This is a genomic window from Citrobacter youngae (assembly GCF_003818115.1).
Taxonomy (GTDB): Bacteria; Pseudomonadota; Gammaproteobacteria; order Enterobacterales; family Enterobacteriaceae; genus Citrobacter; species Citrobacter youngae.
This window is the reverse complement of sequence record NZ_RPOI01000008.1, coordinates 1-326,865: the sequence shown is the minus strand read 5'-3', so window position 1 is coordinate 326,865 and position 326,865 is coordinate 1. Positions and strand designations below refer to the sequence as shown.

Below are 326,865 nucleotides of genomic sequence, written 5' to 3'. Positions count from 1 at the left end.
TTTTTTTTGCGTCAAATCAATAACGAAACGGTTCCGCTACTAAATAGTGCAGTTTGTGTAACCTGTGTACCCACAAGGGGTTAGCTAAAAGCTAATTAGTTAGCCCGTGCTGACGTAAAAGTGCTATAAATTTCAGCTTCATTTTTGCCAGGACGACGGACAGACAAACAGCATGACAAAACAAAAAGCAACGTTAATCGGGCTCATCGCCATTGTGCTGTGGAGCACGATGGTGGGGTTGATTCGTGGGGTAAGCGAAGGTCTCGGGCCAGCGGGCGGCGCAGCGATGATCTTCTCGCTAAGCGGCCTGCTGCTGATATTTACCGTCGGATTTCCAAATATTAGAAAAATACCTGTTCGTTATTTAATCGCCGGTAGCGTGCTTTTTGTCAGCTATGAAATTTGCCTGGCGTTGGCATTAGGTTATGCCGCTACCCGACACCAGGCAATAGAAGTAGGAATGGTCAATTATCTCTGGCCAAGTCTGACGATTTTGTTTGCTATATTATTTAATGGTCAAAAAACAAACTGGATGATTATTCCAGGATTAATTCTCGCATTGACCGGAGTCTGCTGGGTTTTAGGTGGCGAGAACGGTCTAAATCCAGGTGAAATTATCAGCAACATTGCCAGTAGCCCGCTGAGTTATTTTCTCGCATTCTTGGGCGCTTTTATCTGGGCAACGTATTGCACTGTCACTAATAAATTTGCGAAAGGGTTTAACGGTATCACCATTTTTGTTTTACTGACGGCGGCAAGTTTGTGGGCCTACTATTTTATGACGCCACAACCAGAAATGGTTTTCAGCACACCGGTGACCATTAAGATGTTCACGGCTGCATTAACACTAGGATTTGCCTATGCGGCCTGGAATATCGGAATTTTACACGGAAATGTCACTGTCATGGCAGTAGGGTCTTATTTCACCCCAGTGCTTTCTTCTGCCCTGGCTGCTGTATTGCTCAGCGCCCCGCTGTCGTTCTCGTTCTGGCAAGGCGCACTGATGGTCTGTGCTGGCTCACTACTGTGCTGGCTGGCAACACGTCGGATATAGAAATCAGGCCGGGTTTCTGGCATAGAGATAGAACCCGGCTACACTCTGGTCAGTTAACGGATAATAATTGTACATTTCGCTTGTGTATTATGTTTTTATTTGTTTAATTAAATGTTAAGTAACTGGTAATTAATCAACAGCCGAAAATATTATATGTTTACCTATAACCCTCCGGTTGTATATATTTTACATAGGTTACTAACGATTAGTAAACCATAACCAGCACAATAGTCCCCGCCGAAAATATATCCCAACAAAAGGTCACATATTAATATTAATATAATCAGCTGTATTATGTAGATCTAGATCACACAAATTCAAATATTCCGCAATATTATGAAACTTATTATTGAACTAATACCACATCGTCATTTAAAAATAGTTCGTCATTGATGAACGGCCTCGTTTAGCAATGGTTTAGGAAACACACCAAGAAAAAATTATAAGGATTATTTAGAATGAAACTTAAATTAGTTGCAGTGGCAGTGACTACCCTGTTGGCAGCGGGTGCGGTAAACGCAGCTGAGATTTATAACAAAGACGGTAACAAACTGGATCTGTACGGTAAAGTTCACGCTCAGCATTACTTCTCTGACGATACCAGCAGCGATGGTGACAAAACTTACGCGCGTCTGGGCTTCAAAGGCGAAACTCAGATCAACGACCAACTGGTTGGTTTCGGCCAGTGGGAATATGAATTCAAAGGCAACCGTTCTGAAGATCAAGGTTCCGAAGCAGACAAAACCCGTCTGGCATTCGCTGGCCTGAAATTCGCTGAATACGGTTCTTTCGACTACGGTCGTAACTACGGCGTAGCCTACGACATCGGCGCATGGACTGACGTCCTGCCGGAATTCGGCGGTGATACCTGGACCCAGACTGACGTCTTCATGACTCAGCGTGCTACCGGCGTTGCAACTTACCGTAACACTGACTTCTTCGGTCTGGTTGAAGGTCTGAACTTTGCTGCTCAGTATCAGGGCAAAAACGACCGTAGCAGCGACGTTGAAGCGAACGGTGACGGTTTCGGTCTGTCTTCTACTTATGAATACGAAGGCTTCGGCATCGGTGCAACCTATGCGAAATCTGACCGTACTGATGACCAGATGCGTAATGGCAACAACGAATTCTACGCTTCCGGTAAAAACGCAGAAGTATGGGCTGCTGGCCTGAAATATGATGCGAACAACATCTACCTGGCAACTACCTACTCTGAAACCCGCAACATGACCACGTTCGGTAAAGTAGACGGTATTGCTAACAAAGCGCAGAACTTTGAAGTTGTTGCTCAGTACCAGTTCGACTTCGGTCTGCGTCCGTCCATCGCTTACCTGAAATCCAAAGGTAAAGATCTGGGTGTTTACGGCGACCAGGATCTGGTTGAATACGTTGATCTGGGTGCGACCTACTACTTCAACAAAAACATGTCTACCTTCGTTGATTACAAAATCAACCTGCTGGACGACAACAAATTCACTTCTGACGCACGTGTTAGCACTGACAACATCGTGGCAGTTGGTCTGAACTACCAGTTCTAATTTTGTTGTAAGTTGAATACAAAGCCAGTCCATCCAGGGCTGGCTTTTTCTCTTGATGTAGACTCGGTCATAAGGAGTATGCCGTGCAGACGTTCACTGGTCGTTGTCTTTGCGGACAGAGTCATTTTACCGTAAACGTCGAAATGCTTGATGTCTATGCCTGCCACTGCACGCTGTGCCAGAAATGGTCCGGTGGTGTCGCCATGTATCTGGAAGCCAGCGGTCATCCACTACTTTCCCCTGATTCAGCAGAACCTTCGCACTTTCCCTCATCAACGCGCGGAGAACGTTTCTTCTGTTCCGGCTGTGGATGCCCCTTGTGGTTTACGCTGACCGATAGCGACCGCTACTTTATTCCGTGGACATTGCTGGAGCTGAATGAGGTGGATCGCCGCCGTCTGATTCTGGCGGCTGAAATCTATACCGAAACACAGCCTGCGTTCTGGCGGTTGACGGGGCAATACGCTCGCCTGAGTGGAAAAGAAGTCGAAGCGATGGATTACCCCTGTCATTTAGCTCACTAGTTATTGATGGTTCACTTTTGCCAGGCTGAACCACATCCCTACCGCTAATACGATAAGCATGCTGCCAGCGCTGCTCAATGCCACGCTGTGCGACCAGGTAAATGCTTCTCTGGCAGCTGCAAGCAACGCGTCGCTAAGAGACGGCGAAAGAGAATGTGCTAATTGCACCGCTTCACCCATTGACGATGAAGCACGTTCCAGATCCTGCGCACTGAGGCCGTCAGGCGGTAGAATCGATGCGGAAAAACTACGGCTTAGCAAGAGACCAAAAATCGCGATCCCAAGACCGGCCCCCAATTCATAGGCCATGGTTTCGATAGCCCCCGCCGCAGCGGCTTTTTCAGCCGGGGCTGCCGCCATAATGGCCGCCGTTGAGGCCAGTAGCGCACTGGCGGCACTGAACCCCAGTAACGCCATTAATATCCAGGCCTGGATCTGCTGAGTGCTGAAATCCGTCATTGCCAGACCGTAGAAACTGACCGCACTCAACGCCATACCTGCCGTTGCCACGCAGCGCAATCCAAGCCGTGAAACCAACATACCGGCAATCGGGCCGCTGAAGCCACTCGCCAGCATGACGGGTAGCATAAACAGTCCCGCCTGATACGGCGTTAAACCGTGAACAAACTGTAATTCCTGGGCCATCAACAGCTCAAATCCCACCAGGGTGATCATCGCAGTCATCGCCATTACCACGCCGCTTAAGATAATGCGATGGGTGAACAACCGCATATCAATCATCGGACGTGAGGCCGCGAGCTGAATACGAACAAATTTCCACAGCAGCACTGCTCCTGTTAACAGCGTCAATACGATAACCCCGGTCGCCATATGCCCTTTTAGCGCCGTTTTAGCACTGTAAACCAGCAGTAAAATCGCCACGATCAACATAATCGCATGGCCAAAATTTAACGACTGATCGCGGCGTCCAGTCTGGCGCGGCACGTAACGTGCGGTCAATGTCATCACCACCAGAACAATGGGCACATTGATTAAGAACACTGAGCCCCAGTAGAAATGCTCCAGCAACATACCACCGACTAAGGGACCAAATGCTGCACCGCCTGAACCGACGGCAGCCCAAACGCCGAGCGCCATATTACGATGACGTTGTTCGGCAAAGGTGGCGCGAATACCTGCCAGCGTCGCCGGAACGATCATCGCCGCACCAATAGCCAACACAGCCCGGGTCGCGATTAGCCAGCCGGCACTGTGAGCAAACGCGGCAGCCAGGGAAGCCAGACCAAATAGCCCGCCCCCCAGTATCAGTAAGCGCTTAAAACCGATGCGATCGCCCAACGCCCCCATCGGTAACACCATACCGGCCATTACCAGAGAATAGATATCAATGATCCACAGCAGCTCGTTACCACTGGCACCCAGCGTCATACTCAGCGTGGGCGCGGCAACGTGCAGCACCGTTGCATCAATCGCAACAGGGATGTAGACCAGCACAATAATCACTAACGTTAACCACTGACGAAACATAAAACTCCCTACAAAACTGAAACTGGACACATGTCCAGCTTTATCGATCCTACGGAAAATTGAACGTATGTCCAACTTTTTGTTAAACTGGCAAAAATGTGAATATAGGGAGGAAGCATGAGCTATATGAATCGGGATGAACGTCGGGAAGTGATCCTGCAGGCGGCAATGCGCGTGGCGCTTGAAGAAGGATTTTCCGCCATGACGGTTAGACGTATTGCCACAGAGGCTCAGGTAGCGACCGGGCAACTGCATCATCATTTTACGTCTGCCGGTGAGCTTAAATCCCAGGCCTTTGTCCGCCTGATTCGCACCCTTCTCGATGCCGAACTGGTCAGTGAAAACGCAACTTACCGTGAACGACTCCATGCCATGTTGGGAAGTGAAGACGGTGGGTTCGAACCCTATATAAAACTGTGGCGTGAAGCACAGGTTCTGGCGGATAAAGATCCGGAAATCAAAAGCGCTTACCTGCTGACCATGCGGATGTGGCACGAAGAAACCGCCGCTATCATCTCTCAGGGACAGAAAGCCGGTGAGTTTTCTTCACGCCCGGATGCTGCTGATGTGGCCTGGCGTTTAATTGCGTTGGTATGCGGTCTGGATGGCATCTATGTATTAGGCATTGAGGAAATGGCCGATCCTGCATTCGAACGCCACCTGGATCGTATGATTACGTTAGAGTTAGTTAATTGATGTTATAGATGAATTAATAATACATCTTTTATATTTACAATTGGTAACACTTAAGCAACGTGTAATTCCCTCATCACGCCGCGTTATTGCGCTTTTTTATCTATTCTTTCAGTCAATATTCCCAAAACTTTTCAATAGTTTCTAAAAGAACTCGCGCGGCGCTGTATGCGTTTATTTCTTTTTCATGAACGGCATGTGCATGGAGAATAATATGTCAGCATCAAATGAGAAAAATAATCGTTATCTTTTAACTGACTGGAAACCCGAAAATCCTGCCTTTTGGGAAAACAAAGGTAAGCACATTGCCCGAAGAAACCTCTGGATATCAGTGAGTTGCTTGCTGCTTGCGTTTTGCGTCTGGATGTTGTTCAGCGCTGTTGCTGTCAATCTGAATAAAATTGGTTTTAATTTTACCACCGATCAACTGTTTTTATTAACGGCATTACCTTCTCTTTCTGGTGCAATATTGCGCGTTCCCTACTCCTTTATGGTACCTATATTTGGTGGACGCCGTTGGACCATTTTTAGCACCATTATTCTGGTCATTCCCTGCCTTTGGCTCGGATTTGCCGTGCAAAATACCGCTACTCCGTTTGGCGTATTTATTATTATTGCGCTGATGTGTGGTTTTGCTGGCGCTAACTTTGCCTCCAGCATGGGTAATATCAGCTTTTTCTTCCCGAAAGCGAAGCAAGGCAGTGCGCTGGGCGTGAATGGCGGGCTCGGTAACCTTGGCGTCAGCGTGATGCAGTTAATCGCGCCGTTAGTCATTTTCCTGCCCCTATTTACCTTTTTAGGTGTACAAGGCGTGCCGCAGCCTGACGGTTCTTTACTGTCACTGGCAAACGCCGCATGGATTTGGGTTCCGCTGCTGCTGCTCTCAACGCTGGCTGCGGGCGTGGGAATGAATGACATCGCCAGTTCGAAGGCCTCAATCGCCTCTCAACTACCGGTCCTCAAACGCTTTCATCTGTGGCTGCTAAGCCTGCTGTATCTCGCCACCTTCGGTTCATTTATCGGTTTCTCGGCCGGCTTTGCCATGCTGGCGAAAACACAATTCCCTGACGTGAATATTCTGCAACTGGCGTTCTTCGGCCCGTTCATCGGCGCGCTTGCGCGTTCGGCTGGCGGCGTGATCTCTGACAAATTCGGCGGCGTGCGCGTCACGTTAATCAACTTCATCTTTATGGCGCTGTTTAGCGCCCTGCTGTTTCTTACCCTTCCCGGCTCCGGAGAAGGAAGTTTTGTTGCCTTCTATCTGGTGTTTATGGGCTTGTTCTTGACCGCAGGACTGGGCAGCGGTTCGACCTTCCAGATGATTGCGGTGATCTTTCGCAAAATCACCATTTACCGGGTGAAGCTGCACGGTGGTACTGAAGAACAGGCCCAGCGTGAGGCGGTAACTGATACCGCAGCCGCACTGGGTTTTATCTCCGCAATTGGCGCTGTCGGGGGCTTCTTTATCCCGAAAGCGTTTGGTTCATCGCTGGCGCTGACCGGGTCTCCGGTAGGCGCCATGAAAATATTCCTTGTGTTCTACATCGTCTGCGTGCTGGTGACCTGGCTGGTATACGGCCGGAAATCACAAAAAAAATAGTCATCTTTTGGCCTGTGCAGGCAACGTTATTCGAAGCAGGAGTTATGTCATGAGTAAACTGTTAGATCGCTTTCGCTACTTTAAACAAAAGGGTGAGACATTTGCCGAGGGGCACGGGCAAGTGATGCACACCAACCGGGACTGGGAAGACAGCTATCGTCAGCGCTGGCAGTTCGACAAAATTGTGCGCTCTACCCACGGCGTGAACTGTACCGGCTCATGCAGCTGGAAAATCTACGTTAAAAACGGACTGGTGACCTGGGAAACACAGCAAACTGACTACCCGCGAACCCGTCCTGACTTGCCAAATCATGAGCCACGCGGCTGCCCGCGTGGTGCCAGCTATTCCTGGTATCTCTACAGTGCTAACCGCCTGAAATACCCGCTGGTGCGTAAACGTCTCATCGAGCTGTGGCGCGACGCCCTGTCCCGCCAGCCCGATCCGGTGCTGGCCTGGGAATCGATCATGAACGACCCGCAAAAATGCCAGAGCTACAAACAGGTGCGCGGGCGCGGCGGGTTTATCCGTTCCAACTGGACAGAGCTTAATCAACTGATTGCCGCCGCCAACGTCTGGACGGTAAAAACCTATGGCCCGGACCGCGTGGCCGGATTCTCGCCCATTCCCGCCATGTCGATGGTTTCCTACGCGGCGGGTACGCGCTATCTCTCACTTCTGGGCGGAACCTGCCTGAGCTTCTATGACTGGTACTGCGATTTACCGCCTGCGTCACCCATGACCTGGGGTGAGCAGACCGACGTTCCGGAGTCAGCCGACTGGTATAACTCCAGCTATATCATCGCCTGGGGGTCTAACGTGCCACAGACCCGTACCCCGGACGCCCACTTCTTTACGGAAGTACGCTACAAAGGCACCAAGACGATTGCCATTACGCCGGATTACTCGGAAGTCGCCAAACTGTGCGACCAGTGGCTGGCTCCGAAACAAGGGACAGACAGCGCGCTGGCAATGGCGATGGGCCACGTCATCCTGAAAGAGTTCCATCTCGACAATCCCAGCGATTATTTCCTCAATTACTGTCGCCGCTATACCGACATGCCAATGCTGGTGCTGCTGGATGCCCGCGAAGATGGCAGCTACGTACCTGGACGCATGATGCGCGCTTCAGACCTGGTTGATGGCCTGGGCGAAAGCAACAATCCGGAGTGGAAAACGGTGGCTTTCAACCGCGCAGGCGAACTGGTTGTCCCGAACGGTTCGATTGGTTTTCGCTGGGGCGAAAAAGGCAAATGGAATCTCGAATCGCTGGCGGCTGGCGCTGAAACAGAGCTTTCCCTCTCGCTGCTTGGTCAGCATGATGACGTGACCGGCGTGGCATTCCCCTATTTCGGCGGCAACGAAAACCCACATTTTCGCAGCGTGAAGCAGGAGCCGGTGCTGATTCGACAATTGCCGGTAAAACGTCTCACCCTCGCAGATGGCAGCGTTTGTCCGGTGGTGAGCGTCTATGATCTGGTGCTGGCGAATTACGGCCTCGACCGTGGTCTGGATGATGTTCATAGCGCACAAGATTACAGCGAAGTAAAAGCCTACACCCCGGCCTGGGGTGAGCAAATTACCGGCGTGCCACGCCGTCATATCGAACAAATCGCCCGTGAGTTTGCCGATACCGCGCACAAAACGCATGGCCGTTCGATGATCATCCTCGGGGCTGGCGTTAACCACTGGTACCACATGGACATGAACTACCGTGGGATGATAAACATCCTCGTGTTCTGTGGTTGTGTGGGGCAAAGCGGCGGCGGCTGGGCACACTATGTGGGTCAGGAGAAACTGCGTCCGCAAACCGGCTGGCTGCCACTGGCCTTTGCGCTGGACTGGAACCGTCCTCCGCGTCAGATGAACAGCACCTCGTTTTTCTACAACCACTCCAGCCAGTGGCGCTATGAAAAACTCACCGCGCAGGAACTTCTCTCTCCGCTGGCCGACGCGTCGAAGTTTAGTGGGCATTTAATTGATTTTAACGTGCGTGCCGAAAGGATGGGCTGGCTGCCGTCCGCGCCGCAGCTAAATCTCAACCCACTGACTGTCAAAGCAAAGGCAGAACAAGCGGGAATGTCTGTGGTGGAATACACCGCGCAAGCGCTGAAATCGGGTGATATTCGTTTTGCCTGCGAGCAGCCGGATAGCGGCAAAAACCATCCACGCAACCTGTTCGTCTGGCGCTCTAACCTGCTCGGCTCCTCCGGTAAAGGGCATGAATACATGCTCAAATATCTGCTGGGTACCGAAAGCGGGATCCAGGGAGAAGCGCTCGGTTCAAGCGACGGTATTAAACCAGAAGAGGTTGAATGGCAGTCGGCGGCGATTGAGGGCAAGCTCGATCTGCTGGTGACGCTCGACTTCCGTATGTCCAGTACGTGTCTGTTCTCCGATATCGTGTTACCTACCGCCACCTGGTATGAAAAAGACGATATGAATACCTCGGATATGCATCCATTTATTCACCCGCTGTCGGCTGCAGTCGATCCTGCCTGGGAGTCAAAAAGCGACTGGGAAATTTATAAAGGCATCGCCAAAGTGTTCTCCGAGGTATGTGTGGGGCACCTTGGGCAAGAGACGGATGTGGTGTTGCAACCACTGCAACACGACTCTCCGGCAGAGCTGGCGCAGCCGTTTGACATTCTGGACTGGCGCAAAGGCGAATGCGATCTCCTGCCGGGTAAAACAGCGCCGAATATTGCCGTTGTGGAGCGCGACTACCCCGCCACCTGGGAACGTTTCACTTCGCTCGGTCCACTCATGGACAAACTCGGCAACGGCGGGAAAGGCATTGCGTGGAATACCCAAGCGGAGGTCGATTTCCTCGGCAAGCTGAACTACACCAAACGCGAAGGTCCGGCAAAAGGCCGACCGCTGATTGATACCGCGCTGGATGCCTCTGAGGTGATCCTCGCCCTGGCGCCGGAAACCAACGGTCAGGTGGCGGTGAAGGCGTGGGAAGCGCTGGGGGCGATGACCGGTCGCGACCATACGCATCTGGCGTTGAACAAAGAAGACGAAAAGATTCGTTTTCGCGATATCCAGGCGCAGCCGCGCAAAATCATCTCCAGTCCGACCTGGTCCGGCCTTGAAAGCGAACATGTCTCCTATAACGCAGGCTATACCAACGTCCACGAGTTGATCCCATGGCGTACCCTGTCCGGTCGCCAGCAGCTGTACCAGGATCACGCGTGGATGCGAGCCTTCGGTGAAAGCCTGGTGGCGTATCGTCCGCCTATCGATACCCGCAGCGTCAGTGAAATGCGCGAAGTTCCGCCTAACGGCTTCCCGGAAAAAGCCCTCAACTTCCTGACGCCGCACCAGAAATGGGGGATCCACTCTACCTACAGTGAAAACCTGCTGATGCTGACGCTGTCGCGTGGCGGGCCCATTGTCTGGATCAGCGAGACCGATGCCAAAGAGCTGGGCATTGAGGATAACGACTGGATTGAAGCCTTCAACGCCAACGGTGCGCTCACCGCGCGTGCAGTGGTGAGTCAACGCGTGCCGCCGGGAATGACCATGATGTATCACGCTCAGGAGCGAATCATGAATATCCCAGGCTCGGAAGTCACCGGGATGCGTGGCGGGATCCATAACTCGGTCACCCGCGTCTGCCCGAAACCCACGCACATGATTGGCGGCTATGCGCAACTGGCATACAGCTTCAACTATTACGGGACGGTCGGCTCTAACCGCGATGAGTTCATCATGATTAGAAAAATGAAAAACATTAACTGGCTGGATGATGAAGGTCGCGATCAGGTACAGGAGGCGAAAAAATGAAAATACGCTCACAGGTAGGCATGGTTCTTAATCTGGATAAGTGCATTGGCTGCCACACCTGCTCCGTCACCTGTAAAAACGTCTGGACCGGGCGTGAAGGGATGGAATATGCGTGGTTTAACAACGTCGAGACTAAACCGGGCATTGGTTATCCAAAAAACTGGGAAGATCAGGAAGAGTGGCAAGGCGGCTGGGTTCGCGATGTCAACGGCAAGATCAGACCGCGCCTCGGCGGCAAGATGGGCGTGATCACCAAAATTTTCGCCAATCCGGTGATCCCGCAAATCGATGATTACTATGAACCGTTTACCTACGATTATCAGCATCTGCATAGCGCGCCGGAGAGCAAGAATCAGCCCACCGCGCGTCCGCGCTCGCTGATTGATGGGAAACGGATGGACAAGATTATCTGGGGCCCCAACTGGGAAGAACTGCTTGGCGGTGAATTCTCAAAACGGGCCCGCGACCGTAACTTTGAGAAGATGCAAAAGGAGATGTACGGTCAGTTTGAAAACACCTTCATGATGTATTTACCGCGCCTGTGCGAACACTGCCTGAACCCAAGCTGTGTCGCCACCTGCCCGAGCGGTGCTATTTATAAGCGTGAAGAAGACGGCATTGTGCTGATCGACCAGGATAAGTGTCGCGGTTGGCGCTTGTGCATCAGTGGCTGTCCGTACAAAAAAATCTACTTTAACTGGAAGAGCGGTAAGTCAGAGAAGTGTATTTTCTGCTACCCGCGTATTGAGTCCGGCCAGCCGACGGTGTGTTCAGAAACCTGCGTTGGGCGTATCCGTTATCTCGGGGTATTGCTGTACGACGCCGACCGTATCGAGGAAGCAGCGAGCACCGAGCATGAAACCGATCTCTACGAGCGTCAGTGCGATGTGTTCCTTAACCCGCACGATCCGGCGGTGATTGAAGAAGCGCTTAAACAGGGTATTCCGCACAACGTCATCGAAGCGGCCCAACGTTCACCGGTTTACAAAATGGCGATGGACTGGAAGCTGGCGCTACCACTGCATCCGGAATACCGCACCCTGCCGATGGTCTGGTACGTGCCGCCGTTGTCACCGATTCAGTCGGTCGCTGACGCGGGTGGTCTGCCGCACAATGGCAACATTCTGCCCGCGGTTGAGTCACTGCGCATTCCGGTTCAGTACCTCGCCAATATGCTTAGCGCGGGCGATACCGGCCCGGTACTGCGCGCCCTGAAACGGATGATGGCGATGCGCCACTATATGCGTTCGCAAACCGTAGAAGGTGTTACGGATACTCGCGCGATTGAGGAAGTGGGTCTGAGCGTTGAACAGGTTGAGGAGATGTACCGCTATCTGGCCATCGCCAACTATGAAGACCGCTTTGTGATCCCAACCAGCCATCGTGAAATGGCGCGTGATGCCTTCCCGGAGAAAAACGGCTGCGGCTTTACCTTCGGCGACGGCTGTCACGGCTCGGACACTAAGTTCAATCTGTTTAACAGTAGCCGCATTGACGCTATCGATATCACCGAAGTACGCGATAAAGCGGAGGGTCAATAATGCAAATCCTCAAGGTTATCGGTCTGCTGATGGAATACCCCGACGAACTGCTATGGGAGTGTAAAGACGACGCGCTGGCGCTTGTGGCCAGCGATGCTCCAATGCTGAGCGATTTTAGCCAGGAACTGCTCAATGCGCCGTTACTGGATAAACAAGCTGAATGGTGCGAAATCTTTGACCGGGGCCGGGCCACCTCTCTGCTGTTGTTTGAACACGTGCACGCCGAGTCCCGCGACCGTGGTCAGGCGATGGTCGATCTGTTGGCGCAGTACGAAAAGGTCGGGCTGCAGCTTAACTGTCGTGAACTGCCGGATCACCTGCCTTTATATCTTGAGTACTTAAGCGTGTTACCGGAAGCGGAGGCCAAAGAAGGACTGCAGAACGTCGCACCGATTCTGGCGTTGCTTGGCGGGCGCTTAAAACAGCGCGATACGCTGTGGTATCAACTGTTTGATGCCCTGTTGCAGCTTGCCGGAAGCCCTCTTTCGAGTGACAGTGTCACTAAGCAGGTTGGCACGGAAACGCGCGACGATACCCGACAGGCGCTGGATGCAGTCTGGGAAGAGGAACAGGTGAAGTTTATTGAGGATAACGCCACCGCCTGTGACAGTTCACCGTTACAAAACTATCAACGACGCTTTAGCCAGGACGTGGCACCTCAGTATGTCGACGTCAGCGCGGGAGGCCCGAAATGATACAGTACCTGAACGTCTTTTTTTACGATATCTATCCGTACCTGTGCGGTACGGTGTTTATCCTCGGCAGTTGGCTACGCTACGACTACGGGCAATACACATGGCGCGCCTCTTCCAGCCAGATGCTGGACAAACGCGGTATGGTGTTGTGGTCAAACCTGTTCCACATCGGCATTCTGGGGATCTTTTTCGGTCACCTGTTTGGCATGTTAACGCCGCACTGGATGTATGCCTGGTTCCTGCCGATTGCGGTAAAGCAGCAGATGGCGATGATTGCCGGCGGACTTTGTGGCGTGCTCACACTGGTGGGTGGCGCTGGCCTGCTGGTGCGCAGGCTGACTAACCCGCGCATTCGCGCAACCTCCTCAACCGCAGATATTCTGATCCTCTGCGTTCTGCTGATTCAATGCATCCTCGGTTTAACCACTATCCCGTTCTCTGCACAGCATCCTGACGGCAGTGAAATGCTAAAACTGGTCGGTTGGGCGCAGTCGGTGGTGACCTTCCAGGGCGGTGCATCTGCGCATCTGGATGGCGTGGCGTGGATTTTCCGTGTGCATCTGGTGCTGGGGATGACCATTTTCCTGCTGTTCCCGTTCACCCGCCTGGTTCACGTGTGGAGTGCGCCGTTTGAGTACTTTACCCGCCGTTATCAGATAGTGCGTTCGCGCCGCTAATTTCCTCTGCTGCCCGGTAGCGCATGCGCTTACCGGGCAGCATCGCTATCCCGCTTTTTGTACGTTATGATGCTTCTCCATTCCAGGAGAACGCTAATGAAACCACAGGTTTATCACGTCGATGCCTTTACCTCAGCACCCTTTCGCGGCAATTCAGCGGGTGTGGTGTTGCATGCTGACGGACTGAGTGACGCCCAGATGCAGCTCATTGCTCGCGAGCTGCGCCATTCGGAAACGGCTTTTCTACTGACCAGTGACGACAGCGATGTTCGCATTCGTTATTTCACGCCGACGGTCGAAGTTCCTATCTGTGGACACGCTACCGTCGCCGCACATTATGTGCGCGCCAACGTGCTGGGCCTGGGCAACAGCACCGTCTGGCAAACCTCGCTCGCCGGTCGTCATCGGGTCGATATTGAATTGAGCGACAATGACTATCGCATCAGTCTTGAACAAGGCGTACCTGGATTCGAAGCTCCGCTGGAAGGTGCTGTACGTGCCGCGATAATCGATGCGCTGCACCTGAGCGAAAACGATATGTTGCCCGGATTACCCATTCAGGTTGCCACCACCGGACACTCTAAAGTGATGATTGCGCTGAAGCCTGAGGTGGACCTCGACGCCCTTTCCCCTGATTTGCCTGCCCTGACCGCTATCAGCCAGCAAATTGGCTGTAACGGGTTCTTCCCTTTTCAAATTCGCAAGGACGAAAACGCCACCGATGGCCGCATGTTCTCGCCAGCTATTGGTATTGTGGAAGATCCGGTCACCGGCAACGCGAATGGTCCAATGGGCGCGTGGCTGGTACACCATAACCTGATGGCTCATGATGGCAAAACGTTGCATGTTCAGGGCCACCAGGGTCGCGCGCTCGGGCGTGACGGTATTGTTGATGTGACAGTGACTATCCGTGATAACCAGCCAGAGAAAGTAACGATTTCCGGCTCTGCTGTGATCCTGTTTCACGCCGAATGGGCGATCGATTTTTAAATCTTCAGGTAGGCCGGATAAGGCGATTACGCCGCATCCGGCATTAATTCTGATGCCCCTATTTTCCCGCCTCCGGATGTGTATCAAACGCCGCCATTACTGTCGCCAGCTCATCCAGGGTAAACCCATGCTTCGCGTCATCCACGCCCAGTCCAAACCGTTCCTGCAACAGCGTATACAGGCTGGCGACGTCAGGCAGATTAATCTGCTCTATCGCGTGACCGTCCTGATAATGGGTAAAGTGGAAATTGGTCAACGTCAGCTTGCCGCCGTCAGGTAAATGACGACACATCAGCAGATGGTGGCGGAAATGCGACTGCGGCCAGTGTGCGGACCAGAAGTTACCCATCAGATAATCGCTGTGATGTTGCACCACCAGATCGAATCGGTACATTGACTGCCAGTGATCATGATGGCGGAACTGCAATATCCAGTCTTCCCCCTCCTGAATCAACCGATAGTCGCCGTGTGGCGTTTGCTGTTCAAGATCAGCCTGCAGACGAATGGGAGCCGTCAGCGTTTGTCCGCCGAAGCCAACGTCAGCGATCCACTGTTCACCCTGTAATTCAACCAGTAACAGGCGATGTGTACGCGGCGGCAGACTTGACGGATTAGCCAATACCACGCGTCCCAGTAAACTGCGTACGGTAAAGCCGATTTCGCGTAGCGCCCGTTCAAATACACCATTTTGTTCAAAGCAATAGCCACCGCGGCGGGCAGTGACCAACTTCTCTTCAAGGGACAGATCGTCAAGCTGCATTTCACGCGGCAGCAGCACATCAAGATTTTCAAAGGGTATGGCACCGTTATGCAGTAAGTGTAGCGCTCTCAACGTTTCAATGTCGGCGTTGGGCGCATCTGACCAGCCAATACGGGCAAAATAAGCGTTTAAAAAAGGCGTCATACGGGATTCCTGTTTGTTGAATGTTGTACTTATAACGCATTTTTAATTTTACGCCGTCGCTTTTGTGCGCTGTTCACCCCGGTGAGGCGACAAAATCGCTAATACCGTTACTATCTATGTTTATTGTGATGTCATTTTTATTCTGCCGAGGAGTCGCTATGAGTCATTTTCGTCCGGTTGAATTACAACACGCCAGCCGACTGCTTAATCACGGCCCCACCATTTTGATAACCAGTCGTGACGCGAATACAGAACGGCGTAATGTGATGGCAGCCGCGTGGTCAATGCCCGTGGAATTTGATCCGCCGAGGGTGGCCATTGTTGTCGACAAGACCGCCTGGTCACGCGAACTGATCGAGCGTAGCGGGCAATTTGGTATTGTTATTCCAGGGGTTGCCGCGACCAACTGGACCTATGCCGTGGGGAGTGTTTCCGGTCGAATAGAAGATAAGTTCAACTGCTACGGTATTCCGGTGGTCAACGGCCCGGTATTGGGATTACCGCTAATAGAAGCCAAGTGTCTCGCCTGGATGGAATGCCGCCTGCTTCCTGCCACAGCGGTTCAGGACAAATATGATACCTTGTTTGGCGAAGTGGTTTCTGCCGCTGCCGATGAGCGGGTATTTGTGCAAGGACGCTGGCAGTTTGATGATGGCAAACTCAATACCTTGCACCACCTTGGCGCCGGAACGTTTGTCACCAGCGGGAAACGTATAACAGCGGCTGAATAAATATCCTCCGGCATAGCCGGAGGTTTTTCTGATGTGCCTATAAGGCTCTGATACCAGCAGCGCCCTAACAGGCGCATACGATCTGACATTTGCATCAGACTTCTCTACTTACGGTCCGTAAACGGGGTCAGTTTGGATATCGAAAATTATTGTACGTTAAGGCTATTTTTTATACTCTTTGAATTTATATCCTACAGGGGCGGCAACGAAACGGGAAGGAAATAGCTAAATAGCTACACATGACTGTACTTTACTTTTTTTACATCCTTTCAGGATAAGGGATTCAGTAGCAGGGCGATGCTCTGTTGAACATTAACGATAATTTTTGATTATTCATATAATATATCACTATTATGAATAATAGTGCAGGGAATAAATTACAAAATATATAAAGGAGTAATTATGATACCATCTTCATTAATTAAATTTACACAAAACAATCACCTTGATAATTTAAATCACCAAAAGAGCGATGTAACTCCTTTTTCAGATTGCCCTAGCAATCATCTTATCGATTGTTCTCCAGAACAAGCTGCAAATTTTGTATCTCAGTATGTGTCATCTCATATATTATGGAGCTCTGTTATTGAGAAAATGGACGAAAAAATGGCAGTATCACAAGTTATCGATATCGATAATAGCATAAAAAATGCTCGTGGTAATATAACAGGCTATGACAGTGAAGATTTCACGCTTGATAAGCTATACGAAATTACTAATAACTCAGTCCTTTGTAAAGCTGGCAACTGTGGGGAGCTTTGTGCTGTCGGGGCTCGTGCTTTAATGGATTTTGGTTATAAAGGAAAAGTGGAAGTCATTGCAATTATCGGGAATACGACTGGCGGTGCTAAGGCAGATCATGCATTCATGCTCATTCATGGTTCAGATGGAAAGGATTCTTGGGTGGCAGATCCAATGACAGCACTGATGAATCCTGAGCAACGTGGGAATTTCTTAGGCGATAAAGACATAGCTAGCTCAGCAAAACAAATAGAATCTTTTAAGATTATCCATCTCTACCTTGACAAAGGTGGTATTATAACGTGCCCTAAATTAAATATTGTGGTGGAAGAACCCGGTATAAAAATCTTTAGTTGTTACGCGCTTGAAAAAAGTAACGGGGTAATTAATCTGACTCGTGTATACAAAGAAGAATAACTTCAATGTAAATCCGGCGTTCTTCTTGGAATATTAGTCAAAAAGAACGCTGAGGCTATATAGATATTGTTTATATGAATCAATTGTTTTTGTCATTGGATTACTGTAGCTAAGCCGGGTGGAGTAACTGGTCTCTGGTTTTTATAGAGTTGTGCCAGCATTAATACGGGCGCAATAATCGCCCGTTCTCGTTCACATGCTGTAGCCGGGTTTTTTAATCAATGTGTCCATCTGCGGTGCGATTTCCGCATTCCACACGCCCTGCCACGCCTCGGGCTCAATTTCATTCAGCGCCACGCTGACCGAGCTGTCTTTGCTTTGCAAATGACGAATAATGACCTCGGTAATATCCGCCGCCAGCGCGGTTTTTTGTTCGTTGGTAAGGGCGCGAGGAAAGCATTTGATATCGACGTGCGGCATAGCAGATTCCTTATTGTTTTGGGATGCAGGTAACTTATGCGGACTCTCGTTCAACCAGGTGAAATCCGACATCAATAATATCGTCTTCACGTGGAATTTGTTCGATACGATCGGCAAGCAGCGAGGCAGCGCGTTGTCCAATGGCCCGTCGGTCGACGCTGATTGTGGTGATAGCAGGCCGGTTACTGGCGGCAAAATCAAGATCGCCAAAACCGATTACCGCTAGCTCCTGCGGCACGCGTAAACCACGGCTTTCGGCTTCCATAATCGCCCCCTGGGCTAAGGTATCTGAGCTACAGACAATGACATCGAACGCACCTTCAGCCAATAGCTGAGCTAATCCACTGCGCCCCAATGCCAGAGAGGCCGGAAGCGGGACATCTATCTGTGCGTCAGCCGCAATACCATGACGACTCAGCGCATCGCACAGCCCTTGTTTACGCTGGCCTGCCCGGCGATCGGCTGTCCATAGCAAACCAGGACGGCGATAACCTTTTTTCAGCAAGTAGTCTGCTACCGCCTGACCGACTTTTTCGTGCGAAAACCCGACCAGCATATCAATGGGGGTTGGCGTTAAATCCCAGATCTCCACAACCGGAATGGCCGCATTAAGAATCACCTTTTTCATCCCGGCGGTATGATGGATACCGGTGAGCACGACGCCATCCGGGCGGCGAGAAAGCAGCGTCGCCACCAGCTCAGCCTCTGTTTGCGGCGTGTAACCTGATACGCAGAGCAAGATGTGGTATCCGCGTTCGGCCAGTTCATCGCTTAATGACTGAATGGTATCGACAAACATATTGTTGTTAATTTGCGGAACAACCACGGCGATAAGCTTGCTGCGACGCGACGCCAGCCCCCCGGCCAGCGCGTTGGGAATGTAGCCAGTGGCGCGTACCGCCAGCATCACTTTTTCCACCGTTTTCGGGCGCACCAACTGCGGAGTATTTAGCGCCCTGCTCACCGTCATGGGTGACAATCCCGCGGTACGGGCCACATCTTCCAGCGTGGGTGCTCGCGGAGGTCTGGCGTTTTTCACTGTCGATGCCCTTGTCAAAAATCGCTGATTTATCCTGGCATTATTCATCATGATTTCGGCTATTGCTAGCATGGCTCTGTGATAACACTGGGAAAACAGCAGCTTAGATAGTCATCCCTGAGCAAAATGATAGCGATATCATAAAGATTTGTGCATTTCCCCATAAAGTATTGGAATGTGATGCTGCATACAAGTTATCGCCCTTTTATCTTCGTATTTGTGAGCAATTGTTCAAATCGCAATCAATTCGCTGGTGCAGTGATTGCGCTAACATTAAAAATGATAGCGCAATCATTTATTAATCACCAGGAGAGAATAAGATGTCTTTAAGTGCTAATTCCGATGCCGTAACCTATGCCAAATCGGCCAATGCAAAAACCGCGGCAGAAACCGGCGACCGTATCGAATGGGTTAAGCTATCCCTCGCTTTCCTTCCCCTGGCAACACCGGTAAGCGATGCCAAAGTGCTGACTGGTCGTCAGAAACCACTAACCGAAGTCGCCATAATCATCGCCGAGATCCGCAGTCGCGACGGGTTTGAAGGCGTGGGATTTAGTTACTCCAAGCGTGCTGGCGGTCAGGGGATCTACGCGCATGCCAAAGAAATTGCCGATAATCTGTTAGGCGAAGATCCAAACGACATCGACAAGATCTACACCAAGCTGCTGTGGGCTGGCGCTTCCGTCGGGCGCAGCGGCATGGCGGTTCAGGCCATCTCCCCTATCGATATCGCTTTATGGGATATGAAGGCCAAGCGTGCAGGATTGCCGCTGGCAAAACTGCTTGGCGCGCATCGTGACTCCGTACAATGCTACAACACCTCCGGCGGATTCCTGCATACGCCGCTGGATCAGGTGCTTAAAAATGTGGTTATTTCCCGTGAAAACGGTATTGGCGGCATCAAACTCAAGGTCGGTCAACCAAACTGCGCCGAAGATATTCGCCGCTTAACCGCGGTGCGTGAAGCGCTGGGTGATGATTTCCCGCTGATGGTCGATGCCAATCAGCAGTGGGACCGGGAAACCGCCATCCGTATGGGACGTAAAATGGAGCAGTTCAATCTGATCTGGATTGAAGAGCCGCTGGATGCCTACGATGTTGAAGGTCACGCCCAACTGGCTGCCGCGCTGGATACCCCGATTGCTACCGGTGAGATGTTGACCAGCTTCCGCGAACATGAACAGCTGATCCTCGGCAATGCCAGCGATTTTGTCCAACCCGATGCGCCGCGTGTGGGCGGGATTTCACCGTTCCTTAAAATTATGGATCTGGCGGCAAAACACGGACGAAAACTGGCACCCCACTTCGCCATGGAAGTTCACCTGCATTTGTCCGCCGCTTATCCGCTTGAGCCATGGCTGGAACATTTCGAATGGCTGAATCCGCTATTTAATGAACAGCTTGAGCTGCGCGATGGGCGGATGTGGATATCTGACCGTCACGGTCTGGGGTTCAGCATCAGCGAACAAGCGCGCCGCTGGACACAATTAACCTGCGAGTTTGGTAAACGTCCTTAATTTATTTGGCGGGTAAGTAATACCCGCCCTCTTCCCTACAGAAACGCTCTCAACCTTATGAAAGGAGTGGGTGATGAACACAATAATAAAGCGCACAAAAGTGCGTTACGGCATTTTGATATTTCTGTTTCTTGCTACCGTATTTAATTACGCCGATCGTGCGACGTTATCCGTGGTGGCTCCAATAATGAGCAAAGAATTAGGTTTTGATCCTGAAGCAATGGGGCTGGCCTTTTCTGCTTTCGGTATTTCTTATGTCATTATGCAACTGCCCGGCGGCTGGCTACTGGATCGCTATGGTTCTCGTCTGGTATACGGATGCGCCCTGATTGGCTGGTCGCTGGTGACCATGTTCCAGGGCACCATTTATCTGTACGCCAGTCCGCTTGTCGTATTGATTATCTTACGATTACTGATGGGTGCCATTGAAGCTCCGGCCTTTCCGGCCAACAGCCGATTAAGCGTGCAGTGGTTTCCGAATAACGAGCGAGGCTTTGTCACCTCAGTTTATCAGGCCGCGCAATATATCTCGTTAGGGATTATTACGCCGCTCATGACGATTATTTTGCATAATCTGAGCTGGCACTTTGTTTTTTATTACATTGGGGCTATTGGCGTTATTCTTGGCATCTTCTGGCTGGTCAAAGTCAGGGATCCCATGCATCATCCGAAGGTAAACCAACAGGAAATTGACTATATCCGGGAAGGCGGTGGCGAACCGTCGCTGGGCAATAAAAAAGAGCCGCAGAAAATAACCTTTACACAAATTAAGAGCGTCTGCGTCAATCGCATGATGATTGGCGTTTATATCGGACAGTTCTGCGTGACATCCATTACCTGGTTCTTCCTGACCTGGTTCCCTACTTATCTGTATCAGGCTAAAGGAATGTCGATCCTCAAAGTGGGATTTGTCGCCAGTATCCCTGCCATTGCCGGTTTTATCGGTGGATTATTAGGCGGCGTGTTCTCCGACTGGCTACTAAAACGCGGCTACAGCTTGACGATTGCCCGTAAGCTGCCGGTGATCTGTGGAATGCTACTTTCCTGCGTCATCGTTATCGCGAATTACACCTCGTCAGAGTTTGTGGTTATCGCCGCGATGAGCCTGGCGTTTTTCGCCAAAGGCTTTGGCAATCTGGGATGGTGCGTTCTCAGCGATACCTCGCCAAAAGAAGTGCTTGGCATTGCAGGCGGCGTATTCAATATGTGCGGCAATATGGCAAGTATCATTACGCCGCTGGTGATCGGTGTGATTCTGGCAAATACCCAGTCATTTGATTACGCCATTCTGTACGTCGGTTCGATGGGGCTGATTGGCCTGATTTCTTATCTGTTTATCGTGGGTCCGTTGGATCGTATTACGCTGACGCCTTCTGCTGCGTAATTTAAACTTATGGCGATGATAGTTCGCCCGCTGTTCCGGGAATTGCACTCCTGCGGAACAGCGTTTTTTTATTCAAATAATCTTATTGTTTTTCAGGACAGTACGCAGCCGCGGGATTTGACAAACCGCGTCCGCGATGGCGCTAATATTAGGCGTATTATCCTGGAACCAGTCATGTCCAGGCCCCCAGGTGCGCATAACGGCAATATAAACGTCCAGCAACGTGAGCTGATCGCCAAACGCGTACGGTTCGGCGCTTAGCTGGTCGTTCAGCCACATATAAAGCGATTTACGGTACTCAATACAGTTCTTTTTCAACTGCGCCGGAGCATCTGGCGTCCAGCGTTCAGGATAATCAGCATAGGTAAACGTGGGATAGACATTTGCCACCAGCCATATCAGCAGGCGCTGAAATTGTTGACGTTCCACATGTCCGACAGGCGGGGCCAGATCGGGCCTGCGATCAAGAATCATCAGCGCAATAGCCGCCGTTTCAGTCATAATGTCGCCATTTTCCATCCTGAGCGTTGGAATCTGGCACAGCGGATTCATTTTTTTAAGTAACTCCCGCGAAGGGCCGTCACTGTCAAAGCCGTCCACATTAATAAACGTGTAAGGGATCTCCGCCAGTGTGAGCATCACTTCACTGATGGCCGATCCCTAGCCCGGTACCCCATAGACTTTCATCATGCTGCAACCCTCAATGTTAAAACCCTAAGTGTAGAGCAGCATTCGGCAACCTATGCAGACATGATTATTACTTTCATAATAACAATGGTCGAATACCGGGGGAGAATAAGCAATGCGTTCCAGTATGTTTGAATATATGAACATTTTTGTACAGGTTGTTGAGCAAGGTGGATTCGCCAAAGCTGCCGATGTGCTGCACCTGCACCGCCCCGCGGTGACGAAAGCAATTCAGCATCTTGAGGACGATCTGGGGACGAAACTCCTGAACCGAACGACGCGGAAGGTTACCCTGACCGAAGAAGGTGACGCATTTTACCAACGAACCAAAGTACTGCTTGGTGACGTGGATGACATCATGGCCTCTTTCTCACCGACACGGCCTCCACGTGGAAAGCTCAGGATCAATGCTCCACTGTCGTTGGCTCACTCGATTATAGTCCCTGCGCTAAGCAACTTTCAGTCACGCTATCCGGACATTGAGATTGTACTCACCTCCACTGACCGCAAAATTGATCTGCTTGCGGAGGGGATCGACTGCATGATCCGCATTGGCGAGTTGCAGGACTCCTCGCTGATATCCCGACGACTTGGCGAGGTAAAAATGGTGACCTGTGCGTCCGCAGATTATCTGGCTATACGGGGCATCCCACAGACACCGGATGATTTGGCTCAGCATCAGGCACTCAACTTCTTTAGCGAACGTCATCGTGACGCGCTGGAGTGGTCCTTCATCAACGAAGGGAAAACGGTATCTATCATACCAGCAAGCCGAATGAGCGTAGACAACTCCGACATTCTGCTAACAGGTTGTTTATCAGGATTGGGGATCATACACGGGGTTCACGCCGTACTGGCACCCTACCTCGAGTCGGGCCAGCTCGTTGAGGTGCTGGCTGACTATGCGGGGGAAGCTAAACCCGTTTCCGTGCTCTACCCGGACAGACGTCATCTTGCCCCGCGCGTGCGGGTGTTTATTGACTGGCTGTGTGCGCTTTTTAACGAGCAAAAACCGCGCCTGCAGGGATTATTACAATCTGAGTAATAGTGAAGTTCCATAACGGCGGTTTTTCGCCCCCACCGGAACCGATACATTGTGCGGACTCAAGTCAGAACAATTTACCGAGGTCCGCTATGTCTAAAGTCGTGGTTTTCAATCAAACAGGTGGCGCTGATGTGCTGAATATTCAGGATATTCAGACCCCGGCTCCGCTTGAAAACGATGTTCAGATCCGCGTTCGCGCAATAGGTATTAACCGGGCGGAAATTATGTACCGTACCGGACAGTATATTTACCAACCCAATTTTCCTGCTCGCCTGGGCTATGAAGCCTCCGGCATTGTTGAAGCCGTCGGTGACAATGTGCACGAGTTCGCACCAGGCGATAGCGTGAGCGTCATTCCGGCATTCAGCTTTCATGAGTACGGTATGTATGGCGAAATCGTCAATGCGCCTGTTCATGCGGTCGTCAAACATCCTGAAAACCTGAGCTTTGCCGAGGCCGCCGCCAGTTGGATGATGTATGTGACGGCTTTTGGCGCGCTGGTCGAATATGCCAATATCGGGCCTGGCGATAACGTGCTGATCAATGCCGCGTCCAGCAGTGTCGGGCTGGCAGCGATACAGATAGCCAATATGCTCGGGGCAAAACCGATTGCGATGACGCGCACCAGTGAGAAGCGCGCCCAGCTTCTACAACTTGGCGCGGCAGAGGTTATCGCCAGTCAGGAGCAGGATCTGGTCGTGGAAATTAATCGTATAACCGATGGCAAAGGTACCCGCGTGGTCTTCGACCCGGTCGGCGGCCCCGGTGTGGCGAAAATAGCCCAGATAATGCCCGCCGGAGGGTTATTTTTCCAGTACGGTTCGCTGGACGGTCGCGATCTGTCGATCCCGGTGATTGAGATCCTTGGCCGTCATCTGACCTTCCGCGGCTATGAGCTTTTCGAAATCACCACTGATGCTGAAAAACTGGCACGAGCTAAACGTTTCATCTTTGAAGGATTGCAATCGGGACAACTCAAGCCACTGATTGATAAAACCTTTGCGTTTGATGACATCGCTAAGGCCCACCAGTATATGGAGGCCAACGGTCAGGTAGGCAAAATCGTCGTTACCCTGTAATCGCTGTGCGGCACAGCCTTGTGCCGCAACATTTTTTCCGCGTATTTACAGAACTTTCGACAAAAACTGCTGCGTGCGCGTGTGGCGCGGATAATTTAGCACCTGTTCGCTGCTACCCTGCTCGACGATTTTGCCGTCAACCATAAATACCACCTGATCGGCCACCTCCCGGGCAAAACCGATTTCATGCGTCACCACCACCAACGTGGTTCCCGACTGTGCCAGTGACTTAATCACATCCAGCACTTCGCCCACCAGTTCAGGATCGAGTGCGGACGTCGGCTCATCAAACAGCATCACGCGCGGATTTAACGCCAGCGCGCGGGCAATGGCGATTCGCTGCTGCTGTCCGCCGGACAAGTGACGCGACCAGGCATCGGCTTTATTTCGCAGCCCAACCGCATCAAGCAGAGTTAATGCCCGTTCGCTAGCGGCTTTACGCGATGCCAGCCCGTGGGCTATTGGCGCTTCAATCAGGTTCTCCAGCACCGTTAAATGCGGGAACAGGTTAAAGTTCTGAAATACGTAGCCCACATTAATGCGCTGGCGCAGGATTTCTGCCTCTTTTAGTTCATACAACCGGTCTCCCTGAAGGCGATAGCCAATATAATCACCGTCAATCTGAATAAACCCCTCATCGACACGCTCCAGATGATTAATCGCCCGCAATAGCGTTGATTTACCTGAACCGGAAGGCCCGAGAATGACCGTGACCGTACCGGGTGGGATCTCCAGCGATACGTTATCCAGCGCCTTATGGCGACCAAAATATTTGCTGACGCCGGTAATGGAAATATGACCTTCAGGCGAGTGGGACATGGATAGCCTCCTGCTGTGGAACCTGGCGACGACGTTTAGCCGAGCGACTCACCCTGGCGGTGTTAATAGCGGATCGTCTTTCACTGCGTGCCAGCGCGCGTTCAACCAGATGCTGAATTAATGACAAAACGCTGGTGATCACCAGATACCACACGGCTCCAACCATCAGCAGCGGAATCACTTCCTGGGTGCGGTTGTAGATCATCTGGATGGTGTAGAACAGTTCCGGCATCGCCAGCACATAAACCATCGCCGTACCTTTCGCCAGGCTGATAATTTCATTGAACCCGGCGGGCAAAATGGTGCGTAACGCCTGTGGCAGGATTATGCGCAGCGTGCGGCGCCAGGCAGGTAATCCCAGCGCGGCTGCGGCTTCGTACTGACCATGATCAACCCCAAGAAACCCGCCGCGAATAATTTCTGCGGTATAAGCACTTTGCACCAGCGTCAGGCCAACAACTGCAGTGGAAAACTGTCCAAGGACATTAATAGTCTCAAAGCTGCCCCACTGGATAGCAGTGAAGGGTATGCCGATCGCCAGCGTGTCGTACAAATAGGAGAAGTTGTACAAAATGATCAACACCACAATCAACGGGAGTGAACGAAACAACCAGATGTATCCCCACGCCAGGCTGTTTAGCAGCCAGGATGATGAGAGTCTGGCCAGCGCCAGCAACCCACCAAATACCACGCTCAGTAATGTCCCAATGAGCGTCAACAACAGCGTTTGCCCAAGTCCAGACAAGATAACCGGGTCGAAGAACCAGCGGGCAAACACACCCCATTCCCAGCGCGGATTAAACGCGACAGACTGAATAATCGCCGCCAGCACAAACAGGGCAATAATCGCCCCTACGGTGCGCATCGGATAACGTGCCGGGACGACTTTGATGGTTGCAGTCGTTTTCATCTTCTCTCCTCAGGCAATTTTGGCCTGACCTGCGATAGTCAACAGTTTGGTGAAGCGCAGCCTCCCATCAAAGGGCGGCTGGCTGTACTCTTCTGGGTTACGTGTGGTATCGAACTGTGGATCGTATCCCTGACTCAAATAAAGTCGGACGGCCTCTGGCTGGCGAAAGCCCGTGGTCAGATAGATACGGCTATAGCCCGCCAGTAATGCCCGGCGCTCCAGTTCCTGCACCACGTACGCTGCCAGCCCCTGCTTACGCAGGTTGCTTTTAGTCCAGATACGCTTAATTTCAGCGGTGTCTTTGTCATAGGGTTTATAAGCCCCGGTGGCGATAATTTCGCCGTTGCGCTCCAGCACCACAAAGATCCCCTGTGGAGCCAGATACCATTCGGTTAGCTCCACTTCAGCATCACGAGAAAAATAATCACCATAGCGGGCGGCGTACTCACCAAACAGTCCGCTGAGGATCGGCTGTAGCTCAATGGCTTCGGGCGAGACAACGCGGAATTGATCGCTCACATTGACCTCCTTAGTCGCCTAAACCGGCCGGGTTAACTTCAGATTGTGGGATACGTTCTACCCCTTCCCCCCAGCGGTTCAGCACCTTGTCATAGTCGCCATTGCCGATCACACCGTTGAGAGCTGTTTGCACCGGCAGCACCAGACCACTATCTTTTTTCAGCGTGACGGCAATATGTGCGGCTTTTGGCCAACCGCCATCAACGCTGCCCACCAGTTGCGTTTTGCCGTTGAGGGCAGCTTTCCAGGCCCCAATGACATTCGGACCAAAGTAAGCATCTGCACGACCTGACTGTAGAGCTAACGTCTGAGCAGCATCATCTTTGGTATACACCGGCGTAAACGGTTTTAATCCTTTCTTCAGATTCTCTTCGTTCCACGCCAACAGAATGGCTTCCTGGTTCGTCCCTGAGCCGACGATGATACGCAGACCGGCAATATCTTCCGCCTGCTCTATTTTCTTCAGCTTGCTGCCGGTTTTGACGTAAAAGCCAAGGGAATCTTTCCGATACGTCGCAAAATCGAATTTTTCTTTGCGTGCTTTGGTGACGGTAATATTGCTGATCGCGGCATCATATTTGCCGGAAGCTACGCCCAGCGGCCAGTCTTCCCATGACGTGGGTACGACATTCAGCTCCAGCCCCAGGCTATCGGCAACCAGGCGAGCGATATCTGCCTCACTGCCGATGAGCGTTTTATTATCATCGGCAAATACAGTCAGCGGCGGCTGGCTCAGTCCGGCGATAGCGACCGTGAATTTACCCGGTACAGCCAGATGCAGGTTGGCGGGTAACTGCGCGATCGCCTGTGGATTTTTGGCCGTGTTAATCGGTGTTTTATTAGCTTCCAGACTTACGCCGGTACCGTTGATGGTGACGTCATTTGCCCAGACTGTCGCGCTGAAAGTCAGTGACAGCGCAAGAAGTAGCGATTTTTTCTGCATAGCGTTTTTCTCTTATTGTGTGAATTGATTTGCAGGGGTTGCCAGCCCCAGACTTGCGCGCAGCGTCGTGCCGGGGTAGTCGTGGCGAAATAAACCGCGCGCCTGAAGCACGGGAATAACCTGTTCGACAAACCGTGGGAAGGTATCTGGCGTTCCCCCCTGAATGATGAAACCGTCTGCGGCTTTCTCCTCGAACCACTGCTGCAGACCATCAGCAACCTGTGCCGGCGTTCCGCTAAAACGTGGACGTGGACTGGCAGCTTCCAGCGCCACCTGACGCAGGGTTAATCCCCGTTCCCGCGCATTGCGCTTGATCTCGTCAGTGGTACTGCGAAAACTGTTTTCCCCGAGGGGGCCAAGATCCGGGAACGGTGCGTCCAGCGGGTACTGGCTAAAATCGTGATGTTCAAAATAGCGTCCCAGGTAATTCAGCGCGTCGGTAATCGACACCAGTGCAGCGGTCGCCTGGTACTGTTGCTCTACGTCAGCGTCACTGTCGCAAACAATAATGCTGACGCCCTGGAAAATATGCAGCTCATCGACATGACGTCCGACAGCTTCAAGCCGACTTTTGACATCCTGATAAAATGCTTTGGCTTCAGACAGCGATTCCTGATGGGTGAAAATAGCGTCCGCATGCTGCGCCGCTAATTTTTTCCCATCGTGTGATGCGCCTGCCTGAAAAATAATCGGACGGCCTTGCGGCGTACGCCCAATATTTAATGGCCCGGCGACCTGGAAATAATCTCCATGATGGTTTAGCGTGTGCAGTTTATGAGGATTAAAAAATTCCCCGCTTGTTTTATCACGGGTAAAAGCATCGTCTTCCCAGGAATCCCACAGTCCTTTCACTACCTGTAAATATTCATCGGCAATACGATAACGCAGGGCATGCTCGGGATGCTGAGCGCGAGAATAGTTTTTAGCCGAACCTTCCAGCGGGGATGTCACCACATTCCATCCGGCCCTGCCCTGGCTAAGATGGTCCAGACTGGCAAACTGTCGCGCAGTAGTAAACGGCTCGCTATAAGAGGTTGAAACCGTGCCCACCAGACCAAGATGACAGGTAACGCTTGCCAGCGCAGATAATACCGTCAGCGGCTCAAAGCGATTTAAGAAATGTGGAATAGATTTTTCATTAATATACAGACCGTCAGCGACAAAAATAAAATCAAGTTTCCCTTTCTCCGCAATAAGCGCCGTCTCTTTGACAAAATCAAAATTAATACTGGCATCAGCACGTGCTGCCGGATGACGCCATGCGGACATATTTCCCGATGCGCCATGCAGAATAGTTCCGAGCCGTAGTTGCCGATTTTCAGCCATAGTAACCCCTACCCAACAGGTAAATTAAAGGTGTGCGAATGCCGTTTTTGCTAAATGTGCAAAGTAGTGTGCGGCAGGTTCAATTAACCGTTCATCCGGATTAAATCCCGGATGATGTAATCCGTATTCACTGGCACTACCGATGCTAACAAACGCACCAGGTGTATTTTGCAAATAAACGGCAAAATCCTCCCCGCCCATATGCAGGTCGGCATGATGCGTTGTGTAACCGGATTGTCTGGCTACTTTGGTCGCAATATCGGCCCAGTGCGCGTCATTGACCAGGGCCGTGGGCCCCGCGTGCCAGATAACATCGATCTGTGCGCCAAAGGCGTGGGCAAACCCAGCGACAATATCACTTACCCGCGATTTAACCTGTTGTTGCACCTCTGCGCGATGTGTCCGAAGCGTCCCTTCCAGCTCAACGGATTCCGGTAGTACGTTCCATGTATTTCCCCCCTGAATTCGGGTGACGCTAAGCACCACCGAATCCAGCGTATTGACCTCACGGCTGGCGACACTTTGTAATACCGTCACCAGTTGACTGGCGAGGAGGATGGCATCTTTTCCCTCGTGTGGGCGTGCCGCATGCGCACCTTTTCCGGTAATACGCAGCACAAAGCGATCGACATTGGCATAGAACGCACCGCCGCGTGTGGCAAATTCGCCCACCGGCAAACCGGGCTCATTGTGCATACCGAAAATAGCCGCTACGTTTTGCAGCGCTCCGGCGCGGATCAGCGTTTTTGCGCCGCCGAAACTCTCTTCAGCTGGTTGAAACAAAATACGTACTCGCCCCGGTAAGGTTGTTTCCTGTTGTTTAAGCAGCAGTGCTGCACCAAGCATGACGCTGGTATGGACGTCATGCCCGCAGGCATGCATCACGCCCGGTGTGAGGGAGCGAAACGGAACGTCGGCGCTTTCTTCTATCGGTAGCGCATCGATATCCGCCCGCAGAGCGATGACATCTTCTCCCTGACCGATTTCGGCAACCACTCCGGTTTTCAAATTGAATGGCAATAAAGTGACATCTGCAGCATGCAACCAGTCACGAATACGCGCGGTTGTCGCCACTTCCTGGAGGGACAGCTCCGGGTGCTGATGTAGCTCGCGACGCCAGTCGATAAGCTGTGAGGCTAATGACATCAGACAACCTCCATCGTGCTATGGGCTTGCGCCAGCAGGCGTAACGATGTCAGGCGCGCCTGACCTTCGGCCACCGGCGTATCGATAATGAATTCATCAATACCGTATTGCACCTGCAATGAGCGCAGTGTTGCCACCACCTCCTGGGCACTCCCGTGCAGTAACGCCTGCTCACGCCGGGCGATTGTTCTCGGTGCGCTGCCCGCCTGCGCGGCGAAAGCCAGCGCCTGCTCTTCGCTGGCGACGGTGACACGTTGCCCATCCTCCAACTCGACGCCCCAGATTTGTACATCTTCCGCCAGTTGCGCAGCCATATCACTGCTGTCAGCCACAATAACCTGTACGGCGACAATCGTTGGACGTGAACTGTTGGCCTGCCAGAAGCTGAGCACCTCATGCAGTAACGCTTTATCGCCGTTCAGGTGCGCCGCGAAAATAAAGTTCCAGTCAGACTCTGCCGCCAGGCGTGCACTTTCTACGCTCGCGCCAAGCACAAATCTTTGCGGCGGCGCAGGCGGGAGCGGTGTCGGGAATACTGTCTGCCCGCTTTCTGTCCCGGTCAGTGCCAGCCAGGCGTTCAGTTGAGCAAGCTGGTCGGCAAAACTGCCTTTTTCTTCCTGATGAAGACCCAACTGCAGTGCCTGCGTTGACAGCGGTAAGCCGCCTGGCGCTTTTCCAATCCCAAGATCGACACGTCCCGGCGCCAGTGAGGCCAGAAGATTAAAGTTTTCCGCAACTTTGTAGGGGCTATAGTGTTGCAGCATGACGCCACCGGAACCCACGCGAATGCGCTGGGTTTGTCCCAGTATCCAGGCGATCACCAGCTCCGGTGATGGGCTGGCAAGCTGCGGCGTATTATGATGTTCAGCTATCCAAAAACGGTGATATCCCCACTCTTCTGCGCGTTGTGCCAGGCGCAGTGTACGGGTCAGTGCGGTTGCGGCAGTTTCACCTTCTCCGATGGGGCTTTTATCCAGAATACTCAGGCGGTATGACATGTTGCAGGCCTATATTTGTTAACATGTCAGTATTATTAAATTATAAAATAACCATATAGAAACATTTAATTCACATTTGCTCAGCTAAAAAACAGATAACCAGCCCCGCAGCGATCAGGGATAACGTTCATACCAACAGGAACCAAACTTCCGGTTTTGGACGCGGCACTCTGCAGAAAAAATGGCTTGTATTTGCCTACTACAAAATATAATAGGTTTTTTATTGATACTGGAAAGACGGCAACATCCTTTTCCGTTTGATTTATTTTTACGCATGCGTTCAGTAATGAATTTAATTTAAGTCAGACTAAACACCTGTCTGTGTTATGCGCTTGTATTGATTGTTTCATTTTTATGAAAGAGACATAGGTTCCACGCATTAATTTTTTTATTTTAAATACTTTCACAGAACTGATGATTAGTAGAGAATGCAGCGTTTCTTATTAAAATGGTTTAAAACAGCTTTTTAATATCCCCTGGCATTATTACGGGGATCTTTGTATGAATTATACATACCATCATGGGGCCTTTATGAAAAGTAACATGCCCGTTACACAAATTGAGCACACACTTAACGGTAAAGCGACGCTGCTATCGACGACAGATAAAGAGAGTCATATTACCTATGCAAACTCCGCGTTTATCGATGCCAGTGGTTTTAACGAAAGTCAATTAATGGGTGAACCGCATAATATTATTCGCCATCCGGATATGCCGCCAGCCGTGTTTGCTGACATGTGGTACACGTTGCAGCAAGGTGACAGCTGGACGGGAATGGTGAAAAACCGGCGTCAAAACGGTGACCACTACTGGGTACGTGCCAACGTCACGCCCGTTTGGCACAATGAAAAGTTAACGGGTTACATCTCAGTGCGTACTGTTCCTTCGCGAGACGAAATATCTCAGAGTGAGCAGTTGTATGAAAAAATAAATAATCAACAACTTAGCGGGTTCCGTCTTTTTAAGGGTATTATCATTCGCCGTGGCATATTGGCATGGACTTCGATGTTTAAATGGTTGAGCATTAGTCAACGCGTCAATTATGCTTTGGGAGTCGTTGCCCTGCTCTCTTTGTTATTAATTTTCGCCCCCGTAAATCATTTTATTCAATCCGGCGGTTTACTGGCGTTATTTCTGTTATTTGCCATTTACCTTAAGTGCCAAATTTGTCAGCCAGTTAATACACTATTGACTCAAATGAAGAAAGTCGTATCCGGACGAAAACCCGATAACTGCCATTTAAATCGCGTAGATGAAATCGGCATGTTAATGCGACTGGTTAATCAATCCGGACTTAATCTAAATTCACTGGTTGATGACGTTAGTACGCAAATATCCGGAATTCAGGCCATCAGCCAACGTGTCTCTAAAGAAGGTATCGCACTGCATACACGTTCTGAAGAAACATCCGCAGACCTTCAGCAAACCGCTGCCGCCATTGAAGAAATTGGTAGTGCAGTGCAGCAAACTGCAGAAACGGCGGCACATACCATGACGATGGCCGACCAAACCAGCACCAATGCCGCTGAAGGCGGCGATATTATGAAACAAACTATCGCCATGATGCAGGCGATCTCTCGTGATAATGGTCAGATTGTCGATATCATTGGCGTAATTGATAGCATTGCCTTCCAGACTAATATTCTGGCGCTCAACGCGGCCGTTGAGGCGGCGCGTGCCGGAGAATCCGGGCGCGGTTTTGCCGTCGTGGCCGCGGAGGTGCGCAATCTTGCGCAACACTCTGCATCAGCGGCAAAAGAGATTAAACAGCTTATCGAGAAGAACGTCGCTAACGTCAATACCGGCGTAAAAATGGTTGAACAAACAGAAACGCATCTCACCGGAATGATCAGCGATGTGTTACAGATGTCGATGATGATTAAAGACATTAGTCTGGCAACGCGGGAGCAAACCCAGGCGTTGGATCTGATTAATGATTCCATTTCGCGTGTTGGTACCATGACGCACAATAATGCCGAGATGGTGGAGCGTGTCACTGACGCAACTGCCGATTTAACGCAGCGCTCATCGCGATTGCAGCAGGCCGTGCAGGTCTTTGGCGTGTCGGTATAAGGCAAACAGCGCTCATTCTGCTGACGATCAGGATGAGCGCATTCCTTCGCATTTTCCCACCGCCTCTGTTTTTACTGAATCGAGTCCACATCCCGTCGATTCAGGCCACAGAAAAACCCCATTTCCCCGTGTCCAGACTTTGCGTCACTTCTCAATTGAATGTAGGATGCTCGGCCGACAGTTTCCCGCGGTAACACAATGAAGGGTAACGCTGTTTTCGCCGCAACTGCTGCGGCAAAAAGGATTTTGTAAATTAGTCAGGTTAACAGGAAACGTAATGAACACACACAACACGCAAGCCGCGGAACAACACGCGGCGAAACGACGCTGGTTGAATGCTCACGAAGAGGGGTATCACAAAGCGATGGGTAACCGGCAGGTACAAATGATCGCCATTGGCGGTGCTATTGGTACCGGGTTATTTTTAGGGGCTGGCGCACGTTTGCAAATGGCCGGCCCCGCTTTAGCACTGGTCTATCTGGTCTGCGGTATTTTTTCATTCTTCATTCTGCGGGCACTCGGTGAACTGGTTTTACACCGCCCTTCCAGCGGCAGCTTTGTCTCTTATGCCCGCGAATTTTTAGGTGAGAAAGCGGCCTATGTGGCTGGCTGGATGTACTTCATCAACTGGGCGATGACCGGAATCGTGGATATCACGGCCGTGGCCTTGTATATGCACTACTGGGGCGCATTTGGTGACGTACCGCAATGGGTATTTGCCCTCGGCGCATTGGCCATTGTCGGCACCATGAACATGATCGGCGTAAAGTGGTTTGCGGAGATGGAGTTCTGGTTTGCACTGGTCAAAGTGCTGGCTATCGTTATCTTCCTGGTCGTCGGGACTGTCTTTTTAGGCACGGGAAAACCGCTCGATGGTAACGCCACGGGTTTTCATCTGATCACCGACAACGGTGGTTTTTTCCCGCATGGCCTGCTGCCAGCGCTGGTACTGGTACAGGGCGTCGTCTTTGCATTTGCTTCCATTGAACTGGTAGGCACTGCGGCGGGTGAGTGCAAAGATCCGCAAACGATGGTGCCAAAAGCGATTAACAGCGTTATCTGGCGAATTGGCCTGTTCTATGTGGGGTCAGTGGTGTTACTGGTCATGCTGCTGCCGTGGAATGCCTATCAGGCAGGTCAAAGCCCGTTTGTTACCTTCTTTTCCAAACTCGGCGTTCCCTATATTGGCAGTATTATGAATATCGTGGTGCTTACCGCTGCGCTTTCCAGCCTCAACTCGGGTTTGTATTGCACTGGTCGTATTTTGCGCTCAATGTCGATGGGCGGTTCCGCGCCCAAATTTATGGCCAAAATGAGCCGTCAACACGTACCTTATGCTGGCATACTTGCCACGCTTGTCGTGTACGTCGTCGGGGTTTTCCTCAACTATCTGGTGCCTTCGCAGGTATTCGAGATCGTGCTTAACTTTGCCTCGCTGGGCATCATTGCATCGTGGGCATTCATTATGGTGTGCCAGATGCGTCTGCGTCGGGCCATTAAAGATGGTAAAGCGACAGACGTTCACTTCAAACTGCCCGGTGCGCCGTTTACGTCCTGGTTAACACTGTTGTTTTTACTGGCTGTGCTGGTGCTGATGGCGTTTGACTATCCGAACGGGACCTACACTATCGCCTCATTACCGCTGATTGCCATTCTGCTGGTCGTTGGCTGGTTTGGTGTACGTAAACGCGTCGCGGAAATCCACCGTACCGCGCCATAACGCTTTAAGGTAGGTCAGATTTCTGGCCTACCCGTTTGAGCGACTTAGTTTGCTTCAATTAGCTGAGCAACATCATTGCTGTTAATTTCCCGCGCATTCCCGTCCTGATCGGTATAGCTGGTCATTCCCGTATCTTTATCCAGTTTTGGTTTGCCCCGGGTGGTAATCGTTTGTCCGCTTTTCGTCGTCATGACGTAATCGGTGGTGCACCCTGCCAGCGTAAACAGCATTACGCCCGCACAAAGACAGATTAATGGCTTTTTCATGGTATTCCCGTGTTATTCAGTTAGCCGTTGAGGGCGTAGTGTAAGTCTCTGAAGTTTGTCAGGCTACCGATGGGGTGTAACGAGGCGTATCGTGGAGTATAGAGAAATGACAGGAGGGGTTGCCCCCTCCGAATAATTACAGGGCGATACGAATAACATCGTCCGGTTGAGTCGCTTCCTGCTCGCGTGTGGATTTCTGTTTCACGCTAACGTACAGGGTTTTACCATCGGCGGAGAGCGCCAGGCTGTTTGGGAACGTCGGGGTATCGAAGGTTTTAACCACTTTATAGCTTTTCGCGTCGATCACGCTGACTTTACCGGCCTGACGGTGGGTCACGTAAGCTTCGTTACGCACCGGGTTGAACAGTACGGCCAGGGATTCCGGCGCGGCAACTTTTGCCAGCACGTTGCCGTTACGGGTATCGATAACCAGCACTTCCGCTGCTTTAGAGTCAGTGACAAACGCACGATGACCTGCCGTATCCAGGCTCAGGTTAATGAAGAAGTGCTCTTTGCCATCGTCCAGCAGTTTTTTGCGGCTGAGAATTTTGTTGGTGGCGGTATCGATGGTAATGAATTCGCCATCGGCATTGGCGGTATACAGGCGTTTAGCCTTGCTGTCGACGGCCAGTGCAGTGCTCATTTTACCGGTATTTTGAATCGTGTCCTGAAGTTTGACAGTCTCACCGTCCACGACCCAAATCACGCTCTCCTTACCTATTCCGCTGATGTATACCTTGTTGGTGGCGTCATCGGCGACCAGTTCACGAGGCTGCAGCGGACGGACATCTTCAGAACGTTTACGCGCATCCAGTACCAGACGTCCTTTCACCTCACCGGTTTTCGCATCAATCGCCGTCACCGCGCTATTCACGGTATTACCAAACCACAGCGTTTGCGTCGCGTTATTGATGGTTGCGCCAAACGGTTTGAGATCGTTATGAATAACCTGAGTCACTTCAAGCGTCACCGGATCAAGACGGTAAACTATCCCACCTTTATCCAGCTTACGGCTCTGCGAGGTGGCCAGCCACAGTGCGTTTTCCTGCTGGCTGTACGCCATTTCGTAGGCGCCTTTACCTACGCCTTTGCGCAGCAGTTCTTCCGCAGCCTGCGTGCTAAATGATGATGCAACCAGCAGTGAACCTAACAGTAAAGAACCACGCAGGCGCGGTGAAAACAGATGACGTAAAGACATGACGACTCCCTTTGATAAATTCAGTTGTTACTGCTTCACATAGCTTCAATGAGCAAAATCATGGTTTTGCCTTTTAAGAATGAGAATAGTAATCATTATTTATCGCAAAGTGGAGTGTTTATTCACATTCGGTGAAAACCTGCTTATTTTCTCCATGAATACTCGCTTGCGGCGAAATCAATATTCAGACAGATTGGCTCTACAACTCTTGCCGGATGGCGGCGTTGACGCCATCCGGCTGTTACCGTCTTTAACCCCTCCGTATCACTCTTCAGCAAGCCGAATTACGACCTTGCCAAAGTTTTTACCGGTCAGCAGACCGATAAAGGTCTCCGGTGCATTTTCCAGCCCCTCAGTGACCTGCTCGCGATAGTGGATCTTGCCTTCCTGGACCCAGCGCCCCATTTCTCGCTGAAATTCATGAATGCGGTGACCATAATCCTGACCAATGATAAAGCCCTGCAAGCGAATACGTTTTTTCAGTAACGTGGCCATAAGCAGCGGTAAACGGTCTGGGCCCGTCGGCAGTGATGTGGCGTTATAACCACTCACCAGACCACACAGCGGAATACGCGCGGAGGTGTTGAGTAACGGCAAAACGGCATCAAAAACTTTACCGCCGACGTTTTCATAATAGATATCGATACCCTGCGGACAGGCTTGTGCCAGTTGGAGTGCGAAATCGGGGGCATGATGATCGAGGCAAATATCAAAGCCCAACACGTCAGTAGCATGGCGACATTTCTCTGCCCCACCAGCTACCCCAACGACCCGACAGCCCTTCAGTTTACCGATCTGGCCCACGGTTGCGCCAACAGGTCCGGTTGCCGCAGCAACAACCAGTGTCTCACCGGCTTTGGGCTGGCCAATATCCAGCAGCCCCATATATGCCGTAAAGCCCGGCATACCCAGCAGACCAAGCGCCCAGGAAGGATGCTCAGGATGATCGCCTAACTTTACCAAATCAGAACCCTTTGAGATGGCGAAGTCCTGCCAGCCGCTATAGCTCAACACCCATTCACCGGGTTTAAAATCCGAATGATTCGATGTCTCGACCCGACTGACCGTGCCGCCCACCATCACTGCGCCAATCTCAACCGGGGGCGAATAAGACGGTTCGTCGCTCATACGCCCACGCATATAGGGATCGAGTGAGAGGTAGACGTTACGCAGTAACACCTCTCCGTCACCGGGGGGGGTGATGGCCTCTTCTTCCAGACGGAAGTTACCAGGCACCGGTGCGCCATGCGGGCGTGACGCCAGAACCCAGCGACGATTGCGTTGCATTTGTTGACCCATTGATGTTCTCCTCAGCTTTTGGCATGAATCCATCAATAGTAGACGCGCTATCTCTGTGATGCTTTCACATTAATTGCCAGCGTGGTTTAACCGCACAACCAGATAAACGCAGGACTGCGCGGTTTCATTGATAAACCGACAGTCATTTGGCGGCCCCAGCTCCAGGCAGTCCCCGGCTTTCATTTCATGGCGTGTATCACCTTCCACAAACACCAATTCGCCCTGCTGCAACCAGAGAAGCTGTCGGGCCTGCACGTAGGAAGAGGCGGGCATCGGGATATCACTGCCGGCCGGTAATTCGATTTGCACCAGATCGATAGGCAGATCGCTGCGCGGAGATACGTGGCGGCGCAAATAGTGGCTTTGCGGATCGTGCCAGACCGGCTGGTCGGCGAAACGCAGCAGTTTACCCTCCTGCATTTCGGCTCGGGCAATCAGCGTCGACATGCTGATACCAAACGCACCGGAAAGCCGTCCCAGTAGCGTCGCCGTTGGACTGCTCTCTCCACGTTCTATTTTATGGATCATCGCCCGCGAGACCCCTGCTCGTTCGGCAAGTTCCGTCAGCGACCAGCCGCGAGATTCCCGCTCAATGCGAATTCTTGCACTGATCCGTTGATTTATGCTGTCTTCAATAGTATTCATATTGTAATACTATAGTGAACAACCCCTGAGGTTCAACATGTCAATTCGATTTGCCAGCAAAGACGACTGCGCCGCCATCGCAGAAATCTACAATCACGCCGTACTGCATACGGCCGCTATCTGGAACGATCAAACGGTCGATGCCGAAAACCGCATCTCCTGGTATGAAGCTCGCCAACTGATGGGGTATCCGGTACTGGTAAGTGAAGAGAATGGCGTCGTCACGGGGTACGCCTCTTTTGGCGACTGGCGCAACTTTGACGGTTTCCGTCATACCGTCGAACATTCAGTGTACGTGCACCCGGAACATCAGGGAAAAGGACTGGGGCGCAGGCTGCTCAGCAGACTCATTGAAGAAGCGCGCGCGTGTGGCAAGCATGTCATGGTGGCAGGAATTGAGTCGCACAATCAGGCATCGCTCCACCTGCATAGCACGCTGGGTTTCAATATTACCGCGCAGATGCCCCAGGTCGGGACTAAATTTGGTCGTTGGCTGGATCTGACTTTTATGCAGCTACAGTTAGACGACCGCAGCGAACCGGATGCGCGTGGATGAACCAGACGCTGACCCTCTCCTTTCTGATTGCCGCAGGTATTGGTCTGGTGGTGCAAAACACTTTGATGGTACGCATTACCCAGACGTCCTCGACAATCCTTATTGCTATGTTGCTTAACTCACTGGTCGGGATCGTCTTGTTTGTCAGCATACTATGGTTTAAACAAGGTGCGGCGGGGTTTGGCGAACTGGTTTCCAGCGTGCGCTGGTGGACATTAATCCCGGGTTTACTGGGATCGTTCTTTGTTTTTGCCAGTATCAGCGGATACCAAAACGTAGGCGCTGCCACCACCATCGCGGTGCTGGTCGCCAGCCAGCTTATTGGCGGTCTGGTGCTGGATATTCTGCGTAGCCAGGGTGTACCGCTTCGCGCGCTGGTGGGTCCGGTATGCGGTGCGATATTGCTGGTTGTGGGTGCCTGGCTGGTGGCAAGACGTTCGTTTTAATTGCCTGATGGCGCTTCGCTTATCAGGCCTACAGAACGCCGGATAAGGTGTGAACACCGCCATCCGGCAAGGAAATATCAAAGAATAGAGCCGCCTTTGGTCAACTGCTCACGACGCGCTTCCATATCTTCTTTATGCTGGCGCCCATGATGTGCAATTGCCGTACGCAAACGTTGTTGCTGGGTGTAACGATCTTCCCGGCTCAACGCAACATCATCGCTCAACTCAATCAGCAATTCATTCATATGCGTAATGACGCTCTCTTCAATGGCGGCATCAACACGTGCGCTGACCTCATCCAGATGCGACATACTCCCTCCTTAACTCATTAATTTAATTTCGCCTTTGAAAAATCACTGCCCATCAGGCTAACGCTGTATCCGCTGACGTTGCTGCGTGTGGCATAGAAGGTTTTGCCATTCGCCAGCGCAATCCACGGGGCCTGCTGATAGAAAATTTCCTGTGACTGCTGGTAAAGTGCGGCGCGCTCTTGCGGTTTGCTCACCAGTTTCGCCTTTTGAACCAGCGAATTATACTCTTTATCACACCAGCGCGCGGCGTTTGATCCGGTTTTAATGCTGTCACAACCCAGCAGAACATCGGCAAAGTTATCCGGGTCACCGTTATCTGACATCCAGCCAAACAACGCAGTATCGTGCTCGCCTTTACGCATCCCGGAGAGATATTCCCCCCATTCCCAGGAGACGATTTTCGCCTTCACACCAACTTTTGCCCAGTCGCTTTGAATCATCTCAGCAATACGACGAGAGTTCGGGTTATAGGGGCGCTGCACCGGCATAGACCACAGTGTCGCTTCAAAACCGTTTTCCAGCCCCGCTTTCTTCAGCAGCTCTTTCGCTTTCTGCGGGTCGTAAGCGTAATCTTTCAGGTCTTTATTGAAGCCCATCATATTCGGCGGGATTGGCGATTTCGCCACCGTTCCGGAACCTAAAAAGACCGCGTTAATAATGGCTTTTTTATCTGTCGCATAGTTCAGCGCCTGGCGCACAAGTACGTTATCAAACGGTTTTTTCTCCGTATTAAACGCCAGATAACCGACGTTCAGCGCTTCAACCGAATGCAGCGTCAGATCTTTGTTCTTTTTGATTTCATCAAACTGCACCGGTGCTGGCGCGGGAATAATCTGGCATTCGTTGGTTTGCAGTTTCGCCAGTCGCGTCTGTACATTTGGTGTGATGGAGAAAATCAGATGTTTCGTTGGAACTTCACCATCCCAGTAGTTCGGGTTGGCCAGATAGCGGATTTGTGAATCCTGCTTGTACTGTTGCAAGACATAAGGCCCAGTACCAATCGGCCAGTTATCGACGTTTTCCGGTGTGCCTTTTTTCAGCATCTCGTCGGCATATTCAGCCGAAAGAATAGAGGCAAAATCCATCCCCCAGTCAGCAAGAAATGCAGCGTTGGGTTCGTTCAGAACAAACTGAACGTGATAATCATCAACCTTTTTAACCTCTTTGATCAGTTTGTCCAGGCCAACATCGTTGAAATATTCATAGCTACCCTGTGAAACCTTATGGTACGGATGATCGGCATCTTTCTGGCGTAATACTGAGAAAACGACGTCATCAGCATTGAAATCACGGGTAGGTTTAAAGAACTTATTACTATTGAACTTCACGCCCTGACGCAGGGTAAATGTGTAGGTCTTGCCGTCGGGGGAAATTGTCCACTCCGTTGCCAGAGACGGGACCGGAGTATTTTTGACCGGATCGAAGTTGATCAATCGGTTGTACAACACCTGTGAACTGGCGACAAACGACGGACCTGAACTGGCTATTTGGGGGTTAAATGATTCCGGGGATGCTTCAGAACAGTAAACGATGGTATCAGTACTGGCGGCATATGCAGCGCCTGTTGGTAAGACGGCGCTGAGTGCCAGCGCGAGCAGCGTTTTCCTTGCAATCATGGTTATAAGCCTTCTTCTTTTATTATTTACTCGTCTATCAGAGCATAGCTGGCAAATACGCACTAATAACAAATCTCTATCAGGTTATTCTAATCTGGCAGGTTTCGCTGATTAATTCATCATCGCAGGTGGAATAATTTACCTTAAGTCTTTTTCAAAACGTCAAGATTTTTCCCAATACTCTATGCCATGAAAATTCGCCCCTTTTTGCCTCTCTTCCAACGTTTGCTTACTTTTATTCCCCGTAAAGTAGATGTGTGAAGAAGTCTAAGGGGCAATTACGTGGCAAAAACTCTCTTGCGCAGCGGCAATTTGGATGACTATCAGGCCGTGGGTGGCGGTGGTCAGGCCGTGTTTGATTCAGCACTACAAATTCGTGAAACGCTTCGTCTGCGTAAACAACAGGCGATGGCGGACTGTCTGGCAATACCACAAGTTAACGACAGTGGCGATCGGGTGGACTGGTATTCCCCGGTTGAAGGAAAGGCTGTCGCGTGGAAAGCCGCTGATGAAGATGCGCGTTTTCGGGCTCTGCGCTATCTGTCCAGTACGCTGGAGAATGCCGCTGCACTGAGCCGGAAAAGCCTGCAATCGGGAAAAACTTCTCTGCAACTGTTTGGTTCACTTCTCGACAAAGCCATCCAGTTTCCAGGTGAGAACCACGTGTTCCTGGTTGATGGCAAGCCCGTCATTACGTTCTGGGGCTTCGTCAATCTGAATGAAAACACCCGTGACGATGTACTCGATTGCCTGCGTCATACCGACGTTCCCCCGGTTGTATTGGCACCTGAACCGGAGCCGGAAGTCGAAGAAATCCCGGCGGAAATCACTTTCGCCGAGGCCGATACCCCGCTGCTGACAACAGCTATTGAGCTACCGAAACCCGCTGACCCCGAACCACAACCCCTGGTCATTGCAAGTGAGCCAGAGATTGCGCCGCCGCCAGTACAGCGTAAGCCTACGCGACGCCTGCCGCTGTGGAGCCTGCCCGTTGCTGCTGCAGTGATTGCCGCCATTGCAGGGCCGCTATTGTGGAAACAACACACGGAATCTCCCGCACCTGCGGTTGCCTCCATTGACGTTGCAAAGGTAGACAGTAATCCGCTGCCTGAACTAACACCTTCGCTGCCGCTGCATCGGGCTGACGTTATTCCACCAGTGAAAAAAGAGAAGCCCGTAGAAGGACCGGTGGTGATAGCCGCCATCCCGAAAGATGCGCTGGTAATGGATGCCAACCAGATGAAGGCAGGTACAACACGTTTTCTTAACGGCAACTGGCGTGTGCTGGTCGATATAAAAGATCCGGTCAGCGGTAAAGCCCCATCGCTGCGCTATCAGATCCAGGCCAATAAGGGCACTGCGCGCGTCGTGCATGGCGACAATATCGTTTGCCGCGCCGAAATTTTCTCTGGTCTGCATCAATCGGGCGAATTAATGATTAAGAGTCGCGGGAATGCCCGTTGCACGGACGGTTCGCGTTACCCAATGCCTGAAATCACCTGCAAAGCAGGAACAAACGACGTCGCAGCTTGTACCGCACGTTATGACGAACACGCGGAAATCCCTTTGACGATCAAAAAGATAGGTGCCTGATTTTATGTTGGTGAATCTGTGTGATTACAAACAGAGCGTAACGCTCATCGCCAATAGCGGTGTGCAATTTCTGGATTTTGGGCTGACACCACAGGAATCTGCGCACCACGGTCGTTTTGTTCGCAAAACGGCAAACGGTCCGCTACTGCGTCTGGATTTTGATCTGGCGTCGGGACGCTATACCCTGCCGGGTAATACCGGTGGCCAACCCGAAGTAGTGAAACCGGAAAGCACGCAGACGCTGCATTATTCTCTGGACGTACTTGACGGTGTCTGGTTGCCGCTGCCGTTCCTGCGTTTTAACCCGCCCCGCACATTTGTTGAAGGCCCGGATAACTGGGCGCGCGTCCAGGTGCGAAAACTCGCACAGCCGGACAGTGCCGGCAATACTCACCGTGTCACGGTGGCGCTGGACAGTCAGTTGACTGAAGCCCCGGCAGCATTGACGCCCAATGAGAACGATCTGCTGAATGGCACGCGATTTGCGCTGGCCTGGCACGATAATGAGATCGCAGATTTCCTCGACCAGACGTGGATTGATGGCTGGCTACGCGAGTCCTTTTTGCAGCACGTCACACAGCAAGAAAACCGTTCAGAGCAGGAGATCCAACAAGCTCTACGCAACTTTGAATACCAGGCGCACTGGCTGAATTTGTTGACCCTGTTAGGCGAACAACTTTCCGTCCCGGAAGTGAAGCTGGTGACCCATACGCTCAGCACGCCCGCGATTCCTGTCGATCTGATTCTGGATATTGGCAATACCCATACCTGCGGCGTGTTGATTGAAGATCATGGCGATGCGAATGACGGTTTGCGTCAGACGGCTGAATTGCAGGTGCGTTCATTAAGTGAACCACAGTTCCTCAACGATCCCCTGTTCACCAGCCGACTGGAGTTTTCCGAGGCGCGCTTTGGTAAGCAACATTTCTCCGTTGAGAGTGGCCGCGATGATGCCTTTATCTGGCCGTCGATTGTCCGCGTTGGGGATGAAGCCCGTAAGCTGGCGATGCAGCGTATGGGAACGGAAGGCAGTAGTGGGATCTCCAGCCCACGCCGGTATTTATGGGATGAAACCCCCGTTTTACACGACTGGCGCTTTAGCCAGATGAACAGTAAAACGCAGCGCGAGCCGCTGGCTACCGCCTTCCCACTGATGAATCTGATGAACGATGACGGTCAGCCGCTGTTCAGCCTGCCGCAAGATGACCGGCTGCCGGTGTTCTCACCACAATACAGCCGCAGCACGCTGATGACGCATATGTTGTGCGAGATTCTGGCCCAGGCGCTGGGACAAATTAACAGCGTAGCGACGCGGCTGCGCCTCGGGTTCCCGGCCTCTCCACGCCAGTTGCGCACGCTGATCCTCACTCTGCCGTCAGCCATGCCAAAACAGGAGCGAGAGATCTTCCGTCTGCGTATGTTTGAAGCCATTGCGCTGGTCTGGAAAGCAATGGGCTGGCACCCGCAGGACGAAGATTTCACCACCCGCAAACAGCAAGAAAAGAGCGTTGTTCCCGTACCTGAGATCCAGATGGAGTGGGATGAGGCCAGCTGCGGACAGTTGGTTTGGCTGTATAACGAAGCGATTTCACACTATGACGGGCACACAGAATCGTTCTTTAACGCCCTCGCCCGTCCGGACCGCCAGCCAGAACCCGGTGAAGTTAAAGGTCGTGCACTGCGCGTCGCCTCCATCGATATTGGCGGCGGCACGACGGATATGGCCGTGGTCCATTATCAACTGGATGACGGCGTTGGGGCGAATGTCAAAATCACCCCGCATCTGCTGTTCCGTGAAGGCTTCAAAGTCGCCGGGGACGACATGTTGTTGGATGTCATACAACGCTGCATACTGCCCGCCCTGCAAACCCGCTTACAACAAGCTGGCGTGACCGATGCCGCCGCGCTGCTGGCCACACTGTTTGGTGATTCCGGGAGAATCGATACTCAGGCTATTTTGCGACAACAAACCGCGTTGCAACTCTTTATGCCACTGGGTCATGCGGTGCTCAGTGCCTGGGAGCAAAGCGATATTAACGATCCCGTAGCGGGGTTGCACGCCACCTTTGGCGAACTGCTTTCTCAGCGCCCGACACGCAATGTGATGAACTATATCCAGCAAGCTATCGATCATGCTTTACCGCCTGGTTCACCGGCTTTTGATGTGCTGAGCGTTTCGTTGCAGGTACAGTTCAGGCAGTTGCACGAAGCGCTGCTGGCAGGGCAATTTACCCTGACATCCCCTCTGCACGCCGTTTGCGAAGCGATTTCCCACTATCGTTGCGATATTTTGTTAGTCACTGGCAGACCCGCCTGTTTGCCGGGGGTTCAGGCGCTAATCCGCCATCTGCAACCCGTTCCGGTCAACCGCATGATCTGGATGGACAGCTATCGCGTACATGAGTGGTATCCGTTCAGCCAGCAAGGGCGTATCGGCAATCCAAAATCTACCGCTGCCGTTGGCGCGATGCTGTGTAGCCTGGCGCTGGATTTACGCCTGCCGCGATTTAATTTTAAAGCTGCGGATATCGGCGCGTACTCGACGGTCCGCTACCTTGGCGTACTGGATAATACGGTCAATACGTTGCGCGATGAGAATATCTGGTATCACGACATTGATCTGGATAAACCTGGAGCAAAACTGGATACCCGTCTGCACTTCCCGCTGCGCGGCAACGTGACGCTGGGCTTTCGCCAGTTAGCAAACAGCCGCTGGCCAGCCACCCCGCTGTATACGCTGAGTATCAATTCTGCTGAGCTGGCAAAAACGATTGCCGGTGACGGCGTATTAAATGTGCGGCTGCAACTGCGCGGCGGCAGCAAAGAGACAGGGCCGGAATATTTCGTTCTCAGTGATGCCTGGCTACAGGATGGCACGCCCGTTGCCGCCAATGCCCTAACGTTAAAACTGAATACACTGGCAGATCGTCGCCATAGCGGCAGCCATTACTGGATTGATAGCGGGAGTGTGTACCTGAAATGAGTAAGATGTTTAACACAGCACAAGCCGCCATCGAATGGGTGAATGACACACGCCAGCGCGCAGCGCGTCTTGATGATGAAGCGGATTCCCTGCTCGCTCAACTCACCATCGCCGCGGTTACTGAGTCTGCGCTGAATACGGCGTTTTCAGCGCGTGGCTGTGTGGGTCTGTACGGTCATTCACAGCCAGCAAAAGCACATCTGTTGTCCGCACTGTGCAGCAACACCAGTGGGAAATTGAATATTGCTACACCGGATCGCAGTTTTGATTATTTTTCGCATATCAATCCGGGCCATGCGCCGACCAATATGGCGATCCGCTTTACGCGTGAAGACAATCCCGTTGATAGCGAGTGGCCCCTGCGTCTGCGCCTACTGAGTGAAGCGGAACTGGTACAGCTGTTTATCACGCAGTTTTGCGCAATGCCTGACAGCCGCCAGGTTGAAAAATCAATTATTGAAGCCCGGTTAGCAAAATGGCAAACGCTGCGTCAACGTCATCCGGTTCAGGGCATCACGGCACATGACGTAGCCGCCATCGGCCGTTTCTGGCGCTCTTGTGTTCCTGCAAACCAGCAGCAAATTGATGATGCGCTATGGCATCAATTTGCTACATTGCTGCCGGCGCTGGATCTAACCACCCGCGCTCACGCCTGGGCGCTGTTGTGGGGAGAACAACCAGAGTTAACGCAGCAATGGCTGGCATTAGCGCATACTTTGCAACAAACCGGACAGGCGCACGAGCTAGCCGCACCGCTGAGTTTGTTGGTCGATCATTTTGGCTTGCCCGCCGAAAGCTTCCTGACCCAGGTCGCATTAACCGGGAATGACGCGCAAAGCGATGTGGTGGTTCATCCTGTTGCAAACCATCAGTTGCTTAACGCGGTCAGTCTGTCGCTGGAATCGCTGGCGCTGCTGACGCGTGAACTGGTGCTGACTGTCGAAGACTCGGTGTTGGAAAACGTCGACCTGCTCGATATTCCCCTCGCACCGGATGCCCACCCCAACCCGCTGTGGCGGGCCAAATTAGGCTGGATGTTGGAACATTACCGCCAGCATCTGCAACCCGATGTCCTGCTGATCTGCAACGCAGTGTCTTCACGCTCGCAGACACCGGCCATCACGCGTAAGCTGATGAGCTGGGCCAACGATACCCAACCCGTACACGATGCGGCATTACCGGGGGTTGTGTGGGCCATTACGCCACAAGATGCTCGTTTTAGCACACAGCAAAACCTTGATGAGGCCGTGCAGCAATTAATGGGCAAGCCTGGGTTGCGCTGGGGAACATTGCAGGCACTGGATAAACACAGCCTGTTGCGCCTTGCTGAATGGCTGTCGCAAGCGACATCCGCTCAACAACGCCAGTCGCGATTAACGTCCCTGCATGAACAGCATCAACAGCGTGTTCGTGAGGCGCTGATGAGCTGGCTTAACGACAGCGAAAGCGTGCCAGACTCCAGCGAGACAGTGATCCGCCAGCTTCAGGCCCAGGCAGCAAAGCATGGTGAACTCCTGGAGGGGTTACTACCACCGATGCGCTGCTTTGAGTCGTTGCTGCGTATCCAGCAGCCACGTGAAGAACAAGTCAGTGGACTCTTTAATGAAGAGATTGACCTGTTTGCCGACGTCCGGGAACCGTCGCATGCTTCCGAAAGCAAAGAGACCGGATACCAGGCGCACAAAATGTGGATCAACCATGTGCGTCAGTGGTGTCGTGATGACAATAATGCGCGCCGATTGCGGCTTGATCCTCGAACGCTTAGACAGGTAGCCGACATTCTTATCACTACCAGCTATCGACTGGAGATGCCTCAACGCCTTCAGCAGATTATGCAGCGAGAGAATGTCTGCGGGGCGCAGTTACACGCCGATATCGGTGATTTTATTACCTGGCTCGGCTACGCCAACGTTGCAGAGGATCAACGCCCTGCCAGCAGGATCCTCAAGGGTGCGGCTATTTTCAGTGCGCCAGTACAACAACCGATGTCGCGCCTGACTCAATTGGATGAGCAGCCGCAGCACGGTGCAAGCCGACACGTTTACGACTGGCTGGTTGCGTTGTACACCCGTGCGAATGAAAACGTGGGATACCAGCATCCTCTGGACGTAACCAAAGACGACAGACTGCGATTAGTCGCTCTGCTGGCCCCCTGAAACGGCATTGACAACGCCATCAGAAAAGAGAAAACAGGAGTGCGACGGGAAAGCTCATCGGCCATGTCGCCCCGACTAATACCGCGCTCAGAAAGCGAATACGTTTTTTATCACGTGACAGAAACCAGGTGGTAATGGCCGCAATTGCAGCCATTACCGCATAAAAAAACAACATTTTTTGGTACAGAGACATTTAGGGCATCCAGGCCAGAAGAGAAAATCGCGCGCAATATGCTCTCTTTTATGACCCACATCAAGTTTTATTCATTTATTTAAGAAAACCGCCTAAATAACAGCCCACTTTCAATATGTTCAGATTTCGTACTATTGCGGATAGCTATAAGCCGTACTATACCCAAAGGGGTAAAAACGAAAGGTGGCAAAAATGAATGTTTCCAGTAAGACCGTGGTGCTGATAAATATATTTGCTGCTGTAGGACTTTTCAGCCTGATCTCCGTAAGGTTCGGCTGGTTTGCTTGATGTGACTCTTTTTGATGAATTGCTGCGCCTGCTGGCAGAGAGAAAATCTTCTCTCTGCCATTAGTAAACGATCTTCCCACTCCGCCACTGCCCGGTAAATTATCCTTAATATGTAACACCCCTAATCCTTCTGCGGCATTATTCCCCCGTGATAGCGGGTCGGTGTCGTACCTGTAAGCTGCCGAAAAAACACGATAAAAGCACTGTCGCTAACAAATTCCAGCTGTTGCGCCACCTGGCTGATTGAGTCACCCTCCGCCAACATCTCCATCGCTTTTAACAGCCTGAATTGCTGCCGCCAGGTCTGATAATTCATCCCTGTATCTCTGATAAAGATGCGGCTGATTGTCCGTTCGCAGGCACCGACCAGGCGGGACAACTGATTCAGTCGGGGCGGTAACGTCCCCATTCGAACCCCTTCCAGCCACAGATTCAGGCGGACATCAGAGGGAAACTGCAACGTCCAGTTTTCACGGCGTGCGGCCCTGATTTCCTCACAAAAAACAGTGATGAGGCTGGCCTGCTGCGTTTCTGTCATTTGCCAGGGCCAGAATGCCATCCGTTCTATGACTTCAAAAAAGAGCGGGTTCACTTCGACAACCTGTAGCGGCAATGCGGATAACGGCGGCAGAATGGTTGAAAAATATAATGACCGATAAGCCATCACCCCGCGCATGATGGCCCGGTGAACCGTACCCGCGGGGATCCAGACCGCACGGCGAGGCGGAAGCAGACACAGGGTATTTTCCAGTTCAATGGTGATACACCCCGCCGCCGAAAAGAGTAACTGATGGCGAAGATGACTGTGCCGGCCTGAATCATGTACGCCCATATCAGAGGCAATACCCACTACTGTTTCCTTAAAACCATCCGGGTCGAAGACATCATCAGGCGCAATTTTCATCATCTGTCCGATATTTGATATATAAAGTCCTGATAATGGTAATAAGACATTTTCTATTCAGCAATAATCCCCCCAAGTTTTTTGCTTCTTGGATATTGCCATGAATATGACCCATCGACCGCCCTTGTGGCTTCTCACATTACTGATTATGTTTCCGCAACTGGTGGAAACCATTTACAGCCCGGCGTTGCCAAATATCGCCACGTTTTTTCAAATAAGCAGTGAACGTGCTGCTCAAACACTTTCCGTTTATTTTGTCGCCTTTGCCGTGGGGGTTGCGCTATGGGGCTGGCTTAGCGACTGCATTGGACGACGGTGGGCAATGGTAGCTGGACTTCTCTGTTACGGAGCGGGTTCCGTAATGGCGGTTATTGCCACTGATTTCAGCGTCTTGCTGCTGGCCCGTATGGTATCAGCCATTGGCGCGGCCGCCGGGTCTGTTGTGGTGCAGACTATGTTGAGGGACAGTTATGAATCAACAACACTGTCCCGCATTTTTTCCATTATGGGCGCAGCACTGGCAATCAGCCCGGTTTTTGGTCTGGTGAGCGGGGGTTGGTTAGTCAGTCTTTACGGCCATACGGGCGTTTTTACTGCGCTGGTATTGCTGGCGATACTGCTACTGATGTTAACCGCAGCCTTATTGCCGGAAACACGGCCGGAGACTACGCGCAGACCACAATTAACGGGACTGGTCTCCCGGATGGTGAGGGACAGTACACTGTGGAAAAATGCCATGCTGGTTGCTCTGTTGAATACTATGCTATTCAGCTACTACAGCCTGGCCCCGTTTCTTTTCGGACAGTTAGGATGGAGTTCCAGGGCATTTGGCTGGACGGGATCCTTGCTTGCCCTCGCGTCACTGTCAGGCAGCCTGCTGAATCGCAAGCTGTTAACGATCGGCTTGTCATCGGGATATCTGGTGCGCCATGCCTGTGCTTTAGCTCTGCTGTCTGGTCTCGCGGCATGGTGGCTACAGCATTCAGTCTGGATTCTGTTGCCAGTGGTTGGGGTTGTTGTTGCCTATGGCATCGCGATCCCCAATGTGTTGAGTCAGGCTCTGCATCACTATCGTGAACAGGCCGGGGCCGCAGGTGCTCTGTTCGGATTATGCTACTACCTGTTACTGGGAATGATGTTAGGGTTAGCGGGTATCATGCAGCAACTGGGACTGGTTCTGACTATCTGTGCGTTCATCGCCTGGCTATGTAGCCTGTGCCGTCGTTAGAACAATCACCTAAATAATCAGGCCCCGACATTGTGCCGGGGCCTGATGGTGTGCAAATTAGCCTGACCTCGCGGATATTTCCAACTTACCGCCGTCCGATGGCGACGAGGCCAGTGGCGCGAATAGTATAGACACACGTTTACCAATATTTAGCTATCCGTGCCCCATTTACCGCTCGCGCTTAAGATATTACTCATGCTTGATCATGACATGGCGAACAATCGTGTAATCTTCCAGCCCGTAAACCGACATATCCTTGCCATACCCAGACTGTTTTTGCCCGCCGTGGGGCATCTCGCTAACCAGCGTGAAGTGCGTATTGACCCAGGTGCAACCATACTGCAGGCGGGCACTCAGTCGGTGCGCGCGACCAACATCCCGCGTCCAGACTGACGAGGCCAGTCCATACTTCGAATCATTGGCCCACGCCAGGACCTGATCTTCATCTTCAAAGACGGTAACACTGACCACCGGGCCAAAGACCTCACGCTGCACGATAGCATCTTCCTGTTTCGCGCCCGCCAGCAACGTTGGCGCAAAATAGTAGCCTGAACCCTCCACTTTTTTGCCGCCGGTGATGACCTTAATGTGTCCGAGCGCTTTCGCGTCATCGACCGCTTTAGCTACCCTGTCAAGATGCGCCTGTGAGCTTAACGGTCCCAGTTCTGTCGTTTCATCATTCGGTGCGCCGATTTTCAGGCTGGCAACTGCAGCGCCGAGTTTTTCGACCAACGCATCATAGATGCCTTTTTGCGCGTATATTCGACAGGCAGCAGTGCAATCCTGTCCGGCGTTGTAATACCCAAAGGTCCGTACACCACTGACCACCGCATCAAGGTCCGCATCATCAAAAATAATCACCGGGGCTTTCCCGCCCAGTTCCATATGCGTGCGTTTAATCGAAGGCGCAGTATGCTGGATAATATGTTCCCCGGTCACAATGGAGCCGGTCAGTGAAACCATACGTACTTTTTCATGGCCGGTCAGCGGATCGCCCACTGTTTTACCACGACCAAACAGGACGTTAATCACGCCTGCCGGGTAAATATCTTTCGCATATTCCGCCAGTTTAAGCGCCGTCAGCGGGGTAATTTCTGAAGGTTTAATCACCACGCAGTTACCGGCGGCCAGCGCTGGAGCCAGCTTCCATGCCGCCATCATCAGCGGGTAGTTCCACGGCGCGATGGAGGCCACCACACCCAGCGGATCGCGACGAATCATGGAGGTATGCCCTTCCAGATACTCCCCAGCGGCCTGTCCTTGCAGGGTGCGCGCAGCCCCCGCGAAGAAACGGAAAACGTCCACGATGGCCGGAATTTCATCATTAAGCACACAATGTAGTGGTTTACCGCAGTTAAGCGATTCCAGCTCAGCGAAGGTCTGTGCATTATCTGCAATGGTGTCCGCCAGCTTTAACAACAGCTCCGAACGCACTTTCGGCGTGGTTTGGCCCCAGGAGGCAAACGCATTGTCTGCCGCGCGCACTGCGGCATCAACCTGCGCGGCTGACGCCTCAGCAATCTCCAGAATAAGTTCACCAGTGGCAGGGTTATAAACTGGTTGCTTTTCACCTTCACCGCTGACCAGCTCACCGTTAATCAGTAATTGATGTTGCATAGCAATTTCCCATATCGTCGTTTATTTACCGTTTCCGGCGACGGTGTCGCCTTCACGCGTTAGCCACCAGGCCCCTAAAATTGGCAGTGTTGTTACCAGCATTACCAGCAATGCCACAACGTTGGTAACAGGCACATCTCGTGGGCGACCCAGTTGATTGAGCAGCCACAGCGGAAGTGTTCTTTCATGTCCGGCGGTGAACGTTGTCACGATGATTTCATCAAACGACAAGGCAAACGCCAGCATGCCCCCCGCCAGCAGTGCTGATGCCAGATTGGGCAGCACGACATAACGAAAGGTTTGCCAGCCGTTGGCGCCAAGATCCATAGACGCTTCAACCAGACTCCATGAGGTACGGCGAAAACGCGCCACGACGTTGTTAAAGACAACCACCACGCAAAACGTCGCATGCCCCACCACGATCGTGAGAAAACCCGGTTCCAGGTTGATGGTCTTAAATGCCGTCAGCAGTGCCAGGCCGGTAATAATGCCCGGCAGCGCAATCGGCAACAGCAGCAACAGCGATATTGCGCTTTTACCGAAAAAGTCCCTGCGCCACAGCGCAGCCGCCGCCAGCGTACCCAGTACCAGAGCGATTGCTGTCGACAACGCGGCAATCTTAAGTGACAACGTCACTGATTCAAGAATATCGCTACGCTGCGCCGCCACGCTAAACCAACGTAATGTCAGTCCCTGAGGCGGAAAACTAAAAGCAGCCTCCTCTGTATTAAAAGCATAGGTGCCGATGATGAGGATGGGAAAGTGCAGAAAAAGAACCCCTCCCCATGCTGCCAGTTTGAGTAACCAGGGTGCGCGTTCAGAGTGCATCGAAAGCTCCCAGACGCTTCACGAACGCCAGATACAGTGCAATTAAAACAATGGGCACCAGAGTGAATGCCGCCGCCATTGGCATATTGCCGATAGCCCCTTGTTGCGAATACACCATGTTGCCGATGAAATATCCCGGCGGTCCCACCAGTTGCGGCACAATAAAGTCACCCAGCGTCAGTGAAAAAGTAAAGATCGAACCGGCGGCTATACCGGGTATTGCCAGCGGGAAAACCACATAGCGGAAGGTTTGACGAGGACGCGCGCCCAGATCGGCCGATGCCTGCAAAAGCGAGGGCGGAAGCCGTTCCAGAGCAGCCTGAACCGGCAGGATCATAAAGGGAAGCCAGATGTAGACAAAAACCAAAAAGCGCCCTAATCCCGATGTTGACAGCGTATTACCGCCGACAGCCGGCAAGGTGAGGAAAGCGGTCAACAGTGGCTCCAGCCCGAGATGGGTTAGAAACCACTGCGCCACGCCGTCTTTCGCTAACAGCAGCGTCCACGCATAGGCTTTGACGATATAGCTCGCCCACATCGGCAACATGACGGCAATGTAAAAAAAGGCTTTCATTTTGCCACTGGTATAGCGCGCCATATACCATGCCATCGGGAACGCCAGAATGGCGCTGGCAATCGTCACCGCTACCGCCATTGTCAACGTTCGCACAATGATGTCGTAATTAGCCGGATTAAACAGCGCCTGCAGATTCGCCAGCGTCAGGTCTGGCGTCACCGACATAGTGAAATCGTCGAAGGTGTAAAAACCTTGCCACAACAGCGTCAGCAACGATCCAAAGTAGACGATGCCAAACCACATCAGCGGCCCGAGCAGTAGCAAAAACAGCCCAAGCCCTGGATTACGCCAGAAGAACCCCGAGATACGGTTCAGCTTTGTCGACTGTGCTGGCGAATGTATGACGTTCATAGCCATTCACCTCTCCTCTACCAGCGGAACCATGACATCGCGTGACCACGATGCCATCACCTGCTGACCCGGCGACAGCGCCGACGGCAGCATTTCTCCCGTCAGGTTCGCCTGGCTCACCAGCAACTTTTCACCACCGGCAAGTTTCAGTTCAAAACGCGTCGCCGCCCCCTGGTACTGCACCGCCTGAATGACACCCCGAGCCTGAACCTCGCCCGCCATATCATTTAACCGAATGTGTTCCGGGCGCAGCGAGAACATCCCCTGTAAGCCACAGACGTTTGCCGACATCGCTTCGTCAAAGACGTTTGACGTACCTACAAAACTCGCCACAAACGGCGTGCGCGGACGCATGTAGAGTTCTCGCGGTGAATCCACCTGCTCGATACGACCATTGTTAAATACCGCCACACGATCGGACATCGACAGCGCCTCACCCTGATCGTGGGTGACAAAAATAAAGGTGATACCGAGAGACTGCTGGAGTTTTTTCAGCTCCAGTTGCATCTGTTCGCGTAGCTTGAGATCCAACGCGCCAAGTGGCTCATCCAACAGCAGGACGCGAGGCTCATTGACCAACGCACGGGCAATCGCTACACGCTGACGCTGTCCACCAGAGAGTTGTGATGGCTTGCGCTCATAGACAAAGCCGAGCGCAACCTTATCTAACGCTTCGCGTGCCCTGGCATGACGCTGCTTTTTATCAATGCCTTTCACCATCAGCCCATAAGCCACGTTGTCGAGAATCGACATATGCGGGAATAGTGCGTAATCCTGAAATACCGTATTGACGTCCCGTTCCCAGGGCGGTAATTCACTGGCTTGCTTACCAAAAATTTTAATTGAACCGCCCGAAAGCTGCTCAAACCCTGCAATCATGCGCAGACAGGTCGTTTTGCCGGAGCCGGATGGCCCCAGCATAGAGAAAAACTCACCATCATTAATTGCAATACTTACCCCATCAACTGCACGAACATCCCCGTACAGACGCGAGACATTATGAAACTCCACTGCGTACGTCATAAAACCCCCAGCGGAATTAACGACCGCCCATAATGGCGATGTAATCCTGCGTCCAGCGACTGTAAGGAACGAATTTTCCACCTTCTGCGATTGGCGTTTTCCAGAAAGCAATTTTGTCGAAATAGCTATAGCCGTTGGTTTCACAGCCTTTTTCGCCCAGCAGCGGGCTGGCTTTACAACCTTCAGGGACTACCGGCAGAGATCCAAACCAGGCTGCGACGTCGCCCTGAACTTTCGGGGTTAATGACCAGTTCATCCATTTGTAAGCACAAACAGGATGTTTTGCTTCGCTATGCAGCATGGTGGTGTCAGCCCAACCGGTGACGCCCTCTTTCGGGAAAACCGTGGCGATTGGCTGGCCTTCTGCTTTCAGGGCGTTAGCCTGATAAGGCCAGGCGCTTGATGCCACCACACCTTCGTTTTTGAAGTCACTCATTTGCACAGTGGTGTCATGCCAGTAGCGATGAATCAGTGCGTGCTGATCGCTCAGGACTTTGATGACCGCCTGATACTGTTTCTCGGTGAGCTGATAGGGATCGGTGATACCCAACTGCGGTTGAGTGGCTTTGACGAACAGCGCCGCATCGGCGATATAGATCGGGCCATCGTACGCCTGGACTCGTCCTTTATTGCTTTTTCCGTCCTCAAGTTTTTGCTCGACGAACACCACTTTCCAACTATCTGGCGGCGTTGGGAAGGTTTTGGTGTTATACATCAGCAAGTTGGGACCCCATTGATAAGGAGTGCCGTAAACTTTCCCACCGACGTTAAACCATTCCCCTTTGACCACGCGCGGATCGATAGTTTTCCAGTTTGGGATAAGCGCAGGATTTATAGGCTGGACACGTTTGCCCATAATCAGACGCAGTGAAGCATCACCAGAAGCCGTCACCAGGTCATAGCCGCCTTTCGCCATCAGGCTCACCATTTCGTCTGATGTGGCCGCTGTTTTAACATTGACGGCACAACCGGTTTCCTTCTCAAACTGCGAAACCCAGTCATATTGTTTATCGGTTTGTCCGCGTTCGATATAACCTGGCCAGGCAATAATATCCAGGCGCCCTTCCGGTTTATCTAATGATGTTGGGGGTTCGGCTGCATGGGCTGTCATCAGCGTCATACTGAGTACACACAAGCTACTGAGGGCAAATTGCTTGCTCATAACGTCTTACTCCTGTCGAAAAAATATTGAGCGGCAGCCTTGCCGTAAATATATGTCCTTTCCTAAAAATAGTCGGGGTGTTGAAAGCGTTCCTGCTGGTGCAAGGAAATTTAATCAGGTTGTGAGCTAACGCTCATTACGCCACGGGTTATAGCAAAGTAATTTAATCTTCTGGAGTATAGACAAGGAGTTAAGTGCCAGGGTGGCACCAGGAAGAACTATTGATATTTCGTATGGTGGCACCTGATATAAATAACATCAGGGTTTAACATTCACTATTTCTAAAATAAGAATGCGCTATTCTTTTATATTGAATAGCACATTCAGTTTTATTTCATCATCTCGCGAATTAATTTTCCAAGCTGTTTAACCGCCTGTTCTTCGCGTTCACCCCAGTGCCATGCGGTATTAAAACGAAAGAAACGTGACCATGTCCCCGAGGTTGAAAACATCTTACCTGGTGCGATGCTGATGTGGTGCGCCAGCGCCTGGGTGCTGAGTTCTCCCGCATCCAGCGGTTCTGGCAGTTCGAGCCACAGAAAATAGCCGCTGTCGTTATGGTGTATTTTGACCTCTGCCGGAAGATGACGCAGCAACGTTTGCCAGGCCTGCTGTTTGCGTTCCGCCAGCTGACGACGCAGCCGTCGCAAATGCGCGTCATAACGCCGGGTCGACAGGTAGTCCACCAACGCAAGCTGCATTGGGGAACTGGTGGATAAGGTGCTCATCAACTGGAGTCGCTGAATACGACGGGCATGTTTCCCGGCAGCAACCCAACCGATGCGAAATCCGGGGACCAGACATTTCGAGAAAGATGAACAGTGCAACACCCTGTCTCCTCGATCCCACGCTTTAGCCGGCAGTGGTTTCTCCCGGCCAAAATAGAGTTCGCTGTAAACATCATCTTCAATCAGCATCACATTGTATTTTTCCAGTAATGCGACCAGATGGGCTTTTTTCCGTGCGCTGAGTGTAAAACCCAACGGATTTTGGCTGTTGGTCATCAGCCAGCAGGCTTTGACCGGGTACTCCTGTAGGGCCTGCTCCAGTGCGACAAGGTCGATTCCGTCCTTCACGTCGGTGGCAACGGACAACGCCTTCAGGCGCAATCGCTCCAGAGCCTGTAATGCGCCGTAAAAACACGGATTTTCGACAATCACCCAATCCCCCGGCTCAGTGACCGCCTGCAGGCTCAGGTTAAGCGCTTCAAGTGCGCCAGTGGTGATCACAATTTCATCCGGAGAAAGGGTCATTCCCTGTTGCGCATATCGACGGGCAATAGCATGACGCAGTTCATCATTTCCTGGCGGCAGGTTTTCGATAACACTCATGGCGGTAGCCGTTTTACTCACCTGAGCCAGCGAGCGATTAAGCTGCTGAAGCGGAAATAAGCGTGGATCGGGGAAAGCGGATGCAAACGGCATCACGGAAGCATCACGACTGGCCTGCAGCATGTCAAAGATGTAGGTGTTGATATCCACGGCCTCATCGCGCATGACCTGTACCTGCGGTACGGCGGCTTCGCGTTCGGGGCGCGCGGCAACATAATAGCCCGACTGCGGCCGGGCGATGATCCGCCCCTGACTTTCCAGCAGTTGGTAGGCATGCCCCACGGTCATAAAACTCATCCCGCTGCTTGCCACCTGCTCGCGCAAAGAGGGCAACCGATCGCCTGGTTGCCATACGCCAGACGCGATTTGATCGCGAATTTGCTCCGCCAGTCGCTGGTATTTCTTCATTTTTCGTCCTGATATTCGGTATCGGTGACAACCTCTGTATATATCAGTCTACATAAATAACGATTTTTTCAGAACTGTTATAGTTAACAGTTTTACAACATCGTTAGCGAAAGCTCTTTGCCTGAGGCCCGGGCAGCTATCTGTACAGCATCAATTTTCGGGGTGTGCTTTAAGGCGAATAAACAGGTGATGTTCACATAGTCATCAGCACCGTCAATCACCGCAGACCACGGGATAAACCCATTATCGTCGAAGTAAAATTCAAATGCGGGACCAGATTGCATATCAGATCGTGCGACCTATAACGGCAGCACAACTGTTATGGTTAAAAAGAACTGTTCTGTTTCTGCCCCACATTTCGCCAGGGGCTTAGAATTGCGCCAAATCAATTTTGCCTGCGGAGTTAAGCATGTTCGGTCTTGACGCGTTTCACCTGGCGAGGATCCAGTTCGCGTTTACGGTGTCCTTTCACATCATTTTTCCGGCCATTACTATCGGTCTTGCCAGCTATCTGGCGGTACTGGAAGGTCTCTGGTTGAAAACCAAAAATCCGACCTGGCGTTCGCTGTATCATTTCTGGTCGAAAATCTTCGCCGTAAACTTTGGTATGGGCGTAGTGTCCGGGCTGGTGATGGCTTATCAGTTCGGCACTAACTGGAGCGGTTTTTCTGAGTTTGCCGGGAGCATCACCGGGCCGCTGCTGACCTATGAAGTGTTAACCGCCTTCTTCCTCGAAGCAGGCTTCCTCGGCGTAATGCTGTTTGGCTGGAACCGTGTGGGGGCAGGCCTGCACTTCTTTGCAACTTGCATGGTTGCGCTGGGGACAATTATTTCTACCTTCTGGATACTGGCCTCCAACAGCTGGATGCAGACTCCACAGGGCTATGAAATCGTCAATGGACAGGTCGTTCCCGTCGACTGGTTCGCCGTTATTTTCAACCCTTCATTCCCATATCGTTTGTTGCATATGTCCGTTGCCGCTTTCCTGAGCAGTGCGCTGTTTGTCGCAGCATCAGGGGCATGGCATTTATTACGTGGGAATAACACTCCGGCTATTCGCGCCATGTTTTCGATGGCGCTGTGGATGACGCTGATCGTCGCCCCGCTGCAGGCATTGATTGGCGATATGCACGGGTTGAATACGCTGAAGCACCAGCCGGCAAAAATTGCCGCGATTGAAGGACACTGGGAAAATCCGCCCGGCGAACCGACTCCGTTGCTACTGTTCGGCTGGCCGGATATGGAGCAGGAGCGCACTCGCTATGGGCTGGAAATTCCGGCGCTGGGCAGTCTGATCCTGACCCATAGTCTGGATAAACAGGTCCCGGCCCTGAAAGAGTTTCCTAAAGAAGACAGGCCCAACTCCACCATGGTGTTCTGGTCGTTTCGCATTATGGCGGGGCTAGGCATGCTGATGATCCTGTTGGGTGCGTTTGCCCTGTGGCTACGTTATAAGCAGCGTTTATACACCTCGCGCGCTTTCTTGCGCTTTGCCTTGTGGATGGGCCCTTCCGGTCTGATTGCCATCCTCGCTGGCTGGGTGACCACTGAAGTTGGCCGTCAGCCGTGGGTGGTTTACGGTTTGCAACGCACAGCGGATGCGGTTTCCGCACATGGTGATTTGCATATGAGCATCAGCCTGCTGGCTTTCTTTGTGGTTTACAGCTCGGTCTTCGGTGTGGGTTATAGCTACATGATTCGCCTGATCCGTAAAGGACCACAGGAAGATGATCCGACCCTCCCGCCAGCTGGCACACCCGCACGGCCGCTTTCCGCTGCCGTCCTCGATTCTCAAGCTGAGGCACATCGCTAATGGGTATTGATTTATCAGTTATCTGGTTCGTTATTATCGTGTTCGCCACGCTGATGTATATCGTGATGGACGGCTTTGATCTCGGGATCGGTATTTTATTTCCCGCTATTCAGGACGCTGATGACCGCGACGTGATGGTCAACAGCGTCGCACCGGTATGGGATGGGAATGAAACCTGGCTGGTGCTGGGCGGTGCAGGATTGTTTGGCGCATTTCCTCTGGCCTATGCAGTCATTGTCGATGCACTGACGATCCCACTCACCCTGATGCTGATTGGCCTGATTTTTCGCGGCGTTGCCTTTGAGTTTCGCTTCAAGGCCACGCCGGCGCATCGACCATTCTGGGATAAAGCCTTTCTGGGCGGTTCAATTCTTGCCACGTTTACCCAGGGAGTGGTCGTGGGCGCGGTACTCAACGGATTTTCCGTCACTGGCCGCAGCTACAGCGGCAGTCCGTTTGACTGGTTAACGCCTTTCACGTTGTTTTGCGGGCTGGGACTGGTGGTGGCCTACGCCCTGCTGGGGGCAACATGGCTGGTGATGAAAAGCGAAAACCCGCTACAGGATAAAATGCGCAGTGTGGCAAAAAAACTGCTGCTGGCGATGTTGGCTGTCATTGCCATTATCAGCCTGTGGACGCCGCTGGCGCACAGTGCCATTGCCGATCGTTGGTTTAGCCTGCCAAATCTGTGGTTCCTGATGCCGGTGCCGCTGCTGGTTGCGCTAATGAGCCTGTGGCTGTGGCGTTCTCTGGGCCAGCAGCATAGCCATGCCCCGCCATTTATATTGACGCTGGGTTTAATTTTTCTCGGTTTCAGCGGGTTGGGGATCAGTATCTGGCCACACATCATTCCACCGTCTATTACCCTTTGGCAGGCGGCGGCTCCGGCGCAAAGTCAGGGCTTTATGTTGGTGGGCGCACTGCTGATTATCCCGATAATCCTGGTGTACACCTTCTGGAGTTACTACGTTTTCCGCGGCAAAGTTCAACATGGTGAGGGGTATCATTGATGGAACAATCAATCTGGAAACGTCTGATGTGGTTGGTGATCCTGTGGGGGGGAAGCGTATTGGCTCTGGCCGCCGTCGGTATGTTCTTTCGCTTACTGATGACGGCGGCGGGATTTAAGTCCTGATTTTCCCCCCGGTAACAACCGGGTCGCGCTGCGCTTCCCGGTTTTAACAAATCCTAACGTTGACTAAACAAAAATGTAAAAAACATCGAATTGGCAAAACAGAGATTGCCATTAACCCGATTAAAATATTGAATAGTCACCTGACGAAATTATCGCCAATTCCGCAGCTAACGTACCAGAGGGTGCATGATGTTTAAGAAAGGGTTAACGGTGTTATTGCTGGCCAGCGCGCTTTTTTCGGGTCAGCTTTTCGCTACTAATCAGGGACATGAATATCTTCAGGTGCAGGATGCCGATCACCTATTACGACACACGGCCGACAGCGATGAGCTGCGAGTAACGGCGGAAGAATCCGCCGCCGATCTTCGCGAGCACCACCACTGGCAGAAATCACGCAAACCCGATATCCATATGAGTTAACCGTCAGCCTTTACGCTTCGGCAGCGTCTTCATCAGGTCTTCGGGGCTGACGGAAGCCACTACGCTGCCCGGCAATGGCATCTTCAGGATGTGATGTTTCATCTTGCCGATCACGTGCATTTCGCACGGTCGGCAATCAAATTTCAGCGTCAGCACTTCATCGCCATTTACCAATTGCATCGGCGTGGCTTTCCAGCTCTTGATATTCCCTTTCGCCTGTTTCGGACACAGATTGAATGCAAAACGCAGGCAGTGCTTGGTAATCATCACCGGAACATCGCCCTTTTCTTCATGCGCTTCATAAGCTGCATCAATCAACTGGACGCCATAACGGTGGTAAAACTCACGCGCTTTATGGTTATAGACGTTAGCCAGAAAACTCAGATGCGTTTGCGGATAGACCGGTGCCGGCTGGGCAACAGGTTTACGACTGCCACGCCGGTAGTTTTCCAGACGCGCGGCATCCAGCATGTCGATGGCTTCACGGCGCAACTGATTCAGTTGACCATTCGGTACAAACAGCGCGCCCGGCAGATTCACCTGAATATTACGGGCGTAGTACATCGTCTGCCCAAGTTTTGCCAGTCCGTCCTGTAGGTTACTCAACGCTTTTTCCGCATTGTTCGCTTCCTCAAACTGACCATCCAGCGTATGGGTGATACTCACACCGTCTTCACTGGTCAGCGTCAGGATCAACTGTTCCTGCCAGCCGCCCAATTCAATATCAACCGCGACACGGCGTTCGCTGGAGGTTTTGGTCAGCGCCTGTTGCCAGTTATGATCAAGGTTGCGATTCAGCGGATGGTTAGCACGAACTTTGTGCAGATCGGCAGGCATTTCATTCGGCCACACCCGATAACGATTGTGCCCGGTTTTTTCAACGGTATTAGCGCGAAATCCCACGACCTCACGCTTGATTAACACGTTCAGGCCATCCCCGTTTGCCAGCGGTTCCGTCACGTCGACATCAAGATAATCCTTCGCCACCTTCAGGACTTCACCCACTGGCAAGCCAATGAATTTAGGTGAGTCGAATGCACCAATGTCGCCTTTACGGGCATTTACAAAATAGTCAGTGCTACCGCGGTGGAAGGTTTTCTCCGTAGATGGCGTGAAGAAATGCTCAGTGCGACCTGCAGATGAACGAGCCAGATCGCCGCGTTCTTCGATGATGGCATCCAGCATCTGCCGGTAATGTGCAGTGATGTTTTTCACATAGCTCATGTCTTTGTAGCGCCCTTCAATTTTGAAGGAACGTACTCCGGCATCAATCAACGCACCGAGGTTGGCGGTCTGATCGTTATCTTTCATCGACAGCAGGTGTTTTTCATACGACACCACCCGGCCCTGATCGTCTTTCAGGGTATACGGTAGTCGGCAGGCTTGTGAACAGTCGCCGCGGTTAGCACTGCGCCCGGTTTGCGCATGAGAGATATAGCACTGGCCTGAATAAGCAACGCATAACGCACCGTGGATGAAAAACTCGATCGTCGCGTCCGTCACCTGATGAATCGCGTGAATCTGCTCAAGACTCAGTTCGCGCGCCAGTACAATCTGCGTGAATCCGACATCAGAAAGAAACTTCGCCTTCTCGACGCTGCGAATATCACACTGGGTGCTGGCATGTAGTTCAATCGGTGGGATATCCAGTTCCAGAATCCCCATATCCTGCACAATCAGCGCATCAACGCCAGTCTGATACAAATCGGTAATTAACCGCTGAGCAGGTTCCAGCTCATCATCATGCAAAATCGTGTTCAACGTCACAAAGATTTTCGCCCCATATCGATGAGCGAATGGCACCAGTTCAGCGATGTCTTTCAGGCTGTTACTGGCGTTATGACGCGCGCCAAAACCCGGTCCGCCAATGTAAACGGCGTCAGCACCGTGCAAAATGGCTTCACGCGCAATGGCGGTATCCCGGGCCGGACTTAACAATTCAAGGTGATGAGGTTGCTGGCGCATACAGTTGTTACCATCCACAAGCGGTAAAAATGGCGGCTATTGTAGTCAGAAGCGCGACATTTCGGAATAGTTTTCCCGATTAACCGCGTGGGTAATGGATCAGAGAATGAAAGTGAACCGTCTGTTCGCTGCTGTTATGGTAACTATGTGCAGTATCACCCGCAAAACGGACACCCTCACCCGATTTAATGGTTCGCCACTGTCCGTCAATGCACATATCCAGCAGGCCACTAATCACCACTACGTGCTCAATCACACCGGTTTCATGCGGTGTAGATTCACTCAACGCCCCCGGTGCCAGCAATATTGAAAAATGGTCAAAACAGAGTTGTGGGTCCCATGGAAACAGCGGTGTCACTACCATTGCCTGCTGTTGGGGATCAAAAGTCGCTGTGCCTTCTGACTCTGGTGGTGAAATAAACGTCGAAAACGGCACGTTCAGTCCGGTGGCAATTTTCCATAGCGTCGCCACTGTTGGGCTGGATTCATTGCGTTCTATCTGCCCCAACATGGCTTTGGAGACACCCGTTTCTTCTGCCAGACGCGACAGACTCCATTCCCGCTGGTGACGTAATGTCCGGAGCGTGGTAGCCAGATAGTGGGTTAAATTGTCCATTGTCGCCTTCCTCTATCTCCTGTTTCTGTCCATCAGCTTATCACTTGTACGCTATAACGCACAGTGCTACAGTGAATGACCGTTATAACGCACGCGGAGTCGCTATGCGCACATTATTAATCCCTTTGCCCACCGTTTTATCGGGTTTTGTTGCCGTGCTGGTCGGCTATGCCAGTTCTGCAGCCATCATCTGGCAAGCGGCGGTAGCCGCAGGCGCAACGACCGGGCAGATTGCGGGCTGGATGACCGCACTGGGAATCGCAATGGGCGTGAGTACGCTGGCATTGTCAGTGTGGTATCGTGCTCCCATCCTGACCGCCTGGTCTACGCCCGGTGCTGCACTGCTGGTTACGGGTCTGCAAGGCGTGACCATTCAGGATGCTATCGGCGTTTTTATTGTTGCTAACGCGCTGATAGTCCTGTGTGGTGTGACGGGGTTGTTTGCACGTCTGATGCAGATAATCCCACACTCACTGGCGTCGGCAATGCTGGCTGGGATCCTGCTGCGTTTTGGTTTGCAGGCATTTAATAGTCTTAATAATGAGCTTCTGCTGTGCGGCAGCATGCTGCTGGCGTGGCTGGTGTTAAAAGTTGTCGCGCCCAGGTACGCCGTCATTGCTGCCATGCTGGTGGGTACCGCCATCGCACTGCTAAAAGGTGACATTGTCACTTACAACATTAATTTATCTCCGGTGATGCCTGAATTCATCACCCCCCACTTTTCTCTTGCACACAGTATAAGCATCGCATTGCCGTTCTTCCTGGTTACCATGGCATCACAAAATGCTCCTGGCATTGCCACCATGAAAGCGTCAGGTTATTCCTTGCCCGTTTCACCGCTGATTGTCTTCACTGGTCTGTTAGCGCTGCTGTTTTCACCTTTTGGCGTTTACTCTATTTGTATTGCCGCCATAACCGCGGCAATTTGCCAAAGTCCCGAAGCACATCCTGATGCCAAACGACGTTGGCTCGCCGCCGCATCGGCAGGCGTTTTCTATCTTCTGGCTGGTGTATTTGGTGGTTCGGTCACAGGACTGATGGCGGCCCTGCCCGTAAGCTGGATCCAGATGCTGGCTGGCCTTGCTTTACTCGGTACGATTAGCGGTAGTCTGTATCAGGCATTGCTTCATGAAGCGGAGCGAGATGCTGCAATCGTCACCTTTCTGGTTACTGCCAGTGGTTTGACCTTAATGGGGATTGGCTCTGCGTTCTGGGGATTAATCGCCGGAGGGATATGTTATGCCACGCTGAGATTATCGCGACGCACGTAATTGCGTTGGCGTCTTGCCCGTCATCTGCTTAAACCGATTGCTAAAATGGCTTGCTGAACTGAATCCACAAGCCATCGCGATATCCGACAAGCTACGTGAAGAATAACGGACCAGTTGCTGCGCCAGCGCCATACGACGCTGCATAACATACTGATGCGGGGCCATATTCATCGACTGGCGAAACATTCTGGCAAAGCGGAAATCGCTTAGTGCCGCTTCGCCTGCCAAATCGCTGAGGGTCATTGGGTAGGCCAGATGCGCGTCAATATAGGCCAGCACATTGCGCAATGTGGCTGGCGCAAGCCCACCGGTTACCACCGGCGGCCGCCATTGAACGTTGCTGTAATGTTGAATCAGATGCGTCAGCAACAGCGAAGATGCCGCGCTGAGCGTTAGATGATTAGCCGGTTGCTGCCAGTCATTACCCAGTAAAAACTGGCGATAAACCGCCGTGATCCCCGGATCGCTGCCGAACGTATGTTCGTCCAGCGTGAAGCTGTAAGGGTTTTTGTCCCAAACTTTCTCACCCACTTCCCGCAGATGCGCGTCGGTACAATAAAGATGTACAAAGGAAAGATCGTCACGAATATCCCAACTGGATTCGCTCTCTTTCGGCATCAGGCAGAAGCGATCCGGGCCGCCGCCGTTTTTCCAGCCCCCTGCCGTCTTGTGATAGCTTTCGTAGCCATCCGCGATATATAAACTGAGCGTGTGGTGATCGCAATACTGAGTGATGGTGTCGCGCTTGTTCGACCACGCCGCCAGTTGGATCCCCGAATGTAACGCAACCGACTCATGCAGCACGGCATTATGTTTGCGTAAGTTTTCAAAGGCGCCATAGGGCTGAGACATACCATCACATTCAAAATAAGTTAGCAGGCTTTCAGTCTATATCAGCTACATGTTGTTAACAGCCTCCTTTTCACTTTCGCGAGAAAAAAAGCGCAAGATTTTGCAAGTCTGCCGCAATCAGATGAAAGCCAGCCCCGGCCAGCCATGACACTGTGTGCGCTTCAATACAAAAATGAGAGAGATGTATGAACGCATTGTTGTACTGCCTGGTGGTCGTGATATGGGGAACGACATGGATTGCCATCTACCTGCAGCAAGGTCCGGTAGCTGCCCCGGTCTCTATCTTTTGGCGCTTTGCGGTCGCCAGTTCGGTGATGATCCTTCTCCTGCTGTTCAGCGGAAAATTGCGTAAGCTCTCCGGACGCGACCAGCTGTTTTGTCTGTTACAGGGCGGGTGTGTTTTTTGCTTCAATTTCTGGTGTTTTTACACGGCCGCAGCGTGGATTAATACCGGTCTGGAGTCGGTAATTTTCTCGATGGCCGTGCTGTTCAATGCGGTGAATAGTTTTGTATTTTTTGGTCAAAAACCACCGATACGCTTTTATTTCGCCGCGGCGCTGGGGTTGACGGGTATCATCACCCTGTTCTGGCAGGATTTGGTCAATAGCGGCCTGAATCATACGCTGCTGTTGGGTATTGGTTTAAGCGCTCTGGGAACGTTTGGTTTTTCCCTGGGCAATATGATCAGCCTGCGCCATCAGAAAAAAGGGCTTGAAGTGATGACTACCAACAGCTGGGCCATGCTGTACGGTACCTTGCTAATTGCCATCATTGCACTGGTGCGCGAGGACAACTTTACGCCGCAGTGGACGTTCAGCTATCTTAGCGCGCTGTTATATCTGGCTATTTTTGGCTCGGTGATTGCTTTCGGCGCCTATTTCACACTGGTAGGACGCATCGGTCCGAGTAAGGCCGCCTACAGTACGTTACTTTTCCCGTTGGTCGCGCTGACGCTGTCAACATTGTATGAAGGATACGTCTGGCAGGTTAACGCTATTGCCGGATTAGTGCTGATTTTGCTGGGTAATCTGGTGATGTTTGCACGCCCGGAGGCGTTAGTGGGGAAACAGCTGTACCGTCGTCGGACGGCATAAAAAAGCGCACCATCAAAAGATGGTGCGCTCAGCATTACTGTTTTTTGTTGACATCAAACATGGAGGCGTCTGTCGCCATGTCATCAACAACTTTCTTCAACGTTTCGAACGCCATCGGCGTACTTTCGTTGTTCAGGTCCTTGCCTTCACCCTGACGTACCACTTTAATCACCGGCTTATTGGTTGCCGCATCGATCAATTCACCTTCAAAATAGAGGTGAGTATCCATGGTGCGGTGACCTGTCGCCATTTGTGTCCCCGCTACGAGTAACGCAACCGGAACGACTTCATAGAACTGCAGCCCTTCCTTGCTGGTTGCGACACCGGTAATCGCACCACGGAAAATCAGGCTGCGCGGGCCGGGGGTCGTCACCAGGGGTTTACGTTTACTAATGGCGGTTTTCATTTGCGTATTGGTATAGCTCAACAGTTTATCCAACACCTGTTGCCCAACCTGAGTCGTTGGTTTAGGAATCGGATAATAGGTTATCGGGTTATACACAATACTGTCATATTTGGACTCATTGAAGTTGGGATCAACCCAACGCAGCACAGGCTGTCCTGTTGCCGATTTCGTTTCCTTCAGGCCAGAGTAATCTTTTAAAAAACCTGAATATTTATCTGGCTGCGTGATTTTTGACGCACAGCCTGATAACGCCAGTAAACCCGTAAGTACTGCAACTTTAAATAAAGTTTGAGCACGCATGGAACGATCCCTTAGTATTTGCAGATATGCATCTGAAATAATAGCAAAAGGAAATCATTTTGGATGTGCGAAAAATGGTAAGCGCCACACAATTTTATTTTTGCGCTCAGCACAAAAAATGCTGAACGCAGAGCGTGGGCCATCAGCCGATTTTGCGGGCCAGCATAGTCGCAAAACGCAGTTTAATGCGATTGCCGTTTTCGTCTGTACGATGCAGTTCCCCCACGTCTTCGTTATATTTCAGCAGCTCCCATCCGCGGTAATAGTTGCGTAATTCCCCCGCTTTAAACGCGAACGGGAAGCCAACTGTGCACGGGAAATCATCGGTATCCATCGCCGCAACGATTAAGTTATATCCACCCTGTTTCGTGCAACGTTGCATATTTTCGATAAGCCCCGGAATGGTTTTCGCTTCGAGGAACATCAGCACTACGGTAGACAGGATAAAGTCGTATTCACCATCAAAACTCAACGCATTAAGGTCCGCGACGCTTGCCTGCAGATTAGTCAACCCTTCGGCTGCTTTGATACGCTCAAGGTTAGCGATGCTCATGGGATTTTTATCCCATGCTGTCACATCATAGCCGTTTGCCGCAAGGTACAGGCTGTTTCGACCGTTACCGCAGCCCAGGTCTAACGTTTTGCCTGGCTTAACAATTTTCGCCGCTTCAACGACATCGGAATGCGTACGGGTTAGATCGTATTTCTCAGTAAAGTAGTTTTCGTCGCAAAGGGTCATTATTTATCCTCAGATTTCAGTAATGCAGCACGCTCCGTGCGGATGAGCAGTTTCCCCTGCATCAACAATGCAAACGTACGTACCAGTAATAATGCAATGATAACATTGGTAAAAATAAACAGAGGGATCGACAGCATATGAAAAAATCCTGATTCGCTGCCGTGTCCCAGATGCAGCCCCGTTGTCGCCAGGGCCGACACGCCGAACGAGAAGCTCCAGAAAGACGCATTAAACGGCTGAGACAGATACCACGGCATGAGGCGTAGCATAAACAGCAGCTGCAGCAGACCATAGCCAAACAGCATTTTGGCCAACGTATCGCCCTCGCCGCCGTTGACGCTAAGCCAGGCGCTGCAGGCGACCAGCGCAGGTGCCAGCTGAATGCCAAGCGAGGTACGTAATGCCGTTGGCAGCTCGCCGCAACTGCGTAAACGCTGCAGGATCACCGGCTCGAGGCTGAGCCAGGAAAATACCCCTGCGCCCAAAAACACCAGTCCTGCGTCGTTGAAACCCAGCGCACCACAGGCCATTGCGCTAATAAAGTTATTGGCGACAGTCGGCAAATACAGCCCCGGTGTGGTGGCTTCTTCTGGGTGATCTCCGCGCCATAATCCTGCCGTTTGCCAGGCCGCGTACGCCAGTTGGATAACGACCCCAATGCTGAACAAGCCAAGCGCCAGCGGTCGATACCACGGGACAAAACCAATCGCGACCAGCATGGTTGTGGCCGGAAACAGACTGACAAAGCTACTCATCACTGGATGACGAATCTCCGCCAAAACGCTATGCGGAAAACGCAGTAAACGACTAAAAAAGGCCAGCGTCAGCAGCCCCCAAATGACCATGGCCAGGATGACTAACCCATCGCCTATCCAGTGGCTCACAGGCCACACCTGACTGGCATATCGCCACGCAAATCCCATCCCGATGATGCCCAGTACCATGCCAAAATAACCGGCCGGAAGATTAAGGACCCGATCACTATGCTTGTTATTACTCATTTTGTTTATTTTTTAAAGTATATTTGAAATGCATTTTATGGAAATTATGGTGATTTAGCCAGTACGGAAAACTTTGCTACGTTTAACTAAGGTACGCAACACGGAAATGAGCTATGACCAAATACCGTCTGAGCGACGAACCTCGCTCCTTCAGTTATCAGGATAATGGCAACAAAAGAAGCGTATTACTACGTCAGATAATTGCACTGATCGATTTTAATGATGTTCCGGCCGGCACGCCTGGTGGCTGGATTGATAATGAAGCCGTACTGGCGCAGTGCGGTGATTGCTGGATTTACGATGAGAACGCGATGGCATTTGCGGGGGCAACCATTTCTGGAAATGCCCGCATTACGCAGGCCAGCGTGGTCAGAGATGGCGCACAGATTGGCGGTGCCGTATGGATAGATCGGGCTGAAATTAGCCATGGCGCGCAAATACGTGACAACGTCACCATTCAAAATTCTGTTGTACGTGGCGAATGTTTTTTGTCGGGCGATGCACGTGTTTTGGGAGGCTCCGAAGTCATCGCCGCCAAAGGGTTAACCCGTGAAAGTGACCAGCCCCTACAAATATATGATCGCGCAACCGTAAACCATTCACGCATTGTGCATCAGGTGCAGATCTATGGCGATGCAACCATTGACTACGCTTTTATTGAACATCGCGCCGAGGTTTTTGATTGTGCCCACATCGAAGGTAATGAGGAAAATAACGTTTGGATCTGCGATTGTGCGAAGGTATACGGCAACGCCCGCATCATCGCTGGTACCGATGAAGATGCGATACCGACCCTGCGCTATAGCTCCCAGGTGGCTGAGCATGCGGTGGTTGAAGGTAACTGTATCCTGAAACACCATGTGCTGGTCGGGGGGCATGCAAAATTACGCGGCGGGCCACTCTTGCTGGATGGACACATCCTGATTGAAGGCCACGCCTGTATTCTGGGTGAAGTGCTGATCGAGCATCATATTGAGATAACCGGTCAGGCCCACGTTGAAGCCTTTGATGGTGATGCAATCCATCTGCGCGGGCCAAAAGTGATCAACGGCGAACAGCGTATTACGCGCACCCCCCTCGCCGGTTTATTCTGAAACGCTATCAATGATACGGGCATAGAGATTCACATCATGATAACCATCATTGAGAAACTCTGCCTGCTTTAAACACCCTTCCAGCTGAAAACCGTTGCGCAGCGCCACCTGGTTACTTTCCAGGTTATCGACGCGGCATTTAATAATGAACCGACGGATCTCGCCACGCTGAGCATAATGATGAATCAGTGCCTGTAGCGACCGGGACATAATACCCTGTCCCTGATGAACTTCATCCAACCAGTAGCCAATGTAAGCCGCTTTATTCAGCGGTTCTATTTGGTTAAATGAAATAACGCCAACCACTTCACCTTGTTTGAAGATAAGGAACATTTTGGCGTAGCCACGCTGGTGCAACATCATATTCCCCTGCACATTCTTACGCGTATCGTTCTCAGATTCGACAAGCTGCGGCCAGTTCAGCGACCGCTGGAGCCACACTTTATTTTTGAGCACCAGTCGATGCAAAGGCGTGACGTGTTGTTCTTCTACTGCCCGCAGTTCCAGCGTGTCACTGACGGTAATAATTTCTGACATGTTTATCTCCTTGGCGATTGTAAACGGGGGATTTCTGACTGGCAGTAGCCGATATTAATCTGCTTAGCGCCGTGGATGTCATATTTTTATGCTGTAACAGCAATAACTTAGAAACAATCTCTGGCGCGGAAGCCGTTACTCTGGATGTCCGGTTATCCCATGCCTGGATAGGCCGTAATGATGACAACAACACTTTCATTCTATTGCTAAGGAGCAAGCATGGCAGCACCTTTGGGTCGTTTAGCACTTATTCCGCTTTTACTGATTACCGCCTGTCACCAACCCATCCCCACCACGCAAGCGGGTCCTGTCCCCTTTGCCGTTAACAAACAACCGGTTGTAGATAATACCACGCTGGAAATTTCCCGTAGCGCGCTGGAATATAACATTCATAAGGTTCAGCAGCTGCTGGGAGACAAAACCCGGATGTGCGCCATTCTTAAAGGCGATGCGTATGGCCACGATCTCTCACTGGTTACGCCGGTGATGATGCAAAACGGAGTGCAGTGTATTGGCATCGCCAGCAACGAGGAGATTAGCATTGTTCGTCAGTCAGGCTATACATCGCAGCTGATGCGCGTTCGCAACGCGACGGAAAAAGAGATGCGCCAGGCGGCGGATTTTGATACCGAAGAGCTGATTGGCAATCTGGATATGGCTAAACGTCTGAGTGCAATTGCCCAGGAGAAAGGGAAAACGATTCGTATTCATCTGGCCCTGAACTCTGGCGGTATGTCACGAAACGGTCTGGAAGTCAGCACCGCGGCAGGTCTGGAAGAGGCCCGCGCCATTTCCACGCTACCCGGTCTGAAAATTGTTGGCATCATGTCACATTTCCCGGAAGAAGATGCGGCGGTGGTTAAACGCGATCTGGCCCGTTTCAATACGCAATCGGCCCAGGTACTCAAAATTACCGGGCTTAAGCGCGAAGATGTCACCCTGCATGTCGCGAATACGTTCGCCACCCTGACCGTTCCTGAATCCTGGCTCGACATGGTGCGTGTTGGCGGTATTTTTTATGGCGATACCATTGCCAGTACCGAATACAAACGCGTCATGACGTTTAAATCCGCAATCGCGTCGGTAAACCATTACCCTAAAGGAAATACCGTCGGCTATGACAGAACCTATACCCTTAAACGTAATTCCGTTCTTGCCAATATTCCGACGGGTTATGCTGATGGCTATCGTCGCGTGTTCAGTAACGTGGGGCACGTATTGATCCACGGCCAGCGGGTTCCTGTACTGGGTAAAACATCCATGAATACCGTGATTGTTGATGTGACCGATCTACCGCAGGTTGCCTCCGGCGATGAAGTGGTGTTATTCGGTAAACAGGGAAATGCGCAGGTGAGCGCAGAAGAAGTCGAAGAAATTAGCGGCGCGCTGTTCACTGAAATGTCGATCCTATGGGGGGCGACAAACAAACGCGTGATGGTCGATTAACGCCTAAAACAGGAAGGGCTTCCTTTTCTCGCTGGAAGCCCTTTTACACAGTGAGCACAGTACTATTTAGCTCTCACTGACACTCTCTCTTTGCAAAATTTTTAGCAAATCTTCCTTCAGGTGAAGTTTCTGTTTCTTAAGACGAACAATGTCCAAACTGTATCCCCGACCATCCGAACCTTCCAGTCTGGAAATCTCATGATCAAGGCTGTTGTGTTTTTCGAATAAGGACAGAAAACGAGGATTCTCGGATTTCAGTCGGGAAATAAGGTCTCTGTATTCTGGAAACATACTTTCTCCCTGTTAGTGGACAAGAACGTGTATAAGAAATACACACCTTCAGCTTATCGGTTTGAGTCAGGGAAAAATGCGAGCAGGATCGAGTAAATAGTGTACAGAATTTTTTAAGAAAATGACGGACATGGCTCCCCGTCAGGAGAGCCATAACGGTGAGGATCAACGCATTTCGCGGTCGTCAACGTACTGACGTTTATCCGGCGCTGGCGGGAAGTACTGATACAGCCAGGTTTCACTGATGGCGTCGCCCTGACAACGCAGGAACATACGCATATCTACCGGATCGGTTGAGTCAGAAGTCGGATACCAGTCAAACTGAATGCGGTAGCCATCGATAGGTTCAACGTAGAGGATCTCAATCTGTTTCGCTTCACCACTCGAAAGCGTAATTACCGGTTCAATACCTTTCGGCGCGGCGGCTTTTAAATCTCCACCAACGAAATCAACGGCAAAACGTCGTGCCCATTTTTCCGGGTAGTGCTCGCCCGGCGCCCATCCTTCCGGGAAGCCGCCCATACCTGTACGGGTCGCCATCACGCGAGCCAGCGGAGAGCGCACCGGCGGCTGAGCGCTCCAGTACAGGCGATATTTGAATTCCAGTTCATCGCCGGCTTTGATCTTCTTCTCCGGCTGCCAGAAGCAGACGACGTTATCCAGCGTTTCACCGGTCGTCGGGATCTCCATTAAGCCAATGGTTCCCTTGCCCCACTGGTTACGTGGCTCGACCCACAGGCTGGGGCGCTTGTTGTACCAACCCATAATGTCCTGATAGTGGGAGAAGTCACGATCCAACTGCAGCAGGCCAAATCCGCGCGGGTTGTTATCGGTATAGGCATTAAACTGCAGTTTTTGCGGGTTATTCAGCGGACGGCAGATCCACTCGCCATTGCCTCGCCACATCGCCAGACGGTCGGAGTCATGAATTTGCGGGTGAATGGTGTCACACATCCGGCGTTCATTGTTACCACAGCTGAACATGCTGGTCATCGGCGCAATACCGAGTTGCTTGATGTCTTTACGTGCATAGACATGATTCTGTACATCCATGATCACCTGCGTTTTCTCACAGTGGATCACAAACTTAAACGCGCCAGTCACGCTTGGGCTATCGAGCAGTGCATAAACAGTAAATGAAGTGGCGCCCGGTTTAACCGTTTCGAACCAGAATGCGGTGAAGTCCGGGAACTCTTCTTTGCTGTCGGTATACGTATCAACCGCCAGACCACGCGCCGACAAACCGTACTGATAGGTGTCATCTACGGCGCGAAAATAGCTGGCACCGAGGAAAGACACGACATCGCGACGAGCCAGTTCAGGCGCTTTGAACACGCGGAAACCGGCGAAACCGAGATCGGTTTGCCCTTCCAGCTGTTTGGTATCCACACCGGCATCGTTGTACTTGAAAAGCTCCGGGCGGAAGTGGATCTCACGCGCCATATGCGTACTGTCATCAACCGAGTACATGCGTACGCGGCGACGGAAGCCCATTCCCACATGGAAGAACTGCGCGTCAAGTTGACGATTTTCAACGTTGTTCCACAGTGACTGTTCTGCGTCGTACTGAATACTGTTGTAAGCCTGCGGCGTCAGTTTAGCCAGCGTATCCGGCAATGCGCGCGGCGCGCCGCCCCAGGGTTTCTGTGCTAAATCATGGGCCATCGATTGCAGAACGGAAAAATCAAAACGTACGGTTTTTCCGTCTGCAATGTCAGACTCTGCCGCATAGGCGGCGCGGGAAAAGAGTGATGCAATACCACTGGTTCCGCACACGGCGGCCACTGCCATTGAACCTTTAATAAATCGTCTGCGATTCATGCCTGAAAGTGAGTCCTTCTGGTCGTGTAAATGGTCCCGCGCCGGTCAAAATCTGCGGCAAGAGAGTGCACATTTCTGACCGCTCACTCTAGACAAAATTCATTAATAATCCAATTGTTGGTCGACGATTATCTGTACAAAATCGAAAATATTTTATGTCGATGAGAACAGGCCGAATCCCGTGTAAATTCAGTTAAAGTAAACCACACCGCCGTTTACTGCGTTCTTCTGCCTCCTGATACAGCGCAAACTCATCATATACTGCGCAGCCCAGCGCCTGTTCAAAGGCATCGCGGCTGGAATTACCGTGGCTGCGCGCCTGCGTTTCATTACCCAGATTAGACTGGAAAATCCCTGCGGCGCTCACGGGCAAAAAATCCTCGTAGGTGATGGGTTGCGCAACCAGCCACCCTCGCTCAATGAGCGGCTGCGGGTCGTCATCCGGACGGATAGCCTGCCGATGCGCCTCGCCCGACGGCGTCAGGCGATAACGGAACCAGGCAAGCCCTTGCTGGCGCAACAGAAACTCGCTGTCCGGGAACGCTTTAAACACGTCCTGAAGATGCAACTGGTGCGTCAGGTTATCTTTCCCCGTCCCCGCTTTACTCAACAGTTCGTCGTACAACGCCCGGCCCTTTGGCGTCAGCGCCACACCACGTTGCTCGATTTCGCCAAAACGTGCTGTGTGAGTTCCACGCATTTCGCCGGCAAACAACACCGGTTCTTCCAGCGCCTTAAAGCTGGTCTGGCGCAGCAAGATAGGCACCTCGCGCCGTGGTGGGCCTTCAATGAGAATTTTCGGTGCAATACCGCACTCCGGCATCATCGACTGCACCCGATCGATATCCAATGTACGCGGCGTCAGATGGTTGATATGACAACCAGGGAAGCACACCACATCGGCAATCAGTCGATGCTCGTTATGCAAGGCATGATACGTTTGTTCATCTACGGTGGCGTGTTGATGCCAACGGAACGTTTCCAGTGCCTCATGCACAAATTCCTGAGCTTGTGCGGGTGTGAAACTACCCTGTGCATCAAACTCATCCAGCAGTTCGTGACAACGACGCGTGAAAATATCACGCTTTGCGAGGATCTCCGCTGCCTGCTGGCGCAACACCGCGTTCTCGATTAATTCGAGGCGTAATAACGAGGTAAATACCCGGAACGGGTTGCGCGAAAGCGAAGCATCGACGATGGGACGAAACGCCGTGGAATGGACGGGGACGCCGGCCTGGGAGAGATCGTAATAGCTAACCGGATACATCCCCATAATGGCAAACATCCGCCGTAGTGTAGACAACTCCTGCGCAGTACCGACCCGAATTGCCCCATGGCGTTCAACATTGAGCCGTGCCAGTTCATCCGCATTGGCCAGTTTTTCATGCAGCGTCGGATTATTTTCCAGTACCGCCAGATTCACATCAGCGACAAGTTCCAGCAACGTGCCATACTGCGGGACTTCCTGCTGGTACATTGCTGACATTGCCTGCGAAAATTGTTCCCGAATCTCATCAGCCGTGATGGTGTTCGCCATAATGTCATGCCTCCAGTGAATATTACCTGGAGTGTAGAAAACGCCGCTGAGTCCGGTGGGAAGAATTTACAAACTGTGATCCCGCATAAATTCCCCCCACCCACAAAGGCAGTGAATTGAAGCTTACTGACGCGGTTTTAACTGACGTTCCAGCCATGGCAACATCTGTTTTTTACGACTGAGCATGCCTTCGACCTTGCAGGGTTGCGGTAACTCTGACAACTCAGATCCAGCGAACCACAGGCTGGTATCGCCAAGATTGATGTCCGTCAGCATCAGTACCACCAGCGCAGCCTGATTTTCCTCAGCATAACGGGTCATCTCCTCGCGGAGATCGTCCAGCATACCGTCAACCTGGCGCAATGCATACAGCTCGAGTTGCGCCACGCAGACTTTATGCCCATGAATGGTGAACGTTTTAATGTCTTTATGCAGCAGCTCACGGGCACTCATGTCTTCGACGCTGGTTTTGGCCGACAACAGATCACGGCTAAAAGCGTCCAGATCCACACCCGTTTTTTGGGCCAGAGCACCCACCGCCTGGCTGTCATCCGGTGTAGTAGTCGGCGAGCGAAGCGTGACAGTGTCACTTAAAATAGCCCCCAGTAGCAAAAAAGCCTCCGCAGACGACAGCTGACTGCGCTCGTCATCCGCCATCAGTTGCCACAACAACGTCGCACTGCTGCCAACAGGTTTGACCCAGACCTCTGGAGGAAGACGAGTCACTAATCCGCCGAGTCGATGATGGTCGATGATACCAACGACATTGCTCTCAGACAGCGATTCCGGCCCCTGTGTCGGTTCGGTGAAATCTACCACCCAAACATCCTGATCGGTCAGCGGAAACGAGAGTCGTTCGGGCATGTCCAGTCCTGCATGCGCAAAGATAAATTGCGTTTCGCGGTTCGGTTCGCCCAGACGCCATGCCGTCGCCTGCCGGCCGCGTAACGTAAGCCAGCGAGCTGTCATTGCCGCGGTGCAAATGGCATCGCTATCGGGGTTAAGGTGCCCTATTACATGGATCATGGTCAGTGCCTTGTGATGATGGATGATGAAAAAGCGAACAATTGTCCGAATATAACGACTGGCTACATTCCCTTCCATGATCCCACTACGCGGTCATGCTGTACAAAACATAAGCAAAATAAATCAGTTGTAAGTAAAACACGTTAAATGTTAATAATATTTTGCTATCAAGTTATCAAAAACAAACAACTTCACTTGTCACCAATACGGCTCTGTTTTTAACATCGCTTATGGAAAAAAATGTTCTGTTCAATCAGCGCATTCGCTTGCGCCATCTTCATACTTTTGTCGCCGTTGCCCAACAGGGAACGTTGGGACGTGCGGCCGAAACCCTTAACCTGAGTCAACCAGCCCTCTCCAAAACACTGAACGAACTGGAGCAACTGACCGGAACCCGACTCTTTGAACGCGGTCGCCTTGGTGCACAATTAACGTTGCCCGGCGAGCAGTTTCTTACCCATGCGGTAAGAGTGCTTGATGCACTCAACACTGCCGGGCAGGCATTAAATCATCGTGAAGAATCTCAGAATGATGTCGTGCGTATTGGTGCCTTGCCAACAGCTGCGTTGGGTATTCTTCCAGCGGTAATCGGTCCGTTCCATAAGCAGCAAATGGAGACTACTCTGCAAGTTGCCACCATGAGTAATCCCATGATACTGGCCGGTTTAAAATCCGGGGAGATCGACCTCGGTATTGGCCGTATGGCCGATCCGGAATTGATGGTCGGTCTGAACTACGAACTGTTATTTCTGGAATCGCTCAAACTGGTCGTGCGCCCTAACCATCCATTGTTACAGGAAACCATCACGCTGAGCCGGGTGATTGAGTGGCCAGTGGTGGTTTCGCCGAAAGGAACCGCCCCTCGCCAGCATGCTGAGGCATTGTTGCAAAGTCAGGGCTGTAAAATGCCGCCGGGTTGTATTGAAACGCTGTCAGCATCGCTCTCCCGTCAACTGACGGTTGATTACGACTATGTGTGGTTTGTCCCTTCAGGCGCGGTTAGAGAAGATCTGCGCCAGGCAACGCTGGTGTCATTGCCAATTCCCACCCACGGTGCGGGTGAACCCATCGGTATTCTTACTCGTGTCGATGTGCAACTCTCTCAGGCCGCCCAGATCCTTATCGCCGCAATACGCAAAACCGTACCTGTTTAATCGTATTGATGATTGGGTCTGTTATTACCGGCAGGCCCACCCCATGTAAATGTTCAATATATGGACGGTAAAACCGTCATAAAACACAGCTAAAAGCGTATTTTTCCTTACAAGTAAATTAAGCAATGCTTATTATTGATGATATCTCTGTCGAATAATGGCGGATGAAATTCTCTACACAAACTTACATCTATAAATTTTCTTTTAGAATTCAATGAGGAATAAAAAATCAATCTAATTAATTTAATACTATATTACATTAAATAATTAGCTATTGCCCCTAATCTAATTCTTAAAAAAAACAACTACAGCTTCACCCGCTATTCAGTCAGAATCTCACGACATATAATGTTTTCGCCATTTAATTTGTTATTAAGGAAAATAACGTGAAATTTGTTAATTGTTTAAGCGCAGTAGCGCTTCTGGTCGCAGGTGCTACTTTTCAGGCCCAGGCGGCTGGTTCTGATTCTGCAAACATTGATTTTTCAGGAAATATTACATCATCAACCTGTGATGTCAGTATTGATGGTATTTCTGCTTCCAAAGAGGTCAAACTGCCAGATATCACTGTTCCTGCGATGCAAGCGGCTGTCAGTAGTCCTGCGATGAAAACCAAATTTCAGATCACCGTTAAAAACTGCGCCACTGAACCAGCGGGTGGTAAAGTAAAAGGGCAATTTTCAACAACCGGTAATTACAATAGCACCAGCAAAGCATTGTTAAACGCTGCCGCAGGAGATAAAGATGCGGGTTTCCAGGTAGAAGATACCGCAACCAGTACCATTATCGATTTTACATCAGCCACACCGCAATCTGAAGCTACTTACGATACCACCAACGGTGCAGTATTTAATTATACCGTCGGTTATATCTACTCAGGTTCTGGTACGCCGACTGTTGGTGTAGTGAAAGCGAATACCACCTTTGTAACAACCTACCCCTAACAAGCTGTATAAGATCAACATTAGTTAATAACTCTGCTGCAACTTTAATTCAAGGTTGCAGCTATTTAACCAAGACACAAATGATATGATTCCACAAAATACATTCAGATTAATTATATTTTCTGCCGCTATCTCTTTTAGCTATTCGTCAGTCGCCAGCATAGTGATTAACGCTACCCGTGTCATTTACCCTTCCGACGCGAAAGAGGCGCTCATTAAAATGGTTAATCAGGGGCAACAACCTTTATTAGTCCAGTCCTGGTTAGACGATGGTCATGAAGATGTTGATCCGCAAACCCTAAACGTTCCTTTTATCGCCTCCCCCCCAGTCAGTCGGGTCGATCCTAAACAGGGACTGACCGTACGCTTAAACTGGGACGGGCAACCGTTACCCACCGATCGTGAAAGCGTGTATTGGTTTAATGCACTTGAAATCCCCGGAAAAAATAAAGATGCCGCTAAATCAAATCAGCTGCAGATAGCGCTGAAAACCCGCATCAAGGTTTTTTATCGCCCCGCATCCCTTCCTGGTTCGGCGGATGACGCAATCCAACATCTGAAATGGAGCCTTGCAAACCAAGGTAAACAAATTTGGGCGACGGCGAAAAATGACTCTCCTTATTTTGTTTCGCTTGTTGGCGCTAACATCACTTCCGGGGGGAAAAAATACAAAATTGAGCCCGACATGGTCGCCCCTTTTTCCAGCGCCAGCTATGAAGTGAAAACGCTCACCACTCCCCGGCTAGAATCCGTTTCATGGACAGCAGTCAATGATTACGGGGCTAACGTTGACGTAACGGATAAATAAAAAACGCGTGCAAGGATTGCTCTATGTCAATGTCAAAACACCGGTTAGCGACCTCAGTATGGGTATTATTGGCTATTTGTCAGACAGGATTTGCTGACGATAATTACATTGAATTCAACGATGACTTTATCTTCAGCAATGCAGGTAAAAAATCGGCAATCGACGTGTCACAATATGCGCGCGGCAACCCGGTGAAACCCGGTATATATACCGTCTCAGTTTGGATTAACGGTGAGCAACAGCAAACTGCAAAGATCCAGTTTATTGACAACCACACCCCGAACGCGTCTCCCTGCCTGACTCGTGAGGTGCTCGATGAAGCAAACGTTGATGTAAGCAAACTCCCCACGGCAGATGCGGACGAAGGTGAATCGCAATGCTATATACTGGCGGATTATTACCCCTCATCCAGCGTGAGTTACGATCCTAATTCACAGATCCTGATGCTCACAATTCCGCAACTGTTTCTCGTCAGCCACCCTGCGGGTTATGTCAACCCCGCACGCTGGGATGCCGGTATTCCTGCTGCAATACTGAACTGGAGCTTCAGCGGTTATCACAGTGAAAACGACGGTAGCGCTTCTGACAGTGGTTATCTGGGGCTCGGCTATGGTCTCAATTTGGGAGCATGGCGGTTACGTTCCAGCGGCGCGCTGAACTGGACAAAAGACGATAGTGCAACCTGGGACAACTACGATCTCTATTTAGCACGGGATTTACCCCCTATGCGGGCACAAATGGAACTGGGCCAGGTCACCTCTCGCAGCGAAGTACTGGATAGTATCGGCATTAAAGGCGTACATCTGTATAACGACAAACGTATGGATCCACATGACGGTCGCTACGTTCCCGTCATCAACGGCGTGGCTAACAGTAATGCCAAAATTACCGTACGACAGCAGTCTCGCATCATCTATGAAACCACCGTTCCCCCAGGTCCTTTTGCCCTGAAAGATTATTATGTGGCAATCAACGGCGCTGACCTTGACGTTACCGTGGAAGAAGCTGATGGGTCAAAACGGTTATTCACCGTACCGTATGCCTCTGTTGCTCAGTTAATGACCAAGGGTGAAGTTGACTGGGATTTTGCCGTTGGGACATTAGACAACAATGACAACAGCGACTCCCCATGGGTGCTCACCACGAACGGTAATTATGGACTGAGCGATATTTTCACGCTGTATGGCGGCATACAGTCAATGGAAGAAGACTATCTGGCGGGGATGCTGGGTCTGGCGATGAATACGCGTCTTGGTGCTATCGCAGTCGATGTTATCCACTCTCGCGCTTCACTTGAAGATATTGGCGCTCTGCAGGGGCAGAGTTACCGTGTAAGCTACAGTAATGTGCTGGACGCAACACAGACCAATTTCAGCTTTAGCGCCTATCGATACAGCACCAAAGATTACCTCTCGCTTAATGACGTCATCTCTTTGCAAAATAGCATCGATAGTTATAGCGACGATCACGATACTAACCGTAACGATGCGTATCGCAACAGCTACAGCCATTCCAAGAATGAGCTTCAGGCTAACGTCAATCAACCGATCAACCTTAACGGTGAAGATTACGGTTCATTTTATCTCAGCGGCACCTGGACGAGTTACTGGGGTAGCTCAGACAAAACGTCTCAGTATTCGCTGGGCTACAGCAATACTTTCCGCTCCATCTCGTGGAATATCTCGCTGCAGCGCAGTTATAACGAATGGGGCGATGAAGATGACAGCCTGTACGTTGGGTTGAGTATTCCTTTTGGTAGCAACGCTCAAAACGATCAACCAGCATTCTCCAGTCTGAACCTCAGCGCCAATAGCGACTTTAGCGGCAACAACGGTTTCACCAGTACGGCCAGCGGCAACAGTAGCAACAATAAATGGAACTACAGCCTCAGCACCACCGCTAACCAGGCCAGCCAGGGAGAAGACACCTATTCCGTCAGCGGATATTCCACTTATAACGGCGCGCATGGATCGACCAGCGTTTCCGCTACAGTCGATAAAAATCATAACCAGCAGTATTACCTAAACAATAACGGCGGTGTGCTGTTACACAGCGGTGGATTGACGCTCTTACCGGGTAATGTCAACGCACAAAGCGCCATAGCCCTTATTGAAGCGCAAGGTGCAGATGGCGCGACCACCACCAATGGGTATGGTGAGATTGACAGTGCCGGATACGCAGTTGCCACCAGTCTTTCACCTTATGCCGAGAATACCGTCGGACTGGATCTCAGCACCATCAAGGCGGACGTCGAAGTGAAAAATACCTCCGCCGCCGTGGTTCCGCGCGATGGTGCCGTGGTGAAAGTCACCTTCGCCACCCAGCAAGGTCAATCGGTGTTTGTCACGCTCAGACGTAGTGATAACAGTTTCATTCCATTGGGCGCGAACATTCTCAATGAGCAGGGAAAATCCGTTGGCGCAATGGGTCAGGCGGGCCGCGCCTTTTTACGCGGGATCGAACAACGTGGCAGCCTGAAGGTTATTTGGGGGAGCGACGCGGCAAGCTACTGCGATGTGACCTACCAGATCCCTGACGCGCCCGCGATGATCGGAAAATCAATTCATCTGGAGACGTTAGTTTGCCAGATGCCAGGAGCCGGAAAGTAGCTTATGCGCCAGGTAATGCTTGTTTCTTTTCTATTATGCAGCCCGCATCTCTTTGCGGCGGATGTCGTGGTTAACTTTAAGGCCAATTTGCTTGCTATGACCTGCACCGTCAATATTGTTGTTGGTTCAAGCAAAGCGGTGAACCAGACCATCGATTTTGGTGTATTAACCCGCGCAGAACTGGAGGCTCAGGGCGCTAACACGCTGAAAGATTTTTCGTTGCAGTACAGCAACTGTACGATCGGCTCCAGTACAAACCAGACAGTGACCTGGATGAAAACGGGAATTAAGGCCTCTTCTGTCTACAGCGGTTATCCAACCGAACTCAAGGGTGGGGATAACGGGGCAGCAGCGGTTTTGTATCGTTCTGGCTCCCCAAACTCTCTGTTGGTTCTCAATAGTAGTACTCCGCTTGACTGGACCTCGACTGAGCGCACCAATAAAACCCTGAATCTGGTCTTATCTCTGCGTCCAACGTCTTACTCAACCACCGCGACAAGTGGCACCTTCAACGGTTCGTTGACGTTCACTACCACCTATCAGTAGGAGCCACCATGAAATTTATCCCAACAGTCTTATTGCTGATATCCACACCGCTATGGGCCGCAATCAGTACCAATACAAATGTATTAACGGTTAAGGCGGAGCTGGTTACCGGTAGCTGTTATATTGCCGCTTCTGATATGGATTTAGGTGACCTGGACGCAAGCGAATTCTCTGCGGGTGGCGCATGGGCGGATTTATCTGCCACTGCGCAGGGAAACGTAACCTTAGCAGGGCAAATGCTTACTCTGAGCTGCGACTCAGGGTCCGTTGCCAAATCTCTGGTAATGAGCATCAAACCGCAAAAGGCGCAGCTAACCGGTAACCAGATCTTCCCTAATGAATATACAGGGCCAACAGGGCGAGTTAAATCAACAACCGCAGCAGGTAATGTTGGCGTTGTCGCTTTTTTTGACGGAAAAAATGTTTTAAATAAAGACAATACTTCCGAAGTTATTATCGATAGTAACTATATTGGTACCGATGACAATAAGGTCCTTCCTATCCTGCGCGCCCGCTTCCAGAAAATAGATTCATCAAAACCGGTCACTCCAGGTGGAGTATTAAGTCAGGTGCAAATCAGCGTGAGCTACAAATAATGGATAAACGGCAGGTTAATATGAGTTCGATGATTTCACGATCAATTTCTTTTATGACATTGCTGCTGAGCGGAATTTATTCATATCAGGTGCAGGCTAAGGAGTGTATTTTTGAAGATATTAATACCAGCACGATAAGCGCAGGAACGTTAGTCGTGAATAGTTATAACCCATCCAGTACAACACCCGTGCTATTGGGGACGCTCAGCGCGGGCAAGTATGGTTACTTAAACTGTGGTACCGGTAATGATGGTTCTGATTTTTATGGAAGATCCACAGCAACAAGCGGTACACAGTCCGATAGTTATACCAGTACCAGCGGCAGTACAAAATATAGCTACAATAGAGTTTTTTTTCCAACGAGCATACCTGGAATATATTATAACATTTACATAGCTAATTCTATTAATGCTATTTATACAGCTTATATTCCGTCTAATACGAGTTGGACACGTGAGATCGATAATGCTGCAGATGGAGATTTTCCTGTTGGATTATACATCGAAGTTTGGCAGCGTGGGGTGGTTTCCTCAATAGGTAATGGTGAAGCGCATCCTGTTATAAATGGTGAAGTAGGCAGGTTTAAAGCAGGGGATGAAAATATAACTAGTCAACAGATTGTCGCCACAGTAAACGCTTCTTCATTCACCGTAAAATTCGCCGCGCCAACCTGTAACCTATCCGTTTCCCCCACCACCATCGACTTTGGCGATGTGGGTAATGACAAACCACGAAAAACCTTCACCTTGAAAAATAGCAACTGCGTTAATGCTTCAGGGGTTACCCTTAAACTGACGTCGACCAAAGCGGCTTATGATAATAGCGGGTTGTCTATTCTCGCCAATACCACAACTGGCACCTCAGCAGCGGGCGGACGGGGAGTGGCGGTGTCTTACGAGGGATCGTCCCGGCAATATCTGTCGGCGAATGACACAAATTCTTCAGTGTCCATCGACTTTGGTTCCATCGTAACGGCGAAAGATATCACCATGGCCGGATTACTCACCTGTACCTCCGCCAGCAACAACAGTACCTGTGATGACTACACCCCCGGAGCCTTCACCGCCGTAGGCACCCTCAGCGCGACGTACAAATAAATAAGAAATCCGGTAATACAAAGAATCGTATTACCGGATGACTGACCTGTCAGAATGTTTCCCAGTTATCCGTATTTACCGTGTTTGATTTTGGCAGTGAAACCGATGGATGAACGGCAGGTGTAACGCGTCTAATTGCGCTTGTCCCGGTTAAACGGAATGTGCCGACGGCTTCCGTTAAGCGTGCGGCCTGCTCTTCAAGAGAGGCCGCAGCGGCCGATGCTTCTTCAACCAGTGAGGCGTTTTGCTGCGTGACCTTATCCATCTCTGAAATCGCCTGGCTTACCTGGACGATGCCCCGGCTTTGTTCATCAGAGGCCGCCGCAATTTCCAGCATAATGTCGGTCACGCGTTTTACCGCATCGACAATATCCGTCATCGTATTGCCCGCTGCGACCACTTCTCCAGAGCCCTGGTCAATCAGTCGGACAGATTCGCTGATCAATCCTTCTATCTCTTTTGCCGCCTGGGCGCTGCGGCTTGCTAACGTACGTACCTCACTGGCTACGACGGCAAACCCTCTCCCCTGCTCGCCTGCCCGCGCCGCTTCGACCGCTGCGTTCAGCGCCAGGATATTGGTCTGGAAGGCAATGCTGTTTATAACGGCGGTAATTTCGGAGATTTTCTTCGAACTTGTTGAGATATTCCCCATGGTTTTAACCACGCCAGAGACCATCTGACCGCCCCGGCTGGCCTTGCCGGAAGCATCTTCCGCCAGCGTGCTCGCATGATGTGCGTTGTCGGCGTTTTGCTTCACCGTAGCCGTCAGTTCTTCCATGCTGGCCGCCGTTTGTTCAATCGCCGCGGCCTGTTGTTCAGTTCGTGAAGAAAGATCGGTATTGCCCGCAGAAATCTCACTGGTACCACGGTAGATTTCTTCCGCCCCCTGACGTACCGTGCCCACCGTTTTCCCAAGCGATCGTTGCATTGTTTGCAGATGACGGCTCAGGCGACCAATTTCGCTGCGCCCGGTTGGTTCCTCCGGCATCGTCAGATCGCCCGCTGAAATTTGCTCAATACGCTGGGCCGCACGTAACAAAGGATGAATAACGGTACGGCGCAAAACAATGAACGTCATCACGGTCAGCGCCAGCGCAAGAACGAATGCGCCCAGCATAAAGGCCATGCCAAGCTGTGTACGTTGGTGCGCCTGTTCGCTTAACTGATTCGCCCTTGCGGTACGAATATCGATCGCCTTTAACAACACCTTGTTGTAAGCAGAGTCCAGCGGTCTGGCCTGTTCATTTTCATGGTTGATGATCGCCTCGAACATACCGTTTTTGGCATACTTCAGCATGGGCTGTAAACCATCAATATAGGCTTTGAAGCTGGCGCTTAATTCCGCGTCTAACGCTTCATCGGCAGACGTTTTAACCGCGCGCGACATATAAGCATGGAAACCGTCCTGCGATTGCTTAATACGTTTTTCTGCCTCGGCAATATTGGCCTTCATGTCATCCATTTCAGCAATACGGCTCGCCGCACCAGCATGGATCATGTTGATACGCGCGGTGCGTAAGTGGTTAGAGCTGTTAGATAACCCCATCCGAACCTGAATCTCATCGGTTACATCGCGCTGATCGCGATCGGCCTGCATAAGAAAATAACCTGCCAGCCCGGAACTTAAGGCGAACAGCAGAAGGATGCCACCGAGAATGGAGGAAAACAGCGGAACCAGCCGGATTTGATGCAGAAAGCCCAGTTTATGCTGGGCTTGCATCGATGTAGTGTTGTCCATGACCGTCGACTCTCTTGTAGGGTTTATGCGTGAAAACACGCCCGTTAGATAGTCATCGGCAATCCGGGAAGTTTACTTACCGTGAAAAGCGCCGGATTCGTCACACTTTCACAACATCATTCAAAGAAATTCAGGAAAGTGCCAGCGGTGAAATCCGCTGGCCAATGAATCAGTTATCACCAAAATGGATAACGGTACGGATGGATTTACCCTGATGCATTAAATCGAACGCTTCGTTAATCTGCTCCAAAGGCAGGCGATGCGTAATAAACGGATCTAACTGAATTTTTCCGCTCATTGCTTCTTCAACCATACCCGGCAGCTGAGTACGCCCTTTTACGCCGCCAAACGCGGAACCGCGCCACACGCGACCGGTTACTAACTGGAACGGACGTGTTTTGATCTCCTGACCGGCACCCGCCACGCCAATGATGATGCTTTCGCCCCACCCTTTATGGCAACACTCCAGCGCCGCACGCATCACGTTAACGTTGCCGATACACTCAAAGCTAAAGTCCACGCCACCGTCGGTGAGCTCAACAATCACGTCCTGCACCGGTTTATCGTAATCGTTCGGGTTGATGAAATCGGTCGCGCCCATTTCACCCGCCAGTTTGAATTTCTCCGGATTGGTATCAACGGCCAGAATACGCCCGGCTTTTGCCTGCACCGCGCCCTGAATCACCGCCAGGCCAATACCGCCCAGACCAAATACGGCTACGGTATCGCCTTCCTTCACTTTCGCGGTGTTATGGACCGCGCCGATACCGGTGGTCACGCCACACCCCAGCAGACACACTTTATCCAGCGGAGCCTGCGGGTTAACCTTCGCCAGCGAGATCTCTGCGCAAACGGTATATTCGCTGAAGGTACTGGTGCCCATATAGTGATAAATCGGCTCGCCGTTATACGAGAAGCGCGTTGTGCCATCCGGCATCAGACCTTTGCCCTGTGTCGCCCGCACGGCCTGACACAAGTTAGTTTTACCCGATTTACAGAACTTGCACTCGCCGCACTCTGCGGTGTACAGCGGAATCACATGATCGCCCGGTTTCAGGCTGGTAACGCCTTCCCCCACTTCAACCACAATGCCGCCGCCTTCATGGCCCAGTACCGCCGGGAACACGCCTTCCGGATCGTCGCCTGAGAGCGTAAAAGCATCAGTATGGCACACGCCGGTGTGGGTAATTTTAACCAGCACTTCACCTTTCTTTGGTGGTGCGACGTCGATTTCAACAATTTTTAACGGTTGGCCGGGGCCAAATGCAACTGCTGCACGTGATTTCATTTGTCTCTTCCCATTATTGCAAGGTGATGGTGTTATTTTAGATAAGCACGCAGAAGATGGCCGATTTCAGCCATGCGCACAGCACGCTGGTCTGGGGTAGTCTCCCCGCTGACCAGTTCATCTTTCAGGTGGATCTCAACCATTTCGCCCATCAGGCCATTGGATGCGCCGCGCACAGCGGCAATTTGTTGCAGGATCGCCAGGCATGGTTCGCCAGATTCCAGTGCGCGCTCAAGCGCATCAACCTGACCGCGAATACGGCGTACACGGGTGAGAATGCGTTTCTTATCTTCAGGTGAATGCGGCATACGCCCTCCAGATACTATAGGGGGGTATACTATCAGAATTTTTATGTAATTGTAAAAAAATAACATCTATTTAATGAGGGGGTGACGACCAGACCTCGTCAGATGAGACCTGGTCGCCAGGTCACTGAATGGCTTTCTGAACTAATTTTTCCAGATTTTTTAAGGGTTGAATTGCCGCAGTTAGTCCGGCATTTTTAGCCTCTTTCGCATGATCAAATTCTCCAAACAAAACAAGATTATTACTCTCAATGGCAGCTATAAGATGCTCACTGGTCTGCTGGTAATTATAAGTACTATACGTTTTGATCATGGTATTCCCGGTGTTGGCAGCATGACTGGTTACCGTCATAAGCAGATACAGTGCAGCTGTAATAAATATATTTTTTATAGATCGAAGCATCACAATATCCTTAATTTAACGATAGTCTGGAAAGCTATCTAAGACCAGCGGATACTTTGCCGGTATAATCTCTCTCATGCTGATTATGTGCAAGAATACATTTGGCCGAATGCACCATCGCAATAAGACCCGCAGCCATCATTATCATGTCTTTTAAAACCAGTCGCCCGGCACCAGAAAGATAGGGAAATCCGGTATGAGCATCCTGGCCACTTACCCATGTTTCTGGTGTAAATATCAGGAATGTCAAAGTGACAAAAGGAGTTAAGAAGGCAAGTGTTGCCCCCCAAAAGCCGATTTTTGGTGATACATAATGAGCAAGAATTAATAATGAAAAAATGACTTCAACAATACCAAGTCCGGTAGAGTACCCATAAGTATTATTCGTATGATGCCATGCGCGGTTAGCCTCTATTAATTCGCCCTCATGGTTCATAAACTGAGTATAATTACTCGGATCGTTATAAAAGAAAGACATAAATGGGCTATTAGCTACAAAAGGAACAATGCTATCTGCTTCATAGGGAATGAACTTCAACAATCCTATCCACATAAATACAATGGCAATAGAAATGCGACAAAGATTTATTCCCACGTTTTCTTTCGTTGAAACATATTGGTATAGTTTATCCATCATATCCAGAAGTCCTGTGTTGTAGAAATCACGACCTTTATAGCCTTGTTATTTATATGCCTATATGTTCAGGAATCTATAATTTTTGTTTGATCGTCTGGAAAGGTCAAAATATAGACTATGGATAAGTTCGGTTGAGTGGAATGAACTCCTTGTCTTTCGGTTTGGCTATCAAACTACTCGCAACAAATCGTTGTATAACATGGTGAACGCATGTCTCTCTTCATCGCCCACGGTTGCTGTATCCCTTATCCGGCAAAGTAGAGCATTCCTTTACCCTTTTCAGCATTAAGCGTATCCAGATATCTCCATCAGTTTATCGCTGTTATGCCGCGGGAGGTTGTCGTCAAAAAGATTCAGTTCGCCGTGCGTACCGGCAACCAACCTGACATGATCAATTTTTACCAATCCATACCCCCAGGCTTACAGCACTAATACCCTCTCACGTCAATAACCACTAAAAGTTAATGGTTTATAAAACAATTTAACCTTACAATAACCATACTTTTTCATGTCTTAAGTTTAAGCTGGAGAAAAAAATGGAGCTCAGCCGGAGGCAGTTCTTTCGAATCTGCGCGGGCGGTATGGCAGGAACAACTGTTGCATCTCTCGGATTCTTATCATCTTTTTCCGTTCACGCGGAAACCCGTCAATACAAACTCTTAAAAGCAAAAGAGACACGTAATAACTGTACGTACTGCTCAGTAGGCTGCGGCATGCTGATGTACAGCCTTGGCGATACAGCCAAAAACGTCAAAGAAAGTATCTACCATATTGAAGGCGATCCGGATCATCCGGTGAGCCGTGGATCGTTGTGCCCTAAAGGCGCTGGCGTGCTGGATTACATTCATAGTGAAACCCGTCTGCAGTATCCCGAATATCGTGCACCGGGTTCGGATAAATGGCAGCGCATTAGCTGGGATGATGCGATCAATCGTATTGCCCGACTCATGAAAGATGATCGTGATGCCAACTTTATTGAGAAAAATGCCCAGGGCGTTACCGTCAACCGGTGGTCCACTACGGGCATGCTATGTTCCTCAGCGGCAAGCAATGAAACCGGGATTCTGGACGGTAAATTCACCCGTAGCCTCGGGATGGTGGCCATCGACTGCCAGGCACGCCTGTGTCACGGGCCAACCGTGTCAGCGCTGGCTCCGACCTTTGGGCGCGGTGCAATGACCAACAACTGGGTCGATATTAAAAATGCCAACGTAGTGCTTATTATGGGCGGCAATGCCGCTGAGGCACATCCGGTAGGCTTTAAATGGGTGGTCGAAGCGCAAACTAAAAACGACGCCACCGTAGTGGTAGTCGACCCGCGCTTTAACCGTAGCGCCGCGGTCGCCGATCTGTATGCGCCAATACGCGCAGGTTCCGACACCGCATTCCTGCTCGGTGTAATCCGTTATCTGCTGGAAAACAACCAGGTGCAGCACGACTATGTGCGCCACTACACTAACGCCAGCCTTATAATACGTGATGACTATCAGTTCGACGACGGCTTGTTCAGTGGCTATGACGACAAAAAACGCCAGTACGATAAATCGAGCTGGTTCTATCAGCTTGACGAACAGGGTAATGCCCTGCGTGATGAAACATTGTCTCATCCACGCTGCGTGTGGAATTTGCTGAAAGCCCACGTCGACCGCTATACGCCAGAAATGGTTAACCGGTTGTGTGGGACCTCAGTGGCAGATTTCAATCGTATCTGCGAAATTCTCGCCAGCACCAGCGTGCCGGACCGCACCGCCACTATCCTGTATGCGCTGGGGTGGACACACCACTCCGCCGGGGCACAGATTATCCGCGCCGCCGCTATGCTCCAGTTGCTACTGGGCAATATAGGCATGGCGGGCGGTGGCGTTAACGCCTTACGTGGCCACTCCAATATTCAGGGCTATACCGATCTTGGCTTGTTGTCGACGAACCTGCCGGGCTATATGCCGCTGCCGTCGGAAAAACAGCCAGACTACCAGACCTATATTTCGCAAATCACGCCGCCTGCGCTAGGCGTGAATGAGGTCAATTACTGGCAAAATACGCCGAAGTTCTTTGTTAGCATGATGAAAAGTTTCTGGGGCGACAATGCAACAGTGGAAAATAACTGGGGCTACGACTGGCTACCTAAATGGGATCGCCTGTATGACGTAATGACCCAGGCTGAATTGATGCTCGAAGGGAAGATTAATGGTTACATCGTTCAGGGCTTCAATCCGCTGGCGGCGTTTCCAGATAAAAACAAATCAACTCGCGCGCTTTCAAAACTGAAATATATGGTGGTTATCGATCCGCTGGTCACTGAGTCGTCCAATTTTTGGCAAAATCATGGCGAGATGAACGATGTAAACCCGGCAGATATTCAGACCGAAGTTTTCCGCCTGCCCTCTTCCTGCTTTGCTGAAGAAAATGGTTCAATCGCTAACTCCGGGCGTTGGTTGCAGTGGCACTGGGCTGCGGCAGAACCACCAGGTGAAGCCTTACATGACGGGAAGATCCTTGGGCGCCTGTTTATGCGCCTACGCGAGCTGTATCAGCAGGAAGGTGGAGCGAATCCGCAACCCTTGTTGAATATTGCCTGGAATTATAAAGATCCATACGACCCACACCCAGAAGAGATTGCGCGTGAAGCTAATGGCCAGGCGCTTGAAGACCTTTATGATGACAAAGGCCAGCTTATAGCCAAAAAAGGCCAGCAGCTCAGCAGTTTTGCACAGTTGCGCGATGATGGCTCGACCAGCAGTTTCTGCTGGGTCTACTGCGGAAGCTGGACAGAACAAGGCAACCAGATGGCCAATCGCGACAACAGCGATCCGTATGGTCTGGGCTGCACACCGGGCTGGGCGTGGTCATGGCCTGCCAACCGCCGTATTCTCTACAATCGCGCTTCGGCCGACCCATCAGGAAAACCGTGGGATCCCAAACGTGTCCTGCTGCATTGGGATGGCAAAAAATGGGCCGGTATGGACGTAGCCGACTACGGCCAGGCCGCGCCGGGCAGCAACGTTGGTCCGTTTATCATGAACCCGGAAGGTGTAGCGCGTCTGTTCTCCATCGACAAAATGAACGACGGACCATTCCCGGAACATTACGAACCCATTGAGTCGCCTATTGGTACCAACCCGCTGCACCCGGATGTTGTATCCAGCCCGGTTGCGCGTATCTACCATGACGATATCGCCAATATGGGTAAAGCGGATGCCTTTCCGTACGTCGCCACCACTTACTCCATTACCGAACTGTTCCGCCACTGGACCAAACATGCGCTGCTCAACGCCATCGCTCAACCCGATCAATTCATCGAAATCGGTGAGGCGCTGGCGAGCAAAAAAGGCATTGCGGCAGGTGATACGGTGAAAGTGATGTCGAAACGCGGCTTTATCAAAGCGAAGGCGGTGGTCACCAAACGTCTGCAAACGCTGACGATCGATGGTAAGCAGGTCGATACTATCGGTATCCCTTGTCACTGGGGCTTTGAAGGCGCCACACGCAAAGGGTTCCTCGCCAATACGTTAACGCCATCGGTGGGTGACGCGAACTCGCAAACACCGGAGTATAAAGCGTTTCTGGTCAACATCGAGCGAGCGTAAGGAAAGGAACTCATGGCTATGCAATCACAAGATATTATTAAACGCTCGGCGACGAACAGCATCACGCCGCCGCCCCAGGCACGGGATTACCGTGCAGAAGTGGCAAAATTAATTGATGTCACTACCTGTATTGGCTGTAAAGGCTGTCAGGTCGCCTGCTCAGAGTGGAACGATATTCGCGATGAAGTGGGCTACTGCAACGGCGTCTACGACAACCCGACCGATCTCAGCGCTAAGTCCTGGACGGTGATGCGCTTTAGCGAAACCACCCAGAACGACAAGCTGGAATGGCTGATCCGCAAAGACGGCTGCATGCACTGCGCCGATCCCGGCTGTTTGAAAGCCTGTCCATCCGCTGGAGCAATCATTCAGTATGCCAACGGGATTGTCGACTTTCAGTCTGAGCACTGCATTGGCTGTGGCTATTGCATTGCTGGCTGCCCGTTCAATATTCCGCGACTTAATCCCGAAGATAACCGGGTCTACAAATGTACGTTGTGCGTTGACCGGGTGAGTGTAGGCCAGGAACCAGCCTGCGTGAAAACTTGCCCGACCGGCGCTATCCAGTTTGGCACCAAAAAAGAGATGCTCAATGTAGCGGAAACTCGCGTGGCGCAGTTGAAAAAACGCGGCTATGCCAATGCGGGCATCTACAACCCGCAAGGGGTCGGCGGCACCCACGTGATGTATGTACTTCATCACGCGGATCAACCATCGCTGTACCACAATCTGCCGGATGAGCCCAAAATCGCCGCACCAGTGAACCTCTGGAAGGGGATTTTAAAACCACTCTCCGCCGCCGGATTTATCGCCACCTTTGCCGGGCTGATTTACCACTACGTGGGAGTCGGCCCAAACAAAGAGACGGATGATGATGAAGAGGAGAACGGTCATGAGTAAAAGCAAAATGATTCTGCGCACCAAATTCATCGACCGTGCTTGTCACTGGACGGTGGTAATAAGCTTCTTCCTGGTGTCGCTTTCCGGTATTGCGCTGTTCTTCCCGACGTTGCAATGGCTCACCGAAACTTTCGGTACACCGCAAATGGGGCGAATTCTACATCCGTTTTTCGGGGTGATGATTTTCATCGTGCTGATGTTTATGTTCGTCCGTTTTGTACACCACAACATTCCCGATAAACAGGACCTTCCCTGGATTAAAGGGATCGTTGAGGTACTTAAAGGCAATGAGCATAAAGTCGCTGATGTGGGGAAATACAACGCAGGGCAGAAAATGATGTTCTGGAGCATCATGAGCCTGATTCTGGTATTACTGATTACCGGCGTTATTATCTGGAGGCCCTACTTTGCCCATTATTTCTCAATTAACATTGTTCGTTGGAGTTTGTTAATCCACGCGACAGCAGCCATTGTGCTGATCCACGCCATTCTGATCCATATGTACATGGCGTTTTGGGTAAAAGGTTCAATTAAAGGGATGATCGAAGGGAAAGTAAGTCGACGCTGGGCGAAGAAACACCATCCTCGCTGGTATCGTGAGGTTGAACTTACTGAAGAAAAAGCACCAGAATTAGAGTCTAAATAAAATCAATAAGACCGCTGTTATTCAGCGGTCTTATTCTCTCAATTACCCAGTGATATGCTGCGGCGCTGCGAGACCTGATTATCAAGCGAATAAAAAGGCTCTCCATTCAATAATGAACAACCCCTACCCCACGCGCAGCAAATCACTGTATCTCGTGGTATAACGCGGCGAAAGCATGTCTCGCTTCATCGCCCACGGTTGCTGTATCCCTTGCCCGGCAAAATAGAGCGTTCCTTTCCCCTTTTCAGCATTAAGCGTATCCAGCACGCCCATCAGTTTATCGCTGTTACGCCGTGGGCGGTTGTCATCAAAAAGATTCAGCTGTGCAACACCTGAGCTAAAAAAATCGCCCAGCATGACCCCTGCTTTTTGATAACGTAGCCCCTCTCGCCATATTGCGTCCAGGCTACATGTGGCCGCCCTTATAATTTCCCGACTATCCTGGGTTGGTGTCAGCAGTTTTATCGATGCGCTGTTACCGTAATACGGTTCATTCAGGGAAAATGGGCTGGTTTTGATAAACGTAGAGATAAACCGACAGAACTGGTGCTCTCTGCGCAGCTTTTCCGCAGCACGTGAAGCATAGGTACAAATTGCCTCTCTCATCGCGTTGTAATCCGTGAGTTTTTCACCAAACGATCTTGAGCAGATAATTTCCTGCTTAACTGGCGCAAACTCCTCCAGCTCCAGGCAAGGTTCACCGCGCAATTCCCGCACAGTGCGCTCAAGCACAACGTTGAAATGTTTGCGGATAAAGCGAATATCGGTATCTGCCAGGTCGCAGACCGTTTTAATGCCCATAGCGTCCAGTTTTTTACTGATACGGCGTCCAACACCCCAGACTTCATCAACCGGGAGCGCAGTCATCAGCTTACGCTGACGCTCAATATTCGAGAGATCCACCACCCCGCCAGTCTGTTCCTGCCACTTTTTGGCAGCATGGTTAGCCAGCTTGGCCAGGGTTTTGGTCTGGGCGATACCAACCCCAACCTTGAGGCGTGTTTTCTGTAAAATGGTTGCTCTGATTTCCCGACCAAAATCCGTAAGGTCCCGGCAGTTTCGCACGCCCGTTAAATCGCAAAAGGCTTCATCAATACTGTACATCTCCACGCGCGGCGACAACTCCTCCAGAATCGACATCACCCTGCTGCTCATATCCGCATACAATTCGTAGTTCGAACTAAAACAGAACACGCCATAACGCCTGAACAGATCTTTCTGTTTGAAATACGGTGCGCCCATATTAACGCCAAGCGCTTTTGCCTCCGTGCTACAGGCAATGACACAGCCATCGTTATTTGAAAGAACGACAACGGGTTTGCCCTTCAGATCGGGCCGGAATGCCGACTCACAGCTGGCATAAAATGAATTAACATCCACCAGGGCAAACATAATCAGCCCACGGCTTTAACGATAAATGTCACCACACCAAATATATCCAGCGTGTCCTCGCTGCTAATCATGATCGGCGCGTAGGTGCTGTTCTCTGGCTTCAGCATGATAACTGGGTGTAATTGCAGACGTTTAACGGTGAATTCGCCCTCAATAGCGGCAATAACGATATCTCCATGGGCAGGCTTTCTGGCGCTGTCGACAATCAGCAAATCGCCCTCGCCGATCCCCGCGCCCCTCATGGAGTCGCCAGATGATTTAACAAAATAGGTTGCGCTGGGATGCCGTACCAGCAGGTCATTGAGGTCGATACGTTTCTCAACGTAGTCCTGCGCCGGAGATGGAAAACCGCAAGGCACAAGATCGCTAAATAGCGGAAAGTGTTTAACTTCGCGGCGTTCCGCAGGCTGGAAAAACAACATAATAATCTGCCTCTCATTAACTGTATTTATATACAGTAGTTTTAATAAGGACAGCGATCAAGTGACAAGTGTGGCGAATTGAGCGTTGTTTAACCATCTTGTCGATAAGCTTTTATGATGTCTGGAAAAATAATCGGCTAAAAAAATGCCCCACATTTGCGGGGCATTACCTCAGGAGCGTTTTCGCGGCATCATGCGCAACAACGTATTATCCTTCCAGAAATAGTGATGTAGCAGAGCCGCGGCGGCATGCAGGCCAATGACAAAATAACCCAGGTTTGCCAGCGTTTCGTGCCATGATTTCAGCATATCGGCCAGTTCAAAATTGGCTTCTGCCGCATGTGGCATAACAATGCCGAATGCAACCCACGGATTTCCCCGGTTATACATCATCACCAGGCCAATAATCGGCAGCGCAATAAACAGCAAATAGATAACCAGATGCCCCAGATGCGCCATGCCTATCATCATCGGCTTCGGTTTTGGTTCAATCGGTGGTGCCGGATACTTAAGTCTGACCAGCAGACGCGCCACCATCAACGCTAAGATTGTGATACCACAGGAAACATGCACCATGTTGAACCCGGGACGATAGCTGCGCGGAAAAAATCCGCGAAACTCCATGGCACTGTAGGCCACAATGACCAACAAAAAGACCAGCCAGTGAATGCCAATTTGCAGGCCAGAATACTTCTTCCCCATAACACTTCTCGAATAAAAACAATAATGCGTCAACATAACGGGCTTTTGTTAAAAATTCATTAAGTTTTGTTCACCCATTTTCAGTCAGTTACGTTTAACCGCAAAAACAGCTATTGCCGCGGATGCCTGACTGGACTATGCCTGGTAGGGAAAATATGTCGTACCGTCTCATCCTGACAGGAGAAAACCATGAATAAAATTGGCATTAACGGTTTTGGTCGTATCGGTCGTCTGGTATTGCGTCGGCTACTGGAGGTCAAAAGCAGCGTGGAGGTCGTCGCTATCAATGACCTCACCTCACCGAAAATCCTCGCTTATCTGTTAAAACACGATTCAAACTACGGCCCGTTTCCCTGGAGCGTCGACTTTACCGAGGACGCACTGATTGTCGATGGTAAAAAAATTGCCGTTTACGCCGAAAAAGAGGCAAAAAATATTCCGTGGAAAACGACTGGCGCAGAGATCATCATCGAATGCACCGGTTTTTATACCTCAACAGAAAAAGCCAACGCGCACCTGGATGCCGGGGCCAAAAAAGTGCTGATATCCGCCCCGGCTGGGGATATGAAAACCATTGTCTTTAACGTCAACGACGACACGATGGATGCCAGCGATCGGATTATCTCTGTCGCGTCGTGCACCACCAACTGCCTGGCGCCGATGGCAAAAGCGCTGCATGACAGCTTCGGTATTCAGCTTGGCACCATGACCACTATCCATGCTTACACCGGAACGCAATCACTGGTTGATGGCCCTCGCGGGAAAGATCTGCGCGCCTCACGCGCGGCAGCAGAAAATATCATTCCTCATACCACCGGTGCGGCGAAGGCGATTGGTCTGGTGATCCCGGCCCTGAGCGGGAAATTAAAAGGCCACGCCCAGCGTGTTCCGGTAAAAACCGGATCCGTTACGGAACTGGTGTCGATTCTGGGTAAAAAAGTCACTGCGGAAGAGGTTAACGACGCGCTGAAAAAGGCAACGCTGAACAATGCATCATTCGGCTATACCGACGAAGAAATTGTCTCGTCAGATGTCATTGGCTCACATTTCGGTTCAGTATTTGATGCAACACAAACCGAGATCACCGAAGTGGGCGATCTGCAACTGGTAAAAACCGTGGCCTGGTACGATAACGAGTACGGTTTTGTCACCCAACTTATCCGTACGTTGGATAAATTTATCACGCTTTAGTGTTATGGCGGAGGATCGCCTCCGCCTCGTTTCATTTCCCGCTAATTCAATACGTTGTGAGTCTCTCCCCGTTTTCAACCCATTAAGTGTGCTATAGCTAACCTTTGCCACAAAGGGAGCACAGTAATGGAAGCACTGAGTCGAGAAACGTTAGAAACTATGATCGCGCAAGCCGTTGCCCACGCCGCCACCGTCTCAGTCTGGCCAATGGGTGAAGCCCCCGGAGCAAAAAACAGCGATGCGGTATTTACCCCCGAACCCAGACATACGGGAACCTCTCATTACGATCGTGCGGTAACCGGTATTCGTGCCCCAGAAATCACCGTCTACGCCCCCGCAAAACCGAATGGTGTGGGAATACTTGTCACCCCCGGCGGCTCTTATCGACGCGTAGTGCTGGACAAAGAAGGTAGTGCGCTGGCGCCCTTTTTTAATGCCCGCGGTTATACTCTGTTTGTCATGACCTATCGCTTGCCGGGGGATGGTCACGAGGAAGCGTCAAACGCACCGTTGGCCGATGCCCAACGCGCTATGCGCTACATTCGGGCTAACGCACATGAATGGGGAATCGATCCTTATCGTATCGGTATACTGGGCTTTTCCTCCGGCGGTCATGTGGCAGCCAGCCTGGGAACACGTTTTGCTGAATCGGTTTATACGCCCCTCGATAGCGTAGACGAACAACCCGCCCGCCCCGCGTTCATGGCGCTGGTCTATCCGGTGATTAGCCTGCGTGAGAATATCGCTCACCCAGGCTCTCGCCTTGAATTAGTTGGCACGACCCCCGAAGAAAAGGACCTGCACCGCTATTCACTTGAAGAACGAGTTGAGAACACAACGCCGCCGACATTCCTGCTACACGCCATTGACGATCCGGCGGTGAAGGTAGAAAACAGCCTGGTCTTCTTTAATGCGCTACGTGAGCAGGGCGTTCCGGTCGAAATGCATCTGTTTGAACGCGGTAAGCACGGATTTGGTATTCGCGATGCGCAAGGGTTACCGCTGGCCATCTGGCCGGAAATGATGATGAACTGGGTAGCCACTAAAGTGTGAGGATGGCGCCGGGTGGCGTACAGACTCACCCGGCGAAAAACTTAGGACTGCAGATACACCACTTGCGTTTGCAGGTATTCGTTCAGACCATGTTTACCATCAGCCCCGCCAATCCCGGACTTACGCCAGCCAGCGTGGAAGCCCTGCATCGCCTCGAAGTTTTCTCGATTAATATAGGTTTCGCCAAACTTCAGCCCTTTAATCGCTTTCATCGCCGTATTCAGATTCTGTGTGTAAATCGATGAGGTCAGGCCGTAGTCGCTGTCATTAGCCATCGTCAGCGCCTCTTCCAGCGTATTAAACGCCACCACTGGCAGCACAGGACCAAACGTCTCCTCGTGCATAATCGCCATCTCCTGACGTACGTCTAACAGTAACGTCGGTGGATAGTAATAACCTTTGCCGGCAACGGATTTACCGCCCAGAACCACTCTGGCCCCTTCCTGCACTGCGCGCGCCACTTTCTGTTCCACACGTGCCAGCGCAGCCGCATTAATGAGCGGCCCCATCGCGATGTCATTACGCTCTGCCGGATTGCCAAACTGGACGGCTTTCATTGCCTCTCCCAGACGATTCACAAACTGGTCATAGATACCTTTCTGGACATACACGCGTTCGGCACAGTTGCACACCTGACCGGTATTGATCACCCGCGAGTCAACAATAGACTTCACTGCCAGCTCAAGGTCAGCATCGTCCATGACGATTGCCGGCGCTTTGCCGCCCAGCTCCAGACATACCTTAGTGATATTTTTCGCTGCCGCAGCCATGATTTTCTCGCCCGCCACAACGCTGCCGGTCATGCTCACCATCGCCACCTTCGGGTTTCCGGCCAGTTCCTGACCGACCGTTTCACCGCGTCCCAGCACCAGATTAAAGACCCCGCGCGGTAAACCAATGTCATCAACAATTTTGGCAAAGGCGATGGCGTTATTCGGTGTGAATTCACTCGGCTTAATGACAATGGTATTCCCCGTCAGCAAGGCGGGAGCCAGTTTGCGGGCAATCAGGAAAAACGGGAAGTTCCACGGCAGAATGCCCGTCGTCACGCCCAGTGCACGCTTAAACAGCAGGATATTCTCACCCGGGCGGTCGCTTTGCAGGATCTCGCCTTCATAGCGACGCGCCCACTCAGCCATGTAATCGATATAGTCGGCGGTAAACGCGACTTCAACGTCAGCCAGTTGTTGAATTTTTCCACCTTCCGCCACAATCAACGCGCTGATTTCAGCGGCTCGCTGACGGATGCCCGCAGAAATTTTGCGTAACCAGTTCGCCCGTTCAATAGCAGGCAGGGCTTCCCATTGCGGCTGAGCACGCTGTGCGGCATCGATCGCTTTACGCGCATCTTCAGCGCGTCCATCGGGAATACGCGAGATCAGCTCTTCGGTCGCTGGATTGATGACATCAATCCAGGCATCGTCGTGCCAGGTCACAAACTGCCCATCAATATACATAGGATGTTGTACGGGTACTGACATGCGCTTCTCCTGTGATTGATTTGTTTTTAACAAGTAAAACTATTGTTAATTAATACCAATCATGCATGACGCATTACTGCTGGAATTGTCGTTCTGTGAGCCGCTTCATAAAAGCATCTGGTAATGCCATGGCGGAGGGAAAAAACAGGCAGGATTTATGCCCGTTTGCGGCAAAATGCCGACAAACGGGCAGCAAAGATTACAGCGATCGGCTCGCCAGCAGGTCAGTCAGCGCCGTATCGTTTTGCAGATGCAACCATGCATCCTCAACATTCTGCGGAATATCAACATGGGCGATAAAATCACGACCACGAGGGCCATAGCCGGTTGCATCATCGCGCAGTCTCGGCAATTCGCCGGTAATCAGTGAAAGATAGCGATCCACAGACCACAGCCCCTCCGCAGTTGGCGCGAAATCCACACCACCGTTCTGTAGAGTCAACTCAGGGATAAAACCGGGAAAACTCAACCAGCGCGGCGCCTGCAGAAAATCACGGGTTACACGCTGAAACGTCGCCATCGTGCGGCGTTGCATTGTAGGGTCCTGCACCACAATGACCGTGTGAATATTTTCTGTCGCCTGGTTCAGTAAGGCACAGCTAAAGCGTGCATTCTCACCGCAGTTTGTTGACTGGTCTTCCACCCAAATCGTCTCACCCGGAATTTGCCAGAACTGGTGCGCAATATCAGCCAGGATCGCAGCTTCTGCTCGTCCGCTGGTGCGGATGATGTTATAGCGAGGATGCTCTGCAATCGCGTCATACAGAAAGCGCGTAGAATGACCGATGCCACCGCTAATCAATAAGGGAACCTGTTGTTCTTTCGCGATCCGACAGGCGGCGTCGATGGTCGGAATAACCGCGTTGCCCGCCAGAATCACGCAGTCTGACTGAACGGTGATGTTCTCCATAAAATCATTCTGCGCCAACCATCGCCCTACGGTATTTATCGCCGCAAGGGTGGCTGCGGAAAGTATCGGGAACTGACTCATACTCATAACTCCTGGTGTTTATTCTTTACCGGGTACAGATGCCGGATGGCGGCTATGCCTTATCCGGCCTACGGTCCAGCATCGCGTCACCCCGTAATCTGCTCCATCGCCTGCAGAATACGTTTATCGGAGATCGGATATGGTGTGCCAAGCTGCTGGGCAAAATAGCTGACTCGCAGCTCTTCTATCATCCAGCGGATCTCTTTGACATCATCATCTTCACGCCGCGCGGGCGGCAGTTTATTGAACCACTGCTGCCAGGCCTGCTGCACACTATCTACTTTCAGCATCTGCGCCCGATCGCGATGTGGATCAATCGCCAGTTTCTCCAGCCGTTTTTCAATGGCCTGCAAATAACGCAACGTATCGCCCAGGCGTTTGAATCCATTGCCGGTGACAAATCCACGGTACACCAGCCCGCTCATTTGCGCTTTGATATCCGAAAGCCCCAGCGCCATGGTCATATCCACACGCCCTTTCAGACGTTTGTTGATATTAAATACCGCTGTCAGGATCTGTTCGACCTGCTTCGCAATATCGACCACTGTGTCATTCAGCTCAGCCCGCACTTTTTCGTGCAACGCCGCAAAGCCCTCTTCCGTCCACACCGGGCCGCCGTTAGCGTCGATAAGTCTATCCACACCGCAGGAGATACAGTCGTCAATCAAATCCAGCACTTTGCCATACGGGTTAAAATACAGCCCCAGCTTCGCTTTGTTGGGCAGTTTCTCGTGTAAATATTTGATAGGTGATGGAATATTCAGCAACAACAGGCGGCGTAAACCGCACCACATCGCCTGCTGTTGCTCCAGCGGATTATCAAACAGTTTGATAGCAACGCTGTCACGCTCATCCACCAGCGCAGGCCACGCTTTGACTTTATAGTTGCCGCGTTTTTGCTCGTAACTTTCCGGCAACTGGCCGAAGCTCCAGATGTGCAATCCGCTCTGTTCAATACCGTCATCCGCCACCGCAGACAGCGTTTCCTGAACTTTGCCCTTCAGCGCATCTTTCAAATCCTGCAGCGAACGCCCTTCCTGCAGCTTCCTGTTCTTATCATCCACGACCCGGAAGGTGATTTTTAGGTGATCGGGCACCTGATCCCAGTGCCAGTCGTCACGGTCAACGGTGACGCCGGTCATGCGGCGCAGTTCACGCTCCAGCGAATCCAGCAGCGGCAGTTCCAGCGGCGTCACTCGGCCTAAAAATGCTTCCGCATAGTTCGGTGCCGGCACAAAGTTACGCCGTACCGGTTTTGGCAGTGATTTAATCAGGGCGATCACCAGTTCACGGCGCAGCCCCGGAATTTGCCATTCAAAACCGCTCTCTTCGATCTGGTTAAGCAGCGGCAGCGGAATATGCACGGTCACACCATCCGCATCAGCGCCGGGTTCAAACTGATAGCTCAGGCGCAGTTTGAGATTGCCCTGATGCCAGAAGTTCGGGTAATCCAGCTTGCTGATTTTCTCCGCGCCCTCTTTGATGAGCATGCTCTTTTCAAAGTTGAGCAGATCCGGTGTCTCGCGGCTAACCTTCTTCCACCAGCTGTCAAAGTGGCGGGCAGAAACCACATCATGGCTGATGCGCTGGTCGTAAAACTCAAACAGCGTCTCATCATCGACCAGAATGTCGCGACGGCGTGATTTGTGCTCCAACTCTTCCACTTCCGCACGCAGCTTGAGGTTGTCACGGAAAAACGCATGGCGAGTTTGCCAGTCGCCTTCCACCAACGCATGGCGGATGAACAGTTCACGCGACAGGACTGGATCGATCTGGCTGTAGTTCACCTTACGGGCGGCCACAATCGGTAAGCCGTAAACGGTGACCTTTTCTGTCGCCATTACAGCACCCTGCGCGCGTTCCCAGTGCGGTTCACTGTATGAACGTTTGATCAGATGCTGGGCAACCGGCTCCACCCACTCGGGATCGATACGTGCGGCAATACGTCCCCACAGGCGGCTGGTTTCCACCAGCTCGGCAACCATCGTCCATTTCGGTGGTTTTTTAAACAATCCAGAACCGGGGAAGATCGAGAAGCGGGCGTTACGCGCGCCGGTAAATTCCTGTTTATCGGCATCTTTCATTCCGATATGCGAGAGTAACCCGGTCAACAGCGCAACGTGAATTTCCCGATACTCAGCAGGTTCGCTATTAACCGGAATACCCAACTCTTTCACTACCTGGCGCAGTTGCGTGTAGATATCCTGCCACTCTCGCACGCGCAGGTAGTTTAGAAAATCAAGTTTGCACTGGCGACGGAACTGGTTTGACGACAGCGCTTTTTGCTGCTCGCCAAGATAGTTCCACAGGTTCACAAACGCGAGGAAATCAGACTCTTTGTCGTGGAAGCGGCGGTGTTTCTCGTCAGAAGCCTGTTGCTTGTCCATTGGACGCTCGCGCGGGTCCTGAATGGACAGCGCCGAGGTAATGATCATCGCTTCACGTACGCAGCCATGTTTTTGCGCTTCCAGCACCATGCGCGCCAGACGCGGATCCACCGGCAGTTGCGACAGCTGACGGCCCAACGGCGTTAACTTGTAAGCGGTTGCCTGTTCGTCGGTGGTTATCGCCCCCAGCTCTTCGAGCAGGCGTACCCCGTCCTGAATATTGCGTTTATCCGGTGCTTCAACGAACGGGAATGCCGCGATATCCCCCAGTCCCAGCGCAGTCATCTGCAAAATAACGGATGCCAGGTTGGTACGCAGGATCTCCGGGTCGGTAAACTCCGGGCGCGACAGGAAATCGTCTTCGGAATACAGGCGAATACAGATCCCTTCAGAAACACGACCGCAGCGGCCTTTACGCTGGTTGGCAGAAGCCTGTGACACCGGTTCAATCGGCAAGCGCTGAACTTTGGTGCGGTAACTGTAGCGACTGATACGCGCGGTGCCCGGATCAATTACGTATTTGATCCCCGGCACGGTTAGCGAAGTTTCCGCCACGTTGGTAGCCAGCACGATACGGCGGCCGCTGTGCGACTGGAATACGCGGTTCTGCTCGCTGTTAGAAAGACGCGCATAGAGCGGTAGCACTTCGGTATGGCGCAAATCCAGCTTATTCAGCGCATCCGCAGTATCGCGAATTTCGCGCTCGCCGCTCATGAAGATCAGAATATCGCCCTGACTTTCACGGCCTAACTCATCTACGGCATCAAAAATTGCCTGCAGTTGGTCACGCTCGGTGTCATCTGCATCTTCAACAATCGGGCGATAACGCACTTCCACCGGGTAAGTTCGACCGGAGACTTCGATAATCGGCGCGTTATTGAAATGCTTTGAAAAACGCTCCGGGTCGATGGTCGCCGAAGTGATAATAATTTTGAGATCCGGACGACGCGGCAGGAGTTCTTTCAAATAGCCGAGCAGAAAATCGATATTCAGACTGCGTTCATGCGCTTCATCGATGATGATGGTGTCGTACTGCATCAGCAGCCGATCCTGCTGAATTTCCGCCAGCAGGATACCGTCAGTCATCAGCTTAACCATGGTGTTGTCACTGACATGATCGCTGAAACGCACTTTATAACCGATACAGCCGCCCGGCTCGGTTTGCAACTCTTCCGCAATACGGTTCGCCACGGTGCGCGCCGCCAGACGGCGCGGTTGAGTATGGCCAATCAGCCCTTTCACCCCACGCCCCAGCTCCATACAGATTTTCGGTAACTGGGTGGTTTTCCCCGAACCGGTCTCACCGGCCACAATCACCACCTGATGGTCGCGAATGGCGTCCAGAATATCCTGCTTTTTCTGGCTGACGGGCAGGTTTTCCGGATAGGTAATCTCCGGACGCGCCGCTTCGCGCAGCACGACTTTACCTGCTGCCTGCGCGATCTCTTTCGCCATCTCCTGGTAAATGGCCTGTTGTGCATCAGGATTTTTAACCTTCTTCACGCCGTGCAGGCGGCGGGCAAAACGCTGTCTGTCGCGCAGCATCAGTGAGTCCAGCTGTTGCTGCAGCATGTTGAAGGTTAATTTTTGTTGTTCTGTCATAGCGTTAGAGGGCAGTGCTCTGCCGGGTTAAATCTCTTGTAGATGATAGGTATAGAGTACCACATCGGCGCTTTTCATGTGTTGTTCAATAATTTCGAACATAGGATTCGATATATTGCGCTATCACTGCGGCAGGATTGTGAATAAAGTGTCAACAAGCAACGGGGCACATCCCCTTCAAACACATAAAAGGAAACACCCATGAGCAAGGTATTAGTTCTTAAATCCAGTATTCTGGCAGGGTACTCTCAGTCTGGTCAGTTGTCTGATTATTTTGTTGAACAGTGGCGTGAAAAGCACTCCGCTGATGAAATCACCGTCCGTGACCTGGCTGCAAATCCTGTTCCGGTGCTGGATGGCGAGCTGGTGGGTGCGATGCGCCCGAGCGATACGCCGCTGACGCCACGCCAGCAAGAAGCGCTCGCGCTGTCCGATGAACTGATCGCTGAGCTGAAAGCGCATGATGTGATTGTTATCGCCGCGCCGATGTATAACTTCAACATCCCAACGCAACTGAAAAACTACTTCGACCTGATTGCCCGTGCTGGCGTGACCTTCCGTTACACCGAGAAAGGCCCGGAAGGTCTGGTAACCGGAAAACGTGCGATCGTGCTGACCAGCCGTGGTGGTATCCATAAAGATACGCCGACCGACCTGATCACCCCGTATCTGAATGTGTTCCTGGGCTTTATCGGTATCACCGACGTGAACGTCGTCTTCGCGGAAGGCATTGCTTACGGTCCGGAAGTGGCATCTAAAGCACAATCCGATGCAAAAGCGGCAATCGACAGCGTCGTCGCTGCCTGATGATTGACCCTCTCACCATCCGGTGGGAGGGTTCTTACTTCTTTGCCTGCTTCCCGTGAATGCGATTAATATCACGCCAGATGGTTGCGTAATCCCTGCACTTCGCCAGATTTTCTTCCCAGCAATGCTGTAAAAATTGTTCCGGCTCCGCGACATCCCGGCTTAACAGCTTGAATACCCAACGATTCCAGACATACCACTTGAAAAGCCACATGATTTCACCCCAGGACACTACCGGAGGGGAACTATATCAACATCGATATCATGCTGTGTGGCAACTATTGCGATATCGATGAATAATTCATGTGAATGCAATACTTGTCAGCTCCTGCTCAGAAATGAATTATTATTTCCTTAACCATTTCCCATTTATGCCCTGTACATACTCGCCGGGTTTGGCGCGAGCAACCAGCTTTTGTCCGGCCATTTTCGCCACTTCATCTGGCGGAATGTTGTTACTCTCAGCCAGTTGCTGATAGCTGGCGTTGCGCGCTTTATTAATCTCATTCACCAGCGCCTGCGTTTCAGCATCCGTTTTCAGCGCTACAAGATAGCCGTTAAGCGTTTCGCCCACCCGTCCCTGCGTTCTGGCTTCATTCAGCGTCAATGCCCATACGTTGCCGCTCAAAAAACTTAACGCCACCAGGATCGCTACAAGCTGTTTTTTCATCGTGACCTCAGAACAGATCGCTGCGCGATTTCAGTAAACTCTCGACGTCTTTATCCACTTTGATATGGATCTCGTGCTCGATTTTGACGTTCATATTGATAGTGATGGGCTCTTTAGGCGCAGCCACTTCGATTCTGGGGGTACACCCCGCCAGCAGAGATGACGCAAGCAGTCCCAGCATGGCAGCTATCGTTTTCATTGTTGTTCCTCACATTCCTTGCCTTCCGGGCAATGGGTTTCTGGCAGCGCTGCATTTTGTTCAAGCCATGCCTGTAAATTGTCGCCAAAACGCAAACTGCGCCATAGCGTAAAGACGTTTTCCTCGTGGGTGTAATTCAAATTAACCGTTCCCACTTTGCCATCCACCCGACTGTTGCCAGTCACCGTTGCCTGCATGGTTAAAACACCGAGGTTATCCAGATTTATTTTCGTCCAGGAATGACTTATTTCCATATAACGCAGCCAGTTAATGGCCGCACCCGCCGCCATATTATCTTTGACGACGGCATCCGCCGTGTCCTTATCAATACGCAACGTCATTGGTCCTGGGTTGGTCAGCCAGCCGTCTTTAATGATCCACTTTTCGTTATCCAGCCATAACGGTAACGCACCGCTAACCGGGCCAGACATGGCGAATTGTTTGGGATTAACTGCGCTGATAAGCTCGCTGGAGGAGATATTCTGCACCCGTAACAATGCCGGATCGTGCTGCGGCATCCGCAGTTGTTGCATAACCACTTTGCCACCCAATAGTTCGGCGCTGACATCGCTTAACAGCAACGGATTGTCTTCACTCCAGGGATACCCGCCCTGCAGATCGGCGGTGATGTTTGTCGCAGCAACCTGATTCACAACTTCCGCAATACGTAATGACACCGGCCCCCGCGTACCCAGTTGCCATACGCCTTCGCTAAAACGAAACGGCAGCACAAAATCGACACCGTTAATTTGGTTATCAGGCATCCAGGCACTACCCCCTTTCAGTACACCGTGCCCCCCCGCCTCAAAGCCCTGCTCCGGCGCGGCGGAGAACGCCACCTGCGCATAAAGTTCACCTTCGCGCAGATTCATTTTCCAGTCCGGTGGTACCAATGGCTGGAAAACGGTGAGTGATTGTTTTGGCCACCAGGCCTGGCCACGCAGGCGGATCCCATCCCAGCGCCCATTCAACTGTACAGGACCAATTGCTCCGGCATGAAGTTGACCTTTGAACTGAAAAATCGTCGGATCAGTCCCTTCAACACTGAACTTCAGCGTTGAAGGAGGTAAGACGCTGCCCCCGCTAAAGAGTGTATTTCCGGCATCGAGCGAAAGCGCACCGCTAAACGTCGGTTTTTCGGCATCACGGACCCACACAATCGGCGCATCCATCACCAGACGCGGGTTTTCCACCTTCATGGTACCGTATTGCAGTTGGTCAAACCCGGTCGAGAGGTCGAAAAGTCTCAGGGTGTTGTCGTGCCACTCCCCTTTGCCCGCGACATCCCAAAGCGCATGCATCGGTGTAAAACTGCCTTTGCCCCAATACCGCCACTGCCAACGACCGGCATCAGGAAGAAAATCATTGGCCAGACCATCAAGGTGTAACTCAAAGTCACCCATCTGGTTCTCATGCGCTCGTAAAATGGCCTGCAGACGCCCATCCACACCGCGCTGTGTCACTTTAACGCCAGCCAATGGCCAGCGAATTTCGTCAATATCGAGTGAATCGATGACTCGCCCACGGGAACGCAGCAATGCCCCTGGCTCGAAAGCGAGCTGCGGATCGATCAGGCTTCCGGTAAGTCTGGCGGGTAACTTCGCGTAGAAGATCAGGTCATCCTGTTTCGCCTCACCGATCAACTGTAACGGCATATCGCTACTATCCACACCGAGCCTACCTGGCCCTAACGTTAATACGGCGTTTCCTTTACCGGCATCGCCTTGCGTCAGAATGTTCAGACGCCCACTCAACACGGCATTTTCCAGACCGGCCTGCCAGTTTTCAACTTTCACCCCCAGACGCCCACTTAACGGGAACCCCTGATAAGGCCAGTTCCAGCGACCGTCACTGATAGTCAGTTGCTGACGCGTTATTTCCCATGGCAGATCGAGAAGCGGATCGGCCGCATCCCGTGCCATGACGATCAGTTGTCCGCTGTTTTCTTGCCACTCAAGTTCGGCGTCAACCAGCGTTGGCTCCTGCGGCAAGCTCAGAGTAGCAACCGCATGCCCGCTCACTGGTAGTCCATCAGGAACCAGCGGCATGGTAAATTCACCGACCAGTTTTATCGGCGGCTGCCCTTCAAATGCTGCAACATCCAGCTCATTTACCGTCAGATTCTGTCCGTGCAGACGCCCCTGAAATTTAACTTTTTCACCCTGGTAGCGCAGCTGCTGGGTAGAGGGCGTTAGCGAGAGCGACAGTTTCCCCTGCCACTCCTGCCATGGAGAGAGAATAACGTTGTCGATGTTAATCCAGGTATTGGGTAGCATTGATTGCCATTCAGCCAGCGTTTTTGGCGCTACCGGCGAGGGTTCTGCCTGCGGCAATTTGGCCAGGCAAGCCGAGTCGAGCTCAATTGTCCCAACATTAAGCAACCAGCGGCTGGGGTGAGAGAGCTCTGCCTGAGTAATGCGCGCTAGCGGGCAATCATCGACCAGATAGCGAAGTTCCGGGATATGCAGCCCATGCCGTGTCAGCCGTGGGCTCTCATCCAGCGCAATACGCGTGCCGACAGGCAACCAGACGCCCACCAGCGTGGGAACCCACAGGCCAAGCGTCATGACCAACGTCAGCGGCACGAGAATCAATAATAAGAGGAGTGCCAGAACGGCTTTATATTTACCCTTCATGGGTAGTTAATATCCTGATTTAGCGAAAATTTAAGCCGGTTTAGGCCAGTATTGTGGCATGTTTAGCTAAACATGCCCACCTTAAGAATAGATACCATTGAAATATATGTAATATTTATAGGTTGTGGGTAATAAAAAATAGTGGTCTCTCAGTGAGATACCCTGTACCACATCCGTCAGTGGCGCAGAAAACCGACCATTTTTTCGCCCTATTAGCCCTATGCCGTGCCTCATTTCTGATGAAAGGCAATGCCCAATAATTTGTCGAGCACAATATTAACCAGCGAAATAGCAATCTTCTCAACCTGAGCTCTTGCTGCAATTTCCACCGTGTTTTTATATTGTCGCAGCAGTTGATCTCTGGCGTAGAGCAACGCCTCCAGTTCACTGTCACTCAGTTTTCCCTGCCCACGAAGACGCAGCCAGTACGCAATTTTCTTACCGGTATCGTTTATTACCTCATTCGTATCTTTTGCTGCCGAGAGCAAGAGCGCTTTCAGTTGTTCTTTAATGGATTCAGCAACCTCATTTTTAATCGCATTCATGGCATCATCAATATCTGACATTTTTCATCCCCTATTTTACAACAGACCCCACACGGGAACTTTCTCCCCGAATGGCCAGATCGTAGTTCAACTTAACTACATCGGTTTTTTCATCCGCATAGACGACGCTAAATAACTTTTTATCCTTCATCGCCATTCGGCAATCACTCTCAAAGACATTATCGAGGTAATGAATAGCCCGTACACGTGAGTCATCATGTTTGCCTGCAGCATATTCCGTCGCCTCACGGAACTTGAGGTCCCCGGTATCGCAAGTAGCCTTTACCTTAGTTTCATCAAAGGTATTCCCGGGTTTAGCTGTATTATCTTCGAGAAATTTAAGGTGGAACGCCTTTAAATTTGTGAAGTTCTGGTACGCGCCTGCATCGTAGTGTGAAACGAATAAGGCACACCCACTCAGTAAAAGGAAAGTGCAAAACATTAGCGGGGCAGCGTATTTAAGCACTATATTAGATCGTTTCATTTTTCACTCTCCGCGATACCCCATGATGGCAAACAGCGTTTCCCCTCCTTGTACATCGCTGGCAAGGAATCCGTCGGCGGTGAGCGCCAACGGGCGTCGTGTCACCGAATTACCAACATTACCGCCAATAATTTCAATCTCATTAGTGCCTACGGAAACAACTAAGTCGGTGTGACTGCTGTAGTTGCCCAGATGCTGATGATCGTAATCAACGACTTTGTCGGGGTCTCTGTCCCAACAAACCAAATCCCCCACCTGCGGTTTACGCTCATTCAGCCTGTATCCCCAGTACAACGCTTTAGCATTACCCTGATTTCTGTCGCGGATCGATTTGCTGATGTACGTCGCATGCGAAGCAGAGTAGGAAAAACGCTCCCCCGCGCCAGCCTGACGTATGGCCCATGAAATGAACGCCGCCGACCACGGCCAGTCATGATCTCGCCCGTCCAGATCGTCCCGCCCGATTTTTGCCCAATACAGGCCAACACGTTGCCACCAGCCATCCTCACCCTCTTTGTGCCCGGAATGAAGAAGGCCACCATTGCGGTTGTAGCGCTGCTCGCCAAAAAAATGCCACTCGTCAGCGGCGATCGACGCGGCGTTATCCGCAAAACCAGAAACGGGTGCTTCCTCACCAAAATACGGAACGCTGGGTTGTTCCACCGGAGGTATCGATGTCTGAGTGATTGATATATCAGGTAAGGGCCCGACGGGTATACCGTTAGCGTTAATGGGGACCTGCGAAAGATCCCAGTTGCCGCGATCTATTTCAAATCGCAAACATTTTGTACGATAAACGGTAGGATGAAGTTCGGGGTTGCTATGGTTGGCTAACCATGAATTTCTCACTTCAACATACTGGGAAATCCAGGTGCGTTCATCACCGCCACTGGCTGGAGGCACCTCACGAAACTGGGCGCGCAAGAACGTCAAAATAGTGCCGCTATGAACAAATGAGTCATAGATGACCAGAAATGAGAGCGCATCTTTAAAACCAAAGTCCTGTGCCCATTTCAGCGCAGGCAGATAGTAGCGCTCATCAAAGAACCGATCCTGTACCGATTTCATTATCGGATCATCGCGCCCTGCTCGTCGTAATAAGTCCTTAAACGGTTCATTGTCAACCAGTGCGATATTACCTATCTTTGCAACATATGGAGCAAGATCGGCACTGAATCGCCCATTTGCATTAACGTAGCGGGTCACCAGATCCTGCAGTTTGCTGTATTCCGTAGTTTGTGAACGACCGTAAGTGATCTGCCTGATCCCGTGAGGACCATCATGGAATATCGCGATAGCCGAGTAATCGCCTTCGGCCGAGCCGGTTTCAAACGCATTCAAAACTCGTTCACAGAGACTTTTCTGTGCGGGTGTAAGTATCATGATGCCCTCTCTGTCGATAGTTAACCGTTACACTTCACTTACTTTTCGGACTGTCGGATTTACCCGGTGCTGCTGGTTTTGGGCCAGTTGAACGGACCTGCATAACCCGTTGAAGAATATCGAACCAGAAAGGTCCGCCGAGTGAGACGGCGAAAATAGTCACCAGCAGGCCCACCACTTTTGCCAGCCATTCAGCCCCCCCTTGCGGCCATCCTTTCCAGCCCAGTTCGAAGCCTGCAGACTGCATAACGGCAATCGCGTGGTTATATTTGCCTTTAGCTGTCGCGATGCGCTCCTTGTCCTGAGCCTGATTTTTCGCCTCATTGACTTCCTGCTGCGCGATCGCCACCATTTTTTCTCGAACATCAGGATTGGAGGCCAGCACAGTCGCAAGGTTGAGGGTGTCAATATTCCCCCCAAGAACCAGAACGGTGGCGACAATCAACGTGATGGTCTGCATTTTTCGTTTATACCAACCCGAGGCGCGATCCATTACCGCATCAAACTGTTTTGCAACCGCGTTGCGAAACGTGGCCGCGTTATTGCCCGTCTGCGCCACCACTGTTTCGAGGATGCCTTTGATCCGATTATTTTTGGCATTTCCCGGCATGGCATTCACTCCAGCGGAGAGCGTTGCCATCGCACTTTTGCTGACAACTAACGCCTCCACGACTTGCGCGACAATGTCTGGGGGAATATAGGAAGGACGCCCCTGGTTTCCTTTACTTAGGGACTGAATTAACGGATGTTCAAAAAACTGAGTAATAAATTGCTGATTTTGAGACAGATCGCCTGAAAGGAACTCGCTCAGCGCCACGTCAAGATTTTGACTACGAATACGGGTCCACGCAGAAATAGCTTCAACAATCGCGGTACATGCTATCCCAAACATGAAATACACAGTCATTATCCCAATTAATATATCAAGCGTTTCAAGTCCAAACATATTGTCTCCCTCACGGTGAAGAGCGTTTGGTCAACCGATAGCAGAAACCATGCGGGTTGCTTCCTGAAAATATGAGTCAGAAACAGTGAGTATTCGGTAAGAGGTTCGTAGTAATTACTAGCGCGGTATCAATCAGAAGTCTGATGCCCTTTGGCTAGCCACATGCGTTATCTAATAAACAGTCACTAATAAAATATTACTATCCTGCCAGTCCAAATTAAAACCATTTTATTAATGCCATTCCCTGCGGAAATACGTAAATCTTAATTACCCCGATTAATTTTAGTTGGTAACATTCAGAAAAAATAAATAAAGGAAAGACACTCCAACCAAGTTTAAAGCAAGGTCAAGCAAAATGAAAATATTAAAATACATAGTGTTCAGTATTTTTATAGCCATACTAAATGGTTGCGGCATGTCCAACACAGGTGTTACCAGTATGGCATCTAGCAGCAATGAAATAAATATATTAGCTCAAAAACCAGATTATGCCATTGTCAAGGTTTTGTATGCCACCGATAGAAATTATAACAGCGGCGCACCACCCAACCAATCATATGGAATCAATCGAGCCTCAATCTCCTATGGATTCTGTGAAGTTAGCATTCCTCGACACCACATTATAGGAGTAACTGAACAACCTTCATTTTTAAGGCTTGAGTTCAAAGAGGATCCCAAAAAACACGTGGCCTTACTTGGTGTAACGCCTTTAGCTAAAAATGTTTTTTTCAATTACCTTGTATCCACAGTAAGCAATATACCAGAGAAAAAGACCTTCATTTTCGTTCATGGGTATAATGTCTCATTCGCCGAGGCAGCCAGAAAAACAGCTCAAATATACTATGATTTAAACATCGATATGGTCCCTGTTTTTTATAGCTGGCCTTCACAGGCCAGAACTTCTGCTTATACCATCGATGAGCAAAATGCTGAGTGGACACAAACCAACCTAAAAAATTTCCTTATCGACTTTCTTGAGAAATCCGATTCAAAAAATATTTACCTGATAGCCCACAGCATGGGTAATAGAATTTTATCGCGGGCGATTATTGATGTATTGAATACAAATACAGATTATCGAAATCGCATAAAAGAGGTCATTCTAACTGCTCCTGACATAGATGCCGATGTTTTCAAACGAGACATTGCCCCTGCACTGGTGGCACAAGGAGAACCTGTTACTTTATATGCTTCATCAACAGATAAGGCGTTAGCCGCATCCCAGACGATACACCGTTATCCGCGAGCGGGTGATTCGTCTACTGGTTTGATTTATTATCCTGGAATAGAATCGATTGACGCAACTAATGTTGATACTAGCTTTATAGGCCATAGTTACCCAAGCGAAGAACGTTCTGTGCTTTCAGATATTTTTTATCTTATTAATGATAACAAGCGAGCATCCCAACGCATCGGGCTAAGCTACATTGAAGCTGGGCAATACTGGAAAATCAATGATTGAATAAATAATGAATTCAAACATTCTGAATAACACAAGTATACCCTGTTCGGCGATAGTAGACTCCTGGAGACAAGAGTCTACTATCAGTACGAATGTCCATAACCAGGAACGACCAGGTAAAAGCTAACACTCATGTGTCGAACTACATTTAACCTTATGTATTTGCTATATATCTAGTTACCTTAAGACATCCCCCAAGGAAGAATATGACTGTGCCACTTTCGTCTGTCCCTCATCCCTCTGCTCACGGCATTTTGCCTGCGCACGTTAGTCCATCAGGCAACGTTGAATAAAGTCAAAGAAGCAGAAAGCCAGCTCACCGCACGCGTTTATGCCGAGCGGGATCTCACCAGCGGCGCTGGTGCTATCACGCGTTGACGCCGGGCAAGAGCAGCTCAAACCGTCGCATTAAGTACGGCCTGCATGACCTGGTCGAGTACTCGCCGGTAACGGAAAAACATCTTGCGGACGGCATGACCGTCGGCGAATTATACGATGCCGCCATCACCCTATGCTGAGTAAAGTGGTTTAAATCCAGCAATGTGCCCACATTAAGAAGAGATACTCTAGAATTATTCATTATATCTATGACTACCAATAACTTTTTAGATTTTGTAAAATAATTTGAACTGAATTAATGTGACGTCAAAATCACTGGAGAAAGTCTTATGAAACTCGCCATCTATAGTACAAAACAGTACGACAAGAAGTATCTGCAGCAGGTTAACGAGGCTTTTGGTTTTGAACTTGAATTCTTTGACTTTCTGTTGACGGAAAAAACAGCGAAAACCGCCCATGGTTGTGAAGCCGTGTGCATTTTCGTCAACGACGATGGCAGCCGCCCTGTTCTGGAAGAACTGAAAAAGCACGGTGTGAAATACATCGCGCTGCGCTGCGCCGGGTTCAATAACGTCGATCTGGACGCTGCGAAAGAGTTGGGCTTGCAGGTTGTACGTGTTCCTGCCTATTCACCTGAAGCCGTCGCCGAACATGCAATCGGTATGATGATGACGCTGAACCGCCGTATCCATCGTGCTTATCAGCGTACTCGTGACGCCAACTTCTCTCTTGAGGGACTGACCGGCTTTACCATGTATGGCAAAACGGCTGGGGTGATTGGTACAGGTAAAATCGGTGTTGCTGCACTGCGCATCCTGAAAGGGTTTGGTATGCGCCTGCTGGCGTTTGATCCTTACCCAAGCGCTGCTGCGCTGGAGTTAGGCGTTGAATATGTCGATCTTAAAACACTGTTTGCGGAGTCTGATGTTATTTCCCTGCACTGCCCGTTAACACCAGAAAATTATCATTTGCTCAATCACGAAGCTTTTGAGCAAATGAAAAATGGCGTGATGGTTATCAACACCAGCCGCGGGGCGTTGATCGATTCTCAGGCAGCAATCGACGCGCTGAAAAACCAGAAGATCGGTTCCCTGGGGATGGACGTGTACGAAAATGAACGCGACCTGTTCTTTGAAGATAAGTCCAATGATGTGATTCAGGATGATGTGTTCCGTCGTTTGTCAGCCTGTCATAACGTCCTGTTCACCGGGCATCAGGCATTCCTGACTGCCGAAGCGTTGACCAGCATTTCTGAAACAACCTTGCAGAATCTGGCTCAAATCGCCAAAGGCGAAACCTGCCCGAACGCCCTCTTCTAATCATTCCGCTCCCCCGCCTCCGGGGGAGCATTTTCAGATAACCCCCGATGATAAATCTGGCGATATCATTACCATCATGAATGCAATTCCGCCACGAACGTAGAGAAAGTTAATGAAGAAAATTGTCACGCTGATTGCGCTCAGCATGCTTATGGCTGGCTGTGTGAGCAATGGAAAAATTTCCGTCAATCGCGAACAGTTACAGCACCACCGTTTTGTTTTACAGAGCGTCAATGGCAAGCCGGTAACCGTCGCCAATACCCCACCTGAATTAAGTTTCGGTGAAAATATGACGGTGTCGGGAAAAATGTGTAATCAGTTCCACGGTCAGGGCAAGCTGTCCGACGGTGAATTAAAAGTGAAAGACATGGCAATGACGCGCATGATGTGCGCCGATCCACAGCTTAACGCGCTCGACGGCATCGTCAGCGAGATGTTTAAGCAAGGCGCACAGGTTGATCTGACTGCTGACCAGTTAACACTGGCCACGGCAGAACAAACGTTGACGTTTAAACTGGCAGATTTAATGTAGTAAAAGCAGTGGCTCAATAATTCCCACAGCTTCCGGCGGCAAGCGACTGCTCACTACAGCGTTTGCCGTTAGGTAATGCACACATCCCGATAGCAGAACCATCCAGTTGACGTGCGACGGAGAGCGAACCGCCAATCATGGCACAGTTGGCCTCTCCGGAGCTGGACATTGCGGCCTTCATGCCCGGTGCAACGTGTGCGGCCGTTGCCTGCTGAACAGGTTCACTGCTGCAAGCCGATAATAATAACGCGGCACACCCTACCCAAAACGCTGCGCGCATCTTACTCCCCTCTGAATATTAACCAAACGACACAGCCATAAATAATAGGCAGCGGAAACACTGCCGTCGAGAGGCAAAATGCGCATTTATGCGTGCTGTTTACATTTTCTGGCAATTTTTTGGCTCCTCCTTTGATCAAACCATTCATTCTGCTTATTCCCAGGACACAAAAGCGAAAATCTGTCTTTAGCGCTTTTGCTAAAATAGAAAGATATAACTACAGGATTCGCCGCGGTTACGCGGGTCCCTCTTTTTGCGCAATGTAAGGGTGTCAGTATGCAAACAATTGACGGTAATGGTGCGGTTGCTTCGGTCGCATTTCGTACCAGCGAAGTTATCGCCATCTACCCGATTACACCAAGTTCGACGATGGCGGAACAGGCAGACGCCTGGGCCGGGAACGGGCTTAAAAACGTGTGGGGGGATACCCCTCGCGTCGTTGAAATGCAGTCGGAAGGCGGTGCGATCGCGACCGTTCACGGCGCGTTGCAGACCGGCGCGCTCTCGACGTCGTTTACCTCATCGCAGGGCCTGTTGCTGATGATCCCAACGCTGTACAAACTGGCCGGTCAGTTGACGCCATTTGTGCTGCACGTTGCCGCGCGTACGATTGCTACTCATGCGCTGTCTATCTTCGGTGACCATTCCGACGTAATGGCGGTGCGCCAGACGGGTTGTGCGATGCTCTGCGCCAGCAGCGTCCAGGAAGCACAGGATTTCGCACTGATTTCACAAATCGCCACCCTGAAAAGTCGGGTGCCGTTTATTCATTTCTTTGATGGTTTCCGTACTTCGCATGAAATCAATAAAATTGTGCCGCTAGCCGATGACACGATCCTCGGACTGATGCCGCAGGCGGAAATCGATGCTCACCGCGCCCGCGCGCTTAATCCAGAGCATCCGGTTATTCGCGGTACATCTGCGAACCCGGATACCTACTTCCAGTCGCGCGAAGCGACAAACCCCTGGTACAACGCGGTTTACGAAAACGTCGAACAGGCGATGAACGACTTCGCCGCGGCGACGGGCCGCCAGTATCAACCTTTTGAATATTACGGTCATCCACAGGCGGAACGCGTCATTATCTTGATGGGTTCTGCGATTGGTACCTGCGAAGAAGTCGTCGACGAGTTACTTGCTCGTGGAGAGAAAGTTGGCGTCCTGAAAGTTCGACTGTTCCGCCCCTTCTCCGCCAGACATTTACTGCAAGTATTACCAGAAACGGCGCGTAGCGTTGCCGTTCTGGATCGCACCAAAGAGCCTGGCGCCCAGGCAGAACCGTTGTATCTGGATGTAATGACCGCGTTGGCAGAAGCCTTTAACTGCGGTGAGCGGGGAACCCTACCGCGCGTGATTGGCGGACGTTACGGGCTTTCTTCTAAAGAGTTTGGCCCGGACTGCGTGATGGCGGTGTTTAATGAACTGAGCAGCGCTAAGCCCAAATCACGTTTTACGGTCGGTATTTATGACGACGTCACCAATTTGTCGCTACCTCTGCCAGAAAACACCCTGCCCGGTACCGCGAAGCTCGAAGCGCTGTTCTACGGTCTGGGCAGTGACGGTAGCGTGTCGGCCACCAAAAACAATATCAAGATTATCGGTAACTCCACGCCGTGGTACGCGCAGGGTTATTTCGTCTATGACTCGAAAAAGGCAGGTGGCCTGACCGTTTCTCACCTGCGCGTCAGTGAGAAGCCTATCCGTTCCGCGTATCTGGTATCGCAGGCTGATTTTGTCGGCTGCCATCAGTTGCAGTTTATCGATAAATATCAAATGGCCGAGCGTCTGAAGCCTGGCGGTATTTTCCTGCTCAATACCCCGTACAGCGTGGATGAAGTCTGGGCGCGTTTGCCGCAGGAAGTTCAGGCGGTCCTGAATCAGAAGAAAGCCCGTTTCTATGTGATTAATGCGGCCAAAATCGCGCGCGAATGCGGTCTGGCTGCGCGTATTAACACCGTGATGCAGATGGCATTCTTCCATCTGACGCAAATCTTACCTGGTGACAGCGCGCTGATTGAATTGCAGGGTGCGATTGCGAAAAGCTACAGCAATAAAGGTCAGGATCTGGTGGAACGTAACTGGCAGGCGCTGGCGCTGGCACGTGAATCCGTTGCCGAAGTGGCACTGCAACCGGTTGATCCACACAGCGCCAACCGTCCGCCGGTAGTTTCCGATGCCGCGCCTGATTTCGTGAAAACCGTCACCGCAGCGATGCTCGCCGGACTCGGCGATGCCCTGCCCGTTTCAGCGTTACCGCCGGACGGTACCTGGCCGATGGGTACCACGCGCTGGGAAAAACGCAATATTGCCGAAGAGATCCCAATCTGGAAAGAAGATCTGTGTACCCAGTGTAATCATTGCGTTGCCGCCTGTCCGCACTCGGCCATCCGTGCCAAAGTGGTATCACCAGAAGCGATGGAAAACGCGCCTGCCAGCCTGCATTCGTTGGATGTGAAATCACGCGATATGCGCGGTCAGAAATATGTCCTGCAGGTTGCACCTGAAGATTGCACCGGTTGTAATCTGTGCGTCGAAGTGTGCCCTGCGAAAGACAGGCAAAATCCGGAGATCAAGGCCATCAATATGATGTCGCGCCTTGAGCATGTTGAAGAAGAAAAAGTTAACTACGACTTCTTCCTCAATCTGCCGGAGATTGATCGCACTAAACTGGAACGTATTGATATTCGTACCTCGCAGTTGATAACGCCGCTGTTTGAATATTCCGGCGCCTGCTCTGGCTGTGGTGAAACGCCGTATATCAAACTGCTTACGCAGCTGTACGGCGATCGTATGCTGATCGCCAATGCGACCGGCTGTTCATCGATTTATGGCGGTAACCTGCCCTCAACGCCGTATACCACCGATGCCAATGGCCGTGGCCCTGCATGGGCGAACTCACTGTTTGAGGATAACGCCGAGTTCGGTCTGGGCTTCCGTCTGACGGTGGATCAGCATCGTGTGCGCGTCATGCGTTTACTGGAACAGTTTGCCGATAAAATCCCGGCTGAGCTAAATGACGCCCTGCACGCGGAGGCAACACCAGAAGTCCGTCGTGAGCAAGTTGCCGCGCTGCGCCAGCACCTGAAAGATGTCGAAGGCGCACAGCAGCTGTTAACCGATGCCGACGCGCTGGTCGAAAAATCCATCTGGCTGATTGGCGGCGACGGCTGGGCTTACGATATTGGCTTTGGCGGCCTGGATCACGTCCTGAGCCTGACCGAGAACGTCAATATTCTGGTGCTGGATACTCAATGTTACTCCAACACGGGTGGACAAGCGTCGAAAGCCACGCCGCTCGGGGCCGTCACCAAATTTGGCGAGCACGGTAAGCGCAAGGCGCGTAAAGATCTTGGCGTCAGTATGATGATGTACGGGCACGTGTATGTTGCACAGATCTCTCTGGGCGCACAGCTAAACCAGACGGTGAAAGCGATTCAGGAAGCGGAAGCCTATCCAGGTCCGTCGCTGATTATCGCCTATAGCCCATGTGAGGAGCACGGTTACGATCTTGCGCTAAGCCACGATCAGATGCGCCAGCTCACCGCTACCGGGTTCTGGCCGCTGTACCGCTTTGATCCGCGTCGTGCAGACGAAGGTAAACTGCCGCTGGCGCTGGACTCTCGCCCACCGTCAGACGCGCTGGCTGAGACATTGATGAACGAGCAGCGCTTCCGCCGCCTGAATGCTCAACAACCCGAGGTTGCGGAGCAACTGTGGAAAGACGCAACGGCTGACTTGCAAAAACGCTACGATTTCCTGGCGCAATTGGCAGGAAAAGCAGAAAAGAGCAGCACTGATTAATACGCTCTGTCAGGTATTAACCAGGAGTCAAAAAAAAGCCCGAACAATTGTTCGGGCTTGTCAATTTATTCGCTGAGTAGTGAGCATTCCTGCCAACATACCAACGACAATAAATTAAGTCGTGACAATAAAGGCATATAACCCGCGCAGAATAACGCAATGAGATTCACTTGTATAATTTTTATTTTATATATTTTCACAACAAAACATTCATGATAATTATCACCATTTCAGCAGAATTATTTATTTAAGGTTTTACTTAAGGCGTAACAATTCATATTTATCTCTTTACGGAACTTCTCCTTTAGCATGCTTTTACTCCCTACACGGGTAGTCACAGGTTAATAAAAAAACTAAAGGATTATTTCAATGAACAGAAAAGTATTGGCACTTGTAATTCCTGCCCTGCTGGCTGCAGGCGCTGCTCACGCTGCTGAAGTTTATAATAAAGACGGCAACAAATTAGATCTCTATGGCAAAGTAGACGGCCTGCATTACTTCTCCGACGACGCCAACAGCGATGGCGATCAGACTTATATGCGTATGGGCTTCAAAGGTGAAACTCAGGTTAACGATATGATCACCGGTTATGGCCAGTGGGAATATCAGGTTCAGGCTAACGGTACTGAAAGCGGCGATAAAGGTGATTCCTGGACTCGTCTGGCCTTCGCCGGTATTAAAGTTGGCGACTACGGTTCATTCGACTACGGTCGTAACTACGGTGTACTGTACGACGTAGAAGGCTGGACCGATATGCTGCCAGAATTCGGTGGCGACTCCTATACCAAGGCTGATAACTTCATGACCGGTCGTGCTAACGGCGTAGCGACCTACCGTAACACCGACTTCTTCGGTCTGGTTGACGGTCTGAACGTTGCGCTGCAGTATCAGGGCGCGAACGAAAGTCAAAACGGGCAGGAAGGCACCAATAATAGTGGTGACCGTAATGTGAAGAACTCCAACGGTGACGGCTTCGGTATCTCCTCTACCTACGATCTGGGTATGGGCGTAAGCTTCGGTGCAGCATATACCTCTTCCGATCGTACCAACGAGCAGGTAAATCAATCCACTGCTGGCGGCGACAAAGCGGATGCGTGGACTGCCGGTCTGAAATACGACGCGAACAACATCTATCTGGCAACCATGTACTCCGAAACCCGCAATATGACTCCGTATGGCGGCTCAGACGGTCACGACAATACTATTGCCAACAAAACTCAGAACTTTGAAGTTACGGCACAATATCAATTCGACTTTGGTCTGCGTCCGGAAGTGTCTTTCCTGATGTCAAAAGGTAAGGATCTGACCATGCCAGGTACTGCAGCAAGCCCAGCAGGAACCAGCACAGACAAAGATCTGGTGAAATATGCTTCTGTAGGTGCAACTTACTACTTTAACAAAAACTTCTCCACCTATGTTGATTATAAAATCAACCTTCTGGATGAAGATGACCAATTCTACAAAGACAACGGTATCTCTACCGATGACGTTGTAGCACTGGGTATGGTTTACCAGTTCTAATCTGTCTCTGATAGCCCGCTGGCAACAGCGGGCTTTCCTTTCGGTTATCGCAATTCTGTTTTATCCAGATCAAAACATTATATCTGTTGCGTTAAAATACACCTTTGATAGATGATATCTTGCATTAATACCTGTAGTAGAGGATACCTGCAATGAATCATCACCCCGTTAAATCATCCCGTATTGCATCCGTCGGCTATGACGAATCCTCTCGCACACTGGAAATTCGCTTTCATCAACTCACTACATTGCAGTATCAGCATGTCCCGGCGCGTATTTTTCGTGATTTCCTTAGCGTGGTCTCTAAGGGCCGATTTTATGATGGGGTTATAAAAGGGAAATTTCCTGAAATCAAAATAAAGTGATGCCAAAATGTGATCTTTGTCATTGTACATAAAGTGCCATTACGCGGTAAGCTTTAGATGGATACTTAAACAGGAGGTTTTATGAACAGAACGATTCTTGTACCCATCGATATTTCAGACTCAGAATTAACTCAACGCGTTATTGCCCATGTTGAAGCAGAGGCAAAAATTGACGATGCGCAGGTCCATTTTCTGACCGTTATTCCGTCACTGCCCTATTACGCTTCTCTGGGACTGGCCTACTCGGCAGAGTTACCGGCCATGGACGATCTGAAAGCCGAAGCAAAATCTCAACTGGAAGAGATTATCAAGAAGTTCAATATCCCAACGGACAGAGTGCATGTTCACGTTGCTGAAGGTGCACCAAAAGATAAAATCCTGGAGATAGCCAGGAAATTACCTGCAGACATGGTCATTATTGCGTCACACCGACCGGACATCACCACTTATCTGCTGGGCTCTAACGCCGCAGCCGTGGTGCGTCACGCGGAGTGTTCAGTTCTGGTGGTTCGCTAAGCTGTCTGGCCCGCACACCGTTGCGGGCTTTTTTGTTTCCTCTCTTTTACCCCACGACTCCTGACCTAAATGTGCTGACATTTTTCCCGCTTATCCGTACCACATATGCCATAGTTTTTAGATCAGACTTTTTTAATACTTTCTCTGGCATCTGGCTGGAAGTTTCTATGTGTGGACGCTTTTCACAGTCAATGACGCGTGAAGATTATCTCGCCCTTCTCGCTGAAGAAGTCGAACGAGACATTCCATATGGTCCGTAACCGAGCGGGCATTTCAACGTAGTACCAGGGACCAAAGTTCTGCTTCTGAGCGGACGTGAATTGCAGCCGACGGCTCCGTGACGGCTGATAAATTTATATGGCACGCCATGACGCGTGCCGTTGGGAATGTGAATAATCAAGGTGCCATACTTATTGACCCTTTATAACTACCGTTATGTCTATTGGATCGGCTCGCTGGTTAACGTTTACATAACCGAGGATGCGTCCATGTCCAGTCGTCATTGAATCTTCCCCCTTTTCCGACGTTGTTACTATAATCCGGATTGTGCATTATCCAACCTACCACTCCCTGGCTTGTCCAGCCATCTGGACAGTTCTCTGCATTAGTAACAACCACAAACTTCAACGCAACTTTTTCTTTATTCGAATCATTTTCTAAAGATAATGTTTTTGCGGAAAGTTCAAAGCTACTCGCCTCAAGCTTGTCCACTCGGTTCGAAATGTTTTGAGCCATATCTATTGGCATTCTTTCATCTTGTGGTAAAAAAACAGTGTAGTTACCTAGATTGGTGGCCAGTGTTATTACTTGCTCTTCATACGTTTTAACCCCTGCCCCCTGTGCCTTAGCAATTCTCGAACAAGAAATGCTAATACTTGGTTCAACTTTGGTGTACGTCTCTTCAGTTATATTTTTAAGCTGTCCATCAACTTGTGATTTACATAAAACACCATCATCAGGAGTAGGGAACAATCCTTTTAACTCTAATTTCGTTGCTGAACCGCTTTGCAAATAAAACACGACGGATTTTGCGTTTGGTATTTCATGCGTCACCACTGCTCCAGTCGCAGCGATCCGCAAGCATGAGTCTATTGTTTCCAAAGACTTGGTGGCGATTTTCTCTTCGTACGAGAATTTTCTCTCGGCAGCAGTTGCTACTGACGAGTAATTTTTACAAAAGTTTCTAAAGCCTTCTTCTGTCGAAGAATAACTTCCAGTAAATTTAATTGGGATGGCTTTTATCACCATATCCAACCCAATCCCACCACCAGATGCTTTTGTGGAGCCACTCTGGTCACAATATTGGTCAAATGCACTATTTAGAAATGCTGACGACTGGCTCGATATATTATATTCTTTTAGGGTGTTGGCTAACCCGACACAGCTATTCATATCTGCAAATGAAATTAATGGAATGAAAGCCAGGCTTATAGAAAATATTTTTTCTGTTTTCATCGGCTCACCCACGATATTGATTGCAAATTTAAAAACACTTAATTATATAATCGTTCACATTTCAATTACTGGAATAGTAGTTTTGTATGAATTTCATGAGAACCTCAAATACTCACGCGCTATCTAATGCATAATAAATCAGAATATCTCGGCGTATACCGTAGCGAGAGCATCTCCCTCTTTATCTGCCATTTTTGCTGTATTCCCTGCCCGGCAAAGAACAAAGTCCCCCTGCCATCTTTCGTATTGAGGTGATCCAACGCCTCCATCAATTTTTCACTCCCGGCGTGCGGCGCGTGGTCGTCAAACAGGTTGAGCTGAGCCACCCCCTGACTGAAGAAGCCACCAAGAATAATTCCCGCTTTCTGGTATTGGTGGCCGTCGCGCCAAATCGCATCAAGGCAACGCGTAGCCGCGCTGATGATGGCCCGACTGTCTTGTGCTTCATTGAAGAGCTGTTGCCATAATAAGGTTCGTTAAGGGCAAACGGCGAGATTTTGACGAATGCTGACACAATCCGGCAGTATTGATGTTCACTACGCAACTTCTCCGCTACACGCGTAGCATAGCTGCAAATAGCCGGGGAAGTTATTTCATGCGATCAATGGTTAATTCAACTTTCATAATAGCCTTCATTGCATTTACTGTGTTTTTATACAGCACAAATGTACACGAAAATGATCAACGTTTTAAGAGCACAAATTGTTAATTTCCTGTCAGTAGTAAAAAAAGAAAACACGCCTTAGCGGGTTGAATTATCTATGCTTTAGTAAGGAGCGATTTCTTTCAGCTGGCAAAATCCAGGTAAATTAACACAAGCATGGGTTTCGACGAATGAAGACTAAATTTTCCAACTGCAGGAGATCATCCTCGTGGAACCGAATCAAGATCCAGATAGGGACATAGTAATATCAAGGCAGCAAGTCATTCTTTACCCTGCGGTGGCATAGCCGGTGGCATATACCAGCTATCTTTGGGCACCATCACACTGTTTTCCGGTTGCAGCACAAAGTTCGGGGACATAATCTGCACATTAAATTCATTGAAGACATCCTGAATATTGCTGTGCAGTTCGTTACGGGCATCTGCCAGCGACACGCCCGGTAACAGACATACTTGCAACTCGTAGGCGATATACCAGTCCATCAGATTCAATTGACGAACCAACGGTGGCTGTGAAAGATCAACGCCTTTGGCTCGCTTGCCCGCCAACTCGAGCATTGCATGGACCTGGCGCCAGGGAGTGTCATAACCAATAGTGACACCAACAGTCAGGTTGACACCTCCGTTAACGCTTTGTGAGCTCAAATTAGTAATTTTCCCGCTTACCACTACCGCATTAGGTACCGTGACCACATAATTTTCACGGGTGATGATCTTTGTCGCCAGCATACCGATTTCGCTTACCAGCCCCTCGTTATCAGCCACCCGGATCACGTCCCCTTTTCGCAGAGCGCGAGAGTAGATCAATACCAGCCCACTCATGGCGTGGTTCATAACCCCGGCCGAACCAAGTGTAAGCATCAGTCCAAAGAATACACTGATGCCTTTAAATGCCAAGGAATTAGCTCCGGGTAAAAAAGGGTAAGCTGCTGATAACGCAAAGAGCCATACCACCACAGATATCAACTTACGGGTGGCTCCTGCTGTCTCTGGATGAATACCCGGCAATTGTAAACGCCCTGCTTCCACTTGGTTGAGTATCGCCTTTAACAGTTTCAGGATTAATGCTGTGATGAAGAAAATGATCAGTACGATCATTAACCCCGGCAGAGCCGAGACGATGGACAATGCAATCCCTTGCACCACGCGTACAGGCCAATCACCTAATGATTCTCCCCAGACGCGTGTCCAGGGAAACAGACCGAACACCCAACTGAGCCAGACATACAACGCCACGATGCCTATCAGAATTATTAGAATGGCATATAAGCGTGTTTCAATTGCGCCAATAAACCGTCTCCAGTGTTGGGGGATTAAGCTACGGTTCTCAATAATACGCCGACGATAAACTCGACTCACCCAGCGACAGGAACGGTATGAGCAGTACCAGAAAAGAACCAGTCCCAGGAATCCCACCGCAGTCTTCACTGCTGAAAGTACCAGCCAGCCACTGTTAAACTGATCGTTCAGCGCTTTTCGCTGCTTCTCCATGCGCCCCAGTACACGATGTGCCGCCTGATCGAGTGTGAGATCATCCCCTTCATCCAGGTCGCCTGCGCTAAGCAACATCACTGGTTTACCGTTCATCACGATAAACCTTCCAGGTTGGTTATAACGGGTGACAGAAACGATTTTTAGCGGCTCACGCACATCGGTTTCAGTGAAGTTTCGCAATGTGTTACGGATACGTAGCACCCGCTCCTCCGGAGTGCTCAAACCGAACTTTGCCTGCAGCATCACTATCGGCAGTCATTGCTGTTTCCGGATGCAGTTCTCTAATTGCAAAAGCAGAGAGAAATTCTGACGAACGTGCACAAAAATTTAGCAACGATGAACTATGCAAACATGCTCGTGAAGACGGAAATATGTATTACGCAAAGGCGAACGCAAAAGAAGTTGAACGCCGAAAAATAAAATACAATTAAAACATAAAGTTATAAATTAATGGTGATGAGTATGAAGATTAAATATCTGGCAGTCCTGGCAGCAGTTAGTGTTCTGGCTGGTTGCGTATCAGAAGAACAACGTCTCGCACAATGTGAGGCAAAGGGTGTTAGCCGTGATGTGTGTTACCAGGAAGAGAAAGCGTACTGGCGTAACTACCAGTCAAACATGGCTACATTGAATGCTTCAAATCAGCAAGCCGCTGCAATCCGTGAAGGAAATGAAATCAACCGCAAACATTACAAAAATGTTGATCAGAAAGCACAGGCAGCAAAAAAAGCAGGCGTGAAACACTGGAACGGCATGAAACTGGAAATGACACCGAACGGCCTTGTCGTTGATGGTAAGCCAGCAGCAACTGCTGAAGAAACAAAAGAAACTACAACTTACTAACAAGGATTGTATACATTTATCGCTTATAAAAACGGTAAGCTTGCTGTGATGGATGATAAAGGCGTATTTAAAGGTTATGCAAAGTAAGTAATCAAATTAATGTCTTTTGATTCAAGTTATGTCGCACACTAAACCTCGCATTGCGGGGTTTTTTATAAAAAGCCGCATACATTGTATTTAGAATTAATACTACGAAGTATCAATCCTGCTTACTTTCACACATATGCCCTTTTCTATTTTTCGCGGGTTTCGAATTTCTCAATAGCGACCTGTATAAGTTGGGTTGATTTTCCGATCTGCATCATTATTTGCCATTACAACCACTTAATCTGGTGAACCAACTATCACGGTTTGTTTCAGCTCAGTTCTGAGACAACATCAGACATAAAGATCCCCTTGTGCTAAAGGGGATTGTATCGCTTAGGTATTCTTATTCAGTGATGGGTATTATGTTTTACTGCGGTGCTTCTGAAGGGCCGACCCCATAAGGGTGCAGCAAAATGAAAGAGACATACACGGTGAGCTGGCCGCTCTGACTTGGGAAGATGTAGACATGGCGGTGGGTACTGTCAAAGTCTGCCGCAACCTGACCATCATTGGGACTTTCGAACCACCAAAGACAGATGCCGGGATCAGGACGATAAAACTACTGGAGCCAGCACTGGATGCGCTCAAAGTTCAGCGCGAAATGACTGCACGACAACCCAGGACAAAAATAGTGTTCCACCATAGAGAGTACGGTAAGACTGAAAACCAACGCGTACACTTTTTATGCCCCGGATGCGAAAAGAAGAGCAAAAACCTTACTACTCTATGAGTAGCATCGGTGCGAGTTGGAACGCCGCTGTAAAACGTGCTGGTATTCGTCGCCGTAATCCGTACCATACGCGGCATACTTTTGCCTGCTGGCTATTATCGGCTGGAGCGAACCCATCATTTATAGCTAATCAGATGGGGCATGAAAACGTGCAAATGGTGTACGAAGTCTACAGTACATGGATTGAAGAAATGAATGGCGATCAGGTTGCAATGTTGAATAACAAACTAGCCCTGTGATGGAAGTTTGCCCCTTATATGCCCCTTTTGTTTTTTGAGAACAGTAAGAATGCAAGATAATCAACAAGTTACAAAGAAAGAACAATACAACCTGAACAAATTACAGAAACGCCTGCGTCGTAACGTAGGTGAAGCTATTGCCGATTTCAATATGATCGAAGACGGCGATCGCATTATGGTGTGTCTTTCCGGTGGGAAAGATAGCTACACCATGCTGGAAATCCTGCGAAATTTGCAGCAAAGCGCCCCAATCAGTTTCTCTTTGGTCGCCGTAAATTTGGATCAAAAACAACCGGGCTTCCCGGAGCACATCCTGCCGGAGTATCTGGAACAACTGGGTGTTGAGTATAAAATTGTCGAAGAAAATACCTACGGGATCGTCAAAGATAAAATTCCTGAAGGCAAAACGACCTGCTCTCTCTGTTCTCGTCTGCGCCGCGGCATTTTGTACCGCACGGCAACCGAATTAGGCGCCACCAAAATTGCGCTCGGACACCATCGCGACGACATCCTGCAAACGCTGTTTTTAAATATGTTCTACGGCGGGAAAATGAAAGGCATGCCGCCGAAGCTGATGAGCGATGATGGTAAGCATATTGTGATCCGTCCGCTGGCCTATTGCCGCGAAAAAGATATCGAGCGCTTCTCTGAAGCGAAAGGTTTCCCAATTATTCCGTGCAACCTGTGTGGTTCACAGCCTAACCTGCAACGTCAGGTGATCGCTGATATGCTGCGTGACTGGGACAAGCGCTATCCAGGTCGTATTGAAACGATGTTCAGTGCGATGCAGAATGTGGTGCCTTCTCACCTGAGCGATATTAATCTGTTCGATTTTAAAGGCATCAAACACGGCTCAGAAGTGGTAGATGGCGGTGATCTGGCATTCGATCGTGAAGAGATCCCACTGCAACCAGCAGGCTGGCAGCCGGAAGAAGATGAAAACCAGTTAGATGAGTTGCGTCTGAACGTGGTGGAAGTGAAGTAATAGAGAGGATGCCGTATCCGGCCTACTGGACAAGGTATTACGTCAGTACCAGTAGGCCTGATAAGCGGAACGCCATCAGGCATTCCTACGGGCATTTATTTTAATAAACGAACCCGGCAGTTCTTACCTTTGATCTTACCGTTCTGCAGTTGCTTCCACGCTTTATGTGCCACAGACTGGCGAACGGCCACGTAGACATGCGCCGGATGAACGGCAATCTTGCCGATATCTGCCCCGTCCAGACCAATATCTCCGGTCAACGCCCCTAATACATCACCAGGCCGCATTTTAGCTTTTTTACCGCCATCGATGCACAGTGTTGCCATCTCAGCCTCCAGCGGCAGAATTGAACCATTACCCGGTGCGAGCAGCCAGTTCAGCTTCAGTTGCAGCATCTCGGACAAAATATTGGCACGTTGCGCTTCTTCCGGCGCACAGAAGCTAATCGCCAGGCCACTGTTACCCGCACGGGCAGTACGTCCAATACGGTGTACATGAACTTCCGGATCCCATGCCAGTTCAAAGTTAACCACCAGCTCGAGCGATTTAATATCCAGGCCACGCGCCGCCACATCGGTGGCAACCAGAACACGAGCACTGCCGTTGGCAAAACGTACGAGCGTCTGGTCCCGATCGCGTTGCTCAAGATCGCCATGAAGCGATAATGCGCTTTGCCCGGCTGCGTTCAGTGCATCACAAACAGCCTGACAATCTTTTTTGGTGTTACAGAAAACCACACATGATGCCGGCTGATGCTGGCTAAGTAATTTTTGCAACAGCGGAATTTTGCCGTGTGAGGAGATTTCAAAGAATTGTTGTTCAATCGCTGGCAACGCATCGACTGTATCAATCTCAATCGTTAACGGATTGTTCTGCACGCGACCACTGATCGCGGCAATCGCTTCCGGCCAGGTTGCGGAAAACAGCAATGTCTGACGTGACGCTGGCGCAAAGCGGATTACGTCATCAATTGCATCACTAAATCCCATATCCAGCATCCGGTCGGCTTCATCCATCACCAGCGTATTCAACGCATCAAGGGAGACGGTGCCTTTTTGCAGGTGGTCGAGTAAACGCCCCGGCGTGGCAACAATAATATGTGGGGCATGTTGCAGAGAATCACGCTGTGCGCCAAAGGGCTGGCCACCGCACAGCGTCAAAATTTTGGTATTTGGCAGAAAACGCGCCAAACGACGCAATTCACCGGCGACCTGGTCAGCCAGTTCGCGGGTTGGGCACAGCACCAGCGACTGAGTCTGAAACAGCGCAGCATCAATGTGTTGTAACAGGCCAAGACCAAACGCGGCCGTTTTGCCACTGCCGGTTTTTGCCTGCACACGAACATCTTTTCCTGCCAGGATTGCCGGCAACGCAGCGGCCTGAACAGGCGTCATTTCAAGATAACCCAGCTCATTAAGATTCTCGAGTTGGGCGGCAGGCAAAACATTCAGGGTTGAAAAAGCGGTCACAATTTAATCTCGCGGTAAAAACTCACATTCAGCAGGCGCGTATCCTCGCAGATCTGCGCCCGTGATGCGACAATTTAATCGGCTCTTCATCCGGTGACGGGTCCGGCATAGGTTGCGGACGAGGTATGGAGTCGGGAATCGGAACCGGGTCGGTGGGAACAGTATCGGAATGTGGACGTTGCAACTGCAACGGGGCGAATAAGCAGGTCATATTACCCTCCAGTGAGTCAGACTGACCCTTTTAGGGTAGACGCTGGTTTCCTGCAGGCAAAAAAAAGCCGACTAATCTAAGTCGGCGTCGTACGAATCAATTGTGCTATGCAGTAATTCAAAAAAGGAAGTAAGACAATATGGAGCGCAACGCCCATCGCTTGACGTTGCATTCACCTGCGAGAGAGATATTGCCCCGAATAGGTAGATGGTTTATTGACCTCGCTCAAAAACTTCGCCGTTTTCACTCACGAAAGTCGATGAAAAACGTAGTTGTTACAACCATTTACTACGATGCAACCATAAAGTAACACCACCAATCAGGACAACTAACAGAATACAGAATAGCGAAAAACCAAACTGCCAGCCGCCACCGGGAATCCCCCCGAGATTGACGCCAAACAGTCCGGTTAAAAATGTGCTGGGCAGAAAAACCATTGCCATCAACGACATGGTATAGGTTCTTCGCGCCAGAGATTCCTGCATAACCTGAGCAATTTCATCCGCCATAATGCCCGTCCGGGCGATGCATGCGTCGATCTCATCCAACCCTCTTCCCAATCTGTCGGCGATATCCTGCATCCGACGTCGGTGATCGTCAGTCATCCACGGTAAACGTTCACTGGCCAGGCGCGCATAAACATCGCGCTGAGGGGCCATATAGCGCCGCATGACTATCAGTTGTTTGCGCAGCAATGCCAGAAAACCGCGAGGCGGGATCTGCTGATCCAACAGGTTGTCTTCCAGATCGATAATTTTGTCATGCAATTGTTCGATAAACTCACTGGCATGATCGGTTAAGGCATCACAAACATCCACAAGCCAGCTACCACAGTCAGACGGTCCCGTCCCTTCCTGCAAGTCACTTACCACATCATCCAGTGCCAGCACTTTACGCTGACGTGTTGAGACAATCAGGCGTTCATCCATATATAAGCGCATGGCGACAAGCTGGTCAGGGCGTTCGTCGGTGCTGCCATTAATACAGCGTAACGTAATCAGCGTCCCTTCCCCGACCCGGCTTACGCGCGGGCGAGTACTTTCTCCCGCCAGTGCATCACGCACATTATTAGGAAGCAGAGGCGTTGTCGCCAGCCATTGCGCGCTATCAGAATGGGTGTAATTAAGATGCAGCCAGCACGGATGCGCACTGTCGATAACATCGTTGTCTTCCAGCGGTTTCACGCCACCGCGACCATCCAGCAGCCAGGCAAACACGGCATCCGGCACATTAACTTCGGTTCCCTTAATGGCTTCCACAGCGCCTCCATAAACATTCAAACTTTTTGTTAGTCTAGTCTTCAGTATATGTTAAGCAATATCGCATTGTCCCATTATGCTGAAATGATTCATAAAAGTGTTCAAGAAAATAAAAAGCGCCGACGGGTTCGGCGCTGTGGCGAACAGATGTTGAATCTTAATATGAAGAACTGCATTTAACCCGTTGACGTAGTCCGGAGACAGGAGAATCTCGATGCAAGATCGTGGTTGTTTCGACAGACAGATTTTTACTTAAGCGAAATTTATGTGTGCGTGACAGAAGATCATTCACCTGACTTTTCAGGATACCGGACGAATCAGATAACTCATCGACCATGCTGACATTACTTTGCGTCACGTTTTCCAGTTCGGCAAGAGCCTGGGTAATTCTGGTGATCCCGTTTTCCTGTTCCCGTGTGGTTGTTAATATCTCCGCCATCAGCTGATTTAATTGCCCTGCACCACCCACAATATCCTGCATGTTTTTTTCGGCTTCACGTACAACCGCCGCACCCTGCTGGACATTGTGATGCGTTTCATCGATAAGCCGTTTAATACTTTTTGCCGCTTCTGCGCTACGATGTGCCAATATTCTCACTTCACCTGCAACGACAGAAAAACCTTTGCCATGTTCACCAGCCCTCGCCGCCTCAACCGCCGCATTCAATGCCAGAATATTCGTCTGGAATGCAATACCATCTATTAACGCGATAATTTCAGTCATCTGCTGAGCGCAGTCGGTGATCGAGCGCATATTGGTGGCGACCTGCACCATTAAATCGCCCCCCTGGCGAGCAGATTGTGTCGCAATATTTGCCTGGGCGCTCGCCATGTGCGTATTGTCTGCATTATTGCGCGTACTAACCGCTATCTCATCCATATTCGCAGCTGTTTGCATTAACGCGCCAGACTGCTGTTCCGTTTTTACTGACAGTTCAGCGCTACGCTCCGCGAGTTGTTCAGAAAGCGTCATCACGGTCCGCGAAGAGGATCTGATCTCACTGACTAACGTGGAAATATTACTCGCCAGACTGTTAATTCCCGGAATAAGTCTGCCAGCACAATTATTACCGAACTCAGGAATACTCATTGCCAGATTCCCTGCAGTCACCTCTTCAATGCTTTCTTTTACCGTATTAATCGGCACGACGAGATATTTTATCATATACCACCATAAATATAATAGTGAAATAGTACAAACCACATCAGTGCCAATAATGACATTAAATCCTGCAGATAATATTACCTCTACGATATTGAGGGCCACTACGGTACATACCAGAAATAAAGTAATAAACGTCCTGACGCTTATATTATTTAACATTTTAATCCTGCCTGCCAAAGAATAACGCGGAGTATTATTTTTTATAGCACCTGCAATGCAGATTGCCATTCCGCGATACCGAAAGTTCCACTTTCAAAGAGAGCATGCCGCCTTTTCACTTAAAGCACACTATCGCACCACCAGTTTACATTAGTTTGGTTATTTATCCCGCATAAGCTGGCGTTCACGCCAGTTGCCAGACTATTGTCACCCAGTGCACAATGCGAACAAAAATACGCCAAATCATAAACTCGGTGAATGTTTTCATAAGCAAACATCACGTACTCCACCGTTATAGCGGCTCAGACTAATACTGCTGACAGGAAACTAAGAACGCGCCTGGTTTTACCAGGTTAACTGGACAGAATCTGCTAGATTTATCATCACGGTTTTTTATCGATGGGTAGTAAGATGTTGCACGTGTCATGGGACCCTGTACTGATTGGGATTTCCTTTATTGTCGCATTCATTGCTTCGTTTATTGCCCTCGATAGCGCAGGGAAAGTGGCGATCTCTAATCGTCGGGAATCGACTTTCTGGCGTTTATCTGGCGGGGCAACGCTGGGGATGGGGATCTGGTCGATGCATTTTATTGGCATGCTGGCCATGAAAATGAGTATGCCAATTAATTATCACTTTTCACTCACGGCATTTTCTTTTTTGATCGCACTCATTTCCGCGACGCTTGCCATCAATATTGCGATATCAGGTCAAACGCTTTCGACCAGGCGGCTTATTGTTGCAACAAGCCTATTAAGCACCGGTGTTGTGACCATGCACTACGTTGGCATGGTCGCTATCGTTGAACATGTTGCTATCCGCTGGCAGTTCTCACTTATTTTGCTTTCCGTGGTCATTGCCATTATCGCGTCAGGGATCGGCCTGTGGTTAGCTTTTCATTTGCGGCAAAATACCCGACGCGCATTAATAAACCGACTTATTGCCGCTTTGGTAATGGCGCTGGCGATCGCCTCAATGCATTACACCGGGATGGGGGCGGCCACCTTCACGCATTTCGGTCACACTGCGCATGATGGACTGAGCACGCTGGAACTCTCTATCTGGGTCTGCGCCGTCACGCTGGTGATTCTGGGTATTATGCTGGTCATTTCGATGGTGGATTCTCAGCTACGCACCTCAAGACTGGCCGATAATCTGCATCAACTGAACTGCCAGCTTGAGCACCAGGTCCACTTCGATGCGCTGACCGGCCTTGCCAATCGAACGCAAATAGACGTCTGCTTACAGACCTGCCTGCGTCATTCCAAACTGCATCAACAACACTTCGCCCTGGTCTTTATCGACCTTGATCGATTCAAAATCGTAAACGACACCTGGGGCCATCACATTGGCGATCAGTTGCTTATCTCCAGCACACAACGCATATACAACTGCCTTGAGGACACCATGACGCTGGCGAGGCTGGGTGGTGATGAATTTATCCTGCTGGTGCCAAACAGCAACCGGGAAGCAATTTCAGTGCTGATGACCCGTATTGCCAGCGCCGTCAAAGAACCTTTTACACTGTTTGGACATACCATTCGCGTTTCGTTAAGCGCGGGAAGCAGTCTTTATCCCGAACACGGCTCAACGTTACATGAGCTAAAAGTTAAAGCCGATACTGCGATGTATCATGTCAAACAGGCTGGCAGAAACGGCTGGGCGATTTATACCCCAGAGATGGAGGCTATCGCCGATACGCCGCCAACGTTCTTGCAGGAACTGTCGCAAGCGCTTGAGCGGAATCAATTTGAATTATGGTATCAACCTAAATATACCGCCGGGGATCGCTCTCTGACGGGTTTTGAGGCGTTGTTACGCTGGCATCATCCTGAACGCGGCATTCTGCTGCCGGCTGAATTCCTGCCCGCACTTGAAGAAACAGGCCTGATTATTCCTGTCGGCACCTGGGTTCTCCAGCAGGCATGCGGTCAGTTATATCAATGGAAGTCACAAGGCCACACGGAGTGGACCCTTGCCGTTAATCTGTCACCAGCCCAGTTTGAACAACCTGATATTGTCGATATAGTCTGCAACGCCCTGGCACAATATCAGCTTTCACCAGCACATCTCACGCTGGAACTGACTGAAAGTACGGCACTTAAAAATTTAAAACGCAGCGTAGAAGTCCTGAACGCGTTTGCCGATTTGGGGATCACCGTTTCTATTGATGATTTTGGCACCGGTTATTCAAATATATTGATGCTGAAATCACTTCCGGCACGAGAATTAAAAATCGACAGAATATTTGTCAAAGATATTAGTGAGAACAGCAAAAATACAAAAATCGTGTCTACTATTATAGACATAGCGCACTCTATGAATATGCGCGTTGTGGCAGAGGGTATAGAGACCCAGGAGCAGGAAACGCTGTTAACCCAGATGGGCTGCGGTGTGCTGCAAGGCTTCCTGTATGCGAAACCGCTGCCAGCACATAAAATCTATGACTTGATACAAACTGAAAACGCCACAAAAGTAAAACCAACGGTACAACCCTTGTCTCGCCGACAATCAATAACATTGTGAGATTGCATAATTAAAAAAATTCGCCAATAAACCGGCAACACAGCATATGAAGATAACGGGATTATCGATGAGCATAAACGAGCTGCATTCACTGGATTTATTAACCATTCCGGTCTGGATCGTTTCGCCACATACCGAAGAACTGGTGTTCGCCAATACCGTTGCACGGGAACTGATGCAGGCCCCGTGTTTCCCCCCTCTCAGAAAAGGCACATTCTCCACGCACGCACAAAATGATTTACCTATGTATCTCAGTGATTTGCGAAATCATCATGACATTGTAGAGATACTCACGGTTTACCGCGAAAGCGAGGAAATCGCGCTGGCCTGTCGTTTGTCCATCAGGACGCTTCAGGATATAGGTGATGTTATCCTCTATGAAGGCATTGAAACACCGACAGCGCAAGGTCTGAAAGCCAGCCGCTCTGCCACCTATCAGCGGAAAAAACAAGGATTCTATGCCCGTTTTTTCCAGACTAACTCAGCACCCATGTTGCTTATTGATCCGTCACGCGACGGATTGATTGTGGATGCAAATCTCAGTGCCCTGAATTTCTATGGCTATGATCATGACGTGATGTGTCAGAAGCATACCTGGGAAATCAATATGCTGGGGCGCCATATATTGCCGATAATGCATAAAATTGCGCATCTTCCTGGTGGCCATAAGCCCTTACATTTTGTCCACAGACTTGCCGATGGAAGCACCCGTCACGTACAAACCTATGCCGGTCCTATCGAAATCTACGGCAATAAGCTGATGCTGTGCATTGTTCACGATATTACCGAGCAAAAACGTCTGGAACTGGAACTGGAACGCGCCGCCTTGCATGACGCTTTAACCGGATTACTCAACCGGCGGCATTTTTATCAGATAACTGAGCCAGCGCAGACACACACAACATCGTTAACGCAGGATTACAGTTTGCTGCTAATCGACACCGACCGGTTTAAAAGCATCAACGATCTTTTCGGGCATTTAAAAGGGGATGATGTACTTTGCGCGTTGGCACGCACCCTGGAATCCTGTGCAAGAAAAGACGATCTGGTTTTTCGTTGGGGGGGAGAAGAGTTTGTACTGCTTTTGCCACGCACGTCTTTAGATGCAGCACTTAATCTCGCTGAAGTAATACGCGCGACGGTAGCCAAGGTGAGCCTCCCTGGCCTTCCCCGCTTTACTGTCAGTATTGGTGTGGCGCGACACGAAGCCAATGAAAGTATTGATGAGTTATTTAAACGCGTGGACGACGCATTGTACAAAGCCAAAAATGAAGGCAGAAACAGAGTGCTGGCTGCCTGATGACTACCCTGTCTAGCGACTACGTTTAGCGTGGCGTTCCCAGTTCTCCTGTTTCGCCAGCGCCGTTTTACGTAACGCCACATAACATGCCCCGCTGCCGCCATGATGCGGCAGTGCGGTGCAGAAAGCCTGCACATCATCAAACTCCGTTAACCAACGCGCGACGTAGCTACGAACGATGTTGGCATGGGAGTTATCATCACGCCCCTTGCCGTGAATCACCAGGACGTTGCGCAACCCATCCTGCTGCGCCTGTAAAATAAAGCTAAATAGCATCTGGCGGCAGGTTTCAACGGGCTGTCGCACAAGATTAAGGCTTGCTTGTTGCGGATATTTCCCGGTGCGCAGCTTGTCAGTCACGCCATGCTGTAACCCTTCACGACGAAACTCCAGCGGAACGCTCAGCGGGACGATATCCAGAAAACCTGTCGAGAGAAAGTTATCCAGCTGCAGTGTATCAATACGTGCCGGAGCGCGAAGATTACGCGTTGGCTGCCAGTGAACATCGGCGCATCCCTTCAGTGGTTGAACATCCCCCATGGCGTCAAGAAACAGCGATGCATCATCATGGTTCATGTTTCATCCTCCAGCGATTTTACGACGGTCATTATCATAACCGCGCACTATTATACCGACAACGGTTTACGGTTATTTCCAATAACGCACCGTTCGACATTCCTTTACCTCCACAAGTTAAGATCCGTTTTTGGGGGTATAGAAACGACTATCACTGACATGATAATGTGTAACCCCGCCTGTAATGAGAAAAACGGATGCTGAACTTACTTGAAGACATCATTGCAACACCCCTGGGCCCGTTGTGGGTAATTTGTGATGAGCAATTTCGCCTGCGTGCGGTTGAATGGGATCAACATCGCGATCGTATGGAGCAATTACTCGATATTCATTATCGTTCCGAGGGTTATCAGCGTATTGCTGCCAAAAACCCCGGAGGGCTAAGCGATAAGCTGGCAGAGTATTTTGCGGGAAATCTCAGCATTATAGATACGCTTGAAACCGCAACAGCGGGAACCCCTTTCCAACGCGAGGTCTGGAAAGCGTTACGTTCTATCCCCTGCGGGCAGGTCATGCATTATGGACAACTGGCTGAACAACTGGGGCGCCCCGGTGCCGCCAGAGCCGTTGGTGCGGCTAATGGTTCCAATCCTGTCAGCATCGTCGTCCCGTGCCACCGCGTGATTGGACGGAATGGCACAATGACTGGCTATGCGGGTGGCGTGCAGCGAAAAGAGTGGTTATTGCGCCATGAAGGCTATCTGTTACTCTAGAATCCAGGCAATTAATGCCTTATTCATCACACTTCCACACAATGCATCCCCAAATAAAGTGCGGTTAATCAGACAGATACAAACATTCAACTCGCTTATGCCTGAATTATTCTCTATTGGGAGTAGCTCAGGCTTACGTGCTCACCAAAAAGATGTTAAAATTGACAAATATCAATTACGGCTTGAGCAGACCTATGATCCCGGAAAAGCGAATTATACGGCGCATTCAGTCTGGCGGTTGTGCTATCCATTGCCAGGATTGCAGCATCAGCCAGCTTTGCATCCCGTTCACACTTAACGAGCATGAGCTTGACCAGCTCGATAACATTATCGAGCGCAAAAAGCCTATCCAAAAGGGGCAGACGCTCTTTAAAGCAGGTGACGAGCTTAAGTCACTCTATGCTATCCGTTCCGGAACGATAAAAAGCTATACCATTACCGAACAAGGCGATGAGCAAATCACCGGTTTCCACTTAGCGGGCGACCTGGTTGGTTTTGACGCGATTGGCAGCGGTCACCACCCAAGCTTTGCCCAGGCGCTGGAAACGTCAATGGTATGCGAAATTCCTTTCGAAACCCTGGATGACCTGTCCGGTAAAATGCCGAACCTGCGTCAACAGATGATGCGTCTGATGAGTGGCGAAATCAAAGGCGACCAGGACATGATCCTGCTGTTGTCGAAGAAGAATGCTGAAGAGCGCCTGGCGGCCTTTATCTACAATCTGTCCCGCCGTTTTGCCCAGCGAGGCTTCTCTCCGCGCGAATTCCGTCTGACAATGACCCGTGGCGATATCGGTAATTACCTCGGCCTGACGGTTGAAACCATTAGCCGCCTGCTGGGTCGCTTCCAGAAAAGCGGTATGCTGGCGGTGAAAGGTAAATATATCACTATTGAGAATAGCGACGCGCTGGCCGTCCTTGCTGGCCACACGCGTAACGTTGCGTAACCTTCTCAGTTAACCTTCTGTCAAATTGCTAAATTACCCCAATTTAATGGTTTGGCAGAAGGCTCTTCTGCTCTGATTTAATTAAAATATAAAAACTATAAGTGTACTCAATATAAATATTCCCATCATTAATGCTGTCACAATAACTACGGTTAAAAACTCTTTCCTGCCTGGTAGCATAAAAAGCCTCTGAGGTGATTCAATATAATAACCAAACTATTCCATGGTCAGACATTTACTTCTGTAAATAATCCAATATTCTCAGCCAAGATAATGACGCAGGATAGCAGCGGTCAGCACACCAATAGCAACGGTGACAGGCATAGGAAAACGTAAAGCGGCGATCAGTGTTAAACCTAATGCGATAAGATCGGCAGGGTTTCCGGACGCAAAATAAGGTGCGATAAATGCCAGCATGACGCATCCTGGCGATGATTTAAGAACGGCCATCGATCTGGGGGATAACACCCGGTTGCGCAATATCATGTACGACGCAATACGTGTCGCATAGGTGGTCAGGGCCATCAGGAGGATGGCGAACAGCGTTTGCTGGTCCGGCATTATTTATCCCCCTGCAACCATGCAACCACTAATCCCACCAACGGACCTGCCATGACATACCAAACACCGGGGACATAATGATAAACCGCAACCGCAACAATCAGGCTGGCAAACCACGGTATCGCTTTGCGAAAACCGCTCCACATGCCCCTGACAAGCACAAGGAATACAGCGGGAAAAGCCATATCAAAACCGTAACGATGAACATCGCCAAGCACAGGGCCGATTAACGCGCCTAACGTGGTACAACCTACCCACATAATATAAAAAGAAAAAGAAGCGGCTAAATAATAAGGCATACTAAAATGAGGAACATTATTAATGCTTCTTTTATATGCATCACTATAACTTAACGCCCAACTTTCATCAGTCATAAAAAAAAGTGCAGGTAAAACTTTACGCTTAGAAAAACGCATCAACAGCGGAACAAGAGTTGCCCCCATCAGAATATGTCAGCTATTAACCAGGAATGTAACTGCCATAATAAGAAAAATATGGGGAGGTGAAGTCCAGATTTGTATTGCTGCAAATTCAGATCCACCAGCAAAATTTAATCCCGTCATTAGCGGAACAGCTAAACCATTGAGTCCTTTATGGCTGGCCTGGGCCCCCAAAACCAGAGCAAAAGGAATCACGCCAAGTAAAACGGGAAAACCGTCTTTCAACCCACGGACAACGTCTTTTCTAATACTATCAATAGCTGTCGGATCATCTGCAGATCCTGCGCCATCTATACTTTCACTCATACTTTTCACACTCATACCCGATGCCTGTTCTGACCCATTTTGATACTGGCGTCAGAATAGAATGTGTGACACTATTAGTAAATATAAATAGTGTCACATTACACTTATGGTGAACCGATGCGTGAGCGTTCTCCCTGGCAGCCGAGACTGTCCAGCAATGCGACATCTCCAACAGAACAATTAGTTGAGGCCCTGGCCGAAGATATCCTTTCAGGATCGCTTCAGCATGGCACCCGCTTACCAGCCCACCGTAATTTAGCGGACACATTGGGTATCGGGCTTGGCACCGTAACGAAAGCCTATGGGATCCTTGAGAAACGTGGACTTGTCAGAAGTGTGAAAGGAAGCGGGATGTTTGTGGCACTAGCAAATTCGCGTGGTCAGACCGTCATCGATTTGTCGCAAAATACCCCCCCGGCTGCGCTAAGCTCGCGTTCACTCAGCGCGACACTTTCGGCAATCGCTCGCCGTCCGGATATGGACATGTTCAACACCTACGCGCCAGCAGCCGGCCATGACGAACACCGTCGCCTGATGGCTCGCTGGTTCAACAGGCTGGGAATGCCCGCTGATTATCGCCAACTCATTATTACCAGCGGAGCGCAACATGCGCTTTCAGTGGCGTTATCAACGGTATGCGAACCTTTTGGGACACTTTATGTGGAGGCGCAAACGTATTCCGGACTGATCCAACTTTCACGGCTATTAAAACTGAGACTGGTTGGCATTCCGATGGATGACGAAGGGATGGATGTTTCAGTATTGGAGAAAATGCTGGATGCCAGCGATGACAAACGCAGTGCGGTATATGTCACTCCCCTGCTACAAAGCCCTTCGACGCGCATAATGAGTCTTGCCCGGCGAAAAGACCTGATACGCGTTTGCCATGCAAACGCATTATTTATTATCGAAGATGATGTCTATCGACTCACCCGTAATATTGAACTCCCACAAATTGCCCGATTAGCACCGGATATCACTTTATATGTAAATAGCTTATCTAAAATACTGAACCCCACGTTACGCATCGGCGGACTTCTGCTGCCTGAACAGCTATATTCCCGAGCTGAATCCATGCTCAGAGCAACGGCAATGATGGTTTCCCCGATAAGTTGCGCGATCATGGAGCAATGGTTACTTGATGGTACTGCGGAAACCGTAACCTCTGCGATAGAACACGAAACAGTTCGCCGCTATGAATTAGCCTTTTCTATTTTAGGTGAGCATCTTTATCGCTCCGGGCATCCCAGCTTTCACCTCTGGTTGCCACTGGCTCGCGAAAGCGTACAACCGTTCTACGAAGCAGCCTTAGCGGCAGGGATCAAAGTTACCTCACCCGTATCAACGGAGGTCAACCCGTTATCCGAGCAGTCAGGTATCCGACTGTGCATTGGTGGGCCGGAGATCGAACAACTTCACCGGGCACTCTTAACTCTTAAAGAGATTGCCGGGCAGTTGAAACGTCCATACGTCCAAACTTTTTCCGTGTAGCGCGCAAGCACAATAGAAACAACGGAAAATGGTTTAAATTGAGCGGGATGTGGGGAAAAGCTGGAGATTTCCCCAGTTTATTGATCTGGCAAGAGGTTCTCCCCTGTTTCAATCCACATTATTGGGTTACTCTTTTAAATACAAACTGCGGTGACAGTTGTAAGGAGACCCTGTATGGCTATGTATCAAAACATGCTGGTAGTCATCGATCCAAACCAGGACGATCAACCAGCATTACGGCGAGCTGTTTATTTGCATCAACGGATTGGTGGCAAAATTAAAGCCTTTTTGCCGATCTATGACTTTTCCTACGAGATGACCACCCTGCTGTCGCCGGACGAGCGTACGGCAATGCGTCAGGGGGTCATCAGCCAGCGAACTGCATGGATACGTGAACAAGCGAAATACTATATCGAAGCAGGGATCCCGCTTGATATTAAAGTGGTCTGGCACAACCGTCCCTTTGAAGCCATCATCCAGGAAGTGATCAGCGCTAAGCATGACCTGGTGCTCAAAATGGCACACCAACACGATCGCCTTGAAGCCGTAATTTTCACACCAACTGACTGGCATTTGTTGCGTAAATGTCCAAGCCCGGTATGGATGGTCAAAGATCAGCCGTGGCCGGAAGGTGGTAAAGCGCTGGTAGCGGTGAACCTCGCCAGTGAAGAGGCATATCACAATGCACTCAACGAAAAACTGGTCAAAGAAACGTTGCAGCTCGCAGAACAGGTTAACCATACCGAAGTACACCTGGTGGGCGCCTATCCTGTAACGCCTATCAACATTGCGATTGAGCTACCTGAATTTGATCCCAGCGTGTACAACGACGCCATCCGTGGACAACATCTGCTGGCCATGAAGGCATTACGCCAGAAATTCAGTATTGATGAAAAAGTTACACACGTTGAAAAAGGATTGCCTGAAGAGGTCATCCCGGATTTAGCTGAGCATTTACAGGCGGGTATCGTGGTACTCGGCACCGTTGGGCGCACCGGCATATCAGCTGCGTTTTTGGGGAATACCGCAGAACAGGTTATCGACCATCTGCGTTGCGACCTGCTGGTTATCAAACCGGATCAGTACCAGACCCCGGTTGAACTGGACGACGAAGAAGACGATTAACCCTGTAGCAAAATGCCGGATGGCGATGTCATCCGGCATGACATGTTCTTAGTGCTTCTCCTCGCCTCCGAGGAAATAGATACCGAGCGGAATAGCCAGCAAAATAGTAAAAACCATACTGTAGACGCAAATCATTGCGGATTGAATGGCATACATCGAAGCTGTCCAGTCGGAGAGCGGAATGTCATACTGTTCAATGACGCCACCAATCGTCGCGCGCGTCACAACCGATGCCGCAATAATAAATACCCCAAGCAGACATAACAGAAACTTCCGTCCCTTCGCTGTCTTCAGCTTAGCCATGATCATAATATCGTCCTTATGCAGATGAATACCGTGTTACTTTGCAGCAACAATACCATGACATCAACTCACTGTCTGCTACATACGCCACACTCAAACTTGACATGCGTACTATTCGCCTGAAAATAACGCTGATTGTATTATTTCGCTCTCCTTTTGATGAATGATCTGACAGCCTGAACTAGGTAAAATATCCGCTGATGAAGGATGTCAGATGATATTTAGCTAACACGGAGTGACCTGGGAGAATCATGATCGCTGAACTGTTTATAAATAATGCGTTTAATTTAACGGTAATTCTCAGCAGCTGTGCAGCGTTAGTCCTGATGAGCGTGTGGTTTCATCGTAGTGAAAAACACTGCAAAGGATTCATATTCCACGCAGCACAGTTTTTTGTTTATGCCATTATCATTGGTACGTTTGGCACTATTGCGAATAACGTCATCGATAGTTATAAGCTGAAATTTATCTCCCCAAGCGTGGTCGACTTTATCTGTACCTCGTTGATTGCGTTGATCCTGACGATAAAACTCTTTCTGGTCATCAACCAGTTTGAAAAAACGCAGATTAGTAAGGGCAGAGATATCACCAGTGCGAGGATCATGTCACGCATCATTAAGATTACGATCGTCGTCGCCATCATCTTGCTGTACGGTGAGCATTTCGGCATGAGCCTGTCAGGGCTGTTAACGTTCGGCGGCATCGGCGGTATCGCTGTCGGTATGGCAGGTAAAGATATCCTGAGCAATTTTTTCTCTGGCATTATGCTCTACTTCGACAGGCCGTTTAGCATCGGTGACTGGATCCGCTCTCCGGACCGAAATATCGAAGGTACGGTAACGGAAATCGGCTGGAGAATGACCAAAATAAACACCTTCGACCACCGTCCGTTATACGTGCCGAACTCAATTTTCTCTTCCATCAGTGTAGAAAACCCGGGGCGGATGAGTAATCGACGAATCAAAACGGTGATCGGGTTACGTTATGAAGATGCTGATAAAATTGGCGCAGTTGTCGAGTCGGTCAGAAAAATGTTGCAAAATCATCCCGGAATAGATCAAAAACAAACCCTGCTGGTCTATTTTAATGAATTTGCCGATTCATCGCTGAATATCATGGTGTATTGCTTCACGAAAACCACCGTGTGGCAGGAGTGGCTTGCTGTACAACAAGATGTGTACTTGAGAATTATTACAATAGTTCAGGAAAACGGTGCTGACTTTGCGTTCCCCAGTCAGACGTTGTATATGGATAACGCCGAGGCACAACCTTCTGCCCACTAACCAAAATCAAGACGCGGATACCCGCGTCTTTCATCTGTTCGCTGTCTGCTGAAAGCACAACATCACTGCCCCCGGGCGTCTGGCATCAGCTTCTTTGCCTGGCGACCGCGTGAATAACGTAACATCAGCCCCCAATGCTTTAGCAATCTTGATCGCCATTTGTCCCAGGCCACCCAACCCAACAACAGCGACTTTACTCCCCTGCCCAACCTGCCAGTGACGCAACGGCGACCATGTGGTGATACCGGCACACAACAACGGTGCAGCACCACGTAAGTCGATTCCTTCCGGCACCTTCACGACGAACAAAAATGTGCGGGACCAGATCTTCTTTCACCGCCAGCGCGGCATAACCCTTCACGTTCATGGCTATTTCGATCTCCTCAGAGATAAAGTGCACCTCAACCAGCATAGCTCAGGGCAACAGGTTGTACTCGGCGTCAGCGACCGGCTCCAGCCATTCATTCGATGCGCCTGCTACCGGGATTTCTACCGCAATATGGGCAAACCAGCTATCACGTGCAGCTCCGTGCCAGTGTTTCATTCCCGCCGGAATATGAACCACATCACCCGTTTTCAGTTCTCGCGCAGGTTGATTCCACGCCTGGTACCAGCCTCTGCCGCCAGTCACCAGCAGAATTTGACCGCCCTGATGATGAATGTGCCAAAAATTACGGCAGCCAGGTTCAAATGCAACGTTACCAATCACCACTCCTTCCATTGAAAGCATGGTCAGATAGCTGGTCCCGGTGAAGTACTTCGCATAGGCTTCATTTTTCTCTCCCCGGAGAAAGACGCTGTTGCCATCAAATTGTTCGTTCATCATGACTCCTGCTGGGGTATTAGCTAACGGAATTCCTTAAATACATTCATCAAGAACTGCACGGGCATTTTCCGCAATCTCAGCACCACAGTGCTGCTTAAGTAGCGCAGTAAACGCGATAAGTTGCTCAGGGCGGAACCCAACATTCAGGCTGATCGCGAAGTGACTTTTCAGTTGGCTGTTCACGCCGCCCAGTACGGCTAACGCAGAGACGGTTGCCAGATCACGAGTCGGCCAGTCCAGTACATCGCGCTGAAAAATATCGCCAAACAGATGTGCTTTAAGCCAGGTATCAATGGCAGGGGCAAAATCAAACAGCGGACCGCTAACCGGCTGTCCAACCAGTTGGGTTTGCGTTTGGCTCCCCGCCAGCAGGCTGTTCCAGTCAACAGGTTGCGGCGTAGTGGATTTCCCTTCTGGATCCACAATCCCTTTTTCTTTGCGGACTTTCACTACCGACATCAGGCACGACAGGCCATTCAGGCTACGGGGAAAACCACAGTACGCGTAAAGCTGCTGTAAAACCTCTTTCACTTCATTCAGCGTTAGTCCTGCATCTAACCCTGCATTAAGCGCTGCCTCCAGCTTATCTGGCTGTCCTGTGGCAGTGAATGCTGCAATGGGGACAACTGCCAGTTGTCTGGCATTCAAATGATTTGACATGTTCGATTCTCCGGGGAGGCGACAGCCTCTGCCGCCGAATGCTGAAAACGCAAAAATTATAGAGGCTCAGCGTATCGACGATTAGAGGGTCAAATAAGGACAAACCTATGAAGACAAGTCATGAATAGCGCTATCCACAATGTGGCAGTACAGCGCTGTCCGTCACATCCACTTGCGGTGCATCCAATTTCACGGGCCAGCGACTCATATGCTGGATAAACTCGACACATGAAAGATATTTTTTACGGCAGCCGAAACGCTGAAGTTCAGAGAGGCTGCCGCAACACTCGGTCTGGCCACCCAACAAATAACCCGAGGTATTACTGAACTACAGATCCTGCGCGGGCAATTTTGTCATCCGGCCTGATCTACGTATTACGCTACAATCTCGATTAAATTACCGTCGGGGTCCTGAATGACGGCCTCGTAATACCCGTCACCGGTGGTTCGTGGTCCGGAGACCAGGATGCCCTGTTCTTTTGCGCGTATAGCCAGAGCATCAACATGCCCCGCGCCACCAACAGAGAGAGCCAGATGCACCCATCCTGAAGTGTTATTGTCAGGTACAGGGTGGGTCAGTCCCGGTTTGGTCATTAACTCAATCGCAATGTCCTCACCAATGTTGACGAAATAAGATTCAAACCCGGGATTGGTTTTGCTGCAGTATTTTTCGTTTATCACACCATCAAAAAACGACACCCAGAACCGGGCTTGTCGTTCAAGATCCCGGGTCCATAAAGCCATGTGTGCAATTTTCATCGCGATCCTCTTATCGTTTACTCTGAACGGTACGCCCCCGTTAAGGGATATTGACATCCTGCATTATAATGCAGGATTATGCACGTTATTGCTCGATGTTTATTTTTATGGAGTTCTCATGCTCGATTACGCTGCATTCCCGGATCAACGCCAGGCGCTTATCTATCAGATCCTGCAGGAAAACGGCAGAGTGATCTGTACTGAACTGGCCGTCCGTTTGGGGGTGTCAGAACATACGATCCGCCGCGATTTACATGAGTTGTGTAAAGAAGGTGTTTGCAAGAAAGTCTATGGCGGGGCTGTCATTTCACTACCAGAGTCAGCTGACATCACAGTACGCAAGAATATTAATACCGCGAAAAAGAGCAGCATCGCGCAAAGATGTGCCCGGCTAGTGAAATCCGGAAGCTGTATTTTTATCGACACAGGAACAACCAACCTGGCAATGGCTGAAGCCCTTCCCGCTGAGCTGGCATTAACCGTCGTGACAAATTCACCTGATATTGCCGCCGTACTGCTGAAAAAACCGCTATTCGAGGTCATCATGTTAGGTGGGCCAGTGCAGCGATCGTCCGGTGGGTGCGTAGGTCCGACAGCCATTGCCCAGGTACAGGATATTTTATTTGATCAAGGTTTTATTGGTGGTTGTGCGATGGCACCGGAGTCCGGATTAACCGGGTTTGATTACGCCGATTGTGAGTTTAAAAAAGCGGTAATTAAGCAGTGTAACGAAACTATCGTCGCACTGACGGCGGATAAGATCCCTGCCGTCGCACGTTATGTTGTCACCGCCAGCAGTAACATTGATGTCATTGTCGTGGAGGAAAACATCAGCAAGCAGTACGGCACCGCTTTTCAGGCGCATGACATCCGCATTTACACCGTATAACGGTGGCGCAGACTTTTTACGTGTAAATTCAACGGAATATCACGGTGCTAAAAGTGGCGCCAGCCGTCAATGGGGTAATGGCTGACAGATAGTCCAGGCGAATTCTATGATGGTGTTCATGGCACTCCACAAGCAAGAATTCCTCTTTGTCTGCTGTGGTGCATGTCGTCACGGCCCTGGCATCAAAGTGTTCCCCGGTAGTCAGTTCAATGCGCAGCAAATAGTGATAAAGACAGGCAATCTCCAGATAGTCATGCAGATCGCAATCGACAGGATGGTACTTTTCTGCCGCACACATAAATCCCCCCTTCCCTATGTCCACGCCGGTTCGGGAAATAGCTCACGCGACTTCCCGAACATGCGACGCTATTTCAGCGCTTCGATAGGTGCGCCAAAGTTGATATGCAGCACATTACCGTCGATTACCAGAGCGGGAACAGACTTCACTCCGATTCGCTCCGCCTCTGCAACGTGATCGGGTTGTTCTCCCAAATGAATAACCTCGATTTCCACATCCGGGGACAGATACTGTAGCAGTGTTTCTTCTGCGGAAACGCAAACCGGGCAACCAGCATGATAAAAACGGGCTTTGGTCATGATACCTCTCCTTTAAATTATAGTATCGAATCGATACTATAATTTATGCTACGCCAGTTTTATGCTTTGTCAATATAGTTTTTAGTCGATACTATATGCCGAGGAGGATTTTGTTATGCATGATATGTCGCTTTTTGACGTACTGGACCGACTGTCTGGTCTGACGCGGATGTGGTTTCGCCAGCATCCTTTACTGGCGGATCTTCAGCCAGTACAGCTCAGTGCGTTGATGTATCTCGCACGCTGTAACCGCTACTCCAATACGCCTCTCGCCGTGACGGACTACCTCGGTCTCACCAAAGGAACGGTGTCACAATCGCTAAAGTTGTTGGAATCAAAAGGACTGGTGGTACGCACGCAGGATGCCAGGGATAAGCGTAGCGTTCATCTGCAGCTCACCGAGTCGGCCAAAAATTTGCTGGATGCCCTGCTTCCCCCCTCATTTTTGATGACGGGCGAATCTGCGATGGGTGAACGCGCGGGTTTACTCAAGGAGCTACTCTTCGAACTTCTGCGGGGCATTCAGCGCACCAGTAATGTGCCGGGATTTGGTCTGTGCCAGAGCTGTCGGTTCCACCAAAAAGTAAATGGTCAGGGATTTTGTAATTTAACGAAAGAACCGTTGAGCGAGGATGATTCGATGTTAATTTGTCGGGAGCATCAGCCCCCGGACGTATGATCTTCTCTGTTATAGTGTCTTCATGTGGCCGGGTTGCCGCTTTCCAGGATAACCACTCGCTACAGACATTTGACACGGCGATATTACGGTAGCCGCGTTCCCACGCCATATCGTCAACAATTTCTGCGGATTACGTATGTTGCAGGTGGTTCAGATCCCGTAGCATCCGCTTGAGACATTTGACTTTATTTTTATCGCGTATTGCCGCTGAAAACTTACTGAGCTGAAAAAACGTTTTGTCACCAAAACCATCAATGACTTTGAAACAATATTCCTGACGCGTGGCATCCCAGGCGTAGACGATGTTTTTACAATGCAGGGAGTTAATAATGACACCGGTACTGACAAACCACGCTAAAAAAACATTCAACTTCTGCAATTTGCTGGCATCAAGTTCTTTGTTCAGGGCAAGCTGATAAAGCGTTTGCGCGATGTGACCATGCTCATCACATTCCTTAACCGTGAGTTGCCCTATTCCTTTATTTGTTTCAACAAGTCCTTCAATTTTTTGCATATAAAATGCGTCGGTTTGGTGACTCAACTTACATTCTTTGATGTCCCGAAAGACCTCACGTAGCTTGCTTTTATATTTCGCAATGCCTGGAATCACGATTTTGACCAGCAGTTTACTATCCTGTGGATGCTGGAAGACGTAGCGATCGTTACCTCGTGCCAGTAAGTCTTCATCTTTCAATATAAGTATTTGTTTCATAATATTTTTTATTTTTACCCTACGTGAAATGGAGTTGCCTCAACGAAGAGTTGTCTCAGCCAAAAAATATTGTGTATCTATCTATTTCAATGGTTGTTAAACAAATAGCGTATTCATCCAATAAATAACTTTTGTAGTGACGTACTGAAGCAAAGTAACGGTGGATGTGCAGCAGGTTGAACGCCAGGAGATACTGTTGGAGAAATCCACGCCAGCTTTGTTTTTTTGATGTTGTTAACGAAGGTAAACAGCGGAAGGTATTCAACTAAGCTTCATTCACCGTGACCTATGGTGTTACCACCAGAGGCCGCTCGCGAATGGATGAGGCCGGATGTTGGAGGGGAAAGAAGCCGAGGACATTGCAGACGATGGTTTCGTGCCAGTTACAAAATTGATATGACAGGGCGTAACACGTACAGGCAAGAATGTAAAAATTAGGGAGCCAAACTACGTTGCGTCAGATAACCAGATTAAACACTGCAAGGGAAAATCACTATGGATATCTTTCATACTAACTCCCAACAAATTGATTAAAAATCCACAGCAATACAATAATCATTATTTTCACATCAACCCAAAACCATTAACAATTCAGAGAAACGGTATCTGCCGATACTTCAACACTGTTCAAGAAATATAGATGACTCACTATGATGTTTATGCTCACCCTGTAGGTAATTTTTATACATCGTTGCAACATCAACACCGTAGATAACCGCTACCTGCGTTCTCTCCGCTGTGCGCCAGAAAACGACACCCGGACAATTAAAATTGAAACTCCTGCACGCCACAAATTTATCGTTCAGATGCCGGGAATCGTTTGTACAGAGTTGGTATTTCGACGTCAATAATGAGAATAACCCTGTAGCGAGTCACATTCATCGCTAACAATCTTCCGGTCGGTCCCCACTGTTCACAGGCCAGATTTGGCCGTAACCCCTCGTGCAGTACGAGGTTAAGGTACCAATGATTCAGGCGGAAACACTCTGCCGGCGCAGATGCCTGATCCCCAAAAGCATTGGTCCCAGAAGCGCAAAAGAGAAAACCAGAATAATCAGCTCAGGAAGCCAGAATGTAGAAATAATTATTAATACTATAATTTCCCAGTTGTGCAATTTTCCCGGTTTTTCGTACGTCATCAAGACATAAAATGTTGCAAAAAGACACAAAGCAAAAAGTGCGTAACAAATAGTAATCAAAAACATTCATAATCCTTTGTTTATAAGCTAGTAACTGCACTTACAAGTCAGAGCATGTCAACCCTGCGAAATATACAGCTTTTCCCTGCTGTTTAGTAGTCCCTTGAAACACCAGGAAATAGATGCCCGCGCAGAGAAGAGACAGGTTTAAGTATGTGTCTGGCACGGATACTAACGTTACGATAACTGGGCTCTGGTCAGGTTACTATGCCGATTACATAAGGCTTCTCTGGAGAAAATCCCGATGATTCAACAGGTAATGGCGTCATTGTAGGTAGTAGGAATTTCTTGCAAAGTACCAATAAAGTTAATTCTAAGCCACATGCAATCCATATTGGTTTTTACACTGCAAATAACCATAGTCACAATCTGATAACCTGGCCAGATACCATCAGTAGCTTAATCAGACTAAAATCTGACCACATACATAAACACATGACATAATATTAATAAACATTAATTCATTGAGATTATGGCAATCATCGTCCATATCAGGGCCATGCCCCCCGGCAGTTTCGAATACCTTGCTCGCCAGTTAACGGTCCTTAAGTACTGTCGCCAGGGTTGCACGGCTGTTTTTTCTTCAAATATAACATCAGATTATGCAGGTTAATATAGCTGACCGTTCTTTGTTGGGTTCCGACAATATTTTTCTCATCCACAATGCACAAGCTTATTGCCCCGTTTCTTTCAGTCCCATTTCATATTTTGCACCACCACTCTAATTATTAAACCTTATTTCGACAAGCACCGACAGTGTTCTTTATTGAAGAATACCATTTCATTAAGTTTAAATGATGGTATAAATCGAAATCTGCAGTATGAATAATTCATTAGATATATTTTTATCATTATTTTTAATGAGGTTGATACTGATTGTCTGGAGATACTGGCGCTGAAGTCAGCGCCAGTTCTGGTTTTGACGTGGTTAACGAAGGTTAACAGGAGGACGTACGCAATTAGTGCTTAACAATATACATAGTGCGACTGTATGCCACATCCTCTGGGTTGGTAATCGGATACCCTTTCAGCCACGGTTTAATTAAACGTCCGTTGGTGTACTGATAAATCGGCGCAATAGGTGCCTGTTCCATCAGAATTTTCTCCGCAGCGTTATAATCAGCATTCCGCGCTTTCTCTGTATTTTCCAGAGTAGCCTGGGTCAACACTTTATCGTATGCCGGATTATTAAAGCGGGAGATATTGCCCGTATGGGTCGATGTTAATAATGACAGGAACGTAGAAGGCTCATTGTAGTCGCCCACCCAGGAGGCACGGATAACATCAAAGTTGCCGGTATTACGACTATCAATATAGGTTTTCCACTCCTGGTTCTGTAGCCTCACATCCACGCCAAGATTTTTCTTCCACATGGAAGCCACAGCAATAGCAATCTTCTGATGGTTTTCAGAGGTGTTGTACAGCAGTGTGAGTTTAAGCGGTTTCTGCGGACCATAGCCCGCGGCACGCAGCAGCGTTTTCGCCTGGGCATTAAGCTCTTCCTGACTCATTTGTTCAAACGGAGAAGGTTCCGGGATAAATCCTGCCGTCACATCCGGCGTAAAGTGCCAGGCGGGTTTTTCGCCAGTTCCTAATACTTTCTCCGCCATCAGACGACGATCGATAGTCATACTGAGCGCCAGACGCACGCGTGAATCGGCAGTCGGCCCTTTTTGCGTGTTAAATGCATAGTAATAAGTACCAAGCTGCGGCGGCGTATACACCTGGCCCGGAATATCCTTCAATAGCTTCTGATACATATTTTTCGGGAAGGACTCAGTAATATCAATATCGCCAGCAAGATAGCGTTTGGTCGCAGCAGACTCCTGGTTAATCGGCAGGAAAGTCACTTTTTGCAGCACCGTTTTGGCGTTGTCCCAATAATGTGTATTCGGCACAACTTCCAGTTTCTCGTTAACCACACGGTCTTTCAGCACATAGGCACCGTTACCGATAAGGTTGCCTGGCTTCGTCCACTCTTTACCGCTTTCGACATTGGTTTTTTGGACAGGATAAAACGCAAAGCTCGCTGTCAGGTTGGCAAACCAGGGTAGCGGTTTGTCCAACTGCACTTTGAAGGTATGCGCATCCACCGCGCTGACACCTAACTTATCGGGCGCGGCTTTGCCATCGATGATCGCCTGGGCATTGTTGATCCCTGCTAGCGCGGCAAACCAGGCAAACGGCGATAGTGTTTTCGGGTCAACCAGACGCTGCCAACTGTAGACAAAATCCTGTGCCGTTACCGGCGTGCCATCGGCCCATTGCGCATTATTGCGCAACGTAAACGTCCAGATACGGTTATCATTACTCTTCCACTGTGTGGCGACACCGGGAATAATCTCACCCTTTTCATTCTGGTTGACCAGCCCTTCGAATAAATCGCGAATAACCTGAATTTCTGGAAGCCCAACGGCTTTTGCCGGATCGAGTGACGCTGGCTCATCTTTTATATGACGCACCAGTTCTTGCTTTTCTGCCAGTACCGTCCCGCTGGGAACATCAGCAGCCCAGGATAATGAAATGCTGCTAACCAACAGCGCACAACAGGTTACTGAAACAGAATGCTGCATAAGATACCCTCAATTCCGGCTACTAAGTGAATGTGTAATTATTTGTATCGCCAGCAGGAAATGCAATTAACTTCCGACAGGAAAGTGATATTACACCTGAAAAGATAAGTGTGTGAAAACGATTTGATTATCCATACATTTTGCACAACACTGCGAGTAACTATCCCAGCATTCAGAGATGACTATGACCGTTACCCGCCCCCGTGCCGAGCGCGGCGCATTTCCGCCAGGAACCGAACATTACGGACGTTCACTATTGGGCGCGCCGCTAATCTGGTTCCCGGCACCGGCAGCCGATCGTGAAAGCGGCCTGATACTGGCGGGAACGCACGGCGACGAAAACTCCTCGGTCGTTACACTTTCCTGCGCATTGCGTACGCTTAACCCTTCCCTGCGTCGCCATCATGTGGTGCTGGCGGTAAACCCTGACGGTTGCCAGTTGGGTCTGCGTGCAAATGCAAACGGCGTGGATCTTAACCGTAACTTTCCGGCGGCAAACTGGAAATCCGGTGAAACGGTATATCGCTGGAACAGCAGCGCAGAAGAGCGTGATGTGGTGTTATTGACTGGCGATCATCCGGGATCTGAGCCTGAGACCCAGGCACTATGCCAACTTATTCACCACATTCATCCTGCATGGGTAGTTTCTTTCCACGATCCGCTTGCCTGTATTGAAGATCCCAGACACAGCGAATTAGGCGCGTGGCTGGCGCAGTCGTTCGAATTGCCGCTGGTAACCAGCGTCGGTTATGAAACGCCGGGCTCTTTTGGTAGCTGGTGCGCCGATCTAAACCTACATTGCATTACTGCAGAATTTCCGCCCATTTCATCGGATGAAGCGAGCGAAAAATACCTGCTGGCAATGTCTAATCTTTTGCGCTGGCATCCTTGAGATGAAGCTGTCCGGTTGTAAAATGCAAGGCAGGCTCCACGTCTCTGGCCAGCCATGTTGGGCCATCCAGATCGGCAAAGCTGACCTGTGACGTAAGCGGCAATGCAGCGCCGATCGCCCTTGATGTACACAACATACAGCCCAGCATGAGTGCAAATCCCTGCTCGCGGGCTTCGGTCGCCAGCGCCAGCGCCTCCGTCAGTCCGCCTGTCTTATCCAGTTTGATATTGACCATTTCATAGCGTCCATGCAGCGCTTTCAGACTGCTGCGGGTATGGCAGCTTTCATCTGCACAGACAGGCAGCGGATGCACGAAATTCTCCAGCGCGGCATCATCATTAGCCGGCAGAGGCTGCTCCAGCATCGCAACGCCTAAATCCGCCATTAACTGGCAGCGTGCGGCCAGCCCTTCAGCACGCCAGGATTCATTAGCATCAACAATGATTGTCGCCTCAGGCACAGCCGCCCGGATCGCAACCATCCTTTCGCTGATTAAGTGTGCATCCAGTTTGACTTTCAGCAATCTGGCACCGTTATCCCATAGCGCAGTCGCGCTCGCCGCCATCTGCTCCGGCGTGCCGATCACGACGGTTTGCGCGGTCGTTACTGTTGCATCCAGTTCAGTACCAACGTAGTCGGCCAGAGACTGTTGTTGCTGACGCGCATTGAGATCCCAAAGCGCACAGTCAACGGCATTACGCGCCGCCCCCGCGGGCAGCAATGCCTGCAGCGCTTCACGCGTCACACCGTGTTCCAGTTGCGGCACAACACTCATGATTTGAGCCAGTACCGACGCATCGCTTTCGCCATAGCGAGGATAAGGCGTACATTCTCCAACGCCCTTTACACCATTCTCTTCCAGTTCAACCACCACCACATGCGCTTCGGTCCTGCTCCCGCGGGCAATCACAAAGGGAGTGTGTAACGGCCAGGCTTCCTCATACACCTTAACTGATCTCATTTGTTTTCCTTAATGCAGTCCCTGAAGCGGATATCCGCAAATAGCGTTTGCCGTGTTAACTGCTGATGGCATAAACTAGCCTTGACGTTAACTATATGTAAACAGGAAGATAACCATGTCACAAACCGTTCATTTCCAGGGCAACCCGGTTGCAGTTGCCGGCTCTATTCCTCAGGCTGGAAGCAAAGCTCAGGCTTTTACCCTTGTGGCTAAAGACCTGTCTGACGTTACGCTGGGCCAGTTCGCAGGCAAGCGCAAAGTGCTGAATATTTTCCCAAGCATCGATACCGGCGTGTGCGCGGCATCAGTACGTAAGTTTAACCAACTGGCGACAGAAATCGACAACACCGTCGTACTGTGCATTTCAGCCGATCTGCCATTCGCCCATTCTCGTTTTTGCGGCGCGGAAGGTCTGAGCAACGTTATCACGCTGTCCACCCTGCGTAACGCTGAATTCCTGAAAAACTACGGCGTTGAAATTGCCGAAGGTCCGCTGAAAGGTCTGGCTGCTCGTGCCGTTGTCGTTATCGACAAAAATGACAACATCGTGTTCAGCCAACTGGTCAATGAAATTACCAACGAGCCTGACTATGATGCAGCGTTGGCCGTGCTGAAAGCCTAAGTTGCCCTGAATACAAAAATGCCTCCGGATGGAGGCATTTTTATTTGCATCATTACTCTTCGTTTTTTTTCTGCTGACTCAGACCATACTCGCGTAACTTATTGGCGATCGCGGTATGTGAAACCCCCAGGCGTTTAGCCAGTTTACGCGTGCTGGGATAATTCATATAAAGCTGCGTCAACACGGAACGTTCAAAGCGGCTGGTGATCTCATCCAGCGACCCTTCCATCACTTCTTCTCCGACGGCAACTGTCGCAGCATCATAATCCGGCAATAAGATATCCTGCGGACGCAGTTCATAGCCCTCAAGCTGAGTTAACGCCCGATAGATAGCATTTTTAAGCTGACGCACATTGCCCGGCCAGCCGTAGCGGGTGAGCACCGTGCTGAGATCGGCAGACAACTTCGGACGCGGTACACCCTGCTCATCGGCAAAACGCGCTACAAACAGCTCTGTGAGTGGCATAATATCTTGTGGGCAATCGCGTAGCGGCGGCAGATTAAGCGTCAGGACATTCAGACGATAATAGAGATCTTCGCGGAAAAGACCTTTCTGCACCAGTTCCACCAGGTTCTTTTGCGTCGCGCAGATTACACGAACATCAACATGAACTTCATGATCTTCACCCACGCGACGGAACGTCCCGTCATTGAGGAAGCGCAGCAATTTCGTCTGCATGCGCGGCGACATTTCGCCAATCTCATCCAACAACACTGAACCGCCATTCGCCTGCTCGAAGAACCCTTTTTTACCTTCCGGGGCGTGACCAAACAGTTCGCTTTCTACCGCATCTTCAGGAATAGACGCGCAGTTCAGCGCCAGATAAGGTTTTGACGCACGTGGGCTCGCCAGATGGCAGGCATGCGCAAAGAGATCTTTGCCCGTACCGGTATTCCCGGTGATCAGCAGCGGCGCACTCAGCGTCGCCAACTTGCGCGCCTGTTCAACAACGTGTTTCATTTTGGCGCTTACGGCAATAATCTGGCTGAATGCGCTCAGATCCTGGGTGGTCATGTTTTGCAATTGACGGCCCATGCGGAGGGTAGAACGCAACATGACAACGGCACCGGTCAGCATTTGCTCCTGATTTTCGCCCTGCAAATGGACCGGCGTAATTTCCATCAGGAAGTTCTGTCCGTTAATCACCACATGTTCACTATGGGAATCCTGCGGATTACTTTCCAGCCAGCGCTGGAAGTTAAACCCATTAATGAGCTGTGCCGCCGTGTGGTTGCGCATCCGCTCCTGGGGATGGGCAAAAAGCTGGCAACTTGCCGGGTTTGCCATCTCCACTTTGCTTTTCATATCCAGAGAAAGAACGGGTTCAGGCAATGCTTCAAGCAACGCGCTAAGCGCCAGATGTTCGCGTTCGGAAGGCATCCAGGGCACGGTACGGACGTCCGTTACCCCTGCGATGCGGCGGATTTCAGCCATCAGGCTGCTGAAGTTAGTGAACTCCAGCTCCGCAAAATTAAGGTAAATTCGCCCGATGGGGTCAATCTCGATACCGCGTAAATCAATGCTTCTCAGCACCAGTAAATCGAGCAATTCGCGGGTCAGACCAAGACGGTCTTCACAAAAGACTTCCAAACGCATAGGAACCTTCACCTGGACAAGGGATTATGTATTAAATGATAAGCCAGTATTGGGTTAGCAGGAAGGACTCTGTCAACAAATATTGACAGCACGCTGGAAAATTGGGCGCCGGGGCGTAAAGTTATACGATCGGCACCCGTATTTACTCAACTTTCACGCGGGGATTTGTTCTTTTGTAAGGTCTCTTTCACCTGACCGATCAACTGACGGCGGAAATCCCCCAGTCGCGGTTTATCATCATCAATCCACGGTAATGGACGGCACAGCTCCATCGCTTTAATCCCCAGACGCGCGGTTAACAAGCCCGCGCCAATACCCTGCGCGGCACGCGTGGATAACCGGGCCGCTAAATCCTGCGACATCCAGTCCATCCCCACTTCCCGCACCAACTCGCTGGCCCCGGCAAAAGCGATATTTAACAGTACCAGACGAAACAGGCGCAGGCGGCTGTAATAGCCGAGTTCGATGCCATACAGCGTAGCTATACGGTTAATCAACCGCAGATTTCGCCAGGCAATAAACGCCATATCCACCAACGCTAACGGGCTGACGGCAATCATCAGCGTGGATTCCGCCGCAGAACGACTGATCTCACGTCGTGCTTGCGCATCCAGCACTGGCTGCACCAGGTGGGCATACAGGCTCACAACTTCCCTATCATTCTGCGTTTCATGGATAGAGGCATACCAGCGTTGTAGCGCAGGATGAGACTGATCGATACCCGCCTGCTGCGCCAGCTTTTCACAAAATGCGCGGCCTTTTCCGGTTCCGTGACTGTGTAACAGATCACGCGCTTCATCACGCTCGTGTGCGCGTTGACGCAAACGCCACAGCCGACGCCACTCGGTTGCCACCGACCCAACGCCTGCGCCAATAATCAGCGCACCCGCAGCACAGCCCCCCAGCGCGACCCAGTCCTGAGTCTGCCAGGCGTTCATGGTCCACTGCACACCCTGAGCGACAACGCTTACGCCAAACAGTGCCAACCCGCCCATCACCATCTTGCGCCACAGACTGCGTTTAGGGCGAAGGGCCGCATCAATAACGGCTTCTGCCTGACCTTCGTCTTCCAGTGGTTCATCCACTGTCGCCGGAGAAAAAGTCTGCGCCTCCGTATCGTTGAACATTTGCTGTGCTTTAAATGCCGTGTTTGGTTCCACTTCCAGTGGACCTGAGAAATCGATACGCGGTTTTAACGGCTCGCTCATCGCAATTTATCTCCTATTAAAAACTCCAGCGCGGCATCCAGGCGAATATGCGGTAAGGGTTTATCTACATCCATGACCTGCGGGCGAAAGGCTTCAAACTGGAAACCCTGGCGATCCCAAAAAGCCTGGCCCGGTAAACGCGCTGGGACTTCTCCCGGATAGACGGTCAACGGCTCGCCGTCGCTCAGGCGATTGCCGCGCAACGCGGGGATCTTCTCGCCCTTCACATCAATCAGGCCGCTGGTGGTTGCCTGCACCGATGCCAGTCCCAGACAGTCCATACTGATGCCTTCAAACGCAGCATTTTGCCAGGCGTCCTGAATCAATTGCTGCAACAACGACACCATATTGGCATGTTGATCGACCGTAACGTGGTCGGCCTTGGTGGCAGCGAACAGCAACTTATCGATTACCGGCGAGAACAACCGGCGGAACAACGTGCGCTGACCATAATGAAAACTTTGCATCAGTTGTGTCAGCGCCAGTCGCATATCGTTAAACGCCTGTGGTCCGCTGTTAAGCGGTTGCAGGCAATCGACCAGCACAATTTGGCGATCAAAGCGCAGGAAGTGATTCTTGTAGAACCCTTTCACGACCTTTTCGCAGTAGTAATTAAACCTGTCGCGTAACATACCTGCGTTGGTATGTTTATCCGCCTGTGCCAGTTTTGACTCACCAAAAGCATCAACATCCGGCCACGGGAAAAATTGCAGCGCAGGTGCGCCAGCCATGTCCCCCGGCAGCACAAAGCGCCCGGGCTGAATGAAATGCAATCCCTGCTGTTTGCACTGATGCAGATAATCTGTCCACGCCGCGGCGATTTCCGCCAGACGGTTTTCGTCAGCAGGCGCCAGCGGGTCAAGCCCCTCGCATAGCTGCCGCCATCTGGCCGACCATTCACCTCGCTGGCCCTGCAATAATCCGGTCATTTGCCGTGACCAGCCAAGGTAATCCTGGGCCAGCATCGGTAAATCGAGCAGCCACTCCCCCGGATAATCGACGATCTCCAGGTACAACGTGGACGTATCTTTAAAGTGACGCAGCAAAGAATCGTTGGATTTGTAGCGCAACGCCAGGCGAATTTCACTGACGCCACGCGTTGGCGTCGGCCAGGTTGGCGGAGAGCCATAAAGCTGCGCCAGTCCCTCATCATAGGTAAAGCGCGGAATACCAAAATCGCGCTGAGGAACCCGCTTTACGCCAAGCAGACGCTCTTCACGCACACAACTGAGCAACGGCAGGCGTGCACCGGCATGAATATTGAGTAACTGGTTTACCATTGCGGTAATAAACGCTGTTTTACCGCTGCGGCTAAGTCCGGTGACAGCCAGGCGCAGATGCCGATCTACGCCGCGATTAACCAGCGAGTTGAGTTCATTTTTAAGTCGCTTCATCGCCATCCCGTTATGCTGAAGGAACCGAAGAAATTATAACAAACAGGGAGCAAACATAAGGTTTAATACTGAGTTATCAACTCCCTGAAAGAAATCAGGCGACATCATTCATGTCGCCTTTAGCCAAAAGAAAGCATGCGGATTATTTATTCTCTACTTTAGGAAGATGAATCCCGCTAATACCGCCTTCGTTGGTTACCTGTGTATAGCCCATCCCGGTCAGCATATCTTTTGCCATCCCGGATTGACGACCTGAGTTGCAATACAACTTCACGGTGTCGGTCTTATCAGGGACTTCTGCCGCAATTCGTGCCTGCAAATCCTTTAAAGGGATGTTGATGGCCCCCTGAAGGTGTTCCTGCTGATATTGTTCAGGAACACGAACATCAATCCAGTGCTCGGCCGCAAATACCGGCATCCCGATGACCAGCGCTAGTGCGAATACTCCTTTTTTCAACATAGTATCGTTCCGTTAAATGATGGAAAGTCACCTAACACTATATACTTGATCTTAAGGAAATATTGCGAGCATGCTATCACTGGCCGTAGCGTTGGGAAATTTTCCTGGCAACCTTGCTCAATAATGGCTCCAGTACCAACACCAGCAACATTTTTAACGGACGGCGGGCCACTGATTTCACCGCCCACCCCGCAACACCTGCGGGGCCGTAGCGAAGCGCAGTCAAAAGTACCAGCTTGCCTGCTATTTTAAAGCCCGGCTTAACCCTTTGCCCGGCACGTTGCCAGCGATTATTCATTTCAATCCTCACAATTGACGGAAACGACTGCGCAGTGTGAAGGTGTCCGATGTCACATAACGCTCCATTTCACGCAAACGCTTTTCACTCGCGGCCAGTTCACGATCGACGGAATCTAGCAGTTCCCCGCTTGATGGCTGTTGGTCGCCGGATACGACGTTGTCCGGCATTGGGTCCAGCACAAACGTCAACACGATATAGGCAACTACGGTGAAAAAGGCCAGACCAAAAAAGACTGACAGTACCACCAGGATCCTTACCAGCTTCACGGGGACATCAAGATAGTGCGCAATACCAGCACAGACCCCTTTAACCATGCCCTGCTGCGGGATACGCCACAGCTTTTTGTTCAGGTTAACGCCCCCCATTAGCGGTCCCTCCAGTTTGGATGTTCGGCATCAAGGATATCTTCCAGCGCCTGAATACGTTCACGCATACGCTGTGCATCATTGTTGAGCTCTACCAGACGTTGCTGATCGCTTTGCGACAGTTCACCACGGCTGGAACGATTGCTGTAATGCAACCAGAGCCAGATCGGCAAAACGAACAGCACAAAGATAGTTAACGGAATGGCCAGAAATAGCGCGCTCATGAGTACTCCTTACAGGTGATGAGCGGCGGCGCGTTCGGGCACCGCCAGATGTTATTATTGCTTGTCTTGCTGCATTTTGGCTTTAAGCTGCGCCAGCTGCTCGCTGATTTCATCATCTGCTTTCAGGTCAGCAAATTGCTGATCCAGAGATTTTTGCTTACCGAAGTTATGGCTTTCGGCTTCCGCTTCCATCTGATCAATACGGCGCTCAAAAGATTCGAAGCGGGCCATTGCTTCATCCAGTTTGCCGCTATCCAACTGACGACGGACATCACGAGAAGAACTCGCCGCCTGATGACGCAACATCAATGCCTGCTGACGAGCCCGGGTTTCACTGAGTTTATTTTCCAGCTCACCAATCTCTTTTTTCATCCGCGCCAGCGTATCGTCAACCAGCGTCACTTCATGCTCCAGAGAGGCAATTAAATCGGTCAGTTTCTGCTTTTCAATTAATGCAGAACGCGCCAGATCTTCTTTCTCTTTACGCAGCGCCAGCTCAGCTTTTTCTTGCCACTCCGCCTGCTGCGCACTGGCCTGTTCAATCCGGCGGGACAGCTGTTTTTTTTCTGCCAGTGCACGCGCTGAGTTAGATCGAACCTCAACCAGCGTGTCTTCCATTTCCTGAATCATCAACCGCACCAGTTTCTGCGGATCTTCGGCCTTTTCCAGCAACGCATTAATATTGGCGTTCACGATGTCGGCAAAACGAGAAAAAATACCCATAATGTAATCCTCACTTACTGTTCTGATATCGGGCAATGCCCTGCTGCTTCCATAATGCACTTGTCGTGCCAACTTTTTATATTATTGATTTTAAAGATAATATCTAATTTTACCTGACGAGATAATTAGGGTAAATTGGTGAATAACACTAACAAATGGTGAATTTCATCATGGCAGGATACAAAGATACTCTTCTGGGGGAAGCAAACAGCTTCATTGAAGTGCTGGAACAAGTCTCCCATCTGGCCCCCCTGGAAAAACCCGTGCTGGTTATCGGTGAGCGTGGCACAGGAAAAGAGTTAATCGCCAACCGTCTGCACTACCTTTCCACTCGTTGGCAAGGACCGTTTATTTCTCTTAATTGTGCGGCGCTGAACGAAAATTTACTCGATTCCGAACTCTTCGGCCATGAAGCTGGCGCTTTTACCGGAGCGCAAAAACGCCATCCTGGCCGCTTCGAGCGCGCCGACGGTGGCACACTTTTTCTTGATGAACTGGCAACCGCACCGATGTTGGTACAGGAGAAATTGCTGCGCGTTATTGAGTATGGAGAGCTCGAGCGCGTAGGCGGTAGCCAGCCGCTGCAGGTTAACGTGCGCCTGGTCTGTGCCACCAATGCCGACTTACCGAGAATGGTCAGAGAAGGTACTTTCCGCGCAGACCTGTTGGATAGACTGGCCTTTGATGTCGTGCAACTTCCACCTTTACGGGAGCGTAAAAGCGACATCATGTTGATGGCCGAACATTTTGCGATTCAAATGTGCCGCGAGATTGGATTACCGCTGTTTCCCGGTTTTAGCACACAAGCCAGAGAAACACTTCTCCACTATCGCTGGCCGGGCAATATCCGCGAATTGAAAAACGTTGTTGAACGCTCAGTATACCGACATGGTACCAGCGATTATCCGCTGGACGAGGTAGTGATAGATCCGTTTAAGCGCCACACTACAGACGTTCAGCAGCAGGAAACCCCCTCTACAGCGGCAACGTTACCGCTGGATCTGCGCGCATTCCAGCAACAGCAAGAAAAGACGTTTCTGCAAACCAGCCTACAACAGGCAAAATTTAACCAGAAAAAGGCCGCCGAACTGCTTGGGCTGACGTACCATCAGCTCCGCGCGTTGCTTAAAAAACACCAGATTTAGCGATGCATTACCGACCGTTAAGCGCCTTCATGTGCAAAATCCTCCACAAAGCACATTGAAATAGTACCGTTTAACGGTTCCCACATATCATCATTCTTGCATAAGTTTCATACTGACTCCATAATGAATGAGCGTTCATTCACATAATCATTACAAGGCGACCAACACGGATACGCCTTGAGGATCCTCTTTAGAAACTGACAGCAGGTAAATTATGGCTAAAAAAACGCTTCGACTTTCCTTCCCCCAGTGGCAGGGAGGCAACAATCCCCCCTATCATCTCGGATCACTTCTGTTGTCCTTTCTCTCGCCTGAAGCGAAAGGCCCCGTCGAGGATGTTCCGGTTGCTTTACCTGAAAGCGAGCCGCTGAGTGTAATAGATGGTATTACTGGTAAACCACAGATTCTTAAACAGTTGAACGATGCGGTGACGCGTATTGAAAAACACGATCCCGACGCGATTGTCGTATTGGGCGGTGACTGCCTGGTTTCTTTGGTGCCCTTCGCGCATCTGCTGAATAAGTACGGTGATAAGCTGGGCGTGCTTTGGATCGACTCTCACCCCGACGTGCAGACGGCTGAACAGTATCCAAATGCGCATGCCCATGTACTTGGCGCACTGATTGGCACGGGCGATAAAGATTTAGTGGACCACGTCACACACAAGGTTTCGCCGTCAAAAATTATGATTGCCGGCATTCACAATCCACTGATATACGAAAGCGACTATCTGGCCCATCACCGGATTGCGACGGCTGGCCCTGATGATGTCAAAAACGGTGCCAACGAGGTCATGGAATGGATTGCCCGCGAACACATTGAATATCTGGCGATTCATATTGATCTGGATGTTCTGGACCCGTCACTTTTCCGTTCTGTTTTGTTCGCCAAACCAGGCCGAGGGGAACATGATTTTGGCGATGTGGCCGAGGGTAAGCTGACTATTGAAGAGGTGCTTAAACTGGTTAATCTTGCCACTGCAAACGCCGAGGCCGTCGGGCTTACCATTGCTGAACATCTGCCGTGGGATATGGTGAACCTGAAGAACATGCTCAGTGCATTACCTCTCATGAAGTAACGCAAGATATCAATAAATCTCATCGCTGGTTCCAGGCCTCAAAGCACGGTAAAGTTTCGCCATAGATTCAAAGATAAAGGTCGATATGCTAAAGAATACTGAAACCTACCATAAGCTTATTACCGCTGCCGCAGCCTGTTTTGCTGAGAAAGGATTCAATGCAACCAGCGTGCGCGAAATTTCCACGCGTGCAGGTATCAGCCAGGGAGCCATGTACACTTACTTCAAAAGTAAGGATGAGCTTATTCGGGCAATCGTTCTGGAAGAGCAAAACACTGCGCTGGCTGCCCATAATGAGCCCTGTAGCGGATCGTTTTTTGATCGTCTTTGCAAGCAGGTCGTTTCTTGCATAAGCGATGTCGGTTACCCTGTCACGCACAACCTTTGGATAGAGATCATGGCCGAATCGGCACGCAATCCGGAACTCAGGGAAGCGTTTATCGCCAGTGATAACATCATGCGACAAAGCATTGCGGGAATAATTGCGCAAGGTATCGCCGCAGGAGAGTTTCGTCAGGATATTAACCCACAAGCGATAACCATTATTCTGTTTGCATTTATTGACGGACTGATTGCCCGTAAGGCTATTAACCCTGCGTTCTCATTGGAAACAGATGTACCAGCGTTCCCTGATTTAATGTCAAAGTTGCTTAAATAAAATACTTCCCGAGCCTGCTTTCTGATCTTTCCCCTGCCCACTTCGCGCCAGAAGTGGGCATTGCGGGCGTCAACACAATCAATACATAAAGTATCAATTTATACAACTGTCGGTGAATTGCAGCTGAACTCCCGACCACGAGTAAAAGCAAAAAATCATTTCTGCGCACTCATCATTCCTGCCCGACATCACAGCCATAAATCCTAACGTTATACAAGCATTTCAGCGGGTATGCCGATCGTTTTACGTCGTCCACTGGGCCATGTCGTTGAAAAAAGAGACTGGATGCCAGGATGACGATGGTGTATAAAATAATACAAACAGTATTATTTTATACTAAATGAATCATCAATACTTAAGCTGGAGATTGAACCATGCCCACCAATATTACCCAGAACACAACCACGGATAGCTTCCCGCCAGCAGGCCATTACTCACATAGTGTGACTGCCGGAGGATTCGTTTTCATTTCTGGACAGCTACCTGTCACGACTAATGGCGAAAGAAAAGCGGATGCTTCTTTTGAAGAACAGACCAGACTGGCTCTACAGAATGTTGATGCTTGTCTGGCAGGAGCCGGCGTTTCCCGTCAGCACCTGGTATCGGTACGCGTCTATGTCACGGACATTAATCAGTGGCCGACGTTTAATCGGATCTACGGCGAATGGATCGGTGATTCCCGTCCAGCCCGTGCTGTCGCTGGCGTTGCAGAGCTTCATTACGGCTTTGCCGTAGAAATTGAAGCCATTGCGTTAGCACAACAAGTGTGACTATTAACTGTTACAGGTGAACAACAATGACTGAAATGACACTACCTGATTACCACGATGTTGCCGCGGCCGCTGAGCGTATCGCAGGTTATGCGAACAAGACACCGGTTATGACATCACGAACGGTGAATGAAGAGTTTGGCGCTGACGTTTTCTTCAAATGCGAAAACTTCCAGCGGATGGGGGCATTTAAGTTTCGCGGCGCGATGAATGCTTTGCGCCAGTTTACGCCAGAACAGAGAGCAGCCGGCGTCGTGGCTTTTTCATCCGGAAACCATGCTCAGGCAATTGCCCTGTCAGCAAAATTGCTGGGTATTCCGGCGACAATTATCATGCCGCACGATGCGCCAGCCGCTAAGGTTGCTGCCACGAAAGGGTATGGCGGACATGTCGTGATGTACGACCGTTATACTGAAGATCGTGAAAAAATTGGCCGGGATCTGGCAGAAAAACAGGGACTAACGCTGATCCCACCTTACGATCACCCGCACGTTATTGCAGGCCAGGGTACTGCCACGAAAGAACTGATTGAAGAAGTTGGTGCTCTGGATGCCCTTTTTGTTTGTCTGGGTGGTGGCGGTCTTCTATCTGGTTCCGCACTGGCCGCGCGACACTTGTCCCCTGATTGTCTTATCTATGGTGTGGAACCTGAGGCAGGCAACGACGGTCAACAGTCGTTTCGCAGTGGCAAAATTGTGCACATCGATACGCCGAAAACCATTGCAGATGGCGCGCAAACCCAACATCTAGGACAGCATACCTTTCCACTGATCCAGAAACATGTTAACGATATTCTGACGGTTTCAGATGATGAATTAATTGCCGCAATGAAATTTATCGCGGAACGAATGAAAATGGTCGTGGAGCCAACAGGCTGCCTTGGTTTTGCCGCCGCGAGAGCGCGAAAAGCAGGCCTTCGGGGAAAGAGAATCGGCATTATCATCAGTGGTGGCAATGTTGATATCAACCGCTACAGTGAATTCCTTGCAGGGTAATCTCATTAAGGTATCTGCGGTGCGGATACCTTATCGCTATACGCCTGTTCCAGTCTGGAAAAGAAGCCCCAGGACGCTGTAAACTGGCCGCCATAATGGCAACAGGCATCACTGCAGGAGACTGGCATGCCAAAAACCGACGATAACTCGCTACTCAATCAAATTGAAACCATCGCCAAAGGACTGAGCGATACCTTCTCTCCGTTTTGCGAGGTTGTGGTTCATGACCTCAAGAACCCTGAGCATGCGATCTTATCCATACATAATAATCTGTCCGGTCGCAAAGCTGGCCAGCCCGCAACGGAGCTTGGACTGGCGCGGATCGCATCACCTGATTTTCCTAACATCGTTGCCAACTACAGCAATCAGTTTGCTGATGGTCGCCCGGTAAAAAGTACCTCTATTGGCATCAAGGACGAACAAGGCAAATACATCGCGGCGCTATGCCTGAATGTTGATATGACGCTATTTCGCGGGATGCAGAGTGCGCTTGCACGGTTTACTGAAACCGAGTGCTCACCTGTCAGCGAACACCTCGATCCTGGCAGTAATGAAGTGATTCGCCAGCGTATTGATAACTTTGCGGCTGAACGTGCAACAACGGCGCGAGCGCTGAAAACAGAAGACAGAAAGGTACTGATTCAACAATTGCGTAAGGAAGGTTTACTGAACGTACGAAAATCCATGGATACGGTGGCGCAGCATCTGGGAGTGTCCAGAGCAACCGCATACCTGTACGCCCGTCAGGCTAACGCTATCGGCGAATAAGTTGGTCGTTTGACTGGCGAGCAGCGAACTTCACGCATTGCGATCTGACCAATTCTGAACTGGGTGATTTAGATATTCGGGGCGTCGATTTACAAGGCGTTAAGATAGATAGTTACCAGGCCTCTTTGATCATGGAACGGTCTGGGCGGTTAGCCCTGGTTAATCAAGCCCGCAATACACCTGGGAGCGGTGAATCCCCGCCCCCTACGTATCTGTTCTGTTACCCTTCAGGCATTGCTGAAGAGTGGTGGGTGGAAATTTTCCACGCCTTCCCATCCCATGCGTAAGTAAACGTATAACGGGCCGAAACAGTCGATTTGTCTGCGAAGGTGAAGGTATAGGTACCAGCATCAATCGCCTTATTACAGCCAAGACGAATGGTACGACTGTCAATTTTCCCGGTCGGTTTCTTTGCCAGAAAATGTTCAAAATAATCCTCACGCTCAGCATCTGTTAAGCGGGCTTTATTTGACACCGTGGGAAGTAATACTGCATCACTAAGATAATTTTCAGATACTGTCTTCGCGTTACCCGTTTTCAGTGATTCATTCCACTTGTCGAATAGCGCTTCGATTTGCGCTTTGTTCACCTTCACACATTCTGGGGCCGGAGTCGCAAAAACGGGGCCCGATAAAAGGATCAGTGAACAAGCAAAACCAAGTAATTTCTTCATAGTAATCATTCCATTAATGGTTAGATGGCCACAAGAAGGTCATTGATAACCGGATAGTCAAATCACCTGTAATAACCAATAGAAACCATTAACATACGCCGGGTGTAGAAAATAAAGACGTTAAATAAATGAGTAATTAATACAATGAAATAATTAGATATTTTGGCATTGATGCTCTGTATTTAACATAACCCACTACCTGAATGATTATAGTTCAGCATGCATATGATTTCTGTCCCCCTTCCCGAATCTCTTTAACGCTATCCCTTCCTTACGTTTCGGTACTTGCGACACCCCAGCACATAAATTTGGCATAGCTATACCCTCATGAAACTCGCGCTTCGTTTATTACGGGTCAGATGAGGCATGAAAATGCTAAGATAGTTTATGAGTTATATTCAAAGTGGAGCGCTGGTATGAATATTGACCAGGCCGCGACGTAGAATTTGCGACTAACTGTATGGTTGCCCCCAAACTCAAACGGTAATGGCGAATGTCATTAAATATTAGTAAGATAGCTTCTTTATTCATAGTCCCTTAAAATTATGCGCCTGGTTTTATCAACTCTGATCGTAATGGCTGGACTTCTGAGTGGTCAGGCTGTTGCCGCGCCTCTGCAGACCACGCACGCTGATATTCGTGACAGCGGCTTTGTCTATTGCGTCAGCGGGCAAGTCAATACATTCAACCCACAGAAAGCGAGCAGCGGCCTGATTGTCGACACTCTGGCAGCCCAACTCTATGACCGGCTACTTGATGTGGATCCGTACACCTACCGACTGGTGCCAGAACTGGCTGAGAGCTGGGAAGTGCTGGACAACGGCGCAACCTACCGTTTCCACTTGCGCCGCGACGTTTCGTTTCAAAAGACGGCCTGGTTTAAGCCTACCCGTAAGCTAAATGCAGATGATGTGGTATTTACCTTCGAGCGCATATTTGACCGTCACCATCCGTGGCACAACGTCAATGGCAGCAGCTTTCCCTACTTCGATAGCCTGCAATTCGCTGATAACGTGCAAAGCGTGCGCAAGCTGGATAACAACACGGTTGAATTTCGTCTGACTCAGCCAGATGCCTCCTTCCTGTGGCATCTGGCGACACACTATGCCTCTGTAATGTCGGCTGAATATGCCACACAACTGGCCAAACAGGATCGCCAGGAATTACTCGACAGGCAGCCCGTCGGTACCGGACCGTTCCTGCTTTCAGAAAACCGCGCGGGGCAATATATTCGTCTACAACGTCACGAAAAATTCTGGCGCGGCACGCCCCTGATGCCACAGGTCGTTGTGGATCTCGGTTCAGGCGGCACCGGACGGTTATCAAAGCTCCTGACCGGGGAGTGCGACGTTCTGGCCTGGCCCGCGGCCAGTCAGCTCACCATATTACGTGATGACCCACGCCTGCGCCTGACGCTGCGTCCTGGAATGAACATTGCCTATCTGGCATTCAACACCAATAAACCGCCGCTGGATAACCCCGCAGTGCGGCATGCGCTGGCACTGGCCATTAACAACCAGCGTCTGATGCAGTCTATCTACTACGGTACGGCAGAAACTGCAGCATCTATTTTGCCCCGCGCCTCGTGGGCTTATGACAACGAAGCTAAGATTACTGAATACAACCCGGCTAAATCCCGTGAGCAGCTAAAAGCACTGGGACTTGAGAACCTGACGTTGCAACTGTGGGTCCCGACCAGCTCTCAGGCCTGGAATCCGAGTCCGCTGAAAACAGCGGAACTGATCCAGGCAGATATGGCGCAGGTGGGTGTGAAAGTGAAGATCATCCCGGTTGAAGGTCGTTTTCAGGAGGCGCGATTAATGGATATGAACCATGATCTGACGTTGTCAGGTTGGGCGACGGACAGTAACGATCCTGACAGTTTTTTCCGACCGTTGCTCAGTTGCGCCGCCATCAACTCACAGACTAACTTCGCACACTGGTGCAATCCGCAGTTCGACAGCATTTTACGCAAAGCGCTGTCTTCGCAGCAGCTCTCCTCGCGTATTGACGCCTATGACGAAGCACAAAATATCCTGGCGCAAGAGTTGCCGATCCTGCCGTTGGCCTCATCATTGCGTCTACAGGCTTACCGCTATGACATCAAAGGTCTGGTGCTAAGTCCGTTCGGGAATGCGTCCTTTGCCGGGGTTTCCAGGGAAAAGACTGATGAGGTGAAAAAACCATGATTATCTTCACCCTGCGCCGCTTCTTATTGCTGCTGGTCACCCTGTTCTTCCTGACATTCATTGGGTTCAGCCTGAGCTACTTCACCCCCCATGCGCCGTTACAAGGCGCATCGCTGTGGAACGCCTGGATATTCTGGTTCAACGGTCTGATCCACTGGGATTTTGGCGTTTCCAGTATTAACGGTCAGTTAATCTCAGAACAGCTGAAAGAGGTTTTCCCAGCCACGATGGAGCTGTGTATTCTTGCCTTTGGGTTTGCGCTGATGGTCGGGATCCCCATCGGCATGCTGGCCGGCATCACACGTAATAAATGGCAGGATCGCTGCATCAGCGCATTGGCTCTGATGGGGTTTTCCATTCCCGTTTTTTGGCTGGCGCTGCTGCTGACGCTCCTCTTCTCACTGACTCTCGGCTGGTTACCCGTTTCGGGACGTTTCGATCTACTTTACGAAGTAAAACCGGTGACCGGTTTCGCCATTATTGATGCGTGGATCTCTGACTCCCCCTGGCGCGACGAAATGTTGGTTAGCGCAATCCGTCATATGGTGCTTCCGGTATTGACGCTTTCCGTCGCACCCACCACGGAGGTCATTCGCCTGATGCGTATCAGCACTATTGAGGTCTTCGATCAGAACTATGTCAAAGCGGCAGCCACGCGCGGTTTGTCACGCTTCACCATTCTGCGTCGCCACGTATTGCACAACGCACTTCCGCCGGTCATTCCTCGTCTTGGATTACAGTTTTCCACCATGCTGACGCTGGCGATGATCACCGAGATGGTCTTTAGCTGGCCAGGGCTGGGACGTTGGTTGATTAACGCGATTCGCCAGCAAGACTACGCCGCTATTTCGGCGGGTGTGATGGTGATTGGCTCCCTGGTTATTATCGTTAACGTCATCTCTGATATTTTGGGTGCTATGGCTAACCCTCTGAAACATAAGGAATGGTATGCCTTACGATAGCGTATATAGCGAGAAGCGCCCACCCGGAACGCTACGCACCGCATGGCGTAATTTTTATGGCGATGCTTCTGCGATGGTGGGTCTGTACGGTTGTGCGGGACTGGTCATTCTGTGTGTGTTTGGTGGCTGGTTTGCCCCTTACGGCATCGATCAGCAATTTCTTGGCTACCAACTGTTGCCACCGTCCTGGTCACGCTATGGCGAAGTGTCATTCTTCCTCGGAACTGACGATCTGGGCCGCGACGTATTAAGCCGTCTGCTCAGCGGCGCGGCCCCGACCGTTGGCGGTGCGTTTGTCGTTACCCTCGCCGCCACACTCTGCGGTCTGTTGCTGGGCGTGGTTGCCGGGGCAACGCACGGACTACGCTCAGCGGTGCTGAACCACATTCTGGATACCCTGCTGTCAATTCCATCGCTACTGCTGGCCATTATTGTGGTGGCTTTTGCCGGGCCACATCTGACGCATGCGATGTTCGCCGTCTGGCTGGCTTTACTGCCGCGTATGGTGCGCTCCGTCTACAGCATGGTGCATGACGAGCTGGAAAAAGAGTATGTCATTGCTGCTCGTCTGGATGGCGCGAGCACGCTCAATATCCTGTGGTTTGCAATTCTGCCGAATATCACTGCCGGTCTTATCACTGAAATCACCCGAGCACTGTCAATGGCGATTCTGGATATCGCTGCCCTGGGCTTCCTTGATCTCGGCGCACAACTGCCCTCCCCAGAATGGGGCGCCATGCTCGGCGATGCGCTGGAGTTGATCTATGTTGCGCCGTGGACCGTCATGCTGCCCGGAGCGGCAATTATGATAAGTGTGCTGCTGGTAAATCTGTTAGGTGACGGCGTACGCCGCGCAATTATTGCGGGGGTGGAATAATGCCATTACTGGATATCCGCAACCTGACTATCGAGTTCAGGACCGGTGACGACTGGGTGAAAGCAGTGGACCGCGTCAGCATGACGCTAAACGAAGGTGAGATCCGTGGACTGGTCGGTGAATCGGGTTCAGGTAAAAGTTTGATCGCTAAGGCCATCTGCGGCGTCGCCAAAGATAACTGGCGCGTTACCGCGGACCGCATGCGTTTTGATGATATCGACCTGTTGCGCCTTTCCGCCCGCGAGCGACGTAAGCTGGTCGGTCATAACGTGTCCATGATCTTTCAGGAGCCGCAGTCTTGTCTGGATCCGTCTGAACGTATTGGACGCCAACTGATGCAAAACATTCCCGCCTGGACTTACAAGGGGCGCTGGTGGCAACGTATCGGCTGGCGCAAACGCCGCGCGATTGAACTGCTGCACCGCGTCGGGATAAAAGATCATAAAGATGCCATGCGCAGTTTCCCTTATGAGCTGACCGACGGTGAGTGCCAGAAGGTCATGATCGCCATCGCACTGGCAAACCAACCTCGCCTGCTGATTGCAGATGAACCCACCAATGCGATGGAACCCACAACCCAGGCGCAAATTTTTCGTCTGCTGACTCGACTGAATCAAAACAGCAATACCACCATTTTGTTGATCAGCCATGACCTGCAAATGCTCAGCCAATGGGCAGACAAAATCAACGTAATGTACTGCGGACAAACGGTGGAAACCGCGCCCAGTAAAGATTTGGTGACGATACCTCATCACCCTTATACGCAAGCGCTGATTCGCGCCATTCCTGATTTTGGTAGCGCAATGCCGCATAAAAGCCGCCTGAATACCATGCCAGGAGCAATTCCGTTGTTAGAACAGTTGCCCATCGGCTGTCGTCTGGGGCCGCGTTGCCCTTATGCGCAGCGCGAATGCATTGAAACCCCAAGACTGACCGGAGCAAAGAATCATCTCTACGCCTGTCATTTCCCGCTGAATATGGAGAGAGAGTGAGATGGTAGAAACCCTGCTCGAAGTGCGTAATCTGAGCAAAACCTTCCGCTACCGGACGGGATTATTTCGCCGCCAGACCGTCGAAGCCGTTAAACCGCTGAGCTTTACGCTGCGTGAACGTCAAACGCTCGCTATTATTGGCGAGAACGGCTCAGGCAAGTCCACGCTGGCGAAAATGCTGGCTGGGATGGTTGAGCCGACCAGCGGCGAGCTGCTGATTGACGATCATCCGCTAAAATATGGCGATTATTCATTTCGTAGTCAGCGTATTCGCATGATTTTCCAGGATCCGTCAACGTCGCTAAACCCACGGCAGCGTATCTCACAGATCCTCGATTTTCCGTTACGCCTGAATACCGATCTGGAGCCTGAACAGCGCCGCAAACAGATTGTGGAAACTATGCGTATGGTAGGTCTGCTACCCGATCATGTTAGCTACTATCCGCATATGCTGGCCCCAGGGCAAAAACAGCGTCTGGGCCTTGCCCGTGCGCTGATTTTGCGGCCAAAAGTTATTATCGCCGACGAAGCGCTGGCTTCTCTGGATATGTCGATGCGATCACAGCTCATCAACCTGATGCTGGAATTACAGGAAAAACAAGGGATTTCGTATATCTATGTGACCCAACATATTGGGATGATGAAACACATCAGCGACCAGGTGTTAGTCATGCATCAGGGCGAAGTTGTCGAGCGCGGCAGTACGGCAGACGTGCTGGCCTCTCCGCTACATGAGCTGACTCGTCGTCTTATTGCAGGGCATTTTGGCGAGGCGCTTACCGCCGATGCCTGGCGGAAAGACCGTTAATCAGATAATAGCCCACCAGGACGGGAGGGCTATCCGTTCTGTCATCAGTGACAAAACCGGGGCAAGAGTAGCGCGTCAACCTCAGAGAACGTGACTGACGGGAAAATTTCACCCTGCATCGCCCAAACGCCGGCGGTGCAGACTTCCTCGATAAGATGGGTCGTATCTATCCCCTCAACCACAACGCGCTCGCAATATCCCCTGATATTTTTAATCAACACCGGGAAAATTGTTTTTTCTACCTGTGACAGGAAGAAGTCGCGATCCATTTTCACAACGTCAAAACGGCCGCACACCAGCGGACTCGCGCCAATACTGCCAGATCCGAGATCGCCCAACCACAAGGCATTTGGGCCATCACTCAGCGAATTAATCAGCAGGTTGTTCAGGCAAACTGTATTCGACAGAAAGCGTTCTGAGAGTTCCAGCGCAATAAAGGGCATGGAATGCAAGGCCGACTTAATGACGGGATCACCAATTGCTAATAGCGCCATTTCATCAATAAGGCTTAGCGTACAGAGCAGATTATTGTTCTCGAACCAATTACGCTTTTCTGCAATTAACCGAATTTGCTCAAGCATGAAATTACGTTTTTGTTCGCTACTCCATGCCGAAATGATGGAATCTGCGTGTAACGGATGAACCGTCTCAGAGGTGAAGCGGGCGAGCATCTCAACACCCAGCAACTTATCTGTTGTGTCTCTCATCGGTTCCGCGATGAAATGATAGTGCATAAGACCACTCCAATTGATCATAACGTCCTGATAATGCACTTTTAATCACAATCAATCAATAATATCGATCAATGAATCGATATTGATCGATAAAAACAATATATCATAACTAAATGAATATGGTCATATTTTTTGTTTTAAGAATGTTCTTACATTGATATGTGTTAAAACATCGACTAGAGGTCAGATCATACCATTTTAACCCTCTGACGCCTTGTATTTTCACCTTATACCCCTGCTCTTCTCTGGTTGGATGAGGCAGAACCAGGGGGGAGTGATATACTCCTCACGTGCAATGAATAGTGACAGGCCACCAGGTGCTGACAACGATTCCCTGCCCTCTGAAATGCCGATTACTGCTGCTCACCGTCTGGTGAATAGCAGAGAAAGATCGTGACACAAGGGGCAAAGAGTGGGATATAATTTCACACCAATTTCGAGTGACCTTGAAATTGCAATCATAACTCATTGATTGCTAAAAAAATAAGTAATGACTATAAGGATTAAAGCTATGGGTTTTCTTTCCGGTAAGCGCATTCTGGTGACCGGTCTTGCCAGTAAACTGTCCATCGCCTATGGTATCGCACAGGCGATGCACCGCGAAGGCGCTGAACTGGCGTTCACCTACCAGAACGACAAACTGAAAGGCCGCGTGGAAGAATTTGCCGCTCAGCTGGGTTCCAACATCGTACTGCAGTGTGATGTGGCTGAAGACGCCAGCATCGACACCATGTTCGCTGAACTGGGCAAAGTCTGGCCGAAATTCGACGGTTTCGTACATTCCATCGGTTTCGCACCTGCTGACCAGCTGGATGGCGACTACGTGAATGCGGTCACCCGCGAAGGCTTTAAAATTGCTCATGACATCAGCGCATACAGCTTTGTTGCAATGGCAAAAGCATGCCGTTCAATGCTGAACCCTGGTTCTGCACTGCTGACGCTGTCCTACCTGGGTGCAGAGCGCGCGATCCCGAACTACAACGTAATGGGTCTGGCGAAAGCCTCTCTGGAAGCCAACGTTCGTTATATGGCTAACGCGATGGGTCCTGAAGGCGTGCGTGTGAACGCAATCTCCGCCGGCCCAATCCGTACTCTGGCGGCTTCCGGTATCAAAGATTTCCGTAAAATGCTGGCACATTGCGAAGCGGTTACGCCGATTCGTCGTACCGTTACCATTGAAGATGTGGGCAACTCTGCGGCATTCCTGTGCTCAGACCTGTCCGCCGGTATCTCCGGTGAAGTCGTTCACGTTGACGGCGGCTTCAGCATCGCCGCAATGAACGAACTGGAACTGAAATAATCTTTCAGACTTCCTCTATGGGCGACGCTCCGTCGCCCATTATTTTCCTCTCCCTTCTCCTTCGCTCGTGGCTATATATGCTTTTCTGATATTTATTATCACTTAACAATCTTTCATCACCTCATTCGCTTACGTCAGGATATCGCAGCGCAAACGATCCGGCGTACAGGTATGACGACGTATCCGGGTCGCCACTTTTTAGACCAAGGAACGCCCATGGAACAACGCCGAATTGAAGGCAAAAGCCACTGGTATCATGAGACACAGTCCAGTACATATCCGCAAGATGTTCTACCGTTGGTGCCCGAAGCCGCACACGTAGAGGACCGATTTTTGCTGGATCTGACAATACCTGCCGTTGCGCTTTTACCCTTTCAGTCCTGGTTAGAACCTGCCCGTAAACTTGCTCAACTTCTCTTCCCAGTGCATGTTTCTCTGGATTCAATGCACACGTTCAGCGCCTATGAACGTATGAGTACCGCTTTAACCGTCGCACAGGTTTGTGGCGTACAGCGTTTATGTAATCATTATGCTGCACGTCTGACCCCCCTTCCTGGCCCTAATTCATCCAGGGAAAGCAACCACCGACTGGCGCAAATCACCCAATATGCTCGCCAGCTAGCCAGCTCTCCGGACGTCATCGGCTCACGCGATCGCCAGCATCTGGAGGCGGTTGGCCTCACGACCAGCGACAGTGTTCTGATGAATCAAATCGTTGGCTTTGTCGGCTTTCAGGCCCGCGTCGTTGCGTTGTTTCAGGCCTGGTTTGGCCATCCTGTGCGACGCATTCCAGGCCTTGATATTCAGCAATTTGCCGAGGCATCCCCCTTTAGTGCAGAAGAAGCACAGTGGCACACCGCCGACCTGCCAATTGAAAAACATCTTGCCGGCGCAGAAGCACATGCCAGCCATACTCCCATTGTGTTGCAAGCGCTGAGGCCATTACTTCAACACTCACCTGAAGAACTGGCGTTATTTGAAGCGCTTTTTACCAGCACATTACACAGCGATGTGCAATCACGGACATTTTCTCTGACCACGCTGTTCACATCGCGGATTAACGGTAGCGTGTCCTGCTTCAATGAGTACGCCCTCTCAGCCACTGAGCTCACTGAGCTCACTGAGATTATTACCGTACTTCGCCAGGATGAGCGCCAAATACAGCGTTGGGAGCAACGACATCCGGTTGAGCGCGTCACCCTGCAGGCGGTACAATGGCTAACCCGGGCGCCCGATCGCTTTAGCACCGCACTGCTTACTCCGTTACTCGACCAGGGTATATCTTCAGAACAGGCAATTAACGTACTGGCCTGGAGCGGATTGTGCGGATGGTTAAATCGTTTGAAGATCGCGTTGGGCGAGACGTATTAACCGATCCACTTGCTGAAAGAGCGCTTGCTGCGACTGGCAGATTCGCGTAAAACTGTCAGCCGCTCTTTCAGCCACGAAAATAGACAATTATGCTTCAGGACAACCCGCTGCTAGCGCAGCTTAAACAGCAACTACATTCCCAGACGCCACGTGCTGAAGGGGTGGTAAAAGCCACGGAAAAAGGCTTTGGCTTCCTGGAAGTCGATGCACAAAAAAGCTATTTCATTCCACCGCCGCAGATGAAAAAAGTGATGCATGGCGACCGCATTGTGGCGGTTATCCATACGGAAAAAGATCGCGAATCTGCCGAACCGGAAGAACTGATCGAGCCGTTCCTGACGCGCTTCGTGGGCAAAGTTCAGGGTAAGAATGACCGCCTGTCCATTGTGCCGGATCATCCGCTCCTGAAAGATGCGATTCCCTGCCGCGCCGCGCGTGGCGTTGAACATGAATTTAAAGAAGGTGACTGGGCTGTTGCAGAAATGCGTCGCCACCCGTTAAAAGGCGACCGCACCTTCTACGCCGAGTTAACCCAATTTATTACCTTCGCTGACGATCACTTCGTTCCGTGGTGGGTCACACTGGCTCGCCATAATCTGGAAAAAGAAGCACCCGATGGCATCGCCACTGAGATGCTGGATGAGGGTCTGGTGCGCGAGGACTTAACCGCACTGAACTTCGTCACCATCGACAGCGCCAGTACGCAGGACATGGATGACGCGCTTTACGCCGAAGAACAAACGGACGGTAAATTGCAGTTAACCGTCGCGATTGCCGATCCTACCGCCTGGATTGCTGAAGGCAGTAAGCTGGATAACATTGCAAAAATTCGTGCATTTACCAACTACCTGCCGGGGTTCAACATCCCAATGTTGCCGCGCGAGCTTTCGGACGATCTGTGTTCTCTGCGTGCTAACGAAATTCGCCCGGTTCTGGCCTGCCGCATGAGCATCACTGCTGACGGCACGATCGAAGACAATATCACCTTCTTCGCAGCAACGATTGAATCGAAAGCGAAGCTGGCCTACGACAATGTCTCTGACTGGCTTGAAGGCACGGGTGACTGGCAGCCGGAGAATGACGCAATTGCACAGCAGATCCATCTGCTGCACCGTATCTGTCTCAGTCGTGGCGAATGGCGCCATAATCACGCTCTGGTATTCAAAGACCGCCCGGATTACCGTTTTGTTCTCGGTGAAAAAGGCGAAGTACTGGATATCGTGGCGGAACCGCGCCGCATCGCGAACCGCATTGTGGAAGAGTCCATGATTGCGGCGAACATTTGTGCTGCCCGCGTACTGCGCGACAAGCTGGGCTTTGGTATTTATAACGTGCATATGGGATTCGATCCGGCTAACGCAGAAGCACTGGCTGCCCTACTGAAAACCCATGGTATGCACGTTGATGCTGAAGAGGTCCTGACGCTGGAAGGCTTCTGTAAACTGCGTCGTGAACTGGATGCGCAGCCTTCCGGTTTCCTCGACAGCCGCATCCGCCGATTCCAGTCTTACGCTGAGATTAGCACCGAGCCGGGTCCGCATTTTGGTCTGGGCCTGGAAGCTTATGCCACCTGGACCTCGCCTATCCGTAAATATGGCGACATGATCAACCATCGCTTGCTTAAGGCCATCATCAAAGGTGAGACAATTTCCCGCCCGCAGGATGATACGACTTTGCAGATGGCTGAACGTCGCCGCCTGAACCGCATGGCCGAGCGTGATGTGGGTGACTGGCTGTATGCACGTTTTCTGAATGACAAAGCCGGCACCGACACCCGCTTTGCGGCCGAGATTATTGATGTCAGCCGTGGTGGTATGCGTGTACGTTTAATTGATAACGGCGCGGTAGCCTTTATTCCGGCCCCCTTCCTGCACGCGGTTCGTGATGAACTGGTGTGTAGCCAGGAAAGTGGTACGGTCCAGATCAAAGGTGAGGTGGTTTACAAAGTTACTGATGTCATTGATGTCACCATCGCCGAAGTGCGGATGGAAACCCGCAGCGTCATCGCGCGCCCTGCCGTATAATACGCATTAACTCAACGACCTTTCTCTTTTGTGAAAGGTCGTTTTCTTTTTTCCCGACCAATTGCCTGCCACGCACTACACTTCTTCCATCCAGTCAGATTTATTTTTTACTATTTTCCGTTCGCCAGCTTTGCTTTTTCCTGAATCTGGATTACACATAAATATATAAATAAAACAATATGTTCAGCCATCATCACCCTTTGAATTATGGCTACCCTTACTTTTGAGGCTCTATGCGCTTTAAACGGGATAGTACACATCATGAAAGACGTTCGGGAGCTGGCTACGTTGTATAGCTATGTGGGCACCCATAACCCCTACTGGCGTTTGTCAGAGGATTGCGACATCCTGCATTTCTCTATTGACGAAGCGGCAGAAACGAACCAAAACATCGAATTATCTCCTGAGCAAGCCGACCGCATTCGGGAGATGACGGTCATCACGTCAAGCCTGTTAATAACACTGTCGATTGAAGATGACGATATCCCTGTTCACCTGGTCGGGCGGAAAATAAATAAACGCGAATGGGCCGGAAGTGCATCCGCCTGGGATGATACCCCTCCGGTCGCCCGCGATTTGGCACAAGGACTTTCTTTTGCCGAACAGGTGGTCTCTGAAGCCAACTCCGTTATTGTCATCCTTGACCGCATGGGGAACATTCAGCGTTTCAATCGCCTGTGTGAAGAATATACCGGACTCAAAGAACGCGAAGTGATTGGTCAAAGTGTCTTCACGCTGTTTATGAGTCGACGCGAAGCCGCAGCCTCCAGACGCAACATCGATGTTTTCTTTCGCGAAGGTAACTCATATGAAGTCGAACGTTGGGTGAAGACCTGTAAAGGTCAGCGACTGTTTCTGTTTCGCAATAAATTTGTGCACAACGGCAGCGGTAAGAACGAAATATTTCTAATCTGCTCAGGTACCGATATCACCGAAGAACGGCGTGCTCAGGAACGCCTGAGAGTTCTGGCAAATACCGACTCCATTACCGGATTACCTAATCGGAATGCGATTCATGAACTGATCACTGAAGCCATTGAGAATGCAGGAGATACCCAGGTTGGTATTGTGTACCTCGACCTGGATAATTTCAAAAAAGTAAACGATGCCTACGGACATATGTTCGGCGATCAACTGTTGCAAAGCGTGTCACTGGCAATTCTCAGCTGTCTTGATGATAACCAGTTACTGGCCCGTTTTGGTGGCGATGAGTTTATTGTCCTCGCGACTCAAACATCTCAAGTGGCGCTGGAAGCCACGGCATCACGTATTTTGACCCGTTTGCGTCAGCCCTTCCGAATTGGCCTGATTGAGGTTTATACCGGTTGTTCGATTGGAATTTCCCTTGCACCACAGCATGGACACGACTGCGAGAGCGTTATTCGCAATGCCGATACTGCCATGTATACCGCAAAGGAAGGCGGACGGGGACAATTCTGCGTTTTCTCTCCGGAAATGAACCAGCGAGTCTTTGAGTATCTTTGGCTGGATACCAACTTGCGTAAGGCGCTGGAAAACGATCAACTGTTGATTCATTACCAGCCGAAAATAACATGGCGTGGTGAAGTACGTAGTCTGGAGGCGCTGGTGCGCTGGCAGTCCCCTGAACGTGGTCTCATTCCTCCGCTGGAGTTTATCTCCTACGCTGAAGAATCAGGCTTGATTGTGCCGCTGGGGCGCTGGGTTATTCTCGACGTTGTTCGTCAGGTCGCAAAGTGGCGCGATAAAGGGATTAATCTGCGAGTGGCCGTGAACGTTTCTGCTCGCCAGCTTGCCGATCAGACGCTGTTTACCGACCTGAAACAGGTGCTTCACGATCTCAATTTTGAATATTGCCCTATCGATGTCGAATTGACCGAGAGCAGTTTAATTGAAAACGAACACCTGGCACTGTCCGTTATTCAGCAATTTAGCCAGCTTGGGGCACAGATCCATTTAGATGATTTTGGGACGGGTTATTCATCGTTGTCTCAACTGGCCCGCTTCCCACTTGATGCCATTAAGCTGGACCAGGCGTTCGTCAGGGATATTCATAAACAACCCATTTCACAGTCGCTGGTGCGCGCTATTGTCGCAGTGGCGCAGGCGCTTAACCTACAGGTGATAGCTGAAGGCGTTGAAAGTACGAAAGAGGATGCTTTTTTGACCAAAAATGGCGTCAATGAACGTCAGGGTTTTTTGTTCGCCAAGCCAATGCCAGCCGCTGCATTTGAACGTTGGTATAAACGTCATCTGAATAAAAAATTGCGATAACGCAACAAGAAAAGTGCAAGGGATAAACGTGAAAAATAGCCATAAATGGACACTACGTGATGATCATATCTGTATGTAATCACAGAATATATAATATTCTCCAATCATTCATGTTAATACTATTTTTCCCTTCTCTTTTGGCATGAATTTCTGCATCATGAAATTCAAACCTTTTTGACATTAGGATGATGACCATGTCTGATACCGACGCACAACGTCTGGCCGAGCGCATTGATACTGTGCTGGATATTCTCGTTGCAGGCGATTACCACTCAGCGATCCACAATCTCGAAATTCTCAAGGCTGAACTGTTAGATACGGTCAAAGAAGATACAGCGTCTGTGTCAAAAAAACCGAAGGCCCCGTGGGAAATCTGATGACTTCACTCACGTTATGTCGCTGTAGCCATCAGATTTCAGATAACGCAGCTACCGTTTAATTTCCGATACGATATCGCTATAAAAATTAATACTATGAATTCCCGACAACAATCTATTTTGCAGATGGTGATCGATAAAGGTCAGATGAGCGTGGCCGACCTGGCTAAAATCACCGGTGTCTCTGAAGTGACGATTCGACAGGATCTGAACACACTGGAAAAACAGAGCTACTTGCGCCGTGCGCACGGTTTTGCGGTGTCACTGAACAGTGATGATGTCGAAACGCGCATGATGACCAATTTCACCCTTAAACGTGAACTGGCCGAATTTGCGGCGTCACTGGTTAATCCTGGTGAATCCGTCTTTATTGAAAATGGCAGCAGCAATGCGCTGCTGGCCAGAACGTTGGCAGAACAAAAAGATGTCACCATCATCACGGTCAGTAGCTACATCGCGCACCTGCTCAAAGAAACACCGTGTGAAGTCATTCTCCTCGGTGGGATCTATCAGAAAAAAAGCGAGAGCATGGTCGGACCGCTGACTCGCCAATTTATTCAGCAGGTACATTTCAGTAAAGCCTTTATCGGTATTGACGGCTGGCAGGCTGACACCGGCTTCACCGGGCGTGATATGATGCGCTCTGATGTGGTTAATGCGGTTCTGGAAAAAGGCGCTGAGGTGATTGTACTCACCGATAGCTCTAAATTTGAGGCCATTCATCCATACACGCTGGGCCCGTTAGACAGATTCAGTCGCGTAGTCACGGACTCCAGACTCAGCGCCAGCGTGCAAATGCAACTTGAACACTCGGGTTTAACCGTCAATATCATTGATGCTCACGCATAATACTTCAGCAGATGATTTGTCCGCGGGCAGATCATCTTCTCTCTGAGACTTATCCGACAGTCCAATTAAGACTTTTTACCTGTCGTTAACAGGATAAAGTCGTAGAATTAATGTTAGCGATATAACAGGAGCGAACAGTCACCTCAGGATTTGATTGTAACGTCCTGCGCTAAACGGTTTCGCGGAAATATCTTTAGTCGTCCTATTTTGGCGCTATCATTAAAGTGAACTGGATTCCGTGATTCAATAATTCAGGAGAAAGTATTATGTTAGTAACGAGCAAAAAAATGACCGCTGCCATTCTGGCGATTACACTAGCAATGTCTTTGAGTGCCTGCTCTAACTGGTCCAAACGTGACCGTAACACTGCGATAGGTGCTGGTGCAGGTGCGATAGGCGGTGCAGTCCTGACTGACGGCAGCACGCTGGGTACGCTGGGTGGTGCTGCAGTAGGTGGTATTATCGGCCACCAGGTGGGTAAATAATTTACGGTTGAACGGCTCGATATAATAATACGTTTACTTTTTCAGGTTTGTATTATTAGAGAAGCCACGGAGAGCATCCGTGGCTTTTTTATTAGCCGCCGGCCAGCTTAACTTTCATTCCTTTGGCTTCCAGCAGCGATTTTATCAGGTCGCGTTTATCACCCTGAATTTCAATTACACCGTCCTTCACTGCCCCACCACAACCACATTTTTTTTTCAGCTCTGCGGCCAATTTAACAAGTGCAGCGTCATCTTGATCAATACCGGTAATCAGGCAAACGCCCTTACCTTTACGACCGCTGGTCTGGCGCTGGATGCGAACAATGCCATCGCCCTTCGGACGCTCTGCTACCACTCTGGGTTCATCAATTCGTCCGGACTCAGTTGAATAAACCAGTCGAGAGTTTGAGTCGCTCATTTATGCACCTCGATTCAGAGAGGCGTTGATCATCTTCAGCGTTTGCGCCGGATCTTCCGACTGCGTGACTGGACGACCAATCACCATATAATCCACACCAGCGGCCAGCGCCTGCTGTGGCGTCATAATACGGCGCTGGTCACCCGCCTCACTACCTTCAGGACGAATGCCTGGCGTCACCAGCTTGAATGTCTGTCCAAACGCCTGCTTGAACCTCACCGCTTCATGCGCCGAGCATACTACCCCGTCCAACCCACAATTTTGCGTCAAACGCGCCAACTTTTCAGCATGCTCCGCAGGTGACAACGTCACACCAAGATCGGCAAGGTCGCTGGCTTCCATACTGGTCAGGACCGTCACTGCAATTAACAGTGGCGCATCTTTACCAAAAGGCCGTAATGCCTCGCGAGCAGCGGTCATCATTCGTGCCCCACCACAAGCATGCACGTTTACCATCCAGACGCCAAGGTCAGCAGCTGCCGCGACGGCATGCGCCGTGGTGTTGGGAATATCATGAAATTTCAAATCCAGAAAGACGTCGAAGCCACGCTGTTGCAGATCCCGTACCAATTGAGGTCCAAAAAGCGTGAACATCTCTTTGCCCACTTTCAAACGACAATCTCGGGGATCAATTCTGTCGACAAACGCTAATGCCTTATCACGTTTTGAATAATCCAACGCGACAACGACGGGAGAATCAGTAGCAGCACGGGAAGAAGATGAAGCAGTAAACGTCATGACCAGACCTTCTTGATGATGGGCGCACGAACGGCGCAAAATGGGTAAACGGCGTGCATTCTACCTGTGGTAATAGAAAATTAACAGGCGCGTTTACATTTCTGCGAAGCGATGTGGCACAGGAGCCTGAGGGCTGGTTGAAGAAAAATAAATAAGTATGTTGTAACTAAAGTGAATTTTTTTTAAAAATTAAAGCCCGTCCAGACCGCGAATTGGCTTAATGGTTGACCAGGAGCGGCACGATGGGCAGTGCCAGTACAGCGAATAAGCAGTAAACCCACACTTCTGGCAACGATAGCGCGGCTTGCTGCGCACCTGCTCACCAACCATATCGCGCAGGACCATCAGACTCTCTTTTGCGCGCCCTTCTTCTGCTTCATTAAGGTGGTAATCCATCAGTTTATGGAACACACGCATCGTCGGATGACGTTGCAACTGACGGGTAATATAAACCTGTGCAGTATCAGTACCCTCGCGCGCCTCAAGAATATCAGCCAGCATCAACTCAGCGGCAGCACCGGTGTTTTCTTCGACCGCACGGCGTAAAAACTCCGCCCACTCATCGTTTTTACCCAGCTGTTGGTAGCAGCTCTGCAGCATTTCCAGCGTTTCACTGACCAACTCTTTATCCTGGGAGATCACGCGTTGCAGGCATTCAACGGCCTTCGCGTAATCACCCTTCAACATGTAAACGCGCCCCATCATAATCGAGACACGAGCACTGTTTTTGTCTGCAGCGGCTCCTTTTTTCAGCAATGCCATGGCGCGATCCATATCGTCGCTGCCCATTTGCTGCAAGGCCAGTTCACAGTAAAAATGCGCGATTTCAATACGCTGATTATCTTTGCCGAGTTTCACCAGACGTTCTGCAACATCAATGGCTTTTTGCCATTCACTGGTTGCCTGATAGATTTGCAACAGTTGTTGCAATGCCCCCACACGGAAATCCGTTTCATCAGTTAGCTGATTGAACATGTCTTCCGCACGGTCATACAACCCGGCAGCCATGTAGTCACGTCCCAACTGCTGCACAGCCAACAAACGTTGTTCATAAGTCAGCGAAGCACTTTCCATGAGGGTTTGGTGGATACGGATAGCGCGGTCGACTTCACCGCGTGAGCGGAACAGGTTTCCGAGGGTGAGATGAGCCTCAACGGTGCCTGTATCCTCTTTCAACATATCGAGGAACAGATCCACCGCTTTATCTTGTTGGTTGCTCAAGAGGAAGTTAACCCCGGCGACATAGTCGCGCGAAAGACGGTTAGCTTCATCCTGCTTAGTTTGTTGCGCACTTCTGCGACCCATATACCACCCATAGGCAGCGGCTACAGGTAAAAGCAGAAACAACAACTCCAACATAAATAATTATTCCTTCACAACCGACGAGTCGGCAGTTACCGCAACGTCGGTCGCAGGCGCAAGCTGGTTTTCCAGGCGTTTAATTTTGCGTTCGGCGCGCGCAAGAGACACACGAACCTTTAGCCAGAACAGGCCACAAATTAACCAACCAATCGCAAAACCTGCTGCAAACAATACAGCAAGCAGCGTGGAGATACGATACTCACCCTGAGCTAGCAGGTAATTAAACGTTACCTGTTGATCGTTTTGCGCACCCAATGTCACCGAAATAACAAAAATCGCCAACACCAGTAAGAAAATGAGTAAATATTTCACATTACTTCCCGTTATGTGGTTTGAGCGAATAAATCGTGTACAACTTACCGCGTTAAGCCTTTTAAATTACCATTTTCACGACGAGTGCGAAACGGAAAAGCGCCTTACGCTGTATGATTTGAGGGCTAAATTTGAAAAATCAATCACGGTCTGCGTTATTGCTCACGCTGCGCTATTTCCTTTGTCTCCTGGACGGGCGGTGTCAGAGGTCCACATATTCGCTGTGCAAACCATGTTGCCAGCGTTACCAGCAGCCACGATATCAGCGTCGCAACAACCAAATCGCGCGGCCAGTGCATGCCCAGAAGCAAACGACTGCCCATTACGCCGGTCGCCCAGACGAGTAAGAACACAATCGTCAGCGTGCGCCTGCGTGGCCATAACAACCCGACACCCAGTAACGCCCAACTGGCAGCAAACAGGGTATGCCCGGAAGGGAAAGCAAAACCGGTCTCTTTTTGCCAGTGCTTACGTAAAAAAGGCGGAATATCCTGCTGCCCGGACAACTGCTCTTTTACTAAGTGTCCGCGATCTTTACGTTTTAAAGTGTAGAACTCATCTACCGGAACATGGTGCGTTTTTTCCAGCCACAGAACAAATGGCCGGGGCTCCTGCACCCTCTCTTTAACCCAGGATTTCACACCCTGGCCAATTAAGATAGCCGCCGCCAGGATCGCAAATAGCATAAAAGCAGCTTTCAGACGAAATCGCAGACACCACAAAAACCACGCACAGAGAACAACATGGGTGATAATCCCCCAGGGTTGCGTCACCGTTTCAGTTACCCAGTATAAGGATTTTAACCACCAGACATTCTGTCCAGGCTGCCAGCTCCAGCCGGATATCCATACGGAAACCGGCATAATCAGTAACAGTGCTGCGCCTACAGTGGTTCGCTTGGCAATAGACAGCATTGCGTCTCCTTTCGTCGATAAGTCCCACAATCATAACTGAAAAATCCGCACACCGGGGAAATTGACAATTTTGTGCCATTCGGAAATGAATGCGTTGCTGCAATTAGGTGAACACCCTTGCCTTATGGCAAAATAGTGCAATACAGAAGCCAACAGGCGACGGCACGCGCAGTGCCAGCATAATCTGGAGAATTACATGCAGCTTAAACGTGTGGCAGAAGCCAAACTGCCAACCCCCTGGGGTGATTTCCTGATGGTGGGATTTGAAGAACTGGCAACCGGACACGATCATGTCGCACTGGTTTTTGGCGATATTTCAGGCCAGACGCCTGTCCTGGCACGTGTTCATTCCGAATGTCTGACCGGCGATGCGCTGTTCAGTCTGCGTTGTGATTGTGGCTTTCAACTGGAAGCGGCGCTTACGCATATCGCTGAAGAAGGACGCGGTATTCTGCTCTACCATCGTCAGGAAGGACGTAACATCGGCCTGTTGAATAAGATCCGCGCCTATGCGTTGCAGGATCAGGGCTATGACACCGTCGAAGCCAACCATCAGTTAGGCTTTGCGGCGGACGAGCGTGACTTCACCTTGTGTGCTGATATGTTCAAATTATTGGGCGTGGATGAAGTCCGTCTGCTAACCAATAACCCGAAGAAAGTGGAAATTCTGACAGAAGCTGGGATCAATATTGTGGAGCGTGTGCCGCTAATTGTTGGCCGTAACCCGAAGAATGAACACTATCTGGATACCAAAGCCGCTAAGATGGGGCATCTGTTAAGCGAGTGACATTCTCGCTTGCTGACAGTACAAAAAGCCTGCTTTCGCAGGCTTTTTTATAATTTAATTCAACATATTACGAATAACATAGTGCAAAATACCATCGTTTTGGTAATAGGTCAGCTCTGTCGCGGTATCAATACGACAGCGACACGAAATCACCTCTTTTCGCCCATCCGCACGAACCATATTCACCGGGATAGTCGCTCCCGGTTTAATATTTTGTAAGTCCGTAATATCAATGACTTCCTCCCCGGTTAACCCCAGGGTTTTACGTGTAATCCCCTGCGGAAATTCCAGAGGCAGGATCCCCATGCCAATCAGGTTAGAACGGTGGATGCGCTCAAAAGATTCGGCGATTACTACGCGAATACCTAACAAACGCGGGCCTTTCGCCGCCCAGTCCCGACTGGAACCCGAGCCATATTCCTTGCCGGCAACAATCGCCAACGGGGTCTTCTCTTGCTGGTATTGCATAGCGGCGTCATAGATAGCCATCACTTCTGTACCCGGCAAATGACGCGTCATCCCCCCTTCCACACCCGGTACCATTTCGTTACGGATACGGATATTGGCAAACGTGCCACGCATCATTACTTCGTGGTTTCCACGGCGAGAACCGTAGGAGTTAAAATCTTTGCGCTCAACACCGTGGCTTTGCAGATAGCGACCCGCCGGGCTGTCCGGCTTGATGCTCCCCGCAGGAGAAATATGATCGGTGGTGACGGAATCGCCGAGCATCGCCAGGATACGAGCACCATGGATATCCTGTACCGGGTCCGGCTTCGCCTGCATACCATCAAAGAACGGTGATAACCGGATGTAGGTTGAGTCCGACTGCCAGCCATAGGTGTCTGCACGATCAACATTAATCGACTTCCATTCCGGCGTGCCTTCGAACACTTCGGCATACTCTTTATGGAACATCTCGGTAGAGACCTGCTCCACGGCACGGGCAATTTCCTGCGCACTCGGCCAGATATCTTTCAGATAGACAGGATCGCCTTTTCTGTCATGACCCAGCGGGTCTTTCGTCAGATCAATATTCATATTCCCGGCCAGCGCATAAGCCACCACCAGCGGCGGAGAAGCCAGCCAGTTTGTCTTCACCAGCGGGTGGATACGCCCTTCAAAGTTACGGTTACCGGAAAGCACCGCCCCTACCGTCAGATCACCTTTTTTAATCGCCGTTTCAATAGGATCAGGTAACGGGCCAGAGTTGCCGATACAGGTAGTACAGCCATAACCAACAAGGTTAAAACCCAGCTCATCAAGGTACGGCGTCAGTTTTGCCTGCGCCAGGTAATCAGAGACGACTTTTGACCCAGGCGCCAGTGACGCTTTCACCCACGGTTGGCGCTTCAGACCAAGCGTCACTGCTTTTTTCGCCAGCAACCCAGCCGCCATCAGGACGCTGGGGTTGGAGGTGTTGGTACATGACGTGATCGCTGCAATCACCACAGCACCATCCGGTAGCTGATATTGATGACCGCTCATGACATAGTCGACCGGTTGACGATCTTTTTGCGAGCTATTCACTTCAAGTTCATTACTCGCGGCGAATGCTTTCGGCACATCACCCAATGCGACACGATCCTGTGGACGCTTCGGCCCGGCCAGGCTGGCTTCCACAGTGCCCATGTCCAGTTCCAGTGAGCTGGTAAACACAGGTTCATCACCTGGGTTACGCCACATCCCCTGTGCTTTAGCATACGCACCGACTAATTCAACCTGCTCTTCACTACGCCCACTCAGACGCATGTACTCAAGAGTTACCCCGTCAATCGGGAAAAAGCCGCAGGTTGCGCCGTATTCCGGCGACATGTTAGCAATGGTCGCCCGGTCAGCGAGCGGCAGGCTGTCCAGCCCATCACCATAGAACTCAACAAATTTACCGACCACACCGTGTTTACGCAGCATCTGCGTGACGGTCAGTACCAGATCGGTAGCGGTGATCCCTTCGCGAAGTTTACCAACAAGTTTGAAGCCCACGACATCTGGAATCAGCATTGAAACCGGTTGCCCCAGCATGGCGGCCTCAGCTTCAATCCCTCCGACACCCCAGCCCAGCACACCGAGACCATTAATCATCGTAGTATGGGAATCGGTACCGACCAGCGTGTCCGGGTAAGCGATCCACTCGCCGTTTTGCAGTTCACTCCACACCGCTTTACCCAGGTATTCGAGGTTTACCTGGTGGCAAATTCCTGTTCCCGGTGGAACGACACTGAATCGGCTAAACGCCTGCTGCCCCCATTTAAGGAACACATAGCGCTCATGGTTGCGCTCCATTTCCAGTCGAACGTTCTCTTCAAAAGCATCATCGTCACCAAAACGATCAACCGTAACGGAGTGATCAATAACCAGATCAACAGGTGAAAGCGGGTTCACTTTTGCTGTATCCCCGCCAAGGCGTTTAACCGCTTCGCGCATGGCAGCCAGATCGACCACCGCCGGAACGCCGGTAAAGTCCTGCATGAGAACGCGAGCGGGTCGGTAGGCAATTTCGCGCTCGGCATGCGCCGTTTTCAGCCATTGCGCCAGAGCATGAATATCCTCTTCGGTAACAGAGTCACCGTCCTGCCAGCGAAGCAGGTTTTCCAGCAATACTTTTAGTGATTTAGGTAAACGGGTGATATCACCCAGTGATTTGGCAGCCAGGGGCAAACTGTAGTAGCGGTAGGTTTTATCTTTAACCTGCAATGTGTCCTTACTGGCTTCTCGTAGGGTAGACGACATAGCTCCTCCTTAAATGACAGGGTTGGATCCCCTGATTTTCCTCAGGGTTAGTATTAAAGATAACACAAACAAAATGTAACGCTTTGATAACAACTCAAATTGATAAACGAGGAGAACGACAAAAAGGTAACGAGCTATGCAAGTGGCGGGGAATAAGATTAAAGTGCGGTAAATGAACGGACCCGATACATCGATGCAACCGACAATACGCTGTTTAGATGACGTACTGCGATTGCGATGTGATTATTCATACTGAATTCAATAAGCATGTTAATACTTATTATTATAAAAAACGTATTGCTTATTGTTCTTGCTTATCATCTTCAATAAACAGATCAATAAATGCCCGTTGCTCAGGTGAAAGATCCCACGAAGCGGGAATATCCTGCTTTTTTTCTATAACGGTTTCATTCTCTTGCTCATTATTATGATGAGCAGGTGTAACGGTAGACTGCTGTTCCTGTGTGGACATCAATTACCCCCACACTTTCCAGACCAACAGAGCAACCACGATCCAGAACACGGCGGAGCCCAGAAACACGATGAACCATGCTTTACGTTTCATCGCGGGATCTCTGCGCGCAGGCTGGTTTCCAGAAGGCATTGCTAACCTCATACTATCGAAATCACTTATCATTTAGGCACCAAACAATCGGTACAATTAATCATCAGATAAGAGGAATCCTAATAAAAACATCCTGAAAAAGCCAGATAATTTTCGAACCCAGCTTTATAAATAACTTAATTGTTTGATCGGTTATAAATATTTGAAAGGGATTTTGGCAGGGTTACTCATTTGAAACTACTTTGGAGAATATTTTCCATAAATAATATAGGGATAATAGACAAATAAAAAATCATGAGTACATTCAACCGCCCCGCTGGTATGGCTGGAGAACCAGGATACCAACGAGGCAACTTCCGTTATTATTTCTCTGGCAATTTAATATCTTTGAACATAGCTTCAATATCATCGTTGGAACGCAACGCCACCGCCGTATCCACCACATCGCGTGTCAGATGCGGTGCGAAACGCTGAATAAAATCATACATGTAGCTGCGTAAAAACGTGCTGCGACGAAAACCAATTTTAGTGGTGCTGTGACTGAAAATATCATGAGCATCAACACGCACCAGATCCGGATCAGAGATAGGATCTACCGCCATGCTGGCAATCACGCCCACGCCCAGCCCCAGTCGGACATAGGTCTTAATAACATCGGCATCAGTCGCGGTAAAGACAATACGCGGCTCCAGACCCGCACGGTTGAACGCAGTGTCCAACTCCGAGCGTCCGGTAAATCCAAACGTGTAGGTCACCAGCGGATACTGCGCCAGTTCCTCAATGGATACGGAGGCTTTGCCTGCCAACGGATGGTCTGGCGTAACAACAATCGAACGGTTCCAGTGATAGCATGGCAGCATCACCAGATCATCGTACAAATGCAGTGCTTCCGTCGCGATGGCAAAATCAGCATTCCCTTTCGAAACGGCCTCGGCAATTTGCGTCGGCGATCCCTGATGCATATGCAACGAGACGCGAGGATAACGCTCAATAAAACCTTTAATCACGTTGGGCAGCGCGTAACGCGCCTGGGTGTGCGTGGTGGCGATATACAACGAGCCTTTGTCGGGCCAGGTATGTTCACCTGCAACCGACTTAATAGCATCCACTTTAGACAAGACTTCGCGGGCAATACGAATAACTTCCTGCCCTGCCGGAGTCACCTGCGTCAGGTGCTAACCGCTACGGGCAAAAATCTGGATGCCAAGCTCATCTTCCAGCATACGAACTTGCTTACTGATCCCTGGCTGGGAGGTATAGAGTCCTTCGGCCGTTGAGGAGACATTAAGGTTGTGATTTACCACCTCAACGATATAGCGAAGCTGCTGTAATTTCATGTTAAGCCATCCAGAATTATGCCATCAGAACATCGTTTAAAAGCAGACTCACACGCGCTGCTAATACGATTTAATAATAAAAAGCCTGCCAACTATAACCACTATATCATTTATATGTACGCTGTATAGGGATGACAAAAAATAATACGCCAGAAACAAAAAGGGCCGCTTACGCGACCCTTTGAGGAGAAATTCAGCCGGAATGCTGTTATTTCTTCCCTTCTACCCATTTGCCATCAACGAAAAATGCAGACCACCCGGTTGCTTTACCGTCTTTTTCCGCAGCGACATACTGCTGCTTAGTTTTACGGCTAAAGCGAACCATCGACTTATTACCATCGGGGTCCGTCTGCGGCGCATCGGCCAGATAGCGCAGTTTTTCCGGCAGACGATCGCGGAAGCGATACAACTCTTCCACTAACGGCGCACGGGTTTCACGTGATTTCGGGAAGGTGTTCGCAGCCAGGAAAATACCTGCTGCACCATCACGCAACACGAAATACGCGTCCGATTTTTCACACGGCAATTCCGGCAACGGAACAGGATCTTCTTTCGGCGGAGCCACTTCGCCGTTACGCAGGATCTTACGGGTGTTTTTACACTCGTCGTTAGTACATGCCATGTATTTACCGAAACGCCCCATTTTCAGGTGCATTTCAGAACCACATTTCTCGCACTCAACGACAGGACCGTCATAACCCTTAATGCGGAACTCGCCCTCTTCGATTTCGTAACCATCGCAGGTCGGGTTGTTACCACAGACATGCAGCTTACGTTTTGGATCGATGAGATAGCTGTCCATCGCCGTACCACACTTCTGGCAGCGACGTTTCGCGCGCAAAGCGTTCGTTTCCGCATCGTCGCCTTCCAGCACGTTCAATACTTCGTTTTCCGGCACCAGGTTAATGGTGGTTTTGCAACGCTCTTTCGGGGAAAGTGCGTAGCCGGAGCAACCAAGGAAAACGCCGGTGCTGGCGGTACGAATACCCATCTTGCGCCCACATGTCGGACAATCAATGCTGGTCAGCACCATCTGGTTCGGACGCATACCGCCTTCTTCAGGATCTTTCTCGGCTTTATCCAGTTGCTGAGTAAAATCGCTGAAGAAGTTGTCGAGCACACCTTTCCACTCGGCTTCGTGGTTCGCCACCTGGTCAAGGCTGTCTTCCATCTGCGCGGTGAAATCGTAGTTCATCAACTCGCGGAAGTTTTCTTCCAGACGATCGGTGACGATTTCACCCATTTTTTCTGCGTAGAAACGACGGTTCTCCACGCGAACATAACCGCGATCCTGAATCGTAGAAATGATCGACGCATAGGTGGAAGGACGACCAATGCCACGCTTTTCAAGCTCTTTAACCAGCGAAGCTTCACTGAAGCGCGCAGGCGGTTTAGTAAAGTGCTGCGCTGGCGTCAGTTCGATAAGCGTCAGCGTATCGCCTTTGTCCACCGCCGGTAAGATGCGATCTTCATCGCCTTTACGCAACGCCGGCATCACTTTCGTCCAGCCATCGAAGCGCAGAATACGACCGCGCGCCTTCAGACGGAAATCACCCGCACCCACGGTGAGCGTGGTGGAATCATATTTAGCAGGGGTCATCTGACAGGCAACAAACTGGCGCCAGATCAGCTGATACAGTTTTTGCGCATCGGCTTCCATATCTTTCAGCGATTCCGCCTGTACGGCGACATCGGAAGGACGGATAGCTTCGTGCGCTTCCTGCGAGTTCTCTTTGCTGGCGTACTGGTTCGCGCTCTCCGGCAGATATTTTTTACCAAAATTATCGCTGATGTAATCGCGAACCATGGTTACTGCATCCTGGCTCAGGTTGGTTGAGTCAGTACGCATGTAAGTGATGTAACCCGCTTCATACAAGCGCTGCGCCATCATCATGGTTTTCTTCACACCGAAGCCGAGACGCGTGCTCGCAGCCTGCTGTAGCGTGGAGGTAATGAACGGTGCGCCCGGCTTGCTGCTGGTCGGTTTATCTTCACGTTCCAATACGCTATAGCGCGCTTTTTCCAACAGGCTAACAGCGGCAAGCGTTTGTTCCCGATTGACGGGACGGAACGGTTTATCATTTTGATGCGTCACCTCAAGCGGCAACGCGTCGCCGCCCGGCGTGGTCGTGTTAGCATCAATTTCCCAGAACTCTTCTGGAACAAATGCTTTGATTTCGCGTTCACGCTCAACCACCAGACGCACAGCCACAGACTGTACGCGACCGGCAGACAGACCGCGTGCAATTTTTTTCCACAGCAGTGGCGACACCATATAGCCCACAACACGGTCCATAAAGCGGCGCGCCTGTTGCGCATTAACACGATCGATGTTCAACTCGCCCGGTTTTTCAAACGCCTGGCGAATAGCATTTTTGGTAATTTCATTAAACACCACGCGGCTGTAGCGGGTGTCGTCGCCACCGATGACTTCCCGCAGGTGCCATGCAATGGCTTCCCCTTCGCGGTCAAGGTCAGTTGCGAGATAGATGTGGTCGGCTTTTTCAGCCAGTTGCTTCAGTTCAGAAACCACTTTCTCTTTACCAGGCAGCACTTCATAGCGCGCATCCCAGTTGTGCCACGGGTCAACACCCATACGGTTGACGAGAGCGCCACGTTCATCCTTTTTGGGCTTTTTAGCCGTTTTGGTGGAGGTTGAGTCGGCGCTCTTTTTAGTTGCTGAGCCACTGGTCGGCAAATCACGGATATGACCGACGCTGGATTTCACCACGTAGTCATTACCCAGATACTTGTTGATCGTTTTGGCTTTTGCCGGGGACTCAACGATGACAAGAGCTTTACCCATATTCACCTTTACCTAATTTGATTCTTCCAGAATGCGTCGCACGTTGATTCACCTTCCACTGGCGACGAGACATCGATATGGTCTCTGCGTCGGCGGATATCAACCCTTTAAACTGATTCGCGCTTGTAATGTAACTCTCATGTAACTGAGTTAACAGGCTTTTTTTCTCACAAACGCTCTAGCACGACGAAGTATTGGTCGAATGTCAAGCAAATCTGTTGCCAGATTGACGAAAGCGTCACACTGTACCTGATAAAATGCGTTACGCAACTTTATTAGCATGCAAAAACAAATCTCGCCAGTTGTAACACTGTCGTAAAACCTTCATTTATGTCAGGGAATATTTGCCCATAAGGCGGGCTCAGCGTAGACTAATGTCCTTGTTTAAGGAGTAAATCATGCATAAAGACACTCAACCCATCGATCGCGAAACACTGCTGATTGAAGCCAACAAAATCATTCGTGAGCATGAGGACACGCTGGCGGGGATTGTCGCCACCGGCGTTACGCAGCGAAACGGCGTGCTGGTTTTCAGCGGAGATTACTTTTTAGACGAGCAAGGGCTACCAACGCCCAAAAGTACGGCGGTGTTTAATATGTTTAAACACCTGGCGCACGTACTTTCTGAAAAGTATCACTTGATCGATTAACACGAGTAATCATTTGCCGGATGGCGGCATCGCCTTATCCAGCCGATATTGATGCATATTTGTAGGCCGGATAGGAGATATGTGAGCATCGCTATCCGGCAATGACAATTTTACATCAGTGGCTTCTGCCCCCGCTGCCACCAGCGCATCAGCAAACGGTCAGCGCTCTCCGCCGCACTACCGGTAAAACGATCCATCAGCTTTTTACGCTGCAGATAGCGAACGTTCAACACTTCACGACCGTCCATTAGCCCGAGGATCACTTCATCGCTGGTATTGATCTCATCCACCAGCCCATTTGCCAGCGCCTGTTGACCAAACCAGTGTTCACCGGTGGCAACCTGCTCAATGTCCAGAGTCGGACGCATGCGCTGCACAAAATCTTTAAACAGATGATGCGTTTCGTTCAGATCTTCGCGGAATTTCTGCCGCCCTTCTTCCGTGTTTTCACCGAGTAAGGTCAACGTACGCTTATACTGTCCGGCGGTGTGCAGTTCGATATCAATATCTTTCCCTTTCAGGAAGCGGTTAAAGTTTGGGATCTGCGCCACCACGCCAATTGAGCCGACGATAGCAAACGGCGCAGAGACAATTTTATCCGCCACACAGGCCATCATATATCCGCCGCTCGCAGCGACTTTATCTACCGTAACGGTCAGCGGGATCTGCTTATCGCGCAGGCGTTGTAACTGGGACGCAGCCAGGCCATAACCATGTACCACACCGCCCGGGCTTTCCAGACGAACCACCACCTGATCCTGAGGTTTAACAACCGCCAGCACCGCCGTCACCTCTTCGCGTAATGCGCTGATCTCATGGGCATCCATACTGCCTTTAAAATCAAGCACCCATACACGAGGTTTATCTGATGACGTACTGTCACCCAGTTTCGCTTTTGCCTTAGCCGCTTTCGCCTCCAGCTTTTGTTTCTTTTTCTGTGCCTTGTGCCAGAGCTTTTGCTGATGCCCGTCTAACAGGGCCAGCGAAAGGTCTTCCTTCATCTCTTTATATTGATCGCTGAGGTTAATAACCCGCAATTCCCCACGCTGACGTTTGCGTTGTGTCGCGTTTACGATCAGCATCACCACCACTGCAATAGCCACCACGACAGTGACAATTTTTGCCAAAAACAGCCCATATTCAGACAACAATTCCACGAGACCCACCTTGGTTAAACAACGCGACTTCCGCTCAGTGTACAACAGGCGTGTCACCTCGTCTTGCTTCATACATCCAGTGCTGAATCAGTAAAAAGCATGACAAAGCGTTCATTTTGCGGTGTTATTGCCTTTGGCTGATTGAAAAAGTACAGGGTTTAAGGCATAAAGCCCAAAAGTTATCGCGAACGAGATATCCAGGACGTCGCCGAGGAGTAGCCGTGCATTACCAACCTAAACAAGACCTTCTACAGGGCCGCATTATTCTTATCACCGGTGCCAGCGATGGTATCGGACGCGAAGCCGCGCAGACCTATGCACGCTATGGCGCGACCGTTATCCTGCTTGGGCGTAACGAAGAAAAACTGCGTCAGGTTGCCCGCACTATCGCCGATGAAAACGGAACACAACCACAGTGGTTTACGCTGGATCTACTGACCTGTACCTCTGAAGAATGTCACCAGCTTGCGCAGCGCATTGCTGCACATTTCCCGCGTCTGGATGGCGTACTGCATAACGCCGGATTACTCGGCGATATTTGTCCAATGAGTGAACAAAACCCGCAGGTCTGGCAGGATGTGATGCAGGTAAATGTAAATGCCACTTTTATGCTGACTCAGGCATTGCTGCCGTTGTTACTCAAATCCGATGCCGGATCGCTGGTCTTTACCTCTTCCAGTGTCGGTCGCCAGGGACGCGCCAATTGGGGAGCATATGCCACCTCAAAATTTGCGACCGAAGGGATGATGCAGGTTCTGGCTGATGAGTATCAAAACCGTCATCTGCGCGTAAACTGTATCAATCCTGGTGGCACGAGAACTGGCATGCGAGCCAGCGCATTCCCAACGGAAGATCCGCAAAAATTGAAAACTCCCGCCGATATTATGCCGCTCTACCTGTGGCTGATGGGCGATGACAGCCGCCGTAAAACCGGTATGACTTTTGATGCCCAGCCGGGCCGTAAACCAGGAATTGCCCAATGAGTGAAGAACGCTATCAGCAGCGCCAGCAGCGCGTAAAAGACCGGGTTGACGCGCGTGTTGCGGCCGCCAGGGACGAGCGCGGAATTATCATCGTTTTTACCGGTAATGGTAAAGGTAAAACTACAGCAGCGTTCGGTACAGCGACTCGCGCAGTGGGCCACGGCAAAAAAGTCGGTGTAGTGCAGTTCATTAAAGGTACATGGCCAAACGGCGAAAGAAACCTGCTCGAACCTCATGGTGTAGAATTTCAGGTGATGGCGACCGGGTTTACCTGGGAAACGCAGAACCGCGAGTCTGACACCGCAGCCTGTATGGCCGTGTGGGAACACGGCAAGCGAATGTTGACCGATCCTGAGCTGGATATGGTTGTGCTGGATGAACTGACGTATATGGTGGCCTACGACTACCTACCGCTTGAAGAGGTGATCAACGCCTTAAACGCGCGCCCAGCCCAGCAGACGGTCATTATTACTGGTCGAGGATGCCATCGCGATATTCTGGAGTTAGCCGACACGGTCAGCGAGTTGCGTCCGGTCAAGCATGCTTTTGAGGCGGGCATTAAAGCCCAAATGGGGATTGATTACTAACAGCAGGCCGGATAAGGCGCTTGCGCCGCATCCGGCTCCACGCTAACGCCTGATGGCGCTTTGCTTATCAGGCCTGGTAATGATTAACCGTTGTTGCTGCGTCCGCCCGGGCGACGGCTGCTGCCGACCTGAGAGTGACGTTTCACCGCACGACGGATCTGATTCGCCTTCATGCGACGACGATCTTTCTCGACGGCCACTTTAGAGGTCGTTTCCGGCTTCAGCTCCACCAGTTCACGCAGATAGTTGGTCTGAGCAAGATCAAGCTCTGTCCAGCCACCACGCGGCAAGCCTTTCGGCAGCGGGATATCACCGTAACGGACACGGATCAGACGGCTTACCTGCACACCTACAGCTTCCCACAGGCGACGAACCTCGCGGTTGCGGCCTTCAGTCAGCGTGACGTTATACCACTGGTTAATCCCTTCACCACCGCTGAACTTGATCGTTTTAAACGCAGCCGGACCATCTTCCAACTGTACGCCACGGCTCAGATCACGCAGTTTAGCATCGTCAACCTGACCGAATACTCGCACCGCGTACTCGCGTTCAACTTCACGGCTCGGGTGCATCAGACGGTTCGCCAGTTCACCATCAGTAGTAAACAGCAGCAGACCACAGGTGTTCACGTCCAGACGACCTACGGCAATCCAGCGCGCGTCGCGCAGTTTTGGCAGGCGATCAAATACGGTCGGACGACCTTCCGGGTCGTTACGGGTACACAGTTCGCCTTCTGGCTTGTAATAAGCCAGAACGCGGCAGATTTGTTCTGCAGATTCTTTCACCGAAATCAGATGACCGTCGATACGGATTTTCAGACCCGGCGTCACTTCAACGCGATCGCCGAGCGTGGCAATTTTGCCATCAACGCTCACGCGACCCGCGGCAATTATGGATTCAATTTCACGGCGAGAACCGTGGCCAGCACGCGCCAGCACTTTTTGTAACTTTTCGCTCATAGAGCTTCCTTTAGGTGTCGCCTTCACAGGCGTCGAACAGGAGAATCAACGGCGCCAGTCAGCGCCATTTTAAGGCCGCGTAGTATAGCGGTTCGCGCCCTTATAAGAAAGGTTTAACGTCACCAACACCTTCGCGCAATACCACCGGGGAATCGTCGGTTAAATCGATGACCGTGGTCGGCTGTTGGCCAAGATATCCACCATGGATAATCAAATCCACCTGTTTCTCCAGACGGTCTTTAATTTCTTCCGGATCTGACTCAGTAAAATCACTGCCCGGCAGCATCAGTGATGTGGAGAGCATCGGCTCGCCCAGCGCTTCAAGCAGCGCCAGTGCAATTGGGTTCGAGGGTACACGAAGGCCGATAGTCTTACGTTTTTCCTGCAACAAGCGGCGCGGAACCTCTTTCGTCCCCTTCAGGATGAAGGTGTAATTGCCCGGCGTGTTGTTTTTAATTAATCGGAAGGCCACGTTGTCGACAAACGAATAGGTCGACAATTCGGACAGGTCACGGCACATCAGCGTAAAGTTGTGCCCGTCCGGCAGGTGACGGATGCGGCAAATGCGCTCCATTGCACCTTTATCTTCAATTTTACACCCCAACGCATAGCCGGAATCGGTTGGATAGACAATCACCCCACCTTTCCGCACGATATCAACGGCCTGGTTGATCAGTCGCTGCTGCGGGTTTTCGGGATGAATATAAAAAAACTGGCTCATACTTTCCTCTCTGTGGTCTCGGGCTGCTCCCAAAGTTGCCAGACGCCTTCCACGCCTGCGGGCAACCAGAGTTTACGCCCCAGTTCAATCCATGGGCAGGGTAGATGAAAATCAGACCCTTGCGATGCCCACAGTTGATGCTGACGCGCAAGCGTCGCCAGATGGGTGCGTTCATTGGGAGACTGCTGGCACTGTGCCACCTCCATCGCGTCACCGCGGTGCTCAGCAAAATGCGCAACCAGTCTTTTCAGCCACTTAGCGCTAAGATCGTACCGACCTGGATGAGCCAGAACTGCCTTACCGCCAGAATGATGAATGACATCAATAGCTTGTTCTATTGTACACCACTGTGGCGGAACGTAACCGGTTTTCCCACGAGCAAGATATTTTTTAAAGACATCCGCCATGGTTGTGGCTTTGCCACATTCCACCAGGAAACGCGCAAAATGCCCCCGCGTAACCGCCCCGCCATCAGCCAGTCGTAGAGCCCCTTCCCATGCGCCGGGAATGTGCGCTTTGTCGAGCCGTTCAGCAATCAGGCGCGCACGCTGCTGACGACGTTCCGTCTGTTGCGCCAGAAAGTCGCACATCACTGGATGCGCGATATCAATGTTCAGACCCACTATATGGATCTCATGGTTTTCCCAGACCGTTGATATCTCAACGCCAGAGATCAAATTTAACGCTAAACCTGAACGTGAAATTTCTTCTCTTGCCGCCGCAATGCCCGCCGTGGTGTCATGATCTGTGATCGCCAGTGTACCGACTCGCATCTCTACCGCACGGTGTACTAAGGCTTCTGGCGTTAATCGCCCATCAGAAGCAGTAGTATGGCTGTGCAGGTCATAAATCACTGCGTAATTCGTGTCGCTCAAGGCGGCTCCCGTTTCAATAAATGTCGTAACACGCCCATCATAACGGTTTCGACAAATATACTGAAATCAGGTGTTGACTTTATTCCACCGAACTAGTTAACTAGTACGCAAGTTCACATGAAGAAGGTATCTGAGATGAAAGCAACATTTATCCTGCACGGTTGGTGGCGCACTTCCTGATTTCGGGCAGTGTCTTACGTCTGCAATATGCAACCAGATACCCGGCCCGCCAAATGAGCGGGCTTTTTTTTGAACAAAATTAATGAGAATAACGATGCAAACACAAAAACCAACACTTGAACTGCTCGCCTGCGATGCCGCCTACCGTGAGAACCCGACGGCGCTGTTTCATCAGGTGTGTGGCGCACGACCGGCAACGCTGCTGCTGGAATCCGCCGATATCGACAGCAAGGACGATCTCAAGAGCCTGCTGCTGGTCGACAGCGCGTTGCGTATTACCGCCCTGGGTGACACTGTCACTATTCAGGCACTGTCGGCGAATGGCGCATCGCTGCTGCCCCTGCTGGACGCCGCCCTGCCCGCGGGCGTTGACAACGATAAACAGCCGAATGCTCGTCAGTTGACATTCCCCAGCGTAAGCCCGCTGCTGGATGAAGATGCCCGCTTATGTTCCCTTTCTGTATTTGATGCGTTCCGTTTACTGCAGGAACTGGTTAATGTTCCGGCGCAGGAACGTGAAGCCATGTTCTTCGGCGGTCTGTTTTCCTATGACCTGGTTGCCGGATTTGAAGATTTACCCCAGCTTGAGGCGGGTAACCAGTGCCCGGACTACTGCTTCTATCTGGCAGAAACGCTGATGGTTATCGACCACCAGAAAAAAAGTACCCGCATTCAGGCCAGCATCTTTACGCCAAATGACGAGGAAAAACTACGACTGAACGCCCGCCTGGCACAGTTGAGCCAACAGCTTACCGAACCTGCGCCGCCGCTGCCCGTCACTGAAGTCCCGCAGATGCGCTGCGAATGCAATCAGAGCGATGAAGAGTTCGGTGCCGTGGTGCGCGGCCTGCAAAAAGCGATTCGCGCAGGTGAGATTTTCCAGGTGGTTCCATCTCGTCGTTTCTCGCTGCCCTGCCCGTCACCGCTGGCAGCCTACTATGTGCTGAAGAAAAGCAACCCCAGCCCGTACATGTTTTTCATGCAGGACAACGAGTTCACACTGTTCGGCGCATCGCCGGAAAGCTCGTTGAAATACGATGCCACCAGCCGCCAGATTGAAATTTACCCGATTGCCGGGACCCGCCCACGCGGTCGTCGTGCAGACGGAACGCTTGACCGCGACCTTGACAGCCGTATCGAGCTGGAGATGCGTACCGACCATAAAGAGCTTTCAGAGCACCTGATGCTGGTTGACCTTGCGCGTAACGACCTGGCGCGTATCTGTACGCCGGGTAGCCGCTACGTTGCGGATCTCACCAAAGTGGATCGTTACTCCTTCGTTATGCACCTGGTTTCGCGCGTGGTCGGCGAATTACGTAGCGATCTGGATGTGCTGCATGCTTACCGCGCCTGTATGAACATGGGCACGCTGAGCGGCGCGCCGAAAGTTCGCGCTATGCAGCTTATCGCCGAGGCCGAAGGTCGACGCCGTGGAAGCTATGGCGGTGCCGTAGGTTACTTCACCGCCCATGGCGATCTGGATACCTGTATTGTGATTCGTTCCGCCCTCGTGGAAGACGGTATTGCTACCGTACAAGCCGGTGCCGGGATTGTTCTGGATTCTGTTCCGCAGTCTGAAGCCGATGAAACCCGTAATAAAGCGCGTGCGGTTCTGCGTGCTATCGCCACCGCACACCACGCACAGGAGACTTTCTGATGGCTGACATTCTGCTGCTCGATAATATTGACTCTTTTACCTATAACCTGGCGGATCAGCTACGTACTAATGGTCACAACGTGGTGATTTACCGCAACCATATTCCGGCCCAGACGTTGATTGACCGTTTAGCAACGATGAAAAATCCGGTGCTGATGCTCTCTCCAGGTCCTGGTGCGCCCAGTGAAGCGGGTTGCATGCCTGAACTGTTAACCCGCCTGCGCGGCAAGCTGCCGATCATTGGCATCTGTCTGGGTCATCAGGCGATTGTTGAGGCCTATGGCGGATATGTGGGCCAGGCTGGAGAAATCCTGCATGGCAAAGCCTCCAGCATTGAGCACGATGGTCAGGCGATGTTTGCTGGTCTGGCGAATCCGCTGCCGGTGGCACGCTATCATTCGTTGGTTGGCAGCAACGTTCCGGCAGGATTAACCATCAACGCCCACTTTAACGGCATGGTGATGGCGGTGCGTCACGATACCGATCGCGTATGCGGTTTCCAGTTCCATCCGGAATCCATTCTGACCACCCAGGGCGCGCGTCTGCTGGAACAAACGCTGGCCTGGGCGCAACAGAAGCTTGAACAAACCAATACGCTGCAACCCATTCTGGAGAAACTGTATCAGGCTCAGACGCTGTCTCAGCAGGAAAGCCACCAGCTGTTCTCTGCCGTGGTCCGCGGTGAACTGAAGCCGGAGCAACTGGCTGCGGCGCTGGTGAGCATGAAAATTCGTGGCGAACACCCGAATGAAATTGCCGGTGCGGCAACCGCGCTGCTGGAAAACGCAGCCCCGTTCCCGCGCCCTGATTATCTGTTCGCCGATATTGTCGGTACCGGCGGCGACGGCAGCAACAGCATCAATATTTCTACCGCCAGCGCCTTTGTTGCAGCGGCTTGCGGACTGAAAGTTGCCAAACACGGTAACCGCAGCGTTTCCAGCAAATCGGGTTCTTCGGATCTGTTAGCGGCATTTGGCATCAATCTGGATATGAACGCCGATAAATCCCGCCAGGCGCTTGACGATCTCGGCGTGTGCTTTCTGTTTGCGCCAAAATACCACACCGGTTTTCGCCATGCCATGCCGGTACGCCAGCAGTTGAAAACCCGCACGCTGTTTAACGTGCTCGGCCCGTTGATTAACCCGGCACATCCGCCGCTTGCGCTGATCGGCGTTTACAGCCCGGAGCTGGTGCTGCCGATTGCCGAAACGCTGCGCGTGCTCGGCTATCAGCGAGCAGCCGTAGTGCACAGTGGTGGCATGGACGAAGTTTCGCTGCATGCACCGACCATTGTGGCAGAGCTGCACGATGGTGAAATCAAGAGCTACCAGCTAACGGCGGAAGACTTTGGCCTGACGCCATATCATCAGGAACAGTTGGCTGGCGGCACGCCGGAAGAAAACCGTGACATTCTGAGTCGCTTGTTACAAGGTAAAGGTGAGGCCGCTCATGAGGCTGCTGTTGCCGCGAATGTCGCCATGTTAATGCGCCTGCACGGTGAAGAAGACTTAAAAGCCAACGCGCAAACCGTGATTAATGTGCTGCGCAGCGGTGCGGCTTACGACCGTGTTACTGCACTGGCAGCGAGAGGGTAAATGATGCAAACCGTTTTAGCGAAAATTGTCGCTGACAAGGCGATTTGGGTAGAAGCCCGCAAACAGCAACAACCGCTGGTCAGCTTTCAAAATGATGTTCAACCCAGCACGCGTGATTTCTACGATGAGCTGCAAGGAACACGTACCGCTTTTATTCTGGAGTGCAAAAAAGCCTCTCCGTCAAAAGGCGTAATTCGTGATGACTTCGATCCGGCACAGATTGCGGGCGTATATAAACATTATGCTTCCGCGATTTCCGTGCTGACGGACGAGAAATATTTTCAGGGTAGCTTTGATTTTCTGCCCATCGTCAGTCGCATCGCACCACAGCCGATCCTGTGTAAAGACTTTATTATCGATCCTTACCAGATTTATCTGGCACGTTTCTACCAGGCGGACGCCTGCCTGCTGATGTTGTCGGTTTTAGATGATGAACAGTATCGTCAGCTCGCCGCCGTCGCCCACAGCCTGAAAATGGGCGTGCTGACCGAGGTTAGCAATGAAGAAGAGCTGGAGCGCGCCATTGCGCTGGGGGCGAAAGTCGTCGGTATTAACAACCGTGATTTGCGTGACCTGTCGATTGACCTCAACCGTACTCGCCAGCTTGCACCACGTTTGGGTCATGGCGTCACCGTCATCAGCGAATCCGGGATCAACACTTATGGTCAGGTTCGCGAACTCAGCCATTTCGCCAACGGATTTCTGATAGGTTCTGCGCTGATGTCCCATGATGATCTTCACGCCGCCGTTCGTCGTGTTTTGCTTGGCGAAAATAAAGTCTGCGGACTGACTCGTGCACAGGATGCAAAAGCAGCGTACGAATCTGGGGCCATTTATGGCGGCGTAATTTTTGTCCCGACCTCACCACGCGCTGTCAGCGTTGAGCAGGCGCGAGACGTTATGACGGGTGCGCCGCTACAGTATGTAGGCGTGTTCCGTAACACCGACATCGCAGACGTCCGCGAAAAAGTCACCGCACTGTCGCTGGCCGCCGTACAACTACATGGAAGCGAAGATCAGGCCTATATCGATGCTCTGCGCAATGTGCTACCCGCGCAGGTGCAAATCTGGAAGGCGCTAAGCGTCAGCGAGACATTGCCAGCCCGTGATTACCAGCATGTCGATAAATACGTTTTCGACAACGGTCAGGGCGGTAGCGGGCAACGCTTCGACTGGTCACTCTTAGGCGGACAATCGCTGGATAACGTTTTACTCGCTGGCGGACTCGGTGCAGATAACTGCGTCGACGCGGCTAAAACCGGCTGTGCCGGGCTCGATTTCAATTCTGGCGTAGAGTCACAGCCGGGCATCAAAGATGCGCGTCTTCTGGCTTCAGTCTTTCAGACGCTGCGCGCATATTAAGGAAAAGGACATGACAACATTACTCAATCCGTATTTTGGTGAATTTGGCGGTATGTATGTGCCACAGATTCTGATGCCTGCGCTGCGCCAACTGGAAGAAGCGTTCGTCAGTGCACAAAAAGACCCTGAGTTTCAGGCACAGTTTACCGACCTGCTGAAAAACTATGCTGGTCGCCCAACTGCGCTGACCAAATGCCAGAACATTACTCAAGGCACCAACACCACGTTGTACCTTAAACGTGAAGATTTGCTGCACGGCGGCGCGCACAAAACCAACCAGGTGCTGGGCCAGGCGTTGCTGGCGAAGCGTATGGGTAAAACCGAGATCATCGCCGAAACCGGCGCGGGTCAGCATGGTGTGGCGTCTGCCCTTGCCAGCGCCTTGCTGGGTTTAAAGTGCCGTATTTATATGGGTGCGAAAGACGTCGAGCGCCAGTCGCCTAACGTTTTCCGTATGCGTCTGATGGGCGCTGAAGTGATCCCGGTTCACAGCGGTTCCGCGACGCTGAAAGATGCCTGTAATGAAGCGCTGCGCGACTGGTCTGGCAGCTATGACACTGCGCACTATATGCTCGGTACGGCGGCAGGTCCGCACCCCTTCCCGACCATTGTACGTGAATTCCAGCGCATGATCGGTGAAGAAACCAAAGCGCAGATCCTCGAAAAAGAGGGTCGCCTGCCGGACGCCGTGATCGCCTGCGTGGGCGGCGGTTCTAACGCCATCGGTATGTTCGCCGACTTTATTAATGAAACCAGCGTCGGGCTGATTGGCGTAGAGCCAGGCGGTCACGGGATTGAGTCTGGAGAACACGGGGCGCCGTTGAAACATGGTCGTGTCGGGATTTACTTCGGCATGAAGTCCCCGATGATGCAAACCGAAGAAGGACAGATTGAAGAGTCTTACTCTATTTCCGCCGGGCTGGACTTCCCGTCAGTCGGGCCACAGCACGCTTATCTGAACAGTATCGGACGTGCTGACTATGTATCGATTACTGATGATGAAGCGCTGGAAGCCTTCAAAACGCTGTGTCTGCATGAGGGGATTATCCCGGCGCTGGAGTCTTCCCACGCCCTGGCACATGCGTTGAAAATGATGCGTGAAAATCCCGAAAAAGAGCAGTTACTGGTGGTCAACCTCTCCGGTCGCGGCGACAAAGACATTTTCACCGTACACGATATTCTGAAAGCGCGAGGGGAAATCTGATGGAACGTTACGAAAACCTGTTTGCACAGCTGAAGGACCGCAAAGAAGGCGCTTTTGTCCCCTTCGTGACCCTGGGCGATCCCTCTGTTGAACAGTCACTGAAAATCATTGATACGCTGATCGAAGCGGGTGCCGATGCGCTTGAGCTGGGTATTCCGTTCTCCGACCCGCTGGCCGACGGCCCAACCATCCAGGAAGCGACATTACGTGCGTTCGCGGCAGGCGTCGCGCCGTCACAATGTTTTGAAATGTTGGCGTTGATTCGGCAAAAACACCCAACCATTCCAATTGGTTTACTGATGTATGCCAACCTGGTGTTCAGCAAGGGTATTGACGAATTTTACGCACAGTGTGAGAAGGTCGGCGTAGATTCGGTATTAGTCGCCGATGTGCCGGTTGAAGAGTCTGCGCCATTCAGAACGGCCGCATTACGTCATAATGTAGCGCCAATTTTCATTTGCCCGCCTAATGCTGACGAAGAACTGCTGCGCCAGATTGCCGCTCATGGCCGCGGTTATACCTATTTATTGTCACGCGCAGGCGTTACGGGTGCCGAAAATCGTGCGGCGTTACCGTTGCATCATCTGGTCGAAAAGCTGAAAGAATTCAATGCCCCGCCTTCTTTACAGGGCTTTGGTATCTCTGCACCGGAACAGGTGACAGGCGCCATTGAAGCAGGTGCTGCGGGGGCTATTTCCGGATCGGCGATTGTCAAAATCATTGAGAAAAATGTTGCAGCACCAGAGCAAATGCTGGCTGAGCTGAAAGCGTTTGTCAGCGCGATGAAAGCCGCCACCCAACAGTAAGCTAATTAAACCGCCAGTGACTTCTGGCGGTTTTACTCCCTGGCCTGCTTCATTTTGTACATGGCAGTATCCGCATTCTGGATTGCCGCATCCAGCTCCCCCTTCACCTCTGCAATCCCCCACGACACTGACAAGGGTATAGTGTTGCCGTCCACCACAAATACATGGCTGGTCACCTGTCCGCTTATACGCTGCGCAATCGCGATAGCATCACTGGCCTGAGAGCGAAACAGCAGGATCATAAATTCATCTCCGCCGGTGCGGATCACAAGATCGTGGCTGGTACGGGTGTTAGACAACATTCTGTTGGCGATAATTTGCAGCGCACGGTCCCCAGCAGCATGCCCCCAGGTATCATTGACGGCCTTGAACTTATTGCAATCCAGTAGCACTACCGAGCAATGTGATAAATCCCTGCGCTTGATGATGTCGAGAATTCGGCGATTAAAGCAGCCGGTCAGCGTATCAATATAAACTTTCAGGTCGCTTTCATTCAGCCATGATTTTAGCGAGAAAGTAATCATGATGAAAAAGAACGGCGCCAGCAGAATAACAATGCCGGCTTGCGTATCGCGCGCCATAAAACGGCCTAATGACAGCGAATAGTGCAGCGCATATTTTTCTGAGAAATTGCGCACCAAATAGCTGGATTGTCCCGCACATTTGCCGGATAAACAAAGGCTCTCTTTGTTGGTTAAATTCACTAACTCCACGTTCAATCCGGGAAGAATTTGATTATCAAACGCCTCGGCCAACGCTTCCTGCAGCTCGGGTTTCGAATGATCATAGACCAGATAGGCAACGATTTGGTCTGATATCTCTTTACCCGACAGATCGTAGATATAGCTCACCACGCTGTAGGCTTTTTCACCGGTAATTTTATCGGTATAGAAGTTTGTTGAACTGAGAGCTTTATTTTTGACATTTTTTTGCAGCAACCGGGTATAGAAATCGACGGGCGGATAGAAAAACTGCGTAATATCCATCGCCATTTCGGAGTCAGAAAAACTGAAATTGCGCGAGTCGGAAGCCATAAACCAGTAAAAATAATCTGAATGGCTGGCGATAATGTAACGATGCGCATCGAAGCTGCCTGGATTTAGCTCATTAACCATTCCACGAATGAACTCCGCCGCAGTATACATACACAGCGCATTATGGCTGGGTTGCTGAGCAATAATCGTCCCTGTCGCGGAATGAACCCGCTTTGGGTCGGCGTTAATTCCCCATTCATCTTTATTTCGCGGAACAAACTGCGCCATAACACCACACTGTTCGCCGGTTTTGATGTGGTAGTAACGCTCGCCAATCGCATCGGCAATTAGTTCATTATCGTTAAAAATGTCCAACATGTGAGCTTGCAGGCGGCTCACGCCTTCACTGGCGGTCGCCATACGCTGTTCATAAATGATAAACAGAAACAGCGAGGTAAATACCAACGTAATGAGCCCGGATACCAGCAGAGCCTGCCTGTTTCGGAGCTTATCCTGCACAATATTCACGAGTCCACCCCGATAGTTAACAGTATTACCAAACCGGTTACCCGTTTATGTTGTTGCATAACAGCGTTGTATATGGATAAAGATGTTAACCATCCAGAGACTAATGAGTTGAAATAAGAAGCGCACTCGTGCACGAAAGTTACAGACTTATACAATAAAAGCACATTTTTGTTAACACAAATGCAAACTAATCATCACCTTCAATCGGATACCCTGCCCGACGGATGGCCTCACGGCAGTCACTCACGCCTGCGGCATAGCCCGCTTCAATCTCGCAAACCGGGCTGGCGCTGCAGTAAGGTAGTGTGATTTGTGTGGCGATGACCTTTTCCAGGGCTTCCACCCTGCTCATGTAATTCAATAATTCGCGCGCAGCATACACGGCAAACTCTGTTGTATCATCGTCTATGGATGCTTCCATAAGGGAAATTTTTTGTTGTAACAGCTGACGGGTCAATATCATCGTCAATACCCTCAAAGCCAGTTTGCTTAAAGAGTAGCATTACATCGAAGGGGAGAAAGTCGGGAAGGGAAAAAGAGAGGAGAAAAAGCTGGCCGCGAAACGACCAGCCTATCAGACTGGAATCATTGACTTAAAAACGATAACCCGCAGAGAACATAAACACCCACGGATCGAGGCGTACGCTGTCACGCTGCTGGACGCCACCCATTTTATAGCTCGCGGTGGTGTCGATATCCATGTACCAGACTGACATGTTAATCAGCCAGTCGCGGTTGATCAGATAGTCCATACCGACCTGTCCTGCTGCACCCCAGGAGTCTTTCAGGCTCAGATCGGATAAACCTGCTTCTTTCCCGTTGTTGTTAAAACCTTCATCGAAGAAAGTCGTGTAGTTCACACCCACGCCAACGTAAGGACGCAGTTTGCTGCTGGAGTCGCCAAAGTACCACTGCGCCATTAACGTCGGCGGTAAATGATGAACGGTGGCAATATCACCGGTTGCCCCGGTGCCTATCTTATGGCGAAACGGCGTGGCTGCCAGTAATTCAACGCCAATATTGTCGGTTGCCATATAGGTGAATGTCAGGCCCAACTGCGTATTGTTGCTGACATCAAAGCCACCCAGGCTTCCCAGCGTACCACCCGCGCCTTCCGTCGGTCTGACGGTAGCCGAGCCTGCTCGAATAAAGAACTCTCCGGCCTCATGCGCAAATGCGTTACCAGAGAGAAGAGTTGTTAAAGCCAATGCTGCAACTGTTAATTTTTTCATGTCCGCTCCATCGTTATGGTTATAAAAGCGGAACGAATATACCCACAATGGAGTAATAAGTGATCTAACCTGGATCACATTGAGTTTGATAATTCAACATTTATTGATCCAGATTAAGTTAGAACTTGCATTCAAAATCCTGGTTAAATTAATTCAGATCAATTTTGATATATTTTCACTATGCAAGTACCTTTGGCGCCAACACGAAGCGTTGGTTATTTGAACGTGATGCACAGAGAACAAACAACGATGTTGCAAGATGCTGAAGTCCTGGCCAAAAATTACCGGAGCTTTACAAAGATATGCCTTTCCATACATCGTACGATGCTGCCACTGTAGAGTTATCCAGGGTACAATTGCGCGCAAATGAACACCTGCAAAACTCAAGGAGAGTGCATGTCTATCACGGCGAAATCCGTTTACCGTGACACGGGAAACTTTTTCCGTAATCAATTCATTACCATCTTGCTGGTATCGTTATTGTGCGCGTTTATCACAGTGGTGCTAGGGCATGCCTTTTCTCCCAGCGACGCGCAAATCGCGCAACTGAGCGAAGGGGATCAGCTAACCAGCAGTGTGGGCCTGTTCGATCTGGTACAGAATATGACGCCGGAGCAGCAGCAAATTTTGCTACGCGCTTCTGCAGCATCGACGTTTTCAGGGCTGATTGGTAATGCCATCCTTGCAGGAGGCATCATCCTGATGATTCAATTGATTTCGGCGGGTCATCGGGTTAGCGCATTACGCGCCATTGGCGCCAGCGCGCCGGTATTACCTAAATTGTTTATTCTGATTTTTCTGACTACCCTGCTGGTACAGGTCGGTATTATGCTGGTTGTCGTACCTGGTATTCTGTTGGCTATCTTGCTGGCCCTCGCGCCGGTGATGGTCGTGCAGGATAAAATGGGCGTCTTTGCCGCTATGCGCAACAGTATGCGTCTGGCGTGGTCTAATATGCGACTGGTAGCGCCGGCAGTAATCGGTTGGTTACTGGCAAAAACGCTGCTGTTGCTTTTTGCGCCAAGTTTTGCAGTACTAACGCCAAACGTAGGCGCGGTATTGGCGAATACGCTGAGCAATATGATCTCTGCTGTGCTGCTGATCTATTTGTTCCGCCTATATATGCTGATTCGTCAATAAACCCTGAACGCATGCCGGGTGTGTTACCCAATGCTTTTTGATTACGGACTCGAAGAATGAAGCAGTTTCTTGATTTTTTACCGCTGGTTGTCTTTTTTGCTTTTTATAAGCTTTATGACATCTACGCGGCAACCTCGGCGCTTATTGTCGCAACAGCTGTGGTGTTGATTTACAGTTGGGTTCGCTATCGCAAAGTCGAGAAGATGGCGTTAATCACCTTTGTTCTGGTTGCTGTCTTCGGTGGCCTGACTATTTTCTTCCACAACGATGAATTCATTAAGTGGAAGGTTACGGTGATTTACGGACTGTTTGCCGGTGCACTGCTGGTTAGCCAGTGGGTGATGAAAAAACCGTTGATTCAGCGCATGTTAGGAAAAGAGCTGACGCTGCCGCAGCCGGTATGGTCGAAGCTAAATCTGGCCTGGGCCGTTTTCTTCATCCTGTGTGGACTGGCCAATATCTACATTGCGTTTTGGCTGCCGCAGAACATTTGGGTCAACTTCAAAGTGTTCGGTTTAACCGCCCTGACCTTATTCTTCACGTTGCTGAGCGGAATCTATATCTACCGCCATCTGCCGCAGGAAGATAAATCGTAATAAGTGTTCGCCAGATCTGCGGATCTGGCGAATTTTTACCCACCCACGTTCTTCGTGGCAGACAAGCTGGCTTACATCCCCTCCGCGCGCTGCATCCCCTCTGTTCTCCGCTCGTAAATTCTAGTAGCATCCCGCCTGTAATCTTTCTCTACAGTCGGTTCTACAATGACAACAACGAATAACACCCCCCAGGGTGAACTGGTTTTACGCACTCTGGCCATGCCTGCCGATACCAATGCTAACGGTGATATTTTTGGCGGCTGGCTGATGTCACAGATGGATATTGGTGGCGCTATTCAGGCCAAAGAGATCGCACATGGCCGCGTGGTGACGGTGCGAGTGGAAGGAATGAGCTTTTTGCGCCCGGTTGCCGTGGGTGATGTGGTCTGTTGCTACGCACGCTGCGTAAAACGCGGGACGACGTCAATCAGCATTAATATTGAAGTCTGGGTGAAGAAAGTCGCTTCGGAACCTATTGGCCAGCGTTACAAAGCCACTGAAGCCCTGTTTATCTACGTCGCTGTAGATAAAGACGGTAAACCCCGTCCGATACCAACACAGGTCTGATAACCGCGTTGACACCGTTATCAGACCTGCTTGCCGGAGAAAGCCTGACGCCGACTCCGGCACGCCAGTTACTCAATCTGCGCCGTACCGTTCAGACGGAATACGATATTCACCACCAGGCCAGATCCCGGTTTGCCCGCTTCGTAACGCCATCTGCGCATCGCATTTTTCACTTCACGCTCAAACATGTTGGCAGGCTGTGCGGAAAGCACTTCAACATTCTCCACACGGCCATCTGATGTCACATCAAACTTGACCTTCACCCGACCTTCAATGCGCAAAGCCTGCGCGCGCGCCGGATACTGTGGCTGATTACGACTTAAGGCGCGTGGCCCAGACGGTGCGCTAACCGCAGGTTTACTGGTTGCCGGCGCGGTGCTGGTCGTTGTCGAACGAGCAGGCGCCGTGTTCTCAAACGGCGATACTGGACGCGACTCAACCGGTTTCACGTCACGTTTGGGCTGCTCTTCAACCTTTTTCACCGGTTTTGGCTTCGGTTTTGGTTTAGGTTTCGGTTTCTCAATCACCACCGGCGCCTCTTTTGGCGGTTCCGGTATCGGTTCAGGTTCCGGTTCAGGCTCAACGACAGGCTGCGGCGGTGGTTGAACTGCCTGAGGTGGCTCAAGATCGGCAGGTGCGACCATCGTGATGGAGATCGGCTGCGCGGGTGCAGGCAGTTCAATAACCTGATGTACCGAGGTATACAGCAGACCCGCCACTACAGCGCCGTGAATGCCGACGGAAAGTAACGTCGGCCAGGGAAAGCGACGAGGTAAATCAAGGGTCATTGCAGTCATAATCGTTTCAGTTATAAAACCAGGCCTCGATTTTAAATGCAAATAGCAATCATATTCAATAAGCCCATGACAGTAAGCCGCATTTAAAACGCAATTTCATGTAAAAAAACCATTATCTTAATATGGCCTTAACAAAGCTATTATCTTTACGTTGCAGTTACCAGGGCTTTCCAATAACGTAAACGCGACTTTTACCGATCAAGGAGCTCTACCCGTGCTGTATGTTATTTATGCTCAAGATATCGCAGATTCTCTCGAGAAACGTCTTTCCGTGCGCCCTGCTCACCTGGCCCGTCTGCAACTCCTCCATGATGAAGGTCGTCTACTGACGGCGGGCCCCATGCCAGCTGTCGACAGTAACGATCCGGGTGCGGCGGGATTTACCGGATCGACGGTGATTGCGGAATTTGAATCTTTAGAGGCAGCGCAGGCGTGGGCAGATGCCGACCCGTATGTGGCTGCAGGCGTTTATGCGCAAGTTTCGGTCAAACCGTACAAAAAGGTTTTTTGAATTTAAATAATTCACTTTAAATTCAAATGCATAAATAAAAACAATCATCCAAAATCCAAATCAAGGGCGCATTTAGGTACACATTAACCTACGCGCCCTCTCTTTTAGTTACCGCCTATCCTTTCAGTCTGACATATGGCTGGAGATTTCTATGTGTGGACGCTTTTCACAGTCGATGACGCGTGAAGATTATCTCGCCCTTCTCGCTGAAGAAGCCGAACGAGACATTCCATATGACCCGGAACCCATCGGCCGTTTTAACGTAGCGCCGGGTACCAAAGTTCTACTTCTGAGTGAGCGTGATGAACAACTTCATCTTGATCCCGTGCTTTGGGGATACGCCCCTGGATGGTGGGATAAACCGCCGCTAATTAACGCACGGTCTGAAACTGCGGCCACCAGCAGAATATTTAAGCCACTCTGGCAGCATGGTCGTGCGATTTGCTTTGCCGATGGCTGGTTCGAGTGGAAAAAGGAAGGCGACAAGAAACAGCCCTACTTCATTCATCGCGCCGATGGTCAGCCGATATTCATGGCGGCGATCGGCAGCACACCATTCGAACGTGGAGATAAAACAGAAGGATTCCTGATAGTGACGGCTGCTGCCGACAAAAGACTGGTAGATATTCACGACAGGCGACCGCTAGTACTATCGCCAGATGCTGCTCGCGAATGGATGAGGCAGGATACTGGAAGGAAAGAAGCCGAAGAGATAGCCTCCGACGGGGCTGTTTCGGCAGATAAATTTATCTGGCACGCCGTGACGCGCGCCGTTGGGAATGTTAATAATCAAGGATCACATATAATATGTCCAATCAAGTGATACATGTTTGGGGTAAAGCTTCTACTAAACTTCACTGAATTTTGAGCCATTCACTTTTAACATCCTTCCATTTAACCCTTGAATTGTTTTCACTGTGGGATAAGCCGTCATTAAAAATGATGACAGTAGAATGCAAATAACTGAGAAAAATATAGAAAGCAAAATCTGGAACGTATCCAGTACTCCATCATAATATACTTTTATAGGAGCCATGGCATATGCCAAGTAGGCTACTGCCGCAATCCAAGAAGAAAACTGTTTTATTCTGTATTTTTTATCTATTAAGAAATAGAAATGCTCACCATCATATTTCAAGTACCGACTCAAGATCACCAACTTCCTAGTTGGAAGTCTCAAATCACATCTGTTTGAGATGTATAGCAATTTATTCCTAGTACTATCATTAGACACTCCCGTTAATTGAGCCATTATTTTATTTCTTAATTGATTAGTAATGAATTGTTTATCTTCTACTCCTAAATGTTCGCCATACTCTTTATAATAATGCCGAAGTTTTAAAACTTTACCACTTCGTAAAAACTTATAAATATATTCGCAAGTTTTCCATAATGCGGCAATCACTGGCAATGCCGCGACAATTGTCTTCCACAGCTCATCCTTAAACATCCACTCGTTCATTATTTCACTCACCATAACCATATGAAATATTTAAAAATATATCATGTGCAATTTACAATTCAACTAACAATGAGTAAATCCGAGAATCTTGTCGTGTACCGAGGCGAAAGCATCTCACGCTTCATTTGCCACTGCTGCTGTATACCCTGTCCAGCAAAGTAGAGCGTGCCCTTACCATTTTTCGCGTTCAGATGATCCAGAACTTCCATCAACTTCTCACTGTTCCGACGAGGCGCATTATCATCAAACAGATTCAACTGGGCGATGCCCTGACTGAAGAAGTCTCCCAGCATGACTCCTGCTTTCTGATATCGGTACCCGTCTTTCCATATTGCACCCAGGCTTCGCGTTGCTGCTGCAATAATGTCCCGACTGTCCTGTGTCGGGGTGAGCAGCTTCACTGACGCACTGTTACCGTAGTACGGTTCGTTCAGCGCAAAGGGTGACGTTTTGACAAAGGTCGATATGAACCGGCAAAACTGATGCTCGCCACGCAACTTTTCCGCAGCGCGCGACGCATAACTGCAGATGGCCTGCCGCATAGCGTCATAATTGGTAATGCGTTCCCCAAACGACCGGGAACAAACAATCTCCTGCTTTACTGGTGCAAACTCCTCCAGTTCAAGGCATGGCTCTCCACGAAGCTCGCGCACAGTTCTCTCCAGGACAACATTGAAGTGCTTCCGGATAAAACGTATATCAGTATCAGCCAGCTCAAGAACTGTTTTAATCCCCATGGCCTCCAGCTTCTTGCTGATACGCCGCCCGATACCCCAGACCTCATCAACCGGAAGTGCAGACATAAGTTTGCGCTGGCGTTCGAGGTTAGATAAATCCACCACTCCACCCGTCTGTTTCTGCCATTTTTTTGCGGCGTGATTTGCCAGCTTGGCCAGCGTTTTTGTCTGAGCAATGCCAACGCCGACCGCCAGGCCAGTATTTTGATAAACCGCATCTTTTAACTCACGCCCAAAATCCTCCAGAACGCGGCAATTCCTCACACCGGAAAGGTCACAGAAAGCTTCGTCTATCGAATAAATTTCGCATCGTGGTGACAATGCCTCCAGTGTGGCCATTACCCTGCTGGACATATCCGCATACAGTTCATAATTGCTGCTGAAGCAAACAACACCACATCGGCGGAATAAGTCCTTTTGCCTGAAATATGGGTATCCCATTTTCACACCAATCGTTTTGGCTTCAGCGTTACGGGCAATAACACAGCCATCGTTGTTTGAGAGAACCACAACCGGCCTTCCCTTCAGGTCTGGCCGAAATGCAGTCTCACAACTGGCATAAAACGAGTTCACATCAACCAGAGCAAACATGTTCAGCTTGCCGTTTTCACGATAAACGTTACAACGCCAAAGATATCCAGCGTATCTTCGCTGTTTATCATAATGGGTGCATAAGCACTGTTTTCAGGAACAAGCATAACGACCGGGTTTAACTGCAGACGTTTAACAGTAAACTCGCCATCAATGGCAGCTATCACAATATCTCCATGTACAGGCTTTCTTGACCGATCGACGACCAGCAAATCGCCATTACCAATACCCGCACCGATCATAGAATCGCCAGATGATTTTACGAAATAGGTAGCACTTGGGTGTTGCACTAACAGCTCGTTGAGATCAATACGTTTCTCAACATAATCCTGCGCTGGCGAAGGAAATCCGCATGGAACCAAATCGCCAAATAAAGGAAGCGCAACTATCTGACGTAGCTCGACTGGTGAATAAAACTTCATAATAAACTCACTCGCATTGATACTGTTCATACATACAGTATATACTGTCATTATACACAGTAAAGAGGAGCTAAAGCATGTTCGTGGAACTCGTTTATGACAAAAGGAATTTTGATGGTCTGCCGGGTGCAAAAGACATCATTCTGGGCGAACTTAGCAAGAGGGTTCACCGGATTTTCCCGGATGCTGATGTCCGTGTAAAACCGATGATGACACTGCCGGCGATCAACACTGACGCCAGCAAGCATGAGAAAGAACAGATAAGCCGGACTGTTCAGGAAATGTTTGAAGAGGCTGATATGTGGCTGGTGTCAGATTAAGGGGCAATATGCCGCAGTGACGTCATTGCATGCGACGCAGCTGCGGCAACGATCTATTGCTGAGGCTCCCGCTGATTTTCAAAACGAGCCTGCTCAGCCTGTTCCATTGCTATCCTCATTTCCTCCTGACGTTGATTAAAGATACTGTCTGCAGGCATCTGAACTCGCAGATCGACCCATCTGCCATCAGGAATATCTACGGGTTCACCATCTTTAACTGATTCGGTAAATGCACCATCGTCATTTTTCAGACCGATCAGATTACGGGCAAACTCCGGTGCCGATGGATGTGTCCGGTGGTACGTTTTCAGCAGAATGGAACCATCTGACTCGACTTTATAATCCACCCACAACAGGGGCTGTTTGTTTCGGTCGAGCGGTATCTCAATGCCGCCATCGATACCCCCCCATGCTGGAGCTGAGTTGAAGCCCAAAACGCCAGAAATACGATAAACGCCAACGTCAAGACGTTCTGTGAAGGCCCCCTCTGCCTGGTAGTTAACTTCCGCCGATCCGTCGCCTTTCAGTTTAACAATCGGAGATGCTTTTTTAATGAAACCATTACCGTCCACTGTGGTGTTGGCAGTGTCGTACATTGTCCGCGAGAATACTCCGACACCTGCCTGGGCCGATACGACTGTGACGCTCCCCCCTGGAGAGTAGGGTATCTGAATCGCTCCCGCCGTATCCCCTGTTTGTAACCAGATACCAGCACCGTATGTTGTAGAAGATGTGGAAGGGATAGATGCGTTGTTTCTGAAAACACAACTTCCATAATTAATAAGTGCCGAATAGATGTCATTATTCGAAGTGGCATTTATAACAATATGCCCCGCTGTTCCATGCCCAAAACCCCACATACTACCTACAATAGGTACATTTCCGTCATCTGTGCCTGCATTTCTGGTTGCCGAGGTTCCCAGACCAAGTTTAGTTCTCGCCCCGGATTCACTATTACTTCCAGTCCCCCCACGCGTAATACTGAGGGGGTTAGTGAGTCCTTCCAGACTGGTGATGTCATAGTTAGCACCTTTTTTGGCGTAATCATTAAGATCCGACTTATCCGCCTTAAGACTTACACTACTGATTAACTTTTTCGCTGATGGTCCTGTTGTCTGGCTGGTATCAGGGATCGTAATGGTTACATCACCGTCCGCAGTGAAAAATTGCTGCCAGTTCTGCTTGTCGTAGTTCAGGCCACGAAGTGCCTCTGCGCTCTGCGCTACCAGTGCAGCGGTAACCATATTCAGTGCCACACGTGGAACTGCTGACCATGCTGCACCCGATTGTGTGGGCCCGGTAAAATTACTGACCAGCGTCAGGCCCGCATTACTCTCAACTGTTTTGACCGGGAGCGTATAAGGTACGCCACCTACAGTGACAACAATAAAATCGCCGGCTGCCAGTTCGGTGCTGAATGATGTCCCGGCTCCTGATACCTGGGCAGAATTATTCGTCAGGGTGAGTGTTCCTGCTGACATAGATTTTCCTCAGTACATGTTCGGGATAATGAGAATGGGCATGGTGATATTTCTGTTACGGGTCATATCCCATCCATTGCTGAAATAATTACCAAAAACCCGGTTATAGGCAGACCTGACGCTACCGCCCGACATCACAACACCTTTTGTACGAAGGTTCCCGTAACCGCCGTCCATACGGACCTGTGCACCGGTATAAACTATCTGGCAGAACCCGCCGCCAATATCCTGGAATGCATCGGTAATCTGAATTTGCCGGTCATATACAAAGGGGCGTTTCAGCGTGGAGAACGTGACCTGACCTGCGGCGTTGGTCATCGTGATACCGTCGCCGCCGACAGGTGCGGTCTGATTGAATATCACCAGGTCTATGGTCGCCGTTCCGGCCACGTCGTCCCGCCCTGTGTAGGAGATATCGCGAACGATAATATTGCCGCCATCAAACCCCACCGATACATTCGGGTTATCCCATTTACCAAAAGGGATGCCGCCAACCGGGAGAGATGCGATACCGTTAACCGTGATGCGCCCGGACCAGGCGCAGGTCATCAGCGCAGCCTGATTAGATATGGCGGTGAAGTCGGTAGAGTTCGCAACCAGTAACCCTTCGTTATAAGTCGCTGCAGGCAGCAGTTCCATAATGTAGCCGGACCAGTCCGGAGTAAGGGATTTACCCCCGATTGTCTCTGCGCCAATGATGACCCCGGAGTCCCCGTTCCGGGTGACCCCCGTCATAATGGCTACATCAAATTCAGCAAATGAGTAGGTGTAGACAGGATTGGTGGGTATCACAATAACCTGAGAGCCTGGAACCAGTGGCGTGTTTACCGGGTACTGCATTGGCTGGGATGACCAGCCCGAGAACGATGTGCAAAAACTGGGGGCCCGCAGCCCCGCAGTAATTGCCATCACCGGACGGCCATCGTTGTAATCAATCAGAATACCTTCCGGCATTATGACCACCTCCCGACGACAACCCGTCCACCGCCAGGCAGATTGACAGTTAGTCCATTACCGTTGATAACGACGGTGTTATTGGTACCGTTAAATGAAAACTGGCCGCTGTTCGCATAAAACTGTCCATGAAATTCACAGTTACCATTTTTATCGATATTCCACCCAGCCCCTGAAGGACCTGAAACGAAAGAGGTGGACCTGATATAGTTGCCAATCTTTGCATTGGTGATACTGCCATCCTGAATTAAAGCATCACGGATAAATACCTGTCCGTTATAGACAAAGAACGCAGCAGTGTAATTTCCCGGATCACTTCCGGAATAAATACCAAACTGATCAGCAGCAAAAACCACTGTGGATTTATAGCTGTTCCCCGATGGCTCAATCGACATACCGAACCCGGTGCTGTATTTCACTCCATTCCTGACAATGCCGAGATTAGTGACATAAGAAGCTTTTGCCGTTCCATCAATATTTACTTCGGCGGTCAGTTTCTGGTTAACCGCAGCAGTCAAAGTGCCTTCTGGTCCGATTGACGCCTGAACATAACTGGACAGATCAGCGAGCCCCTGTTCGGCGGTAGCCACCGTGGTTTTTACGACCAGAATATCAGCACGTACCTCACCATATTGTTGATACTGATGCTCAACGGTGCCATGGTTCGCCAGCGCATTTTCCATAATGCCTTCCAGGTTCGTATCGACACCGGCCTTAACGTTCTGGAATGCGTCTGATTTCTGTACTGCATCATCAATGAGGTCTATGAGACTGCCAGTGTCCATAGAGCACAGCGCCGGTACTTCGACAAAACCGGATGCACCAAAGGCGTTAACTGTCCTGATATACCAGTAATAGGTATGTCCAACCTGTAGCTGATTGCTGGTCCAGGTGGTTCCCATCCCTTCACGGCTGGCATTCGCTTCCACGGTGGCTGTTGAGGCATCAGGCAGCTTCGTTTCTCCTGACGTCCAGAAATCAAACTGCGTGGAAACATTGGTAATTGCCGCCAGACGCGGGATCAGCGTGACGGCAAAGAAGCCCTGCTCAATATCAACATGGGAAGGCGCTGGCGGGGCTTCAATACTGAATTCCAGATACCCTTCCGGCGACTCTGCCCCCATCTGGTTTACGGCAATAACGTGGGCTGTGTAGGTATTTTTTGGTAACCCGGTAAGACGCGTGAACGTACCCGGAACCTGGACAGACATCACCATTTGACCATTGCGACGAATGATCACTTTGTTGTAGACCACCTGCCCGATATTCTGCCAGGACAAAATGCCCTGTACGACCTGACCAATTTCCTCTACGGTGTATTTCAGGTTCTGCGGCTGCGCCACGCCGCCAGATGGTAACTGAGTAAACGGCGGTCGCTCGATCGGTTTACCGATGGCATCGCCCCAGACATCTGCTGTTTCCTGCTTCAGTGTCAACTGTACGCCATTCTGAACGCCGAACTTCCAGTCAGTTACCCGCATTTCAACATTAACGATACCGATAGACGGGAAATTCACCTTCACATACATTCCCGGGCGGTAACGGTATCCGCTCAGATTTAACGTTACGTTCATCGTCCTGGCGATGCGGGTGCGCTTTAACTTCACGTCTGCCAGACGCTGGGCCTGAAATTCAGAGGTCACAAATCGCAGCTTCATATCCTGCGATATTTCTACCCCGTCTTCCGTCACCCATTCACTTACTGACACAGAGGGGAAATCTGCTTCGGTGTACCCCTGCTGCGGATCGACAAACGTCCCCTTGATAGTGTTAACGCGTTCCGCCTGAGATACTTCCGGCATGATTTCGATATCACCGGCCAGCTGGCTTTCAGTGATCACTTCGGTAGCGGGTCCGTAATAAGCCCCGACCAGAAGACCATGTTTGCCCGCGGTATAGGTCACATCCCCGGCACATGCTGCCAGCATCCCCTCCAGAATACTGACCTTGTTCTCACTGAGATCGAACTCACCGTTAATCGTGTAACGCTTCTCAACGGTATTACCGCCAGTAATCACATCCTCATCACAGATGTTCGCCGCTTCCTGAAACTGTTCCCAGAGGATATCGGCGTCGGGTACTTTCAGGTAATTGCGGTAATAGTCCAGGATAACCAGCGCCGCATTGTTGCTGTAGCCCGTCAACCCGGTACGCGGGTCATAAACGGTACGCCCGTACTTTTCGACCTTGATATTCGGGATACCTGACGGGAATTTTTCTGCACTGAATTTGAGGGACACGCGCAGCCACGTGATCCCCTTTCCGATCATGTCTTCTTTCCATGACGGACAGTTTGCCAGCATGTACTGATCTACTGTCTGCCGATTGGTGTGCAGCTCAAAAGATGCATGCTCCGGAAAACTGCTGATCGGCTCGTCACCCAGCCAGACGGTTCCAGTGCTGGATAATGAGTGCCCCGCCAGCGCAATGGCCAGATGCAGCATTTCGCCATCATCCTGTTCACCAGCCTGCTCTTCAGAAAAGAACAATGTTCCCGCTGTCGTGGTGTGACCATAAACAACCGTTTTGGCGCTGGCGGCGGCACGAAGGACCTGTTTACGTTCCGATGTGTCACGGTAGGAATCCAGTGATGGCTTTTTGGTCAGCGCCTGAGTTGCCACCTGGGCGGCCACGGTGATAGCCATTGCGATCCCGTAATACTGATATGAGGCGGCGGCACCTGCAGCAACGGTCGCAATAATAGGAATAGCAGCAGGCATTAACGCACCCTCCAGACACTCAGCGGCTTAACCCGCAGACTGACAAGACCATTTTCGCCAGGTACCCTTACAACGCCGGAATACACCACCCCTGCACACCGCGATCCCGCATTTTCAACAACGGCAATATCCCCACGCTGCGCCAGCTTCACCGGCACTTCATCGAGATACCGGGCCAGCACCTTTTCAAGCGAACCGCCTCCGCGCAATATCGCCTTTTTTGCCCCATGTTCGCTGTCGTAGGCTCCGCGCCAGCCCGCCGCAAAATCCTCGCCGCACATGGCCTGAGCGCAGTCCGCCGCGAACAGGCAGCAGTCATGACTACCCCATAAAAAAGGCCGCTTTTCAGCGGCCCTTATTACGGTGATTAATCTGTTATGCCAGTCCGGATGCTTCATGTTGCCTCACTTATAGGTAAATCCTGGCGCATCTTTTTTACTACCCCAGTAAATAGAACGTTCAGACATCTGCGCCACATACCGGAATATGCGGTCGCCGAGATAAGCAGCCTGCTGCGATTCATCTGTATAGCGATCAGGGAAAGGACGCTGCCAGTCTTCAAAAATATTACTGAGGGTGTACTGCAGGGCGTTTGTCCCGCCAGCGGTCGCCCCCGTACTGGATACCCGCCCTTTGAACAGGAGATCAGCAACCTGGACAACGCCGTTATCATCCATAGCCACCAGATATATTTCGGCATTTCTGCCCACACAGCGCTCATTCAGCGTGGTGGCAAAGAGAGCCATATCCAGACCGGAAAGGGTCATTTTGACCTGCGTCGGGCTGGTTGTGCTGGTTTCACTGGCATCATCAACGGAGCCCATGCGGCCCATGCCGTAATAAACATAGCCGCCGAGAACCAGCGTCCCGGTACCGGAGTGCACATAGACGGTGCCGGATTCAAACTGAATATTGGCAGCGATTGCAACCGTCACCCTGTCACGGGATAACCAGTCCACCATCGAGTCAGAAAACGGGGAATACAGCATTAAAATGCCTCCTCAAACTCAATTGTCATTGATGTTATTCCACCCGGTTTACGGTCAAATGCTCCTTGCTGGTTATCTGAAAGCTTGAAAACCCCCCAGGGTTCTCGCACTTCTACCGTACTATTTGCCGCTGGAGATGACCGCAGCATTGGAGCAATTGGAATGACAGCGACACCGCTTGAATTGCTGAATACATCCTGAGTAACTTTTTTCAGTTCAGAATTCACGGTCAGATAGTCGCCGGCTCTCATCACCATTGCATTAGCCGTCCAGCCTTTAGTTGAAAGGGTGTTTCCTGTTTGATTTGCATCCGCCACTAACACTGTAGCGGCAGTAGAGCCACCATCACGCCCCCAGTCGCGAATTTTTACACGCCCATATTCTCCGTCCAGTGATGCCAGCACTGCCTCAATTTTTCTGGACTGAGCGTCATCCAGAACTTCATAGCCGACAGTACATTTCCACCGCGCCCCCAGAAAGCGCGCCACCTGAGATGAGCCATTGAATGGAGATCTGAATGTTTTGGTATTAGACTCGAGATACCAGTTGAGGGATGAAGGGCGTGGACCTGGCCACTCTAATACATCAGCCATTTGTTAAACTCCTAGTAATCTCCGCCCCTGCCCACGGCTCTGAAAATCCTGAAGCATTTCCTGTCGGGCCTGTCTGGCACCATCATTGGCCCCTTTTCTGGCAGCTTCTTCCATTGCACGATTCAATGCAGCGTCGCCATTTCCTGAAACATGAATCGTTTGCTGAACGATTATGTCGCCAGAGAAGCCTCCCCCCTGCTCTCCCATCATCCTGACCCCCAGATTCCCGTCAGGCGTTCTGGCAAGAGGCATGATTGCTTCCGGTCCAGCTTCACCAAATACACCAGCGCCTTTAGCGAAGGCAAAAAGCTTTGGTGAATCAAATACACCGCCAGAATATGCGCTAAGTGATGGAGAGTCATAAACCCCACCTTTAGCATTTTGTTTGAAGAAATCCAGCCCACTTGATGCACTGCCATAGGCTCCGGAAGGAGTTGAGCCACCGCTGTTCGCTGAACCAAATAACGAGCCCCAAATACTTGCGCCTTGCATTGATTTGATGCCGTTTACGATCATCGCGTTCAGTAACACTTTTTGAAGGGACTTCAGAACACTCATAGACCACTCATTCCAGTCCGCTTTACTACCGCTCAACCCGTCGGCCATCGTATCGACAAGACCACTCATCGCCCCCTGAACAACGCCAGACATCTGTGTTGAATACGTTGACGCAGTATCCATCCAGTTTCTGAACCCCTGCTCAATTCCTCCCTGCCAGTCGTTATTCATTGCATCGAGACTGGCATAATGCTGCTGCATGATTTCCTTCTCACGATTCAGGGCGTCAGTAAGCATTTGGGATTTAGCGTTATATGTTTCCTCGCTCATCCCTTTGGATTTGTCTGCATAGTCACGGTCAAGCTGCTGGCGCTGAGCGTTATACTTCTGGTCCAGTTGAAGCAGATCCTGCATCCGCTTCTGTTCCTTTTCGCCCATACCGAAGCCCGAATCCTGAACAGCATAGCTGGCCCGCAAGTTTTCCAGACCTCGCTCTAACGTACTGCGGTATGATGCAAGCTCCGTCGCCTCCTTCATCAGCCGGTTGTTTTTCTCCTGTTGGGTATTGCGCTCCATCAATGAAGTAATTTCGTCCTTACGAAGCAGTAGCGATTTTTGTGCGGTAGTTAATTGGGATGGTGATCGTGTTTCCAGAGTGGAAAGCTGTTGACGCCATTTGATGAGTTCCTGTTCAGAAGAAGACAGTTTGTTTGTTGCTTCAGCCTGAGTAACCAGCAGGGCGTTTTGCTGGTTGAGCTGATCAATCATACGTTGCCCTGCATCTTCAGTAACGGCCTTACCTTTTGTCGCTCCTGGCGTTTTTGGGTCTTTGTACATTTCATTGATGCGAGAAACATTTTTCGCATACTGATCCGCACTGATCGCCCCGGCATCCAGAAATTTTTGCTGTTGCTCAATTGCCTTATTGCGTTTATCAGCATTACTTAAAAATTGCTGATTGACCCTGTCAGCCTCCTGCTGAGTTTTAATGCGCTTTTGTTCTGCCTTATCATGATTGCTGATTATTCCAGTTAAAACGCTTTCTGTGATGATTTGAGATTGAAGATTATTTAGCTCGGCTTCAAGTTCATTCTTTCTTTCACCAAAAAATAACTTCCCGCCAGCAGCCTTATCGATCCAATCAATTTCTTTTCTTATCTCTGCTAATCTTTCAGATGGTCCCTTTTCTCGGCCAAAATCCAATAATGCATCTGTAGCCCCTTTTATGGCATTGGTAACAGAATTCCACCCCCGTTCTAGAAGACCCAGGTTCTCATGAATATCATTCGCTCGTTGCTGCATGGTGTTAGCGTAAGCATCAGTCGCCACTCTCGCCGCTTCCTGCTGATTCCCCTCTTCCTGGAGGGCTTTGATCTGGTTATAAGTTGACAGCGTCAGGAAGTGATATTGGTCGTTAAGTTTGGTAATTGCTGCAACTGGATCATTTGCAATTTCATTGAAATCACCAACTAACTGATCGGTCGCAATACCAGTGGCTTCGCTCGTTTTAACAACGGCAGTAGTCACCCGTTCCAGCGAATCACCAGCAACCTTTCCAGATTCCACCAGTAGATTTAGCGCCGATGCCGCTTTGCCAGTAGTTGAGTCCGCCGCAACACCAGCGCGCGCGGCAATGTCCGCCAGTTGTCCCGATGTTTTCCCTACAAGGTTACCCGTCAGGATAAGTGACTTATTGAAAGCGTCCTGTTCCTGTGTGCCTTTGTAGTACGCCACGCCCAGCACGCCGACCGCAGCAGCCGCCAGCGTGAAAGGATTGATCAGGCCCATCACATAGGAGCCAACGCCTTTAATCGCTGGGCCGATGCCGCCGAACATGTCCTTTAACTGGCCGCCCTGCTGCATCAGCACCATGAACGGACTTTGCCCGGTAGACAGACCTACAACGATATCTGTCATCTGAGCAGGGATCATGCGCATAGCAAAAGCGGTTTGCTTTGCTGACATGCCAGTTTTGCCTAACTGCGCCTGTGTTTTTTCTAACTCGGTACGCATCTCACCGAGCGTGCCGGAAAGTTTTGTGTATGACTCAGGTGAAAGAAGTCCTGACGATTTCGCAGAGTCGAGTTGCTTTTGTTGCTCCGCGAGTCGGCGGAATCCATCGCCAACCGGATCAAGCTGAGCAACCAGGCGTTGCAATGCCGCGCGTTGCTCATCATGAGCTTTCGCTGCCTCTCTCTCAGCCTGTGCTTCTCCGGTAACTTCCCGACGAGTTTCCTGCAATTTTTTACTGTAGGTGTCGAACTGTGAAGTGTTGAGTTTTCCGGCTGAAAGCGCAGCATTAAGATCTTCTTGCTGTTGGTCAAGATTTCTCAGGGCAGCAGCTAGCGGATCAATTTTATCCAGCATGCGCTGAAATGCCTGTGCCTGCGCCTCCTGCTGGGCGGTTGCTAATTTACCTGCTTTTTCCGCTTCACGCTGAGCCTGAGCTACTCCACTCAACTCTTCCGTGGTTTCGTTGAGTTTTCTCGACAGAAATTCAAACTCTTCCTTATCAATTAACCCTTTGTCGAAATATTTTTTTAATTCGGTAAAGCGGCGCCCAACGGTGTTAATGGCTGCACCAACAGGATCGATGGCGGCGCGAAGTTTACTCATCGCCTCCTTTTCTTCCTCGGTGGCTTTTGTCACTTTCCCTGCACTGGTCGCAGCTTTCATGCCCCATTCAGTCAGACCACTGAGGGCTGTCGTCAGATTTTCTGCGTTTTTCTCAGCGCCGGTACTGTCGATAATGATAGCGAGGCGGGATGTCTGTTCTGACATTGAGATCTCCGGGCATAAAAAAGCCGCACGGTGGCGGCTACTGTTCGAATATCAGGATGTTGCTAACTGATAACCCTGGTTAATGTGTAAGCTCAGCCCGTCAGTGGTGGGACACTGGCGAACTCAATAATGAGGGATGGCTGATTAGCAGAACGCGCCAAACAAAATGGAAGATCAATGAACTCTGAGATCGTGCAAATTCTTGAGGATGCGTTATTCGGGAAGCACTCCCCCGATGACCCGCTGGGAGACAAGCTAAGGCACGCCATAGATAAAGCAATTGACGGCGTGCTGAAGGACTATTGACTAACTAATAAGGGCTTTCTATGAAATTGACCGCGGAGCAATTACGCGATGGGTGTCAGTGGCTATCCAGAGAACTGACTCGACTCGAACAACTTAACCGACCTCTTTCGATTGATGAATTCTTTGACCTCTCCGAGGACGAGAAATTTATCAACACTATGTTTGAAAAATATGGACATTTTATCATTGGCCTCCACCTGCTAGATCACCGAAGTGAGCACTGTAATAAAGAACTAATTTCATACATGGAAAATGCCCTTAGCCGGTACACGAACGTTATTACAAGAGACACCTATGGCGTAGTTGATAATGCCTACCTGCTAGCAATCAATGTTCTGTTCGACATTTCTCGCGAAGCTGATGAGATGTAACAAAAAGCCCACCTGAGTGGGCTTCATCGCATTCAATGGTATCTTTTGTACTGCTCCACAGCAAACTCAACATTGCCTTTCCTAGGATCAATACCCTTAACACATGTTCTGAGGTTGTCGCTGGCCTTCTCCATATCCCTGCCGATTGATCCTTGCTCTACGTTAGAAAGCAAGTTAAGCATTGCGTCATTCACATCAGTTATGCAATCTAATTCTTGCTTAACGAATTTATATTGCATCCACTGCACAGCATAGATCGAAGTTGGGATACCAAAAACCATTCCAATGACCCAAACAATTACCCGCCCTTTAATACCCATTCAGCAACCCTTATCCCCATAATGTTAGAAAGGGTATCGACACAAAAAGCACTTGCAAGAGTTAAATTACCGTAATTTACAGTAGCCAAGAAAGCAAAACCCGCCGGGCGGCGGGTTTAGATATTTTGAAGCCTGAATTCCTTTGCTTGTCTGGTCCACTCTGCAACCTGAGTTGCATCTTCAATGATGGTATGAGCCGAATCCCTACAAAAATCTATGATGTAAAAATGATGGTCATCATCCCGGTCAACAAAGTAAGAGTAAACAACATAACTGTCACTGGTTGATGCCCATTGTACCAAAAGACCGCCTTCATCTTCCCAACAACAACCTTCCTGCCAAATGTGTGTATGATGAAGTTCTTCACCACGTGCTTCGACTGGCCGCTCCATCAACTTATCGCGGCCAATGGTTTCAATATGCGCAGGGTGTTCTAACTGGACCTGAATAGCCGGAGCGGGAACATCACCGTATTCGATAGATTCCCGCTTATAGGCTTCGAATTCTTCAATTGGTAACCCAGTAATTGGATACTGAGAAATGACATCGGCAAGTGCCTGAGATCGACTTATTTTAAAGCCCATTCGTTGCGCTTCTCTTCCATTTTTTCAGCAAGAATGGCAGAAGCAGCACTTAAACGTGCCTTGTACTCAGCTGATCGCCTAACCGTTTGACGCGGTTTATCGCTGGCTTTCACTTCACGCTTCTGGTTCATACATTCCTCCTTATCGCCTCAGCGATTTCATGGAAAGTATACAACCGCAGTTGTGGAGTATCAACATGATGTTACTTTTTGCCTGGTCGCGATCACCGACTGCAACAGAAGCCTACCTGAGTGGGCTAGTTTGCTACTTGCAGGATTCACTCCAAGCATTATCCATTCCTCCAACAGAGATGGGATTACTTGGATCTTCAATCGTTGGGCGTGAATAGTCGGCAGTTCTTCCATTGTTAGATACGGTTATTCTTGAAAAGAATCGCACTCTTCCCGTGTATGCGTTAAAGCTATTTTTTCCATTTACATACCCACACACGGCACCGCTAATCTCCTCTCCCTGTGGGCTTGAGTCTGGATAAAATCTTACGCTATCAAAAGTTGCTGAATCAGGGGCCTTCATCATGTTACGCACCCCTTTCTCAACAAAAGAAGTGGCATCGCTTGGGGAGGGGTCTGATACATTAGTCACCACAACCACCAGTACAATGATCACAAAGAAAGCTCCAATTATGTACCCCAGAATTTTCATATCCCTATCCCCATCATTAACATTTGCACACAGGTTAGCACAGGGGGAGAAAGAGGCAACGACACAGCTATTTGGCGTTTTCCTTCCGCTTCCGTTCCGCAACCCACTCATCCTGCCAGGCATCATCAAGGGCAAGTATGGCGGCTTCAAACTCAGTGCGATCAATCACAATAGAACGAGAGTCCAGATAGCGCTCAATATCACCCAAGGAAAACGGAAGCGGGACGCCAGCCATGCCAGCATATTGCCTGCCACGCGATATCATGGCGTAACCGTTGAGGATTTCCACCGTTACTCCGTCAATTTCAGGCTCTGGAACTGGCGGGAGTTTTAATTTTTTCCTTCGCCATTTGGCTTTTTCGCCCTGCTCTCCCCCAAATTCATTAAGCCACTTCTGGGCCTCTAAGGCTTTTTTACGGTTTCCTGCTTTTGCTGCTCTTTGCCCTGGGCGATGCTGGCGGCTTCAGCCAGAATTTGCCAGTAAATCGCCGGTTCCTGTTTCAGAAGTGCGGCACCGCGTTCCGGCGTGTATTCAATCGGAACCTCTTCGCCATCTACACGCTCACCGACGCCCTTCCAGTCTTTCAGCAGGTATCGCGCGCAGTTGTCGATCAGCAGATCGTCTGCAGAGTCAATTTCCCCGACAGCTGAAAGATTAAATTCACTGGTTCCCACCTGGTAACTGGCATCCATTTTTTCAATGTGACGGCGTATAAGCGCATTACGCGAGCGATACTGGTCGTTATCAATGCTGCTGACGAGCAATTTCAGCCCTTCAATGGGTTTCAGATCTTTCAGCGGTGTAAACCAGCGCTCGCCGCCAATATCAATTCGTGGGGTTAAGATGATCATTAAAAACTCCTGCATAAAAATGCCCGCGCCGCCATGCAGAGCGGAACGGGCAAGGAAAATTTTATGGCTCAGTGACGGTAATCTCAGCGGTGGCGGTGAAGCCTCGCACTTTTCCGGTTATCGTTGCGGTGCCGTCGCCGACTCTGTCTACCTGGCAGGTTTTTTGGCCTGTCGATACCACCGTTGCAACCGTCGGATCTGATGACTCCCACTGCACAGCATCAGTCGCACCAGCCGGGGTAAGGTTCGCTGTCAGCGTGACGGAAGTACCGACATCACCTGATGAAGTTGCTGGCGTTACGCTGATTGCCGTGGCTGGGACGGTAACAGCGCGGGTAATGGTCGGTGACTCGTCGGCCGCAGTGATATCCAGTTGAACCTGGATAATGTCGGTATTACCGCCATCCGGCCAGTCGCCAGCGACCTGCACTTTCGGGAAAGTGAAACTGTACTGACCTTCGTCATTCGCCAGCGTGAAACTGAATAGCACGGTTGCGCCGGTAAGCGTTTTGCTCCAGACCTCCCACGCGGCTTTTGACCACGACAAAGTGATCGAACCTGAAGGCGTAAAGGTGGTCGGGATATTGGCCCCGGCAAACGGTGAACCGGTGCCGATACAGCGCTGCGTCTGGACGTTATTGTCGAACTGGATGTTGAAGGTATCGATACAGAAACCATCACCACCGTCGATCCCGTTCAGGTTGATTGCTGTGACCTCTTTGAACGAGTAACGCAGTTCGCCAGCATTATCCGCAGGAGTGCCGCTGATGTAACTCGTATCATCTGCTTTTGAGTCCCAACCCAGCCCCGCGAATGTGACTGTCGCGGTAACGTCACCGTCGTTAGGAACTTCCAACTGGAACACACTTACTTGCGCGCCACGAACGATAGAGGCAATACCAACATCCGAAGCGTATGTCGCAAGTGAGAAAGAGATACGGTCATTCCCCATCGTCAGCACGTTGCCCGCCCACTCCGCGCCAAAACACGAAGCCAGGAAGTCATCATGCTGGCCGTAGCGGAATTTTGCCCCGACATCGCCGCCGACATCAACAGTTCCCAGCGTAGCGCCCTGCGCCATTCGGGTGCCGCCGATCTCGTCGTTGTCGTTGGTGTTCTGGGATGGGCCAACGCCCCAACTCGTACGTTTGAAAAGATTCCAGACGCCAGCAGGCGTGATTCCTGGAGTCGTCTCCCGGATAAAGGCCGAGAGTACCTTAGCGCCGCTCGACATGCGGTCACCTCCATCGAAGTTAAGCGCTACAGAGCGCGGTAAGGAATTTGTAGATTGAGCTGAGACCAGCCATCTGTTTCACCAGCAGGAACAGCGGATACGGCGAAATAACTGAGTTTTCCGTCATTCTGGAATTCGAATAATTCACAGAGTTTGTCGGCGGTCTGGTTTATCAGCAGAGAGCCGCTACCAACCGGAACGAATATCTGAATGATGAGTACGCCGGTACGGTGAACAACCGGGCCACCGCCGATTTCATTTGCTCCGGCTATGCCTGAAATGTTGGTGAAACGAGCCCAGATATCACGACCACTTGGATCAAATACGGATCCGTTTGGATAATCCACGGCATCAGAGGCAATAGCCGTCTGCGCCGTCATTCGGGTGATGACAGCGTTACGAATTTCTGTGAGGGTCATTTGTAGGCCTGTGTTACACCATTAAATGAAACCGCATAAACGCCTGCCGGTGCCTGCTTTGAGTGCCCGTTTTCAAGCGGTACGGAATAAGGAAGGTTTGACTGGATGTAGATGACCGAATAACTTGGCGCCGCAAGAATTGTCGACGTCCCGTTATTTATAGTATTTGCACCATTCGGATCTGGCTCGCTTGGCACGTAATTGCTTGGAGAGCCAATGCTAACAAAATGCGATGCCCGGAAAGTCCCCGCGCGATAGCCTGGTGGTCGATAAATTTCCCCCTGTCCGCGCCTTAGCTTGCGTACGCGCTGGGGGCCGAATTTCCCAGCATTACTGCTGTACTCAGCATCGGCTAGACTGACTTTATTGCCTCGTTTAATCCGACGGTTACCGTTTTTGTCAGTGGTCCCGAACCGGTCACTGCTCCGAAGGGCTTCATTGATATCATTAACCCGGTCGCGCTGCTGAACCTGCATGCTATTGATAGCCCATATTTCAGGGTTACCGACCGGTGACCGAATAACGATCTCATTGAGCAACTGAATGGCTATAACACGTTGCAGTTTTCCGACATCCTCTTCCACCTTGTCAGCGAATAATGCTGGGTCAAGACTCCAGGCCTTAGCCATGTCACGCCCTCCGCAACTGAATGGAATATGTTGCTTTCGCCGGATCGGTTCCTGCCGTAATGACCTTGTAGCGCTGCTGTTCGCCGGTAATCAGGTCTGGTGCAGTGATGATGTGATCGACTTTCGGTTCGTCGGTAATTTCATTTGTCAGCGCGGTTAATTTCAGGTCGCCGTGCAGGATATTGACGCCATCGATACGGTTTAGTTTGTACCGCGACAGCACACCGCGCCCGGCATAGGTCACGGTGGTTTCACCGCCTGTTTCCGTTACCGGGTCCCATCCGGTTTGGATGACGTAAGAGCCGGTAAAGTTGTTAACGGCGTCGGCAAGATCGTCATCGAACGCTGCGGCGATTTCGGTCTGAAGCTCGTCACGAATGCCCATGATGGACACCATTGCATTGCCGGAACTCAACAGTGACTACACCACGTAATTTTCGCGTATACACCTCGCCATTTCGTTTTGCCCGGAGTGGATGCGGAGCGAATTCGACAATCCCCTTTCTCTTATTCGCATAAACGACATGGTTTATCTGGTGCCCGTTCACGAACACATCGCGACGCCCACGGCCATCACCGGCATAATGGATGCCAGGATTGATGATGTTTCTCACGTTACCCCCTCACCAGCCTTATTTGGGACTGATTGACACCATATGGCTTGAGCATCGCCAGCGCCAGTTGCAGATCGGAATCAAGAAGCGCAGTGCTATTAACCGCAAGTTCAGCGAATGTCTTTGATACGCTCACGCCGTCGGCATCAACGGAATTGCTCAGCAAAGAACCAGAGTTTGTTTTCTGCTGATACAGCCCGCCATTTGCTGCCGCCTGCGCCGCATATGCGCCAGCCTGCTTAACATCATCAGGAATAATGACTTCGTGAGTCCTGTTATCGCAGGGCATTTTCAGGTTGAGGCCATTCATCCAGGTGTTAGCCATCAGTACCGATTTTGATTTTTTACTGGGATTAGTCCAGTCGGCACCGAGTATCTGATCAACGTCCGCCACTGTGATGTAGGTGATCATGAATCACTCCTCTATGCGCCAGCCTGCCGCCTTCCAGTTTTCCACTTCATCAGGATGCACATCTGCGGTGGTGGGCGCGCCGTGGAATGCCGGGAAGTCAGTGAACATAGCAACCAACTGAGCACCATGCTCCTGCTGCTCCTGCTGCTCCTGCTGCTCCTGCTGCTCCTGCTGCTCCTGCTGCTCCTGCTGCTCCTGCTGCTCAGAATTGTTTTTTGCCGCCAGTTCAGCAGCAAGTTTTTCTGCTGCTCGCTGAGCGCGCTGTTCTTTCGTCAATCCAGCCATAATCCCTCCAGAAAGAAAAGGGGCCGAAGCCCCTTGTGTGTGATGGTGTTAGCCCAGAAGCATTACTGCATGGGCTGGTTTGATGGAAGCCACGCCCCACGCCAGGCCAACTTCATAACGCACCTGACGGTACTGACGATACAGCGCGATCTGGAAGGTGATGCCGGACTTTGGATCGGTTACGTTCATCACGTCATCAGCGGTATCACCACCATCCGGCATTGCCGGGGTTCGCGAAGCCAGCAGGAAAGCGTTACGGTCAAACGCCATATTCGCGGTGAAGCTACCAACAACCGTGATTTCGGTGTTGTCCGCCAGATTCTGGCGCAGGCCCGGCGCAGCCAGAGTGATGGTGGTGGAAGTAGCTGCCGCAACAACATACTGGTTATCATCGCCGTCGAAAGTAACGACCTGACCAGCTACGATAGCGCCCGTACCAGTATCGATGGCAATGATGATATCGCCTTCCTGTTTCGCACCATTGACCAGATATCCTGTCGCGGTAGCAGCAGGTGCACGCTTAACGCCCGCAGAGTTGTGAATGTTGAAGCCTTCCAGTCGGCCCAGCGTACCCTCGCGAAGCAGTTGCTCAGTGCCGGATTCATTCACTTTGAACAGTACCGTCTGCTTCCCGCGAAGATTCGCGATTGCAGAAGAACCGAGAACCATTTGCAGGTTGGTAGTTGGCGAACCGTTGTCCTCCAGAACTTTGCGTGCATTAGCTGCGTCGGTCAGATCCTCCTTCACGCCAAACGGCGTTGTGCCAGCAGTGCCAACGGCGCGAGAAGTGCCGTAGTAAAGTGCGCCGAGATCAGCATCGACCTCATTTGACAGTGCGCGGAATGCCTGGGTGAACTGGTCAGCAAGAATGGTGTTGTAAGTACCAGCGGGACCGAGAGCCAGTTGCTCTTCACCGTTCCATTTGACTGAGGCCATTTTGGATTTGGTGATTTTGACATCGACGGTGCCGATATTCTGATCGCCGGTATTCGGCGCAGACGGTCCCGGCACGATGTCCTCGGTAACAGCAACCGGAGCAACCGGTGCAGTAACGGTCTGGTCTTTCGCTGCTGCGTCTGCTTTGGTATTTCGCGCGACAGCAGGAATAAAGCCCACCTGTTCACGGGAAACGATATCCAGAGCTGTATAGATAGTCGGGATCAACCCGGTAAGGGTATTAGCCATTTTTCTGTGTTCCTTGAGATTTTATCGTGGATTGATTAGTGAGCTATCCAGCTCTGGCGCCAGCCACCATCCGGCAACTGGCAAATGCGATTAGTCGACGATGGTGATGCCTTCTTTCAGCGTCGACTGCTGCTCGACAGGGCTAAGACCTGTAAACGCGTCGCGCTTCATCGTCTTTTGGCCTGCCTGATGTTGAGTTGGGCGAGAACCACCGCCGTTATTGCCACTGGCTTTTAGGATGTGGTCTTTTTGCGGGTACTGCTCTACCAGGAACTCCAGCGCCTCATCGAATGAGGCCAGTTCGCCCGGTTTAGAGCGGGAATAAATTTTGTTGCCGGTGCCGTCATATGCGACAACTTTACCCTCTTCGACCTTAAACGACTGACCGAAGCGCGCCTGCAGCAGATCGGCAGGGATGGCAATTTTGTCGGCAATGAATTTCGAGCCCGAGAAGCTGCCGCCAATCTTCGCATCGTAGAGTTGGCTTTCCAGCGTCTTATTGCGGCCGTTAACCTCATCCAGTTGAGTCTGGAATGATTTGGTTATCTCCGCTTTCACCTGGTCTACAGCGCCTGCATCGATCAGCTTTTTCTGGTCGATTTTGGTCATCATTTCGATAGCCTCGAGCGCTTTAATCGGGTCAGTGATGCCGGAGAACTTCGCCAGGCTGGCTTCAGCAGCCTCTTTAGCTTCACGATGAGATTTTGCCTCGCCATTCAGCGAAGAGATTTTGCCGATGGCCTGTGCCGCATCGAAGCCAATTTCTTTCCCGTCGTCATGCACGTAAACCGGCAGACCGTTAGCATCGACTTCTGCGTAGTGCTTACCGTTTACTTCTACTGTCTTCAGTTTCATGTTGTTACCTTTGATTTGGTCATCCGACCGTTGCACCGCGCATCATCCGAATTGCGGCCATAAAAAAGGCCGCCCGGAGGCAGCCTGTTGTGATTTATTGAAGATTAAAGCCCTGCATCCCTGAACGCCTGCGCGTCACGTTCACGCAACTGCGCCAGCGTCAGCCATTCGCCTTTGTCGGTGTAGAACTCATCAGGAGACATGCCACCATCACGAATCAACCTAGCGCGCTTCTCACCAACGATTTGCTTCTGGCGATCGAACGACTGGCGCGAGAACCATTCCTGATAGTTGGTATCTCTGGGCACAACACCATCCATGTTGGCGCGTTCCGCTGGCGGGATATCGCGAACATCGATACCCAACTCTTTCGCCGATTTGAGGATAAAGGTTTCAGTGGAACGGCAGCAGAAATGAATGCGCCCCGGCCCCTGCAAATAAGGAACCTTATGACCGATTGGCTTATTATCCAGCGTGTACTTCAGGCGGTCGCGAATCCTGCACATCTGCGTCGTTCGGTTGTCCAGGGTGGAAAGCCACTGCTTACCCTTCATCAGGTCATTATTGGCGTCAGCAAAGCTGTTACGCGCCGTCGCCGCAAGATGCCCCACCGCCGTTTTCGCGATACTGGCGGCATTGGCGCGGCTCAGTTGCAATGCGCCATCCTGATAGCCTTTGCTGGCGTGACCGCGAACCTTCCGCGCTATCTGCTCGTTTGTATCTCCCAGTAAAAAGCCCTGTCGCACAGCGTTGCTGATGCGGTTGAGGCGATCCGCTTCGAGGTTTGACGCCCATTCGCTGAGTAATCGCCCCTGAAAGGGTTTCGCCATCGCTGCGGCATACACTGCATCAGGAGAGATACCCACCAGCGGATGAACGTCGGTCACGAACTCCGGCAACAGCGCGTCAAAGAGGCTCAACTGATACCCTGCCTCATGTTTCGCCAGGTCATTCAGTTCAGTAGACAGGCTGGAAAACATGCCGTTTATCGCAGTGCGGTTAATTTCCCGCACACTCGACAGCAGTGCTTCAAGACGTGTGACCGTAAAGCTATTCGGCTCTATGCTATCCATCGCCACCAGCAGGCGCGCCGTCAGTTCAGCATCACTTTCGTTGAGCAGTTTCACCATTCGACTGGCAACGCCGGTACTGTAACGACTAATCCAGATAGCGTGTGCTATGGACTCGTCACGCAGTTGATCGTTAACCGTTACCATTGTTACCACCCATCAGTGTTACCTGCTGGTTTTTCAGCTCGTCGATCACATCATCCGGCTTCGCGTCAGGGTCGATGAATTTAAGCGCCTGGAGCACGCGAACAGCATCAACCTGGCGAATGTCACCACCCTGTCGCAGGGACTGAACGGCCATAGCAGCAGATGAATCGAACGTCTGAGCAGAAACATCCAGCTCTGTGCGCACATCAACATTGCCGCCATCACTTTCACCAATCCACTCAGCCATGATTTGCAGAATGTTATCAAGTGCATCCTCCAGCGAACTCGCCATGGTGTACAGCGGCGAGTTTTCCTGCATATGCTCTTCATGCGTCTGGTCGTCAGATTTTGTTGATGTGTTTTCTGCACGCAGCAGCTTCGCGCCCGCCTGGCGCATCTGGTTTTCCAGATTTTCCAGTGATGTTTCACCTGACTCGATGGCGGCGCCGGTATGCTCGGTGTATTCCATACCCTGTTTTGCGCGGTCACTGAATTTAGTAGCGCTGGATGAGCCAATGACCAGTTCCTGATCGTCTTCCAGGCCAAAAACAGATAGAAGTGGCACACGCACAACATGAAGAATGTTGTCCTGCTCACTCTGGCTTTGCCAGTGCTTGATGTTCAGCAATGCCAGATTCAGCAGTGGTGGAGAACCGCGCATAAACCCGGTTTTTTTGGTGTAGAGCGTTACAAGGGTAATGTCGTCGCGGCTGGTTTCCCACTCTTCGTAAAGAGTCCATGTGGATTCTCCACCATCACCTTTGTTACGGCGCCAGATTTCCACTTTACGCGGCATGATGTGGCGGATCTGCTCAACTTTGGTTTGCCCGAAGTCGTCACCATCCACAACAATGACTTCTTTTACGCGCAACTCAGTGAGCACAACCTTTCCGCTGACAACCTTTGATTTCCACCCAATCACCTGGCGAGGGTTCAGCATCGTTACATATGGGCGACCACCAGCAGCCTGTTCATCTGCTTTTGTGCGAATTTCTTCAGCGTTAGTACGTGGATAATCCACCAGCGCATGGGCAAGACCGTACTGAAATGCCAGGCTGAAGAATTGCTGCGCCCAGACATCAAGGCGACTGCCTTCCATATCGATGTTTTCGGCATAATTTTTGATTTTTTCCGGCGTTTTTTCGCTTAACACGGTTGGCTCAGCAAATACACGCCCGGTATTTTGCTTAATGCTTTCTTCGTAGGCCGGGAGCAGCGTCGCAACAGACAGGCGTTTCTTATAGTCCTCTGTATCCTCGCGCGGCCAGCGAGGTAGGTAGGCTTCGCCCTGCCGGCGCATTTCCAGCGTGCCGCCCATCAGAGCATCGTTAATGTCCCACGCCTCAACCATGTCGTTATAGTCGAGGTTGGGTGTTGAAATATCGGGCATGGAGTTAGATCCGTAGTTGAGTGACTTTTCCGGTGGGCTTGATGATCGGGAATTGCTTCACGATGAAATAGCCACCAGCGTCGTTTGGGTGATCGTTGTCGGCTGATTTATCCGGCTCGCCGTTTGCCGCCCATACCTGCTGTTCAAGGCTGTCTGTATAGACCGGACAGCGGGTCACGTTCACTTTGTAGCGACGCTCGCCGTTACCATTGCAGAACATGGCGTTCACGGAGTTAATGCGGTCCTTCACTGGTGGGTTCGCAGCATTCACCACCACGCTGAATCCAGCCTGTTTAAGCTGCGCGATATCCGTGGCGCTGGCATTGTTCGATTTACGCGAATCGCCGGAGGCATCCGGGTAGATGTAAATCTGACGAGAGGGGGCATAACGCCCGCCCTCATAGCGCCAGAACTCTTCCTGAATGCGTTTAATCATTGCTGGCGTGTCATAGACCTTTACCAGTTCGCGTACAGCACGTGGCTCGCCATTCCTAATGACGTGGACGATGGCCGCCATTTTGCCAACGTTAAAGTCCATACCGATATAGAGCGGTTCGCCTGTCTGTTCTTCATCGGTGCAGTTATTCAGACGTCGATCGAACTGGTGATAGATGGTGCCGCTGGTCAGGTTGGTGAAGCGCCCCCTCAGATACGCCTTAATCAACTCCGGTGGGTAGGAATTCATCAGCGAAGGGATGTAATCCGAAGGCAGGTTCTTCGCGTTATCGAACGTGCTGGCCTGTATCAGACCATACAGGGCCGCAAGCTCTGGCTTTTCACGTACCGCCTTCACGAACTGCTGGTAAACGAACTTGAAGCCTTCCGGCGTTGTCGTTACATCGATGCCGTTACGCAGCCCATCAACTTTGTAACGCATGCGGGCTATGATTTTTCGCCAGGCCTGCTGCGCTTTGGCAGCCGCCATGACATCCAGCTCATCCACCATCGCGTTACCGATTTTGAAACCAACTATCGAGCCGGGCTTTTCCATCGAGCGACAGATTGTGGTCCCGCGGAATCTTCGCCCCTCGTAGAAGTGAACCTCTTTGTTACCCTCGTTGATTTTGACACTCAACCCCCAGTCAAATGCCACCTCTTCAATCGTTGGATAGAAGATGTCACGAATCTGCGGGTAAGTTGGCGCGAAGTAGCCCTGGTTGATTTTCGGGTGCTCCCACATCCCCTTACAGATGCCGCCACAACCCACCCATGTCTTACCCGAACCGAACCCGGCGACATAGGCTTTGAACTTGTGCTGCATTGCGAGGAAGCGAGCCTGAGGAATGTTAAGTGTCGGGCTGATCCCCATCTTCCGCCCTCGCGTCGACTACGTTGATATTGATTGCAACTGGTGTTGGTTCGTCATCCTCCGGATCGGCGGCCAGTTCTTTGCGAAGTTTGTCGATTTCCAGCTGCCGGCGCTCGATTTCAATCTGCTGCAGACGCTGAGCAAATTCACTGTCAGCCAGGCCGAGGCGTTTCATCACAGCCTCGTACATTCGCTCACGGCTGATGGCGGTTATCTCAACGCCATTCTTACCAAGCTTCACACCGGAATAGGCAAGTGCAGCATCCGGCGCCAGTTTGCGCGTATCAGCGAAGAACGGCTGACCGATGCCGTCACCATTGCAGCGTGGGCATTCAGGGTTAGGCGCGGTGGTGTGGTCGTAGCCGTAACCGCCAACATCGACAGGCTCGCGACGTTTACGCTCAAGCGCTTCGAGACGTTTCTCTTCGTACTCTACGGCATCGCGCCATTGATACTGGTGACCGAATCCCCAGCAGTAACGGCAGCTCCCGCGGCGATACTGTGATAACTGGTTGGCGTCGAATGTTGCCAGTCGCCACATCTGCTCAAGCACCTCATCGGCACTGCCGAGTGTGCGCACAATGGATGCTTTCTGCTGCTGCGCAATGGCCTGCGCAACGTTAGGATTCGTTATGAGCTGACGCCCATAGTTTGGGTCACTATAGCCAGCCCGTTCAGCTGCTGCGGTGGCGTTCTGATCCTTGAGGTATTCAGCAATGAAGCGTTTTACCTTTGGGCTCAATTTGGCATCCGCCAGTTCTTCTGCGCTCTTTTCCTTTTGCGCAGTGCGCAATTTCTTCTGCGCAGGTTTTTGCGCACTTTGCGCAGTAGGTTTTTTTATGTAGCGGCGTGCGGTCGCGTAATTCAGTCCCTGCGCTTCACACCAATCCTTTGGTGATACGCCGGTTGCGGCATTGTCGGACAGGAACCGTTGCTGAAGCTCGCCCCAGTCCGGTTTTGCCATGGTTCTATTCCTGTGGTTAAGCCATTAAAAAAGCCACTCGAAAGTGGCCTTTGTGATGGTAATTAAAAATTGCGATGGGCTAGTCAGATAAACCAAATTTCTTTTTCGCATACGATTTTAAAAGCTCTACACCTACGTCTTTAATTACAGATAAGGGCTCGTCACTAATTTCTTTTAATCGTTCAAAAATATCATTTCTATCAAGAGATAAAGCAAACTCCATACCGGAGGCTGTTAATCGTAATTTACTATTTGCATAGTCAAAGTCACCGCCTCGAGTTACACGCAGACCCAATACTTCAGGGTTTCCCGTTTCAGCTTTAAGATTGCTGACGTAGCCTTGTTCTGCTAACAGTAAGATATGGAACGCCCCTTCGCCTGTTGTAATATCATACCCTGCATCAATCATTTGATTGATATCTACAAAAGGCTTCTCTGCTTCCAAGAAAAGGGCTGTCAAACCCTTGAGGTAGTTAACATCAATTCTCATTACCATATCGCCATAACAGTTAAAAGGCTATGGTATCAACTAGTTCCACATATGTGTTCGCTACAGGTAAATTAAATTTTTTTCCATAAACTAAAATCACTTACCTCTCACTGAGTCGTAAATGCGTTCACACGTCATCCCGGCGCGGTAGCTTTCGTCAGATCGTTCAGCATAATATCGAGCTTCTTCCGCAAGACTTCCGAGCATGTCGGCGAGCATTCTGGCGTCGGCTCCGGCTGTTTTGCTTCTGACGGTAGCGGCAAGATCTGCGGTGTGCTTTGCGGCGTCCAGGCGGGCGGCAAGTTTTGTTGCTTCGGTGCGCAGCTGGCTAACAGTGGCAGACATACCAGCAGCAGTGGCAGCAGCTTTGGCGGCTTTCGCTTGTGCATCTTTCACAGCCTCTTCACGGGCAACAGTACGCCCTTGTTCAATCATGCGGGCGGCGATCTGCGCGTTCGCTGTTTGCGATGATTCAACGCTGTCACGTTCCGCCCACTTTTTTTCCCACCCGCGACTGCTCCATACACTGCCGGCGATGAATGCGACGGATACCAGAAGCGCGGCGATAATGATCTGAGAGCGAAAACTCATAGCAATATCACTCCCACAAACAAGAACCATCCCCAACCAGTCATACCCTTGCATGCGAGTATTCCGGCGACAATGAAGCAGATTGCAGATGGTAAATATTTCACTGGTCTAACCCCCAGCACGTCAGCGCGCTTTCCTGGTCTCGCCTTTCTACCTGCCCATAGCAGCCATTTTTCTGGCCTTTGGTCAGACGACAATCGCGGCCACCGTCTTTTATCCACCAGCGAATCGCTTCGCATGCGCCTTTACGATCACCAGCATTGATTCGCTTGTAGAACGTGGACGGGAAGCATTTACCTGGACCAATGTTGTAAGGGCAGAAAGAAGCGATACCCGCTTTCTGCGGTTCGGTCAGTGGTACTTTGATATTTCGGTCAACCCACGCAAGCGCCTTATCGCGTTCTATGGCGTTTACCCTGGCGCATTTTTCAGCAGACAACTTCATGCCCTGTACTACCGGCTTACCATCGACCATCGTGGCGCCACGGCAAATCGTCCAAAGTCCGCCGCCGTCGCGATAGGCCGTCAGACTGTTACCTTCTTTCTCATCGAGAAACTGGTCGAGAATCACTGACGCTGGCGCACCGGCAAGCACCAGACCCAGAACGGCGGCGCTTATCTTTGTTTTTGTCGAGGTCATAGTTATTTTGCTACCTCACCAGAGATGCGTTTCATTGCCTCTGTCACGACCTCAGCCGCCGCTGGGCGATCACGACTTGGTTTAACGGCTACATCAGCAAGGTACTTAGCTAATAACTGCGTCCTTTTTTTTTCTTCATCAAGCCGTTCACGTTCTTCTTTCCGCTTCGCGTAGTAGGTCTTAATGGTGAAATAAGCCGAGATCAGAGCGCCAAGGATAAATACATAATCTTGCAAACTCAGAACAGAAAAAAAACCAAGCAGGCCTGACCACCAGTACGGCATGTTATGTCCATCGGTTGGGTTCATACGTTGCATATCCGCACCTCCGTGATCGGGGCGCTGTGTGTGATGTAAGGGTCAGGCTTCACGGGCTGGATTTATCAATAAAGCACGTAGCGGATGATTCCCGTGGGCCTGAAATGAAAAATCCCCGGCGAGGGCCAGGGATTGGATGTTTGGTGTTTTTTTATTGCGGCGGCTGCAACGGCCCTTCGAGAACCTCAGTTTCACCGTTATGGCAGATGTCGTCGCCTCTGGTTAGATGCCAGACTCCGGTCACCGTCCTGCCAGTTTCAATGTCTTCAAACTCTTCAGGAGTGAAGTACGCCACTTCAACGATGCCATCGTGCTGAACCCAGTAATACCCTTCTTTCACATATCCCCCCAATACTAAAACGGCTAGCTTAAAGGTAGATGCTTTAAAAAGTGGTGCAATAAACCACACTCTCGCAGTGGCCGCGCTCATGCCCTTGAGTCCGTAGTCAGGGGTATCTCATGAATCCCTCACCTCTAACCGGTGAACGACTAGCGATCGCTCTGGAGTACCGGTACGCCTTCTTCTTTATTGACCCTAACCAGCGCGTATTGCAGTTTGGATCTGCATCTGGCTCTCATAGAGACTCGGGGCAGCATCATGACTGCTGCTTTGCCTAACGGCTGCGGTCTGTCCGTTCTACTCGTGCATTTTCTTACACCCTCCAGAAACGCAAAAGCCCCACGGGGTTAACCGCAGGGCTTGTATTCTTTTTGTCGACAATCGAACCTATGGCGACGATATCAGATTTACATGAAATATATGCGTTTCAGTTCGGTTTTGCAATAATAACATCCAAATTTGTCGCCTTTTGTTGTGAACGTGATCGCGTTACAGAGATAAGTGCACCGCTATCAAGTCGCTTAAGGCCGCTGCGCATTGCCAGCCAGTGAGGTAGATAGGTTTCTGTCCAAGTGGATTTTGCCACGCCCACCAGCTCCGCCAGCTTCTGGTATTCATAGGCGTCCCGCCCGGCCAACTCGGCCTTCACATCCTGCGCCGCCAGCCAGATAAGCTGGCGCAATCTGTCTATGGTCTTCTTCGCTATGCGCTTCCCGGCCAACTGCGCACTGAATTGTTCCCATGCCCACCGGGTGATCGTCTCCTGATGCTCCCAACGGATGTTTTCACTGTAGTTCCACAGCAGCCATGCCTTTTGGTGTTCGTCCAGAGACAGCAGCGCACGGCGCCATGATGCTGTGGAGTATTCAACCGGCTGCACCAGAGGAATATGTGAACCCTTAGCATGCGACTGTTTGCCCGGTATTGGTGGGTTATCCAGCGTAATCATTTTCCCGGTCACTTCATCCAGCACTCGAGGCTTCTTACGTTTAAACGTGCCCGTATCAAATTGGGCGTTCTCAAGCCAGGCCATTAACTGCCCTTTCGTCGCACCACTTAAATCGGCGGTGGCCACCATCAGCTGCTGGCGCACGTATTCAAGAAATTGAGTGTTCATACAGCACCGCCTATGGTTTTGATGTAGTTCTTCAGTATTCGGTAGTCCGTTAGCACAGAGCCCGGAAAGTGGTATAAGCGCAATCTTTGCCAGCGAACGCGGAGGTGATCGGCAACGTAGGTTTCGAATGTCATGCGGCCTCCTGCTTTTTCAGTACGCGTAAGTCGGCCAGCGCGGTGAATCTGATTTCCTTCAGTTCTTCGACTGTCCAGCGATGCGGGATATTATTATTCTCAAGCGCCAATACCGGCTCTTCGCCATAACGCTCCACCAACGAAGCTCGGTATGCTTCGATATTCCCGGATTTATGGACGTTGCAGACGTCACACTGAAGATGGATGTTGAAGCGAGTGAAGCGCAGATGCCCAGCGGCGGCCGTGGTCCGATAGTGACCAGCATGCCAGGCGAACGCCGTTTTCGTTCCACAGGAAATGCAGCCCCGCCCCTCTGCCAACTCCGTCTCGCGGCAAATGTCGTTAACGGCACGCTGCGTCAGGTCAATCCAGTGCTTCAGTGGTTTGGCAGCTGCTTTGCGCTGGCGCCAGGCGGCACGTTCTTTCTTCTCAGTAGCACGCTGTTTGGCGGACTCTTTGCGCTGAGCATCTTCACGAGCCTTTCTGGTCTGCTCTTTGCCGACGGCGCTGGCGCACTCGTAGCCGCAGACTGTCTGCGTGTCACGCACTGGATTGAACCACTGGCGGCATGCTTTGTTGGCACACTTGCGGCGAGGTAACTTAACCATAATCACCCCCACGCCTTGTTTTGCCAGACACGGCTCGGGCGCGGCGCTTTCTCGCTTTCCGGCAGTTGCACGCTGACAGTCCAGGTGATGTTGTCGCGATTCAGGCTGCGTTCTACCGTGGCGCCACGGCGGCGGTAACTGGCCACCAGTTCGTCGGCTTGCTCGGTTGTGCATTCGTGATGGTGAAACCAGGAATATTTCATCGCCATCACCCCGCAAAGCTCATAAGCTGCGATGCGGCGTTTTCCGCTTCTCGCTGAGTCTTGAATGCCCGGGACAATACCCAGCGCCACAGAACATCAAGCGCGGCTTTGTACAGTTGCTGGAACTCGGTTTCGTCCATGTTGGCGAAGGCAATGCTGCGGGGGTGTTTGCGAAGTGTTCCGTCAGGAAGCTGAATAGCGTCATAGTGACCAGACTCGACGATCACCCAGGCGCGATAAGCATCATAGGATTTGCAGATGCTAATGCTACCTGCTCGCTTATCAGCGATACGGTCGAGATATTGCTCGGCGGCGTCCAGGAGTGCAGCTTCACTTCCACCGAACGAGGCGAGGAATTTTGCGTACCCGGTCACCAATTTACGTTCGTTGGAAGATATCGCCCCGCCAGTAGGTTCCCAGTATTCAAACCCGAGATTCAGGAGCGCAAAGAAACGGCGATGGAATGCGGGATTCCTCACCTGCCGGAACTCTGCCACCAGCACGGCGCCGAGTTTGATTTTTGATTGCAGAATATCGCTGGTCTCCGGCGTCGCGGGGATCAGGATACCTGAGGACTGCTTGATGAGTTGTAGTTCGTGCGCCATGGTTTCTCTCCGTGGCGCAGTAGGTTACGGTTGTTCAGACCGTTGATTTCATATTATCAGAAGGTGAGGTTACCCGGTAGCCGAGACGGTGAATAAACTGCATAAAACCATTAGGAGTAAAGACTTCTTCATCATCCAGCAAAGGCCGCATAGAAACCATGCCATTGACGCGATAAATTAGATGCCTGCCCGATGAAGGAAAGCTAAACACCACGCAGCCGTCAGACCTTCTTACAATGTCATACCAGTTGTCTTCTGACGTTTGCAAAGCTGAATCACTCACATTTATGTTCTCCCTTCGAGCGACTAACAGACGCGATTAAAGATTGTCGGCAGCAGCATCAGAGGGTTACGCAAATTGCGGTATTCTGAAAAATGCGCGCCAGCCTTAAGCGCAATTCTAATAAAACCAGTCGTCAGCGCTTTCCCAGGTATCCTGGAGGATTGATTCAATTTTCTTTTTGTCGTCCTTGTCACCGCCTAAAACACTTAACCCATCTGACCCGGCACGGCGGATTGTGAGCCTGCAATTGTCATAGTGATCATTCAGGCGCTTAAGCAATTCTTTCTCCAGTGCTGGTACCGCGCCTTTAGGAAGTTCCTTCATGCGATCAATTAGTAATTCAACTTTCATAATGGCCTCCACTGCATATACTGTGTTTTTATACAGTATACCTACGCACAAAAATGATCAACGGCTTAAGAGCACAAATTGTTAAATTTCTGTCAGTAGTAAAAAAAGAAAACCCGCCGTAGCGGTTTGAATTAGCACTGTTTTATTCTTTCTGCGGCACAATCCCGTAAGATTCGCCCTCACTAACGCCTCATCAATGATCAACTGTGTGACCATGAGGTAAAGTGTTAACCAACTTTCATTCGCCTTTTTCAATCAGCAAAGGGCTGGTTAGTGCCAATAGCGGACGTTATTAAGCTTATGCAAAGAACAACGTTATATTTTGTCCTGATTGACACGGGATGAAAGCTCCTGATGGTTCTCTTTTCGTTCGCTGTAGCGATCCGCAAGATAGCCGGTTTGCCCCTTAAGCAGCAGAGTGATTTTAAACAGCTCTTCGGCTACATCGACAATGCGGTCATACCATGACGAAGGTTTCATTCGTCCGTTTTCGTCGAACTCTTGCCATGCCTTGGCTACGGAGGACTGGTTAGGGATCGTAAACATCCGCATCCACCGGCCCAGAATACGCATCTGGTTCACTGCATTGAAGGACTGTGAACCTCCGCAAACCTGCATTACCGCAAGTGTTTTGCCCTGCGAAGGACGAACTGCGCCTTCACTTAATGGTATCCAGTCAATCTGCGCCTTCATAACTGCGCTCATAGCCCCGTGCCGTTCCGGAGAACTCCACACCATCCCGTCACACCATCTGACCAGACCGCGCAGCTCGGCGACTTTAGGATGTGTATCTGGCGCATCATCCGGCAGGGGTAAACCTGAGGGATTAAATAGTTTTACCTCCGCGCCCATCGCTGCCAGCAGGCGACCAGCTTCTTCCGCAGCAAAGCGGCTGTAGGAGCGCTCTCTAACTGAGCCATATAGGATCAGAATCCGCGGCGGCTCGTGCAGGTGCAGGCGCTCGGCGATGTGTTGATCAAAGCATTCACTATTCAGTGCTGGAAATTGTTCCATTTTTCTACTCCGGAGAGATCAGATGATTTCAAATTTAATACATATGATTTACCATATGTATATTCTAAAGGGAACGGAGTGAAAAATGCTACAACCTGTTCAGCTTTTCAAAATCCTGTCGGATGAAACCCGGCTCGCCATCGTCATGATTCTCCGGGAGTCAGGAGAACTGTGCGTCTGTGATATCTGCGCAACCATTTCCGAATCACAGCCCAAAGTCTCGCGACATATGGCTATTCTTCGCGAGGCTGGGTTGGTTCTGGATCGTCGTGAAGGCAAATGGATCCATTATCGTCTGTCACCCCACATACCGGCATGGGCAGCGGAGACAATCACAACGTCCTGGCAGTGTATGCGAGAGGATGTGCGTGAATGGCTGGATAAATCAGCCTGCACCTCCTGTTGAGAAATGAAAACACATTTACATAATCATATATAACGGAGTCTGAGATGCTTTTGGCAGGGAGTATATTTTTACTGACGCTGATACTGGTGATCTGGCAACCCAGAGGCTTGAGCATTGGCTGGAGTGCGAGTATCGGGGCTGTGCTGGCGCTGGTAACCGGTGTCATCCATATCAATGATATTCCCGTTGTCTGGAATATCGTCTGGAACGCGACAGCGGCATTTATTGCGGTCATTATCATCAGTCTGCTACTCGATGAGGCCGGTTTCTTTGAGTGGACCGCACTGCACGTCTCCCGCTGGGGTAACGGGCGTGGTCGCCTGCTGTTTTCCTGGATAGTGTTGCTCGGTGCCGCTGTCGCTGCTTTGTTCGCCAATGACGGCGCCGCGCTGATTCTGACACCAATTGTGATTGCGATGCTGCTTGCAATGGGATTCAGCAAGGGCACAACACTGGCCTTTGTGATGGCCGCAGGATTTATAGCAGATACGGCCAGCCTGCCGCTCATTGTTTCTAACCTGGTGAATATCGTCTCGGCGGACTTTTTCGGTCTGGGCTTTACGCAGTATGCCTCCGTTATGATCCCCGTAGATGTGGCAGCGATTGCGGCCACGCTAGTCATGCTGCATCTCTTCTTCCGCAGGGACATTCCGGCGACGTATGACGTTTCGCTGCTGAAGACTCCTGCCAGTGTGATAAAAGATCCGGCAACGTTCAGGGTGGGCTGGATTGTCCTGTTATTGCTGCTTGTCGGTTTCTTTGTTTTGGAGCCTATGGGGATCCCGGTCAGTGCGATAGCGGCTACTGGCGCAGCAGTACTGTTTATAGTGGCGAAAAGAGGTAATGCCATCAACACCGGAAAAGTCCTGCGCGGTGCGCCATGGCAGATCGTTATTTTTTCGCTGGGCATGTACCTGGTTGTTTATGGCCTCCGCAATGCAGGGTTAACGGAGTATCTGTCTGGCGTGCTAAACCTGCTGGCAGAAAAGGGATTATGGGCAGCAACGTTTGGCACCGGCTTTCTGACCGCGTTCCTGTCGTCGATGATGAACAATATGCCGACAGTGCTGATTGGTGCGCTGTCGATTGATGGGAGTACGGCGACTGGCGTCGTCAAAGAGGCAATGATTTATGCCAACGTGATCGGCTGCGATTTAGGCCCGAAAATCACCCCGATTGGCAGTCTGGCAACCCTGCTTTGGCTGCATGTGCTTGCCCAGAAAAATATAACGATTACCTGGGGATATTACTTCCGCACCGGCATTATCATGACTCTGCCCGTGCTGTTTATCACTCTGGCCGCGCTGGCGTTGCGGCTCTCCATCACTTTGTAATGAGATACAGATATGAGCAACATTACCATCTATCACAATCCAGCCTGTGGCACCTCACGTAACACGCTGGAGATGATCCGTAACAGCGGTAACGAACCAACCATTATTTATTATCTCGATACTCCCCCGACTCGTGATGAACTTAGCAAACTGATTTCAGATATGGGCATTTCAGTACGTACATTGCTGCGTAAGAACGTCGAACCTTATGAGCAGTTGGGTCTTGATGAAGACAAGTTTTCTGATGAGCAGTTGATTGATTTTATGCTTCAGCATCCGATCCTGATTAATCGGCCGATTGTAGTGACACCGATCGGCACACGTCTTTGTCGGCCCTCCGAAATGGTGCTGGATATTCTACCGGAAGGTCAGAAAGGAGCGTTTACCAAAGAGGATGGTGAGAAGGTCATTGACGAAACGGGTAAACGAGTTAAGTAATCTGCCCACTTCAAAATATCGGACGCCTGTTAACGCTATGCGGGCGTCCGCTTTTCGCTCATAGCGGACCAAAATTAAATTCTAAAACGACGTGGCTAAGTGGGAGTCCATAGTGAATGACGGGACGCTCCCGGCAGCGTCATACTAAATTTGTTCCCGCTAGAGGTAGACGTTGTTTCATGATGCTATGAACGCTCTTGCCAGACAATCCAAGCAACAGCCGCTTCCCATGAAATATATCCGTTATTGCCATGTTTCGCCCTGCGAAGATCAACCGTATCACCAAACCTTTCAATGATGAATTTTTCAAATTCTATGCGTTTCTCTTCGTCGTCCGTTAAATCCATGTACTCCCCAGCAGCATCTTACTAATCGCTCTTATTGCATAAAAAATAACATATCCGTTAGAGAGTGAAAAACCCGCCGGAGCGGGTTTATTTTTGATGGTGAGTGCTATTTATTGATAACTATTTCTGACAAACCTTCTTAGATTTGCTGATAGAGCCATCATTACAAACAAACTTTTCACCCGAGCAATGCGATATTCCGCCTTTCTTACCTGAGCATGGCTTGTTTGCTGCCGTTGCTGTCAGTGAGAAAAGTGACACCAATAAAACAACAAAAACTTTCTTCATATCCCTATCCCCATCAGTAAAAGACAGGGGATCGTAGCAGGGATTGATGAAGCAAAAAAGAAAACCCGCCGTAGCGGATTGAATCAGCAATGTTTTATTACGCCGCTATTTATTTCTGCTGACAAAGCTTCGGCAAGTTAGCCCTTACCAGAGATTCAGCTAATGGTGGCTATACAACAAAAAGTAAAACTACTATGGTGGCCTTTTGGTTAGCCTCTCTACGCTATCGGATCGGCCTGCCTATCTGCAAATACTTATCACCTAATCTGTTTAAATTACTGATGGTGCTTGGCAGAAATCATGAAGCGAAGATGTAAAAAAAAGCCCACTCGGACATGGGCGGGCTAAAAGAAGAGAAATCGAACCTATTATTATACGAGGTGCTGCAACAAGATGTGACGCATCTTATCAAATGTAAAATGCGGTCATCCCTTTGAAAAACTTAAACGTAATCTCATTTTTTTTCAAATCAGTCCTCGCACTACACTTCATCTCCATTTGGACTGCTCAGTTCAATCTCCCACTCTATATCCTTCCCCTGGAACTGGGGCATTACCTCGCCCTTATCAACACTTGTCACAACCTTATATGACTCGTTTTTCCATAAACCCGTCTGAGGGCAGATTTGACCTGATGTTGACTTAGAGGCTGGAGGTGCTGCTCCATCTTTAAGATAATTATAACTGTCAACATAACCATACCCACTACGATTCACTGATGAAACCATAAATACTCCATACAATTATCCATTCATGGTATGTAAATGCGGTCACACATTCTAAAAATTAACATTGCAACAATAATTTATTGATATATATCACAAAAACTAGCTTATTCCTGCTAGGTCTCGGTTCATATGGTTGTGAGTAAGTCCTTCACAAAGATAATCCAGTGGGTTTTATCGTTCTTTCCGGTACGCTGACCAATTGCAGGTTTCACATCTGTAAGCGCCAGAATCTGGCTAACTGGGATCTGCGTTTCGTTCCATTTGAAGATGAGCACACCGTGTGGCCGCAACACGCGGAAAGCCTCTTTGAATCCGACACGTAAATCAGAACGCCACGTTTTTTTGTTCAGTCGCCCGTACTTTTTACCCATCCATGCAGACTGGCCCACGCGCTCCAAGTGCGGTGGGTCAAACACAACAACCGGAAACGTTGCGTCGGCGAATGGCAGCGCACGGAAGTCGGCAATCAGATCGGGACTGATAACCAGGCGGCGACCGTCGCACAACTCGTGCTCTTCAGCGCGGATATCAGCGAACACAGTGCGGGTGTCCTGCTTGTTGAACCAGAACATGCGGGAGCCGCAACACACGTCCAAAATTGTTTGCTCGGACATCTCACTCCCCCTTCACACCAATGCCAGCGGCGGCAGCTTCAGTCTTCACGGGAATGAAACGAGATGGCGACCAGTCGCAATAGGTATCCGTTTCGGTGTGTCCGAACATGGCTTTACAGCGCCGGATGTGATAGCAGTTACCGCAACTCGAACCTTTTGGTAGGCGCATTTTGTCCGGGTCGGAATGGTCGTAATTCAGCACCTTGATGGCGTCGCTCATGACTGCACTCCTTGGCGAAGTTGGGCGGAGAACTCATCAACCGCATCCGATAGCGAACGGTAGTAAGCTTTAGTCTCGACAAATACGGAATTTTCCTCACCGCAAAACTTCAAGAATCCTTCCACACCCTGTGCCCGCACTTCGGCCAGGAAAGCGTCAGTGGCTGGGGTTTCTGGCTCGTAACCATCGGCGCTGACGTAACGGGTAATCTCCTCTTCGTAGAAAGTTTCCGGCTCGATGTGTGCAACATGACAATCGTTAATGATGAAATTTTTCAGCCCCGCATTCTCCGCCGCCAGCTCCCTGCACTTGCTCTCGGCGTTAGCGAGCTGTACTGCCAGTTCTTCGTAGGTTTGTTTCATGCTGATGCTCTCCCGTAAAATGCCAGAACTCGCTTCATCGCCGGACTTGTACGGCATACTGATGTGACCATGTTTTTTCGCACGCTCGATTTGAGCTGCTTGATATTCAGCTCCCCGCCAGGTTGAAACGTGTAGACCGGGCGATGCGGTTCGCCAGCGCGAATAACTACTGCCCTACGAACCAGGTGAAGCAACAGGTTGTGTGCCTTCTTGCAGTCGCATCCCAGCAGGTTCTGAACCTGACGCGGCGTGATCGTCTGGTTAACCCGAAGAAAATCGACAATTGCCCACAGTGATTTGCTTGCCATAGTGTTTTTCCCTCGAAGTTATTTAACGATCCGGAGATGGCTAACGTTCTTGCGAAAGCTTTTCCAGTCAAAGTTCACCCACATCCCGCCATCCATCTGGAGGCGATCGATAACCCGCGCTCCCAACGCACCGAGAAGTTCGTCGTGGTTAAGATTTGTGAGAACGCCAACAGGACGCATCGATGACAGGCGACGGTCTATAATCTGATTCAGAATGACTTTCTCGCCACTGCTACCGCGCTGAATACCCACTTCATCCAGCACCAGCAGATCGACTTTGCAGAGGTCATCGAGAAGCGAAGCCTCTGACTGTCCACCGTCGTAGCACTCGCGAACGCGCAGCATCAGGTCAGGGATAGTCACTACCAGCACGCTATGTCCGCCAGACAACAGATGATTTCCGATCGCTGCCGCCAGATGGTTTTTCCCGGTACCAGGACTACCGCTAAACACGAAACTTGCGAATCCGGCACCGAAATTCTGTGCGTAGCTCTTTGCCATCGTGAAGGCTTTGCGCTGCCCTTCCCCGGTTACCTGGAAATTAGCGAACGTGCAGTTGCGGTGCAGGCTTTGAATTCCTGAGCGACCGAAAATTTTCTCTGTCCTGGCTTTCTGGTTCAGCCTGTCCAGTTCTTCACACCGCTTCAGACCCTCTTCACGCTGCCACGCCAGTAGTTCTGCGGCGCTGGTGAACTTCGGCTGAACCCCAGGTGGAATGAGTTTTTTCAGGCGTTCGAGCGCACTTCCGGTACCCACCATGTTTTTCATCGCTACCCCCTGAATCCGCTCGGAATCGCTTTATCTGGCTGAGAAATTTTGTTCGGATCTCTTTTTCCATCTGACGCCGCAAAAGACCACGACTCTTCGTAGTGCTTTGAGGGGCCAAAAAACGTGGATGCCTGTTTCACATACTCGGTGTTAAGTTTCCCAGCGGCAGTTACGTAATCCGCGTATCGCCGAACACCATCAGTAAGCTCCTGCACTGTTGCGCCGGATTTAATCCGTGCAGTCCAGGCTTTGAACGCATCAGCCTTGCTGTTACCACCAGCGCGTTTGGGGTATTCCTGCCACGCCAGTTCAAAATCATCCGGATAAGTATTTTTCCCCTGGGGTGTGGCGGCGCCATGCCCCGAAATATCTTTATCCTGATCTTGTTCCTGATCCTGTTCCTGATCTTGGCTTCGTAGCCCCTTCGAAGCCCCTTCGGAAATTTGGCGCGATTCACGTTTTAAATTAAGGTGAAAATCTGTTTTATAACGCTCATAAAACAATGATAAAAAAGGGTTTTCAGGTAATGACACATACTCATTCCTGACGCCAGCACAACGGTTATCCCCTGGCTTTAGTGATCGACCCACCTGATAAGCGGCCATTTCATGCACCCAAACCATCTCAGTGTCCTCGTCATAGCTACAAAATCCCGCTTCAATGGAGCTTTTTAGCCCCTTCGAAGCCCCTTCCAAGCCCAGACCCGTTTCATGGGCTATGTACAGAATTGGCAGGTAATACAACCCGAGCATGTTTGCGTGTGGCGAGGTCATCAGATAGAACGAAACCACCTGCGCCTCCGCGCCTAGCTTCCTCAGTTCACGACCTGTTATCCCAAGCCAGAACTGAGGTGCAACAGTTGCGTAATCACGCATAAAGACCTCTTAATTGCTAAAGTGGTGGCCCATCTATCTTTCTGAAGGCTGATTTTTCTGACATACTTACCTCGTAATTTCTGCCTGGAATTACACCGAAGGTCGGTTCCGTTGGCGCGGTCCGACCTTTACCTTTTTTGAGCCCGTCATATAGCCCCCAGCATCATCTGCACCAGCTCCATCAGTGGACCGGTTAAGCCAGGGTCAACGCGGTACATCTCCACGATCCCCTCGCTCAACTCTTTCAGCTTCTGATGCCGTGGCGCATTCATGGCGACGGCAATCTTCGCTTCACTGGTCTCCTTCTCCAGCCGCGCCAGGCGAGCCATGATGTTGTCTTCTGGCAGCAGACGGTTGCGAAACTCAATCGGCAGAACAGCGAGGATTGCAGGAGTCAGCTGGCGAACGTTCTCGCGGTATCGTTCGCTGTTGAAATGGTTGTCCAGGAAGCGGAAAAGCTTCTGACGTTTTCGGCAGAGATCGTCAGGGAAAGTGATGTCGTCACCGCCCTGCGCCTGGTACTCTTCGATGATCAGAGCCGTAACTACGTCCTGACCATCCACGCCCGCCCATGCACGAACGGCATCACGGATCTGGTCATGTTTATCCACTGAAACAGGTTGATTGCGATTTATCATCGTAGCCGGTTGATATCCGCTATTTTGATGAAGTGACAGTGACTGCATGGTTATGCCCTCGCTTCCTGAGCAGGTAATCCATCCGTAGGGTTGAGGTACAAATCAGGACGTAACTCATGTGGAGTTACGCCTGTAGCATTGAAAATAGGAATGACACGGTTAGCCGGTACGACTCCATTATCACGGTGACGCCAGTGACTGACCGTCATTGAAGATACATCGAGCTTTTCTGCTAAACGGGTTGCGCCCCCTACGATGCTTATTGCTTTATCAAGTGCTTTCATATTTGGCTCCAAGTAATAACGAACCAAATTAAACATTATGTTTATATATAAGTCAACATTATGAATGTTGAGGCGATAAACTTTTAGTTTAGAATCTTGATATATGAGAAAAAACACACACCAAACAGATAACCCGCAGGTTCGGCGGTTAAATGAAATCATCGAGAAAAAGCGCATATCCAAAGCGGATATAGCGAGAATCTGTGGTGTGAGCGCACAATCAGTCAACAACTGGTTTGTCAGAGGAGCGATAGGTAAAAGCTCAGCAATAAAACTTGCCGATGCGCTAGGCGTAAGTCTTGAGTGGGTTCTAGGTCAGGACGTGGATGCTAAGGACGGTTTGAGACACGACGAACGGAGACTGTTGGAACTCTATAATCAACTACCAAACGAAGAAGAACAACAGAACATGTTGCGGATCGTATCTCTACGATTGAAAGAACTAGATGAACTGTACGCCAAGTATATGGGGCGGCGGATTAAGGGTGATGTGGAGTAACTACCCTATAGTTAGGCTCTGCTCGACCACACATTTCGATGCCTAACAAACTAGAACGGCCCCGCTTACGAACTTGAAGCATGGGGAGAAAACTTGGCTATGCTCGCCATGAGAGACTGGAATAGAAAAAGCCAAGAATATTATAGATATACTTTAATTTCATGAGGTTTACATGTCTTCTTTGTGGGGTAAAAAGCAGATGGCAGAAGAACAAGATCCAAACAACAGCGAACCGGACCCGGAACAAGGAAGTTTATTTGAATTAGAGTTCAATGAATATACTCCATCGAACTTGGGTACTGTGCATCTTTCTGGTTTTGCCATTGCCACTGATGAGATGGAGTATGCGGTTAAAAGTATGAAAGCTGCACCTCCTTTTCCTGTACAAAACCCGACTCAAGTACCTGCTGCAGAGTGGTTTTGCACAAATTTGGCTGAAAGGTGCGGTATTGCAACTCCTGTTTGTAAGGTTCTTAAGTGCATCGCTGATGGCGAGTATGTATTTGGCTCTCGCATTGAGTTTTCTGCATGGAAGTCAGGACTTAACGGCCCGCAATGGATCAATTTGCTGGCAAACGCCTCTGAGTCATTGAAAAAACAGCTATGGGCAATTTATGCATTTGACCAATTCGTGTACAACATTGATCGCCATCTCAATAATTATCTTTACATGGAGAATACGCGCGGTCATATCATAGTAAAAACGTTCGATTTTAGCTTGAGCTCTTTTGTTATCGGTTGGCCACGTAGCACCCCGCACACACTTCCTACGGACTCAAGCACATCAACAAACTGGTCTATAGCTAAGCAATTTGTCGGGGATACACCAGAATTAAGAATGTGTGCATTGTCAGTACTTGACAAGATTGAGAAAATTGGAGTTGCTACAATCTCTGATATACTGGAATCTATGCCTGTCGCATGGATGCCACCAATGCATAAAGAATATTTTCTGAAGTGGTGGGATAGTGAGGAAAGAATTGAGCGAATAAACGCTATAAGACTGGAGATAACCTCTTGAAAACCTTCAAATACAGCTTAATCAGAGTTACGCCTAATCTTGAGAAAGGTGAAACGATTAACGTTGGCTTGATCGTTTACCACGACTCCGACATAGACGTACGCATGCTTAATTCAGTTTCAAAGCTTAAAGCAATTGATAAAGGTCTTTCACACAATTACTTGGAAGATCTTTCAAACTCACTTTTTGATTTATCACACAAAATAAATGACGTTGAACTTCTTCCCTGCCTTTTTAAGGGATCGTTATCATTATCTTCTTTTGGTATGTTTACCATTCAAAGCAATGATAATTACGAAACAAAAATTACTGATTTGATGAATAGGTTAGTAAATCCACAAAAACAATCTCACAAGCAACTGAAAAGAAAAGTTTTCTTTGAAATAAAGTCAACATTCATGCAGCACGGAATCTTTAGCAAATACTCTGAAGACCTTTATCAGCACAAGATTGTTGCTAACTATCCTATAAGCGATGACGAAGGTTTAGTTGCAGATTTCTTGCTTAAGAATGGCAAATACCATCTGACTGAAACTTTAGATTTCCGTTCAGAAAATATTAAAAAACAAATGGGTGAGGCTGCCGTGAGTGCTTTAACAATCTCAAAAGCATGTGAAATTTACAAATATAATATTGACTCATTTGTTATTTATGCAGCGGAAACTACAGCACAAGAAAAAACAGCAAAACAGCAAATAAATCTTCTTGAAAAACATGCAGATAACCTTATAAACGCGTACAGTAAAGAAGATATGAATTTTTATTATGAGAAGATGTTAAACGCTGCGTCAATGCTTCAGTAATTTAGTTTATGAATCCAACCCGGCCACCGCGCCGGGTTTCTTTTGCCTACCCTTTTCTTCGCATTTCCTCAGCTGCAAATCTGAACACCTGTCGCCAAAAATCGTTCTGCTCAACATCCCCCAACGACTCCAACATTGAAATGATCGCCTCAGTAGTTGGCGCGTCTCCATGTGATATCAGATTCAGCGTCGCTCTCCCCACCGCCTGACATACATCATTGTAACCCACGTAGAACTTTTCCATAGCCCACCCTCATTGATGTTTTTATAACCACAAAATAGACCACAAAACATACTACCCGTGTCAACCAGCGCCACCAATTAAACTTTTTGTTTATACAAAAACACTCATTATGTTGACACGCAAATAAACATTGTGTTTAATTACTCCATCAACACAACCACCGAGGCAGGACGCCCACGAAGTAGCCATCCGGGGCATATGAAGACCGGAATGAGGTGGTGAGATTAACGCGCAGTAGGTTTGAAACGTTCCGCCAGCCTGGCGACAAGGGCAAAGCACAGAAGTGAGCTTCGCGGTGGTGAACTGCAGAGTTAAAACGCTCAACCGTGAAGATCAGCGCCGCGGCGCCACCAGCGAAGTTCACTCAGAAAAACTGGAGAACATCATGGTTCATCAGCACTACGGTACACAGACAGTAAACCGCGGCGCAGTTCAGCCGGGGATGCTCGTCAAACACAAAGACTCAACCTGGACAGCATCAGCTAACGCTCGCGGACGTTTGTATCTGCATCGCGGCGTGGAGATGACTTACACCAAGGATTTGCTGGTTGAAGTTTATCTGAACGGTCTGGGGCATGGACTCAGCCACTAGCGGAGGATGTCATGTTAGACAATAAATGCGGTTACTGCGGCAAGCCGGTTAAACCGGAAGAAGTAATCAAAAGCACCCTTCTCTATCGCAACGGCTCACTGCTGGCGCGCAAAGAGAAAGAGTATTGCTCAAGACGTTGCGCTTCGCACGACCAGATGGCTCACGAAGGCTAACGTAAAACCCGCGCAAGGCGGGATCTACGTCCGGTGCCACCGACCAAAGTTACACCGGAAACAACATTAAAACCAAAGTTAACCCAATGGGCGCTATCAATGGTCCGGGGATTCTAACACCCAAAAATGAGGATCTCACATGGAATTCTTTTATGTGGTTAAAGCCACTCAGAAATCCGGAAAGCAAGATGCAGTGGTCTGGTTCACTGCCAAAACCGAGGCTCGCGCTAACCTGCAGCTGGATGTTGCTCTGGAAGATGCAGGCATCGAAACGGGCCGTGGTAAGGACTACGCCAGGCCGATTCGCACTGATTTTCCGGTTGTTGACGGCCTGCCGGAAGAAGGTGAAGTTGATTTCACCTGGTGTGATCGTTACGAACTTCAGGACGATGGGCACACCTGGCTGCCAAAAGCTGCTGGTGAGTCTACTGGCGCCGTTGACGCACCATCCATTCCTACTCCGACCGTAATCGTTGAAGACGCGACTGCGTCCGAAATTGTCCCGGTAGAAAACCGCACTCCAGCAGTCCGCTTTGCTGTCCATCTGATGAACGATAAATACCAGACTCATATAACTAAAGAGCAGCAGCTGGCTGCCAGCGAAATGTCACTGGACGAAAGCAATACCTATCTCCAGAACCTGCTGAAGGTGAAAAATGATGTTCCTGAAGTTGGCGAGCTCAGTCTGAATGCTGAATGGAAACTGATTCAGGCAATTAAAAGCATCTTCGCACAGGATGAAAAACACGAACCTGAAGTGATCGCTGCATTCATGTCTAACTGGGTGAACACAGATGTCGGTGACCGCAATCAACTAGTAGAAGATTGGCGCAGTGGTAAGTTGCAGTTGCTCAAAACTGAAACCATCAGCGGTGCTGACGTTACAACTTGTCAAGATCTCACTGTTGAGGACGGCATCCAGACCGAAGAGCAATCCCAGCAGACACAGCAACCGAACCTGATCGTTGTTGCCACCCTGCCATTCCGCCAGCGCGTACTGGCTCAGTTCATCGGTGATGGTGAATATCTCTATCACATCGACGCTGGGCAGAAAAACAAGATTGTCCGCTTTGAGATGGACACTGATGACACGTACATCCAGAACCTGCTGCTGGCTGCTGAGAATGTGGAAGCATTCAAAAAAGCCATTGAACACGATATTCATAAAGTCGTGAATGCCGTTAAGAAAGTCTTCCCTGTCGACGGTAAAAAAACGGAGCTAGCAACAGTTATCCAGTTCCTGACGGTGTGGTTCAAAACTGATTACATCGATCGCGGCCTGCTGGTTAAAGAGTGGAGCAAAGGTAATCGTGTAACAACCATTAATCGCACACCTTCAGGTGCGAACGCCGGTGGCGGCATTGCCTCTGACCGCAAATTCCCGCAAACCATTCTCGGGCTGGAGCATGAAATTGCTCTGGCGTTACGTGCCCGTGACCGCGAATTTGATATTTACAACGTTCCTCTGGATATAGAACTACAGGCAAACTCCATCATGAATAAGATGGACGATCCTGAATGGCTGGCTACTCGAGAGAGATTCGTTTCAATTCCTGGTGGCCTGGACTACTCACGGGCCTGCATCATCGCAACTGTAAAAACCACACCAGAGGGGCTTTATGCTGATCCTGTAAAACACCAAGAATATTTGAATAGAGTACTGACGGAAACCGACCACGCCAACCCAGATCCGTTGCTCGTTGATATAGCCTGCGGTCGTTCGTCTATGCCTGTACCTATGAAACAGGAAAAAGAAACGGCTGAAGAGGTAAACAAAATTCTTGCAGCTTCCCGCGGCGAATATGTCGAGGGGATTAGTGACCCTACAGACCCGAAATGGATCACAGAAGACCTCGCATCAACCGCCCAACAAAAAGATGACTGTTCACCAGTTAAAGAGGAAACCACCAGCGATGTGCAGATGGAAGAAACTGTCAGTGATGAAAAACAGGCTGGTACTGAAGTGCAGTCAGGCGAAAGCAGTCTGGAAACTGGTGAAGAGTCAGATACCGGCCAGCAGGCCGATGTAAACCAGAATACGGATTCTGTTAGCCAAAACAGCGATTCTGTAAACCAAACCGAACCAGTTTCGGCACAAAATGAGCCAGAAGCGCAATCTGACGAACCAGCTGTTGTTTACCCCGCTTACTTCGAGCCCGGCCGCTATGAAGGCCTGCCTAACGAGGTTTATCACGCAGCCAACGGTATCAGCTCTACCCAGGTGAAAGACGCACGTGTGTCGCTGATGTACTTCAATGCGCGCCACATCGAGAAGACCATCACGAAAGAACGCTCTCCGGTTCTGGATATGGGCAACCTGGTGCATGCGCTGTCGCTGCAACCAGAGCAGCTCGATGAAGAATTTAGCGTTGAACCCATAATTCCGGAAGGCGCATTTACCACCACGGCAACGATCCGCGCGTTTATTGATGAGTACAACGCCAGCCTGCCAGCGCAACTGAGCGCAGACGATATCAAAGCTTTGCTAGAGGAATACAACGCCACTCTGCCTGCACAGGTGCCGCTGGGTGGTTCAGCCGAGGAAACCGGCCAGAGCTATATGTCGCTGCCCGAAGAGTACCAGCGTATCGAAGCGGATCAGAAGCAGACCGCAGCGGCAATGAAAGCCTGCATCAAGGAATACAACGCCACTCTGCCTGCACAGGTGAAAACCAGTGGTAGCCGTGATGCGTTACTCGAGCAGCTGGCAATCATCAATCCTGACCTGGTTGCACAGGAAGCGCAGAAACTGGCGCCGCTGAAAGTGTCCGGTACCAAAGCGGATCTGATTCAGGCCGTGAAGTCTGTTAATCCGGAAGCCGTCTTCGCCGACGAACTGTTGGATGCGTGGCGCGAGAATCCGCATGGGAAAGTGCTGGTCACCCGCCAGCAACTGAGCACTGCACTGAACATTCAGAAAGCCCTGCTCCAGCACCCGACCGCGGGCAAGCTACTGACACACCCGAGCCGCGCAGTAGAAGTCAGCTACTTTGGCTTCGACGACGAAACCGGTCTGGAAGTCCGTGTGCGCCCGGATCTGGAAATCGACCTTAACGGGGTGCGCATCGGCGCCGACCTGAAAACCATCAGCATGTGGAACATTAAGCAGGAAGGCCTGCGCGCCAAACTGCACCGCGAAATCATCGACCGTGACTACCACCTGAGCGCGGCAATGTATTGCGAGACCGCAGCACTGGACCAGTTCTTCTGGATTTTCGTCAACAAAGACGAGAACTACCACTGGATCGCCATCATCGAGGCATCCGCTGAACTACTGGAGCTGGGCATGCTTGAGTACCGCAAATCAATGCGCGCTATTGCTACCGGCTTTGACACTGGCGAGTGGCCAGCGCCGATCACCGCTGATTACACCGACGAACTGAACGACTTCGACCTGCGCCGCCTTGAAGCGCTGCGTCTGGCTTAATGGAGGATTTGACCATGCAAAATACCAACATCATTACGACCGAGCAGGCACCAAACACCATTTCCGCCAGCAACGCTGTGTTCAACGTGCAGGCACTCGGCCAGCTTAGCTCTTTCGCTGAATTGATGGCGCAGTCTGCAGTCACCGTCCCCAAACACCTGGCGGGGAAACCCGCCGACTGTATGGCTATCGTCATGCAGGCTATGCAGTGGGGAATGAACCCATATGCGGTTGCCCAGAAAACGCACCTGGTGAATGGCGTTCTGGGTTACGAAGCGCAGCTGGTTAACGCAGTAATCTCCAGCTCCAGCGCCATTGTTGGTCGCTTCCATTACGAATACGGCGGTGACTGGGAGAAGATCGCCGGCAAAAAAGACGGCCGTGATGAATTAGGCCTGTTTATCAGGGTCGGTGCCGTACTGCGAGGCGAAGATGAAATTACCTGGGGTGAGCCAATCTACCTTGCAGATATCACCACACGTAACTCGCCACTGTGGAAAACAGCGCCGAAGCAGCAGATCGCTTATCTGGCAGTGAAGTACTGGGCTCGCCTGTACTGCCCAGAAGTCATCCTCGGCGTCTACAGTCCAGATGAAGTTGAGCCACGCACTGAGAAAGAGATTAACCCAGCACCGAAACACGTTAACCTGGCTGATATCTCAGGTGACAACGTCACAACCACGCAGAGCGCGCAGGAATCACCGGCAAATATCGACTCACTGGCTGATGAGATCCGCGAACGCATCGATACGTCCAGCACGGTAGACCAGGCTAAAGCCATCCGTGCCGATATTGAATCGCAGAAAGCACTGCTTGGCACTGCACTATTCACAGAGCTGAAAAATAAAGCCGTGAAGCGCTATTACCAGGTGGATCACCGCAACAAAGTCGAAGCTGCGATCAACTCCCTGCCGTCTCCGGATGAGCCGGATGCTGCAGCGCGTTTCGGGGAAGTTGAGCGAGTTCTTGCAACTGCGAAACGTCACCTGGGCGATGAACTGCATGATCAGTTCAGCATCACCCTGGCCGATATGAAACCGGAATACGTGGGCTAACAGATTTGGGAGGGTTCGCCCTCCCATTGAGGAGATGTAATGCGACTGATTAACCGAGGCAATCAGCAATCCCCGTTAGCGCGTCAGGCATGCGACATCGCGCTGGCCACTCATCACGAACGCTACGGCGACTACGGGCGCAGCAAGATGAAAGAGACATACACGGTTAGAGTTGAAGGTGTGAAGGTCTGGGTAGAAGTAGTGAACCGCAAGGCGAGCTACGTGGCCACGGCTATGACAGGTATGCGTCGGTTGCGCGCGCTGCCTGGTCAGGTGAGTTAATATTACTTTTATAAATGGCCCAGTACGGGCCATTGGAGAAAAACGATGGATGATATTTTGCTGACGTCAGACCTGACCAGTCGATACAAAATCTCACGTAAAACCCTTTGGTCATGGCAAAGCACAGAAACTATGCCGCGGGGTTTTGCGAAGCCGTTCCCTGCTCCTGATTTTCCTGGCAACCCAAACCGCTGGAAGTCGGAGTCAATCAAAGAGTGGGAAGGTGTGAAGCAGCCAATTAACTGAATGGCTCACCAATGATACTTTCAAGATGGCTCTGCCAAACGTGGAGCCAATGTTTTTGGTCATCGATGTAGTCGTGCAGATTATAGTGAGCCATTACACCGACCATCTGATGACCAAGTAGTTTTTCAATTACATGCGGAGGACAGCCAAGTTCTGAGAGGTTTGTCGCGATCGTTCTCCTCATATCATGGAGAGACCAGGGTTCCATTCCCGCAGCAGACCAAATATACCTCGCGTAGTTTGAAGCGACTGGCGAATGTACTGGGACGTCTTTGATTTCACCATCCAGTAAGCGCTGTGAGGTGACTAAATGTTTTGTGTTGATCTTCTCAAGATGATTTTTGACCAACCCCACCGCAGCATCAGAAAGAGCCCTTCTCATGTGCACTCGTGTTTTGTAACTTCCAGCTGGAACTATCCACTCATTTTCATTCAGTCTAAACCACGACCTTTCGCTTAATCGAATTTCTGCCGTTCTACAGCCGGTCAGCATAATAAATTTCACAAGAAATACGGATTCTATCGACATGCGATTTTGCAGCCAGCGATAAATTGCCACCAGTTCACTGTCATCCAGACGCCGTGTTCTCTTTTTCGGCTTTTGCCCAACATCAGTGGGTAGCAACCCCTCGAGCGGGTTAGTCGATATAACGCCCCTGTTGATACAGAACCTGAATGAGCGCTTGCACAGTGAAAGCATATAGTGGGCCATTACCCTGCTTTCAATCTGATCAAATACATCTATCCAGTGCATTTTTGTCGAGTTATCAACTTTGACGTTCCGCATCGGTTCGGCGATATGTTTGGCGAATACCAGCTGATAATAATCCGTCTTTGTAAGTTGATTAGCGATGCAGTGTTTCTCGATCCAATAATTGAAGGCTTCAGCCACTGTCATAGAACCTTCGCGAGATAATTTTTCCAGCTTCACTTGCTCGCGAGGATCTAAACCTTCAGTTAGCCACGTTCTGAACTGCTGACGCCTTTCCCTTGCCTGAGCAATGCTCATTGCTGGATAATCACCGACATTGAGTTTTACAGCTTTACCAGCCCACCTGTATCGGTAGAAGAAAGAAACTTTTCCAGCCTGGCTGATCCTTGCGTTGAGTCCGTGAGAATCTGAAATGGTTTCGATATCATCGCGCTTCTTGCCAAGGGCCTTCCTGAGCTTTGTGTCAGTGATCATTGAATGGGTACACATTTGGCTTTTGAGTACGCAAAAGTGTACACAAAACTCGTTGCTCTAAGCTACCCGCAATGTAACACTTGTACTCAAAGTGTGATGATTGGAAGGCCGAAAGGCAGGTAATAGAAGGCGTTAGCGTAACAGAACGTTTTTACGCGGAATTCTTCGAAATAGGCCGAATGACAATACAAAAAAGTATTTTAAGAAACAGAACGGACAGGAATACATTGGGCACCGCAACGGTGCCCTTTTTGGATCAAATGCTGTAGATCGCAAACAGCAACGAATTTCGTTGATGATTGAGAATGCATTTTCTGATGGAGTGGATACGCATGTTACGGCGCGATTGCCCTTCAAGCCAACGTGCTTTACGGCGACTAGCCTGACGCAGCATCCGCCAGCGTCCCACTTCCGTTCTACTACGCTTCATGTTAACTCTCTTCCAGTCACAGAGCGGGCATTATACCCCCAGACCGCATGCAGACCAGTGGTTTTCCCGTGTTTTTATTTGCCAGATGACTCCTGATGCGTAAACTCTTAACAATACGCTTTCAAAAGGATTTTTAATTTTATGACAACCTTCTACACCGTGGTGAGTTGGCTGGTCATTCTGGGTTACTGGGTACTCATTGCTGGCGTAACGTTACGCATTCTGATGAAGCGACGCGCAGTACCCTCCGCAATGGCCTGGCTTTTGATCATCTATATACTGCCATTGGTAGGGATCATTGCTTATCTGTCCTTTGGTGAACTCCACCTGGGCAAACGCCGCGCCGAGCGCGCCAGAGCGATGTGGCCATCAACAGCCAAATGGCTGAACGATCTCAAAGCCTGCAAACATATTTTCGCGCAAGAAAACAGCAGCGTCGCCTCCTCCTTATTTAAACTGTGCGAGCGTCGTCAAGGAATCGCCGGCGTTAAGGGAAATCAGCTGCAGCTGCTCACCAGTTCAGATGACGTGATGCAGGCGCTGATCCGCGATATTCAGTTGGCGCGCCACAACATCGAAATGGTGTTCTACATCTGGCAACCTGGCGGTATGGCCGATCAGGTAGCGGAATCATTAATGGCCGCCGCCAGACGGGGGATTCACTGTCGTTTGATGCTGGACTCCGCCGGCAGCGTGGCGTTCTTCCGCAGTCCGTGGGCGGCGATGATGCGCAACGCGGGTATCGAGGTGGTCGAAGCGCTGAAGGTTAACCTGATGCGTGTATTTTTACGCCGTATGGACCTGCGCCAGCACCGTAAAATGATCATGATCGACAACTACATCGCCTACACCGGTAGCATGAATATGGTCGATCCGCGTTTCTTTAAACAGGATGCCGGTGTCGGACAATGGGTTGATTTAATGGCAAGAATGGAAGGCCCGGTGGCCACTGCCATGGGGATCGTCTACTCATGCGACTGGGAAATTGAAACCGGTAAACGTATTTTACCGCCGCCTCCCGATGTCAACATCATGCCGTTTGAGCAGGCCAGCGGGCACACCATTCACACTATTGCCTCCGGTCCTGGCTTCCCTGAAGACTTGATCCATCAGGCCTTATTGACCGCCGCATATTCTGCTCGTGAATATTTAATCATGACCACCCCCTACTTCGTCCCCAGTGACGATCTGCTGCACGCCATCTGTACGGCAGCGCAGCGTGGTGTAGATGTCAGCATCATTCTTCCACGCAAGAATGACTCGATGCTGGTTGGCTGGGCAAGTCGGGCTTTTTTCACCGAGTTGCTGGCGGCAGGCGTGAAAATCTACCAGTTCGAAGGTGGGTTGTTACATACCAAGAGCGTGCTGGTCGATGGCGAATTAAGTCTGGTCGGTACTGTTAACCTGGATATGCGCAGCCTGTGGCTGAATTTTGAGATAACACTAGTGATTGACGATGCCGGATTCGGCGGTGACCTCGCTGCGGTACAGGATGATTATATTTCGCGTTCCCGCCTGCTGGATGCACGTTTGTGGGTAAAACGACCACTCTGGCAGCGTATCGCTGAGCGACTGTTTTACTTCTTTAGCCCGTTGCTGTAAAACGTGCCCATCAGACAGTAAACAGGTAGTCATTATGGATATGGATTTGAACAACCGCCTGACCGAAGACGAAACGCTCGAGCAGGCTTATGACATTTTTCTCGAACTGGCGGCGGACAATCTCGATCCGGCCGACATCCTTCTGTTCAATTTGCAGTTTGAAGAGCGTGGCGGTGCAGAGTTATTCGACCCTGCACAAGACTGGCAGGAGCACGTTGATTTTGACCTGAATCCTGACTTCTTCGCCGAAGTGGTGATTGGTCTGGCAGACTCAGAAGACGGCGAGATTAACGATATTTTTGCGCGTGTTCTGTTATGTCGCGAAAAAGATCACAAACTCTGCCACATCCTCTGGCGTGAATAATGAAAACAAAAAGCTGCTCTCGCAGCTTTTTTTATTTCTAGTCAGGCAATTTACTTCCGCAACGATTACAAAATTGCGCGCTGTGCTCATGCTGGCTTTGTTGGCACTGTGGACATTTGCGCTGATTTTGCCGGTGCTGAAACGCACTACTCATATGTGTTGTTATCAATCCTGTCGGGATTGCGATAACCGAATAACCAATCAGGATCAGCACTGACGCAACCATGCGGCCAAGCGGTGTATGCGGGGTAATATCACCATAGCCAACAGTTGTAACCGTAACGATTGCCCAATATACCGACGCATTCAGCGTAGTAAAACCATATTTCGGGCCTTCAATCAGGTACATCAGGGCGCCAAAGACAATCATCAGAATGGCAATAAACGAATAAAACAGCATCAACTGATGACGGGCACTTTTAATTGCGCTCCAGAACACACGCAGCGACGGCATAAATCGCAGCAGTTTGAGTATTCGCAGTACACGCAGCACGCGCATCGCTCGCCAGGCGAAAACATAACTCAGACTAATTTCCGGCCATAGCCACATCACATACAGTGGCAGAATTGTCGCGAGATCGATAATTCCCCAAAAGCTAAACACATATTTTGCAGGATTGGCCCAGCAGCACAATCTGAGCAGATATTCGATGGTAAAGACCAGCGTAATAAAGACTTCCAGCCAGACAAAAATATGCCATTCATCATAGGTTAAATGGTATTGCGTCCCGACCCCAGACTCAATGAAGATAACAATCACGCTCAGCAATGCGAACAGTGCGCACATGCCTTCAAAACGGCGCCCCGAGCGCGTGTCTAAATCAAATAATGTACGATAGAGAGTACGGCGAACAGAAGAGACTAAGCCTGACACATTTACCTCACCAAAAAGAAGGGCTGACAGTGTGTCAGCCCTCTCGATTATAGCGGGTCTACTTTTAAGCAGGAAACCGCGTGTCGGAAACTCCCTTCAAGTACAGGACGCGTTTTCGCGCATTCTGGGCCGGCGATCGGACAACGTGTGCGGAACACACACCCCGAAGGCGGATTAATCGGGGAGGGTAACTCACCTTCCAGCAGTTGGATAACCTTGTTCCTCTCCATATCAGGATCGGGAATTGGCACCGCTGACATTAGTGCTTTGGTATAGGGATGCAGCGGATTATGGTACACCTCGTCATAGGTCCCCAACTCCACCGCATGTCCGAGATACATCACCAGCACACGATCGGAAATATGCTTAACCACTGCCAGGTCATGGGCAATGAAGATTAATGATAAGCCCATCTCACGCTGTAATTGCTGCAACAGGTTAACAACCTGCGCCTGAATCGACACATCCAGCGCGGATACAGGCTCATCACAAATTATCAGCTTCGGCTCAAGGATCAACGCGCGAGCAATACCAATACGCTGGCACTGCCCACCGGAAAACTCGTGCGGGTAGCGGTTAATCAGGTTAGGCAGTAACCCCACTTTCATCATCATCGCCTTTACGCGGTCACGGACTTCCTGCCCAGGCAGATTCGGGTGATAAGTCCGCAGCGGTTCGGCGATAATTTCACCGATGGTCATACGTGGGTTTAACGATGCCAGCGGATCCTGGAAAATCATCTGGATGTCACTGCGCACTGCCCGCCACTCATCGGGTTTCATGCCAAGCAAATCTTTGCCGAGCCAGGCGACTTTACCATCAGTCGCTTTTACCAGACCGATAATCGCACGCGCAAACGTCGATTTCCCGCAACCCGATTCCCCCACTACGCCTAATGTTTCGCCCTCATACAGACGTAGGGTCACGCCATCAACGGCTTTCAGCGTTTTCGACGGTTGCCAGAACCACTGTTTACCATCTTTGATGTCGAAATGGACTTTCAGATCGGCAATTTCGAGGAGTACTTTTCGTTGTTCGGTTACCGCATTCATACCAGTTCCTCCACCGGTTTAAAGCAGGCGCGCAGACGGCCCGGACTAAACTCTTCCAGTGGCGGAGCACTGCTACAGATTTCCATGGCATGCGGGCAACGGGGCTGGAACGGGCAGCCTTTCGGTAAACGCAACAGATTCGGCGGATTACCCGGGATAGTCAGCATTTCTTCCCCTTCGGCATCCAGACGCGGGACGGCATTAAGCAGGCCAATCGAATACGGATGAACCGGCTTATAAAAGACATCACGCGCACTACCATATTCCATCGTGCGTCCGGCATACATCACCAACACCTTGTCGCAAATACCAGCAACAACACCGAGGTCGTGAGTAATCATAATAATTGCGGTATTGAATTCACTTTTCAGTTCATTCAGCAGCGTCATGATTTGCGCCTGAACCGTGACATCCAGCGCAGTAGTGGGTTCATCGGCAATCAGTAACTTTGGCCTGCACAGAAGCGCCATGGCGATCATCACACGTTGCCGCATCCCGCCGGAGAATTCATGCGGATACATTTTCATACGCTTACGCGCTTCCGGCATTTTCACCGCATCCAGCATCCTGACTGATTCTTCAAAGGCTTCCGCTTTGCTCATACCTTTGTGTAGCATCAGAACTTCCATTAACTGTTCGCCGACCCGCATATACGGATTCAGAGAGGTCATGGGATCCTGGAAGATCATCGAGATTTGCTCGGCGCGTAGCTTGTTCAGCTCACGCTCCGGTAAGTTCAGGATCTCACGACCGTTGAATGTAGCGGAGCCGCCAATCCGGCCATTTGCGGCCAGCAGGCCCATCAAGGCAAATGCAGTCTGCGACTTACCTGAACCAGACTCACCAACAATACCCAGCGTTTCCCCGGCGCGTAGTGAAAAGTTTAAATCGTTTACTGCAGTAACATCACCATCTGGGGTGGCAAACGTCACACGCAGATCGGTAACGTTTAGCAGTGCGTTAGCCTGTTGTTGCGCGAGCGGCGCGGTTGAGGTCTCAATTACGCTCATGGCGGCACTCCTTAACGGTCTTTCGGGTCGAGGGCATCACGCAGGCCATCGCCAATAAAGTTAAAACAAAATAGCGTCACCACCAGGAACCCTGCCGGAAACAGCAGTAACCATGGTGATACTTCCATCGAGTTGGCACCATCGCTGAGCAGTGCGCCCCAGCTACTTAGCGGCTCTTGTGTGCCAAGTCCCAGGAAGCTCAGGAACGATTCAAACAGGATCATGCTGGGAACCAGCAATGAGGCGTAGACCACCACCACACCGAGTACGTTTGGCACAATGTGTCGCACAACAATACGCACGGTAGACACCCCACCGACCTGGGCTGCTTCAATAAACTCTTTGCGCTTCAGGCTCAGCGTCTGGCCACGAACGATACGCGCCATATCAAGCCAGGACACCATCCCAATCGCCACAAAGATTAACAGGATGTTTTGCCCAAAGAAGGTAACCAACAGAATAACGAAGAACATGAACGGGAAGGAGTTAAGGATTTCCAGCAGACGCATCATCACAGAGTCGATTTTGCCGCCCAGGTAACCCGACAGTGAACCGTACAGCGTGCCCACAATCACCGCCACCAGCGCCGCAGCAATCCCCACCATCAACGAGATCCGTCCACCAATAGCCACCCTCACCAGCAGATCACGGCCAGATGAGTCAGTGCCAAAATAGTGCCCAGACTCCGTATCAGGCGCGCTGGACATCATGCCCCAGTCAGTATCGAAGTAGGTAAACTGCGATAACATGGGTGCCAACGTCACAAACAGCGCAATAATCACCAGTACCACGAGGCTGGCTACTGCCGCTCGGTTATGCATAAAGCGTCGACGAGCGTCCTGCCACAGGCTGCGGCCTTCGACCTCCAGCTTCTCACTGAAATTCTCCAGCGCTTCGCTGTTTTTCTTACTTAACATCATAGCGAGCTCCAGTATCAGTAACGGATTTTCGGGTCGATTACGGCATACAGCACATCGACAATCGCGTTAAACACGATGGTCAGCGCGCCAACCAGAATAGTCAGGCTCAGTACCAGCGAGTAATCGCGGTTTAATGCGCCATTCACAAACAACTGCCCAATCCCCGGTAAACCATAGATAGTTTCAATAACCATCGAACCGGTAATGATGCCGACAAACGCGGGTCCCATATAGGACAACACCGGCAACAGCGCAGGTTTTAACGCATGGCGGAAAATAATCCGTCGCATCGGCAACCCTTTAGCACGCGCGGTCCGAATAAAGTTAGAGTGCAGCACTTCAATCATCGAGCCGCGGGTAATACGCGCAATACTGGCAATATAGGCCAGGGATAGCGCCACCATGGGCAGGATCATAAATTTCAGCGCCCCACCGTTCCAACCGCCACCGGGTAGCCATTTCAGTGTGATCGCAAATATCATGACTAATAAGGGGGCAACGACAAAACTGGGGATCACCACCCCGGTCATCGCCACCCCCATAACCGTATAATCCCAACGCGTGTTTTGCTTCAACGCGGCGATTACGCCCGCACTAACACCGATCACCACCGCCAGAATAAAGGCCGCAGCCCCCAGCTTCGCGGAAACCGGAAAGCTTGACGCGACCAGGTCATTAACGGTGTAGTCTTTATATTTAAAGGATGGTCCAAAATCACCGTGCGCCAGCTGTTTCAGATAGCTAAAGTACTGCGTTGAGATCGGATCATTAAGATGGTATTTCGCTTCAATATTCGCCAGAACTTCTGGCGGCAAGGCGCGCTCTCCGGTGAAAGGACTTCCCGGCGCAAGACGCATCATAAAGAATGAAATCGTAATAAGAATAAATAGTGTCGGAATCGCTTCCAGACAGCGGCGTAATATAAATTTCAACATTGCCCGTACCTTCTGGCGTGTGCCTTTATACCCGTCATACTTCAAGCTGCAGATGCGTTGGCTTTGCTCGCTCACGCCCGTCACTTACTTAAGTAAGCTCCTGGCGATTCGCTGCGTTGCCGCCTTCCTGCAACGTGAATTATTTAGGGTATACCTCTCTTTGTCTAAAGAGGTATTTATAGTTCGAAGAAAAAGACACTGTGGGGCAACCTTAATCGCCCCACGTCTTGCCATTAATGCTTGATAATATACAAGTCTTTAACGTGGATATTATCCATCGGGTCTTTACCGGAGTATCCGCCTACCCAAGGTTTCACCAGACGGGCGTTGACGTAGTAGAACACCGGTACAATTGCAGAGTCTTTATCCAGCAGCTGTTCTGCTTGCGAATACAGTTCACTGCGCTGAGCATCATCAGTTGCTTTCAGGGTATCAGCAATCAACTTGTCAAATGCAGGGCTCTTATAGTGGACGGTGTTGTTGGAGCTATCGGACAGTACCATATTCAGGAAAGACGTCGGTTCGTTATAATCCGCACACCAGCCTGCGCGTGAAACATCATAGTTGCCCTGATGACGCGTATCGAGGAACGTCTTCCACTCCTGATTTTCCAGTTTCACATTCGCACCCAGATTTTTCTTCCAGATGGATGCCGCAGCGATAGCCAGCTTCTTGTGCAGATCGGAGGTGTTATACAGCAGATCAAAGGTCAACGGTTTTTCAGCGGTGAAGCCAGCTTCGGCCAGCAGTTTTTTCGCCTCTTCGTTACGTTTTTCCTGTGACCACTTGAACCACTCTGGCTCAACCAGTTTAGCGCCATCAGTATACGGCGGGGTAAAGCTATAGGCGGGCAGATCGCCCTGGTTTTTCACTTTGTTGACGATGATGTCACGATCCAGCGCCAGCTTCAGGGCGGTACGTACACGAACATCGTTGAACGGTGCTTTTTGGTTGTTAATTTCGTAATAGTAGGTGCACAGATAAGGATCAACGTGAACTTCGTTCGGGATCTCTTTTTTCAGTTTCTGGAATAACTCAATCGGCATGTTGTTATAGGTCATGTCGATTTCACCGCTGCGATAGCGGTTCACGTCAGTCACTTCAGAAGAAATTGGCAGGTATGTGACCTGGTTAATAATGGTTTTCGCGTTGTCCCAGTAGTGAGTATTACGCTCAAGTACAATACGCTCGTTGACAACCCAGTCTTTCAGTTTATAAGAGCCGTTAGAAACGATGTTAGCGGGCTGGGTCCATTTTTCACCGAATTTTTCCACCACGGCTTTAGGCACAGGGGAAAGAGAAGAGTGCACAAGGAGTTTGTAGAAATAAGGAACAGGTTCACTCAGAGTCACTTCAAAGGTATGGTCATCAATCGCTTTTACACCGAGATCGGTAACTGGCTTCTTACCAGCGATGATGTCATCAATATTGACAATATGTCCGTACTGTAAATAGCTGGCGTACGGTGAAGCAGTATTGGGGTTCGCCAGACGTTGCCAGCTATAGACGAAATCTTGTGCGGTAACAGGCGTTCCATCAGACCATTTAGCGTCTTTACGCAGATGGAATGTCCAGACTTTAAAATCTTTATTTTCCCATTTATCAGCCACACCCGGCGATGGTTTGCCATCAACGTCACTGATTAATAAACCTTCAAATAAATCACGGCTAATGTTGGATTCCGGCACACCTTCGATTTTATGCGGATCGAGTGACTGAACTTCCGAACCATTATTACGCACCAGAGTCTGCTTCTCAGCCAACTGAACGCCTGCTGGTACCACTGCTGCTGTAGCAACATTTCCAGCGATTAGCGCAGTTAGGATCCCCGCAGCTACTAAACTTTTTTTAGTGATGTTAGTCATTGTGTTTGTACTCCCTCATTATTATGGCTGGTTTTATAACCAGACTGTTAATCCTGTCAGGATCCCTGTACGACACCGGAGATTTTCTGCCGTCAGGTGTTTTTTTGTTTACTGCTCGCTATCACCGACTTTATTTATTCTGGCGATTCGTTTGATCGCCTTGCGTCGATTATCTACGTGCCTCCCCTGCCGGAAGCACGCTATTACCCTGTTGAGAGAGATTAAATGAAAATTATTCTCATCAACGTGAAATCTTCTGCTAAATACCTGGCCGGAAAGTATCAAATGCGTTTCTTCACCGCCAATACATTTTACAGATTTGTTAACTAATTCTCTTTTATCGAAAAAAAATGCACAACAAAAGCATTAACACGGCAATTTTTTAACAATAAAATAAATTAATTCAATGCATTACGTGAGACGCCCGACTCATCGCCCTGTCCGGCATCGAAGATACGTTAAAATGCACATAAATTTAACAATTGGTTATTAATTAGCACATTCATCTAAATTAGGTGCTGAAATAACTAATAACATTTCGATAATCCTTCAGCAAGCCCAAGAGTATGATGTTAATAAAATAACAATGCTGCCCTGGTTCATCTGTTCTGCTGAAAAGATAATTGTGTTGAAAATCAATACATAAAAATGCAGTGGCTATCAGCATCTTTTATTACTGCTATGGCGCGTTTCAACTTTAGTGAGAAGTATTACTGATAATGGTGGGAAACGGAGCCTGGAAGCAGCTCCGTTTATATTGATTCGGTGGATTCAGGCAAGTAAGCCCGGGAAAATGGATTTGATCCCGGTCACAATGAACTCAATGCCCAACGCCATGAGTAACAACCCCATAATACGCGTAATGACGTTGATGCCCGTTTGGCCCAGCAGGCGAACTAACCACGGCGCCATACGAAACAATCCCCAACAACACAGCGCAAACAGCGCAATCGCCACGAAAAAGCCGAACAGATTAATAGCACTATGGTAACGCGTGCCCCAGACGATCGTTGAGCTTATTGCCCCCGGTCCCGCCATTAACGGCAGCGCTAACGGGACAACGCCAATGCTCTCGCGTATCGCCGTCTCCGACTTTTCCTGCTTGTTTTGCTTATCTTCCCCAAGTTTTCCGCTGATCATCGACATCGCGATAGTCACGACCAGGATACCACCGGCAATCCTGAACGAATCAATTGAGATACCAAACAATTGCAGAATTCCATCCCCCAGAAACAGAGAGATCCACAGAATGATAGCAACCGACAGGTTTGCCGTAAGGTTGGTTTTATTGCGTGCGGCAGCGGTCTGGTAGCTGGTCATGCTGATAAAGACAGGGATGATCCCTACCGGGTTGACCAATGCAAATAACCCAATGAAAAATTTAAAATAAACAGGAAAATCGAATAGCGTATGGATCACGGTTAGCTCCGAAGCGTTAGCCGGATAAAATGAGTCATAAAATTGATGAAATCCGCGCTGAAGATACGCCTTTTGTCAGCATACTTCACCTGCTATCTGCGTATATCTACGTAAATACGCTACCATTACTCAGTGTTATTAATATGTATTAAATATGCTAATGTTAACCTCATTCATTACATCAATTTTTTAACACTTACCAAGAAACGCTAAAAGGGCCTGCTGAAAGGTGTCAGCTTTGCGGAAATTTGATCCAGATCACGCAATTACTACTCAGAAGTGAGTAATCTTGCTTACGCCACCTGGAGGTAACGCGTTAGAGTTAAATGACGCTAACGCATAAGCTCTTTTAGTAAATCAAAGTAAAGTGGACGTTAATTAACCGTTTGATTTTCAAAACGTTATACAATTTTTCGTCGGTCTGTCTATACTCTCGTATCGAGCAGATGATTTACTAAAAAAGTTTAACATTATCAGGAGAGCATTATGGCTGTTACTAATGTCGCTGAACTTAACGCACTTGTAGAGCGCGTAAAAAAAGCCCAGCGTGAATATGCCAGTTTCACTCAAGAACAGGTTGACAAAATCTTCCGCGCCGCCGCTCTGGCAGCCGCAGACGCTCGAATCCCTCTCGCGAAAATGGCCGTTGCCGAATCCGGCATGGGCATCGTCGAAGACAAAGTGATCAAAAACCACTTTGCTTCCGAATACATTTACAACGCTTATAAAGATGAAAAGACCTGTGGTGTCCTGTCTGAAGACGACACTTTCGGTACTATCACCATCGCTGAACCGATTGGTATCATCTGCGGTATCGTTCCGACCACTAACCCGACATCTACTGCTATCTTCAAATCGCTGATCAGCCTGAAGACGCGTAACGCCATCATCTTCTCTCCACATCCGCGTGCTAAAGATGCCACTAACAAAGCGGCTGACATCGTTCTGCAGGCTGCTATCGCTGCTGGCGCACCGAAAGATCTGATCGGCTGGATCGATCAACCTTCCGTTGAACTGTCTAATGCTCTGATGCATCACCCGGACATCAACCTAATCCTTGCGACCGGCGGTCCAGGCATGGTTAAAGCAGCATACAGCTCCGGTAAACCAGCAATCGGTGTAGGTGCAGGTAACACCCCGGTTGTTATTGACGAAACTGCGGATATTAAGCGCGCAGTTGCTTCTGTTCTGATGTCTAAAACCTTCGATAACGGCGTAATCTGTGCTTCTGAACAGTCCGTTGTTGTTGTTGACTCTGTATACGATGCAGTTCGTGAACGTTTCGCTAGCCACGGCGGCTACATGCTGCAGGGTAAAGAGCTGAAAGCTGTTCAGGACGTTATCCTGAAAAATGGCGCACTGAACGCCGCTATCGTTGGTCAGCCGGCATATAAAATTGCTGAACTGGCAGGCTTCTCGGTTCCGGAAACAACTAAGATCCTGATCGGTGAAGTGAAAGTTGTTGATGAAAGCGAGCCGTTTGCTCACGAAAAACTGTCCCCGACGCTGGCGATGTACCGTGCGAAAGATTTCGAAGATGCGGTAGACAAAGCAGAGAAACTGGTTGCGATGGGTGGTATCGGCCACACTTCTTGCCTGTACACTGACCAGGACAACCAACCAGAACGCGTTGCTTACTTCGGTCAGATGATGAAAACTGCGCGTATCCTGATTAACACCCCGGCTTCACAGGGTGGTATCGGCGACCTGTACAACTTTAAGCTCGCACCTTCCCTGACTCTGGGTTGTGGTTCCTGGGGTGGTAACTCCATCTCTGAAAACGTTGGTCCTAAGCACCTGATCAACAAGAAAACCGTTGCTAAGCGAGCTGAAAACATGTTGTGGCACAAACTTCCGAAATCTATCTACTTCCGTCGTGGCTCACTGCCAATCGCACTGGATGAAGTGATTACCGATGGTCACAAACGTGCGCTGATCGTTACCGACCGCTTCCTGTTTAACAACGGTTATGCAGACCAGATCACCTCCGTTCTGAAAGCAGCCGGCGTTGAAACCGAAGTGTTCTTTGAAGTTGAAGCTGACCCGACTCTGACCGTTGTTCGTAAAGGTGCTGAGCTGGCTAACTCCTTCAAGCCTGACGTTATCATCGCACTGGGCGGTGGTTCCCCGATGGACGCCGCGAAAATCATGTGGGTGATGTACGAACATCCGGAAACCCATTTCGAAGAGCTGGCGCTGCGCTTTATGGACATCCGTAAACGTATCTATAAGTTCCCGAAAATGGGCGTGAAAGCGAAAATGATCGCCGTCACCACCACTTCCGGTACTGGTTCTGAAGTGACTCCGTTTGCGGTTGTTACCGACGATGCAACGGGTCAGAAATACCCGCTGGCTGACTACGCATTGACCCCAGACATGGCAATTGTCGATGCCAACCTGGTTATGGATATGCCGAAATCACTGTGTGCATTCGGTGGTCTGGATGCGGTGACTCACGCTCTGGAAGCTTACGTTTCCGTACTGGCATCTGAATTCTCTGACGGTCAGGCTCTGCAAGCGCTGAAACTGCTGAAAGAAAACCTGCCTGCGTCCTACCATGAAGGTTCTAAGAACCCGGTAGCGCGTGAGCGTGTTCACAGTGCAGCGACCATCGCCGGTATTGCGTTTGCTAACGCCTTCCTGGGTGTATGTCACTCAATGGCGCACAAGCTGGGTTCTCAGTTCCACATTCCTCACGGTCTGGCGAACGCCCTGCTGATCAGCAACGTCATTCGTTATAACGCGAACGACAACCCGACTAAACAGACTGCTTTCAGCCAGTATGATCGTCCGCAAGCGCGTCGTCGCTACGCCGAAATCGCAGACCATCTGGGTTTAAGCGCACAGGGCGACCGTACTGCGGCTAAAATCCAGAAACTGCTGGCATGGCTGGAAGAAATCAAAGCTGAACTGGGTATTCCTAAATCTATCCGTGAAGCTGGCGTTCAGGAAGCTGACTTCCTGGCACACGTCGACAAACTGTCTGAGGATGCGTTTGACGACCAGTGCACCGGTGCTAACCCGCGTTACCCGCTGATTTCTGAACTCAAACAGATCCTGCTGGATACGTACTACGGTCGTGAGTATAGCGAAGGTGAAACTGCTGCTAAAACTGAGCCAGCAGCAGCGCCTAAAGCAGAGAAAAAAGCGAAAAAATCCGCTTAATGCACTCACATAAGTTTTAGTATCTTCATAAACGGCCCTTTGGGGCCGTTTTTTTTTGCCATACTCAGCGAAAATCAGACTATGCAGACGCCAGCCACCGAGGTGAAAAGGCGTGAGGGAAATAGGTGTGAAAGTGGCACCAGAAGGCAATACGCAGGGTATCGCTTCTGGCTAAAACAGAGGCCTACCCTGCGATTTTAACTCAGCAGGAGAACAGAGGAGGGTTAATCGTGGCTGTGACGTTCCTGAATGGCCGTCAGAGAGCCTTCAGACTGTGCTTCCTTATAATGCTTGCGGCACACCGATACATAGCGTTCATTTCCGCCTATAACGACCTGCTCTCCTTCGTTATAAGGCCTTCCGGCCTGATCAAGGCGTAATACCATGCTGGCCTTACGGCCACAGAAACAAATAGTTTTTAATTCAACCAGCTTATCTGACCATGCAAGCAGGTATTCGCTACCACCGAAGAGTTCACCACGAAAATCAGTGCGTAAGCCATAACACAACACGGGAATATCCAGTTGATCAACAACCTCTGATAATTCATAAACCTGCTGTCGCGTCAGAAACTGAGACTCATCAACCAGCACGCAGTGAATTCGTTGCTGCGCATTCTCCGCACGAATCTCCTCGAACAATGATGAATTTTGGTTAAACAATTTTGCAGGTGACGACAGGCCTATACGTGAACTTACTTTTCCCGCGCCAAAACGGTCATCAATTTCCGCTGTATATACAACGGCACGCATCCCACGTTCCTGATAATTGTATGAAGATTGCAGCAATGCCGTCGACTTGCCTGCATTCATTGCAGAATAGTAAAAATAAAGCTGTGCCATTGTGTATCGGCCCTCACCGGGGAAAATAAATATGGGCAGGATTGTATCATATTTCACAAACATGTCGGTGCAGCGTGGCATCCGGGATGTATAAAAGAACGTGCGAACATCGCCCTGTTTCGTCTAAATACCCCGCTGCGCGGAAGTGTCCTTGAGTACTTTCTCAAGTGTACGATAGAGTGAAAGTCCGCTGCCAAAGCACAAACAACCTGAAGTATGATGAGTATATACACACTCTTTCACAAATAGTGCTCCTGAAATTCATCAACGTCACTTATCATCACAGCGCAATAAAGAAACCCTGCCCTTATTGTTATTGCATCTAACGATAGCCACCTTGTAATAGGGGATTCCCGTAAGCAAAACTAATACAAAAGGTTGAAATCACTGCAAAGAGATACTATTTGTACACCATGAAATGTGACCTGAATCTTGAATTTTTACTCGCTGCTGCCATGAAGCCCGCATACCAATAAGCCTTTTTTATGCCCGACATCGTCGTAAAATTAAGACAGAACAATTAATACAGACACTAAATAAAGAGCAATTTTGAATTCCTTACATTCCTGGCTATTGCACAACTGAATTTATCGCTCTATTATTAGCTCAACAAACCACCCCCAATATAAGTTTGAGATTACTACAATGAGCGAAGCACTTAAAATTCTGAACAACATCCGTACTCTTCGTGCGCAGGCGAGAGAATGTACTCTGGAAACGCTTGAAGAAATGCTGGAAAAATTAGAAGTTGTAGTTAGCGAGCGTCGCGAAGAAGAAAGCGCTGCGGCTGCTGAAGTTGAAGAGCGTACTCGTAAACTGCAACAATATCGTGAAATGCTGATTGCTGATGGTATTGATCCGAACGAACTGCTGAATAGCATGGCAGCGGTTAAGTCCGGTACCAAAGCTAAACGCGCAGCGCGCCCGGCTAAATATAGCTACGTTGACGAAAACGGTGAAACTAAAACCTGGACTGGCCAGGGTCGTACACCGGCCGTGATCAAAAAAGCGATGGAAGAACAAGGTAAACAACTGGACGATTTCCTGATCAAGGAATAATTCAGAAATAGTTTGCTTAAAATCCCGCCACTGGCGGGATTTTTTTACCCGTACTTCGCACATCGCCCTACCCAAATTAGGTATAAAAAAACGGCGCTGGATTAGCAGCGCCGTTCTGTCCTTATAATACCGCGAGGTTACTTCTTAATACCCATCTCATCTTCAAGCCACGCTTTAAATTCAGTGCCAAGCGTATTATGGCGAATACCATATTCAACAAACGCCTGCATATAGCCCAGCTTATTACCACAGTCATGGCTTTTACCCTTCATGTGATAGGCTTCTACCGTTTCTTTTTCGATCAGCATATCGATAGCATCGGTCAGCTGAATTTCATCACCTGCTCCCGGAGGTGTTTTTGCCAGCAGAGGCCAGATATCCGCACTGAGAACATAACGCCCCACAACGGCCAGATTAGATGGCGCAACGTCTGCTTTCGGTTTTTCTACCACGCCAACCATCGGTACGCTTTCACCAGGCGTTAATTCAACGCCCTTGCAATCAACAACGCCATAAGCCGTTACGTCTGCTACAGGCTCCACCATAATCTGGCTGCTGCCTGTTTCATCAAAACGGTGGATCATTTCAGCAAGGTTGTCACGGGATAAATCAGATTCGTATTCGTCAAGAATAACGTCCGGCAGGATGACCGCAACGGGTTCATCGCCAACAACCGGATGGGCACACAATACCGCGTGCCCCAGACCTTTTGCCAACCCCTGACGCACCTGCATAATAGTGACATGCGGAGGGCAAATAGATTGCACTTCTTCCAGAAGCTGACGTTTTACGCGCTTTTCAAGCATCGCTTCAAGTTCAAAGCTGGTATCAAAGTGGTTTTCAATTGAATTTTTAGACGAGTGAGTCACGAGTACAATTTCAGTGATGCCCGCAGCAATACATTCGTTCACGACGTACTGAATTAATGGCTTATCAACCAACGGTAGCATCTCTTTCGGGATTGCCTTCGTAGCCGGTAACATCCTGGTTCCTAATCCCGCAACCGGGATAACGGCCTTTTTGACTTTTGAATTAAGGGCAGCCATTTAAAACTCTCCTGGACTGTTCATGTATTGAACATGTTCATCAATCTGTTTCGCATCCGAGTATATCAGTACCGCAGTAAGCTTCAGGTCTGAAAAGGACGCGCGTCGGTATAATTAAGATAAATACGTATAAATCTGGCGCTGATAGTAGCACTCGCCGCGTGAGGGAGGTGAGCCAATTTGATTCCCCTACCTGTCAATTGTTCATTCCGCAGACAACATCAGGCGCAAACGACCGCCTGCCCCCCAGATTTGGCATTGCCAGGACTCACTACGCTGGCTCAGTTGATTAAGATACGCATTACCTAAGGTGCCCAGCGGAACACCATTACTGATTTGTACATTATGTGAACCTGTATTTAATGTCGCATTCAGCCCTGCTGATACCAAAATCAGGTTTTTTAATCCGCTGTGATAATAGCCCACCAGCAAAGGAAACTGTCCTGGTAAATTAGCCTGACGCAGTAAATGATTCACCTGCTTCAATAACGCACCCAGCTCCGGCAATCGTTGATTTTGATGTGCCAACTGTTCCTGTAGCAAACCGTTAAATAGCGCACGCAGTAGTAATGCCGCCAGGACGCCATTATCCCCGGCCCTTGTCACATCCAGACAATAAAACGCGAGATCATGGTCTGAGAGCGGCGCAATATCCAGAACCAGCCCTGGCTGATCGGCGGCGACCAACTGGCGGTAGTTAACCCGACAATGCGAGATGACCTGCGACACTGGGGGCTGCAATTCTTGCAACAGTTTTGCAGCAGCTGCAGGATCGCCCACCATCGCATCCCAGTCGCGAAACAGCCGCTCTTCTTCTTCCACACGAGAATTAAACATATTGGGATAAAGACACGCAAAAACGGTTTCTCGCAGGCGGTTAAGGTCCTTCACGGGCTTTAAAAGAACATCATCCACACCGAGTCGTAATGCTTTGGCAATATCGGCCATATTTTCCGTTGCGGAGATCACCAGAATAGGCGTCTGATCGCCACGATTACGCAGATACTCAACCAGTTTAAGGCCGTTCATTCTCGGCATAGCGAGATCGCAAATCATCAGGTCGGGGGTGAAGCGCCCCAGTAACTCCAGCGCATCAAGCCCGTCTCCCGCTACTGCTGTTGTCGCTCCCAAAGAGGAAAACCATGAATCCAGAAGCGAGCGAAATACCGGCTCATCTTCAACGATAAGAATCTGTTTTCCGACCAATGGCTGCGTCATATTCTCCCCCCTGACTGGCTTTAGTAAATAGTGGCATGCTATTGCAACTCACGCCTGTCAGAATTTGCTTAAGTGTTGATGAAAAATGCGTTAAACGTTGGTTTTTACCAGGGGTAGAAGCTCATCCATTTTCTTCTCGACCGCTAACTGCCCGGCAGCAATAGCAGCACTGGCGCGATGGAAATCCAGCGTAGATATTTGCGGACAAAACGGCTGAATCAGAATATCAGGTGGATCTCCAGCCATACGGTTGCGCTTGAGACGGTTTTCCAGAACCTGAATCGAGGTCGTCATGATCTCCATCGCCGTAGGTGCCGTGACTGCACGCCGGGCCGTAATGTTGCTCAAACGTTCTTTCAGGCGGGCATGCCATGACAGCTCATCATCATCGTTCGATTCGGTTTCACTATTGACGTTGAAGGAGAGCAGATCCTGTTGCATCAGGTGCGCATCATGTTGCAGGTCGACTGCAATAACGATATCGGCCCCCAACGCACGCGTCAGGGAGACGGGTACAGGGTTCACCACCGCGCCATCAACCAGCCAATAACCATTATGCGCCACAGGTGACATCAGGCCAGGAATACTGCAGGAGGCACGGACGGCAAGATGCAAATCACCTTCGGTAAACCAGAGTTCACGGCCCGTACTTAGATTGGTTGCGACAGTAGCAAAACGACGTGAGCATTGTTCGATAGATTCTACCGGCATGACATTCCGATACTGATTGAATACCCGTTCGCCGCGCAATAATCCGCCCCTGCGCCACGAGAGATCCATCAGGCGTAAAACATCCCAGTAACTGAAGGAGCAAACCCACTGTTCAAGCGCGGGGAGTTTGTTACATGCGTAGGCGGCTCCGACCAGTGAGCCAATGGAACACCCTGCCACAATATCAATATCAATGCCCATGTGTTTCAGGGCTTTGATCACACCAATATGCGACCAGCCGCGTGCTGCGCCGGAACCTAGCGCCAGCCCAATTTTTATTTTTCTCATTATACCTACAGACTTCCCCTGGCTTGCAGACGTAGCAACATCGCCACGGCTCAGTTAACATAGTGCCACCCTGGCGTTTTTACGCCGTTTTTTTATTCCAGGGAGTACTTTGTGTCTCAGCTTTGTCCCTGTGGTAGCGCTGTCGAGTATAGCCTATGTTGCTACCGTTATGTGTCCGGTGCACAAGTAGCACCTACGCCGTCACATCTCATGCGTTCTCGCTACTGTGCTTTTGTGATGAAAGACGCAGATTACCTCATCAAAACCTGGCATCCAGATTGTCATGCCGCCGATTTCCGGGATGACATTATTGCAGGATTTACCCATACCGAATGGCTGGGACTGACCGTTTTTGAACAGCAGACGGCAGAAACCGACAATATCGGCTATGTCAGTTTTGTCGCACGGTTTTCTGAACAGGGAAAAACAGGCGCAATTATCGAACGCTCTCGTTTTTTAAAAGAAAACGGTCAGTGGTACTATATCGATGGTACACGCCCGCAAATTGGACGAAACGATACCTGCCCTTGTGGCTCCGGTAAAAAATTTAAAAAGTGCTGCGGCTAATCAACGCCCGACAGTATCAATTATGCAAACATTCTCAACAGGATCTCCGCTGCAAATGCATTCATTACAACGAAAAGTGCTGCGTACAATTTGCCCGGACCAAAAAGGTCTGATCGCGCGCATTACTAACATCTGTTACAAGCACGAACTGAACATCGTGCAAAACAATGAGTTCGTGGACCACCGTACCGGGCGTTTTTTCATGCGCACCGAGCTGGAAGGCATTTTTAACGATGTCACACTGCTGACCGATCTGGACAGCGCGCTACCAGAAGGTTCCATTCGCGAGCTTACGCCTGCGGGACGGCGCCGCATCGTTATTTTAGTCACCAAAGAAGCCCACTGTTTGGGCGATCTGTTAATGAAGGCCAATTACGGCGGACTGGATGTTGAAATTGCTGCGGTTATCGGCAACCACGACACGCTACGTTCCCTGGTTGAGCGTTTTGATATTCCTTTTGAGCTGGTCAGCCACGAAGGATTAACGCGTGACGAACATGACCAGAAAATGGCCGATGCTATCGACGCACATCAGCCAGACTATGTCGTGCTGGCAAAATATATGCGTGTCCTGACGCCGACATTTGTTTCTCGCTTCCCGAATAAGATTATCAATATCCACCACTCATTCCTGCCAGCGTTTATTGGTGCTCGCCCGTACCATCAGGCCTATGACCGCGGTGTGAAGATCATCGGTGCGACGGCGCATTATGTGAATGATAACCTCGATGAAGGTCCGATCATCATGCAGGACGTGATTCATGTGGATCATACCTATACCGCAGAGGATATGATGCGTGCCGGTCGTGACGTTGAAAAAAACGTATTAAGCCGCGCGCTTTATCAGGTTCTCGCGCAGCGTGTCTTTGTTTACGGTAACCGAACGATTATTCTGTAATCGATTGATAATTTTATTGGTTACCTTTACATCTTTACGCGTAAAAATCAGGCAACCAGTTCTTTTTTATCAACGGAATGCTTTACAGGGGCGCATCATTTGATATGATGCGCCCCGCTTACAAAGGAAGCAGGCCAGTAACATAGCATTACCCCGTGGTGGGGTTCCCGAGCGGCCAAAGGGAGCAGACTGTAAATCTGCCGTCATCGACTTCGAAGGTTCGAATCCTTCCCCCACCACCATTATTCACTACAGTGATGTAGTAACCCCAATAAGCTATGCTGAAGTTTGCACTTACTGGGAAGGGTGAGAATCTTCGATTAAGGTTCGACTCGAGCGAAAGCGAGAGAACGTTGCCAGCGGCAACGGCCCGAAGGGTGAGGAGCGAAGCGACGAATAATCCTTCCCCCACCACCATCCTCAAGCTTTACCTACAATTTGAATTACCCCTGGTGGGGTTCCCGAGCGGCCAAAGGGAGCAGACTGTAAATCTGCCGTCATCGACTTCGAAGGTTCGAATCCTTCCCCCACCACCATCATCTCCTGTAAGACTTCACTAAATCATATCTCAATGCCTTATATTCTACCCAGTCGGGAAGGATGAGAAGCTTCGACTAAGGTTCGATTCGAGCGTAGCGAGAAAGCGTTGCCGCAGGCAACGACCCGAAGGGCGAAGCGCACAGCGCTGAGTCATCCTTCCCCCACCACCATCTTCTCTTGTAAGACTTTACTAAATCATATCTCAATGCCTTATATTCTAACAAGTCGGGAAGGATGAGAAGCTTCGACTAAGGTTCGATTCGAGCGTAGCGAGAAAGCGTTGCCGCAGGCAACGACCCGAAGGGCGAAGCGCACAGCGCTGAGTCATCCTTCCCCCACCACCATTACTTCATATATCACCAACACCAAGTCCATCTGCAATACCCCATATTCTGCCCTCAATACGTGCCAGCAATTTGCCTGAGGCGCTACGCTTATCAGGCCTACAGAGAACTGACGTCTGTGTAGGCTGGATAAGGCGGTTACGCCGCCATCCGGCGTGCAGAATACAAAAAACCCCGCCGTAGCGGGGTTTGGTGCGTTACAACGCGAAATTAATGACGGGCGCGCACAATCTGATATTTACGTGTCAGATACTCGACTGGCACGCTCCAGATATGTACCAGACGCGAGAATGGGAACAACAGGAACAGCGTCATACCCAGCACAAGGTGCACACGGAAAATAAATGCGACGCCATCCAGATACTGAGACGCTCCGCCATGGAAGGTCACCACTGATTGTGCCCAGTTCACCAGCTTCATCATTTCGCTACCGTCCATATGCTGGGCGGAGAACGGAATGGTCAGCAGGCCCAGTGCACACTGGATAACCAGAACAGACAACACCAGAATGTCGGCTCCCGTGGTCGTTGCACGCACGCGTGGACTAAACAGACGACGTTTCAGCAGCAGTACGCCCCCCACCAGGCACATCACACCACTGGCACCACCGGCAAACATCGCCATCTTTTGCTTCACTTCAAGCGGTAACCACGCTTCGTACATCCAGTGTGGCGTCAGCATCCCCAGGAAATGACCCGCGAAGATGCCAAGGATCCCAATGTGAAACAGGTTTGACGCAAGGTTCATCCCTTTGCGATCCAGCATCTGGCTGGAAGCCGCACGCCAGGTATACTGACCGTAGTCGTAACGTAACCAGCTGCCAATCAGAAAGACAGAACCCGCAATATACGGATAGATGTCAAAGAAGAACGTATTCAGGAAGTGCATTAGTTCTGTCCTCCGGTGGTGATGTTCAGGTACTGCGGCGCAACGGCCCCGGCAAAACGACGCTGGTGAGCAGAAATTTCAGACTCACCACATCCCTGGTCGGCAAAGAATTTCACCTGCTCTTCTTCCCAAACAGCATCCAGTGCCTGCGGCGTGTCGTCACGAACTTCATCCGCAATTTTTTCGGCCACTTTGTCACCGTCGATAGCGGTATTCGCCAGTTTTAACAGCAGATCGAACAGCACCGCGTAACGGCTTTCGCGCTGTTGCAGACGCGCACTGAGCAGCGCCAGAATCGGGGCGATATCCTGCAAGCCACCTAACGCTTCGCTTTTTGGCAACTGTGCGAGGTACTCCAGATACAGCGGCAAGTGATCTGGCAATTCGCGGCTATCGAGTTGTAGCCCGTGCTGCTCATACTGCGCCATCAGGTCAACCATCGCCTGTCCACGATCGCGGGATTCACCGTGAACATGTTCAAACAGCAGTAGCGAAGTCGCACGACCACGGTCGAACAGTTCGCTATAGCTTGCCTGTGCATCCAGCATGTCCTGCGCAGTTAAATCGCGCAGGAAAACGCCCAGAGTCTGGGCATCCTCTTTGTCCAGGTTTTCAGATGACGCGAGTGCATCGAAAAGTTCCTGCTGATGCTGCCACAAGGCAGCATCCGGGTACTCGAGCAGACGCGAAACAATGACGAGTTCAATCATTGGTGCGGCTCCGTTTTGCTGGTCACATCGACAGCATCGATGCGGCGACTGTTGAACAGATTGAATTTAGTATCAGAACCGTGGCAACCATCACCAAAGGTGAAACCACAACCGCTCTTCTCCGGGAATGCTTCACGCGCCAGTTCGCGATGGCTGCTCGGGATCACAAAACGATCTTCATAGTTAGCAATCGCCAGGTAACGATACATCTCTTGTGCCTGAGCTTCGGTCAGCCCGACTTCTTCCAGCGCGCGGGTATCAACTTTACCGTCTACGGTTTCTGCGCGTTTGTAGTGACGCATCGCCAGCATACGTTTCAATGCCCGCAGTACCGGCTGGGTATCACCCGCAGTCAGCAGGTTCGCCAGGTACTGAACCGGGATACGCAGGCTGTCCACGTCTGGCAGAATACCGTTGCTACCCAGTTCACCCGCGTCAGCAGCGGACTGAATCGGAGATAAAGGTGGCACATACCAGACCATCGGCAACGTGCGGTATTCCGGATGCAGCGGCAGCGCCAGCTTCCAGTCCATCGCCATTTTGTATACCGGAGACTGCTGGGCCGCGTCGATTACACTCAGCGGAATGCCATCTTTCAGTGCCTGTTCAATCACCGCTGGATCGTTTGGATCGAGGAATACGTCCAGCTGACTCTGATACAGATCTTTCTCGTTCTCGGTGCTTGCCGCGCTTTCAATCGCATCTGCGTCATACAGCAGCACGCCGAGATAACGAATACGACCTACGCAGGTTTCAGAGCAAACTGTCGGCTGACCGGCTTCGATACGCGGATAGCAGAAAATGCACTTCTCAGATTTCCCGCTCTTCCAGTTGAAGTAGATCTTCTTATACGGGCAACCGGTGATACACATACGCCAGCCACGGCACTTGTCCTGGTCAATCAGCACGATGCCATCTTCTTCACGTTTGTAGATGGCGCCACTTGGGCAGGTCGCCACGCACGCCGGGTTCAGGCAGTGCTCGCACAGACGGGGCAGATACATCATGAAGGTGTTTTCGAACTGGCCGTACATCGCCTTCTGTATATTTTCGAAGTTCTGGTCTTTCGCCAGTTTCTCGAACTCGCCGCCCAGGTCATCTTCCCAGTTCGGACCTTTGGTGATTTTGTCCATACGCTGACCGGTAATCAGCGAGCGCGGACGGGCGATCGGCTGCGCCTTGCTATCAGCAGGTGCGTTGTGCAGCGTCTGGTAGTCGAAATCAAACGGCTCGTAGTAATCATCAATGCCCGGCAGATGCGGGTTAGCAAAGATTTTACCCAGCAGCAGCGCTTTGTTACCCATGCGCGGCACCAGCTTGCCGTTGATTTTACGGATCCAACCGCCCTTCCATTTTTCCTGGTTTTCCCAGTCAGTCGGGAACCCCGTACCTGGCTTCGTTTCAACGTTATTGAACCAGGCATATTCGGCACCTTCACGGCTGGTCCAGACGTTTTTGCAGGTTACTGAACAGGTGTGGCAACCGATGCACTTATCGAGATTCAGCACCATGCCGACTTGTGAACGAATTTTCATTTTACGCTCTCCTGTACCTGGTCATTGCCTTCACCATCCAACCAGTCAATGTTCTTCATCTTACGTACCACAACGAACTCATCACGGTTCGACCCTACGGTGCCGTAGTAGTTAAAGCCGTAGGCCAGATGTGCATAGCCGCCGATCATGTGGGTCGGTTTCGGCGTAATACGCGTTACCGAGTTATGGATCCCGCCACGCTGCTGGGTAATTTCTGAACCTGGCAGGTTCACAATACGTTCCTGCGCGTGGTACATCATGGTCATCCCGGCCGGCACACGTTGGCTGACAACGGCACGGGCGGTTAAGGCACCGTTGCTGTTGAAAACTTCGATCCAGTCGTTATCTTCGATACCCAGTTCTTTCGCATCAACTTCACTCATCCACACGATCGGACCACCGCGTCCCAGCGTCAGCATCAGCAAGTTGTCGCTGTAGGTGGAGTGGATACCCCATTTCTGGTGCGGCGTCAGGAAGTTGAGCGCTTTTTCCGGATTACCGTTAGACTTCTCGCCCATCACCTCTTTCACCGAACGGGTGTCGATTGGCGGACGATAAACCAGCAGGCTTTCACCGAAGTCGCGCATCCACTGATGATCCTGATACAACTGCTGGCGACCAGAAAGCGTGCGCCAAGGGATCAGCTCGTGAACGTTGGTATAACCGGCGTTATAAGACACATGTTCATCTTCCAGACCTGACCAGGTCGGGCTGGAGATAATTTTGCGCGGCTGCGCCTGAATATCACGGAAGCGAATCTTCTCATCTTCTTTGTTCAGCGCCAGATGCGTATGGTCACGTCCGGTAAATTCACTCAGCGCTTCCCAGGCTTTCACGGCAACCTGACCATTTGTTTCCGGTGCCAGGGTGAGGATCATCTCAGCGGCATCAATAGCCGTGTTTAGACAAGGCTGTCCTTTCGCCGGGCCTTCCGCCTTGGTGTAATTGAGCTTACGCAGCAAGTCCATTTCACTCTGGGTGTTCCAGGCAATCCCTTTACCACCGTTACCGATTTTTTCCATCAACGGACCGATAGAGGTGAAGCGCTCGTAAGTTGCCGGGTAATCACGCTCAACGGTCATGATGTGCGGCGCGGTAACACCCGGAATCAGGTCGCATTCGCCTTTTTTCCAGTCCTTCACGTCTAACGGCTGCGCCAGTTCGGCGGCAGAGTCGTGCTGGATTGGCAGCGTCACCACGTCGGTTTCTTTCCCGAGGTGGCCTACGCAGACTTCAGAGAATTTCTTCGCGATGCCTTTGTAGATTTCCCAGTCGCTTTTCGATTCCCAGGCCGGGTCAACAGCGGCAGACAGCGGATGAATAAACGGATGCATATCCGAAGTATTCATATCGTCTTTCTCGTACCAGGTTGCGGTAGGCAGCACGATGTCGGAGTACAGACAGGTGCTCGACAGACGGAAGTCCAGCGTCACCACCAGATCCAGTTTGCCGTCCAGCCCGTTGTCCTGCCATTCCACTTCTTCTGGCTTCACGCCGCCCTGTTTACCCAAATCCAGCCCCTGAATACCGTGCTCGGTACCCAGCAGGTACTTCAGCATGTATTCATGACCTTTACCGGAAGAACCGAGCAGGTTAGAACGCCAAATAAACAGGTTACGCGGATGGTTTTTACCGTTTTCTGGTTGTTCTGCCGCAAAGCGAATAGAACCTTCTTTCAGAGATTTAACGGTGTAATCGACGGGTGTCATCCCAGCTTTTTCCGCCTCACGCGCAATGTACAGCGGGTTAGTACCCAACTGCGGTGCGGACGGCAACCAGCCCATACGCTCGGCGCGTACGTTAAAGTCAATCAAATGACCGCTGTAGCGGGATTTATCCGCCAGCGGAGACAGCAGTTCCTGCGCGGTGACCGTCTCATAGCGCCACTGGCTGGAGTGGTTATAGAAGTAGGAGGTGCTGTTCATGTGACGCGCCGGACGCTGCCAGTCGAGGGCAAACGCTAGCGGCTGCCAGCCTGTCTGCGGACGCAGTTTTTCCTGGCCCACATAGTGGGCCCAGCCGCCACCGCTCTGACCAACGCAGCCGCAGAAAATCAGCATGTTGATCAGGCCACGATAGTTCATATCGAGGTGGTACCAGTGGTTCAGACCCGCGCCGACAATAATCATCGAACGACCGTGCGTCTTGTCGGCATTATCTGCAAATTCACGGGCGATGCGCACGATTTGAGAACGTGAAACACCGGTGATTTTTTCTGCCCACGCCGGGGTATACGCTTTTACGTCATCGTAGCTGGTCGCGCAGTTTTCATCATTCAGACCACGCTCAAGGCCGTAGTTAGCCATGGTCAGATCGTAAACGGTGGTCACCAGAGCCGTAGAGCCATCGGCCAGTTGCAGTCGTTTCACCGGCAGTTTATGCAGCAGAACGTTTTCCAGTTCGACTTTATTGAAGTGTTCAGTTCCTTCGCCACCGAAGTACGGAAAACCGACTTCAGCGATGTCATCCTGACTACCCAGCAGGCTCAGTTGCAGTTCGGTTTCGGCACCAGACGTACCGTCACGCTGCTCCAGGTTCCATTTGCCTTTTTCACCCCAGCGGAAGCCAATTGAACCGTTTGGCGCAACCATTTCGCCGTTGCTGTTAATCGCGACAGTTTTCCATTCCGGGTTGTTTTCCTGGCCCAGAGAATCGACCAAATCTGCCGCACGCAGCATACGCCCAGCGGCATAGTAACCGTCACGCTCTTCAAGCATGACCAACATTGGCATGTCGGTGTAACGGCGCACGTAATCGGTAAAGTACTGGCTTGGGTTGTCGAGATGGAACTCACGCAGCATAACGTGGCCCATCGCCAGCGCCATCGCCGCATCGGTCCCCTGCTTCGGTGCCAGCCACAGGTCGCAAAGCTTGGCGATTTCTGCGTAGTCCGGCGTAATCGCGACAGTTTTGGTACCTTTGTAGCGAACTTCAGTGAAGAAGTGCGCATCCGGGGTACGGGTCTGCGGTACGTTAGAACCCCAGGCGATGATGTAACTGGAGTTGTACCAGTCAGCAGATTCAGGTACGTCTGTCTGCTCACCCCAGGTCTGCGGAGACGCAGGCGGTAAGTCGCAATACCAGTCGTAGAAGCTCAGGCAAGTACCGCCGATCAGCGACAGGTAGCGCGCGCCAGAAGCATAAGAAACCATCGACATTGCCGGGATCGGTGAGAAACCAGCAACGCGGTCAGGACCATAGGTTTTCACGGTATAGACGTTAGATGCCGCAATCAGTTCGTTTACTTCCTGCCAGGAAGAACGGACAAACCCGCCACGACCACGCGCTTGTTTGAAGCTTTTTGCTTTATCGGCGTCTTCGATGATGGAGGCCCAGGCGTCAACGGGATCGCTGTGCAGTCTTTTCGCTTCACGCCACATCTTCATCAGACGTTTGCGCATCAGCGGATATTTGAGGCGATTTGCGCTGTAGAGATACCAGGAATAGCTCGCGCCACGCGGGCAGCCGCGAGGTTCGTGGTTTGGCAGATCAGGACGAGTACGCGGGTAGTCAGTTTGCTGGGTTTCCCAGGTTACCAGACCATTTTTCACGTAGATTTTCCAGCTGCATGAGCCGGTACAGTTTACGCCGTGGGTTGAACGCACGACTTTGTCATGCTGCCAACGCTGGCGGTATCCGTCCTCCCAGTCCCTGTTGGTGTTGAGAAGCTGGCCGTGCCCATCGGCAAAGGTTTCGCCCTTCTGTTTGAAGTAGCGAAACCGGTCCAGGAATTTACTCATCGGTTTTCTCCTGTAGGAGCCTGACGGCTCTCTGATAAATCGACATTGCTTGATTGGGGGTGAAGGTAACGCTCTGAAAGGACGTGATAATTGATAACGATCAAGGCAGGCAGGGATGAAAAATGAGGGTTGGTTTTTACATACCCCCAAAGTGGGATATTGATATTTAACGTAATGAATTGAATTTAAAGGATTTTAAATAATTCACTTATCATGCAAATGTTAAATTCTTTATAAGTGGGTATTAAGGGGTATCCCCCCTGCTTAGCATATTGCGTACGCCGTTCTCACAGGCTGTTGTCATGCCACAATACAAAAGTATGTTGTAACTAATTACAGGCAAAAAAAAGCGCGGTCTAACACCGCGCAATGGATAATCAACCTACACTTCATCCTTCAAACTGCTTCTGCGTTGGCTGCGCTCGTTCTCCCCAGTCACTTACTTCAGTAAGCTCCTGGGGATTTCTCACTTGCCGCCTTGATGCAGTTAGAATGATTTTGTGTATACCTCTTTTTTACTTTTTAGAATGACGTCCGTATACCACCCAGGTGATGACCACGCAGGCGACATAGAAGATCAGAAATACTTTCATCGCACCGACCGGAGAACCGGTTAATGCCAGGGACGTACCAAATGCTTTCGGGATAAAGAAGCCGCCGATCGCACCAATAGCAGAGATAAAGCCCAACGCTGCCGCAGTGTCGGTTGCCGCCTCGCGCATCGCTTTCTCTTCTGAACCGCCTTCAGCTTTCACTCTGTCCATCGTCAGCTTACGGAAGATGACAGAGATCATCTGGAAGGTTGAACCACTCCCCAGCCCGGCCGTCAGGAACAGCGCCAGGAACACGGCGAAGAAGGCAATGAAGTTGCCGCCGACACCGTTTGATGGCAGCGTCAGGAACAATAAGGCACTGAAAATAGCCATCAGCACGAAGTTCACCAGCGTGACGCGGGTCCCGCCCAGACGGTCAGAGATTGCGCCGCCCGCAGAACGCGCCAAAGCGCCAATGAACGGCCCAAAGAAGGCATAATGCAGGATCTGCACTTCCGGGAACTGCGTTTTTGACAGCATCGCGAAACCTGCGGAGAAGCCGATAAAAGAGCCGAAGGTTGCCAGATACAGCAGGCTCATAATCCACAAATGCCCGCGTTTCAGCACCGGCAATTGCTCTTTCAGCGAGGCTTTTGAGGTTGCCAGTTCGTTCATACCGAACCATGCGGCCAGCGTGAAAATAGCGAGGAACGGCACCCAAATCCATGCGGCGTTTGCCAGATACAACTGCGTGCCATCCGGTTGTTCAACGCCATGGCTGCCAAAAGCGGCGAAGATGGACAGTGAGACCACCAGCGGCGCAACCAACTGCATCACGCTGACGCCCATGTTGCCCAGGCCGCCGTTCAACCCCAGCGCGCCGCCCTGTTTCTGTTTTGGAAAGAAGAAGCTGATATTTGCCATGCTGGAAGCAAAGTTCGCACCGGCAAAACCGCACAGCAGGGAGATAATAATAAAGGTACTGAACGGCGTGGTGGTATCCTGCACAGCAAAGCCTAACCACACGCAGGGGATTATCAGGATACCTGTGCTGAACGCTGTCCAGCGTCGTCCACCAAACAGGGGAACCATAAAGGAGTACGGTACGCGCAGCAGCGCGCCGGAAACTGAAGGCAATGCCGTCAGCATAAACAGCTGCTCAGTGGTGAAATTGAATCCCACTTTCGGTAAGTTCACCGCCACTGCGCTAAATAACATCCATACGCAAAACGCCAGCAGCAGACAAGGGACTGAAATCCACAGGTTACGGCTGGCAACTCGTTGACCACGCTGTTCCCAGAAGGCGGGATCTTCCGGCCGCCATTCCGTGATTACAGCTCCAGATGCCCTTTCCGGGGCAGATGAGTGACTCATAGACACCTCTGATACTTGTTTCGATGCCTGCAACATTAGGGTTTACAGCCGGGGGTAAGTTGATATAAATCAAAGGAAAAGGTGTCATTATTAACGCCTAAAATTTATCATTACCCTAAATGAGTACATAACTTCGGTAAAAAAGATGTGGTTTTTCACGCTTCTGTCGCACCCTACTCCCCGACGTCCGGGATCTCTCCCCCTGCCGGCAATTAAGGGGTAGCCCGTTTGAGGTATGGGTATACTCCAGTGTATCGCTGAGAATAGCGGCACTGCCTGCAGCAGAATCGTCATTCAATAAGGTTTTCTGCTCACTGAAAACCCGAAGGAAGAAGTCACATGTTTAAACGTTGTCTTTCCCCGCTTACGCTGGTTAACCAGGTGGCGCTGATTGTTTTGCTGTCTACCGCGCTTGGCGTGGCGGGTATGGCTGTCTCCGGCTGGCTGGTTCAAGGCATTCAGGGTAGCGCTCACGCGATCAATAAAGCCGGCTCGCTACGTATGCAGAGCTACCGTTTGCTGGCTGCCGTACCGCTGGACGCCAGCGATCAACCGCTGCTGGATGAAATGGAACAAACGGCGTTTAGCCCTGAACTGACTCGTGCCGCGCAGCGCGACGGCCAGCAGATCCAGTTAAAGGCATTACAGGATTACTGGCACACCGAACTGGCACCTGGGCTTAAACATGCACAAACGGGGGATGCGGTCGCCGACGACGTTTCACGCTTTGTGACCGGACTGGATAAGTTGGTTACCGCCTTTGACCATACCACGGAGTTGCGTATTGAACGCGTTGTTATGCTGCATCGCCTGATGGCAGTATTTATGGCTCTGCTGCTGGTCTTTACGATTATCTGGCTGCGCGTACGTCTGCTGCAGCCGTGGAAACAACTGCTGGCGATGGCCCGCGCCGTCAGCCAGCGTGATTTTACGCAACGTGCGCATATCAGCGGACGTAATGAGATGGCGGCACTGGGTTCGGCGCTGAACAATATGTCCGAAGAACTGGCCGAAAGTTATGCCGTACTGGAACAGCGGGTGCAGGAAAAAACCGCGGGTCTGGAACATAAAAACCAGATCCTCTCTTTCCTGTGGCAAGCCAACCGCCGTCTGCACTCACAGATACCGTTGTGTGAGCGGCTTTCACCGGTACTCAACGGGTTGCAAAATTTAACGCTGCTGCACGATATTGAGTTGCGGGTTTATGACCTGGAAGATGAAGATAATCATCAGGAATTTACCTGCCAGTCGAGTGCCAGTTGCGATGAAAAAGGTTGTCATCTGTGTCCACGAGGCACACTGCCCGCCATTGATGGTGGCACTACGCTGAAATGGCGGCTGACCGATGCGCATACCCAGTACGGTATTCTGCTCGCCACCTTGCCGTACGGGCGTCATCTCAGTCACGATCAGCAGCAACTGGTCGATACTCTGGTTGAACAACTCACCGCAACACTGGCGCTGGACAGACACCAGGAACGTCAGCAGCAGTTGATCGTGATGGAAGAGCGTGCCACCATTGCTCGCGAACTCCATGATTCTATTGCACAATCGCTCTCCTGTATGAAGATGCAGGTCAGTTGTTTGCAGATGCAGGGCGACGCGCTCCCGGAAAACAGTCGTGAGTTGCTAAGTCAGATTCGTAACGAGCTGAACGCCTCCTGGGCACAGCTACGTGAATTGTTGACGACCTTCCGTTTGCAGTTGACTGAGCCTGGGTTGCGGCCCGCGCTGGAAGCCAGCTGCCAGGAATACAGCGCTCGCTTTGGTTTTACGGTGAAGCTGGATTATCAGTTGCCGCCGCGCCTGGTCCCTTCACATCAGGCGATCCACCTGCTGCAGATTGCCCGTGAGGCCCTGAGTAATGCGCTTAAACACTCTCAGGCCAATGAAGTCATCGTGGCGGTGGTGCAAAATGGCAAACAGGTCAAACTGACAGTGCAAGATAACGGCTGCGGCGTACCAGAAAACGCCGAACGCAGTAACCACTACGGCATGATTATAATGCGCGACCGTGCGCAGAGCTTGCGCGGCGATTGCCGTGTACGCCGTCGCGAGACGGGCGGTACTGAAGTTGCTGTCACTTTTATTCCCGAAACAAACTTCACAGAAGTCCAAGGAGATACCCATGAGTAATCTGGAACCGGCAACCATCCTGTTGATCGACGATCATCCGATGCTGCGCACCGGTGTAAAACAGCTTGTCAGCATGGCGTCCGATATCACCGTGGTCGGCGAAGCCAGTAATGGCGAGCAGGGTATCGAGCTGGCTGAATCACTTGATCCCGATCTGATCCTTCTTGATCTCAACATGCCGGGAATGAACGGTCTGGAAACGCTTGATAAGCTACGAGAGAAATCTCTGTCCGGACGCATCGTCGTTTTCAGTGTTTCCAACCATGAAGAAGACGTCGTGACTGCCCTGAAACGCGGTGCTGACGGCTATCTGTTGAAAGACATGGAGCCAGAAGATCTACTGAAGGCGTTGCAACAGGCTGCCGCCGGTGAAATGGTACTGAGCGAAGCCTTAACCCCGGTTCTGGCCGCCAGCCTGCGCGCTAACCGTGCGACCTCCGATCGTGATGTAACTCAGTTGACGCCACGTGAACGCGATATTCTTAAGCTCATCGCCCAGGGTCTGCCTAACAAGATGATTGCTCGCCGCCTCGATATCACCGAAAGCACGGTAAAAGTGCATGTAAAGCATATGCTGAAGAAAATGAAGCTTAAATCACGCGTTGAAGCCGCGGTATGGGTGCACCAGGAACGCATCTTCTGATAACGCGAGTATTAACGAGGATCATTTCCCGAAACGGCATTAAACGGTTCGGGCAGTGATAGCGTGATCTCATTGGAAGAGACACGCTGGCCCTGCTCGTCTTCCACGACGACCGACAGCCGCCAACGGTTGGTTGCTCCTTCACTGCTATCCCACTTCGGCATAATAACCGTCCAGCCTTGCGCACTACGAGGATGGCTTCCGGCCGTTAAACTCAATGCTTTCGTGTCTCCCTGCCATGTCAGATGACGGATGCCATACTGACTACGCACCTGTAATTTCAACGCTACCGTCCCGCCGGGTTTCAGATCCCACGGCGGTGTTGTCAGAAATACAGATAAGGTTTTACGCTGGCGATACTCCAGCGTTGGCACGCTGTTACGCTGAGGATCGTCATAACGACTCCCGCGCAGCGATCGGCTGTTTGCGACTTCACTCACCATTAACTGTTTTTTTAACGGAACGCCAAAACGATAATTGAGGGTCAATCCCAGATTATTTTGGCTTACCCCGCTTTCGCCCTGTTTATGCTGCGCGGTCACCGTAATCAGCGGCACTGGCGTATAGCTCAGTCCCAGGTTTACCGCCACCGGATTGCGGTAGCCCGTTCCCGAATGGAAAAGGTCTACCCGATCGCCAAAATATTGCTCGACGCTGACGCTGGTATTGAGATGCTCATAAAAGGGTAACCGCATCAACGCAGTAAGGTCGTAGCCCCGCGCCATCCTTTGCTCCTGTGTCGAAGAACGATTCTGCCACGAGGAAAACGGCTGGTAGTAGTTGGCGGATAGCCGCAGATACTCTCCCCACGCCTCGGCGCCGAACCCGCCACGCGGCAGATTCTCATCCAGCAGGTTGTCATAAAAGGTGTTGTAACCCACTAACCAACCGTCACGTACCCAGCGCTGCCCAATCCCCGCATTACTGACCAGGCCTTCGTCCTGCTGCGTCAGTCCCAGCTGGCTCCAGGTGAGATAGCGTTGATTGTCCTGCCACGGGATAAACCAGCTTCCTCGACTGCCGGCAAAGCTACCTTCATTATCCACCTGCAACCCAACGCTGGCATTCCCCCACGGAGAAAGCCAGGATTCCAGTTGCTGATTCACCTGCTCACTGACTGTGTCACGCACCTGGCCAAACGCGAACTGCTTCGCTTGCTCGCCAGTATCAAGGCCGTTATCGGTCATGCTGGCTTCCCCAAACGCTTTAACCATTTCGGCAAAGTGCTTTTCGCCTGCCCGCGACTCCGACGCCATACCGAGATCGGGCAAGCCATCACTATTGTTATCGAAAGGGTTTTCCGCCTGGTGAATAAAAGACGATTGCGCGCTGGCAGTACCGCCTGCAAACGGCAAGAGTGAGAATACTGCGAGAGATAAATAAATATTACGGCTCAAATCGTTAGTGGTTTCTTACATCAATTAGCCACAGCGGCATACTTATCTTAAACCATAACGTCTTCAGCATTGATTTTCAGCCCTTCCTTCCTTTTTCGGCATTATCCTGGCATCGGGAAATAGGTGTAACATACGTGTCAGTTATTAACGCTCACATGCAGCAACAGGAGTAAAAATGCAAAAGATAGTGATCATCGCGAACGGTGCAGCCTATGGAAGCGAGTCGTTATTCAACAGTCTGCGTCTGGCCATCGCTCTGCGCGAGCAGGAGGGCAGCCTCGACCTGCGTCTGTTTTTAATGTCGGATGCCGTCACTGCAGGGCTGCGCGGGCAGAAACCGGGGGAAGGTTATAATATTCAGCAAATGCTGGAAATCCTGACAGCACAAAACGTTCCGGTAAAACTCTGCAAAACCTGTACCGATGGCCGCGGGATCACCGCTCTGCCGTTAATTGATGGCGTTGAAGTCGGTACGCTGGTGGAACTGGCTCAGTGGACGCTGGCAGCAGATAAGGTTTTGACCTTCTGATGCCAACACTTTCAGGCAAGCGTACTGAAAGTGCCGGTAATTTCCCGATTTAATCTCAGATGGGCGCGGTTTCGTTAAACGTAAGCTCGCCCTTTCAACCCTTTTAAGGGATTTTGTCATTTTTGTTTAATCGTTATGCCATTTTTTGATCAAAATCAGCATCCTGCCCCCTCCCCTTTGGTGTTATGCAATGAGTGAAATGTGAACAACATCACGCAGCACTTTCGACAGAAAGTACGTTGTTTTCAAGAACGGGGTGAAAAATGGCATTAGTGAAGGCAAGTTTGAAATTATTTGGTGGAGATACGGTGGTGGTACGCTGTTCGGAGCGTTGTCACATCCATCTGATGAGCGAGAAAAATCACGTCAAAGACACGCAGACCGACATTTTAAGCGTGCAGAATCGTGATAACGCATGGCTGACTGTACCGTATACCGGCGTCTGGAACGTGCTGATCGACAGCCACAGCCAGTCTCTGGAGCATTCAATCAGTTATATTGCAGCCTGATGATGTACTGCCCGAAAGCATCTACGCTTATCGGGCACACAACAGATAACCTGGCAACGCCTAGGCAAATCCGGGTCGCATGACGCCTTCCGGCAGGTTCTCTCCCAACAATCTTTTGACCGTAATCACCAGATCGTTAAGACAGTCATCCTGCATGCCCAACTTCACCAATTCCTGTTCCAGCGAGAACAGATATTGCGCGTTAGTTCCCAATGGCCCACTGGCAGAAGCAATAAGCGGCGCGATAACCTGAGCACGGGTATCGGACTCAAACAATGGATGTCGCGGATCCATAATAAAGACCAGCGCACTCACCGTTCGGCCATCATCCAGCGTGAGCTGACACCACGTTGGCAGGTAGCAACCCGTGATCATTTCACGCTTCCACAGCAGGGACAGCTCTTGCTCCAGCGATGCATCCGGTAAACGGTATGCCACACCCGTAGTGCGCCCCCCCTCTTTCAGGGCCAACATCCGTCCCGGCTGACACGCCGTTCCTCGCCCTGCCGTCAGGCGCAAACAAAATGCGCGATGCCAGCCGACTAACGTCCCGGTACAGGACTCTTCAAACTCTAACGCCGGGTTCCACATCAACGATCCATAACCAAAGATCCACACCGGTCCATCATCTGGACGGCAGGCAAGCGTGGCGGCCAGTGAGGCTGCCCGTTGTTCCGCCGACCAGAGTAGTGATTCTTCAATATCACCAAATGCCGTCTTACAGTCAGCATTCAATAAAAAATCACGCGTTAACACCTTACACCTCCGCCACTGCGACTTCCCTGCGACAACTTTTTTGACGCCTTCCAGGCTTTTTTACTGCTCATTTTGAAACCAATACCAGGACAATAGGCAATTCATCGACTGCATGCAAGGCAACAAAGGCTCAACGGCACTTTATATCCTCTTTTTATGTCCCGGTCTGGCGCGACCGTCAGCATCTCATCGTGTGATATTTTGATTGATTTAGAAATCTAACATCTTGTTATTTAAATGCTCTCTAAACAAGACACACCATTTTGCTCACTTTGATGCAAAAAATGGTCCATGCCGTAAAATTACGTAAAATCAGATCGGAAATACCGAAAGATCTGTTATTTTTTACATTCTTTAATACATTTATAATTATAAGCACCTGCAGAGATGGAGAATTAATTACATGACACATGCACATGAGGCGGTAAAAACCCGCCACAAGGAGACCTCACTCGCCTTTCCGATTTTGGCGCTGGTAGTACTGTTCTTTTGGGGGAGCAGTCAGTCACTACCAGTGGTCATCGGCATTAACGCACTAGCTCTTATTGGTATATTAAGTAGCGCATTCAGCGTTGTCCGTCATGCAGACGTATTAGCTCACCGACTTGGTGAACCCTATGGCTCGCTGATTCTCAGCCTTTCGGTGGTTATTCTCGAAGTCAGTTTAATTTCCGCATTAATGGCAACTGGTGACGCCGCACCCACGCTAATGCGCGATACGCTCTATTCAATCATTATGATCGTAACCGGTGGGCTGGTCGGGTTTTCATTACTGTTGGGTGGCCGCAAATTTGCCACCCAGTATATGAACCTGTTCGGTATTAAGCAGTATTTAATTGCTCTATTTCCGCTGGCCATTATCGTGCTGGTATTCCCGATGGCATTACCGGGAGCGAATTTCACCACCGCACAGGCACTGCTGGTAGCCTTAATTTCAGCAGCAATGTACGGCGTATTTTTGCTGATCCAGACTAAAACACACCAGAGCCTGTTCATTTACGAACATGAAGATGAGGGGGACGGCGATGACCCACATCACGGTAAACCTTCAGCGCACAGCAATCTGTGGCACGCAGCCTGGCTTGTCATCCATTTGATTGCCGTTATTGCCGTTACCAAAATGAATGCCAATCCGCTGGAAACATTACTCACTGAGCTGAATGCACCAGTGGCATTTACCGGTTTCCTGGTGGCGTTGCTTATTCTCTCCCCTGAGGGTTTAGGTGCGTTGAAAGCAGTACTGAACAATCAGGTGCAGCGAGCGATGAATTTATTCTTCGGCTCAGTACTTGCCACCATCTCACTGACCGTACCCGTCGTCACACTGATTGCCTGGGCAACAGGGAATGACCTGGTGTTCGCGCTGGGCGCACCAGAGATGATTGTCATGGTTTCTTCGCTGGTGCTGTGCCATATCTCCTTCTCCACCGGACGCACCAATGTGCTCAACGGTGCAGCGCATCTGGCACTGTTTATCGCCTACCTGATGACGATATTCGCCTGATAATCAACTCAGGTGCAACCCACGGCCCTTTGCAGGGCCGTTTTTTTATCCTGGTTTATTGCTCCGGGTAGACCTGTTGGCCATCCACAAACGTTAATAGCGCTTGTGTCTGGTGCAGTTTATCTGCAGTAACTGCCAGAACATCCTGATCCAGAACGGCAAAATCAGCGAGCTTGCCAGCGCGCAAACTCCCTCTCTGCTGTTCGGCAAATGCCAGCCAGGCGGCATTTAGCGTATACATTTTTAACGCATCTTCCCGGCTGATCCGACGTTCCTCATCACGTACAGAGCCGTCGAGCGCTTTCCCCGTCACATGGTATTCAATGGCATGCCACACACCCGCAACGCCAATTCTTGTCGCATCCGTTCCCCCTGCAACGATCACGCCTTGCTCTAGTGCGGGTTGAATGGGGGATGACTGTGCTGCAACGGTTTTACCATTAGCGCGTTCAATGGCGGGAGATTCAAAATATGGCCCCATCTGCACGGAATAGGCTAAACCTAATTGCTTCATCCGGGCTATCGTCTCTGCCGTACCGGTATTTAAATGGGCTATTGACCAGCGAAGCTGGGTAATATCATGCGTTTGCAGGGTTTGCAGGCAGCGCCTGATTCAGTTCCTGTAGGGTGGGATCTCGCTTTTCAACAAATTGTTCAGGTATCCATGATCCCACCACGGCCACCCACTGCGCTGCGTTTTTCTCTTCTGCCGATTGCGACAGTTTGCGCAGAGCATCAGGTATAGTTTTAGCATCAAACCAGTAGGTTTCGAATAAGAACGTCCTTCCTCCGCGAATACCATGCAGATGCGTATCAATTAATCCGGGGATCACCGTTTTACCCGCAAGATTAATTTCTCGCGTATTCTGCCCTGACCATTTTTTAATCTCTTCATTATTTCCGACAGCAATAATGTGTTGCCCTTTTACCGCCAGAGCCTGCGCGTTTGGCTGTTGTTCGTCCATGGTAATAAGCTGGCCGTTATACAAAACAACATCAGCTTTATCCTGTGCAGAAGCCAAAAAGGATGTCCCCATCAGCATTACAGCCAACGCCATATTACGCATCGCAGGAGGAGGTGTTTTGAAGCAAAGGCCCATTTTACTCATCATGTTTATCTTCCTTTCTTGTGCAAAGCTAATCAGGAAACCTGTGCCGAAACGCAAGGCTGGCAAGTTGCGCGCTGGATACCAGTTGTTCAAGCGAGTGTCCGCAACGCGCTTTTCCCGACAAACCCAACATCGTGGTACAGACGTAATCGGTCATACTTTTCGCCTCTTCGGGGTAACGCTGGGCAATAAAGTTATGGATCTTATTTTCAGCTACCGAGTAGAACGCACGGGCGGCATTGCGTGCCTCAGGGTCATTGCAATGTGTTCCTTCCAGCACTAAACATCCTGCCGCATCGGGATCGGCTGCGTAATGACGTGCCGCCTCCTCAAGCAGCGTTGCCAGACAGTCAGCAACAGGTCTGTCGGCACATAAAATATCGTCAAAAGGGATCGCATCGGTTTGTACGTAACGGCTCAATACTCGTTGATAAAGGCCGAGCTTATTCCCAAAAGCAGCGTAGAAACTGGGGGGTTTGATACCCAGTACCTGAGTGACATCCGCCACGCTAACGGTATCGTAGCCGTGAGCGTGAAATAAACGTTGTACCGTCGCAACCGCCTGTTCTGGGTCAAAATTACGTGGTCGACCCGGCGCGCGTGAGCATTTTGTAGTGACCATTATAAATCCATTGACAGAAAACCATGCGCCCATTATATATCGATCACTACATAATTGTTCAAGGAGTATCTGATGTCTTCATTCAAGGGTAAATCGGTGCTGGTTCTTGGTGGTAGTCGTGGGATCGGTGCGGCAATTGTACGCCGCTTTGCCGCGGAGGGCGCATCCGTCACCTTCACGTATTCCGGCTCTCCTGACGCCGCCAAAGCGCTGGCCGATGAGACTGGCACCCATACGGCGCAAACCGACAGCGCCAGACGCGAGGACGTTATCGCACGGGTGCGGGAAAGTGGCCCGTTAGATGTGCTGGTCGTTAACGCTGGGATTATCCTGTTCGGCGACGCGTTGGAGCAGGATCCTGATGAAGTTGAACGTCTTTTCCGCATTAATATTCACGCCCCCTACTACGCCGCGGTGGAGGCTGCACGCCAGATGCCTGATGGAGGACGAATCATTATTATCGGTTCAGTAAATGGTGACCGTATGCCCATCGCCGGTATGGCCTCTTATGCGTTGAGCAAGTCGGCACTACAAGGGATGGCGAGAGGGTTGGCTCGTGATTTTGGTCCGCGTGGTATTACGGTGAACGTTGTGCAACCTGGCCCGATTGATACCGATGCCAATCCGGCAGAAGGCCCGTTGAAAGAGCTGATGCACAGCTTTATGGCACTAAAACGACATGGGCGACCGGAAGAAGTTGCCGGAATGGTTGCCTGGCTTGCTGGACCTGAAGCAGGGTTTGTGACAGGCGCAATGCATACTATTGACGGCGCGTTTGGCGCCTGACGGAAATAACAGGCCGGAGGAATATCCCCCGGCCTGTTGAACGCTCTTAGTTTTCAGTATCCAGCTCGTCGAAGCTTTTCACCAGGTCATCAATGGCTTTAATCTGCGTCAGGAACTGTTCCAGTTTCGCCAGCGGCAGCGCGGATGGACCGTCGCATTTAGCATGGGCTGGATCCGGGTGCGCTTCAATGAACAGACCCGCCAGGCCTACCGCCATACCGGCGCGAGCCAGTTCGGTGACCTGTGCACGACGACCGCCGCTTGCTGCGCCAAACGGGTCGCGGCACTGCAGCGCGTGGGTGACGTCAAAAATCACCGGAGAGTTACCGGAAACTTTCTTCATCACGCTAAAGCCCAGCATATCGACAACCAGGTTGTCATAACCAAAGTTCGCACCACGGTCGCACAGGATAACCTTGTCGTTACCGCCTTCATGGAATTTATCCACGATGTTGCCCATCTGACCCGGGCTTACGAATTGCGGTTTTTTCACGTTAATAACAGCGCCCGTTTTCGCCATCGCTTCTACCAGGTCGGTCTGACGAGCAAGGAATGCCGGCAGCTGAATCACATCCACCACATCGGCAACAGGCTGTGCCTGGCTGGCTTCATGAACGTCGGTGATCACTTTTACGCCAAACGTCTGCTTCAGTTCCTGGAAGATTTTCATCCCTTCTTCAAGACCTGGCCCACGGTAAGAGTGGATGGAAGAACGGTTGGCTTTATCAAAGGAGGCTTTGAACACGTAAGGGATACCCAGCTTTTGAGTAACGGTTACGTAGTGCTCACAAATGCGCATCGCCAGATCGCGGGATTCCAGCACGTTCATTCCGCCAAACAGCACGAACGGCAGGTCATTTGCCACGTTGATGTCGCCAATGCTAACCACTTTTTGTTTCATAGGATCGCCTTAAACGGTAGGTAAAGTGTTATTAATCAATGCAATACAATTTGCTTGTGCGAAATAGTATTAATCTGCGCACGGATCATTTCGCTGATCGGGTCTTCCGGACACTGCTCAACGAAATAACTTAAATCAGTCAGCGCAACATGTTCACATTCCAGCTGCGCGTAGATTAATCCGCGATCGCGTATTTCATACGGATCCTCAGGATTAAACTGCAGTAATGCTTCGCTGGCTCGCAGCGCCAGTTCCATTTGTCGCTCTTCCATTAGCGATGATTTCAGCGTGTCGAGCAGTTTGCGGATCACTTCCGCGTTATCCGCTTCGTCAAGATCCTCGTTGAACAGTTCAGCAACCGGGCTAATGTTACCCTTCAGCCACACTTCCAACGTGTGTTCATTTAACGTTTCGCCATTGAACGGATTGATTAGCCACATTTCACCATCGAGCGATTCAATACGCAGGATGAGTTGTGTCGGGAAAATCACCGGTACCAACGGCAGATCCAGTCGGTTAGCAATCCACAATAAGATGGCACCGAGTGAAACCGCACTGCCCTGACGATTTTTCAGAACCTGGTCGAGCCATAGTGCATCAGAAAGACGATAGACGCCGTGGGTGTCCGTAAAACCCCATTCGCCGTAAAAAAGTGCCAGCAGTTTATCCAGTTGCTCATCCTGAGACAGGAGCTGGCTAATTTCTTCTTGCGCCAGACCAACCAGACGTTCCAGTTCGTCATAGACAGTTTGTGTTGGAAAATCCAGACGGATAGACTCCGACGCCAGGATCATCCCATCACACAACGGCGCTTTATTAAATTCGAAATCAGCTAACGACCTCATGACTTACCCCAGTAACGGTATTTTTGTGGTGGCGAGTTTAATGATGATGTACAGCACCACCAGCGCCAGCGGAAATGCGATTAATCGCGCCTGCTGACTGCGCGCCCGACGGTAATCGAGCGCAATAAAACCCAAAACGATGTAAATGATAACCCCAAACAGCTTTTCAGTCAGCCATGTCCCCTGCTCGGTGAATGGCAGGATGTGCGTTTTAGCGATCAACGCCACGCCGCTGAGGAGTAAAACGGTATCAATGATCGGTGGCAGAATACGCGTCCAGCGCGATGATGCAAGACGTGTATTGGTAGAACGCCACCAAAAACGCAACGTGAGTAGCCCGACAGAAAGCACGATGCTAACGAGATGAATAGTAAGTAGTGTGCTGAACGAATTCATGATGGGATGCGCCCGAGCGTAATCCGCTCGTTGCCGCCATAGTCACGACAGGTTTCAACCGCCTGGTAACCTGCGCGGGTAAACGCGTCGCGTACCGCCTCACCCTGTTGCCAGCCATGTTCCAGCAACAGATAACCGCCGGGCGTTAGCATGTGTCGAGACTGATCAATGATATGCACGATATCCGCCATACCCTGCTCGCCCGCTACCAGTGCCGATAGCGGCTCAAAACGTACATCGCCCTGCGCCAGGTGAGGATCCTGCTCGTCGATGTACGGCGGGTTACTGACGATCATCTCAAACTGCTGCCCCTGCAAAGCACTGAACCAGTCACTTTGCAACACATGCACATTGTCGATAGCCAGATTTTGTCGATTGCGGTTTGCCAGGTTTACGGCATCCGGCATGCGGTCAACTGCTGTCACCGTGCAATCCGGACGCTCAGACGCCAGCGCCAGCGCGATGGCGCCTGTACCGGTTCCCAAGTCGAGAATACGGCACGGCGAGGCAGGCAAACGCGCCAGTGCCTGTTCAACCAGGCACTCGGTATCCGGGCGTGGAATAAGCGTAGCCGGAGACACAAACAGCGGCAGCGACCAGAACTCGCGCACACCAGTCAGATGTGCCACCGGCTCACCCCGCTGACGGCGTTCCAGTAATGTACCGAGCCGTTGATGCTGCGCCTCGGTTAACACCGTTTCGCCGAACGCCAGAATAAAGGTGCGCCCCTTACCGGTGACAAACTCGAGTAAAATCTCGGCGTCGCGGCGCGGGCTTTCGCTTGCCTGTAATTGGCTTATCGCTTCACGCAGCCAGTGCTGATAGTCCATTAATCTTGCTCGGACAACGCCGCCAACTGGTCGGCCTGGTATTCCTGGACGATTGGCTCAATGAGCATATCCAGTTTACCTTCCATCGCTTCATCCAGACGGTAAAGTGTCAGGTTGATGCGGTGATCGGTCACACGCCCCTGCGGGAAGTTATAGGTACGGTTGCGATCGCTGCGATCGCCACTGCCCAACAGGTTGCGACGTTCAGAGGCTTCCGCCTGCTGACGCCTGGCCACTTCGGCGGCACGAATACGCGCGCCCAGCACTGACATCGCTTTCGCTTTGTTTTTATGCTGTGAACGTTCGTCCTGACACTCCACCACAATGCCGGTCGGCAAGTGGGTAATACGGATAGCGGAGTCGGTGGTGTTAACGTGCTGACCCCCAGCGCCGGATGAGCGGAAGGTATCAATACGCAGATCGGCTGGGTTGATATCCGGCAGTTCTGCTTCCGGCAGTTCCGGCATCACCGCTACCGTACAAGCGGAAGTATGGATACGCCCTTGAGATTCGGTCGCCGGTACGCGCTGTACGCGATGACCGCCGGACTCAAATTTCAGCCGACCATACACGCCATCACCGCTGACTTTGGCAATAATTTCTTTGTAGCCACCATGTTCGCCTTCGTTGGCGCTCATGATCTCTACCCGCCAGCGACGCGATTCAGCGTAACGGCTGTACATGCGGAACAGATCGCCGGCAAACAGCGCCGCTTCATCACCACCGGTTCCCGCACGCACTTCGAGGAAGGCGTTACGTTCATCATCAGGATCGGTTGGCAGCAGCAGAACCTGCAGATGCTGTTCCAGTTGTTCACATTTTTCTTTTGCTTCGCGCAGTTCATCCTGCGCCATTTCACGCATTTCAGGATCGTCGAGCATCATCTGTGCCGTTTCGATATCTTCCTGAACCTGTTGCCAGTCCGTAAAACAACGGGAAACATCACTTAATTGCGCATATTCGCGCGACAATGCACGAAAGCGTTCCTGGTCTGCGATAGTTCCCGCATCACCGAGCAGCGCCTGAACTTCTTCATGGCGTTCATGCAGGGCTTCCAGTTTGGCAACGATAGAAGGCTTCATAGGCGTAAATGCACCCTGTAAAAAATGAGATTGGTGTATTGCTACTCCAGCCCGAGGCTGTCGCGCAGAATATTCAGGCGTTCACTGTCCCCGTCACGGGCGGCCTGTTGAAGTGATTTGGTTGGTGCGTGGATCAGGCGGTTAGTCAGCTTCCACGCCAGGTCCTGCATAATGGCTTGCGCATCACCGCCCTGTTCCAGAGCAGCCAACGCTTTAGCGGTCAGTTCATCACGGATTTGTTCAGACTGACTGCGATAATCGCGGATGGTCTCGCTTGCGCTTTGTGCTCGCAGCCAGGCCATAAACTCGCTGGTTTCCTGCGCAACGATGGTTTCCGCTTCCACGGCGGCCGCTTTGCGCTGCGCCAGGTTATGCGAAATGATGCTTTGCAGGTCGTCAACACTGTACAAATAGGCGTTGGACAGTTTGCCCACTTCCGGTTCAACATCGCGTGGTACCGCAATATCGACCAGCAGCATAGGCTGATTACGGCGATTTTTTAGCGCACGTTCGACCATCCCCTTGCCAATAATAGGCAGCGGGCTGGCGGTAGAGCTGATAATAATATCGGCATCCTGTAAGCGGGCATCAATATCGCTCAGAGAAATCACCTCGGCGCCGACTTCATCGGCCAGCACCTGCGCACGCTCACGTGTGCGGTTAGCGATGATCATCTTCTTCACTTTGTGCTCACGCAGATGTCGCGCCACCAGCTCGATGGTCTCGCCGGCACCCACTAACAACACGGTTACCGTGGAAAGGGATTCAAAGATCTGCCGCGCCAGGGTACAGGCAGCAAACGCGACGGACACCGCGCTGGCACCGATATCCGTTTCTGTGCGTACACGCTTCGCGACAGAGAATGATTTCTGGAACATACGTTCCAGCGCACTGGCGTTCAGATGGCCTTTTTGCGAGTCCGCAAACGCTTTTTTCACCTGCCCCAGAATTTGTGGCTCGCCAAGCACCAGCGAATCCAGACCGCTGGCGACACGCATCAGATGGCTGACGGCGTCGTTGTCCTGGTGCCAGTACAGGCTACTGCGCAGGTCTTCTTCGTTCAGATTGTGGTACTCACACAGCCAGCGAATCAGCGCTTCCTGCAGGTTATCCTGCTCTTCTACGCTGAGATACAGCTCTGTGCGGTTACACGTCGACAGCACTACCCCGCCCTGCACCATTGGCTGCGCAAGCAGGCTGTCCAGCGCCTGATCGAGCGTATCCGGCGAAAACGTTACGCGTTCTCGCAGCGATACAGGTGCCGTTTTATGGTTAATACCAAGCGCTAAAAGGGTCATGTGTGCGGGAATAGTACCAGCGTTGATAAGGTTAGACTGGGTGCATCATACAGGATGCGTGCAGCCAATAAAAGAGACTGCCCCCTTTTGGAGTAATAGCTTACGGTTTAAATTAAGATAACGTGACCGTAGACGATATTCACGGTCGGCGCTAGCATTAAGGGTTATAACTGCAACCGCTGGCATGATTTTGCCGGATGGCGAAAAACGCGTCTTTTCCGACCTGCGGATTCAGTTTGTAGGCCTGATAAGCGCCGCGCCATCAGGCAATTAATGCACCGTATTACAAGGATTTGTCATCATTATGACCCTGCCTGATTTTCGCCTGATTCGCCTGCTGCCGCTGGCGGCCCTGGTTCTTACTGCCTGTACGCTCAACGCGCCGAAAGGTCCCGGCAAAAGCCCTGACTCTCCGCAGTGGCGCCAGCACCAGCAGGAAGTGCGCGCCCTGAACCAATATCAGACACGCGGTGCGTTTGCCTATATTTCCGACCAGCAGAAAGTGTATGCCCGCTTTTTCTGGCAGCAAACTGGCCAGGATCGCTATCGCCTTCTGCTAACCAATCCGTTGGGCAGTACCGAACTGGAACTGAACGCGCAACCGGGCAACGTGGAACTCGTCGACAACAAAGGGAAGCACTACACCGCTGACGACGCCGAAGAGATGATTGGTAAACTGACCGGCATGCCTATTCCATTGAACAGCTTGCGCCAGTGGATCCTGGGTCTGCCGGGAGACGCCACCGATTATAAACTTGACGACCAATATCGTCTGAGCGAAGTGAATTACAGTAAAGATGGCAAAAGCTGGAAAGTCGTGTACAGCGCCTACGACAGCAAAACGCAGCCGGCGATGCCTGCAAATATGGAGCTGTCCGACGGCTCCCAGCGCATTAAGCTGAAAATGGATAACTGGATTGTGAAATGATGACCCGTTGGCCCTCTCCGGCAAAATTGAATTTATTTCTATACATCACCGGGCAGCGTGCGGACGGTTATCACACGCTGCAGACGTTGTTCCAGTTTCTGGATTACGGCGATACGATAGATATTGCGCTGCGCAGCGACGGTGAAATTCACCTGTTAACGCCCGTTGATGGGGTTGAGCATGAAGACAACCTGATCGTTCGCGCAGCGCGTTTGCTAATGACAACGGCGTCTGAAAGCAATCGTCTTCCCAAAGGGAGCGGCGCGGACATCAGTATCGACAAACGCCTGCCGATGGGCGGCGGCCTCGGTGGTGGCTCATCGAATGCCGCCACCGTTTTAGTGGCGCTGAATCATCTGTGGCAGTGTGGGTTGTCTGTAGATGAACTGGCAATACTGGGCTTAACGCTGGGCGCCGACGTACCGGTATTCGTTCGCGGTCACGCAGCCTTTGCTGAAGGCGTAGGAGAAATTCTGACGCCGGTCAATCCAGCAGAAAAATGGTACCTGGTCGCCCATCCGGGAGTCAGTATTCCAACGCCGGTGATTTTTAACGATCCTGACCTCCCCCGTAACACGCCAAAAAGGTCAATAGAAACGTTACTAAAATGTGAATTCGGCAATGATTGCGAGGTTATCGCAAGAAAACGTTTTCGCGAGGTTGATGCGGCGCTTTCCTGGCTGTTAGAATACGCGCCGTCGCGCCTGACTGGTACAGGGGCTTGTGTCTTTGCTGAATTTGACACTGAGTCTCGTGCTCGCCAGGTGCTTGAGCAAGCCCCGGATTGGCTCAAAGGCTTTGTGGCGAAAGGTGTCAACCTCTCCCCATTGCACAGAGCGCTACTCTAAATCATTTGGGTTTCAGGAAGATGGCGAGATGACGAATCGCCAGACACATACAAAAGTATGTGACTGGTGTGAGAAATTGATGCCAGCACGTGAAACGCGGCTGATGACGAGTAAGCCGGGCAAGCTGAGTTGCGGTGACAACGTCACCCTGTTCCAGACGTTGCATCGCGCTCTTTAATACACCGCCTGGAGAGGATACTGCCTGGCCCGCACAGTTTTCGGCAGATTCTTTCCACCAATGGACGCATGCCTGAGGTTCTTCTCGTGCCTGATATGAAGCTTTTTGCTGGTAACGCCACCCCGGAACTAGCACAACGTATTGCCAACCGCCTGTACACTTCACTCGGCGACGCCGCTGTAGGTCGCTTTAGCGACGGCGAAGTCAGCGTACAAATTAATGAAAATGTACGCGGTGGTGATATTTTCATCATCCAGTCCACTTGTGCCCCTACTAACGACAACCTGATGGAATTGGTCGTTATGGTTGATGCGCTGCGCCGTGCTTCCGCAGGCCGTATCACCGCCGTTATCCCTTACTTCGGCTATGCACGTCAGGATCGTCGCGTACGTTCTGCTCGTGTTCCGATTACCGCTAAAGTCGTCGCGGACTTCCTGTCCAGCGTTGGCGTTGACCGCGTCCTCACCGTTGACCTGCATGCTGAACAGATCCAGGGCTTCTTTGATGTGCCGGTTGATAACGTATTCGGTAGCCCGATTCTGTTAGAAGACATGCTGCAGTTGAATCTGGACAACCCGATTGTGGTTTCTCCAGACATCGGTGGCGTCGTGCGTGCCCGCGCTATCGCTAAACTGCTGAACGATACCGATATGGCTATCATCGATAAACGTCGCCCGCGTGCGAACGTTTCTCAGGTGATGCACATCATTGGTGACGTTGCGGGCCGTGACTGCGTGCTGGTTGATGACATGATCGATACCGGCGGTACGCTGTGTAAAGCAGCTGAAGCGCTGAAAGAGCGTGGTGCTAAACGCGTATTTGCTTATGCAACTCACCCGATCTTCTCAGGTAATGCGGCAAACAACCTGCGCAACTCAGTAATTGATGAAGTCGTTGTCTGTGACACCATTCCACTGACCGACGAAATCAAAGCACTGCCAAACGTGCGTACGTTGACTCTGTCGGGTATGCTGGCCGAAGCGATTCGTCGTATCAGCAACGAAGAATCCATCTCTGCTATGTTCGAGCATTAATCGAACCCGGCTCAAAAACCCGCTGCGGCGGGTTTTTTTATCTGTAATATTTATTTGTATGACTTTTGCCTCCTTCACCTGCCATTCAATTGACAGATGATGCGCCCATGGATGAAACATTATTGTGAACAGATTATTTTCCTCACATGTGATGCCTTTCCGCGCCCTCATCGACGCTTGTTGGAAAGAAAAATATACCGTTTCTCGCTTTACCCGCGACCTGATCGCCGGGATAACGGTTGGGATAATTGCCATTCCGCTGGCGATGGCGCTGGCAATCGGTAGTGGCGTTGCACCACAGTACGGCCTGTACACCTCTGCCGTGGCTGGGATTGTTATCGCCCTCACCGGGGGCTCACGCTTTAGCGTATCAGGCCCAACTGCCGCCTTCGTGGTGATTTTGTATCCGGTGTCGCAACAGTTTGGACTGGCAGGTCTGCTGGTCGCCACGCTAATGTCCGGGATATTCCTGATCCTTTTCGGCCTCGCTCGATTTGGCCGCCTGATCGAATACATTCCGGTGTCCGTTACGTTAGGTTTTACCTCGGGTATTGGTATCACCATCGGTACCATGCAGATTAAAGATTTTCTTGGCCTGCAGATGGCTCATGTCCCTGAGCACTACCTGCAGAAGGTCGGCGCGCTGTTTATGGCCCTGCCAACCATCAACGTGGGGGATGCCGCGATTGGCGTGGTCACGCTGGGGATCCTGATTTTCTGGCCGCGTCTGGGGATCCGCCTGCCGGGCCACCTTCCTGCACTGCTGGCAGGCTGTGCGGTGATGGGTATCGTGAACCTGACGGGTGGCCATGTAGCGACCATCGGGTCTCAGTTCCATTACATTCTGGCCGATGGCTCGCAGGGTAACGGTATCCCACAGCTGCTGCCGCAGTTGGTACTGCCATGGGATATGCCAGGGTCCAACTTTACGCTGAGCTGGAGTTCATTACAGGCACTGTTACCCGCAGCTTTTTCGATGGCAATGCTCGGGGCAATCGAATCTCTGCTGTGCGCTGTCGTCCTCGATGGGATGACCGGCACCAAGCATAAGGCCAATAGCGAATTGATTGGTCAGGGTCTGGGCAACATCGTCGCACCGTTCTTTGGCGGTATCACTGCCACGGCGGCAATTGCCCGTTCTGCGGCTAACGTTCGTGCCGGCGCAACGTCGCCAATTTCTGCGGTCATTCACGCGATTCTGGTGATCCTCGCCCTGCTGGTGCTTGCGCCGCTGCTTTCCTGGTTACCGCTGTCGGCGATGGCTGCCCTGCTGCTGATGGTGGCATGGAACATGAGTGAAGCACATAAAGTTGTGGATCTCCTGCGCCACGCGCCAAAAGACGACATCATCGTTATGCTGATGTGTATGTCTTTGACGGTGCTGTTCGATATGGTTATCGCCATCAGCGTCGGTATCGTTCTCGCTTCGCTGCTGTTTATGCGCCGTATTGCACGCATGACGCGTCTGGCGCCGGTCAACGTAGACGTACCAAACGATGTACTGGTACTACGCGTTATTGGCCCGCTTTTCTTTGCCGCAGCAGAGGGACTCTTTACCGATCTCGAATCTCGCCTTGAAGGCAAACGCATTGTGGTGCTGAAGTGGGACGCGGTCCCGGTACTGGATGCCGGTGGTCTGGACGCCTTCCAGCGTTTTGTTAAACGCCTGCCGGAAGGTTGTGAGTTGCGTATCAGTAATCTGGAATTCCAGCCGCTACGCACCATGGCACGCGCGGGTATCCAACCCATCCCCGGCCGTCTGGCGTTCTTCCCGAACCGTGATGCCGCGCTGGCAGATATTTAATCATACGATGTTACCGGCTTGCGCAGGCTTGCCGGTAACACTTCTCTTCTGTAAACGCGTCTGAGTTGCTATTATCCAGTTCCCCTGGTTCTGATGATATCTGCAACGATGAACGCTGATACTACATTTATATTCCGTGAAATAACTGAGGCTGATATTTCGTCCGTTCAGTCGTTTATTATCCACCATTTAAATCTCTATTTTAACGCTAACCGACCAGCACCTGAACCGCATGCAGATGTATTAAATCTGCGCTCACACTACCTCCATCAACCGCGAAATCTGTTGCTCGGCGCATGGAATAACCGACAGCAACTTATCGCTACGCTGGCGGTCTGCCAGTACGATGACCGAATACCGGCACTGCGCGGACGCTATCAATTATCCTCAACCGCGGAAATTTGCCGCTGCTACGTCGCACAGGAATATCGTCGGCAAGGCATAGGCAGCCAACTTGTCCTGCTGGCGGAACAATTTTGCGACCGACAACAATATAAAACACGCTATCTGCACACCCACCATTTTTTACCTGGTGGCTATCAGTTTTGGTTGCGAAATCACTTTACCGTCTTTTTTGATGAAGGTGGCGAACAGCAAATCGTACACATGGAAAAATATCAATAAAAATGTGACGCCGCGCAAATAATTAAATATCACAGTAAATCTCGTTATTAAGCGTGGTCAGCTCGGCAAAGAAAACATTAATTGATCAACATCAAACAATTCTCATTTAGTTTATCGGCATTTGTGTTTTTCACATAATTAATGTCACAAACACCAAAGCAACGAATTGATTTTATTGAATTAAAAACTAAAGTCGGTATCGACCCTACTTATTCAAGCGGTTGACGGGGCTATTCGATACCGATAAAGTCCCCACCGACAGTATTTCAGAATCTATTTATCATTTTGAAACGGAATATGGTGCGGATTATTTTAATCTTATGCCATAGCTGCCCCCGCAACTGTAAGCGGAAACTGAATATCACTGTGTCGTGGATTATCCACGACAGGTCACTGTAAAGAACGCCTTTATGGGAAGGCCGATATTCAGATTGCCGCGAGCCAGGAGACCTGCTGTCAAGGTTGTATACATTGAGTGGACGGGATGGTCCATGGGGTGATTTATTTGACGAATGAATAATATAATTTCTGAACAAATTGGCAACAATATGTTTTATTTTCATATTATCTTGCCCGCAGTTCACGATTAGATGTCATCTATCGTCATGTGCCTGTCCCGAATTTATGGAACGAAATGAACCATGACCAGACGTTCAGATTCTGGCATGAACGGGACAACGCTAATGCACGCAAAAATAACTTCTGCTTATTGCAAACTTTCACTTCTGGCACTGACTGGCGCAGCACTCTTCCTGACCAGCAATATGGCTTCTGCGGCAAAAACAGAATATCCATTAACGATCAAAAACTGTGGTAGGGATATTACGTTTAATCATGCGCCAAAACGCGTGACTACCGTTGGACAAAACAGTACTGAAATCCTCTATTCCCTGGGTCTGGCCGATCGTGTTGTTGGAACATCACTGTGGTTTGGCCCGGTACCTGAACAGTACAAAGCAGCGAATGACAAGATTGCAGTCATTGCGCAAAACATCCCGAGTTTCGAAGGGATTATTGCGAAAAAACCGGATCTGGTGGCCAGTCAGTTTGAATGGCAGATTGGCCCTGCGGGCACAGTTGCCTCTTACGAACAATTTAGCGAATTACACGTTCCGGTTTATACCGCCCCAGCCGATTGTGCCAAAGACAACGAAGACGGCGGCGACGGCGTGCGTAAGAGCATGTTTGATATCGCCATGGTCTATCAGGAAATTGCCGACCTGGCGAAAATTTTTGATGTACAGGACAAAGGCGATGAACTGATTGCCAGCCTGAAAGCACGTGAAGCCGCTGCGAAAGCTAAGATTGCCGGCATGGACAACCACGTATCTGCCGTCTTTTGGTTCTCCAGCGCCGACCTGCAGCTTGACCCCTATGTCGCCGGGAAATTTGGCCCCGCGGCGTGGATAGCGCAATCTCTTGGGGTGAAAAATGTCATTGATTCCGCCGAGGAGTGGCCAACAGTAGGTTGGGAAACCATTGCCAAAGCCAATCCATCGGTCATCGTCCTCGGCGAGATGGGCCGTCGCCGCTTCCCGGCCGATGACTGGAAAGTCAAAATGGAATACCTCACGTCCGATCCTGTTACCCGACTGATCCCGGCAGTGAAAGAAAACCACCTGCCGGTGATCGACGTGCAAACCATGAACGCGGGTATCAGAACCATTGACGGACTGGAAAAACTCGCCGATGCGCTGGTGCAATATGGTCTGGCGCACCCTCAGACGACTCACTAACTCTCGTCGCGCGTTATGCCTTATACGGGCATAGCGCCCTTTCGTATTCCGGGAAGTCGTAAACAATGAGCGAATTACGCAGGACGCGTCATGCCATGAGCCAGCTTGCAGGCAGGACGCTGTTCCACGCGCTGTGGGTCAGCATGGTGATGTGCGGCGTCCTTCTGGCGGGCATTTCAATCGGTGAGACGGTTATCCCGTGGCAGCATGTCAGCCATACGCTGGCAAACCGCTTGTTTGATACACAGTATGCGGTGGATGCGCTTGATGCCGGGATTATCTGGAACTACCGCCTGACCCGCGCGCTGGTTTCCGCCTGTTGCGGAGCCTGTCTGGCGGTTTCAGGCGTGGTTCTCCAGTCGCTGCTGCGCAATGCGCTGGCCGAACCTTACCTGCTGGGTATTTCTGCCGGAGCCTCAACGGGCGCGGTGCTCATCGCCCTGACCGGACTTGGCGCAGGGATCATTTCCATGTCGCTTGGCGCGTTTATTGGCGCGCTGACGGCATTTCTGTTTGTCGCGCTATTGGCGATGGCGGCAAGGGGCAAAAGCGGCTCGGCCACCACGCAAATCATTCTCGCCGGGATTGCCAGTTCGCAGCTGTTCAATGCCATTACCTCGCTCATCATTACGCGCTCAGCCAATGCCGAACAGGCTCGGGGCATCATGTTCTGGCTGCTGGGCAATCTCAGCGGAGTACGCTGGCCGGATGTCGTGCTGGCCATCCCTACTGCGCTGATTGGCATCGTCGTTTGCTTTTGCTACGCCCGCCATCTGGATGCTTTCTCGTTTGGCGCGGAATCAGCGGCATCGTTGGGCATTCCCGTTAAACGCACCCGTGGCGTACTGATTGCCGCCGTAACAGGGATGACGGCCATAATGGTATCAATCGTCGGCGCCATTGGCTTTGTCGGACTGGTCATCCCCCATGCTGCGCGGTTACTGGTGGGAAATCAGCACCATCGCCTATTGCCCGTCAGCGCTCTTATTGGTGCCATTTTCCTTATCGTCGCGGATGTTATTTCACGCACCTTACTTCCAGGACAGGTCTTGCCGATCGGCGTGATTACCGCACTGGTCGGCGCACCTGCATTTGCCATCATTTTGATACGAGGGAATCCGGGGAAATGACCGCTAATCCTGTGGTAAACGCCCAGCATCTGTACTGGGAGGTCAAAGGCAAAGCCATCGTCAATGATGTCTCTTTTCAGGTCTCACGCGGCGAGTTTGTCGGCATTATCGGCCCCAATGGTTCCGGGAAAACGTCGCTGATTTCGCTCCTGGCGGGTTTACTGAAACCGTCTTCCGGGCACGTTACGTTAAACCATCAGGATATTCGACGCTATTCACGCCGCCATCTGGCGCAAAAGGTGGCACTGGTTGAACAACAGGCTGAAACCAGTGAGCGTCTTACCGCCATTCAGGCGGTTTCGCTTGGTCGCACGCCATGGCTGAGCCTGCTGTCGCCGTGGTCGAGGAAAGACGACGATATTGTGCAGACGATGCTGGAGAAAGTCGCTCTACAAAACATGCAGCATCGCTGCTGGCATACCTTCTCCGGCGGAGAGCGTCAACGTCTGCACATCGCCAGAGCACTGGCACAACAGCCGCAGGTACTGCTGATGGATGAGCCGACAAACCATCTTGATATCCAGCATCAGATTGGCCTGCTCAATCTGGTTAAACGTGAAAAACTCACCGTCATCGCCGCCCTACACGACCTGAATCATGCGGCGATGTTCTGCGATCGCATCATGGTGATGAAAGCCGGACAGCTGGCGATGCAGGGGCGTCCTGCCGCCATTTTTACCCGTGAAAATCTTAATAGCTGGTTTGGGATCGACGCGATTGTCGAACACGCCCCCGACGAAGAGAACTGTTTTATCCGTTACCAACGCCCCGCGTAAACACCGAAAGGAACCGCAATGAAATGTGTTAAGCAAAGTTTGCAAATCTTATGCCTGTTAGCCTTCACCTCGACGGCTTTTGCACAAACCTACGAAGTGCTGATGAAAAACCGCGGTACAGGCGGCCCGATGGTTTATGAGCCGGACTATCTGGCGATCCAGCCAGGTGATAGCGTGAAGTTTATCCGCAAACATAAGAGCCACAATGCCGCGTCGATTGCCGAACTCTCTCCCGCCGGATACCCCGGCTTTATCGGCAAAATCGATGAAGAGATTGAAGTGAAATACGACAACGCAGGTTTCTACGGCATCAAATGTTCACCGCACTACGCGCAGGGCATGATCATGCTGATTAAAGTCGGCGACGCCGTTTTACCCGACAGCTACCGCGCGTTCAAAGCCCCTGGTCTTGCCGATAAGCGTTTTCAGGAAATTTATACCCGCATCGATAAACAGTAACGCCGTCACAAAGGGAGAATAACGGTGGTGGACAAAAAAACGCTTAGCGAAACAATCCAAACTCAGCGACGCGATTGCCTGTGCAAGCTGACGAAATTTGTCGGCGCAGCGGGCGTGACTGCCGCCGTCTGGCCACTCATTTCCGCGCTGGGTCCGGATGATAAAACGGTGGCGGAAAATGAACCTGTTGATGTCTCCCTCGCAGGCGTAACAGCAGGCCAGACGGTGAAGCGTATCTGGCAGGGAAAACTGATCCTGATTCGCCACCGCACGGCGGAGGAGATTTCCGCGGCGCGGCAAGCTGATCTGCGTCTACTGGCCGATCCGCAGGCAGATAGCGAGCGGGTGGCAGCGGCACATCCACAGTGGCTGGTTGTACAAGGTTACTGCCCCCACGCGGGTTGTGTACCCAATGCCAACCCCAACGGACAGGGCTGGGTCTGCCCGTGTCATGGTTCCGAGTTTGACACCTCCGGGCGCGTAACACGAGGCCCGGCCACGGCGAATCTGCCCATCCCTGACTTTAGCGTGTCGGCTGACGGCCTGAGTCTGCGTATTGGTACGAAGGATGCCTGAGATGAAATCCGCTTATCCGTCCTCCCCCTGGTATCACCTGCAGTTTCGTCTTCCTGTCCCCCGCTCAGTCGCTGGCGTGTGGATCTTTGCTATTGGTCTCATATTGCTGGTCATGCTCGGCGTGCAAATGCTCTCCGGTATCGTGCTGGCTATGTTCTATGTGCCTACAGCGGGATCCGCTTTTGACTCTATTGTTCATATTCTGCGCGCAGTCAGACACGGTGAGCTGGTGCGCAATCTGCATGCTATTGGCGCGTCGCTTTTTTTCTTCGCCTGTTATCTGCATATTTTCCGGGCAATGTATTACAACGTCTACCGCAAACCCTATCTGAAGATGTGGGCAATCAGCGTGACGCTGTATGTGCTGTTGATGATCACCGCGTTTCTCGGCTATAGCCTGATTTGGGGGCAAAAAAGCTACTGGGCCGCTACGGTCATCACCAGTTTCGCCCGGGCGATACCGTTTATTGGCGATACGCTATATACCTTATTGGTCGGTGGCTATATGCCCGGCACGCCGACATTAGGCCGTTTTTATGTCCTTCACTTTATCATCCCCTTCGCCATTGTCGCGGTTACGGTATGGCACATCCGTACCGTCCAGTCGGCTTTTGCCCACGCGCGGAAGAAAACATTTTCGCCCAAGGAGTCTCAGCGTGTGTTGTTCGATTTTCGCATCACCGAAAACGATGCAATCAAACTCACCCTCTTTTTAATGCTGTTCGCCTGGTTTCTGTTTTTCGCGCCGCACTATCTCAGCAGCGCCGATAACTTTATTCCGGCAGACCCGACACTCACACCGGCTATCGTCGCGCCTGAATGGTATTTCCTGCCTTTCTTCTCCATTCTGCGCTGCTTCCCCAATGAACTGGCAGGCATCACTGCGATGTGCGCTGCGGTACTGATTTTCTATTTTCTCCCGTGGCTGGATACGTCACACGCACGGTTTCGTAATAACAGTCGGCTGGTTAAAGCCATTTTTTGGCTGTGGGTTGCCAATGCGCTCTTTCTGGGTTGGTTGGGCTCAAAAGCATTGGTCGGGCCGGACTTAATTAATGGTTTTAGCGATGACGATGGCTGGACACGCGCGGCGTCTCAGCTTTCAACCGTTATTTATTTTGCATGGTTTCTGCTTGTGCTGCCGTGCCGACGTTTACTGGAACGACAGGACTGACATCATGGCGCGATTTTTACCCACTGCAACTCTGACTCTGGCTCTTTTCTTGAGCAACGCGATTTGCGCACAGCTACCCACCGCGCAGACATGGTCGTTTAGCGGCGTGAACGGTAAACACGATAGCGAACAACTGCGACGCGGGCTGCAGGTCTATGAAGAGAAATGTCGGGCCTGCCACGGTATGAAATATCTCACTTTCAAAACGTTAACTAAAGCTGGAGGGCCGCAACTCAGTGAGGCGGAGGCCAAAACACTGGCCAGCGGCTACGTCTTCGCGACAATTGAAGACGACGGTCAACCCGGCGAACGGGAAGGCAAGCTGAACGATGTTTTCGCGTCACCTTATCTGAATGACCAGGAAGCAAAATACCTTAATAATGGCGCGCTGCCGGTTGACCTGAGCTATATCGTTCGAGCGCGAACCTACGACCGTGAGTTTCCGCGATTTTTACTGGATGCGTTCACCCCCTACACCGAGCAAGGCGCTGATTACGTTTATGCGCTGCTGACCGGGTATGCAACCGATGACCCGGAGATGAAAACCAACCGTTTTTTCCCTGGCGGGATGATTAATATGCCCAAACCGCTGGCTGACAATGACATCACCTGGGCTATGCAAACGCATGCTCCCCAAACGGAAGAACAGTACGCACGAGATGTCACCGCGTTTCTGGCATGGGCCGCTGACCCGCAGCTTGAGAGCAGAAAACATCAGGGAGCGGTCGTTATGGGATATCTGGCGAGTATGCTGGCGCTATTAGCACTGTTACAGCGCATGCGATCCCGCTCGCGCAGCAACGAGAAAAACTAACGACCAGTCAGCGTAACGCTGGCTGGTCTGCAGGTTATGTCAGCACTTAGCTGTGGCGTTGGCTATCATTACGACGGCAGCGTTTGTCGTAATGGCGAACCCACCAGTAGCGGTCACTGATTTGTTCATGTCCGCCGACGCGGGCACCCGCCAGCCAGAGGACGCCACCAACAAAAATACTGAGCACGGCACCATGTGCAAAAAACTGTGGCAGATTAAATTGCGGTAACTGGTTTAAAATGGAGTAACCAACACCACCAACCATCACCACCAACCCTAAAGCCATGAGCACGTTACCGAGTAACGAAGCGTTTTTGCGTTTCATGTGTCACCTCCGGAACTTTGGGTTGTTACAGGGAATACCCCTAATCCTTATGTGTAAAGTATAGACAACACTGCCATTCGCAAGTGCGCCTGTGATCACAAATACAAACACCAACGCAACAAAACTTTACAAATAAGCTACTGAACACCCTCAATTTCCAATAGTCCACTTCTGCAATTATTCAGTTTTCGGTGCGACCCACCCAGTTTTTTGTCAAGCGCGTCGGCAAACAGTAAACTACACGCCGGTTATAGACACACTCAGGACAAATTACGTGGCGATTAAATTGATTGTCGGCCTGGCGAATCCCGGCGCAGAGTATGCGGCAACGCGACATAATGCAGGCGCGTGGTACGTCGATTTACTGGCAGAGAGACTCCGTGCCCCCCTGCGCGATGAGCCGAAATTCTTCGGTTACACCTCCAGAGTCACGCTTGAAGGTGAAGATGTCCGCCTGCTGGTACCGACCACATTTATGAATCTGAGCGGCAAAGCCGTTGGCGCAATGGCCAGCTTTTATCGCATTAACCCTGATGAAATTCTGGTCGCCCACGATGAATTAGATCTGCCGCCCGGCGTCGCCAAATTTAAGCTCGGCGGCGGTCATGGCGGACATAACGGCCTGAAAGACATCATCAGCAAGTTAGGCAATAACCCTAACTTTCATCGTTTACGCGTTGGAATCGGCCATCCGGGCGATAAAAATAAAGTTGTCGGTTTTGTTTTAGGCAAACCGCCTGTTTCAGAACAGAAGTTAATTGATGAAGCCATTGACGAAGCGGCACGTTGTACCGAGATTTTATTCAAAGATGGACTAACCAAAGCAACGAGCCGGTTACACACCTTTAAAGCGCAATAAGCAGCGATGTGCGGCATTTTTCTCGCGTGCTGTGTATAATAGGCAAAGTTATTTACATTTCTACAATCTGTTTTCCATAACAGGTTGAATATCAAAAGATTAAGGTGATTTAAACATGGGATTCAAATGCGGTATCGTCGGTTTGCCAAACGTAGGCAAATCCACCCTGTTCAACGCGCTCACAAAAGCGGGTATTGAAGCGGCAAACTTCCCGTTCTGTACTATCGAGCCGAACACGGGTGTTGTCCCGATGCCCGATCCTCGTCTGGATCAACTGGCCGAAATCGTCAAACCGCAGCGTATCCTGCCCACCACAATGGAATTTGTGGATATCGCGGGTCTGGTAAAAGGCGCATCCAAAGGTGAAGGCCTGGGTAACCAGTTCCTGACCAACATTCGTGAAACCGAAGCTATCGGTCACGTTGTTCGCTGCTTCGAAAACGACAACATTATCCACGTGAACAATAAAGTGGATCCGGCTGACGATATCGACGTTATCAACACCGAACTGGCACTGTCCGATCTCGACACCTGCGAGCGTGCTATCCACCGTGTACAGAAGAAAGCCAAAGGCGGTGATAAAGACGCTAAAGCTGAACTGGCTGCACTGGAAAAATGCCTGCCGCAGTTGGAAAACGCCGGTATGCTGCGAGCGCTGAAAAACCTGACTGATGAAGACAAAGCAGCCATCAAATACCTGAGCTTCCTGACGCTGAAGCCAACCATGTATATCGCCAACGTGAACGAAGACGGTTTTGAAAACAATCCGTACCTCGATAAAGTTCGCGAAATCGCCGACGCTGAAGGGTCTGTCGTGGTTGCCGTTTGTGCCGCTGTTGAAGCTGACATCGCTGAACTCGACGATGCTGATCGTGACGAATTTATGGCTGAACTGGGTCTGGAAGAGCCGGGCCTGAACCGCGTTATCCGCGCAGGCTACGAACTGCTGAACCTGCAGACCTACTTCACCGCGGGTGTGAAAGAAGTCCGTGCATGGACCATCCCTGTCGGCGCAACGGCCCCGCAGGCAGCTGGTAAGATCCACACCGACTTCGAGAAAGGCTTTATCCGCGCACAAACCATCGCGTTTGAAGACTTCATCACCTATAAAGGTGAGCAAGGCGCGAAAGAAGCCGGCAAGATGCGTGCAGAAGGTAAAGATTACATCGTTAAAGATGGCGATGTGATGAACTTCCTGTTCAACGTTTAAGTTGCTTCTGCTGTCTGATCAGGCTTTCCGGAGCTTTATCAGATCAATGAACGCGAAAAAAATCCACGCAGCTGCGTGGATTTTTGTTTTCATAGCGACCGTGTCAGCACCTTAGAAACGCAGCTAAAATTGAGCACGCTGGTAAGTGCAATTGTAAGCACACCTGT

At 50.7% G+C, this 326,865-nt stretch carries 318 protein-coding genes, 2 tRNA genes, 3 other RNA genes, 17 pseudogenes, 1 riboswitch and 1 other annotated feature; of the genes and pseudogenes, 153 read left to right on the top strand and 187 right to left on the bottom strand.

All coding sequences use genetic code 11. The annotated features are described in order from the left end of the window. Positions 1-172 precede the first annotated feature (172 nt). The 3 genes from yddG to EHN13_RS08485 all read left to right on the top strand — a co-directional run bounded on the left by yddG (position 173) and on the right by EHN13_RS08485 (position 3,116). Positions 173-1,054 (top strand): aromatic amino acid efflux DMT transporter YddG, encoded by an 882-nt coding sequence (yddG, locus tag EHN13_RS08500; RefSeq protein ID WP_124021209.1) that lies wholly within the window; start codon positions 173-175, stop codon positions 1,052-1,054. A gap of 458 nt (positions 1,055-1,512) precedes the next feature. Continuing rightward, positions 1,513-2,592 carry a porin OmpD gene (gene ompD, locus EHN13_RS08490; RefSeq protein WP_048211642.1) on the top strand — a complete coding sequence of 360 codons (1,080 nt, stop codon included), beginning with the start codon at positions 1,513-1,515 and terminating at the stop codon, positions 2,590-2,592. A 143-nt stretch (positions 2,593-2,735) separates the two neighbouring features. After that, complete coding sequence (locus EHN13_RS08485; RefSeq protein WP_086523677.1) at positions 2,736-3,116, top strand: GFA family protein; 381 nt, start codon at positions 2,736-2,738, stop codon at positions 3,114-3,116. Here the strand turns inward: EHN13_RS08485 and EHN13_RS08480 are convergent, their stop codons facing one another. Then, on the bottom strand, positions 3,117-4,604 hold the full coding sequence (locus tag EHN13_RS08480; protein ID WP_124021208.1) for an MFS transporter: 1,488 nt from the start codon (positions 4,602-4,604) through the stop codon (positions 3,117-3,119). A 117-nt stretch (positions 4,605-4,721) separates the two neighbouring features. On the opposite strand from EHN13_RS08480, the gene EHN13_RS08475 reads away from it, so the two are divergent. The 7 genes from EHN13_RS08475 to EHN13_RS08445 all read left to right on the top strand — a co-directional run bounded on the left by EHN13_RS08475 (position 4,722) and on the right by EHN13_RS08445 (position 14,590). Beyond that, a complete protein-coding gene (locus EHN13_RS08475) occupies positions 4,722-5,300 on the top strand; it encodes a TetR family transcriptional regulator (RefSeq protein ID WP_124021207.1) in 579 nt (192 codons plus the stop codon). Positions 5,301-5,511: 211 nt separating this feature from the next. Beyond that, positions 5,512-6,897: a NarK family nitrate/nitrite MFS transporter gene (locus EHN13_RS08470; protein WP_115643395.1), complete on the top strand. Its 1,386-nt coding sequence runs from the start codon at positions 5,512-5,514 to the stop codon at positions 6,895-6,897. Between the two features lie 49 nt (positions 6,898-6,946). Next, positions 6,947-10,687 (top strand): nitrate reductase subunit alpha, encoded by a 3,741-nt coding sequence (locus EHN13_RS08465; protein ID WP_124021206.1) that lies wholly within the window; start codon positions 6,947-6,949, stop codon positions 10,685-10,687. Then, positions 10,684-12,228, top strand: coding sequence for a nitrate reductase subunit beta (gene narH / locus EHN13_RS08460; RefSeq protein ID WP_061067913.1), 1,545 nt, complete (start codon positions 10,684-10,686; stop codon positions 12,226-12,228). Before EHN13_RS08465 ends, narH (EHN13_RS08460) begins: the two co-directional genes overlap by 4 nt. Further along, positions 12,228-12,923 carry a nitrate reductase molybdenum cofactor assembly chaperone gene (gene narW / locus EHN13_RS08455; protein ID WP_124021205.1) on the top strand — a complete coding sequence of 232 codons (696 nt, stop codon included), beginning with the start codon at positions 12,228-12,230 and terminating at the stop codon, positions 12,921-12,923. Before narH (EHN13_RS08460) ends, narW begins: the two co-directional genes overlap by 1 nt. Further along, positions 12,920-13,600 (top strand): respiratory nitrate reductase subunit gamma, encoded by a 681-nt coding sequence (gene narI / locus EHN13_RS08450; RefSeq protein WP_003020109.1) that lies wholly within the window; start codon positions 12,920-12,922, stop codon positions 13,598-13,600. The genes narW and narI (EHN13_RS08450) overlap by 4 nt, the downstream gene beginning before the upstream one ends. 96 nt (positions 13,601-13,696) lie before the next feature. Next, a complete protein-coding gene (locus EHN13_RS08445; RefSeq protein WP_124021204.1) occupies positions 13,697-14,590 on the top strand; it encodes a PhzF family isomerase in 894 nt (297 codons plus the stop codon). A gap of 58 nt (positions 14,591-14,648) precedes the next feature. On the opposite strand, the gene nhoA is transcribed toward EHN13_RS08445, so the two are convergent. Beyond that, on the bottom strand, positions 14,649-15,494 hold the full coding sequence (gene nhoA / locus EHN13_RS08440) for an N-hydroxyarylamine O-acetyltransferase (protein WP_115643391.1): 846 nt from the start codon (positions 15,492-15,494) through the stop codon (positions 14,649-14,651). A gap of 158 nt (positions 15,495-15,652) precedes the next feature. Between nhoA and EHN13_RS08435 the strand changes: the two genes are divergently transcribed. Together EHN13_RS08435 and EHN13_RS08425 are read left to right on the top strand one after the other, a co-directional pair. Further along, positions 15,653-16,225 (top strand): flavin reductase family protein, encoded by a 573-nt coding sequence (locus tag EHN13_RS08435; RefSeq protein WP_101742177.1) that lies wholly within the window; start codon positions 15,653-15,655, stop codon positions 16,223-16,225. Positions 16,226-16,627: 402 nt separating this feature from the next. Further along, positions 16,628-17,383: a hypothetical protein gene (locus EHN13_RS08425; RefSeq protein ID WP_124021203.1), complete on the top strand. Its 756-nt coding sequence runs from the start codon at positions 16,628-16,630 to the stop codon at positions 17,381-17,383. A gap of 192 nt (positions 17,384-17,575) precedes the next feature. Here EHN13_RS08425 and pptA read toward each other — a convergent pair whose 3' ends face one another. Next, a complete protein-coding gene (gene pptA / locus EHN13_RS08420) occupies positions 17,576-17,803 on the bottom strand; it encodes a tautomerase PptA (RefSeq protein ID WP_061067919.1) in 228 nt (75 codons plus the stop codon). Between the two features lie 34 nt (positions 17,804-17,837). After that, a complete protein-coding gene (locus tag EHN13_RS08415; protein WP_370551972.1) occupies positions 17,838-18,890 on the bottom strand; it encodes a LacI family DNA-binding transcriptional regulator in 1,053 nt (350 codons plus the stop codon). Positions 18,891-19,162: 272 nt separating this feature from the next. Here EHN13_RS08415 and EHN13_RS08410 point away from each other — a divergent pair, with 272 nt between their 5' ends. Beyond that, on the top strand, positions 19,163-20,359 hold the full coding sequence (locus EHN13_RS08410) for an L-talarate/galactarate dehydratase (protein WP_048211630.1): 1,197 nt from the start codon (positions 19,163-19,165) through the stop codon (positions 20,357-20,359). 73 nt (positions 20,360-20,432) lie between these two features. After that, entirely contained in the window at positions 20,433-21,743 is a 1,311-nt protein-coding gene (locus EHN13_RS08405) for an MFS transporter (protein WP_101742173.1), read from the top strand. Between the two features lie 72 nt (positions 21,744-21,815). Here the strand turns inward: EHN13_RS08405 and EHN13_RS08400 are convergent, their stop codons facing one another. Then, positions 21,816-22,382: a glutathione S-transferase family protein gene (locus EHN13_RS08400; RefSeq protein WP_232034706.1), complete on the bottom strand. Its 567-nt coding sequence runs from the start codon at positions 22,380-22,382 to the stop codon at positions 21,816-21,818. Between the two features lie 163 nt (positions 22,383-22,545). Here EHN13_RS08400 and EHN13_RS08395 point away from each other — a divergent pair, with 163 nt between their 5' ends. Both EHN13_RS08395 and EHN13_RS08390 read left to right on the top strand, forming a co-directional pair. Then, a complete protein-coding gene (locus EHN13_RS08395) occupies positions 22,546-23,475 on the top strand; it encodes a LysR family transcriptional regulator (RefSeq protein WP_124021202.1) in 930 nt (309 codons plus the stop codon). An 89-nt stretch (positions 23,476-23,564) separates the two neighbouring features. After that, on the top strand, positions 23,565-24,554 hold the full coding sequence (locus EHN13_RS08390) for a zinc-dependent alcohol dehydrogenase family protein (RefSeq protein WP_124021201.1): 990 nt from the start codon (positions 23,565-23,567) through the stop codon (positions 24,552-24,554). 45 nt (positions 24,555-24,599) lie between these two features. On the opposite strand, the gene EHN13_RS08385 is transcribed toward EHN13_RS08390, so the two are convergent. The 6 genes and pseudogenes from EHN13_RS08385 to EHN13_RS08355 all read right to left on the bottom strand — a co-directional run bounded on the left by EHN13_RS08385 (position 24,600) and on the right by EHN13_RS08355 (position 31,215). Further along, positions 24,600-25,373: an amino acid ABC transporter ATP-binding protein gene (locus EHN13_RS08385; RefSeq protein ID WP_124021200.1), complete on the bottom strand. Its 774-nt coding sequence runs from the start codon at positions 25,371-25,373 to the stop codon at positions 24,600-24,602. Then, positions 25,357-26,283: an amino acid ABC transporter permease gene (locus EHN13_RS08380; RefSeq protein WP_048211624.1), complete on the bottom strand. Its 927-nt coding sequence runs from the start codon at positions 26,281-26,283 to the stop codon at positions 25,357-25,359. The genes EHN13_RS08385 and EHN13_RS08380 overlap by 17 nt, the downstream gene beginning before the upstream one ends. 9 nt (positions 26,284-26,292) lie before the next feature. Beyond that, on the bottom strand, positions 26,293-26,802 hold the full coding sequence (locus EHN13_RS08375; protein ID WP_048211623.1) for a GNAT family N-acetyltransferase: 510 nt from the start codon (positions 26,800-26,802) through the stop codon (positions 26,293-26,295). Positions 26,803-26,812: 10 nt separating this feature from the next. After that, positions 26,813-29,071: pseudogene (locus EHN13_RS24310) on the bottom strand (NtaA/DmoA family FMN-dependent monooxygenase). 24 nt (positions 29,072-29,095) lie between these two features. Then, positions 29,096-30,217, bottom strand: coding sequence for an amidohydrolase (locus EHN13_RS08360; RefSeq protein ID WP_124021198.1), 1,122 nt, complete (start codon positions 30,215-30,217; stop codon positions 29,096-29,098). Further along, entirely contained in the window at positions 30,217-31,215 is a 999-nt protein-coding gene (locus EHN13_RS08355) for an MsnO8 family LLM class oxidoreductase (protein WP_061067930.1), read from the bottom strand. Before EHN13_RS08355 ends, EHN13_RS08360 begins: the two co-directional genes overlap by 1 nt. A gap of 531 nt (positions 31,216-31,746) precedes the next feature. Between EHN13_RS08355 and EHN13_RS08350 the strand changes: the two genes are divergently transcribed. Both EHN13_RS08350 and ansP read left to right on the top strand, forming a co-directional pair. Further along, complete coding sequence (locus EHN13_RS08350) at positions 31,747-33,288, top strand: methyl-accepting chemotaxis protein (RefSeq protein WP_124021197.1); 1,542 nt, start codon at positions 31,747-31,749, stop codon at positions 33,286-33,288. Between the two features lie 277 nt (positions 33,289-33,565). Next, entirely contained in the window at positions 33,566-35,008 is a 1,443-nt protein-coding gene (gene ansP / locus EHN13_RS08345) for an L-asparagine permease (protein WP_101742168.1), read from the top strand. A 44-nt stretch (positions 35,009-35,052) separates the two neighbouring features. Here the strand turns inward: ansP and EHN13_RS08340 are convergent, their stop codons facing one another. The 4 genes from EHN13_RS08340 to EHN13_RS08325 all read right to left on the bottom strand — a co-directional run bounded on the left by EHN13_RS08340 (position 35,053) and on the right by EHN13_RS08325 (position 38,416). Further along, a complete protein-coding gene (locus tag EHN13_RS08340; RefSeq protein WP_101742167.1) occupies positions 35,053-35,274 on the bottom strand; it encodes a YgdI/YgdR family lipoprotein in 222 nt (73 codons plus the stop codon). 136 nt (positions 35,275-35,410) lie between these two features. Continuing rightward, entirely contained in the window at positions 35,411-36,472 is a 1,062-nt protein-coding gene (yncE, locus tag EHN13_RS08335; RefSeq protein ID WP_061067933.1) for a 7-bladed beta-propeller protein YncE, read from the bottom strand. Between the two features lie 264 nt (positions 36,473-36,736). After that, complete coding sequence (locus EHN13_RS08330) at positions 36,737-37,771, bottom strand: NADP-dependent oxidoreductase (protein ID WP_124021196.1); 1,035 nt, start codon at positions 37,769-37,771, stop codon at positions 36,737-36,739. Between the two features lie 69 nt (positions 37,772-37,840). Beyond that, on the bottom strand, positions 37,841-38,416 hold the full coding sequence (locus EHN13_RS08325) for a helix-turn-helix domain-containing protein (RefSeq protein ID WP_048211614.1): 576 nt from the start codon (positions 38,414-38,416) through the stop codon (positions 37,841-37,843). A gap of 37 nt (positions 38,417-38,453) precedes the next feature. Here EHN13_RS08325 and EHN13_RS08320 point away from each other — a divergent pair, with 37 nt between their 5' ends. Then, positions 38,454-38,972: a GNAT family N-acetyltransferase gene (locus tag EHN13_RS08320; RefSeq protein WP_048211613.1), complete on the top strand. Its 519-nt coding sequence runs from the start codon at positions 38,454-38,456 to the stop codon at positions 38,970-38,972. Further along, a complete protein-coding gene (locus tag EHN13_RS08315; RefSeq protein WP_048211612.1) occupies positions 38,969-39,418 on the top strand; it encodes a DMT family transporter in 450 nt (149 codons plus the stop codon). The genes EHN13_RS08320 and EHN13_RS08315 overlap by 4 nt, the downstream gene beginning before the upstream one ends. A 77-nt stretch (positions 39,419-39,495) precedes the next feature. Here the strand turns inward: EHN13_RS08315 and EHN13_RS08310 are convergent, their stop codons facing one another. Together EHN13_RS08310 and EHN13_RS08305 are read right to left on the bottom strand one after the other, a co-directional pair. Next, positions 39,496-39,729 carry a YdcY family protein gene (locus tag EHN13_RS08310; protein ID WP_048211611.1) on the bottom strand — a complete coding sequence of 78 codons (234 nt, stop codon included), beginning with the start codon at positions 39,727-39,729 and terminating at the stop codon, positions 39,496-39,498. Positions 39,730-39,746: 17 nt separating this feature from the next. Then, a complete protein-coding gene (locus EHN13_RS08305; RefSeq protein ID WP_115602022.1) occupies positions 39,747-41,345 on the bottom strand; it encodes an ABC transporter substrate-binding protein in 1,599 nt (532 codons plus the stop codon). Positions 41,346-41,627: 282 nt separating this feature from the next. Between EHN13_RS08305 and EHN13_RS08300 the strand changes: the two genes are divergently transcribed. Genes EHN13_RS08300 through EHN13_RS08290 form a run of 3 tightly spaced genes read left to right on the top strand, consistent with a single transcriptional unit; the run spans position 41,628 to position 48,077 of the window. Further along, positions 41,628-42,938 (top strand): SrfA family protein, encoded by a 1,311-nt coding sequence (locus EHN13_RS08300; RefSeq protein WP_124021195.1) that lies wholly within the window; start codon positions 41,628-41,630, stop codon positions 42,936-42,938. A 4-nt stretch (positions 42,939-42,942) separates the two neighbouring features. Then, positions 42,943-45,921, top strand: a complete 2,979-nt coding sequence (locus tag EHN13_RS08295; protein WP_124021194.1) for a virulence factor SrfB — start codon at positions 42,943-42,945, stop codon at positions 45,919-45,921. Beyond that, positions 45,918-48,077: a virulence factor SrfC family protein gene (locus EHN13_RS08290; protein WP_124021193.1), complete on the top strand. Its 2,160-nt coding sequence runs from the start codon at positions 45,918-45,920 to the stop codon at positions 48,075-48,077. The genes EHN13_RS08295 and EHN13_RS08290 overlap by 4 nt, the downstream gene beginning before the upstream one ends. A gap of 19 nt (positions 48,078-48,096) precedes the next feature. On the opposite strand, the gene EHN13_RS08285 is transcribed toward EHN13_RS08290, so the two are convergent. Then, positions 48,097-48,270: a GhoT/OrtT family toxin gene (locus EHN13_RS08285; protein WP_075551376.1), complete on the bottom strand. Its 174-nt coding sequence runs from the start codon at positions 48,268-48,270 to the stop codon at positions 48,097-48,099. A gap of 192 nt (positions 48,271-48,462) precedes the next feature. Here EHN13_RS08285 and yncL point away from each other — a divergent pair, with 192 nt between their 5' ends. Next, the gene (gene yncL / locus EHN13_RS08280) at positions 48,463-48,558 is read left to right on the top strand and encodes a stress response membrane protein YncL (protein ID WP_071828932.1); all 96 of its coding nucleotides are present in this window, start codon (positions 48,463-48,465) and stop codon (positions 48,556-48,558) included. A 121-nt stretch (positions 48,559-48,679) separates the two neighbouring features. Here yncL and EHN13_RS08275 read toward each other — a convergent pair whose 3' ends face one another. Next, complete coding sequence (locus tag EHN13_RS08275) at positions 48,680-49,462, bottom strand: AraC family transcriptional regulator (RefSeq protein ID WP_086523845.1); 783 nt, start codon at positions 49,460-49,462, stop codon at positions 48,680-48,682. A gap of 100 nt (positions 49,463-49,562) precedes the next feature. Between EHN13_RS08275 and EHN13_RS08270 the strand changes: the two genes are divergently transcribed. Next, positions 49,563-50,690, top strand: a complete 1,128-nt coding sequence (locus EHN13_RS08270; protein WP_061067938.1) for a multidrug effflux MFS transporter — start codon at positions 49,563-49,565, stop codon at positions 50,688-50,690. Positions 50,691-50,879: 189 nt separating this feature from the next. On the opposite strand, the gene patD is transcribed toward EHN13_RS08270, so the two are convergent. The 7 genes from patD to EHN13_RS08235 all read right to left on the bottom strand — a co-directional run bounded on the left by patD (position 50,880) and on the right by EHN13_RS08235 (position 58,271). Beyond that, positions 50,880-52,307, bottom strand: coding sequence for an aminobutyraldehyde dehydrogenase (gene patD, locus EHN13_RS08265; RefSeq protein WP_061067939.1), 1,428 nt, complete (start codon positions 52,305-52,307; stop codon positions 50,880-50,882). A 21-nt stretch (positions 52,308-52,328) separates the two neighbouring features. Continuing rightward, the gene (locus EHN13_RS08260; RefSeq protein ID WP_005126751.1) at positions 52,329-53,135 is read right to left on the bottom strand and encodes an ABC transporter permease; all 807 of its coding nucleotides are present in this window, start codon (positions 53,133-53,135) and stop codon (positions 52,329-52,331) included. Next, complete coding sequence (locus tag EHN13_RS08255; protein WP_101742159.1) at positions 53,125-54,069, bottom strand: ABC transporter permease; 945 nt, start codon at positions 54,067-54,069, stop codon at positions 53,125-53,127. Before EHN13_RS08255 ends, EHN13_RS08260 begins: the two co-directional genes overlap by 11 nt. Then, positions 54,070-55,086, bottom strand: a complete 1,017-nt coding sequence (locus tag EHN13_RS08250; RefSeq protein WP_048211603.1) for an ABC transporter ATP-binding protein — start codon at positions 55,084-55,086, stop codon at positions 54,070-54,072. A gap of 16 nt (positions 55,087-55,102) precedes the next feature. Next, on the bottom strand, positions 55,103-56,248 hold the full coding sequence (ydcS, locus tag EHN13_RS08245) for a putative ABC transporter substrate-binding protein YdcS (protein ID WP_124021192.1): 1,146 nt from the start codon (positions 56,246-56,248) through the stop codon (positions 55,103-55,105). A 329-nt stretch (positions 56,249-56,577) separates the two neighbouring features. After that, a complete protein-coding gene (locus tag EHN13_RS08240) occupies positions 56,578-57,987 on the bottom strand; it encodes an aminotransferase-like domain-containing protein (RefSeq protein ID WP_061067941.1) in 1,410 nt (469 codons plus the stop codon). A 92-nt stretch (positions 57,988-58,079) separates the two neighbouring features. Continuing rightward, positions 58,080-58,271: a hypothetical protein gene (locus tag EHN13_RS08235; protein WP_185963983.1), complete on the bottom strand. Its 192-nt coding sequence runs from the start codon at positions 58,269-58,271 to the stop codon at positions 58,080-58,082. A 125-nt stretch (positions 58,272-58,396) separates the two neighbouring features. Here EHN13_RS08235 and EHN13_RS08230 point away from each other — a divergent pair, with 125 nt between their 5' ends. The 4 genes from EHN13_RS08230 (at position 58,397) to EHN13_RS08215 (ending at position 61,355) form a co-directional block, all read left to right on the top strand. Continuing rightward, complete coding sequence (locus EHN13_RS08230) at positions 58,397-59,800, top strand: cytochrome ubiquinol oxidase subunit I (protein ID WP_115643373.1); 1,404 nt, start codon at positions 58,397-58,399, stop codon at positions 59,798-59,800. Beyond that, on the top strand, positions 59,800-60,810 hold the full coding sequence (cydB, locus tag EHN13_RS08225) for a cytochrome d ubiquinol oxidase subunit II (protein ID WP_101742157.1): 1,011 nt from the start codon (positions 59,800-59,802) through the stop codon (positions 60,808-60,810). The genes EHN13_RS08230 and cydB overlap by 1 nt, the downstream gene beginning before the upstream one ends. Next, positions 60,810-60,935, top strand: coding sequence for a DUF2474 domain-containing protein (locus EHN13_RS08220; RefSeq protein ID WP_124021191.1), 126 nt, complete (start codon positions 60,810-60,812; stop codon positions 60,933-60,935). Before cydB ends, EHN13_RS08220 begins: the two co-directional genes overlap by 1 nt. A gap of 189 nt (positions 60,936-61,124) precedes the next feature. Then, on the top strand, positions 61,125-61,355 hold the full coding sequence (locus tag EHN13_RS08215; protein ID WP_048211598.1) for a DUF2554 family protein: 231 nt from the start codon (positions 61,125-61,127) through the stop codon (positions 61,353-61,355). A gap of 3 nt (positions 61,356-61,358) precedes the next feature. Here EHN13_RS08215 and EHN13_RS08210 read toward each other — a convergent pair whose 3' ends face one another. Together EHN13_RS08210 and EHN13_RS08205 are read right to left on the bottom strand one after the other, a co-directional pair. Further along, positions 61,359-63,320 carry a peptidase U32 family protein gene (locus tag EHN13_RS08210; protein WP_116360062.1) on the bottom strand — a complete coding sequence of 654 codons (1,962 nt, stop codon included), beginning with the start codon at positions 63,318-63,320 and terminating at the stop codon, positions 61,359-61,361. A 79-nt stretch (positions 63,321-63,399) separates the two neighbouring features. Then, positions 63,400-63,936 (bottom strand): helix-turn-helix domain-containing protein, encoded by a 537-nt coding sequence (locus EHN13_RS08205; RefSeq protein WP_048211596.1) that lies wholly within the window; start codon positions 63,934-63,936, stop codon positions 63,400-63,402. Positions 63,937-64,040: 104 nt separating this feature from the next. On the opposite strand from EHN13_RS08205, the gene EHN13_RS08200 reads away from it, so the two are divergent. Beyond that, complete coding sequence (locus EHN13_RS08200; RefSeq protein ID WP_048211595.1) at positions 64,041-65,207, top strand: benzoate/H(+) symporter BenE family transporter; 1,167 nt, start codon at positions 64,041-64,043, stop codon at positions 65,205-65,207. On the opposite strand, the gene EHN13_RS08195 is transcribed toward EHN13_RS08200, so the two are convergent. Next, positions 65,190-66,059, bottom strand: a complete 870-nt coding sequence (locus EHN13_RS08195; RefSeq protein WP_124021190.1) for a helix-turn-helix domain-containing protein — start codon at positions 66,057-66,059, stop codon at positions 65,190-65,192. The two genes, EHN13_RS08200 and EHN13_RS08195, sit on opposite strands and share 18 nt — an antisense overlap. Positions 66,060-66,244: 185 nt before the next feature. Between EHN13_RS08195 and EHN13_RS08190 the strand changes: the two genes are divergently transcribed. Further along, positions 66,245-67,153 carry a DMT family transporter gene (locus EHN13_RS08190; RefSeq protein WP_124021189.1) on the top strand — a complete coding sequence of 303 codons (909 nt, stop codon included), beginning with the start codon at positions 66,245-66,247 and terminating at the stop codon, positions 67,151-67,153. A 34-nt stretch (positions 67,154-67,187) separates the two neighbouring features. On the opposite strand, the gene EHN13_RS08185 is transcribed toward EHN13_RS08190, so the two are convergent. The 3 genes from EHN13_RS08185 to tehA form a co-directional block, all read right to left on the bottom strand. Beyond that, positions 67,188-67,859, bottom strand: coding sequence for a DUF3313 domain-containing protein (locus EHN13_RS08185; RefSeq protein WP_048211592.1), 672 nt, complete (start codon positions 67,857-67,859; stop codon positions 67,188-67,190). Between the two features lie 142 nt (positions 67,860-68,001). Further along, entirely contained in the window at positions 68,002-68,598 is a 597-nt protein-coding gene (gene tehB, locus EHN13_RS08180; protein ID WP_061067948.1) for a tellurite resistance methyltransferase TehB, read from the bottom strand. Further along, positions 68,598-69,599: a dicarboxylate transporter/tellurite-resistance protein TehA gene (gene tehA / locus EHN13_RS08175; protein ID WP_061067949.1), complete on the bottom strand. Its 1,002-nt coding sequence runs from the start codon at positions 69,597-69,599 to the stop codon at positions 68,598-68,600. Before tehA ends, tehB begins: the two co-directional genes overlap by 1 nt. Before the next feature lie 113 nt (positions 69,600-69,712). Between tehA and ydcK the strand changes: the two genes are divergently transcribed. Next, positions 69,713-70,693 carry a YdcK family protein gene (ydcK, locus tag EHN13_RS08170; RefSeq protein ID WP_124021188.1) on the top strand — a complete coding sequence of 327 codons (981 nt, stop codon included), beginning with the start codon at positions 69,713-69,715 and terminating at the stop codon, positions 70,691-70,693. On the opposite strand, the gene rimL is transcribed toward ydcK, so the two are convergent. Next, positions 70,685-71,230 (bottom strand): 50S ribosomal protein L7/L12-serine acetyltransferase, encoded by a 546-nt coding sequence (gene rimL, locus EHN13_RS08165; protein ID WP_048211588.1) that lies wholly within the window; start codon positions 71,228-71,230, stop codon positions 70,685-70,687. The genes ydcK and rimL overlap by 9 nt on opposite strands. Positions 71,231-71,449: 219 nt before the next feature. Between rimL and alr the strand changes: the two genes are divergently transcribed. Further along, complete coding sequence (gene alr / locus EHN13_RS08160; protein WP_124021187.1) at positions 71,450-72,676, top strand: alanine racemase; 1,227 nt, start codon at positions 71,450-71,452, stop codon at positions 72,674-72,676. Between the two features lie 66 nt (positions 72,677-72,742). Here the strand turns inward: alr and EHN13_RS08155 are convergent, their stop codons facing one another. The 4 genes from EHN13_RS08155 to EHN13_RS08140 all read right to left on the bottom strand — a co-directional run bounded on the left by EHN13_RS08155 (position 72,743) and on the right by EHN13_RS08140 (position 77,351). Next, complete coding sequence (locus EHN13_RS08155) at positions 72,743-72,967, bottom strand: HP1242/YdcH family protein (protein WP_003020276.1); 225 nt, start codon at positions 72,965-72,967, stop codon at positions 72,743-72,745. A 165-nt stretch (positions 72,968-73,132) separates the two neighbouring features. Next, positions 73,133-74,788, bottom strand: a complete 1,656-nt coding sequence (locus tag EHN13_RS08150; RefSeq protein ID WP_048211586.1) for a glucan biosynthesis protein D — start codon at positions 74,786-74,788, stop codon at positions 73,133-73,135. A 193-nt stretch (positions 74,789-74,981) separates the two neighbouring features. After that, the gene (gene hglS / locus EHN13_RS08145) at positions 74,982-76,325 is read right to left on the bottom strand and encodes a 2-oxoadipate dioxygenase/decarboxylase HglS (protein WP_124021186.1); all 1,344 of its coding nucleotides are present in this window, start codon (positions 76,323-76,325) and stop codon (positions 74,982-74,984) included. A 123-nt stretch (positions 76,326-76,448) separates the two neighbouring features. After that, positions 76,449-77,351: a manganese-dependent inorganic pyrophosphatase gene (locus EHN13_RS08140; RefSeq protein WP_124021185.1), complete on the bottom strand. Its 903-nt coding sequence runs from the start codon at positions 77,349-77,351 to the stop codon at positions 76,449-76,451. 230 nt (positions 77,352-77,581) lie between these two features. On the opposite strand from EHN13_RS08140, the gene EHN13_RS08135 reads away from it, so the two are divergent. From EHN13_RS08135 to EHN13_RS08105, 7 genes are all read left to right on the top strand, one after another. Beyond that, positions 77,582-78,505 carry a LysR substrate-binding domain-containing protein gene (locus EHN13_RS08135; RefSeq protein WP_048211583.1) on the top strand — a complete coding sequence of 308 codons (924 nt, stop codon included), beginning with the start codon at positions 77,582-77,584 and terminating at the stop codon, positions 78,503-78,505. A 386-nt stretch (positions 78,506-78,891) separates the two neighbouring features. Then, positions 78,892-79,449: a fimbrial protein gene (locus EHN13_RS08130; RefSeq protein ID WP_003836101.1), complete on the top strand. Its 558-nt coding sequence runs from the start codon at positions 78,892-78,894 to the stop codon at positions 79,447-79,449. An 85-nt stretch (positions 79,450-79,534) separates the two neighbouring features. Then, complete coding sequence (locus tag EHN13_RS08125) at positions 79,535-80,257, top strand: fimbria/pilus periplasmic chaperone (RefSeq protein ID WP_032935666.1); 723 nt, start codon at positions 79,535-79,537, stop codon at positions 80,255-80,257. A 23-nt stretch (positions 80,258-80,280) separates the two neighbouring features. After that, complete coding sequence (locus EHN13_RS08120) at positions 80,281-82,866, top strand: outer membrane usher protein (RefSeq protein ID WP_124021184.1); 2,586 nt, start codon at positions 80,281-80,283, stop codon at positions 82,864-82,866. A gap of 66 nt (positions 82,867-82,932) precedes the next feature. Then, complete coding sequence (locus tag EHN13_RS08115; protein ID WP_249039294.1) at positions 82,933-83,412, top strand: fimbrial protein; 480 nt, start codon at positions 82,933-82,935, stop codon at positions 83,410-83,412. A gap of 8 nt (positions 83,413-83,420) precedes the next feature. Next, the gene (locus EHN13_RS08110) at positions 83,421-84,008 is read left to right on the top strand and encodes a fimbrial protein (protein ID WP_048211578.1); all 588 of its coding nucleotides are present in this window, start codon (positions 83,421-83,423) and stop codon (positions 84,006-84,008) included. Positions 84,009-84,028: 20 nt separating this feature from the next. Beyond that, positions 84,029-85,105, top strand: a complete 1,077-nt coding sequence (locus EHN13_RS08105) for a fimbrial protein (protein ID WP_232034703.1) — start codon at positions 84,029-84,031, stop codon at positions 85,103-85,105. A gap of 49 nt (positions 85,106-85,154) precedes the next feature. On the opposite strand, the gene EHN13_RS08100 is transcribed toward EHN13_RS08105, so the two are convergent. From EHN13_RS08100 to EHN13_RS08070, 6 genes and pseudogenes are all read right to left on the bottom strand, one after another. Further along, positions 85,155-86,843 carry a methyl-accepting chemotaxis protein gene (locus EHN13_RS08100; RefSeq protein WP_124021181.1) on the bottom strand — a complete coding sequence of 563 codons (1,689 nt, stop codon included), beginning with the start codon at positions 86,841-86,843 and terminating at the stop codon, positions 85,155-85,157. A gap of 169 nt (positions 86,844-87,012) precedes the next feature. Further along, complete coding sequence (locus EHN13_RS08090; RefSeq protein WP_003020293.1) at positions 87,013-88,131, bottom strand: S-(hydroxymethyl)glutathione dehydrogenase/class III alcohol dehydrogenase; 1,119 nt, start codon at positions 88,129-88,131, stop codon at positions 87,013-87,015. Positions 88,132-88,163: 32 nt separating this feature from the next. Next, entirely contained in the window at positions 88,164-88,439 is a 276-nt protein-coding gene (locus EHN13_RS08085) for a metal/formaldehyde-sensitive transcriptional repressor (protein WP_003833178.1), read from the bottom strand. Positions 88,440-88,560: 121 nt separating this feature from the next. Continuing rightward, positions 88,561-88,839 carry a DUF302 domain-containing protein gene (locus EHN13_RS08080; RefSeq protein ID WP_053065219.1) on the bottom strand — a complete coding sequence of 93 codons (279 nt, stop codon included), beginning with the start codon at positions 88,837-88,839 and terminating at the stop codon, positions 88,561-88,563. A 34-nt stretch (positions 88,840-88,873) separates the two neighbouring features. Beyond that, complete coding sequence (rclC, locus tag EHN13_RS08075; protein WP_232034716.1) at positions 88,874-89,473, bottom strand: reactive chlorine resistance membrane protein RclC; 600 nt, start codon at positions 89,471-89,473, stop codon at positions 88,874-88,876. Positions 89,474-89,649: 176 nt separating this feature from the next. Further along, positions 89,650-89,721 (bottom strand): annotated as a pseudogene (locus EHN13_RS08070) (DUF4113 domain-containing protein); the annotation flags it as partial. 291 nt (positions 89,722-90,012) lie between these two features. Between EHN13_RS08070 and fdnG the strand changes: the two are divergent. Genes fdnG through fdnI form a run of 3 tightly spaced genes read left to right on the top strand, consistent with a single transcriptional unit; the run spans position 90,013 to position 94,609 of the window. After that, positions 90,013-93,063 (top strand): formate dehydrogenase-N subunit alpha, encoded by a 3,051-nt coding sequence (gene fdnG / locus EHN13_RS08060; RefSeq protein WP_124021179.1) that lies wholly within the window; start codon positions 90,013-90,015, stop codon positions 93,061-93,063. Between the two features lie 12 nt (positions 93,064-93,075). After that, positions 93,076-93,963 (top strand): formate dehydrogenase subunit beta, encoded by an 888-nt coding sequence (gene fdxH / locus EHN13_RS08055; protein WP_003020306.1) that lies wholly within the window; start codon positions 93,076-93,078, stop codon positions 93,961-93,963. Continuing rightward, positions 93,956-94,609, top strand: a complete 654-nt coding sequence (fdnI, locus tag EHN13_RS08050) for a formate dehydrogenase-N subunit gamma (protein WP_003020312.1) — start codon at positions 93,956-93,958, stop codon at positions 94,607-94,609. Before fdxH ends, fdnI begins: the two co-directional genes overlap by 8 nt. 123 nt (positions 94,610-94,732) lie before the next feature. Here the strand turns inward: fdnI and EHN13_RS08045 are convergent, their stop codons facing one another. The 3 genes from EHN13_RS08045 to cybB all read right to left on the bottom strand — a co-directional run bounded on the left by EHN13_RS08045 (position 94,733) and on the right by cybB (position 97,125). Beyond that, complete coding sequence (locus EHN13_RS08045) at positions 94,733-96,001, bottom strand: Y-family DNA polymerase (RefSeq protein ID WP_124021178.1); 1,269 nt, start codon at positions 95,999-96,001, stop codon at positions 94,733-94,735. Between the two features lie 2 nt (positions 96,002-96,003). Next, positions 96,004-96,423: a translesion error-prone DNA polymerase V autoproteolytic subunit gene (locus EHN13_RS08040; RefSeq protein ID WP_101743031.1), complete on the bottom strand. Its 420-nt coding sequence runs from the start codon at positions 96,421-96,423 to the stop codon at positions 96,004-96,006. A gap of 171 nt (positions 96,424-96,594) precedes the next feature. Then, the gene (cybB, locus tag EHN13_RS08035; protein WP_048211572.1) at positions 96,595-97,125 is read right to left on the bottom strand and encodes a cytochrome b561; all 531 of its coding nucleotides are present in this window, start codon (positions 97,123-97,125) and stop codon (positions 96,595-96,597) included. Between the two features lie 189 nt (positions 97,126-97,314). Here cybB and gap point away from each other — a divergent pair, with 189 nt between their 5' ends. After that, positions 97,315-98,316, top strand: a complete 1,002-nt coding sequence (gene gap, locus EHN13_RS08030; RefSeq protein ID WP_086523686.1) for a type I glyceraldehyde-3-phosphate dehydrogenase — start codon at positions 97,315-97,317, stop codon at positions 98,314-98,316. A 126-nt stretch (positions 98,317-98,442) separates the two neighbouring features. Beyond that, positions 98,443-99,369: an alpha/beta hydrolase gene (locus tag EHN13_RS08025; protein WP_061067965.1), complete on the top strand. Its 927-nt coding sequence runs from the start codon at positions 98,443-98,445 to the stop codon at positions 99,367-99,369. A 41-nt stretch (positions 99,370-99,410) separates the two neighbouring features. Here the strand turns inward: EHN13_RS08025 and aldA are convergent, their stop codons facing one another. The 3 genes from aldA to hrpA all read right to left on the bottom strand — a co-directional run bounded on the left by aldA (position 99,411) and on the right by hrpA (position 105,830). Then, on the bottom strand, positions 99,411-100,850 hold the full coding sequence (gene aldA / locus EHN13_RS08020; protein ID WP_124021177.1) for an aldehyde dehydrogenase: 1,440 nt from the start codon (positions 100,848-100,850) through the stop codon (positions 99,411-99,413). A 199-nt stretch (positions 100,851-101,049) separates the two neighbouring features. Further along, a complete protein-coding gene (locus tag EHN13_RS08015; RefSeq protein ID WP_170927359.1) occupies positions 101,050-101,847 on the bottom strand; it encodes a YdcF family protein in 798 nt (265 codons plus the stop codon). Positions 101,848-101,927: 80 nt separating this feature from the next. Then, positions 101,928-105,830 carry an ATP-dependent RNA helicase HrpA gene (gene hrpA, locus EHN13_RS08010; RefSeq protein WP_115602003.1) on the bottom strand — a complete coding sequence of 1,301 codons (3,903 nt, stop codon included), beginning with the start codon at positions 105,828-105,830 and terminating at the stop codon, positions 101,928-101,930. 201 nt (positions 105,831-106,031) lie between these two features. Between hrpA and azoR the strand changes: the two genes are divergently transcribed. Continuing rightward, positions 106,032-106,637, top strand: coding sequence for an FMN-dependent NADH-azoreductase (gene azoR / locus EHN13_RS08005; RefSeq protein ID WP_005126702.1), 606 nt, complete (start codon positions 106,032-106,034; stop codon positions 106,635-106,637). A 34-nt stretch (positions 106,638-106,671) separates the two neighbouring features. Here the strand turns inward: azoR and EHN13_RS08000 are convergent, their stop codons facing one another. From EHN13_RS08000 to EHN13_RS07965, 8 genes are all read right to left on the bottom strand, one after another. Then, positions 106,672-106,851, bottom strand: a complete 180-nt coding sequence (locus tag EHN13_RS08000; RefSeq protein ID WP_048211566.1) for a hypothetical protein — start codon at positions 106,849-106,851, stop codon at positions 106,672-106,674. Between the two features lie 132 nt (positions 106,852-106,983). Then, the gene (locus EHN13_RS07995; protein ID WP_101743034.1) at positions 106,984-107,307 is read right to left on the bottom strand and encodes a YdbL family probable chaperone protein; all 324 of its coding nucleotides are present in this window, start codon (positions 107,305-107,307) and stop codon (positions 106,984-106,986) included. Positions 107,308-107,314: 7 nt separating this feature from the next. Then, positions 107,315-107,506 (bottom strand): YnbE family lipoprotein, encoded by a 192-nt coding sequence (locus EHN13_RS07990; protein WP_045442846.1) that lies wholly within the window; start codon positions 107,504-107,506, stop codon positions 107,315-107,317. Beyond that, positions 107,503-110,142 (bottom strand): YdbH family protein, encoded by a 2,640-nt coding sequence (locus tag EHN13_RS07985; RefSeq protein ID WP_124021176.1) that lies wholly within the window; start codon positions 110,140-110,142, stop codon positions 107,503-107,505. Before EHN13_RS07985 ends, EHN13_RS07990 begins: the two co-directional genes overlap by 4 nt. 230 nt (positions 110,143-110,372) lie before the next feature. Continuing rightward, a complete protein-coding gene (locus EHN13_RS07980) occupies positions 110,373-110,708 on the bottom strand; it encodes a hypothetical protein (RefSeq protein ID WP_048211557.1) in 336 nt (111 codons plus the stop codon). Between the two features lie 10 nt (positions 110,709-110,718). Continuing rightward, complete coding sequence (locus EHN13_RS07975; protein WP_048211556.1) at positions 110,719-111,171, bottom strand: hypothetical protein; 453 nt, start codon at positions 111,169-111,171, stop codon at positions 110,719-110,721. A gap of 3 nt (positions 111,172-111,174) precedes the next feature. Further along, the gene (locus EHN13_RS24040; protein ID WP_086523688.1) at positions 111,175-112,554 is read right to left on the bottom strand and encodes a DUF2272 domain-containing protein; all 1,380 of its coding nucleotides are present in this window, start codon (positions 112,552-112,554) and stop codon (positions 111,175-111,177) included. A 34-nt stretch (positions 112,555-112,588) separates the two neighbouring features. Further along, positions 112,589-113,446 carry a hypothetical protein gene (locus EHN13_RS07965; RefSeq protein ID WP_124021175.1) on the bottom strand — a complete coding sequence of 286 codons (858 nt, stop codon included), beginning with the start codon at positions 113,444-113,446 and terminating at the stop codon, positions 112,589-112,591. A gap of 409 nt (positions 113,447-113,855) precedes the next feature. Between EHN13_RS07965 and EHN13_RS07960 the strand changes: the two genes are divergently transcribed. From EHN13_RS07960 to hslJ, 4 genes and pseudogenes are all read left to right on the top strand, one after another. Continuing rightward, positions 113,856-114,962, top strand: a complete 1,107-nt coding sequence (locus EHN13_RS07960; protein ID WP_124021174.1) for an alpha/beta hydrolase — start codon at positions 113,856-113,858, stop codon at positions 114,960-114,962. Positions 114,963-115,172: 210 nt separating this feature from the next. Continuing rightward, a pseudogene (locus EHN13_RS24305) lies at positions 115,173-115,474 on the top strand (serine hydrolase family protein); the annotation flags it as partial. A 156-nt stretch (positions 115,475-115,630) separates the two neighbouring features. Further along, positions 115,631-116,620 (top strand): D-lactate dehydrogenase, encoded by a 990-nt coding sequence (gene ldhA / locus EHN13_RS07950; RefSeq protein ID WP_048211554.1) that lies wholly within the window; start codon positions 115,631-115,633, stop codon positions 116,618-116,620. Between the two features lie 112 nt (positions 116,621-116,732). Further along, a complete protein-coding gene (gene hslJ / locus EHN13_RS07945; protein ID WP_061067973.1) occupies positions 116,733-117,152 on the top strand; it encodes a heat shock protein HslJ in 420 nt (139 codons plus the stop codon). Between the two features lie 13 nt (positions 117,153-117,165). Here the strand turns inward: hslJ and EHN13_RS07940 are convergent, their stop codons facing one another. Further along, on the bottom strand, positions 117,166-117,432 hold the full coding sequence (locus EHN13_RS07940; RefSeq protein ID WP_003020360.1) for a putative hemolysin: 267 nt from the start codon (positions 117,430-117,432) through the stop codon (positions 117,166-117,168). A gap of 276 nt (positions 117,433-117,708) precedes the next feature. Here EHN13_RS07940 and nifJ point away from each other — a divergent pair, with 276 nt between their 5' ends. The 6 genes and pseudogenes from nifJ to EHN13_RS24555 all read left to right on the top strand — a co-directional run. Next, a complete protein-coding gene (nifJ, locus tag EHN13_RS07930) occupies positions 117,709-121,233 on the top strand; it encodes a pyruvate:ferredoxin (flavodoxin) oxidoreductase (RefSeq protein ID WP_124021173.1) in 3,525 nt (1,174 codons plus the stop codon). A 369-nt stretch (positions 121,234-121,602) separates the two neighbouring features. Then, entirely contained in the window at positions 121,603-122,754 is a 1,152-nt protein-coding gene (gene ompC / locus EHN13_RS07925) for a porin OmpC (protein ID WP_061067975.1), read from the top strand. Positions 122,755-122,906: 152 nt separating this feature from the next. Then, on the top strand, positions 122,907-123,119 hold the full coding sequence (locus EHN13_RS07920) for a KTSC domain-containing protein (protein ID WP_071887345.1): 213 nt from the start codon (positions 122,907-122,909) through the stop codon (positions 123,117-123,119). An 81-nt stretch (positions 123,120-123,200) separates the two neighbouring features. Beyond that, on the top strand, positions 123,201-123,635 hold the full coding sequence (gene uspF / locus EHN13_RS07915; protein WP_005126652.1) for a universal stress protein UspF: 435 nt from the start codon (positions 123,201-123,203) through the stop codon (positions 123,633-123,635). A 167-nt stretch (positions 123,636-123,802) separates the two neighbouring features. Beyond that, positions 123,803-123,955 (top strand): annotated as a pseudogene (locus EHN13_RS24130) (SOS response-associated peptidase); the annotation flags it as partial. Continuing rightward, positions 123,955-124,062: pseudogene (locus EHN13_RS24555) on the top strand (SOS response-associated peptidase); the annotation flags it as partial. The pseudogenes EHN13_RS24130 and EHN13_RS24555, both read left to right, overlap by 1 nt. Positions 124,063-124,094: 32 nt before the next feature. Here the strand turns inward: EHN13_RS24555 and EHN13_RS07910 are convergent. The 3 genes and pseudogenes from EHN13_RS07910 to EHN13_RS07900 all read right to left on the bottom strand — a co-directional run. Beyond that, positions 124,095-125,090, bottom strand: a complete 996-nt coding sequence (locus EHN13_RS07910; protein WP_101743038.1) for a hypothetical protein — start codon at positions 125,088-125,090, stop codon at positions 124,095-124,097. Between the two features lie 119 nt (positions 125,091-125,209). After that, positions 125,210-125,676: pseudogene (locus tag EHN13_RS07905) on the bottom strand (DUF4113 domain-containing protein); the annotation flags it as partial. A 338-nt stretch (positions 125,677-126,014) separates the two neighbouring features. Then, positions 126,015-127,499 (bottom strand): annotated as a pseudogene (locus EHN13_RS07900) (mechanosensitive ion channel family protein); the annotation flags it as partial. Between the two features lie 210 nt (positions 127,500-127,709). On the opposite strand from EHN13_RS07900, the gene EHN13_RS07895 reads away from it, so the two are divergent. The 3 genes and pseudogenes from EHN13_RS07895 to ttcA all read left to right on the top strand — a co-directional run bounded on the left by EHN13_RS07895 (position 127,710) and on the right by ttcA (position 130,131). Beyond that, positions 127,710-128,090: a hypothetical protein gene (locus EHN13_RS07895; RefSeq protein ID WP_232034702.1), complete on the top strand. Its 381-nt coding sequence runs from the start codon at positions 127,710-127,712 to the stop codon at positions 128,088-128,090. A 514-nt stretch (positions 128,091-128,604) separates the two neighbouring features. Further along, a pseudogene (locus tag EHN13_RS07890) lies at positions 128,605-129,146 on the top strand (site-specific integrase); the annotation flags it as partial. Positions 129,147-129,195: 49 nt separating this feature from the next. Next, positions 129,196-130,131, top strand: coding sequence for a tRNA 2-thiocytidine(32) synthetase TtcA (ttcA, locus tag EHN13_RS07885; RefSeq protein WP_061067980.1), 936 nt, complete (start codon positions 129,196-129,198; stop codon positions 130,129-130,131). Positions 130,132-130,226: 95 nt separating this feature from the next. On the opposite strand, the gene dbpA is transcribed toward ttcA, so the two are convergent. From dbpA to EHN13_RS07865, 4 genes are all read right to left on the bottom strand, one after another. After that, positions 130,227-131,600 carry an ATP-dependent RNA helicase DbpA gene (gene dbpA / locus EHN13_RS07880; RefSeq protein ID WP_101743332.1) on the bottom strand — a complete coding sequence of 458 codons (1,374 nt, stop codon included), beginning with the start codon at positions 131,598-131,600 and terminating at the stop codon, positions 130,227-130,229. Between the two features lie 28 nt (positions 131,601-131,628). Further along, positions 131,629-131,811 carry a proline-rich small protein YnaL gene (gene ynaL / locus EHN13_RS24550; RefSeq protein WP_071887346.1) on the bottom strand — a complete coding sequence of 61 codons (183 nt, stop codon included), beginning with the start codon at positions 131,809-131,811 and terminating at the stop codon, positions 131,629-131,631. A gap of 275 nt (positions 131,812-132,086) precedes the next feature. After that, the gene (gene zntB, locus EHN13_RS07870; protein WP_061067982.1) at positions 132,087-133,070 is read right to left on the bottom strand and encodes a zinc transporter ZntB; all 984 of its coding nucleotides are present in this window, start codon (positions 133,068-133,070) and stop codon (positions 132,087-132,089) included. Between the two features lie 157 nt (positions 133,071-133,227). Continuing rightward, a complete protein-coding gene (locus tag EHN13_RS07865) occupies positions 133,228-134,394 on the bottom strand; it encodes a methyl-accepting chemotaxis protein (protein ID WP_232034715.1) in 1,167 nt (388 codons plus the stop codon). 411 nt (positions 134,395-134,805) lie between these two features. On the opposite strand from EHN13_RS07865, the gene EHN13_RS07860 reads away from it, so the two are divergent. Next, positions 134,806-136,920: a putative bifunctional diguanylate cyclase/phosphodiesterase gene (locus EHN13_RS07860; protein ID WP_124021171.1), complete on the top strand. Its 2,115-nt coding sequence runs from the start codon at positions 134,806-134,808 to the stop codon at positions 136,918-136,920. Between the two features lie 67 nt (positions 136,921-136,987). Further along, entirely contained in the window at positions 136,988-138,220 is a 1,233-nt protein-coding gene (locus tag EHN13_RS07855; protein WP_048211544.1) for a GGDEF domain-containing protein, read from the top strand. 12 nt (positions 138,221-138,232) lie between these two features. Here the strand turns inward: EHN13_RS07855 and smrA are convergent, their stop codons facing one another. Beyond that, complete coding sequence (gene smrA / locus EHN13_RS07850) at positions 138,233-138,796, bottom strand: DNA endonuclease SmrA (protein WP_048211543.1); 564 nt, start codon at positions 138,794-138,796, stop codon at positions 138,233-138,235. A gap of 197 nt (positions 138,797-138,993) precedes the next feature. On the opposite strand from smrA, the gene ogt reads away from it, so the two are divergent. Both ogt and fnr read left to right on the top strand, forming a co-directional pair. Then, on the top strand, positions 138,994-139,509 hold the full coding sequence (gene ogt, locus EHN13_RS07845; RefSeq protein ID WP_048211542.1) for a methylated-DNA--[protein]-cysteine S-methyltransferase: 516 nt from the start codon (positions 138,994-138,996) through the stop codon (positions 139,507-139,509). A 194-nt stretch (positions 139,510-139,703) separates the two neighbouring features. Then, on the top strand, positions 139,704-140,456 hold the full coding sequence (fnr, locus tag EHN13_RS07840) for a fumarate/nitrate reduction transcriptional regulator Fnr (RefSeq protein ID WP_003020397.1): 753 nt from the start codon (positions 139,704-139,706) through the stop codon (positions 140,454-140,456). 261 nt (positions 140,457-140,717) lie between these two features. On the opposite strand, the gene EHN13_RS07835 is transcribed toward fnr, so the two are convergent. After that, complete coding sequence (locus EHN13_RS07835; protein ID WP_061067985.1) at positions 140,718-141,017, bottom strand: AzlD family protein; 300 nt, start codon at positions 141,015-141,017, stop codon at positions 140,718-140,720. Further along, a pseudogene (locus EHN13_RS07830) lies at positions 141,017-141,763 on the bottom strand (AzlC family ABC transporter permease). Before EHN13_RS07830 ends, EHN13_RS07835 begins: the two are co-directional and overlap by 1 nt. Positions 141,764-141,880: 117 nt before the next feature. Between EHN13_RS07830 and EHN13_RS07825 the strand changes: the two are divergent. Next, positions 141,881-143,254: an aminotransferase-like domain-containing protein gene (locus EHN13_RS07825; RefSeq protein ID WP_124021170.1), complete on the top strand. Its 1,374-nt coding sequence runs from the start codon at positions 141,881-141,883 to the stop codon at positions 143,252-143,254. A 174-nt stretch (positions 143,255-143,428) separates the two neighbouring features. After that, positions 143,429-144,379, top strand: coding sequence for a universal stress protein UspE (gene uspE, locus EHN13_RS07820; protein ID WP_005126626.1), 951 nt, complete (start codon positions 143,429-143,431; stop codon positions 144,377-144,379). Between the two features lie 48 nt (positions 144,380-144,427). Here uspE and EHN13_RS07815 read toward each other — a convergent pair whose 3' ends face one another. Beyond that, positions 144,428-144,688 (bottom strand): DUF2534 family protein, encoded by a 261-nt coding sequence (locus EHN13_RS07815; RefSeq protein WP_048211538.1) that lies wholly within the window; start codon positions 144,686-144,688, stop codon positions 144,428-144,430. 245 nt (positions 144,689-144,933) lie between these two features. Between EHN13_RS07815 and EHN13_RS07810 the strand changes: the two genes are divergently transcribed. Further along, positions 144,934-145,965, top strand: coding sequence for a mechanosensitive ion channel family protein (locus EHN13_RS07810; protein WP_121584701.1), 1,032 nt, complete (start codon positions 144,934-144,936; stop codon positions 145,963-145,965). A 22-nt stretch (positions 145,966-145,987) separates the two neighbouring features. Here EHN13_RS07810 and EHN13_RS24300 read toward each other — a convergent pair. The 4 genes and pseudogenes from EHN13_RS24300 to EHN13_RS07790 all read right to left on the bottom strand — a co-directional run. Then, a pseudogene (locus EHN13_RS24300) lies at positions 145,988-146,271 on the bottom strand (NAD(P)-dependent oxidoreductase); the annotation flags it as partial. A gap of 109 nt (positions 146,272-146,380) precedes the next feature. Next, positions 146,381-146,788 (bottom strand): cupin domain-containing protein, encoded by a 408-nt coding sequence (locus tag EHN13_RS07800; protein ID WP_124021169.1) that lies wholly within the window; start codon positions 146,786-146,788, stop codon positions 146,381-146,383. A 36-nt stretch (positions 146,789-146,824) separates the two neighbouring features. Further along, positions 146,825-147,451 carry a carboxymuconolactone decarboxylase family protein gene (locus tag EHN13_RS07795; RefSeq protein ID WP_124021168.1) on the bottom strand — a complete coding sequence of 209 codons (627 nt, stop codon included), beginning with the start codon at positions 147,449-147,451 and terminating at the stop codon, positions 146,825-146,827. Positions 147,452-147,826: 375 nt separating this feature from the next. Beyond that, entirely contained in the window at positions 147,827-148,210 is a 384-nt protein-coding gene (locus EHN13_RS07790; RefSeq protein WP_048211533.1) for a VOC family protein, read from the bottom strand. Between the two features lie 118 nt (positions 148,211-148,328). Between EHN13_RS07790 and EHN13_RS07785 the strand changes: the two genes are divergently transcribed. Then, the gene (locus tag EHN13_RS07785; protein ID WP_061067987.1) at positions 148,329-149,099 is read left to right on the top strand and encodes a DeoR/GlpR family DNA-binding transcription regulator; all 771 of its coding nucleotides are present in this window, start codon (positions 148,329-148,331) and stop codon (positions 149,097-149,099) included. 28 nt (positions 149,100-149,127) lie between these two features. Here the strand turns inward: EHN13_RS07785 and EHN13_RS07780 are convergent, their stop codons facing one another. Continuing rightward, positions 149,128-149,397 (bottom strand): Rho-binding antiterminator, encoded by a 270-nt coding sequence (locus EHN13_RS07780; protein WP_040231149.1) that lies wholly within the window; start codon positions 149,395-149,397, stop codon positions 149,128-149,130. Positions 149,398-149,465: 68 nt separating this feature from the next. After that, positions 149,466-149,696, bottom strand: coding sequence for a glutaredoxin domain-containing protein (locus tag EHN13_RS07775; protein WP_048211530.1), 231 nt, complete (start codon positions 149,694-149,696; stop codon positions 149,466-149,468). 115 nt (positions 149,697-149,811) lie between these two features. Between EHN13_RS07775 and EHN13_RS07770 the strand changes: the two genes are divergently transcribed. Beyond that, complete coding sequence (locus tag EHN13_RS07770; protein WP_048211529.1) at positions 149,812-150,375, top strand: MarR family winged helix-turn-helix transcriptional regulator; 564 nt, start codon at positions 149,812-149,814, stop codon at positions 150,373-150,375. Between the two features lie 130 nt (positions 150,376-150,505). On the opposite strand, the gene EHN13_RS07765 is transcribed toward EHN13_RS07770, so the two are convergent. Then, a complete protein-coding gene (locus EHN13_RS07765) occupies positions 150,506-151,087 on the bottom strand; it encodes a YrbL family protein (protein ID WP_048211528.1) in 582 nt (193 codons plus the stop codon). Positions 151,088-151,372: 285 nt separating this feature from the next. On the opposite strand from EHN13_RS07765, the pseudogene EHN13_RS24295 reads away from it, so the two are divergent. Beyond that, positions 151,373-151,484: pseudogene (locus EHN13_RS24295) on the top strand (SOS response-associated peptidase); the annotation flags it as partial. A 574-nt stretch (positions 151,485-152,058) separates the two neighbouring features. Here the strand turns inward: EHN13_RS24295 and EHN13_RS07750 are convergent. Together EHN13_RS07750 and mppA are read right to left on the bottom strand one after the other, a co-directional pair. Then, positions 152,059-152,292: a hypothetical protein gene (locus EHN13_RS07750; protein ID WP_048211527.1), complete on the bottom strand. Its 234-nt coding sequence runs from the start codon at positions 152,290-152,292 to the stop codon at positions 152,059-152,061. 953 nt (positions 152,293-153,245) lie between these two features. After that, positions 153,246-154,859: a murein tripeptide ABC transporter substrate-binding protein MppA gene (mppA, locus tag EHN13_RS07745; protein ID WP_061067990.1), complete on the bottom strand. Its 1,614-nt coding sequence runs from the start codon at positions 154,857-154,859 to the stop codon at positions 153,246-153,248. A gap of 184 nt (positions 154,860-155,043) precedes the next feature. Here mppA and mpaA point away from each other — a divergent pair, with 184 nt between their 5' ends. Next, positions 155,044-155,751: a murein tripeptide amidase MpaA gene (gene mpaA / locus EHN13_RS07740; protein WP_048211525.1), complete on the top strand. Its 708-nt coding sequence runs from the start codon at positions 155,044-155,046 to the stop codon at positions 155,749-155,751. On the opposite strand, the gene ycjG is transcribed toward mpaA, so the two are convergent. Beyond that, complete coding sequence (gene ycjG / locus EHN13_RS07735; RefSeq protein ID WP_048211524.1) at positions 155,726-156,712, bottom strand: L-Ala-D/L-Glu epimerase; 987 nt, start codon at positions 156,710-156,712, stop codon at positions 155,726-155,728. The genes mpaA and ycjG overlap by 26 nt on opposite strands. A 115-nt stretch (positions 156,713-156,827) precedes the next feature. Between ycjG and tpx the strand changes: the two genes are divergently transcribed. Continuing rightward, entirely contained in the window at positions 156,828-157,334 is a 507-nt protein-coding gene (gene tpx, locus EHN13_RS07730; RefSeq protein ID WP_124021167.1) for a thiol peroxidase, read from the top strand. Positions 157,335-157,386: 52 nt separating this feature from the next. On the opposite strand, the gene tyrR is transcribed toward tpx, so the two are convergent. The 8 genes from tyrR to pspA all read right to left on the bottom strand — a co-directional run bounded on the left by tyrR (position 157,387) and on the right by pspA (position 163,606). Further along, a complete protein-coding gene (tyrR, locus tag EHN13_RS07725; RefSeq protein WP_061067993.1) occupies positions 157,387-158,931 on the bottom strand; it encodes a transcriptional regulator TyrR in 1,545 nt (514 codons plus the stop codon). A 146-nt stretch (positions 158,932-159,077) separates the two neighbouring features. Then, positions 159,078-160,139, bottom strand: coding sequence for a YcjF family protein (locus EHN13_RS07720; RefSeq protein WP_124021166.1), 1,062 nt, complete (start codon positions 160,137-160,139; stop codon positions 159,078-159,080). After that, positions 160,136-161,533: a YcjX family GTP-binding protein gene (locus EHN13_RS07715; RefSeq protein ID WP_048212579.1), complete on the bottom strand. Its 1,398-nt coding sequence runs from the start codon at positions 161,531-161,533 to the stop codon at positions 160,136-160,138. The genes EHN13_RS07720 and EHN13_RS07715 overlap by 4 nt, the downstream gene beginning before the upstream one ends. Positions 161,534-161,675: 142 nt before the next feature. Next, complete coding sequence (pspE, locus tag EHN13_RS07710; protein ID WP_048211521.1) at positions 161,676-161,993, bottom strand: thiosulfate sulfurtransferase PspE; 318 nt, start codon at positions 161,991-161,993, stop codon at positions 161,676-161,678. A 76-nt stretch (positions 161,994-162,069) separates the two neighbouring features. Beyond that, entirely contained in the window at positions 162,070-162,291 is a 222-nt protein-coding gene (pspD, locus tag EHN13_RS07705) for a phage shock protein PspD (protein ID WP_040230893.1), read from the bottom strand. An 8-nt stretch (positions 162,292-162,299) separates the two neighbouring features. Continuing rightward, positions 162,300-162,659, bottom strand: coding sequence for an envelope stress response membrane protein PspC (gene pspC, locus EHN13_RS07700; protein WP_048211520.1), 360 nt, complete (start codon positions 162,657-162,659; stop codon positions 162,300-162,302). After that, positions 162,659-162,883 carry an envelope stress response membrane protein PspB gene (pspB, locus tag EHN13_RS07695; protein WP_048211519.1) on the bottom strand — a complete coding sequence of 75 codons (225 nt, stop codon included), beginning with the start codon at positions 162,881-162,883 and terminating at the stop codon, positions 162,659-162,661. The genes pspC and pspB overlap by 1 nt, the downstream gene beginning before the upstream one ends. A 54-nt stretch (positions 162,884-162,937) precedes the next feature. After that, on the bottom strand, positions 162,938-163,606 hold the full coding sequence (pspA, locus tag EHN13_RS07690) for a phage shock protein PspA (protein ID WP_003020532.1): 669 nt from the start codon (positions 163,604-163,606) through the stop codon (positions 162,938-162,940). Between the two features lie 155 nt (positions 163,607-163,761). On the opposite strand from pspA, the gene pspF reads away from it, so the two are divergent. The 7 genes and pseudogenes from pspF to EHN13_RS07655 all read left to right on the top strand — a co-directional run. Beyond that, a complete protein-coding gene (gene pspF, locus EHN13_RS07685; protein WP_167469985.1) occupies positions 163,762-164,751 on the top strand; it encodes a phage shock protein operon transcriptional activator in 990 nt (329 codons plus the stop codon). A gap of 214 nt (positions 164,752-164,965) precedes the next feature. Continuing rightward, a complete protein-coding gene (locus EHN13_RS07680; RefSeq protein ID WP_101742273.1) occupies positions 164,966-165,829 on the top strand; it encodes an arginase family protein in 864 nt (287 codons plus the stop codon). A gap of 85 nt (positions 165,830-165,914) precedes the next feature. Then, the gene (locus tag EHN13_RS07675) at positions 165,915-166,487 is read left to right on the top strand and encodes a TetR/AcrR family transcriptional regulator (RefSeq protein WP_048211515.1); all 573 of its coding nucleotides are present in this window, start codon (positions 165,915-165,917) and stop codon (positions 166,485-166,487) included. A gap of 374 nt (positions 166,488-166,861) precedes the next feature. Continuing rightward, entirely contained in the window at positions 166,862-167,257 is a 396-nt protein-coding gene (locus EHN13_RS07670) for a RidA family protein (RefSeq protein WP_048211514.1), read from the top strand. 26 nt (positions 167,258-167,283) lie between these two features. Beyond that, positions 167,284-168,252 carry a threo-3-hydroxy-L-aspartate ammonia-lyase gene (locus tag EHN13_RS07665; RefSeq protein WP_101742274.1) on the top strand — a complete coding sequence of 323 codons (969 nt, stop codon included), beginning with the start codon at positions 167,284-167,286 and terminating at the stop codon, positions 168,250-168,252. Positions 168,253-168,378: 126 nt separating this feature from the next. After that, complete coding sequence (locus EHN13_RS07660; protein WP_101742275.1) at positions 168,379-169,020, top strand: helix-turn-helix transcriptional regulator; 642 nt, start codon at positions 168,379-168,381, stop codon at positions 169,018-169,020. 5 nt (positions 169,021-169,025) lie between these two features. After that, positions 169,026-169,166, top strand: a pseudogene (locus EHN13_RS07655) (pentapeptide repeat-containing protein); the annotation flags it as partial. A gap of 74 nt (positions 169,167-169,240) precedes the next feature. Here the strand turns inward: EHN13_RS07655 and EHN13_RS07650 are convergent. Continuing rightward, complete coding sequence (locus EHN13_RS07650; protein ID WP_116360036.1) at positions 169,241-169,693, bottom strand: SgcJ/EcaC family oxidoreductase; 453 nt, start codon at positions 169,691-169,693, stop codon at positions 169,241-169,243. Between the two features lie 545 nt (positions 169,694-170,238). Between EHN13_RS07650 and sapA the strand changes: the two genes are divergently transcribed. The 5 genes from sapA to sapF are packed head-to-tail and all read left to right on the top strand — an operon-like array spanning position 170,239 to position 175,521. Further along, on the top strand, positions 170,239-171,882 hold the full coding sequence (gene sapA, locus EHN13_RS07645) for an ABC transporter substrate-binding protein SapA (RefSeq protein ID WP_101742276.1): 1,644 nt from the start codon (positions 170,239-170,241) through the stop codon (positions 171,880-171,882). Continuing rightward, positions 171,879-172,844, top strand: a complete 966-nt coding sequence (gene sapB / locus EHN13_RS07640) for a peptide ABC transporter permease SapB (protein ID WP_005126482.1) — start codon at positions 171,879-171,881, stop codon at positions 172,842-172,844. The genes sapA and sapB overlap by 4 nt, the downstream gene beginning before the upstream one ends. Further along, entirely contained in the window at positions 172,831-173,721 is an 891-nt protein-coding gene (gene sapC / locus EHN13_RS07635; RefSeq protein ID WP_005126480.1) for a peptide ABC transporter permease SapC, read from the top strand. The genes sapB and sapC overlap by 14 nt, the downstream gene beginning before the upstream one ends. Continuing rightward, complete coding sequence (gene sapD, locus EHN13_RS07630) at positions 173,721-174,713, top strand: peptide ABC transporter ATP-binding protein SapD (protein ID WP_003020556.1); 993 nt, start codon at positions 173,721-173,723, stop codon at positions 174,711-174,713. Before sapC ends, sapD begins: the two co-directional genes overlap by 1 nt. Before the next feature lies 1 nt (position 174,714). Further along, positions 174,715-175,521, top strand: a complete 807-nt coding sequence (gene sapF, locus EHN13_RS07625) for a peptide ABC transporter ATP-binding protein SapF (RefSeq protein ID WP_048211509.1) — start codon at positions 174,715-174,717, stop codon at positions 175,519-175,521. A gap of 44 nt (positions 175,522-175,565) precedes the next feature. On the opposite strand, the gene EHN13_RS07620 is transcribed toward sapF, so the two are convergent. Beyond that, positions 175,566-176,255, bottom strand: a complete 690-nt coding sequence (locus EHN13_RS07620) for an EAL domain-containing protein (protein ID WP_048212578.1) — start codon at positions 176,253-176,255, stop codon at positions 175,566-175,568. A gap of 511 nt (positions 176,256-176,766) precedes the next feature. On the opposite strand from EHN13_RS07620, the gene fabI reads away from it, so the two are divergent. From fabI to osmB, 7 genes are all read left to right on the top strand, one after another. Further along, positions 176,767-177,555, top strand: coding sequence for an enoyl-ACP reductase FabI (gene fabI / locus EHN13_RS07615; RefSeq protein ID WP_005126472.1), 789 nt, complete (start codon positions 176,767-176,769; stop codon positions 177,553-177,555). 216 nt (positions 177,556-177,771) lie between these two features. Continuing rightward, positions 177,772-178,926, top strand: coding sequence for a carboxymuconolactone decarboxylase family protein (locus tag EHN13_RS07610; protein ID WP_124021164.1), 1,155 nt, complete (start codon positions 177,772-177,774; stop codon positions 178,924-178,926). Positions 178,927-179,015: 89 nt separating this feature from the next. After that, complete coding sequence (locus tag EHN13_RS07605; RefSeq protein ID WP_119922088.1) at positions 179,016-180,950, top strand: exoribonuclease II; 1,935 nt, start codon at positions 179,016-179,018, stop codon at positions 180,948-180,950. 261 nt (positions 180,951-181,211) lie between these two features. After that, positions 181,212-183,203 (top strand): cyclic di-GMP phosphodiesterase, encoded by a 1,992-nt coding sequence (gene pdeR, locus EHN13_RS07600; protein WP_061068002.1) that lies wholly within the window; start codon positions 181,212-181,214, stop codon positions 183,201-183,203. A 194-nt stretch (positions 183,204-183,397) separates the two neighbouring features. After that, positions 183,398-183,580 (top strand): YciZ family protein, encoded by a 183-nt coding sequence (locus tag EHN13_RS07590; protein ID WP_048211505.1) that lies wholly within the window; start codon positions 183,398-183,400, stop codon positions 183,578-183,580. 96 nt (positions 183,581-183,676) lie between these two features. Next, complete coding sequence (gene yciT / locus EHN13_RS07585; RefSeq protein ID WP_048211504.1) at positions 183,677-184,429, top strand: DNA-binding transcriptional regulator YciT; 753 nt, start codon at positions 183,677-183,679, stop codon at positions 184,427-184,429. Positions 184,430-184,695: 266 nt separating this feature from the next. After that, a complete protein-coding gene (gene osmB / locus EHN13_RS07580) occupies positions 184,696-184,914 on the top strand; it encodes an osmotically-inducible lipoprotein OsmB (protein WP_003020583.1) in 219 nt (72 codons plus the stop codon). Positions 184,915-185,005: 91 nt separating this feature from the next. On the opposite strand, the gene yciH is transcribed toward osmB, so the two are convergent. The 5 genes from yciH to pgpB form a co-directional block, all read right to left on the bottom strand. Beyond that, complete coding sequence (yciH, locus tag EHN13_RS07575; RefSeq protein WP_048211503.1) at positions 185,006-185,332, bottom strand: stress response translation initiation inhibitor YciH; 327 nt, start codon at positions 185,330-185,332, stop codon at positions 185,006-185,008. Further along, the gene (pyrF, locus tag EHN13_RS07570; protein WP_124021163.1) at positions 185,333-186,070 is read right to left on the bottom strand and encodes an orotidine-5'-phosphate decarboxylase; all 738 of its coding nucleotides are present in this window, start codon (positions 186,068-186,070) and stop codon (positions 185,333-185,335) included. Positions 186,071-186,259: 189 nt separating this feature from the next. Then, positions 186,260-187,429: a lipopolysaccharide assembly protein LapB gene (gene lapB, locus EHN13_RS07565; protein ID WP_005126454.1), complete on the bottom strand. Its 1,170-nt coding sequence runs from the start codon at positions 187,427-187,429 to the stop codon at positions 186,260-186,262. 6 nt (positions 187,430-187,435) lie between these two features. Then, entirely contained in the window at positions 187,436-187,744 is a 309-nt protein-coding gene (locus EHN13_RS07560) for a LapA family protein (RefSeq protein WP_005126452.1), read from the bottom strand. A 155-nt stretch (positions 187,745-187,899) separates the two neighbouring features. Continuing rightward, positions 187,900-188,658 (bottom strand): phosphatidylglycerophosphatase B, encoded by a 759-nt coding sequence (gene pgpB, locus EHN13_RS07555; RefSeq protein ID WP_124021162.1) that lies wholly within the window; start codon positions 188,656-188,658, stop codon positions 187,900-187,902. Positions 188,659-188,854: 196 nt separating this feature from the next. Here pgpB and ribA point away from each other — a divergent pair, with 196 nt between their 5' ends. Then, the gene (gene ribA, locus EHN13_RS07550; RefSeq protein WP_005126450.1) at positions 188,855-189,445 is read left to right on the top strand and encodes a GTP cyclohydrolase II; all 591 of its coding nucleotides are present in this window, start codon (positions 188,855-188,857) and stop codon (positions 189,443-189,445) included. Positions 189,446-189,499: 54 nt separating this feature from the next. Here ribA and acnA read toward each other — a convergent pair whose 3' ends face one another. From acnA to topA, 5 genes and pseudogenes are all read right to left on the bottom strand, one after another. Beyond that, the gene (gene acnA, locus EHN13_RS07545; RefSeq protein WP_101742282.1) at positions 189,500-192,175 is read right to left on the bottom strand and encodes an aconitate hydratase AcnA; all 2,676 of its coding nucleotides are present in this window, start codon (positions 192,173-192,175) and stop codon (positions 189,500-189,502) included. Between the two features lie 301 nt (positions 192,176-192,476). Beyond that, the gene (locus tag EHN13_RS24035; RefSeq protein WP_162873148.1) at positions 192,477-192,647 is read right to left on the bottom strand and encodes a hypothetical protein; all 171 of its coding nucleotides are present in this window, start codon (positions 192,645-192,647) and stop codon (positions 192,477-192,479) included. Positions 192,648-192,650: 3 nt separating this feature from the next. Then, positions 192,651-192,812: a YmiA family putative membrane protein gene (locus tag EHN13_RS07540; protein ID WP_101742283.1), complete on the bottom strand. Its 162-nt coding sequence runs from the start codon at positions 192,810-192,812 to the stop codon at positions 192,651-192,653. A gap of 290 nt (positions 192,813-193,102) precedes the next feature. Then, positions 193,103-194,077, bottom strand: a pseudogene (gene cysB / locus EHN13_RS07535) (HTH-type transcriptional regulator CysB). A 208-nt stretch (positions 194,078-194,285) separates the two neighbouring features. Next, positions 194,286-196,883, bottom strand: a complete 2,598-nt coding sequence (gene topA, locus EHN13_RS07530; RefSeq protein ID WP_124021161.1) for a type I DNA topoisomerase — start codon at positions 196,881-196,883, stop codon at positions 194,286-194,288. A 398-nt stretch (positions 196,884-197,281) separates the two neighbouring features. Here topA and EHN13_RS07525 point away from each other — a divergent pair, with 398 nt between their 5' ends. Further along, positions 197,282-197,533 carry a YciN family protein gene (locus EHN13_RS07525; protein ID WP_003020616.1) on the top strand — a complete coding sequence of 84 codons (252 nt, stop codon included), beginning with the start codon at positions 197,282-197,284 and terminating at the stop codon, positions 197,531-197,533. Between the two features lie 110 nt (positions 197,534-197,643). Here EHN13_RS07525 and sohB read toward each other — a convergent pair whose 3' ends face one another. Further along, on the bottom strand, positions 197,644-198,690 hold the full coding sequence (gene sohB / locus EHN13_RS07520; protein WP_124021160.1) for a protease SohB: 1,047 nt from the start codon (positions 198,688-198,690) through the stop codon (positions 197,644-197,646). Positions 198,691-198,911: 221 nt separating this feature from the next. On the opposite strand from sohB, the gene EHN13_RS07515 reads away from it, so the two are divergent. Both EHN13_RS07515 and cobO read left to right on the top strand, forming a co-directional pair. Then, complete coding sequence (locus EHN13_RS07515; protein ID WP_003843987.1) at positions 198,912-199,673, top strand: YciK family oxidoreductase; 762 nt, start codon at positions 198,912-198,914, stop codon at positions 199,671-199,673. Beyond that, on the top strand, positions 199,670-200,260 hold the full coding sequence (gene cobO / locus EHN13_RS07510) for a cob(I)yrinic acid a,c-diamide adenosyltransferase (RefSeq protein WP_124021159.1): 591 nt from the start codon (positions 199,670-199,672) through the stop codon (positions 200,258-200,260). The genes EHN13_RS07515 and cobO overlap by 4 nt, the downstream gene beginning before the upstream one ends. Positions 200,261-200,343: 83 nt before the next feature. Here the strand turns inward: cobO and rluB are convergent, their stop codons facing one another. From rluB to rnm, 3 genes are all read right to left on the bottom strand, one after another. After that, positions 200,344-201,219: a 23S rRNA pseudouridine(2605) synthase RluB gene (rluB, locus tag EHN13_RS07505; protein ID WP_003020625.1), complete on the bottom strand. Its 876-nt coding sequence runs from the start codon at positions 201,217-201,219 to the stop codon at positions 200,344-200,346. A gap of 100 nt (positions 201,220-201,319) precedes the next feature. Beyond that, on the bottom strand, positions 201,320-201,940 hold the full coding sequence (locus EHN13_RS07500) for an L-threonylcarbamoyladenylate synthase (RefSeq protein WP_061068009.1): 621 nt from the start codon (positions 201,938-201,940) through the stop codon (positions 201,320-201,322). Beyond that, positions 201,937-202,815 (bottom strand): RNase RNM, encoded by an 879-nt coding sequence (rnm, locus tag EHN13_RS07495; RefSeq protein ID WP_048211492.1) that lies wholly within the window; start codon positions 202,813-202,815, stop codon positions 201,937-201,939. The genes EHN13_RS07500 and rnm overlap by 4 nt, the downstream gene beginning before the upstream one ends. Before the next feature lie 135 nt (positions 202,816-202,950). On the opposite strand from rnm, the gene trpL reads away from it, so the two are divergent. From trpL to trpA, 6 genes are all read left to right on the top strand, one after another. After that, on the top strand, positions 202,951-202,995 hold the full coding sequence (gene trpL / locus EHN13_RS07490) for a trp operon leader peptide (RefSeq protein ID WP_133087228.1): 45 nt from the start codon (positions 202,951-202,953) through the stop codon (positions 202,993-202,995). Then, positions 202,972-203,066, top strand: a sequence feature (Trp leader region). (Overlaps the previous gene by 24 nt.) A 23-nt stretch (positions 203,067-203,089) precedes the next feature. After that, positions 203,090-204,652, top strand: a complete 1,563-nt coding sequence (locus EHN13_RS07485) for an anthranilate synthase component 1 (protein WP_116359987.1) — start codon at positions 203,090-203,092, stop codon at positions 204,650-204,652. Further along, complete coding sequence (gene trpD / locus EHN13_RS07480) at positions 204,652-206,247, top strand: bifunctional anthranilate synthase glutamate amidotransferase component TrpG/anthranilate phosphoribosyltransferase TrpD (RefSeq protein WP_003020639.1); 1,596 nt, start codon at positions 204,652-204,654, stop codon at positions 206,245-206,247. The genes EHN13_RS07485 and trpD overlap by 1 nt, the downstream gene beginning before the upstream one ends. Before the next feature lie 3 nt (positions 206,248-206,250). Next, positions 206,251-207,609: a bifunctional indole-3-glycerol-phosphate synthase TrpC/phosphoribosylanthranilate isomerase TrpF gene (gene trpCF, locus EHN13_RS07475; protein WP_124021213.1), complete on the top strand. Its 1,359-nt coding sequence runs from the start codon at positions 206,251-206,253 to the stop codon at positions 207,607-207,609. A 10-nt stretch (positions 207,610-207,619) separates the two neighbouring features. Further along, positions 207,620-208,813, top strand: a complete 1,194-nt coding sequence (gene trpB / locus EHN13_RS07470) for a tryptophan synthase subunit beta (protein WP_003020645.1) — start codon at positions 207,620-207,622, stop codon at positions 208,811-208,813. Further along, entirely contained in the window at positions 208,813-209,619 is an 807-nt protein-coding gene (gene trpA, locus EHN13_RS07465) for a tryptophan synthase subunit alpha (protein WP_124021158.1), read from the top strand. Before trpB ends, trpA begins: the two co-directional genes overlap by 1 nt. A gap of 32 nt (positions 209,620-209,651) precedes the next feature. Here the strand turns inward: trpA and EHN13_RS07460 are convergent, their stop codons facing one another. From EHN13_RS07460 to ompW, 3 genes are all read right to left on the bottom strand, one after another. Then, the gene (locus EHN13_RS07460) at positions 209,652-211,121 is read right to left on the bottom strand and encodes a GGDEF domain-containing protein (protein WP_124021157.1); all 1,470 of its coding nucleotides are present in this window, start codon (positions 211,119-211,121) and stop codon (positions 209,652-209,654) included. Positions 211,122-211,308: 187 nt separating this feature from the next. Continuing rightward, the gene (locus EHN13_RS07455) at positions 211,309-211,584 is read right to left on the bottom strand and encodes a hypothetical protein (protein WP_048211488.1); all 276 of its coding nucleotides are present in this window, start codon (positions 211,582-211,584) and stop codon (positions 211,309-211,311) included. 130 nt (positions 211,585-211,714) lie between these two features. Continuing rightward, positions 211,715-212,353 (bottom strand): outer membrane protein OmpW, encoded by a 639-nt coding sequence (gene ompW / locus EHN13_RS07450; protein ID WP_040233206.1) that lies wholly within the window; start codon positions 212,351-212,353, stop codon positions 211,715-211,717. Between the two features lie 281 nt (positions 212,354-212,634). Between ompW and EHN13_RS24290 the strand changes: the two are divergent. From EHN13_RS24290 to yciA, 4 genes and pseudogenes are all read left to right on the top strand, one after another. Then, positions 212,635-212,721: pseudogene (locus EHN13_RS24290) on the top strand (YkgJ family cysteine cluster protein); the annotation flags it as partial. Positions 212,722-212,749: 28 nt separating this feature from the next. Next, complete coding sequence (locus EHN13_RS07445) at positions 212,750-213,493, top strand: YciC family protein (protein WP_040233207.1); 744 nt, start codon at positions 212,750-212,752, stop codon at positions 213,491-213,493. Positions 213,494-213,549: 56 nt separating this feature from the next. Continuing rightward, positions 213,550-214,089 (top strand): septation protein A, encoded by a 540-nt coding sequence (locus EHN13_RS07440; RefSeq protein ID WP_005126421.1) that lies wholly within the window; start codon positions 213,550-213,552, stop codon positions 214,087-214,089. A 165-nt stretch (positions 214,090-214,254) separates the two neighbouring features. Further along, positions 214,255-214,656 carry an acyl-CoA thioester hydrolase YciA gene (gene yciA, locus EHN13_RS07435; protein WP_048211486.1) on the top strand — a complete coding sequence of 134 codons (402 nt, stop codon included), beginning with the start codon at positions 214,255-214,257 and terminating at the stop codon, positions 214,654-214,656. Between the two features lie 68 nt (positions 214,657-214,724). Here the strand turns inward: yciA and tonB are convergent, their stop codons facing one another. Beyond that, the gene (tonB, locus tag EHN13_RS07430; RefSeq protein WP_197724098.1) at positions 214,725-215,453 is read right to left on the bottom strand and encodes a TonB system transport protein TonB; all 729 of its coding nucleotides are present in this window, start codon (positions 215,451-215,453) and stop codon (positions 214,725-214,727) included. A 214-nt stretch (positions 215,454-215,667) separates the two neighbouring features. Between tonB and EHN13_RS07425 the strand changes: the two genes are divergently transcribed. Together EHN13_RS07425 and EHN13_RS07420 are read left to right on the top strand one after the other, a co-directional pair. Beyond that, positions 215,668-215,964, top strand: a complete 297-nt coding sequence (locus EHN13_RS07425) for a YciI family protein (RefSeq protein WP_048211485.1) — start codon at positions 215,668-215,670, stop codon at positions 215,962-215,964. 151 nt (positions 215,965-216,115) lie between these two features. Beyond that, positions 216,116-216,787, top strand: coding sequence for an SOS response-associated peptidase (locus tag EHN13_RS07420; RefSeq protein WP_124021156.1), 672 nt, complete (start codon positions 216,116-216,118; stop codon positions 216,785-216,787). A 24-nt stretch (positions 216,788-216,811) separates the two neighbouring features. On the opposite strand, the gene EHN13_RS07415 is transcribed toward EHN13_RS07420, so the two are convergent. Genes EHN13_RS07415 through EHN13_RS07405 form a run of 3 tightly spaced genes read right to left on the bottom strand, consistent with a single transcriptional unit; the run spans position 216,812 to position 219,176 of the window. Continuing rightward, positions 216,812-217,426, bottom strand: coding sequence for a hypothetical protein (locus EHN13_RS07415; RefSeq protein WP_124021155.1), 615 nt, complete (start codon positions 217,424-217,426; stop codon positions 216,812-216,814). A 59-nt stretch (positions 217,427-217,485) separates the two neighbouring features. After that, positions 217,486-218,754, bottom strand: coding sequence for a Y-family DNA polymerase (locus EHN13_RS07410; RefSeq protein WP_124021154.1), 1,269 nt, complete (start codon positions 218,752-218,754; stop codon positions 217,486-217,488). A gap of 2 nt (positions 218,755-218,756) precedes the next feature. Then, the gene (locus EHN13_RS07405) at positions 218,757-219,176 is read right to left on the bottom strand and encodes a translesion error-prone DNA polymerase V autoproteolytic subunit (protein WP_124021212.1); all 420 of its coding nucleotides are present in this window, start codon (positions 219,174-219,176) and stop codon (positions 218,757-218,759) included. A 77-nt stretch (positions 219,177-219,253) separates the two neighbouring features. On the opposite strand from EHN13_RS07405, the gene EHN13_RS07400 reads away from it, so the two are divergent. Continuing rightward, entirely contained in the window at positions 219,254-219,496 is a 243-nt protein-coding gene (locus EHN13_RS07400) for a DinI family protein (RefSeq protein ID WP_038642073.1), read from the top strand. A gap of 53 nt (positions 219,497-219,549) precedes the next feature. Here the strand turns inward: EHN13_RS07400 and EHN13_RS07395 are convergent, their stop codons facing one another. Genes EHN13_RS07395 through EHN13_RS07365 form a run of 7 tightly spaced genes read right to left on the bottom strand, consistent with a single transcriptional unit; the run spans position 219,550 to position 229,512 of the window. Further along, positions 219,550-220,977 (bottom strand): phage tail fiber protein, encoded by a 1,428-nt coding sequence (locus tag EHN13_RS07395; protein ID WP_124021153.1) that lies wholly within the window; start codon positions 220,975-220,977, stop codon positions 219,550-219,552. A gap of 9 nt (positions 220,978-220,986) precedes the next feature. Further along, the gene (locus tag EHN13_RS07390; protein ID WP_124021152.1) at positions 220,987-221,931 is read right to left on the bottom strand and encodes a DUF6453 family protein; all 945 of its coding nucleotides are present in this window, start codon (positions 221,929-221,931) and stop codon (positions 220,987-220,989) included. Further along, entirely contained in the window at positions 221,931-224,651 is a 2,721-nt protein-coding gene (locus tag EHN13_RS07385) for a phage tail tip fiber protein (protein WP_124021151.1), read from the bottom strand. The genes EHN13_RS07390 and EHN13_RS07385 overlap by 1 nt, the downstream gene beginning before the upstream one ends. Beyond that, positions 224,651-225,049, bottom strand: a complete 399-nt coding sequence (locus tag EHN13_RS07380) for a DUF6950 family protein (RefSeq protein WP_124021150.1) — start codon at positions 225,047-225,049, stop codon at positions 224,651-224,653. Before EHN13_RS07380 ends, EHN13_RS07385 begins: the two co-directional genes overlap by 1 nt. A 6-nt stretch (positions 225,050-225,055) precedes the next feature. Beyond that, positions 225,056-225,640, bottom strand: a complete 585-nt coding sequence (locus EHN13_RS07375) for a DUF2163 domain-containing protein (RefSeq protein ID WP_124021149.1) — start codon at positions 225,638-225,640, stop codon at positions 225,056-225,058. Next, positions 225,640-226,233 (bottom strand): hypothetical protein, encoded by a 594-nt coding sequence (locus EHN13_RS07370; protein WP_124021148.1) that lies wholly within the window; start codon positions 226,231-226,233, stop codon positions 225,640-225,642. The genes EHN13_RS07375 and EHN13_RS07370 overlap by 1 nt, the downstream gene beginning before the upstream one ends. Positions 226,234-226,236: 3 nt before the next feature. Beyond that, positions 226,237-229,512: a phage tail tape measure protein gene (locus tag EHN13_RS07365; RefSeq protein ID WP_124021147.1), complete on the bottom strand. Its 3,276-nt coding sequence runs from the start codon at positions 229,510-229,512 to the stop codon at positions 226,237-226,239. A gap of 144 nt (positions 229,513-229,656) precedes the next feature. Between EHN13_RS07365 and EHN13_RS24490 the strand changes: the two are divergent. Together EHN13_RS24490 and EHN13_RS07355 are read left to right on the top strand one after the other, a co-directional pair. Further along, positions 229,657-229,734, top strand: a pseudogene (locus tag EHN13_RS24490) (Arc family DNA-binding protein); the annotation flags it as partial. Positions 229,735-229,838: 104 nt separating this feature from the next. Next, the gene (locus tag EHN13_RS07355; protein WP_124021146.1) at positions 229,839-230,189 is read left to right on the top strand and encodes a hypothetical protein; all 351 of its coding nucleotides are present in this window, start codon (positions 229,839-229,841) and stop codon (positions 230,187-230,189) included. A gap of 32 nt (positions 230,190-230,221) precedes the next feature. Here the strand turns inward: EHN13_RS07355 and EHN13_RS07350 are convergent, their stop codons facing one another. The 31 genes from EHN13_RS07350 to arsH all read right to left on the bottom strand — a co-directional run bounded on the left by EHN13_RS07350 (position 230,222) and on the right by arsH (position 249,814). Further along, positions 230,222-230,509, bottom strand: coding sequence for a hypothetical protein (locus EHN13_RS07350; RefSeq protein ID WP_124021145.1), 288 nt, complete (start codon positions 230,507-230,509; stop codon positions 230,222-230,224). Between the two features lie 116 nt (positions 230,510-230,625). Further along, positions 230,626-231,093: a type II toxin-antitoxin system YafO family toxin gene (locus tag EHN13_RS07345; RefSeq protein WP_124021144.1), complete on the bottom strand. Its 468-nt coding sequence runs from the start codon at positions 231,091-231,093 to the stop codon at positions 230,626-230,628. Next, positions 231,078-231,224, bottom strand: a complete 147-nt coding sequence (locus EHN13_RS24030) for a hypothetical protein (protein WP_167469984.1) — start codon at positions 231,222-231,224, stop codon at positions 231,078-231,080. Before EHN13_RS24030 ends, EHN13_RS07345 begins: the two co-directional genes overlap by 16 nt. A gap of 133 nt (positions 231,225-231,357) precedes the next feature. Continuing rightward, entirely contained in the window at positions 231,358-231,756 is a 399-nt protein-coding gene (locus EHN13_RS07340) for a hypothetical protein (RefSeq protein WP_124021143.1), read from the bottom strand. A gap of 67 nt (positions 231,757-231,823) precedes the next feature. Then, positions 231,824-231,991 (bottom strand): hypothetical protein, encoded by a 168-nt coding sequence (locus EHN13_RS07335; protein ID WP_249039293.1) that lies wholly within the window; start codon positions 231,989-231,991, stop codon positions 231,824-231,826. 167 nt (positions 231,992-232,158) lie between these two features. Beyond that, positions 232,159-232,608 (bottom strand): hypothetical protein, encoded by a 450-nt coding sequence (locus tag EHN13_RS07330; RefSeq protein ID WP_040233594.1) that lies wholly within the window; start codon positions 232,606-232,608, stop codon positions 232,159-232,161. A gap of 61 nt (positions 232,609-232,669) precedes the next feature. Next, the gene (locus EHN13_RS07325) at positions 232,670-233,842 is read right to left on the bottom strand and encodes a phage tail tube protein (protein ID WP_124021142.1); all 1,173 of its coding nucleotides are present in this window, start codon (positions 233,840-233,842) and stop codon (positions 232,670-232,672) included. 26 nt (positions 233,843-233,868) lie between these two features. After that, on the bottom strand, positions 233,869-234,261 hold the full coding sequence (locus EHN13_RS07320; protein ID WP_124021141.1) for a phage tail terminator-like protein: 393 nt from the start codon (positions 234,259-234,261) through the stop codon (positions 233,869-233,871). Beyond that, a complete protein-coding gene (locus EHN13_RS07315; protein WP_124021140.1) occupies positions 234,258-234,890 on the bottom strand; it encodes a hypothetical protein in 633 nt (210 codons plus the stop codon). The genes EHN13_RS07320 and EHN13_RS07315 overlap by 4 nt, the downstream gene beginning before the upstream one ends. Before the next feature lies 1 nt (position 234,891). Beyond that, positions 234,892-235,275, bottom strand: coding sequence for a glutamate 5-kinase (locus tag EHN13_RS07310; protein WP_124021139.1), 384 nt, complete (start codon positions 235,273-235,275; stop codon positions 234,892-234,894). A 230-nt stretch (positions 235,276-235,505) separates the two neighbouring features. Next, on the bottom strand, positions 235,506-235,916 hold the full coding sequence (locus EHN13_RS07300) for a hypothetical protein (RefSeq protein ID WP_005121016.1): 411 nt from the start codon (positions 235,914-235,916) through the stop codon (positions 235,506-235,508). Positions 235,917-235,919: 3 nt separating this feature from the next. Next, positions 235,920-236,201, bottom strand: coding sequence for a hypothetical protein (locus tag EHN13_RS24115; protein ID WP_197724097.1), 282 nt, complete (start codon positions 236,199-236,201; stop codon positions 235,920-235,922). A gap of 48 nt (positions 236,202-236,249) precedes the next feature. Continuing rightward, entirely contained in the window at positions 236,250-237,386 is a 1,137-nt protein-coding gene (locus EHN13_RS07290; protein WP_124021138.1) for a major capsid protein, read from the bottom strand. Positions 237,387-237,476: 90 nt separating this feature from the next. After that, complete coding sequence (locus EHN13_RS07285) at positions 237,477-238,241, bottom strand: DUF6651 domain-containing protein (protein WP_124021137.1); 765 nt, start codon at positions 238,239-238,241, stop codon at positions 237,477-237,479. A gap of 104 nt (positions 238,242-238,345) precedes the next feature. After that, positions 238,346-239,458: a phage minor head protein gene (locus EHN13_RS07280; RefSeq protein ID WP_124021136.1), complete on the bottom strand. Its 1,113-nt coding sequence runs from the start codon at positions 239,456-239,458 to the stop codon at positions 238,346-238,348. Continuing rightward, positions 239,445-240,848, bottom strand: coding sequence for a DUF4055 domain-containing protein (locus tag EHN13_RS07275; protein ID WP_124021135.1), 1,404 nt, complete (start codon positions 240,846-240,848; stop codon positions 239,445-239,447). Before EHN13_RS07275 ends, EHN13_RS07280 begins: the two co-directional genes overlap by 14 nt. Before the next feature lie 4 nt (positions 240,849-240,852). Next, positions 240,853-242,157 (bottom strand): terminase large subunit domain-containing protein, encoded by a 1,305-nt coding sequence (locus EHN13_RS07270; protein WP_124021134.1) that lies wholly within the window; start codon positions 242,155-242,157, stop codon positions 240,853-240,855. Next, positions 242,135-243,121 (bottom strand): terminase small subunit, encoded by a 987-nt coding sequence (locus tag EHN13_RS07265; protein WP_124021133.1) that lies wholly within the window; start codon positions 243,119-243,121, stop codon positions 242,135-242,137. Before EHN13_RS07265 ends, EHN13_RS07270 begins: the two co-directional genes overlap by 23 nt. Before the next feature lie 79 nt (positions 243,122-243,200). Next, complete coding sequence (locus tag EHN13_RS07260; RefSeq protein ID WP_124021132.1) at positions 243,201-243,611, bottom strand: hypothetical protein; 411 nt, start codon at positions 243,609-243,611, stop codon at positions 243,201-243,203. A 96-nt stretch (positions 243,612-243,707) separates the two neighbouring features. Continuing rightward, on the bottom strand, positions 243,708-244,202 hold the full coding sequence (locus EHN13_RS07255; protein WP_124021131.1) for a DUF2514 domain-containing protein: 495 nt from the start codon (positions 244,200-244,202) through the stop codon (positions 243,708-243,710). A 100-nt stretch (positions 244,203-244,302) separates the two neighbouring features. Further along, positions 244,303-244,842: a lysozyme gene (locus EHN13_RS07250; protein WP_124021130.1), complete on the bottom strand. Its 540-nt coding sequence runs from the start codon at positions 244,840-244,842 to the stop codon at positions 244,303-244,305. 2 nt (positions 244,843-244,844) lie between these two features. Then, positions 244,845-245,159, bottom strand: coding sequence for a hypothetical protein (locus tag EHN13_RS07245; protein WP_124021129.1), 315 nt, complete (start codon positions 245,157-245,159; stop codon positions 244,845-244,847). A 151-nt stretch (positions 245,160-245,310) separates the two neighbouring features. Then, positions 245,311-245,499 carry a hypothetical protein gene (locus EHN13_RS07240; RefSeq protein WP_124021210.1) on the bottom strand — a complete coding sequence of 63 codons (189 nt, stop codon included), beginning with the start codon at positions 245,497-245,499 and terminating at the stop codon, positions 245,311-245,313. Between the two features lie 427 nt (positions 245,500-245,926). Next, complete coding sequence (locus EHN13_RS07235; RefSeq protein WP_124021128.1) at positions 245,927-246,616, bottom strand: bacteriophage antitermination protein Q; 690 nt, start codon at positions 246,614-246,616, stop codon at positions 245,927-245,929. Further along, positions 246,613-246,750 carry a YlcG family protein gene (locus EHN13_RS07230; protein WP_124021127.1) on the bottom strand — a complete coding sequence of 46 codons (138 nt, stop codon included), beginning with the start codon at positions 246,748-246,750 and terminating at the stop codon, positions 246,613-246,615. The genes EHN13_RS07235 and EHN13_RS07230 overlap by 4 nt, the downstream gene beginning before the upstream one ends. Beyond that, a complete protein-coding gene (locus tag EHN13_RS07225; protein ID WP_124021126.1) occupies positions 246,747-247,358 on the bottom strand; it encodes a recombination protein NinG in 612 nt (203 codons plus the stop codon). The genes EHN13_RS07230 and EHN13_RS07225 overlap by 4 nt, the downstream gene beginning before the upstream one ends. 2 nt (positions 247,359-247,360) lie before the next feature. Next, positions 247,361-247,567 (bottom strand): hypothetical protein, encoded by a 207-nt coding sequence (locus tag EHN13_RS07220; RefSeq protein ID WP_124021125.1) that lies wholly within the window; start codon positions 247,565-247,567, stop codon positions 247,361-247,363. Further along, a complete protein-coding gene (locus EHN13_RS07215; RefSeq protein WP_124021124.1) occupies positions 247,567-248,166 on the bottom strand; it encodes a DUF1367 family protein in 600 nt (199 codons plus the stop codon). Before EHN13_RS07215 ends, EHN13_RS07220 begins: the two co-directional genes overlap by 1 nt. A 34-nt stretch (positions 248,167-248,200) precedes the next feature. Continuing rightward, positions 248,201-248,449 carry a hypothetical protein gene (locus tag EHN13_RS07210; protein WP_124021123.1) on the bottom strand — a complete coding sequence of 83 codons (249 nt, stop codon included), beginning with the start codon at positions 248,447-248,449 and terminating at the stop codon, positions 248,201-248,203. Positions 248,450-248,566: 117 nt separating this feature from the next. Next, a complete protein-coding gene (locus EHN13_RS07205; protein WP_086523786.1) occupies positions 248,567-248,800 on the bottom strand; it encodes a DinI family protein in 234 nt (77 codons plus the stop codon). A 315-nt stretch (positions 248,801-249,115) separates the two neighbouring features. After that, the gene (arsH, locus tag EHN13_RS07200; protein WP_048211256.1) at positions 249,116-249,814 is read right to left on the bottom strand and encodes an arsenical resistance protein ArsH; all 699 of its coding nucleotides are present in this window, start codon (positions 249,812-249,814) and stop codon (positions 249,116-249,118) included. An 85-nt stretch (positions 249,815-249,899) separates the two neighbouring features. Between arsH and EHN13_RS07195 the strand changes: the two genes are divergently transcribed. The 3 genes from EHN13_RS07195 to arsC are packed head-to-tail and all read left to right on the top strand — an operon-like array spanning position 249,900 to position 251,992. Further along, positions 249,900-250,220 carry a transcriptional regulator gene (locus EHN13_RS07195; protein ID WP_047041444.1) on the top strand — a complete coding sequence of 107 codons (321 nt, stop codon included), beginning with the start codon at positions 249,900-249,902 and terminating at the stop codon, positions 250,218-250,220. Positions 250,221-250,264: 44 nt separating this feature from the next. Next, on the top strand, positions 250,265-251,554 hold the full coding sequence (locus EHN13_RS07190) for an arsenic transporter (protein ID WP_124021122.1): 1,290 nt from the start codon (positions 250,265-250,267) through the stop codon (positions 251,552-251,554). A gap of 12 nt (positions 251,555-251,566) precedes the next feature. Next, positions 251,567-251,992 (top strand): glutaredoxin-dependent arsenate reductase, encoded by a 426-nt coding sequence (gene arsC / locus EHN13_RS07185; protein ID WP_124021121.1) that lies wholly within the window; start codon positions 251,567-251,569, stop codon positions 251,990-251,992. A gap of 185 nt (positions 251,993-252,177) precedes the next feature. Here the strand turns inward: arsC and EHN13_RS24025 are convergent, their stop codons facing one another. The 10 genes from EHN13_RS24025 to EHN13_RS07145 form a co-directional block, all read right to left on the bottom strand. Further along, positions 252,178-252,339: a hypothetical protein gene (locus EHN13_RS24025; RefSeq protein ID WP_167469983.1), complete on the bottom strand. Its 162-nt coding sequence runs from the start codon at positions 252,337-252,339 to the stop codon at positions 252,178-252,180. A 120-nt stretch (positions 252,340-252,459) separates the two neighbouring features. Beyond that, positions 252,460-252,627 (bottom strand): YdcA family protein, encoded by a 168-nt coding sequence (locus EHN13_RS24285; RefSeq protein WP_232034700.1) that lies wholly within the window; start codon positions 252,625-252,627, stop codon positions 252,460-252,462. Positions 252,628-253,479: 852 nt separating this feature from the next. After that, a complete protein-coding gene (locus tag EHN13_RS07180) occupies positions 253,480-253,968 on the bottom strand; it encodes a class I SAM-dependent methyltransferase (protein ID WP_086523788.1) in 489 nt (162 codons plus the stop codon). A 1-nt stretch (position 253,969) separates the two neighbouring features. Continuing rightward, positions 253,970-254,188 (bottom strand): hypothetical protein, encoded by a 219-nt coding sequence (locus tag EHN13_RS07175; protein WP_170927364.1) that lies wholly within the window; start codon positions 254,186-254,188, stop codon positions 253,970-253,972. Further along, the gene (locus EHN13_RS07170) at positions 254,185-254,550 is read right to left on the bottom strand and encodes a hypothetical protein (RefSeq protein ID WP_124021120.1); all 366 of its coding nucleotides are present in this window, start codon (positions 254,548-254,550) and stop codon (positions 254,185-254,187) included. Before EHN13_RS07170 ends, EHN13_RS07175 begins: the two co-directional genes overlap by 4 nt. Further along, positions 254,547-254,858, bottom strand: a complete 312-nt coding sequence (locus EHN13_RS07165) for a hypothetical protein (protein WP_124021119.1) — start codon at positions 254,856-254,858, stop codon at positions 254,547-254,549. The genes EHN13_RS07170 and EHN13_RS07165 overlap by 4 nt, the downstream gene beginning before the upstream one ends. Before the next feature lie 18 nt (positions 254,859-254,876). After that, positions 254,877-255,626, bottom strand: a complete 750-nt coding sequence (locus EHN13_RS07160) for an ATP-binding protein (RefSeq protein ID WP_124021118.1) — start codon at positions 255,624-255,626, stop codon at positions 254,877-254,879. Between the two features lie 2 nt (positions 255,627-255,628). Further along, entirely contained in the window at positions 255,629-256,501 is an 873-nt protein-coding gene (locus EHN13_RS07155; protein ID WP_124021117.1) for a DNA-binding protein, read from the bottom strand. A gap of 146 nt (positions 256,502-256,647) precedes the next feature. After that, positions 256,648-257,187: a toxin YdaT domain-containing protein gene (locus tag EHN13_RS07150; protein ID WP_124021116.1), complete on the bottom strand. Its 540-nt coding sequence runs from the start codon at positions 257,185-257,187 to the stop codon at positions 256,648-256,650. 2 nt (positions 257,188-257,189) lie between these two features. Further along, on the bottom strand, positions 257,190-257,423 hold the full coding sequence (locus EHN13_RS07145) for a transcriptional regulator (protein ID WP_124021115.1): 234 nt from the start codon (positions 257,421-257,423) through the stop codon (positions 257,190-257,192). A gap of 103 nt (positions 257,424-257,526) precedes the next feature. Between EHN13_RS07145 and EHN13_RS07140 the strand changes: the two genes are divergently transcribed. The 9 genes and pseudogenes from EHN13_RS07140 to EHN13_RS07100 all read left to right on the top strand — a co-directional run bounded on the left by EHN13_RS07140 (position 257,527) and on the right by EHN13_RS07100 (position 265,765). After that, the gene (locus EHN13_RS07140; protein ID WP_071692471.1) at positions 257,527-257,922 is read left to right on the top strand and encodes a helix-turn-helix domain-containing protein; all 396 of its coding nucleotides are present in this window, start codon (positions 257,527-257,529) and stop codon (positions 257,920-257,922) included. 172 nt (positions 257,923-258,094) lie between these two features. Then, positions 258,095-258,943 (top strand): hypothetical protein, encoded by an 849-nt coding sequence (locus tag EHN13_RS07135; protein WP_124021114.1) that lies wholly within the window; start codon positions 258,095-258,097, stop codon positions 258,941-258,943. Continuing rightward, a complete protein-coding gene (locus tag EHN13_RS07130) occupies positions 258,940-259,746 on the top strand; it encodes a DUF3037 domain-containing protein (RefSeq protein WP_124021113.1) in 807 nt (268 codons plus the stop codon). The genes EHN13_RS07135 and EHN13_RS07130 overlap by 4 nt, the downstream gene beginning before the upstream one ends. A 629-nt stretch (positions 259,747-260,375) precedes the next feature. After that, positions 260,376-260,582, top strand: a complete 207-nt coding sequence (locus EHN13_RS07120) for a hypothetical protein (RefSeq protein ID WP_001568763.1) — start codon at positions 260,376-260,378, stop codon at positions 260,580-260,582. An 11-nt stretch (positions 260,583-260,593) separates the two neighbouring features. Next, positions 260,594-260,755: a YdaE family protein gene (locus EHN13_RS24020; RefSeq protein ID WP_167469982.1), complete on the top strand. Its 162-nt coding sequence runs from the start codon at positions 260,594-260,596 to the stop codon at positions 260,753-260,755. Between the two features lie 139 nt (positions 260,756-260,894). After that, complete coding sequence (locus tag EHN13_RS07115; protein ID WP_124021111.1) at positions 260,895-264,182, top strand: RecE family exodeoxyribonuclease; 3,288 nt, start codon at positions 260,895-260,897, stop codon at positions 264,180-264,182. Continuing rightward, positions 264,160-265,237 (top strand): annotated as a pseudogene (locus EHN13_RS07110) (RecT family recombinase). The gene EHN13_RS07115 and the pseudogene EHN13_RS07110 overlap by 23 nt, the downstream one beginning before the upstream one ends. Before the next feature lie 39 nt (positions 265,238-265,276). After that, complete coding sequence (locus EHN13_RS07105) at positions 265,277-265,519, top strand: DUF4060 family protein (protein WP_005121071.1); 243 nt, start codon at positions 265,277-265,279, stop codon at positions 265,517-265,519. Between the two features lie 45 nt (positions 265,520-265,564). After that, complete coding sequence (locus EHN13_RS07100; RefSeq protein ID WP_124021109.1) at positions 265,565-265,765, top strand: excisionase; 201 nt, start codon at positions 265,565-265,567, stop codon at positions 265,763-265,765. Here EHN13_RS07100 and EHN13_RS07095 read toward each other — a convergent pair. Beyond that, a complete protein-coding gene (locus EHN13_RS07095) occupies positions 265,758-266,951 on the bottom strand; it encodes a tyrosine-type recombinase/integrase (protein WP_124021108.1) in 1,194 nt (397 codons plus the stop codon). The genes EHN13_RS07100 and EHN13_RS07095 overlap by 8 nt on opposite strands. A 256-nt stretch (positions 266,952-267,207) precedes the next feature. Continuing rightward, positions 267,208-267,381 carry a YciY family protein gene (locus EHN13_RS07090; protein WP_005126414.1) on the bottom strand — a complete coding sequence of 58 codons (174 nt, stop codon included), beginning with the start codon at positions 267,379-267,381 and terminating at the stop codon, positions 267,208-267,210. A 141-nt stretch (positions 267,382-267,522) separates the two neighbouring features. On the opposite strand from EHN13_RS07090, the gene cls reads away from it, so the two are divergent. Together cls and EHN13_RS07080 are read left to right on the top strand one after the other, a co-directional pair. Then, complete coding sequence (cls, locus tag EHN13_RS07085; RefSeq protein ID WP_048211484.1) at positions 267,523-268,983, top strand: cardiolipin synthase; 1,461 nt, start codon at positions 267,523-267,525, stop codon at positions 268,981-268,983. Between the two features lie 34 nt (positions 268,984-269,017). Continuing rightward, positions 269,018-269,347, top strand: coding sequence for an HI1450 family dsDNA-mimic protein (locus EHN13_RS07080; protein WP_040233211.1), 330 nt, complete (start codon positions 269,018-269,020; stop codon positions 269,345-269,347). 37 nt (positions 269,348-269,384) lie between these two features. On the opposite strand, the gene EHN13_RS07075 is transcribed toward EHN13_RS07080, so the two are convergent. From EHN13_RS07075 to ychE, 7 genes are all read right to left on the bottom strand, one after another. After that, the gene (locus EHN13_RS07075) at positions 269,385-270,221 is read right to left on the bottom strand and encodes an ion transporter (RefSeq protein ID WP_048211483.1); all 837 of its coding nucleotides are present in this window, start codon (positions 270,219-270,221) and stop codon (positions 269,385-269,387) included. 47 nt (positions 270,222-270,268) lie between these two features. Beyond that, positions 270,269-271,273, bottom strand: a complete 1,005-nt coding sequence (oppF, locus tag EHN13_RS07070) for a murein tripeptide/oligopeptide ABC transporter ATP-binding protein OppF (RefSeq protein WP_048211482.1) — start codon at positions 271,271-271,273, stop codon at positions 270,269-270,271. After that, a complete protein-coding gene (oppD, locus tag EHN13_RS07065) occupies positions 271,270-272,283 on the bottom strand; it encodes a murein tripeptide/oligopeptide ABC transporter ATP-binding protein OppD (RefSeq protein WP_124021107.1) in 1,014 nt (337 codons plus the stop codon). Before oppD ends, oppF begins: the two co-directional genes overlap by 4 nt. 11 nt (positions 272,284-272,294) lie before the next feature. Beyond that, entirely contained in the window at positions 272,295-273,203 is a 909-nt protein-coding gene (oppC, locus tag EHN13_RS07060) for an oligopeptide ABC transporter permease OppC (protein ID WP_048211481.1), read from the bottom strand. A gap of 14 nt (positions 273,204-273,217) precedes the next feature. Continuing rightward, positions 273,218-274,138, bottom strand: a complete 921-nt coding sequence (gene oppB / locus EHN13_RS07055) for an oligopeptide ABC transporter permease OppB (protein ID WP_005126405.1) — start codon at positions 274,136-274,138, stop codon at positions 273,218-273,220. Positions 274,139-274,371: 233 nt separating this feature from the next. Further along, complete coding sequence (gene oppA, locus EHN13_RS07050) at positions 274,372-276,003, bottom strand: oligopeptide ABC transporter substrate-binding protein OppA (RefSeq protein WP_048211480.1); 1,632 nt, start codon at positions 276,001-276,003, stop codon at positions 274,372-274,374. A gap of 771 nt (positions 276,004-276,774) precedes the next feature. Beyond that, on the bottom strand, positions 276,775-277,422 hold the full coding sequence (ychE, locus tag EHN13_RS07040; protein WP_048211478.1) for an NAAT family transporter YchE: 648 nt from the start codon (positions 277,420-277,422) through the stop codon (positions 276,775-276,777). Between the two features lie 486 nt (positions 277,423-277,908). On the opposite strand from ychE, the gene adhE reads away from it, so the two are divergent. Continuing rightward, positions 277,909-280,587, top strand: coding sequence for a bifunctional acetaldehyde-CoA/alcohol dehydrogenase (gene adhE, locus EHN13_RS07035; protein WP_124021106.1), 2,679 nt, complete (start codon positions 277,909-277,911; stop codon positions 280,585-280,587). Between the two features lie 224 nt (positions 280,588-280,811). Here adhE and tdk read toward each other — a convergent pair whose 3' ends face one another. Next, positions 280,812-281,429 (bottom strand): thymidine kinase, encoded by a 618-nt coding sequence (tdk, locus tag EHN13_RS07030; RefSeq protein ID WP_005126397.1) that lies wholly within the window; start codon positions 281,427-281,429, stop codon positions 280,812-280,814. Positions 281,430-282,074: 645 nt separating this feature from the next. Between tdk and hns the strand changes: the two genes are divergently transcribed. Continuing rightward, a complete protein-coding gene (hns, locus tag EHN13_RS07025) occupies positions 282,075-282,488 on the top strand; it encodes a histone-like nucleoid-structuring protein H-NS (RefSeq protein ID WP_003020723.1) in 414 nt (137 codons plus the stop codon). 137 nt (positions 282,489-282,625) lie between these two features. On the opposite strand, the gene galU is transcribed toward hns, so the two are convergent. From galU to rssA, 3 genes are all read right to left on the bottom strand, one after another. Further along, positions 282,626-283,534 (bottom strand): UTP--glucose-1-phosphate uridylyltransferase GalU, encoded by a 909-nt coding sequence (galU, locus tag EHN13_RS07020; protein WP_101742305.1) that lies wholly within the window; start codon positions 283,532-283,534, stop codon positions 282,626-282,628. Between the two features lie 204 nt (positions 283,535-283,738). Further along, positions 283,739-284,752 carry a two-component system response regulator RssB gene (rssB, locus tag EHN13_RS07015; protein ID WP_061068012.1) on the bottom strand — a complete coding sequence of 338 codons (1,014 nt, stop codon included), beginning with the start codon at positions 284,750-284,752 and terminating at the stop codon, positions 283,739-283,741. Positions 284,753-284,842: 90 nt separating this feature from the next. After that, positions 284,843-285,751 (bottom strand): patatin-like phospholipase RssA, encoded by a 909-nt coding sequence (rssA, locus tag EHN13_RS07010; RefSeq protein WP_048211475.1) that lies wholly within the window; start codon positions 285,749-285,751, stop codon positions 284,843-284,845. 111 nt (positions 285,752-285,862) lie between these two features. On the opposite strand from rssA, the gene EHN13_RS07005 reads away from it, so the two are divergent. The 7 genes from EHN13_RS07005 to EHN13_RS06975 all read left to right on the top strand — a co-directional run bounded on the left by EHN13_RS07005 (position 285,863) and on the right by EHN13_RS06975 (position 288,100). Beyond that, the gene (locus EHN13_RS07005) at positions 285,863-286,318 is read left to right on the top strand and encodes a YchJ family protein (protein ID WP_061068013.1); all 456 of its coding nucleotides are present in this window, start codon (positions 285,863-285,865) and stop codon (positions 286,316-286,318) included. 55 nt (positions 286,319-286,373) lie between these two features. Next, positions 286,374-287,216, top strand: a complete 843-nt coding sequence (gene purU / locus EHN13_RS07000; protein WP_048211473.1) for a formyltetrahydrofolate deformylase — start codon at positions 286,374-286,376, stop codon at positions 287,214-287,216. A gap of 157 nt (positions 287,217-287,373) precedes the next feature. Next, positions 287,374-287,458: transfer RNA gene (locus tag EHN13_RS06995), tRNA-Tyr, on the top strand. A 43-nt stretch (positions 287,459-287,501) separates the two neighbouring features. Continuing rightward, positions 287,502-287,633, top strand: a non-coding RNA gene (locus EHN13_RS06990) — RtT sRNA. 34 nt (positions 287,634-287,667) lie between these two features. Beyond that, positions 287,668-287,752, top strand: a tRNA-Tyr gene (locus EHN13_RS06985). Positions 287,753-287,795: 43 nt separating this feature from the next. Next, positions 287,796-287,926: non-coding RNA, RtT sRNA (locus tag EHN13_RS06980), on the top strand. Between the two features lie 43 nt (positions 287,927-287,969). Continuing rightward, positions 287,970-288,100, top strand: a non-coding RNA gene (locus tag EHN13_RS06975) — RtT sRNA. A gap of 210 nt (positions 288,101-288,310) precedes the next feature. Here the strand turns inward: EHN13_RS06975 and narI (EHN13_RS06970) are convergent. From narI (EHN13_RS06970) to EHN13_RS06950, 5 genes are all read right to left on the bottom strand, one after another. Beyond that, positions 288,311-288,988: a respiratory nitrate reductase subunit gamma gene (narI, locus tag EHN13_RS06970; RefSeq protein ID WP_048211472.1), complete on the bottom strand. Its 678-nt coding sequence runs from the start codon at positions 288,986-288,988 to the stop codon at positions 288,311-288,313. Next, positions 288,988-289,698: a nitrate reductase molybdenum cofactor assembly chaperone gene (gene narJ, locus EHN13_RS06965; RefSeq protein WP_048211471.1), complete on the bottom strand. Its 711-nt coding sequence runs from the start codon at positions 289,696-289,698 to the stop codon at positions 288,988-288,990. Before narJ ends, narI (EHN13_RS06970) begins: the two co-directional genes overlap by 1 nt. Continuing rightward, positions 289,695-291,233 (bottom strand): nitrate reductase subunit beta, encoded by a 1,539-nt coding sequence (gene narH, locus EHN13_RS06960; RefSeq protein ID WP_101742308.1) that lies wholly within the window; start codon positions 291,231-291,233, stop codon positions 289,695-289,697. The genes narJ and narH (EHN13_RS06960) overlap by 4 nt, the downstream gene beginning before the upstream one ends. After that, on the bottom strand, positions 291,230-294,973 hold the full coding sequence (locus EHN13_RS06955) for a nitrate reductase subunit alpha (protein WP_115601913.1): 3,744 nt from the start codon (positions 294,971-294,973) through the stop codon (positions 291,230-291,232). Before EHN13_RS06955 ends, narH (EHN13_RS06960) begins: the two co-directional genes overlap by 4 nt. 515 nt (positions 294,974-295,488) lie before the next feature. Beyond that, positions 295,489-296,880, bottom strand: coding sequence for a NarK family nitrate/nitrite MFS transporter (locus tag EHN13_RS06950; RefSeq protein ID WP_061068016.1), 1,392 nt, complete (start codon positions 296,878-296,880; stop codon positions 295,489-295,491). A gap of 339 nt (positions 296,881-297,219) precedes the next feature. Between EHN13_RS06950 and narX the strand changes: the two genes are divergently transcribed. Together narX and narL are read left to right on the top strand one after the other, a co-directional pair. Beyond that, entirely contained in the window at positions 297,220-299,016 is a 1,797-nt protein-coding gene (gene narX, locus EHN13_RS06940; RefSeq protein WP_048211467.1) for a nitrate/nitrite two-component system sensor histidine kinase NarX, read from the top strand. Continuing rightward, the gene (narL, locus tag EHN13_RS06935) at positions 299,009-299,659 is read left to right on the top strand and encodes a two-component system response regulator NarL (RefSeq protein ID WP_061068018.1); all 651 of its coding nucleotides are present in this window, start codon (positions 299,009-299,011) and stop codon (positions 299,657-299,659) included. The genes narX and narL overlap by 8 nt, the downstream gene beginning before the upstream one ends. An 11-nt stretch (positions 299,660-299,670) precedes the next feature. Here the strand turns inward: narL and EHN13_RS06930 are convergent, their stop codons facing one another. Next, on the bottom strand, positions 299,671-301,056 hold the full coding sequence (locus EHN13_RS06930) for a YchO/YchP family invasin (RefSeq protein WP_101743258.1): 1,386 nt from the start codon (positions 301,054-301,056) through the stop codon (positions 299,671-299,673). A 175-nt stretch (positions 301,057-301,231) separates the two neighbouring features. Between EHN13_RS06930 and EHN13_RS06925 the strand changes: the two genes are divergently transcribed. After that, entirely contained in the window at positions 301,232-301,585 is a 354-nt protein-coding gene (locus EHN13_RS06925) for a DsrE/DsrF/TusD sulfur relay family protein (protein ID WP_005126372.1), read from the top strand. 263 nt (positions 301,586-301,848) lie between these two features. After that, positions 301,849-302,094, top strand: a complete 246-nt coding sequence (locus tag EHN13_RS06920; protein ID WP_042318612.1) for a DUF1883 domain-containing protein — start codon at positions 301,849-301,851, stop codon at positions 302,092-302,094. A gap of 60 nt (positions 302,095-302,154) precedes the next feature. Here the strand turns inward: EHN13_RS06920 and EHN13_RS06915 are convergent, their stop codons facing one another. Continuing rightward, the gene (locus EHN13_RS06915) at positions 302,155-302,850 is read right to left on the bottom strand and encodes a gamma-glutamylcyclotransferase (RefSeq protein ID WP_101743259.1); all 696 of its coding nucleotides are present in this window, start codon (positions 302,848-302,850) and stop codon (positions 302,155-302,157) included. Between the two features lie 403 nt (positions 302,851-303,253). Here EHN13_RS06915 and chaA point away from each other — a divergent pair, with 403 nt between their 5' ends. After that, the gene (gene chaA / locus EHN13_RS06910) at positions 303,254-304,354 is read left to right on the top strand and encodes a sodium-potassium/proton antiporter ChaA (RefSeq protein ID WP_061068020.1); all 1,101 of its coding nucleotides are present in this window, start codon (positions 303,254-303,256) and stop codon (positions 304,352-304,354) included. Between the two features lie 55 nt (positions 304,355-304,409). Here the strand turns inward: chaA and EHN13_RS24545 are convergent. Together EHN13_RS24545 and EHN13_RS06900 are read right to left on the bottom strand one after the other, a co-directional pair. After that, positions 304,410-305,421, bottom strand: a pseudogene (locus EHN13_RS24545) (amidohydrolase family protein). Positions 305,422-305,491: 70 nt separating this feature from the next. Further along, positions 305,492-306,085 (bottom strand): TetR/AcrR family transcriptional regulator, encoded by a 594-nt coding sequence (locus EHN13_RS06900; protein ID WP_124021105.1) that lies wholly within the window; start codon positions 306,083-306,085, stop codon positions 305,492-305,494. Positions 306,086-306,157: 72 nt separating this feature from the next. Here EHN13_RS06900 and bdcA point away from each other — a divergent pair, with 72 nt between their 5' ends. Beyond that, positions 306,158-306,871, top strand: a complete 714-nt coding sequence (bdcA, locus tag EHN13_RS06895; protein WP_101743261.1) for an SDR family oxidoreductase — start codon at positions 306,158-306,160, stop codon at positions 306,869-306,871. A gap of 46 nt (positions 306,872-306,917) precedes the next feature. Here bdcA and kdsA read toward each other — a convergent pair whose 3' ends face one another. From kdsA to hemA, 6 genes are read right to left on the bottom strand one after another with little or no spacing between them, the layout of a single operon-like run. Beyond that, positions 306,918-307,772, bottom strand: a complete 855-nt coding sequence (gene kdsA, locus EHN13_RS06890; protein ID WP_048211463.1) for a 3-deoxy-8-phosphooctulonate synthase — start codon at positions 307,770-307,772, stop codon at positions 306,918-306,920. A 35-nt stretch (positions 307,773-307,807) separates the two neighbouring features. Then, complete coding sequence (gene sirB1 / locus EHN13_RS06885) at positions 307,808-308,617, bottom strand: invasion regulator SirB1 (RefSeq protein WP_048211462.1); 810 nt, start codon at positions 308,615-308,617, stop codon at positions 307,808-307,810. 3 nt (positions 308,618-308,620) lie between these two features. After that, positions 308,621-309,013, bottom strand: a complete 393-nt coding sequence (sirB2, locus tag EHN13_RS06880) for an invasion regulator SirB2 (RefSeq protein WP_061068025.1) — start codon at positions 309,011-309,013, stop codon at positions 308,621-308,623. Continuing rightward, positions 309,010-309,843 carry a peptide chain release factor N(5)-glutamine methyltransferase gene (gene prmC, locus EHN13_RS06875; RefSeq protein WP_124021104.1) on the bottom strand — a complete coding sequence of 278 codons (834 nt, stop codon included), beginning with the start codon at positions 309,841-309,843 and terminating at the stop codon, positions 309,010-309,012. The genes sirB2 and prmC overlap by 4 nt, the downstream gene beginning before the upstream one ends. After that, positions 309,843-310,925, bottom strand: a complete 1,083-nt coding sequence (prfA, locus tag EHN13_RS06870) for a peptide chain release factor 1 (protein WP_061068026.1) — start codon at positions 310,923-310,925, stop codon at positions 309,843-309,845. Before prfA ends, prmC begins: the two co-directional genes overlap by 1 nt. A 41-nt stretch (positions 310,926-310,966) precedes the next feature. Further along, positions 310,967-312,223, bottom strand: a complete 1,257-nt coding sequence (hemA, locus tag EHN13_RS06865) for a glutamyl-tRNA reductase (protein ID WP_040233235.1) — start codon at positions 312,221-312,223, stop codon at positions 310,967-310,969. A gap of 304 nt (positions 312,224-312,527) precedes the next feature. Here hemA and lolB point away from each other — a divergent pair, with 304 nt between their 5' ends. From lolB to EHN13_RS06805, 13 genes are all read left to right on the top strand, one after another. After that, positions 312,528-313,151 carry a lipoprotein insertase outer membrane protein LolB gene (lolB, locus tag EHN13_RS06860; protein ID WP_048211459.1) on the top strand — a complete coding sequence of 208 codons (624 nt, stop codon included), beginning with the start codon at positions 312,528-312,530 and terminating at the stop codon, positions 313,149-313,151. Beyond that, entirely contained in the window at positions 313,148-313,999 is an 852-nt protein-coding gene (gene ispE, locus EHN13_RS06855) for a 4-(cytidine 5'-diphospho)-2-C-methyl-D-erythritol kinase (protein ID WP_048211458.1), read from the top strand. The genes lolB and ispE overlap by 4 nt, the downstream gene beginning before the upstream one ends. A gap of 28 nt (positions 314,000-314,027) precedes the next feature. After that, on the top strand, positions 314,028-314,177 hold the full coding sequence (locus EHN13_RS24015; protein ID WP_161958608.1) for a hypothetical protein: 150 nt from the start codon (positions 314,028-314,030) through the stop codon (positions 314,175-314,177). A gap of 86 nt (positions 314,178-314,263) precedes the next feature. Next, positions 314,264-315,211, top strand: coding sequence for a ribose-phosphate diphosphokinase (prs, locus tag EHN13_RS06850; protein ID WP_001518537.1), 948 nt, complete (start codon positions 314,264-314,266; stop codon positions 315,209-315,211). A 124-nt stretch (positions 315,212-315,335) separates the two neighbouring features. Next, positions 315,336-317,015, top strand: a complete 1,680-nt coding sequence (gene dauA, locus EHN13_RS06845) for a C4-dicarboxylic acid transporter DauA (protein ID WP_075551372.1) — start codon at positions 315,336-315,338, stop codon at positions 317,013-317,015. A gap of 108 nt (positions 317,016-317,123) precedes the next feature. Next, positions 317,124-317,639 (top strand): GNAT family N-acetyltransferase, encoded by a 516-nt coding sequence (locus tag EHN13_RS06840; protein ID WP_124021103.1) that lies wholly within the window; start codon positions 317,124-317,126, stop codon positions 317,637-317,639. 242 nt (positions 317,640-317,881) lie between these two features. Continuing rightward, positions 317,882-318,111, top strand: a riboswitch (cobalamin riboswitch). A gap of 211 nt (positions 318,112-318,322) precedes the next feature. Then, entirely contained in the window at positions 318,323-319,375 is a 1,053-nt protein-coding gene (locus tag EHN13_RS06835) for an ABC transporter substrate-binding protein (RefSeq protein WP_048212574.1), read from the top strand. A 65-nt stretch (positions 319,376-319,440) separates the two neighbouring features. Next, positions 319,441-320,505, top strand: coding sequence for a FecCD family ABC transporter permease (locus EHN13_RS06830; RefSeq protein WP_048211455.1), 1,065 nt, complete (start codon positions 319,441-319,443; stop codon positions 320,503-320,505). Beyond that, the gene (locus EHN13_RS06825; protein ID WP_048211454.1) at positions 320,502-321,281 is read left to right on the top strand and encodes an ABC transporter ATP-binding protein; all 780 of its coding nucleotides are present in this window, start codon (positions 320,502-320,504) and stop codon (positions 321,279-321,281) included. The genes EHN13_RS06830 and EHN13_RS06825 overlap by 4 nt, the downstream gene beginning before the upstream one ends. 18 nt (positions 321,282-321,299) lie before the next feature. Continuing rightward, positions 321,300-321,740: a pseudoazurin gene (locus tag EHN13_RS06820; protein ID WP_048211453.1), complete on the top strand. Its 441-nt coding sequence runs from the start codon at positions 321,300-321,302 to the stop codon at positions 321,738-321,740. A 24-nt stretch (positions 321,741-321,764) separates the two neighbouring features. Next, positions 321,765-322,316 (top strand): ubiquinol-cytochrome c reductase iron-sulfur subunit, encoded by a 552-nt coding sequence (gene petA / locus EHN13_RS06815; RefSeq protein ID WP_124021102.1) that lies wholly within the window; start codon positions 321,765-321,767, stop codon positions 322,314-322,316. A 1-nt stretch (position 322,317) separates the two neighbouring features. Next, complete coding sequence (locus EHN13_RS06810) at positions 322,318-323,490, top strand: cytochrome b (protein WP_124021101.1); 1,173 nt, start codon at positions 322,318-322,320, stop codon at positions 323,488-323,490. Positions 323,491-323,494: 4 nt separating this feature from the next. Continuing rightward, complete coding sequence (locus EHN13_RS06805) at positions 323,495-324,304, top strand: cytochrome c1 (protein WP_124021100.1); 810 nt, start codon at positions 323,495-323,497, stop codon at positions 324,302-324,304. Positions 324,305-324,350: 46 nt separating this feature from the next. Here EHN13_RS06805 and ychH read toward each other — a convergent pair whose 3' ends face one another. Then, entirely contained in the window at positions 324,351-324,629 is a 279-nt protein-coding gene (gene ychH, locus EHN13_RS06800) for a stress-induced protein YchH (RefSeq protein WP_048211449.1), read from the bottom strand. A gap of 274 nt (positions 324,630-324,903) precedes the next feature. Between ychH and pth the strand changes: the two genes are divergently transcribed. Beyond that, positions 324,904-325,488, top strand: coding sequence for an aminoacyl-tRNA hydrolase (gene pth, locus EHN13_RS06795; RefSeq protein ID WP_003020814.1), 585 nt, complete (start codon positions 324,904-324,906; stop codon positions 325,486-325,488). 115 nt (positions 325,489-325,603) lie between these two features. Further along, positions 325,604-326,698 (top strand): redox-regulated ATPase YchF, encoded by a 1,095-nt coding sequence (gene ychF / locus EHN13_RS06790; protein ID WP_005122324.1) that lies wholly within the window; start codon positions 325,604-325,606, stop codon positions 326,696-326,698. Positions 326,699-326,865 lie beyond the last annotated feature (167 nt).

Coding starts and splice junctions, on each gene's coding strand:
- EHN13_RS07280 (WP_124021136.1), bottom strand. CDS start 239,458: ATGGTAACGGTTAACGATCAACTGCGTGACGAGTCCATAGCACACGCT.
- EHN13_RS07680 (WP_101742273.1), top strand. CDS start 164,966: ATGGCTAAAAAAACGCTTCGACTTTCCTTCCCCCAGTGGCAGGGAGGC.
- EHN13_RS07335 (WP_249039293.1), bottom strand. CDS start 231,991: ATGGCTGGCGTCCCGCTTCCGTTTTCCTTGGGTGATATTGAGCGCTAT.
- EHN13_RS08135 (WP_048211583.1), top strand. CDS start 77,582: ATGGAAAAAAATGTTCTGTTCAATCAGCGCATTCGCTTGCGCCATCTT.
- cls (WP_048211484.1), top strand. CDS start 267,523: ATGACAACCTTCTACACCGTGGTGAGTTGGCTGGTCATTCTGGGTTAC.
- ogt (WP_048211542.1), top strand. CDS start 138,994: ATGCTGAACTTACTTGAAGACATCATTGCAACACCCCTGGGCCCGTTG.
- ompC (WP_061067975.1), top strand. CDS start 121,603: ATGAACAGAAAAGTATTGGCACTTGTAATTCCTGCCCTGCTGGCTGCA.
- EHN13_RS08395 (WP_124021202.1), top strand. CDS start 22,546: ATGCGTTCCAGTATGTTTGAATATATGAACATTTTTGTACAGGTTGTT.
- EHN13_RS07715 (WP_048212579.1), bottom strand. CDS start 161,533: ATGAAGCGACTTAAAAATGAACTCAACTCGCTGGTTAATCGCGGCGTA.
- nifJ (WP_124021173.1), top strand. CDS start 117,709: ATGCAAACAATTGACGGTAATGGTGCGGTTGCTTCGGTCGCATTTCGT.
- EHN13_RS07455 (WP_048211488.1), bottom strand. CDS start 211,584: ATGATATTGACCCGTCAGCTGTTACAACAAAAAATTTCCCTTATGGAA.
- EHN13_RS08105 (WP_232034703.1), top strand. CDS start 84,029: ATGAGTTCGATGATTTCACGATCAATTTCTTTTATGACATTGCTGCTG.
- pspF (WP_167469985.1), top strand. CDS start 163,762: ATGGTGAATTTCATCATGGCAGGATACAAAGATACTCTTCTGGGGGAA.
- sirB2 (WP_061068025.1), bottom strand. CDS start 309,013: ATGAATTCGTTCAGCACACTACTTACTATTCATCTCGTTAGCATCGTG.
- EHN13_RS07610 (WP_124021164.1), top strand. CDS start 177,772: ATGGAACAACGCCGAATTGAAGGCAAAAGCCACTGGTATCATGAGACA.
- EHN13_RS06810 (WP_124021101.1), top strand. CDS start 322,318: ATGAAATCCGCTTATCCGTCCTCCCCCTGGTATCACCTGCAGTTTCGT.
- oppD (WP_124021107.1), bottom strand. CDS start 272,283: ATGAGCGTAATTGAGACCTCAACCGCGCCGCTCGCGCAACAACAGGCT.
- EHN13_RS07825 (WP_124021170.1), top strand. CDS start 141,881: ATGCGTGAGCGTTCTCCCTGGCAGCCGAGACTGTCCAGCAATGCGACA.
- EHN13_RS07290 (WP_124021138.1), bottom strand. CDS start 237,386: ATGGCTAATACCCTTACCGGGTTGATCCCGACTATCTATACAGCTCTG.
- trpA (WP_124021158.1), top strand. CDS start 208,813: ATGGAACGTTACGAAAACCTGTTTGCACAGCTGAAGGACCGCAAAGAA.
- EHN13_RS07365 (WP_124021147.1), bottom strand. CDS start 229,512: ATGTCAGAACAGACATCCCGCCTCGCTATCATTATCGACAGTACCGGC.
- pyrF (WP_124021163.1), bottom strand. CDS start 186,070: ATGACGTTTACTGCTTCATCTTCTTCCCGTGCTGCTACTGATTCTCCC.
- EHN13_RS07315 (WP_124021140.1), bottom strand. CDS start 234,890: ATGGCTAAGGCCTGGAGTCTTGACCCAGCATTATTCGCTGACAAGGTG.
- EHN13_RS08315 (WP_048211612.1), top strand. CDS start 38,969: ATGAACCAGACGCTGACCCTCTCCTTTCTGATTGCCGCAGGTATTGGT.
- EHN13_RS07415 (WP_124021155.1), bottom strand. CDS start 217,426: ATGAACGAGTGGATGTTTAAGGATGAGCTGTGGAAGACAATTGTCGCG.
- EHN13_RS07815 (WP_048211538.1), bottom strand. CDS start 144,688: ATGATCATGGCTAAGCTGAAGACAGCGAAGGGACGGAAGTTTCTGTTA.
- galU (WP_101742305.1), bottom strand. CDS start 283,534: ATGGCTGCCCTTAATTCAAAAGTCAAAAAGGCCGTTATCCCGGTTGCG.
- narW (WP_124021205.1), top strand. CDS start 12,228: ATGCAAATCCTCAAGGTTATCGGTCTGCTGATGGAATACCCCGACGAA.
- EHN13_RS24115 (WP_197724097.1), bottom strand. CDS start 236,201: ATGGCTGGATTGACGAAAGAACAGCGCGCTCAGCGAGCAGCAGAAAAA.
- EHN13_RS07150 (WP_124021116.1), bottom strand. CDS start 257,187: ATGCAGTCACTGTCACTTCATCAAAATAGCGGATATCAACCGGCTACG.
- ynaL (WP_071887346.1), bottom strand. CDS start 131,811: ATGACCTGCTTATTCGCCCCGTTGCAGTTGCAACGTCCACATTCCGAT.
- EHN13_RS07340 (WP_124021143.1), bottom strand. CDS start 231,756: ATGAAAATTCTGGGGTACATAATTGGAGCTTTCTTTGTGATCATTGTA.
- EHN13_RS08340 (WP_101742167.1), bottom strand. CDS start 35,274: ATGAAAAAGCCATTAATCTGTCTTTGTGCGGGCGTAATGCTGTTTACG.
- sapF (WP_048211509.1), top strand. CDS start 174,715: ATGGTAGAAACCCTGCTCGAAGTGCGTAATCTGAGCAAAACCTTCCGC.
- EHN13_RS08485 (WP_086523677.1), top strand. CDS start 2,736: ATGCTTGATGTCTATGCCTGCCACTGCACGCTGTGCCAGAAATGGTCC.
- EHN13_RS07265 (WP_124021133.1), bottom strand. CDS start 243,121: ATGGCAAAACCGGACTGGGGCGAGCTTCAGCAACGGTTCCTGTCCGAC.
- EHN13_RS07500 (WP_061068009.1), bottom strand. CDS start 201,940: ATGAGCCAGTTTTTTTATATTCATCCCGAAAACCCGCAGCAGCGACTG.
- nhoA (WP_115643391.1), bottom strand. CDS start 15,494: ATGACGCCTTTTTTAAACGCTTATTTTGCCCGTATTGGCTGGTCAGAT.
- EHN13_RS08220 (WP_124021191.1), top strand. CDS start 60,810: ATGGAACAATCAATCTGGAAACGTCTGATGTGGTTGGTGATCCTGTGG.
- bdcA (WP_101743261.1), top strand. CDS start 306,158: ATGTCTTCATTCAAGGGTAAATCGGTGCTGGTTCTTGGTGGTAGTCGT.
- fdnG (WP_124021179.1), top strand. CDS start 90,013: ATGGAGCTCAGCCGGAGGCAGTTCTTTCGAATCTGCGCGGGCGGTATG.
- tpx (WP_124021167.1), top strand. CDS start 156,828: ATGTCACAAACCGTTCATTTCCAGGGCAACCCGGTTGCAGTTGCCGGC.
- EHN13_RS07300 (WP_005121016.1), bottom strand. CDS start 235,916: ATGATCACCTACATCACAGTGGCGGACGTTGATCAGATACTCGGTGCC.
- fdxH (WP_003020306.1), top strand. CDS start 93,076: ATGGCTATGCAATCACAAGATATTATTAAACGCTCGGCGACGAACAGC.
- EHN13_RS08040 (WP_101743031.1), bottom strand. CDS start 96,423: ATGTTGTTTTTCCAGCCTGCGGAACGCCGCGAAGTTAAACACTTTCCG.
- EHN13_RS06825 (WP_048211454.1), top strand. CDS start 320,502: ATGACCGCTAATCCTGTGGTAAACGCCCAGCATCTGTACTGGGAGGTC.
- EHN13_RS07940 (WP_003020360.1), bottom strand. CDS start 117,432: ATGCGCGCAGCGTTTTGGGTAGGGTGTGCCGCGTTATTATTATCGGCT.
- EHN13_RS07590 (WP_048211505.1), top strand. CDS start 183,398: ATGTCTGATACCGACGCACAACGTCTGGCCGAGCGCATTGATACTGTG.
- pspB (WP_048211519.1), bottom strand. CDS start 162,883: ATGAGCGCGCTATTTCTGGCCATTCCGTTAACTATCTTTGTGCTGTTC.
- EHN13_RS07800 (WP_124021169.1), bottom strand. CDS start 146,788: ATGAACGAACAATTTGATGGCAACAGCGTCTTTCTCCGGGGAGAGAAA.
- EHN13_RS06835 (WP_048212574.1), top strand. CDS start 318,323: ATGCACGCAAAAATAACTTCTGCTTATTGCAAACTTTCACTTCTGGCA.
- EHN13_RS08015 (WP_170927359.1), bottom strand. CDS start 101,847: ATGAGTATGAGTCAGTTCCCGATACTTTCCGCAGCCACCCTTGCGGCG.
- alr (WP_124021187.1), top strand. CDS start 71,450: ATGGCAGCACCTTTGGGTCGTTTAGCACTTATTCCGCTTTTACTGATT.
- EHN13_RS07975 (WP_048211556.1), bottom strand. CDS start 111,171: ATGAAACGATCTAATATAGTGCTTAAATACGCTGCCCCGCTAATGTTT.
- EHN13_RS07405 (WP_124021212.1), bottom strand. CDS start 219,176: ATGAAGTTTTATTCACCAGTCGAGCTACGTCAGATAGTTGCGCTTCCT.
- EHN13_RS07080 (WP_040233211.1), top strand. CDS start 269,018: ATGGATATGGATTTGAACAACCGCCTGACCGAAGACGAAACGCTCGAG.
- yciT (WP_048211504.1), top strand. CDS start 183,677: ATGAATTCCCGACAACAATCTATTTTGCAGATGGTGATCGATAAAGGT.
- EHN13_RS08110 (WP_048211578.1), top strand. CDS start 83,421: ATGAAATTTATCCCAACAGTCTTATTGCTGATATCCACACCGCTATGG.
- ychH (WP_048211449.1), bottom strand. CDS start 324,629: ATGAAACGCAAAAACGCTTCGTTACTCGGTAACGTGCTCATGGCTTTA.
- sapC (WP_005126480.1), top strand. CDS start 172,831: ATGCCTTACGATAGCGTATATAGCGAGAAGCGCCCACCCGGAACGCTA.
- lapB (WP_005126454.1), bottom strand. CDS start 187,429: ATGTTGGAGTTGTTGTTTCTGCTTTTACCTGTAGCCGCTGCCTATGGG.
- EHN13_RS08120 (WP_124021184.1), top strand. CDS start 80,281: ATGTCAATGTCAAAACACCGGTTAGCGACCTCAGTATGGGTATTATTG.
- yciA (WP_048211486.1), top strand. CDS start 214,255: ATGACAACAACGAATAACACCCCCCAGGGTGAACTGGTTTTACGCACT.
- EHN13_RS07140 (WP_071692471.1), top strand. CDS start 257,527: ATGAGAAAAAACACACACCAAACAGATAACCCGCAGGTTCGGCGGTTA.
- EHN13_RS07620 (WP_048212578.1), bottom strand. CDS start 176,255: ATGCACTATCATTTCATCGCGGAACCGATGAGAGACACAACAGATAAG.
- narL (WP_061068018.1), top strand. CDS start 299,009: ATGAGTAATCTGGAACCGGCAACCATCCTGTTGATCGACGATCATCCG.
- EHN13_RS08425 (WP_124021203.1), top strand. CDS start 16,628: ATGATACCATCTTCATTAATTAAATTTACACAAAACAATCACCTTGAT.
- tonB (WP_197724098.1), bottom strand. CDS start 215,453: ATGACTGCAATGACCCTTGATTTACCTCGTCGCTTTCCCTGGCCGACG.
- EHN13_RS08085 (WP_003833178.1), bottom strand. CDS start 88,439: ATGCCGCATTCACCTGAAGATAAGAAACGCATTCTCACCCGTGTACGC.
- EHN13_RS07765 (WP_048211528.1), bottom strand. CDS start 151,087: ATGAAACAAATACTTATATTGAAAGATGAAGACTTACTGGCACGAGGT.
- hemA (WP_040233235.1), bottom strand. CDS start 312,223: ATGACCCTTTTAGCGCTTGGTATTAACCATAAAACGGCACCTGTATCG.
- acnA (WP_101742282.1), bottom strand. CDS start 192,175: ATGTCGTCTACCCTACGAGAAGCCAGTAAGGACACATTGCAGGTTAAA.
- EHN13_RS07965 (WP_124021175.1), bottom strand. CDS start 113,446: ATGTTTGGGATAGCATGTACCGCGATTGTTGAAGCTATTTCTGCGTGG.
- EHN13_RS07255 (WP_124021131.1), bottom strand. CDS start 244,202: ATGAGTTTTCGCTCTCAGATCATTATCGCCGCGCTTCTGGTATCCGTC.
- EHN13_RS08475 (WP_124021207.1), top strand. CDS start 4,722: ATGAGCTATATGAATCGGGATGAACGTCGGGAAGTGATCCTGCAGGCG.
- rclC (WP_232034716.1), bottom strand. CDS start 89,473: ATGGATAAACTATACCAATATGTTTCAACGAAAGAAAACGTGGGAATA.
- EHN13_RS07485 (WP_116359987.1), top strand. CDS start 203,090: ATGCAAACACAAAAACCAACACTTGAACTGCTCGCCTGCGATGCCGCC.
- EHN13_RS24040 (WP_086523688.1), bottom strand. CDS start 112,554: ATGATACTTACACCCGCACAGAAAAGTCTCTGTGAACGAGTTTTGAAT.
- EHN13_RS08465 (WP_124021206.1), top strand. CDS start 6,947: ATGAGTAAACTGTTAGATCGCTTTCGCTACTTTAAACAAAAGGGTGAG.
- EHN13_RS08305 (WP_115602022.1), bottom strand. CDS start 41,345: ATGATTGCAAGGAAAACGCTGCTCGCGCTGGCACTCAGCGCCGTCTTA.
- EHN13_RS07385 (WP_124021151.1), bottom strand. CDS start 224,651: ATGCCTGCTGCTATTCCTATTATTGCGACCGTTGCTGCAGGTGCCGCC.
- EHN13_RS08390 (WP_124021201.1), top strand. CDS start 23,565: ATGTCTAAAGTCGTGGTTTTCAATCAAACAGGTGGCGCTGATGTGCTG.
- EHN13_RS07270 (WP_124021134.1), bottom strand. CDS start 242,157: ATGGGGATCAGCCCGACACTTAACATTCCTCAGGCTCGCTTCCTCGCA.
- uspE (WP_005126626.1), top strand. CDS start 143,429: ATGGCTATGTATCAAAACATGCTGGTAGTCATCGATCCAAACCAGGAC.
- EHN13_RS08100 (WP_124021181.1), bottom strand. CDS start 86,843: ATGGACAACACTACATCGATGCAAGCCCAGCATAAACTGGGCTTTCTG.
- sapA (WP_101742276.1), top strand. CDS start 170,239: ATGCGCCTGGTTTTATCAACTCTGATCGTAATGGCTGGACTTCTGAGT.
- sapD (WP_003020556.1), top strand. CDS start 173,721: ATGCCATTACTGGATATCCGCAACCTGACTATCGAGTTCAGGACCGGT.
- EHN13_RS07350 (WP_124021145.1), bottom strand. CDS start 230,509: ATGGGTATTAAAGGGCGGGTAATTGTTTGGGTCATTGGAATGGTTTTT.
- EHN13_RS08410 (WP_048211630.1), top strand. CDS start 19,163: ATGTCTTTAAGTGCTAATTCCGATGCCGTAACCTATGCCAAATCGGCC.
- yciH (WP_048211503.1), bottom strand. CDS start 185,332: ATGAGCGACTCAAACTCTCGACTGGTTTATTCAACTGAGTCCGGACGA.
- oppF (WP_048211482.1), bottom strand. CDS start 271,273: ATGAATGCGGTAACCGAACAACGAAAAGTACTCCTCGAAATTGCCGAT.
- EHN13_RS08380 (WP_048211624.1), bottom strand. CDS start 26,283: ATGAAAACGACTGCAACCATCAAAGTCGTCCCGGCACGTTATCCGATG.
- EHN13_RS07775 (WP_048211530.1), bottom strand. CDS start 149,696: ATGACCAAAGCCCGTTTTTATCATGCTGGTTGCCCGGTTTGCGTTTCC.
- EHN13_RS24030 (WP_167469984.1), bottom strand. CDS start 231,224: ATGAACCAGAAGCGTGAAGTGAAAGCCAGCGATAAACCGCGTCAAACG.
- EHN13_RS08270 (WP_061067938.1), top strand. CDS start 49,563: ATGAATATGACCCATCGACCGCCCTTGTGGCTTCTCACATTACTGATT.
- EHN13_RS07445 (WP_040233207.1), top strand. CDS start 212,750: ATGTCTATCACGGCGAAATCCGTTTACCGTGACACGGGAAACTTTTTC.
- EHN13_RS24015 (WP_161958608.1), top strand. CDS start 314,028: ATGACGAATCGCCAGACACATACAAAAGTATGTGACTGGTGTGAGAAA.
- yncE (WP_061067933.1), bottom strand. CDS start 36,472: ATGTCTTTACGTCATCTGTTTTCACCGCGCCTGCGTGGTTCTTTACTG.
- EHN13_RS08045 (WP_124021178.1), bottom strand. CDS start 96,001: ATGTTTGCCCTGGTGGATGTTAATTCATTTTATGCCAGCTGTGAGTCG.
- mppA (WP_061067990.1), bottom strand. CDS start 154,859: ATGCAGCATTCTGTTTCAGTAACCTGTTGTGCGCTGTTGGTTAGCAGC.
- EHN13_RS07225 (WP_124021126.1), bottom strand. CDS start 247,358: ATGGTTAAGTTACCTCGCCGCAAGTGTGCCAACAAAGCATGCCGCCAG.
- narX (WP_048211467.1), top strand. CDS start 297,220: ATGTTTAAACGTTGTCTTTCCCCGCTTACGCTGGTTAACCAGGTGGCG.
- EHN13_RS07795 (WP_124021168.1), bottom strand. CDS start 147,451: ATGTCAAATCATTTGAATGCCAGACAACTGGCAGTTGTCCCCATTGCA.
- EHN13_RS07990 (WP_045442846.1), bottom strand. CDS start 107,506: ATGAAAACGATAGCTGCCATGCTGGGACTGCTTGCGTCATCTCTGCTG.
- EHN13_RS07420 (WP_124021156.1), top strand. CDS start 216,116: ATGTGTGGACGCTTTTCACAGTCGATGACGCGTGAAGATTATCTCGCC.
- EHN13_RS06920 (WP_042318612.1), top strand. CDS start 301,849: ATGGCATTAGTGAAGGCAAGTTTGAAATTATTTGGTGGAGATACGGTG.
- EHN13_RS07410 (WP_124021154.1), bottom strand. CDS start 218,754: ATGTTTGCTCTGGTTGATGTGAACTCGTTTTATGCCAGTTGTGAGACT.
- tehA (WP_061067949.1), bottom strand. CDS start 69,599: ATGAGTAATAACAAGCATAGTGATCGGGTCCTTAATCTTCCGGCCGGT.
- sirB1 (WP_048211462.1), bottom strand. CDS start 308,617: ATGAGGTCGTTAGCTGATTTCGAATTTAATAAAGCGCCGTTGTGTGAT.
- EHN13_RS07785 (WP_061067987.1), top strand. CDS start 148,329: ATGCTCGATTACGCTGCATTCCCGGATCAACGCCAGGCGCTTATCTAT.
- EHN13_RS07895 (WP_232034702.1), top strand. CDS start 127,710: ATGAAGATTAAATATCTGGCAGTCCTGGCAGCAGTTAGTGTTCTGGCT.
- EHN13_RS07250 (WP_124021130.1), bottom strand. CDS start 244,842: ATGACCTCGACAAAAACAAAGATAAGCGCCGCCGTTCTGGGTCTGGTG.
- EHN13_RS08185 (WP_048211592.1), bottom strand. CDS start 67,859: ATGCGTGCTCAAACTTTATTTAAAGTTGCAGTACTTACGGGTTTACTG.
- EHN13_RS07120 (WP_001568763.1), top strand. CDS start 260,376: ATGGTTCATCAGCACTACGGTACACAGACAGTAAACCGCGGCGCAGTT.
- EHN13_RS07675 (WP_048211515.1), top strand. CDS start 165,915: ATGCTAAAGAATACTGAAACCTACCATAAGCTTATTACCGCTGCCGCA.
- EHN13_RS07720 (WP_124021166.1), bottom strand. CDS start 160,139: ATGAGCGAGCCGTTAAAACCGCGTATCGATTTCTCAGGTCCACTGGAA.
- ompW (WP_040233206.1), bottom strand. CDS start 212,353: ATGAAAAAATTAACAGTTGCAGCATTGGCTTTAACAACTCTTCTCTCT.
- EHN13_RS07345 (WP_124021144.1), bottom strand. CDS start 231,093: ATGGGCTTTAAAATAAGTCGATCTCAGGCACTTGCCGATGTCATTTCT.
- purU (WP_048211473.1), top strand. CDS start 286,374: ATGCATTCATTACAACGAAAAGTGCTGCGTACAATTTGCCCGGACCAA.
- hslJ (WP_061067973.1), top strand. CDS start 116,733: ATGAAGAAAATTGTCACGCTGATTGCGCTCAGCATGCTTATGGCTGGC.
- ispE (WP_048211458.1), top strand. CDS start 313,148: ATGATGACCCGTTGGCCCTCTCCGGCAAAATTGAATTTATTTCTATAC.
- EHN13_RS08025 (WP_061067965.1), top strand. CDS start 98,443: ATGGAAGCACTGAGTCGAGAAACGTTAGAAACTATGATCGCGCAAGCC.
- arsC (WP_124021121.1), top strand. CDS start 251,567: ATGAGCAACATTACCATCTATCACAATCCAGCCTGTGGCACCTCACGT.
- EHN13_RS07100 (WP_124021109.1), top strand. CDS start 265,565: ATGGATGATATTTTGCTGACGTCAGACCTGACCAGTCGATACAAAATC.
- EHN13_RS07605 (WP_119922088.1), top strand. CDS start 179,016: ATGCTTCAGGACAACCCGCTGCTAGCGCAGCTTAAACAGCAACTACAT.
- EHN13_RS07135 (WP_124021114.1), top strand. CDS start 258,095: ATGTCTTCTTTGTGGGGTAAAAAGCAGATGGCAGAAGAACAAGATCCA.
- EHN13_RS08240 (WP_061067941.1), bottom strand. CDS start 57,987: ATGAAGAAATACCAGCGACTGGCGGAGCAAATTCGCGATCAAATCGCG.
- uspF (WP_005126652.1), top strand. CDS start 123,201: ATGAACAGAACGATTCTTGTACCCATCGATATTTCAGACTCAGAATTA.
- arsH (WP_048211256.1), bottom strand. CDS start 249,814: ATGGAACAATTTCCAGCACTGAATAGTGAATGCTTTGATCAACACATC.
- cybB (WP_048211572.1), bottom strand. CDS start 97,125: ATGGGGAAGAAGTATTCTGGCCTGCAAATTGGCATTCACTGGCTGGTC.
- ldhA (WP_048211554.1), top strand. CDS start 115,631: ATGAAACTCGCCATCTATAGTACAAAACAGTACGACAAGAAGTATCTG.
- EHN13_RS07855 (WP_048211544.1), top strand. CDS start 136,988: ATGAGCATAAACGAGCTGCATTCACTGGATTTATTAACCATTCCGGTC.
- hglS (WP_124021186.1), bottom strand. CDS start 76,325: ATGGCGAACACCATCACGGCTGATGAGATTCGGGAACAATTTTCGCAG.
- EHN13_RS08255 (WP_101742159.1), bottom strand. CDS start 54,069: ATGGCTATGAACGTCATACATTCGCCAGCACAGTCGACAAAGCTGAAC.
- EHN13_RS08350 (WP_124021197.1), top strand. CDS start 31,747: ATGAAAAGTAACATGCCCGTTACACAAATTGAGCACACACTTAACGGT.
- EHN13_RS07525 (WP_003020616.1), top strand. CDS start 197,282: ATGCATAAAGACACTCAACCCATCGATCGCGAAACACTGCTGATTGAA.
- pptA (WP_061067919.1), bottom strand. CDS start 17,803: ATGCCGCACGTCGATATCAAATGCTTTCCTCGCGCCCTTACCAACGAA.
- EHN13_RS08325 (WP_048211614.1), bottom strand. CDS start 38,416: ATGAATACTATTGAAGACAGCATAAATCAACGGATCAGTGCAAGAATT.
- EHN13_RS07770 (WP_048211529.1), top strand. CDS start 149,812: ATGCATGATATGTCGCTTTTTGACGTACTGGACCGACTGTCTGGTCTG.
- EHN13_RS07780 (WP_040231149.1), bottom strand. CDS start 149,397: ATGTGTGCGGCAGAAAAGTACCATCCTGTCGATTGCGATCTGCATGAC.
- yncL (WP_071828932.1), top strand. CDS start 48,463: ATGAATGTTTCCAGTAAGACCGTGGTGCTGATAAATATATTTGCTGCT.
- oppA (WP_048211480.1), bottom strand. CDS start 276,003: ATGACTAACATCACTAAAAAAAGTTTAGTAGCTGCGGGGATCCTAACT.
- pspC (WP_048211520.1), bottom strand. CDS start 162,659: ATGGGGGGCGTTAACCTGAACAAAAAGCTGTGGCGTATCCCGCAGCAG.
- EHN13_RS07920 (WP_071887345.1), top strand. CDS start 122,907: ATGAATCATCACCCCGTTAAATCATCCCGTATTGCATCCGTCGGCTAT.
- EHN13_RS07355 (WP_124021146.1), top strand. CDS start 229,839: ATGAAATTGACCGCGGAGCAATTACGCGATGGGTGTCAGTGGCTATCC.
- EHN13_RS08310 (WP_048211611.1), bottom strand. CDS start 39,729: ATGTCGCATCTGGATGAGGTCAGCGCACGTGTTGATGCCGCCATTGAA.
- pdeR (WP_061068002.1), top strand. CDS start 181,212: ATGAAAGACGTTCGGGAGCTGGCTACGTTGTATAGCTATGTGGGCACC.
- EHN13_RS06955 (WP_115601913.1), bottom strand. CDS start 294,973: ATGAGTAAATTCCTGGACCGGTTTCGCTACTTCAAACAGAAGGGCGAA.
- EHN13_RS08080 (WP_053065219.1), bottom strand. CDS start 88,839: ATGCTTCGATCTATAAAAAATATATTTATTACAGCTGCACTGTATCTG.
- rssA (WP_048211475.1), bottom strand. CDS start 285,751: ATGAGAAAAATAAAAATTGGGCTGGCGCTAGGTTCCGGCGCAGCACGC.
- ydcK (WP_124021188.1), top strand. CDS start 69,713: ATGACCAAATACCGTCTGAGCGACGAACCTCGCTCCTTCAGTTATCAG.
- ttcA (WP_061067980.1), top strand. CDS start 129,196: ATGCAAGATAATCAACAAGTTACAAAGAAAGAACAATACAACCTGAAC.
- EHN13_RS07090 (WP_005126414.1), bottom strand. CDS start 267,381: ATGAAGCGTAGTAGAACGGAAGTGGGACGCTGGCGGATGCTGCGTCAG.
- gap (WP_086523686.1), top strand. CDS start 97,315: ATGAATAAAATTGGCATTAACGGTTTTGGTCGTATCGGTCGTCTGGTA.
- ansP (WP_101742168.1), top strand. CDS start 33,566: ATGAACACACACAACACGCAAGCCGCGGAACAACACGCGGCGAAACGA.
- EHN13_RS07790 (WP_048211533.1), bottom strand. CDS start 148,210: ATGAAAATTGCACACATGGCTTTATGGACCCGGGATCTTGAACGACAA.
- EHN13_RS07370 (WP_124021148.1), bottom strand. CDS start 226,233: ATGGCTGATGTATTAGAGTGGCCAGGTCCACGCCCTTCATCCCTCAAC.
- EHN13_RS07205 (WP_086523786.1), bottom strand. CDS start 248,800: ATGAAAGTTGAATTACTAATTGATCGCATGAAGGAACTTCCTAAAGGC.
- sapB (WP_005126482.1), top strand. CDS start 171,879: ATGATTATCTTCACCCTGCGCCGCTTCTTATTGCTGCTGGTCACCCTG.
- EHN13_RS07910 (WP_101743038.1), bottom strand. CDS start 125,090: ATGAAAACAGAAAAAATATTTTCTATAAGCCTGGCTTTCATTCCATTA.
- EHN13_RS07865 (WP_232034715.1), bottom strand. CDS start 134,394: ATGTTAAATAATATAAGCGTCAGGACGTTTATTACTTTATTTCTGGTA.
- EHN13_RS06840 (WP_124021103.1), top strand. CDS start 317,124: ATGAACGCTGATACTACATTTATATTCCGTGAAATAACTGAGGCTGAT.
- EHN13_RS07095 (WP_124021108.1), bottom strand. CDS start 266,951: ATGATCACTGACACAAAGCTCAGGAAGGCCCTTGGCAAGAAGCGCGAT.
- EHN13_RS07660 (WP_101742275.1), top strand. CDS start 168,379: ATGCCAAAAACCGACGATAACTCGCTACTCAATCAAATTGAAACCATC.
- EHN13_RS07860 (WP_124021171.1), top strand. CDS start 134,806: ATGTTGCACGTGTCATGGGACCCTGTACTGATTGGGATTTCCTTTATT.
- EHN13_RS08155 (WP_003020276.1), bottom strand. CDS start 72,967: ATGTTTCCAGAATACAGAGACCTTATTTCCCGACTGAAATCCGAGAAT.
- narH (WP_061067913.1), top strand. CDS start 10,684: ATGAAAATACGCTCACAGGTAGGCATGGTTCTTAATCTGGATAAGTGC.
- EHN13_RS08250 (WP_048211603.1), bottom strand. CDS start 55,086: ATGACGTACGCAGTGGAGTTTCATAATGTCTCGCGTCTGTACGGGGAT.
- EHN13_RS07960 (WP_124021174.1), top strand. CDS start 113,856: ATGAAAATATTAAAATACATAGTGTTCAGTATTTTTATAGCCATACTA.
- ycjG (WP_048211524.1), bottom strand. CDS start 156,712: ATGAGATCAGTTAAGGTGTATGAGGAAGCCTGGCCGTTACACACTCCC.
- EHN13_RS07285 (WP_124021137.1), bottom strand. CDS start 238,241: ATGAAACTGAAGACAGTAGAAGTAAACGGTAAGCACTACGCAGAAGTC.
- narH (WP_101742308.1), bottom strand. CDS start 291,233: ATGAAAATTCGTTCACAAGTCGGCATGGTGCTGAATCTCGATAAGTGC.
- fabI (WP_005126472.1), top strand. CDS start 176,767: ATGGGTTTTCTTTCCGGTAAGCGCATTCTGGTGACCGGTCTTGCCAGT.
- cydB (WP_101742157.1), top strand. CDS start 59,800: ATGGGTATTGATTTATCAGTTATCTGGTTCGTTATTATCGTGTTCGCC.
- EHN13_RS06820 (WP_048211453.1), top strand. CDS start 321,300: ATGAAATGTGTTAAGCAAAGTTTGCAAATCTTATGCCTGTTAGCCTTC.
- EHN13_RS08140 (WP_124021185.1), bottom strand. CDS start 77,351: ATGATCCATGTAATAGGGCACCTTAACCCCGATAGCGATGCCATTTGC.
- EHN13_RS08200 (WP_048211595.1), top strand. CDS start 64,041: ATGCGCACATTATTAATCCCTTTGCCCACCGTTTTATCGGGTTTTGTT.
- adhE (WP_124021106.1), top strand. CDS start 277,909: ATGGCTGTTACTAATGTCGCTGAACTTAACGCACTTGTAGAGCGCGTA.
- EHN13_RS07440 (WP_005126421.1), top strand. CDS start 213,550: ATGAAGCAGTTTCTTGATTTTTTACCGCTGGTTGTCTTTTTTGCTTTT.
- EHN13_RS08125 (WP_032935666.1), top strand. CDS start 79,535: ATGATTCCACAAAATACATTCAGATTAATTATATTTTCTGCCGCTATC.
- EHN13_RS08090 (WP_003020293.1), bottom strand. CDS start 88,131: ATGAAATCACGTGCAGCAGTTGCATTTGGCCCCGGCCAACCGTTAAAA.
- tehB (WP_061067948.1), bottom strand. CDS start 68,598: ATGACCCTTTGCGACGAAAACTACTTTACTGAGAAATACGATCTAACC.
- EHN13_RS07260 (WP_124021132.1), bottom strand. CDS start 243,611: ATGAGAATTGATGTTAACTACCTCAAGGGTTTGACAGCCCTTTTCTTG.
- trpCF (WP_124021213.1), top strand. CDS start 206,251: ATGCAAACCGTTTTAGCGAAAATTGTCGCTGACAAGGCGATTTGGGTA.
- EHN13_RS07835 (WP_061067985.1), bottom strand. CDS start 141,017: ATGCCGGACCAGCAAACGCTGTTCGCCATCCTCCTGATGGCCCTGACC.
- EHN13_RS07245 (WP_124021129.1), bottom strand. CDS start 245,159: ATGCAACGTATGAACCCAACCGATGGACATAACATGCCGTACTGGTGG.
- EHN13_RS07310 (WP_124021139.1), bottom strand. CDS start 235,275: ATGGGCATTCGTGACGAGCTTCAGACCGAAATCGCCGCAGCGTTCGAT.
- EHN13_RS07160 (WP_124021118.1), bottom strand. CDS start 255,626: ATGAAAAACATGGTGGGTACCGGAAGTGCGCTCGAACGCCTGAAAAAA.
- pspA (WP_003020532.1), bottom strand. CDS start 163,606: ATGGGTATTTTTTCTCGTTTTGCCGACATCGTGAACGCCAATATTAAT.
- EHN13_RS08275 (WP_086523845.1), bottom strand. CDS start 49,462: ATGAAAATTGCGCCTGATGATGTCTTCGACCCGGATGGTTTTAAGGAA.
- EHN13_RS08195 (WP_124021190.1), bottom strand. CDS start 66,059: ATGTCTCAGCCCTATGGCGCCTTTGAAAACTTACGCAAACATAATGCC.
- azoR (WP_005126702.1), top strand. CDS start 106,032: ATGAGCAAGGTATTAGTTCTTAAATCCAGTATTCTGGCAGGGTACTCT.
- EHN13_RS07750 (WP_048211527.1), bottom strand. CDS start 152,292: ATGTTTTTGATTACTATTTGTTACGCACTTTTTGCTTTGTGTCTTTTT.
- narJ (WP_048211471.1), bottom strand. CDS start 289,698: ATGATTGAACTCGTCATTGTTTCGCGTCTGCTCGAGTACCCGGATGCT.
- EHN13_RS07230 (WP_124021127.1), bottom strand. CDS start 246,750: ATGACATTCGAAACCTACGTTGCCGATCACCTCCGCGTTCGCTGGCAA.
- EHN13_RS07380 (WP_124021150.1), bottom strand. CDS start 225,049: ATGAAGCATCCGGACTGGCATAACAGATTAATCACCGTAATAAGGGCC.
- oppB (WP_005126405.1), bottom strand. CDS start 274,138: ATGTTGAAATTTATATTACGCCGCTGTCTGGAAGCGATTCCGACACTA.
- EHN13_RS08230 (WP_115643373.1), top strand. CDS start 58,397: ATGTTCGGTCTTGACGCGTTTCACCTGGCGAGGATCCAGTTCGCGTTT.
- hns (WP_003020723.1), top strand. CDS start 282,075: ATGAGCGAAGCACTTAAAATTCTGAACAACATCCGTACTCTTCGTGCG.
- EHN13_RS06950 (WP_061068016.1), bottom strand. CDS start 296,880: ATGAGTCACTCATCTGCCCCGGAAAGGGCATCTGGAGCTGTAATCACG.
- yddG (WP_124021209.1), top strand. CDS start 173: ATGACAAAACAAAAAGCAACGTTAATCGGGCTCATCGCCATTGTGCTG.
- chaA (WP_061068020.1), top strand. CDS start 303,254: ATGACACATGCACATGAGGCGGTAAAAACCCGCCACAAGGAGACCTCA.
- tyrR (WP_061067993.1), bottom strand. CDS start 158,931: ATGCGTTTGGAAGTCTTTTGTGAAGACCGTCTTGGTCTGACCCGCGAA.
- pspE (WP_048211521.1), bottom strand. CDS start 161,993: ATGTTGAAAAAAGGAGTATTCGCACTAGCGCTGGTCATCGGGATGCCG.
- EHN13_RS07375 (WP_124021149.1), bottom strand. CDS start 225,640: ATGCTGTATTCCCCGTTTTCTGACTCGATGGTGGACTGGTTATCCCGT.
- EHN13_RS07275 (WP_124021135.1), bottom strand. CDS start 240,848: ATGCCCGATATTTCAACACCCAACCTCGACTATAACGACATGGTTGAG.
- oppC (WP_048211481.1), bottom strand. CDS start 273,203: ATGATGTTAAGTAAGAAAAACAGCGAAGCGCTGGAGAATTTCAGTGAG.
- EHN13_RS07665 (WP_101742274.1), top strand. CDS start 167,284: ATGACTGAAATGACACTACCTGATTACCACGATGTTGCCGCGGCCGCT.
- EHN13_RS08385 (WP_124021200.1), bottom strand. CDS start 25,373: ATGTCCCACTCGCCTGAAGGTCATATTTCCATTACCGGCGTCAGCAAA.
- EHN13_RS06830 (WP_048211455.1), top strand. CDS start 319,441: ATGAGCGAATTACGCAGGACGCGTCATGCCATGAGCCAGCTTGCAGGC.
- pgpB (WP_124021162.1), bottom strand. CDS start 188,658: ATGCTGTCTATTGCCAAGCGAACCACTGTAGGCGCAGCACTGTTACTG.
- aldA (WP_124021177.1), bottom strand. CDS start 100,850: ATGTCAGTACCCGTACAACATCCTATGTATATTGATGGGCAGTTTGTG.
- trpB (WP_003020645.1), top strand. CDS start 207,620: ATGACAACATTACTCAATCCGTATTTTGGTGAATTTGGCGGTATGTAT.
- prfA (WP_061068026.1), bottom strand. CDS start 310,925: ATGAAGCCTTCTATCGTTGCCAAACTGGAAGCCCTGCATGAACGCCAT.
- EHN13_RS08260 (WP_005126751.1), bottom strand. CDS start 53,135: ATGCACTCTGAACGCGCACCCTGGTTACTCAAACTGGCAGCATGGGGA.
- EHN13_RS07985 (WP_124021176.1), bottom strand. CDS start 110,142: ATGAAGGGTAAATATAAAGCCGTTCTGGCACTCCTCTTATTATTGATT.
- EHN13_RS07235 (WP_124021128.1), bottom strand. CDS start 246,616: ATGAACACTCAATTTCTTGAATACGTGCGCCAGCAGCTGATGGTGGCC.
- pspD (WP_040230893.1), bottom strand. CDS start 162,291: ATGAATAATCGCTGGCAACGTGCCGGGCAAAGGGTTAAGCCGGGCTTT.
- narI (WP_003020109.1), top strand. CDS start 12,920: ATGATACAGTACCTGAACGTCTTTTTTTACGATATCTATCCGTACCTG.
- tdk (WP_005126397.1), bottom strand. CDS start 281,429: ATGGCACAGCTTTATTTTTACTATTCTGCAATGAATGCAGGCAAGTCG.
- EHN13_RS08210 (WP_116360062.1), bottom strand. CDS start 63,320: ATGCGCCAGCAACCTCATCACCTTGAATTGTTAAGTCCGGCCCGGGAT.
- EHN13_RS07330 (WP_040233594.1), bottom strand. CDS start 232,608: ATGATCATCTTAACCCCACGAATTGATATTGGCGGCGAGCGCTGGTTT.
- EHN13_RS24035 (WP_162873148.1), bottom strand. CDS start 192,647: ATGTCCACACAGGAACAGCAGTCTACCGTTACACCTGCTCATCATAAT.
- EHN13_RS07115 (WP_124021111.1), top strand. CDS start 260,895: ATGGAATTCTTTTATGTGGTTAAAGCCACTCAGAAATCCGGAAAGCAA.
- rluB (WP_003020625.1), bottom strand. CDS start 201,219: ATGAGCGAAAAGTTACAAAAAGTGCTGGCGCGTGCTGGCCACGGTTCT.
- hrpA (WP_115602003.1), bottom strand. CDS start 105,830: ATGACAGAACAACAAAAATTAACCTTCAACATGCTGCAGCAACAGCTG.
- trpD (WP_003020639.1), top strand. CDS start 204,652: ATGGCTGACATTCTGCTGCTCGATAATATTGACTCTTTTACCTATAAC.
- EHN13_RS07215 (WP_124021124.1), bottom strand. CDS start 248,166: ATGGCGCACGAACTACAACTCATCAAGCAGTCCTCAGGTATCCTGATC.
- EHN13_RS24025 (WP_167469983.1), bottom strand. CDS start 252,339: ATGGATTTAACGGACGACGAAGAGAAACGCATAGAATTTGAAAAATTC.
- EHN13_RS08290 (WP_124021193.1), top strand. CDS start 45,918: ATGAGTAAGATGTTTAACACAGCACAAGCCGCCATCGAATGGGTGAAT.
- EHN13_RS08470 (WP_115643395.1), top strand. CDS start 5,512: ATGTCAGCATCAAATGAGAAAAATAATCGTTATCTTTTAACTGACTGG.
- EHN13_RS08235 (WP_185963983.1), bottom strand. CDS start 58,271: ATGCAATCTGGTCCCGCATTTGAATTTTACTTCGACGATAATGGGTTT.
- EHN13_RS07180 (WP_086523788.1), bottom strand. CDS start 253,968: ATGTCCGAGCAAACAATTTTGGACGTGTGTTGCGGCTCCCGCATGTTC.
- EHN13_RS07650 (WP_116360036.1), bottom strand. CDS start 169,693: ATGAAGAAATTACTTGGTTTTGCTTGTTCACTGATCCTTTTATCGGGC.
- lolB (WP_048211459.1), top strand. CDS start 312,528: ATGACCCTGCCTGATTTTCGCCTGATTCGCCTGCTGCCGCTGGCGGCC.
- EHN13_RS07220 (WP_124021125.1), bottom strand. CDS start 247,567: ATGGCGATGAAATATTCCTGGTTTCACCATCACGAATGCACAACCGAG.
- EHN13_RS07170 (WP_124021120.1), bottom strand. CDS start 254,550: ATGAAACAAACCTACGAAGAACTGGCAGTACAGCTCGCTAACGCCGAG.
- EHN13_RS08360 (WP_124021198.1), bottom strand. CDS start 30,217: ATGTCATTAGCCTCACAGCTTATCGACTGGCGTCGCGAGCTACATCAG.
- EHN13_RS07325 (WP_124021142.1), bottom strand. CDS start 233,842: ATGTCGAGCGGCGCTAAGGTACTCTCGGCCTTTATCCGGGAGACGACT.
- EHN13_RS07155 (WP_124021117.1), bottom strand. CDS start 256,501: ATGCGTGATTACGCAACTGTTGCACCTCAGTTCTGGCTTGGGATAACA.
- EHN13_RS08295 (WP_124021194.1), top strand. CDS start 42,943: ATGTTGGTGAATCTGTGTGATTACAAACAGAGCGTAACGCTCATCGCC.
- EHN13_RS08445 (WP_124021204.1), top strand. CDS start 13,697: ATGAAACCACAGGTTTATCACGTCGATGCCTTTACCTCAGCACCCTTT.
- EHN13_RS07980 (WP_048211557.1), bottom strand. CDS start 110,708: ATGTCAGATATTGATGATGCCATGAATGCGATTAAAAATGAGGTTGCT.
- EHN13_RS08000 (WP_048211566.1), bottom strand. CDS start 106,851: ATGTGGCTTTTCAAGTGGTATGTCTGGAATCGTTGGGTATTCAAGCTG.
- EHN13_RS08320 (WP_048211613.1), top strand. CDS start 38,454: ATGTCAATTCGATTTGCCAGCAAAGACGACTGCGCCGCCATCGCAGAA.
- EHN13_RS07810 (WP_121584701.1), top strand. CDS start 144,934: ATGATCGCTGAACTGTTTATAAATAATGCGTTTAATTTAACGGTAATT.
- narI (WP_048211472.1), bottom strand. CDS start 288,988: ATGCACTTCCTGAATACGTTCTTCTTTGACATCTATCCGTATATTGCG.
- EHN13_RS06805 (WP_124021100.1), top strand. CDS start 323,495: ATGGCGCGATTTTTACCCACTGCAACTCTGACTCTGGCTCTTTTCTTG.
- EHN13_RS08480 (WP_124021208.1), bottom strand. CDS start 4,604: ATGTTTCGTCAGTGGTTAACGTTAGTGATTATTGTGCTGGTCTACATC.
- osmB (WP_003020583.1), top strand. CDS start 184,696: ATGTTAGTAACGAGCAAAAAAATGACCGCTGCCATTCTGGCGATTACA.
- EHN13_RS07400 (WP_038642073.1), top strand. CDS start 219,254: ATGTTCGTGGAACTCGTTTATGACAAAAGGAATTTTGATGGTCTGCCG.
- rssB (WP_061068012.1), bottom strand. CDS start 284,752: ATGACGCAGCCATTGGTCGGAAAACAGATTCTTATCGTTGAAGATGAG.
- EHN13_RS07995 (WP_101743034.1), bottom strand. CDS start 107,307: ATGAAAAAACAGCTTGTAGCGATCCTGGTGGCGTTAAGTTTTTTGAGC.
- EHN13_RS08355 (WP_061067930.1), bottom strand. CDS start 31,215: ATGTCATACCGCCTGAGTATTCTGGATAAAAGCCCCATCGGAGAAGGT.
- EHN13_RS08330 (WP_124021196.1), bottom strand. CDS start 37,771: ATGGGTCAACAAATGCAACGCAATCGTCGCTGGGTTCTGGCGTCACGC.
- EHN13_RS08215 (WP_048211598.1), top strand. CDS start 61,125: ATGTTTAAGAAAGGGTTAACGGTGTTATTGCTGGCCAGCGCGCTTTTT.
- EHN13_RS07395 (WP_124021153.1), bottom strand. CDS start 220,977: ATGTCAGCAGGAACACTCACCCTGACGAATAATTCTGCCCAGGTATCA.
- EHN13_RS07670 (WP_048211514.1), top strand. CDS start 166,862: ATGCCCACCAATATTACCCAGAACACAACCACGGATAGCTTCCCGCCA.
- EHN13_RS07190 (WP_124021122.1), top strand. CDS start 250,265: ATGCTTTTGGCAGGGAGTATATTTTTACTGACGCTGATACTGGTGATC.
- EHN13_RS08150 (WP_048211586.1), bottom strand. CDS start 74,788: ATGAATCGCAGACGATTTATTAAAGGTTCAATGGCAGTGGCCGCCGTG.
- smrA (WP_048211543.1), bottom strand. CDS start 138,796: ATGAACCATGATGATGCATCGCTGTTTCTTGACGCCATGGGGGATGTT.
- EHN13_RS08435 (WP_101742177.1), top strand. CDS start 15,653: ATGAGTCATTTTCGTCCGGTTGAATTACAACACGCCAGCCGACTGCTT.
- EHN13_RS07175 (WP_170927364.1), bottom strand. CDS start 254,188: ATGAGCGACGCCATCAAGGTGCTGAATTACGACCATTCCGACCCGGAC.
- patD (WP_061067939.1), bottom strand. CDS start 52,307: ATGCAACATCAATTACTGATTAACGGTGAGCTGGTCAGCGGTGAAGGT.
- EHN13_RS08205 (WP_048211596.1), bottom strand. CDS start 63,936: ATGGACAATTTAACCCACTATCTGGCTACCACGCTCCGGACATTACGT.
- EHN13_RS08400 (WP_232034706.1), bottom strand. CDS start 22,382: ATGCTCACACTGGCGGAGATCCCTTACACGTTTATTAATGTGGACGGC.
- ydcS (WP_124021192.1), bottom strand. CDS start 56,248: ATGAGCAAGCAATTTGCCCTCAGTAGCTTGTGTGTACTCAGTATGACG.
- EHN13_RS08190 (WP_124021189.1), top strand. CDS start 66,245: ATGAACGCATTGTTGTACTGCCTGGTGGTCGTGATATGGGGAACGACA.
- EHN13_RS07320 (WP_124021141.1), bottom strand. CDS start 234,261: ATGACCCTCACAGAAATTCGTAACGCTGTCATCACCCGAATGACGGCG.
- cobO (WP_124021159.1), top strand. CDS start 199,670: ATGAGTGAAGAACGCTATCAGCAGCGCCAGCAGCGCGTAAAAGACCGG.
- EHN13_RS07165 (WP_124021119.1), bottom strand. CDS start 254,858: ATGGCAAGCAAATCACTGTGGGCAATTGTCGATTTTCTTCGGGTTAAC.
- EHN13_RS07195 (WP_047041444.1), top strand. CDS start 249,900: ATGCTACAACCTGTTCAGCTTTTCAAAATCCTGTCGGATGAAACCCGG.
- EHN13_RS06900 (WP_124021105.1), bottom strand. CDS start 306,085: ATGGTCACTACAAAATGCTCACGCGCGCCGGGTCGACCACGTAATTTT.
- EHN13_RS07540 (WP_101742283.1), bottom strand. CDS start 192,812: ATGATAAGTGATTTCGATAGTATGAGGTTAGCAATGCCTTCTGGAAAC.
- EHN13_RS24285 (WP_232034700.1), bottom strand. CDS start 252,627: ATGAAGAAAGTTTTTGTTGTTTTATTGGTGTCACTTTTCTCACTGACA.
- ompD (WP_048211642.1), top strand. CDS start 1,513: ATGAAACTTAAATTAGTTGCAGTGGCAGTGACTACCCTGTTGGCAGCG.
- fnr (WP_003020397.1), top strand. CDS start 139,704: ATGATCCCGGAAAAGCGAATTATACGGCGCATTCAGTCTGGCGGTTGT.
- EHN13_RS06925 (WP_005126372.1), top strand. CDS start 301,232: ATGCAAAAGATAGTGATCATCGCGAACGGTGCAGCCTATGGAAGCGAG.
- EHN13_RS08285 (WP_075551376.1), bottom strand. CDS start 48,270: ATGTCTCTGTACCAAAAAATGTTGTTTTTTTATGCGGTAATGGCTGCA.
- EHN13_RS07390 (WP_124021152.1), bottom strand. CDS start 221,931: ATGCCGGAAGGTATTCTGATTGATTACAACGATGGCCGTCCGGTGATG.
- EHN13_RS08415 (WP_370551972.1), bottom strand. CDS start 18,890: ATGAATAATGCCAGGATAAATCAGCGATTTTTGACAAGGGCATCGACA.
- kdsA (WP_048211463.1), bottom strand. CDS start 307,772: ATGAAACAAAAAGTGGTTAGCATTGGCGACATCAACGTGGCAAATGAC.
- rimL (WP_048211588.1), bottom strand. CDS start 71,230: ATGTCAGAAATTATTACCGTCAGTGACACGCTGGAACTGCGGGCAGTA.
- ribA (WP_005126450.1), top strand. CDS start 188,855: ATGCAGCTTAAACGTGTGGCAGAAGCCAAACTGCCAACCCCCTGGGGT.
- EHN13_RS07145 (WP_124021115.1), bottom strand. CDS start 257,423: ATGAAAGCACTTGATAAAGCAATAAGCATCGTAGGGGGCGCAACCCGT.
- EHN13_RS24020 (WP_167469982.1), top strand. CDS start 260,594: ATGTTAGACAATAAATGCGGTTACTGCGGCAAGCCGGTTAAACCGGAA.
- ychF (WP_005122324.1), top strand. CDS start 325,604: ATGGGATTCAAATGCGGTATCGTCGGTTTGCCAAACGTAGGCAAATCC.
- mpaA (WP_048211525.1), top strand. CDS start 155,044: ATGACCGTTACCCGCCCCCGTGCCGAGCGCGGCGCATTTCCGCCAGGA.
- topA (WP_124021161.1), bottom strand. CDS start 196,883: ATGGGTAAAGCTCTTGTCATCGTTGAGTCCCCGGCAAAAGCCAAAACG.
- EHN13_RS08405 (WP_101742173.1), top strand. CDS start 20,433: ATGAACACAATAATAAAGCGCACAAAAGTGCGTTACGGCATTTTGATA.
- EHN13_RS07105 (WP_005121071.1), top strand. CDS start 265,277: ATGCGACTGATTAACCGAGGCAATCAGCAATCCCCGTTAGCGCGTCAG.
- fdnI (WP_003020312.1), top strand. CDS start 93,956: ATGAGTAAAAGCAAAATGATTCTGCGCACCAAATTCATCGACCGTGCT.
- prmC (WP_124021104.1), bottom strand. CDS start 309,843: ATGGACTATCAGCACTGGCTGCGTGAAGCGATAAGCCAATTACAGGCA.